Origin of the sequence: Bacillus sp. Y3 (genome assembly GCF_008123875.1) — a bacterium.
GTDB classification, from domain to species: Bacteria; Bacillota; Bacilli; order Bacillales; family Bacillaceae; genus Bacillus; species Bacillus altitudinis.
Map to the genome: position 1 here is coordinate 1 of NZ_VSSC01000005.1, position 461,373 is coordinate 461,373.

The window sequence follows — 461,373 nt, forward strand, 5'->3', positions numbered from 1 at the left end:
GTGGCACCGGTAGGTCCAGTATCACCAGTTACACCAGTGGCACCGGTAGGTCCGGTATCTCCAGTTACACCAGTGGCACCGGTAGGTCCAGTAGCTCCAGTTACACCAGTGGCACCAGTAGGTCCGGTATCACCAGTTACACCAGTATCACCGGTAGGTCCGGTATCTCCAGTCGCACCAGTAGGTCCAGTATCTCCTGTTACACCAGTGGCTCCCGTAGGGCCAGTATCACCAGTTACACCAGTGGCACCGGTAGGACCAGTAGCTCCAGTAACTCCGGTAGGCCCAGTAACACCAGTAGAACCTCTTTTTACAATCTTATTATTTGTTTTTTTTCGTCCTTTTGCTTTAGCACAAGTGCTGTGATGTTTAACAACTTTTTTCTTTTTACATTCTCGTTTAAGAAGAGGGCAATCATCAAATGTAGGTCTATCGTGACGAGATTTTCTGTAATGAGGTTGCCAATCATGATTTTTTCCGCAAAAGGGACATTTGTTATCGTACTGGTTATACAAATTCCCCATCTCCTAAAAGTTAATATTTTATTCTATGTGGAAATTTAAAAAGCGGAATTGAGCTTAATGATATTTTTTAGTTCGAAGTTCATCGAATCAAATCATTTAAAAGTTAAATCGTTTTATGTTATGGTGTTGAAAGAATGAAACTAGTATGATTTTTGAAAGAAATGGGGCAGCATGTATGAGTCAATCAGTATTACAACACACAGCATATTCCGTGTTAAATTTATCCTCTGTAACAGAGGGGGGCACAATTAAAGAATCATTTGAACATAGTATGGATTTAGCAAAAAAAGCTGAGAAGTGGGGCTACCATAGATATTGGCTTGCGGAGCATCATAATATGGAAGGGGTTGCGAGTTCAGCAACATCCGTCTTGATTGGATATATTGCTGGAGGGACTGAAAAGATCCGCGTTGGTTCTGGGGGGATTATGCTTCCAAACCATTCTTCACTCGTCATTGCAGAACAATTTGGAACACTGGAGACTTTGTATCCAAGGAGAATTGACTTAGGTCTTGGCAGGGCACCAGGAACAGACCAGTTAACAGCAAGGGCACTTAGACGTAATCTTCATAATGGGGAGGATTTCCCTGAGCAGCTTGAAGAACTTCGGCAATATTTCAAACCGACTGGTCAGGTCAAAAAACATGTAAGAGCCGTTCCGGGAGAAGGATTGGATATCCCGATTTGGCTTCTTGGTTCAAGTGGTTTTAGTGCAAGGCTTGCAGGAGAACTGGGACTGCCATTTGCCTTTGCGGCACATTTCTCCCCTAAAAATACCATTCCTGCTTTAGAATTATACAGACAGTCATTTCAACCTTCAGATGTGTTAAAAGAACCTTATGCGATGGTTGGTGTCACGGTTTTTGCTGCTGATCAAACAGAGCGGGCTGAATATTTGGCGACGTCTCATTATCAGCGATTTTTGAGCCTTATTCGTAATACACCAGGAAAACTCAAAGCCCCTGTTGAAAGTATGGATGGGTTATGGAGTCCATATGAGAAGGCGATGGTGGACGAACAATTAAGTTCGACGATGATCGGGGATAAACAAAAGGTGAAAAAAGAGTTAAAAGCCTTTATTGAAGCAACTCAAGCAGATGAAGTCATGATTAATTCTGATATGTTTGACCATCAAGAAAGAATGCGTTCTTATGAAATCATTGCAGAGATATTTCAAGAGGAACAAGAAAAATAAGAATAAAAAAAGAACTGCCAAGAGCAGTTCTTTTTTATTTATGCTTTAGTAAACACGCGAAATGGTTGTCCAACTGGCAGTACTGTACGACCAAAATGTGTATTCAGCACAACAGCTGCAGAACCATAAAATGAAAGAAGAGAAATAATCAATTCTGCAATACCAGCCATCGTATGAGTCACATCGTACATCACACCAAACGAGCTTAGGGACAGGCCAATGAATAAGAAATCAATAAAGACGAAAATCAAAAACAATACTTTATGTGTTTCCATTGCACCGATCGTCATAAATAAGCTGAAAATCAAATAACCAATAAAAGCAAAACCTAGTTGTTTTGGGTCCGCAGCTCCCGCAAGCGTTTTCCCAAAAACGCCAGCTTGAATGAGCCAAGTAGTTCCAACACCCATCCAAAAAAGACCGAATGCGCCGAAGGCAGTGGCTCCAAAAATATTATGATGCTTTGAATCTTGTATGGACGCGATCAGCTGCGCGATTCCTCCAAGGAAGATAGCCCAAGGTAAAATAAGGGATGTGCCATCTGTGATTCCTAGTTTTTGTGAAGACGCAACAAGCGTCACCATTGCTAAACCAAACAAACCAAGTGGTGTTGGGTCTGCGATTGATAATCGAATTGCTTGAACATTCTGTTTTTCCATAATGACCTCCTACAATTTGCACTTACAAAAGATACTCGAATTCGATAGAAACGTCAAGCTCTTTTTTAGTAGACACTTGCAACGTCTTCCAAATAAATCTATATTTAATACAATACATCATACATGTGATAGAAAAAGAGGGATGAGAATGAGTAAAGGCTTAGCTGGAAAGACCATTGCCATATGCGGAACAAGAAAAACAGAAGAAATGTGTACACTTGTTGAAAAGCAAGGGGGACAAGCTGTTATTCGTTCTCTTCAGGGCACTGTATTTTTAGCCAAAGAGGAATTGAAGCCAGGCATAGAAACCTTTGTAAAGAAGGGAGCTGACTGGGTCATTTTAACAACGGGTATCGGCACAGACACATTAATTGAAACTGCAGAAGAGCTCCAGCTTGGAGAAGCATTTATGAACATTTTATCAAGTGCCCATATCGCTTCAAGAGGATACAAAACGTTTGCGGCTCTAAAAAAACACGGCATTCAGCCAGATGTTTCTGATGAAGATGGAACCGTTCGTGACCTCATTTCAAAGTTAGAAGACAAAGAACTTCAAGGTAAACGGGTCATGGTACAGCTTCACGGCGAAAATGCACCAGCTCTCATTGATTTTTTACATCACAAGGGAGCAGACGTTTTGCAGCTCATGCCATATCAGCACACGCCCCCTGAACCAGAGGCGGCGGACACTTTGCTTCAAGAAATGAAAGAAGGGAAGGTCCATGCCGTTTGTTTTACAACCGCTGTTCAGGTTCATGCCTTTTTCAAACTAGCAGAAGAATGGGGCAAAAAAGAAGAACTGCAACTTCTATTCGAGCAGCATGTATTAGCTGTAGCTGTTGGAAAAGTCACAGCTGAAGCATTAAAAGAAGAGGGGATAAGCCGAATTCTAGCCCCTTCACTTGAAAGAATGGGTGCAATGATTATGGAATTATCTCAATATATGAAAAAACAATCGACGCACGCATAGAAAAAACGCCTTTCACATGACGAGTGAAAGGCGTTTTCGTTAGATTGTCCGTTTTCGATTTGTGCGAATTTTTTTCAAAACGAAATACAGTACGATGAGAACGATGGCAATGACCATAATTGGTGTTGTATACGTGTGAGCGACACTTTGAATGTGGTCCCATTTTGTCCCAAGCTGCATTCCAAGGTAAATAAATAGGATGGACCAAGGGATGGCGGCTAATCCGGTCAAAAGAACAAATTTGAGAAATGGCATCTTTGCAATACCAGCTGGAATTGAGATCGCGTGGCGCACGACTGGGATAAAACGAGCTGTAAATACAACACCCGTTCCATATCGGTCAAACCAGCGTTCTGCCGTGGCAATATGATGCTCATGGATGAATAAATACTTCCCATACTTTGTTAAAAAAGGTCTTCCGCCGTAAAGGCCGATCCAGTAAATAAAGCACTGGGCAAGTGTTCCTCCAATCACCCCAGCGATGACGGCTCCAACAAATCCTATGCTTCCTGTTGACACCATATATCCGCCGTAGGCAAGTACAATTTCACTTGGAATAATTTCAATCATCAGTCCAAGTGCAACACCTGCGTAACCAAGGCTTGTCAGCCAGGTTAAAATTTCATTAAACAAGGTTCCCATTCATTTCACTCTGCCTTTAAATACGAATTTTCTTCAAGCATCCTTATAAGAGCCTATGCTTGTTTTGCTTCTCTCATGAGTATGCTTTGCATATATGCTAGCATGGCTGTCCGCATATCATGACGCATCAATCCAATTTCAGCCGCTGCCTTAAATGAGCCCAGCTTATCACCAACGTCAAATCTCATCCCATCTAATTGTTTTGCATAAATGGGTGATTCATGTGCAATGATTTTCAGCGCATCTGTCAGTTGGATTTCGTTCCCGGCACCTCTCTCAATTCCTTGTAGAATAGGAAAAATCGATGGTGTTAACAGATACCTGCCCATCACGGCTAAATCGGAAGGAGCTTCATGAATAGCTGGCTTTTCCACTAAGTCTGTGACTTCAAACACTTGACCGTCTACTCTAGCTGGTCTTATCATACCATACTTACTGACATCTAGACGATCCACTTGCTGGACGCCAATGACCTCTCTTTGTTTGTCTTCAAAGACTTCCATGAGCTGAGAGAGTGCAGGTCTTTCTGACACCATGACATCATCACCTAAAAGGACCGCAAAAGGATCATTGCCAGTAAAATGACGTGCACATAATACCGCATGTCCAAGACCTAAGGGCTCCTTTTGACGAATATAATGAATATTGGCCATATCCGCAATATGTTTGATTTCAGCCAGCTGTTCATTTTTTCCTTTTTCAAGCAACGTGTGTTCTAGCTCAATCGAACGGTCAAAGTGGTCTTCAATCGATTTTTTATTTCTTCCTGTGATAATTAGTATATCTTCAATGCCTGATTGAACAGCCTCCTCAACTATGTATTGAATGGCGGGTTTGTCGATAATCGGCAGCATTTCCTTTGGCTGTGCTTTCGTTGCGGGTAAAAAACGTGTGCCTAATCCGGCTGCTGGTATAACGGCTTTTTTGATATTCATTGAATCATCGCTCCATTTCTGATGGTTTATTTTCTGATGGAAACACCCATAGGCGGCTTCCAATAAAAGTGATCATCATGCCAAGAAGGGTACCAATCGCTTTACTAATGAATAATGAGAAACCTGCTTGCTGCATGACATATAAGACAACATAGGTGAGAAGGCACGCTGCGCCGTTGACTGTGGCCCACTTGATCCATTCCCACTTGTCAGCTTTCTTTTTCACTTGGAACGTCCATTTTCGATTCCAAACATAACTGTTCAGCATTCCTGCGGTATAGGACAGGCACTGTGCAAGAAAAGAGGGAACAAAGCAAGCAGTTAAAAAAAAGAAGAACAGAAAGTCAATCATTGTATTGCTAGCGCCTACAGTTAGAAATGCGGCATAGGTCCGAATATTTTTCTTTGTCATGCGAAGGATCATCACCTCCTAGTGTTTGAGTGGGTGTATGAATACTGTACAAAAGCGAGTTGACGAATCAGTGAAGAAAAGATGAAAAAAACATGAACAAGCGATATCTGTTTTTTCACCAGCTCGTGATATAATTTGTAAGATGAAACGAACGGTGGTGCACATGCATGTATTTAACAATTGGAGAAACAGCTGAATACTTAGAAGTATCAGAAGCATATGTTGAAAAATTAATCCAGCAAAAAAAGATTCGTTACGTATTTGACGGGGAATCGCATCTCATTTATCAAGGGCAGTTTCAAACCCATATGAAACAGCTAGAACAATATAAAGAGCTCATTCAAGACATCTTAAATGAACCAATCCCTGAGGACCCGGACGTAAAAGATGAAGATTAAAAAAGACTGTACGAGAAGGGAGAACCTTTTCATACAGTCTTTTTTATTGGCTGACACCCGTTTGGACAATGTTCATATGACAATTCACTTGGACATCTGCATCAGGGTAGATTTTTTGCCATTTCTCCGGTGTCATGGCTTTATCTTTAGAACGATATCTCAAACCAAGTCCAAGTGGATCAATTTTTTGCTTTTTAAAGGATTGAACAAGGTCTTTTCCTTGCTGGGCCACACGCTTCTCCACTTCTTTTTCAACATGCTGCAAGATAGAAGGCGTATCGATTTTTTTTGATTTCATAAATTCTTTCAACTCACCTTTCAGCTTGATATCAATGGTGATATGAGGCTTTTTTGAAAGGTTTTCAGTTGGTTTAATGTGATAAGACACATGTGATTTGATATTTTCAATGACAACATGGGTTTTCTTTGTGTCATTAAATCGAAACTCATAAATCCCATTTTTATGATTTTCAATCATCGCTTTAAACGTAAACGTATCTTCCCCTGGAATATGCCCAACCATTTTTTCTTGATCAAAAAGAGCGACACCTGATACTTTAATAGAGTTGCTTGTATTTTTAATGTAAGGGAGGTAGGCATCCACGCCTTTTGCCATCATCTGATTCATAAAAATATGCTGATTGGTCACAGGTTGATTGCCGTTTCGCATGTTTTGAGCCAGTAAATCTGAAAGATATACACCGATATTTAAGTTGGTTTGATTCATCTTTGTATACAACAAATTTTCAACTTCTCCGCCTACTATGGCAAATACTTGACGGGACCCAATGATCGGATCACGATAAATGTAATTCATCAAATCAATCATACCCACTTCTTTCGCCAGCTTTTCACTTATTAAAATCACGAGTACTTGTCCCATGACAACGGGGAAAGGCGATTTTTCCGACACAAGAAACTGAATATTACTAATGGTATTTGACTTAGCACTTACAATTTGATAGCTTCCTTGTTCTTCGCTTTTAAAAACAGGGAAAACAAAGAAGCCCTTCATTTCTCCATCATCCAATAAGTCAAATCCCGCTGCCTGCGAGATACTTAATTCATCTAAGAGACGAGGCTGTGCACAGCTCGTTAAGAAAAGGCTCAATAACATGAGACACACGAGAATATAATGTTTCATGCGCGTTTTTTCACCCACCTTTTTTTCAGCAGCAGCCCAATGATCATACATCCAGTCAATCCATATATGAGGATATATCCGCTATATTCCACCCATTTATTAAACGTCTCAAAAGAGGTGGCCTCGATCAAAAATGAAAACATGACGAGAATGAGAAGGCTGAGAACAATTAACGTCATGCGTTGGCTCGTGTGAAACACTTGTTTTGCCATTCTGCTGGCTGCCCATAATGGAATGGCGATATTTGGAACGATAAGCAAAAGCCATAGGGACACTTCAATAAATTCAAAGCGCTGGATAAACGGAAGTTTGACAATGCTGGTTAATGTCAATGTTGGCCATTTCGTTAATTCGAGCTGAGCACTTGAGTAGTACGCTATAGAAACGAGAAATACAAGCAAATTCAGGCATGTAGTCAGCAACACTCCCATATGTGCAAATTTTTGCGACGTTTGTGCTTTTTTAATAAAGGGATAATAGACAAGCAATGTTCCAAAACCAAACATGGATAAAGAGGCATCTTTGACCCCCATCATGAGTTGTGAAAATGAATGATCAAACATGGGGAACATAAAGCGGATGTGACTATATTTCATGACATAAAAACAGATAAAGGTCATCCAGTACGTTAGGACAATGCTAAAGAATGCCCAGCCAGCGATTGTTCTAAATCCGCCTGTGTGAATGTAATAGACGAGGATGAGCAGCACTGATGCAAATAAAAGACCAGGAATTTCTTTAAACAGCCAAACATGGATTACATCCATATAATGAACAAGCACAATCAAAGACAATGAAGAAAAATACAAAATGTAGAGAATGTTGATGAATTGTCCGAGCCATTTACCAAACACAGATTGCGTAATGTCACTAAATTCGTCAGTAGGTGCTTTTTTAAACAAAAAGTAAATGAGGAAGATCATCAAATTGACGCTTGCACCAGCAATTAAAATGGCGATCCACCCATCATTATTAATCGTCCGGACAAGATTCGTCTGGAAATTTAAAATACCAACACCTACTTGATTGGCATTGATCAGAAAAAACACAAAAAAAGGGGATACTTGAAATTTTTCTTTCACAGAAGAAGAGCTCATGCCTTCACTTCCTTATTCATAAAAATCATTTTTCCCCTTACGGCCTTGCTTTGGCTTTTGGCGGTGTATCGTTTCATTTTGCGGCCGTAAATTTTCTGGACGTTTTTTCAAAAAGCGGAGCTGGGGACGAATCAAACTACCCTTTAAATCGGCCAATCGAAGTGGAAAGATTGGCTCTAAGTAAGGTTGTCCTATAGACGTTAATTTCATTAAATGTGTAAGAAGAAAAGCCCCCATTAGCGAAATCCCTAGCGCTCCCCACACTTGTGCAGCAAAAAGGAATGGGAAACGTAAGAGACGAATGGTTGTCCCCATTTTATAAATAGGAGTGACAAAAGAGGCAAGAGCTGATAATGCGACAATAATGAGCAAAATATTACTTGTTAATCCCGCTGCAACCGCAGCCTGTCCGATCACAATACCTCCAACAATCCCGAGCGTCTGTCCGACTTTTGCAGGAAGGCGAGACCCGGCTTCCCTAAGTAGCTCAATCGATATCTCTAAAAATAATGCTTCAATAATAGGCGGAAAGGGCACGAGATAGCGTGATGCGACAATCGTTTCTAATAAGTCCTTAGGAATCAGTTCATAGTGAAACGTTAAAACAGCTACATACAAAGGGGTTGCAAAAATAGAAAATATCACTGCAAAAATGCGTAACAGCCGAAAGGAAGATGCTGCGATCCAAGACATGTTATAGTCTTCCATTGTAGAAAAATACTCGAGTAAAATTGTAGGTGCAAGCAGGGTATGAGGCGAACCGTCAACCATAATGGCTATTTTTCCTTCCGTTAAACCTGAGGAAACCCTGTCTGGCCGTTCTGTATTTAAAAACAATGGAAAGATTGTATTGGACACATCATAAAGCATTTGCGCAAGATAGTTAGAATCTAGAATTTGGTCATAGTCAACATCTTGAATCCGCTGAAGAACGGTTTCAATGTTCTGCGGGTTGGCGATATTCTCTATGTATACAACGGCTACTTTCGTTAGAGAAAGGGTACCGACTGTGTGTTCAACTACTTTAAGGTCAGGAGTGGGCAGCCTGCGTCTGAGCAAGTTTAAATTTGTATCGAGCACTTCTACAAACGCTTCTTGCGCACTAATGATTCCGAATTCAATCTCAGGCGGGCCCACTTGTCTGCCTTTCTTTTCTTCAATCGGCAAGAGAAGCGTATTGCCCCAATCTGTCTCAATTCGAACAGCAATACTGCCCCGATGAAGAGCTTCTTCCACTTTTTGAAGGTCCTTCGTAATCACAGCTTGTTCAATTGGGATGTGTTCTTTCAGCTCTTCAAGGGTGGGTGTTAGATGCAATTGTTGAATAAAAGGCAAGATTTGTTCATGAAGGAGATTTCCATTAATTAAAGAACGAAAAAAAGAAATTCTGTAAAGAAAACCTCCGGAACTTGATAATTCATTGATAAAATCAGAAGAGCGCGATAATGCTTCAAATACTGAATTCGGGTCTTTCTGTTTTGATTTGTTTTTCTTCAGCACTTGAACCATCTCCTTCCGTGATTTGCCTCTATTATCCAACCGATCTTCTGAAGATATGCATAAAAAAAGCGTTCAGCTTCATGAACTGGACGCTTTTTTTCCATATTGAACGGCTTCTAATAAAAAGTCTGCCAGATGAATCGCTCTCATGCTAGGCATATGTCCTGCCTTTTTGACGCCAGCTGCCATTTGTAATTGACAACCTGGATTCGACGTCACAATGGCAGCTGCAGCTGTGTTGCTCGCTTCCGTCATTTTATGATCTAAAATTTGCATCGACATGTCTGGCTGCAAGATATTGTAGATTCCTGCAGATCCGCAGCAGCGGCCGGCATCTTTCATTTCTTTAAACGTTACCCCTTGAATGGCTTTCATGAGCACCCTCGGCGCCTGTTGTACATTCATCCCATTTCGTAAATGACAGGAGTCTTGATAGGTGATCACTTGCGCTGGCAAAGCCAGTGGCACGCGGCGGTGAAACTCCAGCTCTACAAGGATACTTGATATATCGGTTATTTTCTGTGAGAAGGCTTTACTTCGTTTTTGAAAATCTGGATCATCCTGAAGCAAATGACCGTAATCGCTTAAAAAGGCGCCACAGCCGCCCGCGTTCATGACAATCGCATCAGCATCTGTTTCCTCGAATGCTTCAATATTCCGCTTGGCTAACTGTTTTGCTTGGTCTTTTTCTCCGCTATGACCATGTAGCGCGCCGCAGCACGTTTGTATAGGAGGAACGATCACATCGCAGCCTGCCAGCTGCAAGAGATGAATGGTCGCTTTGTTTGTGTTTGAGAAAACTGTATCCATTAAACAGCCAGTAAAAAACGCCACCCGTTTTTTTGCCTGACCAATGGCTTTATATTCATTCAAACGTTTTTTCTTTTGAGGCGGCACCTTTGGAAGTGCCTGTTCCATCAACTGTAAATGGGAGGGAAGCACCTTCAGTATGCGAGTCTTCCTGGCGGCTGTTTGCAGACCAGATGTTTGATAAAATCGAAGAAAACTAGCAGCTTGTCGCATACGACTTTGTGACGGAAAGAGACCTTTAAACACAACACGTCTCATCAATTTGACGGGAAACGATTGTTTTTTATGTTGTTGAATAATGTCTCTTGCATCTTCTAGCAGCTGTCCATACTTGACGCCAGAAGGGCAGACTGGTTCACATGCACGGCAGCCGAGACAAAGATTAAGGGAATGTTCAACATCTTCATCTGGCTCAATGACGCCATCTCTTACAGCTTTCATTAACGCAATTCGGCCCCGAGGGGAGTGCGTTTCTTTTTGTCCAGATTCAATATAGGTAGGGCAGGAAGGGAGGCAGAATCCGCAGCGCATGCAATTAAGCAGCTCCTTTTCATCCATTTGCTCCTGAAACTGCTGCTGGATCTCTTTTTGCTTAGAAGAAGAACTCATGAGACCACCACTCGCTTTCTTGAGGCTTTTCCAAACACTTTATCTGGGTTCATGATATGTGCTGGGTCAAGTGCCTGTTTAATCGCCTTCATGGCAGCGATTCCTTCTTTTTTGACCTTCAGCTCCAAATAGGGCGCTTTCATAAGACCCACGCCATGTTCGCCTGTAATGGTGCCGCCAAGTGCAACGGCTTTTTCAAAAATGGCCTGAAAGGCAGCTTCTACACGTTTCATTTCTTCTTCATTTCTTGCATCTGTCGCACAAGTGGGGTGTAAGTTGCCATCACCTGCATGACCAAACGTACAAATGTTCACCTCGTACTTTCGTGCAATGTCTTCGATTGCACGAACCATATTGGCAATTTCAGACCGGGGAACGGTAGCATCTTCTAAAATCGTTGTAGGACTTAATCGAGCGAGGGCAGATAAAGCAGAGCGTCTCGCTGTTAAGAGCGCACTTGCCTCTTCTTCTGAATGTGCGATCTTCACGCTTTTAGCCCCGTGCTGCTCACAGACTTCTGCGATTTTTTGGATATCACGAGAAACAGCTTCAGGGTTGCCGTCCTGTTCAATTAATAACACAGCTTGAACGTCAGTAGGCAGGCCGATGTTTGCAAAATCTTCAACGACTTCAAGGGTCGGCTGATCCATAAATTCTAATGTAGCAGGAATGATACGCTCAGCAATGATGGCCGATACAGAAGTCGCAGCTTCTTCAAGGCTTTCGTATAAACAAAGCATTGTTTGTTTCGTTTCTGGAAGCGGCAGGAGCTTTAGCACCGCTTCTGTGACAATCCCGAGTGTTCCTTCTGAACCAACGAACAATCGAGTCATATCATATCCAGCGACATCTTTTGCAAGCTTTCCGCCTGTTTTGATGATGTCACCATTAGGCAAAACCACTTCAAGCCCAAGGACATAATCTCTTGTCACTCCATACTTTAACCCCCGCAGTCCCCCTGAATTTTCGTTAATATTGCCGCCTAATGTGGAAATTTTCATAGAGCTTGGGTCTGGCGGGTAGAAGAGACCTTTTTCCTCTACTTGATGAATCAATTCCTGCGTAATTAAGCCAGGCTGCACCGTTGCGGTTAAATTTTCTTCGTCTATTTCTAATAATTGATTCATTCTAGTAAAGAGAATCACCAATCCGCCCTGAGTAGGGCATGTTCCTGCGCACAGATTCGTCCCTGAGCCTCTTGGGACAATCGGCACCTTGTAAGAGGCGCACAGTTTCACAATTTGCTGCACTTCTTCTGCCGTGCGAGGTGTCACGATGGCATCTGGCATCTGTTGAAAATTTGGTGTCGCATCATAAGAGTAGGCAAGACGATCCGCCTTGCTGTCTTGGACATTGGGCGCACCGACAATCTCTTTTAATTGATTTGAAAATTCTGAATCTAGCATATACAATCACTCCCGCTCATTTAACGTCTCGTTTCTACAAGTATAAAAAAAGAACCGCCACATGACTATAGACGATTCTACAAAATATCAGGCTGTTTTATCGTATTTTTTGTATCATGATCTAAAAGCAGCAAGGCCAAATAAAAAAGCATCGCATCTTGCATACGCTTTGGATCAAGTGTCGTTAAATCCTGAATCCGTTTTAATCTGTAATGAAGTGTATTAATATGGACATGCATAGCTTCTGCTGTATGTTTCAATGAGTAATCCGAAGCGATGAGTACCCGCAATGTTTTCACTAGTTCTGGATAGGGGAAAAGGGACGCAATCGTTCGATCAAGAAACGCATCTTTTGTTTCCTGACTGATTTCCTCCATAAAAAGTTCAAGCGTCAAATCTTCATCAAACACAATGGGTGTTTCAGCATGCGCCAATTTTAAAGCGCGAAACGCTTGATGAAAGGACTGCTTCATGACATGAGAAGCTGCTGGTTTTCCTGCCCCCATTAAAATCCTCGATGGTGACAGCGCTGTGAGCGCAGCATGAATATGGAACAAGCGCTTGTGCCATGTATCACGACCATCTGGTGTGGCTTGTAGCATGAGCAAAAAACGTGCATGCCCCCAGCGCACAATGATCTCCTGATTGGTGAGTTGCAGTTTGTCCTTCATCAGTTTGTATTGATCCTGCTTCATAAACGATTCGTCTTGACAATCAATGAGAATAGCGACACGCTGCTTGTTGACATCAAGGCCAAGCCGCTGCGCTTTCTCGGGCATATCAACCGCTGTCTCTGGCAGATGAAGCCAGTCGAACACAAAGGCTTCAAGCTGCCGTTCATCTGTTTCCGTTTCTTGAAAAAATTCATGTTCTTGAATGAGCAGCTCCGTCATTTTACGTAAAATGTCGCCAAAAGGGGAGACATGCCTAGGATCACCTGTCATTCCAATGACCCCAATGACTTCTTGTTTAAAATAAATAGGCAGATTGATACCGGCTTTGACGCCTTTCATCTGCAGCACATCATCCTTTGTGAGAATTCGTTTCTGCCCTTCTAAGGATGTGACATATGCACCTTCATGAAATTGACCAATGCGTGCTGGATCTGTTGCAGCAATAATGGTACCGTTTGTTTGTGTGATGATGATTTCTTCCGTCAGTACCTTTTTGACCTCATCTACGATTTTTTCTGCCAGTGTCATTGTGAGCAAAACGGTCCCCTCCGAGATGTTTCTTTTTCCACTATCATACCATCATATGCTCAGGCATATCTTTCTTTTCATGTGTTATGCTAAAATAAAAAACGCATATGAAGTAGATGAAAGGAGATACAGTCATGTCACTGCAAAATCGCTTACAAGATTTATTGAAAGAAGGGCAGGCGCTCACCGACTTTGAATATAACAAAGCCGCAAGTCAAAATTGGCCGTTAGAAGGGGCAAAAATGACAGAAGAAGCACGCTTTGCTGATGTTTATATAGAACGTGTAGACAAAGAATCGGAGGAAATGATTCAAGCAGAAAATGCTGCCTTTTTAAATACACCTCTTACATACGTAAAAAAACAACAAAAAGAATTCATTTATATCGAGTCGAAGTGGTTTGATGTGGTGAGAGCAGACGGACTTGCCATAGAATGGGATGAAGTATTTCAGACGTATACCGTGTTATTCGGATTGAAGCGTCCTAAAAAAGATACTGGATTACTAAAAGAGATGCTCTCAACATTAAATGGTGCTCAGCTTCAATTTAATGGGCAAGACGGGTTATTTGATATCAACATTCCGCTTCTTGAACTAGAGGACATCAAAGAAGATACACCTTTGATTGGTGTGATCTCAGCAGTGTACCGCTATTTATTCAACTTGCTCATACAGCTTGAAAATGAATGAATCAAAAAACGGCTCACATTCCTGAGCCGTTTTTTAGAGCCATCCTCTTATGAATTGAGCCTCACCCATCCCGAAGCTCCAATCGGCGTCTCCATTTTCCACGATGGAGATCATCACATCCGTCTTGGCAACCCTGCATTCTTTTTCTATACGTTCTGCGATTTGTGCATAAAGCTGTTCCTTTTGCTCTTTCGTCCGCTGTTTACTGACAACACTAATGACAACCAGATCCTTTGTTCTCGGATAACCAAGCCCAGTGTCCTCAATCATCATCTCTTCAGGGCGGTGCTGATGAACAATTTGATAGCGATCTCGTTCAGGTACCCCAAAGGCATCAACCATTGCTTCATGGCAAGTGTCCAGCAGTTTTTTTAATTCCTCTTTTGAACGGCCTTCTATCACGTCAAATCGTAACAACGGCATCAGGTCAACCTCCAAATATGTGTTTAATATACAATCATAATGTAACCAACACTTCGCCGTTTCACTCTTTTGCGCATAAGAAAAAAGCCAAAACATTGGCGCTTGGCTTTTTCGCTCTGGACTAAGGCGTGACAAATTTCACATCATGCTCTTTTCCATATTGAAGGTAATCTTCATTTGGTTGTTCATTCGTCACGACGATGTCTATGTCTTTTAAGTCACAAAACGTGGTCAAGGCATAATGGTCAAACTTACTATCATCGACTAATAAAAAGGTTTTGGCGTTTTTTTCAACGAGCGTTTTTTTAATATCTGTCTCAAGCGGGGAGGAATTCGTGACGCCATGATCAATGGATAAACCAGTTGATGCAATAAATGCTTTATTGACATTGTATGCTTTGAGACGCTCAACACTTTGATAACCAACGAAAGAATTTGTTTTTCGCTCTAGCATACCCCCGGTTGAAAAGATGGTGAGGTGTTCATAAGGCATAGCCTGTGTAATGAAATCCACGTTATTTGTCACAACGGTAATCTGTTTCTCCTTCAAGTAGGGAAGCATCTCCAGTGTCGTTGTACCAGAATCAACAAAAATCATATCACCATGTTCAACAAAAGCGGCGGCAGCCTGTCCTATCAATTGTTTTTTACTCAACTGACGAGTCTTTCGCTCCTGATACACCACCAATGTTGAGTGATTCACAGCGACGCCGCCGTACACTTTCTTTAGCACGCCGGATTCTACCAATGCTTGTACATCTCGGCGTATGGTGTTTTTTGAGACGCCAAAATGCGTCACAAGCTCATCAAGAGAGGCAGATTCCCGGTCAAATACATACTCTTTTATTTGCTGAATACGTTTTGTTTTTATCATGCTACAATCTCCAATCAATACGAATATGCTAGTTCTATTATAACAATAATTCCACGTAAAAGATGTCACTGATCAACATGGGAGAATCGAATGATCTTTTTCTCTTATCTTTTCTCATTTTTCATAAAAGCGTATGATAGAGAAAAGAGGATAGAAAGGATTTTCACTTCTATGAATGAACACAACATACAATTTTCAAAGCTTGCAAATTTTAGAGAGGCAGGGGGACTCCAAACAACGGATCAGATGGTCATCAAACAAGGAATGATTTATCGATCTGCTGATTTATCACGTCTCACGAAGCAAGACATAATGACGTTCTCAACACTTGGAATTCAAACGATTTGTGACCTGCGTACAAGCTCAGAACGAAAATCACACCCGCCAAAGATCATGGAACATGACAAAATTGTTCATATCCCTATGCAGCCTGACAGCATGATGCCTAGCAAATGGACCATGTTTCGTATGCTGATAGCAGAAGGAAAATCTCTATCCTTTACACCGATCATGAAAGATGTATATCAAAGCATGCTCTATGAGCGAAAAAAAGAGATTCAGCAATTGTTTACATTACTGTCAGATGAAAAAAATTATCCACTTATGCTTCACTGTACAAGCGGAAAGGACCGTACAGGCTTTTTATCTGCTCTTATTCAATTAGCAGCGGGTGTGCCGGTGCATACCGTTTTAAGTGAATACATGCGTTCCAATGAAGGCGTGAAAATACTAGTGAAAAGACAAGAACGATTTGTTCGCATGATGAGTTTATATCGGGTGTCAAAAGAACAAATTCAGCCCCTGCTCGGTGTGCAACAAGATTATCTTGAAGATGTACTGAATGAGATGATGGATACATACGGAAGTGCAGAGCGGTATTTACTAGAAGCCTGCGACGTCCCGAAAGCTCAGCTGCTTAAAATGAAAAACATCTTGCTTACACCATCTGCTGGCATTCCATCACAAAACGCAGAATAAACTTAATATGAGGTGATGCAAAACATGCTGAAAAAGATCAGTATGACGGTTCTGACACTAGTTTTCATGGGTGTCTTCTTATTGATTCCGTCTAGCAGTCTAGCTCGTTCGATGCCAAAAGGGAAGCTTGAGAGCACAAGAGAGATGCGTGCAGTGTGGGTCGCATCGGTTTATAACTTAGATTGGCCTTCAAAGAAAGGACTGCCCGCAGATGAGCAGAAACAAGAGTTCATTCAACTGTTAGACGACATCAAAGCGATGAATATGAACGCCGTCATCATGCAAATTAAACCAACAGCAGATGCCTTTTATCCATCGAAATTTGGTCCATGGTCTGAATATTTGACTGGTACACAAGGGAAAGACCCTGGATATGACCCGCTTGAATTTATGATAGAAGAAGCACATAAACGCGGCCTTGAATTTCATGCTTGGTTTAACCCTTATCGAATCACCATGAATCATACCGATCTCAACCGGTTATCAGCCGATCATCCTGCAAGAGCACACCCTGAGTGGACCATCGCCTACGGAAATCAGCTTTACTTTAATCCAGGCATTCCTGATGCTCAGGATTTCATTGTTGACGGGATAGAGGAAGTAGTGAAAAATTACGATATTGATGCGGTGCATATGGATGATTATTTTTACCCGAATAAAATCGCTGGTGTGCCATTTCCAGATCAAGAAACGTATGAAACTTACGGGCAGAAGTTCACTCATATAGAAGATTGGCGTAGAGATAATGTGAATCACTTGGTGCAACAAATCAATGACTCCATTAAGAAAGAAAAGCCGTATGTGAAATTCGGCATTAGCCCATTTGGTGTATGGCGCAACATAAAAGATGACCCAACCGGTTCAAACACAACAGCAGGGATGACCAATTATGATGATTTGTATGCTGATACAAGAGAATGGATACAGCAGCACCATATTGATTATATCACCCCGCAAATTTATTGGAGTATCGGCTTTCAGCCCGCTTCCTATGATGTGCTGACGAAATGGTGGTCAAATGAAGTGAAGGGGCAGCCTGTTCATTTGTACATTGGTCAAGCGACGTATAAAATCAATCAAAACAGTGATCCTGCTTGGTCTGATCCAGAGGAGTATTTTCGCCAGATCGAGCTGAACAGGCAGTCACAGCTCGTACAAGGAAGCATGCATTTTAGTCTGAAAGATATCAATCGAAATCCCTTGAATGTAAAGAAACGATTAATAGAAGAAACCTATAGCAAACCGGCTCTCATACCAGAGATGCCATGGCTTCATCAAAAAGCGCCAAAAAAACCAATCATCCAATCTGTGAAAAAGACAGAGGATGGCGCAGTTTTACAGATACAAAATGATCCGCACTCTAGTGCATCCTATTATGCAGTCTATCGATTGTCGAATAAAGGGACATACGAATTTGTGCAAACGGTCAGAAAAGAAACAGGTTCCTTCACACAAACGAAAGACATTTTAGCCAATCAAAAGAAGAGCTATACCTATAAAGTGACGGCACTCAATCGCCTTCATCATGAAAGCAAACCTTCTACAAAAACAGTAAAATAACAAAGACAGCATAAATGAGGGTTTTCCTCCATTTATGCTTTTTTGCTTTCTCTATTTTTCTACTATTTTTATTTTAATTTTCTGAATTCAATCAAGCTTGGCATGAAGCAGCTATTTCAATAATAAATATGATAGAAAAGCGCCAAAGGGGGAAGCACAATGGATTTTGAATTAACGAAAGAGCAGCAAATGATCCGTCAGATGGTCAAAGAATTTGCAAAAACAGAAATTGCACCACACGCTCAAACTGTTGATGAACAGGCAGCATTTCCCGTAAAAACATTTCAAAAAATGGGGGAGCTCGGTTTTATGGGTATACCCTTTCCAGAGAAATATGGAGGATCTGGAGGAGATACGATCTCGTATGCACTGGCAGTCGAGGAAATTGGAAAACAGTGTGCGAGTACAGGTTTAAGTTATGCCGCAGCGGTTTCCTTAGGCGCAAGTCCACTTTATTACTTCGGGACGGAGGAGCAAAAGATGGACCATCTTGTTCCATTAGCCTCTGGAACAGCGCTTGGCTCCTTCGGATTAACAGAACCAAACGCCGGATCAGATGCAAAAGGAACAAAAACAAAAGCCATTCAAGACGGACAAGAATATGTCATCAGTGGGGAAAAGTGCTGGATCACAAATGCCAATTATGCCAGAACGATTATTGTCACCGCTGTAACAGATCATGATGAAAACGGACGTCCAATCATCTCTGCCTTTATTGTGGAGAAAGGGCAAAAGGGACTGTCGATTACAAATCCATATGACAAAATGGGGGTTCGCGGTTCAGATACGGCTGAAATCATTTTAGACGAAGTGCGTGTACCAGCGCATCATATATTAGGAGACAAATCGAAAGGATTCAAGCAATTTTTATATACATTAGACGGCGGACGAATTTCCATTGCAGCCTTATCTGTCGGAATTGCGCAAGCGGCACTTGATGCTTCACTTTCCTATGCAAAAGAAAGAAAGCAATTTGGAAAGACGCTCTCATCCTTCCAGGCCATTCAGTTTAAGCTGGCGGATATGGCGATGCAAATAGAGCTTGCAAGACAAATGGTCTGGAAAGCCGCTTGGCTGAAAGATCAAGGCAAACCATTTACAAAAGAAGCGGCCTATGCCAAACTGTTTGCTTCAGAAATGGCCACAAAAGCAAGTCTTGATGCGGTCCAAATTCATGGCGGAACAGGCTATATGAAAGAATGCGGTGTTGAACGGCTTGTGAGAGATGCCAAGCTGATGGAAATCGGAGAAGGAACCTCTGAAATTCAGCGGCTCGTGATCGCAAGACAGCTGTTAGCGTAATACCTTAATGAAAACGCTTACTAAACATAAGGGAGGAAAGCAATGATGTCGATTCACCCGCAAACGATTGGCTCCCTATTAAGAGAAAAAAAAGAACAGCACCCAGCACATGAAGCCATTGTTTACCCAGAACGTTCTTTACGTTATTCGTACGAAGCGTTTTATCAAGAGGTCAAGGCAACAGGTAAAGGTCTCATGGCATTAGGGGTTCAAAAGGGAGATCACATCGCCATTATGGCACCAAATATACCTGAATGGCTCATTCTTCAATTTGCCTGCGCCTCCATTGGTGCTGTTCTTGTCACTGTGAATACCAATTTTCAATCACAGGAACTCGCCTATTTACTCAAGCATTCTGACAGCAAAATGTTGTTTATTGTAGACGGCTTTAAAGAAACGTCCTATGTCAACATGCTTGAAGAGCTGATTCCAGAACTTCAAACCGCTCATCAAGAGGAAATCACTTCCACACAATTTCCTTATTTAAAAAGATGTATCTATATCGGTCAGCATGTACCAAACGGCATGCTCAGCTGGGATCGTCTTCAAGTGGCAGCCAAAAGAACCGAAGATCATGAATGGGAGAAGCGAATGAATGAGCTCACGCCTGATGACGTTATTAATATGCAGTACACTTCAGGCACAACCGGCTATCCAAAAGGCGTCATGCTCAGCCACACAAACATCGTCTGTAATGCGAGTCAGATCGCAGATTGTATGAAATTAACAGAGCAGGACCGTATGTGTATCCCAGTACCGTTTTTTCATTGCTTCGGCTCTGTTCTTGGTGTACTTGCTTGTCTCACAAAAGGGGGAACGATCATTCCACTTGAATCATTCCATCCAGAACGAGTCCTTCAAACAGTAGAAAAAGAAAAATGCACGGTTCTTCACGGTGTACCAACCATGTTCATCGCAGAGCTCGATCATCCAAATTTCCACTCTTATGACCTGTCCACATTACGAACGGGGATTATGGCCGGTTCACTCTGCCCATCCCACGTCATGAAAGCAGTCATTGAAAAAATGGGATTAAGAGAGCTCACGATTGCCTATGGTCAAACCGAAAGTTCACCCGTCATTACCCAAACAAGAACGGATGATTCGTTTGAAAGACGTGTTCAAACGGTCGGACGTGCGCTTCCTCAAATTGAAGTCAAAATTGCTTTACCAGGGACATCAGAAGAAGTGCCAAGAGGACAGCAAGGAGAGCTTTGTACAAGAGGTTACCATGTCATGAAGGGCTATTATAAAAACGAAGAAGCAACAAATGAAGTCATTGATGAGGACGGATGGCTTCATACAGGGGATTTAGCTGAGATGGATCATGACGGTTATGTGAAAATCACAGGCCGGCTCAAAGATATGATCATCAGAGGCGGAGAGAATGTGTACCCAAAAGAGATTGAGGATGTCCTATACACTCACCCTGCCATTCTTGACGCACAGGTCGTTGGTATTCCTGACGAGACATACGGCGAGGAAGCAGCCGCATTCATTCGGCTGAAACAAGGGAAGTCGGTCTCAATTGAGACATTAATGAGCTATTGTCAGTCGAAAATGGCACGCTACAAAATCCCGAAATACTTTTTCATTACAGATGAGTACCCAATGACAGCCTCAGGCAAAATTCAGAAATTCCGCTTAAAAAAGCAGGCGCTTGATCTAATAAAGGAGTGAAGGCAGCGATGTTTGAACAAGTATTGATCGCCAATCGAGGCGAAATTGCCCGTAGAGTAATTCGGACATGTAAACGGCTCGGAATCAAAACCGTTGCCGTTTATTCAGAGGCTGATCAGCATGCACTTCATGTGCAAGAAGCAGACAGCGCCTATTATATCGGTGGTGCTAAAGTTTCTGAAAGCTATTTAAACATGGAAGCAATCATTAAGGTTGCCAAACAAACAAATGCTGATGCTATCCACCCAGGGTATGGTCTTTTATCAGAAAATGCGGCATTTGCTGAGCGCTGCCGGAGCGAGGGCATTACCTTTATTGGACCATCTGCACAAGTCATTCAGCAGATGGGAAATAAAATTGAAGCGAGAAAAACGATGGAACAAGCGGGCATCCCAATCGTTCCTGGTGTTTCAGCCCCGCTCCATGATGCAGACGAAGGGGTTCATAAAGCACAGACACTCGGCTATCCCATTATGCTAAAAGCATCGAGTGGTGGCGGCGGGATTGGTATGCAGCTCGTCCGCAACGATGAAGAGCTGCATCGAGCGTTTGAAGGAAATCAAAAAAGAGCACAAAGTTTCTTTCAAGACGGTACGTTGTACATGGAAAAGGTGATTGAACACGCACGGCACATCGAAATTCAAGTTCTTTTTGATTCGTTCGGTCACGGCGTTCACTTATTTGAAAGAGATTGTTCACTCCAAAGAAGACATCAGAAAATTGTTGAAGAGGCACCAGCCGTCTGTCTTGAAGAAACTGTGAGACAGCAAATGGGACAGATGGCCGTCAAAGCTGCCAAAGCGATTGGGTATGAAAATGCGGGCACGATTGAATGTTTAGTCGATCAAAACCAGCAATTTTATTTCTTAGAAATGAATACGAGATTGCAAGTAGAACACCCTGTCACTGAAGAAATTACCGGGATTGACCTTGTCGAGGAGCAGCTAAAAATTGCCGCATTAGAGCCCCTGTCCTTCAGCCAAGAGGATATTCATCAAATTGGGCACGCGATTGAAGTTAGAATATACGCTGAAGACCCTGTGACATTTTACCCTTCGCCAGGCACGATCACTCGGCTTTCTACACCTGATGCCCCATATATCCGTCATGAGTCAAGCGTAACGAGCGGAAGTGTCATTACCCCATTTTACGATCCAATGATTGCGAAAATGATTGTGTACGGTGATACTCGAAAACTCGCCATAGAACGATTAAAAGCAGCATTACAAGCATATGAAATAGAAGGGATCAAAACCAATGTACCGCTTTTAAAGGAAATGGCCGAATCAACTGCCTTTTTACATGGCAGCATCACAACCGATTATCTGATGAAAAAAAGGGAGGAAAACCGTTCATGAAAACTGTCACGATACAAATGGCCGGAAACTTATGGAAGCTTCTTGTGAAACAGGGTGATGATGTGCAAAAAGGACAGGAAGTCGCCATCTTAGAATCGATGAAAATGGAGATTCCCATTGTTGCAGAAGAAGCAGGTGTGATCAGTAAAGTGTATAAGGCGGAGGGGGACTTTGTTGACGAGGGAGAGGTACTTTTAGAGCTGACAGAATAGGGGGAAAGCCGCATGGCATTACCAAAAAACGTGCTCATTAGAGAGGTCGGCCCGCGCGATGGCCTGCAAAATGAATCCGTTTGGTTGGACACAATGGAGAAGCGAACATGGATCCATTTACTCGAAGAAGCCCATCTTCCTTATATTGAAGTCACCTCATTTGTTCATCCGAAATGGGTTCCAGCCTTAAAAGACGCCAAAGAATTAGCCCAATCATTAAACAAAAAAGAGGATATTACCTATGCCGCACTCATCCCAAATGAAAAGGGGTTAGCTCATTTTTTTGAAGCAAACCTTGAGCTAGGGGCTATGTTTATCTCAGCGAGTGAGACACATAACAAAAAGAATATGAATCGATCTATACAGGAAACATTGCCTGTGATCAAACAAATGACAGCCGATTTAAAAGCAGAAGGACGGCAAACGCGGGCCTATATTTCAACCGTGTTTGGATGTCCTTATGAAAGACAAGTACCGATGGACCAAGTGCTGCGATTAACGGAACAGTTGCTGTCCTTCGGCATTGATGAAATATCACTTGGGGATACCATTGGGGAAGCCCATCCGCTGCAAGTAGAAAGACGGTTAGACCTTTTACTTGAACGCTTTCCTGCTGATAAAATCGCGCTTCATTTTCATGATACGAAAGGAATGGGGCTTGCCAATATTTATACAGCATTAAAAGCCGGCATCACCATGTTTGATGCCTCTAGCGGGGGGCTTGGCGGCTGTCCTTATGCACCTGGCTCCAGCGGAAACGTGGCGACAGAAGACGTGGTACACATGCTTCACAAACTCGGGATCGAAACAAATGTCGACCTCCCTCGCTTGATCAAAGCGGCTGAATGGATTGAAGCAAAAGTGGATCGAACCCTGCCAAGTCACTGTTTACGCGCTTTTCAGTCTCACACTACTTGATAAAGGGTGAATCACATGACATCATTGGTCCATTTTTCAATACAAGATGATCATATTGGCATCATGACATTAAATAGACCAGCACAAGCCAATGCTCTATCAGCTGCTATGCTAGAGGAAATTAACCAAACGATTCAAGAAATCAAACATGATGCAAACATCCGCTGTTTGCTCATGACAGGAGCTGGCGCTAAAGTTTTTTGCGCAGGAGCAGACTTAAAAGAACGGCGATTGATGACAGAACAAGAAGCCAAAGAAGCTGTTCTGACCATTCAGCAAACCTTTACAGACATTGAATCTTTGCCCGTTCCTGTCATTGCCGTGATAAACGGACACGCACTTGGCGGAGGTCTTGAGCTCGCGCTCGCCTGTGATCTCCGCATCGCAAGAGCGGGTGCAGCGCTCGGCCTGCCGGAAACAGGACTAGCTATCCTGCCGGGAGCAGGGGGCACACAAAGACTTCCGCGCCTGATCGGACCCGGGAAAGCGAAAGAAATGATCTTCACAGGCACTTCTTTACGAGCAGAAGAAGCCGTTCAAATTGGGCTGATTGAACGTATCTCTACAGCCGATTCACTGATGAATGATGCCATCACACTCGCAAAACAAATCACCAAGAATGGACCGATTGCTTTAAAAGAAGCAAAACAAGCCATTCAATCCAGCCTTGATCACGATTTACAAACAGGTCTGACGAAAGAATACGAAGCTTATCTGCGGCTTATTCATACAGAAGATCGACTAGAAGGTCTCAAGGCTTTTCAAGAAAAACGAACGCCTTATTACAGAGGGAAATAGCAAGAAAGGGGAATGTTTATGATCGAAGAATATGAATTAAAAAAACAACGAATTGAAAAGGGCGGGGCAGTACGCTACCATCAAAAAAACAAAGAAAAAGGAAAATTATTTGTCCGTAATCGGCTTCATTTGCTATTAGATGAGAATTCTTTCATTGAAGATGCCATGTTTGCAGAGTGCAAAGATGAACATTTACCAGCAGATGGTGTCGTCACCGGAACCGGGCGTATGAATGGGCAGACTGTTTGTGTCATGGCAAACGACTCTACGGTTAAAGCAGGATCGTGGGGCGTCAAAACAGTAGAAAAAATCATTCGAATTCAAGAAACGGCCGAGAAGCTCAATTGTCCAATGCTGTATTTAGTCGATTCTGCGGGTGCAAGAATCACTGATCAAATCGCCATGTTCCCAGGCAGAAGAGGAGCAGGGCGCATTTTTTATAACCAAGTCAAGCTGTCTGGGCGCATTCCTCAAATTTGTTTACTATTCGGTCCTTCTGCTGCCGGTGGTGCGTATATCCCTGCTTTTTGTGATATTGTCGTCATGGTCGAAGGAAATGCCTCTATGTATTTAGGCTCGCCACGAATGGCTGAAATGGTGATCGGTGAAAAAGTATCGCTTGAGGAAATGGGCGGTGCGAAAATGCATTGTAGCATTTCTGGATGCGGAGATATATTAGCGAAAACAGAGGAAGAGGCCATTCAAATTGCACGTGATTATTTAACCTATATGCCTGCCAACTATACAGAAAAACCAAAAACGACAGCAGCAAAAGCACCTAAACCATCTGAAACCACCATCCAAGACTTAATCCCTAAAGGCCAGAATACCCCATTTGATATGTATCAACTCATCGATTTACTGATTGATGAAGGGTCATTTTTTGAAATCAAAAAGCTGTTTGCCGCAGAGTTAATCACCGGCTTTGGCAGAATGAACGGTCAGCCTGTCGGTCTCATTGCCAATCAGCCAAGGGTCAAAGGCGGCGTATTATTCCACGACTCAGCTGATAAAGCCGCCAAGTTTATTCAGCTCTGTGATGCCTTTCATATCCCGCTGCTCTTTCTCGCGGACATACCAGGATTTATGATTGGAACAAAAGTGGAACAAGCCGGCATTATTCGTCATGGGGCAAAAATGATCTCCGCTATGTCAGAAGCGACCGTTCCGAAAATATCCGTCATCGTCCGTAAAGCATACGGAGCAGGACTATATGCAATGGCAGGCCCTGCTTTTGAGCCAGACTGCTGTCTCGCTCTTCCATCGGCGCAAATCGCTGTGATGGGTCCAGAAGCCGCTGTAAATGCCGTCTATGCAAATAAAATTGCAGAACTCCCGCCCGAAGAGAGGGCTTCATTTATACAAGAGAAACGGAAGGAATACCAGGAAGATATGAATATCTATGAGCTTGCCTCTGAAATGATTGTCGATGGCGTCATCCCATTTGACCGTCTCAGAACGGAACTTTGTCATAGATTAGTAGCCTATTCATCGAAAGACATGACATTTACGAAACGAAAACATCCGGTCTATCCGGTCTAAAGGGGGCAGATCTCATGATCAACCTGAAACCAGAATGGATACCGGAAGAAAAGCAGAGCCAAAAAACACGTTTGCATCAGTGGATGAAATCTCTTGGTTTTTCTACGTATGACTCATTCTATCTAGCCAGTATTGATCGCACAGACTGGTTTTGGAGAGAAGCGGAGAAAACGGTCGGCATTCAGTGGAAAAAACCATATGAAGCGGCATTAGGTCACCACTCATTGATGTGGCCGAAATGGTATCAGGGCGGCACACTCAACATCACCGAAACGGCTGTGGACAAATGGGCTGAAAAAGAAGAGACGAGGCATCAGCCCGCCATCATTTGGAGCAATGAAGCCGGTGAAGAAAAGAAATGGTCATTTCTCGAACTTCAAGAGAAGGTGAGCCGTCTTGCAGCTGGCTTTTTGAAAGAAGGACTTCAAAAAGGGGATGTAGCCATCATCTATATGCCGATGCTTCCAGAAACGGTCGCCGTCATGCTTGCCTTTGCAAAGATTGGTGTTATTTTCAGCCCAGTCTTCTCAGGCTATGGAAGCGAGCCACTCTCTGTACGCATTCGTGCGTCAGGCGCATCCATTGTCGTCACAGCGAATGAAATGATGCGGCGAGGGAAAACGATCAACATGCGGGAATGTGTGGCGGATGCCATCAACAAAACCACAACTGTGCAAAAAGTGATTGTGCACACTTCCTCTCATACCGGATATCAGGACGATGTATTGCTAAATGATTTGTTACAAGAACAGCCGATCACCGGCGCAACTTATGTCACAAATGAAGACCCGCTGATGATCTTGTATACGTCAGGCACAACCGGCACACCAAAGGGAGCCGTTCATACACACGCAGGCTTTCCGATAAAGGCAGCTTTTGATGCCGGGCTATGTATGGATGTGGCAAAAGGAGACCGGCTGTTTTGGCTGACTGATATGGGCTGGATGATGGGGCCATTCCTCGTCTTTGGCGGCTTGATCAATGGCGCTGCCATCGTTTTATATGACGGCGCTCCCGATTATCCAGATGAGCAGCAGCTCTGGTCATTCATCCACGAGAAGAAAGTCACTCATTTTGGGCTTTCCCCTACATTTGTTCGTTCTGCGATGCAGCAAACGATTGATGGGGTTGAGCTATCGCATGTCAAGGCCATTATTTCTACTGGGGAGCCGTGGAATGAAGCTCCGTGGCAATGGTTATTTCACACCATTGGTCAAAAGAACATTCCCATCTTAAATTATTCAGGAGGAACCGAGGTTTCTGGTGGCATTGTAGGCAGTACGCTGCTTCGCCCCATCAAACCGATTCTCTTTAATGCGGCGATCTTAGGAATGGCGGCAGATGTATACAATGAAGCTGGGCAAAGCGTGATAAATGAAGTAGGGGAGCTTGTGGTGAAAAAGCCATGGGTCGGCATGACATGTGGTTTTTGGAACGAACCGGAGCGTTATGAAGATACGTATTTCAAACGATTTGATGGTGTATGGACACACGGAGATTGGGTCATGCAAACAGAGGACGGAGAATTCCACATCACCGGCAGATCGGATGATGTCATTAATACAGCAGGGAAACGTATCGGGCCAGCTGAAATTGAATCCATCCTTACCTGGCATCCTGCCGTGCATGAAGCCGCTGTGATTGGGGTAAAGGATGAGGTGAAAGGGGAGGCGCTCGTCTGTTTTATCGTGACCAGTCCGCATGCTTTTGAAGAAGCAGCCCTTATCCAAGAGCTTTCAGCCCATGTTGGTTCACATGCCGGAAAAGCGCTCACACCAAAAGAAGTTCATCTCATTTCAGCTTTACCGAAAACAAGGAATGGAAAAATCGTACGACGTTTACTTAAAGGGGCGTATGAAGATCAGCCTTCACCCGATCTATCTTCATTAGACAATCCAGATGTATATAAGAGTCTGACCGAATACTTGAATAAGAAATAGAAAAAATAAAAAAGACAGGATGGTTCCTGTCTCAGCGTGTAGACAAACCCTCGCATTCGGTGTCAGTCCTGCGCTTCGGTGCTCACGAATGTCAAATTCGCTCCGCGCCGATGCTCGTCCTTCCTAGACTGCAAAGGTTTTCTATCACGCTGAAAAAAAGAAGACAAAGGGCTAAAATCAAGTTCATTTTAGCCCTTTGTCAACAATCTAAGACAGGATGGTTCCTGTCTCTTTTTTATTGCACATGAAAATTCGTTCCATCTGTTGTCTCTTTCACAATCCCTGCACGAATGACAAAATCGCCGAAATGTTCATTTTCTTCTCGTTCTTTTGCGTAGCGGGGGAGAAGAGAGCCAAGTTCTTTTAGAATGTCTTCCTCACCCACATTTTCACGGTATAATTTACTTAATCTGCTGCCATCAAATGCGGCACCAAGATACATATTATACTTACCAGGTGATTTTCCGATAAATCCAATTTCTCCAAGCGCATGACGAGCACAACCATTTGGACAACCAGTCATTCGAATGGTGATTTCTTTATCACTTAATCCGTTTTCTTCAACGATGTCTTCGATTTTATCAATCAATCGTGGAAGGTAGCGCTCTGCTTCAGCCATCGCTAAACCGCAAGTTGGCAAAGATACACAAGCCATTGAGCTGCGACGCAGGGCGGAATGCTGCTGGCCGTCTGATAAACCAAACTTCTGAATGAGCTGTTCGATTTGTTTCTTTTTATGAGTTGTCACATTCCCAATGATTAAATTCTGATTGGCGGTTAGACGGAAGTCACCTGTATGAACTTTGGCGATTTCGCGGATGCCTGTCATCAGCGGATAATCATTATAATCTGTGATGCGTCCGCCTTCTACAAACATCGTATAATGCCATCTGCCATTAATGCCTTTTACCCAGCCATAACGGTCACCGTTATGATCAAAGTGATAGTCCTTTGCCTCTAAAAGAGTAAACCCAAGACGGCGCTCAAGTTCTTCTTTTACATTCTCAAGACCAAGGCGGTCCACCGTATATTTAAAGCGGGCATTTTTTCGCACGGAACGGTTTCCGTAGTCACGTTGAATGGTGATGACTTGTTTGGCAATTTCTACGACTTGTTCAGGTGTACAAAAGCCTATGACCTTTGCAAGCTGCGGATAAGTCGCTGTATCACCATGCGTCATACCCATTCCGCCGCCAATTGCGACATTAAAGCCGACCAGTTGATCGTTTTCTATAATGGCTATAAAGCCTAGATCCTGCGAAAATACATCAATGTCATTAGCAGGAGGGACCGCCACACCAATTTTGAATTTCCTTGGCAAATAAAGCGGACCATACATCGGTTCAACTTCCTTATCTGGCGTTGCCGCAACCTTTTCCTCATCAAGCCAAATTTCGTGATAAGCTCTTGTTTGCGGGAGCAGGTCATCACTTAATTTTTTCGCCAGCTCGTATACATCATGGTGCACTTCTGATTGATAGGGGTTTGAAGTACACATGACATTCCGGTTCACGTCGCCGCAAGCTGCGATCGTATCAAGCATTGTAGAATGAATGTCTTGAATGGTCTTTTTCATATTCCATTTTAAAATACCGTGAAGCTGGAAGGTTTCACGAGTTGTCAGCTTTAAAGTACCGTTGCCATATTGATGAGCAAGCTCATCCATCACAAGCCACTGCTTAGATGTGGCGATTCCGCCAGGCAGACGGACACGCAGCATAAATTGATAGGCAGGTTCAAGCTTTTGTTTTTGTCGTTCATTTCTCAGATCACGATCATCTTGTAAGTAGCTGCCGTGATGCTTCATCAGACGGTTGTCATCATCCGGAATTCCCGCTGAAATCGGATCAAGCATCACTTCTTTTAACGTACCCCGTAAATAATCACTTTTTTCTTTGATTTCCTCTACGTCGCTCGGAGGTCCATCCGGCGCTGTTAATGCTGTCTTCACCATGTAAGTAAAAGCTCCTTTCTTTCAAGCATCAAATCAATAAACGTCACGCTGATAGCGTTTTTGTTGCTGTAAGTTGGCAAGATAGCTTTCTGCTTTTTCTTTGCTCATCGCACCTTCTTCTTGAATGATGGATAGAAGGGTATTGTGGACATCATGCGCCATATGCTTTTCATCTCCGCAAATATACACGTAAGCACCTTGCTCAAGCCATTCAAATAATTCTTTGCTTTGTTTCTTCATTTGGTGCTGGACATATACTTTTTCCTCAGTATCTCTTGAAAAAGCCACGTCCATTTTCGTTAAGACGCCATCTTTTAACCACTTTTGCCATTCCGTTTGGTATAAGAAATCCGTCACAAAATGCTGATCACCGAAGAATAACCATGACTTTCCGTTTGCACCCATTTCCTCACGCTCCTGCATAAATGAACGGAAAGGGGCGATGCCTGTGCCTGGTCCTACCATAATGATCGGTGTATCTGGATCTTGAGGAAGCTTAAAGTTTTGGTTGTGCTGAATATAAACAGGTAACGTATCACCTGGCTGCAGGCGCTCTGCACATAAAATCGAACAGACACCTTGGCGTTCTCTGCCGTGCGCATCATATCTGACAGCCCCTATCGTCAAATGAACCTCTTCGTCATTTGCTTTGAGACTGCTTGCAATGGAATAAAGGCGTGCAGGGATTTTTCTTAAAATGGACGTGAATTCTGCGGCGGTTCCTTCAAAAGGACCGAAATCACGAGCCGCATCTACTAGGTCCCGGCCTGCGATATATTCTTTCAGTTTTTCTTCGTTTCCTTCTTTTAAAAGGGCATGCAAGGATTCACTTTTTGTCAGTGCAGCGATCTTTTGAAGAAGTGGTTTTGTTAAAACCGTGATCTCAAAATGCGAGGTGAGTGCTTCTTTTAAAGGAAGAGTGTCTCCATTTTTATGAACGGTGACGGATTCTTCTGCATTCCACCCGCATGTTTGAATCAGTTCATCGACAAGCGCAGGATCATTTGTCGGGTAAATGCCGAGACTGTCACCTGGCTCATACACGAGACCTGAACCTTCAAGCGAAAGCTCTAAGTGACGTGTTTCTTTATTAGATCCACGCCCATTTAAGTTGATATTTTCAAGAACTTCAGCATAAAAAGGATTCGTTCTTGAATATTCAGAAACGGCTTGATTGTTGGCTCCCGCTGATTCTTGCGGCAGTGATACAGCTTCACCTTCACTCAAAGAAGAGGCAACACCTTGAAGCCATTCTGAAAACGGCTCATCATAATCAAGGTCACAATCCACTCGGTCAAACAGGCGTGTACCGCCAAGCTCTTCGAATCGTTCATCAAATTCTTTTCCTGTCTGACAGAAGAATTCGTATGAGCTGTCACCTAATGAAAGGACAGAAAAGCTTAAATGATCGAGCTTTGGCGCACGTCTGCCGTGAACATATTCATGGAACGAAAGGGCATTATCCGGCGGATCTCCTTCGCCATGTGTGCTGACAATGACCAGTAAATTGTTTATTTTTTTCAGATTATTCGGTTTAAAATCGGACATAGAAGAGAGCGTCACTTGAAAGCCTTTCTCTTCAAGATGCTGGGCTGTCTTTTTTGCTAACCCTTCGGAATTGCCTGTTTGCGACCCATAAAGCACGGTCACATCTTTGCTCACAGGCTGTACAGATGCTGCGGCAGAAGGCGCCGGAGCGACAACTTCTGAGCCGGCAAGGGTTGCCTGTGCTGATAAATAACCAGTAAGCCAAATTTTTTGCTGTTCTGTTAAAGTCGGAAGCAGCTGATTGAGTAACTCTGCCTGCTCCTGGCTAAACGGACTGTTCAATACATGAAGTTGCAACAATATCCACCTCACAAGGAATATAAACATAGATTAATTCGATAGGAATTATATATATAGGTTCAATTTGAACTTTACCGAAAGTTTGCCATTAAGTAAAATATATAATATTGATTGTCATGATTAAGATTTCTAATGACAAAACACGGATGAATAGGGGAGAGGGCACAAAAAAAGGAAAACGGATCACCGTTTTCCTCTTTTTCGCCTGCCTTACGCCGTTGGAAGTCCCATCACAGCTTTCACTTCTAAATATTCCTCGATACCGAAGTCTCCCCATTCTCTTCCGATACCTGATTGCTTAAAGCCTCCAAATGGGGCAAAGTAATCTGTTTCAGCATTGTTAATGGTGATTTGACCGGCACGAATATGTTCAGCGACATATTTTAATGTTTTCTCATCTTGACCAACAACATACCCGGCAAGACCATACACTGTATCGTTGGCGATCTCAAGGGCATGATCGAGGTCTTGATACGTGATCACACTCATGACTGGCCCAAAGATTTCTTCTTGCGCAATGGTCATATCATTTTTCACATTGGTGAAAATGGTATGTTTGGCGAAATATCCTTTATCGATTCCGTCTGGCTTTCCAGTTCCCCCAGCAAGAAGGGTAGCACCTTCTTCGATTCCTTTTTCAATATAAGATTGCACCGTATCCCACTGCTTTTTAGAAACAAGCGGGCCAGTAGCGTGATCTTCTCTCGGATCACCAACTGTAAACTTCGGCAGGGCGTTCAGCAGCGCTTTTTCAAACTTGTCTTTCATTGATTCTGGAATCAGCATACGTGTAGCTGCAGAACACACTTGACCTGTATTCATCGCAATATGATGAATGGCTGTTTCTGCTGCTTCGTCCACATCTGCATCGTCTAAGACGATAAGAGGGGATTTTCCGCCAAGCTCAAGTGCTACTTTCTTCACATTGTCTGCTGCGTTTTCCATAATTTTAGAGCCGACGGCACCTGATCCTGTAAATGAAACGAAGTCAATATCAGGGTGTGAGCTAATGCCGTCACCAATCACGTCACCCGTTCCGTTTACTAAGTTGAAGACTCCTTTCGGTACACCTGCTTCATCAATAATTTCTGCAAGAATCATCGCAGCAAAAGGGGTAATTTCCGCTGGCTTTAAGACAACTGGTGAACCTGCCGCAATGGCACCCGCAATTTTAAGAGATGTCTGATTCGTCGGGAAGTTCCACGGTGTAATCAATCCACTGACACCAATCGCCTCTTTTATAATCGTATGTCCACCACGATCTTCGGTAAATGTATAAGATTTCAGTGCTTCCGCTGCTTTAGAAAAATGTTCATAACCCATTTTGTAATGAACTTCTTCGGACACTTTCAGCGGTGCACCAAGCTCTTTTGTCATCACTTCTACAAGTTCATCCTTGCGTTTTTCGTACCCGCGCACAATGTTTTCCAGCATTTCTACTCGTTCATTTCGAGATGTTTTTGAGAAAGAAGGGAAGGCGGCTCGGGCTGCTTTGACTGCCTTATCTAAATCTTCTTTCGTTCCTAAACTAATGGTGCCAATGACTTCCTCTGTCGCAGGGTTAATGACCTCCGTCGTTTCGTTTCCTGTTGATGCGACCCATTCTCCATTAATAAAGTGTTTCTCTTGATTTCTCATTCTGACATGTCTCCTTTTTATGTGTGATTCAATCCATTATTTTGTTTTCAGCTGATATAAAACTGTACCCACTGTGAAAAATCTAAAACAGAGAAACTGCATAAGAAAAAGTTTCTGATATAATACGCAAAGTGGGACATATGTCCTTTTCAACATGAGGGCATCTATCATTTAATGGAACTAGACTGAAAAAAGAAGGAGCTTTTGAACGAATGAAAGGTGTTATTTTCGCATTATTAGGAGGCGCTTGTATTACACTGCAAGGCGTAGCCAACGCCAGAATTAGTCAAGATATCGGGACGTGGCAGGCGGCAACGATCACGCAGCTGACAGGGTTTATCATCTCTCTCGTCATTTTACTCATCGTACGGGATGGCCACTTTAAGGAATACAAAAAAGTGCAGCCTCTTTATTTAATTGGAGGTGCATTTGCAGCCATTATTATCTTTAATGAGGTCACTGCCATTCAAATCATTGGGGTGACACTCACCATCGCTGCTTTACTTATCGCACAGCTTGCGTTTACCTTTGCCATCGATGCAAAAGGATGGTTTGGTGTTCAGAAGAAAAAAATGAAATGGCCCCATTATGCAGGCATCTTTTTAATGATTGCAGGCGTCATCATCTTAAAACTATAAAGGAGGGCATCAGATGGAGGAGCTGCATGATGAATCTCTTTTTTCCTCTTATATGAAGACGCATCAGTTACAGAATGTCTTTCATCAAAAACTCATCTCACATGTGAGCTTGTGGCGTTATCAGCAAGGTGAGCTGATTTGTTCAAAAGGGGATAAAAGGGAGTATATGTACTTGCTGGTGAAAGGAAAATTAAAGATTTTCACCACCACAAAGGAAGGAAAAACATTTATTCTTTGCTTTAAAAACCCTCTTGAGGCGATTGGAGATATTGAATACGTTCAGCAGACAGATATGGTCAATACAGTTGAAGCCGTTACAGAAGTACATATGCTGAGGATTTCTCATCAAGCCCTCATGCGGCATGCAAAGGACGATCCACGAGTTTTAGCCTTTTTGCTCAAGGGCATCACAAACAAATTTTATACAAAATCAAATGATTTAAGCTTCCACCTTTTATACCCTGTAGAGGTCAGGCTTGCAAGCTATTTATTGTCTGTTTTAACAGGTGATGATGACGCGCACGCACGGCCGCTTCGCCTCACGGATGCAGCGAGCTTAATTGGAACAAGCTACCGCCATATTAATCGGGTCATTCAGCAGTTCCAAGAAAAAGGGCTGATTGAAAGGCGAAGAGGAAAGATTACGATTTGTGATCAAAAAGGGCTTTTAGAAATAGCAGAACACAATATTTATGAATAGAAGAAACGAAGGGACTTATATATGATCATAGGAATAATATTAGCTGTCACTGCTGGGGCACTTGTCAGCTTACAAACCATTTTTAATAGTAAAGTCAATGAGCATACAGGCTCTTGGTCAACAACGACGCTAGTTCTAGGAATGGGCTTTATTGCTTCACTTTTGATGGGTCTTTTGTTAGAAGGAACCGGCATGTTTCAATTAAGGCATATGGAAGCCTGGTACTGGATAAGCGGAGCCATCGGGGTAGGCGTTGTCATCTGTCTTGTTCAGAGCATCAAACGTCTCGGTCCCACTTATGGAATCTCGATTGTTCTCACCTCCCAGCTAGGTTGTGCGCTTCTATTTGATTCGCTTGGCTGGCTTGGGTTAGAAAAAGTAACATTTTCTTTTACAAAATTATTAGGTGTACTTGTCATTGTGGCTGGAATCCTCGTATTTAAGTTAACCAAGCTTGAACCAGTAGAAGAGGAGCAGTCAAGAGAAAAAGGGCTGCCACAAAAGTAGCTACCCTTTTATTTAAATCAACCGCCGCCATAAAACCGTTATGGTAGATAAACCAGTTAAAAGGAGCCTTTTCATGAAAGGCTTTTTTTTCTGTCCATCGTCGCTTGCTTGATATTCTGTTCGATCTTTCGCTACGAGAACACTATAAGCGATTTTTCGTTCGATTGCTTCCGTAAGAGATAACGCAAATGGTGCACTATCAATCACCAAAATCGATTCAGTATTTAAAAAGCTGGATCTTGCATCTAGATTATATGTTCCAATAATACTTAAGTTATCATCAATGACCATTGATTTGGCGTGAATTGAATACGGACCTTGATATTCATACAAATGAACACCCGTTTTCATGAGTTCCTTTTTCGTGCTTAAATATCCTGCAAATGCTAAAGGGTTTGGTGTCGCTGTAAGAGAATTCGTCACGATCGTCGTTTGAATATCATTTGGTAATGGCGTGAGTCCGTCTTTCATTGGCCGTGTCGGTATGACATAAGGCGTCTGGATCAGAACCGAACGCTTTGACCGCTGTGCGAGATCGTTTAACTTTTTCAAGACGAGCGGACGTTTATTTAAGCGTTCCACTGGATTTGTGAAAAATGCAATCTGCTTTGCACGAATGGCGTCTTTTGCCCAATCATATGTGGACGTGACAAAGGGTTCTTTTGTACGAATGGCTTCCTGATAAGATCGAAGTAGCTGTTTTCTTAGCTTTTTTCCTTTTTTCGCTTTTGCTTTGGAAAATACATCTTTCGTTCTTTTCGTAAAATCATGATTCCACAAATAAACGAAATACTGCTCCATTTCATCTAATACTTTTCCTTTTTTGGCGTTGTACAGCAGCACATCTCGGTCATATGCAAAGTCTTTCGGCGGCTGATCTGCAAAGTATTTATCACCAATATTTCTGCCGCCCATGACAGCGACCCTGCCATCTGCCAAAAGAAGCTTATCGTGAAGGCGGTTATGCCACGTCCATGGCTTGAACAAACGAAAAGGCTCATAAAAACGAATGGCCATATTCGGGTGATTCGCCACAGCATAACGCAAATGCTTCAGCGGTCCACGCAGGCTATGGCAAATGCCATCTAACAACAGCTGAACTTTTATTCCTCGATCAGCTGCTTCAATTAAAGCACCAAGCACCCATTCGGCGGTTTTTCCTTTTTGAATGGAATAATAACTCAAACGAATGTTCTTTTTAGCCTCGCGAATCATTTGAACTCTCACTTGACCTGATTCAAACCCGTCATCAAGCAGCATGACTTGATTTATGCCTTGGTCGTCTCCTGAGATGGAAGAGGCTTTATAGATGCAATGTTCTTTACATGTTTTTTGAAACGGTAAATAAAACAAGACAAATGCGGTCAAAAATACATACACCACATATAAAAGGATCAGAAAAAACAAGAATTGAAGCACAGTGATCAACTCCTTTCACACAAACCGTTCTTTTTCTTAGCTTATGTTAAAAACAAAATTTCACTCATTCAGCTTTCTAATGAAAAATACAGGATAAAAGAATCACCTTGTTTTCATAGGGCATTTAATTATAGTATGAAATGAGTAAGGGGGAATCGCATTGAATGAACCATTATTTAATATACCAAGTGATGTGTATCAAACGTTAAGTGAAACAGAACGTTATTTACTGCATTATATTCACCAGCATTTAGAGGATATCTCCACCTTATCCATCGTCACATTAAGTGAAAGAGCCAACGTGTCGACAGCGACCATTGTCAGACTGATGAAGAAAATCGGATACAACGGCTATACATCCTTTAAATATCGATTGAAACAAGAAAAGAAAATGACAGATGATAGTGATCAACTAAAAAATATTGACGAAGACATCAAACTAGCCATTCGAAAAAATGAAGAAGAGGTCTTAAAGACGATTCAACTGCAAAGTATTGGGCAAATTGAGGATGCAGTTCAAAAAATCCACGATGCGGACAAAATTTATATTTTTGGCAGAGGCTTCTCAGAGATGATCGCCAAAGAGATGACCATCAAATTGCAGCTCATCGGAAAAACATGTGAAGTTCATGACGACCCGAATATCATTCGGCTCAAATCGCGTGACATTGATAAAAACGAACTTGCCATCTTTGTTTCATTAAATGGAGAAACGTCGGAACTAGTAGAAGCCTGCCAAAACCTCAGTATGAAGCAAGTCACGACCATTACGGTCACAACTAGAATTGATTCTACATTAAGTAAAATATCAGATATGACACTCGTCGGATATAAAGGGGAACAATCATTCTTCCCAGATTACGAAGTCAGGTCCCGCCTGTCGCTTCATGTCATTGCCCGCATTTTACTAGACGCCTATGTGATTCGGATGAAATAAACACTCAAAAAGCCTTCCACACTTCATGATGGGGGGCTTTTTAACATGAAAACCTTTACACAATCTGAAAACATTTTCACTGAATCGTATGAGATACTTTCTTTAGAGAAAAGAAAGAAGGTGAAACCAATTGATTTATACCTGCACCTTAAATCCTGCTATTGACCTATATATTGCATTAAAAGAAATGCGGGCAGATACAGTCAACCGCACGGAAGATGAGGATTATCAGCCGAATGGAAAAGGTGTTAATGTGTCCATTATGCTAAAGAAATATGGCTTCACCAGCACTGCATTAGGATTTATTGCTGGGTTTTCAGGTTCATATATTGAACAATCGTTAAACGATCTCTCCATTCAAACTGATTTTATCCCAGTGGATGGGATTACACGCATTAATGTATTTATTAACACAACGGAAGAATACAAGCTTGTGAATCAAGGACCTGCTATTGAGGCAAAAGCGCTTGATGCCTTTCGCGAAAAAATCTCGACCATTCCAAAAGGCAGCATCTTCATTATGTCAGGCAGTCTGCCTAAAGGCGTTCCTGCTAGCATTTTCTCAGAGATAGCCGCTATTTGTCATCAAAACAACGTGAAATTTATTTTAGACACAAGCTCTAAAGCGGTTTTAGAAACACTTCAATACAAACCATATTTACTAAAACCAAATGAAGAAGAGATGGCCGCATTTTTTGGAAAAACCCACCGTTTATCAGAAACAGAACTCGTTGAATCAGGGCGAAAGCTGATCGAGATGGGTGCAGAGCAAGTACTCATTTCCCGAGGAGGGGAAGGAGCACTATTCCTTACAAATGAAGCCGTATTAAAAGGAAATGCACCAATAGGAACGGTCGTAAATACGGCTTGTTCTGGTGATGCCATGCTCGCTGCATTCCTAAGTAAACAGCTGGAAGGACAACCTTCGGAAGAATGCTTACGCTACGGCATTGCAACAGGGGCATCTACCGCCTTTTCAAAAGGGTTAAGTGATTTACATGACATTGATTCATTAATTGAGCAAATACACATTCAGAACATATAAGGGGGAGTTCACATGAGCCGTAAGAAAATTGTCGCTGCCACTGGCTGTCCAACAGGCATTGCGCACACATTTATGGCAGCTGAGGCATTAAAAATCGCAGCTGAGCAATTAGGGGTCGACATCAAAGTTGAAACGCATGGTCAAGTAGGAATTGAAAACGCTTTAACTGATCAAGACATTTTGGAAGCAGATGGCGTTATTGTTGCAGCGGACAAAGATGTGAATACAGATCGTTTTCACGGCAAACCACTGATTGAAGTGCCTGTAGCGAAGGGTATCCGCACGCCAAATGAACTGATTCAAGGCATTATCAATGGAGAAGCACCCGTTCATCAAGTGAAAGGAAGAGCTTCTGGAACAGAAAAACCATCTACGTCTTCATCCGCTCAACAAAAGTCAGCGAATAAGTGGATACACACCATCTATAAGCATTTAATGAACGGTGTATCACACATGCTTCCATTTGTTGTTGGGGGCGGTGTCTTAATCGCTTTATCTTTTCTATTCGGTATTTACTCAGCTGATCCTCAGCATGAAACGTATCATCCGTTCGCTGCCTACTTGAAAAACATTGGCGGGCTCGGCTTTAGCTTAATGGTGCCTATTTTAGCAGCGTTTATCGCTGATTCAATCGCCAAACGCCCAGGGATGGTTGTCGGATTTATCGGTGGCCTGCTTGCAAACGATGGAGGCGCTGGATTCTTAGGTGGTATTATCGCAGGTTTTGCAGCAGGGTATATCATCGTACTTCTTCAATTCCTGCTTCAAAAATTACCAGCATCACTTGACGGATTAAAATCAATTTTCATCTATCCTGTCATTGGTATTTTCTTAATCGGGGCTGTCATGACCCCGCTATTAGTTCCAATTACAGGGCTAAATCATTCATTAATGGATTTTCTCTCATCAGTTCAATCCACCAATCCATTGCTTTTAGGTTTAATTGTTGGAGCCATGTGTGGATTTGATATGGGAGGACCTTTTAACAAAGCAGCCTATGTCACAGGAACGGCTTTACTCGCAGAAGGTAACCTTTATTTCATGGCAGGGGTGTCAGCAGCATGTATCACACCACCGCTTATCATTGCGATTGCCACAACGATTTTCCGAAAACATTTCACACCACAGGAACGAAATGCTGGGATGATCAACTATATTCTCGGAGCGACTCATATTACCGAAGGAGCCATTCCATTTGCAGCCAAAAACCCAGTCGTTGTCCTACCAATTATCATGTTTGGTTCCGCCATCTCTGCTATATTGACGTATCTCTTTGGCGTACAGGTTCCTGCTCCGCACGGTGGATTCCTTGTCCTTCCAGTCGTCACAGGCGCATTTCAGTGGGTGCTTTCCATACTCATCGGCTCACTTGTAGGTGCGATTCTATACGGACTTTACCGCAAGAAAATAGACAAACCCGCAGTTTAATAGGGAGGAAGAGAAATGATGGAACATATTTATATGAATCTACATGAAACAGCTTCTTCACAGGCTGGCGTTTTTGCAGCCATAGCTGACATTGCCTCTGAAGCAGGGATTTGCACATCTCCTGAGGCTGTCAAAAAAGGACTAGCTGAAAGAGAAGCTCTGAGTACAACCGGCTTTCAAGATGGATTTGCCATTCCGCATACACAGTCAGACGCCATTCAAGTACCGGCACTCGTCATCGTCCGTACAGAAACCGGAATCGAATGGGACGCTTTTGATGGGAAGCCTTGCTTTTTCTTCTTATCCTTGCTCATTCCAAAAAGTGAAGCAGGAACCACTCACTTACAAGCACTTTCTGCTCTTTCACGCGGATTAATGGATGAAATGAAACGGCAAAAACTGCTCGAAACAAGAACAAATGAAGAAATGCTCGCTGTATTAAAAACAGATATTTTGACGAGAGAGGATGTTTGACCATGCCTTTACTTTCCACAACACCTATGCTTGAAGCAGCAAAAAAAGAAAAATACGGAATTGTCGCATTCAATGTACATTCCTTTGATAGTATTTACTGGGTACTCGAAACGGCAGCTGAATTAAAATCACCTGTCATTTTGCAAACAACGGTTGGCACGGTCCAATCGCTTGGTGCAAAAGCCATTGCAGATACAGTAAAGGCGGCAGCGGATCAATACCAAATCCCAATCGGCCTTCATCTCGATCATTGCACTGATTTTGATGTAATTCTTACTTGTATACGAGCAGGATATACATCCGTGATGATCGATGCTTCCATGCATTCATATGAAGAAAATGTACGCCGCACAAAAGAAGTGGTGGACCTTGCCTTAAAAGTAGGTGTAAATGTAGAAGCCGAGTTAGGCAAGGTAGGCGGGGTAGAAGATGATATTGTCGTGGATGAAAAGGATGCTCAAAAAGCCATTCCATCAGAATGCCGTCAATTTGTAGAAGAAACTAGTGTACCTACTTTAGCACCTGCGATCGGCACGGCCCACGGCATTTATAAAGGGGTGCCGGATATCGACTTTGACCGCATTGAACAAATTGCAGCGCTTGTCGATGTGCCGCTTGTCCTTCATGGTGGTTCAGCTGTACCAGATGAAGATGTCAAAAGATGTGTCGCACTCGGTATGGCAAAGGTCAATGTGTCCACTGAACTGAAAAATGCATACTCTGAAGCGATTCGTGATCATTTCTCAAACGAACCTGAAAGCTTAGATCCGCGTATGTATTTACAAAAAGCAAAACAAGCAGCCAAAGACATGGTCACATCTAAAATAAAGATCGTTGGCAGTGAAGGAAAAGCCCAACTTTTATATCAATAAGATGAAAAAAAGCAGAGCCGCATCGCTCTGCTTTTTTCACATTATTCGCTTTCTTTCATTTCATTTGATGTACGTACTCGTGCATTTCCCATAAATATGACCGTAATCGCCGCAAGTGCAATCGGGAATAAAGCAATCATAAATACATACGTAATACTTTGTGACATCGCATCAATCACTTTATTTAAAATATCAGGCGGAATTTGTGAGCGTGCCCCCTCTTGAAAAATGGCTTGTGGATCACCAACTGGAGAAGAAGCTCCTTTCATTCCGCTAAAAGCATCTGCTAAACGATTTGTCAGGACATTGGTTTGAATCGTTCCAAAAATCGTCACGCCTAAAGTCATCCCAAGTGATCTCATGAACGAATTGGTAGAATTAGCACTGCCGCGGTAGCGCGGAGAGAGATCATTCATTGAAGCAGATGGCAGAAGGGAGAAGCTAAATCCAACGCCAAAACCTGAAATCATCATAAAGAGCGTAAGCCACAATCTTGCTGTATCAGGCGACATATTGGCAAGCAGCAGCATCCCAGCAAAAAATGAAATCACAGAGATGGTCATTAATCGTCTAAAAGGTACTTTCGTCTGCATCGTTCCACCAATCATACTGCCAATCACGGAACCAATCATCATCGGTGTTAAAATGAACCCGGCACTTGTTGCAGATTCACCGTACACCGCCTGGACGAAGATAGGAATAAAGACAGCTAGAATAATAAACGTCCCGCCATATAAAAACGCCAAAATTTGAGATGTCGCAAACAAACGATTTTTAAACATCCAAAATGAAATAATCGGTTCTTCTGCCTTCCGTTCAACAATGAAGAAGATGGTGCCAAAGACAACAAACACAGCAAATAGTGTCAAGATTTGAACAGAATCCCATGCATACGATTTACCGCCAAGCTCAAGGGCGAACATTAAACTGACAACCGCAACGACAAGTGTAATGGCACCTGACCAGTCAATTTTCTGCTTGCGATGCTCAAGCGATTCTTGATAAAATTTGGCGATTAAGAATACACTGACGATACCAATTGGTACGTTAATATAAAACACCCAATGCCAGCCGATCGAATCCGTAATAATTGCTCCTAACAGCGGTCCTAATACACTGGATAGACCAAAAACTGCACCAAACATACCGGACATTTTCCCGCGTTTTTCTGGCGGGAAGATATCAAAGATAATCGTGAAAGCGATCGGAAGAAGAGCACCGCCTCCAAGTCCTTGAATCGCACGGTAAATAATGAGCTGATCCATTGTTTGTGCGATGCCGCACAGCGCAGATCCAATTAAAAAGAAAATAAGTCCAAACAGAAAAAAACGCTTTCGACCATACATATCTGAAAGCTTTCCATAAATCGGCATACCGGCCATCACTGCCACCATGTAAGAAGCAGTCACCCAAGCAAATTTATCAAAACTGCCCAAATCGGCGACGATGCTTCCCATTGCTGTTGCGACAATGGTGTTGTCCATCGCTGCCATAAAAATCCCTAACAGCAACCCGACGACAACAAAGCGAGTGGATGCCTTGCCTTTATGATCCACGTTATTCATTTCATTTACCTCCTGCTTACGTTCTCTTCACTTTTTTGCTATGATCAAGTTAATTATAAAGTAAGAGAACATTTATCTTGATGATCAAGATAAATTGATTTTAAAGGGAGGAGAACAAGTTGTCAACAAAGAACGAGACAGAAGATCGAGCGGACCAGATCATTCATACGATGAGACGCCTTGCTACACGAACAGTCCTATTTCACCAAGCAGCCGCTCAATCGCTCGGCCTTTTCCCAACAGATCTCAAATCAGCAGATTTGTTAAACGAACTTGGACCACTCACAGCAGGTGAATTAAGTGAAAAAACCGGTCTCAGCTCAGGTGCGGTCACCGCTCTCATTGACCGGTTAGAAAAAGCAGGCTACGTCAAAAGGGAGAAGGACCCAAAAGACAAGCGAAGGGTCATCATTGTTCCATTAACAGCGGGGAAATCACAGGTGAAACAACTCTTTCTATCTTTATCGGCATCCACCAAAAAACTCACAAATGAATACAAGCCAGAAGAATTGGATTTAATCATTCAATTTATTTCAGAAGCAGCTGAAATCATGGATCAAGAGCTGCAATTGCTTAAGTCTAAATCGTAAGAAAGCACACTGATGCGTTAACTACACCGAAATAAGTAAAGCGAGAAATGAACGAAAACAACAAAGATGCTCTCATTGCATCTCTAAAAAAACAAAAAGTTGGAAGAGGAAAATAGGCAATTAAGAGAGCAACTGAAAGTAGCATATGCAGATGTCTATAAAAATTTATAAGAGAGAACAACGTTCACCCTCCTTCAACTAACGGAGCAGTATAGCGCAAGAAGAAGTTGATGAAATAATGATAAGTATATTAGGATGCTTATCCTAAAAAGGGGAGGTATAACAGAAAGTGGAGATTATAAAGTTTAAGGAAACTGATACAAAAGAGATTATTTCATTGTTTTATGAAACAGTTCATTCCGTAAATTCAAAAGATTATTCCCAAGTACAATTGGATGCTTGGGCACCAAGAGATGAAAAAGAATCTAAAATGAATTCTTGGAAGGAATCATTGAGTCAAAATATAACATTTGTTTCTAAAGTGAATGGTAAAGTTGTTGGTTTTAGCGATTTAACGCATACCGGGTACTTAGATAGACTATTCGTTCATAAAGATTATCAAGGACAAGGTATAGCCACAGCTTTAGTTGATATGCTCGAATCTGAGGCAAAGAAACTAAAGCTTTTAGAAATTGATACCGAAGCAAGTATCACAGCTAAGCCATTTTTTGAACATCTAGGTTACAAAATTGTTTGTTCACAAACTGTGGAAAAAAAGGGGGTTAAGTTGGCTAATTTTAAAATGCTAAAAAAAATAAAATAATCATTTTTTTGTTATGCTAACAGGTGCGTTAGTTTAAGAAGAAAGGGTATAACATATTAGTGATATAAAATATGTTATACCCTTTAATAGACAAGAAAAATGAACCAAATATGTTGTCCAGAAAGAAGAACCTGCGGACGCTGATCATTGAGCACTTAAAATGCCTTGATTGGTGTCCGTTTTTTGAAGAAACGCACCTTTCTCTGATTAAATAGAAGCTGTTTTTGTATCTTTATTCCTATTTAATGACATTCCTTGTGTTGGTAAAATTGACCTTGTCAATGAATAGGAAGGAGTGAATTCTGCTGGGGAAGATACTTGATGCAAAAGCACTAACCAGTGCCATGGATACAAGGTCAAAACACTATCAGGAACTCCGCGAACAAATGGTAGATTTAAAAAAGGCATTACAAGGTGTTGCCAACCTCGGTGATGATTTCACTGGAAAAGGTGCCGATAACATTAAAAGCTTCTATAAAGAACTCGCTGGAAATGTAGACATGTTTATTAGCTTTATTGATAAGCAAAAAGCCTTTCATGAAGGTGTTTCTGGGACACTGGATGATACGAGCTTTGGCGGCGATACCTTTATAGAGGAACACTTTTTAGACAATGCAGTACATATGGGCATCAAGAATGCAAAAAGCATTGTGAAAGATCAAAAACAGGCACTCAAAACGATTTTTCAAGATATTGATGACCTCATTTCCCTAGAGGTATTTGATAGCCAAACCTTTGCTGAAAAAATAGAAGATGCGGAAGATGAACGAAAAAAGACGGTCAAAGAACTAAGAGAGCTTGATCAAAATTTAAAAGATGAATATGCTTTGTCAGAGACGGAGCAGCAAGCTACAATGGCATTGTACGCAGAAATGATCAATGCCACAAATGACGGAAAATCCATTTCGCCTATGAATTTTGACAAGAAAGCGTATCAAAATAGCGAAATCTACAAGGCAAAAAGCGATATTGAGAAGCAAACTTCTGAATATCTAAAAATCAAAAAAGATCAAGAAGAAGCCCGCAAGATTGCAAAGGAACAAGAAGCGCTCGCCAACCGTCCGTGGTATGAAAAAGCCCTTGATTACGGTGGGAATATCGTTAATGAGCTGACAGGCGTGAACGATGCAAAACGTGCCGCAACAGGTGTCGATCCGATCACAGGTGAAGAACTCACCGCAGGACAGCGAGTCGCCGCAGGCGGCATGGCAGCAGCAGGCTACATCCCGATCGTCGGATGGGCAGGACGTATTTTCAAAGGCGGTAAAGCCGTTTATAAAACGACTCAAGCCACGTCCGCCGCAGTCAGAGCAGTCGACATCTATAAGACGTCGCAAAAGTCCTTTGATGCCTTAAAAACATCCCAAAAAGGCTTATATGGTCTCACCGCCACCAACGGCTTCAGCGAAGCAATTACAGGTCGAGATATGTTTGGAAATAAGATCTCGAAAGAACAGCAGGAAGCGAGTGTGAATGCGGCGCTGGGGATGCTTTTGCCGTTTGGGGCAAAAGGGTTTCATGGGAAGATAGGTTTAAGTTCTCAAAGTCCAGAAGGATTTAATCGAAAAAGGGCTTTGCGACACGCTAAGGATTTAGGGGGGATACCTAGGTCTCAACAGCCTACTCGTCAATGGCAAGTAGGAGATAATGTTTTTAAGAAAGGGCAAGAACATCGTAATTATGAGTACAGTTCTAACCATACTCACCATGGCCGGTACTATGAATTTGATACCCCAAAAGGAAAAAGAGTTATAGTGCAACATACTAATGATGGAAAATTACACACTCACGCAGGGAAACCAAAAGAGGGTGCCGATCCATTTAATTATGATTTTAAAAAAGAAAGATATTCAAATATATATGGACCAAATGGTGATCACCATATCTATTACAATGAATAACGAGGAATGAAAAATATGGCATATAAAAATGAAAAAATACAGAAAAAAATTGCTTTGATGAATGCTAAAAAGAAAATACAACAATTAGCATATATTGAGGTAATTGATTTTGAAGATGATGCTTCTCAATGGCTAAAATTATGTGAAACAGTATTAAAACAATTTCGTCAAATAGATTCAACACCTTCCGAAATATTAACAAATACAGACAAAGACTCGATTATGACTTGGTTAAAAAATTCATTAGATTTTCTCAAAGAGAAAAAAGAATGGTTTATTTTAATTGAAAATGACCCTTTTCCTGTTTGGGCAAATGTAAAAGCTTTAAATTTCGATAAGGCAATTGAAGAAATTTGGCTATTTTCAGAGAATCATAGCATCATTGTAGCAGATAAAATAACAGGTAAAATTGCTCAAATATTTTCAGAAGAAAAACACTTTGAACTTCATATTGGAAACTGCGCAATTTAATTGTAAGCAAGATTAATTGATCAAAGAGCAGAACCACAACCTGAAAGCTCTCGTTTGACATTCATTAGGTTAGCAAACACCACTACTTTGTTTTCTATGAGATGAAGGTTTTTAAACTCGCTATTTAAACTGATAATTTTAATGATGATAGGTGATTCAATGAATGAGAGCTCTAGTTATTTAAAGAAGTTAGAAGATTTTTTAGGTGGGACATTTCATCAGGATATTGATTCACCAGAGGAAGCGTTAGATGAGTTTATCCATGAAGCTAGCAAAGAATGTCTGCTGTCTACTATAAAGGATTGTCAGGGTTTTTTGAATAGTACTCTAACAATACAAAAAAAAGAAAGCTTTATTGAAAATAATGCAGAAATATACTTTCCGGCGATCTCATTAAACCCTCTACAGTGGTTTAATCAAATAATAGAGGAAATGAAAAAAGCAGTGAAAATGCAGTAACAAAATGAACCTTGATTGGCTAATACCTTTCAAGGTTTTTTGTGTTGATTGAACTTCATACCGAAAAAAGTGGAGATAAAAATAGAAAGTTGAAGTGGTATTTTGATAAAGAGGCGATTCACAACATTCAATTATGAAATTCACGCTCTAAGTTTCAAACAAAATCGTTCATGAACCACCAATCTTATTCCCATGCTTCTTTTAATAAACAAATACCTCTTTCGATTTGTTCAAGAGAAAGGTTTGCGAAACCGAGCAGTATGTGCGGTTGTACAGGTGGATTTTCGATAAATAAATGACTTGTAGGATACACTTTAACATGCTGTTGAAGAGCTTTTTCAATTACTTCTTTTTCGGAATAGGGAGTGTGTATACGTAACATGATATATAACCCTGCATTGTCACCAATGATCTCAATTTGTTTTCCAAATAAATGTTGAACTTGTTGTACCAATAAATTCATTTTCCTTTTATAAGTATTGCGCATACGCTTAATATGCTTTGTCCATTCACCACTTTTCATAAATTCAGTCATGGTCAGTTGGTGCAATAACGAAGCATTATGTTCGAAATGTTCAAATTTACTCATATAGATATTGATTAATGAATCAGGTAACACCATATATGCTAATCGTATAGCTGGTAGAAATGCTTTTGAAAACGTACCAAAATAAATGACATGTGCAGCATCTAAAGAGGCTAAAGCAGGAAATGGTTTTTGTCCATATCGAAATTCTCCATCGTAATCATCCTCTAATAAGAAACCGTTATTTGATCGTACCCATTGAATCAATTCAATTCTTTGTTGAATCGATAGTGCAGTACCAGTAGGATATTGATGTGAAGGTGTTATGTACAATAATTTCCCGCTTTTATTTACGAGTGAGTCCAATAATACACCTTGTTTTGATGCAGGAATACTTTCAATCTCAAATCCATGTAAATGACAGACCTCACGTACACCGCTATAACCAGGGTTTTCAACAATGATACTAGAAAAACGTTCTTTTAATAGAAATCCCAAATACAACAGTAGTTGCTGTGTATTACTTCCAACGATCATATTTTTGGGGTTAATGATCATACCTCTCGCTTGAAATAAATAATCAGCCAGTTCTTGTTTAAACCCCGGTTCTCCAAAAGGTTCTCCATATTGAAAGCTAATGGATTGCTGCAGCACTTTGTTGGAAATTTGCCGCCAAACTTTTAAAGGGAATTGTTCCTCATCAACAGTACTTGCTTTGAAATCAATGAAATCGATCAATTGTATTGGTTCATTTCTAGGTACTTCTGAAATAGAGGTTTGAAGAAATATCGGTTCAAATTCATTGACACTATAGCTTTTACGCTCATTGGCTTGAATATATCCTTCAGCTAATAATTGATCATATGCTTGTAGTGTAGTGTGGCGACTAACACCTAGGTCATTGGCTAGTGAACGAATGGAAGGAAGATTTTCTCCTGTTTTTAACTTTCCCTCCTCGATTAACTTTTTAAATTGCTCATAAATTTGTTTATATTTTGGTTGATTGGCACTGAAAGGGAAAATATAATGTTTCATTTCTTCATTCCTCCCTTCTGACATTTAATAAAGTATAAATCTGTACATTTTTACATGTCAGAATATCGATTATTATACTACTAATTGATATGAAAAGGGGATAGAAGAGTGGATATAGTAAGAGCTAATGAAAATGATTTAAAACAAGTTTCGGTTCTATTTGATCAATATCGTCAATTTTATAAACAGACTTCTAATATAGAAGGTGCTTATCATTTTCTAGTGGAACGATACCGTAAACAAGAGTCTATTTTGTTTGTTGCAAAGCAAGGTGAACAATATGTAGGATTTGTACAACTGTATCCCACATTTTCATCTGTTGCGATGAAAGATGCGTTCATTTTAAATGATTTGTTTGTTATAAACGATTTTCGTCAAAAGGGAGTAGGTAAGGAATTGATGAAAAAAGCATTTTCATTTGCAAACGATAAAGGAGCCAGATTTATCTGTTTAGAAACAGCGACTTCTAATATAAAAGCACAACAATTGTATGAAAAAATGGGCATGACAAGCGATTCTTCAACTCAGCACTATATTTATTATTGGGATTGAACGCAGAAGAATGAAGTTTTGGGATGGCAGAAAATTTAATATAACTCGGTCAAAAAAAGATGAATATGCTTTGTCAGAGACGGATCAGCAAGCTACAATGGCATTGTACACTGAATTGATTGCAACAAAATGACGAAACAGCGATTCCTATGGATTTTGACAAGAAAGACTTTAAAAAACACAAAGGGGGGTAATTTTATTGAATTCTTATGATGAAGATCTAATAAAGGATTTGGAATTAAAAGACCTTCTTAAATATGTCAAAGTACATAAAAATCCAAAAATTTATTTAGACTTAATAGAACAAAAATTTGATTTTGCTGGTTCAAAAATAGATTGGTTACAAACCAATAAACATTATAGTAAGAGCTCAAATCATGAATCGTTACTTTCTGATGCTCTTCTCTTTATAACTGAATTAAAAGAAAAATATTTAGATAATAACTTACAAGTAATTTACATAGGGGATAACCTTACAGAGTTTGGGTACCAGTTTGAATTAAAACATCTAGAAGAGTTACTAGTCTATTTTTTAGATATCCCACAGCACCACTACTTTATATCATTAGAAGGTGATTGGAGTATTTGTATTTCATTTGAAAACGATTTGGATTTCGGATTTAGTTTAAACAAAAAATAAGTTTAAGCGTCACATATAGGAAAAATAAAAAATGAATAAGAAGTGAAAAAACCTTGACTGGCTTTATACCATTCTAGGTTTTTTTGCGTTTATTCGTCCTCAAACACGTAAAAGAAGACAAAGAACTCTTTGTATACAACTGAAAGCACACTCAATCAGTGTGTTTTTCTTATGAAAAGAGCACACAATCGCTGCAAAGCACGTGCTGAAGACATTTGGGCTTCTTTGATGCAGGTGAGTTGATTAGACTTATAACCAAAGGGAAAGAAAGGAGGAATTCCAACTGTACTTAACCAAAAGGGGTACTACTTTGCTATCTATGCTGCTTCATACGACATCTTATTTATCAATAGAAGATTTACAGAATCGAATGAATGTCTCGACTCGAACCGTTTATGCTGAAATCAAACGAATGAATAGCTGGCTGGAAACCCATCAGCTTAGTGGCGTCCAGCGAAAAGATCAACGAGGCTACTATTTACATCCACACGAGAGAGAAGCCATTATCGAAAAAGCTGACACTGTTCTTGTCGGTCATGACTATGAACCATGTGTAAAAGAAAGACGTGCCATCTTGCTCCTATCCATTGCATGCAGTGAGAAGCATCTAAAAATTGATGATTTTATAGAGATGACGAAGGTAAGCCGCAATACACTGCTTGAAGATATGAAACAACTAAAAGAAGCACTTTCAAAACAGCAGCTTACACTTCATTATCAGGCGGCCAGTGGCTATTTAATTTCAGGAGAAGAAAGAATAATTCGGTTGGCGCTGAAACCTTATATTCATTTCATTCGCAACATGATAAAAAATGAAAAAACGTTTCCATCGGTTTGGTTAAAGGGTCCTATCTCATATAAGAGAATACATGATCTCCTTCAACAATCCGAACAAGATCTGAAGCTTGAGTTTGCAGATGACATGCTGGATCAGCTGTCTATGGATCTCTTTTTCTACTTTAAACGGATGAAGCTAGGACGTGCTGTACACATTTCAACAGAAGAAAAACGGACATTGCAGAAAACAGATGAATGCTTGGCTGCTATTCGTTTCATGGCGCAAATTCAAAAAGAAACCAGTCTTTTGGTTCATGATGAGGAAATCTATTTTCTTAGTACGCTATGGCTCAGTGCCAAAAAACAAAAACTTCCAACAAGTCAAAAACCAGAAGAACATCTCATTCGAACCATTGCGAGACAAATGATCATTGACTTTCAGCGTTATGCGTGTATTTCCTTCCAGGAAGTAGAAGTCTTGGAACAAAACTTAACCATGCATTTAATTCCGGCCTATTATAGGCTCATCTATCACATTGAGATCATCAATGAATTAACAGATTCCATGAAACATGCACAGCCAGAGGTGTTTGACATCACGCAAAAGGTTGCTTGCCATTTAGAGAAGGCGGCCTGTTCAAAGATGAGCGATCATGAAATTGCCTATGTGGCGATGCATTTTGGCGGCTGGATGAGAAGAGAAGGGATTTCGTCGATTGCGAAACGTTCTGTTTACATTGTCTGCGGAGAAGGAATTGGCACCAGTCACATGCTGAAAACGCAGCTTCTTGAATTAATCGGCTACATCGACATACGCGGACTGTTATCAAAACGTTCATATGAAGAATTAACATCCATTGATGCCGACTTTGTTGTGTCAACGACACCTATTTCGTTTAAAGGAAAACCTGTTCATCTCGTTCACCCTATTCTCACTGCCTATGAGAAAAAAACATTGCTTCAATATGGAGAAGGCTCAGAACCTAAGCTTGATGAGCACCATGTGAATGCTTTATTCAATATCATTCAGCAGCATACCATCGTTCAAAATGAAAAAGCATTGCTTCATGACCTGAAGGAGCTGCTTCATCCCACATATGTATCACACCAGAAAGGGTGGAAACCAGTGTTAAACGATTTATTAACAGAAGAAACCATTCAGCTCCAGCAAACAGCAGACACATGGCAGGAGGCCATTACAAAAGCAGCGCAGCCTTTGCTTGATCAACAAGCGATTCAGGAAAGTTATGTGAAAGCGATGATCCAGTCTGTTCATCAAAATGGCCCTTATATTGTGATTGCGCCACAAGTGGCGATTCCGCATGCCAGACCAGAAGATGGCGTGAACAAATTAAGCATGTCACTTATGTCATGTCATCAGCCCGTTTCCTTTTCAAAGGATGGAAAAAAGCAAGTTCGGCTCATCATTGTATTAGCTGCCATTGACAGTATGACCCACCTGAAAGCACTCAAACAGCTGACGATGCTGTTAAGTGAAGAAAAACGGGTGAGACAATTGATTGAAGCAGAGGAATTAGTAGCCATTCAACAACTAATCAATCGATTTTCAGAAGTATAAAGGAGGAAAAAGAGAATGAAAAAAATTCTTGTTGTATGCGGAAACGGTTTAGGAAGCAGCTTTATTGTTGAAATGAATGTCAAAAAGGCATTAGAAGAATTAGGACTTTTAGCGGAAGTGGATCACACCGATCTCAGTACAAGCAAAAATGAACAAGCAGACCTCTATATCGGCGCAACAGACATTATCGATCAGCTGGATGACGGCACAAGAAAGGTCGCTGGATTAAATAACTTGTTAGACCAGGAAGCCATTAAAGACGTCCTTCGTAAACACATATAATCGACGGAAAAAGGGGGATTCACATCATGATAGAACTGATCATGAACGATATATTGGGCACACCCGCAATTCTCATCGGTTTGTTTGCACTCGCTGGTTTACTTTTGCAGAAAAAGTCAGCTGCCGATACTGTATCAGGCACCTTAAAAACAACAATGGGTTTTTTAATATTAGGAGCGGGCGCCACAGTCGTATCTGATTCACTTGGGGTTTTCAGAAAGATGTTTGAAGCAGCCTTTCACATTCAAGGGGTTGTCCCAAATACAGATGCCATGGCGGCCATTGCCCAAAAGGAATTCGGTACACAGACAGCGCTCATTATGATTTTTGGTATGTTGGTCAATTTGCTTTTGGCAAAATTCACACCCTTTAAATACGTCTTTTTAACTGGTCATCATACGCTATATATGGCGGCTATGCTTGCAGTCGTTCTGTCAACAGCTGGCATGCAAGGGACGCTGCTGATCACCACTGGTTCAATCGTATTAGGTGCAGCGATGGTCATTGCTCCCGCAATCCTTCAGCCGTTTACAAGGAAAGTCACTGGAAGTGATGATTTGGCGCTCGGTCATTTCAGTACGTTCGGCTATTTTACAGCGGGAATGATCGGCAAATGGGTCGGGCGCCCAGAGAAATCAACAGAAACCATTCAAGTGCCTAAATCACTCGGTTTTCTCAGAGATACATCGGTGGCCATCTCCATTACGATGGCTTTGCTTTTCTTTGCGATTGCACCGTTTGCGGGAATTTCATTCATAGAAAACATTAGTGGTGGTACGAACTTTGCTGTCTTCATTCTCATTCAGGCCATTACCTTTGCTGCTGGGGTGTACATTATTTTAGCAGGTGTACGGATGGCAATCGGGGAAATTGTGCCTGCTTTCAAAGGGATTGCCGATCGTTTCGTCAAAGGGGCAAAGCCGGCACTTGATGCGCCAACTGTTTTCCCATTTGCTCCAAATGCGGTGATCATCGGTTTTTTATGCAGTTTTGCAGGTGGCATCGTGTCTATTTTCCTTCTTCCTTTGTTTGGTTTAACTGTCATTGTACCTGGACTTGTGCCGCACTTTTTCTGCGGTGCGACAGCGGGCGTATATGGCAATGCAACAGGAGGAGTGAGAGGTGCAGTCGCCGGTTCCTTTATAAATGGAATACTCCTTTCATTTTTACCAGCTTGTTTACTTCCTGTGTTAGGCACTCTTGGCTTTGAAGGGACAACATTTGGAGATACAGACTTCGGTATCATCGGAATATTGATTGGATTGATCAAATTTTTATTTCATCTTTAAAAAGGAGGCATTTCAGGATGACAGCTATTTTCTCACCTTCATTGATGTGTATGGATTTAACGCACTTCCGTGAACAAATTCAGCTTCTGAACACAAGGGCAGACCGTTATCATGTCGACGTCATGGATGGTCATTACGTAAAGAATATGACCTTATCACCCTTTTTCATTGAACAACTTCGGAAACTGACAGATGTTCCGATTGATGTTCATCTAATGGCCGAACAGCCTCAGGAATTTTTAATTGATGCATGTATTGATGCAGGCGCAACGATGATTTGTTTACATCCAGAAGTGGTGCAAAAAGACGTTTTTCGAATCATTCGGCATATCCACGAAAGAAAGTGTGAGGTCGGCTTTGTTCTCAATCCCGCCACACCAGTTGCAGCATTAGATGCTTTTATTCATTTAATAGACCGGGTGACGATCATGACAATTGATCCAGGGTTTGCGGGTCAGCCTTTTATCAAAGAAATGCTTCCGAAAATGAAAGAGGTGAAAGAAATCAAAGAGAAGGGGGGATACTCATTTTCAATTGAGGTAGACGGCTCTTGTAATGAAAGCACGTTCCGGTTGCTTGCTGAGGCAGGAAATGAAATTTACATCATCGGCACCTCAGGTTTATTTGGACTTCACGAAGAATTAGATAAAGCATGGGAAATAATGAAGCAATTGTTCGCAAAAGAAACAGCCACAATGAAATCACCTTAGTAAAAAGGAGGATGAAGCCCATCCTCTTTTTTACGCAATTTTACTAAACAAACTACCTACTTATCAAAACATACTCAAAAACTTCATAAAAGCACAAATTTATAATTGAAAGCGCTTTATTTATGTGTTATTCTTCAAATATCTTTAGTAAACATTTAGTCAAAAATGATGAGGAGTTTACCTATGACTACACTCAAAGATATTGCTCATGATGCAAAAGTATCCGTCTCTACTGTATCCCGTGTGTTAAATGGCGACCAAACGCTTGCCGTTTCACACGCAACAAGACAAAACATCCTCGACATAGCCAAGAAATTAAACTATACCCCCGTCAGAGCAAGAAAAGCCGATCAAGCAGAAGTAAAAAGCCCACCCGCATCTCCAGTCATCGGTGTCGTTGTCGCCCAATCCATTGACGAAGAATTAAATGATCCTTTTTTTTCATCGATTCGAAAAGGAATTGAAAAAGAATATGCCAAACGAGGTCTGTCCACTCTCCATACCTTTCGCCTAAGAAACATGGATAAAGGGGCGATACTAAAGGATATTGACGGTTTGATTGTCATTGGACGAATCAGCCCTGATACGGTTGAAAAGATGACAAACCGAATGGAACATATCGTTTTTATCAATCATTATGCGGATGAAGATTTGTATGATTGTGTACATGTGGATTTTGTCAGAGCGGCAGATCGTGCCATTCGTCATCTGCAATCTCTCGGCTATACACATCTAGGATATATTGGCGGGAAAGAGAGGGAGCATTATTTTGAAGGAAATGCTGTGATTGAGGATGAAAGACAAACAACGTTTATCAAAAGAATGCAAGAAGCGGGAACTCTTCATATGAATGACATCCACATAGGCGAATATTCGATGCAAGAAGGCTACTCACTTATGCAAAAAGCCATTCAGAAAGGAAATCTTCCAGAAGCCTTTTTTATCGGAAGTGATTCTATGGCAATAGGCGCTATGCGTGCGCTACATGAAGCCGGTCTTCGTGTACCTCAAGATGTCTCAATCGTGGGGTTTAATGATATCGAAGCCGCTTCCTTTTCAAGCCCGCCGCTCACAACGGTTAAAGTATATACAGAACAAATGGGGGAAGTAGGTCTAAAGCTTTTGCTTGAGCGGATAGAGGGAAGAAAGCTTCCCCTAAAAGTCGTCGTGCCAACAAAGCTCATGCAAAGAGGCAGCACATGCCCAATTCATGAAAGGGGGTGAACGAGCATTTCAGCAAACAAAAAAGAGACAAAAAAGCAGGAAGGGAGCTGCTGAGCATGATGGCCAGATCATGCTGAAAACAACGCAGTTCACCCAATTGCTCTCTTATCTCTTTGAAAAGAATAGAATTCCAGTATAATGGACTTCTTTTGTTTCCGCAACCGCATGAATTCTACCGATAATCGTCTGAATTTTCAGTAATCAAAAGGAGGAAACGATGAGTAAAAAAATTCTGATGTTGTGTGTAGCTCTAGTTTTGTCGATGATCTTGTCTGCTTGCGGCAATAACGGTGCGTCTGAAGCAAACGGGAAAGTGACCTTGACTCTATTCTCCACAATGAGTAACAGCGGGGAGAGAAAGGCATTTGAAGAAGTGATCCGTGATTTTGAAAAAGAACATCAAAACATCCGAATTGATGCCAACTTCCCTGGCAACAGCTATGAAGATATGATACGCGTCAAAATGGGCGCAAACGATATGCCAGACCTATTTGATACACACGGCTGGGCCAAGCTGCGATATAGCGAATACGTGGCTGATCTAAAGGAGATGGACTGGGTAAAACAACTCGATCCTTCACTCGATCAAATTTTAAAAGACAAAGACGGCAAAGTCTATGCCTATCCGCTGAATCAAGCAAAAGACGGACTTAGTTTTAATGCCAATCTATTAAAAGAATATGGCATAAAAGTTCCTAAAACACTGAATGAACTGAAAAGTGCTTTACAAACTGTCAAAGAAAAAAGTAAAGGAGACGTTGTGCCGCTCTGGATCCCAGGAGGCGATAATTCAAATATTGCCCAAGTCTTTGATGAGTTGGCAACGCCTTTACTCATTACCGATCAAAAACATCAATACGGAAAAGACCTTGAAAATGGATCATTTGATTGGTCTCACTATACACCGCTTGCACAGTTTATGAAGGAGCTGAAAGATCAAGACCTTTTAAACAAAGATGTACTCACGGCGAAACTATCCCAAGCACCTGAGCTGATGGCACAAAACAAAATTGCTTTCACCTTTGTGGGAGGATCTTTAGGACCTGAGGCGACTGAACTCAATCAATCGATCAAAGTAGGCACCATGCCCGTACCAGCTATTCATGAAGGAGATGAGCAAAGCTGGATTGGCGGGGAACGCTTTACTGTTGCGGCATGGAAAGACTCAAAGCATCTAAAAGAAGCAAAACAATTCATTGACTTTTTAGCAAAGCCTGAAAACGCAAAAAAAATCGCAGAGGGCACTTCCTCTGAAACGGCCTTAAAAGAAGTCAAAGCCAAAAACTATTACTCTACATTTTACGAGCAATATGAAGATATTAAGATTGAACCCTATTTTGATCGAAAATACTTACCGAGCGGCATGTGGGCTGTCATGGCAACGACCGGTCAAGAATTATTAGCAGGCTCCATCACACCGGAACAACTATCGAAGAAAATGGAAGAGGAATATAAACGTCTGAAAAAACAATAGCAGGCTCATGCTGAAACAGGAGTGAAGCCAATGAGTGACATCACAAAAGAAAACCAGGCGGCGACATTTACCTCTTTTCCAAAACAGAAGATGAAAAATAGCCAAAATTCTTCACTTTGGTGGATGTATCTGCCTGCTGTTCTCGTTGTCAGTGCCTTTATCATTTATCCCTTTTTTAACGGGATTCAGCTCTCTTTTACAAATTGGAACGGTTTCTCACAACAGTATGAGTGGATCGGACTGGATCAATACAAACGATTGCTGCAAGATCCAACTACATGGCTTGTTGTGAAAAATACCCTTCTTTACGGCATCGGGAGCACCATCTTACAAAATATGATTGGTCTTGGATATGCACTCTTATTAAATCAAAGTTTAAAAATGAGAGCCATCACAAGAACCGTGATCTATCTACCCGTCATGATCAGCCCGATTGCTATGGGCTATATTTGGTATTTTGTCTTTGCGTACCAAGGTGGTGCTTTAAACGACGTTGTTACCTTTTTTGGATTTGATCCAATGAACGCACTTGGTAATCCGCAGCTAAACACTTGGATCATTGTGTTTGTGAATACGTATCAATTCGTCGGGATTGCCATGATCATTTATTTAGCAGGACTCCAAAGCATACCTAAAGATTATTATGAAGCAGCACAACTCGACGGAGCTTCAGGTCTTCAGCAATTTTGGCGAATCACATTACCGCTTTTAATGCCATCTATCACCATCAATGTTGTGCTCAATGTGATCGGTGGACTTAAATTATTTGATGTCATTGTCGCCCTCACTGGCGGAGGACCCGGAGATTCCTCGCAATCGATGTCGACTTTTATGTACGATCTGTATTTCAAACGGCAGGATGCAGGCTATGCAGCGACGCAAGGTGTCTTCATGGCTGTCATCATCCTTGTCGTTAGTGTCGCAGCGCTCATTTATTTCAAACGAAAGGAGACCGAGGTGTGATGGATAACGCCTATAAACGAAAGAAAAGATGGTACTCCTTACTCGCCCTTTTGATCACATTGCTGCACCTGATTCCATTTTATATTTTAGTCACGACCTCTCTAAAGGGGATAGGAGATTTTAGCTCAAAATGGTTGTTCCCATCAACGCTTCATTTTGAAAACTTTCTGATGGCATGGACAGATGCTCAGCTTGGCCAGTCCTTTTTGAATACAGTGATCATTACGTTCAGCTCGGCTGCCCTACTCATCATCTTTGGATCACTTGCCGCCTATCCGCTTGCAAGAAGAGGAACAAAGCTGAATCAAGCGGTGTATCTCTTATTCATTTCCATTATGGTCATACCGCCGCTCACAGCCCTTGTCCCTTTATACAAAATGGTTGTACAAATTGGCATGATGAATACTTATCAAATCGCTATTTTAAACAATGTTGCTGCTTTTTTGCCACTGACGATTTTTCTATATGCCGGTTTTATCCGGTCGACGATTCCAAAGGAGCTTGAAGAAGCCGCTCGTATTGATGGCGCGGGAACACTCAGAGTCTTTTTCACCGTCGTTTTTCCGCTGCTGAAGCCGATTACCGCTTCTGTTTTAATCATTGCCTGTGTGTATATTTGGAACGACTATCAATTTGCCATCTTCTTCTTGCAAGATAAAGAGATGCATACACTTACAGTCGCCTTATCCAATTTCTTTGGTCAAAATCAACACCAACTCCAGCTCGTTGGCGCCGCTGCTCTTATTGCGATGCTGCCAATGGTCACGATGTTTTTACTTTTGCAAAAATACTTTATCGCAGGGCTGTCTCAAGGCTCTGTTAAAGGGTAATCCAACCTTGATGTAAAAAGGAGTGTCGTCTATGTCTAAAATTACATTTATCGGTGCAGGAAGTACCGTGTTTGCTAAAAATATATTAGGAGATTGTCTGTTCGTTCCCGCACTTGCCGGCTTTGAATTTGCGTTATATGATATCGACCACAACCGGCTGAAAGAATCAGAAACGATGCTACGTCACTTAAAAGAGAACTACGGTGCACATGTGACCATTCAGTCGTATCACAACCGGAAAGAAGCCTTAAAGAATGCGAAATATGTCATCAATGCCATCCAGGTAGGAGGCTATCAGCCAAGCACTGTTATTGATTTTGAGATTCCAAAAAAATATGGATTAAGACAAACGATTGCGGATACGGTTGGCATCGGCGGTATTTTCCGTTCACTTCGAACCATTCCCGTGATGCTCGACTTCGCAAAGGATATGGAAGAAGTATGTCCACACGCCTTATTATTAAATTACACGAATCCAATGGCCACATTGACTGGCGCTATGCTGCGTTATACTCGGGTTCAAACGGTTGGTCTTTGCCATAGCGTACAGGTGTGTACGAAAGATTTATTTCAATCACTTGAAATGGACCATGAAGGCATTGAAGAAAAAATTGCCGGCATTAATCACATGGCATGGTTATTAGAAGTGAAACGAGACGGTCAAGACTTGTATCCAGAAATCAAAGCAAGAGCAAAAGAAAAACAAAAAACGCGGCATCCTGATATGGTTCGTTTTGAACTAATGGATAAATTCGGCTACTATGTCACCGAATCCTCAGAGCACAATGCAGAATATCATCCGTATTTTATCAAATCTCGTTATCCAGAACTGATTGGACAGTTTAACATTCCGCTCGATGAATACCCAAGACGCTGCGAGGAACAAATCAACAATTGGAATACGATGAAACATGACCTTGTGGGAAACACACAAATCACGCATACGCGCTCTAAAGAATATGGTTCACGTATCATTGAAGCGATTGAAACGAACGTTCCCTTTAAATTTGGTGGAAATGTACTGAACACAGGAGGACTCATTCACAACCTTCCTGAAAAAGCCTGTGTCGAAGTGCCATGTGTTGCAGACCGGAGCGGTATCATGCCATGTTATATCGGAGAGATACCTGAACAATTGGCTGGACTCAACCGGACCAATATCAGCTCACAGCTCATGACGATTGAAGCTGCAATCAGCGGCAAAAAAGAACACATTTACCAAGCGGCATTATTAGACCCGCATACAAGTGCTGAATTATCAATTGGTGACACCATCAAACTATGTAATGAATTAATTGAAGCACACGGGGAGATGCTCCCGGCTTATACAGAGCCAAGTCAATACGCAATTTCTTCTAAATAACTAACATAAACAGTCTTAACCTGATGCACCTGGCATCAGGTTTTTTTAGATCAACAAACTGGTCATTGACTGAAAGCGTTTTTAATATTATGATTTTTCTAAAGTTAACCAACAGTTAACCAAAAATACATCATCAATTAGTTAACATGATCATGCCACATGACACACAGACAAAACGACCTAAAAGGGGGGACAGATCTTCGGAACCAAAAGAGCTAGAAGGTAGAGACTTCACATGTTTTATCAGAACGTAAAGCAAAACCGTGGTTTCATTTGACAAAGAGTGTATACAGATGAAGGCCCCTTAGATGAGACAATGACGATAAATCAACACACGATTGCATCACAATCCAAACAAAGAGGAGAGAGGGAACATGACCAAAACAGATGTACAAACGTTGAAAAATTATATTGGCGGACAATGGGTGGACGCCGAAACGAACCAAACGGAAGCTGTTTATAATCCAGCTACTGGCGAAATCATCGCAGAAGTACCACTTTCAACAAAAACGGATGTAGAACATGCAGTCCAGGCAGCACAAGAAGCGTTCACCACTTGGTCTAAAACAGCTGTTCCCCGGCGCGCACGTATTTTATTTAAATACCAACAGTTACTCGTTGAGAAATGGGATGAGTTAGCTGAACTCGTCACGCTGGAAAACGGAAAAAGTGTAACAGAAGCAAAAGGAGAGGTGCAGCGAGGAATTGAATGTGTGGAATTTGCCGCTGGTGCACCAACCTTAATGATGGGGAAACAACTGCCTGATATTGCGACTGGTCTAGAGTCTGGCATGTACCGCTACCCAATTGGCGTCATCGGCGGCATTACCCCTTTTAACTTTCCGATGATGGTCCCATGCTGGATGTTCCCGCTTGCCATCGCTTGCGGAAATACATTTGTTTTAAAACCTTCAGAACGGACGCCAATCCTTGCTGCACGGTTAGCAGAATTATTTGAAGAAGCGGGACTTCCAAAAGGTGTGCTCAACATTGTCAACGGCGCTCACGATGTAGTAAACGGTCTGCTTGAACATGAAAAGGTAAAAGCCATTTCGTTTGTCGGCTCTCAGCCAGTCGCAGAATACGTCTATAAAAAAGGGACAGCACATGGTAAACGTGTCCAAGCACTTGCCGGTGCAAAAAATCACTCTATCGTCTTGAAAGATGCTGATTTAGAATCAGCAACAAAACAAATCATTGGCGCTGCTTTTGGATCAGCAGGTGAACGCTGCATGGCAGCAGCCGTTGTCGCAGTGGAAGAAGACGTGGCAGACGACTTGATTCAACAATTGGTCGATGAATCCAACCAGCTTGTCATCGGAAACGGAATAAATGAAGATGTCTTTCTCGGACCAGTCATTCGGAAAGAGCATAAAAAACGAACTCTTCAATATATCCAATCAGGAATTGAAGAAGGCGCAAGCCTGATTCGTGATGGCAGACAAGATAAAGAAATAAATGGAGAAGGGTATTTTGTCGGACCAACGATCTTTGATCATGTCACAAATCAAATGAAAATCTGGCAGGACGAGATTTTTGCCCCAGTCTTATCCATTGTCCGTGTCTCATCACTCGCAGAAGCAATCGACCTGTCCAATCAATCAAAATTCGCAAACGGTGCCTGCCTATACACAGACAGCGCTTCAAGCATAAGAGAATTTCGTGAAAACATCGAAGCCGGCATGTTAGGCATTAACATTGGTGTCCCTGCTCCAATGGCTTTCTTCCCATTTTCCGGCTGGAAAGATTCCTTCTACGGAGACTTGCACGCCAATGGAACAGACGGAGTAGAGTTTTACACGAGAAAGAAAATGGTGACCGCTCGTTATATGTAGCGTACATTTATTGAACATTGAGGAAGAATGCAGCTCCATCATGGAGACTGCATTTTTTTGTTGTCTTCTAGTTAAAAAGTAAGGGTTTTCATTGTACTCTTTACAGGGATTCGCAGGGAGAAATCATTCTTTGTATTCATTCTTCATCACGAAACATCAACATAATTTGAAATTGGGCCTAAACCCCAATATCAGGAAGATGAAAACAGGAGGAAATGACACGATGAGGACGAGGATGAAGTGCAGCGTTTGTTTATTGATTTTCACTTTGGTACTGAGTTGTTTGCCGGTATATGAAGCGAATGCGGCAAGCACTCCTATTGCCAAGCAAGTAGGAAATGCAAACCCGCTCATTGACCATCACTTAGGAGCAGATCCGTTTGCGCTTACCTATAACGGAAGAGTGTACCTTTATATGTCGAGTGATGACTATGAATATCAAAGCAACGGAACGATTAAGGACAATTCATTTGCAAATCTGAATAGAGTATTCGTCATCTCTTCGGCGGATATGGTCAACTGGACCGATCACGGAGCGATTCCAGTAGCGGGGGCAAATGGGGCAAACGGCGGCAGAGGCATTGCCAAATGGGCAGGCGCATCATGGGCCCCATCAGCGGCGGTAAAGAAGATCAATGGAAAAGATAAATTTTTCCTTTATTTCGCTAACAGCGGCGGAGGAATAGGTGTCCTTACAGCAGACAGCCCGATTGGCCCATGGACTGATCCAATTGGAAAAGCGCTCGTTACGCCAAGTACACCTGGCATGTCCGGAGTTGTATGGCTTTTTGATCCGGCCGTATTTGTAGATGATGACGGTACTGGTTATCTATATGCAGGCGGAGGCGTTCCAGGCGGTTCCAATCCAACGCAGGGACAATGGGCAAATCCTAAAACAGCAAGAGTCCTGAAGCTAGGTGCTGATATGACAAGTGTGGCCAGTAGCGCATCCACCATTGATGCTCCTTTTATGTTTGAAGACTCAGGGATGCATAAGTATAACGGAACCTATTACTATTCCTATTGCATCAATTTTGGCGGCTCCCATCCTGCTGATAAACCACCTGGTGAAATCGGCTATATGACGAGCTCAAGTCCGATGGGACCCTTCACATATAAAGGACACTTTCTAAAAAATCCGGGTGCTTTTTTTGGTGGCGGCGGTAACAATCATCATGCGGTGTTCAATTTTAAAAATGAGTGGTATGTGGTGTATCATACGCAAACCGTTAGCTCTGCATTATACGGAAGCGGCAAAGGCTATCGCTCTCCACATATTAACAAGCTTGTGCATAATGCAGATGGCTCCCTTCGAGAAGTAGCAGCCAATTATGAAGGGGTGAAACAGCTATCTAATCTGAATCCATATCAACGTGTTGAAGCTGAAACATTCGCTTGGAATGGACGCATTTTGACAGAAGCCTCGTCAGCACCAGGAGGACCAGTGAATAACCAGCATGTCACCAATATTCAAAATGGCGATTGGGTGGCTTTAGGGAATGTAGACTTTGGTTCAAATGGCGCTAGAACATTTAAAGCCAATGTCGCATCGACAGTAGGCGGGAAAATAGAAGTAAGACTTGGAAGCGCGAACGGCAGACTGGTCGGTACACTGAATGTACCTTCCACCGGTGGAACACAAAACTGGCGGGAAATAGAAACAGCGATTAACGGCGCATCCGGTGTGCACAACGTATTTTTTGTCTTTACCGGAACAGGCGGGGGAAATCTATTCCAATTTGATTCTTGGCAGTTTACTCAAAGGTAACGAATAAAGGTGCTTAAATGTTTGATAGAGGAGTGTGGAATTTGATGTCATGTATAAAAAAACCAATGCTTGCTTTATTGGTGTGTTTCACCATGCTATCTGTCATGTTCATAGGACCCGGAGTAGCTGAAGTATCAGCAGCTGACGCAAACATTAACCTCAACGCAGAAAGACAAGTGATTCGTGGTTTTGGCGGAATGAACCATCCAGCTTGGATTGGTGATTTGACAGCGCCACAAAGGGAGACTGCCTTTGGCAATGGACAAAATCAGTTAGGGTTTTCCATTCTTAGAATTTATGTAGACGAAAACAGAAACAATTGGAGCAGAGAAGTCGCGACGGCCAAACGAGCGATCGAGCATGGTGCTCTAGTCATTGCTTCCCCTTGGAATCCCCCAAGTAGTATGGTTGAAACATTTAACCGGAATGGATCACCTGCCAAGCGGCTTAAATACAATCAATACGCAGCATATGCTCAGCATCTGAATGATTTTGTCACTTACATGAAAAACAACGGAGTCAATCTTTATGCGATTTCTGTTCAAAACGAGCCCGATTATGCACACGAATGGACATGGTGGACACCTCAGGAAATCCTGCGATTCATGAGAGAAAATGCCGGTTCTATTAATGCACGTGTGATTGCACCAGAATCCTTTCAATACCTTAAGAATATCTCAGATCCTATCTTAAACGATCCGCAGGCGCTAAGGAATATGGACATTCTCGGCGCTCATCTATACGGGACCCAAATTAGCCAGCTTCCTTATCCTCTTTTCAAACAAAAAGGGGCAGCAAAAGAGCTATGGATGACAGAAGTCTACTACCCGAATAGCGATAACAATTCAGCGGACCGCTGGCCTGAGGCATTAGGGGTATCAGAGCATATTCACCATTCAATGGTGGAAGGGGACTTTCAGGCGTATGTGTGGTGGTACATTAGGAGATCATACGGTCCTATGAAGGAAGATGGAATGATTAGCAAGCGTGGATACAACATGGCGCATTTCTCCAAGTTTGTGCGACCAGGTTTCGTCAGAATTGATGCAACGAAAAGCCCTGAACCGAATGTTTTCGTCTCAGCCTACAAAGGAAACAATCAGGTCGTCATTGTGGCGATTAATAAAAACAATGCAGGGGTCAATCAACACTTCGTCGTGCAAAATGGCTCTGTTTCTCAGGCGTCTAGATGGGTGACGAGCGGCAGCAGCAACCTTCAACCTGGAACTGACTTAAACATATCAGGAAATCAATTTTGGGCTCATCTCCCTGCTCAAAGTGTGACAACATTTGTGGTCAAACGCTAGAGAAACACGAAAAGCCAATTTTCTCATTAAAAAAGAAAATTGGCTTTTTTCTGTGTAAATAGAAAGTTGATTTTTCACGACGTCAACACTTTGGGTATAATAATAACAATGACTTCAGGAGAGTGATCATTATGCCAAAGGTTCAAAGCAAAGTATTGATTATAGATGACGAAAAAGAAATTTTAGAGTTAATCCATACCGTATTAACAAGAGAAGGCATTGACCAGGTGTTAACAGCTTCAACTGCCCGTGATGGGCTCACGCAATTTCATCAAGAACAACCAGATCTCGTCATACTGGATATTATGTTGCCAGACGGAGAAGGCTACGATATTTGCAAACAAATCAGAGATGTCTCGCATGTTCCGATTATCTTTTTATCAGCAAAGGGAGAGGAATCAGACAAAATTGTAGGCCTTGCCATTGGCGGCGATGATTACATTACAAAACCGTTCAGTCCAAAAGAAGTCGCCTACCGGGTAAAAGCCCAGCTAAGACGGTCATCATACGTACAGCTTTCTCAAGCGGAGCCCGTGATCAAAAAAGGCCCATTTGAGTTAAACGAGCAGCAAGCCGAACTGACGAAAAACGGAGCGGCGATTGAGCTCACTCCGAAAGAACTTATGTTGATGACTTATTTCTTGCAGCATCCGAATCGCGTCATCAGTAAAGAAACGCTTTATCAAACGGTTTGGGGAGAGGATTTCTTCGGTTCTGATAATACGGTAATGGTTCATATACGAAGACTGCGGGAAAAAATAGAACATTCCCCATCTACACCAGAATTTCTCGTGACGGTCAAAGGGCTTGGCTATAAATTTGTCGTAAAGGATGCGTAAAGATGAAATGGCGATTAACAGGCAGATACATGGTCTCTGTCATTATCGTGACCATTATCACGGTCTTTATTAACTTATTTGGATTCATGATATGGCTTGTACTACAAGCCAGCAGTCAGCAAAACGAAGAAAATACGCCGGAAACCTTCACAAGAACATTTGAACAATACATCACCTTGTCTGATCAAAATATCACTGTGAGTAAAGAAGGACAGCAAGCCTTAAAACAACAAAATGCGTGGATTCAAATATTAGACGAAAATGGACAAGACGTCTATCATGCACTAGCACCTAAAGGCATAAAGAGCAAATACACACCTATAGAAATTGTAAACTTACATAAATATAAAGATAAGCAATTGATGTCGACGATCTATGCTGGAGGGAAAAATGGAAAGGGTAAGGAATACAGCTACTTCATCGGATTTAAGGACCCTTCCATCGGAAAATATTTATTTTCTTTTGATACGAAAGAATTAATAGCGCAATTCAATATCGGGACGATGATTTTATTATCGATTGATGCCATCATTGCCTTATTCATTGGATACTTATTCAGCCGGCAACTCATCAAACCGCTTGGCCGTGCCATTTATGGCATCCAGAGGCTCGCAAACGGAGATTATACGACGAAGCTGCCAACGAAGGGGATATATAAAGATGTGTTCTATAATGTCAATCACTTATCAGAGCAGCTCGCTTCAAGCCAAAAAGAAAAAGACAAATTAGAGCAAATGCGGGAAGAGTGGATCAGTCATATTTCTCATGATATTAAAACACCATTATCCTCTATTCAAGGCTATGCAGAAATCATGAAAGATCCAAATTATCCTATTTCAAATCAAGACATTAGACATTATGCCAGCATCATAGAGAATAAATCATTGTACATCAAAGATGTGATGGAGGATCTCAATTTAACAACAAGGCTGAAAAATAACGACGTGATGCTGCATAAAGAACTGGTGAACATTGTGCCATTGCTGCGTGAAACGTTAATTGATATCCTCAACGATTCAAGATATGCAGATCAGATCATTGAGCTGCAAACGCATGTAGACAAGCTTATGCTGAATATTGATACGATCCTCATAAGAAGAGCGGTCACCAATCTCATTTTAAATGCCCTTGTTCACAATGATGCTGATGTGAAAATCATTGTACAGCTTGAACAAAAAGAACATACCCACATCACCATTCAAGACAACGGCAAAGGAATTGAAGAGGCAGAGCTAGAAAAAGTGTTTGACCGCTACTATAGAGGGACGAATACAGGAGGGACACATGCAGGCTCAGGTCTTGGAATGGCGATTGCAAAAGATATCATCCAAAAACACGGGGGAGATATTACAATACAAAGTATAATAGGAGAAGGAACAACGATTGATATCCAATTACCCGCTTAAACGGACATACAAAAAACGGTTCTGATCAATCACAGAACCGTTTTTTCTAACTCTTATTCTGAAAACACTTTAATGCCTTTCACAATGTTCCAAATGAAGAAGTAGATCGCCACAAGGAATGTCACAGCATACGTTGCAATTAAGAACGGACCAGCATGACTGATATCGTTCATGCCAAGTAAACCTGAACCGGCAATACCAAGACCGAAAATCAAATAAGGAATAATATGTGTCCATAGTGATTTTTTCGCATGGTATTTCACTTCGTCTTTTCCTAAGAAATAAACGATAATCGGAAATAGAAATGGTGCAAAAAAGATACTGAAGTAACATAATGAAGACAAAATTTTATTTTCTCTCAAAGCTTTTCACCTCTATGATTGATTTAGAAGAGGGGACCATTTGACTCATCCCTCAATTCCTTACAAACCCATTGTACAACCTCAACCTTAACTCATATTAATCCGAACCTTACAGCAACCTTAAATATGTTAAACTGTAAAAAGACAAGGAAAGATAAAATGATTCTGGGTATTTCAATCTATTTTTTCGAAAAAACAGTTGACTTTGGTCATCCCTCTATTTAAAATAAAGTCGTAACCGATGCAGGAGTGTTACTGATATGATCAGGCACCACCAAGTCAGGTAAACAAATTGTACATTTGTACGTTGTTTGCTGAGATTTTGGTGTTTTTTTATGCTTTTTTAGCATTTTAGGTAAGGTGGGATGAGGATGTTCACCGTCGTTAAAGTTTTAAATAATAATATCGTATTAGCTCTAACAGAGGCTCAAAATGAAGTCGTTGTGTTTGGAACAGGAATAGGTTTTAAAAAGAAGAAAGGTGATACACTTGATGAGAGCGCTGTCAGTAAGACATTTTATTCTGATCAGACGTCTCCATTAGAATCTCAACTTGCCGCTATCCCAACTGATATCCTTTTATTAACTGAAAAAATCATTCGCGTAGGCGAAGAGATGTTGAATAAGAAGTTAGGTTCCAGCGCGCTCTTTTCGCTATCCGATCATCTCACCTTCGCTATTCAAAGGCACGAAGAAAAAATGGCGTATGAAAACCCCATTGTGTGGGAAATTCCACATCTCTATTTTCAAGAATATCAAGTCGGGAAAAAAGCACTGACAATTATTCAAAAAATGATGGGCATTTCTTTTGAAGATACTGAAGCTTCACTCATTGCCCTGCATTTTGTAAACGCTCAAATAGATGGTCAGTCTATGGGAGACACCATTAAGATGACTCACCTGACGAAAGAAATCGTCAAAATCATTCAAAATATTTTCGAGATGATATTGGATAAATCATCCATTAATTATTCTAGGTTTATTACCCACTTGAGATATTTTATTGTCAGGCAGGAAACCAATCAACCACCGCAGCAGATGGATGACTCGTTAAAAGAATTAATACAGGATCGTTATATGAAGAGTTATGCCTGCGGATTGATCATCAAAGAAATGTTAAAACGAGAATTCAATTGGAATGTGACAGAAGACGAACTTGTTTTTTTAGTCATCCATATTGAGAGAATCACAAAGGAACACCAAAAAAATAAATGATTTCTTTTAGGCGTGTTATGAAAAAGCATTAACCTAAACAAATCTCCATGAGAAAGAATGATCTTTTCTATGGTGGATTTTGTTTAGGTTTTTTTTGTGAAAATGAAGGGGTGAAAGCATGGAAAACAAAGAATTGGCCGGAAAAATTGTGAAATTAATTGGTGGAACCGAAAATATATCTCAAAGTTGGCATTGTATCACACGGCTAAGATTTAATCTCAACGATGAAAATCAGGTAAAAGTAGATGAGCTGAAAACATTAGATGGTGTTTTAGGTGCTCAATTCCAAAGTGGACAGTTCCAAGTCATTATTGGAGCAAAGGTAGCAGAGGTTTATGAGGAAATCGATCATCTGGCCGGTCATAGTAGCAATGATTCTGCTCCTGTTAAAAACACGTCAAAGATGAACCCAATTGAAGTCGTATTCGATGTGATCAGCGGGATTTTCACACCTATTTTGCCAGCGATTGTTGGTAGTGGATTGATCAAAGGAATCATGGCACTGTTCGTTAGCTTAGGCTGGCTGACGGAGACAAGTTCTACCTATCAAGTACTTCAAATTTTTTCAAATGCTGTCTTTTACTTTTTACCTTTCCTCATTGCTTATTCGGCAGCGAAGAAATTTAAAACGCGAGAATCTCTTGCGCTCGCATTAGCAGGGATTTTACTATATCCAACGATGATAGAAGGTGCAGCAAAAGGAGCAGATCCGTTAAATTTTTTAGGGTTAAGTATTCCACTAAATAATTACACATCTTCTGTATTACCAATTATTTTAGGTGTGCTATTACTAAGTTTTGTCGATAAGTGGATAACAAAAGCGATCCCAAAATCCTTAAGTATCGTATTTACACCGGTACTGAGCCTGATGATCACGGCTCCTCTTACACTGGCTTTTATCGCTCCTATTGGGAACGTTTCTGGGCAATATTTAGAAATCTTTTTCACTTCTTTGTTCAATTTCGCTGGTCCGATTGCCGGTTTATTAATGGGGGGCCTTATGCCACTCATTGTGTTAACTGGAATGCATTACGCATTCTTCCCAAGCACGTTAGCCAGCTTTGAAAAAGTGGGTTACGATATCATGCTGCTTCCAATGAATTTCATTGCGAATATGGCACAAGCAGGCGCTGTGTTAGGTGTCATCATCCGCACCAAGCGGGTAGAAACAAGGTCTTTAGCGCTTTCGACATTGCTTCCTAGTTTCTTCGGGATCACAGAACCAGCCATTTATGGAGTCACACTTAGACTAAAAAAACCTTTTTATGCTTCATTAATTGGCGGCGCAGTCGGTGGATGTTTTTACGGTTTATTTTCAGTTAAAACGACAGCCTTTTCGATCCCAGGCATTACTTCACTGCCAACTTACATTATGAAAGGGACAAATAATTTTCAGCTGGCTCTGATTGGAATCGCCCTTAGCTTCATCGTGTCACTTCTCATCACCATTCTCCTTGGATTTCAGGAGTCTGTCACGGCTTTTAACGAGCAAGCTGCAGAAAAGCCAAATCACACTGAGAGTACAGAGAATCAACAAATGTCTAAGCAAACAAACCCTTATGAAGTTCAAGCACCTATGAGTGGAAAGGTCATTCCTTTATCTGAAGTGAATGATTCCGTGTTCTCAAGTGAAATGATGGGGAAGGGAGTCGCAATTTTGCCTGATAAGGAGGTGGTACAAGCACCGTTCTCAGGAAAAGTAGTGACTGTTACACCTACTAAACATGCCATCGGACTCGTTTCAGATGATGGGATTGAATTATTGATCCACGTGGGGATTGATACCGTCAGCCTAAATGGCCAATTCTTTGATGTACTGGTAAAAGAGGGCGATAAGATAAAGACGGGGGATCATTTATTATCGTTTGATATAGAAGGCATTCAATCAAACCATTTAGATGTAGTGACACCTATTATCGTCACAAATTCAACGCAATACCTTGATGTGATTCATACAGGTGACACTCATGTCACCGCAGGTCAAAATAAGCTCTTAATGCTTATTCACTAATATAAAGAGATAAAGAGAAGGGATGATTGAAATGAAAGAATTAAAAAAAGGATTTTCAGATAATTTTCTATGGGGTGGCGCAACTGCTGCCAATCAAATAGAGGGCGCATACTTAGAAGGTGGCAAGGGCCTGTCGACATCAGACTTTGCTGCATATAAAGATCCTTATGAAAAAGGAAAAGTGAACAACTTTACTTTCGATGTGAGTTCAGCTGAATTAACAAGATACAAGGAACAACCCGATGAATTTGATTTCCCGAAAAGACGCGGAATCGATTTTTACCATCGATATGAAGAGGATATTGCACTATTTGCAGAGATGGGCTTTAAAGTGTTTCGCTTGTCTATTTCATGGGCAAGAATCTTTCCAACTGGTTTAGAAGACAAGCCGAACGAAGAAGGATTGGCTTTTTACGATAACGTATTTGATGAGTGTGCGAAATATGGAATTGAACCGCTAGTCACGATGTCTCACTATGAAATGCCGATTACTTTAACAGAGAAATATAATGGCTGGATGAGTAGAGAGCTTGTCCCGTTGTTTGAAAAATATGCTCGCGCCATTTTAGAAAGATATAAAAATAAAGTGAAGTATTGGATTACATTCAATGAAATGAATATGAACCTCAACAGCCTTTACACCGGTGCTGGAATTTTAGAGGACCTAGTAGACCATAAATTACAGGCTGCGTATCAAGCATCACATCACCAATTTATCGCCAGCGCTCTCACAGTGAAGGCTGCAAAAGAAATCATTCCACATGCACAAATTGGCTGTATGATTAACCAAATTGAAGCCTATGCAAAAACAACGAAACCAGAGGACCAGCTGCAAGCGGTAAAATCGAACCAATTGAATATGTTCTATCCGGATGTTCAAGCTAGAGGTGAATATCCAACATACATGGTGAAATATTTTGCTGACAACGACATCAAACTTGATATCGAAGAGCAGGATGAGCAAATTTTGAAAGAGGGCATCGTTGATTTTGTGGCGATCAGCTACTATATGTCCCACGTAGCAGAAGCCCGAGAAGATGCAGCCGAGCTAGCGGGTACATTTGATAGTCCGATCAAAAATGAGCATTTGGAGTTATCACAATGGGATTGGCCAATTGATCCAATGGGTCTGCGCATTTCATTAATTAAACTGTATGACAGATACCAAAAACCTTTATTTGTTTGTGAAAACGGACTTGGCGCAAGAGATACACTGACACCAGACAGAGAAATTCACGACGATTATCGAATTGATTATTTAAAACAACATATTGAACAGATGAAAGAAGCAGTCAAAGAAGGTGTCGACTTAATGGGGTATACACCATGGGGTTGTATTGACTTAATTAGCTGCGGAACATCTCAAATGAGTAAACGCTATGGTTTGATCTATGTAGATCAAGACGACAGAGGGAATGGGACATTAAATCGTTACAAAAAAGATTCCTTCTACTGGTACAAAAAAGTGATTGCAACAAATGGGGAAGATTTATCATAATCCAGATAGAATGATGATGACACCATTGCATCCGCCTTAATTGGCCGGGTACGATGGTGTTTTTTTGTTTACCGAAAAGTAACCTCAATTATGTCATAGCAAGCACTAGAGATCACTTTGCTACAATCATTTGATAACAAAAGTTGGCCGAAAAATGTTTCACCTTGACCTTGAAGTATAGTTCAACCTTTATAATGTACATATAGTAAAACAAAATAATAAAAAAGGAGTAACGATGGAGTTGATGACTAGAGGAGAACTTGCCAAAAAAACAGGAGTAAGTCCTGCCGCAATTCGTTACTATGAAGAGCACAACATATTACCTGCTCCAAGACGACGTTCAAACGGTTACAGATTCTATACAGACGACTATGTTGTGAAAATTCAATTGATCAAAGATGCGAAAACGCTCGGTTATTCATTAAAGGAAATAGCTGAAATTATGGACATGCTAAGTCAAGACATAGACCTTGATACCCTAAGACAAATTGTCCATCTTAAACATGAAGAAATTGAAAAGAAAATTAAAAGCCTTCGTCTCATTCAAGACCTTTTATCTAACTTATTAAAAACCCCTGAAAAAAAAGTACAAGTCTACCTGGAATCATTTCGTGTTCCGAAGCAGGATGATCAATAAACCTATTGAGTGAAGGAGAGAAAAAAATGAGTGTAGAAATGTATCATGGTGAACGTTCTAAAGAAAGTATTCAATTTGAAACATTATTCGCTTCGCAAAGTAATAAAGAGAGTTTTTCTAGTATCGAACAGACAAAAAAATTTCTTGAGCAAAAAGGAATTGAAAATACGCAGCCTTATGCCATTGGGGAGGATGTGAAGTTAATCAGTGAGGTACAAGAGCAGACTTTCGAAGGCATGCAAGTTTTCACATTGAATGAACAAGCATCACAAAATCAAAAAGTCATTCTCTATCTACATGGTGGTGCGTGGACAAATCAGCCTTTGAATGTCCATTGGTTGTTCATGGATAAAATGGCGCAATCACTAGGTGCGAAAGTAGTCGCTCCTATTTACCCAAAGGTACCTCATTATAGCAACCAGGATACGTATCCGAAAATGCTTAACCTATATAAAGACCTTCTGAAAACTGCTGGAAGTGCCAATCAATTGACGATCATGGGAGATTCAGCTGGCGGAAACATCTCACTTGGTCTTGCGCACCTTTTAAAGAAAGAGGATCTGCCGCAGCCGAAGGATATCGTGTTACTATCTGCGTGTGTGGATATGAGTATGAGCAACCCTCTCATATTTGAATATGCAAAAAAAGATCCGATTCTAGGTCATGAAGGAATGGGAGTCATCACAAAATTGTGGGCAGCTGATCAAAGTCTCACAGACCCATTGATTAGTCCGATTTACGGTGACTTTAAAGGGCTCGGGAAGATCACTCATTTCATTGGAACACATGATATGTTATATCCAGATGCCATAAAGCTCGATGAAAAACTATCAGCACAAGGAATGGACATCAAAACCTTTGTTTATCCTGAAATGCTGCATGTGTTTGTTGTCATGCCAATTCCAGAAGCGGCAGATGCTCTGAAGAAAATCATTCAAGTGATCAATCGATAGGGATTCAGTTCACACCTAGAAAGGGTAAATGTTCTGATGTAAATAAGGGAAAAGGTTGCTTACTTGAAAGCAGCCTTTTTCAATTGAATATGAAATAAATTCAAAATGGCCATTCACTACAGATTAAACGGTCTTTTGGCTGGTTAGTAAAGGAGAGTGAAGTTCAGTTCATCACCTCATGTTTGATATAATACATACGAGCAGTGAGGCGAAAGGGGAAACGCGATGAAAACGTTTGATCTATCACAAGAAGATATCGAATTAATAGACGAAGCAAAAAAGAAGATAATCAGTCTTTATGAAGATGACAAGCATCATGTAGGAGCAGCTATCCAGATGAAAACAGGAGAAATCATATCAGCTGTCCATATAGAAGCCTATATCGGACGGGTAACTGTTTGTGCAGAAGCCATTGCGATTGGCAGCGCTTTATCGAATGGATACAAAGATTTTGATACAATTGTTGCAGTGAGACACCCTTATTCAGATGAAAAAGATAGAAGAATTAGAGTAGTCAGCCCTTGTGGCATCTGCCGAGAGCTCATTTCAGACTTTGGACCAACATGTTTTGTCATCCTTGATATGGATGGGGAGCTGGTCAAGGTGAAAATCGAAGAACTCATTCCGCTCAAATATACTCGAAACTGATGTACCAGACTCAAGTCTTCTCATCGCTATCACCCTATCATTTCTTTAGAAATTTTCACAGTCATGATGTCCATTCAGCAAGTTCATTTTCTCTTAGCGCTTGTCTTTGACTCAAGATTATATCACAAAACAATATGCGTTTAATGGACCTTTTGTGATACGAGGAATCAAAGATTTTCGCATTGATGTCTATTATGCCAAAGCTAGTGATTCGTTTAGAGTGCATATCGTGATATATTTCAGCAGTCTCTTTGTTTTGGATAAATAGATTCCCTGGTAAATCACAAAAACCTAAACACATCTCCATTGTTATAATGGTGGATATTTGTTTAGGTTTTTTAGCGATTGAATTGCTTTCGAAGCACTAGGCATGAGACCGCAAATACTGCGAAAGCGCCCGCTGATCCAGCAGCAAACACCAGCTCAGTTTGCTCTGGTTTGACTTTGAATAACAAAGGGATAGAAAGAATAAGTGCGGCACCACTAAAGCCTAATCCTAATATCAACATAGCCAATAATTTATTCATAGAAACACCTCTTACACTTAGAGTGAGAACAATGTAAACCTTTTAAAACCTTCCTAGATGGAGTGTATCATATGATGGCAGGCGATTGGTTTCTTATCATTAAAACACAATCGTGAAACAAACATTTTTAACGAACGATGTTCGTTAAAATATAAATGAAATGTAATATAAAACGATTTCCACAAAGGGATGAGGAAATGCAGAAGATGACGTCATTATCTAAGAATCAAAAGCAAATCGCTATCATCGGAGGAGGACCTGGGGGACTAACACTTGCCTTAATTTTGCAAAATTACGGTATACAAACAACCATTTATGAACGAGAGATGCATGACAAGAGCCTTGAACGAGGCGGCTCACTGGATATTCACGAAGAAACAGGTCAAAAAGCCTTAAAAGAAGCAGGAGTTTATGAGAAATTTCAAAAGAACGCCCGCTATGAAGGGGAAGATTTCCGATTACTTGATAAATCAGGAAGAATTTATTTAGATGAAGAAACGGAATCAGATCAAACAGGTACTCGCCCGGAAATTGATCGTGGTGTGTTATGTGAACTACTGTTAGTACAAATTAATGCTAAAAATATCAAATATGGTTATAAACTAGAAAGGTGCGTTTCATTAGAAAACGGCATGACGGAGCTTCATTTTGAAAACGGAGTTGTCGAAACAGTTGACCTTTTGATTGGGGCTGATGGTGCTTTTTCTCGTGTGCGTCCTCTGTTAACAGATATTGAGATTGAATACTCTGGGCTCACGATGCTAGAACTGAATGTCTTAAGAGTAGAGGAGAACCACCCTGATTTAGCTGCATTTAATAAACGAGGTAAGATGTTTGCTTTGGCAGACCACAAAGGACTGATTGGGCAGTTAAACGGAGATGGCCGAATCAAAGTGTATGCAAGCCTTATGGTAGAACGCAACTGGATCGAGACTTGTGGTATACCGTTTCATCAAGCGAAAGAAGCAAAAGAACAATTATTAGCGTTATTTAGTGATTGGGATGATCAGCTGAAAAATTATATTCGTTATGCAGAAGATGCCATCATTCCAAGACGGATTTATACGCTTCCTGTCGGTTTCAAATGGAATCGTCATAAAGGAGTAACGCTTATCGGTGATGCAGCTCACGTCATGTCGCCATTCGCAGGCGAGGGTGTGAACATGGCGATGTTTGATGCAAGGGAGCTAGCACTTGCTATTGTCCGGCATCCTCATCATTTTGAAAAGGCGATTGAAGAATACGAAGACATGATGTACGAATATTCATCGAAAAAAGCTAATGAATCGGAGAATAGTTTAAAACTGTGTTTTTCAAAAGACGCTGCGGTCAAGCTTGCAGATATGATGAATTCTTTTCAAAAGGATGATGATTGATGCTCAATTTACTATTTTACTTTGACATGTTATAAAGAGAGTATGAACAATTCAAATCGTCGTATGATCAGTCGCCGGTCTCGGCCGGCTAAAGAACCCTTAAGCCGTGAGCTTATTGTGAAAACGGCCTATGAGCTTCTTAAGGAGCATGGGATAGAGGGCATGAGTATGCGTAAGGTGGCTAAAGCACTCGATACGGGACCTGCATCCTTGTATGTCTACGTGAACAATGTTCAAGAACTCAGTGCTTACGTATTGGATTATGGTCTCGGACAAATGGTTTATCCAGAGTCAGAGGATGGCACATGGAAAGAACAGTTATTCGACATATTGCATACTTATTTCCTCCTGCTATTCGAAAAACCTGGTCTCGCTGAAATTTCTCTTTCCACCATTCCACAAGGAACGAACTTTCTTCAGTTGACCGAACGTATTCTCGCTGCATTGCATGAAGGCGGGATCAAATCTACATCTGCAGCATGGGGAGTAGACCTATTGCTGTTATACGTATCTTCTGTAGCATACGAAAAGGTCTCTTGGAAGAAACAAGGCTCTTCACAGATTTCAGACGCAAAAAAAGCATTTCTTCAAGCAGAAAAAACGCAGTTTCCTTTCATTCATCGTGTAAAAGAAGAAATGTTTGCAGGTGATACCGTATCAATGGAACGGTTCCGATGGGGAATTGACGTCATTTTGTATGGCATCCAGCAGGAAGACAATTAGAAAGGAGCACAAGCAAAAAGCAGTCAATGGCTGCTTTTTTTATATGATGATTTTCATATTTGTGATCTTATGAGCATTACAATATATAAATAAATCTATATATTGTTTTTATATATAAAAAATTATATAATCTAGTGGAATAAAAAAATGAGGTGCTTAGGCATGGAACATATTAAAAAGTTATTAGAGAGTTATATTCCTTTAGCAAAATCTACTGCAAAAATGTTTGGACCAAATTGTGAAGTGGTGATTCATGATTTAACGAATCCTCAAGCATCTGTCATGTTTACAGTAAATAACCATGTGACAGGAAGAGAAATCGGCCAATCATTTGATCATCTAGTCAAGACTGTATTACAATCAGAAGATTTTAAAGAAGATTATTTGGCTGGTTATACATTTGTAACAGAAGATAAGCGTACGATTCGTTCTTCGACTTCATTAATACGTGATTCAAAGCAAAAAGTGATCGGAGCTTTCTGTATCAATTTTGATGTTGAAGCACTGAATCAAATGCAGCAATTTATGGATACTTTTCTTTCTACACAAGTGGAAGCTCAAGAAAAAGAAACAACATCAAATGATGATCTTGAAAATGTGGAAGAAATCGTCGATCAATTGATTCAACAAATCATTCAAAACAGTGTTCATCCAGTTATGAAACGTCATGAAAAAATTGAACTAATCAAATTTATGGATGAAAAGGGCATTTTTTTAATGAAAGGATCTGTTGAGAAGGTCGCATCTATGTTAGGCATTTCCAAAGTAACCGTCTATAGCTATTTGGATGAAATCAAAAATAAATCGAGGTAAGGAGTGTCAAAATGGAAAGCATACTCGAGATAGGAAATCTAAAATCAAACGGACACTATGCATTCGCAACCATTCATCAAAACACGGTCTATGTTTCGGGACAATTTGCTATCAATCCCGAAACGACAGAAAAAGAGTTCGGCCCCATTGAAAAAGAGACATTACAAGCGCTTAAGAATGTAGAGATGATTGTAGAGGCTGCTGGAAGTCAAAAAGAAAAGATTTTGCGCATGACATTATACATTTCAGATATTGAATTATGGGACAAAGTAGATGCGGTTTATACCGAATTTTTTGGTGAACATAAACCAGCTCGTACGATTGTACCAACGAATGAATTACATTTTGGTTTCAAAATTGAAATGGATGCCATTGCATATATTTAGAATATTTTTTTGACCACCCTATATAAAAAATTATATTTTGTATAAAAAAATATTCAAAGGGGCAGATGAAGAATGAATCAATTAAGTTGTAACCATTGCGGGAAAAAATATGAGATGACACCAACTCTATGGAAATGTGATTGTGGTGGAGTATTCAATCTAGTGAAAGATACCCCGAAAATAGACGTCACAGCTTGGGATCACTATCCAAATTCATTATGGCGTTATGTTGAAACCATGCCATTTCCAAAAGGTTCTAAGACGTGGGAAACTGTGACAATGGGCGAGGGCCAATCTCCTTTAATCGTTCTAGATCCCAATGAGCCAAACACTTATGTAAAAGTTGATTATATGATGCCGACACTATCATTTAAAGACCGTGGAGCAGCTGTGTTAATGACAACAGCTAAGGAATTAGGGGTAACAAAAGTCATTGCTGATAGCAGCGGGAATGCAGGAACGGCAATTGCTGCGTATTCGGCGCGTTGTGGTATTGCCTGTGACATCTATCTAAGTGATCAAACATCACCTAAAAAAGTCGCTCAAATAAAAGCCCACGGAGCAACGATTAAAGAAATTCATGGTACACGAGAGGACATTGCAGCTGCGGCCCAAAAGGCAGTAGACGAGGAAAACGTTTTTTATGCAAGCCATGTCTATAACCCTTATTTTTTCGAAGGTACAAAAACATACGCCTATGAAATCTATGAGCAACTAAAAGGAGCACCGGATGCTTTAATCATTCCGGTTGGAAACGGCACTCTGCTACTCGGTGCGTATTATGGCTTTAGAGAGTTATTCGAAAATGGTCTCATTCATAAAATACCGAAAATTATTGCCGTACAAGCAAAGAACTGCGCACCACTTGTGAAAGCTTTTCAACATGCGGAGGAATCAGCAATGCCTGTCACAAATAAAGGGACTGTAGCAGAAGGAATAGCTATTGCTGCCCCGGCGCGCTCCAAACAAATTTTAGAAGCTGTATACAAGACGAATGGTACGTTTATTGATATTGAAGAAGAAGAAATTCTCCATGCACGCTCTAAACTAAGTGAGAAAGGATTTTATGTAGAGGTGACATCTGCCATCAATTTTGCTGGCTACATGAAATATCAAAAGGAATCAGAAGAAACCATTATCATCCCTCTTTGTGGGGCAGGGATTAAATCAAAATAACCTTAGGACTCTGGTAGAATAGAGCGTTGCGTGCTTCGTTGTCCTATAATATGATCAATCAGGAGTAATATTTGCGAATGTTGAAAACATTGACCATCAAAATTTGAAAACGAAGAATGATTCGTGGAAATGGATTTTACTCATTGCGAAGCACATTGGTCTTGCACCAACTTCCATGATTTTAGATGCAGGTTAGCAGCGTGTATTGGGATGAATTTAGATAATATGCAAGGATTTGGCGGAGACATACCATTTGAAGATTATTCAGATGACATCATCCCGTTGTTAGATAAACCATATTTTGACAGTTACTTAATGCCAGAGGTTTGTCAGACCGTTGCAGTAAGATTGCGTCAACTGATCCGCAATTGGCCAGATGATGATATGGATAAATGAACGCTCTCCATCTAGCAGACTAGCAAAGGGAATGGAACTAGCACATCAACAAAATGAGCCTTTGGGATTTATATAAAGTAAAGAGAATCTTTACGGATCAATTGATTCTTTCCCTCAATAAAATAGAGGTCAAGGATAAAGTTTTTCATTTGTGTTCATGACGTAAAGCCATGTCTTAAGTGACATGGCTTTTTGCTTGCAATAAAGTACGAAAGCGATATTAGAACATATTCAAACAGCTCGACATTACACAATAACCAAAGCATAAGCAGAAAATTGGTTTGTAAAAAAAATGTTGGTACTGGTACTTACCCCCCTAATGACTCATGATAGCATCATAAATCTAACAGCATGCTGGCACAAAAATGATAGCTATTATGATCCAAAAATAGAATTTCCTTAAGGTGAAATGAAAGGTGAGCATAACTAAGAATAAATTTTTGTTTGAATTCATATAATCAATTGATTATATAAGTTTTCAGTTATATACTATTGAAGGAGTTGAAAAGAGGGGGAATCATTGTGACTACAGATGTTTCAATTGGTGTGACATATATGTCGAATTGTTTAAAAACACTCAGTGATCAAACAAGACTGATCATGATGAAATTGTTTTTGGAGAAAGAATATTGTGTTTGTGAACTGGTAGATATGTTCGAAATGAGTCAACCAGCGATTAGTCAGCATCTACGAAAATTAAAAAAAGCTGGATTTGTTCATGAGAACAGAAAAGGGCAGTGGCGTTATTATTCAATCAATACACTGTCTCCAGAATTTGAGACGATTCGGATCATCTTAAATCAAATTGATAAAGAAGATGACCTTTTAAAAAGTATACAACATAAAGCAACAAACATTTCTTGTTCGTAAGGAGGGATGGGTTTGAGTTTTGCCGTTTTATCATTAATCATATTTTTGTTCACTTTGGTACTGGTTATTTGGCAGCCAAAAAATTTATCCATAGGGTGGTCCGCTTGTGGAGGAGCTATTTTAGCATTAATCGTAGGTGTTGTGAATGTAGACGATGTGATCACCGTGACAGGCATTGTTTGGAATGCGACTTTAGCTTTTGTCGCCATTATCGTCATTTCACTCATCCTTGATCGAATCGGCTTTTTTGAATGGGCAGCATTGCATATGGCAAAGGCTGCAAAAGGCAGTGGGCTACGTATGTTTGTGTATGTGACCATCCTTGGTGCAATCGTCGCTGCTCTATTTGCAAACGATGGTGCAGCACTTATTTTGACACCCATTGTTTTAGCCATGGTCAGAGCATTACACTTCAATGAAAAAATAGTATTCCCTTTTATTATCGCGAGTGGGTTTATTGCAGATACAACGTCGCTTCCACTTGTCGTAAGTAATTTGGTGAATATTGTAACAGCCGACTATTTCAACATTACATTTATTGAATATGCATCCAGAATGGTTGTTCCAAACCTTTTTTCATTGCTAGCGAGTATCACTGTGCTGTACCTTTTCTTTAGAAAGAGTATACCAAAACGCTATGATATGACTGAGTTAAAGCAACCTAGGGAAGCAATAAAAGATCCAAAGATGTTTAGATTATCTTGGTATATATTAGCTTTTTTGTTGATTGGTTATTTTGCAAGCGAATTTTTATCTATACCTGTATCGGTCATAGCTGGAGTGATTGCCATTTTATTCTTGGTCATTGCACAAAAAAGCCCTGCTGTTCAAACAAAAAGCGTTCTAAAAGAAGCTCCCTGGGCGATCGTTTTCTTTTCCATAGGTATGTACGTTGTTGTCTATGGCATGCGAAATGCAGGGCTTACTGATGCTCTTTCAAGCGTGATTCAAGCTGTAGCAGATCAAGGTTTATTAGCAGGGACTCTTGGTATGGGATTTATAGCAGCGATTCTTTCATCTGTCATGAATAATATGCCAACGGTCATGATCGATGCATTGGCCATATCCGGCACCGATACACAAGGAATGATGAGAGAAGCGTTAATATACGCAAATGTCATTGGTTCTGATTTAGGACCAAAAATTACGCCCATTGGCTCCTTAGCAACACTACTATGGCTCCACGTCCTTTCTCAAAAAGGTGTGAAGATTTCCTGGGGGACATATTTCAAAATAGGGGTCATTTTAACTGTACCAACACTATTCATCACACTTTTAGCGTTGTATTTCTGGCTAATGATTATACATTAAAGGAGACGATCAACATGTCAAAGAAAACAATATACTTTTTATGTACCGGTAATTCTTGCCGCAGTCAAATGGCTGAAGGTTGGGCTAAAAAATATCTTGGAGATGAGTGGAAGATCTATAGTGCTGGTATCGAAGCTCATGGATTAAATCCGAATGCTGTAAAAGCAATGAAAGAAATAGGGATTGATATTTCTCATCAAACGTCTGACCTGATTGATCAGAAAATATTGCATCACGCTGACTTAGTCGTAACACTATGCGGTGACGCAGCTGATAAATGCCCGATGACTCCTCCTCATGTCGAACGTGTCCATTGGGGCTTTGATGATCCAGCAAAAGCAGAAGGAACAGAAGAAGAGAAGTGGTCATTTTTCCAAAGGGTAAGAGATGAAATTGGAGATCGATTGAAACAGTTTGCTGAGACTGGAAAATAGTGCTGCGTTTGAGTCAATTGAATATAAAATCTAATAATAAAGAGGATCAAGTCAAAGGTTCTCTTTTTGCATTAATTAATATCTAGTTTACATAATATATATTCTAGGAAGTTAAATAACAATTGAATTTTCTTTGTCTCATTATTAAGTATACTTATCTTATTGAGATAAAACGAAAAATGAAAATCCAACGGTTGATTTGTTAGATTTTCATTCCTCTAAATGTTTTAAGATTTTTGCAAGATTCCTGCCAACAATCACATTTTGTGACTGATTTGCCGAATTCAATACCTGTTTTTGACGTTCTTCTGGATTTAACGGATGTCCAGCTGTATATATATGTACATTTGTCGCGCTTTTGCTCGATCTGCCATCAATGTGTGGTCATTTGGGTGATAGTATTGATCATCTTTTCTTTTTCTGTTTTCATGTTCATCTCCCTTTTATTGAAACTTCATTCATCGTTTGAATGAATGCCTCGGTGAATTGTGTTGTCGTCTCATTTCCTCCTAAATCCTTCGTTTTCAAGTTCTTTTTTAAGGCCTCATCAAGAGTATGTTCGATCAGACTGGCTGTCTGTTTTAATCTTTCATCTTGATATTTCACATGTAGCCAGTTACAAAGCATCACTGTAGAAAGAATCATGCCCATTGGATTGGCGATATTTTGACCAGCAATATCAGGTGCTGAACCATGTGCCGCCTGTGCCATCGCTTGATTTTCGTTACAATTTAATGAGGGTGCCATTCCTAAACTGCCGACTAGTTCTCCTGCAAGATCAGATAAAATGTCGCCAAACATATTTTCTGTCACAATCACATCAAAATCACCTGCACGTCTCACTAAATGAGCAGCCATCGCATCAATATGAATATCCTCAACCTCCACTTGTGGATATGCTTTCGCTACCTCTTGACATGTTCGTAAAAACAAGCCAGATCCTAATTTGATCACGTTCGCTTTATGAACAATGGTGACTTTCCCCCTCCTCTTCACTGCACGTTGAAAGGCTGCGTGGGCAATACGGGTAATTGCTTTTTTTGTAAACACACCTGTAGATATGGCGACATCTGGTGTAATCATCCACTCTCCTGTCCCCTGATACATATTCCGGTCTGGATAAAAGCCTTCTGTATTTTCTCGAAAAATGACAAGGTCGACGCCACTGGCAACGCTTTTCACACCTGGTAGCGATTGCGATGGACGAATATTTGCAAATAAATCAAATGTATGACGGAGTTCTCCACTTGGATTTCTTCTTTCTTTCAATTGATCAGGATATGAAGCTGAATCATGAGGTCCTAATATCCAGCCATGGCATTTTTTCAAGGCGGCTATCGTAGAAGCTGGCACTGGATCTTGATGAGAATGAATGGCTTCAGCACCGATAGGACACTCTACAAATTCCACAAATGGTTCATTGAACTGTGACAGCGCTGTCTTTAAAATACGCATACTAGAATTAACAATTTCCGGTCCAATCCCGTCTCCCTTTAAAACACCAATTCGATATGACATATGTATCGCCCCTTTTGTCTTTATTCTATCAAAGAATGATGAAGTTGGAATATTTTCTTCATGATGATCCTCCCTCATGTTATTTACGAATCAGGAAGTCTCATTTATAATCGAGTAGATTTGTTCTGTATGACTACATAGATATGAGGGATTAGATGAAATTAAAGTGGTATAAAGCGATCATTGTTATTTTTACGATGTCTGGAATCTCCATCTCCACTTGGTTTTCAAGAACACCAGAAGTGAGAGATTTGTTGCAAGCAGATACAGGCACAATGGGACTCATTTTACTCGGCCTATCTGTAGGTTCCATTGTCGGGCTGATTCTTTCCAATGTATTCGTTCGCAAAAAAGGCGGCCGAGTGGCGATTGTGGTCAGCGCTTTTTTGATGTTTATTGGATTCTCAACCCTTGCAATCGGCGCCGCCCTCTCTTCTACGCTAATTGTCACTGGTGGTCTTTTTCTTTTTGGTTCAGGCTCAGGCATGTGCAATGTAGCCATGAACTTAGAAGGAACAGAGATTGAGTATCAGATCAAGAGAACGATCCTGCCGATTTTGCATGCTTCTTTCAGTATTGGAACGTTAATTGGTGCAGGTGCCGGAATTCTCTTTATTTATTTAGGTGTGTCTGTCCTCATTCACCTTCTCACCATTGCACTCCTTTTCTTTCTCAGTATCCTGATTTGTACACGGTTTATTCCGCACGGGACAGGAAAAGATCAGGATGAGACGCAGACAGAATCAGTTGAGGCTTCTCAAACATCATGGCTGAACAAACGGACGATCTCATTAGCGATGATTGCCTTATGTCTCGCATTTGTAGAAGGTTCTGCAAATGATTGGATTCCACTAGCAATGGTTGATGGCTATCAGGTTTCTCATTCAATGAGTACGGTCATCTATGCATTATTTTTGTGCGGGATGATTAGTGGCAGATTACTGAGCGGACGTTTCATTGATCGCTTTGGCAGGGTGCTGTTGCTAAGAGTCGCGATCTTATCTGCTGCCGCCGGACTATTCTTGGTGATTTTAAAGATTTCACTCGTCGTGTGTATGATATCTATCTTTTTATGGGGACTTGGCGCGTCCTTAGGCTTCCCGCTGACCATTTCAGCAGCTGGTGATGATAGCCGCTATGCTGTCAAACGTGTCAGTATCGTCACTTTATCTGGGTATACAGCCTCTCTATCAGGGCCCCCTGTTTTAGGACTGCTCGCCAATCAAGTCGGTCTGCTTCATGCGTTTATTTTTGTTCTGTTTGCCATTTGTATTGCAGGAATCTTTACAAAAGCTGTTGCAAAACCGACATCAATACATTCTTTTTGAAAAGTGCCAGATCTTTGATCTCGGTACTTTTTTTAAATTTAATAAATAAAATTGAAACCTTTCATGAAGTGAAACAGTCCTATAGATGTCTTGATGTTTATCGCTTTTTTAAAGAGGGAAAGTAAAAAAATAAGACTTTTCAAATAACTGAAAACGTGGTAAGATCATGAAAATAAACAGGAAGGGGTGAGAAAAATGAAAAAAAATATGCTGTTAAAATTAGCAGTCTTATTCATAGCACTTGCAAGTTTTCATTTGTTCTCAATGCCTCATTCCGTTCAGGTATACCATCATGCAAAGGTGGTTGCTGATCAAGAATCACATGAAATGAAAATCGTTCAGACAGCAGGCGATGAAAAGAAACAAAAACATGTGAACGCAGTATTTGCGGCATTTACAGCACTGCTAGTCATTGGCAGTATGGCAGCTGGATTTGCACGCATCACTTATACTGATCGATTTGACCGGAAAAAGAAGCATTTACTTGCAGTGTTCTACCAGTCTTCGAATTTCCGAGTAGCTCGTGTTAACCCAACCATTTAAATCAAACAAAAATTGGGAGGTTTTACACGATGTTATTTTTCTTAAGAGTATTCATTCTAGGTCTATTCTCTGTCACTTCACTTTCTCTTTTCGTTTACCAAGGAATTGAAGTAGTGCATGCCATCACAAGCATGTTTGGCAATCACGAGAGTTAAATTGACCTCATCATAAAAAACCCCCTGCCTTACGCAGGGGGTTTTCATTTTGCTTATTTATTGTCATCTTGGTCAGATGCAGCAGGTGATAAAAGAACTTGAGTTACTTCTCCCTGCTCTTCCTCATCTAAAATAAACGATCCATTGCTATAACGATCATTTGCCCTTAGTGTGGAAATATCGAGCGGGATCGTGGCACCCTTTTCCGTATCAATCTCAAGTGTATCGTGCAGTGAAGCAGCAATCACAGCAACAATTCTGTGAGGGTTTTTCTTTAATTCTCTTAGCATGATCACTCCACGTTTTGCTCTTGATGTCTTATCAAATTCAGAGAGGTTCATCCGCTTCACAGCACCTCTTTGTGTCGTGAGAACAAGCACATTGTTCTTCGGATCAATCATTTGTCCAGAGACCACCTCGTCTCCGTCCTTCAAATTGATGCCTTTCACACCAGCCGCTCTCGGACCGACCACACTCACTTCTTCTTCATCAAACCATAATCCATAGCCATTTTTCGTTGCAATAAACAATTCTTGCTGACCTGTTGTGACATGAACATCTACAAGTTCATCATCACCTTTTAAATTCAAGGCGACAAGCGGTTTTGAATAACGCTGCGCTTTATATTGGAGAAGCTCTGTTTTCTTCACCATACCGCCTTTTGTGAAGAACAGGAGATACGATGATTCATCGAATTCTTTAATTGGGATCGCTTTTTGAATGGATTCATCCCGATCAATCGAAATAATATTCGTAATATGCTGCCCCATGTCTTTCCAGCGTATATCTGGCAGCTGATGAACTGGACAGTAAATATAGCTCCCTTTATTCGTAAAGAGCAGAAGAACATCTGTTGTATTCATTTCAAACTGGTGAATCAGTCGGTCTGTATCCTTCATACCGAAGTCCTTACCGTTTGATGCAGCATAGGAACGCTGGCTTGTCCGTTTGATGTATCCATCTTTTGTGACTGTGACGTACACGTCCTCTGATGCGATCATCACTTCAAGGTTAATCTTAATTTCTTCAATTTTTTCCTCAATCACAGATCGTCTTTCATCAGCATACGTCTTTTTCAACTTCTTCAAGTTGTTCGTAATGACTTTAAACAGCTTTTTCTCATTCGCTAAAATGTCTTCAAGCTCTGCAATTCGCACGTCAAGCTCTCTTGCTTCGTCTCTTAGTTGAGTGATATCTGTATTTGTTAAACGATATAACTGGAGAGAAACAATCGCTTCTGATTGTGCTTCTGTAAAATCATATTTCTCCATCAAATTGTTTTTCGCATCACGCTTATCATTAGACGAGCGGATCGTCGCAATGACTTCATCTAAAATGGAAAGAGCTTTAATTAACCCATCTACAATATGATGACGTTCTTTTGCTTTTCGAAGCTCGTATGCTGAGCGGTTCGTCACCACTTCTTTTTGATGAGCAATGTAAGCGTCTAGTACAGTTGTAAGCGTCATTAAAGTCGGTCTTCTGTTATGTATCGCGACCATATTAAAGTTATATGGGATTTGCAGATCAGAATTTTTATATAAGAAATTCAAGACACCATTCGCATCCGCTTCTTTTTTCAGCTCTACAACAATCCGAAGGCCGGTACGATCCGTCTCATCCCGAACTTCAGAAATTCCTTCTACTTTTCTTTCAATGCGGAACTCGTCCATCTTTTTGACAAGATTGGCCTTATTCACTTCATAAGGAATTTCTGTGATCACGATTTGCTGACGTCCACCACGAATGGTTTCAATCTCCGCTTTTCCACGAATCATAATCTTTCCTTTTCCTGTTTCATATGCCTTCTTAATACCATCCACACCTTGAATGATCCCGCCTGTTGGGAAATCTGGCCCTTTGATGACTGTCATTAAATCCTCAACCGTACAATGCGGCTGTTCGATTCGCTTAATCACGCCATCAATCACTTCTCCTAGGTGGTGCGGCGGAATATCAGTCGCATAACCGGCTGAAATCCCTGTTGACCCGTTCACAAGAAGATTTGGAAACATCGCTGGTAAGACAACAGGCTCTTTGCTTGTATCATCAAAGTTCGCGACAAATTCGACTGTCTCCTTGTCGAGGTCTTTTAAAAGCTCTGAAGCAATGGCAGAAAGCCTTGCTTCCGTATAACGCATGGCAGCAGGAGGATCTCCGTCGATACTCCCGTTATTTCCATGCATCTCAATCAGCACGTTTCGCACTTTCCAATCCTGGCTCATTCTCACCATTGCTTCATAAACAGATGAATCACCATGCGGATGATAGTTACCAATGACGTTACCGACTGTTTTGGCAGCTTTACGGAAGTTTTTATCTTGTGTATTTCCTTCTGCATACATCGCATATAAAATTCTTCGTTGTACAGGTTTTAATCCATCACGTGCATCTGGAAGTGCACGATCTTGGATAATATATTTACTATAGCGACCAAAACGGTCCCCAATCACTTCTTCTAACGGTAAATCATGAAATCGTTCTTGTTGTGCCATGTTTAAACCTCCTCAGCTAGCGACAAGTTTTCATTTTCAAGAATGTTGCTTTCCTCATCAAGTCCAAAGGCGACATTCTTTTCAATCCATTTACGGCGTGGTTCTACTTTGTCACCCATCAGTGTCGTGACGCGGCGCTCCACCCGTGCAGCATCATCGATCTTCACCCTGACAAGCGTTCTCGACTCTGGATTCATTGTCGTTTCCCATAGCTGGTCGGCATTCATTTCACCTAAACCTTTATAGCGCTGAATCGTATATCCTTTTCCAACTTTCTTTAGTACGTCATCCATTTCTTCATCAGACCAAGCATATTCAATGACTTCTTTCTTCCCTGAGCCTTTGCTAACTTTATATAAAGGCGGAAGGGCAATGAATACTTTGCCATGCTCAATCAGCGGCTTCATATAGCGGTAGAAGAATGTAAGCAATAGAACCTGAATATGTGCGCCATCTGTATCAGCATCTGTCATGATGACAATTTTGTCATAATTGATGTCTTCTACATTAAAATCGACACCAACCCCGCCGCCAATGGCATGGATAATGGTGTTGATTTCTTCGTTTTTGAAAATATCCGCAAGCTTTGCTTTCTCTGTATTAATGACCTTCCCTCGAAGCGGCAGCACCGCTTGGAATTTCCGGTCACGTCCTTGCTTAGCTGATCCACCTGCTGAGTCACCCTCTACTAGATACAGTTCATTTCTTGCCGGGTTTCTAGATTGAGCAGGTGTTAATTTTCCGCTGAGTGTTGCTTCAGATTTTTTCCGTTTCTTGCCGCTCCTTGCTTCTTCTCTTGCTTTTCTAGCCGCTTCTCTTGCCTGCTGCGCTTTAATCGCTTTTTTCACAAGCAGTGTTGCCGTTTCGCGGTTTTCTTCAAGGAAATAAGCCAATTTTTCAGAGATCACAGCGTCTACAGCAGACCTAGCCTCACTCGTTCCAAGCTTTCCTTTTGTTTGTCCTTCAAATTGAAGAAGTTCTTCAGGAATTCTGACAGAAATAACAGCTGACAGACCTTCACGAATATCCGTACCTTCTAAATTTTTATCTTTTTCTTTTAAAAGGGTCACTTTGCGTGCATATTCATTAAAGGCTCTCGTCATGGCCGTCTTTGCACCAGACTCATGCGTACCGCCATCTTTGGTTCTTACGTTATTGACGAACGACAGAATATTTTCTGAATAGCCGTCGTTAAATTGAAAGGCAAAATCGACTTCAATGGACTGATGTTCCCCTTCAAACGAAACGACTTCACTAAGTACATCCTTTTCCTCGTTTAAATAAGCAACGAACGCTTCAATACCTGTCTCATAATAAAAGGTCTCCTGCACATCATGGCGCTCATCAATCAGCTCTATTTTTAGCCCTTTTAATAAAAAGGCTGATTCTCTTAGACGCTCTGATAATGTATCAAAATTATAGGTGGTGACACTGAACATCGTTGGATCTGGCTTAAAATGAATCAGTGTACCGGTCTTTTTCGTTTTCCCGATTTTTTCAAGTGATGTGACTGGTTTTCCGCCATGTTCAAAGCGCTGGTGATAAATAAATCCATCGCGTTCTATCGTCACGGTGAGCCACTCTGAAAGTGCGTTCACAACGGACGCCCCAACCCCGTGAAGTCCACCACTTGTTTTATAACCGCCTTGACCAAATTTTCCGCCTGCGTGCAGGACCGTTAAAATGATCTCTGGTGTCGGTTTTCCAAGCTTATGCATACCAGTAGGCATTCCGCGCCCTTTATCTTGGACGGAAATGCTGTTATCTTTATGTATTTTGACAATGATATGATCTCCATGGCCAGCGAGCACTTCATCGACAGAGTTGTCTACGATCTCATAGACAAGGTGATGAAGACCGCGTGAATCCGTCGATCCAATATACATCCCTGGACGTTTACGGACCGCTTCAAGCCCCTCTAGCACCTGAATAGAATCATCGTTATAATCTACTTGCTGCTTTTTAACCAAATGCTTAATCCCCTTTCACTAACAAACATAACCGGCTAATCATCAATGATCTCTCTAGATTTTAATGATGATCATGCTGCTCATTACTGTCCACTTTAATAAGCTGCATCATCACCATGCATGTGTGATTCAGCGATACATGCTCTTTTGCACGGTTATGAGAATGTTCTACATTCTGCAATCAGAACTAGAAGTCCATTATAAACAAGACTGTTTCATAAGCCAAATGCAATCATATGATGGTTTTAGCAAAACAGAACAAATGTTCTATATTTATCTTATCGCTCTTTTTCTCGATATGCAAGGTCACCGATATGCCCCTGTCGCCTTATTTTATCGCTTTCTTCTAGAATCGCAAATATATTTCTGCAACAAAAAAGCAAAAATCCTTGAAAAACCAAGGATTTTTGACGATTTAATGAGTTTTTGTCATCGCATGAGCCACTTTGATACATAAATCCATGATGGCGACCTTGCCATTTTCCTCAATCAGCCTTTTCGCCTCTTCATGATGTACGCCTTGCTGCGCCCAAAAAACAGGTGCGTCTATTTCAAGAAATTCTTTCGCCACCTCAGGCAAAAACTCTGAACGTCTAAAGACATTGACGATATCAACAGGCCCATCTATGTCTTTTAAAGAGGCGACCGCTTTTACCCCAAGTGCTTCATCAATCGTTGGATTGACAGGAATGATGTCATAACCGGCATCTTGCATGGCTTTTGAAACCATATAAGACGTTCGGTGCGGCTGATCTGACAAACCTACAACTGCAATTCGCTTACTGCTTTTTAATATACGCCCAATTTCTTGTTTTGAAGGATGATTCATCCAGACACTCCTTTTCTTCTATTTTAGCGAATTTCTTGTTAAAAACAAAGCTGAATTCATCGGCCATCGTTTTTTTCAAAAAAAGATCGCCATGTTTTTCATAAGATCATGTTAAAATGTAAGACAAGAGGGAGAATATAAAGGAGTTATGCAGATGTTAATTGCTTTGATGTTTATTTTGGCTTATCTTCTCGGCAGTATTCCATCAGGTCTCATTGTCGGGAAAGCTGCAAAGGGAATCGATATCCGTGAACATGGCAGCGGGAACCTAGGTGCGACGAATGCATTCCGTACACTAGGTGTTAAAGCAGGGTCCATCGTTATCACTGCTGATATTTTAAAGGGGACTCTTGCTTCGGCTTTACCGTTTTTCATGCAACTGGACATTCATCCCTTATTAGCAGGAGTGGCTGCTGTTATCGGTCACAGCTTTCCTGTCTTTGCAAAATTTAAAGGGGGAAAAGCGGTCGCTACATCAGGCGGCGTGCTGTTATTTTATGCCCCGTTCTTATTTATCACGATGATCGCTGCTTTTTTCTTATTTTTATACATTAGTAAATATGTTTCATTATCATCTATGCTGACTGGGATCTACACATTCATTTACAGCATATTCACCCAAGATCTATTTTTAATTATTGTTGTTGCTGTTCTTGCTGGCTTTGTGATCTTCAGACACATCGCCAACCTCAAACGAATTCTCAACAAAACTGAACCGAAAATCAAATGGCTTTAGCCGTTTCATCAATTTAAATATGTGGTAAAAGTAAAGAAAAGCTGTTTTTGCATCCTGCATTTAAAAACAGCATGACTTCAAAAAGGGGCGATCACATTGAAATTAACGATAAAAGATGATGCACTCAATTGGTACAAGAATGAACTGGATTTAGAAAAAGGTGATCATGTTCGCTTTTTTGTCAGATATGGCGGGTGCAGTAATGTACAAAAAGGCTTTTCTCTCGGCGTCGCAAAAGATGAACCTCAAAATGCCGGCGCAACCGCTGAAGTAGAAGGCATTACTTTCTTCGTGGAAGAAAGTGATATTTGGTATTTTGACAACCATGATCTGCATATTGATTATAACGAGTCCGTGAAAGAACCAGAATTTCATTATGAATAAACAAAAAAGATACCTCATCCCTCGGGTATCTTTTTTGTTTATCACTCAATATAAAGTCCATACTCCTGAATGTTTCCTAATGACCGCTCTTTTTGCAAAATCCGTTTTTGCGAATTACCAATGAGATCAAAATGAGGAAAACCTTCGCGAACATGGATCCATTCTTTCTTTAATCCATGCTTTTGTCCCCAAGTGATTAATTGTTCTATATCCTGACAGGCTGCCTTTGTGACAGTATTCGCATGCGGAAAACGGTCATCAAGCCAATAGTGTGTCAAAAAGGCCACATTCCCTTGCCGAACAGCTGATTTCCAAGCATTCAAATCTCTTCTTTTAATTCCAAATGCCATGAATCAAACCTGCTTCTTGGACTGTTCGTATACGCTGTGCCATGCAGGGAAAGCTTTTCTAAATTGAATCGGTCTAAAGGTTTCTTTGTCCACACATATATGTGAGGTGGTCCCTGTAATAGCCGTTTGTCCATCAGGTTTTTGTATTTCATAGCCATACACTGTTTTCACGCCGTTATATTCTTCAATCCATGTGTGAACTGTAGCCGTTTCACCGTACAGTAGTGGTTTTTTATATTGAACCTGAAGATCGACAACAGGTGCAAGGACACCGTCTGCCTCTAACTGGGCATAGGAAAAGCCTAATTCTTTAATTAACGCTGTTCTGCCGACTTCCATCCAAATTAAATAGTTGGCATGATACACAATACCCATTTGATCTGTTTCTGCATAACGGACTTCTATTTCTTTTTTAGATACATACACGTTTTCATCGCTCTCCTATCAAAACCTAACGTCTCTGACATTTTACCACATTCCAAATGGTTCTTCTAAAAAGAGGCAATAAAATAAACCAGGAATCCCTGGTTTATTCAGTGTAACCGCTCTTTCTTGCTGCTTCCTCGTCCTTTATTTCAGAACGCATTGCGTCAATACTTGTTCTACGGTTTTCATTTTTTTGCTTGATCATCTGCTTTTCTTCCTCTGTTGAAAGACCCATTGCTGCTTCAGATTCATCAATATTTTCAAGTGTGTTTTCGATCATATCCTGCAGCTTCTCAACATTATCAGAACGATCATCTGGATTGGATTGATATGACTTGTCATTCATCATGCTTCCCTCCTATTATTCGCCCTTCGTCTGTATCACATCAGGCTGTTCATTCGATTTATTATGCATCTTTTTGCCTTTATTTCGTTTGTATGCTACAGGTTTTGTCCCTAAATGGTCTGGTGTAAACTGCGCTTGTTTATCATGCTCTCTACCCATCATTCATCCCTCCCTCTTCTTTAGGATGAACGAAAAAGGACAAATCATAACTTATTTCTGTCTAAATCGCTCTTCCAACTTTTCTTCAAGCTGGTTTAAAAATTCCTCATTGCTTAATAATTCTTTTTTATTTTCAAGCACAAGTTCTTCAAATGTACGGCGCTTTCTTCTTCTCATGTCTATCACCACCTCCACTCTGTTCATACCATTTTCGCCAAAACATTTAGAAAATAAGCAAAAAAGAGCTGAATCATTATAGATCCAGCTCTTTTTCAATTTCTTTTTTTGTGAGCATTTGATGCTTTACAGACAGGATACGCCCTTTTTCATCTAGTATGTATGTCGTCGGATAGGAAAGTACCTGATATCTCGCTTGAATACCTTTTTGATCTAATAAAACAGGAAAACTGACCTTAAGTTCATCAATAAAAGATGCGACGTGATCCACACTCTTTTCAGTGTTCGTCAAATTCACCGCTAGTACCTCAACTTGGTCATTTTCACTTCTAATTGCATCTAGATCTGGCATTTCTGTTCGGCAAGGCTTACACCATGTCGCCCAAAAATTGAGAAGTACTTTTTTACCTCGATAATCAGATAACGATGCCGTTTTGCCATCAAGGGTTTTGAGCTCAAAATCAGGGGCTATGTCCCCTGTTTCAAGACCGATGGCGGGTTCTTTTGGTCCGAATACATTCCATGCAAGTAAACCAATCAACACAAGTAAAACAGCGCTTGCCATTCCTTTTTTCCACATGATTGATCCTCCACTATGTTAAAAAAGAAGAGAAAGCTGTCTAATCGCCTTCTCTTCTTTGCTTTATTAGTTGCTTGCCAATTTCTCACGCAGTACCATTTGAAGGATACCACCATGACGGTAGTAGTCAATTTCGACTTCACTGTCAAAGCGAACAATTACTTCAAATGTTTTCTCGTTGCCATCTGTATCAATTGCTATTACAGTGACAAGATCACGCGGACGAACTGTTTCATCAACATCTACTTCGAATGTTTCTGTTCCTGTTAGTCCATAAGTTTCTGCACTTTCACCGTCTTTAAACTGTAAAGGAAGTACACCCATGAAGACAAGGTTACTTCTGTGGATACGCTCAAAGCTTTCCGCTAGAACGAATTTAATTCCAAGAAGATTTGTTCCTTTTGCAGCCCAGTCACGAGAAGAACCCATTCCGTAGTCTTTGCCTGCTAAGATCGCAAGACCAGTTCCATCTTCTTTATAACGCATGCATGCATCATAAATCGATGTCACTTCACCAGTTGGCCAGTACGTTGTATACCCACCTTCTGTTCCTGGTGCGATTTGGTTCTTAATACGGATGTTTGCAAAAGTACCTCTCATCATAACATGGTGGTTACCACGGCGAGATCCGTATGAGTTAAAGTCTCTAGGCGATACGCCTCTTTCTTGCAAGTATTTACCCGCAGGTGTGTCTTTACCAATCGCTCCAGCAGGAGAAATATGGTCTGTTGTGACAGAGTCACCGAACTTCGCCACTACGCGCAATCCTTTAAGTGGTTCAACTTTACCAGGTTCAACTGATAAGTTTTCGAAGAATGGCGGGTTATCAATGTATGTGGAATTTTCATCCCATTTATACAATGCATCATCCGTCGTTTTAATTTCATTCCAGCGGTCATTGTTGTCAAAAACAGTTTCATACTCTGAACGGAATAGCTCAGGTGTAACTGTGCTTTTCACGACGCTGTTGATTTCATCCATTGATGGCCAAATGTCATTGAAATAAACGTTCTCGCCATTTTTATCGACACCGATCGGATCTTTTGTTAAATCAATATTCACCGTACCAGCAAGTGCATAAGCCACAACTAATGGTGGAGATGCAAGGTAGTTTCCTTTTACAAGCGGGTGGATACGACCTTCGAAGTTACGGTTACCTGATAAAACAGAAGTGATCAGCAGATCATTTTCAGAGACAGCATCTTCAATTTCTTTTTCAAGCGGTCCTGAGTTTCCGATACATGTTGTACAGCCATAGCCAACAATGTTAAATCCGAGGTCTCTTAAATATGGAAGAAGTCCTGAATTCACAAGGTATCCTGTTACAACTTTAGAACCTGGCGCTAGTGACGTTTTCACGTAGTTTGGCACCTTCATACCTAGCTCACTTGCTTTCTTCGCAACAAGACCTGCTCCGATTAAAACGTATGGGTTCGATGTATTCGTACAGCTCGTAATCGCCGCAATCGCAATCGCACCTGTCTTCATCACAGCTTTTTCACCGTTTGAAAGATCAAATTCGATTTGTTTATCAAGCTCTGATTTATCTAAGCCAAACCCTTGGTTACCAGCTGGGCTTTCGATGTGTTTATGGAACGTCTCTTTCATTTGAGAAAGTGGAATCAAATCTTGTGGACGTTTTGGACCAGATAAGTTTGATTCAATTTGAGAAAGATCAATTTCCACAACATCTGTAAAAATTGGCTCTTCTGCATCTGGCGTATAGAATAAGCCATTTGCGCGAGAATATTCTTCAACGATATTAATTTGCTCTTCATCACGTCCAGTAAGGCGAAGGTAAGCAAGCGCTTCTTCATCTACTGGGAAGAATCCACAAGTAGCACCGTATTCTGGCGCCATGTTCGCAATTGTTGCACGATCTGCTAACGGCAATTGTGCAACACCAGGTCCGAAGAACTCGACGAACTTGTTCACTACGCCTTTTTCACGAAGAACTTGTGTCACTTTTAATGCAAGGTCAGTTGCAGTTGTTCCGTTTGGAAGCTCTCCAACTAATTTAGCACCAATGACTTCTGGTACTGGGAAGTATGAAGGCTGACCGAGCATACCAGCTTCTGCTTCGATACCGCCAACGCCCCATCCGAGTACACCGATACCGTTAATCATTGTTGTATGTGAGTCAGTACCAACTAATGTATCTGGGTAAGTGATGATCTCGCCATCTTCTTCGATTGCATGAACAACACTTGCAAGATACTCTAAGTTCACTTGGTGAACGATCCCTGTTGCAGGCGGAACAGCTTGATAATTGTTAAACGCTTTCTTTGCCCAGCTAAGGAAGTTATAACGCTCTGCGTTACGTTCGAATTCTAAATCCATGTTAATGTTTAATGCATCTTCAGTTCCAGCTTTATCGACTTGTACAGAGTGGTCAATGACCAAGTCAACTGGAATTTCAGGGTTGATTTTATCTGGGTCTCCGCCCACATCTGCCATTGCTTTTCTTAAAGAAGCAAGGTCAACGACAGCTGGCACACCCGTGAAGTCTTGTAAAATAACACGAGAAGGTTTAAATGGAACATCAATTTCTTTTACCTCGGCAGTTCCCCATTTTGCCAAGTTCTCAACGTGTTCCTTCTTGATAACTCTACCGTCTACTTGGCGAAGCACTGATTCTAATAGTACCTTAATGGAATAAGGCAATTTAGAAACATTTCCGATTCCTTGTTTCTCGAGTGCTTCTAACGAATAATAGTGATACGTTTTCCCATTTGTCGAAAACGTTTTTCTAGATTGAAAAGCGTCTTGTTTAGCGACTTGCTGCTGTTTCGACATGTCCAAAATCCCCCTTTTGATGATCAAGATCAATTTCAATTCTCAGAAAAATCGTCGTATTTCACCACAATTTTCTCACAATTTCATCTTAAAACAAATTCATACATAAGTAAATAACAATACTTTTATTAAATTCAATAAGTTTAGCTTATCATGAGGAAATGATTACTCCTCATAAACTGAGCAGCACGGGTTCATACTAATGCTGAGGTGATAGAACATGACAAAAAGAAAAGCAAATCATGTCATTGACGGCATGAACGCAGCCAAAAGCCAAGGAAATGGTGCAGGCTATATAGAAAATGATCAGCTCGTTTTAACAGAAGAACAAAAGCAAAACAATAAAAAGCGTAAAAAAAACCAATAAGAAAGGAGTGAGAAATGATGACGAACAAAAACACTGGGAAAGACATACGTCAAAACTCTCCTAAAGAGCATCAAGGCGGGCAGCCTGAGCCACTATCAGGCAGTAAAAAAGTGAAAAACCGCAACCATACAAGACAAAAGCACAATTCACATCATGATATGTAAACATTTTCTCTTAAGCCCGTGACCAAACGGGATGTTTTAGGTCTTTCACACATTTCAGCTTTCATCATATGATTTATTATGAGATGTGATGGAGGAGTGTTTATGGAGAATGAAAAGCAAGTGAATTCCTCTGATTTTCTTGAAATAGATGATTGGCTGAGTGTATTAATGGACGATCCTTTTGCATGGTATGACGAACAGCTTCCAATCGATCTTTATGAAACGAGCCGTGATTATATTATTGAGATCTACCTCTCCACCCTATCGATCACTGATTTAAAACTGACCTTTTCCGGATGTGAGCTCATCCTCGCTTATTTGATCGATGAAAGAGAACAGCCAATTGAAAAAAGTGTCATGCTCCCTTTTTATTTGAATGACAAAGACATTGATACAGATTACGAAAACAGAATCATATCAATCAAAATCAAAAAGGATGCCCATCGTCAAGACGGAGCATTTTCCTTTCAAATGCCACACTTCAAACATTAAGAGCCCGCCTGTATACAGGCGGGCTCTCTTCCGTTCGTTTCAAGTCAATACCTTGTGCGAACCACCATGGCCAAATAGTAGAGTCGCTATACAATAATGTATTCCATTTCTACTAAATGGTTTGGGTCATTCTAGTAAATGGGCGCCTCTTGATCAAAAAAGGCGTTTATAGAGAAAAAACACATACATTTTTGTTATTTTCTTCTACCTTCTCTTCATGTAAAATAGAATAGAGAGAAGGGATATAGGGAGTGAGAACATGTTAAGCGGCTGGTTTTTGTGGTTCATTTTATTTTGGGGTACAGTGATGATTGGATTACTAGCAATCGGTGGCTTTTTTATGTTTCGCAAGTTTTTAAAACGATTGCCGAAAGAAGACGGGAAATCAGAGCTTGATTGGCAGGATGAATATATCCAAAAGAGCCTGCACCTATGGCGCGATGAAGACAAACAGCTATTAAATGAGCTAGTATTACCGGTTCCAGAGCTGTTTAGAGATGTCGCCAAAGAAAAAATCGCCGGTAAAATTGGCGAGCTGGCACTTAAAGAACAAGCGGCCAGCATTAATTTAGACTTAATCATTCGCGGCTATATTATCGCTACACCGAAGCGGGATCATAAATTTCTACTAAAGCGCCTTCAAGAAAAAAAGATCGACCATTCGCCATATGAATCTTTATTAAAATAACCTCCTTTTTAAAAAAGGAGGTTTAATTCATTTGGACCTGCTGCGGATCTAATTGTTTAGACAGCTTTCTAAACGACAAATACATCGCAACCCGCCAAGGGACAATCATGCCAAAGGCTAGAATCCAAAACATCCCGCTGAGCGCACCATAATCAATGGAAGAGCTTAAAATCGTCTTCATTCCGATACGAAGGACAAGAAGCCCAATGAGAATAAACACAAATGCTTTTGAACGCTTCAAATAGATTTCATTGCCTCTAATTTCAAATTTCGATGTTTTAATTAAAAAGATAGAGAAAAACATCCCTACAGTAATCGCCTCTAAAAATTCAGCTCCAGTTACTCGAAACATTGGCACAAAAAACATCAGTGCTCCAGTGCTCATAAAGATAGGAGGTAATATAATTTTTTTCGCGGTTGCAGGTTTTGCAGATGATTTAATGCGAATAAACATGACGGCTACCGCCATACATACCGCCACTATAGAAGAAATTATGATCATCATATCAAATCATTCCTTTATTCTTTAAGGTCAGCCTATGTATAATATACTCCAATTGACGAAAAAAAACCATTCGCCGCGACTGTAGAAAACGATTTCAAAAACCCGTAAATCCTCCAAATAATGATGAGAACATAATAATGATCCATGTCAGAAGATCAAAGAACAGCAAGATTCCTACCACGATCATAATAATCCCGCCAGTTTTCATGATGAGCTGCTGACGCTTTCTGATCCAAGCCATTTTTGTGATGAAAAAGGAAAGAACAAAAAATGGGATAGCAAAACCTAATACATACGCAATCATGTAGGTCACAGCGGACTCTGGCTTGTTGCTGGCAAGTGTGATGACAGCTGATAAAATCGGGCCGGTACATGGTGTCCAACCAGCAGCAAAACCCATTCCGATGAGAATCGATCCAAAAAAACCGGCTGGACGATTTTTAAACTGCAACCTCTTTTCTCCCATTAAAAAAGAAGGCTGAAATACACCAAGAATCATAAAGCCAAAGAAAATAATGAGAATGGCACCAATTTGACGAATCGCATCTTGATATTCAATGAAAAACTTCCCAACAAACGATGTCCCAAATCCAATGGCAATAAAAATGAGAGAGAACCCAATTAAAAAGAATAATGTATGAAGCAGACTTCTTCTTCTCAGCATCACCTTCTCAGATTTCACTTCATCTATACTAACGCCCGTAATATAGGATAAAAAGGCTGGATAAAGTGGCAGACAGCACGGTGAGATAAAAGATAGAAACCCTGCTCCAAACGCTAAAAAGTAATTCAAATCTGACAAAAGAACACCCCCTTCTTACAATATACAATAAGAGATGACAAATTCATTTCATTTTTTTTACATCATCTCAATAAAGATGGTCTAATCTCTTAAAACCTTATATAATTTAATTTGACATCAAGATACCAAACCCTTTAAATTTGAAAATAAACCTTAAAATGGATATAATAGAATCGATTCTTTTTATCAAGATTTGCATGAAAGGAACATGACTTTGGTAAAAACATCATTATTAACCCAAATTGAAGAAAAAAGAGAAGAGCTGATGAAAGTTGTCTTGCATAATGGGATGACATCAACAGTGACCATCGAACATAGCCAGCAGCTAGATCATCTCCTCTTACAATATCAACGACACTTACACTCAAACTCAGCCAACTAATGATATCTCAAGATAGAAACAAATGCCGCACGATTTTAGAAAAGTTGATATGTGTGACAATAAAAGAAACGAAAACCTCTGCTCACAGGGGTTTTTTGTTTTGTCTTTAACGGACGGTTCACGGCAAAATAAAAACCACTTTCCCTGCTTTATTCATGCAAGTACAGTGGTTTTATGCGTCTGATGAAGGTGACTTCAATAAAGAAAGGACATCGCTTGTCCAATCTTTAGGGACCATGTTCCATCTATGATCATAATAACGTACGTATTATTTCGCTTGGTTGTTCATGGCTTTCATCATTTGATTGATTTTCTTTTGGGACGGTTTCATGCCCATTTGCATCATCATCATTCGAAGCATTTGTTCATTAATTGGTGGATTCTTTTTCAAGTAGCTCATCATATACTTACGAGCAATAAAGAATCCGAGTGCAACTCCTGCAAGCAGTGCAACAACGCCTACAAGGATGACAACCCATAAATCCATAATTCTTCCTCCTTCATGTTGTCTCGTATAAAGTGTACTAAACAAAAGGCTATTATACAACATTTCACGTTCAATTTTATTTTTTTAAACAAAATTCCTCACTTTTACCGGATTGAGCCACCCATGCTTCTTTGATCCAAAGTCCATAGCCAGGAAACAAGGACTAATTTTTCTGAGTACTTCAAAAAACACCGCTTCTGCCTCATAACTGCCTGTGGCAGACATTTGAATGTAACGGTCTTTTATAATGAATGCGGCTGTACCTTTTCCATCTGGTAGCGATGCACTGTATATTGAGCCTATTTGTGTATAGTGAATGTTGGTTAAATTGTTCATTAAACGCTGGTGCATATGAAAAGCAGGGATTCGTTTCGTTACATAATCCACTTGCTTAACAAGCATGACTAATTCGTCATCACTGCGGTTCGTCCAGTGTAACGATTCAAACAAATGAAACAAAATAGATTCTCTACCAAAATAATGATGAGCAAACTCATCCTCAATCCAATAAATATAATAATGGCGTTCCATGTCTATCCCTTCCTTTCACATTTCGTCAATCTCGCTTATTGCTTGTATTATACAAAAATGTGAAAGAAAGAATTGTCTATATATGAAGCAAGAAGAAACTAGTTTTGTCAAAAAAACAAGAAAAAAGAAAAAAGTTTGCAGAGCATAGTGAAAAGCTCTGCAAACCGACTGCAAAAAAGCATGATGCTTGGAGACTGATTATTTATTCAGCTTTGCTTTTACGCGGCTCACCACGTTGCTGACAGTGAAACCGTATTTTTCAATAATGGTTTCGCCTGGTGCAGAAGCGCCAAATTTATCAATCGCAATCACATCGCCATCAAGGCCAGTGTAACGTTCCCAGCCAAGTGAAGCACCCATTTCGATTGCAACACGTGCTCTCACTGCTTTAGGAAGAACGGACTCTTTGTATTCGTCTGACTGCTCATCAAAGCGATCCCATGCAGGTAAGCTCACGACAGAAACACGAATGCCTTCTTTTTCAAGTGCTTTTTGTGCTTCAATGGCTAAACCTACTTCAGATCCTGAAGCAAGTAGAAGAGCTTCTGGCTGTGCATCAGCTGCTTCAACGACGACATACCCACCTTTTTCTACGCCTTCATAGGCCTTCTCTGGTGATTGATCAATCGTTGGAAGGTTTTGACGAGTAAGAACAAGCGCTGTCGGTTTATTCGTTGCAGATACAGCAATTTTCCATGCTGCAGCTGTTTCGTTTCCATCAGCTGGACGAATAACAGAAAGGTTAGGCATCGCACGTAATGAAGCGAGCTGTTCAACTGGCTCATGCGTTGGTCCATCTTCCCCAACCGCAATACTGTCATGCGTAAATACATAAGTGACAGGAAGTCCCATTAATGCAGCAAGACGAATGGCAGGTCTTAAGTAGTCTGAGAAAACAAAGAATGTTCCGCCAAATACACGAAGTCCGCCGTGAAGTGCCATACCGTTTAATGCTGCACCCATTGCGAATTCTCTCACACCAAACCAAATGTTTCTGCCAGCGTAATTCTCTCTGCCAAAGTCATTTGTATCTTTAATTGTTGTTTTATTTGATCCAGCAAGGTCAGCAGACCCGCCAATAAAGAATGGTACTTGTTTTGCAATGCCATTTAATACTTCTCCAGAAGAGGCACGAGAGGCAAGGCTTGAACCTGCTTCATAAACAGGAACCTCTTGATCCCAATTCTCAGGAAGTTTCCCTTCAATCGCAAGCTTCAGCTGAGCTGCTAGTTCTGGATATTCTTTTTCATATTGCTCAAACAGTTCATTCCACGCTGCTTCTTTTTTCTGTCCAGCGTCTTTAACAGCTGTTTTGAAATGATCGTACACTTCAGAAGGTACATGGAAATCTTCTTCAAACGTCCAAGAATAAGCTTCCTTCGTTAGCTTCGCTTCCTCACTTCCAAGCGGTGCACCGTGCACCCCAGACGTTCCCGCACGGTTTGGAGATCCGAAACCGATTGTCGTTTTCACTTCAATAAGTGTAGGTTTGTCTGTACTTTGTTTGGCTTTTTCAATGGCAGCCGTCACTTCGTCAATGTTATTGCCGTCTTTTACATAAAGAACTTCCCAATTCATCGCTTCAAAACGATTCTTCACATTTTCAGAGAAAGAACGATCGAGGTCGCCATCTAAAGAAATGTCGTTTGAATCATAAAGAACAATTAAACGGCCTAAGCCTAAATGACCAGCAAGTGAAGCAGCTTCAGAGGAAATGCCCTCCATTAAGTCTCCATCTCCGCAAATGCTGTATGTATAGTGATCCACAACATTAAAGTTATCTTTGTTATACGTTTCTGCAAGATGTCTTTCTGCAAGTGCCATTCCTACAGCCATCGCAATCCCTTGTCCTAAAGGACCTGTTGTCGCATCTACGCCCTCTGTATGTCCAAACTCAGGATGTCCAGGTGTTTTGCTTCCCCATTGGCGGAATTGTTTTAAATCTTCGATGCTCAGATTGTATCCGCTTAAATGAAGCATGCTATATAAAAGCATAGAGCCATGTCCCGCAGATAACACAAAACGGTCTCTGTTAAACCAATTTGGATTTTGCGGACTTACGTTTAAGTGATTCGTCCATAAAGCGTACGCCATTGGTGCAGCGCCCATCGGCATTCCAGGGTGACCGGAATTCGCTTTTTCAATTGCGTCTATGGAGAGAGTACGTATTGTTGCAATAGATTTCAATTCAATCGTTTCCATATAAATCCCCTTCCGTATCTTGTGTACACCATTATCATAAATCTACTGTCCTTTTTTCACAACTATTTCACGCCGAAAAAGAAGGATTTTGTCACATTTAGTTTATCGATCACCTAAAAACTTATACAAATATGAAAAAAGATGAGAATATTCCTCCCATCTTTTCAAAAATCAAGAAATGATGACCTTTAATGAAGATTCTGGTCTCTTTCTCTTTTTAATTTTTCTGGTGTGACATCGTTTCCTTCTGGATCGACGATTTTCACGGTTTTGAGTGTATTTTTCATAGAAGAACGAAAAGCCTTTAAATATTCCTCTCTTAATTGCTTCTGTTCTGTTTTCTCAGCGTCCGACAAACCGGCCTCTTTCGACTTTTTTGAAAGCTCATTGATTCTTGCAAGCTGTTCTTTAGAAATCATGACAAACTCCTTTAAAACATTTTCTCTACATACTACTAAATATCAGTCATTTTTACAACAAATCACGCTTTAAGTCGCAAGCCCTTTTTCATATTCTTGGTACCTTCTATGGACGGTTGCTTTTGAAATGTCAAAACCAAGTGCCTGCAATGTCACTGCAATTTCAGCGAATGTCATGTTGTTTTTTCTTAATCGAACAATTTCAGAAATCGGTACTTCAATACGTTCGCGGCCAGGCGCCTGCTCTTGGTGTTTTAAATTTAGTTCGGGTTGATACCCTCGCTCAACAGCTTTTTTCATCCCACGCTTAATTTTCAAATTATGAATTTTCCGCTGATACTCTTCTACAACGCCTACAATTTCAATGACCATTTCATCTGCTTCTGAAAGCTCAAGCTCTCCTCTATGAAATACGCTGTACACCTTGACTTTCTCTTTAAACAGACAATGAAGAAGAGCGATTTTCGCCTGCCCTCTTCCAAGGCGTGTCTCATCTTGAATGAGAACAGCATCGATTTCTTCCTCTTTCAGCGCAGCCAGCATGTCAAAAACACCGTCACGATCAAGATCGTATCCACTCGCTTTTTCTTTAATCACTTTGACTACATTCATCTTGTGCGTTGCAGCTAAAGCAAGCAGTTCTTCTTCTTGTCTTTTAAGCGAGGTTTCTTGCTCTTCTTTGGCAGTACTTACTCTCGCATAAATGATTGCATTCATGTCTTCAATCGACCTTTCTACTGTACTGTTGCAAGTTGATATACGACTGGATGCTCTTTTTTAACTGGAATGACAAGGATATCTCCAGGCTGGATGTCAGTTGAAGCGAGATCATTGTGTTCAGTTACCCAGTCAATAAAAGCATTTTTATCGATTGATTTACTGTCGTTTACTTGATCAGCTAATCCCCAAAGAGTATCACCTGATTGAACCTCTATTTTAACATATTGATTTGGATCATTATGGCTAGTGACTGCAATAAGTGAGAGAAATATGCCAACGATGAATGAGAATAGCCCAATAAAAATAATAGATTCCTTTAACCTCATAATGTCATCTCTCCTAATAGAATGTGTGTTCGTTCTTTCTGACACTCATTATAAATACGAACAAACGTTTCTGTCAAACGTTTTTTTCGAACCTATGTTTGTACTGTTAGGAAAAACATGCTATAATTTCTTTAAAATTGACGTTTTGAGGTGCAAAAGATGACGAAGCTATCAAAAAGACAACTCGATATCCTGAAATTCATAAAAGAAGAAGTAAAAAGCAAGGGTTATCCCCCATCCGTTCGTGAAATTGGTGAAGCTGTCGGTCTAGCATCAAGTTCAACTGTCCATGGACATTTAGCTAGACTAGAAACGAAAGGTTTAATTAGAAGAGACCCAACGAAACCTAGAGCGATCGAAGTACTAGATGAAGAGGAAATGAATATTCCAAAGAGCGCTGTAATGAATGTTCCAGTCATCGGAAAAGTCACAGCAGGCTTGCCTATCACGGCTGTTGAGAATGTAGAAGAATATTTCCCACTTCCAGAAACTTTTGCAGCGCCAGATGAACAAGTATTTATGCTTGAAATTATGGGAGAAAGTATGATCGATGCAGGTATTTTGGACAAAGACTACGTCATTGTGCGTCAGCAAAGCACTGCCAACAATGGAGATATTGTGGTGGCTATGACAGAAGAAGATGAAGCAACAGTGAAACGTTTTTATAAGGAAGATACACACTTTAGATTACAGCCCGAGAATCCATCAATGGAACCGATTATTTTACAGAATGTGAGTATACTAGGTAAAGTGATTGGCGTATTTAGAAATATTCATTAAAAAAAGCCGGTATTTCATCAACGTTTGATGAGAGCCGGCTTTTTCTTTTATGAACAAGAATATGCAAGAATACTTGAGCTTGGGAACGAGCCAAATGTAAAGTTCGGCCATATAAAACCCGTTGTACGGCCAAAAGGCTGCGAGGAAAGAACATACATGAGAAATACTTGACCGTTTCTAAGGAACACAATAGTCCACCTTCTATTACATCCAGCTGCAAATTGAACCGTTTGCTGGCTTCCGCCTACACTCTGCCCTGCAATGAGCGGCTGCATACTTTGAGGCTGAGAGACTGCTTGTTGATATTGCGAGATGATATGCTGCGGCGGGGCTGGCGGGACCGATTGTCCTCCTGCACCTTGCCCTTGCCCAGTCCCTCCGAATGGCAAGCCGGGAAATCCTCCAACTTGAGAAATAGGAAACGCCGGCATGCTTTGTACCTGCCGATCGTACAAGTACCCATTCCACGTACCTTCATATGGATTATACACACTAAACACCACTTTCTTAGACATTCATCACGGCAGTATATGTCATACATAAAAAAAGAGTGTTGAAGAGACAAATAGAAATCTTTCCAAAAGACGTTTTATTCTTCTTTAGAACGGTTAAATACTAATGAGGAAGAAAAAAATAAAAAAATGAAAACTTTTTGTCTCCCTCAAACGTTATATAGATAGAAAGAAAAGAAACAAAAAACATTTAGATTTAATACTTGTAATATTTCTGTAACTATTGTAACATTTGTAACATAAGAAGTTTTCATTGAGAAAAGGAGGCAATCGCCTTGAAAAAATTATTTGTTTTATTAATCGCTATTATGCTTATGATCTCATTACAAACAACAACACTGGCCGCTTCCAAAAAATCAGCCGCTTTGACAAATAAAGAAGCGTTACATATTGCCCTTGATGCAAGAGAACACTTTTGGAGTGCGATGTCAGGCTACAACATTAAAGAGCATTCAGATTACAAATTAAAATCATTTACTTATAAAGACATGACTTACAACTACCTGTCTAACACATTTGATACAAAGAAAAAACTAAACAGCTATCTATCTCAAGTGTTCACAAAAGATGCCATTACTCACGGTTTAAAAGACTATCAGTTCATCGTTCATAAAGGAAAAATGGCTGTACCAGTTGGTGACGGAGATAATATGCTTAATTGGGATAAGGCAACACCTAAACTCGTCTCTAAGAAAAGTACAATCCGCACATACGAATTCTCAGTCCCAACACTTGATGGACGCAAAGTAAAACGTACTGTCACTTTCGAGAAAGTACAAAACGATTGGAAAGTAACAAAAATTGACGCTGTAATCTAAATAAAAACCAGGCCGTTCACTAGGCCTGGTTTTTATATGGATGAAAATTCAGTCATACGATCTAAAGCGTGAGCAAGTGATGAAGCCGTTTGAAATTCATTAAAAGGAAGTCCAAGCTGTACAGCCGTTTGAGCAATTTCTGGTCTAATCCCTGAAATGGTCGTATCAACCCCAATTAATCGAAGTGACGTGACAAGATCAAAGATTTGATGTGCTACCATCGTATCAATGATGACGACACCTGATAAATCAATACATAAATGTTGAACACCTTTTTGCGAACACTGTTTTAATGTATTTTCTAAGATAATCTTTGCTCGCGCAGTGTCAATATCTCCAACTAAAGGCAATAAGGCAACATGACTTTTTAACACAATGACTGGAGAACTCAGCTCATAAATCATGTCTCTTTGTGCAACGAGTTTTTTGGTGGTATTTTTCACATATTGCTGAATAAAGACATGAATTGAAATGTTAAATGCCTCAGATATCAAATCATACCAATAAAATATTCGATCAATGTCAATATCACCTTGATGCTGTTTTATAAACTCTTTTAAGTAATGAAGAACCACTCTTTGATTGGACATATATTCTCTCACGACGTAATCTAATGGTGTGTTCAAGTGCTTCGGATCACTTGCCAAGTCTTCAGACCATTTTTTAAATTTCGTATGTAAATACGTCTTGTCTTCAATAAGTGCGCGGATAAAATGCTGATAATAATCTTGATTTTGCCGTTTTAGCTCTGCTATGATGCTGGAATCTGTTGAACGATAAATGGATTCTGGATCATCATCCTCAATTGATTCATACCATGTTTCAGTCAGTTTCTCTGCATGTTGCATGAAAAAATCGTATAATGCACGGTTCTTTTCCATAAGCATATGTCCCTTCACATTTTCTACTTGTCAGTCTTTGTACCTGATGGATTGATTGTACCACTGAATCTTTTGTACCTGCTAGCTCGAATACGCTCCTGTTAACAAAAAAAGCCCCTCTCAAGGAGCCTCTTGTCTATGTTTATTTGACAATAAATAAAATTCGTTTCCCGTCAGGATACCCGCTGATTTGATGCCCGACCCATGAACCAGCGCCTCTATTATCTGATGGACTGACATATTGAACGCTCGCCCCCTTTCCTCCTTCAAGACACACTGCCATCGGCCATTCATCCCGGTCAAAACCAGGTTTTGTGGGAATTCCTTTTAATGATTCTTGCCTGCGGGCATCTGCCCCATTTCGGTCAATGGTACACACATCTGAGTGCCCTTTTCGAATAGCTTCTTGAATATGACTGCCTGTTTCAGGATACCGTTCCTTAGGAAATTGAATCACATGATCATAACGATCTGCCCCTTTTGCGGAACGATCCTCTCCAAAACCACCTAATAACGCACCCATCCAAATGACAAAACAAAGAACGACAGCAGCGATCCAGCCTTTTCTCATCTTCAAAAGCTCGTGACCTCCTCATACTTTTGATGAAATGATGTTGACTTGAAGGAAATGAGTCATTTTTAATGTATGAGTGGCTGCGTGATGACATGTGAAAAACATAAGCTGAATCTGCCTAGCAAAAGATTCATAAGAAAAAACGAATGATTTCTTCATCATTCGCCTTGTTCTACTTAAGATATTTCATCTACTCTATATAATGTTTCGTTTTGTGAAGACATCTCGGACGGCATCCCTTGTTCAGCTGATGAGGATTGTTTATATTCTTCTGATGAGATGACTGTACCATGTGATTTAATCCAGCTCACCAATTTGCTGTTAGCTGATGACTGATTGTCTGGTAATAAAAAGTATTTCACCTTTCCTTGTTGAATAAGTGCTTTTAATTTATTGACAGTCAAAATAGGATCTGTCCCATTAAAACCGCCTAAGGCCATGACATTCTCATCTTCATCAATAATATATGGCGCTGCGGTAACAGTCGTAAGCGTTGCAAATAAATACGTTTCTCCTGTTTGATGCGCCTTTAAATAAGTGAGTAAGCCTTGATTGACACTAGATGTAAACATGTTCCCTCCTCGTGAACTAGCCAGCTGAACACCTGCCTCTGGAAGAACAGCATTTCCACCATAGATGATTGGGGTGGCGGACCAAAAACCTGGAATCAGTAACAGCGTTGTCAAAGCGGTGATGAGCAGTCGTTTCATGATCAATTGTTTTTCTCTGTACATCAGCAATAGGATAGCGATAATCATCCCTGCAATAGCAATGGCATACATCCAAATACTACTGATTTGAGTCGTATAGTTACTCAAAATATACCCTTGGAAGATGGCTGTAACAGCGATTGCTGCTGGAAGCAAATACGCAGATACTCCTTTGTTGGCCTTAAATAACTCTCCCATCTTCTTAGCTCCTATGCCGCATAGTGCTGCAATAGGCGGGGCAAGCATAATGAGATAGTAATGGTGAAAGAAACCCGCAATACTAAAGAATCCGGCAGCAGGAATCAGCCATGCTGTCCAAAACATCGTTTGTTTCCATTCATTTAATTGAGCTTTTCTCTCCTTCCACCAGCTGATGATCATCCCTAAAAGTCCAAACAAAGCAAACGGCAGCATCCAGCTGATTTGACCTGACAATGCAGATTGAAATAAACGAAATATACCGGGATTCCCAGTGCCATACATATTCATGCTTTGTTGACCTACAGCACTTCCAGGCGGAGAACCACCATCTGGACCATGTTGAGGTGGCGTCATTTGATTTTGGGATGGCGGCGGCTGATTTCTGTTTGACTGATCCTCTGACGAATCGCCTAATCCAGAATTGTCTGGCATCACCATACCTGCTTGCTGGTTCATGTCACCAAAGGATTTCCCTGTCGTCTGACCAAGCAGCCGTTCCGTGCCGTTATACCCAAAGGCAAGTTCTAACACTGAATTTGTTTGACTGCTTCCCACATAAGGGCGCTCACTTTCAGCTGTCATATCTACAGTAACTGCCCACGATAGAGATAAGCAGGCTAATACGACGATCGAGCATAAGAGAGAGAAAATTTTCTTTTTTAACGGTACGCGAGCAGAAATGAAATAGTAGAAAATAAATGCTGGAACGACCATAAACGCTTGCAGCATCTTCATATTAAATCCTACCGCTACCAAAGCGAAGGCAATAAGAAGCCAGCGCATCTTTCCGCTTTTTACAGCACGCATTAAGAAATACGTACCCGCAAGTAATGTGAAGACGAGCATACTGTCTATATTGTTCGTTCTACTCACAGCTGCGGCAATTGGTGTGAGAGCCATAACGGCCGCTGACACCCTTGCAGCACCTTGACCGAAAGCCGGTTTTATCATGAGATAAAGAAGAAGAACAGATCCCACTCCAGCAAGTGCCTGCGGCAATATCACACTCCATGTATGAAAGCCAAAAATAAGTGCACTGATGGTTTGAATCCATAAAACGACGGGTGGTTTATCAATTGATACGAATCCAGTTGCATCAAATGAGGCATAAAAAAAGTGATGGAAGCTTTTGGACATACTTTTGACTGCAGCTAAATAATATTGATTGGCACTGTCATTCTGCCAAATTTGATAAGTGTAGAGAAAAGCTGCGATCAGTAAAATCAACAACAATATCATATCTATTTTTTTATTTTTCACTCATATCTCTTCTTTCTTTTTCATTTATTTCATTCAGCATAGCTTGTAAATATGAAATAGTGATGAACAAAAAAAGAAACTTTTCTGCATTTGACGATAAAAAAAGCCTGTCCCCTGTAAAGGAAACAAGCTGAATGCCCTATTTTTTATTGCGCCTTCGCATAGTTGATAAATTCAACAAAAGCAGCAGTCGCTTTTGGTCCGCCGTTGATCGTTCCGTTTGAATAACCCGCATTATGGACCCCGACGATTTGTTGGTTCTGATCTAGCATCGCAGAGCCAGAGTTTCCGCTAAATGTATCGATCGTATAGTATGCGAGATTCGTATCTTCTCTCGTGACTGGACCTGACATTTCCCATTGTGACACTTTGCCAGTCGATCTCATTTTATCACCTGGATATCCAGAAATTTTAATCGTTGTACCTGTTAGATTTGTCACTTGACGAATAGAGCGATAGCCGACCGTATTTCCAATGTTCGTATCTGTTTTAATGACGGCAAAATCATATTGACTCGCCCCCGTGTTGATATATCCGCTTGGTACATAGAATTCGGTCATGTTTGCTGAGCCGTTCACGGCCGTGCTGTCATTCATGCCTGGGTAGACAGACCCTTTTGCACTATAGCTTCTTGTGGCTGTATTGTAGACGCAGTGTCCGTTTGTCAATATTTTGTTTGGAGCAATGAGTGTTCCAGTGCAGCTAGATCCACCAAATGTAATATAAGCAATAGAATTATAGGGGGCTACTCTTGTATTCGTCACTTTTGTTCTACCATCGTCTCCAATGACTACTTTTGTTTGAAAGTCTTTTAGATATTTTGTGAGTGGTTTTACTTTTTCGCCAATAGTAGAAGAGAGATCATCCACTTTGTCAAAGGATGAGGGGGTTTTCATATCGTTGTGGAAGTCAGCTGAAGAAATCACCTTTCCGTCAGAAGTCACCATGTCATAATCAGACGTAAGTACTGAATCAGATGCTGCATGGGCAAAACTAGGCACACTTAAAGCACCAAAAACGAGTAGAGAAGGGATTAATTTTTTCACCTTTTTCATCATATTCCTCCTTTATGTCCTATATCAAAAATGATACGATTGTTTCATATCGGAGTAAATGAGAGAATATTCTTATTTTTTACAAAATATTTCATTTGTAAATTAGGTGTTTCGTATCTTCCAAATATTTATTCTAGCGATCTCTCTATGAAAAAAGAAAAAACCGCCATTTTGGCGGTTTCAGATTGTTGACAAAGGGCTAAAATGAACTTTATTTTAGCCCTTTGTCTTCTTTTCAGCGTGATCAGCTCCATACATCTTTTACATATCTGTTGTCATTGGCTAGAGATGTCAGCCATTGTTCAGCTGTTTCTTTCGCACACTGTTTCTCAGTCTGATACAGTTCAATAAGTGTTGCCTCGACATCTGGTGCCATGACCTTTCCATCCCCGCAAATATACAGGTAGGCGCCTTTGTCGAGCAATTCAATGAGCTTGGCTCCATCATTTTTAATGAAGTGCTGGACATACACTTTTTGCTCCTCGTAGCGAGAGTAAGCACGGTGGATGGTGACGACTCCTTTTTCTTGTGCAAGCTGCATTTCGTCATAATACAGATCATCTTCATGCGGGTGGCGGCAGCCAAAATAAAGATGGGCTTCACCTAACGACTTCCCTTCATTTTGCCATGCTTCCCTTGCCTGAATGAACCCTCTAAACGGGGCGATACCTGTTCCTGGTCCAATCATGATCATTGGTATTTCAGGAGAAGGCGGCAATTCGAACCCTGCTTGAGCTTCATGGAGGAAGCAGGCCACTTCATCTCCTTCTTGCAGTCCGCATAAATAGTTTGATGCGACGCCTGCGTATTCACCGCGTCCGCTCCATGATTTTCCTTTCACAACAGCTACTGTGATACTAAGCCTCTTTTCATCCACCTTTGGCGAACTGGAGATCGAGTAATAACGAGGCTTCAATCCTGGTAAAAGGGCTAAGAAATGATCAAATGGCAGTTCACATGCTTCGTATTGTTCTAGTAAATCCAGCATGGTCACACGCTTCTTTAATACAGCTTCTTGATAAATTTCTCCCGCCATTTGTTCAAGTTCAATACGATGAGGTGGGCATACCGTATATTTTGCAAGATCTCTTAGCTGAGTACGTGTCACAGGCTCTTGCAACTCTACATGTGACCCCAACAATTCTTCGACTTGAATTGGCTGATTTAATGGTAAATGACTTGCTTCTTTTTCCGAAGAGAGTATCATGTGCTGCTTGGGATCCAGCTTAAAACGATCGGTCACTCGCTGAACGAGTGTTGCACTATTTTTTGGCACGATTCCGATATGATCTCCTTCTTTATAATGCTTGCCTTCAGGTAATTGAAGTTCGATATGCCTTGTTTGGCGGGTACTTTTTTCAGATTGTAATTCTTGATTTTTCAATACAACAGCTGAAAAGGCACCGTATGTTTTAGCTACAGGACGTTCCACTAGCTCATTCGTATATACAATGGATAGGTTTGGCTTTTCTTGGCGTTTCTCCTGCAAGGTTAAATTGAATTCTTTTGCAAGCTCATCGAAGACTGTCTTCTGGAATGTTTCTTTATCTTCATCCATATCATCGCCCGCATCGCCTTCACCAATATCCGTTACACGCTTTGCTCCTTTTCTTTCAAGTGCTTCATCAATCAGACGAGGAATACGCTGATACGTGCTCGCCCAATTTCGATCCCCGCACCCAAAGACTGCAAATGTCACGTTTGATAGATCCTGCTCCTCATCCTGCGTCACCCAATCCACAAACTGTTTCGCATGGTCAGGCGGATGACCATTGTATGAAGCCGTTACAATTAAAACTGCGCCTGACTCTGGTAACTTTCGAGTATAATCATCAAGCGGTGCCGTTGTCACGTCAAACCCTTTTGCTTTTCCGTCTTCAGCAAATTCGTTTGCCATCTGCTTTGCTGTGCCCAGATTTGATCCGTACAAGACCAATAGCGGTGTTCCATGACTCGCTATTTTTGCTTCAGCAGATGCCGTGCTTTTTGTTGGTTCTTCTTTCGGAGGCGCCATAAAGAATTGCTGCTTTCTTGGCCGTACTTTGATTTTAAAATCATTCGGCTTAATCGTCAGGGATTCTTTTAAATCCAGTTCATACGACGTATGGTCAATCAGTTCAAGGTTGTGCAGAACCATCGCCAGAACCATCGTGGCTTCATGAAGGGCAAATTGCATCCCAATACATGCACGCTGGCCATTTCCGAATGGTTTATAGGCATGCTGTGGAATCTTTTCAGGATGCATAAAACGTTCAGGCTTGAATTCTTCTGCATCCTCCCCCCAAACCGCTTGATCCCGATGTAATTTAGGAAGCAGCACATTGACACTTTGATTTTTTTTGATCGGATATTTTCCTCCAATGACTGTATCCTCTTTCGCATAAAGAGAGAACGTAGGCGCCGTCGGCCAGAGGCGAAGTGCTTCATTTAAGACCATACGCGTATAACTTAGTTTTTGAACCTGCTTAAATGTCGGCAGGCCGCCTTGTAGCACGTCGTCTGCTTCTTGTACGGCTTTTTTTAATTTGTCTGGATTTTTCAGTAAAAAATAAATCGCAAATGACAACAATCCACTTGTTGTTTCATGACCCGCTATTAAGAAGGTAATGATTTGATAACGAATATTTTCATCTGACAGGCGTTCACCTGTTTCAGGATCCTTTGCATGTAGCATGAGAGACAGTAAATCATTGCCCGTTTTATCTTGTTTTTTCCGTTCTTGAATGATGTCATCTACTAATTGCTTCATAAAATCAACATCTTGTTCAAATTCTTTTCTTCTTTTGATCATTAATTTATCTGCGACCGGCAATCTGCTTGCTTGATCCATCGCTTCATTTAAACCATTCAGCATGCTTTCAATAAATGGATGCTGATTTTCTTTATAAAAGCTGTTAAATCGAAAATCAAAACCACATAGCCCGATCGTATCTAAAGTGAGCTTTGTCATATCCTCTGCTACTTCAATTTCTTCATCACGGCCCGTTCTTTGCCATTTTTGTACAAGCTGTGTGGCAATATCGAGCATCATCTCATGATACCCCTTCATGGCCTGCTGGCTAAACGCCGGCATCAAGATGTGATGAGCCTTTCTCCAGTTCGGCTCTTCTGTCCAACTTGTGAATAACCCATCCCCTGAAAAAGTTCTCACTTTATTGAGACTGCTTCCAATGAATTTATCAAAACGCCTCTCATCAAATACTTCTTTGGCAAGTTCATGGCTGGAAACAAAAATACTTGTTGCTTTTGAAAATTCAAACTGAAAGATCGGCCCCAATTCATCTGCCAGCCGCCAAAAGCTTTGAGAAAGCTCTCCCTTTTTGATATGAGGGATATTTTTAAAAGGTCCATATGTTTTCGGTTTTGGAATGATTGATGTTTGTTGCATGTGCCCACTCCCTTTATTTCTTTATGATGCAACGCTAATGGCACGCCATAAGCATTGCTCAATATCTTCTAAAAATTCAATCGTTGGCTCAATTTCCTCTGCTAGAATCTGTTTATGAAGCTGAACGAACGCTCCAAAAACAATGGATAAAATCGTTCTCCCTGAAAGATTTGGATGAATTCCATCCTTTTTGCCTTCTTCAAAAATATGAAATAGCTCATTTAATAGCTGCTGCATCTTCTCTTTACTTGTCTCATCTAAATAGTGTGAGCGTTTGTCAATTTCTAAGAAGTACAGACCACTTGGATTCTCTTTTGTAAAGAGCACTAAGCAATAAAAGACATGTTTGAAATAAGCCCTAATGCTTGCTTTAGGGTCTGGACTGTTTGTATTCACCTTGTCGATAAATGCAGTCAGACTTCGCTGGTATAAAATGTTCACAAGAGCTTCTTTACTATCAAAATAACGATAAATGGTTCCTGCTCCAACATTGGCTCTTTTCGAAATCATCGGCATCGTTGTACCGTCAAAACCCCGTTCAATAAATAAGTCCAGAGAAGCCTTCATAATCTGCTCCTGTTTATCAGTAGTTGCTGCGGGCATTTCATCCTCTCCTTTCGTTTTATCAGGAATGAATGTTCATTCCGCTTGATGTATATTATATTAATATTTTAAATTCTTCTATTTATACTTAAACATACTTATTTTTCTCCGTCACTACATTTTCTGAAAATAATAATAATTGAGAAATGATACCTAGATAGATGACATCCAAACGACTTATAAATATTGGCAGTTCTGTGACGCGCGGGTGTCGTCTGAACTATATGTTCATTCTTGGTCAATTGGAGAATGGATGTGATCGTCATATGTATCAATATATAAACTGCCATTACTTGAACGAACCGCATAAACAATGTCTTTTAAAGACAGCTGCCTTTTTTGAATTTCTTCATAGATCCACTGCTCCGTTAATTGGTTTTCATGAAGGTTTTTCAAAATGAGCTTTCCGTCCATAATGACTTCAATGGGCATGTAACGCTCTGCCTGCATCCACAGGTTAAGATCTTTTCGCGTGACATAATCAAATGAAGGGTATTTTTTCACTGACATATGCCCATCTGTTTCAATCATTGCAAATTCAACTTCACTAATGTCAAACACATTCTTTTCTCTGAGCTGTTGATTTAAATAATCAAGTGTATACCTCATTCCTTTCATATTCTCTTCAAGGATTTTGCCATTTTGAATCACAAGCGTTGGTTTACCGGCCATAAAACCTCTCACCTTCCGGCTTCTTAAAGCAAGTAAAGAAATCACATAAATAATGATCACAAGTGTCACAAAAGAAATGGTTGTGTGATGAAGCGGAAGCGTAGTATTAAACGCCAAGTTCGCCGCAATTGAACCTAGACTGATCGCCGCAATGAAATCAAAAATATTCATTTGTGCAATGGTTTGCTTTCCAAGAAGACGGGCACCGCCGAATAAAATAGCAAAAGCAAATATGGTTCGAAGAATGACTTCAATGTGATCTGGCATTTCAGCTTCCACCTTTCGATTTCATGAAAAAAAGCCTTTTCTTTAGAAAAGACTCTTTGTTAGACTATGCATTTATTCCGTCATTATTCAAATGGGCCGCTTCTGTTTGCTCAAATTGTGAACGCAGCTCAATGATTGAGCTGTTTCTCACGTTTACTGGATCTTGCTCGAGTAGCCATGTATAAAATCTTGCTTGCTCTGCTGTTTGCAAAGCCTGCATATATTTTTGGGTGGAGCGCTTATCTGCAACACGCTGTTTAATGGATCGCATTTGCTTCCAAAATTGATAATAAGGAAGCTTTAACTTGGTCATAAAGCCGCTGTTATCCTCAATGACATAACCTTCTTCTTTGATTGTGTCATCATGTGATACAGATTGATACCATTTATAGAAAGAGGTCCAATCATGAAACACTGCCACTTGCTGTTTGCACCGCATGCCAAGCTGTTCACTGAGCCTTTTCACTTCAGCAAATGGTTCTTTTTCATAGCTCAGCTGACGCTTCACGATATCAAGTAAAATGAGTTGATCATGATCATATGTGATAATATGCGGGTCTTTCTCTGGCAAAATGACTTCAAATACAAGGGATACATGGTTGTCGCGTACGTATGATTTGATGTAATCGACCTGCACATCGTCAAAGGTCGCATAAAATAGCTCTTCGACCCAAGCAGCATGCTGATTTTGCTTCACATGTGACGTATACGATTTGGACGTAAACACCAGCTCATCTTTTATGTCGTTAAACCCAACCGTGCCTAAGTATCCATTTGCTTTATCATAGACCGTCACAGGAAATTGAAGATGATTCACTAAATGCTGCATTCTTGTTTCAGGACGTTCATCAATATTAAAGAACTTATTATAACTTCTAGACACAATCTGCTTTGAAGTCATATTGATAAACAACCCTCTTGCTTTGACATTTATTTCATCCCATTGTCTTTCACTAAATGCTTTTTTGGTGAAATTAAAAGATGAAATATCGTGTGGCAGCTTTAATTCTTGTACATATTCATGCTGATCTAAATGGGCTAAAAAATCACCCAGCGTCACATTGGGCTGAACAAAGACCGGTTGCTTGTTTTCAGAAGCTCTGTAGACAGGATTGTCAATTTCATGTGTCTCAATCCCGCCTGCTGTAATTTTTAACACACGCAACTGTCCACCAAATTCAACCTGACCTTCGAGGTTATAAGATCTTTCCGCCGCTTGGATAGGCAGTCTATATAAATTGCGATGACCGTGAATTTGAATGATATCTAATCCAGAAGTATTTTGCACAAATAAGTGGTCAATGTCATCTGAATATTCACCTACTCCGTGAATAAGCTGCTGCGTTGAGACATGCAGAAGCTCTTCTGGCAAATGGGCAAGCCCACCATGGGTGACAAGAAATGTCTGACCATGATACGTAAAATAGGTGAGCTGATGAAATGTTCTGACAAACTTCCTTAATTCTTTTAGGTCAAAACCTGCTTCCGCAATTTCAGGCGCAGTATGACGGTTAAACATATTACTTCTCACTTTTTCTTCATGTGCATATTTGTAAAGATGCTGATCATGATTTCCTTCAATGACGATCACATTGCGGCATTCTCTATGTGCCAGCATCCATTCTAAAACTTCCTTGTTTTCTATTCCTCTATCAAGCAAATCACCTGCAAAGATATAAAGCTCGTTTTCTTTCAAGTCTCCTTGCAAATAAGTATTTAGAGCTGTGTAACAGCCGTGAATATCACCGAAGACGTGAATGGCTTCATACTGATCAAAAGACCTGGGCTGATACGTCATAATGACTGGATATTCCTCAGGCGTCAAAACGGTTACCCATGAAGGCACCTTCTCTGTCTTTAACCGTTCATTCATTTGATATAACACAGATTCCTTCACTACTTTGTGCGGCTCTCGACCGCGATTTTGCAGCAGGGCTGTTTCAAGAGGCACTTGCGTAAAATCGACGACATACACTCTATAGCGGTATGAAGTAGCTAATGATTTATACTGCGAAATGGACTTACTTGTGACATGTGTTGCATCAATGACAGTAAAGTCTCCTCGTTCCATTCGGGCTGTGAGGAGTTCAAATAATAAAGACCAGACTTTATGATCATGTTTGCTTGAAATTTCCGGTTTCCCATTGACTGATAACTGCGGAGGCTGGGTTAACAGACGGATCTGATCCGCTGATAATGTATATGGTTCTAAGCCTTGTTCTTTGATCCAAGTTGATTTACCTGCACCTGGGAGACCTCGTAAAAGGACTAAAGTTCTCATAATGGTTCTCCTTTAATGAGTGATATTTTACCTATTATAGATAAATTATGGATAAATCTCAATCTTTTATTGATTATGGTAATATATAGATATAAGGAGGGTTACACATGCCTAATGAAGCGAATACTGCATTCAACATTGGGGATATCGTATTTCAAGTATTTTCTCTTCTATTCATTGCATTGATCGTGACCATCGTTGTCATCGCGATTCGAATGATAAGAAGAAAACAAGTGGAATTGAAGAAAGTCGAGGCTAGATTAAACAAAGTAATTGAAAAAAATCATTTAAAAGAGTAAAAAAATCCGGGAGTTAACCGGATTTTTTTGTTTTCATCACGATCCCTTGTCGCTGCTGCATCAAAAAGAAAAAGACACCTAAAAGGACAAGAAGACCACCGAACATTTGCAGCAGCGTGACTTTCTCTCCAAGCAGTAAAACAGCGAGTATCGTTGCCCCAACAGGTTCTCCTAGAATACTCATTGAAATAGTTGTCGCATTCACATAGGTTAACAGCCAGTTGTTAATGACATGGGACATGGTAGGGATAATGGCGAGCAGTAAGAAAATCCCCCATTCTTTACCCGAATAGCCTACAAAAGGCGTTTGCTGTATAAGGTTAAATAAAATTAAAAAAAGGCCGGCAAAACCAAATACACAAAAACTATAAATCCAATGAGATATCTTTCTCACAGCTTGTTGACCGATTAATAAATAACAAACAACAGCGATTACACTGAAAAAGGATAAAATGTCTCCTATAATGGCGTCTTGGCTATGTCCGATATCCCCCCATCCGATCATGAGCGCACCAACAATCGCCGCACACATTGTGAAAATGGCTGACTTCGTTGTTCGTTCACGAAAAATGAGAAATCCGCCTAATAATGACACCATCGGCTGAAGTGCAATGATGATTGTAGAGCTCGCCACTGTGGTGAGCTTCAATGAGCCGAACCACAAAACAAAATGGAGCCCTAAAAAGAAACCTGACATACATAAGAAAAACCAGTCTCTCCGCTTTAACGAGACAAACTCTTTTTGACGCGGCAGAATAAACGGAAGCATCAAAACCGCCGCAAATATCATTCGATACATACTTAAAATAGCAGCAGGCGCACTTGACCACTTCACAATAATGGCCGAAAACGAAATCGCAATGATGGAGATCACAAGCGGCACCGCAATCGACTTCTTTGGAGCATTTGTCTTCATTTCCATTAGCAGCTTCCTTTACATCAGCAGTAGATGAGCTTCTCATCTTGTATGACGTCATCTTACTATGACTATTCGCCTAGAGGCAAGATGAATTTTAAGAATGTTTACATAAAAAAGGCTTTGTTCACGAAAGCCCCAGATTGTTGACAAAGGGCTAAAATGAACTTTATTTTAGCCCTTTGTTTTCTTTTCAGCGTGATAGAAAACCTTTGCAGCCCTAGGAAGGACGAGCATCGGCGCGGAGCGAATTTAACATTCGTGAGCACCGAAGCACAGGACTGACACCGAATGCGAGGGTTTGCCTATACGCTGAAGCTTTCTTCACGAAAGCCCTTATTCATCATCTATTAATACATAAACAGCCCGCACCGGCCCATGAACACCAACCACTAAATTCATTTCAATATCGGCAGAATTACTTGGACCTGATATAAAATGAATGGCGCCTTTCGTCTGCTCTCCTTCTTCTACTAGGCGATGAAGAGCTGAAACAGCATGAATCATCCGCGGGACAATTGTGCTTTTTTCAATACATACGATATACATCATCGGTAAAAAATGAAGTGCTCTCCCTTGACCTTGATGGGAGGAAAGAACAACGGTTCCGGATTCTGCAAGTGTGTAATCGCTGAATACCACTGCATATTTCGCTTGTTCTGCCTGCCTTATATTTTCTTCTCTTGATGTATCTGCATTCCAGCTAGTGACTGAGATTCCTTCTTTCTGCAAGGCTTGAAACATAGGATGACATTCATATTGTGCAAAACGTCTATCGCTCGAAGTCATCACAGGACCTTCTCCATACTCTTTCATCAATAATCGTAACGTTGAGGGTGCTTCTTTTGGTGTTGTTTCTACCACTCTCGTATGAATTTGCTGACATTGCACCTTCAATTGCTCTACCAATTCTTCTTTCGACAGACCTTCATTTGTTTCCCAATTGACTCGATGCTTCCAAACCGGACGCCGAATAGATGCAGGCTTGGTGGAGCTTTTGCCTAATTGTTGCTGGATATGTGCTAAAAATGAATCCCGATGAGAAATGGTTCCTTTCATTGCCGCTCCTCCTTTTGTTTCTTTTTAAACCAATCCCGAAACCTTTCTTTGCTTGGCGCTGGGAGGTCACGAATTTCTGTCCAATTCTTTAAAGGACCCGCACCTTTTGAAATCTGTCCGTTTGAAGCCATACGTTTCAAGAGCACAGGGGCTGCTTTTGTTCCAAATCGATACATTCTAGGAGTGGATGCGCCCATTCCGAACATTTTCATTGCCATCATTTCCGCTTTAGGCGCTCTCCCCTCTTTTTCAACGATGACTTGTCGATGTTTGATTAATAATTCGTGAAGTGGAATTTTCACTGGACAAGCATCTGTACAGGCTGCGCACAAACTTGAGGCGAAAGGAAGCTCTTGGTAGTCGTCATATCCTCCAAGTAGCGGCGAAAGAACAGCACCAATCGGACCCGGGTAAATTGATCCGTACGAATGACCACCAACATGCCGATAAACGGGGCACACATTGATACAGGCTGCACACCGAATACATTGCAAAACTGGCTGAAATTCTGTCCCTAATATATTTGACCGTCCGTTATCCACAATGACCAAATGAAACTCTTCTGGTCCATCGACCTCTCCTTCTCCTTTTGGTCCCACGACAGAGATATAGCTTGTTAACTTTTGACCGACTGCGCTTCTGCACAATAGACCGACAAGGACATCGAGCTCCTCCATCGTTGGTACAAGCCGCTCCATCCCCATGACTGCGATATGTGTCTTTGGAATGGACGTGACAAGATCCGCATTCCCTTCATTCGTCACAAGACAAATCGATCCTGTGTCAGCCACAGCAAAGTTACAGCCCGTCACACCAATATCTGCTTCAAGAAATTTTTCTCGTAACAAAGCTCTTACAAATTTGGTCATTTCTTCAGGAGTCTCTGACATATCATATTCAAGCTTTTCGTGAAAAACTTCCCTTATTTGTTCTTTCGTCATATGAAGGGCTGGTGCCACGATATGTGAAGGTGGTTCATGGTCATCAACTTGAAGAATATATTCTCCAAGATCGCTTTCAACTACCTCGCAGCCAATCTCTTCTAGCGCTTGATTCATTTCAATTTCTTCTGTGACCATTGATTTTGATTTCACGATCTTTTTTGCTGCTTTTTTTTGTGCTACATCTTGAATGTACGCCGATGCCTCTTCCTTTGTTTTTGCAAAAAACACATGACCTCCACGTCTACTCACGCTCTCACTTAATTGATATAAATAGTCATCAAGATGAGCCAGTGTATGCTGCCTGATGTCCTCTCCAAGTTCACGCCACTTTTCCCAGTTTCCAAGCTCTTCACTTGCAGTCATCCGTCTTTTATACAGACGCTCTTGTGCAGAGGAAACAGCTCCTCTCATCACAGCGTCTTCTAATCCTTCGCCGATCCGCTCTTTAAAAGCCTTCTCTCCAATTTTCATACTCATGTGCCGTTCCCCCTCTTAGCTTCAGCGGCTATTCAACACTTCTGCGATATGCATCACTTTAACTGGCTTATGAAGACGATTCAGCCTTCCTCCGATATTGAGCAGACAGCCACAGTCAGCACCGATGATATATTCAGCACCTGCCTCCTCTATGCTTTGTACTTTTTCATCGACCATCTGCTCAGAAATGGGTGTCATTTTGATTGAAAAAGTTCCTCCAAATCCGCAGCAATTTTCAGCGCGAGGCAATGGTTCCATCACCAAATCTTTGACATTTGACAACAGTGTGAAAGGCGCTTCCTTAATTCTAAGCAGTCTCGTCATATGGCAGGAGGTATGATAGGTGGCTTTTCCTTTCAAACTCGCACCTACATCTGTTACATGTAATATATCAACAATAAATTCCGTTAATTCATATGTTTTCGCAGCAAGTGCCTGAGCACGGGCGAACCACGCTCGGTCTTCTTTAAAAAGGTGCGGATATTCTAAAAACATGGCCTTACAAGAACCTGATGGTGTGACGACATATTCAGCTGATTCAAAGGCTTTCATCATATTTTTGGCCGCTTTGATAGTTTCTTTTGTATAGCCGCTGTTAAAGGCGGGCTGCCCGCAGCACACTTGTGCTTCAGGGAATTCCACTTCAACACCAAGCCGCTCTAACACCTCAACAGTCGCCTTTCCTACATGTGGCTGCATAGTGTCAATTAAACAGGTGACAAATAAACTGACTCTCATCGGCGAACTTCCTTTCTTTTGCTGCACCTTGATTTATGTCCGGTCATCTGATGACTGAATAATGGACCTTCATTTCATTTTAATCCCAAATTTCTGAAATTTCAACGAACGGATTTGTCTAAAATTTGGACATCATGCTTGTGTAGATACATGAAAAAAACGCCCTTTTACAGGGCGTTTTGACATGTTTAGTTTGACATCATTTCTCGTATTCTATCTTCAATAGGTGTTAAAGAGCGGCCTAATAGTTTTTCGAAATCATGGCTTTCGACTGCTAATGCCCCATCGCGGATTCCGCTTTGCATCGCTTTGACAAATGGAACAGCTTCTTTCGGTACACCATTTGACGCTAAAAATTCTCCAAATGTATCTACATCCATGTGCTCTACTTTGATTTCTTTCCCGCTCACTTTGCTGACCATTTGTGCAAGTTCAGTGTGTGTGCGAAGCGGTCCTGACAATTCATAGATTTCCTGATCATGTGCCGGCAGTGTTAACGCATTTGCTGCTGCTTCTGCATAGTCATTTCTTGTTGCCCAGCCGACTTTACCTTCACCAATTGGGCTGATAAACGGCGCTCCGTTGACTGATGCCAGAATCGTATCTTTTTCATTTTCCACATACCAATTGTTTCTTAGAAAAACATGAGGTATGCCAGAGGCCAAAATCGCTTCTTCTGTTTTTGCATGGTCATGTGCTAGGTTAAGCTGACTTTCTCTTGCATTGACAACACTTGTATAAGCAATAAATGACACATTCGCTGCTTTCGCTGCTTGGATGGCATTGATATGCTGCTTCACGCGGTCTCCATCCCCAGACGAAATGATCAAAAGGCGATCAATCCCTTGAAACGCTGATTGAAGTGTATCCGGCTGTGTGAAGTCTCCCTTGCGCACATCCACCCCAGCTTCCTTTAGATGAACTGCTTTTTGCGGATCTCGAACACTGACCGCCAATTGTTCAGCTGGTACTTTTGCGAGCAAATGTTTGACGACGAGCGATCCAAGTTGTCCTGTTGCACCTGTCACTAATAATGTCATTGATTTGACCTCCTCATTTTTCGTTCAACGGTGATGTTTCATGTATGAAGCAGCTGGTTTCTTGCATCAGATCATTCGTTATAATCGAAATGGTTACAACGAAGGGGTAAAAAAAGCTCTATGTATGAGCTTTTTCTACTCCGCCTCGATTAATAATTGCTTAATTGTCACTTGTTTAAGGTGATGCTCAAGTGCGGACTGTGCTTCTTTAAGTTCTTGCCGCAGTCTCGTATCCATGGCTTGACCAATTGGACATGCAATGACTGGTTGATGAAAGTTAAATAACTCTTCATCTTCGCTTACATCCACAGCCCGGTACACATCTAGTAGAGTAATGTCCTCTGCCGGCCTTTTTAAAGAAGCACCGCCAACTCCTCGGCGAATCTCAATGAGATCCGCCTTTTTGAGCATAGCCATCATTTTTCTGATAATGACTGGATTTGAATTAACACTTTCTGCAATAAAATCCCCTGTGCACTCTTTTGAAACACCCGCAATAAAAGACAAGATATGAACAGCAATGGTATATCTGCTGCTAATTTGTTTCACATTCCTTCACCACCGTTGTAATCAATATAGTTACAATAAGCGGTTTTGTCAATCAATAAACGGATGTTTCTTTCTTTCCCAATCTTCAAATGTCATCATCTCATGATGTTCTCCTGCATCGATTTCAAGCGGTGCAATGCATTCAAGCAAATTGCCATCTGGGTCAAGAAAGTAAATCGCGGCATGAAATTGTGGCGGATTATCAAGAACTAAAGGCTGCTGCTCTTCCGAAAAACCAAACATCGGATGAATGCTGATCCCTTTTTCTCTTAGCCATTCTTTGATCTGCTCAATGCTGGATGTTTCTATTTGGAAGGCGACATGTCGAGTCGCTGGATGATATGGAATAGTGGATATATCAACCTTCCATAAGCCAAGCCAGCTCTTTCCTTTCTCAATCCATAAAAAGGCCACTCGTTCATTTTCATGAGCAAGTGTTAATTCCAATTTTTCAAAAAAAGAAATGGATGCCTTCAAATCACTCACAGGTAAATGTGCTTCATACAAGCCTTTCATCATCATTTCAATCACTCCTTTACTATCTTCTATTGTGCAGGAATTGAAAACATTCTTCCTCAGCAAAACGATGTATTTCAACCAAGCCATTGGATTGAGATGGTTAAATGTTTGATCCATTGCATATGGGGGAAGGTGTTCAAATAAAAGAAAGGAGCGTTCAATATGCCTTGGACAATGGAAGATTATCCAGCTTCATTCCAATCACTAGACAAAGTCATTCGAAAAAAAGCACTTGAGATTGCCAACAAAATGGTGCAGGAAGGCTATGAAGAAGGTAGAGCGATTCCAATTGCGATCAATCAAGCGAAAGAGTGGAAAAAGAATGCGACGGAAAAAGAAATGGAGGACTTTCACTCTCATGGTTCTGTGACTCCTTCTAAGAAAAGCAGCTCTGCACGACCTGAGCTCATGGATCATGCGCAGCATGTCGTGAAACATGATGAAGGCTGGGCGGTTCAAACTGAAAAAGCGAAGCGTGCAAGTGAGGTAAAAGAAACGAAACAGGAAGCCATCGACCGCGCGAAAGAGATTTCATCTAAAAAAGGAACAGCAGTTGTCATCCACCGAACAGACGGGACGATTCAGGATGTGGTGAAGCCAAAATAAGACCGCCCTTTAGCGAGCGGTCTTTTCTTTATGCATTCTTTTCTTTTTTAGCGGGTGCTTTTCTTTTCTTAGGTGCTGCTTTTTTCGTTTTTGCCGGTTTTGATCGATCGATAGAAGCCTGCAAAGCGGCCATTAAATCGGTGACATTGGATGAAGCCTCTTTTTTACCTGTCGTTTCTGGCTGAACGGTATGTTCTCCAGAGATTTTGTCTCCAATTACATTCATCAGCTGCTCTCTGTATTCATCCCGATATGCGGCTGGATCGAATGTGGTGGTCAGCTGCTCAATTAAAAGGAGCGCTGTGTCTAACTCTTTCTTCACGATGTTTTCCTCTTGCGGGATATTCGGGACGTCTGATACTTGCCTAATTTCGTCAGGGAAATGAATGGTTTCCATTAGTAAAATATGTTCGTAGCACCTAACAATCGCTAATTGCTCCTTTGAGCGAATCATGATCTTGGCTACACCGATTTTCCCTGATTCTTGCAACGCTTTTCTTAATAATGAATAAGCCTTTGCTCCGCCGGTATCTGGAGATAGAAAATAACTTCTTTCATAATAGATGGGGTCGATTTCTTCTATCTTCACAAAATCAATGATTTCGACGGCTTTTTCTTCATTTTCTTTTCTCAGCCTTTCGAGTTCTTCCTCATCCAATTCAATGAATTTATTTTTGGCATACTCGTACGCTTTTACAATTTGCTCTGGCGCTACCTCCTCGCCGCAGTTAGCACAAACCTTTTTGTAGTTAATCGGCGTATGGCATTCTTTATGAAGCTGTCTTAATTTAATATCTTTGTTTTCTGTAGCGGTAAACAGCTTGACTGGAATATTCACCAGTCCGAAGCTAATGCCGCCCTTCCATACTGTATGCATCGTAACGCCTCCGTTCTTTTCTCCTTACTATGTAATGTTTTCATCAGAGTTATGTATGTTTATGAAAATTTCATCCCACCATAAGAACACATGATGTAAGGAAGTGAAAAACATAATGAAACCGATGCGTTTAACGTCTGCACATGATATTCCTGCTGGAGCAGACTGGCTGTATGAATTAAAATATGATGGCTTCAGGGCCATTCTTATATGGGAAAAAGACGCCATCCATTTAGAGAGCAGAGCGGGAAAACGATTAAACAAACAATTTCCTGAAGTCATTGATCAGTGCCAGCAACTAACAAAGCAGCTTGCACCTTTTTTACCGCTGACCCTAGATGGAGAATTGGTCTTTTTACTGAGTGAACAAGAAAGCGACTTTACAAAGGTTCAGCAAAGAGGCCGCCTGAAAAACACAGAAACCATTCAACGCCAGGCTAAGCGGTTTCCATGTCATTTGATTGCATTTGATCTATTGAGATGCAAAGGGAAATCCCTCGTTGATTTACCGCTGATTGAAAGAAAAGCTGAGCTGCATGAGGTGTTCCAAGCAGCAAATCTTCCTCCCTCCGTTCAGCTGAATCACCCCTCTCTTCTTCAAATCATCCAAACCGATAGCAGCCCTGATGACATGAAAAAAATCATGCTGACATATTTAGCGGAAGGATTAGTTGCTAAAAAGAAGATGAGTAAATGGCAGGAACATACCCGATCGAAAGAATGGCTCAAAATCAAAAATTGGCGGTATGTATCTGTCATCGTGACTCGTTTTGATAAAGACAATGGCTATTTTCAAGGATGTCTTTATCAAGAAACGAATCTCATAGAGGTTGTCCAATTTAAGCATGGTTTTTCTAAAGAAGAAGAACAAACCCTGCGTACCTTATTTGTAACCAAAGGTCAAATGACTGTAGCATCACATTATGAAATCCCACCATCCATTGTCGCAAAGATTGCCTGTATCTCTTTTGATGGATCAGCCTTACGAGAGCCCCGGTTTTCTTCGTTTTTATTTGATGCAGATCCAGCAACGTGTACCTTTCAACACATGCTCAAACAGCTTTATCCGCTCCCAGCTATGATTGACGTCACCCACCCCGAGAAACCGGTTGTACCTGCCCTTCATATCACAAAGGCAGATTACTTACTTTATTTGAGGCAAGCCGCTCCCTATTTATTACCCTTTTTACGTGGAAGACGTCTTACGTTAATACGCTTTCCTCATGGCACTGGTGGAGAATCTTTTTATCAAAAGGCAACGCCCGATTATGCGCCTGATTTTGTTGAGACAGATCAAGCGCACGATATGTCTTACACAATCTGTAATGATCCTAATACGTTGCTTTGGCTTGGTAACCAGCTGGCGATGGAATTTCATATTCCTTTTGAAACGAGAGATACAGATCGGCCTGTAGAAATTGTATTTGATTTAGATCCGCCTTCTGTTAAAGAGTTTCACCTAGCAATAGAAGCAGCCAAACGAATCAAGGTCATTTTAGATGGACTCTTTCTCACCGCATTTATTAAAACAAGTGGTGGGAAAGGGCTACAAGTTTATATCCCATTGAAGAAAAATGCCTTCACATACGAACAAACTAGACAATTCACTGCGTTCATCTGCCAATTTTTATGCGAACAAGCACCCGAGCTGTTTACGCTAGAGCGTCTAAAGAAAAACCGCGGCAACCGTTTATATTTAGACTACCTTCAACATGATGCTGGAAAAACAATCATCGCCCCGTATTCCCCGAGAGGAAACGAGCTTGGACTTGTTGCAACACCGATTGAATGGGAAGAATTAAATAGCGAAGAATGTCATCCTTCTTTATTTACGATGCCGGCTGTTATGAAACGTCTAAAGGAAAAAGGCGATCCATTCCGTCAAATGAGGCACCATGTGAATGATGATTCTTTTCGACAAGTTTTATATCAGCTGCAGGACATATTACCAGCTCATAAAATGGACACACGCGGTCATTAAGCGTTACACTTATTCATTAGAGAGGAAGAAAGGGATGACCATTTTGACCGCACACTCAATACGAAACATTGCACTGATGTTCTTATGTCTTACCGCAGGAATAGTGGATGTTATCGGCTATTTAAGCCTGGGGCATGTGTTTACAGCAAATATGACGGGAAATATTGTACTGCTTGGCATTGCAGCAGGCAGTTCATTGCAGTTAACCGCTCTTCATTCCATCACGGCACTTAGCGGATTTGTTCTAGGTGTTTTACTAGCTGTTGTCATAGGTGGAAAACAAGAAAAAACATTTTGGCCAAAAGCCGTTACACGCATCTTTATCATAGAAGTCATCATCTTGCTTCTATTTGCTCTTATGACCATTTTTCCTTATACGCAAGGTGCTTATTTTATGCTGATTATCCTTTTAAGTATGGCGATGGGCATGCAAACGGCGGCCGCACGCAAATTAAATGTCGCTGGCATTTCTACAACAGTTTTAACGAGTACACTTGCTAACTTATTTGAAGATTTGGCGCAGCGCTTATCAAATCGGGAAAAAAGAAAAGCCCCTATTCAGCATGTGAGCTTTCTGCGAATTGGATCTATTGTCTTTTACTGCCTAGGTGCTGCTTTAGCAGCATACACAGATGCGTACGATCCGTTTATCATCATTTGGCTGCCTATTTGCATCCTAGGGGTTATCGTGATCACAGCTACATTTAAGCACTTTCACCAATTGAAATAGCCAATCTTAGATGGCTATTTCAACCACTGTGATGAAACATTAATAACTTCTTACATAAAAACCAGGAGGACGCCCCATAATGAATGTGGAGCCATATGGAGAATATCCAGAAAACGTCCCGAACCCTCCATATCCAGGGTAACCTCCTAAGCCCGAGAACACGCCAGGGCTCACATAATACCCGCCAAAGCCAATATGAGGTCCCACTGCTCCGCCGCTAAAACCGCCGCCATGAAAGCCTCCATACACCCGTGGATCCATACAATCACCTGCCTTCAACTTACACTTCATCTCATCATATGCATGACAAATGGAGCGGTGTTCCCTCTTTTGTAACAATTTCTATGTACAATAGACCAATTTCATAAAATTTGAATGAAAAGTCCTGCAAAAAATTAAATTAAGCAAAGAAAGGTGACCTTTTTAACTTGTTGCTCTGCCCTATGTTTATTTAGAATAATGGAGCAGGTAACAAATTTGCACACCCCCTTTGTTGCGAATTCTTCTTATTAAACGTTCTTGCAGCGTTTAATAAGAAGAGCCTATTTTCACCCATATAAAAAACCCTTGCTGATGATCATCAACAAGGGCGAGATATGATTGGGTGATTAACCACCAATGATTTTTTCTGCTACTTCGAAAGAACCCACTACATTTTCAGTTAAAACAGCCGCAGCGACCGCTAAACCCACAACGAATAATACTTTTAATCCTGTTTTCATCTTATATCAACCCCATTCTTTTCATATGTAAATCCGCTTCTAAACTTTTATTCAAGTAAAAAACAGACTGCTCATAAAGTGCTTGCTTTTCACAATACTTTGCAGCAAAGTGAGAAAGCTCTTTCACTTCATGATATTCATTCTTTTCTTCTAACTTTCTTAATTTCTCATTAATTTGCTGAAATCTTTGTGGCACATTCGTTAAGTAAAGATCATGTACGATGCCTATTTTGAGCTGAAACACTTCATGAGAAGCATCTTTTATTCGTGCATATGCAGCCTCTATATACTGGCTTGCGCGCTGCTTTTCACCAATCACACAGAGTTCCCGGCTGATCAGATACGTAGAATGGAAAAAGAAATCAGAATCATAATACTCTTGATGAGACAATGCTTTTTCAAGATGTCGTATGGATTCTTTCGGTTTATTCCAAAATGAATATAAAATGGCCACATTATGGTGATGCTGAGCCAGCATAAAGTCATCCTGTTCGCTTGTCAAAACCTCTTCCGCCAAACGATAATTCTCAAGCGCTTCTTCGTACCTGCCAATCTCTGTAAGGTTGGCTGCAATAAGAGAATATGAAAGTGCAGTTCTTCTTTCATAGTGCTTGTGACGTTTATAGACGTGTAGAGCCCTGCGAATATAACTTAATGAAAGCATGATATGACTCAGGCGATAGTAAAGCCACGCGACCTTAAAATCGAAATCAGCGCGTTCAATTTCACTTGGAATTTTATCTAAGAGCTTTTCCGCACTTTGATACATCTGTAATGCAACCTCATAATTCCCCTGATGCTGTTCATACACACCCTCATAAAAATCAAAATAGTAAGCAAGGCGATTAGACAAATCATCATCTTTATTCCCATAATGGCCTTCTATACTTTTCGTTGAAACATTGCCTTTTTGCCCTCTTAAATTGTACATCAGAATATGATGCCTTTTCTCTAGAAGAGAATAATACATGAGGATGTCAGCATCATCAATTTCCTCTACTGCTTGTTTCGCTTTAGCAAATAGCCGTTCTGCCTCATCTGCATGATCTTTTTTGATTTCCATGTTCCAGTCATTTAATAGTGATGCCAATTCCGCCACAGGAACTTTGCTCATTCTACACCCCCAATCACCTTCAGCTACACCACATGATTTCACTAAATATGGAACTTCTATTAGCAATTGCTAATTAGTCCATTTGACATCATTTTAATATGAATCACTTGAATCTTCAATAACCGATTCCTTCGTTGTTGCGTTTCTTTCTCCTAGTCAATGATGTATACACTAAAAATTCCGTCTTTTTTCTATTAAAGGACACGGTTGAATTGAAAAAAAAGCCCTTATTGGGCTTTTTGGATTTATTCCAATCTGATAATGGTTAATGCCGCTCCAACAGATCCTCCGCCAAGTAATACTACGGTTGCGACTAAACCGAATATTTGAAGAGAAATTTGATTCCCTGCTGCAAGTGTTGTAATGAGAGATACATTGTAGGTAGATGTAGATAAAGCAGGTGTTAAAATAGACCCTGCTATGGGTGTTCCGTTGTTAATCACCCTTGTTCCTGCCAGAAGTGCAGCGCTTGTATTTACTTGATACGTGATAAAATACCGCCCTGAAACAGGTACAGTAAACACCGTATTACCACCACTTACGGTAAATCCATCTAAACTTTGGTTATTAGGCAGCGTCACTGCCGTTCCGCCTAAAACAACCAGCACCGTACTTCCCGACGTATTGGATGCGTACATCGAGTTAGTTGTAAAACTAGTACCGGTTGGACCTGTGTCACCGGTTACTCCTGTTGGACCTGTGGCTCCCGTTGATCCCGTGGCTCCCGTTGGGCCAGTTACTCCCGTTGGACCCGTCGATCCGGTTGGGCCAGTTACTCCCGTTGGACCAGTTACTCCTGTTGAACCCGTGGCTCCCGTTGAGCCGGTTAATCCCGTTGGACCTGTGGCTCCGGTTGAGCCGGTTAATCCCGTTGGACCTGTGGATCCGGTTGAGCCGGTTAATCCCGTTGGACCTGTGGCCCCAGTTGCGCCTGTTACTCCTGTTGGACCCGTGGCTCCCGTTGGGCCGGTTAATCCCGTTGGACCTGTGGATCCAGTTGGGCCGATTAATCCCGTTGGACCCGTGGCCCCGGTTGCGCCGGTTACTCCTGTTAGACCCGTGGCTCCAGTTGGACCGGTTAATCCCGTTGGACCCGTGGCCCCGGTTGCGCCGGTTACTCCTGTTAGACCCGTGGCTCCAGTTGGACCGGTTACTCCCGTTGAACCCGTGGCTCCGGTTGGGCCGGTTACTCCCGTTGAACCCGTGGCTCCGGTTGGGCCGGTTACTCCCGTTGAACCCGTGGATCCGGTTGGGCCGGTTAATCCCGTTGGACCCGTGGCTCCCGTTGAGCCGGTTACTCCTGTTAGACCCGTGGCTCCAGTTGGACCGGTTAATCCCGTTGAACCCGTGGCTCCGGTTGGGCCAGTTACTCCCGTTGAACCCGTAGCACCAGTTGAGCCGGTTATTCCTGTTGGACCAGTTATTCCTGTTGAACCCGTGGCTCCCGTTGGACCAGTTATTCCTCCACACATATTAAGTTGGGCGCACATGTCTCACACTACTTTCAAACTGTGGAATCTTCAAGACATACACACTAATACTGATAATTGAGAGAAAACGAAACGACAATACTTCCAGTCGAGGTTCCACCAGTAGCTAAAATCCCAATCGAGTTCAGATCACTGAGCGTAATGGATCGACTCTCTCCTGGCGGTACCGTGAAATCAGGAACAGCTGTACCGTTTACCTCTAAAGCCACGGTAGGTGCTACAGCCAAAATCCCATTGTTTTCCACCATGATGGTTCCGTTTATGACATAAGGTGTTCCATCTGTCCAGACGACAACTGCATCAGCTGCTGCTGCTAAATCAAGTGTGAAGCATACTGCATCATTTACAAAGCCCGCTTGTTCATTACTACATCCGCCTAAAATAGCCATTTTAACCCTCCTTCAACCTAGTCTTGATAGACTATGATCCATTTACCTTTGAAGATTGTGCGATTATCACAGCTTCAAAGCTTTATTTTTCTTCTTTGCACCATGTTGATTTGCATGTCTAATCGTGCTTGCACACTTTCAGTTGATGGAGATTTCAAGATAAATTTCACATCTTTCACAGTAATCGCACGACTTTCTCCTTTTTGGACAAGAAGATCATAACAAAATGTACCAGTTTGAATCCTAATTGCGACTGGTACATCCTGATGATCTTGATGATGCAACACAACAGTTGCCGTATTGAGAAATTTTGTTCCATTCCGCCATACTTCCACCGAACTGGGCGTTGTGGAAAAACAAAGAAAGATGTGGTGAGATTCTATGTTTTTTAAAATAAGCGCATCATATACAGGAAGCTCTACTTCAATCATTCCACATAAAAAAGAAAGATCTACAAGAATTTTCGAACTGGATCGATACAAAACTTTTTGACAGCATGTTGATCTATTGCAGCACGGTACAAGAAGTTCCAACAGCACACAATTCTGCTTTTCATTGATAGAGCTCAAAGAAAAATAGCAAGTCTTAAACACACTTCTTTCAAAAAACACCCATGAGTAAAAAGGTTCCCCATCTTCCATGGTGAGCAAAAAGGGAGAACTCATCGAACGTTTGTGAGTAAAGCCTTCTAATTTTGTTTGATTGTTTATCTCTTTTAGTTTACTCATCAACAGGTTTGTCACTTTCAATCAGCCCAATTCCATGCTGTATACATAACTATATGGTCTTTTATCATATGTGCCTTTGACTATTTTGTGCGATTGGATTAGATGATGAGCATAGCTTTTCATTTTTCAAGTTTCTCTATATAATATGAACAAGAACTTCCGTGCCTCAGTAGCTCTAGAAGGGAAGAGCGCCGTAAAACAATTGTAGCTAGCGGGTCGCAAGGCAAGGGTTTCAGAAGCACCGAAAAGCAAATGAGCTGAGACAGGTGAAACTCCTGTCGGTGAAATTCCGTAGGGAAGCGTGTTGCCCCCTAGCCTATGCTTACGAAAGGAGTGCGGGTTCGAATCCCGTCTGAGGCTTGATGAATATGGAGGATGAAAACAATGCAGGTTTTTGAAGAATATGTAAGCAATATCGGTAATCCAGAGCTGAAACAGCGCACGCAAGACATCTTACAATGGATTTCAGACACATTCCCTCAATTAGAGCCAAGAATTGCTTGGAATCAGCCCATGTTCACAGATCATGGCACATTTATTATCGGATTTAGCGTCGCAAAACACCACATTTCTGTTGCGCCAGAAGGAAAAGGGATTGATCACTTTTCACCAGATATTGTACAAGCTGGTTATGACCATGGAAAAAAGATGTTTCGGATGAAGGAAAGCTTACCGATTGACTATCCTCTACTTAAAAAAATCATCGAATTTAACATTGAAGACAAAGCAGATTGTTCCACATTTTGGCGAAAATAATAAACACCCCGATCTGATTTCATAACAGATTGGGGTGTTTTTTCGTGAGACTTACATTTTATTTGGTTCTCTCTCCTGCCCATTTCTGCTCCACCCATTCATAGCCTGACAAAAGTACATTAACGCCCTTTTGGAATAGCGGCAAATAAACAACCGTTACCGCCGTTAAACAGGCGATCACAGCACCTGCCAACACATCAAATGGATAATGAACACCTACCCAAATCCTTGAAAATCCTACAGCGCAGGCAATGAAAAGCCAATAAATATGACGCTTGTGGAAAAGCCAAAAGACCATACAAATGGAAAAAATAAAAATGGTGTGATCACTCGGAAAAGAGTTGTTCACTTCCTTTTCGATTAAAAGATTAACATGATTCAATTCTGCAAAGGGCTGCTGATTGGAATAAAAGATCCCAGCGATTTTCCCTAGCATCTCTGCCAAAATAAAAGTCAACCCAGCAGATATCATCATGCATCTGTTTTTTCTGCTTCGGTTTTGAAACCACATGATCAAAAACATGATTGCAATGAACATCACTGAATATTCAGCCAATCCAATAACAACTGGATTTAAGACATCGTGATTCATACTAAGCTGATTAATCGACCGAAATACCCGTTCATTAAACTCCTGCATCTCATTTCATTCCTTTTGCTTCGTTTAGGAAAAGGATAAATGAAAAAAGAAGACCGTGACATCGATCGAGCGAACAAAATAAAGGGGTCATCTCACATTTTTGTCACTTCGTTGTCATTCGGATACCAAGAAACAAAGCACTATTTAGAATGATACTGCTCCCATTCTTTTTTCAGCAAAGCATATTGATAGGTGTTTTCATATTTAGGGGTCCCATCCTCATTTGTAGTAAATGAAACAAACTCAAGAAAGAAGCCTTCTTTCCTCATACCTAAACGTTCGCATAATGTTTGAGATCGATCATTGTCATCCTCTACATATGCATATAAACGCCTTGCCCCTTTATTGACAAATAGATATGACAAGAGCGCTTCAGCACTTTCACGGGCATATCCCTTTCCTTCATATGATGCATGAAAATTCCAGCCAATCGAATACGTGTCCGGTTCATCTTTTAAATGAAACAATTCACCGATAATCAACTGACTTTCTTTTAAACAAACCGCCATATAAGAGTGATATACTTTTCTTTTTTGCACCTTAGCGACCGCTTCTTCTAATGTAGAGATTTGATCATCCAGAAAACAATTCACTCTTGGTTGAGACAAGTATGCAAGCATTCCGGGTGCATCTTCATCACGAAATGGTCTAAGAATTAAACGATTTGTTTCTATTTTATCCATAAGACTCTCCTTACTACTTTTTCTTTATCTTTCACTATTTTAGATGTCATGGACTATTTTTGCCAATTTGATCGTATGAACGTATCCATTTTTTTAAACATAATGTCATCAAAACTGATATAATAGAACGTAAGTTTGCATTTTATTGAAAAGGGATGACTTAAAATGATCAAAACGGTAGAAGGCAATATCTTAGACGCAGAAGAAGACATCATCTGTCACCAAGTGAATTGTAAGGGTGTCATGGGAGCAGGGTTAGCAAAGCAGATCAAAAGCAAATATCCCAATGTGTATAAAGATTATAAACGGTTATGTGCAGAACAAGGAGATGATTTATTAAGCTCCGTTCAGCTCATCACAACGAGCGACGGAAAAACCATTGCCAACTTATTCGCCCAAGTTGGATACGGAAGAAAAACAAAACAAACAGATGACGACGCATTACGCAGCTGCTTTGAACATCTAAAACAGACAGTGACAAATCCAAATGAAAAGAACCCCCTTCATTCTATCGCCATTCCTTATGGGATCGGCTGCGGCTTGGCAGGCGGCGATTGGACGATTGTTCGAGAGATGATGGAAGAGGTTCTTGGCGATTGTGAAGTGACGGTTTATCGGTTTAAACAGATGAAATGAGAAATTCTGATGAAAACAAATATTACAAAAACCCTCCTTCATTTATTTGGAGGGTCATTTGCTATTTGTTATTTTCTTCTTTATTTTTCAAATAATCTAGCACAGCCTCTTTATCTTTCTCGTCTTCTGGTAAAAACCCGAACGTTTTATACTCCCAGACGGCTCTTCTCTGGATACCATAAAGCCCTATAGATAAAATATCTTCATAGCCATAATCAATCGAGAATTTCCCTGTTTTATCTAATTGTAGGGTAGCTGTTGTCCAAGCACCTAAATCATTTTGTATATATGCTTTTTTCAATTCTTCAAAAGTTTTACTTAGTTCGTATAATAAATGAATGTATGTTGACTTACTTACATTATATTTAAGTGGAATTTCATGTCCATAAACATACTCTTCACTATTAGTCTCGTTGAAACAAAATGTAATTCCAGCCGAATCATCAAGGATTTCTGCATACATCCAAACTTTATCCCAATCATATGGTATTAATTCATTAATTGATTCTGCTATCTTTTTATAATAGTGTTCTATTGATTCCATTATCTTTAACCTCCAGGTTGATTCTTGATAAATTCTTGAACATAACTTTTTCCTACTTTATATTCCACAAAAAAACTATCAGGTCTTAGCAAATCACCTTGATAAATAGGCTCAATACTTACCTCTACATGTTTAGGTGGAATCTCTTTGAGTGCAGCCAACCATTCCTGCTCCATGTTGTACCATTTCCCGCCACTACGATTAATCTGTGAATTCATCGGAAGTAAGTTATCAATATCCCCAGACCCTTTAAAAATAGATGCAATTAAATGCCCTCCATCATCATCCAGCAATCGATCCGGCTTACCTGAATTGGATTGAGCATATTGATTTCTTTTGACTTCTCCGTATTTTAAATCACTTGCTTCGACTTTGACAATGCGGCCATAGTGATCTGTTGTGTAGGTGTAACCTTGCTTTGTTGAATAAACGACATTCGGTTTTAATACCTTTTTGCGTTTCCATCGCACATAGTGCTCTCCGTAACTGACAACAGTCGGTGGTGATTTTGGTGCCGGTAAGCGTCTGCCTGTCTTAGAGATTCCGTATCCTGAGTTGTTGTCTAGACGCTTTGCCATGGAGAGGAGTTTATTTTTGAGATTTTCTCCGTCAAACACGTTATAAGGGAGTTTCCCTCCACCAGCCATTTGAAACTTTGGTGAGTATGGCAATAGATTCGGAATAGAGACTCTATCTAATGATTTTGCTCCTTGTTCAAGGCCTTTCTTCACTGTTGTTTTGGCCGCTGTTGTCCCTGTTTTTGTGATGGCTCCTGCCCCTTTAGAACCAAAGACAATTTCTGCAAGAGAACCAGTCGCATAGGCGAACCAGTGTGACCGAGAATACGCATCACCATTTAAGACTTCTTTTTGGAATGAGTCTGAAATCGATTTTCCAATCGCTTTCGATGTTTCAATTGGATGTGAAACAGCCGTTACGACTGATTCTATGGCACCCCCAGGGTCTGTTACAAGATCGTAGATGCCAACTACCGTATCTTTTGCCACATCATATAGACCCACTGCAGCACCTTTTACACTATCAATGAACACCTCCGATGCTTCTTCCTGTGCTTTGATTTGGAGAAGCTGGCTGTAATACATTTTTTGATCATATGTGAGATTCTCATAACCGATCTCATCTACAATCTCAAAGTATTTCGCTTCTGATAGACACGAAGGATCATTGAGCTTTTCTTTCAGTTCTTTGATTCTTCGTTTTTCTTTTTCTTCTTTTTTCACCTTTAAATAGGCTTTTACTTGAGCATCAATTTGATCATGGTTCTTGTACACGTCTGTCTCATGAAATGCTTTTGCATCATAATACATTGGCTGAGCATTCTTTCCTTTTCCAGTAGCAGCCATCATCTTTGCATAAAAAGTGTTGAGGTGGTTCTCAACCGCTTCTGACTTTGCGTATTCCGTTTTCAAATCATTGTCTATTTGATGTAAAACTTCAATGGTCTCTTTTCTTTTTTTGTTCGCATCGTCTAAATGTTCATTGACCTCTTTACTTGAAAAAGTATGTAATTCAATTAAATCACTAATATCGTCAAAAATAGTGGAAAGTGCCTCTTTTTGTTCTTTGACCATATCTTTATTGTTCTGAATCCCTTGTTTCAATTGAGTGTCTAAAAAGTGCTCATCAATAAAAGTACTCCCGCCTAATGATTCATCATCAAGCTTTCCTTTCACCCCATCTAAAAAAGCTTTCTGCATATCGATAAAATCAAGATATGTGTCTGTGTACAGCGCAAGATCCTCATAAAAAGATTTGATATTGTCTGCACCTTTTCCAGTAAATTCATCACCTAAGCCCGACACACTTTTTAATGCTTTTTTCACAAGTTTCATTTCTTCTTGAAGCTCATGATAGGCTTTCGACCTCTGTTCTACAGCTGATAGTAGAGATGGAGCATCTAATATTTTCATATAAAAAAGACTCCTTTTATGGCATATTCTTTTACTAGAATACCATAAGGAGCCTGACACTTTAATCCACTTTATCGTTTTTTAACCAATTATCTATCAGAGCTACCTCTTGATACATAAGTAACTTGTTTTAAAAAAAACCATCATTGAAAGTTATTGATAATTGTATACAATGCTTTTTTTAGCACAACCTTATCATCATTTGACAAGTTTTGGAGCGCTATATTGTTCAGCTCAATTGTTGCTGCTTCAACTTTTTCTCTAATGGCTAAAGATTTTTGAGTCGCCTCTACTAAAATATTTCTTCGATTTTTTGGATCTATTGTGCGTTCAATTAAGTCCGCTTTTTGCATTTTATCTAAAATTCCAGAAACTGTTGAGGCTTCTAAATACACAAGTTCTCCAATTTGTTTAGGAGATAGCTGGCCCTCTCTCCACAAACAGTTCAACACACCATATTGAGCGGGTGTCAAATCACATTCCTCTAAAAGCTTACTAAAGTACTTAAACACTTTATTTTGACTAACACTTAGTAAAAAATTTATGCACTCTGATAATTCCATTTTATCTCCCCCACATTGACTTTACCTATAATATCATGGTAGTTTTTTAATTGAAATACTTTTGTGCCAGAAATGTTTTGTCATAACATATTTTTAGAGAGGAAGATAAATAGTGGATTCATTTAAAGCGATTCTAGTGACAGAAAAAAATGATCAAGTGAGTTATGATCTTCAAAATGTAAGTGTGAATGATTTATCTGAAGGAGAAGTATTAATTAAAGTTGCATATTCTTCAATCAATTATAAAGATATGCTGGCTGTTCAAAAAAATGGAGGTGTTATTCGTAACTATCCGATGATTCCCGGAATTGATTTAAGTGGAACGATCGTTCATACAACAGATCATCGTTTCGTAGAAGGTCAACAAGTGATTGTCACAGGTTTCGCTATGGGCATGAGCCACACTGGAGGTTTTTCAGAATATGCTAGAGTACCTGCGGATTGGATTGTTCCTTTGCCAAATAACTTGACTTTAAAAGAAGCAATGACTTTTGGAACAGCAGGCTTTACAGCCGCTCTTTCGATCATGGCTTTACAGGAAAATGGAATGAATACAAAAAATCAACCTCATATACTCGTTACAGGTTCAACTGGTGGAGTTGGTAGCATCGCGATACAATTATTATCTAAAATTGGGTACAAAAATATTCATGCTTTAGTGCGTAAAGATCATCAAGTTGACATTGCAAAATCTTTAGGAGCAACTGATGTCATTTTTGCAAACGAGTTAGGAGAGCTCAAAAAACCATTAAACAAGCAAAAATATGACTTCGTCTTAGATACCGTAGGAGGAGAAGTGGCTTCTGTCATAATCCCTCAAATTTCTTATGGTGGAAGCATGAGCATGTGCGGGAATGCAGGTGGAATTAAATTAACAACAACTGTGTTACCTTTTATTTTAAGAGGGATCAACCTTCTAGGGATCGATTCTGTAAATGTACCAATCAATAAACGCAAAGTCATTTGGAACGAGATAGCAAACGAATGGAATATCGCCCAAACGACTCTAGTCAATGAGATTACTCTCGATACGTTACCTGAAACAATTGAAGCCATTAAAAATGGCCAACATTTAGGAAGAACAATTATTAAATATTAAACTCTATTTGAACTATATTATACAAGACTACCAATCCATATACCCCATGCTCTTAGAGCATCAATACCAAGTAAACACAAAGCTAAAAAAGGTGAAACTATACTCCACTAAATAATAAAAGAAAAACTCTATTATAAGGGTTTTTCTTTTTTGGAATCGTACTCTTTAATAATATCAATTGGATCAATCGCATCATCATCTTGTGTATATTCCTCTACATAAGGAGTAATTAATTTCTCAAACTGCTTTTCATCATCCATTAGAGCAATACAAGTTTCATACCCTTCAAAATCAGATGGGTATAAATTTGCAACAGCACTACCGTTTTTTAAAGCCTGATCTATCGCATTTTTTAATTCCAATAGACCCTTCCTGTTTCCTAAAATCAATGCTTCTCTGTGATGAGTTTCTTGAGCATATATATTACACATCTCTAAAACATCATCATCGTCTACTTGAATAGACATATAAAAGCACCTCCGAAATTAAATTTAGTTCATTATATAATTCTTAATGTCAACATGCCAAAGAGCCATGACCTCAAACGTCTGATCCCAATAGTGATTGCGGACACCGCAAACAAAAATAGCTCAAACTACTTAACTGTACTTTGCTCCTTTTTATATTTCATTACTTTTATAATTCTATAAACTATTACAGCAACATAGCACGCAATTAATGTAAGCAGATATTCAAAAGTAAAATCTCTTTGTACACCTTGATAAAGAAAAATAGTCAAAAGGACTGTAAACAAAACTATTTGAAAAACTTCTTTTTTTATCATCCAAATCCCCCGATATACTTTCACTTACGTTTTATACTTTTAATTACGTTATGTTACCGTGAAATTATAAAACAATCAGTCTTAACATTCTACAGTCAGTTCCATATTTAGGAGTTAAGTAATAAAATTGAAAGTATGTACTATATTTGTTTTTACCTCAAATGGTTTTCTTCTCTTTCTTCATAAAAACATCCTGAAATTCTTCATACATTTTTTCAGCTTTTCAGAATCCCATACTTTATACAGCTCTCGCATATATACAGTGAAATTGGGTAATACCCAGATTCCTCTAACGGACACTGAAAGTTTCCTCTTTAAAAATCTTAAATAATTCATTTGTTTTTTTAGTATCTTTATACGCTGCCATCAAATTAAATGGAGCATCTAATATAAAAAAGACTCCTTTATGGCATATTCTTTTACCAGAATACCATAAGAAGTCTGACGCTTTAATCCACTTTATCGTTTTTTAACCAATTAACCTCCAGAGCTACCTCTTGATGCAACTGTTTGGACATCTTCATGTAGAGGTTGAGTCAAACCGTTTGTAAAGAAAAGTGTACCTAGAGCTACCACAACTAGTGAAAATGTAATAAAAACCGACTTCTTCAATTAATTCACTCCTTTTCCTACATACTGGCTTGCGAGTAAGGCTCTTTTATAGTAATTTAATGATTGTTTCAGCAAGCCTCTCCCCTCTAAATATTTCGCCACATCAACCAGAATTTCCTCTAAATCAACCCATACTCTTTTCTCTTCAAGCTCTAAACACAGATTGTTTATATTGTTCAATTGAGAGTGATTTTTTTCATACAATCGTTCTTTTAACAATTTAAATTTTATTTGAAAAACGTTATGGTTGACTTGTTCTGATAAAGAAATGCCTAGATCTATCCATTCAATCGCGTCATTACTTTTACTGGAGATTTCTATTCTAGAAAGTTCATATAAACATCTCATCTTCAATAAATCTTGATTTTCGATCTCTTTATAACTCAACGTGCGCCTAAATAGTGCTGATGCTTCTTCTAAATTTTCTTTTTTGCTTTCTAGAAAACCCATATTGTAATATAGATGAATGATTAAATGATTGTCATTAATACTTTCGATCATATTCTCAGCTTCACTAAAAAGAGCTCTTGCTTTATCATATTCAAATTGATCAATTAAGTTTAACGCATGTAGCATCCTACAGTTAATCTGTCTTTTGATATATGTTTCATGCGCATTAAATGTGTCACACGCAATTTGTGCATGATATTTTGATAAAAAGGTCATTTTCAAATCATAAAATAGAACTGCGATTTTATAATGAAATTCAGCTTTTTCTATTTCATCATCAACATAAGCCAACTTTTTTTCAGCTATTCTGAAGTAACTTAATGCCTTATCATAATCTTGTAAGTAGTCATGATAGATCCCATTATAAAAGTAGAAGTAATATGACATGAGTTTATTTGTTTTTTCTTCTTTTTCGTCTGGAGCATTCCGCTGAAAGAATGGCTTATCTAAATTTCTGCTAATATTCTGAAGTTTCAGCTTAAGCCTAAAGCTCAACAGTTGATAGTACAAAAGAATATCTTGATTTTCTTCCATTAAATCAATTGCCCTGTCTATGTCATCTTGCATTTCTATAGCTGCCGATAAATCCCCTTTTTGTATCGCAAGATTCCAAGTGTTTAACATGTTTCCTACCTCCTGAGAGGCAATTAATCCTGACATTCCTTTACCCCCTTCTAAACAAATCCCTAGTATAATTCTAACACGCATTTTACAACATATGTAAAGTGAATCTGCTCATAATAGAAATTTTCGGTATCCCGCAAATATGATAATAATTGAATGGTATGCAATTATAAGAGTTGGTTAAAAGAGAGAGTAGCCAGAAAGGACTTGATACTTATTTCTTTTAGATTGAACACCTTCATTTTTTAAAAAGAAATTCACAACATATTGTTTTGAAATTGATATAAAAAGACCTGACTGAGTTTCAGCCAGGTTCACGAAGGGGTCAATCTAAATTATATTATAATGAATTCAAAACAGATAATTAAACATCCGTTCTCATTCACTCTTTGAAAATTCACCCTATACAGTACACTCTACATGCTCTAATTTTGCCTTAATCTAAAAAATCAATATTAACAGCGAAATTTCCAGCTGTTACAGTTATCTGAGGAATTTCAGTTTTTTCAAAAATGTCTACAATTTCAAATAATGTCTTTTTTATAATATCGTTACTTGGCATTGTATCTACTCTTAATATAAGGATTGTGTCAATGCTTGCAGCTACTTCATAAAGAACGTCTTCATCTTTAACAGATTCAATATAGCTTTTTATTCTTTTAAAGAACCACTCTACTTCTTCTAAATCTTGTAACGGATATTTAGTAATTTGATGAATATCGGCTGGATTAGCTGCTTCTTTGTCTAAGATCGCTTCAAGTTCTGCTTTAGTTATATGTTCCTCCTCATCTTCTTCGTATTCGTACTCAGTTACGTCTTTCTCATCGGCAGTGTATTCAACTGTATAAAGCCCCTCAATGAATTCATCAAAGGAATCTGCTAATTTAAAGTCTTCTTCCATCTCAACATCAAAATAATGAATTGCAGGATTCTCTTTCGTTTTTCGATAATCCATCGCTACCCAAGTATGGCCATCCCCGTTAATCAAAACAAGCCCTTCTGGCAGCTCCCACTCTTTTATTAAATAGGCACTATCCATAATCCCCTCATCTTCTGCAATTCCCAAAAGATGATTAAATTGAATATGATCCTCAGCCCATGAATTAGAGTGAGTGGTTGGAAAAGCATTATGAATGGTATAACCACCATTCTGTTCTAATATGAGCTTTTTGTATGTATTTGGAAAAGTAACACCAAGTTTCTTTTCAGCTTTAGCTATCTCTGCTTCGTTGATCTTTTTTAACGTATAGTAACCTTCCTCGTCTATTTCCCAAAATGATTTCAAGATGAATGCCTCCTAGTAAAATATGCACATAAGTATACCATCTTGCTAAGTATATTTAACAATTTAGGCAAAATAAAAGAAGAATATTAGTTACTTAGTCATTCACGTTGTCTATTTTTGTCGAAACGATAGTAAAAAGAAGGTACTTCATGTAAAATTTCCTTTGCACCTAAAAATCAGGAGGATCCAATATGAAGAAATTATCTATATTCATTTTTATTTGTTTAATGATGCTAACAGCTTGCAGTAGCGCAGCATCAAATGAAAAACAGCTCACGACAGCCAATATTATTGAAGCTTTTAAAAGTGCTGGGCTTGAAGCAGAAAAACCATCCGATCTTAAACAAAAAGAGTTTGGAAATATAAGAGAAGAAGGAAAAAGAATTCTCGTTCCTTCCTTAGGTAAAAATGCTGGCGGAAGGATTTTTAAATTTGGAAATGAAACTGATTTACAGCAGGCGAAATCCTATTATGATGAGTTAGGCAATGCTGGATCTATGTTCTTCTCTCACACCTATTCAAAAGGAAACTTTTTATTACAAATGAACGGTGAAATGAAAGATGCTGAATTTGAAAAGTATAAGAAAGTAATGGATGAGGAAATAAAATAATTTCATATATTTTTAGAAGAAGGAAGGTCAATAAATGTCATCATTTTGGCTGCTAACAGTTATCCTTACGATCGTTATACTTGTTGTTTCTGTTATCTTTAAAAGAAAGAATGCACCTTTACAGTATGGAATACCATCAATTCTCATCTTCATCAGTATGATCTTATTATTAATCAGTTTTTTCGTAGGAAAGTGGGAAGGTTTAGGACTGGGTGCAATCAGTATATCTTTACTGATTGCATCTGTGATCACCTTAATTATAAATGCCATCTTGAGTTATTTTAGGAGTAAATAACATAGAGCAACTTCCCATTCAGAAGTTGCGTACTTTTTAATCTTCAGGGTACTCAAAGATAACGGACATGCTTTTAAAAGTGCTTCGACCCTTTCAATAATTGGAGGAAATGCTTAAGTGTTACCCTCTTCCCACCTTCCTTACGCTGCGGAATAAGGCTTGGTTTTGCTATCGAATACCTCCAGTGAAATGAGGTCATCGATATCTTCAAAAATCGTTTTAAGAGCATTTTTTTGATCCTTCACAATGCTTTTGGCGTTTTTGATGCCCATAGTCTAAAAAGTGTTCTTCTACGAAGGTGTCCCCGCCATAGCTCGTATCATCAAGCGTACCAGAAACACCTTCATGGAACGCTTTTTGCTTATCAATAAAGCTGATAAACATGTCTACATTACCCGCTAGTTCTTTATAAAAGCTTTTAATGTTAACCGCACCTTTTCCAGTGAAATCATCACCGAGGTTTGCCACGCCTTGTAGTGCCTTTTTTAAATCAATCATTTGTTCGCGGAGTTCCTGATAATGTTTCGCCCTTGCGTCCATGGCACTGATTAGTGCTTTAGCATCAAGTATCTTCCCCAGAAGAAGTCACTCCCTTCTATCCATTAACAAGGTCAATTTTACCAACGTGATGGCTGTCATTAAATAGGAGTAAAGATACAAAAAACACAACATAAAAGTGGACACCCATTGTGTGGCACTTAAAGCGCCCAATGATCAGCGTCCGCAGGTTCTTCTTTCTGGACAAAATATTCATGTTCGCTTTTTCTCGGCAATGAAAATAAAAAAAGTGCCCATAAACATGGACACTTTGGTTCTATTATTCCCAAAACGCATCGCCTTCAGAATCAATATACTTCTAGAAAAGTTTTAAAGTCTACATAACAGTCTTTAAACAGATAAAGATATCTTCTTCTATATCATTTTATTTATTGTAACGTATCACACAAAAACGCTATGCTTTTATTAAACCATTTTCTTTTAGAAATTGTTCGAACAATGCATCACCTTTATCCTCAATATCTTCATCATCAATATTATACTCTCCAACCAACAAAACAAAATCATCATATTTTTCATATTTTTGTTCAAGTTTTATACCATAGCTTTCTTGATAAAAAAACAATAACCATTTCCCTGAATCTAAACTTTTTAAAAACACTCCTTCATAATCTAAATCATTTTCATAATAGCCTACATGCAAATGCATTGTATCGTCTAAGTTAAGCAACGTTGATCTCCCCTTTAGAAAATAACATGATGATCTTTTAGATTTGGTGGAACATGATAATGCAGAACAGCAGGTCTTCCATGTTTTATAGGTGCATAATCTAGTCTGAATAGTGGTTTTTTTGCTACGTACCTGTATAATGCGCCCTCCTGATCCAGGGCCATCAATAATACGATTTTGAGGCGCCTTTAATGCTTTCTGCACATATGGTCTAGCTACTTTCCATCCTTTTTGCATTCCCTTTTTTCCAACTTGAGAAATTAATAATCTTAAAGCAGCAGCCACCACCGGTATCCACTGACCAGTTACACTGTCTTCTTTCAATTCAGCATTCTGACTCTGTAACGCTAAAGTTTCTTCTATTTCAATAAATACTGGATCATTCAAAAGAAAGTCAAATTCTTTATTAAAGTTTGAAACATCTATACTGGTATCCTCGTATCTTGTTCAATCAATTGATCACTAACCACAAGTTCACTATTCAGTGAAGTTACGCTCTAAGAATATGCTGGAGTCACCGCGGAAAACATAGAATAAAAGACAGTACTACTAAAATAAGCTTATTCTTCATATAAACCCTAGTTTCTCAAAAAAATTTAACTGTATCCATAACTGAATACCCATTTATTTTATCTGAATTTTTGATTTTTTCCCATGATTTTTTAGAGATTGTGGATTTATTATAAGAAGAATATTCTTCAAAAAAGAGAGCAGCAAGACCTGCCATGTAGACAGCCGCCATTGAAGTACCACTACTATATAAAAAAGAACCATCTTTTGAATAACTTTTTATATAATGCCCCGGAAGTAACACATTTAAGGCCATTACCTACAGTTGTCCCTTTCCATATATCACCGTTCATATTTAATGCTCCTACAGCAATAACACCTTCAAATTTAGCAGGCTAGAGTATATCACTCTTTTCTTGTAACCCATAATTCCCAACCGATGATATTACAACAATAAGTGCCTCATCCAAATTTTCAGCCCAAGACTTTGGAACAACCAAAGTATTACCACTAAGGAACCTTACTAAAATATCATCCTCGGCTACTTTAAGTACATAACCTGCTTTATTAAGTTGTTCTCTTTTTCCTTTCTTAGATGCTTTAATCCAGTCTCCTTCTAAGAATTTGTTTTTCATCTGATAATCCTCCACCTTTTCCTGATCCGACTAAGCAGTTCATAGAGATGAACACGATGTCCATCCTCTAAGCGATAAAGTAGGAACCACCGTTTTGATCGTTTGCGTGCCATCTTAGGCAGCCCCGTCTTCCTCTTCTTTTTAATCATTCTCGTCAGAATCGTCTTGCACACTTTGAGGGCAATCTAATCATTAGTAGCTGCTTCTCATCTTTCTGCATAGGTACAGCTTCGTTGGCTTGGACCTCATACTAGAAAAAATAGACACAGATTCAATGAATAATTATGAAGAGTATATCTCCAAGATAATGGAGTGGTTTTTTATCACTTTTTTGTGGGTGAATGGTGGGTGGTGCCTGCTTCATTTTAAAATATAAGAAACACCCACAAAAACAAAAATCCCCCTGAAGCCAATGGCTCCAAGGGGTTTCTTTATTAATACTGAGACATATACTGATCGCGTTCCCATGGGTGTACTTGGGTGCGGAACATATCCCATTCGATTTCTTTTGATTCGATGAAGTGCTCGAATAAGTGATCGCCTAGTGCGTTGATCATGACTTCGTTTGACTTGAGCAGCTCAAGTGCTTCTGCAAGTGTTGCAGGTAAGTCAGCGATGCCGTTTTCAAGGCGCTCTTCTTTGTCCATGACATAGATGTTTCTGTCGATTGGCGCTGGTGCGTCTAGTTTGTTTTTGATTCCGTCTAGACCTGCTGCAAGTAATACACTTAGTGCAAGGTATGGGTTTGCAGATGGGTCTACACTGCGTACTTCTACACGTGTGCTAATGCCGCGTGATGCTGGAATACGAATCAATGGGCTGCGGTTTTGTGCACTCCATGCTACGTAGCAAGGTGCTTCATAACCAGGTACAAGACGTTTGTAAGAGTTCACCGTTGGGTTTGTGACCGCTGTGAAACTTGTTGCGTGCTTCACAATACCTGCGATAAAGTGTCTAGCCGTCTCGCTTAATTGTAAGTCTGCTTTCTCATCAAAGAATGCGTTTTTACCATTTTTAAATAATGATAGGTTACAGTGCATACCAGATCCGTTTACACCGAACAATGGTTTTGGCATGAATGTCGCATGAAGTCCGTGCTTTCTCGCAATTGTTTTCACAACGAGTTTGAACGTTTGAATGTCATCACAAGAACGGATAGCGCCTGCATATTTGAAGTCAATTTCATGCTGTCCAGGTGCTACTTCGTGGTGAGACGCTTCAATTTCAAAGCCCATTTCTTCAAGCTCAAGCACGATGTCACGGCGGCAGTTTTCACCTAAATCTGTTGGTGCAAGGTCAAAGTATCCACCTTTATCGTTTAGTTCGAGCGTTGGCTCGCCTTTTTCGTCTAATTTAAATAAGAAGAATTCTGGCTCAGGTCCAAGGTTGAAATCACTAAATCCTAGTTCTTCCATTTCCTTTAAGATACGCTTTAAGTTGTTACGAGGGTCTCCATCAAATGGTGTTCCGTCTGGCTTATAAATGTCACAAATAAAGCGTGCAACTTTACCTTTTTCTGCTGTCCAAGGGAAAATAACAAACGTGTTTAGATCTGGATATAGGTACATATCTGATTCTTCGATACGTACAAACCCTTCAATAGATGAACCATCAAACATACATTTGTTATCGAGAGCTTTTTCTAACTGGCTCACAGGAATCTCAACATTTTTAATTGTTCCGAGAATGTCTGTAAATTGCAGACGGATGTACTTTACGTTTTCCTCATTTACTAATTTTACGATATCTTCTCTTGTGTACTTTGCCATTTCGTAAAACTCCTCCCCTACAAAAGGTAAAATGTGTATAGCAATGCTTTTGCTAATTGGTTAACGGAAGAACCTTGACATATCCCCCTGCCTAAAGGTCGTTCCTTGTTGGAAACGTCCAGCCTGAATGAGTTCCTTCTTCAGTAGCTTCCTGAGTTCATCATCTGTCAAGTTGTGCTTCGCTGTGGTTTTCTCCTCTGTCTTTGTTTCAGACGATGGATTTTCTGCCTCAGCTTTGGCAAAAAGTTTTTTGATTCCTGCCATGTTTACACCTTGTTCGATGAGGTTTTTGATTTCTAGTAATTTATCAACATCATGGAAAGAAAATAATCGGCGATTCCCATCACTTCTAGCTGGAAATACTAAACCATTTTCCTCATAATAGCGAATTTGTCTTGCAGATAATTCTGTTAGCTGCATGACAATCCCAATTGGGAATAAAGGCATTGAGCGGCGAATGTTATCACTCATCTCAACTGTCTCCTCCTCTTTGCTTAAATTTATTATATGTCATGTTATATTATGTGTCAACGAAATGTTAGGAATATTAACATGGATTTTTTTATCGAGCAGGCACTTCAATAAAACCTTGCTCTAATAAGGCATCTACAGCACTGCAAATGGCATTTTTCACATGGGCGTACGTGAGACCGCCCTGAACATAGGCTGTGTAAGGCGGTCTAATCGGACCATCAGCTGATAATTCAATGCTGGCTCCTTGGACAAATGTGCCCGCTGCCATAATCACATCGTCCTCGTATCCCGGCATATAGCTCGCATGCGGTGTGACATGACTGTTAATCGGTGATGCATATTGAATGGCCTGACAAAATGCAATCATTTTTTTAGGGTCTCCAAATTCTACAGATTGAATCAAGTCGGTTCTTTTCGCATTCCACGACGGGTTTGTTTGGAACCCGAGTTTTTCAAGAAAACGCGCTGTAAACACGGCACCTTTTAAACTTTGTGCAACAACATGCGGTGCTAAGAAAAATCCTTGATACATTTCCTGAAGCGCATACAGCGATGCACCCGCTTCACTGCCGATGCCTGGAGATGTCATTCGATAAGAGCAAGCTTCTACCCATTTTTCTTTACCGACAATGTAGCCGCCAGTTTTAGCAAGGCCGCCGCCTGGGTTTTTAATGAGCGAACCTGCCATAAGGTCTGCGCCCACATGACACGGCTCTTGTAATTCAGTAAATTCACCATAGCAGTTGTCAACAAACACAATGATGTCATCATTGATGTCTTTCACAAATGAAATCATTTGTTCAATTTCTTCTATTGTAAAGGATGGTCTTGACGCATAGCCTTTAGAACGCTGAATCCCGATGACTTTTGTTTTTTGGGAAATAGATTCTTTGACTTTGTCGAAATCGACAGATCCATCTTGACGCAAATCAATGGCTTTGTAATCGATCTGAAAATCTTTTAATGAGCCTGTCCCTTCTTTGCCGCGAATCCCGACAATCTCTTCTAGGGTATCGTAAGGTTTCCCCGTCATGTAGATCAATTCATCACCAGGTCTTAGCACACCGAATAAGGCGATGGAAATGGCATGTGTTCCAGAAATGATCTGCGGGCGTACAAGACCGCTTTCCCCTCCAAATACATCCGCATAGATCTTTTCTAACGTGTCTCTTCCCATATCATCGTAGCCATAACCAGTTGTCGGGTTAAAATGAGAGTCGCTGACTTTATGTTTTCGGTAGCTTTCAAGAACCCGCCACTCATTTTGTTCGCTCTTTCGATCAATTTGCTGATGTATTTGTGAAATGTCTTGTTCTGCTTCTGCTGCTATTTTTTCTAAAATGGTGCCATGTTTTAAAGTGTGAAACATCGTGATTTAATTCCTTTCCTACAACATATACTTCTTGATTTGTCCTAATATGGTTTGCTCTTCACCACTAAATCCAGTGATGTCATAAAGCTCTGCTTCCTTTTGAAATTCCAGTGATTCCACCAAGGTTTCTGACTTTAAGGCAGATATGAGTTTCCCTTCATATGCCGGAATCCTTACATGATATAGCTTTAAAAAATCTTTTTTCAGTTCAGCCATGATATCCGCTTTTAACCGCTTCACATCTTCCTCGCGCCTAGCACTGATTAAAATGTGGCGCTGCTTTGAGGAAGGGATAAAATCCGGCCGGATTTGGTCTTTTTTGTTATAGACAGTCAGCATCGGAATACGGTCAGCTTCTAATTCCTCTAAAAGCTTATGAACCGTTCGTTCATGCCCTTCATAATCCTCATTCGAAGAATCGATCACATGAAGCAAATAGTCTGCTTCTTTTACTTCTTCAAGAGTGGAACGAAATGCTGCAATCAGTGTGGTTGGAAGGTCTTGAATAAAACCAACTGTATCGGAAATCAGTACACTGTAGCCAGATTCAAGTGTCATTTTACGCGTCATTGGGTCAAGTGTAGCAAACAGCAAATCTTCTTCATGGCTATCCGCTTCTGTTAACTGGTTAAACAATGTTGATTTCCCGGCATTTGTGTACCCGACAATAGCGATTTGGAATACGCCATTTTTCTTCCGTCGTTCCCGGTATCTCGTGCGATGTTCTTTGACTGCAGACAGTTGTCCATGAATTTCGTGTATGCGGTTTCGAATATGACGTCTGTCTGTTTCAAGTTTTGTTTCACCTGGACCTCTTGCGCCAATTCCGCCGCCTTGTCTTGAAAGGCTGATCCCTTGTCCACTCAGTCTCGGCAAGGCATACTGAAGCTGGGCAAGCTCTATTTGCAGCTTCCCCTCTCTTGTACGGGCTCTTTTGGCAAAGATGTCTAGAATCAATTGCGTACGGTCAATGATTTTCACATCTAAGGCAGTCGCCAAAGCTTTTAACTGGCTAGGCGAAAGCTCGTCGTTAAAAATAATAACGTCACAGTCTAACTCCTCGCAAAGCACTTCAAGCTCTTCCACTTTCCCTTTTCCGATGTAAGTCGCGCTGTCCTGTCTATTTCTTTTTTGCGTCATGATGCTGACAGCTTCACCGCCAGCTGTTTTGGTTAAGGAAGCTAATTCTTCCATAGAATATTGAAAGCGTTCATCCGTTATATGCGGCAGTTGACAGCCGACAAGGATCGCTTTTTCGATCATTTCATGTTCATTCAACGTCAGTTGTTTCCTTTCTGTACTTAAGTTTCAGTAGTACCATCATACCAAACACACCACACGTATACCACCATTCGGAAGGTTTAATTTCTTGTCTCTTTACAAAAAGGATACGCCATTTCAAGAAGGCGTATCCTCTTTCATTTGCAGATCATGGCTTTTAATCGTAAGTAAATCTTTTTTATCATAATGATCCACAAGAAGCAGTCTCATCGCCTGAGTTCGGATCGCTTTTTCAATGGTGTTTCGCACAAAACGGCCGTTGCTGAATTTGGCAGGGCTCGTTGTGCTCTTGATGTGCATTAAATAGTCTCGCAGTTTCCATTCTGCCTCTTGGGTAAAGACATATTCCCGATCGGCCATCATTCGTTTTGCAATATCCATCAGCTGATCGACCGTATAATCTGGGAAGTTGATATTGATCGGAAATCTCGATTGCAGACCAGGATTTAGAGAAAGAAAATGATCCATTTCCTTGGAGTATCCAGCTAAGATGAGGATGAATTCATGCTGCTTATCCTCCATATGTTTTACAAGGGTATCAATCGCTTCTTTCCCGAAATCTTTCTCTCCTCCGCGGGCAAGAGAATAGGCTTCATCGATGAACAAAATGCCGCCTAGTGATTTTTTAATCAAATCTCTTGTTTTTTGAGCTGTATGTCCAATGTACTCTCCAACCAGATCTCCTCGTTCTGCTTCAATTAAGTGCCCCTTTGAAAGAACATTCATTTCAAAGAAAAGCTTCCCGACAAGCCGTGCAACCGTTGTTTTCCCTGTGCCGGGATTTCCTTTAAACATCATATGAAGCGCTTGCTTTCCTACCTTTAATCCCTGTTCTTGTCTTTTTTGATTCACAAAAATCCAAGCATAAATTTCTTTTATGTTTCGTTTCATTTCATCCATCCCGACAAGGCTGTTCATTTCTCGTTCTATTTCTCGTAAGATGCTGTGTTTGGCCTCATTTTTTTGCAAGGCCTCTAGGTATTCTGCCTCTGAATCTGCATCAACCAATACTTGCTTCTGTCCATTAAGTATAATGTTGATTTGGCCGTTATTTTTATATGTGACAGCTCGCTCCAACGTATTCACCTCTCGCTCTTCTCTCTTTAATCTATTCGGGTGGAGCTGTAATCGTGACAATCGCCCGCACTAGAATCGGTTTACTGTCAAAATGACCCGAGATACCGGTTATTGTAGGGGATTGTGCGGTTTCCCAGGAAATGATGTGCTATTTCCATTGTATTCATCCATTTCGGGCGGACAAACCAACAATTTGTTTTTTCTTAGAAAAATGGCGCTTTTTCATCACAAATTGTGCAAAAAAGAGTCTCGATGATTTCCGCATTTTGTACAGGCAATTTTTCTATTTCCTCATAAAATAAAGACGAGGTGATGAATAGATGGTGAAAATTTTTATTGATCCTGGCCACGGAGGAACAGATTCTGGAGCTGCTGCTAATGGACTTTTGGAGAAAAATATCACACTGCAAATTGCGCTTTTTCTGAGAGATATGTTGATTAGTGAATATGATGGGGTTTCCGTCCGCTTAAGTCGTTCAATTGACCAATCCGTCACGTTATCCCAGCGTACGAATGCGGCAAACAGTTGGGGAGCTGACTATTTCGTGTCTATTCATATTAATGCTGGCGGAGGCACAGGTTTTGAAAGTTATGTGTATCCTGGCGTTTCAGCACCAACCACCACGTATCGCAATGCTCTTCATGATGAGATTGTCCGCTCCGTTGATTTTGCCGACCGTGGCAAGAAAACAGCGAACTTCCACGTTCTTCGGGAAACTTCTATGTCTGCCATTTTAACTGAAAACGGTTTCATCGATACGATAGCTGATGCAAATAAGCTCCGTAACGCTACTTTCCTTCAAGGGATCGCTCGTGCTCATGCCACTGGATTAGAAAAAGCCCTTCAATTGAAAAAAAAAGCAAGTAACCTATATAAAGTGCAAGCAGGGGCTTTCAAAGTCAAAGCCAATGCGGATGAACTAGCAGCTACACTCAGATCCAAAGGATTTGAAGCGCTGGTCGTACTGGATAGCGGCATGTACCGAGTTCAAGCTGGCGCTTTCCGTTCAAAGCAAAATGCAGATGACCTCGTCGCTCGATTAAAGCAGGCCGGTCACGACGCATTCGTTTTTCAATAATCTAAAAAACAAACCGGCTCAAGTCATCTTTAGAGCCGGTTTGTTGTCTATCCAATTATGCTAAAATGTTCACGACAAATTGAGACCATGTTTCAAGACGATCGAAGTACTCAGGCTTTTTCAAATCTGTTACTTTCATCCATTTTCCTGAGATTTGATCTGTTTCTTTTACTTCTACATGAGCACCTGGTGATAATTCAAGGGCTGATAACAGTCCGATGTGCACACGGCCGACACTGTTGTCATCATCATTAATGAGTCCAAGGGTTTTCATCTCAAGTTTGTCTTCTTCTTGAATCGAAAGTTCCTCGTCCAGTTCACGATCGGTATTTTCTTTTAGAATTTCAGCAAATTTTTTTCCTTCAATGAAATTCATATGACCGCCAAAGCCAAGAGATAACTTATGATGTAAGCGCGTCTCTCCCCCGCCTTGAAGTCTTTCATATACATACACTTCGTCCTCACGCTTAATAACGACATAAGGTATCGGCTGTTTGAAGTCAGGATTTTCTTCTGCATCGCCTCTTCGCATCTGCTCGAAGTGCTCTTCGATTTCTTTCATTATGGTGCTGATTGTTTTCTCTTCACTATTCACACCATTAAACGCAAGCGTTTCGTTTTGGAACACGCGTGCGCGAGGTGCAACTAAAATGATTTCGTCCATTTTTCCCATGTTCGGTAACCTCCAGTATGTAACACATTGTTAGAAATGGCAAAAAGCCAAAACGAGTGATGCGTTTTGACTTTTACGCTTTCCTTATGATTCATCTCCAAAGAAGAAATCATCATCTTTTAACGGCTCAACTGTTGCCTTTTTGTAGCCGTTCCCTTTCATTGAGAAGAAGTCATGTGACTTTGTTTTTGTATTGAGTCCGTTCAATACAATTGGGTTGATCTCTTCTTCTTCAAAGTAAGGGGCAAATCCAAGGTTCATTAACGCTTTATTGGCATTGTAACGAATGAACTTTTTCACATCATGCGATAAATTGACTTGGTCATAAATATCCTCAGTGTAATGAAGTTCATTTTCATAAAGCTCATTAAGCAGATCGATAGAGAAATCATAAAGCTCTTTTTGCACGTCAGGTGTTTGTTTGTTGTAAATTTCTTGTGCTAACAATCCAACATACACACCGTGAATCGCTTCATCGCGCAAAATCAAGTTAATGATTTCACCACTTTGCATGAGCTTTCCTTGACCGTAGAAATATAGCGGGTAGTAAAAGCCGCTATAGAATAGGAAGCTTTCTAAATACACTGAAGCAACCATTGCTTTAAATAAGGAAATCGGGTCATCCTTTTGAATGGAACGGTACAGACCTACAATCATATCTGCTTTCTTTTGCAAGAATTTATTTTTCTTGACCCATTCAAATACTTCACTAATCGTTTCAGTCGGTGCAAGCGTCATGAAGATATTTGAGTATGATTTTGCATGCACGGCATTTTCCATCATGGCCATAAAGTTTAACACGGCTTTACGCTGATGACCGTCCACATGTTCAGCCACTATCGGCATTCCTGTATTTCCTTGTTCTGTATCAAGTAACGTCAGTCCAGCCAGTACCTTCATGTACGTATCTCGCTCTTCTTCACCTAAATATTTCCATGTTAAGAGATCCCCGTTTAAGGAAATCTCTTCTGGAAGCCAGAATTGCTTGACGTTTTGGTTGTAAAACATTTGTGTAAAATCATCTTCGTGTTTTGACCAGTTGGCTGCATCATAAATTTTTGTCACGTTAAACTCTCCTTTAATCAAACAACACAAGAAAGACAGCCTTCCTGCCCTGTATCCTTCGTTCTTGCATAATAAAGTGTCTTAATGCCTTTATGGTGTGCATAAAGATCGATGCGGTTTAAGTCACGCGTTGTCATCGTATCTTTTAGGAATAATGTAAAGCTAATTCCTTGATCGACGTGCTGCTGAATGGTTGCGATCATATCGACTACTTTAAACATGTCCATATCGTATGCTTCTTTATAGAAGAACCAGTTTTGTGCTGAAAGTCCTGGCATTGGATAATACGTTTTGCTGTTTCCGTATGTTCTTTCTTCGATACGTTCCATAATTGGCATTACAGAAGCTGTTGCCGATTGAACATACGAAATAGAACCTGTTGGCGCAATACATAATCGATAGCTATGGTACATGCCATTTTCCGCTACAAAGTCTTTGAGTGCTGCCCAATCTTCTTTTGTTGGAATGTGCATGCCTTCAAATAGCGCAGCCGCTTTTTCTGTTTTTGGAGTGAAATCATTTTCTACGTATTTATTGAAGTACTCACCTGTTGCATAACCAGAGCCCTCATAACGATGGAATGTTTCCCCTTTTTCTTTTGCAAGCTCACTTGAACGCTTAATGGAGTAATAGTTCACCATCATAAAGAACGTATTAGCGAAATCTCTTGCTTCTTCACTTTCATAAGCGATTTGGTTTTGAGCTAAATACCCATGAAGGTTCATCGCACCAAGTCCAATTGATTTCATCGCTTTGTTCGCTTTTCTAACAGCTGGTGCATTGCGGATATCTGTTGTTTCAGACACAAGTGTAAGTGAGTCCGTTGCAAGCTTGACTGTTTTTTCAATGGATTTGTTTTTCATCACGTTCATGATATTTAAAGAACCAAGGTTACAAGAAATATCAAGTCCGATCTCATCATCTTGATCATAGTCCGTGTAAGAAGAGACTTCTGAAGCTTGAAGTACTTCTGAGCAAAGGTTTGAGAATTTCACACGTGAAATATGGTTCAGAGCGTGCTCTCTATTCACATTATCTTGGAACATGATATATGGATAGCCTGATTCCGAGCGCAGAACAGCTAATTTTTCAAGAAGTTTTCTTGGATTGACTTTTTCTTTTTTGACTTTCGGGTTTTCTACAAGCTCGTCATACATTTCTTCCATATCCATCTCATCAAGATGCTGTCCATAAGTTTTATAAACTGTATGAGGATAGAATGTATAAGCTGTTTTATCTTCTCTAGCAAGCTCGATAAATTTATCTGGGATGACGACACCGATCGAAAGTGTTTTCACACGAACATCTTCATCCGCAGAGATTTTTTTCGTATCTAAGAAATCGTTAATATCTCTGTGGAAAATATTCAGGTACGCACTTCCTGAACCTTGTCTTTGTCCCATTTGATCTGCATATCGGAATGCATTATCAAGAAGTTTCATGACGCCTACGACACCTTTGGTCGCATTTTCTACATCTTTGATCGCTTCACCTTTCGCACGAAGCTTTGAAAGGTTCAAGCTGACGCCGCCGCCTAATTTAGACAGCTGCATGGAAATATCAATGGCTCTTGAGATATCGTTTAATGAGTCATTCACTTCAAGCAAGAAGCAGCTCACCAGCTCACCACGTCTTTTACGGCCTGCGTTTAAGAATGTTGGTGTACTTGGCTGATACTCTTGGTTGATCATCAGTTCCACAAACTCAAGTGCTTTCTTTTTGTCTCCGCCCGCAAAGAAAAGAGCCACAACTGAAATGCGGTCTTCATAGCGTTCAAGGATTTTCTTTTTGTCATTTGTTTTCAGTGCATAGTCATTGTAAAACTTAAACGCACTCATAAATGATGGGAATCTAAATTTCTTGGCATATGCAGCTTCAAATACTTCTTTAATATCTGACATGCTGTATTGTCTTAAAAATTCTTCCTCATAGTAGTCGTTTTCTATTAAGTAATCAATCTTCTCTTCTAGATTATGAAAGAAGACCGTGTTTTGATTAATATAATCTACGAAATAACTATGTACAGCTTCTTTGTCCTTGTCGAACTGAAACTTTCCTTCTTTTTGAATCATAATCTCGTTATTTAATTGTATCCACTTTGGAACCTGATTTTGTGACAATTCTTTCTACCTCCTGTGTAAACAATTCAACATCCCTTTTTGTTCCGCTTAGTTCAAAGGTGTGCAAAATAGGAACTTGATATTGTTTAGAAATCGTATCGGCGCTTTTGGCAAAGTTATCTCCCCACACTTTGTTCCCACTCACCGCTACACCTAGTAAAAGGTGCGCATTTTTCTCTAAAAATGACTGAGTGGTACCAGGGACTTGTCCAAATCCTGTCGTAAAGGTGACGAGAATAAACGGCGTATCCAAAAACTCTTCTCCAGTCAATTTTCGTTTGTCTGTAAAAGGGGTCTTGTCCAAAAAGCGTTGAACATTTCCTGTTTTTGAATCAAATACGATTTGAATCAATTCCATCACGACCTAGTTTTTAGTATTGTTGATCATTCCGCTATTCACTATATATAGTATACTATGTTTTTTCAAAACACAACATATAGATGCTCGAAACGAAAAAAATCAACCAACCCGGCCGAACATTCATAGCCGAACTCGTACGTTCAAATAAATAGAGCAGAGCAGGTTCTAAAAATAGACTGCCCTACTCCCTATTCAACTGAAACCGAAATCTATCATAACACGAAAAAAAATCGCTTAGTAGACTAGACTTTTTGTTTTATTTTTTGTAGGCATCGCACTGTAAATCTTCTGACACTTCTGTTATTTCCACTTCAACACCTAATTCTTTCAGCACCGCTTCAAGCGCAGAGACGATCGAGGCTTCTCTTACTAACTCTTTCCCGTTTACAGAAACGCTTGTTCCATATTCGAAACAGGAGTCATCTTCACAAGTTTGTTCCCAATGATTAATTTTAATTTTGTGTGTCATGAACTCATCCTTTTCTGTCTAGATGTCTGATGCATGTTTATAGTGTAGCGACTTCACATTCATTTGTAAATTTACGTGCTTACTCTTCATCAAAGTCTTCACTATCACCATCATCCTCATCCCATTCATCTATGTACTTTGTCGTAATGAGCGTCAGCTCTCCTTCTTTTTCATCAAACCGGTATACATGTACTTCATCATCTTTTACAACAGCAATGTGATTATTTTTTAGCGCAACAGATGATGGTAAAAGACCATCAACATGGCTCCCATCATGCTCACCAGAATGGTTATGCCAACTTTCTTGTCTCGTTTCGATGTTCGAGATGGCGCATGATCCAAATAAGACAACGATTCCAATCAAAAGAAGGATCACTCGAATCCTTCTCAATTCAAGCTCTGCATTTTCCATATAAATCCCCTCACCTTTTAAATGTCCAATAAGGATTTATACGCAACTTGGACAGAAAAGTTTCATGGCATGCAAAATAGCCCCTCTGCACTGACAAAAAACGTAGCGGGTTTCGGCCGGTTTATTCGCAGCTGCATGGGGCTATTGGTGAAAACGGGTGTTTATTCTAATTCAAGATTTACATTTTTTTGAGGTGCAAATGTTGAAATCGCATGTTTATAAATAAGCTGCTGCTTCCCTTCTGTCTCAAGCAGCACCGTGAAATTGTCAAATCCCTTTACTTGACCGCGAAGCTGAAAGCCATTCAGTAAAAATACTGTGACAAATGTATTGTCTTTGCGGATCTGATTCAAAAATTGGTCCTGAATATTAATCGGTTTCATGTTTCGTCCTCCTTGATTCTGATAACTACAGTTTCGCTTTAAGTCCAAGCTTTCCTGCTATATATGCGAAAATTTCCTCTTTTTTGTCCGAAAAGTGGCAAGGTGGTGTCATATCAAACCAGGTGACATCCATTTTATTACGGAACCACGTAAACTGACGCTTCGCATATCTGCGGGAATTTTGTTTTAATTGCTGGATGGCTTCATCAAGTGAGCAATCGCCTTGAAAATAGGCATACAACTCTTTATAACCAATCGCTTGAACAGACTGACAATCTTTCAAACCAGATTGATAAAGTGCGCTCACTTCTTCAATTAAGCCTTCATCTAACATCATATCAATTCTTTGATGAATGCGCTCGTACAAAAGCTCTCGGTCCATTTTCAGCCCAATGAAGGCAGTGTCATAAAGAGGAACTTCTTGATGCCCGTTTTGCATATCAGACATTTTCTGACCTGTTGTATGGATGATTTCAAGCGCCCTTATCACGCGGCGGACGTTATTCGGATGAATCGCTTTTGCAGCGTCAGGATCGGCTTCTTTTAGCTTTTCATACAGCCTGATCGGTCCATGCTGCTGCTTAAACAGCGTCATCTCTTCTCTAAAAGCAGGATCACTTTTCTCATCAGTAAACGTGTAATCATATAAAACAGACTGAATATATAGCCCAGTTCCACCAACAATCATGGGCATTTTCCCTCTCGCAGCAATCTCTTTGATTTTTAAACGGACAAGCTGCTGAAATTCAGCTGTAGAAAACGATTCATCCGGTTGTTTAATATCGATTAAATGGTGCGGTACGCCATTCATTTCTTCAGGGGTGATTTTCGCTGTGCCAATATCCATCCCTTTATAGATCTGCATGGAGTCCCCGCTGATAATTTCTCCATTAAATGCTTTCGCTATATCAATGCTCAGCTTTGTTTTTCCGACAGCCGTCGGACCTACTAATACAATCACTGGTTGTTTTTTCATAACATCACTCTCTTTTACAAACTGCCTACAGTATAGCATAACTTCTCTTTCTCTCCTATATCCTCCCGTCACCAGCCAAGTGGTTCATTCCCGACCACTTCATATGTCTTTCCTTTTAAACGGTGCTTATGCGTTGGCCTTTCTTCATCTGGACTGTAAACGACTCCCCCGTATGGAATCGGGACAGAATCGGTATAGGCAGAAAACGTGACTTCCTCAATTTCATGGTAGTGCGTCCCGTCCACTCTTGGGATAGCAGGTCCAGTGACGCCATAATATCTATGAAAATGCCCTCTTTCAAATGACGTGATCCCCCGGTAATAATGAGTATGTCTGTCGGTACTGCTTCCATTCACAGGCTGAGAAATACCTTCTATTAAATGATAATGTTCTTCGGTTACATCCGTTCGCGCTTTATAAGCATGTGCATGAGGTGGACATTTAGCCCAATCAGACGGATACAGGCCCATTTTTTACATTCCTCCTTATTTTAGGCATTCACCCAAACACAAGTGGGCCACTCGAATACACTGATGTCAGTTACAGTGATTTTATGTGAAAGGAGCCTTTTTTTATGAATTATTTTGACGCACCGTTTGTTCAAGATGAGATGAGAAGACCTTTTGGATTTGGACGCCCTGGATTTGGTTTTGGAAGACCTGGGTTTGGGTTTGGGCGCCCTGGTTTTGGCTATGGAAGACCTGGATTTTTTGGACCGCCATTTTTAGGTGGTTTTGCTGGAGGGCTTTTAGCTGGGTCGCTTCTTGCTCCAGGATATGGCTATGGTTATCCTTATCCGCCGCCATACCCGCCATATGGACCATACCCTTATTATTAAATATGACGATTTAGTGAAAACATCCTCTTATAAAATGAATCGATTGACACATTTGTTTTTCATAGGTTAACATTTACTTTACCGACCGTTCAGTAAAGTAGGTGTTTTTTTATGTCTAAAACGAAAAAAGAACAAATTTTTGAGGCAGCAGCTCACACCATTCTAAAAGAAGGATTGAGTCAGCTCACCCTTCAGCAGGTGGCAGAACATGCAAATATGACCAAAGCTGGGCTACTGTATCATTTTTCAAGCAAAGAAGACCTGATCCAGCAAATGAATGAGCATGCGGTTGCCTCTTTTCGTCAGCAGCTTGACACGTATCAGGAAACATACAAAAACGAAAAGGCGCCCTATGTACGTGCCTATATATTGGCCACATTAAATGATCTTGATAGACAAAACACCACACAGCTATGTACAAGTATGCTGGCAACCATGTCATTTGATGAAGCGTTATTAAATCCTTGGCGTCATTTTTATGCGGAATTTAAAGAAAAAGCAGCCGAGGAAATCAATGACCCTGCACTTAGCCAATTGATCCGTCTTGCCTGTGATGGCATATGGTTTTCAGAAATGTTTCAGCTTGAACCATTGAATCGAGAGGAAAAAACCCTTTTACTTCATCGGATTTTATACATTTTAGAGGAGGGATGATGATGATCCTCGGATATCTTTTTTTGGCTATCGCCATTTTTTCAGAAGCGATTGGGGCAGCGATGCTGAAACTATCAAATGGTTTCACACGCTTTAAACCTAGCGCTGTCGTTGTCGCTGGCTATACACTTGCTTTCTACATGCTGTCATTGACCCTTAATATCATTCCACTTAGCATGTCTTACGCCACTTGGTCTGGGGTAGGTACCGTCCTCACGGCTTTTTTTGGCGTGCTCTTTTTCAAAGAAACCTTGAACCGTCAAGCACTTATTGGAATGGCAATGCTTGTTTCAGGGGTCGTACTATTAAATATGTCTTAAAGGATGTGAAGTGATATGAAAGGAATGCTTTATTTAACAGGAGCCATTTTGACAGAGGTTTTTGGCAGTACAATGCTGAAGCTTTCGCAAGGTTTTACACAGGTGCTGCCGAGTATGGGGGTCCTGATCGGATTTGGGTGCGCCTTTACCTTTCTCAGTTTGGCACTCAAAACAATTGAGCTGTCATCTGCATATGCCACTTGGTCTGGGGTCGGTACAGCACTTACTGCTCTTGTGGGCCTCGTGCTATTTAACGAAACCATTCATATGAAAGGATTTATTGGTCTTGCACTTGTCATATGCGGCGTCATTGTCTTAAATCAATCCAAAAAACAAAAGAAAGAACCATTCGATCAAACCGAATGGACGTCATAAAAAAAGTCATTTTCTCCATTAATCAAGAGAAAATGACTTTTTTATCTTAATAACCAGCTTTGATGGTTTCTTCTAAGGAAATATGGACATTCCCTTGCACAGCTCTAGAGATCATACATGAGCTTTCAGCTTTATGTGCAAGCTTACGAGCTCGTTCTATGTCCTGTGCAGTAGCAGACTCTTTGAGAATGATGACAGGACGGTGAATGATTTTCTCATATGTAAACACACCGTTTGTCACATCGACAACTGCCTCAGAGCTCATCGATAGATCCTCTTTCTCTAATTGACTCCGCTCCATCATGGCTGCAAGTGTAATGATATAGCATGTGGCTGCTGCACCTAGGAGCATCTCATCTGGATTTGTTCCAATACCCGGTCCATCCATTTCTTTTGGAATGGAAATCTTCGTCTTTAACTGTTCACATTCGATTGTCCCCACATCGTTACGCAGACCAGGCCAGCTTGCCTGAAGATGAAAATGATGACGCGCCATATCTGTCTCTCCTTTTGTTATCACTTTTTATAGTGTAACAAGAATTCACCTTGCTGTCTTAAGATGTGCACCATCCTTACGTATATTCTTCATCCAGCACCGTGCGAATCGCCCTGACATACCGGTAGAACGTCTCGTTTTTTGTACTCGACCGCTGCCGAAAATCGAAACTGTCAAATAACGCTTCCCGTTGACTTCTACTAATCTCAAGCTGTACACTTTGCCCTGTTTTTGTAAGATTATTAATATTATGATTGCTCGTTCCGCTTAGGGTTGCGTGTGCAACTGCAAGTTCAGCAGAAAAACCGTTGCGCTCTAATGAGTTCACAATTTTTTCAGCACGGTCATAGTCTGTTCCGCCAACAAGGGTGTGGTCAATTCCCGGCTCCCCTCTATATCCATGAACAGCTAATACATAATCATGTGCTTTTGCCTGTGCGACTCCGATTGGTTCATCGAAGTTTGTACTTGTAATATGAAGTTCTGATGCATTTTCTCTAAAACCTTCAAATAAGTACGTAGAAAAATCATTATCAAAAAAATGGACAATCTCACTAACACCGCCTTCGATTCTCCCGCCATGAGGCGACATCACTAGAAGACGGCTGCCGGGCACTGGATTGGATGTGATTTGATAATGATCTGTTGATTCATTCTCTTCCAGTTCTTTAAAATTACGATACATATCATTTGAACCGCTTTCGTCTTCTCCACCTGATGACACTGGCTCATCATGTTCCTGTGCTTGCATGGTATAATAGACGCCCCATCCGATGACAAGCAGGAGAAGCAAAGCAAAAAACTTCTTCATTCCCGTTCTCCTTTAACAGATTTCTAAGCCGTTTCTATGATTAATATTGAATCATCATTTCTTTTCATTTTTTCCACATTTTCTCTTCAAATTTGATCATAACACTCTAGATCATGAGATTCCTCAAAAATAAGATAATTGCATTTATATACACAGAAACGCCTTTCCTGATTGAAAACAGAGTTAGAATAGTATGACAAACAAATGAAGTTATGTTTAAAATGACCTAGTCCTACCCAGTCTGTTTTCTTTAATTCGTCTTTTTTTTATGCGAATTTGATTTTTTTCATCTGGAATGAATCACATTTGTATGAGCATTGACCCTGTCTAGAACCCCCCTTTTTTCTGCAGAATCCTCTGTTTTACTGGTTCTCTAAGAAGAACTCTCCCACCTATCATCGGCAGTTTTAATATGATTTCCACCTTTTTCTATTATTTTACAAAATGTAAGCGCTTTTCTTTTTAAAGGGAATGAGTCAGCCGCCAATATGAACAAAAGAAGGGACAAGAATCCGAACAAAGATGCTGTCATGTTCATAACGTAAGAGTGTACGAGAATGGATAGCTAGAATGGAGGGCATCACATGTTTGGATTTTCCATGGTACAAATGGTCAGAACACATGCTAGTAAATTGGATCAGCCTTTAAGAGAGACCGTCCTTCACCTCTATAAGCCTTTTAAGTGGACGCCTTGTTTTCTTCATCGTTTTTTTGAAGGAAGGTTAAAGAAGAGCAAGAAGCTTCGGGTCATCATTGAATTTAAAGAAGATGCAGTCGAAGCAGGTATTCAAAGCACAAAGCAGTTAATGAAAAAAAGCAGAAAAACAAACATCAAAAAACATTTTTCACATATTAACTGCTGCGCAGCTGATCTTACCCCTGCTGCTTTAGAGGAACTCTTAGCAAATGGGGAGCATATTCGCAAAATATATTTAGACAGACAGGTACATGCACTGCTGGATGTGGCGACACAATCAAGTCATGCGGATGAAGTCGTTCGAAATGGCACAACCTTAACCGGTGAAGGCATTACGGTAGCGGTCGTTGACACAGGCATATACCCACATGAGGACTTAGATGGAAGAATTCGCGACTTTGTAGATTTAGTCAAACAAAAAACGAAACCTTACGATGATAACGGTCATGGAACGCATTGCGCTGGGGATGTGGCTGGAGACGGAGCTGCCTCAGACGGCTTATACAAAGGACCCGCTCCAAAAGCCAATATCATTGGGGTAAAAGTGTTAAATAAACAAGGCGCTGGATCACTTTCTACTATTATAGAAGGTGTTGAATGGTGCATACAGTTCAACGAAGACCATCCTGATGACCCAATTCACATTATCAGTATGTCGCTAGGCGGCGATGCGCAGCGTTATGATGACGAACAAGACGATCCGATGGTGCGCGCTGTCAATGCAGCTTGGGATCAAGGGATTGTTGTATGCGTTGCTGCTGGGAACTCCGGTCCTAACAGTCAAACAATCGCAAGCCCTGCCGTGAGTCAAAAAGTCATTACGGTCGGAGCCTATGATGATCGAAATACGCCAGAATCAAGTGACGATGTCGTGGCACCATTTTCGAGCAGAGGTCCAACGGTCTACGGTGAAACAAAGCCCGACCTCCTCGCACCAGGAGTCAATATCGTCTCTCTTAGATCACCAAGATCATTCCTAGATAAACTAGATAAATCAAGTAGAGTCGATGATGATTATACGACGTTATCTGGCACTTCGATGGCGACACCCATTTGTGCCGGTATCTGCGCACTATTATTAGAGCATTCACCAGATTTAACACCTGATGAAGTCAAAGCCTTATTAAAAGAAAATACAAGCAAGTGGTCTGGAGAGGACCCAATGATTTACGGAGCAGGTGCCATCGACGCAGAAAAAGCAATCCAAGAATAAATAAAAAAGCCCTTTACGTTTTTCGTAAAGGGTGTTGTTTTGTCTGTTTTTATGTGTGAAGTCTTTCTTCTACTTGAGCAGCTGACATGTTATGCTTCGTTCTCATACATCTCATCTCCTTTTTGAATGTGCGTACGCGCTTCGATCACAATTTCAAAAAAAGTGGAAGATTCCTTGTACATGTCGCGTTCCTTATAATAATTAGCCGCATCAAGTGCCAATTCCTCTAAATCAGCAAACATTTTTTTGTTTCGTAGTCCCAAAAGGGCTGATCTCAATTGTTCAGAGCTGTCTGTTTCTATATAGAGTGCCTGTAAAAATTGGAATTTCAATTGATAAATTTCATCTCCCAATATAGATGCCTGATTCATGCCTTCCTTTATAGCCTCACTCGCTCGCTCCATATCTTCGAGTTTAAAACAAGTAAGAGCCAGTGAAAACAATGATTTGATCATCGTTGCAGCTTGATCTTTTTGATAAAGTGAAATGGCTTGTTCAAAGAAGACCGTCGCTGTATGATAGGTTCCCATACTATAATGACAAGTTCCTAAGTTATTGAGGGCCATCGCCTTAAAATAAGATGTGCATTCTTTTCTTTCCATTGCTTCACACACTTTTAAAGCTTTTTCTAAATACGGGAGCGCTTTTTGATGCTGACTTACATCAATCCAATTACCTGCCATCACAAAATCGCATTGAATGCTTCTTTTTCCATAAAGCTGATGTTTCTTATAGATGTCTCTCGCTTTTTTCGCATAATGCATAGAAAAATAGGTTTGTTTCATATGATAGTATACTTCAGCAATTTTATAATAAAATTCCGCTTTTTCGATCTCATCTGTCACTAAGATCAGCTGATGTTCCGCATGCTTATAATAGGAAATGGCTTCGATATACCGGTGCTGGGTAAATGCATACATTCCATGGAAAAAATGAAAGTAATAGCCCAATAAACCCGTCATCTCATCTTCTGCCTCTTCAATATCTTTTGGAAAAGAAACCGCTTGAAGCGATTCATTCCCTGCATGGACTGGCGTTAAGTGCTGAAGCATCATTTGATGGCGAAAATCCATGAGAGAATAATAGAGTAATAAATCTTGATCTTCTTCCATCTCATGAATGTCTTCTTCAACAAGGCGCTTCATATCGTTTGCCTGATCAACTTCAAATTTGCAAATATGTGTGTACCATTGATTGATTTTTACACCTACTTCGGAAGATGGTATTTTGTGTGCCATCCACTTCAGCCCCATTCTATCATATCAAACTGATAACTATTATTTTACATAATTTATGATTTTAAGGCAAATTGTCATTTATTTCATATTTTATGTTGATTTTGCACATTTCTATCTTTTTTACCAAGTTTAAAGAGAGTACTTTTGCCCATCAAAACCTTTTTTCTACGAAGAAGGGTCGAATTCTCTAAGCACTTCTTTTAAACCACTGACATAGCGACTAAATGCTTTTTTCTTTCCTTTTCTCGTATCAAAGTTGTCAAAAAAGGCTTTTCTCTGCGCCGTACTAATTTCTAATTGGACACTTTCGCCACTTGCATTTTGATTATTAATGTTGTTTGGATCCGTACCAGAGAGGCGCTCACCTTTTTGCACGAGCTCTGCAGAGAAGCCCCGGTCTTTTAGTTCTCGCACAACCGCTTCTTGCATTTTTTCGTTTGTCCCGCCCACAAGTGTATGTCTTCTATCACTTTTATAGCCGTGGATTGATATAGAAAAGGGATATGTTTTAATCATTTGAACCAAAATCGGTTCATCGAATTTTGTACTAGTGATATGCAAGTCACGATTGTTGTCTTGTTTTGTCCCTTCAAATAAATACGTAGAGTACTTCTTTTCAAATGCTTCTACAATTTCACTTGTTCCTGGTTCAATTTCGCCGCCATGAGGAGAAAAGACAAGTAAGTCACTTCCCCCTTTTTCATGAAACTCTATCTCATAGCCGTCTCTTTCATGCCGTATAAGCTGCTTAAAACTTTCATATTGATCCCCTTTTTTTCGCTCTTTCTTATACTTTTCTACTTCTTCATGATGTTGTTTTTGCTCTTTATTTTCTTGGATAGAATGGCTGCATTTCACCATTAAAAGAGCACACAGGATGAGAAAGATGAATCCACTTATGAGTAGTCTTTTCATTTCACCGCTCCTTTTCATTCTCTTCGATGTCATCTTATCGCATTATTTTACTATCAATCGCTAAAAGAATTCAAAGAATGTCCGGCTCCTTTTCATGAATCAGGAGAACTTACCTGTTTTTTTATGTTGCCCTAGGTATTTTCGGCTTCTTTAAAACGGTTCTTGTGCAAGTAAAAACTAAATCCTATGACCTCATTTTAGTTTTAGTCAAAAACACCTACAAAATTGGGAATTTTCATCTTTTTTCAAATAAAAAAGCTGTAAACAAAAGGAATATCTCCTTCTGTTTACAGCCAGTCTCTGTATATCCAGCATTAAACTCTTAATTCATTCTCTAATGCTGTCAGCACTTCATCTTGCGACATGCCTTGTGCAAGTGAAATTTCGCTCACTAACATGCCCCGTGCATCTTCAAGCATCTTCTTTTCACTAGAATTTAAGGCTTTTTTCTGATTACGTCTCATCAGATCTTTGACAACGTCTGCGCCATCTTCAATCGAACCTGTTTTTAGCTTTTTCAGATTTTCATCATATCTTTGCTTCCAAGTAAGCGTGTCGTCGTTTGTTTCTTCTGCAAAATTGTTCATCACAACTTTCAGCGTAGCTTGATCAGCTACCGGACGTATACCTAGTTGATTGATTCTGCCTTTTGGGACCATCATCTGCATATTCGGCATTTGAATCAGAAAATATTCCTGCGTCTTACCTAAAATCTCTTTTTCTTCCATTCCTTCAATCACACCGGCTCCATGCATTGGATAAACAATTTTATCACCTATTTGAAACAAATCCGCCACCTCCGAAAGTATTCACAATATCATTATAACACATTTCAGCAGAGGATAAAAATTTATATTTTATCATGTTAATTTAGCACTAGTCAATTCTTTTTATTTGAGTTTTTAAAGAATTAGCCTTTTTTTACAAAAGGAGCGCCACCATCCAGTCCTCGTACACCTTTCTTGCATATACTAGCATTGAGTCACATTTAGGAGGGATGACAATGTGCAAATGCAAGAGCAAACATTCCCACTCAAAATGCTATAAAAAGCATGACGATCATCACCATATGGATCCGTGTGAAAAAAAGAAGTTTTATCATAAAAAAGATGATTGGTTTGAGAGCGATTTTTGGGATACGTCAAGAAGCTACGATCCCCATTATTTTCCTAAAAGTGTCTGCAGCAGATGTAAGAAGCGTCGTAGAAAAAGACATAGCTTCTCATTTTAGTGTTTGACGCTACACCTGCTTTTTGTTTTCCCGGCTGAAAAGCCGGTTTTTTTGTTACATGTCGTTCTTTTCTTTCATATGGATAGGCTCATGAAACAGGTGCAGCTCATAGGATATGGCAACCTGAAAAAAAGGATGAGATACAAAATGAATAATATGAATAACCAAACCAACCATTACCATCAAGGAAATCCCTATCACACGTTTGAAAATGTGTATACAGCCAATCATGAGCATATGATCGCACCAAACATGCATGACCATATGAACATGCCAAATCATTATCATACCGGTAAAAAAGATGCTTATAGCGGACACCACCCGCATCATCATTCAGCCTATTCCCCTTTTACGAAGCAGTATGATCCCTATTCAAATGTACAGATGAACGATCACCATCACTTCGGTCACTACGGCGGTTATGGTATGGCTCCCCACCAGCCATACGGCTATCATGATATGCAAATGATGATGCCAGCAAATCATCATATGACAGGAAATGCTTACGGAATGAACCAACCAAATGCATTTCTACCCCGTTATTACTAAAAAACAAGCAAAATAAGGGTATAAAATACCATTTAATGACATATAGGAATATGGTAACCTTATAGGTAAATAATGGATGTAATCATCTATTATTTACCTATAATCAACCAAGGGGGAAGGAAGAAATGAAGAAAACATGGACAATCATTATGATGGGGATGCTTACATTGGTCATGGCACTCTCAGTACCGCTAGCCGCATCAGCTGAAGGGGCTAAAACAGAGGAAAGCAAAGCTTCAACGAATGCAAGGCCAGCTGCACTTTATGCAAAAATCACAGGAGCAAGTAAACAAGAATGGTCTTTTTCTGACATTGACCTGACTTACCGTCCAAATTCTGTTCTTAGTATTGGTGCAGTTGAATTTACTTTACCAGCAGGTTTTCAAGCCACAACAAAAGATATTATCAACGGAAAAGCTTTAAAAGACAGTTACATTTTGAACAATGGAAAAACTGTTCGCATTCCAGCTCGTTTCGATTTATTCGGAAGTTCCCAATATACATTACAACTTTCTCATAAAGTACTTCCTGCTGCAGGTACATATACGTTCCGCGCAGAAAATCGTGCGATCAGCATCGGTTCCACATTTTATGCAGAGGATACGATTGATATTAATAAACGGCCAGTTGTCGTCACACCGCCAAATCCTTGCGGATGCTAAACAAAAAAGCGCTCTTAGAGCGCTTTTTCTCATTCATCACATCCCTTGCCACTGTGCTTACTGCATTTTATATAATTGTTACACCATATCTCATTATGGTCTGTCATCATTTAGTTGGCAAACCCACATATGGCGTTTTTTATTGTTATTTTTGCTCTTTTAGTTTTTTAAAAATCACAAATTGATATACGCCAAATAGTAAGGTTAGAATCATCATTGCGGTAAATAGTTGATCGACTGGAAGCAAAAAATATACGACAAAAAAAGATAAAAGCAAAACAAAGTAACCTATATTGAACGCTTTTTTAAATGTCATCATATTCCCTCCTTTTTACAATCATATCACGCTTCACCTAATCGTATAACCAAATAACAAAAACCCCTATCCATTTGAGGAAAGGGGTTATCCTTACAACATGACAGCGGATGTTTATCTTCACATCACAACAACAGGAACCAAACTATCGGATTGAAAAATTAATTGGTGGGCAAACCGATTCACCCACCAGCTAAAATCCTGCTACATCACCCGTTTAAACATCTTTTCCATTTCATAAGTGGAATGATGAATCATAATCGGCCGGCCATGCGGACATGTAAATGGGTCTTGTGTTTGCCGGAGTTCATCTAATAAGGCTTTGATTTCATCGTTACGCAAATGACGATTTGCTTTAATCGAGCCTTTACAGCTCATCATGATCGCCGCTTCTTCTCTCAGTTTCTTGATATCCACACGCTTTTCATCAAGTACTTGCTGAATGATTTCTTCGATGAGTTCAGCCTCTTCCCCTTTAGGAAACCACTGCGGATGCGATCGAACGATATAGCTACCTGATCCGAATGGCTCTAAGAAGACCCCTACTTTTGCTAAAATATCGATATGCTCTTCAATAATCAACATATCGTTTTTTGAGTAGTGAAAGGTTAATGGAACAAGCATTTCTTGCACTTCCTGTTCAATGTCTCCTACCTTTTCACGAAAGTACTCATACTTGATTCGCTCTTGGGCAGCGTGCTGATCGATGATATAAAGACCGCGTTCATTTTGGGCCAAAATATACGTTCCGTGCATTTGTCCAATCGGATACATCACAGGGACACGTTCACTTTCAGCCTGATGCTGGGCTGCACTCTCTTCCAGTATCACTTCGTCATGTTGTTCATGCGAAGCTGCAGATTCCTTTACATATACATGGTCAAACGTTTCTTCAGACGATGCTGGTAAAGGCGCTTCCGTACTTTCCGGTTCACGCACCCCGTATGTGTCGTTCTGACTAGTCTCGTATACAGCCGATGCGAGTGAGTCCGGCTCATAGGAAACAGGTGTTTCCATTCGGCTTTTCATTGTTTGTTTAGAATCAAAAGATAAGGACTGTTGCTCATTTTTCACTGCTGGCATTGGTGCTTTTTTTGGCACTGAAGCACTTGGAATGAGCTGTTGCTTTTGAAAGACGTCCTTAATCCCTTGTTTGATCAAATCATGAAGTTCTTGCTCTTTACTTAGTCTGACTTCAAGTTTAGAAGGATGTACGTTCACATCGACTAAAATGGGGTCCATCTTCATCTCAATAAATGTAATTGGATGGCGTCCGATCGGGAGCAGTGTATGGTATCCTTCATGAATGGCTTTCACCAGCGGGAAATGCTTGACATATCTACCGTTGACAACAGAAGACATATAATTACGTGATGCCCTTGTCACTTCTGGTAAGGAAATATAGCCTTTCACTTCAAAATCAAGTGATTGTACATGTAGTGGCAGCATTTTTTTGGCCACTGCCGTTCCATAAATGGCCGCAAGCACATGCCGCACATCTCCGTTTCCATTTGTTTGAAGCAGCACTTTTCCTTGATGTCGCAAACGAATCGACACTTCTGGATGAGCAAGTGCAATTCGGTTCACAACATCAGAAATGTTGCCAAGCTCCGTATGAACCGTTTTCATGTATTTTAGACGGGCTGGCGTATTATAAAATAAATTGGTGACCACAATTTCGGTGCCGCGACGGCCAGTGGTTTTTTTCTCCGAAATGATCTTCCCGCCTTGGAGAGCTAAGTGTGTTCCAGCACCTTCACCGGTACTTGTCTTCATTTCTAAGTGAGAGACGGAGGCAATACTTGGCAGCGCCTCCCCCCTGAAACCGAGCGTCCTGACACGAAACAGATCATTTTCATCTTTGATTTTACTCGTCGCATGACGCTGAAAGGCGAGCTTACAATCTTCAGCATCGATTCCCACCCCATTATCAATAATTCTAATAGAAGAAAGTCCTGCTTCTTCTACATCGATTTCAATGACAGTACTACTAGCATCGATCGCATTTTCCACGAGCTCCTTCACAACAGAAGCCGGGCGTTCGACCACTTCACCAGCTGCAATTTTATTTGATAGGTCATCGGATAACTGAATAATCTTTGCCATTTCTTGCTCACCTCACCTTACATTATAATTTCTTTTGTAATTCATATAGCTTTGTCATCGCTTCAAGCGGTGTCATATCCATTAAATTAAATGACTTCAATTCTTCGATCACTGCTTGATCTTTGTTTTTCAGCACAGGTTTTGTTTGCGGTTTTTCTTCCACTTCAAAGAAAGAAAGCTGCTGTTTTTCCTCAGCCATTTCTTGTTTCGGGGCTTTAGAGACGCTCGGAATCACTTCATGTGATCCGCTCTCAAGCTCCGTTAAGATGGTCTGGGCTCGATCAATGATCGCATCAGGCAGTTCAGCAAGCTGCGCTACATGGATGCCGTAGCTTTTATCCGCTGCTCCTTCTTTGATTTGATGTAAGAAAACAACTGTCCCTTCATGTTCTTCTGCTCGTACGTGGACATTTTTCAGTTCGCTTAATTGGGATTCAAGTACAGTTAGTTCATGATAATGGGTAGAGAAAAGGGTTTTGGCACCAATATGATCATGCACAAATTCAATGATTGCCTGTGCAAGAGCCATTCCATCATAAGTGCTTGTCCCGCGTCCAATTTCATCAAATAAAATCAAACTGTTCTTTGTCGCATGTACCATCGCATTTTTTGCTTCAAGCATCTCTACCATAAAAGTACTTTGACCAGAAATCAAATCATCTGCTGCCCCAATACGTGTAAAGATTTGATCAAAAATCGGAAGGGTTGCCTTTGATGCTGGCACAAAACAGCCAATTTGCGCAAGAATCGAGATCAATGCCATTTGTCTCATATATGTGCTTTTCCCTGACATATTCGGACCAGTAATGAGCAAGGTTTGTCTCCCTTTGCCCATTTGGCAGTCATTCGGCACATACTCTTGATGATCCATCACTTTTTCAACAACAGGATGACGACCATCAATGACTTCCACTTCATCTGCTGAAAATTCAGGGCGGACATAACGCCGCTTTTCACTCACAGTCGCAAAGCATTGCAGCGCATCAAGCTCACTCATTTGTTTTGCGAGCAACTGTAATCTAGGAATATAGGCTTTTACTTGTTCCCGAAGCGCAGAAAATAGTTCATATTCCAATTCACTAATATTTGATTCCGCCTCAAGAATAAGGGCTTCTTTTTCTTTCAATTCAGGTGTAATATACCGCTCTGCATTGGCAAGGGTTTGTTTTCTTTCATAACGGCCTTCTTCTAATAAATGCGTATTTGCACGGGTCACTTCGATATAGTAGCCAAACACTTTATTAAAGCCGACTTTCAACGAACGAATGCCTGTATATTCTCTTTCTTGCTGTTCAAGACGAGCGATCCAATCTTTCCCGTTTCGGCTCGCATCACGATATTCATCTAATTTTGCATTGTAGCCGTCTTTAATCAAATTGCCTTCTTTTAACGTCATCGGCGGATTCTCATAAAGAGCATCTTCTAATAAATTAAGTAAATCACCGCATGGGTCAATGTCATTTGCTCTAGATTTCGCCATATCCTCTGGGAGAGAATGGACAAGCTCTTTAATAGCCGGCACTTGCTTGAGAGATTCTTTCAATTGAATAAGATCACGGGCATTCACATTTCCAAATGCCACACGGCCTGCTAGACGTTCAAGATCATACACTTGCTTTAAACGTTCTCGCAGATCCTCTCGCTCAAAGAAATGTTCCATCAGAATTTGCACCATTTCCTGGCGTTCTTTGATTTGTGAAAGGCGGATGAGCGGACGATCAATCCATTGCTTCAGCAATCTTCCGCCCATTGCCGTTTTTGTTTCATCTAAGAGCCATAATAAAGAACCCTTCTTGCTTTTTGAACGGATGGTTTCTGTTAATTCCAGGTTTCGCTTTGAGTAAAGATCAATTTTCATCGTTTGTTCAAGCTGAAACACTTGAACTTGCTGAAGATGATCAAGACTCCTTTTTTGCGTTCTTCTTAAGTATGCATAGAGTGTTAAAAACGCTATTTTCAGATGTTCGTCAAGATGAGCAACGAGTCGTTCAGCTTCATCTATTAATTCAGCGCGATCTTCGTATGAGATGGTCGCTTGGCAGCGTTCCTTCAGGGTCTTCACCGTTTCTTCCTCGAGCTGTTTTGATACCACAATCTCTTTTGCACCGACAGAATAAATTTCAGACACAACTTCATCTAACCGTTCAATGAAAGCCGCCATGTTTTCACCTGTTGATAAATCGGAAAGTGCAAGACCATAGCCATTTTGAAAGCTGGAAACAGACGCGATAAAGTTATTTTCGTTTTCATTCAGTCCTTTGCCATCCATGACCGTACCTGGTGTAATTAGTTGAACGACCTCTCTTTTGACCACACCTTTTGCCGTTTTAGGGTCTTCCACCTGCTCACAAATGGCGACTTTATAGCCTTTTTCAATCAGTTGTTCTATGTATGCAGACGCAGAATGATATGGAACACCACACATTGGAATCGTGCCGCCATCCCTGCTTGTTAACGTAATTTCTAATTCTTGTGCTGCTTCTTTTGCATCATCAAAAAACATTTCATAAAAATCGCCTAAGCGAAAAAATAAAAAGGCATCTTGGTAATCTGCCTTGATCTTTAAATATTGCTGTATCATGGGCGTATAACTTGCCATATTTCTAATCCCTCACTATATTACTTTCGAATTCATACCATCTTTCATTATAGCATAAAAATTCACCTTTTTTCCCTAGATCAAAGCACAAAAAAACTAGGGGGATATGCGCCCTAGTCATCAATTACTCTTCTGGATCACCCGCGAGGAATTCTGGATGAATATCTTCTAATTCCTCATCCACTTCTTCTTCCCATTCGTGATCATCTTTTTCTTTCCAGCTTGAATTGACTTCTACAACAATTTTGGTTTCCCCTACTACTTCAGCAATGAATTCACGCTCTGCTTGAACGACAATTTTATTGCCATTTGGAGAAATGGTCACTTCTAAGCAATTGGGCTGCTGTAAGACTTTCGCAATCACTTCGTGCTCATCATCAAGGAAGTTTTTATCTTTATATCTCAGTTTGATGATATCTACATATTTTACACGTTCTGTGACCACTTCGGTTTTCGTGTTGTCTGCGTAAGAATACCAGACGTTAATATCAAATGTACCTTCAATCTCAACTGTTTTACCGACCTTTTCAGCATCATACTTATGATTAATGATCCAACCGCCTAGGATGCTGGTTGGTTTTTGCGATGGAGAAATGGTGTGTGTGCTTTGGGTAAATTTCCTCCCTTTTGCAACCACCGCTTTTGTAATAATTTCTCTGTATTCAGACATTCCGGCATGCCTCCTTGTTCTTGATCGTTTTATCTTATGCTGGGCATTCGTCTAGTGTGTCACGATTTTGAGTCTCATGTTCAATTAAATTCATTTCTGTTTCAGTGTATGCATGGTCGCCCATAAACTTGCCTTGAAAATTGGAAAAGTTGGAGAGTGAGAGATTGGGGTTGATGGAAGCTGAAGGAGAAAGAAGGTATGCAATTCTTACATCAGAAAACAAAAAACCCCGCATTTGCGGGGTTTTCTCATTTAATGGAGCAACTTGGGGATGAGTTTTTCACTTTTGAACCGGTTTCTCCTAATAAGAGGTCACCGCCGGTTGAAAGAATGATTTCATCCGTTACTTGATTAGAAATCGTGTGCGCTACAAGCTGAAGCAGGGAATTAACCTCTGTTTGTGATTCTTTGAATTCTTGAATCACTGGGATCTCATCCAGTTCTTCTTGCAGGGCATCAATTTTTTCTTCCACTTGTTTTAAGGCTTCATGTTTGCCATAATGCTTTAAATTCACAGCTTGCTTTTGAAGCGCCTTAATTTGATTAATGATCGCTGCAATTTTTGTATTTTCATTGATTTGCGCTTCTGCTTTTTTGAAGAAATCAACTTCTTCTGTTTCAGAAATCATTTTCGCGAGCTCTCTTGCGCGCTCGACAATCTCTTTCTTTGAATAAAGCGTCATTTTAATTCACCTCGATAGCTTCTCCAACCATTTCTCCGTCAAGAGACCAAGTTTTGGCTTGTGTGATTTTCACTTTGACGATGTTGCCAATCGCTTCTTTTGGTGCTTTAAAATTCACAAGCTTGCTTTTACTTGTATATCCGGCTAGGATCTCAGGGTTGTTTTTACTTTCACCCTCTACTAATACTTCGACAGTCTGCCCTTCATATTCCTTCATTTTTTTCGCAGAAATTTCATTTACGAGTGCATTCAGGCGCTGCAGACGTTCTTTTTTTACACGCATTGGCACGTTGTCTTTCATATTGGCTGCTGGTGTTCCTTCTCTTGGAGAGTAAATGAACGTATAAGCCGCATCAAACTCAACCTCACGATAGAGGGAAAGCGTCTCTTCAAACTGCTCATCTGTTTCATTTGGGAACCCAACGATAATGTCCGTTGTTAATGAAGCATTTGGCATTGCCTCTTTGATTTTGCGCACTAGGTCAAGGTAACGTTCACGGTCGTATTTTCTTGCCATGAGTTTCAGCACAGAAGAACTTCCTGATTGAACAGGCAAATGAATATGGTCGAGAAGGTTTCCGCCTTTGGCAAGCACTTCAATTAAGTGATCATCAAAGTCACGCGGGTGGCTTGTTGTAAAACGGATACGTGGAATATCGATTTTACGCAGCTCATCCATGAGGTGACCAAGACCATATTCCATGTCTTCAAAATCTTTTCCATACGCATTCACGTTTTGACCAAGAAGGGTAATTTCTTTATATCCTTCTGCTGCTAAGCGTCTGACCTCTTGAATAATTTCATCCGGACGGCGGCTTCTTTCCTTCCCGCGCGTGTAAGGGACGATACAGTATGTACAGAATTTATCACAGCCGTACATAATATTCACCCATCCCTTAATTTTTCCTTGGCGGGCTCTCGGAAGATTTTCAATCACATCGCCTTCTTTAGACCAAACCTCAATGACCATTTCTTTTGACAGGTAGCATTCAGATAATAGCTCTGGCAGGCGGTGAATGTTGTGGGTACCGAAAATCAAGTCAACAAATGGGTGTTTCTTTAAAATACGGTTAACGACAGATTCTTCTTGTGACATGCATCCGCAGACGCCTAAGATTAAATCTGGCTTTTCACGCTTTAATGCTTTTAAATGACCAAGCTCTCCAAACACTTTGTTTTCTGCATTCTCACGAATGGCACAAGTGTTTAATAAGATGACATTCGCATCTTCAGTCGAATTTGTTGGTTCATAACCAAGCGCCATAAAAATACCAGCCATCACTTCTGTGTCATGCTCATTCATTTGACAGCCATATGTGCGAATATAAAACTTGCGGCCGTTCCCTAACCCTTGAAACCGCTCGTCAATTTGAAATTGATTGTATTCGACTTCTTCTTTACCCCGTTTTTTTGCATCTTTTAAGGAAGGCGGAATGTACACAGCTTCAAAATATTGGCTGTAGTCCTTCTCGGATTTTTTGTCCGATGAACTTACTTGTCCGCTCGCTTTTCTCTGCTCTTCATTCATGAATTTGTACTCCTTTCAAACCAAGCTCCACCCTACAGTATAGACTATTTTGTCGTGAATTGAAAATAAATTCATATGTGTTTTTTCTATGAAAAATGTCTATTCATCTGGACAGTCATCAATACTCTTGATCAAAAGAAAAGAGAGCCTCAGCTCTCTCGATCAAGTATATTCAGTTTTTTTGCTTCTTCTTCGATGATTGTCAGTGCACGGTCAAGCTCTTCTTTTGTGTGCTCTGCTGTGATGATGGCTCTAATTCTCGCTTTTCCTTTCGCTACAGTTGGAAAAGCAATGCCTTGAGCGAAAACGCCGCGCTCGATTAATGCTTTTGAAAACCGGAAAGTGAGTGCCTCGTCTCCAATCATCATTGGAATAATAGGCGTTTCTGTTGGTGCCACCTCAAATCCAAGACCGATGACTTTTTCTTTAAAATAGGCCGCGTTCTCCCAAAGAGTTTCAATGCGCTCCGGTTCGTCTAACAGCACTTCAATGGCTTCTTCACAGGCTCTTGTGACAGCCGGCGGATGTGAGGTGCTGAATAAAAATGGTCTTGCTTTATGCTTTAAGTAGTCGATTAAAACGGCAGAACCAGCGACGTAACCGCCTAGCACACCAACTGCCTTACTAAGTGTGCCAACCTGAATATGCACTCTGCCGTCAAGTTGAAAATAATTCACTGTTCCGCGCCCATTTTCACCAAGTACTCCAGACGCATGGGCATCGTCTACCATCACAAAGGCATCATATGCTTCTGCTAGTCTTACAATCTCAGGAAGCGGTGCAATATCTCCATCCATTGAGAACACACCATCTGTCACGATAAGACGGACGCGGTAATTCATCGATTTCTTTAAAATTTTCTCAAGCTCTTCCATATTAGAATGAGCGTATACTTTTTTATCTGCCTTTGTTAAGCGAATCCCATCGATGATTGAGGCATGGTTCAGCTCATCTGAAATGACAATATCATCTTTTGTGAGAATACTAGATAAGACGCCTTGGTTGGTCGTAAAGCCTGATTGGAATACGAGGGCTGCCTCTGTCTTTTTAAAAGCTGCGAGCTTTTTTTCAAGCCGTTCATGCATTGTCATCGTTCCAGCAATGGTTCGTACAGATCCTGTTCCAGCACCGAATTCATCAATCGCCTCTTTTGCCGCTTTCATCAGCCTTGGATGTGAGGTGAGACCTAAGTAGTTATTTGAAGAGAGTTGTATGACGGATTGTTCATTTAATGTCACCGTGGAAGATTGTTTGGAATCGATTTCTTTCAGTGTTTGATGGGTGCCTTGCTGCTTCATAGTGTCCAATTCATCTTGTAAATACGTAAATTCTTTCATCATTTCGTCCCCCTTTGATATGATGGCATGATCAGTACGACCTTCCCGCACGTACCATTTCTCATGAGTTCAAATCCCTTTTCAAAATCTTCAAATGGCAGCGTATGGGTGATAACCGGCTTTACATCAATGGTATTCGTTCTTAAAAGTTCAGATACTTGACGCCACGTCTCAAACATTTTTCTCCCCGTGATCCCTTGCACGGTTAATCCCCTAAAAACAATTTGATTCGTAATGTCAATGGTTACCGGCCGCTCTGGCAAACTTAGTATATTCACTTTCCCTCCATTTGCACAAGCTTCGAGTGCTTGATTAATCGCAATGGGATGTCCTGACATCTCACACATCACGTCTGCCCCTTCCATCCGCGTGAGCTGCTTGATCATGGCAACAGGATCATCTTTTCCGATATCCACGATATGATCTGCACCCATTTTACGAGCAAGATCCAGTCTGTATTCATTTTTATCAACAGCGAACACTTGGACAGCCCCGGAGGCTTTTGCAACCGCAATCGCCATTAAACCAATGGGCCCGCAGCCAAAAACCGCCACTGACTTTCCTGAAACAGGTGTATGCAGAACTGTATGAACAGCATTTCCAAGCGGTTCTTGAATAGATGCAAGTTCCACTGGCATTTGAGCTGGATTATGCCACACATTTTGTTCTGGTACTTTGACATATTCAGCAAAACAGCCATCAATGTCGACCCCTAAAATTTTCGTTTCGCTGCACAAATGCTGCTGACCCGTTAAACACATATAACACTGATTACAGACAATATGCGTCTCAGCCGATACAAAGTCCCCTACTTTTGCTCGTGAGACTTGGTTCCCCGTTTTGACAACTTCCCCTGTGAATTCATGACCAAAAATGTACGGTGCTTTGACTCTCCCCTTCGCCCAATCATCCCAATTATAAATATGCACATCCGTTCCGCATATCGATGTAGCCTTTACCTGGATAAGCACTTCATGATCCCTTATTTCTGGAATCGGCATTTCCATCATCGCCGCTCCGTAAGCGCTTTCTTTTTTAACAATCGCTTTCATCGTTCCACACATGACGTACAACCCCTTTGTTAAAAAACTTCTCCCAATCCGATCTTATCATGTCTTATTTTAGACGTAAATACCGCTGTCTTTCAGGAGAAGACAAATGAACACTCCACATATTTTTTTAGATATTTTTCTAAAAAAAAAAGCAAATCTCCTTTTATTCGGAGATTTGCTTTTAAGTTGTCAGCGTTTTTTTGAAACGGCTACATATAAAGCCGGCACAATCAGTAGTGTCAGAATCGTTGAGAAAAAGACACCTGATACGATGCAGATCGCTAGCGGCTTAAAGAGTGGGTCATTACTTAAAGCAACGGGCATAAGAGCGACAAGTGCTGTAAATGCTGTCAGCAAAATAGGTCTAATCCTTGCTCTCCCCGCTTCAATCACAGCTGCCTGTTGATCGAGACCTTGCTTGCGCCGCTGTTCAATAAATTCAAACAAAACGACCGCATTTCGGACAACAATACCTGCCAATGAGACAATCCCCATTGTGGCCATAAAGCTAAACGGCGTTTGAGTGACAAATAGTCCAATAATGGCGCCGGATATCGCTAAGTAAACCGTTCCAAGAACTAAAAGCGGAAGTATGAGTGAATTGAACTGGAAAGCGATGGTCACATAAATGAGCAGCAAAACTACCCCAAATAAGAGACTAATTTCAATAAAGAATTGGGTTTGATCTTCATTTTCTCCGCCCTGAGAAATGGTCAAATTCTTCGCTACATCGCTTTTCCCAACTTCATTTATGACTTCTGTCATATCGTCTTTAAACGTATCTGATGTACCAGGATATGCCTTTAACGTGATCGTCGGCATCCCGTTTTCATGAGGAATGCTTTCATACTGCTCTGTTTCTTTTTCCTTTACATATCGGCTAAGCGGCTCCAATTGAGGAATACCACCTTCATTTGCACTCACAGGCACCTTGATGTCTTTTAGCTTCAGTCCGTTTTGATGTGTGCTCATGTCTTGTTTCACTACGAGGTCGATGTCATCTGTTCCTTGTTTAAATGTGCCTAATGGAATTCCTTCTGTAACAAGGCCAAGCTGTCTGCTGACAAACTGAGCAGTGAGCCCATCCTCTGCCATTCGGTCACGATTTAATTCAAATGAAATGGTTTTCACCGGCTGATTGACATCGTCTGTGATCAGGCTCGCTCCGCTTTCTTTCATTTCTTTTGTGAGCTTCTCTTTCACATCCACGAGTTTTGAAAATTGTTCTCCTGCAACAGTGACGGTCACAGGCGCTCCAGTTGGCGGACCTTGAACAATGGTTTTCATAAAGATATCAGCATCTTTAAATTTCTTTCGCAATGGCTCTGTCATACGATCGATCAATGCTTTGCTTGTCATCTGATTATTGTCAACTCTGACAACAATCTGACCAGTATGATCACTTGCGTTTGAGATACTTTCATTAAACAAGTTCGGCACACCGCCGCCTGCAAAAATGGCCGTCTCTTCAATGCCTTTTTGCTGTTTGATCTCTTGTTCTATTTTCTCTAATGTGTCATTTGTTTTATCTAAGGTTGTTTCACTCGGAAGTGTCACAGTGACAACAACCTCTTTCTTATTCGCCGCAGGGAAAAACTCAAATGGTGTGGCGAAAATAAGCAAAAAGGCAAGTGTGGCAACGAGCAAACCACTTAATCCAATGAGAAGTGGTCGCTTCACGATGTTTGTCAGTACTCGATCTGCATAAAAATCAGCTAATCTTTTTAATGGTTTGCCTAAAAAACCCGGTTCTTTTTGAATCTTCTTGTTCTTTCTTTTTCGGTTTGCTGTATATTGATACACTGGCACAAGTGTCAATGAAATGACCATTGACGCAAGTACAGTTGTGACTAGAACAGACGGTAACGCTCGAATAAATGAACCGTTCGCACCAGAAAGGAAAACAAGCGGCAAGAAGGCAAAGACAACAGCCAGTGTTGACGTCAAAATGGATCCAGCCACTTCTTTTACACCTGCAATTGTTCCTTTAAGCGGACTTTCGTATTTTTTCATCTGCCTCAAAATATTATCGTTGACGACAATGGCGTCATCTACAAGTATCCCTAGCGCAATGATAAAGCCAATAATTGAAATTTGATTAAGGTCCACTTGTAAAAACGGCAGCGGGATGGTTCCGATCGTTATGGATAGCGGAATCGCAAGTGAAACGATAAACGCACCACCAATGGTTAGACCAAGTGTGGTGACGACAATGACGGCGATGACGGCCACGATCGCTTCTTTGATTAAATCGTTAAAAATAGCATCTACTTCACTTTTTTGTGAATAGTAGTCTATCCAATCCACACCATTTGGCAGCTCTTTCTCTTTTTCAATGACCGCACTGACTTTGTCATACATTTTAGGAATATCCAGTCCCGGCTTGATATTGACTGTAAATGAATAGGCTGGCTTTCCGTTATATGAAACGATATCACTTTTCTCTTTTTCTACTTCTTTTAAACGACCAAGCTGACCGATTGTAACAGGCTTGCGGCTCTTTTTTGAGAAAATCTCAATCTTTTTGATTTGATGTAAACGATCATAGGCATCAATGGACAGCTTGACCTTTTCTCCATCTGCCTGGACGTCACCTAGAGGGGATGTGCCAAATTCTTGATTGATGGCATTTGTGACATCGGTCACGTTTAACCCGTTATCCTCCAGTTTACTTGAATCCAAGTTCAATATTGCTTGTTTGTCATTGAATCCTTTGATGACAATTCCATCAACACCTTTGATGTCCTCCACTTTTTCTTTTAACGCACGCAGCGATTTCTGACTTTTTGCTAAATCAGATGAGTTACTTGCTACAATCATATAAGAACCAACTGGCACATTGCCAAACTCATCCTTTACATCTGGCTCCATCACACCATCTGGAAAAGAAGAGGCGGCATTTGTGGTTTCACTCTTGATTTGACTTGCCACCTTTTGAAAATCGGCTTGATCATCAATTTCAAGCACAATATTTGAGAAACCAATAGCAGAAACAGAGCTTGTCTTCTCTACACCATTGATATCAGAAATGGCCGACTCGAGCTTATTGGTGACATCACTTTCTACCTGTTTTGCATCAGCACCAGGGAAAACAGTCGAAATGGTTACAATATTTGCTTGAAACTCTGGCAGTTCTCGTTTAGGAAGCTGTGTAAACAAATAACCTCCAGCAATGAGAACGATAAAAAATAAAATAAAAACAAGCTTTCCTCTTTTTAAAAAAGCTTCGATCATTATTTCACCTACTTAAATATTTATTTTTGATGAAGTATTTTCAACTTAATCTTAATTTATCATCATGGTGAAAAAATGCAAGCTCTAATATGTCATTTTCTATCTATTTTGTGAAAGAAATATGTTATATGAGAAATGTATAGCGGTAAACAAAAACAACCTGCTTACATGATGTAAGCAGGTTGAAAATAATAAAATTAGAATTATCGTGGTTCAACAATCAGTTTGATTGCTGTTCTTTCTTCTCCATCGATAAGAATGTCAGTAAAGGCTGGAATGCATATCAAATCCACTCCGCTAGGCGCAACAAATCCCCTTGCAATGGCGACAGCCTTGACCGCCTGATTCAGTGCTCCAGCGCCGATAGCCTGTATTTCCGCTGCACCGCGTTCACGTAAAACGCCGGCTAATGCTCCTGCTACTGAATTTGGATTTGACTTTGCTGAAACTTTTAAAATTTCCATTTTTGCTCCCCCTTAAATTTACAATGGATAAGTGAGTGTTCATTAGAACAATCTTTGTTAGATGTTGCTATTTTTTGAAAATCCATCCCCAAAATGTTTTTCAAAAATAGCAGGCTACCTACCATTTTTACTATATTCACGATAGAGGGCGCATATTCCTTCTTTCTGATTAATATTTTTCTGAAATAAATATGTGAATATTTATTCAAAGAAAATATGGTCATCATTTATCAAAATTCGATCAATTTTGACAGCTTTTTTCGACGATTCGTCAATTTCTACGATCACTGCACTTAATGTCGTGCGGCCTTCTGCAATTTCAAAACGGACAGGGAGGCTCGTTTTAAATCGTTTAATAATCGTTTCCCGATCAACACCTAAAATACCGTCATAAGGACCAGTCATGCCAACATCCGAAATATAAGCAGTTCCTTTTGGCAATACACGGTTATCTGCTGTTTGAACATGTGTATGTGTTCCAACGACACATGATGCACGGCCATCTGTATACCAACCCATTGCTTGCTTTTCACTTGTGGCTTCACCATGAAAATCAATAAAAATAAACGGTGTACGTTTTGAAGCTTCTGCTATGAGCTCATCTACTTTTTGAAATGGGCAGTCAATCGGAGGTAAAAATGTGCGGCCTTGCAAGTTGATGACAGCTAGTTCTTTACCTTGTTTTTTAATAAAAGTAAGCCCTTTCCCTGGTGTACCTTGCGGGAAGTTTGCCGGACGAACAATATGGGGTGCATCATCGATGAAATCGAAAATGTCTCTTTTATCCCATGTATGGTTCCCCATCGTGAGCACATCAGCCCCAGCTTGAAGCAGCTCATGATAGATTTTTTCAGTAAGACCTTTCCCATGAGCCGCATTTTCTCCATTGACAATCGTAAAGTGTGGCTGATATTTTTTCTTTAGCTTTGGCAAGTATTCTTTCAGTGTATCTCTGCCAGGTGAACCAACGATATCTCCAACAAATAATATTTTCATACGTTTTGAACCCTTTCTCTTATAAAATGATCTTCTTATCAGTGTTGCATATTTACACAAAAAAATAAAGCGGCGCTAAGCGCACCGCTCTATTTTGCATACTCTACTGCGCGAGTTTCTCGAATAACTGTCACTTTAATGTGACCAGGGTAATCGAGCTCGTCCTCAATCCGCTTACGAATATCCCTTGCTAGACGGTGAGCTTCAAGATCATTAATTGAATCTGGCTTCACCATAATACGCACTTCACGTCCAGCTTGTATCGCAAACGATTTTTCAACACCTTCATAAGATTCAGAGATGTCTTCTAATTTCTCAAGTCTCCGAATGTAATTTTCAAGCGTCTCACTTCTTGCACCAGGGCGTGCTGCAGATAATGCATCGGCTGCCGCAACAAGAACAGCGATAATAGATGTCGGTTCTTGGTCACCATGGTGAGATGCAATACTGTTGATGACAACAGGATGCTCTTTATATTTCGTCGCAAGCTCAACGCCAATTTCCACGTGGCTTCCTTCTACTTCATGATCAATGGCTTTTCCAATGTCATGCAGAAGACCTGCTCGTTTTGCAAGCTTTGCATCTTCTCCAAGCTCTGAAGCCATGAGACCTGCAAGATGTGCAACCTCAATTGAATGCTTCAGGACATTTTGTCCATAACTAGTACGGAATTTTAAGCGACCGAGAATTTTGATGAGATCCGGATGCAAACCGTGAACTCCGACTTCAAATGTCGTTTGCTCACCCATCTCGCGGATATAATCATCGACTTCACGGCGTGATTTTTCCACCATTTCTTCAATTCGTGCAGGATGAATACGTCCATCCTGGACTAGCTTGTCCAGAGCTATCCTCGCTGTTTCACGTCTTATCGGATCAAAGCCCGATAAGATGACAGCTTCAGGTGTATCATCAATGATCAGGTCAATACCTGTTAACGTTTCTAACGTACGGATATTTCGTCCTTCACGTCCGATAATACGACCTTTCATCTCATCATTTGGAAGATTGACTACAGATACTGTTGTTTCAGCTACATGATCAGCTGCACAACGCTGTAACGCAAGTGAAAGAATGTTTTTCGCTTTTTTATCAGCCTCTTCTTTCGCCCGGTTTTCAGATTCTTTCGTCATGACTGCAATGTCGTGGGAAAGCTCATTTTCAACTTGATCCAGAATGATTTGTTTCGCTTCATCTCGAGTTAGACTAGAAATACGCTCCAACTCAGCTTTCTGCAAACGAATCATATCATCCACTTTGCTTTCCATCTCTTCAATATGTTGTTGTCGTTCATTCAGAGAATGATCTCTCTTCTCCAACAGGGACTCCCGTTTATCTAAAGATTCGTCCTTGCGATCAAGGTTTTCCTCTTTTTGAAGTAAACGGTTTTCTTGTCTTTGAAGCTCATTACGTCTTTCACGAACTTCTTGCTCCGCCTCTACACGAAACGAATGAATTTCATCTTTCGCTTCTAAGAGCGCTTCTTTCTTCAATGCTTCCGCATCACGCTTTGCATCCTCAACAATTTGTTCGGCCATGTTTCTTGCGCCGGATATTTTTGCTTCTGCAATGGTTTTACGAACAAAGTAGCCAACAACTAAACAGATTAGGCTCAGCAAAATGGAGATGATCGTAAACATCGTAGGCGACATATTTTCACCTCCTCTTGCTATGAACTTGGTTTTACAAATAAAGTGTCGGCATGTACATTGTTTTGTGTCTCAACATACAGGGCCTTCACAGGGAATGAGATCCTCACTGCCCTTGTCAAGTTTAAATTAGTTATCAATCATGTTAAGAAAAACAAGTGATACATTCCCATTGTAATTGTGTCGGAAATACTTGTCAAGCTAGTCAGACTAAGGCGTAAGTCGTTATTTCAAGCAAAGACAGAACTTTTGACCCGCTAGCTGTTATGTAATTGTAAAAAAAAGACGCTTTTCAGCGTCTTTTTAGTCATTCAATTCCAATTCTTCTTGTCCTTCTTCGTCAGTTGATTTCACTCCGTTTGTATCCAAACCGTAGTGCTCCCTGATCTGCTCTTGAATCATAAGAAGAATGTCTTTATTCTCTTTTAGGAATTGCTTCGCATTTTCACGTCCTTGTCCAAGACGTTCCTCTTGATAAGAATACCAAGCCCCGCTCTTTTGTACGATATCTAGTTCGCTTCCAAGGTCGATGATTTCTCCCTCTTTCGAGATCCCTTCACCGTACATAATGTCTACTTCGGCAATACGGAATGGCGGTGCCACTTTGTTTTTCACAACTTTAATTCTCGTTTTGTTCCCCATAATGTCGTTCCCTTGTTTCAACTGTTCAGCACGGCGTACTTCTAAACGAACAGATGAATAGAACTTAAGTGCACGTCCACCAGGCGTTGTTTCAGGATTACCAAACATAACCCCTACTTTTTCACGAATTTGGTTAATAAAGATCGCAATTGTTTTTGATTTGTTGATAGCACCAGATAGTTTACGAAGTGCTTGAGACATCAAACGTGCTTGAAGACCAACGTGTGAATCTCCCATGTCTCCTTCGATCTCTGCTTTTGGTACAAGAGCAGCTACTGAGTCAATGACAACAATATCAACTGCACCACTACGAACAAGTGCTTCTGCAATTTCAAGTGCTTGTTCTCCTGTATCCGGCTGAGAAAGCAATAACTCATCAATGTTGACACCTAATTTTTGAGCGTAAACTGGATCTAGCGCATGCTCCGCATCGATAAATGCAGCTTGTCCTCCCTGCTGCTGAACCTCAGCAATCGCATGAAGTGCTACTGTCGTTTTACCAGAACTCTCTGGACCATATACTTCAATAATACGGCCGCGAGGGTATCCACCTATTCCAAGCGCAGTATCAAGTGCTAACGAACCACTAGGTACTGTTGAAATACGTGTATCTGTTTGCTCTCCTAGTTTCATAATAGAGCCTTTACCAAACTGTTTTTCTATTTGTTTAAGAGCCATATCTAAGGCTGCTTGACGATCACTCATTCTATTGTTTCCTCCTTTATCAATTCCACTATCTATACTATACCTTGTTTTACGTCATTTGCCAAGAAAAAAACGAACACATATTCGATTTTTTCTTGGCAGATTATTTAAGAAAAGAGCTGTTTCTATTAGAAAAAACGCTCTTTTATAAAGGAGTAAACCTCATAAAAAACAAAATTAACTTTCTTTTAATAATTTGAGAAGGTGGTGCAAACCATATTTCACAGCACGCTTGCGAATGCCTGATCGGCTGCCAGTAAACATCCATTCAAACACGTCTGTCTGATCTTTTGTCGATAGCCCGATAAATACTTTTCCAACCGGCTGTCCTTCGTGTGGTTCAGGACCTGCCACACCTGTAAAGCTAATACCGATATCGCTTCCCGTCAGTTTTCTAACGCCTTCTGCGAGCTCTAACGCACACTCTTTGCTAACAGCACCATGAGAAGACAATGTTTCTTCACGGCAGCCCAGCACTTGCTGCTTGACTTGATTTGTGTAACAAACCACACTGCCGTTTAAAATGGATGATGCCCCTTCGAGATCTGTCAGCCACTCTGAAAACATACCACCAGTCAGGCTTTCAGCCGCTGCTACTGTTTTCCCGTGTTCATGCAAGGCCTTTGAAGCTTCAAAGGCCAGAGATGTATCACCATATCCGTAGAAGTACTCGCCGACCCGTTCTAAAATTTGTGCTTCTGTTTCTTTTAACAGACGCTCTGTTTCTTTTTCATCCTCATGCTTGGCTGTCAGCCTTAGCGTCACTTCCCCGTCAGCTGCAAGCGGTGCAATCGTTGGATTGGTCTGTGCATCAATTAAATCTTCAAGATCTGTTTCCAGTTGAGATTCACCGATGCCAAAGAAACGCAAGACTACAGACACGATTTTTTCCTTTAGGCCAAGTTTTTCAGAAATAAGCGGCTTCGCTTCGTTTTCAAACATCGGGTGCAATTCACTTGGCGGTCCAGGGAGCAGAATGTAAAACGTATCTCCCTCTTGTATAAACATGCCAGGTGCCATTCCGAAACGGTTTACGAGCACATCAGATCCCTCTAGAACGAGCGCCTGTTTACGGTTGTTCGGCGACATATCACGTCCGGTTTTACGGAAGTATTCTTGAATAGACTCAAATGCTTCTTCATTTAGCACAAGCTCTTTACCGAGCGTACTCGCAATGGTTTCTTTTGTTAAATCGTCTTTCGTTGGTCCAAGACCCCCTGAGAAGATAATAAAATTTGATCTTTCCTGTGCCACTTGAATGGCCCTTTTTAAACGCTCTGGATTGTCACCAACAGCTGTGTGGTAATAAACATTCACACCAATTTCAGCTAGTTGTTTGCTGATGAATTGTGCATTCGTATTCGTAATTTGCCCTAGCAAAAGTTCGGAACCGACTGCAATAATTTCTGCTTTTCTCTCTGACTTCAAAGCGTACACGTCCTTTTTAGTTAGAATTCTTTAAGGCTTCCCAGTTTTTCGCAAAGTAATCCCAGCCTGAGACAACAGTGAAGAACACCGCTACCCACATAGCAAGATCACCAAATGGGAATGATACAAGTTCAAACGGCAGGTTATGCAAAAGAAGTGCCGAAATCGCAATGATTTGCGCCCACGTCTTCACTTTTCCAAGCATATTGGCTGCGACCACTTCACCGCCTCCAGCTAAGACAAGCCTTAGACCTGTTACAGCAAATTCACGGCTAATGATTACAATTGCCATCCATGCCGGTGTGAGATTGTATTGAACAAGTATAATTAAAGCCGCTGAAACAAGCAATTTATCTGCAAGCGGATCTAAAAACTTACCAAAGTTTGTGACTAAATTGAGCTTACGTGCATAGTAACCATCAATCCAATCGGTTGTCGAAGCGACAATAAACAAGATCGCTCCAACAAGGTGAGTGACTTCGATGCTGACGTCACCAAAGCGCGCAACACCCCAATCTAATGGAGCAAGCATAATCAACATAAACACAGGAATCAAGGCGATCCTAGAAAGAGTAATTTTATTCGGTAAGTTAAACATGAATTCCAATCCTCCAATAAGGCATTTTTTATGTATATAATAGTAGGAACAAAAGAAAAGTCATCTACTTGCTTAAGATGACTTTTCCTTTCCTTTATTCACAATCACAATGTTTTGTGTCATGGTGTTTTTAGGGTCTAATTCGTACTTCAGCGTTTCGTCATTGACTTTAATATCGATTCCCGATGCATTTCCTAAGCGAATATCGACTTGGGAAAGATCAGTCAAGTCTGTTTTAAACGATTCGCCATCTTTCAATTCACCCATCTTCAGCACTTTTCCAGATTCGTCTCTCACACGAAGCCATGAAGCTTGTGAGGCAGAAATGGTTAGCTCCATCTCTTCTGCACCTGATACTTCATACGTTGTCGTAGAACCCTCTGTATTCGTCGCCTTCAAAGAAACATCTTCATCGTCTTTAGATGAATCCTTTGAGGAATCGTCTTTTTCAGATGATTTTTCTTGATCATCTGACGAAGCTTTTTCCTTTTTCTTTTGATCCTTTGCAAGCGATGAATCCTTAGACACTTCGTATTTTGATTCTGATTGCTGAGGAGCCGCCTGATTATTTTTTTGTCCGCTATCATGATTAACCGCTTGAACGATCACATAAATGATAGCGATCACCACAAGGATCCCTCCAATGATTAAAATCGTCGGAAGCAGCTCCAGTACCTTTGAGGCAGGCTTTGGCAGCTCTCGTTGCGGTTTAATATTTGATAATTTATCAGACACTTCATCGTTATACGTGCTTGGTACATCTTTACGAAACTCTTCGAACAATTGTTCAGGATTCAGTCCAACGGCTTCGGCATATTGTTTAATAAACGCTCTGACGTAAAATTTACCTGGAATGATATCATAGTTTCCTTGTTCTATTGCTAGCAAATAGCGCTTTTGGATTTTGGTAGCCGCCATCAAATCCTCCAGCGACATCCCTTTTTCCTCTCTGGCCTCAACGAGCCGTTTTCCCAATTCAGTCAAAACAAACACCTACCATTACCATATTAAAAATCGAAGCCAGAAAAACCAGAATGATCAAACACTTGTGGTTCTTCAGCGTGCTCGTATGTAATTTCTTCGTCTGCACTATTACGCAATTCAATGATGTAGTCGAAATCATCCATTGTATATTCTGAATTTTGAATAAAGATATCTGGATGCTCTACCACCTTTGTAGCAGGCAGTCTCATAATTTCTCTTAAAAGCTGCAAGTGCTTTTCAGAACCTCTTCTTGTCGACACAATCCCATCAATAATAAAGACGTTATCTGGGCTGTATTCATCTGCAATCAGCTGACTGCGAATGGTCTGTTTCAAAAGAGTCGACGATACAAACAGCCACCTCTTACTTGCACATACACTTGAAGCAACAATTGATTCTGTTTTTCCAACCCGCGGCATGCCGCGAATTCCAATCAATTTATGTCCTTCTTTTTTAAATAATTCAGCCATAAAATCGACAAGTAGACCAAGCTCGTCCCTTTCAAAACGGAACGTCTTTTTGTCATCCGCATCACGCTGAATGTATCTTCCATGACGAACAGCTAAACGGTCACGAAGTTTTGGCTGTCTTAGTTTCGTTACTTTTATCGTTTCCATTGTATTTAAAATTGATTCAAGCCGCTTAATTTGATCTGTGTGGTCACATCGAAGAAGCATGCCGCGTCTTGATACATCAACACCATTAATTGTCACAATATTAATTGAAAGCATCCCCATTAAAGAAGAAATGTCTCCTAAAAGTCCGGGACGGTTCACCTGTATCTCATATTCAAAATACCATTCGAGCTTTGCCAAATGATATTACCCCCTTCATTGTGGCAAATTTTTACCTTCCTTTATCATAAAGCATTTTCACATTTTTAGAAAGCACAATGTTGCTAAACGGTTAAAATAAAAAGAGAGGCACAAACGACCTCTCTTTTTGTTTAGTTTGTTTAGTGCGAGCTATTATTTTCAACTAGCTTGACCATCATGTTTGCAATGGCACGCTGCTCATCTTCTGATGCAACGCTCCAAAGGTCAGAAAGTACTCTTTCTTGCTCATTCTTTGCTTCAACTTCATTAGCCAGGTATCCGCCAATTTCATACGCAAGGTTATTGATGGTATCATCTGATAAACCTTTATCCTGTGCATGATTTAAACGGTCACCTAAAAAGTTTTTCCAATGGTCCCAGCTCTCAAGTACAGACATGTCGATTCCTCCATTCGAAAAGATGAATTACAGCCATAGCTTTTGTCATGGAGAGACGAATTATACACGTTTTTTAACAGTACCAGCCGCCATTCACAGATAAAATTTGACCTGTGATATAACTTGACTGCTTGGAGGCAAGAAACCAAATGGCATCGGCTATCTCTTCAGGTGCAGCAAGACGGCCGAGTGGAATCTCCTCTTCCATCATCGCAAGGTCTTCTTGTGTGAAGCTTTTCATCATATCAGTCTGAACCGCACCTGGTGAGACTGCATTTGCTCTAATTCCACTTGGGGCAAGCTCTTTGGCAAGCCCCTTAATGAAGGCATTTTGAGCACCCTTGACCATACTGTACAGTACTTCACACGAGGCACCGGTTTCCCCCCATATTGAGCTAACTGCAATAATATGACCTGACTTTTTTTGGATCATGGCAGGCAAAATGGATTGGGTAAGCTCATATGGACTTGTCACATGAAGCTGCACCATGCTGGCTAGAACTTCTTTTTCAGTATCTGTCACTAAACCAACATGACTCTTTCCGCTATTTAAAACAAGAATATCTGGATCAAGCGGCAGGCGGCTGACAAGCTCTGCTGCTCCGCCTGTTTTCGCTAAATCAGCTTGAACGACGTACGTTTCTACTTGATATGTTTCTTTGAGATCGGCGGAAAGACGACTAGCCGCTTGTTCATTTTGATGATAATGGAGCATCAGATGGCAGCCTTCTTGGGCAAGCTTTTTGGCTGTCGCCTGCCCAATTCCGCCACTGGCACCAGTAATCAGTGCCCAACGACTCATACTTTGTTCCTACTTTCTTTATGGAATCCTTATTCTTTTCGTTTAAATGGGAACCAATTCGCTGATCCGAACAATTTGACCATCACAGGTACGAACAATGGTAGCACAACGAGTGCATACAATAAAAGTCCAGTTAGAACAAGTGTTGCAATTTGTAAGAGTGACAATACACCTGATGGCAGCATCGCTGCAAATGTTCCTGCCAAAATGACGGCAGCAGACATAATAACAGATCCCATATTTTTCATTGATTCAGTCATGGCAAACTGGATGTCTTTTGTTTTGTATTCATTGAACCGTTCCATTAAGAAAATCGAATAATCGACTCCAAGCGCCATTAAGATGACAAAGCCAAAGAATGGAACAGCCCAGTTGATGCCCGGATATCCGAAGAAATGGGTGAAAATAAATTCTGTTACACCAATGGCGGTAAAGTACGTTAAAATCAGCGAGCCTACTAAGTAAAGCGGCATCACGAGAGAACGGAACAGAATCACTAGTATCAGGAAAATACCGATCATCATGTAAAGCACCGTCTTATTGAAGTCTTGGTCTGACAGCTGTTTTAAATCAGCGTTCATACTTGAAACACCAGATACGCCAAATGAAACATCTTTTAGGTTTGTTTCAGGAAGTGCACGTTTGACGGAAGCCTCTACTTGTTTAATCGTTTTCATGGCGTCGTTTCCATATGGATTGTCTTCTAAAATGACGTCAATCTTTGTCATTTTGCGGTCATCCGACATATAGGAATCGAACACTTGCTTGAATGCTTTATTTTTTAGGACATCTTTTGGAATAAACCAACCGGCCATGTCTTGATCTGGCGCGTTTTTCAGTTCATCTAAGTAGTCTCCTGCACCCATTAAGCCGTTTGAAATTTTCTCAAGTCCGTCGACACTTTTGTTTAGACCATCTGTCAGCTTGGTCAGATCGTCACCAAAGCCGCCAATTTTTTCTTTCATTTGTTTTTGACCATTAATGATGTCGCCGGCTCCATTTGCAAGTTTAGGCATACTATCAGCTAACTGTCCTTGGCCTTTAGACGTTTGATCTAGCCCGTTTTCAATGGCTTCTAAGCCAGCAATCAGCTCATCAATTTGATTTGTAAACACTTTTTGCTGCTCTGAAGCTGTTGCGATAAAAGCATCTGCTGCTTCAAGCTGTTTTTTTGCTTCTTTTGCTTGTTTTGCATAGCTGTCAGCCTGTTTGGCTCCTTCTTGCAAGGTAGTAGAAAGTTCCTTATATGAAGCTTTGATGGCTTGATATGATTGGTTTTCTTTCACTTGCGGAATTTGCTGCTCAAGTGTACTGAACTGTTTATTTGCTTGACTGATCAAAGCTTTCACATCCGCTGCGGCAGAGGATGACGTATCGACTTGTGCCAGTGCGGCTTTTAATTCTTTGGAAATGCTTTTATACAGTGCCACTTGCTGATTCACTTGTGCGACTTGATCTGTTAATTCTTTTTTCGCACCCTTTATTCTTTCTTTAATTTCAGAAACACCTTTTTTGTTTTGATCAATTCCGTTTTGCAGTTCTCTCATCGATTTTTCGACGTTTTGAATACCTGATTTTACGGATTCGGTTCCAGAAATCAATTTGTTAATGCCTTTTCCAGATGATTGAATTTGTGGTGTTTGATCCTCGATGGATTTACTCATGGTTGTAAGAGCATCTTGGATCTTTTTCAACCCTTCGTTACTTTTATCAAGCCCGCTATTTAGCTCTTTGGCTTGAGATTTCACGTACAGATCATTCAGCCCTTTACCAACAGGACGAGTGGCACTTCTCACTTTACTCACGCCATCTGTTTGTTCAATGGCGCGGCTTAGTTTTTCAACAGCAATCAGACCTTCGTTATTGTCTAAAAGATCGGAGGATTTCACGACAACAGTTGCTGGAAGAGCTTCACCTGGTCCAAATTTGTCAGAGATCGTATTAAATGCATTGACGGATTCGTATTTATTGCCGATTTCGTCTAGGTTGTTATATGAAAGTGTTCCTTTATACATAAGAATCGCTGGAAGGGTAATAATTGCAACGATTAGCAAGCTGAGAAGTGGTTTCTTAAATGAAAAACGACCGGCTGTTTCCCACATTTTCGATTGCGGGTGTGCAATATCGCCTTTGATCGGCCAAAATAACACTTTTCCTAAAACCGCCATAAAGAATGGAACGACAGTGAGCAGTGCCACAATTAACACGGCGACACCAACCGCCACGGCGACAGCTGATTTATACAGTTGGAACTGGGCTAAACCGATACACGTAAAACCAATGAGGACAGCAATTCCGCTGAATAAAACGGTTTTACCTGCCGTCTTATATGTTGTAATAATCGCCTCAATCTTATCTTTTCCGTGAGATAGTTCTTCTTTAAACCGGCTTAGCAACAGGATGCAGTAGTCGGTTCCAATCCCAAACATGATGGCGACCATAAAAATTTGGGTAAAGGTCGAGAGCGGAAAATCAACATACTTTACTAGGTAAGCCACAATGGATTGGCTGACCAAATAGGAAAGCGCCACGGCCACTAAAGGAACGAACGGTGCCACGGCGGATCTAAAGACAAGCACAAGAACAATTAAAATAAACCCAATTGTAATGAATTCTGTTTTTTTCAGACCTTCTTGTGAGCTTGTGATGACATCATCGTCGATTAGCGGCTGCCCTGTCATTTCAAATTTCAGGTTCAGGCTCTTAAGCTTTTCATTGACTCTTTCTTTAAAATCGGATGCTTTGATTTTGTTCGAGTCGTATGTAACTGGAACAAGAAGTGTTGTTTGATCTTTAGAGAGCATCTGTTTTTTAATATCTTTGTTTGCATCAAAATAAGAAGTGATGTCTTCAACATGGAGATCTTGATCCTTTTCTAAAATCTCCATCGCTTTCTTTAAAGAGGCTTCGCTTTCTTTAACGATATCCTTTCCTTGAAAGACAATGACGATCGATTTTTCCGTATCACCATTTTCAGACATGTTCTTTAATAATTGATCGGCGTAAGAAGAAGGATAACCATCTGGAACAGAAATCTGCCCTTTTTCTTTTGTTAATTGCGCCATATTAGGAGCGGTGATTAATAATACAGCCGCTAGTACGACCCAAAGGATCGTGATCAGCCATCTACCCTTTATGATTGCTCTCATTACTATGTTGTGCCTCCTCTTCGATGATAATCTGATAAATCTTTTCATATGTTTGAATAAATGATTCGATTTCTTTTTCATCAAACTTTTCTAAATATGACCGAACAAGATCCTGAAGCTGCTTTTCCATTCGGCTGACCACGTCTTTTCCTTCGGGCGTCACATAGAGATGAACGTTTCTTCGGTCAGCTTGATCATGCTCACGATAAATATAATCTTTATTAAAAAGACGATTGGTCATGGATGTCACAGCACTTTTGTTGACATTACATTCGATGGCAAGGTCTGTTGATGTACATCCTGGGTGTAAATTGATGTATCGAAGCGAGTAATATTGATCAAGTGTCAGTTCTTTATCGAGCTTTTCCGTGATCATACTCGATACTTTTTTCTCCATCATGAGATAGACGTCCGCATATCTCTGGATGAGCTGGGCAATTTTATTTTGTACCATATGCTGCTCCTTTAGTTTGATTGTTTAACTATTAAAGAGTTTAACTAACACCTAAAACAATTGTCAATCAATATCTTCGCATATAAAGCGCTTTCTTTAGCTGGACACAAAAAAGACAAACTCTTATACGTTGAGTTTGTCTTTTTTTCATTTATTTTGCTTTCGGCACGACTTTGAAAACTGACATTCTTTCTTCATCAATTTCTTCGTCTAAGATTGCCTGAATATCTGTTAATTGGATTTGCTCCAGTACTGGCACGACATCAAATAAGCTCATTTCTAAGAATGCGTATCGAGTGAATTGATTGGCGATGTACTCCGGGGAGTTCATCGCTTTTAAAAAGCTGCCAATTTTTTTCTTGCGAGCAAGTTCAATCTTTTCTTCTGTGATCAGGCTTTTTGCTTGAAGAAGCGTTTCTTTTAATTCATCTGCGAGTTGATCAGGGTCATTTGTGTCTCCGCCAACTGAAGTGAAGCCAAAACCGCCTTCTTCCGTATAATCGTAACTGAATGTCTCATCAATCAAGCCTTTTTCATACATACGCTCATATTGCAGAGAACTTTTACCAAACAATGTCTCTAAAATAAGATTCATGCCAAGCTCATGTTTGAGGAGCTGTTTTCCTTTTTTATGCGGGTTTTTCGTTTTCAAACCAAACATACATTTAGAGCCTTGTACATTCATTTTCAGTTCGTATTCTTTTCGGTATACACGATCAGGTTCATTGATCTCTTTCCGCTGAATATCCGGCTGATCGGTAAATGGTTTTTTTGCCTGATTCGCTCTTACTTGGTCTAAAATTTGCGCCGGATCAACAGGACCCACTACAAAAAGAAGCATATTGCTTGGGTGATAGAACGTTTCATAGCATTCATATAAATGGTCTTTCGTAATTGGCGCAATGCTTTCAACGGTTCCAGCAATATCAATTCTCACTGGGTGCTCTTGATAGAGGTTTTCGATCAGACCAAAGAATAAACGCCAATCTGGATTGTCATCATACATGTTGATTTCTTGACCAATGATGCCTTTTTCTTTTTCGACCGTTTTTTCAGTAAAATAAGGCTCTTGCACAAAATCAATGAGTGTTTCAAGATTCTGTTCGACATTGGCCGTGCTTGAAAATAAGTATGCCGTTCTCGTAAACGTCGTAAATGCGTTTGCGGCTGCTCCCTGTTTACTAAATGTATGAAACACATCACCATCTTCTTTTTCAAACAGCTTATGCTCTAAGAAATGGGCAATTCCATCAGGCACTCGGATCATGTCTTCTTTGCCAAGCGGAACAAATTCATTGTCGACAGAGCCATATTTTGTTGTGAAGGTTGCATATGTTTTGTTAAACCCTTGCTTTGGCAGCACATAGACGTCTAGTCCGCTGTCCATTTTTTCGTGATACACCGTCTCTTGCAGCTGATCGAATTGAATTGTTTTCACTGTCATGAAGCACCCTCCGTTCCTTTAAGAAAATAGGTCGTATCCCATTCGATTTTTTGACCCACTTTGATGATGTCCTCTTTTGTCACTCTGTCTAACGCATCTAAAAAGGAATCGAGGCTCTCCCCTGTTGGCACGACGGCATGCTGATATAAGTATTCCGCTGTTCCATAAGACGTATCAATTGTTTCGAGCAACTGGTTTTTGACGACAGCCTTTGTCTGTTCAATTGCTTCATCAGAAAAATCGCCTTTTTGCATGGCATCAAATTGTTCTTTGATGATGTCTACTGCCTGCTGATAGTTGCCGACTTCAATTCCTGACATGACCATCATCAAACCTTTAAAGCTCTCAAGTCTAGAAACAGCATAGTACGCAAGACTTGCTTTTTCCCGCACATTGATAAATAGCTTTGAATGAGAGAAGCCGCCGAATATGCCATTAAACAAATGCAGCGCCGGATAATCTTCATCCGCTATCGTTGTATGTGTGCGAAAGCCAATGTTCAGCTTTCCTTGTTTTACGTCCTCTTCATCAATGACTTCTTTTGTCTCTATTTGTGATCTTGATGATTCGGTATTTTGTTTGACCGGCTCTCTTTCACTTGCTTTAAAGTATTGCGAGACCATTCGATTAATATCTTGTTCATCAACGTCTCCCACAACATAGAGATCCAGCTGGTTGGACTGAAGTGCATGCTCGTATGCTTTAAAGAGCGCTTCTGACGTAATCGCTTCGACGTCTTCCATTTCACCATTGACGTGCAGTGCATATGGCTCACCTTTACACATTTCCTGCACAAGTCTTAAGTTTGAATAGCGCATTTTGTCATCATAAACGGCTTGAATGCGCTGTTTCAATGTTCGTTTTTCTTGCTCAACGTACAATTCATGAAATACCCCGTTTTCCACGTACGGGTAAAATAATAGTTCAGAAAGTAAGGCAATCCCTTTTTCTAGTAAAGGGGTTTGTTCCTTTAAATATTTTTCATTCGCCATTTCTAGACGGAACGTAATGATGTGATTTTCACCTTTTTTCGCCATGTCTGCGGAAACGGTCGCCCCATAGAGCTCGTCGAAATAAGCACGAAGCTCTCCCGTTTTCGGCATTTTTTCTGTTCCTCTTAAAAGCACATGCGGGAAAAGAGAACGCATGGTGACGTCATCTTTGGATAAAGGCGCAAGCATTTTAAAAAGGATCGTCACGGTTTTAAATTTTTCTGTTTTGACAATATGAGTATGAAGACCAGGTGTATCAAATGTCTTCTCTTGTAAGTACGTCATGAGAAACCTCCTTTGTTCATCCTATTTATTATGTATTAGAACATAGCTGATATATACGTGAAACAGCCATTTAATAGTCATTATATCAATCAGAGGAAAGGATAGGAAATAAAAACGCCTCTGCTAAAAGCAGAGACGCAAGTTGTTATTTCATTCTAAACGGCCACCAATTCCATTTTCCAAAGATGCGAACCATGACCGGGATAAAGAGTGGTAGAACAACAAAAGCATATAATAAAAGTCCAATGAGTACGACCGTTGCAATTTCAACTAATGATAATACACCCGAGGGCAGCATCGCAGCAAAAGTACCCGCTAAAATAGCAACTGCTGAAATAATGACCGACCCCATATTTCTCATCGCTGATATCATGGATGCTTGAACATGCTCTCCCTTCCATTCATTAAAACGATCCATGAGGAAGATCGAATAATCAATGCCGAGGGTCACAAGGATCACAAAGCTGAAAAATGGAACAGCCCAGCTGACACCATCGTAGCCAAAGAATGTTTTGAAAATCCATTCTGTTAAGCCAATGGATGTAAAATACGTTAATATGAGTGACAGTGTTAAGTATATCGGCATGACGATTGACCTTAATAATATAACTAAAATAATAAAGATACCAATTAACATGAAAATAACCGTTCTGATAAAGTCACCGTCTGACGTTTCTTTTAAGTCAACATTTAAACTGGAGATACCAGATACACCGTAGTTGGCGTTTTTCAAACCACTTACAGGTAAATATTGATCAAGGGTTTCTTCAATTTTTGCTACACCTTTCATTGCTTCATTGCTGTATGGATTTACATTTAAAATCACTTCAAAGGTTGTTAATTTACGATCTGGGGACATATACGTATTAAATATTTTCTTAAATTCATGGCGTTTCAGTACTTCTTCTGGTATAAACCAGCCCGTTACTTCTTCATCTGGTGCTTCCTGAAGTTGTTTTAAATAGCTGTCCGCCTCGGTAAAGCCGCTTTTTACTTGCTCAAGTCCGGAAATACTTTCATCTAATCCATCTGTTAATAGTGAGAGTTTAGATGATAGCTGGTTAAACCCTTTTTTCACGGCTTTTTGGCCATCAGTCAGCTGATCTGCGCCATCTTCAATTTTAGGCATTTCTTTGATGAGCTGTTTTTGTCCTTTATTCGTTTCATCAAGACCATCATAAATTTGATCTAGACCTGTCATCAGCGCCTTTACTTGTTGTTTGATTTCTTTTTGCTTGCTTGAGAACGTTTGAATGACTTGATCTGCTTTCTTGATCTTTTGTTTAAAGGCAGACGCTTCCTCTTCATAGACGCTCATTTGCTCTCCAGCTTGATCGAGCATTCCTTTTGTGTCTTTGAATACTTTTTTGATTTCTTTATATTCATTCATATCTTTGATTTCTGGAAGCCGGTTTTCAAGTCCTTCAAATGATACGTTTTCATAGGATTGTTTCACTTTCTTAATCGTTGTCATCAGTTGCTCATTTGATGTTGCGTGACCTTCGAGTGTGCTTACGACTCGTTCAAGATCTTGGATCATGGTTTCACTTCTGCGGTATTCTTGCTCTAATTCTTTTTTCGCTTGTTTGATTTCAGTGCGAATGGTTCCTACGCCCTCTTTACTGCGCCTCACACCATCCTCTAAAGAAATGAGTGATTTCCTCACTTCTCCGATCCCGCCTTTGATGGCTTTTGTCCCATCAATCAATTGATCAATCCCTTTAGCGGATTCTTCAATTTTTGGTTTTTGTTTGAGAAGTGCTAAGTTTGTTTCGGTCAAGCCATCTGTAATTTTCCCGATGCCCTCATGACCTTTCCCAAGCTCTCCTCCCAGCTCTTTCGCTTGAGAGGTAACGTAGAGCTGACTTAACCCGTCTCCAACTGGGCGAGTGACACTGCGAACCGCTTTTACTTCCTCAATGTCACTTAACTTACGGGTCAGTTTTTCAATCATGACGATCTTTTCTTGATTATCGAGCTCATTGTCACTTTCGACAAGCACATTCAGCGGCAGCGCTTCACCAAAGCCAAATTGCTCAGATATCGTATTAAATGCAGACACTGACTCATACTTTGTCCCAATCTCATTTAAACTATTATAAGAAAGAGTGCCGTCATACATCAGAATTGGAGGAACAGTGATGAGTGCAACTACCCCTAAGCTGATGAGCGGTCTTTTAAATGAAAAGCGCCCAGCCCATTCCCAAATCTTACTTTGTGGATGACGAATGTTTTCTCTTTTAGACGGCCAAAAAAGGGATTTTCCGAAAACCGACATAAAAAAGGGAACGATTGTGACAAGTGCAATGAGCAGAATGCCAACGCCTACGGCAACGCTGACGGCTGATTGGTACAATTGGAATTTTGCGAAACCAATACTTGAGAAGCCGACTAACACAGCTAAGCCGCTGAAAAAGACCGTTTTCCCTGCACATTGATACGTGATGATAATTGATTCTTTGACATCACGCCCCTGACCAATCTCCTCTTTAAAACGGCTTAAAAGTAATATACAATAATCCGTTCCTATACCGAACATAATAGCTACCATAAAAATCTGAGTGAAATTAGACAGAGGAAATGGTGTATATTCTACGAGAAAAGCCACAATACACCGGCTGACAGCATAAGAAATGCCAATCGTAATAAGCGGAACAACAGGTGCCAGTATCGATCTGAATACAATTATTAAAATAAAGAAAATAAAAATCATCGTAATAAGTTCAGTTTTCTTCAGACCTTGTTGAGAGCTTTTAATGACATCTGAGTCCACAAATTTTTGACCTGTCATTTCATATGAGACGTTGTAGGGCTTTAAAACTTCCTCAATTCGTTCTTTAACCTTCACAGCTTTTGTTTCGTAGTGGTCGAATTTGAATGGAACAAGAAGTGTACTTTTATCCTTTGATAAAAGTTGTTTTTGAATGTCACGTTCTACATGAAAATACGAAGTAATTCCGTCAATGTGGAGTTCTGGGGCATGTGTCATGAGTGCAGCTAAAGCCTTTTTTAATTCCTGCTCTTTGGCAGGGAACAAATGTTGTTCGGAGAATACAATCACACCAGTATCTTTTTTCCCATTATGATCTGAAAGCTTATCCAATAAGTGAAGTGCCTCAGCTGTTGGTGTCCCCTCTGGAACCTTTAACTGCCCTTTTTCTCTTGTTAATTCCTCTAAATTGGGCGCAGTAATAAACAGAATCACAGCTGTTATCATCCACACCATTAATACAATCCATCTTGCTTTAATTATTTGCAACATAGCTGCTTCAAGCTCCTTCTAGTTCATCAATCAATTTGCTGTTTTTGAGCGTGTCTGAAGTGCTGACTTCGTCTCCTTCAACGTGCTAATGGCAGGATGACCTATTCAATTGTCCTTTCGTGTTGAAGAAACGCATATCCATCATCAGCCACGAGCTCAATTTCTGCCTTAAAACAAAGACAGAAAATGAATGTTTTTGAACACCTCCTATTTGGGATAATTTAAAAGATATTACTATACATTAGTTTAACTATCAAAATTTTACATGTCAATTTATAAAAAAGAAAAAAGATGGCAAAATACCGTCTTTTTTCTATGTTTAAACCGTTTTCAATTGTTCACTTTCATCCTTTTCATCTGGCTGGATGAAAAAGAGGACCAAAAATAATGAAATGAGACTACATATGGTCGATAGAATAAAAACGATGGCGTCTCCTTTATCCATAAGAAATGCGTAAATTGGAGGTCCTAAAGCAACACCGATAAACCGCATACTGCTATAAAATGACGTAATCGTTCCGCACTGCTCTTTTTCAATCCCTTCTGTTATCAACGCATCAAGTGCTGGAAGCACAATGCCGATTCCTACGCCGCCAATACTTAAGCAGACAAACAACACGTAAAAACTGTGATTCCACCATAAAAATATATACGAGAGTGATAAAAGAGCCATACCAACGATGAGAAATATCCTCATTTTCCCCTTTTCTTTCCCAATTGTTTTCCCCGCAATATACGAGCTGATTGATAAGAAAAGGAGCGGGATACTTAGCAGCAAGCCTTTTTTGACACCCGTTATTTGATACGCTGCTTCTAGGTTATCTGACAAATAAAAGAGCACGCCAAAAAGAAGAAACATAATAAAACCACCAATAGCAAAAATGGCATAAAGCCAGCGTCCTTCATGCTTAAAAATCGTCTTTGTTGATTTTAAAAACTCTTTAAATGTAGGCGGATCTTCCTCTTTCTTTGCGGATTCAACCATAAACAGTACCATCACAAAGCTGATGATTGAAAAGAATGGAATGAACCAAAACGGTACAAACCAAAACCAAGAAGCGAGAAGTGCCCCAATAATAGGACTTAGTACCTTTCCAGCTGTATTAGAAGTTTCAATGGCTCCAAGTCCCGCACTTACCTCTTCATCATCGTGAAACAAATCGCCAATAAACGGCATGACGACAGGTGCTGCCCCGGCTGAGCCAACTCCTTGAAGGACCCTTCCAAATAGAATCCACATATAGGGTTCTTTCATGATGGTTGAGGCAACAGCTGCCACAGCTCCTCCAAGTCCTGCGATTAAAAGACACGGCAAAAGCACCTTTTTTCGCCCAATTCGGTCAGATAAATAACCGGCAATCGGAATACACAAAATCGCCACAACGGAGTATACCGTAATAATGAGTGACACTTGAAAGGAAGTGATTGAGAGTTTCTTTTCGATCTCTGGTAATACGGGGATTAGCATCGAGTTCCCAAGTGTCATGATTAGAGGCACTGATGATAATGCAATAATATTCTTTTTACTGACAGTTTTCTCGCCCAACATCATTCACCCAATTCTATATACTGTTACGTATTAGTGTGGCATGTTTCACGGGTTTTATGTATGGGCAAACAAAAAGCAACCGCCTATGGAAGCGACTGCTTTGTTAAAATCGTTTACGTATGACATGGAAGCTGAATTTATCCGCTCGAAAATAATTGAGCGAGTATAAGACCGGCTGATCATCCTGATCATAGTGCATTTGTTTCAGTAAGAGTAACGCTGTTTCTGGGTCACATTCTAGTATCGGTGAAACCTGATCGTGATAACCAATCGGTTCGATGTCTGCCACTGCATATTTAATTCCGCTGTGCGGTTCTCTGCCAAACAGCTCAAAAAGCGATTCTTCCTCATGAGTAAAAGAAGCGGGAAGATGTTTGACCGGAATTTTATCTAAACAATAGACGACTGGCTGTCCATCTGCTGTTCGAACGCGTTCCATTGAAAAAACCTTCTCGGATTCATCACACTGAAAACGAATGACATCATTCTCTGTCGGCTCCCCTTCTTGTGAGGACAAAAAGATGGTACCTGGCGTCATATTGACCTGTTCAATCATTTTTGTGACACTTGTCAGCTGTTCAATGCCAGTAGAAAAAAGCGGTCTTGAGTTGACGAAAGTTCCCACACCATGCCTTCTAATTAAATACTTCTCTTCTTCTAATATACGAAGGGCTTCACGAAGGGTCGCTCTGCTCACGCCTAAAAGCTTTGAGAGCTCAAACTCAGAAGGGAGCTTTTCCTTTTCGGCATATACACCTGTTTGAATATCTTCTTTAATACGGTCAATCACTTTCAAATATAAATGGCGATTGTCTGTTTTGGTCGACATGTTTTCCCTCCGTCTAATCAATGCAAATGATAAGATGAGAAATCTCTATTCCGAGATAAGATGAACATAACTATATCATGTTTTTGCAAATAAATAAATAGTCTGACTTCCAGTTAACATAATCAATATATCGTTAACTTCATGTTAGGAAAGCTCTCTTCGAATTATGAAGAGAGCTCGTCATGTTGTTCTTTTGAGAGGAGGACTTCTCTCGGTTTACTGCCTTCATATGGTCCGACAACCCCGCGCTCTTCCATTGCGTCAATAAGACGCGCAGCACGGGTATAACCGATGCGGAACCTCCTTTGCAGCATAGAAACAGAGGCCGTCTGCATGCCAATGATCAGTTCAACTGCTTCATCATATAAGTCGTCGTCCACAGCCCCAAGCTGATCTTGCGTTTCTTCACTTGGGATCATTTCTTCTTGATATTGTGCTTTTTGCTGTGTGATGACATGATCAACGACATGTTCCACTTCTTCATCTGATAAAAAGGCGCCTTGTACACGAACTGGTTTGTTCGCACCGACCGGTAAGAACAACATATCCCCTCTGCCCAGCAATTTTTCTGCGCCTCCCATATCAAGAATGGTCCTTGAATCGGTTTGTGACGATACGCTAAATGCAATACGGGATGGAATATTGGCTTTAATGACACCAGTAATGACATCAACAGAAGGCCTTTGTGTAGCAATAATTAAATGAATCCCCGCAGCACGTGCCATTTGAGAAAGCCTTGTAATGGAATCTTCTACATCAGAGGAAGCAACCATCATTAAATCAGCAAGCTCGTCTACAATGACGACAATATAAGGGAGTTCTGGCTGCTTCGCCTCTTCTGATTGATTCATTCGTTTAATGTAATCATTGTACCCTTCAATATTTCTTGTGCCCGTATGAGAAAACAATTCGTAACGGCGCTCCATTTCACTAACCACTTTTTTAAGTGCCTGTGAGGCTTTTTTAGGATCGGTCACAACTGGAGCCAACAGATGCGGGATGCCGTTATAAACATTTAATTCAACCATTTTCGGGTCAATCATCATCATTTTTACTTCATGAGGTTTTGCTCTCATGAGAATGCTTGTGATAATACCATTGATACATACACTCTTTCCGCTTCCTGTCGAACCAGCCACAAGTAAATGCGGCATTTTGTTCATTTCAGCCAGCACAGCTTCACCAGAAATATTTCGGCCGAGTCCGATGAGTAGCTTGGCATTTGGGCGGTCATTTTGTTTCGATTCTAAAACCTCTTTTAAAGAAACCATCGCAATTTCTGCGTTGGGAACTTCAATTCCGATGGCGGATTTGCCAGGAATCGGCGCTTCAATTCGAATGTCTTTTGCTGCTAATGCAAGGGCTAGATCATCACTCAAGTTGACGATCTTACTTACCTTCACGCCGACATCAGGGTATACTTCATATTTTGTGACGGCCGGCCCTAAATGAACTTGTGTCACTTTTGCTTTTACACCAAAGCTTTGGAAGGTCTTTTCAAGCTTTCTTGCATTTTCATAAATATTCTTCTTATCTGTTTGCTGACCTGAATGCTGCGGCTCAGCTAAAATATCAAGCGATGGCAGCTCATAATCCTTGTTTTCAAGCTCCGTAAACGTCATAGGCGGAGCTTCTTTCGGTTCATCCCCTGTATCATGAGACGGAGTGCCTTGTACAGTTTCTTGAAGAGGATCTGGCTCATTGACCGGCTGATCTTTTTGAACTTGCGGTGTGAGCATGTCATCTCGATCAGCAAAACTTGAGATAATCGGCTGACGATTGTCAGAAGCTTGCTCTTCTTCCTCGATCAAGATATGATCATGATCTTCTTCGGTCTCTTCTTGCAACCGTGAACGTTTTTTCTTTTCACTTGTTTTCTGCGCAGGTGCATTCTTTTTCGCCTGCCTTATGCCTTTCATATCTTCAATAAATGCTTTCCACTGCTTCACCAAAAATTGTGATACAGGCAGCGTCACTTTTTTGACCATTTCTTGCAGTGACCGGTTTGTGATCAGCACAATGCCAATCAGCATTAGCACAATGGCCATGATTTGAGATCCTGCTTGTGCAAACAAGAAATAGGCGGCCGCAAATAATACGGCACCGATCATACCGCCTCCTAAATCAGGCGAGCCTGTCTCACCTTTCATATCCATTAAGAATAACTCAAACGTATTTCTGATTACACTTTGAGAACCTATCACGCCTGCAGCTGAAAGATGCTGAAAAAGCTTCACATGGGACAAAAGCAAGATACTCGCAATGATGCAGTATAAACCTGCTTTTCTTCTTGTCAGTAAATCAGGAATTTGTTTTTTCCAAAAGATCGTCACACCAAAAAGAAATAATCCGATAAGGCAGAGAATAAACCATTCACCTGCAAAGAATCGGAATAGATGTACAAAGGTTTGTCCAACTACACCTAGCTGTAAAATGGCAATGATCGCTATGGCAATACAGACTAACCCATTTAGTTCATATTTCAGTTTTAGCTGTTTATTTTGTTTTTTTCTTGTTTTACGTTTTCTCTTTTTCGCCATACTCATCACCTTACTACAAAAGAAAATATAACCTACGAAAAGATCAGAAAGAAAGCAGCCTGGTTTTGGCTGCATCTTGTTGTAAGTTTTCCCTTTATTATAGCATAGAATCATTCATATGAGTCGGTTTGATTGGTGCCTAAATGTAACTTCAATCGCTTACCTGGTGCAAGCTCCTGATTCAAAAAATCCATTGGATTCGTACTCATTACTTGAACGATTTCCGCTTCATCTTCTTTCATTTCAACCATCACTGGCACGCCCTGGATGTTTACCTGCTGGAGTTTGCGTTCTCCTTGTTCCTCAGCGTAAATGGCTTCATAAGGCATAGGTGTATATAAAATCATTGGATCAGCCCCTCGTTTTGTGCAGCCCGTTCGCCAATAAGTTCGTTCAGCTTTTTAATCGCTTGTCCAACGCCGCCGACTTCATGCATCAGTCCGTATTCAGCCGCCTCATGGCCAACGACATTTGTCCCGATGTCTCTTGTCAGATTGCCTTTAGAGAACATAAGCTCTTTAAATTTCTCTTCTGTAATGTTTGAGTGACTCGTGACAAAATTAATGACTCTTTCCTGCATTTTATCTAAGTATTCAAAGGTTTGCGGAACACCGATGACTAGACCGGTTAATCGTACAGGGTGAATGGTCATCGTTGCTGTTTCGGCAATGTATGAATAATCACACGATACGGCGATTGGGACCCCAATAGAGTGACCGCCGCCAAGCACAATGGATACAGTCGGTTTGGATAAAGAAGCGAGCATTTCTGCAATAGCTAGTCCTGCTTCTACATCGCCTCCCACTGTATTTAAAATGATCAGAAGCCCTTCAATTTTTGGGTTTTGTTCAACTGCTACGATTTGTGGAATGACATGTTCGTATTTGGTTGTTTTATTTTGTGGCGGCAGCTGCATGTGCCCTTCAATTTGTCCAATAATAGTCAGGCAATGTATGTTTGTATCTTGTGACAACTGCGGGACGGCTGTTTCACCAAGCTGTTGTATTTTGCTCATAATGCTATCTTTTTCTTCTGGTTTTCGCTCAGGCTGCTGTTCATTCTGTTCGTCCATTTGTCTCCATCCTTTCCTAAAAACTCTCCTCCTATTATGAACAAGATCGTCACATTCCATCCGCATTCATCATGTCACATCAAAAAAGCCCAAAGAGCTTGTGCTCTTTGGGCTTTTCTCATCACACTTCCATAATAATTGGAATGATCATTGGCTTACGTTTTGTTTTTTCATATAGGAATTGATTTAGTACATCGCGCATGGATTGTTTCAGTGTTGACCATTCAACAATTGAGTTTTCCGTTTGCTCTTTCACAATCCCTTTGACCATTTCTGTTGCTTTAACAATCAGCTCTTCGGATTCTCTTACATAAACAAATCCTCTTGTGATGATCTCAGGTCCAGAAATTAATTGTTTCTTTTGTTTATCGAGCGTAATGACCACAATTAAGATGCCATCTTGAGACAATAGGCGTCTATCACGTAAGACAATATTCCCGATATCACCAACGCCAAGACCGTCGATCAAAATGTTCCCTTGATGCACTTTTTCACCGATCTTTACGTTTTGTCCTCTAAATTCTACAACATCGCCTTTATCAATTAAGAAAATGTCGCTTCGTTTCATTCCCACTTCTTCAGCAATACGAGAATGTGCTTTTTGCATGCGATATTCGCCGTTTACAGGAATTAAATACTTCGGCTTCAGTAAGTTCAGCATGAGCTTTAACTCTTCTTGACAGCCATGTCCAGATACATGCACACGTTTTTGAGCAAAAATCACTTGTGCTCCGCTTCTTGTAAGGAAATCCACCGTTTTTGAATAGGTAAGTTCTTGTCCTGGAAGAGGTGTAGACGCAATCACAACCGTGTCATCTTTTTCAATATGAAGCTGTTTGTGATTTTGTTTCGCCATTTTTGTTAAAGCAGCGAGAGGCTCACCGTGGCTTCCTGCTGTGAGAATGACCACACTGTTTTTCGCCATTTTTTTCACTTCTTGGACTGGAACAAATAATTCTTCGTCTGCTGTCACATAACCAAGTTTGATCGCAAGCTGAAGCGTTGTCATCATATTTTTTCCTGCTACTGCAAGCTTACGGCCATTTTGGTTTGTGGCATTAATGATTTGCTGTACACGGTTAATATTTGATGAAGATACAGCCACAATCACACGATTTTCAGCATTGTACATCGCATTTGAGATTTCGTCTTGGACGAGCGCCTCAGAAGGTGTATAGCCTGGTTTTTCAGCATTTGCACTGTCTGAAAGAAGTGCTAAAACGCCATTGTTTCCAATTTTCGCAATCTCTCCGATGTCACAGGCTTGGTTAAGCGCTGGGGTTTGATCAAATTTAAAATCACCTGTGCATACGATTGAACCAAGAGATGTTTTGAAGCTGATTCCGACTGAATCAGGAATACTGTGATTCGTTCTAAAGAATGATACCTTTGTTGTTTCAAATGTAATGACTGACTTTGCATGAACCTCTCGCAAATCAGCTTTTTGATTGAAGCCGTATTGCTTTAACTTTTCTCGAAGTAACGCAAGGGTCAGCTTCGTGCCGTAAACTGGTACAGACAATTTGCTTAAGCAATGGAATACGCCTCCGATTGCTTCATCATGTCCGTGGGTAAGAAAAATTGCTTTCACCCGATCAGCTCGTTCTGTTAAATAAGAGATATCAGGAATGACCACGTCAATGCCTAGCATTTCGTTTTCTGGATGCATGAGTCCTGCATCTACAACATATATGTCGGAATCAATCTCAATGACATATAAGTTTTTCCCGATTTCTCCAACGCCTCCCAGTGCAATAATTCTTACGTTCTCTGTATTTTTCTTTTTCAAAATTCTTATCCTCCTAGTCTCAAGCCCGTCCATCATCGCTTAATGCTATTATAACTGAATCTAATTTTAGAAAACAAGATGAAGTCACATTTTAAGAAAGTGTTTATGTATAAAAAACGGTCATACTCAGGGACATCTGAGAATGACCGCTTACGAATTTTTTTGTTTTGATCAGCTGTTTAATACGCTGCTTAAATTCAGTCTTTCTTCTTCTGATAAAGGTAAAAGCGGGAGTCGAACGGATCCGACATCTAATCCTTTCAGCTGAAGAGCTGTTTTGACAGGCGTTGGATTTGGCGCTGAGAATAGCTGGTTCATGATCGGCACCAGCTTTTGATGAATCAATGCCGCATTCGCTGTTTGTCCTGAAGCGTAGCTTTTTAGCATTTGCTGCATATCTAGGCCTACGATATGAGAAGCAACTGAGACGACTCCTTTTGCACCAACCGCAACCGCAGGAAGCGTTAGGCTATCGTCACCAGAGTAAACGTCAAAATCTTCTGGTGTCTCTGCAATGATTTTTGTCATGGCATCTAGATCACCGCTTGCTTCTTTGATTGCGACAATGTTCGGTATTTGCGCAAGCTTAATCGTTGTTTCTGGTGCTAATGAAGCAACCGTTCTTCCTGGTACATTGTAAAGCATGACAGGAAGAGATGTAGACTCGGCAATTGCTTTAAAGTGTGCATACATGCCTTCCTGTGATGGCTTGTTGTAGTAAGGTACGACAAGCATCACTGCATCAACGCCCGCTTCTTCTGCTTTTTTCGTTAGTTTAATAGACGCATTTGTGTTATTACTGCCTGTTCCTGCAATGATTTTACAACGACCATTTGCTAATTTCACCGATTGCTGAAAAAGAGCGACTTTTTCTTCAGTCGATAAAGTTGGCGATTCGCCTGTTGTCCCTGCAACGACTAAAGAGTCACTGCCGTTTTTTAACAAGTAATCAATGAGAATTGATAGCTTTTGGAAATCAATGTTGCCCTTTTTATCAAAAGGTGTAATCATAGCTGTTGCGATATTTCCGAAATTCATTTTTTTCACCTCATCATGATTCAATCACATTTATCTTGAAAGTTCAAACACTTCATGAAGGGCATTGACAGCCGCTCTCATGTTTTCTTCGTTCACTAACACCCAAATCGTCGTATGACTGTCAGCGGACTGTAAGATCGGAATATTTTGCTCAGATAGTGCAGATACAATTTTAGATGTGACACCTGGTACACCCATAATGCCTGCTCCAACAGCTGATACCTTTGCACAGTTTGTCGTGACAATCGGCGTATAGCCCAGATCTTTTAGGATCGCCGTTGCTTTTTCAGTCATTGCACCTGTCACCGTATAGACGATTTCGCTCGGTGTAATGTTGAAGAAATCAACACTGATTTGGGCATTTGCCATTGCTTTAAAGACTTCTGTTTGTACGCTGTACTGTCCCTCTTTAGCTGGGACTTTGATTTGTGTGACATCATTGACATGTGCAATACCCGTAATCAGGCGGTCGTACACATCATGACTCATTTTATCTGAGTAGTGTGATGTCACGAGTGTGCCCTCATCATCAGAGTATGTTGAACGGACCCTCATTGGTACTTTTGCTTGCATGGCAATTTCAACAGCTCTCGGGTGAATGACTTTTGCCCCTTGGTATGCGAGGTTACAAATTTCTGTGTATGTCACGACTCTCAGTGGTTTTGCATTTTCTACGATACGGGGATCTGCTGTCATGACCCCTTCTACATCTGTAAAAATATCGATGAAATCTGCCTGCAATGCAGCGCCTAACGCAGCAGCTGACGTATCACTGCCGCCTCGTCCGATTGTTGTCACGTCTCCATTTTTTGCAGCGCCTTGGAATCCAGCTACGACAACCACATCATGCTCTGAAAGTGCCGCCTCAAGACGTTCACACTTCATGTCAATAATTTTCGCATTTGTATGTTCTTTATCTGTCACAAAGCCTGCCTGTGATCCAGTCATCGCAACAGCCTTTAGCCCGTTTTCATTCAGCATACTTGAAAAAACAACAGCTGAAATATTTTCTCCGCAAGACACGAGTAAATCTTTTTCTCGGTTTGTCATATGCTGCGCACTGCCGTAAAGCAGACCTAGCAGTGTATCTGTCGCATAAGGATCGCCTTTTCGTCCCATCGCAGACACGACAACGACCGATTTATAGCCTTTCTCTTTTGCAGATAAGATATGTGCAAGTGCCCTTTTTCTTCCTTGATCATCTTTGACAGATGTACCGCCAAATTTTTGGACAATTATTTTCACTGTTTTCACTCCAAGTTCATTCTGACGTAACAGAAGAGAGCAGGCGAAAGATGCCTAACTCTCTTCTATTCGTCCTCATCATCCATTGAATGTTAAACTAATTTTAATGCTCGTAAGCTTTCTGCAATTTGAACGGAGTTCCATGCAGCGCCTTTTAGCAGGTTATCAGATACAATCCACATATGGAAGCCATTTGGACGATCCAAATCCTTCCGAATGCGGCCGACAAATACGTCGTTTTTACCAACAGCATCTGCAGGCATTGGATAAATTTGCTGAGACGGATCATCTTGTAATGTGATGCCTGGTGCATCTTTTAGGATGGACTTGATGTCATCAACCGTTGCGTCATTTGATTCAAGTTCAACGTAAACCGATTCTGAATGACCCGTTTCAATTGGTAGTCTCACACATGTTGCTGCTACTTCCAGCTCTGGCAAATGCATGATTTTTTTCGTTTCATTGATCATTTTCATTTCTTCAAATGTATAGCCATTGTCTTGGAATTTATCAATTTGCGGAATCGCATTAAAGGCAATTTGATAAGGCATGACTTCTGGTTTCACATCTTCTTTATTTAAAATGGCTTGCGACTGGCTGTACAGTTCGTCAATGGCTTCATGTCCTGCACCTGATACTGCTTGGTAAGTAGACACAATGACTTTTTTCATGCCATACGCTTGACGAAGCGGTTCTAGCGCCGCTACCATTTGAATCGTTGAACAGTTAGGGTTTGCAATGATCCCTTGATGGTCATGCAAATCTTTTTCGTTTACCTCTGGTACGACAAGAGGGGTATTTTCGTCCATACGAAAAGCACTTGTATTATCGACAACAATTGCACCTCGTTTGACCGCTTCAGGAGCTAGCGCTTTGGAAACATTTCCTCCCGCACTGAATAGTGCAATATTGACCCCTTCAAAGCTTTCAGGTGTTGCTTCTTGAACGGTATACTCTTGACCTCTGAATGTCACTTTTGTTCCAGCAGAACGTTTTGAGGATAGTAGAGTAAGTGTATCCATTTCAAAATCTCTGTCAGCTAGTGTTTTTAACATTTGTTGACCGACAGCTCCAGTCGCTCCAACTACAGCTACATGCAATCCTCTTCCCATCAGTAAAACTCCTTCCGACCCATCCATGATTCTTTTCTTTCGGATGGCCATCCTATGACTTTTTACATTTTATTTTACCATAGAAAAGCAAGGCTTGAAGTACCTTTTTTGAATCTTTCATGATTTTCTAGTGAATCTATTATTCGTTTGATCCAATTAAAATGGGCTGAATTTGTCTATGCTCGAGCGCCTCTTCTACTGTTTTCGTCAGTAGATCCATATGCGCTACCATGGAAGTCGGTTTTTTGAATGGATCATCTTGGCCGAATGGAATAAAGAAAATATTCTTTGTCGACATGAGTCTCATGAGATTTGTACCATTTAAACCTAATGCATCATTGGTGGAAATGCCTAAAACGACAGGGCGATGATTACGAATGGTCGCCTTAGCAGCCATTAAGACTGGACTGTCTGTTAGTGCATTTGCAAATTTCGCCATTGAATTGCCTGTTAAAGGCGCAATGACCATACAATCAAGTGGAAGTTTTGGTCCAAGCGGCTCTGCTTTGACGATTGAGTCAATCGCTTGAAATCCTGTCAGCTTCTCAATCCGCTCAATCCAGTCCGCTCCTTCTCCGAATCTCGTATTTGTATTTTGCACCGTATATGACACGACAGGACGCACTTCTGCCCCTTCTTTCACAAGTGATTCGATTTGCGGAAAAACGGCTTCGTACGTGCAGTGAGAACCTGTTAAACCAAAGCCGATTCTTTTCCCTTTTAGTGTAGTCATGATTCCATCCCCCTTTTTTCCTCCGCAAGTTCACATAAGAGCCCAGATAGCACTTTTGCAATGATCTGCCCGGCTGTCTTTGGTGCCACAATCCCTGGAAGTCCTGGTGCAAGAAGCGCCTTCACTCCATGCTTTTGTGCAAAGTCAAAGTCTGTTCCACCTGGGCGGGAGGCGATATCCAAAATGAGTGTCTTTGGTGTCATGCTGACGATGACAGATGAATCTAATACTAAGCTTGGAATCGTATTGATGATGATGTCGACATCCGTTACTTCATCTTTTAAACGGTCCATTGAAAATGGATCAAGTCCCATCTCAAAGGCTCGCGCTAAATGGGCTGTATCCGCAGCACCAACTTTCACTTCCGCACCTAGCGCCCGAAATGTGCGGGCAATAGTGAGCCCTGTTCGACCAAGCCCGAGAACAGCGACATGTGACCCATGAATCGTATAGTCCGTTTGCTGAATGGCCATCATGATAATCCCTTCAACTGTTGGAATAGAGTTATATATGGCAATATCATCTCGCTCAAACAGCTTCACAAGCTTCCGGTTCACCTGCTTTGCCATATTGTCTAAGTACATATTAGAAATACCTGAGTACAAGGTACAATGTGCAGGGGTTCTTTCTAAATATTTAGCTTCTAGCACGACCTTCTCATTTGAAAAAACGGTGGCAACGACCCCTTCGTCTGTAGCACCTGATACCGGAAGGATCATACTATCCACTTGTTCAAATGGAAGCTCTGACATTTTCAGCTTTTCAGCACCAATAAATCCATGATCCAGCTGATCAAATCCGACCAAAAACACTTTGGCATGCTGCTGTGACAGCTTGCGAATGATTTCAAGCTGCCTAGCATCTCCCCCGATCACCGCAACCGTTAAACCGCTCAACATACTGACCGTTCACCTTCTTTATTTAAAAAAGTCTGTAATATTTTCCGAATCTCCCTTTCAGCATATGAGGAGAGGATTCAGCCTGTGAACAAATCGGGAAGAGAAAAGAAAAAGAGCACCCTTTTATGATGGGTGCTCTTTTTCTCCGTGCGGCTGAAGTTCTTCAGGCACATCGAGAATGATCATATCTGATCCTATTTTTTGAATGTGATTCCACGGAACGCGGATGTCATTTCCTTGTTTTCGAAAGCCAAACCATTTGACGGAAGGTATGATGAGTGCTGTAATTTGACCGTCCTGTTCATTTATTTCAAGGTCGGTTTGTCCAAGCACGCCAAGCCGCTCCGCTCTTTTAATATCGACGATCTCTTTTCCTGACAGCTCACTCAGCCTCAAAATCGCATCACTCCCCTTCCATATCATATATGCAGCACAGAGGGTGAATAGACCGGGCCTCTTAATGACTAGTTTGGAGCGGAAGACGCGCCCCTTTGATATAGTGATCATGCCATAATTCCAAGTTGTAAAGCATCCACACTTTTTGGTCCGCTCCATTTTTGTTCTTCTGATTCGAATGATGTCGCAAAAATTGTTCTAGCGGCTCCTTTTGAAATAATTGTGTTGCAAAGCTTTGTTGATCAAGAAGTTTCTCTTCGATTTCCCCCATTCTTTTGTTCATCCAATGATACACCGGAACAGGAAAACCCATTTTTCTTCTATATAATATACGCTTATCCACCGTTTGCTCCATTGTCTTTTTCAACATATATTTCGGAATATCTTGGACCTCACTTGTTTTAAGGCTCGATTGGAAAAATGCTTGCACTTTGCTAGGTAGCCCTTTATAAGGAAGTTTGTACTTGAAAGGCATATCGTTGACAAATTGGATGATGCGATGATCAAGAAACGGTACACGTGCTTCTAGTCCGTGTGACATCGTCATCATATCAAGCCGGTCTAACAAGTTGGGTAAATGAATTTGTTGAAATAAATAGAGCAGTTTGTTTTCATACGACGCCCCTTCCATCTCTTGAAAGCAATGGGCGATCAACTGATTCATGTGCAAATCAGCAGAATCAATTGAATGCGCGTGCTGACCTAAGAGCTGCTCTTTTTCGCTATCAGTAAACCAAGCATATCTTTTTTTATAATGTTCCATTTCCCCATCAAGATGGATAAATTGATGCACCTGCTGCTGAAAGGACGGTTCAAATAATACCTTTGAAAGGATGGATGACAGCTTTCGGTTTTTTTGAAGCCATAAAATTTTACGCCAATCTGAAGGACTCCTAAATACACGTCCATACCCTGCAAACAATTCGTCCGCTCCTTCACCACACAAAACAACCGTTACATGCTTTTTTGCTTCACGTGACATATGGTAAAAAGCGACCTCATGAGGAATAGAAAGAGGATGATCTCTTCGTTTCACAACTTCTGGCAATAATTGAAAGTACTCTTCTTCACTCATTCGATGCGAGTGAAGCTTGACGTTGTATTGTTCTGCTGCGAGCTTGGCATAGCTTTCTTCAGAAAAACCTTCCTCTTCAAAGCTGGTCGAAAAACAGTGAATATTCTCGTTCGCATATTTGGACATCAAAGCGACAATCGAAGTCGAATCCACTCCTCCACTCAAAAAAGCTCCTACAGGTACATCAGACATCATTTGTTTTTGCACACTATCTTGAAGTAATTCAAACAATCCCTTTTGATAATAACGTTCTCCCCTGTCAATTCCATCAGATGGGAAAGGATATTGCCAATAGGCCTCTTTTGTCATTCCTGTTTCATCTATTTTCAAGATGACACCTGGGGGTAATGTTTGAATTCCTTGAAAGAAAGTTTGCTCGCCGATCGCATAACGGAAGGATAAATAACTAAGGACAGCCTCAGGCTGAATGGCAATTTGTATATCTGGATGCTGAAGAAGAGCCTTCATTTCCGATCCGAAAACAAGCCCTCCTCCACATTCTGAAACATAAAGCGGTTTAATCCCAGACCGGTCTCTAAATAAAAAGAATTCTTTCTTCTTTTGATCCCATATCGCAGCTGCAAACATTCCATTTAATTGCTCAATAAAAGAAATCCCATATTCTTCATAGCCATGAACAAGCACTTCTGTATCTGTCAGCGTACGAAACGTATGACCTTTATTCCATAAGTCCTCTCTTAGTTCTTGGAAATTATAAATCTCGCCATTTAAAATCACACAAATAGACTCATCTTCATTTGTTATTGGCTGCGGCCCAGATTGAATATCGATAATGGAAAGCCTCGTATGAACCAAACCAACTGAGTCGTCTTGATATACACCACTATCATCAGGTCCACGCACACTAAGTGCGTTTTTCATCTTCAGTAAGATGTGTGGATCAAGTGGTGCTTTGTTAAAATGACAATAACCTGCAATGCCGCACATAGACATGGCTCCCTTCCATCAATGATCTGACTGCTGAATCGTCATTGCGAAAATATGCATAAATGGATTATCTTGAAAGCGGATTTCATCAAAAACGATTTTTTGCGAGAAGGAAAGCGAATCAATCCATAGGTTTGATGTTAAATGATGATTGATGCCGGCTACCGTATGAATATAATCAAATGCATAAGCCAATCGATCATCAAATGCAGGTTCACGTTCAATCACATCGGTTAATGAAAGACGAGACTCCAAGACAACGGTCCCCTCTCGTAATAATGTCATCTTTTCATAGAGATTACCATTAGATGAACAACCTACGACATGGAGCGCTTCTGCTTCAACTGCCTGAAGTTGAATAGACTGACCCTCTAATTCAATATTGTCTCCTTGATCTTGATAAATGAACTGAAAAGGAATGCCTTCGACCAAAGAGTCCTTCACGTTCATGACCAACTCAGCCGGCAAAGAAGCCCCACCAATGGTTAATTGGCCTTTTTCATATTCATTTTGATATGTGATGCCTCTGTTATTGACATAATCATGAAGAGTGAGGGGTTGATAGGTTTTCATTTTGAATCACCTCTTTTAGTTGCGTGAGAAGGCTTGTCTCCACTTCTAATGTTTTTTGAAACCGATTCGACGTCCTTTCAATCATACTGCGAGGATTTTTGCTGAGGCCGACTCTAGCTGTAAAATTAGCAAGCACTGTCCAGCTTTGATAAGCATCTTCAAATGCTTGAATAAGGGGTTGTAAATGCTCATTTTCATATGATGATAAAAATGTCACCATATGTTTTCTGGAGTTGGCGACATCCTTTAGTCCTTCAAAATAAACATTGTCTAATAAATTACCATTTTCATCACCTTTGATACTATCTATATAATCTCTTTGAATGACTGAAATTGCATCAAGACCTGTGATAGCTCCAGGCAATTCAAAATGTGGCGGTGCACCTTCTAATATGGCGACATGCTCTTTTAAAACTTTCATTACATCCGGTTCTTTCTCAAGATCAACCTGTTTGATCCATTTATAACGATTTTCGGTTCGAGGCGTATGTTCGTAGACAGAGCGTGCGGCTTTCATCAAATGATCTTTACTCAATGTGCCATGATAGGAATAAGCATGGTCACTGATCACTACATGATCATCATTCACCTCAAGTACTTCCAATGTATGATATCCATGTTCTCTTTCAAAAAATGGACAGTACGGTAATTCAAATATATCTAAAGAAACAGACACAGTGCCTCTCTCAGGATGCTGTTTAAATACCCGATTCATATAAAGGTCTAATTCCTCTTCGGTGTAAAAAATTTCTTCTAAATGAATGCCATTATGATGCAGAATATCTTCACGAAAATGTTTAAAGGAACCGATCAAAACAAATCCTTGGTCTTGAGATCTATAAACAAGACCAGCTTGCCTCCAAATCCTGTCGATTTGAATTCCTTGTCTAAGAAGCATGGCTGCAATCGTTAATTGAGAACAGTTTAAATAATTGTTTCGGTAAATAGGTGCTGCTGTTGCCACAAATGTCTCCTCCTTTTTTACGCCATCATACCCAGCGATTTTTTAACGGGATAATGCCCAGTTCTTTTTTCGCAATCACTTCTTTTAATACATCTTCTGAAGGTGGATGAAATTTTGCCGCTTTCACATCTCGGCTTAAGCGCTCAAGCAAAGATCCTCGCTGTAATGAAGAAAAACCCTCGACCTGAGAAGCCAGCTCCACGATTTCTTCTGCCGCCTGCGTCACAAAGTGTTTAGTAATCAGCGTCTTCGTATACAATTCACTCGAGTAATGAGATTGTTTCTTTTCTCGATCTGCTTGCTGGGCACAGGCCATGAGCTGAGAATGAGCAACATCTAATTTCATTTTCATATCTGCAATACGAAATTGTTGACCTGGTAAAAAGGCTGATTTTTTCTTAGAAATTCGATCATTCCTTTTATATGCCATACCGAGGGCATGTTCATATGCTGCCTTTGCAATCCCGTAATAAACAGCGGTAACAGCTAAACGAAACCAATAGATTAAATGTTCAGTATCTTCTATTGCGTAGCCTTCCCGCCCGATGAGCTGATGATCAGGTATAAACACTTGATCAAAATGAATGTGATGACTCATCGATGCTCTCATTCCCGAATAATTCCACGATTCCTCCACCGCAGCACCTTCACACGGTAATGTCATTAAGAGCGCCGTCATTCCATATTGAGATGTGCATGACGACGGGGCATACTCACAATAGATTGGCAAATATTTAATGCGCGGTGCACCTGTCACAGTAAACTTAGTTCCACTCACAAGATATCCGCCATCTGTTTTTTCGGCGGTGATGGTTGGAATTCCCTCCATTTGCTTTCGCTGATAAATAAAAATCACATTCGGGTCGCTAACAGAAGCGATGAACTCTCCTGAATGCCGAATATCGTCAAATACCGAAGCCTGCTGCTCACTTGTCAGCACTTCAGAAAATGCGCCGAGCGAATAGTAATGCATCGCCATAATGAGGCCTGTTGACGCACACCCTTTAGATATGTGTGACAACAAGGTGATCGTTTCTTCAAATCCATATCCAAGACCTCCGTGTTGTTTCGGCATATTGGCGACATGTAATCCACAATCAATCAGCTCGTCTAGATTTTGATGCGGGAACCGAGATTCGGCATCCAGCTGCCCTGCTCTTTCTGAAAATTGGTGAATGAGACGATCAATCGTTTCTTGTCGAAGCTCTGTCAGTTTCATCTTCACCCCTCCTTTGTCTAAAGAATGATCTATTTTGTTTCAATAACAGATCTTCCGGTGTCCCTCTATCTCGCACAACATAATCGTTCCCCTCAAACAACAGTAGCTCAAGCGGAGAAGAATGACCTAAAAATAAGATAGGGCTGTAGCTCAGTCCATATGCACCAGATTTCTCAATACAAAGAAGATCCCCTACTTCCCCTTGCGGAAGCTCCACCTGCCTGCCAATTAAGTCTTCTGGTGTACAAAGTGGACCAACAATTGATTGTTTCACTACGTCTGCGGTGTTGCTGGAATGTTTAATGAGCCGCATAGGGTAATTATTGCGGAGCAGTCTGCCTCTAAACGTCATCGCTTGATGATGATGCATCCCGCCATCTGCTATTAAAAACGGCTGCCCTTTTGATTCTTTTACATATTGTATGGTTGTTAAATAAACACCACATTCTGCTAAAAGAAATCTCCCCATTTCTATAATAAATCTCGGAAATTCAAGCTCTGTTTCATATGATCTAATCAAATCCGCTACTTGTTGAAATAGCCTTTCAGCATGAAGCGGGGTTTCATGCTGAAAATACGGAATGCCAAAACCGCCACCTAAATCAACCATCTGGCATGTTCGTCCATATTCATTCTTGATTCGAACAGCTGTGTTAAGTGTGTATTCAAACGATGATAAAAGCGATGTTTCATCAAGAACTTGAGTTCCCAGATACATATGGATCCCTTTAAATAGCAGCGAATGATCATACTTCTGAAACAGATCAAATACATCATTCAGTTTAGATTCATCTATTCCAAACGGACTTGGAACTCCGCCCATTTTTATTTTGGCTCGTGATTCAATTGATTCTGGATTGATCCGAATGCCTACTGATGCCTGCTTATCTTGACGTTTTGCAGACTCAGCGATGTAGGTGAGTTCTTCCTTAGATTCGGCGATAATACAATAGATCTCATGCTGAACAGCGGTATCAATCTCTTCCTTCTGCTTACCCGGTCCAGAAAAAATGATATGCTGCGGTGAATAACCTGCTTTTATCGCCATGAAAAGCTCTCCTTCAGAAGCCACTTCTATACCAGCCCCAAAAGACCGTAACAATGATGCAATCGAGACATTTCCATTGGACTTAAATGAAAAGAACACCTCAGCTGTTTGATGGAGCCATGATGTAATGTGCTCATAGTGCTCTTTCAATGCATCTCCATCGTATACATACATCGGCGTCCCATAACGATTCGCTTTCTCTAAGAGCGTAAAGTCATTTTCCAGCACTTCTCCTCCTCCTTTCTAATGAAAATTCCATCTCATCAAACATTGTCAGCATATGAATCTGCTTGTCCTTCTTCATATGGTAAAACAAGATAAACAATCGATAGTGCCACGTATCATCAGATCTCGTCTTACCAAAAGTATAAATAAAGAACCCGCCATCTTCTCCCGGATTGAGTGCTTCTGTTACCTCCGTTAAGACATCTTCAAATGGCAGTTCAGCGCTGCATGAGAATCGTTTAAAGCGGCTTTCGATATATTCGTAGGTTGAAAAAAAACGACAAATCAGTGGGAGTAAATAAGTGACCTGTGTGAACCGGGCATTTATTTCGATGATCGGTATAAGCTGTTCATTTTCATCAATAATTGAATCGACACCAACCACACCACGATACCCTTCATCATAAAGAAGCTCTATGATTCGATGCATGCTTGCTTCGTATTCACGTTTTTTGTCCAATTCATACACAGGCGCAAAATCCGTCCCTAAGTAAATGCCGTCCTCATTAATTTTCTGCTCTGTAATGGAGAGTAAGTGTGACCCCTCCTCTTGAATGAGCAATTGGGCATTTAAGGACCGTTTAATCGGATGCCATCCCTCTAAGAGCAAATCCGTTTCGATATTCCTTCTTTCAATAAAGGTCAGCAGCTGCATAAATTCTCGGTCATTTTTTAAAATACGCAGCCCCTTCCCAGATGATCCATAAGGTATTTTCAGAACCATTTTGGAGAAATGCTTCGCCTTTAATTCTTCATACGTCTGTTTTAATTCGTCAGCATGATGACAGATAGCGCCGCACGTGACGTTAAACAGATGTTCTTCTGCCCATCTTCTAGTAGAAATCTTATGATTGAACCGCTTTACGAGTGTAGCATTTGAGCCGTATATCGTTCTTTTTTCAATCAATGCTTCTTTTTCAAGGGATTCATCTAAAAGATACGGTACAATCAGTCCATTTAATGTAAATGCATGGTCTAATTGAGTCATATGCGGAAGCTGGACACCTTGATTTTCCAAATAGGCTAAAAAAGCTTTATCAGGCTGATGATGCAAGATGACATGATGCTCTTTAGATGCAATCAAAAGCAGTTGTTGTTCTTGCTGAAGAACCAGTTGATTTTGAACATGATCTGTCATGACTGGTAAAGCTCTTGTTTGATCCCAGCTTTGTTCTTGATTCATATTCCCATACCAAATCACGTCATTTCTTCCCTTAAAATCAAATAGCGATGCCGGATCTTTCATGACACTACTCCTTATGCACAGAATGCTTGTTAATATCTAAAGATCGATTAATATGAAAGAATCGTTTGCGAATTGGTTGATTCCAAGTATGAACGACATCATTTGCATCCAGCACTTCGGATAAATAAGTAAGCGATTCAGGCTGAAGTGCATCCATGACAAGTTCAGGAATCGTTTGAGGAAAGACCTCATTCACATAATGAAAAGCAAAATAGACCATCTTTTCAAAGCCATACGCTTTCGCCTGGCGGACAAACAAATCCACATCGAGTAGGTCTTCCTTCATAAACATGCCATATATATCTAGCAGTTTATAAAGCAGTAAGTCTTTCATTGACTCCACTTCATTTAAATAAATCGCTTCTTTATAAAAATGAATACATAGGAAAAGAAGCATATCCTCTTCTTTTAAAGACCATACATCGTGCTGATCAACAGACGTTTGAATTCGTCTAGACAGCATTTCTTTGACGATTGAATCCGTTCGGTTCCCTGTCATAAGGTCAACTGAAAACTGAACATCAATTTTATGACAATCAATAAAGCGGCAATCTGGTGTAGGTTTCATATAGGTGTAGGTTTGATGTGAGTTCATGATGAGGTAAAGGATGTCTTTGCGTTTTGCAGGTGTGACTGTCTCCGTTTCATAGTTCCAAGAACCTTGAATATAACCTAATTCGTTTAATACGTGTCCAGTTTCTTGCAGCTGATCTTGTGAGATAAAGAGATCGTTGTCCCCAAATAATCGAAGCCCAACATCACCGTATGCCCACTGGCCAATCACACTTCCTTTTACAATGGCATATTCTATTCCTTTTTGATCAAGTGCTTGAAATAACTGATCATTGAACTTGATATTGTCTCGAGCCGTTTCTAATTGACCCTTATACATAATCTCTAATGACTTTAAAAAATAAGTCGCTTTAAACTCTTTTCTTAAATGAATGGCATAACGTTTAATATTCTTCCAAGCAATTCCTGCTGTCCGGTGAACATGCAGCATCCCGAGAATGACATTCCAGTCTTGCTGCTTATACAAAAGCTCCTGCATCTCTTCAATTTGACTCGCTTTTAAAAAAGGAGTGGATAAAGTGAGAGCTGTATGTTCTTCTTGCGTCAGATTACTTTGCAGCATAGCGCTCCTCCTTTAAATGACGCATGTCTTTCGGCCAATCCTTTCGATTTCGACCGTATGTTTGTAAAAACACTTGAACCCAACGATCGATCCCAAATGCCGCACAACCTGAATAAAGCGGCAGACCATCTTCTCCGCTAATATGGAACCTTTCGCAAAGCATCTCTCCGCAGTCATTAAAAGAAGCGATTGAAACGTCTTTCTTTTCTGTCACAGCGACTAATTCATATTTGCTATTAGCCATTAATTGATAATTCGCTTTATCCATATCATCATAAAAGAAAAAAGGGTCATTTGCGGTCGTGACCTTTCCACTTAGACCAAGTTGATGAAAGCATTCCCATGTGTTCTCAAGGAGTGTTTTTCTCGTTTCATTGATAAATTCTTGATGACCAATAAAGACAATTTCGCGCATACTAAATTCTATTTTCCTGAGAGGGTCCACTTTCCAAGAGATTTCATGTCTAAAACATTGCCCCGTTGCTGTCATCATGTGATTGTCTGTATACGTCTTCCCTTCCCATTCCTCATAGCAGTGATAACAAATACACGGCTGTAAAAAACGGCCTGCCTGCTGGAAGTGTTCAGGCTGAAAACCATGATGCTTTTCTCGAATATCATCAATGATTTGATAATCATGAGGGATCTCAAAAACAGAATAAATATTTTGCGGAAAATTCGTATGATACTTACATTTTTCCATTAAATCTTTACTGATCGTCGAAGGATATCGCCTTACTTTCGCTCCAAGTGAAATCCCTATATTTAAAAATAATTGATCAAAGTAGTTTGATAGTTCCAATTCAACTTCATCATAGAAGGTTCTTTTCTGATCTTCCCCGCTTAGTTTCGAACGAACAGGCTCACTAGATAAATGAATATTTGATTTTATTTCTTTTTCACGAAATCTCCGCAGCTGTGCGATATTTGACGATAGATTCGAAAACGCAGTTGATATTGCCTCCTTGTCTCCCATTTTATCTACGGTTACTTCAATCATAGATTCCTCTTCGTTAAGAGCCACGTGCACAATATGAGCAGATAGAAATGAAACTCTTTCCATAAAATCCGATATCATTGTATCTTCTAATGCTTCTGGTAAAGGCAGTTGAAGGGTCCTCAACTAAATCCCTCCCTTTTCATTGATAACGTGCGGCGTTTCAAATGATTGTAAAACTTTAAATAGATAATCAGAAATAGGCTCCTGTAAATGAACATCACTTAACTCAATCGCCGACGGATGACTATCTTGAACGGATAGCCCCCACTTGGCCTTCTTCAGCATCAGCCTGTCATTATGACCATTTCCAAAGGCAATCACACGATCTAAATCTCTTTCTCCAAAACAATCGAATAAATGGTGCTCAAGCATGTCTGCCTTACAAATCCCCTTTGGAGATATGACTTGAGCATTTAAAAACTGGGCATCTGCTACGTCGCAATGACAATTTTTTAATTGTTGAGCAAGATCCACTTTTTCTTTTGGTAAAATAAATAGTTTAGTTACATGGTCAAAGCTAAATTCTTTCTTGTGACCAACCTCTATTTTTTCTCGTGGAAAGGTGTATAGCATGCAGTATTTCAACTTAGCGCTTTTACTTGATGCCATGTGCTTTCCATGAGATTCCATGACAAAATCAGCTTTTCCATCAAGTGATGTGATGATCTGTTGGCATAAAGCTGCATCTACATACTGCTTCACCTCAAATGTTTTCTTTTCATGATGACAAATGACATTCCCATCATTCAGCAAAACATCATGATGAAATAAGGCGAGTAGAGATCGATCTAAATCCAGAGAGAAGAAAGAATCATAGGTTCTTCCTGTCACAATAATGGGAATAATGCCTCTTTGGCGCAGCATGTTCACTGCGCCATGGACATCACCAATAAGCTCGCCTCTGTCATCAATTAATGTTCCATCCAAGTCAAAAGCGGCAAATTTGATCTTGCGAAGATTGAGTTCCGCTTCCACTGGTTACACCTTTTTCAGCTCAGCATTTGCCACATATTCATTGAACAGACGTAATGATTCTGAATCGACTTGTCCAATTGGTGGACTCTTAAATAAGAATGGGCAGACGTCATGTATGACACCGCTATGATTCATATCTTTCGCTGCTTTTGCAACACGCATCGCATTCGCAATGACACCAGCTGAATTCGGACTATCTTCTACTTGTAAACGAATTTCAAGTGAAATGTCAGAATCTAAAACCGAATTCCCTTCTAATCGCAAGAAGCAGACCTTATGATCCCCTAAGTAGCTGACATAACCATTTGGACCTGCTGCCACTTCACTGGCATCAATACCTGAAGCGAACAATGCTTTTCTCTTCGATTTTTGCTTACTCGTTGATCTCATAGGGTTGGCTAGGTTTAAAAAGTCCGTATTGCCTCCAACATTTAGTTGGTACGTATTGGTGATATCAATCCCGCGGGATTTTAAAAGTTCAATTAAGGCTGTATGCAGTGTGGTTGCACCTAAGTGACTTCTTAAATCGTCTCCAAGGAGCGGGGTCTCCGACTCTTCAAACATTTTGACAAACTCAGGATCATTTGCCACCGGTTCAGGTGTCGCATTAATAAAGGCTGTTTGAGCGTGTGCACACGCCTCTGCGTACACACGAACTGCTTCAAACGAACCTGTTGGTAAGAAGCAGACGAGTACATCTGCCTGAACATCTTTTAACCTTTGCGTCACATCATGTGTTTTCATATTCAGTGAATGTTCATGTGGTTGAATGCAGTTGGACAAATCTCCTTCAAGTCCATCACATAAAGGACCAGCTTCGACGGTTACTTGGAAAAACGGAACATCGATATGTTTCACTGCAGCTGTTGGTTTAGTAAAAATGGCCTCTGATAAGTCTTTTCCGACTTTATTTTGATCTACTTCAAAAGCGGCAACAAATTCGACATCAGATAACTGATAGCCTCCAATGACGTCATGCATAACACCAGAGAGCGTATCCTTTTTTTCCTTAGCCAACTCAACAAATTGAACGATACTTGACGCACATGATCCTACTCCTGCAATTGCTACACGAACTTTTGTCATGTTCAAAACCCCTTTTTTATGAATTTATAGAGCCAATTTTCGCTTTTGACGAGATTGAAAAATACACCATTCCTGGTAACCTAATTCCTTCAGCGTTTGTTTCACTTTCAGCCAATCATCTGCCACGCGGGCGGGCTGATGAGCATCTGAGCCAAACGTGACATCCACACCATAAAATTTGGCTCGCTCTAATAGATCCATTGATGGATACCAGCCTCCGCAGTCTTTTGTTTTGCCAGAGGTATTCACTTCAATCACAGAACCACTCTCCGCAATGACTTTTAGCGCATCATCGACAGCTTCTGTTTTGAGATGAGCAATTTCTGGATAAAAACCTTTTAAGGCGTCAATATGACCCAAAACGTCGAACATTTGACTCTCAGCAGACATCTTAATCAACTGGTAATACGTCTCTTTTTCAATGATGGCTTGTTTCTCTGTTATTCGTTCCCAGCGTTTCCGGTTAAATAGGTCGTATCCATTACTGACATGAACCGAGCCAATGATATAATCAAATGGATAATGTCGATACACGTCTCGGTAGAGGGCTTCGTGTTCTGGAAAATAATCAGATTCAACACCTAACAGCACGTGAATTTTCCCCTCATATTCCTTTTTCAATTGCAGGACTTCCTCTACATATGATTGAAATTCACTCTTAGCCATCGCTACCCATGGTTTAAAATGATCGGCCTCTTCACCAAAAAACGGGGAGTGATCCGATATTCCGATACATTCTAGACCTAGTTTGACAGCCTCATCGATATATTCTCTGATGCTTCCCTCCGCATGACCACAGCGTTGATGATGTGTGTGCAGATCAAATTTCATCAAAATGTTTACTCCTCTACATGGCAGTATAGCCGCCGTCAACCATTAAATTTTCTCCTGTGATAAAACTCGCTTCATCAGAGAGAAGAAAGATGACAGCAGATGCGATCTCTTCTGGATCAGCTGTTCGTTTTAACATGTGCATCCCTCCAATATCAGGGTGCTGATTTGCTTGATCTCTTGTCAACCCAAGTTCTTCCAAGTGGAATCGTTCGTTATTTTTGTTCCACACCGTACCGGGATTCACTGCATTCACACGAATACCTGCATCCGCCAAATCCATTGCCATGCATCGCGTCATATTCACAACGGCTGCTTTTGTTGCGTTGTATGTTAAATATTTCGGCTGGGCAATATGACCTGAAATGGAGGCAATATTTACAATGGATCCTTTTCCTATTTTCTCCATGTAAGGTGACGTGTGTTTGACACATAGGGCTTGCCCCATAATATTTAAGTCCATGATGCGCCGCCATTCTTCAACAGTAGCTTCAAGGCCACGCATGATAAAAACGGCTGCACAATTCACAAGCATGTCAATTTTCCCAAAATGATCGACTGTTCTTTCTACCATTGAGACAATGGCTGCCTCATCAGCAATATCAGCTTCTATAAACAACACATCATATCCGTTTTCTTTGAGCTGTTTTTCTGCTGCTAGTCCGTAATCTACATGGTGATCAGCAATGACGACTTGCGCACCTTCTTGTGCTGCTCGTTCTGCGACCGCATATCCAATCCCCTGCGCCCCGCCTGTCACAATCACTGTCTTTTCTTTCATTCCTCGCATGTAGCTGCCTCCTCTTACCACTGAAGTCTTTTACCGTCTCTTAGTAGCTCTCCTGTTGGTCCATCTCGGGGGAGCTGTGCCGCCCATACGATTCCTGATGCGCCTTCCTGTACAGTTTTAACCGCCTCTGATGTCCCCATGTCCGTTTGTACCCAGCCAGGACAAACCGCATTCGCAAGAATAGAAAATGGCGCCCCCTCTAAAGCCGTGACTTTTGTCAGAACGTGCAAAGCCGCTTTTGACATCCTGTAGTAAGGACCGCTTTTTCCGTCACGCCTAACATCGTTTGAAGCGGAGATGGCGGAGAGCCTGCCCATGCCGCTAGATACATTGACGATTCGTCCATATCCAGCCTCTTTCATGTAAGGGAAAACCGCCTTGGTCATTCTAGCTGCGCCATACACATTGACATTCATCGTTTCTTCTAGTGTCGATACAGGAAGATCTAAAAAAGATGGAAAGGCGTCATCCATTATGTTGTCAAGAAAGACTCCCGCATTATTAATCAGCACATCCACTCTCCCGTACGAATCCTTTATAAAAGCCGACAGACGTTCAACCGACTCTTCGTTTGTCACATCTAGCTGGTATGGCACAACCTGCTCATTTATATCAGAAGCAGCTAATTCAGCATTTTCAATCTGCCGTGCTGTTAAAATGACAAGCATGCCATCTTGCGCAAGCTGTCTGCACACTTCTTTTCCAATGCCTCTATTTCCACCAGTGACAACAGCAACCTTCATATCCTCATCTCCTTTTGGAGATACCACTCTTCTTTCAGCTGGCTTGATGCAGATTCTAGCGCTTCCAAGGACCAATCAATATACCAGTTCAATAAGTGAGGTGTGTAAGTATGCAGAAGTGTTAAATACCGCCCTGTCGGAATATATAAAAGTCTGATAAAACCAGATATAGAACGCCACTCGTTTTCAGATAAGTCATCGGCATATGCCTTTAAAAATTGAATCGTTTTCACAATGTCTAGTTGAAACGTTCCCCGCTTGATTCTCGTTAACAAAAAAGCAGATATGGCTGCATCATAAATTCGTGGTCTATAACCTGCTGTATCAAAATCAAGAACCATGGCGAGCTTCTTATGACGGATGAGCAGGTTGCCAGAATGAAAATCACCATGTGTGACAGCATGAGGCAATGCCTCATAAAGACTGGGATTTATCAGCGTGAGTACATTCATCAGCTCCCGTTCATACACTTTAAGCAAAGAAGCAGCCTTTTTAGAAGAAACGACTTTCTTTAATACACTTGCCGTTTGATCCAGAGTGTCGTCCGGTGAAGTTATCCAGTTTTTCAATTCGCAGTTTGGGTTCACTGGCCCTTTCGGTAAGTTCTTTAATGAATGAAGTTGTCTTAATACCCGAATGGCTTCTTGTTCATCTGAACGATTTCCCATTTCATATGGTCTTCCTTCAAAATAGGGCCGCAGCTGCCAAAAATGTTCTTTGAATAAAATGGTTTTACGACCGTTCTCTGCCTCTATCATTGGTTGAATCGGGAAACCATGATCAAGCAAAGCATCTGTTAAATCTTCTAAATATTGAAGCCACTTTGCATCATGATTTCTCGCACATTTTTTTAAGACAAAGCGGGTTTTAGCATCCTCTACAAGCCAGCCTTCATTAGGACTTCTTCCGTTTAAAGGTGTTAAACGGATTGGCTGTTCCGAAAACCAATATTTCAGGACATTATCAGCATCATCAGATTTCATCATGTCCTCACCCCTTTTTCTCAAGGTTTTTGATTTTCCTAAGTACCAGATCTGCTGCTTCCTGCTTGTCTATGCGCAGGCATTTCACACGTGATTCTTTTTTTAATTTATGAAAAAGCTTCTCGTTTTGATGGAGCACCTCTGGATACACATGAAAGGCATATGAGAAAAATTGGAGCGCATTACCTATTCGCTCCTTATTTCCATTCCAAAGTTTCTCCCTTGTCATGAGCCGCTTGAACGTCCTTTTCATGAGACGGGGGAATGTATTCCTTCTCTTCACATCAAGCCATATGATCGTATCAGCATATTCAGTCAAGATATGGTGAACAGATGAATATTGACCATCAATCACCCATTTCTTTTGTTTAACAACTTCATGGACGTTATCGATAAACAACTTCCTATCTGTTTTTTTCCAGTTCGCTTGCCAAAATAGGGCATCGAGCTCATAGTGAGGTAACATGAATTCCTGTTTCAAGTGATGGGCAAGGGTCGTTTTTCCAGATCCAGGTGGACCAACAATCCATATTCTCTGGCTAGCTCCTTCATTATTCAAGTGGTTCCCCCCTGTTACAGAACACGTTCATGCTTTTGAATGTCGTTTCTCACCTTTGTTAACAGATCTAATGATTCATCCCAATTGAGGTTTTCAGTTAATTCAAATACTGGCACTTCGCTTGAATGAATGGACACATCTTCACATAACAGATCTAGTGATTCCTCCGAAAAGCCATTTTTCTTTAACAACTGGCCAAAAAGTGTATGTGCGGGAGTCAGCCTTGTGTCAGGTGTACGAAAATAGTGAATCATTCCCGCCATTGCTTCTACAGGTCCTGGTGACAGGTGAATGCCATTAAATCGAGTACACACGTTCGTTAAACCAAACCGTTTTTGCTCCGAGAGCAGCATGTGTTTAAAAGAACCTGCTTTTGCCTCTTTAGGGTCCGTTGCACCGATAAAGTCTTCTCTTAACATCCTCATAGGCTTCTTTGAAAAACATTCCATGACGATAATAGACTTTGCAGGTGCAGTGAACCACTCAATTTGACAAGGGTGGAATGAATTGAGCAGAAGCATCTGTTCTCCATCCACCTCGGCCTTTATGGCGTATGTGCCCGCACCTAGCTTGTCCACCTTCATGTTCCGTGTAAGAAGCTCTAAACCATATGGCGTAAGCTCTTCGTACTTTTGTAAAAATTGATGGCCTCCATATATGAAATGTTCCTTCTGTTTAAACTCTGGATATTTAAAGAACAGCATCTTTTTTGCCGTATCTGACAATTCACTCAGACCATTTTTAGAGATTTTGTTCAGCATCCCATATTGTTTTTCTATTATTTTCTTTTCTTTCAAATATAAGGATGATATAACGCGCACGGCTCCTATTTCTACATCATGATTATCTAAGCGTAGGAGAAGTTCATCTAGTATTCGATCAAGCTGTACACCTTTGTGAATACTGGTTAATTCAGGCTTTAGCATCAATAGAAGATGATGTTGATTCAATTGTTGGTGTTTTTCAATTTCATATGGATGAATGGTCACTGCCATGGGTTCTTTTGTATGAATACATGCATGAACGGCATCAATGACTTTTTCTTTCATCCTTATTACCACATTGTCACGCCTTTAAAAATTAAATCTTTTGTCACATCGCCCATCGAATGAACCGCATTCATGACAATGTCTTCAATTCTCTTTCTATCCACTTCATTTCCATCCCACTGTTCAATACGGACGGCAATTTCATCAGGGTTGTGGAGCGGTGCTTCTTTTGAAGTAAAGATATGCACTTCTGTTGGCTTTTGAATGGTTTCAAAAACTTGATCTGCCAATCGTTGTGCGAGCACTCCATACAATTTCCCTGTATGATCAAGCGGGTTTTTACCAGCCGGCGCTTCAATACTCATAGACCGCATTGGGGTGATCAATCCATTTAATCGATTTCCTCTTCCAACAACACCTACATCGCCTGTATCTGCTACAGAACCAAGTGCAGTTAAGTACGGGCGACCATTGCGATCTGTTGCGTTCAGCATAAGATCAGGGGTAAGTCCTAACGTTTCATGAATATAGCGTGCAATTTGATCCTGACATTCTTTTTTACGGGAAAAATATTCCTCAAGACTATGAATATCTTTTGCTAGAAAAGGCATGTTTACTATGAGTTTGAAATCTTCATGACGTCTGCTTCCAAATATTTTCACATCCCAGCCGGTATCTGGGTTCACCTTTTTAAATTCTGGTCCATTCACATAACGCTCTGTATAGAGAACGAGTTTCTCAAGACGGCTTAACGGGGCATGAGCATGCAGTAAATTACAGTCATTTGAAACAAGCTTTGGATCCCCGATTTCGATCATGTCTGTTTCAACCATCGGACGATATCTTGAATTTTTACGCCCTGCCCCTTGATGATCAACAATCCGGCAGTCAATGACGAGATGTTCGTCAGCATCAAATCCGGTCGTCACCTCTGATAACACATCTTTGGCTGCATCGAAAAGAATCTTTTTAAGAGGAATCGGCTCATCACCGTATGCGTATGCCCCTTTTCCAGCAAACACAACTTGATAAGGTTTGACCATTGTTCCTTTTCCGTACGATACATCAGCATCTCCGCCAAGAAGCATCACTTTGTCAAACCAGTGGTGTGCTACTCTGCCGAAATGTTCCATGCAATATTGAGAATAATATTGAGAAGCTCTTTCTGCGATGGCGTCACACATCGTATCTGGATGCCCTACTCCTTTACGTTCTACAAGCTCATATGGAATTTGTTCGATATCCTGGCCATCGCCTTTTAAAATATCAAGAATGGTTTTTTGAATTGTTTTCATTATCAATCGCCCGCTCTCTTTTAAAATATAAAAATATTGATCGTTCATCTTAAAACAACATGAAACATTTGGTAATATATATATATTCTGTATGAAAGAGGTGTCTATTTTGATCAATGAATCGATCCTACAACGCTTGCAAGATACAACCACTGACATGAAGAAGTTATTGAATCAACATCAAATCCCTGGCTGCTCTATTTGTATTTCTCATGAAGATAAGCACATTTGGTCGTGGCATGAGGGCCTCGCTGATATTGAAAGCGGCACCCCTATTACAAAAGACACAACCTTTCGAATTGGTTCTGTGACTAAGCCTTTTACTGCAATGGTCATGATGAAAATGCGAGAGGAAGGATTGATTCAACTCGATGAGCCTATTCATACTTACGAACCTTTACTATCTTTCATAAAAAGTCACATATCTGAACCAATTCCACTCACTTTCCGAATGATTGCCTCTCATATCTCAGGACTGCCCAAAACACTCGATAAAGCAACTCATCTGCGAGATATGACATTAGCTCAGTGCATGGAAATACTGACTATTTTTACACCGCCTTGGTCTATCATCAATTATTCCAGTCTTGGCTATTCAATCTTAAGTAAAGTACTAGAAAAAGTGAGTCAACAGCCACTTAGAGAATTAGTGCATACCCGCATATTAGAACCGCTCGATTTGCAGCAAACTGGATTTATTGAAACTGCATCAACAGCCAAAGGGTATACCCTTTCTTCCTCTGGCCTTTCCGGCATATCCTATCCAAGTGCTGAAACACCATCTTGGGAGGACGGTTCAAGCGGACTATTCTCTACAGCAGATGATTTGATTCGATTCATTCAAGCTCAATACGACGGAAACCGTCTGCTTCATCAGCATTCGCTAAAAGAAATGCAAAGCCCCGTTATGGTTGAAGAAGATTTCACTAGAGGTGTTGGTCTTTCATGGTTTTTGAGACCTTTTAACGGATTCACCTTAGCTGAACATAGCGGAGAAATTAAAGGCTTCACCTCCTATATTGGCTTCATTCCAAAGCGTAAATTAGGTGTTTGCATTCTCTTAAACTCTGACGAAAGGCTCGCTCGGCCGATTGCCGACATGCTCTTTCAAATCTTGCTGCCAGCAGATCACGAACAGATAAAAAAGCGTGAAGACCGGCTCAAACGAATGTTTAGACAATCGTCTCTTTAAATGGAACTCACTTTTTTGTTTAATAGATCTGGAATCGCGTCCTGCAAATACCGTGGATCACCCTCTAAATAAAAACATGGCATATTGAATAAATGATGGATCAGCTCAGATGCCTTTTGTTCAAGAAAGGTGTCTGACACATGCCGAAGGCCGAGCCAGCCTTTTAAATAGTCAGGATCTTCTGGTTCTCTTATATTGGCGACCATGATATCTTTTGCTCTCTGATCATCTTTTTTTACTGGTACAAGCCTGATCTCACCTGATCCTATTTTGAGTGAAGGGAAAATCACCATATTTACCTTCGTAGAGCTCCGAATCGTTGTTCCTGTCATGTCAGCAGCTTCTTTTGGTGTAATTTCAAACTTACAGCCGCTCGCCCATTTTTCTTTTGCCTCTTCCTCTGTTGATATGGTTTCATCCCATATTCTTTTATCTTGTGACCGGCTGAATTTTTTGTTTTTCAGTTCCTGTATATTTGTTGTGGCTTGGACGGTTCCTACTCCAAGTGCTAAGCACATCGGCCATCCATACACAGTAAGCTCCTGATCTTCAAGCACTGAAATAGAACGATCGTTTGTGATGAAATCTGCTCCTCCATGATGCAAAAACTGCCACATAGTGGTTGACTTCCCGGCACCTTTATCGCCAATAATGAGCGCTCCTTTTTGGCCATCTTCAAAAGAGACAGCCGCTGCATGCGTAAAGCATCCACCTTGATTTTCTAATGTTCTAAGGGCAATTTCTCGAACGATTCGCAGTGGACAGCGTATTGCAGATTCATTATTGTTTTTTCCAATCACAGCATAACGCCCTTTATAGATCGCCACACTATGCGGCTCGTCACCTTCATGCGAGGCAAACAATACTTGATCGTCTAATTTCAATCGTTTGTAAGTAAACTTCCTTTTTGCTGTAATCGTTTCACCCTTTTGAAAGCACGCATTGCGAACGGACTGTTCAAGGTCAGGATCAATGATGAACCGTATATCAATCTGTGAAGGCATATCCCCGACATGGCTATCTGGTTCTTTCGGGATATAATGTTCGATATCTTCAATTGCCAGCGATTCGGTTGATAAAATGTTAAAATGAATACCTGCAAACACAAATGATTTTTCATAAGGAAAATCATTCTTTGGCTTTTCAAAAAGCGCTTTTATCTCCATATAGAATCCTCCTCTTCATTTTGCTACTGCCTTTCAGGGAACAGCTGTACGACAGGCTCCTCTTCAAGCTCATCGCGATTATCCAAGCTAAAAAAACGCTCAACAAAAGATTTCTTCCACATTTTCGAAGAACCAAAATCATTTTCTCCATAGGTTTCTAAGAACGATTGGTCACTCATGTCTAACTGCTGCAATTGATCGATATAGTTCGTTTGATACAATAAATCTACAAACGTAAACGTGTAAAAAAGTGCTTTCTCGGCCCCTAATTCCTTCGCTCTTGCTTGCAAAGCATGCCAATCAAGTTGGTTTTGCTCTTCAGCAAACTTGACGTACTCCCTTACATCGCAAAACTTAATCAAATTGAGATCTGCATGTAAATAAACATACTGTACATTTGTTGCTTCCTTGTATAAATGGAAAGCAAGATGAATGAGAAAATCTAAAGGTTCAAGCATATAAGTATCCGTTTGCAAAAATGACTTTTCATTAGCAGCATCTAGCAAGGCATTTGTAGCGTCGTAGTTTTTTTTCAGCTCAACATCGTATGAGAAATCAACACGGTGAACCTTCAAAAAGTCTTCTCCGCTCCGTTTAATATGTGAATAAAGATTCCCGGCATTCATTCTCCACATCATTTCTTCTTCTCGGGAAATCGGTATTTCTTGATCGGTTGCCCAGTCATATTTACCGATGATAAACCCTTCCTCCTTGAGCAATGAAGAAGCTCTTTTTCGATCATCTGGATGAATTAAGAAATCAATGTCTGACATCATTCGGAGTCCATAATCTTTGTAAACAAGAGGCGTTAAAATGGCTCCTTTAAGAGGGACTGCTTTCAGCTTTGCTTTTCGAAATGTTTGTAAAAGACGCTTTAATTCCTTGAATCTCTCCATATTTTTTTGACGATTCCCGATATAATGATAATGAAGTAAAAATTTGTAGGTTGTCGTGATTTTTTTTTCATCATCAAGGCGAATCAAATGAGGCGTCATCAGTTGAAGTACCTTATGTCTTGATGCAAGTCCAATCAATTGAGGTACATCGATGCCGTCTTTTAATACATCTCTCATCAACTCTTCTTCTTTTTCATTTAATTGAATACGTGAGCCAAGTAATAGCAGCCTCTCTTCATTTGAGAGAGTGGATTGATCCAAAACAGCTCGCATGTGGATTACTCCTTCCCGTATAGTGATTTAAATCGAGTGATAAATCGAGTGCGTTTCCCTTTTCGATTGACTGGTATGTCCAAATCATCTGTTAGTCTATGAAACCATTGATCTGCCTCATATGCTTTTTCACTGTCATATTCAATTTCTAATTCATGATCTGTGATGCCAAGATAGCTGCTTTGATCCAGATCCACTTTGATGCCTGTCTCGATATAAAAGGTAGTTCGTTCAGTAACCAATAGTCCTAACAACTCTGGCTGTTCAGTCATTGTAAAAGGTAAAGACGTTATGAAGTTCTGTACATCTAGTTTTTGCGGTAGATCCTCAATAGGAAATGACATTTCTTCTCTTACTCTTTTATAGCCAGATGTTTGACTGGGACATTTGATCTCAAGTGTTCGTTTGCCGCTGGTTTGACGGATCCGTACGGTATAGCCATATCGTTTTAATAAAAAATCTGAGGTGTCATAATAGTAATTGAAGTTAAGTAGATACGCGGGTTTATGATTTTGACTTAATATGTTGTAGATGTGTTGAAAATCTGCTTGTGACAACAAATATTTATACTCCTGCTCAACCATGACTCACCTCCAAAACGTCTTACACGACAATATCGGATTGTTCAAGAAGCTCTTGAATGAGAAAGGTTCCTTTCTCTAAAGAAGTAAATGCCTGTTTTAATGAATAACAAGGGATCTTTTCCGCTAGATGTTTAAGAAATGGTTCTAGCGCTTCGGGTGTCGGTAATGTGAAATATGGTAAGAGGAATTCATTATGTCTTCCAGGATTGATGACTGCGTGCTCCTTTAGACGTTCCCCTGCTTCATGTGGACTGATTTTCGAAAGTGTGGCGCCCGTTTGCCCATGAGGTAAAAACTCAGGAAACACCATGACATCGATTTTCCCCATTGTTTTGACTTCACGTGAAAACCATTTTTCTAATTCCTCCGGATAGACGAAATGATAGTTCTTATCATCTTCATTAAATGGATGACTCGATGTTTGAAGTCTATATGGTGTTCCAAGCTTTTCAATGGCTTCAAAAGAATCTTTCCGAATACTCATAGATCTCGGCCAACCAGTTCCTTTGTACTCGTTGTTCGTATATGAAATCCCTATATCATCGTTTGTGATATACGTTGCATCGGTTAATGATAACAAGGATAAAATGGTGGATGTTTTGCCCGCTCTTGATCCTCCTACTAGTGCAATCCCTTTTTGATTCATCTCCATCATGCCGCCATGCAAATAGACAAGTCCATCCTGATAACACAAAAGGCGAAGCAGTACTCTTATTAAACGCAGTGCGTGTTGGGCTGTCCATCTGACATCTTTTGGTTCATCTATCACAACGACTTTCTTCTCTCCGTGATACAGGTAGCGGCAGCGAGGTTCCATCTTGGTTTGATAAAAGACTTCTTCAAGTGGCACTTCTGTTTGAATGTCTTGTGCATATTTGCTCGTTAAAATCGTCCAAACGTCTCCTTCAAGTCTGTCTGTTATTTTGCTGCACTCAACATAGGGATGTACTTTACTGATGACTAAATTCTGAACTGATTCATCTGCCCCTAATACCACACGAACATTATTTTTTTGATAGCTTACATATGACAATGAATGCCACCCCTTATGATAGATTGATAAAAACGATTGCAATTTTCTTCTTCATCCACCAAAATATAACACATATTAATCTTTTAGAAAGGAGCCACGACATGAATGAACTGACACGAACAGAAGTTGAAGAAAAAATTGTCCAACTTGTGATGAATAAGTTGTCGCTCACTGAGCAGCCAGGCCTTGATGATAGTTTAAAAGCTTTAGGATTAAATTCTGTCCAAATTGTCTCTTTTGTTATTTCATTAGAGGACACCTTTCACATTGCGTTTGAAGACGAAGAATTACACCCTGACCACTTCCGCACCTTAGATCGACTCTTTACTTTGGTCAAAACCAAACTGACTAAGACGCTGTGATGACCTGCGCCATAAATAAAGAGCGGTAATGCGAGGAGGCTTCCATCAGCTCCTCATGAGTACCGCAGCTTTGAACAGCACCGTCTTCAAGTACATAGATCATATCTGCATTTTGTATGGTCGATAATCTGTGTGCAATCACAAGCAAAGTGCTTCCTCCTTTTGCATCGTCTATCCCTTTTTGAACCTGCCTTTCTGTCTGCCGGTCAAGGGCCGATGTCGCCTCATCTAATATCAGAAAATCAGCCTGTTTTAAAAGCGCTCTAGCGATAGCTAAACGCTGTCGTTGTCCCCCTGACAAGGAAATTCCCCTCTCTCCAATGACTGTATCAAATCCTTTTTCAAGTCCTTTAATGAAGGGAAGAATTTGTGCAATTTCACAAACCTGCTCAAGTTGTTCTTCAGTAATATCAGTTAATCCCATGATGAGATTGAGACGTATGGTGTCTGGGAAGAAATAGGGTTCTTGCGGGACAACGGCTACTCGTTTTAAGAAATGAGATGGCTCTATCTCTGATCGTTCAACGCCATTTACTAAAACGTTTCCGCTATCCGGTTGATAAAGTCCAAGTGCCAGCTTTGAGATAGTCGATTTCCCGCTGCCGCTCGCTCCAACAATGGCCACTTTTTTTCCTTTTGGAATATGAAGATTCAAGTCGTTTAAAGCCCCTTTAGATGTTTGTTCATAAGAAAAACAAACATCTTCAAACACCACATCTTCCACAGAATGTATTCGCTTCGTTCCTTTTTCTTCGTTTTCTATTTGCAGTACATCTGCAATTCGATGAACAGATGCACGTTGGTGGAAAAATTCAAATACATACTGGAATAACTCCTGATAACTTTTCATTAATTGAGAAGCATATTGGTAAATGACGACAAATAAGCCGATTGACATGTTTCCTGCTGCTACTTGATATGTGCCAAACACAAGCACAGATAGTATTCCAAACCATTTCAATGGCTCTGTTAAAAATAGAAGCTTATTTTGAAACTTACCTTCTTTAATGACACGATCCATCATCTTGTTAAATAGCTTTTTATACAAACCGATTTCCCATTTGCGTCGATCAAATGCAACCACTTCTCTTGTAGAAGAAATTCCTTCTTCGACATGCACGAATAGATCTGACTTTCTCTCTTGCACTTCTTTTGCGATGTTTGTTGCCGTTTTCGCCATTTTTTTACCGACAATGAAATAACACGTGCTTGCAAAAAGAAGCAAGAAAAATAATACAGGACTCACAGATAGTAAAATGATCGATAAAACAACGGCCATAAAAATGGTTTGTACAATCTTCGGTATATGTAAAGCAGCTGTGACAGCGACTGTCTTTACATCTTGGTTAAGCTTGTGTAAATAATAACTAACTGGATGAATTTTATATGATCTCATCGATACTTGCTGAAGCTGATCTAACATCTTTTTCTGTAATGAATGGTGGATGGTAAGGTAGTTTTTGTGCATCACATATGGACTGGCGACAAACATGACAACATAGACAAGAAAAATGATGGCAAACAGCATCAAGATATGAGGGAATTGTTGATTGCCGCTATTCAAAAGGACATCGTCAATGAGCCACTTTTGCAGCCCGATCATGGCTAAATTAGCTGCTGCTTCAATCAAAACGAGTAAAAGAGCGAGGATGAGCATCCATTTTTGCTTTGTGATCAAAAGAAACAGCCAATTTTTCCTCATGTTACACCTGCCTCCTTTTCTGAGCGGTCAGACGCCAATTGATAAAAATGTCCCTTTTTTCTCATCAATTCATTAAAATGTCCAGTTTCTAACATACGACCGTCTTCTATCAAAATAATTCTGTCAAAATGTCTTACAGTAGATAAACGATGTGCGACTGCAATGACAGTAGATTCCTTAAATGTTTGATGTAATGCCTGCTGGACTTTTTGCTCGCTGACACTGTCAAGAGATGCTGTTGCTTCATCGAGTAATACAACAGTTGGATTTTTAGCAAATAGCCGGGCAATCGCGATCTTTTGCTTTTGACCACCAGAAAGTTTTAATCCTCTTTCACCAAGTATGGTGTCGTATCCGTTTGCTAGTTCTCTTATAAATGAGTCGCAATCAGCTTTTTTAGCGGCTTCAATGATCTGTTGATCTGAAAGACTTGTATCTCCAAAACGAATATTGTCCTTTACACTCATATTAAATAAAAACGTTTCTTGAAAAACAAACCCCATCGCACCTCTTATTTGACTAGTAGGTAAACAGCGCAAATCAACTCCATCAAGTGTGATCATCCCAGATGAGGGATCATAAAAGCGTCCAATTAATTTAAGAAGCGATGTTTTCCCTCCACCACTCGTACCGACAAGCGCCACTTTTTCACCACGCCGAATATGTAGATTCATCCCCTTTAATAAAGGAGGATGATTGGGATAATGAAAATCAACGTCATGAAACACGATATCGCCTTCGACTTGATCAAGCAGCATAGGCTGACGAGGCTCTCTAATATCTGGTGTTTTTTTCATAAAATGATATAAAGGTTCAATTTGAAAGGTTAAGATTCGTTGTTCTGTTAGAAGTGTGACAATAGAAGTAAGCATATGCATTGCTGAAAAATAATATAGTATATATGCCACAAAACCGCCTGTCGTCAGCTGGCCATTATTTACAAGGTAGATGCCGAGAGCAAATGTAGCTAGAGCACCAATATAATAAGTGAGCCTGCGGTTGCTTCCTCGTAAGTAAGCGAAAAAAACATTTTTTTCATGATCTTGGCGGACCTGTTCATGCAGCTTTTGAATCCGCTTCATGTCCCAATTCATATAACCTAAAATTCTAAGCTCTTCCATTGAAGCAAGACTTTCGTATAATTTTGTTTGCAATGTGCGAAAACCTTCTGCACTTTGTCTTCCGTAGATCGTTGCCTTTTTTTCAAGCCAAGGTCCAAAGATATAGTAGAGAATAAAACTTGGAATAATGATGAGAGTGAGTAAGATAGAAATTTGTATCATAAAGTATAGTGAGATGGCGATAAATAGTGTCTGATTGATAAATTGTGGGAAGTAGCGTCTGTAAATTTCTTGTACAGCTCGTGTTTGTGTGTTAACAAAGGAGAGTGTTTCACTAACAGAATGTTGTTCGTAGTATGAGAAACCGAGTTGACGGATTTGCTGGAAGGCAGCAAATTGTGAATCTCTTGAGGCTTGTTCGATTAATTTTCTTTGCCATAAATTTCGTGCAGCTGTCAGTATAATACCAAGTGCTATCAAGCCAGTCAGGCCTAACAATAATCCATTCATTTTAGAAAAGTCTTTTGCTGGCAAAATCGTTTCAATAAAATATTGAATAAATTTAGGTATAATGAGTTCGCTCAAGGTAATAACGAATCCACTCATAATGACTAGAATCACTTTACCTGTATAAGGCTTTAAAAATGAGAGTGTCCATAAATATACACGCCATAACTGCTTTGAATCTTTGTCGATTTGTTTCAATCCATCACCAGCCTTTTGCTCTTTTTCAACAAAAAACGGAATTTTTTTACAACTTTTTCGATCCTTGTTTGGATTATATAAAATGTTTCTACTCATGACAATGTGTAATTTGTATCATTATAACAGAAAAGGCAGTGACTTCCATCACCGCCTAATCGTCCTATATTTCACTGTTATCTAGTGATACGCGTATACCAATGAGGTTCTATTTGACGAAAATAATCATGATCTTTTAATACATTTTCTAGTCTTTCGATCATCTCATCCATTTGACCTGGATCAAATTTAATGACCCACATAATCGATGAAAAGATGCTCATTGCGACATATACAGAGTAAAGCTGCCAAAAATCAGCTGGTATTTCACCATCAAAATACCCATTTATTTGACCAGCCGCAAATGCTTCACTTGTTTCTCTACTGAAGAGAGCTACTTTATAAAAATCATGAATGGGGTCTCCCCAATCAAAATTATTAAAATCAATAACCCCTGCATATTTATCATTCTTTATAATAATATTCCCTAAATGAAAGTCATCGTGCTGAAATTGGTTAGGCCTTCCCTTCACCTTATCTATGTGCTGTGCGATAAACTGCGCAACTTTTTCATCCCCTTCTATGGAGATACCGCTTTCCCGATAAGCAGTTAAATATCGATGATGCTTTTTCACAACACGCTCTTCCCAAGGTTCGATATGTGATGGCGCTGGATATGTATGCATGTTTCGTAAATCCCGTCCTGCACTTACCCCGATCGCATACTGCTGTTCTTCTGTTAACTGACTCATGATTTCTTTTGCTTCTTGACCTTCTACAAACGATAAAATATAGTACACTTGCTGTGTTTCATCTAGAACACCTATTTTCACTGGATCAGCACACTGAACACCGTGACGTCTTAATTGGGAAAGGAGCTCAAATTGCGTCTTTATTTTGTCATATTGGTCTTGATCTGTGAATCGAAGGACATACTTTTCACCTGATGACATCGTCACGACCCATTTTTCATCTCGAGAATAGCCTTTATCAATTTGGTCTATGGAGATCGCTTTTTTTAATAAGGGAATGTGCTGCATAAGGTCTGTTTTATTCATGGATTGATCCATCCTTCCCAGTCTCTTTTCTTCTCACTCTACCAAATTTTTCATTTGAAGAGAATGATCAACAATTCCTATTTATATCGAAACTGCTTTACAATGTTTTTCCATTCTAATATAGTTAATTTATGTAAAGAATAGAAAATTTGTAAAGAGGAGCGTTGCAGATGAATGAAACGACGGATGCCCTTTCACTATCAAGTCAAGTAAAAGATTTGGTCCTGCGTTCTTTGGACGATGATAGCAAGATTTCTATTGGTGCAGATGAAGAGTTAACAAATCACGGTCTCGATTCAATTAAAGCAGTTTCACTCATTTTGGAATTAGAAGAGGTTTTTGATATTCAATTTGCAGATGAGGAACTATTGACAGAGCACTTTTCGACAATCAATAAAATTGTTCATCAGCTGCAAAACAAGTTAGCTGATTAATCTTTAGGCATGAAAAAAAGGCATCTCTTTAAAAAGACATGCCTTTTTTTGTTTAAGCAGAAGGTACATCCCCCGTTGGACTAATAAGCGAGAGAGCATAATCTTCTGTAAAGATTCTTTTCGATAAATTATTCACGCCGTCTAATGAGACGCGATTGATTTCATCAATAATTTCATCAAGCGTACGATGTTTGCCAAGGAGTAATTCATTTTTACCATTTCGGCTCATCTTGCTGTTTGTGCTTTCAAGACTGAGCATGAGGTTGCCTTTCATTTGCTCCTTAGAGTTTTCAAGTTCTTTCTGCGTAATTCCCTCACGTTTTAAGACGTCTAATGTTTGTAAGATGGTTTCAGATAGCAGGTTCAGCTGCTTCGCTCCAGTTCCACCATAGATCGTCAGCATTCCATTATCTGCAAATGAACTATGATAGCTGAATACAGAATACGCAAGTCCTTTATCTTCTCTTACGTCTTGGAACAACCGGCTGCTCATGCTTCCGCCTAGAACATTATTTAAGACGATTAAGTCATAGATGCCCTGATCTCCAGCAGGAAGTCCGTTAAAGCCCATGCAAAGATGCGCCTGTTCTGTTTCCTTTTTGCGTGTCAATTTGTCATAGTGGAATTGCGGGGCTTCGACAGGCTGCTTTTTCCCCTTTCCTTCATACGAGCCAAATAATGTTTCGACCTCACGAATGAAGGTGTCATCGACGTTCCCTGCAACAGAGATGACGACGCGATCTGGCGTATAGAATTCGTCCATATATTTTCTAAGGGAATCACCGTTAAAAGTAGAGAGTGTTTCCTCTGTCCCTAAAATCGGATAACCTAATGAATGATCACCGTAAATGGCTTTACTTAACAAATCATGAACGATGTCATCAGGAGTATCTTCATACATTTTAATTTCTTCATAGACCACATTTTTTTCTTTCTTCAGCTCTTCTTCGTCAAAAGCAGAGTTGAAAAACATGTCACCCAACACATCGAGGGCATACCCAGCATGTGAATCAAGTACCTTTGCATAATAGCAAGTATATTCTTTTGACGTAAAGGCATTCACTTGACCACCAATGCGGTCAAAGGATTCTGCGATATCACGTGCAGATCTCGTCTTTGTTCCTTTAAAGAACATATGCTCTAAAAAGTGTGAGATCCCATTTACTTCTGGTGTCTCATGTCTAGAACCTGTTCCAATCCAGACGCCAATTGCGACAGACCTTACAGTGGGATTGTTTTCAAGTACAATTCTTACTCCGTTTTGGCATGTATACGTTTTGACCAAGTTTTGCTCCTCCTATTCAACAAACAGATCGCATCACGGATGTCTTTTTTCACTTAGGAGGTCAGAAACCGTTCCTAATTCATATCCTCTTTCTTTGATTTGAGTGATAAGTGCGTCAAGACTTCTCGCTGTTGCGTCTGTTGGATGCATTAATATCATCGCCCCATTGTGAATTTTCCCAAGCACTCGTTTTTGTAATACAGCTGGTGATGGTTTTTGCCAGTCGATCGTGTCTACTGTCCACATAATGGTTTCCATTCCTTCTTGTTTCGCAAGCTTTACTGTTTCTTCTTTAAAGCTGCCACTTGGAGGCGCAAACCATATCGGTTTTTTCCCAAGGGATTCTTCAATTTGGCGATTTGTTTTAATCATCTGCTCTAATGCTCGTTCTCTTGTCAGTGTGCGCATATCTGGGTGATTGTATGAATGATTTCCAATTTCATGACCATCTGCCACGATTTTTTTAGCAAGGTCTGGACTGTTTTTCACCCATTTGCCTTCTAAGAAAAAGGTTGCCTTCACTTGATGCTTTTCTAGTGTATTCAACATCTTTGTTAAATGCTCGTCGCCCCAAGCTACATTGATCAGGAATGCATTCATCTTTTTGTCTGGATGTCCCTTATAGATAGGTTCAGCACCAAGTTCATGTAAATGGACAGATGGTTTTGTTTCTTTAAAAACAAGCAGCTTTTCATCGAAAGAGCCCTGTTTTTTCATTTTTTCGTAAGAAGCATCGATATCGACTGTCTGTCCATTTAAACCAGGCATCTTTTTCCACACTTTATCAATCTTAGCATTTTGCGGCTTCTCTTCATAGTCAGAAGACTTCGATTCGATCTCTTGATACAGAATATCTTTTGAAACAGATGCTACCTCGGCGTGCTCTTTCATTGAATTCATATATGTAACAGCAGCCGGCTGCTTCATCGTTTGATATGACACGAGCAGTAAAAATACAAACACAAAGAATGGTATCGTTTTTTTCAATGGTTGTCCCTCCCCTTTACCACAAATTATGATGGGGAGAAACAAGCTAGAACTATTGTTACGCGCAAGAAAAGAAAGAAGCCTGGCACGGATACCTGGCTTCTAACACATTTTATTTGTTCTCATTAAGACTGCTTTTCTTCTTTTTCCTTTTCTTCACGTAAAACAGCTTTACGGGAAAGGTTTACACGGCCTTGTTTATCGATCTCAGTGACTTTGACGAGTAGTTCGTCACCAATCTTCACGACATCTTCTACTTTGCCAACACGTTCAAGTGCAAGCTCAGAAATATGAACAAGTCCATCTTTGCCGCTGAAGATTTCAAGGAAGGCACCGAATTTTTCAATTCGTTTTACTTTACCTAAGTAAAGTTGGCCAACTTCAACTTCTCTGACAAGATCTTCAATGATTTTCTTCGCTTTTTGGTTCATGTCTTCTTCAGTAGAAGAGATAAAGATTGTACCGTCTTGTTCAATATCAATTTTCACACCGGTATCTTCAATGATTTTATTGATTTGTTTACCGCTTGGTCCAATGACATCGCGAATTTTATCTGGATTGATTGTCATCGTTAAGATTTTTGGTGCATAACGTGACAATTCTCCTCTAGAAGCTGGAATCGTTGACAGCATGCTATCTAAAATTTCCATTCTTCCTTTTTTCGCTTGTTGAAGTGCTTCTTCTAAAATGTCTTTTGATAGACCATCGATTTTGATGTCCATTTGAAGCGCTGTTACACCTTTAGATGTACCTGCTACTTTAAAGTCCATATCTCCAAGTGCATCTTCCATTCCTTGAATGTCTGTCAGCACTGTGTAGTATTCACCAGATTTAACAAGTCCCATTGCAATCCCTGCAACTGGTGCTTTAATTGGAACACCTGCATCCATCATCGCAAGTGTGCTCGCACAAATACTTGCTTGTGAAGTAGAACCGTTTGATTCTAACACCTCAGACACAAGGCGAACCGTATAAGGGAAATCTTTTTCAGATGGAATGACTGGCTCTAATGCACGTTCGCCTAACGCACCATGTCCAATCTCACGACGGCCTGGACCACGCATTGGGCCGGTCTCACCAACACTGAATTGCGGGAAGTTATAATGGTGCATGAATCGCTTAGACTCTTCAACACCAAGACCATCAAGAATCTGTACATCACCAAGTGCACCTAATGTACAAATACTGAGTGCCTGTGTTTGGCCCCTTGTAAACAATCCTGAACCGTGCGTTCTTGGAAGAAGTCCTACTTCTGAAGAAAGTGGACGGATTTGATCGACGCCGCGTCCATCTGGACGTACTTTCTCTTCAGTAATAAGGCGGCGAACTTCGTTTTTCACAAGCTTGTTTAAGACATCCTTCGCTTGTTTAATCGTTGCTTCGTCACGCTCTTCTTCTTCAAATTTTTGAACGACAGCTTTTTTCACAGCACTGATGGCATCTTCACGAGCATGCTTCTCATGTACTTGAATCGCTTTCAGTAGATCCGCTTCAGCAAGTTGTTTTACTTCCTCTGCTAATGCTTGATCGACTTCATATAAAGGAATATCGATTTTTTCTTTACCGACAGCTTTTACAATTTCTTCTTGGAATTCGATTAAGCGTTTGATCTCTTGATGGCCGTACATGATAGCTTCAAGCATTGTTTCTTCTGGTACTTCATCAGCACCAGCTTCTACCATGTTGATTGCATCTTTTGTTCCAGCTACAACAAGGTTGATATCGCTTTGTTCAAGCTGCTCAACATTTGGGTTGATGATGAGCTTTCCATCTATTCGTCCTACTGTCACACCAGCGATTGGTCCCTCAAATGGAATGTCAGACACACATAAAGCTAAAGATGAGCCAAACATTGCAGCCATTTCAGATGAACAATCTTGATCCACACTCATGACAATACTAATGACTTGTACTTCATTTCTAAATCCGTCTGCAAATAGTGGACGGATCGGTCTGTCAATTAAGCGGCTCGCAAGGATTGCTTTTTCACTTGGGCGGCCTTCTCTTTTAATGAAACCACCAGGAATTTTACCAACTGCATATAATCTTTCTTCGTAGTTTACAGTGAGCGGGAAAAAATCAAGTGGTTTTGGTTCTTTAGAAGCTGTTGCTGAGCTAAGCACAGCCGTATCTCCGTAGCGTACGAGAACCGCTCCGTTTGCTTGCTTTGCAAGCTGGCCAGTTTCAACTGTCAGTTGACGTCCAGCCCAGTCTATGGTGAAGACTTGTTTCTCTTGTCCCATTCTGTGATAAACTCCTCTCTTGTCGTAAAGTTTTTAGGTTATTTCTTATTATGAACAAAATGATTTTCACATATCAATGTGAAAGCTGTATGTAGAAGGGTTTTTGCCATTCTTTCAACATTTTAACCATAAAATATTAGTGATTATACGATAAAAAAGCGGGAATCCTCCCGCTTTTTACGATTATCGACGTAAGCCTAGTTTGTTAATTAACTCACGGTAACGAGTTACGTCTTTATTACGTAGATACGTAAGAAGATTACGACGTCTACCTACCATTTTCAAAAGACCGCGACGTGAGTGGTGATCTTTCTTATGAGTACGTAAATGCTCGTTCAAGTTGTTAATTGATTCTGTTAGGACAGCGATCTGAACTTCTGGAGATCCAGTATCAGATTCGTGTGTTTTGAACTCATTAATTAATTGAGTTTTACGCTCTTGAGTAATAGCCATCCTGTTTCACCTCCAAATCATGTTAGCCCCATCTACCTCGCAACCGTCGGTGAAGTCGGCCTGCCAAGTAAGTGGTTTTAAAGCTACAGGAATTATCATACTAAAAATATGCCGATTTTGCAAATGATAGAGCGGTTTTTCTGCGATTTTTTTGTTTAATGAAGATGATTTTGAAAAAACTGAATCGCTTCTTCTTTATCTTGACTAATTTGAGCCGTTAATTCTTGGATACCGTTAAATTTTTGTTCACTGCGAATCCGTTTGTACCACTGTAATTTAATCGGTTCACCATAAATTTCTTCGTTAAAATCAAAAAGGTTCACTTCAATCGCAGGCTGATCAGGACGTTTTTCATAAAATGTTGGTTTGTAGCCAACGTTACAAACACCGTCATACACCTTGCCTTTCACTTCCGCTCTCACTGCATATACGCCTGTTGGCGGGATGATGTACTCAGCAGATAAACCAACATTGGCGGTTGGAAAGCCAATCGTGCGTCCTCGTTTATCTCCATGAATCACAATGCCTCGCAGCTGATACGGTTTGCCTAAAAGCTCACTCACATATTCAACGTCTCCATTTTTCAATGCGGAACGTATCAGGGTCGAGCTGACTTTCCGGTCTTGGTTGGAAAGCTTAGGTACAATGGTCGCAGCAATCCGCCCTTTCCCGTATTCGTCAAACGTTTCCATTGTGCCTGCGCCAAACCGGCCGAATGTAAAATCGAACCCAGCGACTGCATGCTTCACATTCAGTTCGTCCAAATATTGATCGACAAACTCTTGAGGAGACAGTGCTGCAAAGCTTTCGCTGAATTGCACAATGTATAAGTAGTCAGCACCTAATTGTTCGATAAAATCAATCTTATCCTCAAGCGGTGTGATTAAGTCTTTTGGTTCACGTGCTTTTTGCAGAACATGTGATGGATGCGGATGAAAAGTCATGACAGCTAGAGCTAAACCCTCTTTTTCCGCAATGTTTTTCGCTGCATCAATCACTTTTTGGTGTCCGAGGTGAACACCGTCAAAATACCCTAAAGCCATCACAGACGGGACTTGATCCTTTTGATTCAATGTATGTGGGTGTGAAATATGTATAGTCTTCACGAGATGGTCACCTTTTCTTTAAGATTGCTTGTCCTGTGATAAAATCTTCGCCGGCTTCATCAGGTTCTGTTTGGTCGGGTGCTTCATATAAATCGCCATACAACGGCCTGAAGGAGCAAAGACAGCGACACGATCTTCCTCTGCAAAATGAGCAAATTCATCAGGCATAGGTAGGACTGCACCGTTTTCCACTTTACTTGCTAATGTATCATTTATCTCCCATTTCGGCAAATGATTGAGCGCACGCTCGATCGGCACAAGATGTTCCTCAACCGTTCCTTCCTCGCTGATCTCCCGCAGCTCATCAAGAGTGATACATTCATCTAACGTAAAGTCACCAGATCCAATGCGAATGAGGTGAGACATGTGGGCTGGAAACCCAAGTTTTTTTCCGATATCGACGGCTAACGTTCTCACATATGTGCCTTTTGAACACAGGACGGTGAATCTAAAGGATACCTTTCCATTTTCAAATGTGACAGGTGTTGTCCGCTCGATGCGATGAATGGTAATTTCACGGCTTGGACGTTCAATTTCAATGCCTTGCCTTGCATATTCATAGAGCTTTTTTCCGCCAATTTTCACAGCAGAAAACATCGGAGGGATCTGTTCAATGGTTCCTTCAAATTGTTTCAACGCAGCATCAATGTCATCTTCTGACATCGGTACCGGCACCTTTTTTTCTTCTACTACTTCACCTGTTTGGTCTTCTGTCGTTGTAGAAAATCCAATGGTGATTTCCGCATCATACGTTTTCGATTTATCTGTTAAGTACTCCACAATTTTTGTCGCTCGTCCAATACAAATAGGCAGAACACCTGAAACCTCTGGATCGAGTGTCCCTGTATGTCCCACTTTTTTTGTGTGTAAAATCTTTCTCACTTTAAACACACAGTCGTGAGAGGTCATGCCTCTTTCTTTATGTAATAAAAGAACACCGCTTTGCACCTGCGTTCTCTCCTTTCATAAACGATGAAAAAGGACAGACGATCATCGCCTATCCTTATTTCAACGTCTTATTCGTGATCTTTTGTGTTTAGTTCAGCAATCAGGCTTTCAATTCGGTTACCGTAGTCTACAGACTCATCGAATTCAAAGTGAAGCTCTGGTGTTTTGCGAAGTCTGATTCGATTGCCAATTTCAGAGCGGATATACCCTTTCGCCTTTGCAAGGCCTTTTAAGGTTTCCTCTCTTTTCTTCTCGTCGCCAAGAACAGAAATATAGACTTTAGCAATTTGCAAATCACCGGATACTTCAACATCCGTTACAGTCAAAAAGCCGATTCTTGGATCTTTTAGCTTTCTGCCAAGGATGTCGCCTAATTCTTTTTTCATTTGCTCACCCACACGGGTTGCTCTCATACTCATGATCTTATCACCTCTAATTAAAACCACTCAGTTTTCGTGATCGTTCGTTCAATTTCCGGAAAAGAATCAATAAAGCTTAACACACGCTGAAGTTCCTTTTCCACTTGAACCCGGGAGGAGGAAATGACGGCGATTCCGATCGAAGTACGCTGCCATGTATCCTGATAGTCCATTTCAGCAATGGTCACATTGAATTTATGGCGCGTTCTTGTCATGATACGCTGCAGAACCGCACGTTTTTCCTTCAGTGAGGATGCATCATAGATCATACACTCACACTCGGTATAACCGATCATTTTCTTTCGATTTCTTGCATAACGAATGATTCCATGACATCACCTTCACGGATATCATTGTATTTCTTAATGGTAATACCACATTCATAGCCTTGTGAAACTTCTTTCACATCATCTTTGAATCGTTTTAATACGTCGACTTCGCCTTCAAAGATGACGACGCCATCACGAATTAAGCGGATACCACTGTCTCTAGTAATGGTACCTTCAGTGACATAGCCACCAGCAATTGTACCGATTTTTGATACTTTGAACGTTTGACGAACTTCAACTTGACCGATGACTTTTTCTTCATATTCAGGGTCAAGCATCCCTTTCATCGCAGCTTCAATTTCATCGATGACTTTGTAGATGATGCGGTGTAAGCGGATATCTACGTTTTCTGTTTCAGCTGTGCTCTTCGCATTGCCATCAGGACGTACGTTAAATCCAATCACAATCGCATTAGAAGCACTTGCTAAAATGATATCAGATTCTGTAATCGCTCCAACACCCGTATGGATGATTTTCACTTTGACGCCTTCTACTTCAATTTTTTGAAGAGCTGCCGTCAGTGCTTCAGCAGAACCTTGTACGTCTGCTTTTACGATTAAGTTGATATCTTTCACATCACCTTGTTTGATTTGCTCAAATAGGTCATCAAGAGATAATTTCGCTTTGTCTGAACGCTGTTCATCAAGTTGTTTAGACGCACGCGCCTCACCGACTTGACGAGCTGTTTTTTCATCTTTGAATACGAGGAACTGATCCCCTGCATGCGGTACATCATTTAAACCAGTGATTTCAACAGGTGTAGATGGTCCTGCTGTTTTCACGCGGCGTCCGATGTCATTGACCATTGCACGTACACGGCCAAATGTATTTCCGACAACGATTGGGTCACCTACTTGAAGTGTACCAGTTTGAACGAGAAGGGTTGCAACAGAACCTCTTCCTTTATCAAGCTCAGCCTCGATCACAGTTCCTTTTGCCGCACGATTTGGGTTGGCTTTTAGTTCTGCTACTTCGCTGACAAGAAGGATCATTTCGATCAATTCGTCAATGCCTTCGCCTGTTTTTGCAGATAAAGGAACGAAAATGGTTTCGCCGCCCCAAGCCTCAGGTACAAGACCATGCTCAGTTAATTCCTGCATCACGCGGTCAGGGTTCGCTGTTGGTTTGTCAATTTTATTGACAGCCACAATGATTGGCACCTCTGCCGCTTTTGCGTGGTTGATCGCTTCAATCGTTTGCGGCATGACACCATCATCTGCTGCAACGACCAAGATCGTCGTATCTGTTACTTCAGCACCGCGTGCTCGCATCGTAGTGAAAGCTGCGTGTCCTGGTGTATCAAGGAACGTGATTTTCTTACCGTTTTCTTCAATTTGGTATGCACCAATATGCTGCGTAATTCCACCCGCTTCGCCTTCAACAACTTTCGTTTTACGAATGCTGTCAAGAAGCGTTGTTTTCCCGTGGTCAACGTGTCCCATGATCGTTACGACTGGAGGGCGTACTTGCATATCTTCTTCTTTATCTTCAACTTCATACTTTTCAAGTTCAGTTTCTTCTAAAATGATGACTTCTTCTACTGGAACACCATATTCAGAAGCAATTAATTCGACTGTATCTTTGTCGAGCTCTTGGTTGATCGTAGCCATGACACCAAGCATCATCAGTTTTTTGATGATTTCAGCAGTTTCTTTGCCAAGCTCGTCAGCAAGCTGGCCGACTGTCATTGAATTTGTAAATTCAATTTTTTCAGGAAGCTCTTTTTTCGGCTTCACAGGTCTTGCTTGCTGATGCTGCGCCTTGTTGTTGCCGCCGCGTTTATTTTTGTTTTTGTTTTGGTTGTTGTTTTTTTTGTTTTTATTAAATTGATTATTCTGCACGTCATTCTTCTTTCTATCATTGTTTTTGTTAGATGATTGTTTTTTTTGTTCTGCGGGTTTCTCGTTAGCTGTCTCTTTTGCTTTGGCTTTTTTATAGATAGCGTCTAGCTTTTTCACAGTGTCGTCTTCAAGCGTCGCCATGTGGTTGTTCACTTCCACGTTCATATCCTTAAGCGCTGCTATAATATCTTTACTTGAAACATCTATGGCTTTTGCGTATTCATATACTCTCACTTTAGCCATTCGTTCACCCCCAAATAAATTAATCGAGCAAGCTTATGAGCTTCTTAGCGAAGCCTTGGTCAGTGACAGCGACAACTACGCGAGCTTCCTTCCCTATAGAACGTCCGAGAACGGAACGGTCTTCAACTTTTCTAACCGGAACATTGTAAAATTTGCATTTGTCAGATACCTTTTTCTCTGTGTTGGATGAGGCATCTGCTGCAAGAAGAACCAGCTTAGCACGCGCATGTCTAATTTCTTTGATCACCAGATCTTCTCCTGACACGACTTTACGAGCTCGATTTGCTAGACCAAGCAAAGGATACCATTCAGATTCAGTCATTAGGTTTTTTCACCTTTTCAGCTAGTTCTAGTAATTCTTCAAAAATGTGTTCGTCAATCTGTGTCTGAAATTGCTGCTGTAAACTACGTTTGTTCTTCGCCGCAAGAATGGTTTCTTTATCGAGAGAAAGGTAAGCGCCGCGCCCGTTCATTTTTCCGGTTGCGTCAACAGACACTTCACCTTCTTTTGAACGAACAACGCGAATCAGTTCTTTCTTTGGTTTCATTTCTCCCGTCACGACGCATTTTCTAAGCGGGATTTTTTTTCGGCTTTTCACCTTTTATATCACCTCTTATTCGTCAGATTCCTCAGCTACTGGTTCAGCCTCTAAGAAAAGAGATTCAGAGTCTTCAGTTCTTGGGAAAATACCGAGTTCTCTTGCATCTGTTTCGCTTTTAATGTCAATCTTCCAGCTCGTTAATTTCGCTGCAAGACGCGCATTTTGACCTCTTTTACCAATGGCTAATGACAGCTGATAATCAGGGACAATGACAGTTGTCGCCTTATCTTCTTCATTTACAATGACATCAAGAACTTTTGATGGACTTAACGCATTGGCAACAAATTCAACCGGGTCATTCGACCAATGAACAATGTCAATTTTTTCGCCTTTCAGCTCATTGACAATTGCTTGTACACGCTGACCTTTAGGTCCAACACAAGAACCAACTGGATCAACATCAGGATCATCTGTACGAACAGATATTTTAGAACGGTCCCCTGCTTCTCTAGCGACAGATTTAAGCTCTACAGTACCATCATAAATTTCTGGCACTTCGATTTCAAATAAACGCTTTAAAAGACCTGGGTGTGTTCTTGATACATAAATTTGTGGTCCTTTTGTTGTTTTTTCTACTTTCGTAATGAACACTTTAATGCGGTCATGTGGTTTGTAGTCCTCATTTGGCATTTGTTCGTTGACCGGAAGAAGGGCTTCGATTTTGCCAAGTGACACGTAAATGAATTTACTGTCAATTCGCTGAACGATTCCCGTCATGATGTCTTCCTCACGATCGATAAACTCAGTGTAAATCACACCTCGCTCTGCTTCTCTCACTCGCTGCGTCACGACTTGTTTCGCTGTCTGAGCTGCAATGCGTCCGAAATCTTTTGGTGTGACTTCAATTTCAACCACGTCACCAACCATGTAATTCGGGTTGATATTTGCTGCATCATCTACAGAGATTTCAAGGCGAGAATCATACACTTCATCTACAACATCTTTTCTTGCGAATACGCGAATCGTTCCCGTTTCACGGTTTAAATCAACACGCACATTTTGTGCTTGATTAAAATTACGCTTGTATGCAGAAATGAGTGCAGCTTCTATCGCTTCAATAATAATTTCTTTACTAATGCCCTTCTCTTTCTCAAGAACAGTCAGGGCATCTAACAACTCACTACTCATTTTTATGGTTCCCCCTTATATCAATGAAAAGGTTAATTGAACGAAACTGCTAATCTTGCGTTAGCAATTTTTTCGTATGGAATATTGATCTCTTTCTTTCTTGTCTTGATCTTCACTGTCACTGTTGCAATCTCACCATCAAAGCTTGTAAGCTCACCTTCAAATGCCTTTTCACCATCAATTGGTTCGTATGTTTTCATGAAAACATTTTTTCCAAGTGCTTTTTCAAAATCAGCTTTTTTCTTTAATGGGCGCTCCGCTCCAGGAGAGGACACTTCAAGAAAGTAGTTTTGGCTAATTGGATCTGCCTCATCAAGCTTTTCGCTCAAGGCTTCGCTCACTTTGGCACACTCCTCGATATCGACGCCTTTATCAGAGTCAATAAATACGCGAAGGAACCAGTTTTGACCCTCTTTGACAAATTCAACATCAACGAGTTCAAGCTGTAAGCCATCTAAAATTGGCTGCACCATGTCGCTTACGATATCCACTACTTTTTTGCTCATTCTCTTCCTCCTTGTGCTTTCGATAAACGCTCTTATCAATCATTCTGCATAAAAACCCTGCTTTATTGTGAGCAGGGGGAGCAGAAAACGGATGAATAATGTCGAGACAAAAATTGCCTGTTCAATACAAAAGAGCGGGTTTCCCCACTCTTGTCTCGGTAATCGTTAGCATTTCCATAAAAACTATACCATATCCAATTTTTTTATGCAAATGAAGTTCCTTATAAACAGGCATTCTTCATCAGTTCTTTTCATTCATTCTTTTGGCGTGTTCACGAATAATTCCTGCCTCCCGGCTCTCCTTTAAAACTCGAAAACCATCATAATCCGGGTAGAGGGAATCATCGTCTTGAATGCTTGTTAAAATCCAAAATTGGCTACCTGCGCCTCCGAGCTGTTCAATTGTCTTCAGCCAGCTATCATATACATCAGGACGGGCTGCTTGATTTTGATAGCCAAACTCTTCTAATACAACAGGTTTTCCGATTGCGTTTCCTCGGGTGATATGATCTTTGATCCATTTCACTCCCCATGCAGCAGACTGATTCCAGTGATCTGGGTATAAATGATAGGTTCCATAATCAATATGAGGGAGAGCAGTCAAACGATCCCAATCAACACCTTCTCCTCCACTGTAAAACCAATCATCATGACCTGTCATGCGAAAGAACCCTTCGTCTCCTACAGCAACAAGATGATTCGAGTCGATTGATTTGATCCATGCACTCATTTCATCTGCCCAGTTTACTAGTATATCTCCCGAAGGGTCTGACTGAGCGCGCGGCTCATTGGCGAGCTCCCATGTCATAATAGCAGGATCATCTTTATATTGAACACCTGAGTACGTATTGGTTCTCTCTAATACATAGCGCACATAGTTTTTGTAAGCTGTTTTAATCCGAGGATCTGTATAAAAGTGATCATGTGACCCTGCCTGAAACCACTTCACATATTGATTCATCCCGCCAAAGTCATCCCAATTGTTCACGAGTGGGATGACCAGCTTGATTCCTTCCTGCCCTGCTTTATAAATCGCATAGTCTAGTTTTTGAAAACCGGATTCTTCATAAACACCTGGACGAGATTGTAAGACTGAGTTTTCTTGAGGGGTACCATCGTGAAATCCCCAAATACGAATAACCTTTAAATCCATTGCCTTCATATCGTCAAAAACAGCATCTACCATCTTTTTTGATTTGTAATGGAAATAATAATTATTTGTGCCAGCAAAGTAAAATGGGTGGTTGTTCAATACAAAATGTGTACCAGATGTTTGCACATAGGAGGAGGCCTTTACGGTCAGAGTGAACCAACCCGCCCATAAAGTGATCAGCAGCATAAAACAAGCCACCTGTTGAACCCATTTTTTCATTTCATTCTCCTCACAATCTCTTATTCTACTGGTACGATGATATCTAGTTGAAGCGGTGTTTGTTTAGTTGAATCAAGTTCAATCGTCTGCTGCTGCAACATTTTACTTTCTTCACCAATTCGAATCTCATACGTCCCGTGAAACGCTGGACATGTCACTTGGCCATTCGCATCTGTTTTTTCCACTCTTTGTGTCGTCCACTCCTGTAGAAGCTTTTCATAACGCCTGCCTGCTTCATTTAACGACCAATCATGATTCACGATGGCTGCGTGCTCACCTCTCCAATGAGCACCCGCCCAAAATCCCCACATCAGCACACCTTTTACGGCTGGATGACTAAAGGCAACCCGATATAAAGCTTCTAAGTTATCCGCTCGTCTATTGGCATCCGGATGAACAGAGTCATACTCTGTCACCCATATCGGTAGACCAAGCTCAGCAAGCACATCTAGTCTTTGTTTTACAACAACTGGATCCACTCGATCTTCAAAGTGACCTTGAACTCCAATGGCCTCAACTGGTGCCCCCAACTGACGAAGTTCATTGATATGTGCTTTATATGCGTGATGTTCGCCGTATGAGATTACATTATAATCATTGACAAACAGCAAGGCTTGAGGATCAATTTTTTTCGTTTCTTCATACATCCATTTCCAAATCTGTTTCCCAAACCGGTCTTTAAAAAATGAACCATGCATCATTTCGTTGTTTACATCCCAATGACGGAATTTCCCTTTGAAATGATTGCCTGCATGCTCAAGCCGCCTTTTCATGGCTTCATATACTTCATGATTCGGTAATGATTTCAGCCAGTTTGGATTGGCATCCTCTACCTCCCAAAATAAGGCGTGCCCCCTCACTGGAATTTGGTGTCTATTGGCAAAATTCAGCATGGCATCTGCTTTTTCGTAGGTTATTTTCCCTCTTTCAGGCTCATTTGCATACCATTTTGCCTCATTTTCAAACACAGCCCAATTAAAATGTTGAACAAAAAAATCAGCATACGTTTGATTGAATAGAACTTGGTCATTCATTGCTGAACCAAATGCAAATTCATGTCTGATTTGTTTTATTTCCACCTCTATTCCGGCAACTGGCTTTTGTTCCTTATTGATGACGTTTATGACAAGCTCTCTTTGTCTATGTTGTAAGATTCGATTATTTGCTTCTTTTCTCCAGCTTTGATTTTCTTGTTCCTGTGATCCGCCATTCGATGAATGATTCATAAATTCTTTCTTATTAACCATGATGACATCACCTTTGCTTTCATTTCATTTATCTTATTAGGAAACCGCCGACTAAAAAAGCCGGCAGCTGTACTACGTTCTATTCGTTTATGAGACGATGGTATTCTGCATAAGCCGTAGCCATATCAACTTGCGACCAGAAACGGTGATAGGTGAAACTTGGCGCTCCGTTTTCCCATTTGCCTGTTGCTTCATTAAAAGATGATTGATATTTACTCTCCAGGGCTGACCAAGCTGGGTCTTGCTTGATTTTCGGACGAAGATCTGCAAAGCTCGTATACACTCCGTTACCTCCTCGCTGCGGGTCAGAAGGAATGGTGCTGGAACCAGGAATCTGATTTCCTTGACCAAATGTTCCGTTCCAGCCATTTGGGAAGTACACTTCTTTTTTAAAGAAACGGTGGTAGTCTTCTCTGTCTTCCTCTGTCACAATCCCTACACCATCATTGTAATTCCAAGCGACCTCAAGGAGCTGTGCCGCTGTCTCTTTTGCTCTTATGCCAAGTGCTGTGTAGTTTCCTGTCTCTTTCTGTGTTGCAGCAGCAAAGAATGTGAGTGCTTTGATTAGACTGCCCAGTACACCAGTATCTTGAGTAGGATCTTTTGTAACTGCCGTTAAATTTGGATTACCTGTTGCAGATTGGAACCCGCTCCAAGTGTCAGGCTGGCCGCTCCATTCTATATTCCCAGGAATCCAAAAATCTCCAGGTGCACTCGTCGTAGCAACAGCAACATTTGTCCCCCCTAGAATCCTTTGACCCTGACCATCTAAAAAATACCCATCTTGATCCGACACAGGACGAGTGCCAATAAAAATATAATCTAGTGAATAGTTGACCCATTTTGTGATGACAGATTTGGCCATTTGGAAATTTTCAGATGTTTTGTCGCCATCTTTTGCAAAGATATAATAAAGCTCTGCTACACGCTCAATCGGCCATGCTTGCATTCCAAACCAGTTATTGGACGGAGGATCATGGTAAACAGGCGCATCTTCATAAGCCATATCATAAAATGTGCTTCTTCCTGCTGGATAAGCGCTATAGTCTCCATTCCAGCTGTTGGTAGCACCTCCTGCAATCGCTCCCTCTTTTGATTGAAGCCAGACGTAAAATTCAAGCTGTCTCTTTAACGTCTTTTCCCAATCACTTGCACCAGTCGGTGACGATGGCTTTAAGCCTCCCTTATCTGAGGATAAAGCGTAGGCAGCGACTGGGTTTTGATACCCTTGATGACAATGGCTCGCTCCGATACGCCATGACCAATTCGCATATTCTCCAAGTCCCCCGCCCCAAGAGGTATACCATGCCATTAAGTGATGACATGCACTTTTTCCATTTCCAGGATACGGATTACCTTGCTTGCCGCTTCCAATTGTTTGAAAATATTTATCGTACATTCCGTAACGAAGGAAATCCCCCATCTTTTTCGCTTTATCAAGATAGGCTGAACCATTATAGCCAAGTTCCTTTGCCCAATACATTGCCTGTATCGCACGTGCATCAGCGTCCGTCGCATTTGTGTAGCGCCACTGGGCGGCTGGCGCTTGATTTTCTTTTGTGAACAAGCTCATGAAACCTTCATTGGGCTTTCCGGCCGTTTTATCATCTTGTGATGGATGAGGGATGGCCTCCCATACGGATTCTTGCGGCCCCCGCTGGAATGTGTTTACATATGCGGCTGTATGTGATGGATTGAGCAAATTCCCATATTCATACCAGTTGTCTACATCAAGAAGCCAGTGCATTAAATACGTTTCATTCGTTCCGTAAGTTGACCTCAGTTCATGATCAATTGGATCTTGACCAGCAGGGCGAGCACCCGTCAACTGGCTCGGATATTGATCTGGATATGGTTTTTCTGAAGCGTATGTGGCTGGGCTAGATGGATTGTAAGAGCTCATATGCGGCTGTTCGTCATGTCCATCTTCGTTTACTGGAATGATAAACTTCTCCATATTATCCCAAGCCGCTTCTAGTTTGCTCCAATCGCCTGTGTAATGCCCATACAATACTTCAAGCCATAACCAGTAGCTGTAAGCTTCTGAAGTTGTCATATGCCCGTAATCAGGTGCCTCACAAATGAGTGTCTCAACGGAATGATACGGAATGCCTTCTTTTGAAAAATATCCATTCGTCTCGTTTTTCATTTGATGATAAAGCGCTAAAAACCGTTCTTTATTTGTCATGTCCTCACCCTTTATATTTATTTATTCGGAAGCGTACCAAATACTAAATCACCTTGATCAAAAACAGGAATTCTCGCTGTTTTTTGCATATTGGATGTTAATCCTTGAAAGGAATAATCATTTGAGGCATCCCATATATTCGCACCATTTGGCGCAGATAACCGGAACTGTATTTCCTTCTTATGAAGCGATTCGCCTCCTGGAAAAATAGCTACGCCAGTAAAATCGATTTCTGTAAAATAGATATGGGATGATGCGTCATACACCGTTAACGGAGATAAGGAAGCGCCTTCATTGTAGACAGCTGTCACTTGAATATCTTTATCAGTGAATCCCTTCGCAAATATCTCGCTCAGATTGACATAATATCTAAAAGAAAGTGATTGACTACTTCTTGCCGGCCAGCCTGATCGATTGTATAGAATGGCTTTGATCTGAGTAGATGTTGTATCGTTACTCATGACAGCTGCCTCTACAAAAAACTCATCTTCCACTTTTTCTTTAGGCGGAAAATTCGGCAGCTTTGACTGCCCCTGACCAAACAGCTGCACCATTTTGGCTACATTTCCAGTAAAGGCGGCATTATAGTCTGTTGCTACCTCGTTTGATACATAGTCAGAGATGTCATCGGTATACTGATCCTGTGCATTAGGCCCACCAACAAGCGCTCCATAAAGCGTGTGCCGATGAGAAGAAGGAGTTGTCAGCTGATTAGACCATGAGCCATGTGCAGTTCGATGGTGTGGATGCATCGGCGGATTTTTGCCAAACCCAACGACATAGCTTCTATTTTGCGGATTATCCCCTAACATATAGTGTGTTTGCCTGATCGCAAACGTTTGGTATCGATTCTTTTTTTCTTGATCAGAGACCCAATCTGCGTACACAAACGCTAAAAATGCAGCATTTGCTGTATAACGAAGTGAACCCCATTGATCTAACCACGCTAGTCCGCCAGGCGTATAAGTGATTCTTTCTACTTTTCCATTTTGAACAAAACCCGTCGACCAGTAATCGAGATTACGCTCCGTCGATTCGATAAACCTTTTCTCCTTTGTGATTCTCGCAAGTAAAATTTGCGAAGCAAAAAAGGTATTGTCCCACGACATCGTAAACGTATAGTCCCAATCCTTCGGCCATTCTTCTACTGCTTTTAGTGCTTTGTTTAAATAGGTCTGGTCATTTGTCGCCAAGTACAGCCATATTCCACCCCAAATGAGCTCATCAATATAGCCGCTCCAGGAGTTATAAAATGGCTGAGCATTGGTGACACAATCTGTATACTCACCGCGATATTGGTCAGCAAATGCATAAAGCTGCTTTGCATGGGTGAGAAGCTTTGCTGCATAAGGCGCGTCTGTTTCTTTAAAAATAATTGAACCTGCTGCTAAAGCGGCTGCGGTTTGGGCGGCTACTTCTGTTCCTGGACAATGTTCATCAATTTTAAATGCTGGCCGGTTCATTGGCATCACTTCTGCTGGACCCCACCAGCCATGATCCGCATTCCCATCGCCTACTTGTGCCCAAAATTCATTTGGACCTGTATGGGCTTTCAAAAAATAATCGGTTGCCCACTTGATTTGATCTAACATATCATCAAGCAGCTCTGCCTCTTCGTAAGCTTCTCGGTACTCATAGACTGTCCATGCAAGCACGGCTGCCGAGTAGGCCATCGGAAGCCCGAACTTCACATGATCACCAGCATCGTACCAGCCGCCTGTTAAATCATGACCAACATCTTTCCCATCCTCTAGTCCAGAATCCCCTCGCCAGTTAAGACGATTGCTTTCAGGAAGCTTTCCGGAACGCTGGGCTTCGTAAAACAAAATGGATTTTTGAAGCACCTCTACATAGTTGTAATCTGACATGTACCTACTTCTCACCCCTTCTTTTTTCTTAAACGTGAAACATTGAACAAAAAATGACCACCTCCTTGTCATTCCGTACGTGTTTTGTACAGTGTTGAAAAGAATCAAGCGTGTTTCAAAAATGTGCATAGTAAACAGCCATCAGCTTGACGCTCACCGAGGGTTTTCTCCTGATTCTTCATGTGACTGTACCCAAAATGATCATATGTCGTATGAGAACATTTCAGACGGCTAAATTCTCTTTTTTGCTCTATTTGGGTAGAAAGAATGACATACAATCTCTTCTCTCAAAACACGACGTTAAATCAAGATATATGAACCAAAAAGAAAATAATTCCAGTTAAAATATTTTAGTTTACATAATAATTTTATTGTATATATAAAAAGAACGCCCTTTAAGGGCGCTCTTCATTTTTCACATTAGAACAAAGAAAGCTGGTTTTGATCAGGAAGTGCTTCTAAGCAGCCTTGACGATCCAAATACTCAAGGATGGTCTTAGACACTTTTCCTCGTTTTTGTAAATCTTCTTTTGAAAGGAATTCGCCATCTTGGCGTGCGCGTACAATATTTAACGCAACGTTTGTTCCGAGTCCAGGGATGGAGTTGAATGGCGGGATTAGCCCGTCTCCATCAATGATAAACTCAGTGGCACTTGATCGGTATAGGTCTACTTTTTTAAAGTGATAGCCTCTTTCACACATTTCAAGTGCAAGCTCTAGTACAGTTAATAGGTTCTTCTCTTTCGGTGATGCATCAAGACCTTTTGAGTTAATATCGTCCATGACCGCTCGAATCGCATTCGATCCTTTTGTCATCGTTTCGATATCAAAATCATCAGCACGAACGGTAAAATAAGCCGCATAGTACAGAAGTGCATGGTGCACCTTGAAATAAGCAATCCGAACAGCCATTAATACATAAGCAGCCGCATGGGCTTTAGGGAACATGTATTTAATCTTTTTACAAGAATCAATGTACCAGTTCGGTACGTTATTATTCTTCATTTCTTCTTCCCATTCAGGAGGAAGTCCCTTCCCTTTACGAACAGATTCCATAATTTTAAAGGCAAGTGACGGCTCTAACCCTTGATAAATCAGATAGACCATAATATCATCACGACATCCAATCACTTCGCTTAGTTCACACGTTTTATTATGAATCAGCTCTTGGGCGTTGCCGAGCCATACATCTGTACCGTGAGATAGACCAGAGATCTGAACAAGCTCCGAGAAGGTGGTCGGTTTTGTATCTTCAAGCATCTGACGAACAAACCTTGTGCCAAACTCTGGTATCCCAAGTGTTCCCGTTTTACATCCAATTTGTTCTTCTGTGACACCGAGAGGTTCCGTTCCTTGGAAGATTTTCATGACCTCAGGATCATCTGTCGGAATCGTTTTTGGGTCAATTCCGCTCAAGTCCTGTAGCATCCGAATGACCGTTGGATCATCGTGTCCAAGAATATCTAGTTTCAGCAAGTTATCATGGATTGAATGGAAATCAAAATGCGTCGTTTTCCAATCAGAACCTGTCGCATCTGCTGGATATTGAATTGGTGAGAAATCGTAAATGTCCATATAATCCGGCACGACGATAATACCGCCTGGATGTTGGCCCGTTGTCCGTTTGACCCCCGTACAGCCCTGTACGAGCCGGTCAATTTCAGCACCTCTCATATGAAGGTTATGATCTCCTGCGTAGCCTTTCACATAACCATATGCCGTTTTTTCTGCAACGGTACCGATTGTACCTGCGCGGTATACATACTCTTCACCAAACAGCTCTTTCGTATAGTTATGGGCAATCGGCTGATATTCTCCTGAGAAGTTCAAGTCGATATCAGGCACTTTATCTCCTTTAAAACCTAAGAACGTTTCAAACGGAATATCGTGTCCGTCTTTTTTATACGGCGTCCCGCATTCAGGACAGTCTTTATCAGGAAGGTCAAATCCTGAGCCAACCGATCCATCATTAAAGAACTCAGAGTGCTTGCAACTTGGACATACATAGTGCGGCGCAAGCGGGTTCACTTCTGTAATCTCTGTTAATGTCGCAACGAGAGATGAACCAACTGATCCCCTTGAACCAACTAGATATCCATCATCAAGTGATTTCTTAACAAGCTTATGAGAAATTAAATAAATAACAGCGAAACCGTGACCAATAATACTCTTTAATTCTTTCTCGATCCGGTCTTCTACAATTTTCGGTAAATCGTCACCGTAGATGCTGCGAGCCATGTTATAGCTCATTTCCCGAATTTCTTCATCTGCACCTTCGATTTTTGGTGTATAAAGATCGTCTTTGATTGGTTTAATACTTTCGACCATCTCAGATACTTTTTGCGTATTCGTCACGACAATCTCTTTCGCCTTTTCGTCCCCTAGGAAAGAGAAGGCTTCTAGCATTTCATCAGTTGTTCTAAAATGAACTTTTGGCAGTTCATGACGATTGAGTGGATTCGCCCCGCCTTGTGATGAAATTAAGATTTTGCGATAAATTTTGTCTTCTGGATGCAGGTAGTGCACATTTCCAGTCGCCACGACTGGTTTATTCAGTTTTTCACCAAGTTTTACAATGTTTGTGATGATCTCTTTTAATGCACGTTCATCCCGAACAAGCTCCAGCTGGAGTAAATGCTGATACACTTCTGGCGGATGAACTTCTAAATAGTCGTAAAATGCAGCAATGTCTTCTACCTCATCAGGTGACTTCTGCATCATCCCTTCAAACACTTCACCCTTATCACAAGCAGACCCAACAATTAAACCTTCTCGATATTTCTCAAGCTGTGAGCGCGGGATACGCGGCACGCGGTAGAAATAATGAATATGAGAAAGTGAAACAAGCTTAAATAAATTCTTTAGACCCGTCTCATTTTGTGCAATCACCGTTGCATGGTAAGGACGTGAGCGCTGATACGCATTGGACTGCCCCATGTTTTCGTTCAATTGATCGTGGTAGGCAATCTCTTTTTCAGCCGCATCTTTTAGCATCTTCAGCATGAGGTAACCAGTTGCTTCTGCATCATAAATCGCCCGGTGATGCTGCGTGAGTTCAATATCGAACTTTTTACACAGCGTGTTCAGCCGGTGATTTTTAAATTCTGGATAAAGGAATCGGCCGAGTTCTAGTGTATCAATGACAGGGTTTGACGCTTTATCGGTTTTTAACAGTCGCTTATATGCTGCATTTAAAAAGCCCATATCAAAGCTCGCATTGTGAGCAACAAGGATATCTTGTCCAATCCACTCTTTGAAATCTCGAACAACATCGACCACATCTGGTGCATCTCTCACCATGTCATCCGTGATACCGGTTAGTTCAATGGTTGTTGCTGATAACGGATGATGAGGGTTTGCAAATGCCTCAAAGCGGTCAATGATTTCCCCGCCTTTGATTTTCACGGCTGCAAGCTCAATGATCGTATCATACACAGCAGAGAGTCCTGTTGTCTCAACATCAAATACGACAAACGTCGCATCTTCTAACAAGCGGTGCTCTGGATTATACGCAATCGGTACCCCGTCGTCGACTAAATTGATTTCCACCCCGTACATCATTTTGATGCCATGCTTTTTACTTGCTGCATACGCATCTGGAAAGGATTGTACAACGGCGTGATCTGTCAGGGCAATGGCCTCATGCCCCCATTTTTTTGCTTGTTCAACAAGTTTACCGATGCCAGTGACAGCATCCATCTGGCTCATTGGCGAATGCAAATGAAGCTCAACACGCTTTTCTCCCTCAGGTGCAGTATCTTCTTTCAGCTGAGGTTTCATTTCATTGACGTCATTTGCGATCATGACAAGATCTCTCACAAACGTATCGTTTTGAATGCTTCCTCTTGCTTTGACCCACATCCCTTTTTTCAAGGATTTCATGAGCTGAGCATCTTCTTTTTCTCTCGCAAACATTTTGATCAAAATACTATTCGTATAATCGGTAATTTTAAAGATACAAAGGGTTCTGCCGCTTTTTAGTTCGCGCGTTTCTGCATCAAACACGTACCCTTGGACGGTGATTCGTCTTTCTTCGTCCATAATACTATCAAGCGTACGTATTTCTTCATTGTCTTTGATTTGATAGCCAATCATCAGAGGGCCAGAAGGAGCTTCCTCTTGATCCTCACTTTCCTTCTTCTCCATCTCAACAAGGGCTTGCATGGCTCTTTCTTGATCTTCAGCAAGTTTTTGTTCTCTGAACTTCTGAATCTCTTGATCTGATACAAAAATTTCTGTATCAAATTGAAGTTCTGGAAAACCAACTTGTTTAAATGCAGCCTGAAGCATTGGGCTATATTTCTTCTTGATGGCCAGAGCCTCAGTTTCGCTTTTTGTTTTGATGATGATCTTATGTCCAGACAGCGCTGGTTTTTGCTGTTGAAGCAAGCTGATGATTGGGGGAGAAATTCCTTGAAGCTCTTCCACACAATGTGACCAATACGATTGAACGAGCTCTTCAGATATGTGCGGATCATTGACTTCAATCGTACAAGTGACTTGTGCGATATGAGAAAATGCATTTGTCAGCCTGCTTAAAAACATTGCATATACTTGGTAAGGCAAAAGCGCCTTAAATTTAAAATGGAAATGCCACGTTTTTGCCGCCTTATGCACCGTCAATTTGACGATCTCGCCTTCTTCAAAGTAACGACTGAGGTCATCATCTGTCATTTGAATCTGATTGAGTAATATATGAAATTGCCGCCGGGTAATCGGTAATTGTTCATCCAAGACAGGACCCTCCTTTTGCAAATCAGAAAGGTACCTCTTTTTTGCAGGAGGTACCTTCATTTTTTTGTTCGTTTTTTATGCTTGGCGTATAAATGAAATCAGTTCATCAACAGATACTTCGTGTGATTCACCTGATTTTCTGAATTTCACTTCGACAATTCCTTCTTCTGAACGTTTCCCGCAGCTAATGCGAATTGGCAGTCCAATTAAGTCACTGTCGGCAAATTTGACGCCTGCACGCTCTTGGCGGTCATCGAAAAGGACTTCATAGCCCTCTTCCTGTAAACGCTCATACAGCGTTTCAGCCAGTTCCTTTTGTGCATCGTTTTTCATATTTAAGGCAAGTAGATGAAGATCATATGGCGCAACTGTTTCTGGCCAAATAATCCCCTTATCATCATGATGCTGTTCAACAATCGCAGAAAGGGTTCTAGAAATTCCAATACCATAGCAGCCCATGATCATTGGCTGCGCACGTCCATTTTCATCGAGGTATGTTGCATCCATTGCCTCTGAATAACGCGTGCCTAGCTTAAAGACTTGTCCTACTTCAATTCCTTTTGCGAACTGGATCGTGCCTTCTCCATCTGGAGAAACGTCCCCTTCTTGAATCAAGCGAAGATCTGTATATTCCTTCACTGACAGATCACGAGCAGGATTAACATTGACATAGTGATAATCCGATTCATTTGCACCTGCAACTGCATTTGTCATTCCTTTTACAGCGTGGTCTGCATAAATCGTTACTTCCGCTTCAAGCTTCACTGGTCCAACAAATCCTGGTTCTGTTCCAATCACGTCTAGTACTTCCTCACGTGAAGCAAGCTCTACAAGCTGTGCTCCAACTAAGTTTTTCACTTTCACATCATTTACTTCATGATCGCCTCTTGTCAGAACAAGTACATACGCATCGTCCGCTTTAAACAAGACAGATTTGATACATGTAGAAGGAGCCACTTCTAAGAATGACGCAACATCTTGTATTGTCTTCACCTGCGGCGTGTGTACTTTCTCAAGTTCTTTGAAGTCCGCAGGGTTTGCTTCTTCTCCGTGATACACAGCCTCAGCCATTTCAATGTTCGCAGCGTAGGAAGATGTGTCAGAGTATGCGATTGTATCTTCTCCTACTTCTGACAGTGCCATAAACTCATGTGTATCTTTTCCTCCCATTGCCCCAGAATCGGCAATGACTGGTCTAAAGTTAAGGCCTACTTTTGAAAAGACATTCGAGTAAGCTGTAAACATTTTGTTGTATGTGTCATCAAGGCTCTCTGGTGAAGAGTGGAATGAATAGGCGTCCTTCATAATAAATTCACGTCCGCGCAATAACCCAAAGCGAGGTCTTTGTTCATCACGGAATTTAGATTGGATTTGATATAGTGTCAAAGGAAGCTTTTTATACGATTTGACTTCACTGCGTACGAGTGATGTGATCACTTCTTCGTGTGTTGGGCCAAGTGCAAACTCGCGGCCGTGACGATCTTTCATACGCATGAGTTCTGGACCGTATGTATACCATCTTCCTGACTCTTGCCACATTTCTGCTTGCTGCAGCACTGGCATTAACAGCTCAGCTGCTCCCGCCTTTTCCATTTCCTTGCGAACAATGGCTTGAATGTGCTGAATCACTTTATGTGCTAACGGCAGGTAATGATAGATACCGCTCGTGTTTTGTCTAATAAATCCAGCTCTTACTAATAGCTGATGACTTTTTGCCTCAGCATCTGCTGGCACCTCTCGAAGAGTTGGAATGAAAGTCAGGGATTGTCTCATGTCGTTACACCTCATTTAAGAAATAGGACTTCTCACAAAAACTCTTGTTTCCCATAATGAGAAACAAGAGACAATGGTTTTTATAAAAATAATCGCTGGATGTCATTCCATGTCACTACTAGCATTAATAGCATGAGGAACGCAACACCAATGAAGACAACAAGTGCCTCTTTCTCACGATTAATTGGTTTGCCGCGAATGGCTTCAACGAATAGGAAAAGTAATCTTCCTCCGTCTAATGCAGGAATCGGTAATAAATTCACGATCCCTAAGTTGATACTAAGAAACGCAGCAAACTGCATTAATGTTAACACACCTTGTTTCGCTACTTCTCCTGTCATGTCATATATTCCAACAGGACCTGCAAGCATATCTAATGAAAATTGTCCTGTGACAATCTTTTGCAAGTTCGTTAAGATGAGACCTGCTGTAGATATCACTGTAGTGCCTGAGGATGAAATGACTTTGAGAAAGCCGTTTTCCGTTGGCGGATAAGAGCCAAAACGACCAATGGTTTTTCCTTCGGCCTTCACAGCTTCCGGTACAACTTGAATGGTGCTTTCTTTGCCATCTCGGTCAATGACGACATTCATTTTTTTATCTGGGTTCTTTTGAACCGTTTGAACAACATCTGTCCAAGAATTCATTTTATCCCCATTAATTGAAACGATATGATCTCCCTGCATAAGCCCAGCTTGCGCTGCCCGGCCGTCTTTTGTCAGCTTACCAAGTACAGGATCATCCACGGTTACACCTTGAATAAATCCTAAAGCCACTAGAATCACATATGCCAGGATAAAGTTCATAATCGGTCCAGCTGCAATGGCTTTAATACGCTGCCATACTGTTTTTGAACCAAACTGACGGTTGTATGGCGCAATTTGAATTTCTTCACCATCTGCAATATAGAAGCTTGTTTGGCTTACATTGTAGCCAGTCAGAATGTCTTCATTTCCAGCCTCATATCCTGAAATTCTCATCGCATGATCTAAATCAATTTGTTCAACTTCAATGACAAGTGCATCAGGATATTTCTCTTTATCATTTAAAATGATTTTTTCTACTTCATTTTGCTCATTGAATAAGAGCCCCACTGTATGACCCGGTTTAATTTCAATGACTTCAGGGTCTTCTCCAGCCATTTTAACAAATCCGCCGATTGGCAGAAGTCTGATGGTATAGACGGTTTCTTTTCGTTTAAAGGAGAAAATCTTCGGTCCAAAACCAATTGCGAACTCGCGGCATAAAATGCCTGCGCGCTGCGCCATAATTAAATGGCCAAGCTCGTGGAAAAAAACGAGCGTTCCAAAAATAATAATAAACGCAATCACTGTATTCACGAACATACCACCTTATGCGAGGATTGATTGAACAAAGTCTCGTGTATCTTTGTCCACTTCATGGATATCTTGCAAACTAGGCGTTGAAATCACATGATGTCTGTTCAGTGCCTTTTCAATCAATTCTTCAATTTGCAGGAACGTTACTTTGCCTTTTAGAAATGCATCAACAGCTATTTCATTGGCTGCATTAAGCACAGTAGGCATTGTCCCTCCTATTTTACCTGATTCATAAGCAAAATGTAAGCAGCGATACCTGTCAAAATCCGCTTTTTGGAAATTTAATTGTCCAATCTCCCAAAGGTTTAATGATTTCGCTTCTTTTAATGGCGCTCTATCAGGATAAGTGAGCGCGTATTGAATCGGAACCCTCATGTCAGGTGTACCTAACTGAGCCATGACACTTTTGTCATGGAATTCCACCATGGAATGGATGATGCTCTCTTTATGTAACAGCACATCAATTTGATCGTATGGGATATCAAACAGCCAGTGCGCCTCAATCACCTCAAGCCCCTTATTCATCATGGTCGCTGAATCGATCGTGATTTTTGCGCCCATGGACCAGTTCGGATGATTCAGCGCTTCTTCAACCGTTACACCTTCAAGCTCCGTGCGTTTTTTATCTCGGAAACTGCCGCCTGAAGCTGTGACGATTAAGCGTTCAATGTTTTTAGCTTGTTCACCTTGCAGGGATTGAAAAATAGCGGAGTGTTCACTATCGACAGGAAGTAAAGGCACGTCATACTTTTTGGCGTACTCTTTTACTATATGACCAGCTGTCACAAGTGTTTCCTTATTTGCAAGTGCGATCGTCTTTTTTTGTTCAATGGCTTTTAATGTCGGCACAAGTCCGACACTTCCTACCAGTGCATTGACCACAACATCCACTGCATCATAGGTCGCTGCTTCGATGTTCGCTTCATCACCCGCAGCCATTTTAACATCGTATTGAAATGAATGACCTTTTAACGTGCGATAGGTCTCTTCGTCTACACATCCAACGAATTCAGGCTGAAATTGTTCAATGATAGGGATGGCCTTGTCTATATTTCTGCCAAACGTCATCGCTTTCAACTTGAATTTGTCTGGATGCTGCCTGATCACATCTAATGTTTGTTCTCCAATTGATCCTGTTGCGCCTAATAGCGAAATATATTTCAAATTGCCACTCCTTCTCTCGTTCAATTAGTTTCTATGAGGTTAGCTAGCAAACGTGGCCAGCAATAAATATAAAAACGGCAGAACGAATAAAAAGCTGTCAAACCTGTCCAAAATTCCGCCATGACCTGGGAGTATTGTCCCTGAATCCTTCACATGGTAATGACGCTTTAAAGCAGATTCCACAAGGTCGCCAAGCTGTCCAAAAATACTGAGCAAAAGAGTAATAAACATAACAAGCAGATATGATGGCAAAAATCCTGTAACCGCCTGGAACACAAGTGACAGCACAACCGCTGTGACGATTCCGCCGATAAATCCTTCTACTGTTTTGTTTGGGCTGATCTCTGGCCAAAGCTTTCGTTTCCCCATAGATTTCCCAATAAAATAGGCACCTGAGTCAGTGGACCAAATAATCACCGCTGCGAAGAAGATCGCACTCATGCCATACAAGCCTCTAATTTGAATAAAATAATAGAAACTAACGCCAATATATAATGTGGCTAATATAACAAAAGCAACCTCATCGAATGTGAAAGAGTTTTTACTCAGAACTGTATAAGTTAAAAGGATTAAGACTGCAAATAAAGCAATCTGCATTTTTGATGCGTCTACGTTCGGGAAGAAGCTATTTTCTCCGCCCATTAAAAGCCAAAGCAATATTAAGCTGACAATGCCAGGAAAGCTGAAAATCGAAATCTTTTTCATTCTAAGAAGCTCAAAGAGAGCGACACTTCCCATTAAATAAATCAGCAGGGTAAATGGCATTTGTCCATAAATCACTGCAAGTAAAAACACTGCAGCTGCCAGAACACCCGTCAAAATTCTTTGTTTCATCTGCACCACCCTCTAAATTCCACCGAACCTCCGGCCGCGGCGCTGGTACTCTCCGATAGCGCCTATGAGATGCTCATCAGAAAAGTCAGGCCAAAGCACATCCGTAAAGACAAACTCGCTGTATGCAATTTGCCAAAGCATAAAGTTGCTTAATCTAATTTCTCCACTCGTACGAATAAGCAAATCCGGATCTTGAAGAGATTCTGTCATTAAATAAGCTGAAAACATCTCTTCTGTGATGTCTTCTGCTCGAAGCTTGCCTTCTTTGACTTTTTCAGAAATTTGTCTGCATGCAGAAATAATTTCTGTCCGTCCTCCATAATTGAGCGCAAAATTTAAAATGAGTCCGTCATTATTCGCCGTACTCTTCACTGCGTTCTCTACCGCTTTTTTCGTATGCTGCGGGAGGCCGTCTGGATCACCTGTTAAACGTACACGGACATTTTCCTCGATGAGTTCAGGCAGATAGATGTTTAGAAACTCTTCAGGAAGCTTCATTAAAAAGTCTACTTCTAGTTTTGGACGTTTCCAATTTTCTGTAGAGAAAGCATACAAAGTCAGCACTTTGACATTCAGCTCATTTGCAAGCTTGGTCATGCGCTTGACAACTTTCATTCCTTCATGATGTCCTGCTACCCGTGGAAGCGCACGTTTCTTCGCCCATCTTCCATTCCCATCCATGATAATGGCGATATGTTCAGGAATTTCTCCATTTAATATGTCTTCTTTTGTCAGGCTTTCTAAGTTGGAAGCTGCTGTTTGCTGATTCTTCCAATTTTTGAGTATATTGAGCATGAGATTCCTCCATCACCCAAAAAGGTTGCGTTCCCGCTAATAATTTAGTCCTCAACAGTATTAACAAAAAAACCCCCTGTAAACATGAAGAGGGTCTTTTCACTATTATCTATTGTACATAGTTTTTTCTTAAACTTCCATGATTTCTTTTTCTTTATCTTTTGTCACTTCATCAATTTTAGCGACATATTCATCTGTCAATTTTTGAACATCTTCTGTAGATGATCTTAATTCATCTTCAGTGATCTCCCCATTTTTCTCTAGCTTTTTCAATTCATCGTTTGCATCACGACGAACATTACGAACAGCTACTTTTGCTTCTTCTGAGTATTTTCTCACAACTTTTACAAGTTCTTTACGTCTTTCTTCTGTTAGTGCTGGGATCGCAATACGGATCACGTTTCCGTCACTTGTTGGTGTGATACCAAGATCAGACTTTTGGATCGCCTTTTCGATATCACCGATCGCTGTTTTATCGTAAGGTGTGATAATCAGCATACGTGCTTCTGGCACTGTAATTGACGCAATTTGGTTTAGTGGTGTTTGCGCACCATAGTAATCCACTGTTACTTTGTCTAAAAGGGAAGCATTAGCTCTGCCCGCACGGACAGTTGCTAGTTCACGTCCGTATGCTTGAACGGCTTTTTCCATTTTTTCTTTTGTTTGGTTCAACACTTCTTTTGACACGTTATTTCCCCCTCACGATCGTTCCGATTGATTCGCCATTGACGGCACGTTTAATATTTCCTTCTTCCATAATAGAGAAGACGATTAATGGAATGTCATTGTCCATACATAATGAGGACGCAGTAGAATCCATTACAGCAAGCCCTTCTTTTAGTACATCAAGATATGAAAGCTTATCATATTTTACTGCATCCGCATCTGTACGAGGATCAGCACTGTAGACACCGTCTACATTGTTTTTCGCCATTAAAATGACATCTGCTTCAATTTCAGCTGCACGAAGTGCTGCTGTTGTATCAGTAGAGAAATAAGGGTTACCAGTACCTGCAGCAAAAATCACGACACGTTTCTTCTCAAGGTGACGGATCGCTTTTCTTCTTATGTATGGCTCTGCAACCTGTCTCATCTCGATAGAGGTTTGTACTCTAGACTGAATGCCAAGCGTTTCTAGGCTGTCTTGTAATGCCAATGAATTCATTACTGTTGCAAGCATCCCCATATAGTCTGCTGTTGCCCGGTCCATTCCTAAGTCACTGCCTGTCTTACCACGCCAAAGGTTTCCTCCACCTACAACGACTGCAACTTCAACATCAAGTTCTGCAATTTCTTTTACTTGCTTTGCAATTGATTGAATGACAGTTGGGTTAATTCCATTTCCAGCATCACCAGCTAGTGCTTCTCCACTTAGCTTCAGTACAATGCGATTATATTTCGGTTTGCTCATGATAACCTCCAAGTGTAAACTATACCGTCTCTTATTATGCGTAAGAAACCGTCTTTTGTAAATCAATATCCTCTAAAAAATAGGGAACACAGTGCTTGTGCTCCCTAAAAAAGCCCCAGAGAGCTTTTCAAACATTATTTTTTCACTTGGCTCATGACTTCTTCAGCAAAGTTGTCTTGACGTTTTTCGATACCTTCGCCCACTTCATAGCGAACATAAGTTTGAACAGTTGCGTTTTTCGCACCTACAACTTGTTTCACTTTTTCATCTGGGTTTTTAACGAATGCTTGGTCAAGTAAGCAAATTTCTTCGAAGAATTTGTTTAGACGGCCTTCTACCATTTTAGCAACGATATTTTCAGGCTTTCCTTCCTGAAGCGCTTGTTGTGTTAATACTTCACGCTCACGGTTTGCTTCTTCTTCAGACACTTGGTCACGAGAAATGTATTTAGGGTTTACAGCAGCAACGTGCATTGCGATGTCTCTCGCAAGCTCTTCATCAGTTGTTCCGTTAAGAACCGCTAATACACCAATGCGTCCGCCCATGTGTAAGTAAGAACCGAATGCAGCGTTATCTTCTTTTGTGATGACTGAGAAACGGCGCAGCGTAATTTTTTCTCCGATTTTCGCGATTGCAGAAGTAATATGTTCTTCAACTGTTGAACCATTTTCCATTTTAGAAGCATGTGCTTCTTCAATTGTTGCAGGTTTCGCAGCAAGTAAATGATCAGCAAGTTCGTTAAGAAGATTTTGGAATCCTTCGTTTTTCGCAACGAAATCAGTCTCAGAGTTCACTTCTAGGATAACACCAGTGTTGCCGTCAGTTTTAATAAGAGTTAATCCTTCTGCCGCAATACGGTCTGCTTTTTTCGCAGCTTTTGCGATCCCTTTTTCTCTTAGAAGATCGATTGCTTTGTCGATGTCACCATCAGTTTCTGTTAACGCTTTTTTACAGTCCATCATACCTGCACCAGTTTTTTGACGCAGTTCTTTTACTAATTGAGCAGTAATTGCCATTTTACATTTCCTCCTTCTATGTTAAAACACGGATTACTAGGTGAAAAAAAGGTGATAAAAGGCAGTTCCCTCTTATCACCTTTTGAATAGGTTACGCAGTTGTTGTTTCAGTTTCTGTCGTTTCTTCTACAACAGCTTCTTCTTCGCCTTGTTTAGACTCAAGAATAGCATCTGCCATTTTAGCAGTTAGAAGTTTTACAGCACGGATTGCATCATCGTTTGCAGGGATCACAACATCAATTTCGTCTGGATCACAGTTTGTGTCAACGATACCGATAATTGGGATATTCAATTTACGAGCTTCTGCAACTGCAATACGCTCTTTACGAGGGTCGATAATGAAAAGTGCATCTGGAAGACCCTTCATGTCTTTGATTCCGCCTAGGAATTTTTCAAGACGTTCTAATTCTTTTTTCAGTTGAACGACTTCTTTCTTAGGAAGAACTTCGAACGTACCGTTTTCTTGCATTTTTTCGATATCTTTTAAACGTTTGATACGTTTTTGGATTGTTTCAAAGTTTGTTAATGTTCCACCAAGCCAGCGTTGGTTTACATAGTACATACCAGAACGGATTGCTTCTTCTTTCACTGAATCTTGTGCTTGCTTTTTCGTACCAACGAAAAGGATTTTTCCTCCGTCAGCAGCAAGGTTTTTTGTGAAGTTGTAAGCTTCCTCTACTTTTTTCACCGTTTTTTGAAGATCGATGATGTAGATACCGTTACGCTCTGTAAAGATGTAACGCTTCATTTTTGGGTTCCAACGGCGTGTTTGGTGACCGAAATGAACACCAGCTTCTAGCAATTGTTTCATAGAAATAACTGACATGTTGTTGCCTCCTAATATAATGGTTTTTTTTCCTCCGCTTAAGTCATGTTCACATAAAACTGCGCCACGGCAGCACCTTCATACGAATCATTAAGCGTGTGTATTTAACACCAAGAAATAATATAACACATGATGGACTGACAATCAAGAATCCTTTACAGCTTTCCGCTAAATTTTAATAAAAGCTCGATTTCTGTCTTGCCCGTTTTTAATTCTTTCGCTATTTCTTCTAATGATAGCCCTTGATCATATAAGGCCTTTACTTGATCCTCAAATGTTTCTTCTATTTCACTTTCAGAAGGCGCAGAAGCTTCTGTTTCGAGACTTGAAACGGGTTCGTTTACCTTCTCTTCCTGCACCTCAACTTCGCTAAGGAGAGCCGACAGGTGCTCTGGAACTGGATCTTCACTTTCTACCGATTGCAGGGATTCAATTGGTGGTTGTGGCTGCTTTGGTGTCTGAAGATCCGATTTCAGCTCTTCAGCAGAAAAATCAGGGGAAGTGGCTGCAGCTTTTGATAGTTTTTCATTCTCTTCTTTGACTTCCATCAAAAATGCAGCCAGGGTATTTTCCGTTTCTTCTAAAAGCTCTCGCTGCTTTTGTTCTGTTGCCTTCAGCGAATTCATTCTCGTGTATAAAATGATCACAAAATAAATAAGTGCAGCATGAAGCATAAAGCTAATCAGCCATAGCATATTTTTTCACTCACTAACTCTTTAAGATTGAATGGCTTTATCAAGCAGATGCTTAAGCTTGAACAATGCCTTTGAATGAATTTGCGAAATGCGGGAGGTCGATAAATTAAGCACTTGACCAATTTCCGTTAACGTCAATTCCTCTTTATAGAAAAGACTAATCACAAGCTTTTCTTTTTCCGAAAGCTCTGTCATTTTTTCGGCAAGCTGTTCAATTAATTCATCTTTCAGCATTTTTTCTTCAGGTGTCACAGTCTTTTCGTCGCGAATCATGACTTGAACGTTTTCTCCGTCTTCTTGATCATGCAGCTTCTCATCAATCGAGAGCAAATTCGCAAAGAACCCTTCATTCATCGTTGTGACCACATCTTGTTCACTCATGCCGAGTTCTTCAGCAACCTCTGTTGGTGTCACATTTCGCAAATATCGCTGTTCAAGCTTTTCAATTGCCGCTTCTACTTTTTTTGTTTTTTCTCTTGATGTACGAGGCAGCCAGTCCTCTTTACGAAGACCGTCGATGATGGCCCCGCGAATTCTGAAGGATGCATATGTATCAAACTTCAGATCTCTTCCGGGGTCAAATTTTTCAAGGGCATCATATAAACCGAGCATCCCTAGGCTGATCAAGTCTTCTTTGTGCACTGACTTCGGGAGACCGATGGAAATTCTTCCAACATGATATGTGACGAGCGGCATATAGCGGCGCATAAGATCATCTCCAGCAGCTGGGTCCTTCCACTCTTTCCATCTAGCCCATAGCGCCTGATCTTCGTAATTTAAGGATTGCATCTTTCTCCCCCTATACTTCCTTAGTTATATCTTCATAATGCCTTGTTTCACAGTGCGGATCTCAAGTTCTGTTGTAAGCGGATCGAATTCAATCGTGCGTCCATTGTTTCCGCCCGTGTCCTCACTAATGATCGGGATATGATGAAGAGACAGATGTTCTTTCACAGCTGATACATTTCTAGGTCCAATTCTCATCAGATCATTGGTTGACTTAAATTTAAACATTTCTGCGCCGCCAGCAAGCTTCGCTTTTAGCGCATGTTTGCGCGCTCCTTCTTTTAAGAGCAGATCAATTGTATGCTTGACACCTGTATCTGCATACTTAGCCAAGTTCTCTACCGCTCCTTTTGAAAGAGAGGAGTCTGGAAGCATGACATGGACAAGTCCTGCCAGTTTTTTTTCTTGGTCAAAAAGGACAAGTCCTACGCAAGAACCGAGACCGGATGTCCGAATACGGTCCGGTGTTTTCACAAGCTGAACATCCGCTATACCAACCTTTACAACTGCCGGAATCTGCACGTTCATTATAGGTTACCTAATGCTTTGAACAGTTTTTCAAACGATTCAAAGTCTGGTAATAGAAACATATTTCCTTTCAGCTCTTGCTGATTTTGATCATCGAAAATCGATGTATCAATCACAATCGCCTGATCGCCGAGAGGGCTAAACTGCATTAATCCTTCACTAATGACAGCCCCAAACATGTCGAGCGTGACATCTGGAACACTTGGGTGAAGCTGCAGTTTTGTTAAATCGGCAAGTGCTGATAAATAAGAGCCTGCTAAAATATTTCCTAACTCATGAAGCGCTGATGTTCCTAGCATGTGTTCATGAATCGTATCAATATCAAATGCTGGGTCCTGAACAAGCTCTCTTACAAATTGTTCAGCTTGTTCAAACGGCATAATGAAAAAGATTGAACCGGTAAGATCACCCTCCATTCGCAAAAAGATACTGGCAACTGGAAGGTCTGCTCCACCAAAGAAATCCATTAAATCTTCAAACGAGAGAACTTTGACAAAAGGAACAGCCATATCAATTTTGCGATTCAATAGGCTGGCAAGAGCAGACGCTGCATGGCCTGCTCCGATATTCCCAACCTCACTTAATATATCTAGCTGTTCATCTTTAATTTCATTGAAAATGCTCATCTCACATCCCCCTTAATGAACAGGTGCATCTTGCACGCTCTTGTCGAGGACCGCACCAGCATGAATGATATTGAATAGACGCTGATCATGCTTAATAATTCCTGTCACCCATGACAGTCCTTCTTTTTCAGCTGAATCAGTAGAAGATTCTACCTCTTCCTGATGGACAGTAATGACATCATTTGCTTCATCAACAATCCAGCCGACTTCAATGTCACCAACTTGTACAATAATCATTCTTGTTTCGTCTGTAATCTCGTTGTCAGTTGATCCAAGTCTCACTCTAAGGTCAATGACAGGTGTCACGACACCACGTAGATTAATGACACCGCATATATAAGGGGCAACGCCAGGAACTCTTGTCGGCTGCTGCCATTTTTCAATGGACTTTACTTCTGATACTGAAATGGCGTATTCTTTTTTGTTTACGATAAACACAATCATCTTTTCGCCAGTTTTGATATCTGTACTCATTTCAGACCGCTCCTCTATTGTTTTTTACTTAATCAGTGCATTACAGTCAACGATGAGTGCAACCTGACCGTCACCTAAGATTGTTGCGCCTGATATCGCAAATACGTTTGGTAGGTAATCTCCAAGTGATTTCAATACAACCTCTTGCTGACCGATAAACGAATCGACCACAAATGCTGTTAGCTTGTCTCCTTTACGGACAACAATAATGTGCAGTTCTTCTTCTAAATCATTCGCATTTGGTACGTTGAACTGTTTCTTCAAGTACACAACCGGTACGATAAATCCACGGAAATCAATGACTTCACGATCATGCGTTTGAAGGATGTCACTCTTCTTAATGACAGCCGTTTCTATAATAGAAGAAATTGGAATAGCAAATGTTTCTTCCTCTAGTTTCACAAGAAGTACGGAAATGATCGATAATGTGAGTGGAAGCTGAATTGAGAACAGTGAGCCTTGACCTTCTGTTGAGTTAATACTTACAGAACCACCTAATGATTCGAGCTTGTTTTTCACAACGTCAAGACCTACACCTCGGCCCGAGATATCAGAAATCGTATCAGCTGTAGAGAACCCTGCTGCAAAGATCAATGAATCAATTTGGTGATCTTCAAGCGTTTCCGCTTCTCTTTCTGTAATAACTCCGCGCTCTAATGCTTTTTCAAGGACCTTTTTACGGTTAATTCCGCCGCCATCATCTTCGACTTCAATGAAGACATGGTTTCCGCTATGATATGCTTTTAAAAGAACAGTTCCTTTTTCTGGTTTGCCTTTTTTCACACGTTCTTCTGGTGATTCAATCCCGTGATCGAGACTGTTTCTAAGTAAGTGTAAGAGCGGATCGCCAATTTCATCGATCACTGTTCGATCAAGCTCTGTCTCAGCACCTTCAATGATCAGTTCAATTTTCTTATTGAGCTCTTTCGTCAATTGACGAATCATACGTGGGAATCTGTTAAACACCGTTTCTACAGGCACCATTCTCATGTTCAAGATGATCGATTGCAGGTCTCCAGAAATACGGGACATTCTTTCCACTGTATCCGTTAGTTCGTTGTTTTCAAGTTCTTTGGCAATCTGTTCTAAACGTCCTCTATCAATGACAAGCTCTTCAAACAGGTTCATAAGTGAATCTAGACGATCGATGTTGACACGGATCGTTTTCGTTCCGCCGGCAGCTGCACCGTTATTGCCATTTGCTTTTGGCGCATCGTTTGCTGGCGCTTTAGCAGCAGGCGCTGCGACTTCTTCATTTTTCTGCTCAGGTTTCTCTGCTTTTGTTTCAGCAGGAGCCGCTTCTTCAAAGGCAGAGACTTCAGAAATCTCCACTTGTTCAACCTCTGAGATCGCTGTCACGATTTTTTTCACTTCTTCCATCGGCTGTTTCGATAAGTAAGAAATGCTGAATTCAGATTCAAAATCTTCTGATTCTAAAAGTTCTGCATTCGGAACCGTTTTGACAACTTCTCCTGCTTCGTTCAGTCTTTCAAAAATCATATAGACACGAACGGCTTTTAATAAGCATGCGTCACTTAATGTCACGTTCAACTCATAACATTTAAAGCCTTGTTCTCTCGCTTCATCAAGAACTGTTCGTTCAAATTCGTTATAGTCTAGGTCGCTTGCAGCTGATGATGCTTCAGCAGTCTCAACGGCAGATGCTGTTTCTGCATGGCTTCCTGTCACATCTAGTTTTTTACTAATCTCCGTGACATCACGTTTTCCATCCCCGCCCTCTGCAATCGATTGAACCATTGCTTCAAGGTGATCGAGTGCTTCAAACATCGTATCCATTGATTCAGGAGTGACAATCATTTGTTCGTTTCTGATGGCATCAAACATGTTTTCTAAATGATGTGTTAATTGAGCCATATCATCAAAGCCCATCGTTGCACTCATGCCTTTCAGTGTATGAGCGGCTCTGAATATATCATTCACTAGCTGCAAGTCTGTTGGGTTCTTTTCTAATTCAAGAAGTTTTTCATTACAAGTTTGTAAGTGTTCTCTGCTTTCATCTAAAAAGATATCTAAGTATTGGTTTACATCCAACGTGTTCACGCCCTCTCTTTTTTCATGGAGCTTATAATTGCATGTGCGATGTCATCCACATGCCTTGTTTCATGTGCAAGGCCTGCTTTAATGACTGATTTAGGCATTCCGAAAACAACACATGATTCTTCTTTTTCTGCAATGACTTTTGTATGACCGCTTGCGACCATTTTTTTGACACCTTCTGTGCCATCACTACCCATTCCTGTCATAATGACAGCGATTTTCTCGTAACCTTTTATGTTGCTGATGGATTCAAATAAATAGTTAACAGAAGGTTTGTGACGGCTGTCTGTGTCTTCTGGGGACAGCCTGATCACTAAAGCTGCCCCTTGTTCATGAAGTGACATATTCAATCCACCAGGAGCTATGTAAGCCACTCCATTTTTAGCGATGTCTCCATCCTTAGCTTCTTTGATTGTAATTTGTGATAAATGATCTAATCTAGTAGCCAGCGATGCCGTAAATCCTGCCGGCATATGCTGCACAATCAAAATCGGCGCCTCTATGTCTTTTGGCAGCTTCGTGACGACTCGTTGAAGCGCCCTAGGCCCTCCCGTAGATGTTCCGATTGAAATAATCTTTCGGAGTGATGAGCCGCTTCTTACTTCTTGCAGGCGGGGAGCGGCCGCTGGAATTGGACTTGGCGGCTTCATGAACGGCTTAGGAGAAACTTGTTTCTCAGTACGTTTTCTGGACAGGCCTGCCGCAAGTACCCGCTCTACAATTTGACCTCTTACTTTGTGTAAATCGAGCGAAATACTTCCTGAAGGCTTTGTCACAAAGTCAAAAGCACCGAGTTCTAAGCAATGGATGGTTAATTCCTTCCCTTGCTTCGTCTGGCTTGACACCATAATCACAGCAAGGTCGTGTTCAGCCAGAATTTGTTTTAATGCTTCTGTTCCATTTAGAACAGGCATTTCCACATCAAGTGTGACAACATCTGGATTCAATTCCTTAATCCGCTTTAAGGCATCTTCTCCATTTCGCGCCGTTCCGACGACTTCAATTTCTTGCTCGGCACTTAGGAAATCACTGATGAGTTTTCTCATAAAAGCCGAGTCATCTACTACAAGCACTCTAATCATGAGTCCACCTTCCTCCTTTTAAAAAAAGAGGACAACTTATCTATAAACGTATGCTGCTCTCTCTGTGCCTCTCTTATCTGCTGATGATAAAGCGTTTCAGCCAGCATTTTAATGGTTTTACTTAGCCTTGAATGAGGCTGCTTCATATAAAATGGCATTTGTTCAGTGACTGCTTTAGGAACAGCAGGATCATCAGGTACCGCACCAGCAAATACAAGCTTTCGGTGTAGAAAGGACGTCACCACTCCTGCTAATTTCCGGTACGTTTCAGATCCTTCCGAAGGGGTTTTACACCGGTTGACAATGATTTGAACAGACTGTTCAAACTGATGAATGGCTAAGTGCTTAATTGCGCTGTAGGCATCCATGATGGATGTTGGTTCTGGCGTTGTCACAACAACCACTTCTCCTGCCGATAAGACAAAAGGGAGTTGATCTTTTGACAAGCCTGCACCCATATCAAAGAATATACAATCAAAGTCATTCAATATTTTCTCCATCTCTTCTAAAAAGAACGACCATTGATCTTTGTCTAAAGAAAATAGCTGTTCAAGCCCGCTTCCGCCAGAAATGTAATACAGATTGTCCGTTCCTTTTGTCATAGCCGCTTGGAAGGATTTTTTCCTAACAAGCACGTCTAATATAGAGCTGGTCGATGTTTTCCCTAGTAAAATATCAATATTCCCCATGCCAAAGTCGAGGTCGATGATGAGCACTTGCTTGCCCGTACTTGCGATAGACAGTGCCATATTCAGCGTCAAATTCGATTTACCTACTCCGCCTTTACCGCTCATGACAGCAATGGTTTTCGCTTGTCCATTCGCACGAAGAGAGTTCGGTACAATCAGTTGGTTCTGCTGAACAAGCTTTCTTAAACCTTCGGCTTGGTCAGGCTTCATCATTGTAAGACCATCCTTGTCAAATCAAGGGGGGAACTCTCAAGAATATCCTCAGGCACATTTTGGCCATTTGTTAAAAACCCGAGCCCGATTTGAGATTCTGCAATGATTTGAAAGATCGTTCCCATCGTGTCTGTTTCATCAACTTTTGTGAAAATAAATTGATCGATTGGAACGTGTTCAAAACGTTTGACCATGGCTTTCATATCTTGATATTTCGATGTCGCACTCATGACGAGAAAACTTTGAATGCTTTCATCAAATGGAATGATATCTGTCAGCTCTTTGATGTACGCCTCTTCTTTAAAGTTACGGCCTGCTGTATCGATGAAAATATGATCATAATTTTTAAAAGTCTGCTGTGCTTTCACAAAGTCCTCTCTTGAATAACAAACCTCAAGCGGTGCATTTAGCAGTTCAGCATATGTTTTTAGTTGTTCAATCGCTGCAATCCGGTACGTATCTGTTGTGATAAAAGCAATTTTCTTTTGCTGCTGAATAGCCGTTTTCGCAGCAAGCTTTGCAATCGTTGTCGTTTTACCAGCACCAGTTGAACCAAACAGCACAATGTATTTCGAACGAATCATCGGCTCATCAGAAGTGTGAGCCGGCAGCATCTCTGTGAGTAGTTTTTCAAGTTCTTTTTCAATCTGCTCTTCTTTCACAGCACCTTTTGTTAAAAGACCCTTTAAGCACTCATCTCGAATCTCATCATCAAGACCTTGATCCTTTAGCTTTTGATCCATTTTCATGAGAGAATCCGGCAAGATCCCGGCATGGCGTTCGTTTCTTGCATATTCTATAGGCTGAGAATGAGAAGGCGCTGCTTTGACTGCTTGAGCAGCAGCCGGCAGCTCTTGTGTAAGGTGTTGAGTCTGCTCCTTTTTCGGTAACACCGGGATAGGCGCAGTTGCTGGTTGTAATCCTTTACCAGCTCTTTCTTCAAAATCTTGATCCAGCACTGCAATCACTTCGACCATTTGCTGTTTCTTTAAACCGAACAGCTTTCGTTTGACAACGGTTTTCGAATTTAATATGACGGCATCCTTCCCAAGCTGCTGCCTGATTTGAATCGTTGCCTCCTGCATAGAATTCGCTGTGATTTTTTTCATTTTCATTAGATATCCACCACTCCGATGCTCTGTACTTCCACATTTGCTTCTAGTTCGTTATAAGATAGTACCGGTAAATCTGGGAAATATCTTTCTAACAACTGTTTGACGTACATTCTTATAGGAGGTGAGCATAATAGAACCGGCGTTTCCTGACGAAGCGAAAGCTGTTCAATTTCTCTCGCCACTGATTGAATCACACTTTCAGAGGATTCTGGATCTAACGATAAGTAGTTCCCATGCTCTGTTTGCTGCACGCTGTCTGCAATCACCTTTTCGACTCGTCCTGAGCATGTCACGACTTTCAGTGATTCATTTTCTCTTGCATACTGTGCAGTAATCTGTCTTGCAAGTGCCTGTCTAACATACTCTGTTAGCAAGTCTGTATCCGTCGTTAATTTTCCGTAGTCTGCAAGGGTCTCAAAAATGGTCACAAGGTTTCGAATGGAGACCTTTTCTTTCAGAAGCTTTGCAAGTACTTTTTGGATATCCCCGACTGCTAGTGGATTCGGTGTTACCTCATCTACTAGAACTGGATAACTTTCTTTCAGATGATCGATTAATTGCTTCGTTTCTTGGCGTCCAAGCAGTTCGTGGGTGTTTTGTCTAATCTTCTCTGTGATGTGGGTAGACACAACAGATGCTGGATCGACCACTGTATAGCCAAGCATTTCAGCCTGATCTTTTTCTGCTTCTGATATCCATTTTGCCGGCAGACCAAAGGATGGTTCGATTGTTTCAATTCCTTCAATCGGATCATCATCAGGCGTTGGTGACATCGCTAAGTAATGATCAAGCAGCAGCTCTCCTTTTGCCACTTCGTTCCCTTTTATTTTGAGCCTGTATTCATTTGGGTTCAGCGCAATGTTGTCTCGAATACGGACAACCGGAATGACAAGACCGAGTTCAAGAGCAAGCTGCCTTCTAATCATGACAATTCGGTCTAGCAGGTCTCCGCCTTGATTGGCATCTGCAAGCGGGATCAACCCGTAGCCAAATTCAAATTCAATGGCATCCATTTGCAGGAGATGAATGACGCTTTCTGGACTTTTCATCTCTTCAACCTCTGCCTGTTCTTCGAGTACTTCTTCAATCTCTTCTTGATCCTGTTTGTTTTTCGACATCATGTACGCACCGAGTGCAAGTAAACCTGCGATCGGCCCTGTCAAAAGTACGCCAATTGGCGTAAACAATCCAAGCAGGAAGATCGTACCTGCTGTGACGTAAAGCATGGCAGGGAAGGCAAAGAGCTGGCCCGTAATGTCTGAACCAAGGTTTCCGTTAGAAGCCGCTCTCGTGACAACAATCCCTGTCGCTGTTGAGATGAGAAGTGCAGGGATTTGCGACACAATTCCGTCCCCTACTGTTAAAAGAGTAAAGTGGGAAGCTGATTCTTGAATCGACATTCCTTGCTGAATCATCCCAATAATGATGCCAAAAATAATATTGATAATAACGATGATAATACCTGCGATGGCATCCCCTTTAACGAACTTACTTGCACCATCCATCGCACCATAAAAGTCTGCTTCTCTTGCTACTTTTTCACGGCGGTTTCTAGCTTCACTCTCTGTCAGCATTCCTGCATTCAAATCTGCGTCAATACTCATTTGTTTACCTGGCATCGCGTCGAGTGTAAATCTGGCCGCAACCTCTGATACACGCTCCGCCCCTTTGGTGATGACAATAAACTGAATAATGATCAGAATAAGGAAGACAACCAGACCAACGAGTATATTGCCCCCAACAACAAATGATCCAAACGTTTCTACAACCTTACCAGCATCTCCAGTTGATAAAATAGAACGGGTTGTAGAGATGTTAAGCCCTAAACGAAACAGTGTTAAGAGCAAAAGTAACGATGGAAAAATGGAAAATTGCAGTGGTTCTTGCATGTTCATTGTGGTGAGAAGCACGATAAGCGCAAGAGAAATATTAATAATGATTAAAATACTTAATAGGACGGGCGGAAACGGTATGACCAGCATCGCCACGATTAAAATAACACTGAATAAAACAGATAAATCTCTTGCTGACATGCCTGTTCTCTCCTTTTAAAACCAAAAATTCATAAAATCTTTTGTTTCGTTTTATATACGTAAGCCAAAATTTCTGCGATCGCCTTAAAATATTCTTCAGGCACCGCTTGGTTGATATCCACTTGATCGTAGAGGGCGCGGGCGAGCGGCCGGTTCTCTACAGTCATGACATCATGTTCTTTCGCAATTGTTCTAATTTTCAAAGCCAAAATATCCGTTCCCTTTGCCACAACAAACGGCGCGTCCATCTTTTCTTCGTCATATTTCAAGGCAATTGCGTAGTGGGTCGGGTTTGTAATGATGACGTCCGCTTTTGGGACTTCCTGCATCATCCGTCTCATGGCCATTTCCCTTTGCCGCTGTTTAATTTTTGATTTTATGAGCGGGTCACCCTCTGATTTTTTATACTCATCTTTGATGTCTTGTTTAGACATCCGTAAGTTTTTTTCATAATCAAATTTCTGATACATGTAGTCAAGCCCAGCTAAGATGAGAAGAGCACCTGCTGCATATAGACCCATAATCAAGGTCATATTTGCCACGAAATGAAGGGTTTCCTCTGCAGTGAGTAGAGGGAGCCGCAAGATTTCGTCAAAGTGCATCCATAGAGCGATAAATGTCGCAAAGCCAACAAAACCAATTTTTAAAATGGATTTTAATAGCTCAACGAGTGCTCGAATACTGTATATTCGTTTAAACCCTTTGATTGGATCAAGCTTTTCTAATTTGGGCTTGATCACTTCAGTTGAAAAGAGAAACCCAACTTGTAAATAGTTACTGATGATCCCTGCCAGCATCCCAACACCAAGAATTGGCATGAGGAGGAGACCTGTCTCTTGAAGCAATTCCAAGAATAACTGGTGAATATTAGATGTGCTAACCTTCATTAGCATGGTTGTTGAATAAAAACGTTCAATGAGCGCAATAATACGCTCTTTCATAAAAGGCCCAATAAAAAAGAATGATAAAAAGATTAGTAGAAATGAGATGGCTGTATTGACGTCGGTACTTTTGGCAACCTGCCCTTTTTTACGTGAATCCCGTCTCTTTTTCGGTGTTGCTTTTTCTGTTTTTTCACCTGCGAAAAATTGCAAGTCGAGTCTAAGTCTTGTCGTCATGACGAACCACCGACCAATGCTAAGAAATTCCTCATGGTGAGCACAATCGTTTCAAATGTATTTTGGACGACCCCGAAGATAACACCCATACAAATGATGATCATAATAAAACTCACGCCCATTTTAATGGGAAGTCCAACGACAAATACGTTCATTTGCGGAACTGTACGTGCCACAATTCCTAATGCCAAATCGACTAAAAACAAACTAGCCACAACAGGTGCTGAGATTTGAAAAGCTATGATGAACATTTGGTTGAAGCTCTTTGCAATAAAGTAAGCAAAGGATTCACTGCCGAAGTTCAGTGCATACTGATCAACTTGAATATATTGAAAACTGTAATAGATTCCATCAAGCAGCAAATGATGTGCATTTGTTGCCAGCATCAGCAGCAAGGTCACCGTATAAAAAAACTGCCCCATCAGCGGCGTTTGCGCCCCTGTTTGTGGATCAATAATATTGGCGATCGCAAAACCCATTTGAAAATCGATGAATGAGCCGGCAATTTGAACAGCGGACACCATGATATATGCAATCAGTCCAAGAAGAAGTCCGACCATTGCTTCTTTCACGGCAAGCATCATGTAAAGACCGTCGATATCGAGTGCTGGCGGTTCTTTAATGGTGCTAAAACTAATGACAGCCAAAAACAGTGAAAAACCAACTCTGTGAACTGCTGGTATCGTTCGATGCGCTAATAGCGGCACTGTCACGAAAAAAGCGGTGATCCGAATGAAAACGAGAAGAAAGGCAGGAAATAATTCTATGATTGACATCTCTGATTAACCTGCAAATCGATCTAAATTCGAGAACAGCTCTGTAGTAAATGACACAATTGTTGAAAGCATCCACGGACCAAACACAACAAGTCCAATGAGCACTGCAACAATTTTTGGAATGAACGCAAGCGTCTGTTCTTGGATTTGGGTTGTCGCCTGAAACACACTGACAATTAGTCCCACGATTAGTGCGAGCGCTAGAAGCGGCCCGCTGACAAGTAATACAACATACACTGATCTTTCAGCCATCGTAATGACAAATTCTGAACTCATGTTTTAAGCACCTACTCTAAAAGCTTTGCAGCAAAGATTTAACAATCAAATACCATCCATCGACTAATACAAATAACAATATTTTGAAAGGGAGCGATATCATAACCGGCGGAAGCATCATCATCCCCATCGACATCAGGACACTTGCGACCACCATGTCAATAATTAAAAATGGAATAAAGATCATGAAACCAATTTGAAATGCCGTCTTTAATTCTGAAATTGCAAAAGCTGGTACCATCGCCGTTAAGGGAATATCTTTAATTGATTCAGGGGTATCCATTTTTGCGTAACTAAGAAATAAAGCCAAATCTTTCTGTCTCGTATGTTTACTCATAAACTCTTTAATTGGCACTTCGGCTTTTTCATAGGCCTGATTTAACGTAATATCATCATTTAACAGCGGCGTGAGTGCCTCTTTATTAATCTCTGAGAACGTGGGTGCCATAATAAAAAATGTGAGAAACAAAGCAAGTCCTACAAGCACTTGGTTTGGCGGCATTGAGTTGGTTGCAAGTGATGTTCTAACGAACGAAAGAACAATCACAATCCGTGTAAAACAGGTCATTAAAATAAGAATGCCTGGTGCAACTGAAAATACAGTTAACAATAAAAGAAGACGGACAGATGTGCTAATATTCCCTGCGCCACTGGAATTAAATAAATCGATAAACTCATTCATTTTGTTTCGGGCCTTTCTTTCTGACTTCTGATTGGGTCTTTTTCAATTCGGCTAGCTGCGCCTTTAAATTGGCTGAAAAAGAAGAAGTGGTCGGCTGATCGTGTTTCTTCACTTGCGATGTTAATTTTTGCATCATTTTCGGTAAGTCAGTCTTACTTTCCATCGCTTCTTCGTATTGTTTCACAATCGCTTCGCATTCTTGTTCATCATCGATTTCTTTTAGCAGCTGGATTGAGTCTGCTACGCCGACAACTAATACTCGTTTGCCCACTTTGATCAGCTGAACTGAACGATTTTGACCAACCGTCGTTCCGCCAATATTTTCAACATAGCGAAATGGCTTGAGTAAGCGGTTTTGCTTTCCAACAAATCTCACCAATCCGTAAATGAGCAGGATGACAAAAAGTAAGGCACCAATCATTTTGACAAAATCCATAATGGAGACAGAAGAAGAGGGAACTTCTTCTGCCGGATTCGTTTGATTGTCAGTGGTTTTCTTTTCTGTATCCTTTTTGCTTTCTTTCTCATCTTTGAGCCAGTCATTCACTGTGCCATTTTCAGGATCTTTTGTTTCAGCAAACAGTGAGGCTGGCTGCGCTGTCAAGAAAAGCATAAAACTGATCATTGCTATACATATCAAACGTTTTTTCAACAAGTCTTACACCCTTTTTTAGCCTAACGTTTTATTAATTGCTTCAAGTACACGGTCTGCCTGGAATGGCTTCACGATAAAGTCTTTTGCACCTGCTTGAATGGCATCAATAACCATTGATTGTTGTCCCATCGCTGAGCACATAATGATTTTTGCAGAAGCATCGATTTGTTTAATTTCTTTTAATGCTGTGATCCCGTCCATTTCTGGCATTGTGATATCCATTGTGACTAGATCAGGAGATGTTTCTTTATATTTTTCAACAGCTTGTGCGCCGTTTTCTGCTTCTCCTACTACATCAAATCCGTTTTTTACAAGAATATCCTTAATCATCATTCTCATGAATGCTGCATCATCTACGATTAATACCTTAGTAGCCATTTACTTATTCTCTCCCTATATGTTTGTTTATTTTAAATTAGAAAGTCTTTCAGACTGACTTAAAATGTCAGTCACACGTACGCCAAAGTTCTCATCAATGACAACAACTTCTCCTTTGGCGACGATTCGTTTGTTGACCAGAATGTCGACTGGCTCACCTGCAAGTTTGTCCAGTTCAATGATACTTCCAGCGGAAAGTTCAAGTACTTCTTTCACACTGCGCTGCGTTCTTCCAAGCTCCACTGTAATGGAAAGTGGAATATCCATCAGCATATCAAGATTACCGAGCTGACTTGTTGTATGCTGAGGCTCACTAAATGCCTCAAATTCAACTGGCGCCACATTGACAGGTTCTGCCGGCTTTGGTTTCGCCTGTCTTTTCGGCGGTGCCGATTGCTGCATAGGAGCAGATTGTGCTTGCGGAGCAGCCTGCTGTGGTTCAGGTGCACTCTGAGGTGCTTCTTGAACCGGCTCTTCTTCCGCTGGGTCTGTTAATTCTGCAATCAAATCTTTCGCAAACGTAATAGGGTAAAGCTGCATAATATTTGAATCTATGAGTTCACCTATCGTTAATCTAAAGGACACTTTGACAAGCATCTCTTCAGCTGGAATGCGGTCTGTGCCTTCTCCTTCTTTCACATCAAGCAACTCAACGCGAGGCGGAGAAATATCAATCTTTTTATTAAAGACTGTTGACATGGACGTCGCTGCTGAACCCATCATTTGGTTCATCGCTTCTTGTACTGCACTTAAGTGAATTTCACTTAACGACGGGTCAGCATTTGTTCCATCTCCGCCCATCATTAAATCCGCAATGACTGCCGCATCGGTTTGCTGGATGACAAGCAGGTTACTAGCACTGAAGCCTTCCGTATAATTCACTTCAATGGCGACATACGGATGAGGAAATTCCTCATTCAGCTTGCTTTTTTGAATCACTGTGACAGTTGGAGTTGTAATCTCCACTTTTTGACTTAATAGGGTTGAAAGTGCTGTTGCAGAGCTTCCAAATGATATATTTCCGATTTCCCCAATGGCATCTTGTTCCATTGCAGAAAGGAGTGTATCAGGCTCTATATCGTCATTGCTGCCTCCTTTAAGGAGCGCATCGATTTCATCTTGTGATAATTTACTTCCGTTATTCTCCATCTTCTTCACCTCTTATGTCGTGATCTAGAATTTGAATCGCCTGTTTCCGATTCACGCGGCCGGCCTGTCCCAAGAATTTCGGTTTATTTCCGACCATAACAGTAAGAGGCGCATTTACTGGTTTGTCCAAGGCAATACAATCACCAATTTCCAAATTCAAAAACTCTTCCACCGTCATTTCCGATTGTCCAAGCTCTGCGACTACCGGTATTTTCGCCGTCATAATCCGTTTTTCAATGGCCTTTGTTTCTTCTTGTTTCGGTTCATTTCGTTCAGATTGCATCCAGTAGTGTACAGACAGCTTCGGAATAATAGGCTCTAATACTACGTGAGGAATACAGAGATTAATAACCCCGCTTACCTCACCAATTTGTGTATTAAGAGAAATGACGACAACTGTTTCGTTTGGTGACACCATTTGAACAAACTGGGGATTTACCTCGAAATCTGCCATTTCTGGCTCGATGTCGGTTATGGACTGCCACGCTTCTCTGTAGTTTTCCAAAGCTCCCTCAAACATGTTTGAGATAATCTTTGTTTCGATTTCTGTCAGTGATTCTGTCTTATTATGACTAATGCCAATCCCACCCATCAGCCTATCCATCATGGCATAGCCAATCGTTGGGTTCACTTCAAGCATGATTCTTCCTTCAAGCGGGCTGACGTAAAATAAGTTTAATAATGTCATATTAGGAATCGAACGAATAAATTCTTCATATGGCACTTGGTCAACCGAGCTGACAGAAATTTGAATATATGATCTTAGCTGCGCTGAAAAGTGTGTGGTAAGCAGTCTAGCGAAGTTATCATGAATTCTTGTTAAACTTCGAATCTGGTCTTTTGAAAAGCGCAGTGCACGTTTAAAGTCATACACTTTCACTTTTTTCGTCGTTTCTTCTTTTTTCAGCTCTTCTGCATCCATTTCGCCTGTTGATATGGCGGATAATAATGCGTCGATCTCATTCTGGGAAAGCACTTCTCCTGACATTTCTTCACCTCCATCGTGTCAATTAATCGCCTCTATTGCAGATTAAAGGAGGTTATATAAACTTCTTTCACCTTGCCATCTTGCAAATAGTTATTCACTTTGTTTTTGACCTGTGTTTTAAAATGTTCTCTGCCTTTTTTGCCATCAAGTTCATCTGCATTCGTGTCTGATAAAATATCGATCACAGCATCTTTCACTTGGAAGCTTCTTTTTTCAAGCTCTTCTTTGGCTTTTTCTGAATCTGTTTCAATATTTAGTACAAGTTTAACCGCATTTCCTTCAGATTTTAAATTGGTCACAATCTCAGGAATTTCAACAGAAGCTTTTACGACTTCATCTGCTGTTGGCTCTTTTTCTGCTTTTGCTTCGTCTGACCCATTCACCAGAAAGACAATACCTGCTCCAATTCCGACGATAGCAATAATCATGATTAGCATTACTACGACTAATTTCTTCTTCATTCAAACTCCTCTATTCCTTGATTCAATGAAATGACTTGGATTTTTCTATAGAAAGAAATGATTTTCTCCTGAAGCTGCTCTTCATCTTCTTTCACAACGAATTTCTTTCCATTGGCGAGTGTAATGGTCGTGTCTGGAAAGCTTTCGATTTGCTCGATATGGAGAGCGTTGAGCATAAATCCTTTGCCATTTAATCTTGTCACTTCAATCATATTAAGCAGAGAAGCGATAAACCGCTCCCCCTACCTCCTATCGTTTCAGATTCACAAGTTCTTGCAGAATTTCATCAGATGTTGTGATCGTCTTTGCATTCGATTGGAATCCACGCTGTGCGATAATCATTTCTGTAAATTCGTCTGTTAAATCAACGTTTGACATTTCAAGTTTACCTGTTTGAAGTTCACCTGTTCCTTGAGTTCCAGGAGCCATGGCATTACTTGGTGCACCGGAACTGAGTGTTTGGCGATATAAGTTATCCCCAACTTTATCTAATCCTCCTGCATTACTGAAAGACACAAGTGATACTTGTCCAACAGTACGAGAAACGTTGTTCTCAACAACAGAAACGGTCCCATCTGGCCCAACACTAACACTTGACACATTGTCTCGTGGAATGTTGATTCTTTGCCCATCCATGCCAAGAAGATAGTTTCCATCAGATGTTACCAAATCCCCATTTGAATCAGGTTTGAAGTTCCCTGTTCTTGTAAATAGGATTTCACCTTGCTTTTCAATACGGAAAAATCCATCTCCATTAATATAGAAATCATATGGTTCGTCTGTATTTTGAGAAGAACCTGATGTCATGATTTTATCAATAGAAGATAAAGCTGATCCTAATCCAACTTGTTTTGAGTTGATTGAACCAGAGTTATTCGTCGGTCCACCAGAACTTGCAATGGTTTGACTGACCATATCTTTAAACGTGATACGGCTTTTTTTGTATCCGTGTGTATTGACGTTGGCTACGTTATTGGCTACAACATCTAATTTTGTTTGGAAGTTTTTCATTCCGCTAATTCCTGAGTAAAGTGAGCGTAACATTTATTTTCCTCCTCGATTTGCTTACGATTTTTCTCCAACAGTTGTAACGTCCCAAGGGCTGATTTTCGTTCCATCTTCTAAATATAGGAAGTATTCATTGTTTATGTTTTTCACAGACTTCACAATGCCAGATATGTCTTTATCATCTTGTTTACCCTCTACTTCTTTACCAATCCAGCCTACATATGTCGTAAATGGATCTTGGTGTGCAACGAATGTAGACATGATCTGATTCATTTGAGTGATAGATTCGTTCATATTCATTTGCTGTTCTAAAGAAGAAAATGTTGCAAGCTGTGTGACAAACTCACGGTCATCAATCGGGTTTGTCGGATCTTGGTTTTGAAGCTGCGTAAGCAAGATTTTCAAGAACTGATCTCGGCCAAGTGTATCTGTTTTCTTTGCTGCGGTTGAAGAAGTGTCCGCTTGTGCGGCTGTTCTATTCGTCGCATCAACAGTTGCCATTAGATCTCCTCCTCTTCTTCTTCTGATCCAACAAGCGCATCCAGTACATCTTGGAATTCAGCTTCCTGTTCATCAGGCTGCTGGAAACTTTGTCCTTTTGATGGCTGTTGCTTGCCTTCCTCATTAAATTGTCCAAAAGACGGCTGCTCATTTGACTGAAGCGGTATATGGAAACGGTCAACTTGAACCGACATATTCGGTAACGCCTGCTTGAGCTGCGGCAGATGATGCTCGAGCAGCTCTTTTGCTGCTTGCGTTGAAGCTGTAATTTTACTCGCATACATCCCGTTTTGTTTCGTTAGCTGGATGGTAATAAACCCTAGATTTTCTGGATTTAATCGTACGGTAAACCGTCCGCTTGAATTGCCAAATGGTGTGAACTTCATTTGTTTCCACGTATTTAAAATCTGCTGATCAACCGTGCCTGGCTTTTCGTCAGTTGTTTGCGTCTGCTGCACAGGAGCAGCTGATTGCAGTTGGAAGAACTGTTTATGCCCTGGAAGCAGCGTATGGGTGATTGTTTTTTCAGAAGCAGGTGCCGTAGTGCCTTGACCTTTGGTGACTTCTTTTTTCATAAGCCATTCAAGTGAGGCAGCACCTTTTGCTGGAGATGAGAAGGAAGATTCTTGCCTCGGAGCAACCATTTCTTTTAACTCTCCTAAGGAAATTTTCCACTCTTTATCTGACCCTTTCGCATTTGCCATCATATGATCGATTAACTGATTAAAGTGTTTCAGCTCGCTTTGCGACATATTATTCAGCTTAGGTGCCGATCCTTGCGAGAAGAACTGCTCTTTTACTTGTTGAATGAGCTTTTCATCTGCTCCGTTTTTCGTTAGAAACTTGATGAAATCTTCACCTTTTGCTTGAATATCCTGTACAAGTTTTGCATCAAAGCTTACCGGCTGCTGATTCAGTATTTGATATAAGAAAAAGTGGACTTGTATGAGCTGTTCACTATGTTCAGCAACTGGCTTCTCATCCTGATCGCCATAGATTACCGATTCCATCTTTTGAAATAGCTCTTCAAGTGACTTTAAGTCAGCCCCCTCAAGCTTTTGACCTTGCAGCGCCTGAAGTGCCGCAAGAAGATCTCCATCTATTCCTTCTTCAGGTGATTGCATCCATTTTTCAATGATTTGCATCGCATCATTCATGGATAGATTGGTTTCTGCTGGCTGAGAAATAGCTGGACCACTTTGAATACCTGCGCCATTTAACAATTGTTTAAACAGGCCGCGAGCAGATACTGCCCCCTCTCCCTTTAGTCCCGAGAGACCTTGGGAAGATTGCTGTAAGGCTCCAATGTCCAATAGCTTCACTTATTGTCCACCTCCATTTTCACTTTCTTCTTTTTTGGCAAGCTCCTTCGTGAACGTTGCTGCCTTCTGAGGTGTCAGTTTTGCTAATATGTCCGTCAGCTTATTTTTACTCAGCTCTTCAAGGATCTTCAAAGCTTCTTTATCACTTAGCTCTGATAGAATTTTGGCAGATTTCCCTGCATCCATGCTTTCATAAATGCTGGCGACCTTTCCTTTTGATTGCTGATTAGAAGATGCTGACGAATCAGTTGAAGATCCTGATGCGTTATTACTTGATGATGTACTGTTTGATGAACTGTCACTTGCTGACGTGTTCTCTTTATCAGATGTTTTTTCAAGTGAATTGATTTTTTGATTCAATCGTTTAATCTCTTCATCACTTGTCTTCAAGTCTTTTTGAGCAATTTCAAGTTCATTCTCTTGTTCTTTAATCGTCTTTTTCAACGCTTTCAACTCTGTATCACGTTGATCGTTATTTGAAGATGACGTTTTTGATGTGTCATCTGATCCAACCAAGCTGCTAATCCCCGGAATGTTTTGGAGCGGTTTCTTTAGATCATAACCTGCCATATAAAGGATTGTGCCCGTTACAATCACAAGCACAACCAATGGGATAATGACAATAAACAAGATCCATTGAAATTTACCGCCGCCGCTTGATTCCTTTGTTTTTTCCTTCTTAGGCATTCATCTCGACTCCTAATGTCCTTGAAACATGAATTGGCTGATAGAGATATCATCCATTTCTTTCATTTCAATTGCCTTATGTTCAAGGGAGAACTTTTCAAATTGCTTTTCTTTCATTTTTTCAAACTTTTTAAACTCAATATTTTTTTCAGTTAAATCAGATTGTTTTTCATTCATTTGATGGCGTTTCATGATCACAAGCTGCTGATAATGATGAATGGTGTTATCTAAGTTCGTCACAAATTGCTGATAATGACGCATTTCTTGAACACTCATCCCACTTCTCAGCTTTTCTTCTTTGCTCTTTTCCATTAGCTCTTTTTTACTCATATTTTCATAGAGTTTTTCAGCGGCTTGCTCAAATGCCGAAACGGATTGTTGATACGCTGCGAGTGATTTGTCTTTTTCACTTTCTTTCAATTCTAAGAGCTTTTGAAATTTGTATTGATATCTCACTGTTTTTGTCAATCCTCTCTATTCATCAAACTGAGCAATATCCTCACGCTGTCTTCAATCGATACAGCCTCTTCAACGTCCTGCTTCAAAAATGAAATCAGTTGTGGGTAAGCTTGCATGGCCTCATCAATATCTTTAGAGGAGCCTTTTTTATATGCTCCAATGTTAATGAGGTCTTCAGCGTTTTGATATGTGGATAAAAGCTGGCGGAACCGGTTAGCCGCTTCCTTGTGATCATGACTTGCGATATTACTCATGACACGACTGATACTTTTCAGAATATTGACAGCTGGAAACTGTCCTTTGTTGGCCAGTGCACGATCAAGTACTATGTGGCCATCTAAAATCCCCCGCACTGTATCAGCGATCGGCTCATTCATATCGTCACCATCAACAAGCACTGTGTAAAACGCTGTGATGGAACCAAGTTGATTTGTACCAGTTCGTTCTAACAATTTTGGCAGTATAGCGAACACTGAAGGCGTATATCCTTTTGTTGTTGGCGGTTCGCCTGTTGCAAGTCCTATTTCTCGCTGTGCCATGGCGACCCTTGTGACAGAATCCATCATAAACATGACATTTTTGCCTCTGTCTCTGAAATATTCAGCAATGGCCGTTGCAGTATAGGCTGCTTTTAATCTTGTCAGTGCGGGCTGATCTGAAGTTGCGACAACAACAATCGAACGCTTCAGTCCTTCAGCTCCTAAATCTTTTTCGATAAACTCGCGAACTTCACGTCCACGCTCTCCAACAAGTGCAATGACATTGAGATCCGCTTCTGTCTGCTTGGCAATCATCCCCATCAAGGTACTTTTACCAACACCGCTTCCCGCGAATATGCCAATTCTTTGACCAGTGCCGACTGTGAGCAAGCTGTCAATCACTCTGACACCAACGCCCATTTTTTCACGAATAGGCGGTCTGTCCATCGGGTTTGGAGGAGATTGTTCTGTTGAGACAGGTGCAAGTCCTTTAGGAAGCATGCTGCCGTCCAGTGGATCACCGAAGGCATCAACAACCTGCCCGATTAAACCAGTTCCTACTTTGACCTTTAACGACTCACCTGTTGCTTCAACAAGACTGCCTGGTGAGATGTTAGAGGCTTCTACGTAGGGCATGAGCAAAATGTTTTCATCTTTAAAGCCAACGACTTCTGCTTTGATCGGATGATTCTTGCTCCCTTTTTTGTGAATCAGACATACATCACCGATTGAGCTTTCTGGCCCCTTGGACTCGATCATCAGTCCAACAACTCGATTGACTTTACCAAAACGTTTATAAGGATCGGCAGTTTCAATCGTTTCTTTTAGCACATCTATGTTCATTTGTGATCACCTGAATCAATGACTTCTAATAACTTTTCTTTTAACTGATTCATTTGGGTATCAACACTCGCTTCCACTTTTCCAAAGCTTGTTTCGACGTAACAAGTACCTTTTGGTGCTTTTTCATCCGAGTAAATGGCAAGATGTGTATTCTTTTGAAGGATTCTATTTAATTCATCTTTATATTCCATCACATGCTCGTAATGTGCAGGGTCGACATAGATGGAAATATCGTCATATTCTTTCACTTCTGAAATGACCTGCTTCACTAGCGTTAAAAATTGTTCTTTTGTGTCCTCAACTGCATTCCATACTCGTTTAGCGAGCTCAAACGCAAGTTCGACAATTTCTTCAGCAGAGCTTTCGATTTTTGCTTCATAGTCCTGCTTTGCAAGGCTGACAATGTCATTCGCTTGATCAAGAATCGATTGATACTGTAAATTCGCATCTGCTTCGCCCTTTTGAAAACCATCTTGATATCCTGTTTGTTTTGCTTCTTCAATGAGCTGTACTCTTTCTGCTTCAAAATCAGCTCGCCGCTGATTGATTTCAGCCATTGTTTGTTCCAGCTCACGATTTGCTTTTTCTAAAATACGGCTTGCTTCATCTTGTGCATCACTTAATACAAGCTGAGATGCTTCTGTCTCGTTGACAAGCTCTTCTTCGTGATGTTCTCTTTTGAATTCCACTTGCTGTAAGGGAATGGTTTGACGGCCTTGTTCAGGAATAACAGATGTTTCATGTTTGATAATCCTAGACAATGATATCGTCTCCTCCACCTCGAGCTATGACGATTTCTCCAGCCTCTTCAAGTCGTCTTACGATACTGACAATACGAGTCTGTGCTTCCTCGACATCTCTAAGCCGGACAGGTCCCATAAACTCCATTTCTTCTTTGAACGTTTCGACCATACGTTGCGACATGTTGCGGAAGACAATTTCTTTGACTTCTTCGCTTGCCACTTTGAGTGAAAGCAGTAAATCGTCATTTTCAACATCTCGAATCACGCGCTGAATGGCTCTGCTATCAAGAGTGACAATGTCTTCAAAGACAAACATACGTTTCTTAATTTCATCAGCAAGCTCAGGATCTTGAATTTCCAGTGTATCTAAAATGGTTTTCTCCGTTGCACGGTCTACACCATTCAGGACTTCGACTACCGCTTCGACTCCGCCCGTTTGGGTATAATCTTGCGTAAAGGTTGAAGACAGCTTTTGTTCAAGAATACGTTCCACCTCATTGATGATCTCTGGAGATGTGCGGTCCATTAAAGCAATTCTTCTTGCAACCTCGGTTTGTACTTCCTCGCCTAACTCAGATAAAATCTGTCCAGCCTGTACCGGATCTAGGTAGGAAAGAATGAGCGCAATGGTTTGTGGATGCTCATGCTGGATAAAGTTTAAAATTTGCTCTGGGTCAGCCTTTCTAGCAAAATCAAATGGTTTCACTTGAAGTGAGGATGTTAAGCGATTTAAGATGCTGTCCGCTTTGTCCTCACCAAGCGCTTTTTCAAGCACTTGTCTTGCGTACATCAGACCGCCTTGTGATATGTAGTCCTGCGCGATGGCAATGCTGTGAAATTCTTCGATGATCTCATCTTTTTTAGCAGTATCTACACTTCTTACATTGGAAATTTCTAATGTTAATTTTTCTATTTCGTCTTCAGACAGATGTTTGTATACAGATGCTGACACGTCTAGCCCTAAGGAAATCATTAGGATTGCTGCTTTTTGTCTGCCTGTTAGTCGATTTGGATCTTTTCTCGACATGTGTATTCCTCCTAATCCTCGGACAGCCAGCTGCGTAGCAATTTAGCAAAGTCTTCTGGTTTATCTTTTGCCATTTTTTCAAGCTGATTTTTTCTCACCATTTCTTCTGTTTCTGGCTCAGTATCGATATCAGGAACATGAATTGGTGTACGTTCATCAAACTCAAACTCTTCTTCCTCATCTTTTCTTCGCTTACGTACGAGAAGGATAATGAGAGCGATAATGGCAAGTAGTAGCACACCGCCAACAATATAAACCCAAATCGGAATATTGTTTGAAGGGTTTTCTGCTGCCGTTTGCTGTTTACCGTCTAATTTTGATACAGATAAAACGATTTTGTTATCTAAGTCTGCTTGAGTGAGCGCTTGACCGTTTGTGTATTCTTTATCAATCGATGTACTGATGATGGTTGAAAGAATTTTTTTGATATCATCCTGCCTTTCAGCAGTTAATGAGGTCGGATCGTTTGCAGTAGGTGGTTCAACCAGTGCCTGAATGCCAACGTCTCTGATTTTATAAGGACTTTCTTTGATATCTTTATGAATGCGGTTGACTTCATAATTGATACGATCTTCGCTCTTTTCGTAATCTCCGCTTCCATTCGTTCCATCGGCACCTTGATAATTTGTGACATCATCGTCACCTGTTCCAGCGGTGCCTCCAGCTGCTGCGCCATTACCTGAATAAGTTTCAGCAATCTTTTCAGCGCTGACAGCAATTCCTTGCATGTTTTCTTGATCAACTGGTTCGACAAGATCTTCTTTTCTTTTTTCTTCAGTAAAATCAATGTCTGTAGTGACCGATACGGCAACTTTCTCTTGACCCATCATCGTTCCAAGCAGCTGTTGAATTTTTCGTTGAAGATTCTTTTCAATCTCCTCTTTTTTCTGCTGCTGTGCATCCATTCCACTTGCATAGGAATCTGAGCTGCTGTTTAAGTCATAGTAGTTGGAATCTTGGTCCATAATGACAATGTTTTCTGTTTTTAAATTCGGCACACTTTTTGAAATAAGATGATAAAGGCCTTTTACTTGTTGCTGAGTAAGCGTGTAGCCTGGTTGAACTTGCAGCACAATTGATGCTGATGCATTACTTTGCTCTTCTCCAACAAAAACGGAATCTTTTGGCAGGTTAATCATAACCTTTGAATCTTTAATCCCATCAATCGTGTTGATCAGATTGGATAGTTCTGTCTGAGTTGCGTCTACTTTCAGAACATCAAATTCATTATCTGTTAAACCGAAGCCGGAATTGTTCGCAAAGAAGGAGTAGTCAATATTCCCTGTTTTAGGAAGTCCTTCTGATGCGAGTGTGACTTTTAAAGTGTCTGCTTGCTTTTCTGGAACTAAAATCGTCGTTCCGTTATTTGCAAGTTCCGATTTAACGTTTTTGCCATCCAGTTCCTGTTTGATTTGTCCTGCTTCTGCCTCAGACAAATCTCTAAACAACGGAACCATTTTTTCAGAAGAAGCAAAGATGCTAACAACCGTAATAATGATTGCTAGGGCAGCTACGCCGCCAATCATGAGTATTTTTTGTAATTTTGATCGATTTCGCCAAAACTCAACTGTTTTTGTTCTTAATTGCATTAAAGTACGATTCATCTTAACCCCCGGTCATTCCATTCAGTCTATTTTTTGTCCACCAGCACCTCCTACATCTGCATTCTCATAATCTCTTGGTACGCTTCGACTGCTTTATTCCGAAACTCGGTTGCAGCTGTGAGTGTCACACTCGCTTTTTGTGAAGCAATCATGACTTCATCGAGATTGACATCTTTCCCTTGTGCGAGAGCATTCGTATACTGGTCTGATTTCAGCTGTGATTGATTTAATGCCTCAATGGAATTCTTCAGCACATCAGAGAAATTCGTTTGACTTTTAGGTGCAGCCGCCTGCACAGACGATGCATTCGTCAATTCACTTGCTTGCTGAGCGGTTTGAAGCTGGAAAGGAGATATTGCGTTAACCAATTCTTTTCACCTTACTTTCCTATTTCTAAAGCTTTCATCAGCATGCTTTTATTCGCATTCAGCGCAGTCACGTTTGCTTCATATGATCTTGAGCTGCTGATGAGATCAACCATTTCCTTTAATGGATCAACGTTTGGTGTTTGAACATATCCATTTTCATTGGCATCGGGATTTGTAGGATCATATTGAAGGTTGAATGGAGTTTCGTCTTCAGTAATTTTCGTTACTTTGACGCCGTTTCCTAATTTGCCGCTCGAATTCATGCTTGAGTTCAATATAGATGAAAATGATTCACCTGACGGCTGTAATGTGACGAGCTTGCGTCTATAAGGCTCCCACTCGCCCTCAACCTGTTTAGCTCTTGTTGTATCCATATTCGCAAGGTTTGAGGATACAACGTCCATTCTGAGCCTCTGTGCTGTTAATGCTGAGGCCGAAGCGTTAACGCCTGAAAAAATTGACATCACTTACCTCCTGTCAAAACTGTTTTAAGAGAATTGAACTTTCCGCTCATTCTTTCAACCAACGCATTATACTGAATTTGGTTTTTAGCGAGTTCACTCATCTCTTGATCAATATCGACATTATTTCCGTTTTCTTGATAAGAAGTACGGTTACTCGAAACAACTGAATAATTAGACCCTGTTTTAGAAAAATCAATGTGACCTTGGTATGTTTTTTTAGCATCTAATTTGATTGACGCATCATTTAGCATGTCGTGGAATGCAACTTTTTTAGACTTGTAGTTCGGTGTGTCTATATTCGCGATATTATTGCTTATGACTTTTTGCTTAACATTCGCTCTGCCCAAGGCATTCTCAAGGTTGCTTATCGTTCCAGAAAATATATCCAAAACCATATACCTCCAATCATATGTATTTCATTCCATTTAATCATGTCGAGATTTGTAAAACCATATGTTCATTGTAAGAAATAATAGGATTAAAGTCTATGATGTAATTGTAAAAAAAACTCGTAATATATATCTATTTTACGAATAGGTATAAAGACCTAGATTCAAAGCACTACAGAATTGTAAGGGGTTTCTTGGAAAAAAGAGTGTCATTTTTCGGACAAATCCTCTTTTTTTATACAAAAAAACCCTTTTCAGCGTTTATTTCGGCCGAAAAGGGGTTTTTGATTAGTGAGATTTTAAATTTTCAAGTTCAATTAAAAATTTGTTGTTTAATACTTTAATGTATGTTCCCTTCATTCCAAGAGAACGAGATTCAATAACGCCTGCACTTTCTAATTTACGAAGTGCGTTTACGATCACTGAACGAGTGATTCCTACACGGTCAGCAATCTTACTTGCCACAAGCAGCCCTTCGTTTCCATCAAGTTCTTCAAAGATATGTTCAATCGCTTCAAGTTCACTGTATGAAAGAGAGCTGATCGCCATTTGAACAACCGCTTTACTTCTTGCTTCTTCTTCAATTTCTTCCGCTTTCTCGCGAAGAATCTCCATTCCAACAACTGTTGCGCCGTATTCAGCAAGAATTAAATCATCATCTGTGAATGTATCTTGCAAACGAGAAAGGATTAACGTCCCTAAGCGATCCCCGCCTCCGATGATTGGCACAATCGTTGTCAAACCTGATTGGAATAAATCACGGTTCTCAATCGGGAAAGCTGTGTACTCACTGTTGATGTCAAGGTTTGAAGATGTTTCAGGGACATTGAATAAGCTTTTTGTATATTCTTCAGGGAACTGACGATCTTCCAGCATTTTTTTCATACGTGCATTTTCAATCTGCTGGTTAATGGAGTAGCCAAGAAGTTTTCCTCTTCTGCTTAATACGAAAATGTTTGAATCAATGACATCTCTCAGTGTTTCTGCCATTTCTTTAAAATTAACCGGTTTCCCCGCTGCATCTTGCAGCATCGAGTTAATAATCCTTGTTTTTTGTAGTAACGCCATAATAATGATCCTCCTAGATTACTTTATTCATTTGTTAAAGTATAAATTGACTTAAGTCTTTGTTATTTGCAATCTTTCCTAGCTTCTCTTCTACATACTGAGGGGTAATGGTCACTGTTTCCATTGTAATATCAGGCGCCTCAAATGAGAGCTCTTCTAGCAGCTTCTCAAGTATGGTGTGAAGCCTTCTTGCACCGATGTTATCCGTCTCCTGATTGACGTGATAAGCCACTTCGGCAATCTTATGAATAGCATCGTCAGAAAATTCAAGAGATATACCTTCTGTTTCAAGTAAAGCCTTATATTGCTTTAATAACGCGTTATCTGGTTCCGTTAAGATTTTCACAAAGTCTTCTATACTTAATTTATCTAATTCTACACGGATTGGGAAGCGCCCTTGAAGCTCTGGAATCAAATCCGAGGGTTTCGCCATATGAAAAGCGCCTGCTGCTACAAATAGAACATGATCTGTTTTCACAGCCCCATACTTCGTCATCACAGTGGAACCTTCTACAATCGGTAAAATATCACGTTGAACCCCTTCACGAGAAACATCTGCAGACGATGCACCACCGCTTTTGGCAATTTTATCGATCTCATCGATAAAGATGATTCCTTGCTGCTCTGCTTTTTGCACGGCTTCCTGACCGACTTCATCCATATCAATCAGTTTTGAAGCTTCCTCAGCAGTTAACGCTTTTCTCGCTTCTCTGACGGTCAGCTTTCTGCGTTTTTTCTTTTTAGGCATGAGATTGCTAAGCGCATCCTGCATGTTCATACCCATTTGCTCCATACCCGAGCCTTGAAGCATATCAAACATGGAAGGCTGCTGCTCTTCAACTTCAATCGTGACGTAATGGTCTTCAAGTTCACCCATCGCCAGCTGGTGCGCAATGCGTTTTCTCGTCGACTCAAGCTCTACTTCTTCACTTGAGTGATCTCGATCACTTTCATCAGCATCAGAACCACCAAACAGCATCTCAAAAGGATTTTTCACAGACTGACTTTTTTTCTTTCCAGGAACAAGTAGATGAACAAGCCGTTTGTTTGCTTGTTTTTCCGCTTCTTCTTGAACATCCTTCATTTTTTCTTCTTTGACTAGTCTGATTGCTGTTTCCACTAAATCTCTGACCATTGATTCTACGTCACGTCCGACATATCCAACTTCAGTAAACTTCGTCGCTTCCACTTTAATGAAAGGTGCACCAGAAATCCTTGCAATTCTGCGGGCAATTTCTGTTTTCCCCACACCTGTCGGACCAATCATTAAGATGTTTTTAGGAACGACTTCATCCTTTAGCTTATCATGTAAAAGACTTCTTCTGTAACGGTTTCTTAAAGCCACCGCCACTGCTTTTTTCGCATCAAGCTGACCAATAATGTACTGATCGAGCTTTTCAACTATCTCTCTTGGGGTGAACGGCTTTTTCTCCATACGTCTCATGTCCTTTCTATTCAAGCTCTTCTAAAGTGATTTGATCGTTCGTGTAGACACAGATTTCTCCGGCCGTTTCAAGAGCCGCCTTTGCAATCTCTCGAGCTGAGAGATGGTCACCTGCATGTTTTTTGAGTGCTCTCCCGGCGCTAAGCGCGTAGTTACCGCCTGACCCGATAGCCAAAATGCCATCGTCTGGCTCGATGACCTCTCCTGTTCCAGATACGAGCAGGATGCTTTCTTTATTCATGACGATCAGCATGGCCTCAAGCTGTCTGAGCATCTTGTCACTTCGCCATTCTTTCGCCAGTTCTACAGCTGCTCGTTTTAGGTTACCACCGTATTCTTCAAGCTTCGTTTCAAACTTCTCAAAGAGTGTAAATGCATCTGCAACTGAACCAGCAAAACCTGCGAGTACTTTGCCTCCGAAAAGACGGCGCACTTTTTTTGCTGTGTGTTTCATGACGACAGCCTGCCCAAAAGTGACTTGACCGTCTCCAGCCATCGCACTTTTTCCTTTATGTTGAACGGCAAAGATTGTGGTTGCATGAAATGATGACATGAAAAAACCTCCTTTTAGGATCGTTTAAAAGCCCTTGGGTGATGAGACATGTACGTTTTTCTTAAAGAATCTTTTGATACATGCGTGTACACCTGTGTTGATGATAAATTTGAGTGACCGAGAAGTTCTTGAACACTTCTTAAATCCGCTCCCTCGTTTAAAAGATGCGTAGCAAAGGTGTGCCTTAACATGTGAGGATGGATATGTAATGTGCCAGATGCCTTTTTCATTAATTCAGTTAGAATGAATCGAACGCCTCTGTCTGTAAGAGGAGCTCCGCGCTGATTCAAAAACACATGTGAATCAGCACGATCCTTTCCCTTCACTTTCAGCTTCTGCCTTCCATCCTCTAAATATGTGGAGAGTGCTTCATGTGCATAAGAGCCGAAAGGTACATACCGCTGTTTGCTGCCTTTCCCATGAACAAGCACTGTATCCATCGATAAATCAAGATCAGATTCTTTTAATGAACATAACTCACTGACCCTCATACCTGTTGCATAAAGAAGTTCTAAAATGGCTTGATTTCTTTGACCAAGCGGTGTATTTACATCAGAAACTGTAAATAGCTCTTTTAGTTCCTCTTCATACAAAAATGAAGGAATTCGCTTATCCTGCTTTGGTAAGCTAACGAGTAAAAAAGGATTTTCTTTCACAAGCTGTTCTCTTAATAAAAATTTATAAAAGCTGCGAAGTGCAGAGACTTTCTTACTAATCGTTCTTCTTGTAAGGCCTTTTTCATAAGCTTCTGTTAAATAAATTCTCGTATCTTGATAGGATACCTCTTCAAAACCGTCTATTCCTTGAATGTTCATAAATCTGACAAACTCTTCAATCGCCTCAGTATAACCTGAGATCGTTAAAGCTGAATAGTTCTTTTCAATCTGCAAATATTCAATGAATAAGTGGACAAGACGCTGTTTATCTGTCATTTTTACACCTCTTTAAGGCTTTTAAATGGTATCACATATCTTGCTTCCCGTGCAATGTTTTACTACAGAGATTTCGAAATAGTTTGAATAGTTTCGATTGCGCGTTTAGCGTACTCTGCATAGCGCTCTTGTTTGTTTTTAATTCGAACGCCAAGATCTTTCAGCAAGCCAAAGTTTGCATTCATCGGCTGGAAGCTTTTCTTGTTTGTTGATGTGATGTAGTAAGCCATACTGCCAATCGCTGTTTCTTCTGGAAGTGTCACAAGCTCTTCTCCTTTAACAAAACGAGCTGCGTTGATTCCAGCCACTAGTCCTGAAGCCGCGGACTCAACATATCCTTCAACACCAGTCATTTGTCCGGCAAAGAATAAGTCGTCTCTATTTTTAAATTGATACGTCGGTTTTAGAAGGCTTGGCGAGTTAATAAATGTATTACGGTGCATCACACCATAACGAACAATCTCTGCCTCTTCAAGACCTGGGATCAAACGAAATACTTCCTTTTGATCGCCCCACTTCAGATGTGTTTGGAAACCAACAATATTATATAAAGTACCTGCTGCATCATCCTGTCTTAATTGAACAACAGCGTAAGGTCTTTTTCCTGTTTTCGGATCTTCAAGTCCAACTGGTTTCATCGGTCCAAAGAGCATGGTTTTTTTCCCTCTTTTGGCCATGACTTCAATGGGCATACAGCCTTCGAAGAAGATTTCTTTTTCAAACTCTTTTAACGGCACAGTTTCAGCCGAAATGAGCGCCTCATAAAAACGATCGAATTCTTCTTCTGTCATCGGACAGTTTAAATAAGCCGCTTCCCCTTTATCATAACGTGATTTCAAGTACACTTTATCCATATCGATGCTGTCTTTCTCGAGGATCGGCGCTGCTGCATCGTAGAAATATAAATACTCTTCACCTGTTAAGGATTTCAATTCTTTTGAAAGTGCTTCTGATGTAAGAGGACCCGTTGCGATAATCGTCGGACCTTCTGGAATGCTTTGCACTTCTTCTTGAAAGACCGTCACATTCGGGTGATTTTTCACGCGGTCTGTGACGTTCGCTGCAAATTCATGACGATCTACTGCAAGCGCTCCACCAGCAGGAACCGAGCTTTCATCTGCTGCTGCGATGATTGCTGAGTCTAAATGACGCATTTCTTCCTTTAATACACCTACTGCGTTCGTTAAAGCGTTCGCACGCAATGAGTTACTGCATACGAGCTCCGCAAATTTATCAGTGTGGTGAGCTGGTGTTTGTTTGACAGGTCTCATTTCATACAGATGGACTTTAATTCCGCGCTTGGCAATTTGCCATGCCGCTTCACTTCCTGCTAAACCTGCTCCGATCACATTTACAAATTGACTCATTGTACAACTCTCCTATTTCGTAAGTTCTATTTGATGACATAAAAAAGCAGGTGAACAAGGCTGCTCACCGCTATTTTTGTTGTTCCTCTTTATAATCACAGTTCACACATTGAACTTGAATGCCTTTTTTCAGCTTTTTCTCTACAAGCATATTTTCGCATTTTGGACACTTTCTTTCAATTGGTTTGTCCCAAGAGACGAATTCACACTCTGGAAAACGATCGCAACCGTAAAAAATGCGGCGCTTCTTAGATTTCCGTTCAACGATATTTCCTTCGTGACAAGTCGGGCATTTGACACCAATATCTTTGACAATTGGTTTTGTGTTACGGCAGTCAGGGAAATTAGAGCATGCCATGAACTTACCGTATCTCCCCATTTTGTACACCATTGGATGACCACACTCTTCGCAATCAACTCCGGCGTATTCAGGCTCGATCTCAACTTCCTGCATCTCTGCTTCTGCTTTTTCTACCCTTTTTGCAAAATCTTGATAGAAACTGTCGATAATGCGTACCCATTCAATCGTACCTTCTTCAACGCTATCAAGTTCTTTTTCCATTTTCGCAGTAAATTCTACGTTAATGATTTCAGGGAAGAATTCAATAATTAAGTTGAGCACAATCTCTCCAAGCTCTGTTGGAATAAACCGTTTGTTATCAAGTGCCACGTAGCCGCGCTTTTGAATAGTATCTAATGTTGGTGCATACGTCGATGGGCGGCCGATACCTAGCTCTTCAAGGGTTTTGACAAGTCTTGCCTCAGTGTAACGTGGAGGCGGCTGCGTGAAGTGCTGCTCTGGTTCAATATCTTTTGAAAGAACGGTATCCCCCTCTTTCAGATCAGGAAGCATTTTGTCCTTTTCTTCTAACTGGTCGTCCTTCCCTTCAACATATACTTTCATAAATCCAGGGAATTTCACCTTACTTCCATTTGCACGGAAAGTAAGCCCGTTATTTTCAAGATCCACACTCATTGTATCAAGAACAGCTGGTGCCATTTGGCTTGCCACAAAACGTTCCCAGATCAATTTATAAAGACGAAGCTGATCTCTGCTTAGCACGTGTTTGACATCTGCTGGTTTTCTTAGCGTAGAAGTCGGACGGATGGCTTCGTGAGCATCCTGTGCATTTTCGTTCTTTTTGGCAGTACGTTTTGTTGTATTCAAGAAATTCTTGCCGTACGTTTGATCAATAAAAGCAGATACTTCTTCAATTGCCGTATTGGAAATACGTGTTGAGTCCGTTCTCATATATGTAATGAGACCTACTGTACCTTCTTTACCAAGATCAATTCCTTCATATAATTGCTGTGCAATCATCATCGTTTTCTTCGCACGGAAGTTTAGTTTTCTCGCTGCCTCTTGTTGTAAGGTAGATGTTGTAAACGGAACAGCTGGGTTGCGTTTACGTTCTTTTTTCGTCACTTTTTCAACAGAAAACTTGCTTCCTTTTAATTTCGCAAGGATTTCTTTTACATCTTCTTTTGTTTTTAGCGGATGTTTTTTGCCATTTACGCCAAAGAAACTCGCTTCAAAACTTTCTTTCCCTTTTAGGAAGGTGCCATCAATTGTCCAATATTCTTCTGGTTTGAATTCATTAATTTCATTCTCGCGGTCAATAATCAGGCGGAGTGCAACTGATTGAACACGACCGGCGCTTAAGCCCTTTTTGACTTTCTTCCATAAAATTGGGCTAATTTTATATCCAACCAGACGATCTAAGATTCGTCTTGCCTGCTGCGCATCAACCAAGTCCATATCGATCATACGTGGATGTTTAAAGGAATCTTTAATTGCATCTTTTGTAATCTCGTTAAAGACAACGCGGCAATCTGAAGAGAGGTCAAGGTCAAGGCTGTGGGCTAAATGCCAAGCAATCGCTTCTCCCTCTCTGTCGGGGTCAGCTGCGAGATATACTTTTTTTGCTTTCTTCGCTGCTGTTTTTAATTCTTTTAAGACTGGACCTTTTCCTCGAATCGTAATATATCTCGGTTCGAAGTCATGCTCAGTGTCAACACCAAGCTGACTTTTCGGTAAATCCCTTACATGCCCCATTGAAGCCTTTACTTTATACTTTTTTCCTAAATAACGCTCAATCGTTTTCGCCTTTGCTGGCGACTCAACGATGACTAAATAATCAGCCATACTCAAAATCCCCCTTAAGAGGTGTTCTCTCTTTATCCATTTCACAAATTTATATTTATGTTAATTGCACCTATCTAACAGGCAATCGTTAAAAATTCTTTATGATGAACATCATTATAAACACGAAAAACAAAGTGTAAACTTAAATCCTCACTATTATTAAATATTCCGATGTCTTTTGTCAAACGATATTTTTATGGGAGTTCAGTATATTGAACACCACTCAAGGAGAATTCCTCTAAAATATCCTTCGTTGAATGAACAAGCTTGGCACCTTGCTGAATCAGTCTAGCTGGACCTATAGAATTAGAATCAAAGATCGATCCTGCAACAGCAAACACTTCTTTTCCTTGGTCTAATGCCTGGTAGGCTGTAATAAGCGAACCGCTCTTTTCTTTGCACTGAACCACGATGGTTCCTCTTGTCAGGGCACTAATTAATCGGTTTCTCATTGGAAAATGCCATTTTTCTGGTTTGATATAAGGCGGATGCTCTGACAACAGTAAATGATGTTCTCCCATATATTGAGCCATTTGCACATGTTCTTTTGGATATACATGTTGAAAACCGCCAGCTACAACACCAATCGTTTTTCCTTTTTTTCTTATGCACTCTTTGTGTGCAAGTCCATCAATTCCTTTTGCTAAACCACTCACAATCATCCAATCTTCCTCTACAAGTTCTCCAACAATTTTCTTCACGCACGCTTCTCCATAAGAGGATGGCACTCGTGTACCTACTACACCTAAACTTTTTTCTTCATTTAAATAGGTAATGTTTCCTTTTAGGAATAATACTGGGGGAGGATCATAAATGTGTTTTAGTGAGCTGGGATATAAAGGTGATGTGATGGGAATCATGTGAATATTTTGCTTTAAATAGGCTTGAACGATGTGTTGAAAAATGGGGAATTCATTTTCTTCAGCTTGTTGTAAGCGGGTAAAGTCGATCTTTTGTAATGATCGATCCTGTTTGAAATGATGTGTTTCTTCATTTATATATAGCTCAGGATCGACTTTCCACCATTTTGTTAACAAAGAGGGTGAGATGAGGCCTTTTAAGCGGTGAAAAATCATTCTTTCGGACACGTTGTACATACCATTCCTCCAGTTTAAGATAGAAAGAAGAAGACTTGTCAAAGAACAAGTCTTCTTGTGTCATTAATGCGTTTTACAAGCTTCGAAGAGATTCTTCTCTTTTAACACTTTAATTAAGGTTTCTCCCATGACAGATGGTGTCTCTGCCACTTCAATTCCACATTCACGCATTGTTTTTACTTTTTCATCAGCAGTTCCTTTACCACCAGAAATAATGGCACCAGCATGTCCCATACGTTTTCCTGGAGGCGCTGTTTTACCGCCAATAAAGCCAACAACCGGCTTGGTCATATTTGCTTTTACCCATTCAGCTGCTTCTTCTTCAGCAGTACCGCCGATTTCACCAATCATGATCACAGCATGCGTTTCAGGATCTTCATTGAAGGCTTTTAATACATCAATAAAGTTCGTACCATTGACAGGGTCGCCGCCAATTCCTACAGCTGTTGATTGACCAACACCAGCCTCTGAAAGCTGATGTACCGCTTCATATGTAAGCGTTCCAGAACGAGACACAACACCAACATGACCTTTTTTATGAATGTAGCCAGGCATGATGCCAATTTTACATTCTTCAGGTGTAATCACACCAGGACAGTTCGGTCCAACAAGTCTTGTCTTCTTACCTTCCATATAGCGTTTCACTTTAACCATATCCAGAACTGGAATGTGTTCTGTGATACAAATCACTAGATCCACTTCTGCATCAACAGCCTCTAAAATGGCGTCTGCTGCAAATGGTGCTGGTACATAGATAACAGAAGCATTTGCTCCAGTTGTCTGTACTGCTTCAGATACAGTATTAAATACAGGAACTCCCTCTACTTCAGTTCCACCTTTTCCAGGTGTGACACCGCCAACGATATTTGTTCCATACTCAATCATTTGTTTTGTATGGAATAATGCGGTTGAACCGGTAATCCCCTGAACAATTACTCTCGTATTTTTATTAATAAATACACTCATTTAGGTTCCCTGCCTTTCTGCTCTACTTGACTAAAGATACAATCTTTTCTGCCCCGTCAGCCATAGACTCAGCAGAAGTGATATTTAAGCCTGAATCACTCAGGATTTTCTTCCCTAATTCAACGTTTGTTCCTTCAAGACGTACAACGAGTGGTAATGTTAAGCCGACTTGTTTCGTCGCTTCAACAACACCTTCTGCAATGACATCACATTTCATGATGCCGCCAAAAATGTTCACGAAAATCCCTTTGACATTTTGATCAGATAAGATGATTTTAAATGCTTCCGTTACTTTTTCAGCAGTTGCACCGCCGCCAACATCAAGGAAGTTTGCAGGGTCCCCGCCGTAATGCTTGATGATATCCATTGTAGACATCGCAAGGCCTGCTCCATTCACCATACAGCCAATATTCCCATCTAGTGAAATGTAGCTTAGGTCATATTTAGATGCTTCAATCTCCTTTGGATCTTCTTCATCAAGGTCACGGTATTCTAATATATCTTTTTGTCTATATAAGGCATTGCTATCAAAGTTTAATTTTGCATCAAGTGCCATGACTTTTCCATCACCTGTTACAACAAGAGGATTTATCTCGGCAATTGAACAATCCTTTTCAATAAACGCATTGTAAAGGCTTGTCATAAACTTAACAGCTTGACCAACTAATTTTGTTGGAATATTAATTTTAAACGCAACTTCTCTCGCCTGATAGGCTTGGAGACCAATCGCTGGGTCGATGACCACTTTCACGATTTTTTCTGGCGTTTTTTCTGCTACTTCTTCAATTTCAGTACCGCCTTCTTCAGAAGCCATCAAAACAATTCTTGATGTCGCTCTATCCAAAACGAGTCCTACATAGTACTCTTTTTGAATATCGCAGCCTTCTTCAATAAGTAAGCGTTTTATTTCGCGCCCTTCAGGCCCTGTTTGATGTGTGACAAGTGTCTTGCCGAGCAATTCCTCTGCAAACCCTTTCACTTCATCTTTTGTTTTTGCAATTTTTACCCCACCTGCTTTACCACGGCCGCCTGCATGAATCTGTGCTTTTACGACATATACAGAGCTTCCAAGCTCTTCTGATGCTTTCACTGCTTCATCAGGTGTAAATGCTACTTTACCATTTGGAACTGAAACCCCATATTTTCTTAGGATTTCTTTTCCTTGGTACTCATGGATATTCATTTCCCATCCTCCCAACATATGTAGAAACAAAAATTATAAAATAGACTGCGCTTTCATTTTAAAGAATAAAAAAGAGAATGTCTAGGGTTCTATGTAAAATCGTAAAATCCTTCTAAACATTCAAACTTTTATTTTATTAAAAATATAAATTTTTCAGTCAAAACACTTATTTTACCTTATTTTTTCATTTTTTGATCCAATCGATAGATAAATGAAAATATTTCTGCTACAGTATCGTATAACGCTTCTGGGATTTCCTCATCGAGCGTTAAGTGGCGCATCAGTTCTACTAAATTACGGTCTTCTTGAATAGGGACCCCAGCTTTTTGAGCTTCTTCAATAATATGATCAGCCACATAGCCACTGCCTGTTGCAACGACTTTTGGCGCTTTTTGTTTTTCTTCATCATAGTGTAGAGCGACCGCTCTTCTAAGCGGTTTTGAATCTTTCATACTCGTAAGTCCAGCCCTTTCTCGCTGATTTTATGAAAGTGTTCATCCAGAAAGTCAGACGGATCAATTGGCTCTTCTCTCTTTTTCGCTGTAATCCCCGTCAAACTATACCCTAGGGCATTTAAATTCTCTCGAACAGCTGGAATCATTGGATTAATGGTCCCTTGCAGTTCGTGAGCCGTCTCGACTGTAATTGACATCACTTTTTGCTGAATCGTACAGTCTATTAACGTTTCTTCTAAGTTTTCCATGTTTAAATAAAACATTAAACGGCACTGAGAAATATCGATAGAGCCATCTTTTTTCTTATGCCCTTTTAGAATAAAGGTTAAATCTTGAACACTATGTTTTGAGAAAAGCGGGTAAGAAACCATCATTTGACTAACTGTTTGGTTTTCCTGATGCACTAGTAACTGCCCATTTAATCTATGGAATAATTGATCCACTTCTTTTTTTACGGGCTCGGGAACATCAGCTTGCCTTGCATCATTTAAAACCATCTTTAATTGGTGAAGCTCTTGACTTTTGACATCTTGGCTGCCCTTTTCCAGTAATTTCAGCATCCCAATTTCATCTCGTACACCTATCGCTTTTTTCATCGTCATCAGTAAATCGAGTACATCGGTTTTATTGCTTAATGCTGGTTCAGTCTGCTGAATGACCTTTGCCAATGCGTTCGCCTCTGTTTTTGAAAGAAACGGAAATTCCCTTTGAAGCACGGCTGCCTTTGCGTCAGCCTGTGGCCCTGCCTGCTGGACTGCTTGAACCAGTGATGTGAGTTGTTTTACATCAAGCTGCTGCTGTCCGTCTGTACCTTGCTTTGTGATGCTCGTCAGAATGCGTTCTATTTGCTGAAGCGGGAGCTGTTTTGGACTTAATAATTGCTGCACGCTGTTCTGATTCACTGTATCCGCCTGTCGCCCTTGTTGTATAGCGGTGGGCTGGCTCTGCTTTGTTTGCTGAGCCGGATTGACATGAGGCTGCACTTGCTGCAAGCTTTCTCCTTGCTTCGTTTGACCTTCTTTTGCTCCTAGAAGCACCGATAAGAGCTTTTCTGCATGAACGGTTGTCTCAGCATTTACAACCGTACGAACGGCCTGTGTAAGAGCCTGTGTGGCTTCTGATTGCTTCGGAAACTGTGTTAATCGATCTAGCAGTGCTGTCACATCCTGATGAAGTGCAGAGGGGGATTTCATCGCTAATATTGATTGGAGCACTCCTTGTTGAATCGGCAAATCTTTCTTTAAAGCAAAAAGAAGTGCTTGCAGACCTTTTTTGATATCCGCACCTTGAAGTTGTTCAATCCATTTTACTGCCGTTTTTAACTCTGCTTCGTTGATGACCGGTTTTTCTTTTAAAAAGGCTGTAGCTGTTAACATTTGTTCAAGTCCATTTTTAAGCGACAGACCTTCTAGTAGTTTAGCTGCGGCATCTTTTAATGTTTTAGGATCTTGGTCAAATTGCTGAACAGGTCTTAATTTACTCAGACTGCCTCCACCTTCTTGTTCTAATTGGAACCAGTAGAATGAATCGGCTTTGAGCTGAGCCGCTAGCTGCGCTTTGATTTTGGTCGAACCTATTTGAACAAGTGCTGTATCATCCCCGAGCATTTTCAGTACTTTGCCGAGAATGAGCCGGTGAATATTTTCCTTTCCTTCCGTGTTAAGCGGAACAGATTCTGCCGTATTCAGCCGACTATTCAGTGCAGTATGTATATCTTCAACTCTTGTCATCACAGGCAGCCTCCTTGTGTCAATATATTTATGAAATAACAGATTTCACTGGTGCAAATGATAACCGGTGGATAGGTGTGGCGCCATGTGTTTGAATGGCAGCTAGGTGCTCTTTCGTTCCATACCCTTTATGTTTTTCAAATTGATACTCAGGGTACTGGCGGCCATACTCTTCCATCATTTGGTCCCTTGTCACTTTGGCAATACATGCACCAGCTGCGATGGATGCGCTTTTAGCATCTCCTTTGATGATATTCTCCTGTTGAGTAGGAAGCGGGAGCGTCATCGCATCTATGAGTAGATAATCAGGTGTGTGAGTAAGCTGCTTTACAGCCCTCACCATCGCCAGTCTTGATGCTTCGTATATATTGATTTCGTCAATCGTTGCCGCATCAACAATGCCGATGCCGATGTCGAGCGCTTCCTTTTGAATGAGCTCATAATAGGTCATTCTTTTTTTCTCAGATAGCTGTTTTGAATCATTTAAACCGAGTAGGATGGTATCTTCTTTTAATATCACAGCTGCCGCAACAACTGGACCAGCGAGTGGTCCTCTTCCTGCTTCATCTATGCCTGCAATATAAGTGTATCCTTGCGCTTTTGCTTTGGTTTCAAATTGCAGCATTTGCTTCCATGCTGCATGCAGTTCTTGCTGTTTCTCTCTCTCTTTGTTCCATTTGTCCATCAGCTTCTGGACACTTTTTCTTGTATCGTCTTTCAATAGTTCACGAATGTATGACTCGTCGTCAGCATGTTGTTCTATTAATTCTTTTATTTGTTTGACCGTGTACATTGGCTTTTCCGCAGCCTCCTTCTTTATATCGGCAGTTTTTCGCAAAAAATAAAGACCCGCATGAGCTGCGTGTCTTTTAGCTTTCAGGCTTCTCAAAAGTGAGGGGACCAAATTTTTCCGTTCGAATATCCCGAATGATGATTTCGGTCGTTTTGTCGTAATTAATGAATCCTCCACTCATCAGACAGCCGCGTTTTGTGCCAATGGCATCAAACAGCTCAACTGTATCTTCAGGTATTTCTGCTAGATCATAGCGTTTTTTTAATCGCTCTGGATAGTGCTCTTCTAAAAAGCGCAGCGCATACACTGCGACATCCTGCAAGTTGATGATTGAGTCTTTAATCGCTCCGGTGACGGCCAGCCTAAGACCTACTTGTTCATCTTCAAATTTCGGCCAGAGAATTCCAGGGGTATCGAGCAGTTCAAGTTCTTTTCCTACCTTCACCCATTGCTGTGACGTCGTAATACCAGGTCGATCTCCTGTTTTCGCAATATTTTTCTTTGCTAACCGATTGATCAGCGTTGATTTGCCGACATTGGGAATTCCTATAATCAAAGCTCGAATGGCACGCGGCTTAACACCTTTTGCTTTCATTCGATCGAACTTTTCTTTTAAGATTTCTTTTGATGTCGTAATGATTTGATTTAACCCTTGTCCATCGACAGAATTAATGGCAAGCGACCGTACACCTTGCGCTTCAAAGTGTGCCTGCCACTCTTTTGTCATACGAGGATCTGCTTTATCTGCTTTGTTCAAAAGCATAATTTTCGGTTTGTTTTGGAGGATTTCTTCAATCATTGGGTTTCTAGAGGACATCGGAATCCTTGCATCGGTTAATTCAAATACGATGTCGATGAGCTTTAATTTTTCTGTGACTTCCCGTCTTGCTTTTGCCATATGGCCTGGAAACCATTGAATTGTCATATGTGCACCTTCTCTCTTCTAACGGTTGTCTCTATACATTGTACAAAAAAAGAGCCTGTTACAGGTAACAAGCTCTTTCCTTTGATATCATTATCGTCTGATTTCTTTGATACGAGCCGCTTTACCGCGAAGTTCACGTAGGTAGTAAAGTTTCGCACGACGTACCTTACCGTGACGTACAACTTCGATCTTAGCGATTTTTGGTGTGTGTACAGGGAATGTACGCTCAACGCCTACACCGTAAGAGATCTTACGAACTGTGAAAGTTTCGCTGATTCCACCACCACGACGCTTAATTACAACACCTTCAAAGATCTGGATACGCTCACGAGTACCCTCGACAACTTTCACGTGTACACGTAAAGTGTCACCAGGACGGAACGCAGGAAGATCAGTGCGTAATTGTTCTTTTGTGATTTCTTCAATCAATTGTTGCATCGTTTTCAACTCCTTCCAACAGATGCTCATGTCCTCTTTCTTCATTGCAGCGGAACATCGTTTTCAAACTTGAATCGGCAAGCCGTCCAAGTCACAAGTAGTATCATACCACACCTGTATACCTTGTGCAATACAATCTAGTCATTATGAAGCTGCCAAAGCCATCTTTTTTCTTCATCCGTTAATGTTTTGCAAGAATCGATCAAATCTGGCCGTCTTGTATAGGTTCGCTTCAACGATTCTTTACGCCGCCACTCTTCAATTTTGGCATGATTTCCAGAGAGAAGCACATCTGGTACTTTCAATCCTTTATAATCAGCTGGTCTTGTATAGTGCGGATGCTCAAGCAGACCTGTACTAAATGAATCTTCGATATGAGACGCTTCTTTTCCAAGCACATGAGGCAAAAGCCTGACCACACTGTCTGCAATCATCATCGCCGGCAGCTCTCCGCCTGTGAGAACGAAATCTCCGATTGAAATTTCATCTGTGACAAGATGCTCCCTGATGCGCTCATCGTAGCCTTCATAGTGGCCGCAAATGAACATAAGATGCTCTTCTTTTGCAAGCTCTTCTGCTTTCTTTTGTGTATATCTTTCTCCTTGAGGACAAACAAGAATAATGCGGGGCTTCTTGTTTGCTTTTTTCGTTAAATCTTCTACCGCATCAAATACAGGCTGTGCTTTCAGAACCATGCCAGCACCGCCGCCATACGGATAGTCATCCACTGTTTTATGTTTATGATCGGAATACTCCCTAAAATTCACGACATCAAATGAGACCGCATCTTTTTCCTGAGCTTTTTTTAAGATCGATGAGTGAAGCACTCCTTCGAACATTTCAGGAAACAGTGTTAAAAAGTCAATTTTCATTCGTCAATGAGTCCTTCCATCACTTCAATGTGTACTTTCTTGGATGAAATATCAACTGTTTTGACGACAGATGGAATATAAGGGATGAGGGCATCTTTTTTGCCTTTTCTTCCAACCACCCATACATCATTTGCCCCTGGCGTTAAAATTTCTTTGATTTGACCAATCAGTTTGTCCTCTTCATCATATACTTCACAGCCGATGATTTCGTGGAAATAGAATTCCCCTTCATCTAATGAACCAAGATGTTCTTTTTCTACTTTTAAAATCGACTCTTTTAATTGCTCAGCTTCATTTAACGAGCCGACTTCTTCAAATGTCAGTAAATCAAATTGTTTGTGCTGTCTATGTGATGCGACAGTCACTTTTAGCGGTTCTTTTTGATTTTGTTTGAAAATATAAAGGACGCTGCCTTTTTTGTAGCGTTCTTCTGGGAAATCAGTCTTTGACACAACACGTACTTCTCCGCGCACTCCATGTGTATTGACGATCTTTCCGACATTCAACCATTCTAGCTCCATGTTCTCAATCACCCCTGACGTATTTCCACAATGGTGCCGTCTTTCACGACGATGACATTGTCTTGCATTTTGTCATCCCATTTATCACCTATTTTTACTTCAATCAGCGCATCCACTTCTGTTTCTTTCATTTCACTGCCAAGAGGCAAGATATGCAGCTGCTCGACTTGAAAATCAATTTGCCTCATTTTCTCTTGTCTTTTTTCAATGGCTTTTTGAAATTGAGGGATGGCTTCTTGCTGATGTGGTTCTTTTTCATGCTTTTTTAGTTGAAAATATAGTTGATTGCATTCACGTTCTAGTCTTTCTTTTTTCTCCAAAAAAGTCGTTAACAGTTTGTCCTTACTGCTTTCAGTTAATACTTGCATGACGGTGACATGTTGAATGATCTGCATCTTCCTTTTTGTCCCCCTATCCGAAGGCATTTGTCCTCTACAGTATAACGAAAAATAGATTTAAACGTGTAAAAAAAGGGGAGGTCCTAAGCCCTCTCCCTTTTTAGTCAGCAATCTCAAGTTGAACTTTCTTAGAAGACTCTGCACTTGCTGCAAACATGACTGTTCGTATCGCTTTAGCTGTACGTCCCTGCTTTCCGATCACTTTTCCGGTATCTTCAGCATTGACAGACAGTGTGTAAATGACCTGCTCATCTTTTTCTAATGAAGATACGTGAATATCTTCAGGGAAATCAACAAGTGGCTCGACGATGGACACAATCAATTCTTCCAAGGACAGCTCATTCATTATTTGCTGTTTTTCGCATTATGAAATTTTTCAAGAATTCCTTGGCTTGAGAAAAGGTTACGAACTGTATCAGATGGTTTCGCACCATTTTGAAGCCATTTAAGCGCTAATTCTTCGTTGATTTTCACCTCAGCTGGTGATACCACTGGGTTGTAAGTTCCAACTGTTTCGATGAAACGACCGTCACGTGGTGAACGAGAATCTGCTACAACAATACGATAGAAAGGAGATTTTTTTGCTCCCATACGTTTTAAACGAATTTTTACTGCCATTTTACTAGCACCTCCGAAAATATTTCAACAAGATAGTATATTAACAATGATAAAAGGGTTTGTAAAGTGTTTTTTCTTAACAACGGTTTTATCATGTATAACCAATTACATAAATGGTAATTTAAAGCCGCCTTTTTTCTTTCCTTTGGACATGTTGGTCATTTGCTTCATCATCTTTTTCATTTCGTCAAATTGTTTTAAAAGGCGATTGACTTCCTGTACAGATGTTCCGCTTCCTTTTGCAATCCGTTTTCTTCGGCTTGCATTGATGACCTCTGGCTGTTCTTTTTCTTCGGTCGTCATTGATTTAATGATCGCTTCGATGTGATTGAGCTGCTTTTCGTCTACTTGGACGTTTTTGAGCCCTTTCATTTTACCGGCTCCCGGCATCATTTGGATCAGTTCATCAAGTGGACCCATGTTGCGAACCTGCCCAAGCTGCTCGAGGAAATCATCGAGCGTGAAGCTCATTGTCCGCATTTTTTGTTCAAGCTCTTTCGCTTTATCTTGGTCAACGTTTGCTTGTGCCTTTTCAATAAGCGTGAGCACATCTCCCATGCCAAGAATTCTTGATGCCATCCGCTCTGGATGGAATGGTTCAATTGCATCAAGCTTTTCACCTAGTGCGGCGAATTTAATCGGCGTATTTGTGACTGCACGAATTGAAAGTGCTGCCCCGCCTCGCGTATCACCGTCTAGTTTTGTCAGAATGACACCTGTTAAACCAAGCTGTTCATTAAAGCTTTTTGCGACATTGACAGCATCTTGACCAGTCATCGAGTCAACAACGAGGAAAATCTCTTCTGGATTTGCGACTTCTTTTACTTTCTGAAGTTCATCCATTAAGTCTTCATCAATATGAAGACGTCCTGCTGTATCTAAAATGACATAATCATGATGTTCTTCTTTCGCTTTTTCAATTGCCTGTTTGGCAATTTCGACAGGACTAACTTGATCACCTAATGAGAATACGGGCATATCAAGCTGTTTCCCAAGCGTTTGAAGCTGCTGGATCGCTGCTGGTCTGTAAATATCAGCGGCCACCATCATCGGCTTGCGATTATGTTTTTTGCGAAGTAAGTTGGCAAGCTTTCCAGTTGTGGTCGTTTTACCTGCCCCTTGAAGACCAACCATCATAATGACAGTTGGAGATTTTTTCGCTACAGCGATTTTACTCTCTTCCCCGCCCATTAATTCAGTGAGTTCTTCTTTTACAACTTTAATGACCTGTTGTCCTGGGGTAAGACTTTGCATGACCTCTTGTCCAACTGCCCGCTCGCTTACTTTTTTCACAAAGTCTTTGACTACTTTAAAATTGACGTCAGCTTCAAGAAGGGCAAGGCGTACCTCGCGCATCATTTCTTTTACATCTTGCTCTGACACTTTTCCTTTGCCGCGGATTTTTGAAATCGTCTGCTGCAGTCGGTCGGCTAATCCTTCAAATGCCATACTGTGCCGCCTCCTAATCTAATTTCTCAAGCGATTCAATTAAAGCTTCTGCTTCTTCCTTTTGCGCGGAATCTGCTACAAGCTCTCTCATTTTTGTGAGAAGTTCTTTACGCTCTTTAAATTTCTTAAACAAGAGCAGCTTTTCTTCATATTGTTCAAGCATCGCTTCAGTCCGTTTAATATTATCATAAACAGCCTGTCTTGATACTTCATATTCATCCGCAATTTCACCGAGGGAAAAATCGTCTAGGTAGTAAAGCGACATGTAGCTCTTTTGTTTTGCGGTCAACAACGATTGATAGAAATCAAACAAGTAGTTCATTCTCGTTGTCTTTTCAAGCGTCATGGGCTCTCTCCCCTTTGTTAAGTTCATTCCCTTTACAACAACTAAGTTTACACGGTTCTGATCTATGTGTCAAGTTTTTATCTTGTCACTTCCTGCGGCGATATTTAAATAAAAATGCCGGCAATTTTGCCGGCATCCCCAGATTGTTGACAAAGGGCTAAAATGAACTTGATTTTAGCCCTTTGTCTTCTTTTCAGCGTGATAGAAAACCTTTGAAGTCTAGGAAGGACGAGTACTGGCGCGGAGCGAATGTCACATTCGTGAGCACCAGCACGCAGGACTGACAAAGAATGCGAGGGTTTGTCTACACGCTGAATGCCGGCAGTTTTGCCGGCATCTTGATTAGTCTTCTTGATCAATCATGTCTGAGAATAATCCGTACACATACGATTCAGCATCGAACTCTTGCAGATCGTCTACTTTTTCACCTAATCCGACAAGTTTTACAGGGATGTTGAGCTCATTGCGAATGGCAAGAACAATCCCGCCTTTTGCAGTACCGTCAAGCTTTGTTAAAGCGATACCTGTCACGTTTGTCGCTTTAGAAAATTCCTTCGCTTGCGCCATCGCATTTTGACCCGTTGTCGCATCAAGGGCAAGCAGTACTTCGTGCGGTGCATCGGGCACTTCGCGTTCAATGACTCTCTTGACCTTCTCTAGCTCTTTCATCAAGTTGACTTTATTTTGCAGTCTGCCTGCTGTATCACAGATCAGGACATCTGCTTTTTTGGCTTTAGCTGATTGAACGGCATCATAGATGACCGCTGCCGGGTCAGAGCCTGCTGTTTGTTTAACGACAGGAACACCAGAGCGCTCGCCCCATACTTCAAGCTGCTCAATCGCCCCCGCACGGAACGTATCACCTGCTGCTAAAATGACGGATTTCCCTTCATTTTTCAGCTTGTTTGCCAGCTTACCAATGGTTGTGGTTTTACCGACACCGTTCACGCCTACAAATAAAATGATATTTAAACGGCCGTCTTCAATGTTCAGTTCAGAGATTTGTTCCTCACCACTATTGTAAATCTCCACGAGTTTTTCAGAGATGACTGCTTGTACTTCACTTGGATCTTGAATGTTTCTTAATTTCACTTCTTTTTTCAGCTCATCAATCAGTTCCATCACAGTCGTGAAACCGACATCCGCACCGATTAACACTTCTTCTAGTTCTTCAAAAAAGTCTTCATCCACTTTACGATAGCGAGAAATGAGTTCATTTACTTTTCCCTGAAACGAATTTCTCGTTTTTTCAAGTCCATCTTTAAACTTTTCTGATACTGAATCGGTTTGCTGCGTAAATTTTTCTTTTAATTTCTTAAAAAAGCTCATTGGTTCAAAAACCTCCTTTAATTACTGGACAAGCTCTTTCGTTTCCTCTAGTTTGACAGATACCAGTTTTGAGACACCTGACTCCTGCATCGTGACACCGTACAGAACATCTGCTTCTTCCATGGTTCCTTTTCGGTGTGTAATCACAATGAACTGTGTTTCTTGACTGTATTTCTTTAAATACTGGGCAAAGCGGAACACATTCGCTTCATCAAGCGCTGCTTCTACCTCATCTAGCACACAGAATGGAACTGGTCTCACTTTTAAGATCGAGAATAATAAAGCAATGGCTGTTAATGCTCTTTCTCCGCCTGAAAGCAGGCTTAGATTTTGCAGCTTTTTCCCCGGCGGCTGCGCCACAATATCGACGCCTGAGTTTAGTAAATCGTTTGGATCTGTCAACTTAAGGTCTGCTCTTCCCCCGCCAAATAATGCTTGGAAAACAGATTCAAAATGCCCGCGGATTTGAGAGAATGTCTCAGAGAAACGTTTCGTCATCTCCTGATCCATTTCTTCAATGACTTGGAATAACGTATTTTTCGCTTCTGTCAGATCATTGCGCTGTTCAGTTAAGAAGAGAAAACGTTCATTCACACGTTCATACTCGTCAATACTGCCTAAGTTCACTGTTCCAAGCTCTTCAATGGCAAGTTTGATCAATTTCACGCGTTTTCTTGCTTCATCCGGCGATAGCGTCAGATGATACATTTCTTTTGCTCCTTCAAACGAAAGGGCATACTCTTCGTTTAAGTAGGCGATGAGGTTATCAAGTTCAACTTCCATGCGGCCAAGCTTGATTTCTTCATCTTTTAAGCTTGTCGTGAGCTGTTTATACAGGCGTTTTTGCTCTTTCAGTTCACGTTCTGCGAATTCTAATGTTTCAGAAAGAGCCAGGCGCTGTTTGCGTCGCTCTGAGATAAGCGCTGTCGTTTTGTTTTTATGTTCCAGTTTCTCTTTTGCCGCTTCTTCCAGTTGTTCGGCGCCGCTTGAGCTGGATGACATTTCACTTGTTAAGAGGGACAAATCTTCTTTTGTTTCAGTCAGCGTCTTTTCAGCCTCTTCTAATTCAGCCGTTAAGCTCGAAAGTTTTTCTTGTTCATTTGCTAAAGACTGCTCTTTTTTGGCAAGCGAGATTTTCAGCTCTGTTAATTCGGAAGAAATGGTTTCTTTCGTTGAGCTTTGGGTCTGCTTCCGTTTTGTTAACGTGTTGATCTCTTCGTCAAGAGAGGTCAGTTTCTCACCTATAGATGTTTCAAGGGCTGCCTGCTCTTTGTCCTTGCTCGCAAGTTCGCTAGAGCGCTGCTGCAACTCTTCTTTTTCTTGATCATAGAGCTCTAGATGAGCGTTAATATTTTTTTCAGCTACTTGCAGTTCATATAATGTCCCTTTTAACTCTTGCTGCTTTTCTCGAAGCATTTCGCCGCGCTGACGCAGTTCATTTAATTGGACTTCGCTTGCGGCAATCGATTGCTTCGTTTCTTTTGTTTCTTTTTCAAGGATCGTTGTTTTTTCTTCCATTTCAACGAGCTGCTTTGTTAATGTTTCAATCTCTCGGTTTCTGGAGAGGAGGGAATTGTTCTTTTTCTTTACGCCGCCCCCAGTCATTGAACCGCCTGGGTTCACCACGTCCCCATCAAGGGTCACGATGCGATAACGATGTCCAAGCATTTTCGCTAGCTCATTGGCACCTTTTAAGTCTTTCACGATTAGGACTGTTCCAAGCAAATTCTGAATGACTTTTTCATACTTTTCATCAAAGGAAACGAGCTGACTTGCTACGCCAATAAACGCGTCATGCTGCTCAGCTGTTTGAATATCTCTGAACTGAATGGTTCGTTCTTTGATGACGTTCATCGGCAGGAAGGTCGCACGCCCAAAGGAATGCTGCTTTAAATATCCAATGGCCTGTCTGGCAGCCGCTTCATTTTCAGTAACGACATGCTGCGTGGCTGCGCCAAGTGCAATTTCAATCGCTGTTTCATGTTGCTGCTCTGTTTGAATCAGCTCTGCAATCGCCCCGTGAATGCCACCTAACCGATCCTTTGCCTTTAAAACCTCTTTCACTCCTTGGAAAAATCCTGAGAAGTCTTCCTGCATGGATTCAAGCATTTCTTTTTTAGATTTTGCCTGCTGTACATATTGATAGGCTTGGTAAAGAGCCGTTTCTTTTTTCTCGTATTGACGTTTCATCTGTTCTAGCTTTTGTTCCGCTTCTCTAAAGCGTTTCACCTGAGCCAAAATGTCTTCTTCTCGTTCTGAAAGTTGCTGCTCGGCTTCTGTTTTCTTTTCCTTCACAGATACCCGTTCTTCGATATGTTTCTGATTATTTTGCGTTAACCGCTCTAGCTGCAAGGCTGCTTGGCGCTGCTGTTCTTCTAGTAATTTACGTTCGTTTCGGATAGAAGCTTGCTCATTTAATAGGTCAAAATAATCGCTTTTTAGCTGTTCAATTTGCCCTTCCACATCTTCACTATGAAGAGACAGCTGATGCTGTTTTGTTTTCACTTCATCTTTTAGCTGCTGCACTTCTGTTTGCAGGTTGTCACGTGTGACTTTCTGCTGTTCAATCTTTTCCGTTAACAACGCCTGTTTTTCGGTTAAACGCACGAGCGTGTCTTCTAGCTGCCCTTGGTTAGCGGCCGCATTTTTTTTTCGTTCTTTTAGAACTTCTTTTTTCCCTTCAAGCTTTTCTAGTTCTTCACTTGTGAAAAGGAGAACTTCTTGAAGGTCATGAATCGAATCGTCAAGCGCCTGAATACGGTCTCTCGATTCTTCGATTTTGGCTTCCTTCGCTTGAATGTCTGTGGACTGCTTCATTTCATCTTGTTTGAACCGCTCGACAGCTTCACCAAGTGTTGTCCATTTTTTGTGCAGTACTTCAATATCATGGACGGTGAGAGCAATTTCTACATTTTCAAGTTCTTCTTTCTTTTGCAGATAGTCTTTTGCAATAGATGCCTGCATTCTTAGTGGTTCTACTTGATCTTCTAGTTCATGCAGAATATCTTCCACCCGGTTTAAGTTGTCCTGCGTTTCAAACAGTTTATTCTCGGCTTTTTTCTTTCTTGTTTTATATTTCAGGACACCAGCTGCTTCTTCAAAGATGCTACGTCTTTCTTCAGCTTTACTCGATAGAATCTCTTCTACCTTACCTTGGCTGATGATCGAAAAAGCTTCTTTTCCAAGACCTGAATCCATGAAAAGATCAATAATATCCTTTAAGCGGACAGATTGATTGTTAATGAGAAATTCACTTTCTCCAGAACGATAGACTCTTCTTGTCACACTGACTTCGTGAAAATCGATCGGCAAAAAGTGATCTTCGTTATCGAGCGTTAATGTCACTTCTGCTAAGTTGACTCGTTTTCTTGAGTCACTTCCTGCAAAAATGATGTCTTCCATTTTTCCTCCGCGGAGGCTTTTTGCTGATTGCTCTCCAAGTACCCAGCGGATCGCATCAGTAATATTACTTTTGCCGCTTCCGTTTGGTCCAACAACAGCTGTAACCCCTTTGACAAAGTCTACAGTCACCCGCTGTGCGAAAGATTTGAATCCTATCACGTCTAAACGTTTGAGGAACATGAGAGTGATCCTCCTTATGTATTTAAAGTACTATTATCTTACCATATGAACTGAAAAAAGATGATGGAAAACAGAGTGAAATCCCCCTGAATCACGAGGGGGATTTTATTGGTTCATATGATGTTTCTGTAATTTAGCAAGTGCTTCCTGTGCAGCATGCTGTTCGGCTTCTTTTTTTGAACGGCCATTTCCAATCCCGAGCACTTCTCCTCTAAGGGATACATTGGCTTCAAATTCCCGGTTATGTGCCGGACCTTTTTCATGCAGGATTCGGTATTCAAGTACACCTTTTCCATCTCGCTGAACAAATTCTTGAAGCTGGCTTTTAAAGTCCATGACATGTGAGAATGCCCCGTCATTAATTTTCGGGTACACATAGGCTTCTAGGAATCGTTCAACAGGCTCAAGTCCTTGATCTAAATAAAGCGCTCCGATAAACGCCTCAAATACGTCTGCTAAGAGTGCCGGGCGCTTTCTACCGCCTGTCATTTCTTCCCCTTTTCCTAAAAGAACAAGGTCTCCGAAGGACAGCTCATGTGCTAATGACACAAGTGATGGCTCACATACGATCGCCGCTCTCAGTTTTGTTAAATCTCCCTCGCTCATGGCTGGGTACTTTGCAAATAAGAACTGTGAGATCGTCAATTCTAAAACAGCGTCCCCTAAAAATTCAAGTCTTTCATTATCCTCATAAGGTTTTTTCCGATGCTCATTCACATAAGAGGAATGTGTAAAGGCTTGATAGAGTAGTTTCTCATTTTTAAAGTGTACAGAAATGCGCTGCTGAAATTCTCTGAATTGCTCTAGTTTTTTGCTCTGTTTCTGTTTGTCTTTATATTGTTTTGGCATAGCAACCTCCAGGTAGGCGTCATCGCCTTTAAGGATACTGATTATATGGAGTCTCTCTTTCTACATGCAAGGAAACCTTGCTCCTTAGCATCTGAAAAAGGCTGACAATTGATCAGCTGAATATGTTGAAACTAACATAAATTTTCAAAGTCCCGCCATGAAAATAGACGGGACTTTGTTACGCTTATTGCTGGTTATTTATGTAGTTCACAGCGTCACCGACTGTTGCAATTTTTTCAGCATCTTCGTCAGAAATTTCCATATCGAACTCATCTTCAAGTTCCATAACTAGCTCAACTACATCAAGGGAATCAGCGCCTAAATCTTCTTTAAATGAAGCTTCCATTTTCACGTCAGCCTCATCAACGCCAAGGCGGTCTACAATAATTTTTGATACACGCTCTAATACGTCTGCCATTGCCTTTCACCTCCCCTCAAAGTATTATAGTTGATTCGTTTTTAAAAAACTAGAGAAAACGTAACGAAATTTTGATATTTCTTAGGACATAACCATTCCGCCATCCACTTGGATGGTTTGGCCTGTAATATAACCTGCTCCTTCTGAAGCTAAAAAGACAACAACGTTGCTTATATCTTCAGGCGCACCAAAGCGTGCGAGCGGGATTTGCTTAAGCATTTCTGTTTGAACATTCTCATCAAGCTTGTCAGTCATATCAGTAGAAATAAAGCCTGGTGCTACGGCATTGACTGTAATATGACGGCTTGCCAGCTCTTTCGCTGTTGTTTTCGTTAATCCGATCACACCAGCTTTTGCTGCAACGTAGTTTGCTTGTCCAGGGTTTCCGCAAACGCCGACAACAGATGCTACATTGATGATTCTTCCGCTGCGCTGTTTCATCATTTGACGTGTCACAGCTTTTGTACAGTTGAAGACACCTTTTAAGTTTATGTTAATGACATCATCCCATTCATTTTCTTTCATTCTCATGAGCAGGTTGTCCTTTGTAATTCCAGCATTATTCACAAGAATGTCGATTGAACCAAATGTATCAACGGCTTGTTTCATTAATGCCTGTACTTCTTCTGCATTTGACACATCCGCTTTGACAGCAAAAGCCTGCTGGCCAAGTGCTTTGATCTCATCGACGACTTCATTTGCTTTTGCTTCGTTGCCTGAATAGTTCACCACAACATTGGCACCTTTTTTCGCCAAATCGATCGCAATCGAACGGCCAATACCGCGAGATGCACCTGTGACAACGGCTGTTTTATTTGTAAGCATCAAGAATCCCCCTTGAGTGTTTGAATAGCTGCTTCAATTGTTGCTTGATCTGATACGGAAATGGTCGTCAGGCGGCGATTGACTTTTTTCACAAGACCTGAGAGCACTTTACCAGGACCAATTTCAATAAATGTTGTCACGCCTAAGTCAATCAAGCGTTCTACACTTTCTTCAAATCGAACAGGAGAATACAATTGTTCAATCAGCTTCGTTTCAATTTCATTACGTGATGTCACGATGTCTGCTGTTACGTTTGAAATCACTGGCGTCGCGGCATCAGAAATGTCTAATTTAGATAATACATCTGTGAATTTTTCAGCTGCTGGTTTCATTAATGCAGAATGGAAAGGTCCACTCACTTCAAGTGGAATTGCACGTTTTGCGCCCTTTTCTTTCGCTTTCTCTGATGCAAGTTCCACACCTTTTGCTGTACCAGAGATGACGATTTGGCCCGGACAGTTTAAGTTCGCAAGTTCTACAAGATGACCGCTTTCTGTCACTTCTTTTGTCACTTCTACAAGCGCTGCTTGGTCTAAGCCAAGAATCGCCGCCATTGCTCCTTCTCCTGCTGGAACGGCTTCATTCATTAATTCGCCGCGCTTTCTCACTGCGAAAACGGCATCTTTAAACGAAAGAGCTCCCGCTGCAACAAGGGCTGTATATTCACCTAGGCTGTGCCCTGCTGCATAATCTGCTTTGATTCCGCTCTCTTCAAATTTCTTTAAGATCGCGATGCTTGTCGTTAAAAGAGCTGGCTGTGCATTATATGTCAGCGTCAGTTCTTCTGCATCTCCTTCAAAAATCATTGAAGATAAATCAAAACCAAGGGTCTGATCTGCTTCTTCAAACACAGCTTTAGATGCTGCTTCTTGGTCAAATAAATCTTTTCCCATGCCAATTTTTTGAGAGCCTTGGCCTGGGAATAAAAAAGCAATTTTACTCATGCTGCTCTACCTCCATTTACGACTCATTCGTGTCTTCTTTTTGAACTTCTTGATGAATGATAGCTGAAACGTCTTTTTTAACGATGTCGCGCGCCTGACGAATGGCATGAAAAATCGCATTTTCATCAGAGGAACCATGCGCTTTAATAACGGGCGCTTTTAAACCAAATAATGCGGCACCACCATATTCGGAGTAATCCATTTTAGATTTCATCTGCATTAATTTTGGCTTCATCATACCTGCTGCTATTTTAGCTGTGAAGCTGGATGTTAAGGTTTCTTTCAGCATTTTAAAAACAGAAAGAGCTGTGCCTTCGATCGTTTTAAGCGCGATATTCCCCGTGAAACCATCTGTGACAACGACATCAGCTACACCTTCTAATAAGTCACGCGATTCTACATTTCCTACGAAATTCAAATCTGATGCTTTTAATAATTCAAAGGTTTTTTTCGTTAAATCGTTGCCTTTTTTATCTTCTGTCCCGACATTTAAAAGTCCAACGCGTGGATTGCTCTTCGGGAAGACATGCTCTGCGTAAATAGATCCCATCATGGCATATTGCACAAGATGCTCTGGCTTTGCATCAACGTTTGCGCCGACATCCAATAATAAGAACCCGCTGCCATCAAGTGTTGGCAACGTCGGAGCAAGTGCTGGTCTGTCAATGCCATCAATTCTGCCTACGATAAACAGGCCTGCTGTCATGAGTGCCCCAGTATTTCCAGCTGAAATACAGGCATCTGCTCTTCCTTCTGAAACTTCCTGCGCCATTTTCACCATAGAAGAATCCTTTTTACGTCTCACTGCACGCACTGGCTCATCCGTTGGTTCAATGACTTCTTTTGCATCTAAGATCGTGATGCGTCCATGATTTGTTATGTATGATTTGATCTTGCTTTCATCGCCGACTAGTGTAATCTCGATATCTGAAAATGCTTCTAAGCTTTTTTTCACACCGTCAATAATGGCTTTAGGGGCATGATCTCCCCCCATTGCATCGACTGCAATTCTCATGTTATGTGCCACCTTTTACTTTTGTTTTGAGCGATACATGACGAAATCGCCTGAGAAGACAACTTCCTCACCTACATAGCTGTTTACTTCAACTACGGTTCTGCCTTTTTCTTTATCATGTGAGGCAACTTTGGCTTTTGAGACGACTCTTTCGCCTTGTTTGACCTGCCTTGTAAACTTAATATTTGCTTTTGCTGTCAAAGCCAGTTCATCGTCGATGACGGCTACTGCCAGCGAATTTGCCTGGGCAAAAAGATGATGTCCCCTGGCAATTTGGTTACGGCTGAATACATGCTCTTTTCTCACTTCAAAAATGGAAATCGCTTGATCATCAAGCTCTACATCAATCATTTCTCCAATGACTTCATCCAGCGGAAGAGACTTCACTTCATCCTCTAATGTCTTTTCGGCCACGTGCTTAATTCGTTCGCGTAATTCAGGGATTGACAGCTCCAAACGGTCAAGTCGAACTGTTTGAATGCTTACACCGAATTTACTTGCCAATTCTTCATCAGTAATGAACGGAGTCGAGCTGATCGTTTGCTGGAGAAGCTTTTGTCGTTCTTTTTTATTTAGTTTCATATGCAGACACCATCCGTACATTTATGACTAGGTACTAATAGTAGTATATAATCTCATAGATGATAAATCAATCCTTGTTTCAAAAAGACAAGAAAATTCCTCCAGCACTTGATCAGCTCAATTTATCTCCGCCAAGCACACCGCTGTCTACGAGTGTTTGCCTAAGTTCTTTGTATTCAGGTTCTGTCCAAAAGGCTTCAGACTGCACGAGCTCTGCCGCATCTTTTCTAGCGGTTTCAAGCGCTCTATAGTCATGAACCATATCTGCCACTTTAAATTCAGGCATTCCGCTTTGCTTCTTGCCAAAGAAGTCGCCAGGGCCTCTTAGTTCTAAGTCCTTTTCAGACAGTTCAAAGCCATCCGTTGTTTCAGACATGATCCGCATGCGCTCTTTACCGGTCTCTGATTTAGGGTCCGCCATTAAAATACAAAAAGATTGATGCTCTCCGCGTCCGACCCGGCCTCTTAACTGATGAAGCTGTGACAGTCCAAAGCGGTCCGCATCATAAATGACCATGATGGTCGCATTTGGCACGTTGACTCCAACTTCAACAACTGTCGTTGACACAAGGATTTGCACTTCATTGGAAGTGAAATCTCTCATCACTTGATCTTTTTCATCACTTGCGAGTTTCCCATGCATTAAGCCGATCGACCATTTTCCGCGATACGCCTCTGTCAGCATGCTGTGAACATCAATCGCATTTTGGACATCCAGTTTGTCTGATTCTTCTATAAGTGGACAAATAATATACGCTTGTCTGCCTTTTCTTAGCTCTTTATCAACAAAAGCAAGAATCCGCTCAAGCATGTCATGCTTCACCCAATACGTTTCAATCTGCTTTCGGCCGGCTGGCAGCTCATCAATGACTGAGACGTCCATTTCTCCAAATACTGTGATGGCAAGCGTTCTTGGAATCGGTGTTGCGGTCATAAATAAAACATCTGGGTCCTGCCCTTTGCTTCGCAGTTTTTTCCGCTGTTCCACGCCGAACCTGTGCTGTTCATCTGTAATAACAAGACCAAGCTGCTGAAATTCCACTTCGTCCTGGATAAGAGCATGCGTGCCGACTAAAATATCAATATCTCCCTCTTTCAGACGTTCAAGCAGTTCTCTGCGGCGCTTTCCTTTCACTGAACTCGTCAAAAGAGCAATATTTAGCCCCCATTTTTCAAATAGCTGATACAGTGAATCGGCATGCTGTTCAGCCAAGATTTCAGTTGGCACCATCAGCGCACCTTGAAAGCCGGATAAATGAGCGGCATAAAGGGCAATTGCCGCTACAGCTGTTTTCCCCGATCCAACATCACCTTGAAGAAGCCGGTTCATCCGGTACGGGGATGCCATATCAGACATAATTTCATCAAGCACTCTTGATTGTGCTTTTGTCAGCGGAAACGGCAGGCTATGAACAAACTCAAAGACCGCCTCTTTTGAGAACGGATGCTGGATGCCTGATGTTTTTTCTCGTTCTTTTTTTCTGATCGCCTGCATCTTCAGCTGAAAGATGAGAAATTCCTCGTACACGAAGCGTCGTCTTGCTTGCTTGAGCGAGTCTCTCGTTTCAGGGAGATGAATGGTTTTTAGTGCTTCTTGATAAGACATGAGTTTATAAGCAGCTACAAGCTGCTTTGGCAGTGGATCTTCTGCATGGTCAACATAGAGTGACAACGCTTGTTTCACAAATCGTCTCATCATCTTCACGGTTACATTTTCTTTGACCGAATAAACAGGTTCTATACTGCCATCTTGTTCGTGTGTTCCTTTTTTAAATTCCTGCACCATAATGGATTGCCGGTTTTTATCCCACTTCCCTGTGACGGATACCGTATCGCCTAAAACAAGACTTCGTTTTAAATAAGGGCGATTGAAGCATATGGCTGTAATCAAAAAACGACCGACAAGCAGCCTGAATGTCAGCCTGCTTCGTTTTTTTCCATAATAGGTGAGAACGGGCTCACTGTGCACTTTTCCTTCAACTGTGACACGTTCGTCATGTCTGACTTCTTCTAAGTTGCGAAGCTCATAGTCGTCATATCGATAAGGAAAGTAGCCGAGTAAATCGGCTACTGTGTAGATTCCAAGTTCATTTAGTGTTTTTTCTGTTTCTTCTCCAATCCCTTTGAGGGCAGAGATCTTATCTTGCAGTTTCTGTATCACGAGATGAGGTCACACCTCCGAAAATCTTCTTTTCAAGCTCCCTTGCTGTCGGTGTTGCAGCTAGTCCGCCTTGTGCGGTCTCACGAAGAGCGGTTGGCATCGTTTGACCAATTTTGTACATCGCATCAATGACTTCATCACAAGGGATGCGGCTTGTAATGCCGGCAAGTGCCATATCTGCTGCAATCATCGCATTAGAAGCGCCCATTGCGTTTCGTTTCACACATGGCACTTCCACAAGTCCTGCGACTGGATCGCAAACAAGACCCAGCATATTTTTTAAGGTGATAGCCATGGCTTCAGCGGATTGCTGCGGCGTACCGCCTGCCATTTCTACAATGGCTGCTGCTGCCATACCTGATGCAGATCCTACTTCTGCCTGACAGCCGCCTGCTGCACCAGAGATACTTGCGTTATTGGCGACAACAAAACCAAATGCACCAGATGTAAATAGGAATCTGACCATTTGTTCCTTTGTTGGCTTTAATGTTTCTTTCACCGCAAAGAGCGTTCCTGGCACAACACCTGCTGAGCCAGCAGTAGGCGTTGCACAGATCGTTCCCATTGCTGCGTTCACTTCATTTGTTGCCACTGCCTTACTAACAGCATCTAAAATGGTATGACCAGACAATGTTTTGCCTGATGCGATATATGCTTGAAGTTTCACCGCATCCCCGCCTGTTAAACCAGATAATGATTTCACACCTTTCAGTCCGTTTTCAACGGCCTGTTCCATCACTTCTAGGTTGCGGTACATCTGCGAGAAAATGTCTTCACGTGACTTCCCTGTCACTTCCATTTCTTGAGTAATCATAATTTCTGAAATGGAGGTATTCCGTTCTTCTGTTAGCTGCACGAGTTCTTTGACGTTTTTAAACATCATACATAACCTCCTTGTTGTTACTCTGCAATTTGTGTGACTTGAATAATGTTTGGCAGCGTCTCAAGCTCTGTTAAAACCGCTGGATCAATATTCTGATCCACTTCAATCGTCATGAGTGCTTCTTGCCCGACCTCTTTACGTGCCACTTCCATATGACCAATGTTGATGGCGAATTTCGCTAACACATTGGCAACTGCTGCAATCGTCCCGTAGCGGTCGTTATGAACCACAAGAATGGCCGGATGATTCCCTGAGAGTCTCAGTTCAAAGCCATTTAATTCTGTGATTTCAATTTTACCTCCGCCAATGGAAATCCCGATTAATTCAAGGCTTCCATTCGCATCTGAAATTTCTACTTTTGCTGTATTTGGATGCGCTGGTACCGCATCTTCTTCTTTAAACTCAATGTCGATTTCTTTGCTTTTTGCAATATCAATCGCTGTTTTAATTCGTTCATCAAATGTATCAAAATCAAGAACACCGCCGATAATGGCTACATCTGTCCCGTGTCCTTTATACGTATCTTTAAAAGAGCCATAAAACGACACAACAATTCGTTTCGGTTCCCTTCCGAACAAGCTGCGAGCCACTCTTCCAATACGAGCCGCACCCGCCGTGTGCGAACTTGATGGACCAATCATGACGGGTCCAATAATATCAAACACACTTCTAAATTTCATAGGTCTTCCCCTCTCATCACCAATCACAGATTGGTTTGTTACTCCCTTTAGACTAATGGATTCATTCGATTCCCGCAACTCATTTCACCGATGAACACATAGTAAAAAAATGCAAAAGAAGAAGAAGGGCTTCATGTGCCCTTCTTTCTTTATTCAACAGCCAAAATATATGAATAAAGCGGCTGTTTTCCATCGTGGACTTCAACTTCTACATCTTCAAATGTGTCTTCAATATATGCTTCTAAAGCTTCCATCTCATCAGATGATGCATCTTCCCCTTTGATGATTGTGACAATCTCATCATCTTCTGTCACCATTTGGGTCAAAAGCTCTTTTGCTGCATCTAATTGATTTTTAGCTGTTAAGGTGATTTTTCCATTGTATAGGCCCATATAGTCGCCTTTGGCAATGTCGATCCCATCAATTTGGGTATCTCTCACTGCAAAGGTAATTTGGCCGCTTTTCACATGATCAATCGCTTCTAACATCGCTGCTTCATTGTCTTCATTTGAAGCTGCTTCATTGAGAGAAAGAAGTGCCGACATTCCTTGAGGAACGGTCTTTGTCGGAATAACAACGACCTCACGACTTGAGACAGTTGCCGCCTGTTTAGCTGCCATGACAATATTAGAATTATTAGGTAAGATAAAGACGGTTTCGGCATGAATGCTATCAATTGCTTTGACAATGTCTTCTGTGCTCGGATTCATCGTCTGTCCGCCTTCAATGACGACGGATGCTCCGATACTTTTAAACAAGTCAGCAATCCCTTCTCCCATTGCGACACTCACTACTCCAAAACGCTGTTTTTCAGCAGCTGTTGCTTTTGGTGTAGCAGGCGAGTGATCTTTTTCTTCATTGACGATCGAGCTATGCTGCTCTCTCATGTTTTCAATTTTCATATTAATTAAGCTGCCATAGCGCTGTGCATATGATAAGACATCTCCTGGCTGCTCTGCATGAATATGAACTTTTGCAAGCGTATCATCAGATACCACAAGAAGTGAATCTCCGAATTCGCTTAATTCTTCTCTGAAGGCATTTTCGTCAAAGGACTGTTTGTCTTCTTCGAATTTCACCATAAATTCTGTACAATAGCCAAATTCAATATCTTCTGTGTTCATATGGCTTTGTGCACTTTTATGATGCTCTGCACTCACTAATTCTTTTAATGTTGGCAAAGAGGCCGTTTTAGGAGGAAGCTCTTCTCCTCTTAATGAAGCAAGGAAACCTTCATATACACAAAGAAGCCCTTTACCGCCGCTATCTACAACGCCGACTTCTTTTAAAACAGGAAGGAGATCTGGCGTGCGGTCAAGTGATGCTCTTGCTTCCTCAATCGTTAATTCAAGCACACGATCGATTTGGTCTTCTGTTGCTGAAACAGCAACCGCTTTCTTTGCAGCGTCTTTTGCAACCGTTAAGATGGTTCCTTCAATCGGTTTCATGACGGCTTTATATGCTGTATCAACGCCGGCCTGCAAGGCAAGCGCAAATTCTTTTGCGTCAATTGTTTCTTTTTGTTCTATATTTTTGCTGAAACCTCTGAAGAGCTGAGACAGGATCACACCTGAGTTTCCTCTTGCCCCCATTAACAGCCCTTTCGACAGAGCCACCCCGACCTTACCAATGTGATCGGTATTTGTTTCTTCAACTGCTTTTGCCCCTGAAGTCATTGACAAATTCATATTTGTCCCCGTGTCTCCGTCTGGCACTGGAAAAACATTTAACGCATCAACAATTTGTGCGTTTTGAGAAAGATGGTGAGCACCTGCAAGAATCATTTTTGCAAATGAGCGGCCACCCAGATTTCTAATAGACAATATATTTCCTCCTTACTACGGGTTCGTAACTTTTACTCCTTGTACATAAATGTTGACTGAGTCAACTGAAAGTCCAATCGTGTGATGAATCGTATATTTGACTTTCGTTTGAACATTATGTGCGACTTCTGATATTTTTGTACCGTAGCTGACGATGATGTACATATCAATATGAATGCGATCTTCTTTTTGACGCACAAGAACACCCCGGCTGAAGTTCTCTTTGCGGAGAATATCCGTCAAGCCGTCCTTTATTTGATTTTTGGACGCCATGCCAACAATACCATAGCAATCGAGCGCAGCGCCTCCTGCCACCATTGCAATGACTTCATTTGATATATCAATTTGTCCGTATTTCGTTCTAAGTTCAATGGACACATTGGTTCCCCCTTTTTGAGAAATTGCCCTGAGTTATCACTATTTTACTATAAGACCCTTCTTTTTAAAAGAAATCATTCAATCCGACCCAATCCTACTTATACTATAGCCTTGAATTTTTATCAAGATGTCAAGGTATTTTTCTTGAAAGAGGAGCAAACAATCCTTGCAAACCCCTTGAAGCTGTGGTAAATTATTAAAGTATCTTGAGGCATCTCTAAGTACGTATATGAAGAATATGATGATGTTTTCGCAGTTAGGAGGGAAACAAATGGCACGTAAATGCGTTATTACAGGCAGAAAAACAAAAGCTGGGAACAACCGTTCTCACGCAATGAACTCTACAAAACGTACATGGGGCGCGAACCTTCAAAAAGTTCGTATTCTAGTGGACGGTAAGCCTAAAAGAGTATATGTATCAGCTCGAGCTTTGAAATCTGGTAAAGTTGAGCGTGTATAAGCAAGAGTAAACGCCTGCTACAGTTAAATGTAGCAGGCGTTTTTATGTGGAAATAAAGGAGATTACTCATTAATCTTTCTTAAATGAACCAAGCATCGCACGGACAATGCCGCCAAGAAATCTAGGCAGTTTGATTGTATAAAATTTCATTTTGTCCCCCTCCTAAAAGTACCGCTTGCAGCACAATTGAGCTTAATCAGCCATCCACATTGATAGGTTGGTCAATCTTTGCTTCTTACCATTATTAATATGCCTTCATGAAAAGAAAAAGTACCATTTGAGTGGATGAGTTCGTTACTAATACATAGTGTGGAACCAGGCTCAATATGACAATTTTTCAGAGGATATTTGAAACCTTTTAATGTCAGCTTTTCAACCGATGTACCGAAGGGCAAAAACGACACATATTTTTTATCCGGGTCTTGTTTGATGTCGTATGTACCAGGTCCAAACATTTGAATGATATTTTGTTTGTCTACAAGGGTCATGCCCTGTTTATGCTGAATGCCTTTATAAAGAAGATGGATATTCCCAAGAAAATGATCTGCTCTCCCGCCTGTGATGCCGTAAATTTGAATATGTGCTGGATTCTGACGCAAAGACCAGTTCAGCGCAAGTTCTAAATCCGTTTCATCTTTCTCTGCCTGAAATAGATTGAGTGCAGGCAATTTCTTTTTCAGTTCATGAAGCTCCTCTTCTGTCACACTATCAAAATCACCAAATGCTCTGTCAGGTACAATGCCATGCTCTAGTAAGAAAAGGGTTCCCCGGTCTACGCCGATCCAGAGAATGTCCTCCTCAGATGCTTCATGATCAAGCGGCGGGATGTACGCAAAAGGACCGCCGGCTACGATATGTATGTGCATGATTACGCTCCTCTCCATTGAAAAAGAACCAAAGATCACAATGACTTTGGTTCTTTTTCTTATGCTTCTCGAATGGCCTGAATGGCCGCCGCGCGGTCGTCTTTCCCATATACCGCTGAGCCGGCAACAAGTAGATTAGCGCCTGCTTCTTTGCAGCTCTTTGCTGTCTCTACATTGACACCGCCATCTATTTCAATGAGTAAATCGGTTAAGCCCTTTTGTTCACTAAGTGTCTTTACTTCTTTTACCTTTGAGAGAACAGAAGGAATAAACGCCTGTCCGCCAAAACCAGGGTTCACCGTCATGAATAAGACTAGGTCAACATCCTCTAATACATGCGCGATTTGAGAAACGGGTGTGTGCGGGTTCAAAACGACCCCTGCTTTGACACCTTGTTCTTTTATATGCTGAATCGTGCGATGTAAGTGTGGACACGCCTCGACATGAACAGAAATAATATCGGCGCCCGCTTTTGCAAATGCAGGGATATACTGGTCTGGCTGCTCAATCATTAAGTGAACATCGAGCGGCAGCTTTGTATGCGGCCTGATCGCCTCCACTACATTTGGTCCAAATGTCATATTCGGTACAAAATGACCGTCCATCACATCAATATGAATATAATCCGCTCCACCTTGTTCCACATCACGGATATCTTTCGCAAGATTTGCGAAATCGGCTGATAAAATGGATGGGGCAATATAAACCATGATTTAGTACCTCGGCTTTCTGTCTTTAATTTCAGTTAAAAACTCTAAATAATGCTGATAGCGATACTCTCTGATGCGATCGTGTTCTACTGCCTCTTTTACCGCACATCCAGGCTCTTTTACGTGCAAACAGCCTCTGAATTTACATTCTGCACTCTTCTCTCTGATTTCTAAGAAATAGAGCCCTAAATCTTCCGCTTCGATACCTGTAAATTCAAGTGAGCTAAATCCTGGTGTATCGGCAATGAGCCCTTCAGCCGTTCGAATGAGTTCCACATGTCTTGTTGTATGTTTCCCCCTGCCAAGATGGGAGGAAATATCATTTGTTTTCAGTGCTAAATCAGGACTCATCGCATTTAAGAGGGAAGACTTCCCTACACCCGATTGACCTGCAAAAACAGTAATCTTGTGATGGAAATACGGGGTCAGCTTTTCAATTCCATCCCCTTCGATCGTCGATGTTAAATGAACGTCGTATCCAATTTGGCGATAGTCTTCTGCATAGGCTTGAATCGTTTCTCGCTCTTGCTCTGTTTTCAGCAAGTCCATTTTTGTGATGCAGATAATCGGTTCAATCTGGCTCTCTTCAACAAGCACTAGGAATCTGTCTAACAGCGATGTACTAAAGGTCGGCTCTGCTGCTGAGAAAACGAGCACCGCTTGATCAACGTTGCTAATAGGCGGCCGAACCAGCTCATTGGTCCGCTCTTTTACTTCCAGCAAATAGCCTTCCTTATCGTTATCTGCTTGATAGACGACATAATCTCCAACAAGAGGGGTTATTTTGTTTTTACGAAAAATCCCTCTTGCTCTACACTGAATTACTTTGCCACTTTCTAGAGACTCATCCAGCACATAATAAAATCCGCTTAATGCTTTAATAATTTTGCCCTCAGGCATAAAGTCCCTCCTTTATTCATCATCAGGGTATTCAATCGTTTTGGAGCTTACTACTTTATCATCCACAGTCACCTGATAGTATCCTTTTTGACCAGGTTCTATCTTAAATTTAATCGTGCGCTCAGTGGGAGCAGTGATTTTAAAGGTTTCATATAAATCAGAAATGCTATGTTCTGCATCATCAATGGATATTTGAACATTCATTTCTTGTCCTTCTGTTTCTGGTTCATACGGGATCGCAATTTTTTCAGTCACCGTTTTAGCCGGTTTCTCTTTTGGGCCAAGAGAGAACGTAATTTTGACCGTATCACCAGGTTTAACAGCTGTCCCCGCTCCCGGTTCCTGCTTCATGACCTCACCTTTTGGCACATCGTCAGAATATGCTTCTTTTTCATCTAGCTTTAGTCCATTATCCTCTAGATAATTTGATGCGGCCTGTTTACTATAGGTCGTTAAATCCCGTAAGGTAATATCGGCAGGGCCTATACTGACGGTCAATGTGACTTCTTCATCTGCTGCGACAAGTTCTGTATTCGCAGAAGGTTTCTGTTCCATGACAATGCCTGATTCTGTGTCATTATCATTCACTTCCTCTACAACAACCTGTTTAAACCCTTTTTTCTCTAATCGTTCTTTTGCTTTCTCGACCTTTTCACCTGTTACATCAGGTAATTCGGTTTTTTCTTTACCTGTACTTTGATAAAGCTGAATTTCTGTCCCTTCTTTTACCTTTGTTCCGATTTTCGGGTCTGTTTTGACAACCAGCCCTTTTTCAATCTTCTCGTCGGCAATATCAATGGGGTCAGAAGCGATGGTAAATCCGGCTTTCTTCAAGGTGTCTTCCGCTTTTTCAACCGTCATGCCAGAAACATCGGTCACCTCTACATCCTTTGGAAAGAGTAATCCTGGGAAGACCGTGATCGCTAAAATGGTCGCAGCCGTCAAAACAAATAAGATCGATGCTACAATCCACGGCCATTTTTTCCGTTTTTTCTTCGGCTTTTGTTTCTCTTTTTTCTTTGGTTTTTGAACCGGGTGGACGGCTGTTTTTTCATTGTCTTGATCGACTTGATGATCTTTTATAATGGGAATGGCTTTTGTTGCTTCATGATCTTCTTCAATGACAAAGCGCTTTTCTTTTAGTCTTGCAGGGTCAAAAGCCGTTTTTAAGTCTTTTTGCATTTCAGATGCATCTTCGTATCGATAGAATGGATCTTTGGCCATCGCCTTTAAAATGATGTTCTCCACGCTTTGTGGTACAGAAGGATTCCACCTTCTCACAGATGGCGGCTCTGATTGCAAATGCTTCAGTGCGACACTGACAGCGGATTCTCCTTCAAATGGCATGCGTCCTGAAATCAGCTCATAAAGAACAATACCAAGTGAATAAATATCTGACTTTTTCGTTGCAAGACCGCCGCGCGCTTGCTCTGGGGACAAATAATGCACGGAACCAAGAACAGAATTCGTATGGGTAATGGTCGCTGAGCTAAGTGCCATGGCAATGCCAAAATCAGTGACTTTGATATTCCCCAAGTTGTCTATTAATATATTGTGAGGCTTAATGTCTCGATGGACGAGCTGTTTCGCATGGGCTTCTTCCATCGCCGCAACGACTTGCTCCATAATGCGAACGGCTTCTTTTGGATGAAGCGGTCCATTGGCGTGTATGTATTCTTTGAGCGTCATCCCTTCGACATATTCCATGACAATATAATAAATGTCATCTTCTTCTCCTACATCGTAGATACTGACAATATTCGGATGATCTAAGCTGGCTGCTGATTGCGCTTCTCTCCGGAACCGTCTAATAAAATCATCATCACTTGCAAAGTCAAACCGTAAAATTTTAATCGCCACTTCGCGATCTAAAATCATATCCTCCGCCAAATAAACGTTGGCCATTCCGCCTCCGCCTATTGCGCGAAGAATTTGATAACGGCCGCTGATCCTTTTTCCGATCAACACTTGCTGTCACCCTCCTCTGTTTGGGAGGAGATTTCTAACAGTACTGCTGTAATGTTATCTTCACCGCCGTTGTCATTCGCTGTTTGAACTAACTCTGTTACTTTTTCATCTGGTGCGGTTGTTTGCGATAAAATCTGAATCAAATGCTCTTCTTCTACTTTATTCGATAATCCGTCTGAGCAAAGCAAAATTTGATCTCCTGGGTCCACTTCAAAAGTTCGTGCATCAATTTGAACGTGTTTATCCGTTCCTAACGCTTTGGTCAGCACATTTTTTCTTGGATGATATTCTGCATCCGCTTTTGAAATCTCTCCTGTTTTCACTAACTCATTCACTAGTGAGTGATCATCTGTTAATTGGGTCAGTGCTCCTTCTCTTAGCAAATAGCAGCGGCTGTCACCAATATGGGCAATTGTGACCGTTTGCAAATGAACGAGCGCACAAACGATGGTCGTCCCCATTCCTTGGCACTCCTCATTGTTTTTCGCATGTTCGTATACTTGGTCATTAATATCGCTAATTTTTGAGATTAACCAATTTTCTTGATCGGCTGGTTTATTTGGAATTGAAGATGTTTCCTGCCAGTATTCTTTTAAAGAAGAAACTGCCATCTTGCTGGCTACATCACCAGCAAGATGACCTCCCATTCCATCTGCTACAACAGCTAGAAGTGTGTCTTCTTTTGCTTCAAAAATACCTGCATCATCTTCATTATGCTGACGGACTTTTCCTGTATCGGTTTGAAAGGCTGCCCTTATCAACATTCGTCACCTCGTCTCTTCCTGACGCTCCTTCGCTCTTAGCTGACCGCAAGCAGCATCAATATCATGGCCTTGCTCTCGTCTAATCGTTACGTTTACGCCTCGTTCTTTCAGCGTTTTTTCAAATAGGAAGATTTGTTCTCTTGGTGTTCTCACGTAATCTCTTTCTGGTACATAGTTCACCGGGATGAGGTTTACATGGCATTTGATTCCTTTTAATAAATCAGCAAGTTCTTCTGCATGATGGACTTGATCATTGACTCCGCCAAACAGACCGTATTCAAAGCTCACGCGTCTGCCTGTTTTTTGAATGTAATATTCAATAGCTTCCATTAATTTTGGCAGCTTGTATGCCTTATTGATTGGCATGAGGCGGCTTCGAATGTCAGTATTTGGTGCGTGCAGGGAGACAGCAAAGTTGATTTGCATTTGCTCATCCGCAAATTGATAAATCTTTGGAATGATCCCGCTCGTCGAAACGGTAATATGACGTGCACCAATATTTAAACCGTTGTCATGGTTAATGATTTTAAGGAATGCAAGCATTTCATCAAAGTTATCAAACGGTTCGCCAATACCCATGATGACAACTGAGCTGACGCGTTCATCTGTTTCATCAAGCGCCTGTTGTACTTTCAATACTTGGGCCACAATTTCTCCCGCCTCAAGGTTACGTTTCAAACCGCCAAGTGTAGATGCACAGAATGTACAACCAATCCGGCAGCCAACCTGTGTTGTGACGCAGACAGAGTTGCCATATTCGTGGCGCATCAGCACGGTTTCAATGGTATAGCCATCGTGTAATTCAAATAAGAACTTGATCGTTCCATCTTGAGAAGTTTGTTTGATCACTGTTTTTAAAGTCGTGATGGCGAATTGATCTTTTAATTTTTCTCTTAATTCCTTTGAAAGGTTAGACATTTCATCAAAGGATGTGACGCGTTTTTCATAAAGCCACTCAAAAATTTGTGTTGCACGGAAAGGCTTTTCGCCTTGTTCCTTTAACCAGTCTTTGATTTCATTTAGCTCAAACGAGTAGATCGACGGCATGTCTGTTTTCAGTTCTTTTCTTACTTTTTGTTTTTGTTCTGTCATTTTTTATCCCTTCTTTCTCATGCTGCAAATAAAGAAACCATCTGTTCCGAAATAATGAGGAAGAATTTGTACACTTCCGTTTTGAACAAACGGAGCAACCTGCTCAGGCAGCCGTTCATTAAGAGATAGATCGGGTTCGAAGTCTTGGTGTTCTTGTAAAAACGCATGAATCACTTGTTGATTTTCTGTTGGATCCATTGTACATGTACTGTATACAAGGGTTCCGCCTGGCTTTAGCAGCTGGGCTGTTTCATGCAAGATCGATTGCTGAATTGTCGCAAGTCTTGCTGAGTCTTCCGAGGACTTTGTATATTTCATATCTGGTTTTCGTCTGATGACGCCAAAACCTGAACATGGTGCATCAATGAGAATACGGTCAAACGAAGCATCATCATAATGGTCGGATGCTTTTCTTGCATCAAGCGCTTTTGCCTCAATATGCGTTAAGTTCAGACGCTTTGCCGCCTGTTTAATCAGTTTTACTTTGTGCTCATGTAAATCAAGAGACACAATGTTCCCCTCATCGTTCATTCGCTCTGCGATATGTGTTGATTTACCACCAGGAGCGGCACAGGCATCAAGCACCATTTCTCCCGGCTGAGGATCCAGCGCTCTTGCGACAAGCATGGAGCTTTCATCTTGAATCGTGACAAAGCCCTCTTGAAAGAAAGGAGTAGATACGATAGATCCTTTCATGAGTTTGAGTGCATCCTCAGATAAGTCGCCGAGCTCTGTCTCAATTCCTGCATCCATGAGTTCTTGCTGCAGTGCAGTGCGGTTTTTTTTCATTTGATTGACACGCAATGTCTGCTTTGGCGGGACTAAATGAATACGGCACATGCTTTCTGCTGCTTCAAAACCGTACGCCTCCACCCATTCTTGTACGAGCCACAATGGATGGCTTGTCTCTATCGAAAGCCTTTTTACCGGATCTTTGATCGCATCAAATGATGGCACGCCTTCTCTTTGCACAGAACGAAGAACGCCGTTGACTAGTGAAGAAATACCTTTATGTCCGCGCTTTTTCGTTAGTTCCACTGCTTCATGGATGGCTGCACGATCTGGAATTTTTTCAAGATAAACCATCTGATAAAGAGACATCCGCAAAAGCTGCATCACCCATGGAGCCACTTTTTGCGGTTTTTTCACAAAGGGTGTGAGCATATAATCAAGTGCCAGCTTGTTTTGCAGTGTACCGTATACAAGTTCTGTTAATAGCGGTTTGTCTTGATCGGAGAGTTCTTTCTCTTTCATCACTGACTGCAAAAGCAAGTTACTGTAGGCTTGATTTTGTTCGAGTTTGATTAAAGCGTCTAGCGCTACTTCTCTCACATTACTTTTCTTCATTGATTAGCCCTAATTTCTGTCCAATTTCGATATTTGCGCCTCTTAAGAAGTCTTCACCGCTCATTTTTTTCTTTCCAGCGGGCTGTACACTCGTTAATAAAAGGCCTTGCTGATTTCCTGTTCCAACGACTGGTCCTTCTTTTTGAAGCTCAATCACTTTCCCAGGTTCTTCTGGTGCTTGAAGCGGAACTTTTTTCGCTTCCCATACTTTTAAGTTAGCACCGCTCCATTCAGTATAGGCAACTGGCCATGGATTTAAGCCGCGAACTTGGTTGTAAAGCTCTTCTCCTGGCTTGGTCCAATCTAACCTTTCCTGCTCCCGCTTAATATTTGGTGCATACGTTGCTGCCTCTTCATTTTGCGGAATTGGCGAGATAGACCTGCTTAACACATTTGGAACGGTGTCTTTTAATAAGGCCGCACCAGCCACACTTAATTTATCGTGCAGTGTTCCGACGTTGTCTAATTCATCAATTTCTACTTCTACTTTGCTAATCATGTCACCTGCATCAAGCTTTTCTACCATATACATGATCGTCACGCCTGTTTTCTTTTTGCCTTGCAGGATCGCATAATGGATCGGTGCACCGCCTCTTAGTTCTGGCAGCAGTGAGGCATGAACGTTGATACAGCCAAATTCAGGTTCATCAAGTAATCTTTTTGGCAAGATTTGTCCGAATGCTGCTGTTACGATTAAATCTGGCTTTAACGCAAGCACTTTATCAATTTCTTCATCAAGACGTACCTTTTCAGGCTGTAAAACTGGAATGCCGTGTTTTAAGGCTTCTACTTTTACAGGAGGCGGTGTCAGCACTCGTTTTCTGCCTTTCGGGCGATCTGGCTGTGTGACGACCCCTACCACTTCGTATCCTTCTGTTATAAGTGTTTGCAGCACAGGTACTGAGAAATCAGGGGTTCCCATAAATACGATACGTGCCATTTTCTTCACCCTTCCATTTCCGCAAGTTCTTTTTCTGTATAGGTTTGAATGATCTTCGACGTGAATAATACGCCGTCTAAGTGATCAATTTCATGCAATAAAGCTCTTGCTAAAAATCCTTCTGCTTCTATTGTAAATGGTTTGCCTTTCTTATCAAAGGCTTTCACCTTCACATAATTTGGTCTTTCAACCGTTCCGTATAAAGATGGAAAGCTCAGGCAGCCTTCAATGTCTGTCTGGCTCCCTTCCACATGAAGAATCTCAGGATTTACTAAGTCAATCCTCCCAGAATCTTCTCCGATATCGACCACGGCGATTCTTTTTGAGATGCCGATTTGTGGTGCGGCTAGGCCGACTCCATCTAGTTCAAGCATTGTATCATACATATCATCCAGCAGTTTTTTCAGTTTTTTATCGAATGTATCAACAAGCTCTGTTTGTTGTTCAAGCACGTCTGCAGGATGTAAGACGATCGGTTTGATTGCCACGAAAAGACCTCCGTTTTACATCATCATATATGGATTCATATCGATTGATATCATCAACTGTTTTTGTTCCATTTCTTTTTGATAATGATCTTGTATTTTCCGTAATAAACTTGCCAGTTCATTTTCCCTTTTGTATTTTATCACGCATTGATATCGATATCTATCTTTGATCTTAGCGATCGGAGAAGCAGCAGGACCGAGAATCCTTGTATTCGGTGCACAATTCATTTTCAGGAACTGAACAATTTTGTCTGTGACATGCGCTGCCTTTGTCACTTCTTCATGTGATACAGTCACCATCGCCAAAAAATAAAATGGCGGATAGGACTGATGACGACGGTGCAACATCTCCTGCTCATAAAAGGCTTCATAATCATGCTGTTTGGTTAATTCAATACTATAATGCGAAGGTGTATATGATTGAATAATGACTGACCCCGCTTTTTCATGACGTCCCGCCCGTCCGCTTACTTGTGTAAGAAGCTGAAACGTTTTTTCACTTGAACGAAAATCAGGGATGTGAAGAGACGTATCCGCACTAAGGACACCGACAAGTGTAACATCTGGGAAGTCTAATCCTTTTGCAATCATTTGCGTCCCAAGCAGAATGTCCGCTTCTTTATGACCAAAGGACGTGAGAAGCTTTTCGTGCGCGCCTTTCCGAGAGGTTGTATCTACATCCATTCGGATGACCCTTGCTTCTGGCAATACCTTCGTCAGCTCTTCTTCCACACGCTGCGTGCCTGTACCAAAATAGCGAATATGCTCACTATGGCATTCTGGACATTCTGCAGGTACAGGAGCTTCGTGACCGCAGTAATGGCACTTCAGCCGTTTTTGAAAGCGGTGATAAGTGAGAGAAATCTCACAATGTGGACATTGTTCCACATATCCGCAATCACGGCACATCACAAAGGATGAATAGCCTCTTTTATTTAGAAATAAAACAGCCTGTTCTTTCCTTTCAAGTACTTCTTTTAACCTGAGCATTAATTCTTCTGAGAACATGGAGCGGTTGCCGTTTCTTAATTCTTCTCTCATATCAATTAACGAAACGTGCGGCAGCTGCTGCTGATTGACGCGCCGTTTGAGCGTCAGCAGTGTATACACACCCTTTTTCGCACGCGCATATGACTCAAGTGAAGGCGTTGCACTGCCTAATACAACAGGACATTGGTGCCGCCCTGCTCGTTCAATGGCCACATCTTTCGCATGATACCGAGGCATTTCTTCTTGTTTATATGACGATTCGTGTTCTTCATCTATAATGATCATTCCTAGATTCTCAAACGGGGCAAAAACAGCCGATCTTGCGCCAACGACAAGCTTGACTTCCTTGCGGTGGATTTTCCGCCATTCATCGTATTTTTCCCCCGTTGATAAGCCGCTATGAAGGACAGCCACATTGGACCCGAAGCGCTCTTTAAAACGCTGGACCATTTGAGGCGTTAATGAAATTTCAGGAACTAGGACGATCGCTTCTTTTCCCTTTTGGAGGACATGATCAATCGTCTGTAAATAAATTTCGGTTTTACCGCTTCCTGTGACTCCGTGCAGTAAAAACGTTTCATGTTTGTCATCGCTCACTGCTTGATGAATGGGTTTTGCCGCTTCTGCTTGCTCTGTTGTGAGATCAAGAGGAGTAGATGGTGTAAACTCCCTATCCCGATAAGGATCTCGATAAATCTCTTCATAGCTTTCTGTTAACAGACCTTCTTGAATCAAGGCTTTTATCGTTTGAGAACTAGCACCTGTTTGCTGCTGCAAATCTTTTGCTAAAAACGTCGTTTCATTCGCTTGAAGTAAAAAAGCAAGTAACGCCTTCTGTTTCACCGCATTTTTCTTTAACTGTTCCTGCTTTTCTTCAAGTTTTTCTTTTGAAACAGCTGTCTGAAGTGTCCGCACCTTTTTCTTTCCGGATTTTTGCGAGACGTGATATCTGACTTCTAGATGACCTTTTTGGACATGCTTTTGAATAGGCTTCAGCTGTTCAGGCGGAATGTCAGCGTAAAGGATGCTCTCTTGCTGACCGAAAAGCTCTTTCAATGACTGCGGAAGTTCCTCAGCTGATAACACCTGAATTTCTTTTTCATATTTGGCTTTCATCGCTGCTGGGAGCATCGATTGAAGCGCCGTAATATGATAGGACAATGTTTTTTCCGTCAGCCAGTGGGAAAGCTCCAATAGCTCATCTGTCAGAACAGGAGATAAATCAAATAAATCGACAATGTCCTTGATGTTTCCTGACTGTACGTCTGTTTCTTCTTTGATTTTTGTCACAAACCCTTGAATCTTCCTTGGTCCAAAAGGAACTACTACCCTCATACCAGCCTTGACAAGGCCTTTAAAGCGGTCTGGCACACGATAGTCAAATGGCCTGTCAATGGCTTTCGTTGTGACATCGACGATCACTTCAGCAATCATGCTCGATCACGCTCTTTTGGCAGCAGCTGTTTTGCCTCCTGTAAGATTTCAAAGGCAAGGTCTTTTTTACTCATCATTGGCAGCTCTTTTTTTGTTCCGTCTGCTTTGATCAATGCTGCGACATTCGTATCTGTGCCAAAGCCTGCGCCCTCTGCTGCAACATTGTTCGCGACAATCATATCTAAATGCTTGGATTCGATTTTCTTTTTCGCATAATATTCTACATCCTGCGTCTCAGCCGCAAAGCCGACTAGCACCTGATGTTCTTTTCTTTTCCCAAGCTCTTTTAAAATATCTTTCGTCCGCTTAAATTCAACCGCTAGTGCACCGTCTTGTTTTTTCATTTTATGAGAATACGTCGTGACAGGCGTATAATCGGCAACAGCTGCTGATTTAATCACTATATCCGCTGTCTCGTATACCTCTAACGCTGCTTGATACATCTCCTCAGCCGATTCCACTTGCACCACATCCACATGCTCAGGCGCAGTCAACGAAACAGGTCCTGAAATGAGCGTGACATCAGCCCCCATTTGCTCGGCAGCTTCTGCAATGGCATAGCCCATTTTCCCAGAAGAACGATTTGAAAGAAAACGAACAGGGTCGATCACTTCTCGTGTAGGGCCAGCTGTGACCACGACTTTTTTACCTGAAAGCGGCAAGCTGGTTGGCTCATCAAAAAACGCACGAATGTGTTCAACAATTTTTTCAGGCTCCTCTAAGCGTCCTTTTCCAATGTAGCCGCATGCTAAATAGCCTTCACTTGGCTCTATAAACCGGTAGCCGTCTTCATATAAAGTGCGGATGTTCCGCTTGACAGCTGGATGGTCATACATGTGCACATTCATAGCCGGTGCAACCCATACAGAAGCTGTTGAAGCAAGCAAGGTCGTTGTGAGCATATCATCAGCAAGTCCTGCGGCCATTTTACCAATGGTATGTGCTGTTGCAGGGGCAACAAGAATGAGATCGGCCCAGTCAGCTACATCGATATGCGCAATGACTTTTGGATTGTTTTCTTTAAATGTATCCACATACACCTCATGCCGAGATAGGGCTTGAAAGGTGAGTGGAGACACAAACTCACGGGCAGATTCTGTCATAATCACTCTTACGTTTGCGCCTGCCTGTACGAGTTTACTAGTGAGTGCAGCTGCTTTATATACGGCGATTCCTCCGCTGACGCCGAGTAAAATATTCTTTGACTGTAACATTTGTTTGTCCCCCTTAACGGCCTTTTTCACAAATTCGTCTACAATTCAAAAAAGTCAAAACCAATCATAGTTTTGACTTTTTTGAACGTATCGTATCTGCATAGCAGAAGCGATGTTATTCTTGCTCTTCTTTTTCAAATGTCAAAAGACCAGCATCGATTTCTTCAAGAGCTTTCCCTACAAATTTATAGGATTTTGTGTTTTCGATTTGTTGATCTTGATGGATTTGCATTTCACGTGCACGGCGTGCAGACACTGTGACAAGTGTATATTTTGAGTCAAGTTTGTTCATCAATGAGTCAATTGAAGGATCTAACATGGTTTATTCTACCCCCAGCATTTTTTTATATCTTGGTGCGACTCTGTCTCTTCGCAGGTGCTCTGCAAGGACGATCGCTTTAATTCTTTCACATGCAAGCTCGACATCGTCGTTTTCAACGACATAGTCATAAGCATCCATCATTTCAATTTCTTCTTTTGCAGCAGCCATTCGGTTACGGATGAGATCCTCAGATTCTGTCCCGCGTGTAATAATGCGGTTTTGAAGTTCTGAAAGACTTGGCGGTGCAAGGAAAATAAAGAGACCTTCCGGGAATGCTTCTCTTACTTGAAGTGCACCTTGCACTTCGATTTCAAGGAAAACATCTTTTCCTTCGCTCAATGTTTGTTCTACATAGTCAACAGGCGTGCCGTAGTAATTCCCGACATACTCTGCCCATTCTAACAGCTTTTTGTTTTCAATCATATGTTCAAATTCTTCCCTGGTTTTAAAGAAATAATCAACACCATTTCTCTCACCTTCACGCGGTTTGCGGGTTGTCACAGAAATAGAGTATTCAAATTTCGTATCTTCCTGGGAGAAAATGGCTTGTCTGACCGTTCCTTTTCCAACTCCCGAAGGTCCAGAGAGAACGATTAAAAGTCCTCTTTCTTTCATAATGGCGTATTACCCCTGCCCTTCATCTATGATTTCTTCTTTTACAGAAAGTCTTTGCGCGACAGTCTCAGGCTGAACGGCAGATAAGATGACATGGTCACTGTCCATAATGACAACAGCACGGGTTCTTCTTCCGTATGTCGCATCAATGAGCATGCCTCGATCTCTTGCGTCTTGTATCATTCGTTTAATCGGTGCTGATTCCGGACTGACGATTGAAATCATCCGATTCGCTGAAATGATGTTTCCAAATCCGATATTGATCAACTTTATGGTCATCTTCTTTCGTCCCCCTGTAATATAAACGTCTCTAGTCTCGCCGAAAGAGACGCACTGTAAACAGCATACACAATGACTATTCTATATTTTGCACTTGTTCTTTTATTTTTTCAATAGCGCTTTTCATTTCAACCACCAGCTTTGTTAAATGGTGATGGTTTGCTTTTGATCCAATCGTGTTTACTTCACGGTTGAGCTCCTGTACAAGAAAGTCAAGCTTTCGTCCGGCAGCGCCACCTTGCGTCAAAATTTGCTGGAACTGCTGAAAATGACTTTTCAGCCTGGTAATCTCTTCTGTAATGTCACAGCGATCAGCAAAAATGGCCGCCTCTGTGGTCAGTCTGCTCTCTTCAAGCGCCTCTCCGATCCATTCTTGCAATCTTTGATTCAATCGTTCTTTGTACTGACTCACAACCTCTGGTGCAAACACTTTGATTTCTTCTGTAAATGCCTCGAGTTCAGACAGCCTGAGTTCACAGTCTTTTTGAAGTGATGTTCCCTCCTGCTCTCTCATGAAGCAAAGCTCCTTGACAGCTTCTTCACAAGTGTCTATCAGCAAATGCTCCAGCTGCTCATTTCGGCTGACTGACTCTTCCACCTGAACAGCCTGTTCCAGCTTCAGTAAGTCATGTACATGCTGAATACCTGAAATATGATAGCGGTCCTCAAGGTCTTTTGCGGCTTTCATATATTCATCAAGCAGCGGCCAGTCAATCTGTAAAGACCGGCTTGCAAGTTTACCGCCTTCAATCGTAACAAACAGCTCAATTCGACCGCGCTGCACGTGACGAAGAATGATTTTTTTTAATGTATCTTCGAAATATAAAAGCGGCCTCGGCAAACGGGCATGAACCTCTTTAAAACGGTGATTGACCGATTTTAGCTCAACTGACACTGTCAGTTCACCATCCGTTTTACTCGCTTGGCCGAATCCCGTCATACTGCGTATCATGTGAAAACACCCAATTCTTTCATAATTAATAAAATGAAAAAGGTAATAGCAGACACTATTACCTCAAAATTATACCATAACCAATTATTTTTTTCTTGTCAAAAGTGATCCTGCCAGTAAAAAAGTTGGCAATGCAGACATACCGATGATCAGAAGCCAATCAACTGGTGCGACCGCCACCGTTTTGAAAATCGGCTGAAGCGGCGGATAATAAATGACCACAAGCATCAGCAGCAGGGAAGACACAACGGCGCCGATCAAGTACATATTCCCGAATGGATTGCGTTCAAAAATAGACCGTTCACTGCGGCAGTCAAACACATGAATGAGCTGCGCCAAAACGAGTGTGCTGAATGCAACCGTCTGCGCATATTGAAGATTGTTCGGATCACGGTGATACACAAACATAAAGGCTAACAAAGTGGCAATCCCGATCAGAAACCCTCTTGATATGACCTTCCAGCCAAGCCCTCTTGCAAAAATCCCCTCTTTCATGTTCCGCGGCTTTCTCTTCATGACATCGCCTTCTGGTTTATCCATTCCAAGTGCCATAGCCGGCAAGCCGTCTGTGACAAGGTTTACCCACAAAATTTGAATTGGAACGAGAGGCAATGGAAGCGCAAGAAGCATCGCAAACAGCATGACCAAAATCTCTCCCACATTCGATGCCAGCAAATAGCGGACAAATTTGCGAATGTTTTCATAAATATTCCGGCCCTCTTTAATAGCGGATTTAATGGTCGCAAAGTTGTCATCAAGCAAAATAAGAGAAGAAGCTTCTTTGGCAACGTCTGTTCCGGTAATCCCCATGGATATGCCGATATCCGCCTGTTTAATCGCTGGCGCATCATTCACCCCATCACCTGTCATCGCGACAATATGGCCATTTTTTTGATAGGCCTTCACAATTCTCAGTTTATGCTCAGGTGATACACGGGCAAAGACGTACACATCTTCTGCTGTTTGCTCCAGCTCTTTGTCGCTTAGCTGATCCAGAGCTTTTCCATCAAGCACCTTTCCTTGCTTCGGTAAGAGACTTAAATCTTTAGCGATCGCTTTAGCCGTTTCTACGTGATCGCCTGTAATCATCACTGTTTTAATGCCAGCATCCCGGCATTCTTTAATCGCTCGTCTCACTTCAGGACGAGGTGGATCAATCATGCCCTCTAGACCGATAAATGTGAGGCCAGTTTCTGCCTGCTGAACAGATGTGATTTTTTCTGTCAGGCTTACTTTTTTATATGCAATCGCAATGGTTCTGAGCGCTTGTCTTGCTAAACCTTGAATCGCAGCTTCTGTTTCTTGCCGGTGGGCCTTTGAAAATGATGCGGTGCGTCCGCCGTGCATCATATGACTTGAACGGTTCATCAGCACATCTGGCGCCCCTTTGGCAATGACATACCGCTCCTTCTGATTCGTTTCCACGACGACTGACATCATTTTTCTTTCAGAGTCAAAAGGGAATTCCTCCACCACACGAAATCCCGCTTCGATGAATTGCTCTGTAAAACCCGCTTTACGCGCAGCGGTTAGAAGTGCTCCTTCTGTCGGATCGCCATCAAGTCTCATCTCACCGTCTTTTTCAACGATGGTCGATGTATTACAAAGCGCTCCGTATAATAGCACCTTTTGCAGGCTTGGATGTTTGTCTACATGGACAAGTTCTCCGTTTAAGGTAAAATCACCTGACGGCTCGTACCCAGTGCCAGAAATATTCCACGTTTTCCCCTCTGCCCATACATGTGTCACTGTCATTTTATTTTGTGTCATTGTGCCTGTTTTATCTGAGCAAATAATCGAGGCGCAGCCGAGTGTTTCCACAGCCGGCAGCTTTCTGACAATGGATTTTTGTTTAATCATCCGCTGCACACCTAGGGAAAGTGCGACAGTGACGATCGCCGGCAGTCCTTCTGGAATCGCAGCAACAGCGAGAGATACACCCGCTAAGAACATATGATACAAATCATGACCTTGCACCACACCAAGAACAACTACAAGCACAGTTAAAAATAATGCAGCAACAATTAAAATTTTCCCCAGCTGCTCAAGGCGTCTTTGCAGCGGTGTTTCCATATTACCTGCTGAATCCAGCATACCGGCAATTTGTCCCATCGCCGTATTCATCCCTGTACCAATGACAACCCCTACACCGCTTCCTCTTGTGACAAGCGTCCCCATAAAGGCCATGTTCGTCAAATCTCCAAGCGAGACATGATCTCGTGAGAGCGGACTCGCATGTTTGACCGCTGGGATGGACTCTCCAGTGAGGGCAGATTCTTCGATTTCCAAACTCTTTGTTTCTAGTAATCTGATATCCGCCCCAATTCTGTCCCCACTTGAAAACTTCACAATATCTCCCGGCACGAGGTGCTTCGACGGGATCTTGACCCATTCATTGTTTCTCCTTGCATAGACATGCGGCGTTGATAATTCCTTTAGTGCTTGGAGGGACTTTTCCGCACGGCGTTCCTGATAAAAGCCAAGCACACCATTTATCAGCACAATCGCCACAATCGCCACAGCATCAATGTATTCACCTAAAAAGGCAGAAATAATCGTTGCCGCAAGCAGGATTAACACCATAAAGTCTTTAAATTGCGCTAAAAAAATAACGAATGCCGACGCCTTTTTCCCTTCCTGCAATTCATTTGGCCCATGCTTTTCAAGCCGCTTTTGCACATCTTTTTCTGACAGTCCGTCACCTATCGATGTATTCATTGTTTTTAATAAATCGGTTTGGTTCAGTTCATGCCAATTCATTTGACCTCGTCCACTCCTCTTTTGTTCTCTCTCTTATGCAGTGTTCTATAAGCCAGTTTATTCAGACTCGTCCTAAATCATGCTATAATAATAAGACTGCCTAAAGAACGAGAAAACGTAAGGTTCTTTCAGTAGATTTGTGTGAAAGAAGAGGGTGTATCCAACATGTCATTTGACGGCATTTTTACATACGGTATGACAAATGAATTGCAAGAAACATTAACTGGCGGAAGAATTTCGAAAATACATCAGCCATACAAGCATGAGCTGATTTTTCATATCCGGTCAAAGGGGAAGAATCATAAGCTGCTTTTATCCGCTCACCCGAGCTATGCAAGGGTACAGCTCACTGAGCACCATGATGATAATCCGAGCGAACCGCCAATGTTTTGTATGCTCCTCAGAAAACATCTTGAGGGTGGGTTCATTGAACGTTTTGAACAAATTGGGTTAGATCGGGTGATCGTGCTGCACGTGCGAAGCCGAAATGAAATTGGCGATGAACAAACCCGTAAGCTGTATATTGAAATTATGGGCAGGCACAGCAACTTAATTCTCGTGGAGGACGAAACGGAACAGATCATTGACGGACTGAAACACCTTTCTCCATCTGTGAACAGCTATCGAACGGTGCTGCCAGGACATCAATATCTTCTGCCGCCGGCACAGCAAAAGCTGAATCCTTTTGACGTGACGAAGGAAGATATTTTAAAGCATTTACGTTTTCAAGAAGGGAAAATTGCCAATCAAATTGTCGATACATTCTCCGGGGTTTCTCCGCTGTTTGCTAAGGAAGCTGTCCACAGGGCCGGTCTTGCCAATCAGGAAACGATTCCAAGTACATTGCTCGAGATGTTCCAGCTCATTCAGGCGCATTCTTTTACCCCTCAGCTCACGAGAAAAGACGGGAAAGAGTATTTTTATTTATTAGAACTTCAGCACGTCGATGGTGACATGAAGACGTTTGATTCTCTTAGTGAGCTACTTGACCGCTTTTATTTCGGAAAAGCTGAAAGAGACAGAGTCAAACAGCAGGCGGCTGATCTTGAACGTTTTGTTGCGAATGAAAAAAAGAAAAATGAAAACAAGCTGAAAAAACTAACAAGAACGCTTGAAGAATCTCAAAATGCGCATAAGTATCAGCTTTATGGTGAATTGCTTACTGCCAATATATATGCGATTAAAAAAGGGGATAAAGAAGCGACTGTCATCAATTATTATGATGAAGAAGGCGGAGAGATCACGATCCCGCTCAAAACAAACAAAACCCCTTCTGAAAATGCACAAGCGTATTTTACAAAATACCAAAAGGCAAAAAATGCAGTAGAGGCCGTAAATGAACAAATTGAGCGAACACATGAAGAAATTGTATATTTTGACGAGCTGATCCAGCAGCTGTCCTCTGCCTCACCAAAAGATTTAGAGGAAATAAGAGAAGAACTGGTGGAAGGAAAATATTTGCGTCCCAAACAAAAACGCAACGCCAAAAAGAAAAAACCATCGGCCATTCAGCTTGAAGCATATGAATCCTCTCGAGGTGTTCCGATTCTCGTTGGAAAAAACAACAAGCAAAACGAATATTTGACCACAAAGGCGGCAGCTCGTGATGACATTTGGCTACACACAAAGGATATTCCTGGATCACATGTCGTCATTCGTCACAAAGCGCCTGATGAACAAACCTTGCTTGAAGCGGCACAAATTGCTGCCTACTTCTCGAAGGCAAAAGAATCAAGCTCCGTCCCTGTCGATTATACGAAAATCCGGCATGTGAAAAAACCAAACGGAGCAAAACCGGGCTTTGTCACGTATGATCAGCAGCAAACATTATTTGTGACGCCTGATGAGGATGTTGTCCTAAAGCTGAGAAAATAAAAAAGAGCCGATTAAATCTTTGGATGAGATTTTATCGGCTTTTTCTTTATCGTTTTTTTCTTTCTATATAGAGCTCATCGAGTGCATCTACATCCTCTTGTTCAAGCAAGGTCTCAATGGCCTCTGCCAGCTGTTTAGTGCGGGCTGGGCTTGCACCACTCGTAGATACGGAGATTGTCACTTTTCCTGCCCTTACAACCTTTGGCACAATTACATTGCCTAGCTCTGACTGGCTCACACAGTTGACGAGCTGATGAGGAAGCGCTGATTGCGTCATCCACTCGTTTACTGAAGGGTCGTCTGTAGCAGCGACAATCAAAAATGCATCCTTTACATCTTCCGCATCAACTTTCTTTTTCTTCCAAGTCAGCTGATATGTCTCAATGAGATTCGCCATTTCATCACAAATGTCAGGGCTTACAATGGTTATGCTGCATGGCTCCATGCATAGCGCACTCGTCCTTCTAGCCGCAATCCTTCCACCGCCGGCAATCAGCACATGTTTATTGGTTAGATCAAGATGAACTGGAAGCATGGCTTTCTCCTTGAAAACGAAACGCATCCTCTTTGTTTAAGATGGTTTCCTGCACACGTTCAATATAAGCTGCTTTTACATGGGGATGAAACCCAATATATCGGCAGACACGGACATCTCGCAACCGCTCTCTCGCCTGATTCGCTTCATTCTCAATCTCTTTCATTAAAACGCCAGTAAATAAAAGATAAGGCACGAGATAGACAGGCGTATCGTCATCTACTGTTAACTGTGCTAAGACGTCACGATAATTCGGTTCACACGCTGTAATAAAACACGGAAAAACCTCTGCACAAGGCAACATGCTACGGACATCATCTGCAATGCCAAACACATCCCGCTTTACATCTGGATCAGAGCTTCCACGGCCAATTAAGAGAATTTTTGCGTGCTCTCCCTTGTATCCTGCTTCTTCAATCCTTGCGATAACCGCTTTCGTGACTTCTTGGTTCACGCCTATAGGTCTTCCATATGTCACCTTCACTTGTGGGAAACGTTTTTGTACTTTCACAATCTCATCTGGAATATCTGATTTGGCATGCATGGCAGTTAAAAGGAGGAGCGGGACGATCGCAATGTGGGTTGCTCCTTTTTGTACACAAGTCTCAAACCCTTCTTCGATTGAAGGGTCCGTCAACTCTAAAAAACAAATTTCTTGGATATCTGCTTCCACTAACGGCATACAGCTTTTCATAAAAGAAATGGCTTTATCCTGTGCTTCTTTTACCCTGCTTCCATGCCCAACATAAAGGACAGCTTGTTTCATTTGACTCCTCCTTGCGACCTTAGTTTTATTCAGACGAAAAGACACGATGTCTACACGTGTCTTTTCATCTTTGTTTTCATTTCTCAATCAGTGCTGGTTCAAACCAGTTCAACTTTTGATGAAAGTGAACGACATCTCCTACCACGATTAAACTTGGGTGCTCGATCCCTTCTTTTTCAACCGTTTCAGATAGTGTCGCCACCGTGCAGCAAGTCGTCTTTTGCCTCGTGGTCGTTCCCCAGTGAATAAACGCAGCTGGGGTTTCAGGGTTCCGCCCATTTTTCAAAAGCAGCCGCTGGACTCTTTCCACGTTTTTGACGCCCATGTAAATGACAAGGGTATCTATCCCCGTCGCCAGCGCTTCCCACTTTTCTTCAAAATGTTCATCCTTTTGATAATGCCCTGTCACAAACGCAACATTTGAGCTGAATTCTCGGTGCGTGACTGGAATGCCTGCATAAGCAGCGGCTGCAATGCCAGAAGTAATCCCTGGGACAACTTCATATGGAATACCATGCTCAGCTAAGCATTCGATTTCTTCACCGCCACGGCCAAATACAAAGGGATCACCGCCTTTTAGACGAACGACTATGTTCCCTTCCTTCGCATGAGCAACAAGCGCTTCGTTAATCGCTTCCTGTCTCATCGTATGATGATTCGGCAGTTTGCCGCAATAGATCAACTCCGCCTCCGGTTTGGCATGGGCAAGAATCTCTTGATTGACAAGACGATCATATAAAATGACATCTGCCTGCTGTATTGCCTTATGGGCCTTTAGCGTAATTAAGTCTGGGTCACCCGGTCCGGCACCAACAATGTATACTTTCCCCATCTTGCTTTCTCCCCCTGCCATCAGGCGATTATTTCGTTTTATCCTTTACATAATCAACAAGGCGCTGTTTTGACTCCTCGCGTGATAATTCACCTGTATCTAGGACGAGCTCAGGCGCAGCTGGCTCTTCGTATGGTGAATCGATTCCCGTGAAAAATGGAATTTCGCCGTTTCTTGCTTTTTTATATAATCCCTTTGGATCACGCTCTTCACACACGTTCAGATCACATTTCACAAACACTTCGTGAAATTCTCCGTCTTCGACTAACTGTCTTACGATTTGGCGGTCTTCTTGAAATGGTGAAATAAAAGCAGTAATAACAATCGTTCCTTGCTCAACAAATAATTTCGCCACTTCACCGATGCGCCGAATGTTCTCTTTTCTGTCGTCATCTGAAAAGCCTAAGTCTTTATTGAGTCCATGGCGTACGTTATCGCCATCAAGGACTGTCACTTGGTACCCCTGTTCAAACAGCTCTCGAGCCGCTGCGTTGGCGATCGTCGATTTACCTGAACCGCTTAGTCCTGTCAGCCAAATGATCCCGCTTGTATGGTTGTTTTTCTGTTGATATTCTTTTTTAGTAATAGATGAATCATGCCACACGATATGTTCGTTGCTCATGTCATATCCTCCTTTAAGATACCGTCGTTTTTAATCCTTCGATTAATGTTTCAATGACTTCTTTTCGGCTGAACGTGCTCGGTGGTAATTCACCATTTCTCAGCATCGTTCTTACCTTTGTACCTGAGAGAATGACATGTTCGCTTTTATCATGTGGGCATGTTTTTGGTGTAGCCATGGCTTCACATGTATTGCAGTAAAAGCTGTGTTCAAATTTTAATGGTGTGATCCCAATTTCTTCGCTTGTAAATTGTTCAAATAGCTCCTGCGCTTCGTATGTGCCGTAATAATCACCAACACCTGCATGATCTCTGCCGACAATAAAATGTGTACAGCCATAATTTTTACGCACAAGCGCATGAAAAATCGCTTCCTTTGGTCCAGCATAACGCATGGCAGCAGGAAAAACACCTAAAAAGACGCGGTCTTTCGGGTAATAACCGTTCAGTAACACTTGATAGCTTTTCATTCTTACATCTGCTGGAATATCATCAGATTTTGTTTCACCAACAAGTGGATTTAGAAATAGACCATCCACTGTTTCCAGTGCTGTCTTTTGAATGTATTCATGCGCACGATGGACTGGGTTTCTCGTTTGGAAACCGACAATGGTTTTCCAGCCGTTTTCTTTAAAATGTTTTCTTGTTTCTTCTGGCTCATACGTAAATTGCGGGAAAGGTTTTTCACTGCGTTTTGTCAGTGTAATTTTACCACCAATATACGTGTCACCGCGTTCAAATAATTTTTTCACGCCTGGGTGATTGCGGTCATCTGTTTTATACACATTCACTGCTTCTTTTTCCTTATCAGGTGTGTATTGATCTTCCACCTCAATGACCCCGTATACTGTTCCATTATACGATAGACGAACAATGTCACCTTGATTGATCTCCGCTGCTTTTTCCTTTGTGACAGGCAAAGTAATCGGAAGAGACCAAACGACACCACTTGCTAGTCGCATACTGCTGACAACTGCTTCATAATCAGCTTTCGTTAAAAACCCTTCAATTGGACTATACCCGCCAATTGCGATGAGTTCAAGGTCTGCAAAAGAGATGGCATCCAGCTCAATTTCTTTCGCAGCTGTGCTTAGATCAAATTCTTCATTTACTCGATTAATTAATACGCCACCATGTGGTGTTAAACTCATTTGTTCATCTTCCTCTCAATGTTCATATTTATTAGATGTTAATAGTCGGATTTATATTTAAATCCCGCCGCCCTGTTCATGAATCGAGCTGCTCTCATTTTTAACTGCCTTCATAAGACTCAGTGCACCTAGTGAAGCAAGCAGTACACTCATCATGATAAAGATAGAGTAATAGTCTCCTTTTAAGAAAAGGCTTACCAGCAAATAAGATAGACTAAGTGATAAGAAAGGTGACACAACCCATACCTTCAGCATTTTTTTCACAACATGTTTATGAAAAATGTTCGGTCCACCCTTTGCCATACCTAGCCCAATAATGGACGATGAGGTAATTTGAGTAAGAGGAACAGGGAGTCCGAATATAGAGCTGACGATGACAAGTCCTGCACCGGTGCTCGATAATAGAATGCCTTCACCCGTTTGATAGCGTGTAATTTTCTTTCCGTTTGTTTCTAGTACCCTTCTTCCTAGAAGCAGCGCCCCAATGGCCACAAAGATTCCGCCGTAAAGGGTTCCTTGCCCGACTGATAAAACACCTGACGCGACAAGCGGGCCGACCGCATTGGCGACATTGTTCATGCCGGCTGAAAATGCTTCTAAAAACCCACTGATAATCAAAACAACAGATAAGATCAATGTACCTTTTTTGGATAATGTCCGTTTAGGGAACAATCTGATGATTTTGACAACAGCAAAGGTAAAAACAAAGGCAACAATCGGAATAATCACCCAAAAAGAGACAATGACTAAGATCGATTTCACATACAGCACTTTATATGCGGCTGCCACACCGACCACAGCTCCTACTGTGACCTCACTTGTGGATAAAGGAATGGCCAAGAGATTCGCTATGAAAAGTGATAATGCGGCCGAGCCAATGATGATACACACAATTTCAAGTGTGATGACAGATTCCGGCATAATCCCGGAGCTGATCGTTTTGACGACCTCACCGCCGCCAATCACTGAACCTGCTAATATTCCAACCGCACAAACGCTGAGCGCGTATATTGGCTTTTTGATCGCACCTGAACCATATGCGATGCCCATCGAAGCAGCTGCTCCGCTTGCGCCAATATTTAAAGCAAAGAATAAGCTAAATAAAATTGCGGCGATTTCCATACATTATGCTCCCTTACTCATGTAATCCGCACTCAGTCTTTGCTGTCCCTGACCATCTTCCAGAACGCAAATCATCAGCAGTAAATGCCGGCTGTGTACAAGGTGCACACCCGATGCTTGGATATCCTTGGTCATGCAGCGGATTATAAGTAAGATCCTCTCTAGACGCATATCTCCATATGTCCTTCCACGTCCAGTGGATGAGCGGACATACTTTGACTGATTGGAATTTTTCATCCTTATTTAAGAAGTTCGTACCTGCTCGTTTAGGCGACTGCTCTCTCCTTAAACCAGACAGCCATGCCGGATAGCCAGATAGTGCCTCTTGCAATGGAATGACCTTTCTCATATGGCAGCAGCTTTGAGGATTCGTTTCCCATAATTTATCACCATGCTGCTCATTCTGCTCTTCCACCGTCAGCTCAGGTGTTTTCAGCACGATGTCTAAACCAGGATATCTTTCCTTCACTGCATCAATGGTGTCGTATGTTTCCTTGAAATGCAGACCTGTATCTAAAAAGACAATTCTTGCATCTTTTTTTACTTTCGCAATAAGATCGATCAGGACAATGCCCTCAATGCCAAAACTGCATGCATAAACGAGCTGATCACCATAGTGGCCGTACGCCCATTTCAGCACAGATAGGGCCCCTTTATACAAATCGTCCTCTTGAAATGTAATGGACGGCTCTTGCCAATTTTCATAAGTTAACATTGTTTCTCCCCTTCCGGAGTACTGCTTCTATTGCCATTCTCCGCACTACTTTAATCTGATTTTTTCATTTTTTTCCACTTGAATCACTTGACCGTCCTGAACGATCAACGTAATTGAACCGAATTTCATATCCCCAATCAGCTCTTGCATATGCTTCACTAAGTCCTCATCCTGGTTTTGTTTCAGTTCCATCTCCTCTTCCTCCTCACCGTTAAAATAAAAAAACTTTCTTTCAGTCCGAAAGAAAGATGAGGAAGCTCACGATTTCCTTATCTTTCAAAATAGAATCATTTTGCAGGAAGTAGCACCTTGCAAATCGCAGGTTGCCGGGCTTCATCGGGCCAGTCCCTCCACCTCTCTGGATAAGAGTTTTAATTTGTATTAAATATTAACACAATTCAAACAAAAGTCAACCCGACTTTATTGATAGGATTAGTTTTCATTTAAATTTGAGTCTATTTTACTATTTTTAACCAAATAAAAAAACTGTGCAGCGCAGCACAGCTTTTTTAAAAAAGGACAAGCTTTTTAGACCGTTTCTTCCATCCAAGATTCAGACGAAGGATCCTGTCTCCAGCGTTTTAGTTTATTCATAGCAGAGGGCTCAATTGCTTTTAGCTCAAGTGCCACTTCTGTCAGTGTGTCATAGTCTGTCAGCGTGACATAGGGAATGTTTTTCTCTTGAAAAGCCGCAGCTGCTTTTGGCAGTCCATAAGTGAAGATCGCAACAACTCCGAGTACGTCACAGCCTTCTTCTTGTAGAGCAGCCACAACTTCAAGAACGCTGCCTCCAGTTGAGATGAGGTCTTCTACGACAACCACCTTTTGGCCAGGTGATACGGCTCCTTCAATTTGATTTCCTTTTCCGTGTGCTTTTGGTTTACTTCTTACATAACACATCGGTACGTTCAGACGATCAGCTGCTAATGCCGCATGAGGAATGCCAGCTGTAGCTGTACCTGCGACAACTTCCGCTCCTTCAAAATGAGTGAGAATCAAGTCTTTTAAACCTTCCGCAATGTCCCCTCTGACCTCAGGATAAGACAAGGTGAGGCGATTGTCACAGTAAATCGGTGATTTGATACCGCTCGCCCATGTAAATGGTTCGTCTGGTTTTAAAGAGACAGCTTTGATTTGTAATAAATGCTTCGCGATTTTCGTTTTCATCCGGCAGTCACTCCCACTCTTTTAAAATTTGTTGATAAGCTTCCACTGGGTTTGTGGCTTTTGTGATCGATCTTCCCACAACAATCTGTGAAACACCCTGCTCTTTGGCAAAGGCAGGTGTCGCCACACGCTTTTGGTCATCCGTTTGATCATTTGGTAAGCGAATTCCTGGCGTCACAGTGAGAAAGGAAGGAGAGATTTGTTCATGAAGCTGTTTTGATTCATGAACAGAGCACACCACACCATCAAGTCCACTTTCATATGCCAATTGTCCATAATGAAGCACAGCCTCTTGCAATGGGCGGTTAATTAGTAATTCTTTTTTCATCATATCTTCTGACGTGCTTGTCAGCTGGGTCACTGCAATAATACCCGGGCGATTTTGGCCGGCAGGGGTTCCGCTTTCAAGCCCCTCTAAAGCCGCCTGCATCATCCTTTTCCCGCCGGCTGCATGCACATTCACCAAATCAACACCAAGTGCAGCAAGCCTGTTCATCGCTTTTTGCACAGTTGTTGGAATGTCATGAAGCTTCAGATCAAGGAAAATACGGCAATTTTTTTCTTTCAGTGCGTCAATAATGGCAGGACCTTCTTGGTAAAACAGCTCCATGCCGACCTTTACGAATAATGGAGTGCCTTCAAAACGATCTATAAAGGCGTGCGCCTCCTGTCCTGATGGAAAATCAAGCGCGATGATGGGCAAGTGCTTCATGTTTCCAGCTCCTTCCGATGCATTCCTCTACAGATGAATACCCATAAGCCGCTAACACATTCGGCAGTTCATCAATGATTTCCGGGCAAATAAATGGGTTCACAAAATTGGCTGTCCCAACAGCTACCGCACTTGCGCCAGCTAGTAAAAATTCAAGTACATCTTCAGCGCTTTGCACGCCGCCCATCCCAATAATCGGAATAGAAACGGCCTGACTGACCTCATGCACCATTCGGATGGCAACAGGTTTTACAGCAGGACCTGATAATCCACCTGTTTTATTGGCAAGAATGGGTTTGCCTGTTTTTAAATCTAAACGCATCCCAATCAAGGTATTGATCATGGTGAGTCCATCCGCTCCAGCCGATTCAATCGCTTTAGCAATCTCAACGATATTGGCTACATTAGGTGACAGTTTCACATAAACAGGAACGGAGGAAACTTCCTTAACGGCTTTTGTCAATGTAGCCGCCATTTCTGGATCGGTCCCAAAGGCAATTCCGCCTGTTTTCACATTCGGACACGAGATATTCAGTTCAAGGGCATGAACATTGCTTGCTTGACTAATTTGCTTTGCTACTTCAACATAATCATCAACTTGTGATCCAGCAACATTGGCAATAATAGGGGTATCGAACTGCTCAAGCCAAGGTAATTCATGTTCAAGCACGCCTTTTAGACCTGGATTTTGGAGACCAATCGCATTCAGCATACCGGCTCCTGTCTCAGCTACCCTAGGTGTCGGGTTGCCAAATCTCGGTTCAAGGGTCGTGGCTTTAATCATGATGCCGCCCAGCAAGGAAAGGTCATATAATGATGCGAATTCTTTTCCAAATCCAAAACAGCCTGATGCAGGAATGATTGGATTTTTTAAAGATAAGCCGGGTAATTCGATGTTTAGCATGATAGCGCCACCTCCTCCGCTTTAAAAACAGGTCCATCCAGACAAACTTTAACGTACGGTTTCTCGTGCTGATCGGTATGACAGACACAAGCAAAGCATGCACCGATTCCGCAGCCCATTCGTTCTTCCATTGAAATATAGACAGGCTTATCGGGATAAGAGTCTTTTAGTGCTTTTAACATAGGTGTCGGTCCACAGGAAAGCAAGACATCAAAGTCCAGCTCATTCTCTTCAATGACATTTGTCACGAAACCTTTCGAACCATATGTCCCATCAACGGTTGCGATAAACGTATCTCCGAGTGCTTGAAACTTCTCCTCATAAAATACATCCTTTTTCGATTGAAAACCGAGAACATGTTTTACGATGACGCCTTTTTTCGTTAACCGCTTAGACAGTTCATATAACGGAGGCACACCGATTCCTCCACCGACTAATAATGCAGTCTGTCCGGCCTGAACGACTGAAGGGTCATAGCCGTTTCCAAGCGGTCCTAACACATCGACTGACTCTCCCGCCCGCTTTTGGGAAAGGAGCTTTGTGCCCTCTCCCTCTGCGCGGTAAATGATGGTTGCTTCTTGCTTTTCGGCATGAATGTTGGCAATACTGATCGGTCTTCTCAGCAGCGGTGTCATGGATTCACTGACCTTTATATGAAGAAACTGTCCAGCTGTTTGAAAGGATTCAACAAGATCACCCTTTAATGTCATTTCGTAAATATGATCAGCGATCTCTCGGTTTGAGACGACCGTCAAGTATGCTTTTTTCATATCGTTACTGTCACCTCAGCATTCGTTTTCACTTCTGGCATTTCATCTGCTCTAAATGTCATGCTCTCTAGCACTCTTAAAATCGCTTCTGCTGTATCTAGTGACGTTAAGCAAGCGACACCATTTTCAACAGATTCACGTCTAATTCTAAAGCCGTCTCTTGCCGGCTGTTTTCCTTTTGTTAAGGTGTTGATGACAAATTGGGCTTCACCATTTCGAATGACATCCAGCAGATTCTTTCCTTCTTCTCCTATTTTGCCGACAACACTTGATGGAATGGAAGCTTGTTTTAAGTAATTCGCTGTTCCTTCTGTTGCTAAAATATGATAGCCGATGGAATGGAATCTTCTTGCAATCTCAAGTCCTTCTTCTTTATCTTTATCAGCCACTGTCAGGAGAACCGTTCCGTCTTTTGGAATTTGAATGCCTGATGCAATCAATCCTTTGTAGAGGGCTTTTTCGATTGTGACATCTTTCCCCATGACTTCACCTGTTGATTTCATTTCAGGCCCTAGTGTAATATCTACTCTTCTTAGTTTTGCAAAAGAGAAGACTGGAACTTTCACATATACGCCTTCTTGCTCAACATGAAGCCCTTCTTGGTAGCCATAGTTTTTCAGTTTTTCTCCTAAAATAACCTTTGTAGCCAAGTTCGCCATTGGAATGCCTGTAATTTTACTTAAGAATGGGACAGTCCGGCTTGAACGCGGATTCACTTCAAGTACATACACTTCACCTTTTGATAGCACAAATTGAATGTTCAAAAGTCCAATGATGTTAAGGCCTTTTGCGAGTTTAATCGTGTATTCTGCGATTTTCGCTTTGATGTCCTCAGACAAAGTTTGCGGCGGGTAGACCGCAATCGAGTCTCCAGAGTGAACTCCGGCTCTTTCAATGTGTTCCATAATGCCTGGTATGACAACCGTTTCTCCGTCAGACACAGCATCTACTTCAATTTCTTTTCCTGTCAAATACTTGTCAATGAGCACTGGGTGCTGCGGATTGACTTTCACCGCATTCTCCATGTAGTGAAGGAGCTCAGCTTCTTGATACACAATTTCCATTGCACGGCCGCCTAATACATAGGAAGGACGGACAAGCACGGGGTAACCGATTTGATTCGCAATCGCTACTGCCTCTGGCACAGACGTTGCTGTCTTACCTTTTGGCTGCGGCACGCCGAGAGTTTCTAATGTTTGTTCAAACTTGTCACGGTTTTCCGCACGGTCAAGGTCTTCAAGCGATGTTCCAAGTATCTGAACCCCTCTATTTGATAATTCATCTGCTAAGTTAATCGCTGTTTGTCCGCCAAACTGAACGACGACACCTTCTGGTTGTTCAAGGTCGATGATGTGCATCACATCTTCTACAGTGAGTGGTTCAAAGTAGAGCTTATCTGAAATACTAAAGTCTGTTGAGACGGTTTCAGGGTTGTTGTTAATAATAATGGCTTCATAGCCTGCTTGTTTGATTGCCCACACTGAATGAACGGTCGCATAATCGAATTCAACCCCTTGTCCGATTCTGATTGGACCTGAGCCTAGCACGATGACACTTTTCTTATCTGTTCGTTCGGATTCATTTTCATCTTCATATGTGCTGTAGAAGTACGGTGTTTCTGATTCAAATTCTGCCGCACATGTGTCCACCATCTTATACACAGGAACGATGCCTGCTTCTGTTCTTAGGTTGTAGACATCTGCCTCATTCATATTCCATTCGCGGCTAATATAAATATCTGAGAAACCTTTTTCTTTCGCTTCTTTTAAAACGTCTACATTGCCTTTGTTTTCTTTTAGTGTCTTTTCAAAAGCGATGATGCCTTCCAGTTTATGAAGGAAGAAGTAATCAATTTTCGAGAATTCATGAATCTGTTCGACGGTATAGCCTCTTCTTAGTGCCTCAGCGATATAAAACAGACGCTCATCTCCTGCTTTGATAATCCGCTTTTCAAGCACTTCGTTTGTAATGTCCGCTTCGTCTTTTAATTCAATGTGATGCACATCCGCTTCAAGTGAACGAACAGCCTTTAAAAGAGACTCTTCTAATGTGCGGCCGATCGCCATGACTTCACCCGTTGCTTTCATTTGTGTTCCAAGTCGTCTGTTGGCAGATTCAAACTTATCAAACGGCCAGCGCGGGATTTTTGAAACAATATAGTCGAGTGCTGGCTCGAACGCTGCATATGTTTTACCTGTGACTGGGTTCATCATTTCATCAAGTGTTAGGCCAACTGCGATTTTCGCTGCAAGTTTTGCAATTGGATATCCAGTTGCTTTAGACGCAAGAGCAGAAGAACGGCTCACGCGCGGGTTTACTTCGATAATATAGTATTGGAAGCTGTCTGGATCAATCGCCAGCTGTACGTTACATCCGCCTTCAATGCCAAGTGCACGGATCAGCTTGAGTGACACATTACGAAGCAGCTGATATTCACGATCACTTAGCGTTTGACTTGGTGCCACAACGATACTGTCACCTGTGTGGATGCCGACAGGATCAAAGTTTTCCATGTTACAAACCACAATGGCATGATCTCCGCTGTCACGCATAACCTCATATTCAATTTCTTTAAAACCTGCGATACTTTTTTCAAGCAAACATTGTGTCACCGGACTTAACTTCAGTCCATTCTCGACGATTTCTTTTAATTCTTGCTCATTTGTACAAATTCCGCCGCCTGTTCCGCCTAGTGTATAGGCTGGTCTAACAATGACCGGGAAACCGATTTGATCTGTGAATGCCATCGCTTCTTCAAGGTTATGGATGATTTCACTTTCTGGTACAGGTTCATTTAATTCATTCATTAGATTACGGAATAAATCTCTGTCCTCTGCTTTTTGAATAGCTGACAGCTTTGTGCCTAGTACTTCAACACCGCATTCAGCGAGTACACCAAGATCTGATAATTCAACAGCAAGGTTCAATCCAGTTTGTCCGCCAAGTGTTGGCAGAATCGCATCAGGACGTTCTTTTCGAATGATTCGTGTTAAAAATTCTGGTGTCAGTGGTTCGATGTATACCTTGTCGGCCATTTCCGTATCTGTCATGATCGTCGCAGGGTTAGAGTTCACAAGAACGACTTCATAGCCCTCTTCTTTTAGCGCTAAACAAGCCTGTGTGCCTGCATAGTCAAACTCCGCTGCCTGACCGATGATGATTGGACCTGAACCGATCACTAAAATCTTTTTGATATCTACGCGTTTTGGCATACTTCTTCCCCTTCTTTCTCAGTTGTATGAATCATGTCCATGAACTCGTCGAATAAGTAGTTCGCATCTTCTGGACCCGGTGATGCTTCTGGGTGATACTGGACAGTGAATGCTGGTGCTTCTTTATGTTTTAATCCTTCAATGGTATTGTCATTTAGCGCAATATGTGTGACTTCAAGCACGTCTTCATTAATGGCGCTAACCGTGTAGCCATGGTTTTGAGACGTCAAGGTTACCTTGCCAGTTGCTAGTTCTTTGACTGGATGATTGGATCCTCTATGCCCAAATTTCATTTTTTCTGTACTTGCGCCGCACGCAAGCGCGAATAACTGGTGTCCCAGGCAGATACCAAAGAGTGGTACCTTTCCAATCAGCTGCTGAATCATTTCAACCGCTTCTGGCACATCGACTGGGTCTCCAGGTCCGTTTGAAAGCATGATGCCGTCTGGTTTTAACTGTAATACTTCATCTGCCGTGATATTGTATGGCACCACAATGACATCACAATCTCGCTTATTGAGTTCGCGCAAAATGCCATGCTTCATGCCGAAATCGACAAGCACAATTCTTTTTCCTCTTCCTGGGCTTGGATACGCATTTTTCACAGATACTTGGCTTACTTGATCTGTTGGTAGCTGCATCGTTTGAAGGCGGCTTACAACGTCTTCTACTTGTTCATCCGGTCCTGCAAAAGCTCCTCTTAATGTACCTGCACTTCGAATCATGCGCGTGAGCTTGCGTGTATCAATGCCGCTAAGACCCGGGATATTTTTCATTTTTAAATACTCATCAAGTGAGTATGAAGAGCGCCAGTTTGAAGGCTTTTCACAAAGCTCTTTCACGATCAGCCCTTTCACAAACGGTGTGATCGATTCAAAATCATCACGGTTAATGCCATAGTTGCCGATCAGCGGGTAAGTGAGTGTGACAATTTGTCCGCAGTACGACGGGTCAGACAAAATCTCTTGATAGCCTGTCATCCCTGTGTTAAAGACGACTTCTCCGACTGACGGTTCTAAGCTGCCAAAGCCTGTTCCTTCGAATACTGTTCCGTTTTCTAGCACTAAGCGTCTCTTCATTTTACTAGTCTCCCCTCTTCATAAACGACTTCCCCAGATGCAAGTGTCATGACCGGCCATCCTGATACAGTCAATTTGTCAAACGGTGTATTTTGTCCTTTAGATAAGAAGCTTTTTTTGTCAATTGCCATTTCTTTGTTTAAATCAATCAGTGTGATATCAGCGATTTGACCTTCTTCCAGCTTTCCGTATGGAAGAGCAAAGGCTTCTGCTGGTTTGATGGTCATATAATCAACAAGTTCTTTTAATGTCCATTCCCCTGTTTTCACAAAACGTGTGTACAGAAGCGGGAACGCTGTTTCAAGTCCAACAATCCCAAAAGGTGCCCTCTGCATCGTTTCGTTCTTTTCTTCTTCTGTATGCGGTGCATGGTCTGTGGCGATAAAATCAATCGTGCCATCTAAAAGCCCCTCGATCAGTGCCTCGCGATCTTCTGCTCCTCTGAGCGGCGGATTCATTTTATAGTTTGTGTCAAGACATGGAATGTCTGCATCACATAAGAGCAGGTGATGTGGCGAGACCTCAGCTGTCACACGAATGCCTGCTTTTTTTGCATCGCGTACCACTCGGACGGATTCCTTTGTGCTGATATGGCATACATGATAATGACAATTCGCTGCTTCTGCTAAGAGGACATCTCTTGCAATATGCACCGATTCACAAATTGACGGTATCCCGTTTAACCCATTTGCTTTTGAAAAGTCTCCTTCATGAACGCATCCTCCATAAATGAGTGAGTTATCTTCACAGTGCGCCACTATGGCTTGATCAAGGCTTGCTGCCTTTTTCATTGCTTCGTACATCATGCCTGCGGTTTGAATACCAACACCGTCATCCGTAAAGGCAAATGCGCCCGCTTCTTTTAACGCTGCAAAGTCTGTCATCTCTTCGCCAATTTGTCTCGTCGTGATGGAAGCGTATGGCAGTACTCTTACAGAGGAGGTCTCGTTGATTCGATTCATCAGCCATTCCATTTGTTCTTTTGTATCTGGAACTGGCCGTGTATTTGGCATCGCTGCAATGGTCGTATACCCGCCTCTTGCTGCTGCCTTAGAACCTGTTTCAATGGTTTCTTTTTTCTCGCCGCCTGGCTCTCTTAAATGCACATGCAGATCAATCAAACCTGGTGATACAAATAGCCCTGCTGCATCAATGACTTCTTCTCCGTCTTCTCTTTCTAAATGACCCATTGCTTGAATCACTTTTCCTTCTACCCTAATATCCTGCTGCACTCTTTCCCCTGTGCTTGTTAAGATAAAACCGTTTTTAATGAGATATGACATAGACAGAATCTCTCCCTTTTTGATGTAGTCTGCTATTTTGAAAAGCCCTTTTTAACACAGCCATTCGGATATACACACCATTTTCCATTTGTTTAAAAATCCTTGACTGTTTTGACTCTACTAATGAATCATCTATTTCAACACCTCTATTTACTGGTGCTGGATGCATAATAATCGCTCTTTCTTTCATTTTGCTTGCCCTGTCTACTGTTAATCCATAAGTCGATAAGTAACCCTCGTTGCCCATCTTTTCTGAGTGCCTTTCATGCTGAATTCTCAGCAGCATCACCACGTCAGACCGCTTCATGGCTTCGTCCACTTCGACATACATTCCATGAGGATTTTGTTCATCTTGGAAGGATGCTGGTCCTGAAAAGAGCACTGTCGCTCCTAGTCTTGCGAGGACTTCAGCATTGGACCTTGCCACCCTGCTATGTTTGATATCACCATGAATCGAGATGGTTAAGCCTTCAAAACCGCCAAACTCTTCGAAGATCGTCATCAAATCCAGCAATGATTGGGTAGGGTGCTGACCGCAGCCATCTCCCGCATTAATGATTGGAATCCCGACCTTCCCAATCAGCTCTTTGTAATATTCGTCTGTACTGTCTCTGATGACACATGCCTTGACTCCGATGGATTCAAGTGTTTTCACTGTATCGTAAAGGGTCTCTCCCTTTTGAACAGAGGTACTTGCTGCGTCTAGGTTCAGCACATTCATTCCAAGTTTCTTCTCTGCCACCTCAAAGCTAAAACGCGTTCTTGTACTTGGTTCAAAGAAGAGGTTCGCTACAAATTCACCTGCTAAACCATGTTCCTGTTTCCCTTTTTTCAATGCACATGCTTCTTCAATCAGCTGTAAAATTTCTTCCTTTGACAAGCTGCTCATTGTCGATAAATCATTCATTTTTTCTGCCCCCTCTAGTTTTTCATCACTTTCAGGTTCAAAAAAACCCTAAGCCTCGGCAGCTTAGGGTTCTCCAAAAGAAGCAGGGGTGCTTTCGCACGTTCTGCTCCGTTTAGAACCCTTGTCAGCCTCACTGGACTTCTTTTAAAAGGTTTTCGGTATTCGATTCATTTGACTCATCATCTTCTGCCTTCTGATGCGGCAGAATCAGGTTTAGCAGGACGCCAGTAATGGCAGCGAGTGCCATTCCTGACAGCGTCAGATTGATTTGTTTCACCTCAATGAATGCCCCGCCAATTCCAATGACTAAGATGACTGATGCGATAATGAGATTGCGCTTTTCTTCAAAATTCACTTTATGATCAATCAGGATTCGCAGTCCGCTTGAGGCTATGATTCCAAAGAGCAGGAACGAAACGCCCCCCATAACCGCGGATGGTACTGTACTGATTAATGCTGAAATTTTCCCAACAAAGCCGAAGCAGATCGCAAACACCGCTGCTCCGCCGATGACGAAGATACTGAACACTCTTGTGATCGCAAGGACGCCAATGTTCTCTCCATAAGTCGTTGTTGGAGGTCCGCCGATGAGTGAAGCGAAGATTGTCGCCGCACTGTCTCCTAAAATGGAGCGATGAAGACCTGGCTTTTTAATAAAATCTTGTCCAACAACTTTGCTTAACACGACTTGATGGCCGATGTGCTCAGACATGGTCACAAAGGCAACCGGCACCATCACTGTGAGAATGCTTAAAGTCACAGCAGGTGTATAGTCGACAAATGGCACAACAAAGTCTGGTACAGCAAACCATTTTGCAGCAATGACCGGCTGGAAGTTCACAATGCCTTGTGTTAAGGCAAAGAGGTAGCCGCTGATAATGCCGATTAAGACTGGAATCAAGCTAAGGAATCCTCTTAGGAAGATCATACTAATAATGGTGACAGCGAGTGTGAAGCCTGCAACCATTAAGTGCTTCAGGCTGTAAACAAGCTCCTTTGCATTCGGATCCACGTACATCGCCATGTTAACAGCTGTTCCAGCGAGTCCGAGTCCGATGACCATAATGACGGGTCCTACAACGACAGGCGGCAGAAGCTTCATTAGCCAGCCTGTGCCAAGCCATTTGATAAATAATGCGATGAGTGCATATGCCACACCAGCCATAAAGGCACCTACCATTGCGGCTCCAGGGCCGCCGGTGGCTTTTACATTCAAGATAGGGGCGATAAAGGCAAAGGACGATCCAAGATACGCCGGAATCTGCCCTCTTGTGATGATTAAGTACACAATGGTTCCAACCCCGCTTGAGATGAGCGCTACGGCTGGGCTCATATCAATGATCTTTGGTACAAGAATGGTTGCACCAAACATGGCAAACAAGTGCTGCAGGCTGAGTGACAGCCATGTGAACGGTTTTGGGATATCTCGAATGCCTAAATTGGCTTTTTGCTGACTCATGATTTTCCTCCTAGATGTGTCCTTTTTCATTAAAAAAGCCTCTTTGCGAGTATGCGCAAAGAGGCCTAGAAAAACCGTACACGTCACTTTAGTCGTGTGCTCGGTGTCCCTGTTATTGCCCTCTTTGCAAACTCTCTGGAATGCATTTAAAAAGGTTATTTTTCATATATAGCGACAAGGTCGTTTTGATCTACTTCATTGAGCTGAACCATGACTGTCTCAGCTTTTGATGTCGGGATGTTTTTCCCGATATAATCCGCTCGAATCGGCAACTCCCGGTGTCCCCGATCGACTAGAACAGCTAGCTGAATGGAAGATGGTCTTCCTACATCCACAAGCGCATCCATAGCTGCTCTCACCGTTCTGCCTGTGAACAGAACATCATCCACGACAATGAGTGTTTTGTCATTAATGTCAGCTGGAATGTCTGCACCCTTGACAAGCGGGTCTTGATTCTCTGTCTTTTTTGTCAGGTCATCACGGTATAGCGTAATATCCAGTTCACCCACAGTCACGGGGTTTCCTTCAATTTGCTCAATGCGCTCTGCAAGGCGCTTTGCAAGATGAATACCTCTTGTCTTGATCCCGGCCAGGATGACATCCTTCATCCCTTTGTTGCGCTCAATCATTTCATGTGCAATACGGGTAAGCGCTCGTCTTATCGCTTGTTCATCAAGAATGACTGCTTTTTGTTCCATCTTTTACACCTCTTTTTGACAAATAAAAAGCCCCTTCTGCAAAGGGCAGAGAGGGGCGCTCATTTGTGCATACTCGTGCACAAATTGATCCGTTATCCTTCTCAGCCTCTCTGGACTGTTTTAAAGAATCTCAATTTCTTCGTTTATTATTTCAAAAAAAGAACGGTCTGTCAATCGTTATTTCTTAATGAATCGATAAAGCCCCTCATATCAGCTGGAATTGGAGCTGTAAACTCCATATATTCTCCTGTTCTAGGGTGATCAAATCCTAACACGCCTGCATGTAGCAGTTGTCCATTGAAATCAACCGTTTTTCTCGGGCCATATTTTGGATCTCCGGCAAGCGGATAGCCAATGTATTTCATATGAACACGAATTTGGTGGGTTCTTCCCGTTTCAAGGCGGCATTCTACAACGGTAAAGTCTTTAAAGCGCTCCATCACATCAAAATGAGTGACTGCCTGCTTTGCATTTTCTTTTGTGACCGTCATGCTTTGGCGATCTTTTTTGTCTCGACCTATTGGTGCATCAATCGTTCCAGTATCATGCTGAATGATGCCATGAACAACGGCTGTGTATTTTCTAGTGACCGTTTTCGCCACCAGCTGATTGACGAGTGATTCATGCGCCATATCATTTTTTGCGACCATTAAAAGCCCTGACGTATCTTTATCAATCCGGTGGACAATTCCTGGTCTCATCACACCATTAATGCCTGACAAATCATTGCAATGAGCCATGAGGCCATTGACAAGAGTACCTGTCACATGTCCTGGTGCTGGATGAACGACCATTCCTCTTGGTTTATTGACCACTAGTACATCTTCATCCTCATAATAAATATCAAGATCCATTGATTCCGCTTCTACATCTAGTGCTTCTGGATCTGGAATCTCTACTTTGATTTGATCTCCAGCTTGTACTTTATAATTGGCCTTCACTTGTTTTCCATTTACTTCGATGAGCCCATCTTTCACCCACTGCTGGACTTGGGTTCTTGACCATTCTGGTTCAGTTGTGCTTAAAAATTTATCAAGCCGTTCACTTGTTTGTTCTTCTGAAACGGCAATGTTTACTTGATTCATGTAGTTGACTCCTTATTTTTCTTTCCATCTAACAGCATTTGAATAAAGAGCAGAATGACCCCCACACATAGAGAGGAATCTGCGATATTAAAGATTGGATAATGATAATCCCCAAATACGAAATGAGCAAAATCAACCACTTCTTGACGGAAAATACGGTCAATAAAGTTTCCAATCGCTCCGCCAAGCATTAAGGCAAGCGCTACGCCAAGTAGCTTGTCCTTTTGTCCATGTTTTTGCAAATAATAAACAATTCCTGCAATAACAACGAGTGTGATCACATAGAAAAACCACATTTGTCCTTGGAGAATCCCCCATGCGGCTCCTGAATTTCGGTGGGATGTGATGTAAAAGAAGCCATCAATCACAGGAATAGAATCACCGAGCATCATATGTTTGACAATGAGCCATTTTGTTAATTGATCTAAACAAATTATCACGAATGCGATTATGTAATAGAACACACACGTTCCTCCATCTTCATACTTTGGTCTTTAAGCATTTTATCAAGAAAACAGGAAGGAGTAAAGAAACTTTAGTTGACAGACAAAAACCTCCCTACATGTGGAAGGCTTCGAAATGAGAATCGTTTGATTCGTGAGGATAAGGGGTGAATGCTTTTTTCTCGTATTGCTTATGATATAAAAAGTCGTCAGTCGTACGAGCTGTCGGAAGAATACTCATTTGTTCAATGGGCATTGTAAGCCCTGTCGCCTCACATATGCCATAAGTTCCTTGTTCAATTTTTGCAATCGCGAGCGAAACATCTTGCAGTTCTTCTTTGATGTGATAAAGAAGCGTGGTCGTTTTTGCTTGATCGAACGTGACATGTTCAGCGGGTGAACGCAATGATGCATATTCAAACAGTTTCGATTGCAGTTCTTCTCTCATTTGAAGGAGTTCCATGTAAATCGTCTCTAGATCGCCATTCATGTCGCTGTTTCAACTCCTGCCCTGTCGTGATAATCATATTGTTGCCCCGCCTGTTCACTTTAAAGCCATAAGATTTTTCCTTTCGTTCTAAACGCTGTCATTTTCTCTATATCAAAAACGCCCCGCTATATGCGGGGCGCTAGTTGGTGATATTGTGCTGTTAATTCTGGTAATATTTCTCCACAATTTCAGCATTTTTGAGCGACAATGTTGGGTATTTTGGATTTGCGCCAACATCTTTTGAAATAATGCGGGAGCGTTCGCACAGTTCGCCTTCTGCTTTTTGAACAACAATACGTCCTGATGTATATTCAGGCGCTGATGCGTCTGCATGTTTCTCATCTTCTACTGTTAATTCAGAAATGATGAAGAGCTGCTTCACATCTTCTTTAATGGATGCAAGAAGGTTTTTTACTTCCTCTGTTGCATAAAGGGTCACACTTGCTTCAAGTGAACGTCCGATGACTTTCTCATTACGCGCAATTTCCAGCGCTTTTAGCACATCGTCACGTACTTCCATAAAGCGGTCAAACTTCACTTCTGTCGCTTCTGCTTGAGGAACAGCTACACCTTCTGGCATATCTGTTAACTGAACACTTGGCTCTTCAACAAAGCTTAAGTGGCTCCATAGTTCATCTGCTGTATGCGGAAGAATTGGTGCTGTCAGCTTCACTAACGCCATTAATGTTTCGTAGAAGACCGTTTGCATGCTGCGGCGGTCTGGATGATCCGCATGCTCAATGTATACCACATCTTTTGCAAAATCGAGATAGAAAGAGCTAAGCTCAATCGTACAGAAGTTGTGGATGGCATGATAGACAACCGCAAATTCGTAATCATCATAAGCTTTTTTCACTTTATCAATCAATTTGTTTAATTTGATTAAGATATATTGATCCACTTCGCGAAGCTCTTCGACCGGTACTGCATTGACTGCTGGATCAAAGTCAAACAGGTTACCATGCAAGAAGCGGAACGTGTTACGGATTTTACGATAAACTTCTGCGACTTGTTTTAAAATGTCGTCAGACACTGGATGATCGGCTTGATAGTTGACAGAAGATACCCAAAGTCTAAGAATCTCCGCACCAAGCTGCTTCGCCACTTTCGTCGGATCGATCGTATTGCCTAATGATTTACTCATCTTGCGCCCTTCTTTATCAAGCGTAAAGCCATGGCTGAGAACACCTTTATATGGCGCTTTTCCAGTGACAGCAACTGCTGTAGATAAAGATGAGTTAAACCAGCCGCGATATTGATCAGAACCTTCAAGGTAAAGGTCTGCCGGACGAACCAGGTCATCTCGTTCTTCTAATACCGCTTGGTGAGAAGAACCAGAATCAAACCATACATCCATGATATCTTGCTCTTTTGTAAATTCACCGCTCGGGCTGCCTGGATGTGTAAAGCCTTCAGGCAATAATTCTTTTGCTTCTTTTTCAAACCAAATATTTGAGCCATGTTCTCTAAATAATTGAGAAACGTGCTGAATCGTTTCATCTGTGATGATTGGCTCACCATTTTCAGCATAGAAGACCGGGATTGGAACGCCCCATACACGCTGTCTTGAAATGCACCAGTCACCTCTGTCACGCACCATATTGAACAGGCGCGTTTCGCCCCAAGCTGGAACCCATTTCGTTTCTTTAATATTATCTAATAGTGCTTCTCTGAAATCTTTAATGGAAGCAAACCACTGAGCAGTTGCACGATAAATTGTTGGTTTTTTCGTTCTCCAGTCATGCGGATAGGAGTGCGTGATAAAGTCGAGCTTTTTCAATGCGCCTTTTGCTTCAAGCTGTTCTGTGATGGCTTTATTGGCATCCTCGTAGAATAGTCCTTCAAAACCAGGTGCTTCTTCTGTCATCACACCTTTTTCATCTACTGGACATAACACATCAAGACCGTACTTCATACTTACGATAAAGTCATCTTCCCCGTGACCTGGCGCTGTGTGAACACAGCCTGTTCCTGCATCTGTTGTGACGTGATCGCCAAGCATCACAAGAGAATCTCTATCGTAAATTGGATGTGCTGCAACGACCTTATCTAATTCTTTACCTTTTAACGTTTTCACAACTTCGTACTCTTCAAAGCCAAGTGTTTTTGCCACTTGTTCAACTAGTTCAGATGCGATGACATATCGCTCAGCACCCACTTGAAGCACACTGTACTCTAGGTTTGGATGTACACAAATGCCAAGGTTTGCAGGAAGTGTCCAAGGTGTTGTTGTCCAGATGATGAACTGCTCGCCGTTTTCAAGTACGCCTTTGCCATCTTTCACTTTAAATGATACGTAAATCGATGGTGAACGTTTGTCCTTGTATTCAATTTCTGCTTCAGCAAGTGCTGATTCACTTGATGGAGACCAGTTAACAGGCTTAAGACCTTTGTAAATATAGCCTCTTTTCGCCATTTCACCAAAGACAAGAATTTGCTGCGCTTCGTATTCAGGCTTTAATGTCACATATGGATTGTCCCAGTCTGCTCTTACGCCCAAACGCTTAAACTGATTGCGCTGACCTTCGATTTGTTTCCAAGCATACTCCTCACATAGTTTACGGAATTCTGCTGTCGACATTTCTTTGCGTTTGACTTTTTTATTTTTCGTAAGGGCTGTTTCAATCGGTAAGCCATGTGTATCCCAGCCCGGTACATACGGTGCATGGAATCCATTCATTGATTTAAAACGGACAATAAAATCTTTGAGGATTTTATTGAGTGCGTGCCCCATATGAATGTCACCATTCGCATATGGAGGTCCATCATGCAAAATAAAGGTCGGGCGTCCTTTTGTCCGCTCTAAAACCATTTGATAGATGTCTTTTTCTGCCCACTCCTCTTGGATTTCAGGCTCTTTGTTCGGCAAGTTTCCTCTCATCGGGAATTCTGTTTTTGGCATTAATAAGGTGTCTTTGTAGTTCATACCTATTCCTCCACATGCAAATTCGTATTAAAAAACAATAAAAAAAGCCCTCTCATCCCATAAGGGACGAGAAGGCTTGTCTCGCGGTACCACCCTTTTAGACAAGCGCTATGAAATAACCGCCTATCCACTCTAAAATCGTAACGTGATCAGACGCCTTTTCTTACTCATTCATTTCAGAAAAGGAACTAAAGGGGTGATCTCATTGCAGCGTTTCGTAATGTCAGGCTTCCACCGTCCCTGATTCGCTTTATTACGCATGTGACCGCTGCGAGTGTCCCTTTCAAACGTTTATCTCTTGTTAATTTATGATGGTATTATATGCAACATGAGCACGTCATGTCAAGATGATGCGCTTATTCTTTTTCGTCAAAGACAGCGTCAACTTCATATTCCAGCAAATGATCCCAATCATCATTTTTCAGAAGATCAAGCTGAGCTTCGATGAGCATTTGGAAACGAGTTCTAAAGACTTTCGACTGTTTCTTGAGCTCTTCGATTTCCATTGCAATCTTTCTTGATTTTGATAACGCTTCGTTGATAATACGGTCTGCATTTTTCTCAGCTTCACGAATGATCAATTTCGCTTCTTTATCAGAATGACGCTTCACGTCTTCTGCTGCTTCTTGCGCCACAAGAATGGATTTGTTTAATGTTTCTTCAATTGTTGCAAAATGGCCTAGTCTTTCATCAAGCTCGTTGACTTTGTCTTCAAGCTCATTCTTTTTGCGAAGTACGATCTCGTAATCTTTACGTACTTGGCTTAAAAACTCATTTACTTCATCTTCGTCATAGCCGCGAAAACTTTTTGTGAACGTTTTATTATGAATATCATTAGGTGTTAATGGCAATCTTGCCACCTCCAGATTCAAATTCGTTATGTCAGAAGCTCAAATGTTACTTTGAATTTATCTTTTTTTGTCTTCCCATCAATTGTTTTTAAGCTAAAGCGGCCAAATCCCCTGACAGAGAGCTGATCACCTTCACCAATTGTAAAGGAAGGGTCTTCAGTGACTTTCCAGTTTACTTTAACAAGACCATTTTTGACCAAAAGTTGTGCTTTTTGCCGAGACTGACGGCTGACAGCAGCACATACAGCGTCAAGCCGCAGTGAAGAAATCGTATCTTCTTTGATATCGGTTTTGCTGATGACTGGCTGTATATCTGCCTTGCTGATTTCCTCTAATGAAACAGACGCTCTGCCGACATGCGTCAGCTGAGCCCGAACAAAATCGGCAACATCGCTTGTACAAATAAATTGCACGTTGTCCTCTGAAAACAACAAATCACCGAATTTTTGACGCTTCAGGCCTGTCCCAATGAGCGAACCGAGAAGATTTGGGTGTTCTATCGAAATAAACTTTTTCGCATAGTTCACCTGAAAATAAGTCAGCTCGAAATCCTGTATAGACGGTGCTAAATAATCAGGATAGATCAAAGCCCTTTTTCGCTCTGCTTCCTCATACCCGCCAAAAAACATGAGACCCAGTTCATCAGAATGCTGAATCACGGACTGGGTAATGAACTGCTCACGCGGATCAAGAAAATCTGTTAATTTCATTCGATATTGATCGAGTGCGATGTTTTTCCAGCCTAATACTTGGTCGACAAATGGCTGTTCGTCTTTTCTAAAATGTTGATAAATATCGCTCATTTTGTTCCCCTTTTATGTAAAAGAGCCTGGCAGATGCCAAGCCCGGCAGCCTGTTTACATGAATCGTACAATCATATTATAAAGACCAGTTAGTCCATACAATGATGCGAAACGAATCACAAGCAATGCCACAATTGGCGAGATGTCAATCATGCCAATTGGCGGAATAATTTTACGGAATGGTTCTAAATACGGTTCGCAAATGTTTGTCAAGAAGCGGCCAATCGCTGTTTCTCTTGCAGATGGTACCCATGACATAAAGATGTAAATAATGATCGCGAATGAGTAAATCGTTAATACAGTCTGTAGAAACTGAAAAATGTAATATAGAATCACTTTGGTTTACCACCTCTGAGGTTCTTCCTCTGTCAATAGTTCTGATATTGTGCCAGATACATCCACATTATCAGGTGTGCAGAGGAATATATTCGAGCCAATACGCTGAATGTCTCCACCGATTGCATAAACCGTTCCGCTTAAGAAGTCGATGATTCGCTTTGCTTGATCGTGCTGAATGCGCTGCAAATTGACGACGACTGCACGCCGATTTTTAATATGATCTGCAATCTCTTGAGCCTCTGCATAAACACGTGGCTCACTTAACACCACTTTAGAGGATTTTTGCACGCTTTGCAAGCTGACGACATTTTGTTTTCCTGCCTGAGGACGCTCTTGAAATGCCGCTTTATCTTTTGTGTTTTTTTCTTCTTGTGCTGGTTCTCTTTCTTCATCAATATATTCGTACTCATACTCTTCATCATCGAGTGTGAAGAAGCTTTTAAACTTATTTTTTATGCTCATGTCACGCACCTCCTGTTTCATTTCCAACAAGTGAAGAGCCAATCCGAACAAATGTCGCACCTTCTTCAATTGCGATTTCAAAATCGTTTGACATGCCCATCGATAAATGCTGACAAGGTGCATTTACTTGGTTCAGTTGTTTTACCTCTTGTTGAAGGCTTTTTAATGTTTTAAAACAGTTTCGTATCACAGTATGATCATCTGTAAATGGAGCCATCGTCATGAGTCCAGCAATTTCAATATGTTTGAAATCAGCCAGCTGTTTGACAAATGGAATCACGTCTTCGCTTTGTAAGCCGTGTTTTGACTCCTCAAGTGATGTGTTCACCTGTACAAAACAGCGAACCGTGTGATCCGCTCTTTTTTCAATTTCATTCGCAAGGGACATTCTGTCTAGCGAATGTAAGTAGTCAATGGTCTGAATGACAGATTTCACTTTTCGCGTCTGTAAACTGCCGATGAAGTGCCAGCTAATGTTTTCATCGGTTATGGCTGCCTGTTTTTCAAGTAACCCTTGGTCACGATTTTCACCAAAGTGCAAAATGCCGGCATCCTTTGCTTCAAATGCTCGTTCAATCGAGACATATTTTGTGACAGCGACAACCGATACATCGTCTGGATGTCTACCTGCTCTTTTACATGCTTCGTTGATTTGTTCATTTATTTGTCTGAGATTCTCTCGTACATTCAATTGCACTTATGCCTCCTTAAACCCGACAAAAGACATCATACGTCCTGTTTTCTCTTGATCACGCCGGTGTGAGAAGAAATGCTGCTCATTGCAACTTGTGCACATCGAACTGACATGTATGTTTTCTTCTTTTAATCCTGCATGAAGTAATACGTTTTTGTTTAGTGTTTTTAAGTCAATTTTGTATTGTCCTTGTGACATCTCGGAATACACATCCTCTGTTGAAAAAGGAAGCTGTTTCACTTGATCTATGACAACATCATCTACTATGTAGCAGCAGCTGCCAATGGATGGTCCAATGACGACTTGTATATGATCGGCATCAGCGCCTTCTTGGCGAACCCATGCATCAACCATGTTGGCGCCAATTTGCTTAACGGTTCCTTTCCAGCCGGCATGAGCCGTTCCAATCAGCCCAGATTGCGGCGCTAGAAAATAAAGCGGAACACAGTCAGCGAAACAAAGAGCGAGCATGATGTTTGGTTCAGAGGTGTATAAACCATCTGTTCTAGAGAGCGCTTCATCATACTGAAGACTTCCTCTTCCCTTTTGTTCCTTCGTGACTTTCATGATGCGATCCTCGTGTGTTTGGTCAGCAAACACCCAATTAGAGAGCGGCACAGCAGTAGCATCTGCAATGACTTGACGATTCATTTGGACACTAGAAGCATCATCTCCTACATGGAGTCCAGTGTTCAGTGATTGATATGGAGAAAGACTAAAGCCGCCATTTTTGGTCGTAAAACCGGCCAATATCTCTTTTCCAGAACATGTCATGTTCGTCCAATCATGAATCAGCATTGCATAAGGTGATTTCTGCTGAAAGGGGTCATATTTGTCTATCAAAGCTGCCTCCCACCTTTCATTCATCTCTCTTTATATCGCTCCTATTTTACCACAAGACCTGCTAAGACAGTTAGTGGGATTCATTAAATATTACACTCAAATGTGCCCTTTCTACAGGTTTTTTTTCAAATTGATATGAAAACGTAATCTTTTTACCCGAAAAAGACATTGATTGCTGAGAATGGAGAGCATGTTTTAAGGAAAATTTGATCTATTAGTTGAGGAATTTACACAAATTAAGAAGACAAACGGACAAGTATCACATCTTCGCCAATTTTTACTATATTTCGCCACGGGACAATCATTTCCTCTTCTTTTCCGAAAAATCCCATCATTTTACCTGTACCGCCTATGATAATCGCTTGTATTTTACCGCTCGTGACATTGATATCGATGTCTCCAATAGTACCTAATTTTTTTCCGCTGGACACATCGACGACATCTTTGATTTGGAATTCAGAAATACTGATCATCTGTCCTTCCCCGCCTTTCGTTTTCTACTATAATATGTATGATGGAAAAGCAGGGAAGCAGACCAATAGTTTCTCTTATCTACAATTTACTTAAGTGAGGACGGCCGTTTTGCCACATGACTTCGACTGGACATTCAAAGAAGGAAGAAAGCAAGTCACTTGTCATCATCTGCTTTGTCTCCCCTTTATGAAAAACAGTACCTTCTTTTAATAATAAGGTGTGCTGAAAAATCGGGAGAATCTCTTCTGCATGGTGGGTCGTATAGAGCAATGTGGGCGCATCTGGTTTTGATGCAATCAATGAGATCGTCTCTAGCACCTGTTCTCTTGCTAAAAAATCAAGACCCGTCACAGGTTCATCTAATATTAGGAGCTTCGGATCATTCATTAAAGCTCTTGCGATGAGCACTTTTTGTTTCTCCCCTTGCGAGAGGGTTTCATACGTGCGATTGGCATATTGAAACGAGCCAAATGTTTTTAATAAATCAATCGCCTTCTCTCTTATCTCATCTGTCGGTGTTTCATAAAGTCCGATGGAAGCAAATGCCCCGCTCAAAACAATTTCAAATGCATTGTCATCTCTGTGCAGCTTCTTTTCAAGACCAGCAGAGATGAGACCAATTTTCTTCCTTAGTTTTTCACCAAGCGCTTCCTTGCCAAACACATGGCCTAACACCGTCATCTCACCTGACGTTGGAAAATAATATGAGCAAAGCATATTTAATAAAGCCGTTTTCCCAGCACCATTTAAACCATAAAGCACCCAGTGTTCCTGGTTTTTCACCTGCCAGTCAATAGAACGAAGCAGCCATTTTCCATTTCGTTTTAAAGAAACATCCTTCAAGTCAAGCGACACGATCTTTTCCCCCTGAATAAAAATTCTGAATATACAAATAATAACGTCTACAGCATATCGCAAATGTTTCAATCAGTAAACCTAACGCAAAAAAGCTGCTCCCTAAAAGGAACAGCTTTTTTGCATGGTTACGAAATTTCAATTCGCACGCCTTCTTTAATATCAGGAAACGTATGCGGGGATGCAAAGACAGCTCCCGGTAATACATCATCAAACGGCTCTTGGAAGTAGATCGAAATATGGCCGAGTTCCTTAAAGTTGTCATTTGCTTTATTGCCTAAAGCAGTAATGGTATACGTTTGGTCGCCCACTTGAATCGTTCCGCCTAATTTCAGCGGCTCTTCTTCTAAGTGTTCAAACTCATGAATGACAGACATATCTCTTAATTCCTGCGGCGCTGCTGGTCCAAATAAAACAATCAGCTTATCTTCTTTAAACTGCGGGACTAAGATCCCAATTTCTTTTACGACAGATTGTGTTACCATGTATCTCGATTCCTCCTTTAATACGTTTAATACATACCGAAGCTGGCAACGTATGCGATCACAACAGATAGAACGCCTGTAATGAGACGGCTATACAAAACAGCTGGTACCCCATATTGTACCGTTTCCGGCTTTGCTTCACCAAGTGATAGCCCAACCGGGATAAAGTCACACCCTACTTGACCGTTGATCGCAAACAGTGCTGGAAGAGCAAATTGAGGCGGAATGTTTCCTAGTGCAATTTGACTACCAATCAGTACACCGATGACTTGTGCGATGACTGCCCCAGGTCCTAAGACAGGCGATAGGAACGGTAAGGTACAGACAACAACGAGCAGTAAGAGCCCCCATAAAGATCCTGCCAAAGGTGAAAGGAAATGGGCAATCAGATCACCGATTTTTGTATAATTGATAATTCCAATTAACATACTGACAAAGGCCATGAATGGAATAATGTTTTTAAGGAGCATATCAACAGAATCACGACCAGCTTGATAGAATGTGCCGGTTACTTTTCCGATTCCTCTTGAGAATCTCATGAGGAAATTCCCTTTTTCTTGACGTTCGATATTTTCCTCTTTCAATTTTGAATAGGTTTCTTTGAAATTCTCTTTGTCAATTGGGCCGCTGCTTTCTTGACCTTCTACATTCCCTTCACTATCAGATGCTTCCGCAAAGGAAATATCTTTTTCTGTGACACCTGATACGAAGATATCCTCTGTAATGTGTTTTGCAAGCGGTCCAGAAGGAGAGGATGCCAGCACATCGACAGTTGGAATGCGTTTCATTGGATAAAGTCCGATTCGCGCTGTTCCTCCGCAGTCAATGACAACACACATCATTTCATCTTCTGGTATAGAATTTTTAAAGCCATCACATGCTTCTGTCCCTGTCATTTCTGCAATTTTACGTGCAACTGGGTGAATGCCTCCTCCTGTAATGGAAACGACCTTTCTTCTTTTACCGGTTGGTTCAAGCTCTAATCCTTTTCCCCATCCGCCAGCACCTTTTGCAACAAATACTTTGTGGTTTGTCATGTCTAACCCTCCCCTATTGTGAATTCGCTTTCATTTTTCCTGCTAAGTACTTTGTGATCCATTCCGTAATGATTCCGCGAAGTAAAATGACAACGATCCCGACTAAGAAGTAACGAACAGCCAGCTCTGACATAGAGTATCCAGCTTCTTTAATCCCGTTCGCAATTCCTAAGTAGACAAACAGCTCTCCTGCGTTGGCATACGGGAACAGTGATGTTACCGGATGAACAAATGAAACAGCTGAATCATAGAATGCTGGTTTTTGTTTTTCAGGTAAGAAGCGGCCAAACGTATAAGCCATTGGGTTTGTCAAAATAAGAACGGATAAGATCGGCATTAACGTATAGCGCAAAATGGTATATTTCGCTGCAAACTGAATCGCTCTATTCACTCGCTCTTCTCCAATAAACTTCATGACAGCATAAGTGAAAGTAAGTAACACAACAAGCGTTGGAACGATACCTGTAACAAGACCCATGAACTGCTTTCCGCCGGCTTCAAACATCCCGATAAAGTGCTCTCCAAACCATTGAATCCATTCCATGTTTCATCTCCCCTTTCTTAGTTCACATTTGTTATATTTTTTTTAGAAATTGAGACAAGCGCCTGCTCCGCTGCCATGGAAAGTGCTTGCATGACAGCTGGTCCCCTTTTGCGCTTTTTCAATGTTTGTTTCATCATGTGATGCTCATCAAGCACAGCCCCCACATGTTTTCCTTCATAGGAAGGCAGTTCCTTAAATTTAGACAAAATCGAGACGCCACCCAGCACATGACACTTTTGAATGATGTATGATTCATCGACAATGATGAGCGCAATGGCTCCAGGACCAAATTTGCGCCGCTCCATTCCTGAAAACAAGTGATAGCCTTGTTTCCCTTTATAGTCGTCAATCAGTGAATCCATGCTTTTGCGGTAGTACTTGATTTGAATAAACGATAAACCATACTGCACAATTAGAATGATACAAAGTACGATTGCTAATTTTTCCATAGCCTCACGTCCTTATGATTGAAATAAGTGATCTTGTAATGAACGCAGCTTCCAGACCGTTGTGCTTGCATCAAGTTCTACATCATCATGAGATAAGAATTGCCCCAATTTAATATCTTTTTTCGCTACCACTTTTCCACTGATTAAGCCAATTGGGATGTGGCCGTTCGCTTTCATGTCTTGATGTGTTTCAAGTACACCTCTTACGGAGTATCCGCCAATACCATCAAGTGTTTCTCCTGCTTTAATATCTCTTTTCGCCACAGCGACAGTTTCTGATACTGGTACACCAATTGGATGGATTGAAGAATCGTGTTGTAAGACTGCTTTTGCGATCGTCACTGGTGTTTCAAGGCTTGCTAAGTGGAAAGGACGATACAGTGTGTAGTGAGGACCTTTTCCAACTTTTAAGTAACGAAGCTCTTCATCTACTGGCTCAAGATCACTCTTGACGATGACAAAGACACCTGGCGCCAGTCCGTTTACATATTCAACGACTCCGAAGTTATCCAGTACGCCGCCTTGCTGTTTTTGATTTAATTTATCTGCTACATTTTCTAAATTCGCTTCTACTCCATGCATGCCGACTTTATCAGGCAAAAGTCCTGTTGCATTACTTAATAGGTTCATTTCTGCCATCGTTTTTGTTCCGTCTTGGAATGCTGCCAGCATGTGGGCACTCATATGTTTACTATCTGCTTCAGCTTTACACGTATCTGGGTTTGCTTCTGGGAAGAATGGGTTGTTCTTACCTTTCCCAGCAACCAATACTTCAAGCCCCATTGTTTTTGCAAATTCGTATAGTTCTAGCGTTGCTGCTGGTTCATCTCCAGCTGATCCAGAGTACACAAGTCCTGCATTCGTGAATAATTTATGCATGACCAAACCGATCGTAATATCGACTTCTACATTTAAAAGAACGAGATGTTTTTTTGAATTAAGCGCTTCCAAAGAAATGTTTGCTCCGACCTCTGGAACACCTGTTGCATCCACAACGACTTCCACAGAATCTGATTGAATCACTTCTCTGTAATCATTTGTGACGACCATTTGATGTGGTTTCGCATGTTGCTTGTAAAAATTCGCTGCTTTCTCAGCTGCACTAAGATGAATATCACAAACACCTGCGACAATCATACCTGGAATTTTAGAAATTTGTGAAATGAGTCCAAAGCCCATTTGGCCTGCCCCGATAATCCCAACTTTGATTGGATCTCCGCTGCGTTCTCGTGCTAACAATTGTTGATAAATTGACATCTAAATCATCCTTTCAGGTTTTCTTGCTTCACAATAGATTGCTAGAAAAATAATCTGAAACTTTTAACAAATGTTATAAAAATTAACAAAAATCTGTTTCTTGTAACATTTGTTATTTTATTTATCATTTGTTATGAACTTAGTTTATATGATGTGTCAACTTTGTGTCAAGATAAAATCGATAAAATTTTCAATCTTTTTGAGTCTAAAGACTCAAAAAAACTACCTAATCGGCTTAGGTAGTTACTTTAATAGGGCATCTCCGGTTTGTTCATCTGTAATTAACACATGAATTAATCCACCTTCTAACGCTGCCCTGATTGCTTCAATTTTTTCTTCTCCTCCAGCGACACCAATCACAAGCGGGATCTCTTTCAGTTTTTGAGGACTGATCCCCATCACCCGGTCGTTCCACGGATGCGGATACACTTCACCTGTATGATCAATAAAGTTATAACAAATGTCACCCGCGACATCTTTCGCTTGCAGGATATCTTCCTCACCACTTGTCATATAGGATTTCACCATCGTTGAATGTTGCGGAACCCCGCCTATTCCTACGACTGCGATATTTGATGATTCTCCTAATTCAATGACTTTTTTGATCGACGGCTGTCTAATGAGTACATCTTTCGCTTCTTTCGTATCAAGCATGACAGGCACATGTAAAAACTCACATTTGGATTTGAGTGCTTCTGAGCATCTTCCAATAATATAGTTGGCATGAATATCAACATCTTCATTTCCGACGCCTCCGACAAGCGGAACAAATGTCACAGACGGAAAATGCTGAACAGACGTAAGCGCTTTCGCCATTTCATGCAAGGTGGTCCCTGATGAAAAACCGATGACTTGTCCATCCTTCATAACTTTTAATAAAAAGCCCGCAGCCGCAGCTCCTATTCGACTTTTTGTTGTTTCTTGACTGAGAGATTCCACACACACGACTTCTCGCAGCCCGTATTTTCGCTCTATTTTTCTTTCTAACGAACCATATTGTTGATTTACTTCATCATGAATAATGATTTCCACGATTCCTGCTTCACGTGCTTTTGCCAAATATTTCGATATGAGCGAACGGCTAACCCCAACAGCTTCTGCAATTTTAGATTGAGTGGCGCCTTCTTCATAGTACATATGCGCAACCTTAATGAGCAGCCTTCTTTCATCATGGAATGTCATAATAACCCTTCTTTCCGCTTCTCTATTCCCTCACAAATGATATTTCAAATAACATTTGTTAAAAACAGATTAAATGAAAAAAATAACAGAGTCAATACTAGAAATGGGTTCTCTAAAAAGAATGAAAAAAGCCGCACATTAGTGGCGGCTTTAAAAAATATTTTTATTCATTTGTTTGATTGCTGCTTTTTCAAGCCTTGATACTTGTGCTTGAGAAATGCCGATTTCTTCTGCCACTTCCATTTGTGTTTTGCCTTGGAAAAAGCGTTTACGAAGAATCATTTTTTCTCGATCATTCAATCTGCGCATTCCCTCTTTTAAGGCCAATTCTTCTACCCATTGTGTATCTTTGTTCCGTTCATCACTAATTTGATCCATCACATAAATCGGATCTCCTCCGTCATTATAAATCGGTTCAAACAAAGAAACAGGATCTTGAATGGCATCTAGGGCAAAAACAATTTCCTCATGAGGGACTTCTAACACTTTGGCAATGTCTTCTGCCGTTGGTTCCTTGCTTGTCTCACTAATCAATCTCTCACGGACTTGAAGCGCCTTATAGGCAATATCTCTTAGTGAACGAGACACCCGGATAGGGTTGTTATCGCGCAAGTATCGACGGATTTCTCCTATGATCATAGGAACCGCATAAGTTGAAAATCTGACATTGTGGCTTAAATCAAAATTATCAATTGATTTCATTAATCCGATACAGCCTACTTGGAAGAGATCATCAACATACTCGCCTCTGTTGTTAAAACGCTGGATCACACTTAAAACCAACCGCAAATTGCCATTAACTAGCTTTTCTCTTGCTGTATCATCACCTTCATCTTGCAGCTGTCTGAATAATTTTCTCATCTCGTCGTTTTTCAGAACAGGCAGTTTGGAGGTGTCGACTCCGCAGATTTCCACTTTATTTCTGGACACTTTTTTCCCTCCCTACAGGAGCTGTTGTACAAAGTTCAGTATCTCCGTGGGATGGAAAAATATGCACGGTCTACGACGAGAAAGATGTGAAAAAATGGTGATCCCTTTGACAGTACAGGGATAAAGCTTTCAAAAATTTTTTTTAGACCATCTTATTAAATTCTTTTTGCAATCGTTTAATAATTCTTTTTTCGAGCCTTGAAATATAGGACTGAGAAATACCAAGCATGTCGGCAACATCTTTTTGGGTTTTTTCTTCACCGCCAACTAAACCGAACCTCAGTTCCATGATCTGTTTTTCACGATCGTTTAATTGTTCTAACGCTTTTTTCAGTAATTTTTTATCGACATTTGCTTCAATATCCCGGGTGATAATATCATCATCTGTCCCAAGTACATCTGATAAAAGCAGTTCATTACCGTCCCAGTCAATGTTAAGCGGCTCATCAAACGATACTTCTGAACGGATTTTATTATTTCGACGCAAATACATCAAAATCTCATTTTCAATACATCTAGACGCATATGTGGCCAGTTTGATCTTTTTTTCTGGATTAAACGTATTTACTGCTTTTATGAGGCCTATCGTTCCGATACTAATCAAATCCTCAATGTTAATGCCTGTGTTTTCAAATTTTCTTGCGATATAAACGACCAATCGCAAGTTTCGTTCAATCAAAATGGCTCTTGCTGTTTGATCCCCTTTTGGTAATTTAACGAGCAATTCTTGTTCTTCATCCTTTGATAACGGCGGAGGCAGTGCCTCACTTCCACCAATATAATAAATCTCATCACTCTTTAGCCCTAGCTTCATGAGGAGTTTATACCAGTAGTAAGTGAGTTTAAATTTTAATTTTTTCATCTTCTTCTCCCTTCTAAATGTCCAGTTGACTTCGTAAGATAAAAGACATCACAAAAAACTACGACACCCCTTGTATCATTTTTCCGTCTAACATCTCTGGATGAATGATGGATTGAAATTCCTGATCTGCTGATAATCCACTTAGACTCATCCCAACAAAACACTTTGCTGGCTGGATCATATGTGTTTTTGTATAAAGGACGACCGTATCTGGTTTAAAGCATAGTAGAAACCCGTGATCATGACCGACTGCGCGATACGGAACAAGTCTTAAACGATCAAGCAGCGGAAAATCATCAAGCTTTTGCATCACTTCAACAGGATGAAACTGTTTCATTTTTTCTATAAATGGCTCTCCGAAAATAGATGTGAGCTGATCGAGCTGGACGATCATGACAGGTGTTTTCGTCAATGGATCATACAGCTGATTTCCAGAATCGACCAGACCATTTAAGCGGATCGTTTCTCCTTGAATGTGTATCTCCACAAGTACTTGTTCGTCATATTGTCTTTTTTTCGCACCAACCTCTCCTAATCGTTTCTTTGAAAACAGCCAAATGGCCGGAAAGCCAGTGAGAACAAAAAGCCAGCTAATGGGATCACCAAATCCATCATTTTGTGAAATAAGCAGTCCATCTTGAATGACTGTATTTGTCTGCAAAAACGAATGAACCCCGATCATGCCCCCTCCCATCAAAAATGTGACAAAGTAAAAAGCAAACAGGTTTTGAAAAAAGGAACGAAATCTTTGAAAGCCAAAGGTTCCAAGCACGATCAAGACAGAAAAAAGCAGTTTGCCTAAAGGGTGCGACACAATCATTGCAAATGGCGTAAAGAGCAAGAGAACAATGCTCGATCCAATGAGAGCTCCTAACATATATCGCCTTTTTTTCACTTGTCGTTTGAGAATAAATGCCGTGAGTAAGAGCAGCAATAGATCAAAACAAAAGTTTAACAGCCAAATGACATCTAAATAAATGACCACCTTCTGCTCCTTTCATCTGAAACAAAGAATCAAAAGCAGTACTTGCACTTGTTTGTACCAGTATAAAACAGTCATCGGATGGAAGTCTGTCAATTCTTGTAGGGGATGATAGAGAACTTTTGGTGGATTGTTATCGTTTTTGTCGACGTATGAAACAGAAAGAACATCGGAATGATTTGTTGGACAAGTGTCTCCTCTATCAATTGCACAAAAAAAGACACGCTCCGAAGAGTCGTGTCTTTTTCGCTGTCATTCTTTCTCATTGATGGTGATTGTTCCTTCTGCCTTCTGTCTTGTGACATTTCCATAATCATCTTTGACAATGACTTCAATCACTGCACCTTTTGCTTTTGCAATAGATGTCGCCGTCCAGTAGCCTTCATACGTTCCCGGTGCTACTTCACGAATCGGCAGTTCGGTTGTGTTTTGAAGTTTTGATCTAGCATTTGTCAGCGGCATATGAAGAACAAAGGTGGCATCTAGCTTTTCCCTGCTTTTAAATGAAATCTTAACCGATTCACCTGATGATAGATTCATATTGTCTTTTGGCGCTAATTCAGAAATGACAGGTGCATCATATTGTACATCGATGTCGACCTTTTTAGTCGTTTTGTTTCCAGCCGCATCTTTTGCTGTCACTTTGATTGTATTTTTCCCGTTCTCAAGCAGCACCCTTGCAGAATATGCCCCATCCTTTACGGTCGCTTTTTTTCCATTGACTGTGACTTGATCTAGATAATCATCCGCTACTTTCCCTTCCACCGTGAGTGATTCTCTATTAGACTTGTCGCCTTTTTTCGGTGTATCAATGGTCAATGTCGGTGCTGTTTGATCGATGATCACCTTGACTGGCTTGGAATGTTTTGTTGAGCCTTTATCCGTTACAGTCGCCGCCGTGAAGACATGCTCTCCACTTGGAACAGATACATTTTCTTTGAAAGTACCCGACTCATCTGATTTGACGTTGGCCACCTCTTCATCATTCTGATAAATGGCCACATCGAGACCCGGAGAGGCCGTGCCTTCAATCGTCAATTCACCTTGATTTGTAATGGTTCCTGCCTTTGGAGAAGTGATTTCTGGTATATCTGCTTCATAGTTTACGAGCGCACGTATCATATAATTCCCCTCTTCTTTCGGAGAAGGAGAAAAAGCACCGCTCGTCAGCTGCCAACTTCTTTCAGCATTAGGGCCATCTTCATCTGTGGCAAGTCCCGGAGATTCGGTATTCTTTTTCGTTTGAATATAAACAAGATAGAAATCTCCATCCACTGTAATGGCTTGATCTTCTAAATCTACTTTTGTCCATTCACCATTACGCAGCGCATTTGCTTTTAAAGGTCCTGCGATTTTCTCACCTGGTGCGCCACCCTTCCCAGAAGCATCATATACTTCAACAGCAAATTCATCGCCTCCAGGAGCTGGCCATTCTGATGTCCAAAACCGGAAAAGACCACCTGTGACTTGTGCTTGTTTCTTTCCTTTTTCTAATGAAAACTTCACAGCCCAGCCATTGCCAGGATCGTAGAAAGCCCGTGCATTTTCAGCCGTTCCATCATCGTAGCCAATCTCTCCCGGAAAACCGATAAAAGGCTCAAGTTTCACTGACTTTTCAAGCGGCTTTTCCGTCACATCCGCTGTAAACGTATAGCCTTTAAACCCCTTCGCAAAAATTTTGACTGTATAGACACCGCTTAATGCCTCTAGAGAAAATTCACCGGATTCATCTGTTTTCACCGGCTCAATTTTTGCGTCCTCCACAAGATAAACAGTTGCATTCTTCACCTTTTCACCAGTTGTTTCATTGACGACCGTGCCAGAGATCGTTCGTTTCTCTAGCGGCTGTAAGGAGAAATTCGCTTCTGCAGCTTCTTTTGATGCCACTTTGACTTTTTGGGACCGTGATTCAAAGCCGTAAGCTTCTGCTTTCACTGTCCATTCTCCTGCTCCTTGAGACAGCTGATATTTCCCTGTCGCTTCATCGGTGGAAGTTGATTTTCCGCTTTCTAGAACACTGATTTGCGCTCTCATTGGAAGAGCTTGAATAGACGGAGCATCATGACTGTTTTGCTTTTGAATGTGTACATGTTTATTTTTTACTTTAGCAGGCTTTGCCTTTTTTGGATCAACTGATTTCTTATTCTGGCTTGTGGATTTTTCTTTTTTGATCACACCCAGCTGGTTCTTGGCTTGTTGAGACAATGCCTGATCTGTGATTTTCACATCATCTAAATAAAAGCCATCTTTTGTGACACTGCCATCTGTTCTTATCTGAAACAGGACTCTCACTTTTTGACCTTTATAAGCAGATAAATCAACTTCGCCTGCTGTCCACGCATTTGTTTTCCCCGTATAAGCTGTCGCTTGAACAGCGTCTTCACCCTCTGGCTGTACATAGACATGCACATAATCATAATTGGCTTCGAGATCATGCCAGTATTGATATTGCAGGTAGGAAGAACCTGAATCTGGTACAGCAATGAGCGGCATAGACAAATTGGCGTCCGTTTTATTTTCATAAGGACTGTCTAAATTGGTGGCATAGACATGTTCCCCGCTAAATGCTTGTTTTGGACCTGTGGACGGTTTTCCCCACTGCCACGGATCTTTTGTTCCACCACTGAACCATCCACTTGGCCATGCTTCAAAATCTTGTGAGTAGCCAGTGGTGATGGATGTTTTAATTGGAAGTGTATAAGAATCTGATGCCGCTTCATTTCCTCCAAAATCTTTCACAATCCATCGGTATGTCACGTTTTCCCCCTCAAGTTCAGGGAGCTGCACCGTATAGGTTCCTTTTAAATGATTTCCATCCGTGCGGTCGGCTTTCAGCGTCTCCCACTCACCTTGATCTACTCGGTAAGTCAAAGAAACATTTGTCACTGCTATCCCATCTTCTGCAGTGATGGTCAATGGGGTTGGCGTTGCAGCAAAAATTTCATTCGGACCTTTATGTGAAAAAACAGGTGGCTCTGTATCTTCTCCTTCTTTTGTCACCTGACCTTCAATCGTACCGATTCCATTGGTTAAAGCAGTAATCGCCTCTCTTGCATCAACTAACCCTGCCCCATAGCCGTTGTTAGGGGATTCAGGAAATTGCTGATCTGTCAGTGGTTTCGCTGTCTCAATAAGAATTTGCTGAATTTCATCCACAGAAAGGTCTGATTGCACTTGGCGAAGAAGAAGAACAACAGCTGAGACATGCGGACCTGCCATCGATGTACCATTCCACCCATCCTCATATCCTTTTCCCGGGATCGAAGAGCGAATGTTTACTCCCGGAGCAGCAATATCTGGTTTCATTACGCCATATGGAGAAGGACCCTGAAGGGAGAAAGACCCTAACTTGTTGTCCTGATCTGTTGCGCCTGTAGCAAAGGCTTCTTGATAGTTAGCGGGATTTGCAATCGAACCCGCGCCGCCTGGATTGAATAAATCGGTATTACCGGCTGAAAATTCTGGAAAGATGTCTGCTGCTCTCCAAGCATTCACTACATCTTTATACCAATCATCAAGACCTGGCCCGCCGCCCCACGAATTATTCACAACATCAGGTGCCTTTTCTGGGTGAGGATTTCCGTTTTGATCTTTCGGTGCTAAAACCCACTCACCAGCATCTAAAAGATCAGCATCTGTACCGCCATCTTCTGAAAAAGCTTTCACTGCAATCCATTCTGCTCCCGGTGCGACCCCAATTTGATTCTTTCCATCTGGCTCAGAACCAACCATTGTGCCTGTCACATGGGTCCCGTGCTCCAAGTCATCATAAGGGACTTCAGAGCCTGTCGTGGCATCATACCAATTCAGTTCATGAGATGGTTCGTTCGGACGAGCAGGGTCAAACCCGCGGTATTTTTCTTTTAGCGCAGGATGATCCCATTCGACACCTGTATCAATACTTGCCACAACGGTTCCAGTCCCGTCATAGCCTAAATCCCACGCTTCTGGTGCATGCACCTGAGCAATATTCCATTCAACTCCATCTACTGCTTTGATTTGTTTGTTTGGCTTAGCATGCTTCAAATCAACAGGACGATGAAGTTGACGTGTTTCATTCGGCAGCACTTGAGCTACTTCTGGAAAAGAAGCAACCTTTTCCATCACTTCTTTTGTTGCCGTCACAGCTAGACCATTCACAATATAGTAGGAATGAATATCATTCACTTGCTTATTCTTTTTTTCCTTTTGTAAATACGCTAGGAGCGCTTGCTGCGTTTCATCAGATGTTGCTCTCAGCTCAGATACAACGGCTGATCTTTTTGTGTACTGCGTTTTAGCCGCGGTTAATTTTTGTTTTTTTGCTTTTGATACAGCTTCTTTTGCTACTTTTTGTACATTCGTTTGTTCCTTCATTTTGACTAAGAAGGTCACCTTATCTTCCTTTTGAAACTGCTTCTTTAATCTCGAAGAAATCTTGGCTTTTGTTGTCTTAGAGGAAACGGCTTCCTCCTGATATGAGGTAGAAGTCGATTTTGCTTGAACCATCCCAAAGCTTGTCATCGTTAAAGTACCAATCACCAAAAGACTCATGAAACGATAGACGGCGGTTTTGCGAAACTTCACTTTCAATAAAATCCCTCCTCCTCAAATGGTCAAACAGTGTGTATCCTGCCCCTCCCCCTTCTTTTTGATCATGACAAGTTTCTTGGTGTTCTCATTAATGTAGTCAAATAAAGTTCAACATTTTGTCGTTTTTTGTAAAGGAAATTAAAAATGATTCTTTTGACTTAAAAGACTCAAGCCAAAACACATACAATAGTTCCAAATAACACGCGGAAACAAGACTTTTATATCAATCAGGTTCAGGATCTTCTCACCATGCAGACATAAAAAAACCCCTTCCAAAGGAAGGGGTTGAATCGTGCTTGCTTATCGTTTATTGCGGTTACGTAAGAACGTTGGGATATCCAATGTATCATCACTTGACTGTGTATTTTGTCTTGGTTGTGATGATGTTTGCTGATGTTCCTCACGTTTTACTTCACGCTTTTGTGGAATGGATTGATTTTGCTTTAATCCTTGTCCTAATGGATTTCTTTGAGGTTTTGTCACTTCGGGCTCTTGCTCAATAAAACCGGTTGCGATGACTGTGACCACAATTTCATCCTTCAAGTTATCATTAATGACAGATCCAAAGATCATGTTGACATCTTCATCAGAGGCTGATGCAACAATATCCGCTGCTTCTTGTACCTCATAAAGACTAAGGTTCGTACCACCAGTAATATTCATGATAACACCTTGTGCTCCATCAATCGCTGTTTCAAGAAGTGGTGAAGAAATGGCTTTTTTCGCTGCTTCAGCAGCACGGTTTTCGCCTGTTGCGACACCAATTCCCATAAGAGCTGAACCTTTGTTAGACATGATCGTTTTCACGTCAGCAAAGTCAAGGTTAATTAAACCTGGCGTTGCAATGAGATCTGAGATCCCTTGAACACCTTGTCTTAACACGTTATCTGCTGCACGGAATGCTTCAAGCATCGGCGTGTTTTTATCGACAATTTCAAGCAGGCGATCGTTTGGAATCACGATTAACGTATCAACTGCTTCTTTCATAGAAGCAATCCCTTCAACTGCTTGAAGCTGACGCTTTCTTCCTTCAAATGTGAAAGGACGAGTCACAACTCCAACTGTCAAGGCTCCAGAATCTTTTGCGATTTTCGCAATGACAGGTGCAGCACCCGTACCAGTTCCACCGCCCATACCGGCTGTCACAAAGACCATGTCAGCGCCTTTTAAGACTTCCTCAATTTGTTCTTTGCTTTCTTCAGCAGCTTTTTTACCGACTTCAGGATTCGCACCTGCTCCAAGCCCTCTTGTCAGCTTAGCACCGATTTGCATTTTTGTTTCTGCTTTTGATAAGTTTAACGCCTGTGCATCTGTATTCACTGCAATAAAATCGACACCCTGTACGTCATTTTCAATCATTCGGTTGACAGCGTTATTTCCGCCGCCACCTACACCGATTACTTTAATTGATGCTAGGCCGTCTATATTTGTTTCAAACTCCAACATGCTGAATCCTCCTAATCCGTCGAAAATCTAGTTCTATTCCCAGAACATATTAAATAGTTTTTTCATTTTGCCCGGTTTTTTATTTGTCTCTTGTTGCGCTTTTTGTTTCACTTTCGGTCTTGGCTGAGCTTCTTTTACTTGTGGTGTAGAAGAAACCGGCTCCATGGACGCGCCTACTTCATGAAATGCTTCATCCGGCATTTGGAATCCAACCTGTCTGCCCTGAATCTTTGCATTGCGATAAGCAAAATGGATCAAGCCCACTCCTGTCATATATTGAGGTTCCCTGACCCCAATATAATTAGGACTTGCGATTCTTACATTGTTTTGTAGGACCGTTTGTGCCAGAGAAAGGATACCTGGTATAGCTGCCTGTCCACCTGTTAGAACGAATCCGCCAGGCAAATCATGGACACCCATATTGCGTAATTCCTCTGCCACAAAAAGCAGAATCTCTTCCAATCGTGCTTCGATGATATTGGCTGCTTCAAGTTGTGTATACGTCTGTTTTTGGTCCGTACCGATGACGGAAACTTCAAATGTCTCCTCAGACGATGCCTCATCATAGAATGCATGCCCAAATTGCTTTTTGATTCGTTCAGCTTCTTCAGTGGAAGTTCTAAGTCCTATAGACAAATCTTTTGTAATGTTCTCTCCGCCCAATGGGATACTGTGAGTAGAATAGAGATGCCCGTTTTCAAATACGGATATCGTAGTAGAGCCGCCGCCAATATCGACAAGAGCTACCCCTAGATTTTTTTCATCTTTCGATAACGCCGCTGAACCCGATGCGAGTGGCTGCAAGCAAATATCCATAATTTCAATACCAGCCCGCTCTACACATCGGAGCCAGTTATGTAGAATCGTTTTAGAACCTGTAATTAACGATCCATCCACTTCTAGCCTTACACCTAGCATTTTTTTCGGATCTGTGATCTCATCTCTTCCGTCGACGATAAATTGTCTCGGAATGACGTCTACTACGAGATGTTCTTGCGGAATAGATACTACCTGTGCAGCATCCAAGACACGTCTCACATCTTCAGCATGTATTTCTTTATTTTCACTAGACACTGCGACCACGCCGCTCGTATTTTGAATATGAATGTGGTTTCCGTTAATTCCGACTATCGCCTTTTGTAAAGGAAAACCTACCATTCTCTCAGCCTGTTCAAATGCTTGTCTAATAGAATGAACTGTTTCATCTATATCAACAATCGATCCTTTTTTTAACCCCTCTGAAGGGACATTTCCAACACCTATAATGTTAAGCGAATCATCCGCCATTTCTCCGACGATGACTTTTATATTGGATGTACCGATGTCAAGGCTGACGTAAATTTCATTGTTGTTCATTCTATGGCACCTCCTCACATATCAATACTTTCTATTCTATTATTTGCTGAACAACAATACAATGAATGTGTTTTTACAAGTGTGTAACAAAACTTAAAAAATCAACATTTTTTATTAGGATTACTGAAAATATTCGTTACATCATATGTATATCCTTTTTTATGACTCACTTTTTTTCTTTTTTTCTCTAGAAATTGTCCATTTTGTTAGTAGAATTCTTCGAATAACGGCGATATTTTGAAACAATCTAACACCGAATGCAAACATTCCGACTAAATACAAGTCTACACCAAGATGGACGCCCAGAAAAGCTAAACTTATTGCGAGTATAATATTAAAGAAGAAACCTGATACAAACACTAGTTCATCGTATGCCCCTTGCAGATGTGCTCTGATTCCACCAATCAATGTATCAAGCGCAGCAAGTACAGCGAGGGAAAGATAGTTAGAATACTCATTCGGTATCGTAAAATTCGTTAAGAAACCGATCGCAACTCCTATGATTAAACCAAGTACAGGAAGCCACATTAAGATTTTCCCTCCTTTACATCGTCAAGAGGCTTCAATTCATTTAATTGAATTGTACCGTCAAATGCTTTTAAATGAATTTCTTTCTTCGGCGGTCTAATACTCAAACTGAAATTTTCCTGAGCAAACAAATCACCAATATCTGATACATTTAAACGGCTGTATAATTTATCGGCCTGCTCGCTGACCATCTTAATCGTGACTGTATCACCATCTATGCTGTAACCATCCATTTTCGTCGTACCATTAATATCTCGAATAACACTGGTGTTAATCACCCGGTGTTCATTAATGGAAATATGTTTTGCCCCAAACATATTGGCTTCGTTGATTAATTTTTTCAGAAGATCAGGTGGTATATTTTTGACTTCTTCTCCGGTAAGTTCCTTAGAAAAAAGCTGAGTAATTTCTATTTCAACTCCTTCACCCGTTACCTCTGTAAAACCAGCCTTTTCTTTCAAATCCTTCAACGTTTTTGTTAATTGTGCTTCTTTGGATTGATCTTCTTGGTTGCCATACTTTTTTAGCATTTCATCATATTTATCAATTTCTTTCAATAAATCCAGTTCCTTACTTTTAGATGCAGATAAATCCTCTCTTAATTCCCAAACGTCTCGAGTATCGCGAACTTTAGGCTTTTGTAGAGAGTTAAACTGGATCGAGACCATGATGCCAAATATGACCATCAGGACTGTCAAACTAAGTAATGGCTTCTTTTTCCTCAACACCACTCACCTTTTCACAATTAATCTTTGTTTCTTAGAAGAGGATTCATACGAATATCCTTCTTTTCAATCGTCATGGAAATATGATCACTTGTCAGCTGATCAACCACCCCGCCTGCAATGTTTAATGCAGGAATTAAAACAGCTGGATCTCCAATAGCAGAAATGACAAATGGTGCTGGATGTTGAACACCATCAACCGTGACGACTGGACCGTTACAATGTATGTATGATTGGTGTGTGATTCTTTGTCCGTTTATAGCTACAGCAGATGCCCCTGATATAAATAGTTCGTTTATCACATGGAAAATGTGGCTCTCATGCACAATGTAATTATTGACATTTTGTCCACTCGGGATATAAGATGCATCTTCAAGAGATACTTTTACCCCTTTCCCTTTTACACCTATTTCTCCTGTAAACATTCTGTATTTCTCAACATCTTCCAAAACATTAAAATACTGCTCTTTTTCATTTTTCAAACCAAACTCTGTTTCTTGGACTTTTGATTGAAGACGATAAAGTTCTTTTTCAAGTTTTTGATTCGCCTTTTCTTGCTTTGTTAGCTGACTTTTCAAAGAATATTCTTTTTTCCATTGTTCTGTTCGATTGACATCTGCTCGATGCTGCTTCGTATATTGGTATGAAAAAGAAATCAGAAATCCAAGAACAAGCATTACAATTGAGAATATGACGGTTTTGCCTCTCAACGTTCATCTTCCTTTTTCTTAGATTTAAAAGCTTCAAAATACGTAGCTACTTCCATATGAATCGTACCTTTCTCAGAGGACGAAAGCTCTTTGACAATGGCAGGGTACGTCGTCATTTTATCTGCGAATGTTTTAATTGATGCAATAACGGTGTTTCCATCATTCATATAAAATTTAACGAGCCACTGATTGGAGCTAGTCGGTACGTAATATACTTCTGAGATTAGTTCCTGAATAGAAGCCGGCAGTTGATTCAGAGCTCTCACTGTTTGCTTCAATTTTTCTTTATTGTCCCAATCGACAAAAATAGGTCCTGCGTGACTTGGCGTTACTTCATCTGGCAAAGCCGTCCCATTTTCAAGAAGCTCATAATAAAAATGTCCCTTTTGCAGATACGCAATATTTGCATACTCTTTGACAGCAATACTGACCTTATTAGGGAAATGTTTTTTGATACTGACACTTTTAATCAATTTATTTTGCTTTATATGGTCTGCTGTCATATCTTTATTTAAATTCCAAAACTCTGTCTCGCCTTCTTTAATTTGCGAAAGTTTAACGAGCTGTTTTGTTGGTACATGTTCATTACCGGTAATGGTTAAAGAAGAAATTTTACTGATTGGTGTTTGCAAATAGACAATAATTAAAACCATGATAAAAAACAGCAAAATAAAAGAGATTAATCTCCGATTCGCTTTCTGCTTCCTTTGTTCTTTAATTTTAGGGATTCGCTCTTCTATATTGACGATCTTTTCATTTTCATGATCAGGCCGCATATATACTCTTCACCTCATTCAAAGCTGCTTGTCCGCACCTTTGGATCATTCTTTATCTCATATTGATTAGAAAACAAACGGCATGAAAAAATGCCGTTTGTTTCCCTGTAATACCATCATTCATAAGTAGTAGCCTTTAATTTGCTTCACCAATAATTTCTACTTCTGTATGCATCTCTACATTGTAGTCATCTTTGATTTTCTTTTGAATGTACTGAATTAAGTCGAGCACATCTTGAGCCTTCGCCCCACCAGCATTGACAATAAAGTTTCCGTGCATATCAGAAATTCTAGCGCCGCCAATCTGATATCCTTTTAAATTCGCCTTTTCTACAAGCTGTCCTGCATATTTAGGTAATGGATTTCGGAAAATACTGCCGGCGCATGGTTTATTATACGGTTGTGTTTCCTTGCGGTAATCTTTATTTTGCTGCATTTTCTTTGTGATTTTCTCACGTTCGTCCTGTTTAAGCTTGAACACTGCTTCGAGAACAATTCCAGGGCGTTCCTTTTGAAGCACAGAAGTTCGATAGCTAAAGTTCATTTGCTCATTAGTTAACCACTCGATCGTTCCATCTTCAAATAAGACTCTCGCTTTCACAAGAATCTTGCTGATGTCAGATCCATGTGCTCCTGCGTTCATATAAACAGCGCCACCAATAGATCCTGGAATACCAGCTGCGAATTCCAATCCTGACAGCCCCTGCTTACTAAGAGACGTCGCGAGTCTTACAACTGAATAGCCTCCGCCAACTGTAATCTCTTCATCATTGACAGTTAAGTGATCAAGTCCAGCGCCCAGCTTTAAAACGACCCCGCGAATTCCTTTATCAAGGACAAGTAAATTGGACCCTCTCCCAATGACCGTCCATTGAGTATCATGTTTTTTCACCTGATCCATAATTGTTTTGACAGCATCGACATCTTTAGGGATGACTAATAGATCGGCCGGTCCGCCTATTTTCATTGTCGTATGATTTGCAAGCGGTTCATTTTCAAGTACTTTACCAACTTGCGCTTCTAATAATTCATTCTTCAAGTTCTCCATATTACCCTCCGCCTTACCTCATATCATTCATCATGAAGTCGTAATTTCTTTTAACACATTATATAAACGTGTGGCCGCATCTGGTACTCCGAGTTCTTTTGTTAAACGGCTCATTTGATGTAGTTTCTCGTCATTACCAGCAATTTCATCAATTGCATGAAGCAAGCGATCTCCAGAAAGCTCTGATTCTCTTAAAACGATCGCAGCATCATGTTTTTCAAGTGATCTAGCGTTAATTTCTTGATGATTTGCGGTCACGTATGGACTTGGAATGAAGATTGTCGGAATTCCAAGTGCCGTCACTTCAGCAATCGTTGTGGCTCCCGCTCTTGCAACAATGACATCAATTGATTTTAAATACTCCGGCATTTGATGCAAGAAAGGCTTTGTGATCATATTCGGTGCTTCACCTTTTTCTTTTAATTCGTTCAGCACTTTTTCATAATGAACCTCACCTGTAATATATAAAAGCTGATAGTTCTTTGTCTTTAATTCATCTTGCATGTCAATCACTGCTCGATTGATTGGAGCTGCACCTCTGCTCCCGCCAAAAATGAGAACCGTTTTTTTCTTCTCATCCAGTCCGAACTCTTTAAGAGATTTTCCCTCTTTAATAGAGACGACTTCAGAGGCCCTTGGGTTTCCCGTAAAAACAACCTTTTCTGAAGGAAAGTGTTCCTTTGCTTCTTCAAAACAGATGGCTACTTTATTCACATACCGTGCCAGAAACTTATTTGTGATGCCTGGTAGGCTATTTTGTTCGTGAATGATCGTTGGGATTTTTAGCTTAGACGCAGCATAAACAACTGGACCACACACATAACCACCTGTTCCAATAACAGCATCCGGCTTAAATTCTTTTAAATAAGATTTACTTTTTTGGACGCCCTTTAGAAACCTCATCACTGTTTTTACATTATCAAAGGAAAGCTTTCTTTTAAAACCTGAAATTTCAATTGATTTAAAAGGGATATTTTCTCTTTCTACAATTTTCTTTTCAAGCCCATTCTCAGTGCCAATATATAAAAATTCCACATCAGGATGCAGTCTTTTCACTTCTTTAATAAAAGCTAGAGCAGGATAAATATGCCCGCCTGTTCCGCCTCCACTAATAACTATACGCATTATACCATTTCCCCTCAATTTTTTTCTGCTCTGAACAAAGTATAAACCCTGTTTTAAACAACAGGGCTCCGTCAAAACCTGTAAAGAAGAGTCAATCATCATGTTTTCGAAACAGAAACTGCCATTTTCACTCTTCAAATCATTTTTTCATACTTTTGCAAAATAAAAGTCTATATGGTTTCATGAACTATCAGCACATTAATATCTAGCATACCTGCTTACATTCAAAAGTACGCCAATTGCCATCAGCATTAATGTCAGTGATGAACCGCCATAACTTAAGAATGGCAGTGTGATGCCCGTCACAGGGATGAGACCAGTGACAACTGCGATATTAATCATTACTTGAATGGCAACCATTGAGATGATACCCACTGCCAAGAAACTTCCATATAAATCTGGTGCCCCGAGGGCTATTCTAATGCCTCTCCACAATAGAACACTAAAGAGCAGCAAAATGAGTGATCCACCTATAAATCCAAGTTCTTCAGACAATATAGCAAAGATAAAGTCTGTTTGAGGCTCAGGCAAATAGAAGAATTTTTGTCTACTCTGACCTAGCCCCATTCCAAACAGACCGCCTGGACCGACAGCGTATAAGGATTGAATAATTTGAAACCCGCTGCCAAGTGGATCCTCCCAAGGATTTAAATAAGATGTAATTCGTTTTATTCGATAGGGTGCTGATAAGACAAGTGCGGCAAATCCGCTAAGCCCTAAAAGACCGAGAAAGATAAAGTGAGCGATTCTCGCACCTGAAACAAATATCATAATAATACAGGTTCCAACCATAACCGTTCCTGTACCTAGGTCCGGCTGCAGCATAATGATAGCAAATGCAGAAAACACAATGCCTAGTGCTGGGGCGAAACCTTTACGAAAGGATGTGATATTCTTTTGCTTTTCAGATAAGAATTTTGCAAGAAACGCAATCATCGCAAGCTTCATAAATTCAGAGGGCTGAATACTAAATGCACCGACACCAATCCAGCTTCTTGAACCATTTCTCTCCATACCGATACCAGGAATCAAGACAAGCACGAGGAGGAGAAAACACACTGCAATCAGTATCTTTGACCAAGTCCGCCACGTCCAATAATCGACCCGCATAATGAAAAACATTGCGATAACTCCGATTCCGGCAAACAAAAGCTGTCTTTTTGCAAAATAAAACGAATCATCAAATTTATACGATGCCCACACAGCACTTGCGCTGTACACCATAATTAAACCAATCGTCAATAAAAGTAACGTAATGACAACAAGCAAAAAATCCGGAGAAGTTTTCTTATTCGTCAAGAGACCGACACCCCAAGCATAATTTCATTTGGGCTGTCAGTCATATGAGAGACAAGCCCTTATTTAAGCATATGCACGGCGTTTACAAACATGTCTCCACGTTCTTCAAATGTTTTATGCTGATCCCAACTTGCACAAGCTGGAGACAATAAAATCACGTCTTCTTCTTCAGATATGCTAAACGCCGCAGGTACTGCTTGTTCAACATTATCGACATGTTTTACGTGATGTATTCCCAGCTCTTCACCAAGCTTCACAAACTTAGGCGCAGTCTCACCAAATGTAATTATTCCTTTTACATTCTTCATAAAAGGTTTTAATTCATCAAATTCATTGCCACGATCCAGTCCACCTGCTAGTAAAATGGTCGGCTGCTTGAAGGCAGACAAAGCTTTACTTGTTGCCAGTATATTGGTCGCTTTACTGTCATTATAAAATTTTCTATTTTGAATCGTCTCCACAAATTGCAAACGATGCTTCACTCCACTAAATGTAGTAAGAACTTGCGCAATCGCTTCGTTTGAGCAGCCTGCATTTTTTACAACACAAATAGCTGCTAGAATATTTTCTTGGTTATGCTCACCAGGAAGAACAACATCCTTGAGGTCAATGACATGTTCATTCATATAGTAAATGGCACCATCTTTAATAAACGCTCCATGTGCTACCGGCTCTTTAACTGAGAAAAACACTTTTTGCGCTTTCGAATCTTCTGCTAGTTTGACAACAGAAGGATCATCTAGGTTAACCACAGCTATGTCATCTTCTTGTTGATGTGCATACACTTTCTGTTTTGCTTTTTCGTATTCTTCACGCGTGTGATGATAGTCTAAATGTGCGTCAAAAATATTTAATATTAAGCTGATTTTAGGTCTGAATTCAACGGTTCCCATTAACTGAAATGAAGAGAGCTCAGTTACGATCCATTCATCGCCCGCTGCACGCGCGGCAACTTCACTTGCGACCGTTCCGATATTACCTGCTACCAATGTTTTTTGGCTGTCTTTTTTCAACATTTCATAAATCAAAGTAGTCGTGGTCGTTTTTCCATTTGATCCGGTAATCCCAATAAAAGGAGATGAGGTCAAATGATACGCCAATTCTATTTCAGTCCAAACTGGAATTTTTCGGCGAAGCGCCTCTTGAACCATCACATTCTCATAAGGAATTCCAGGGTTCTTAATTAAAATCGTAATTGCTTTATCGTCGAACATACGAAGAGGATGACTGCCACAAATGACATCAATCCCCTTTTCAGAAAGTAACTGAGCAGGCTCGTTTTCTTCAAAAGCTTTTTGGTCATTGACCGTCACGTTTATTCCGTGCTCGTGAAGAATTGAGGCTGCCGCATATCCGCTTTTTGCAAGGCCTAGTACTAGTACATGTTCGTCTTTTAACATTTGCATCCTATTCAATTATAACCACACCTCGATGTAAATTCCTAAAACAGCAAGCAATAAACCAGCTGTCCAGAAGGTGACAACTACTCTCCACTCAGACCAGCCAACTAACTCATAGTGGTGGTGAAGCGGGCTCATCTTAAAGATTCTTTTTCCAGTTGTTTTAAAGGAGATGACTTGAAGGATAACGGATAACGTTTCAACAACAAATACTCCTCCAATAATGACGAGTAAAATCTCAAGTTTCGTTAAAATGGCAATGGCCACGATGGCACCGCCTAAAGCAAGCGATCCCGTATCACCCATAAATACTTTTGCAGGATGCGCATTAAAGACAAGGAACCCAAGGACAGCCCCTGCTACTGCTACCGAAAAGATCGCCACATCATACTGAGATTGATTCCAAGCCAATATAGCAAAAGCTCCGAATGCAATAGCAGCTGTTCCAGATAATAAACCATCAAGTCCATCTGTAAGGTTTACCGCATTAGAACCACCGACAAGCATGAAAACGACGAGGATAAAGTATGCCCATCCTAAGTCAAAGCTGACATCTGTTCCTGGAATGCGAATAGTCGTTGCAAACTCATAATAATGGAAGACTGCATAGAAAATCACAGCAATCACAATTTGCCCGATCAGTTTTTGTTTTGATGTTAAGCCAAGATTTCGCTTCATCGCTACTTTAATATAATCATCTAAAAATCCTAATAATCCGTAGCCAAGGGTGACAAATAACAATAAAAACATTTCTGGACTAATCTCAGAGAATTTGTTAATCATCACGATCGTTGTAATTGTAATAGAAAAGATAATCATAATTCCACCCATTGTTGGGGTACCAGATTTCTTTTGGTGAGACTGAGGTCCTTCTTCTCTAATACTTTGACCAAATTTAAGTCTTCTTAAAAACGGAATAAAAATCGGGGATAAAAGAACACTGATTAAAAATCCCATTATGATTGTAAACAATATCACCTGTTCAAGCATTGTTCTTTACTCCTTCCGAATTTCCAAAGCCGTTTTCCATTAGAAAATAGCATTCATTATTATGATATTCATTCGTGTCTTTCGTATGTTGTTTTTGTACAAAATGCTTCATTTCATTACACTCTTTTCATCATTTTTAAGATTTGTTTAGATCTAAAATAGCGTCGGCTGCCACCTTGGCATCATCAAAGTCATAGACTTGATCACCAATGATTTGGTACGTCTCATGGCCTTTTCCAGCTATTAAGACTGTATCGCCCTTTTTTGCATTAGCAATGGCAAAAAAGATGGCCTGTTTCCGGTTCACAAAGCTGTGATAATAGGCGTTTGGCACACCATTTTCCATGTCTTTCAAAATGGCTGATGGATCTTCACTTCTTGGATTATCTGATGTAAAAACAGGCTCATCTGCATATTTCACAGCGATTTGGGCCATTTGAGGGCGCTTGGTTTTATCACGGTCGCCCCCGCAGCCAACTACACAGAAAATTCTACCTTCTGTTAATTCTCTACACGTAGTCAGTACATTTTCTAAACTGTCAGGTGTGTGCGCATAATCAACGATGACTGGGAAATCTTGATCACAATTCACAAGTTCGAATCTTCCTTTGACTCCCTCAAGTTCTTCAATGGCACTAACGATCGTTTCAAACGTTAAGCCTGATACAATTCCTACTGATACAGCTGCTAGAATGTTATACACATTGAATTTCCCAACAAGTGCAACCGTCACATTTTTTGTGCCGATTGGGGTGATCAAATCAAATTGTGTTCCCTTTGGTTTGATTTGAATGTTCTTTGCCATTACATCTGATTCTTGCTCTAAGCCATACGTCATAATTTCAGCAGCTGTGACTTTTTCAAAATAACTAGACGCTTCATCATCTGCATTTAAAATGGCATGCTTCGGCTTATCGTGCTGAAAGGCACTTCCGAGCTGGGAAAAGAGCAAGCTTTTTGCATGTTTATATTCTTCCATTGTGTTGTGGTAGTCCAGATGATCTTGGGTAAGATTTGTAAAGACGGCAATATCATAATCACATCCATGAACACGCCCAAGATGCAAAGCATGTGATGATACTTCCATAATGGCTGTATCTACGTCTTGATCAAGCATCTGCTTAAAGGTCTTCTGAAGGGTGACACTCTCAGGTGTTGTGTTTTTCACTTCGAGAATTTCATCGTTTACCTTCATATACATCGTACCGATTAAACCTGTTTTTTTATCGGCTTTTCTCATCATTTGTTCAATCATGTGTGTTGTGGACGTTTTCCCGTTCGTTCCTGTAATACCAATTAGATTGAGTTTATGAGTTGGCTGTTCGTAAAAAGCATCTGCCATTCTTGCAAGTGCTCTTTGAGAGTGTTTTACAATAATGACTGGTACATCTGTTAGGTGAAGTGGGTGTTCTGCTACAATCGCTGCAGCCCCGTTTTTCACTGCTTTTTCAGCGTAATCATGTCCATCTACTGTATAGCCTTTTATACAGACAAAAAGACTCCCTTTTTTCACTTCTCTTGAATCCATTTCAATGGAAGTAATCTCCGGATTTTCGTTTATCAGTTCACTGTTTTCACTTTTAAAGTATGTAAGGAGTTCTTGTAATTTCATTTCATATCAAACCTCTCAAATTCGTTCACGTGCATGTCTTGTGAAAAAAACACACAGTCTATATTTTATCGTAAAAAAAAGGATACATCCAGCGTATTCCTTAAGTTTCTCTTGGAAAAAACACACTTTATGCTCTTTTTTTAAAACGACCCTTCTCTTTCAACAAAAAGAGGCAGCCGAATGAGTGCGGCTACCCTCTGTTCATTCTTTATTATTCATCATTTAAGTATAATCGGATCGTGGAACCTTCTTTGACCTTTGTGCCGGCAGCAGGCGATTGCTTCACCACTTTACTGCCAGTTCCTGAAGCATCAATCTTTAAATTAATCAAGAGTGATTCAAGGTCAGAAACAGATCCTCCTACAAGATTCGGTACCTCAATGGTTTTTGTGTCCAGCCATTGGTACTTCTTTTCAATTTGTCCTTTTCTTTTTTTCACGCCCATTTCAGGCAGACTGTCTCGCATAATATGGCCCACAATAGGTGCTGCTACTGTCCCACCAAATTGAATCGTGCCTTTTGGGTTATCTACTGCTACATATACAACAATGCTTGGATCATCCGCAGGTGCAAACCCGATAAATGACACAATGTGGTTATTTTCCATGTACTTTCCGTCTTTTACTTTCTGTGCTGTTCCTGTTTTTCCGCCCACCCGATATCCTTCAACGAATGCATTCCGGCCAGTTCCTTGAGCGACTACACTTTCAAGGGCATACCTGATTTCTTTAGACGTCTCCGCTGAAATGACTTTCTTCTTGGCAATTGGTGATTGCTTTTTCACTACCTCTTTTGTAATTGGATCGATCCATTCTTTTGCAATATACGGCGTGTAAAGCGTTCCTCCATTTACTGCGGCTGCCACTGCAGCTACTTGTTGAATCGGCGTAACAGATACACCTTGACCAAAGGCTGTTGTTGCCTGTTCTACAGGACCAACACGATCAAGCGGGAACAAAATTCCTCTACCTTCTCCTTGAAGGTCGATTCCTGTCTTTTGACCAAAGCCGAAATTTTTAATATAAGAAAATAGTTTATCTTTTCCAAGACGGTCGCCTAGCTCGACAAATCCTGGGTTACAAGAGTTTTGTACCACTTCTAGAAACGACTGTGATCCATGTCCTCCCTTTTTCCAGCATCTGAGCCTTGCGCCATCCACTGTCACAGATCCGCTGTCAAAAAAATGATCACGTTTTAAATTTACTTTATTTTCTTCCAGGGCAGCTGCCAGTGTAATGATTTTAAACGTCGATCCTGGCTCATATGTGCTCCACACCGGTAAGTTTCGGTTAAATACTTTTGAATCAACTGATTGATAGTCAGCCGGATCAAAGTCAGGTCTGCTCGACATTCCCAGAACCTCACCATTTTTCGGATTCATGGCAATGGCAATCATGCCATCTGGGTTATATTTTGCCTGAGCATTGTCTAGTTCTCGTTCGATGATGGTTTGCACTTTTGAATCAACGGTTAATTTCATATCAAGCCCATCTTTAGGCGGTGTATAATCATCTGCTTCATCTGGCATTTTCTGCCCTTTTGCATCAGAATAAAATTTCACAGAGCCTTTTTCACCTTTTAGGTCATCATCATAGTACGCTTCTAGCCCAAGTAAGCCTTGATTATCAATTCCAGCAAAACCTAATACATGAGATAAGAAACTTCCAAACGGGTAATGTCTGATGCTGTCCTCTGCTACATAGACTCCATCTAAATCAAGCTCTCTGACTTCTTTTGCTTTTTCATGAGATACTTTTCTCCCCTCTGGGGAAATTCGTTCTATAGACGTTTTCTTGGTAACATGCTTGTACGCTTTCTCCTCAGACATATTCAGCACTGCTGCTAATTTTTTGCTTGTTTCTGCTGGGTCTTTCACCTGCCGCGGCACGACTAAAATAGAGGGAGCACTTTTGTTCGTCGCCAGCTCCACTCCATTTCGATCCAAAATATCTCCTCGTTCTGGTTCAAATGGAAGGTTACGGCTCCATGAATCTTTCGCTAAACTTGTCAGCTTCTCGCCCATAATAAACTGCACATATCCTAATCTAGTATCTATGATGAAAAAAATGATCACCCCAAACAGCAGCACGAAAAGCAATCGTTTTCTCACTGTTACACTTGACACTCGCACGCCCGGTTCACTCCTTACATATGGCTTGTTTTCATCATATGCAGGCTCGTCTTTTTATAGAACGATCTCGTCCATCGCTCAAGCAGAAGAAAAAAACCTAGCAAATGATTTGCTAGGTTTTCAAGTTAATTTGGACTTTTGAAGGTCACTGTGACGACTTTATCTGAAATCTCCGCTCCACTTTTCACGCTTTGTTTGACAGCATATCCCTGTCCATTTGTTTCAATATGCACACCTGAAATAGACGCATATTGAAGAACTTCCCTTCTGGACCAGCCTGTCATATCAGGCATTTTAATGGTTTTCCCTGCTGTTTTCAAAAAGACTTTCTGGCTTTCAGAGAATTCAGAGCCCGCATTTGGCCATTGGCGTTTAATGGATAGACCGTCACCAATGACAACAGGTGATAACTTTTTGTTTTTTGCTTCTGTTTCTGCCTGTTTCACTTCTAAATCTAGGAATGACGGCATTGTTTCTTGTTTTATTTTCTGTTTGCCAGATTTTTTATCGTCTGTTTTTGTTGGTGCGATATTTAAATAAAGCAAACTATTTTTCATCACAGGGTTAAAGATTTCTGAAACAGGGGCAGAGCCTGTTTGTGTTTCAGATAGCTGAGGCTGTTGGACAGCCACATAAACGAGTAGCTTCGGATCATCTTTTGGTGCCATTCCCATAAATGAAAAGACGTAATCGTTTCTCCCTTGAAGGTAGCCGCCAGCACCGCCAATTTGTCCTGTGCCCGTTTTCCCAGCGACATCAAAACCTTTGATTTGATATGGCTGTCCTGTGCCAATTTTTGAGGAAACGACCTCACCTAAAATGTCACGGACTTGCTTCGCTGTATCAGAAGAAATTGGTTTTCCTGCCACGGTTGGTTCGTGCTGTAAAATTGTTTTGTTTGTGTTCGGGTCTGTAATATGATCGATTACATATGGCTTCATCATCGTTCCACCGTTGGCAATGGCTGTCGCCGCTTCAATTTGCTGAATTGGGGTAATCGCGGACGCCTGACCATAAGCAGTCGATGCTTTGTCATATTCGTATCTGAAATTGATTTTACTAGACGCTTCGTTCGGCAAATCTATGCCTGTTTTGTCATAGAAATGGAATTTTTGTAAGTATTGTTCGTAGCGTGTGAAACCTAGCTTTTCTTTTGCCAGTTTCGCAAAAGCTACGTTTGAAGAACGTAGAACACCTTCATGAAAATCAATTTTTCCCCAGCCATTTCCGTTGTTATGGTCTCTTACAAGACCACCGCCTACTTTATAAGTACCAGACTGATACTTGTCACTGCCTTGGTACACTCCTTCTTGGATAGCAGCAGCAAGTGTAAAAATTTTCATCGTTGAACCTGGTTCAAATGCGTAGGAAATGACATCGTTGTTATAATTCGTAATGTCGAGTTCATTTAAATTAAAGCTTGGCCGCTGTCCCATTGCAAGAACTCTTCCAGTTTTCGGATCAACGACTGTCGCAATGATTTTCTTCGGCTTATATTTTTTAGCAACCTGCGTCATACTTTCTTCAAGAAATGCTTGAATTTTTTGGTCGATGGTCAGTGTGACGTTTTTCCCGTCTTTCGGGGCAACGATGTCTTCTTTACTATTCGGAAGTGCCCATCCGCTTCTGTCGCTGTTATACGTTACATAGCCATCTTTTTCTTTTAAATATTTATTCAGAGCCTTTTCTAGACCCATTGCGCCTGACATGTCCTTCGTCGCTTCATCTAATCTAGCATAACCGATTAAGTTCGAAGCAAACATGCCGTTTGGATAATACCTCTTTGTATCTTTTTCAAAGGCGATCCCAGGAAGTTTTAGCTTTTCAATTTTTTCCTTAGTTGAAAAACTAATATCCTTTCCAGCTTTACCAAACTCGACTTGGAATGCATCTTTTGTATTCAGACGCTTTAAAATTTCACTCTCACTCATATCAATGACCTTTGACAGCTCTTTTGCTGTCTTTTCTTTGTCAACGACATGCATCGGATGCTTTGGATCGACCGTCATTTTCTTGCTCATGATCGCAATCAGCTTATACACAGATGTATCTTCTGCAATCACATTTCCGTTTCTGTCTAAAATGGACCCTCTTTTGGCTTCAAGTGTTTTTTTCGATTGATATTGTTCATTGGCTTTTGCAGCTAACACTTGTCCATCGACGGTTCCCGTAATCTGAATATAAATAAAACGTGCAAGGATGATAAAGAAAAACAGGGCGAAGCAAATACTCGCAATTGCCGCGCCTCTGTTCATCATTTTATTCTTTTTAGGCATCGCCATGTTAATCGACCTTCTTAACATCTTTCGACATGCTTAAGCCTGCTTTTTTAGCGGCTTCAATGATTCTCTCTGGTTCACTTAGTAAATCTTTTTGCTTTTGCAGTTCAGTGATCTTTTTCGATTCTAAAGACACTTGCTGTTCTAGCTTCTGCACTTCGATATTTGCGTGATAAACAGCAAAGGCTTTCGAAATGATGAGGATCGAGCTGCACATGAGAGCCATGACAAACATGACAAGTAAGATTTTTTCACCAAGTGTAATAGAACCTCTTCTTCTAATCACAACCGATTGACCTTGCTGCTCGGTTTGATGTTGCTTTACTTCTCTTTGGTAAGCCAAATTACTCATAAGAAACCTCCTTTTTATCATCATCTATGGTGTCGTTTACTTTTTTTCTGCAATTCGGAGCTTCGCTGAACGGGCACGGTTGTTATATTCCAGCTCTTGTTCTGATGCAACGATTGGTTTTCTCGTGATCAGCTTCAGTTTTGGTTCAAGTCCTTCTGGAATCACTGGTAGTCCGTGCGGAAGTTCTGGAAGAGAAGACATTTCTTTAAATGTACTTTTACAAATCCGATCTTCAAGTGAATGGAATGTAATGACAGAAATTCTCCCCTTCGGATTGAGTAACTCTATTGCTTGTTCTAGTGCTTCTTCAAATACTTTCAATTCGTCATTTACGGCAATTCGGATCGCTTGAAATACTCTTTTCGCTGGATGTCCGCCTTTTCGTCTTGCAGGTGCGGGAATTCCTTCTTTAATGATGTCGACAAGCTCACCTGTTGTTTCAATTGGCGCTTTTTTTCTGGCTTCTTCAATTTTGCGTGCGATTTGCTTGCTGAATTTTTCTTCCCCATATTTGTAGAAAATCCGAACTAGATCTTCAAATGGCCATTCATTCACCACTTGTTTTGCCGACAAAGCAGCGGTTTGATCCATTCGCATGTCAAGAGGTGCATCATGGTGATAACTAAAGCCTCTCTCTGGTGTGTCAAGCTGAGGTGATGAAACCCCAAGATCAAAAATCACACCGTCTACGCTTGTAATTCCTTGTTCATTCAGACGTTCTTTTAAATATCGGAAGTTGCTTTTTATGAAAAGAATGTTCGCTTTAACATGTGCGAGCTTCTCTCGTGCATGATCCAGTGCAGCATCGTCTTGGTCAAACCCAATCAATGTACCTTTTTCTGATAATTGAGATAGTAAATATGAGCTATGACCTGCGCCGCCTAGCGTGCAGTCCACATATGTACCGTCTTCTTTGACGTTTAAACCGTCAACTGTTTCTTTTAATAATACTGTCTCATGTTGAAACATGATGATATGGTCCCACCTTTTTCAAATAGAAATGAATGTGTAGAAAGCTTGCTGCACAAGGGATTATTATATATCAAATCCAATCATGTTTTCAGCAATTTCAGCAAAAGAATCTTCTTGCTCTTCTGTATATTGTTCCCAGATCGACTTACTCCACAACTCAATTCGATTTGAAACGCCGATGACCACACATTCTTTTTCGAGTTTTGCATATTGGAGTAGGTTGGATGCGATGTTAATGCGCCCCTGCTTGTCCAGATCACATTCAACTGCGCCGGAGAAGAAGAACCGGGTAAACGCACGTGCATCTTTTTTCGTTAGCGGCAGTGCTTTGAGTTTCTCTTCAATTAGTTTCCACTCACTCATAGGGTAGCCAAATAAACATTGATCAAGCCCTCTCGTCAGCACAAACTGTTCTCCGAGACCGTCTCTAAATTTAGCAGGGATGATCATGCGCCCTTTTGTATCAATCGTATGTTGGTATTCACCCATGAACATGATATTAGAGCCCCACTTTCTCACCCATACTCTCCACTATCCACCACTTCTCTCCACAAAACTTATTTTACACTGTTTCCACATAAAAAAAAACCCTGAACTAGTCAGGGTTCATTAAAACTTTATTTCAAAGTTTGACAATTTGTTGCTTGTTTTGAAATGAAAATGGTAGATTTTTGAACGTTTTGAAGAATTCTGGACCATATTTGTTTAAAAAGTACATGATATTCCAAATTCTTTCTTGTGGTGCTTCGAGTGGTTTTAAACTATTTTCAATCCTTTCAAAATCTCGAAGGATGTATCCTTCCTTCTCTTCCACACGCTTTGCAACCTTTTGATAAACAAATTGAAGCTGGTCTTCTATAAATTTGGCATTTTTATCTAATAGCTGTTCAAAGCTTGGTTCGATCTCTAGCGCTTCTTGTCTCATTGCCTCGTGAACATTCGCTAATTCACGTTTGGCATGTTGAACTGATTGAACGAAGCTGTCTGGAAGACTTTGCTGAAAGTGCGCATCCTTCTTTTCTTTCACGCCTTTTGTCAGCACCTCTTCAACCGACAATTCTCTTATTGGCAGCTTCTTATCAATATGCCTTTCAAGAATGGTGACGTGCAGTCTTGGAAGAACGGGTGCCATTTTGACATCGAAGTACTCGAAGATGCCTTTCAGCTCACCCCAATAGTTCACTTCACCGTGTCCAGCCATAAAAGCAAGCGTTGGAAGAAGGGCTTCCTGCATCAATGGACGGGTCACCACATTATTGCTAAACCGCTCTGGGTGCTCCTCGACTTCCTGCAAAAGCTCATCTTTTGTCCAAGTAAGCCCCACTTCAGATATAGAAAATTGGCCATTCTCTTGTTCAATGAGGAAACGTTCATCATCATATTCGTAAAACAAGTTGGCTTGATGGTCACCAGCTTCAATAATCGGCTGATACCCCGCTTGTTTCATGGCAGCCTGCGTGTTATTTAAGCGAGCCACGATCGCATCACTCGACTCCACAATTTGCTTGAATAACGTACGTTCAAGTGGCTTCACGCCGAAGTCTCCTGAATTCAATAACAGGAGTCCATCTTCTTCAAATAGATCGCAAACAATCCACTCAAAGAAATCAGTAAACGTTTCTGATTTGCGTAAACATCGAAGAAGCTGATCAAACAAGTCATTGGTGTAAGCAGATTCCTCATAGGTTGAAAATACATCACGAAGCCATCTCTCTGTTTTCTCTTGGTGAAGAGGTGTTCTTTTCGCAGCTGTTTTTTTCACATGATGTAATGGAAGCTTTTGTTTGACTGGGCCTTTTTCGCCAGACGTGTACACAAAGTTAATTTCGTCTACGTCGTGATCTTCACCCGCTACCCAAAAGACCGGAATAACAGGAACGCCAAGCGCTGATTCTTTTTCTTTGGCAAACTGAATAATGGAAATGATTTTATGTATGGTATAAAGCGGACCTGCCAGTAAGCCTGCCTGCTGTCCTCCAACCACCATGACGCTCCGTTCATCACGGATCTTCTCAATATTCTCACGCATCGCAGCCGAATCAAATTTCGCATGATATGCGCTCATATAATCCGCTAAAGCCTCGCGCGGGAAGCTCCTTTCCATGAGATCGTCGTATCTCTTTTTCCATGTGTGCTCAGAATGTATATCATAATCAAAAAAAGCAGTCATCTCTTTTTTTTCTTCTATATAATCACGTATGAATAAATTCTGACTTCGGATGGAAAGTTCAGTCAATTGCATGTTTAGAACTTCCTTTCTTCAATAAATAGTTAGTTTCCCGAAAAAAGTATAGCATGTAAATGAGCTCACTCAAAAGATTTTGTTTGCTTTTTTTCCAATACTTCCAAGCTTCTATTCAAGAAAGTGAGGAATGGCGGCGTCATCCCTTGACCTTGAGCTTTTTTTAAAAGGTAGCCAATGATTGCTTTTCTTTCAGTTTGGCGGCCTTTGACGATATCTTGCAGCATCGACGATTGATTGGCAGCCGTTTGATGACAAATTGATTTCACATGAGCCCATAGACGATCTTTCTCAGGCAACCCTAGAATGGAAACCGCTTCTTCAAATGCACATGTCATCATATGTTCATATGCAGGGTTCGATACCAATTCCCCATTATTCACATGTAATAAAGCCGTCAACGGATTAATACACACATTGACGAGCAGTTTTTCCTCCAGTACTTTCTTCCATTCATCTGTATAAACCATTTGAAAATCGCCCGTTGACAGTTCACTACTCATAGGTCCTTTTTCCTCATGCAGAAATGCTCCCCACTTGATGACACCAATTCCTGTATGGTTTACTGCGCGATCAGACACCTTCATTGCGCCATGCTCTACTACACCAATATATAACTGATGTGCCGTTTTCCAGTTCTTTAAATCGACGAGGTGGGCCATTCCGTTCTGCAAAAATAAGATCCGCTGATGAGGCAGTCCCGATAATTCCCCTAGAACATCTTGCAGGTGATGATACTTCACTGTCACAATCAGCAAATCAAATATTCCTTTGACTCCCGTATCGGCTCCAACAGCTGATTGAATGGTTTCCCCTCTCACCATTCGTTCAATGCCTAATGCTCGAATTTCTTCTGCCTGCTGTTTTCTTCTTGTAAAGAGGGTGATGTCATGATGCTCTGATAAATAACTGGCACAAAGCAGACCAATCGCACCACCGCCAATGATTCCAATTTTCAATTGCCGCACTTCCCTTTTTCTGTTTACTTCATGTTATCAACTATTTTACCAGTTTCGTGCTACGATGCAAAAAGCAGATAACGCGCTATGATTGAATTTTTTTAATTAAAAAACTATAATAATAAGTGTAAAAACTTTTTTTAGGCGGATGGGATGAAAACGCCTTCAATGACATCACTGTCGACATTATGTGTGTAAGGGGGAAGATCACATGACACAAGTAAAACGTCTTCTGATTAACTACAAAACATTAGAGGAATTTAAACAATTTAAGGAATATGGCATACAAGAACTTTCCATGCTTGAAGACCTAGAAAGTAATATGATTGAAAATGACAGCAACTCTCCATTTTATGGGATTTACTTTGGAGATAAGCTTGTGGCACGTATGAGCCTCTATCAAGTAGATGGCTCGACGACGACGTATTTTGACCATAATCATGATTATCTAGAGCTGTGGAAACTAGAAGTGCTGCCAGGATATCAGCGTAAAGGATACGGCGAAGCGCTTGTTGATTTCGCAAAATCTTTCGGCCTTCCAATTCGAACGAATCCACGCGTCAAATCTGCCGGTTTTTGGGATAAAATGGGCTTTGAAGCGGTGAAATATGATATGGAACGCGATAAAGGAGAAAACCCACTCATTTGGGAGCCTGCACATATACAAAAGAACACAGGTGAGTCCGCTTAATCATTTTAATCAATAAGAAAACGCCCCTCTTTCCATCTGTGAGGGGCGTTTTCTTATTTTGCGTAATCTTTTAAGCTGATATTCTGTTTGACTCTTTCAACAATACCAATAAGTGCCCGGTAATCTTCTTCTGTCATTTTTAATTGACGTTTCAGCTGTTCATTTTCTTCGGTGAGTGATTTTAATTGATGCTGTGCATCTTTAAGCTCCTCCCGTAAATAAGCTGGACCAGATGGTTCTTTCTCAAGCTGCTCTAGAAACCGAATTACTTCTCGAAGCGTCAGTTCAGTCTGATCAGAAGATGCCTTCTCCTCTATGGTGAACGCATGCTGCGGTAAACCCGAAGAATGGATACCAATTTTTTTACGCAGTTCTTTTCGCTGTTTTTTGGCAAGCTCAATGCCCGCCTGGTACTGCTTTCTGACGTAAGAATTCCACCTGAATCCACATGCTGCTGCTGTTCTTGACAATGCTTTTCCCACCTCTTCAAATGCTGAAAGCTGGGTACCGCCATCTCGGATATGCCTTAAGACAACTTCTGCTAAAAGTAAATCTTCATCTTGTGTCCATGCGTCCTGCCGTGTAATCGTCAACTCATCATCCCCCCTGAATCTGAATACCACATCATATGCGCTTACTAGAGTAGATAGACTATTTGCAGGAGAGAAACCTAAAAAATAGATCAATAAAAAAACGCAAGGGAAGATTCCCTCACGTTTTTTATCAAACATTAGTTGCTTTTTACGTCTTTGCCTTTGTATGTTCCGCAAGATTTGCAGACACGATGAGAAATTTTCATTTCACCGCATTCTGGGCAAGCTACCATACCAGGTACTTGTAGTTTGAAATGCGTACGACGCAATCTTTTTTTCATTTTAGAAGTTCTTCTAAAAGGTACAGCCATTATTCCCACCTCCTTAAAGAGTTAAGATTCATTATTTTCTTCTAAGAGCTTCTTCAAGCCTTCCAGACGAGGATCAATTCGGTTTTGATGTGCATCTTCCGAAATGACCGCCCAGTCATTCCCTTCCTGTGGTGCAGCACCTTTTACGTCAGCTTGGTCGCAAAAGATTTGCATAGGCACTTCAAGAAGAATTTCTTCCTTGACTATAGGCGTTAAGTCGATGATATCGTCTTCTACAACAGATACGTCTTCATCTTCTATATCGTCTGTCTTATGAAGTACAAATAGTTCTTTTGTTGAAATCGCAAATGGATAATTTACATCAACAAGCGTTCTTGAACAAGGCAATGTCATTTCACCTGTGATGGTTAAATCAAATGCGACTTGCTTTGATTCGATCACTCCAGTCCCTTTCACCTCTACTGGTGAAATACGACGTATATCTGAATGAAGGCTAGTAAGTTCATTTAAGTCAACCGTCTCATGAAAATCGAAGCTGTTTTTAGCTTTTTGATGTAACTGATAAACTGTCCATTTCAATTGTATCACCTCTAAGAGCAACAAACATGATTATAGCTTTCATCATGCTATTTGTCAATATTTTTTCTTTACAGTCCTTCATGACGTCAAAGGGCTGTTTGACATCAGTTCTCGGAATGCCTAAACTGAAAAAAATGGTCTTCATTTTTCCCTTATGCTACTGTAGCACAGACCATTTAACCATAGCAAGAAAGGCGGAACATCTATTGAAAGCAGTGGGAGTCGTTGTCGAGTACAATCCATTTCATTATGGGCATGCCTATCATGTGAATCAGGCGAAAAAACAAACCTCCTCAGATGTTGCCATTGCCGTCATGAGCGGTTCTTTCCTCCAGCGCGGGGAGCCTGCCATCGTCTCAAAATGGGCACGTACAAAAATGGCACTGCAAAACGGGGTAGACATTGTGTGTGAGCTTCCATACATATATGCCGTACAAAAGGCAGAAACCTTCGCCAATGGCGCTGTGTCCATCCTTGATGCATTAAAATGCCATTCTCTTTTTTTCGGCAGTGAGGATGGAGAGATCAATGCATTTGAGCGCACAGCACACGCTTGGCATGAAAAAAAGGCAGAGATTGATCTTTTAACAAAAGAAAAGGTGAAAAAAGGTCTTAGTTATCCCGCAGCAGCTGCTGCTGCGTTTCAAGAAGCCATTCATTCTGAACACTTACTGGATTTGTCCAAACCAAATAACATTTTAGGCTTTCATTATGTTAAAGCCATCTTAGAGAGAGCTCCTCACATGCAGCCTTTTACGTCTCAAAGAATTGCATCTGATTATCATGATGAAGAACTGCCTAACAACCAAAAAATCGCAAGCGCCACAAGTATCCGAAAAGCATTAAAAGAACAGAACTCATTTCAAGCAGTCACGCCCTATCTCCCGGACGCTACTTTAAAGCAATTACACGACTATCATTCTTCATATGATCTTTTACATACGCAAGAAGCCTATTTTCGCTTTCTGAAACATGTTTTTCATACAATGGATACGAGTGAACTAGAGGGCATCTATGAAATTGAAGAAGGCATTGAACACCGCATGCAAAAAGCCATGACACATGCATCTTCCTACGAGGAGTATCTATCACTTGTCAAAACAAAACGATATACGTGGACAAGGTTACAGCGGATGAATACGCATCTATTAATGAACGTGAAGAAAAAGACGATGTACGAGCTGCTTGAAGAGAAAAAAGCGCCCTATATTCGTTTACTTGGAATGACAAGGAAAGGACAACAGTACTTGTCTCTTGTAAAAAAAGAGTTGGATGTACCACTTGTGAGTAAACTGTCTTCCTTTTCACATCCCGCCCTTGATCTTGATATTCGCGCTTCAAGGGTGTTCAGCCTTCCCATCTGTGAACCCATGCAAACAGAGTTAACAAAAGCAGAGTTTAAAACATCACCGATTCGATATGATGAAGAGAGCGGACTCTTTTCATCTCGATAAAAAAAGCAGCCTGATTTGCAGGCTGCTCTTTTTTATGATGCTTTCTCTTTTAATTTGTTTAAATAGTTTAGTGCGTCCTGCATGGTATCCACAGGAACGATTTTCATATCACTTTTAATATCTTTTGCTGTTTTGACTGCATTTTTGTAGTCAGAGTTTGGGTCACCTTTATCATTCGGTGCAAAGAAGATGTCTTTTCCTGCTTTGTCTGCTGCAACAACCTTTTGATCAATTCCACCAATCGGTCCGACTGTACCATCTGCATCAATCGTTCCAGTTCCTGCGATCGCATAGCCATGTGTTTCATCTTCTTTTGTCAGCTGATTGTAAATTTCAAGTGACATCATTAAACCAGCCGATGGACCGCCTATGTTTTCAATATCCACTTTCACAGAAGGAGACACTTTCACATGACGGTCTGTAAATAGTGATACGCCAATTCCCACTCGTTTTGGCTCTTCTTTAAATGGTTTTAACGTCACGTTCTGCGTGATTTCTTTGCCATTACGTTCAAGTACAAAACGGACAGTCGTGCCTGCTTTTTTACTGCTGATATACGAAACCATTTTATCTGCTGACTCATATGTATGACCGTCGACGCTTTTGATCTTATCGCCCACTTCAATCTTCCCATATGCAGGCATTCCTTTCATCACATAGCTCGCATATACCCCATTAAACGTATAATCTACTTTTTTCCCTGCTTTAGTATAAGCGGCAATCATCGCATTTTCTTGAGAACTTTTCATGAGCTGCAGCTGCCGTTTCATATAATCCTCATCAGACTCTCCGTCCGCTTTAATATTTTCTTCTGGAACGATTTCGTCATACTTGTTCATTTTTGCAAGCAAATACGTATATGGATTGGCTGGACCTACTTTAATGGTCATAAGAGAAAAGCTGCCCTTCTCGCCATATCCTCCGTCTACTTGAATGTGTGGCGCAATTTCTGTTGCATCACCTGGCTTTGTGACGTAATAGGGCAGTTTCACAAAAGTTAAGCCAAATAAGACTAGAACAACAGCAAAAAAGCTGAGCCAGCGAATATTTAATTTTTTCATTCGATTAACACTCCCATTTATCAATGACATCTTTCAGTTTTCCTTTTAGTTGGTCGGCGGCGAGTTCACCTGCTTCAATCATTTCTTGAACCTGTGTAAACGCACTAGAGCTAAAGGTCTCGAGCTTCGGCCGAATCATGAGATCTGCATGAATGGTTTGGTGACGAACCAATTCATTTTGAAGGATGTCCAAACTTTGCATAATGACATCCGATAATCTCGTTGCCTTTTCTGTTTTTTTCACCCTTGATACATCAGAGGCGATAATGAGATCTGCTCCCATTTCTTTGAGAACAGAGACAGGAATGCGGTCCACTACCGCTCCATCCACCAATTGCCTGCCGCCTATTTCATGCGGAACAAACACTCCCGGAATGCTAATGCTTGCCCTGACTGCTTGTGAGACAGACCCTTCTTTGAACACAACCTTCTCCCCTGTCTGAAGGTCACAGGCGACAATCGCAAGAGGCACGCGCATTTCTTCAATATTCTTCCCATATGTAAACGTGTGAATCAGCTGCAAAATTCGATTTCCTTTTAACAGACCGATTTTTGGCAGTGTATAGTCAGCATAATACTTTCTTCTGAAGACAAGTGCAAGTTTTTTCATTTTTTCTACGTCTTGTCCTGCCGCATAAAAGCTCCCCACAAGAGCACCAATACTGCTTCCTGCGATCATATCCACCTGAATTCCTTGTTTCTCAAGACTAGATAAAACCCCGATATGCGCCATCCCTCTGGCACCCCCGGAGCCCAGCGCAAGCCCGATAATCGGTCGTTTCATGAATCCACCCTCCTCTTTCTATGCATATATACGAATCTATAGGTCTAAACATGCCCCTTCTCATCGTATAGTAATAGAAGACAGGCTCGGCTAGCATCTCTTTTTCTTTAATCACGAGCTCGCCAATAGATTATAACGGCAAGGGGCGACATCTCCATGAAAAAATGGAACACTCTGTTCATCGCTGCTTTTTTTATCTTTTTAACAGCCACTGTGATTACACATCCACAAGCCTCTTTGCAAGCATCGAAAAATGGACTTGCAATGTGGTGGGAAGTGGTTTTTCCATCGCTGCTACCTTTTTTTATTTTGTCCGAGCTATTAATCAGTTTCGGGATTGTTAGATTTGTCGGCGTATTATTAGAGCCATTTATGCGGCCTATCTTTCGGGTGCCTGGTGTCGGCGGATTTGTATTAGCGATGGGAATGGCCTCTGGTTTTCCTTCTGGCGCTAAATTGACGACAAGACTTCGGCAGGAAGGACAGCTGACAAGAATTGAAGCAGAACGCCTTGTGTCATTTACCAATTCTTCAAACCCTTTGTTCATTTTTGGAGCAGTGGCTGTAGGATTTTTTCATCACCCAGCTTTAGGCATTGTGTTAGCCTGTGCACATTATTTAGGAAATCTCGCGGTTGGGGTAACGATGCGCGGATATAAAGCACGTCATGATGCGCACCTCAGAAGCCGAAAAGGATTTTTATTGCCTCCAATTCGAGAAGCATTCAGCACTCTTCATACGGCAAGACTCGCAGAAAAAAGACCACTTGGCCAAATATTAAGTGACGCTGTCATGTCATCTGTTCAAACGCTCTTTATGATTGGCGGCTTTATCATTTTATTTTCTGTCTTTAGTCAAATGCTCGCTGTCGTTCATGTAACAGATCTTCTCTCTATCGGGATCGGCTCTATACTGAAAACGATGCACCTTCCGCCGGAATTAGATCTAGCCATGATTGCGGGTCTATTTGAAATCACATTAGGAAGTCAGCTCACAGGATCACAAGAGGTTTCCCTGCTCGCTAAAACAATTGTGGTCAGCTTTATTTTAGGATTTAGCGGATTCTCCGTTCAAGCTCAGGTAGCCGGCATTTTGGCAGCAACCGATATACGCTTTAAACCGTTTTTCTTCGCCCGTTTGCTTCACGGTATTTACGCAGCCGTCTTTGCCTTTCTGTTATTCAAACCCCTTTATGTCTCTAAAGCAGAAATGGCGCTTCCAGCAGGGGCATTTGAAGCAAGCGAGCAAGTCGTGATGTTTAGCAGCGTTTTATGGAATCAGCTTGTATCTGCTGGTCCTCTCATCACCTTGTTCAGTCTGATCGTGTATATTGCGCTCTATTATCAGAAATTAAAAAATGGATGAGTGCACAATGCACTCATCCATTAAATTTTTCTTTCAGCGCAGCTTCGACCTCTTGCGGTACAAGCTCTTTGACTGATCCATGATACTTCGCTACTTCTTTAACAATGCTTGAACTTAAGAAGGAGTATTGATTATTCGTCATCATAAAGAACGTTTCAATGTCATCATTCAACACTTTGTTCATTGATGTCCCTTGCATCTCGTATTCAAAGTCCGTCACCGCTCTAAGTCCGCGCAAAATGACTTTCGCCTCTTTTTGTTTCGCATAATCAACGAGCAGTCCATGAAAGGATTCCACTTTGATATTTGGTAGCTCCTTTGTTGCTTGACGAATGAGTTCACATCGCTCTTCAACAGTAAAAAGCGGCTTTTTTGACGAGTTATTAAGGACGCACACATATACTTCATCAAAAATCTTTGCCCCTCTTTTGATAATATCCAAATGGCCCAATGTGACTGGATCGAAGCTACCCGGACAAACGGCTATATTCCCCATGCTTTAATTTCCCCGCTTTCTATAGATCGTAATGCCAGTCATTCCGTACATTTCCTGCCTTGAGATATGTAGCTGTCCTGCTTCCTCTGGCAGTGTCACATCTTTATCGTGCTCACACACAATGACGCCATCATCTGCTAATAAGGAATGCTCATCAATCGTATCAAGAAGTGCTTTCAACTTTTGATCTTTATACGGCGGATCAAGGAAGATGGCTTGAAAAGATTCTTCTCGCTTCACTACAGCAGCGAGTGCACGGTTTGCATCATTTCGAAACACTTCACTTTGATCCATCAGCGACAATTGATTCAAGTTGCCTTTAATCGTCTGAATCGCCTTCATATCTCGATCCACAAATATACAATGATCGAACCCTCTAGAAAGCGCTTCAATACCTAAACCACCACTTCCAGCAAATAAATCAAGGGCCCATCCCCCATCAAAATACGGTCCAATCATATTAAAAATGGATTCTTTTACTTTATCTGTTGTTGGTCTTGTTGATTGGCCGGGTACGGCTTTCAGCGTGCGGCCTTTTTTTGTTCCAGAAATCACTCTCATTTTTCCACCACTTTTTCTGCTTGCATCTATTGAATATTGTTTGATGACAAAAAATTCAACATTATCTTACCATATCCACTCCACATGGGACAATGCACTGAATTCCATTCATTTTCTATGTATAGATCACAAAAGAGAGGGTCATACTACTGTTAACAGCATCTGATGTGGTGCTGTTGCCAACCGCGGAGAAGACTTACGTTTCCCCATAAGTTCTTCCTCCGGTTTCTCCTCTCCCTTTGCCTTCTCCTTAATGAATCATTAAGAATAGAAGGACCCCGCGGGTGATGCCGCGGGGGTTTTTTTGTGTCTTTAAAAGCCCACCTTATAGTCATACTCTTTTGCTTTGTCCAATTTCGATTCGTACTCTAATTTAATAAAAGGTTTATAGGAAGGCTCAACACGTTTCACAAATGGCAATGAACTGAGCTTTGCCATGTGGCGCTCAAGATCATTCATATCACAATAAATCACTGCATATTTCATTTTCCTTGAAATATAGTGAACATTCCCAAATTTCCTTAGCGCTTTTGACTGCTTTAACGAATGCAGCCAAACGACCATCCCTTGACGTTTGGTATCCATCTTTTCACCTGCCGCTTTTCAATTCTTTCCGTTCATTATGTAAAAGACGAGACGTTCAAGTCTCGTCAAGATACTTTACAGCCACAGCTGCCTCCTGATCCACAGCCACCGCCGCATGATGATAGACCATCAAAATATGGGTTCCCTGTTGGAACTTTAATATATGCTGATACAGCTTGACCGATTTCAATACTAATCTCATCTAAGATGGATTGAATCGCTGTTTCTGCTTTTTTGAAATCAACCACTGTATCGTGAAGATCTAGCTTTCTTTTGACCTCACGCATTTCTTTTGAGATCGTTCTATAGTCCGGATGGTATTTGCCGAACCGCTGCACATCTTCATATTGCTCTTTTACTTTTGTAAAATGGGCAATAATTTGTTGGGCTTCTTCGTCTTGCTGGAGACGCTTAAAGCAGTTGCGGTAATGTTCAGCCTCCTCCGACTGAAGAATCATGGCAGCCAATTGATTTGCTTCCTCTTGGAGCTCCACAGATTCGATTGTCGCATACATAAATGTTGCACCTCCAATTCATAGTTTACCACGAAACCTATGGATCAGAAAATGCTTTTACGTGACAAATACATCCCATGTCTCTCTTTTCTGCTTATATTCAGGGTGACGAGAATTTAGCACAACGGTCATTTTATGCTTTCCTTTTGAAAGGTGCTTGACCACAAACGCCGCAGTATACTCATTGCCTGCCCGTTTCCCGTCTACATACACAGTAAAATACCCCGCCTTCTTATCCTTTTTCAAGGGTGAAGGTTCAAGGTGAAAATCTTGAAGTGTACTTTCTATATACACAACAGATCCCTGCACTTTGTATTTTAAAAAGCCTTGCTGCTTCATTTCACTTTGCGTCTGCTGCATGACTGGTATTGCTGGTTCTTGCCTAGTTACTTGCTCTTGATCATGTTGACTTTGACATCCGGTGAGAAGAAAAAGCAATGCGCATATTGACAGCATCCATTTCATGTTCTGATTCTCCTTTCGTCTACTTTCATAGGATGCTCATGAAATAGACATCTTAATCAACTCAAAAAAAGCCTCACCCGGCTCCATTTTGATTGCGCATTGCTTGGAACATCTGGATCATCATTTCAGCCATTTGGACACTATTGCTCAACTGGCTCACACGATGAGGAATGGTTTTTTCGTAAAAGTTCATTTTATCTAATTCAAACGAAGTGACATTTTCAGGATGCCGCGTTAACTGTCTATACCAGAGTGGGCGCTGCCTGATGAATTTGATTCGATCCTCTTCGGCCATGACAAACTCTTGTACTTCTCTCCGCACCAAAAGCATCCCCTTTCAATTAATCTTTCCTGAAGGAGAATGGGTGCTGGCTGCCTCCAGATGAACCCTTCTTTGAGCCATTTGATGAAAATTGACCGAGTAAGCTTTGTAAAGAGGAAATAGACTGGCTCATTTTATTAATTTGTTCATTCATTTGATCAGTGTCCATTTTTTTCACTGCAGAAACCATTTTAGACATAAAATCTGCTTTTCCCGGTTCACTTTGCTTAGTGGCTTTTTCTTCTTTTGCTTCTTCCGTTTGTGTTTGCCGGTAAGGAGACCACATGTCATCTTCCTCACCAAACATGACCCAATTCTCGTATAAACTTTGCCAGCTTTTTTCTTGCGTCTGCACTTCTTGAATTAATTTCGGATGGCGTCTGACGAACTGTTTAAATTCATCAATGGATGTTTGCTTTTGCTTATTTGTCATATCCTCACCCCCCATACAAATGCCTACTATACTATATACATCTGGGTCTATTTTGGTGAGCCCTTTTCATAAAAAAACAGCCGCCATCTGTGCGCAGCTGTTTAGAGGATTAAGACGTTTTCTTAATGAAGTTTTGTGTATAGTACTTTTCTTTCACACCAACACCAAGGTGCGTGTAATCTTGATTTAACAATGCCTTCCGGTGACCTTCGCTATTCAGCCAGCCTTCTACAGCTGCAGGGCCATCAACATAATTATACGCAATGTTTTCCCCCGCAAGCTGAAATGCGACCTCGCCTCTTTCTAACCGGTCTTTCAGCGTGCCGTATTTTTTAGATTCATGTGAGAAATAATGATGATCTTTCATGTCCTCACTATGCATGAATGCCACTTCAGAGGTTTCATCGTCCCACTTTAAGGTCGGCAGTTTGTACTTATGGCGGATAATATTGGTCATATCAAAAATTTGTTTTTGACTCGACGCTTCAATATCCTTCCACTTTTCGCCTGATATCGCCTCAGGTTCAATTAATTGACCTCGATAAACGACTTCATACGGCTTTTGTTTGACAAATGTATCTGCGTTAAAGGCTCGAATGCTCGAAAGAGTGCTTTCAAACTTATCCATGTAGAGCTGGACATACACATCATCTCCCACTTTCACCGTCGGCCTGGTATTCATATCATCTTCTGAGAATTCAAAGCGATATGAATTTCCCTCGTCCTCTACATGAATGTAAGGAGCGATTTGTGTTTTTTTAAATACTTCACTTGTGGCTTGACCGATTTTAAACGGCTCAACATTCAGCCCATCCCCTGTCGCAAACAAGGTCACCACTTTACTGTCCTTTACCCCTACTTGAATATAGTGTTTCTTCGATTGATTGTATATCCACCAGTCATAATCATATGCGGAAGGATCAATGCGATCTGGTTCCCCTAGCTGTTTAAGCACTTCGTTTGAAGACTTCCCCATAAAGGACATGAGCCCTTTTTTCGGAATGTTGATCGGCTTATCGCTAGATGTTTCTTCATTAGACACCTTCGGCTCATTGCTGTTTTCTTTTTCTGGTGAAGATCCATATTGAATAAACAGAACGTACGTTCCAGATATAATCAGGAGGATGAAGAGTGTTTTCAGCACAGTTTTCAAATAAACACCTCCGTTAAATTGGCAAGGTACAAAAAGTACCTTCTACTGTCATTTAAACAAAACTTGCTCCATTTATCAACGACAATACAGCCTATTTAACACGAATTTAAAATATGCCCCTCCTAATGAAGAAATCCTTGGCCATGATCCTGGTCTTGTTGAGAGATTTCCGTCAGAGCATCACCTGCACGATCGTTTGATAAATCTTCAACTGATAAATCCCCAAGGGCTACGATTCCTGTGAGTGCCCCATTTTTGACAACCGGGATACGGCGGAGCTGATGTTCTGACATCAACCGGACAATTTCTTCTAGGGTTGCATCTTCTTCAGCTGTCAAAACTTCCTTCGTCATGAGGACACCTACCTCTTGTGAGTTCGGCTTTTTCTCAGCAATACCTCTAAGTACAAGGTCGCGGTCTGTGACAATACCAACAAGCTGATCTCCGTCGACTACTGGAATGGCACCAATGTCAGCATCTTTCATTTTGACTGCCGCTTCATACGCATTGTCGTCCTTTTGCAACGTCACTACTTTTTTCGTCATGATATCTTTGATTTTTTTCGTTTTCACGTTGATTCCTCCATCCGTTATTTTCTTTATTACTGTAACCAGCTTATAAAAGAACATACCTTTCACAGTTGAAAGTTTAACGCTTTCATACTATGATTGTCAGTAAAGGGAATTTTTATAAGGAGGGGTTTTGGGTGAAGTTTGAAGGTACGGGGATTGAAAATGTATCAGCTGACTTAAATAAATTGGATTTCATTATGGAAAGTGAAGGATTTGTACGAGCCGATCAATGGGATTATGAGCGTGTGACGTACGACAGGAAGTATAACATGGTAGAGGGGACGTTTTACTTACGGATCTCTGGCTACGCCACTGAAGGAGATGTTGGCTCCAAAAAAGCCCACATCCAGCTGCTGACACCTTTACTTGGAAAACACTATTATCCGCATGGTGTTGAATATGGAGAAGGCGAAGATTTCCCTAAATCTCTTATTCAATCAAGCAAAAAAACGCTGAACCAATTAAAAGAAAAACTAGAAGCGATAACTGCTGAAGCATAAAAAGCACAGCCCTTGCGGCTGTGCTTTTCATTTATTCATATTTCGGAATGAGCGCATCTGGTACGGCATCTTTCGCTCTTTCTTTTCTCGCCCAGTCAAAGAAGACAACAGCAAGAATCGATCCGTATACAATCTCTTGAATGATTTTCATCAAAATAGCACCTAGCTGCTGATCTTCTAGCAGCGGCAATGTATGAAACATGTCAGGTCCTGTAAGCGCAAGACCAGCAAGCATATCACTCGGTACGCATAGGTGCAGTGCTTGTATCCATGCACCGGCATCTGAATAAGTGGCATAGATAGGCGCTTCACTAAACATAATGAGTGCGCAGGCAGGTGTCATTAAAATCCCATCTGCCATAATATATCCAAGCTTTAAGATACCTGTAATCTGCGGCTGACTTTGCACTTTATGGACAAGCGGCCACCACATGAAAAAGGCAGCGATAAAAATGACAACCGTCATCAATGCGTGATAAAACGGATCTGTTTTAACAAAATCGAACACAAGCGGAATATGATAAAGCGAAAACAACCCGTTAAATCCGAGCAAGGCAATCAACGGCTTAGAAAACAAGCGGAAAATCGGCTGAATACCCCGTGTTTGAATGATCCGCTCCCAAATCGCCGCAGGTAAACCTGTAATAAGAAGCGGCGGGATGACCAAATAGAGCACTGCCATTTGCGCCATATGCGCACTGAACATAATATGCCCCATTAAATCAATCGGGCTCCCCTTCACTGCGTAAAGCAACACAAGCCCCGTGAGAAATAGCGTTTTCTCTTTCACCGTCGCACGGTGCTTGCCCTTCGTCACGAGAAGCAGATAAAAAGCGGCTGCTACTACAATACATGTCAAATAGTAAGGACTCCATAATGCACGAAATCCAAATATCTCTAAGTTTTCCATTGCTGCGCCTCCTTCAAGGGCAAAGCGAGCTTACCACCAAATAATGGTCAAAAAGGCTAAAACGGTAATAAACGCGACAAACACACCTGAGTAAAGAAACAACGCGGGTGTTTCATGCCCTTTTTGGTTCATGTGCATAAAATAATAAAGCTGAAAAGCCACCTGAATCACTGCAAGCAGTAAAATAAAAGGGACAGCGAACCAATTTCCGACGTCTTCAGAGGCGATTGTTAAAAAGGCAACAAACGTTAAACCAATCATCAAGCCGAAAGAAATGAGCTGATGCTTCATTTCTTCGGCATTTTTCTTTTTCCGATAGACAAGATCGACTTTGGACTGATTTGTGTTTTTATTTCCCATTCTTATCCCACCATTCCCATTAAATATACAACGGTAAAGATGAAGACCCACACAACATCAATGAAGTGCCAATAAAGGCTCGCCACATAATATTTTGGTGCATTGTATAAATCAAGTCCGCGTCTCATATTCCGAATCATCAGAGCGGTGATCCAGCATAGCCCGAATGCAACGTGAGCCCCGTGTGTTCCAACAAGCGTATAGAAGGAAGAGCCAAGTGCAGAGCTCGTAATGGTAAATTCATACGCATGCACATAATGATAAAACTCATAAATTTCTACCCCTAAAAATCCAGCACCTAAAAGAACGGTTACACCTAACCAAAGCTGCATTTTTTTAAAGGCAAAGTTTTTCATATGATACATAGCATACACACTCGTTAAACTGCTCGTTAACAGAAGCATTGTGGCAATAAAGACAAGTGTGAGGTCAAACATTTCAGTTGTTGTTGCGCCGCCTGCATTTGAATTTTTCAGCGCCAAATAAGTGGCAAACAAAGATGCAAACAGGACCGTTTCTCCCCCAAGAAACAACCAGAACCCAACGAACTTATTCTTTCCTTCTAACGTGGCTTTCTCAGGAGAAGCCGGAAAGGTTTCCGCTGTCATTTTTTGTGGTTCCATTATGCTTTCACCCCTTTGTCATCGTCATCCGTCAAATCTTCTTTGTGAATATGGTATCCATGATCATCTTTAAGAGAGCGAACGAGCATGGTCGCAAACGTGATCCCAAGACCAATGAAGATCACCGGTAGACCCCAGCTGTGTTCTTGACGATACATAAAACCAAACGCTGACACAAATAGACCGAATGAGATAATGATAGGCAAGATGGAATTATTCGGCATGTGAATATCATCGAGCGGTTCAGATGCTGTCATTCCTTTTTTACCATCCATTTTCTCAATCCATAATGGATCAAGTCCCCGTACAAGAGGCAGCTGCTTAAAGTTATATTCTGGCGGAGGTGAAGATACTGCCCATTCAAGCGTTCTTCCATCTCCCCAAGGATCGCCCGATACACGCTCCCCTTTTGCTGTCGTCCAGATGATATTAATCAGCATGATGACAACTGCTACAAACATGAACAGTGCCCCAATCGTACTGACCAAGTTCCCAAGGTCTAGACCCTGACCTGGCAAGAATGTAAAGACTCGGCGCGGCATGCCCCAAAGACCGAGAAAATGCTGGATAAAGAACGTTAAATGGAAACCGACGAAAAACAGCACAAAGCCAATTTTCCCAAGCTTCTCATTCAGTATTTTCCCAAACATCTTCGGCCACCAATAATGCACACCAGCTAAAATACCGAAGACCACACCACCGATAATGACATAGTGGAAATGCGCCACAACAAAGTACGTGTCATGGAACTGATAATCCGCTGCTGCTGCTGCAAGCATGACGCCGGTTACACCGCCAAGTAAGAATGACGGTATGAACGCAACTGAATATAGCATCGGCGTTGTAAACTTCACATTACCGCCCCATATGGTGAGCAACCAGTTAAACACTTTAATTCCAGTTGGCACCGCAATCGCCATTGTGGCTACGGCAAAGATCGCATTGGCAATTGGACCAAGTCCTGTTGTGAACATGTGATGCGCCCACACCATGAATCCAAGGAAACCAATTAATACAGTCGCAAACACCATGGACGAATAACCAAACAATCTTTTTCTTGCAAACACCGGAATGATCTCAGAGAAAATCCCAAATGCCGGCAAAATCAAGATATACACTTCTGGGTGTCCAAAAATCCAGAACAAATGCTCCCAGATGATTGTATTTCCGCCGAGCTCTGGATTAAAAAAGCTCGTATCAAACATTCGATCAAGCATCAGCATCGCAAGTCCTGCTGTCAGCGGCGGGAATGCGAATAAAATTAGTGCAGATGCCACAAACGTCGTCCAGGTAAAGAGCGGCATTCTCATATACGTCATACCTGGCGCTCTCATATTAATAATCGTTGCAAGAAAGTTGATTCCGGCAATTAGCGTACCAATACCCGCTATCTGCAACCCTAAAATATAGAAATCCATGCCGTGCCCTTCTGAATTCAGCGTGAGCGACGCATAGGCAGTCCAGCCTGCATCAGGTGCTCCGCCCATAAACCATCCAAGGTTTAAGAAAATTCCTCCGAAAAAGAACAGCCAAAAACCAAGTGAATTCACAAATGGAAACGCTACGTCACGTGCACCAATTTGAATGGGTACAACCGCATTCATTAATGCAAATAAAAGCGGCATTGCTGCAAGGAAAATCATCGTTGTTCCATGCATCGTCATGACTTCATTGTAAAACCCTGCACTCACAAAATCATTTTCAGGGATGGCTAGCTGAATACGGATAATCATCGCTTCCAGGCCACCAATTAAAAAGAAAAATCCCCCTGCCACTAAATATAGTATGGCAATTTTTTTGTGGTCAACCGTCGTTAAGTAATCCCATAAGACAGCGCCAAACCCCCGCTTTTTAGCTATTGTACTCACCATGAAATCCCCCTCTTATCTCCCATTTGCCCCTTTTCATATCAATGTCTATCTTCACGTTCTAAAACAGACTATATCTGACAGATGACTTATTCTTGGATGTAGAGACTTATTCGGGAGCTCTTAACAAAAACTTCACATAGATCGTATACCCTTTTGAATGTGCACCACTTCAAGCTGCTCAAGGCATTTACTGTATTTGAAGACCTTTTAAATACTCGTAGAGTGCATCTGCTTCTGAGTCATTTAGTTTAGGGTACGTCCCTGTCATCTTATTACCTGGTTTAAAGCTCTCTGGATCTTTCAGCCATGCTTTGACATTTTCTTTGTTCATGTCTTTAATTCCAGCTACTTTTGTCCGCTCTCCGAAGGTTGCAAGGTTTGGTGCAGTCCTTGCCGCCTCTGGTCGTTCATCTCCAGGCTCTACCGCATGACAGCTTAAACAGTTTTTCTCTTTAAAGAGTTTTTCACCCTCAAGGGCTAGATCTGACGTAGATGCAGGCTTCTTATAATCTGCCATCTTTTTCGTCCAGCCTAAAAACTCATCTTGAGAAAGCGTTTTAACTTTAAAGTCCATTAAAGCATGTGATGGACCGCAAAGCTCCGCACATTTCCCATAGAAATATTCTCCAGCATCTTTCGTTCGTTTTGAGTCAAATGTTAAATAAAACTTGTTCTCGTTGTCTGTATTTGTATCAATTTTACCCCCAGCTGATGGAATCCAGAATGAGTGTTTCACATCAGATGCTTTCAGCTTAAAATAAACCTTTTGATCAGTTGGAACAATCAATTCCTGACTTGTCACAATCCCATAATCAGGGTATTCAAATTCCCACCAATATAAGCTGGCTCTTACATTCACAACAAGTGTTTTTTCAGGATCTCGTTTTTTCTTATCCATGGCGCTTGTATCCCCTAGCTCAAGCGTGTATGCCACAACAGGTACAACGAGAATAATGAGTAGAAGTATCGGAATCGCTGTCCACGTAATTTCGAGGTTACGGTTCCCTTCTACCTGTTTAGGAATCGTATCTTCTCCCACTTTAGAACGTTTGAATTTAATGATGACGTAAAAGAAAATGATCGATACAACAATAACGACAAGAACCATAATAAGTGTACTCAGTACCGTTAGGAAAAACTGTTTATCTGCTACTTCCCCAACTGGCCTCAGTGTTGATAAGTATGGTTCACCGCAGCCCGCCAAAACGAGCGTCAGTAAGAGAAACAGTGAATAAACACGCCATTTTCTTATCATAATTTGTCCCAACCCCTTTTGCTTGATCTCCTTTGCCTTTCGGTTTTACCTCTTATTTATAAAATCACCTTTCACCCATCCATAACCCCCGCCTCTTATAAAAGCACTTACATTTCCTCTTTTCATAAAAAAATGATGTTTTTACTCAAAATACCATCTATGTATAAACAGAAAGCCGCCTAAATAGAACTGAATATCAGGCGGCTTTCATAGTTGTAAGAAAATGTTGTGTTATAAGATATAGCCATTGTTTTGATGTGATCAAAGTGTATTTCACTCTAGAATAGTGTAATAATAATCATCGCAACGAAAAAGATCGTTAAGTAGTTTAATGAATAAACGAACATGAGTGTAGACCACTTCATGATATCTTTCATTTTAAAGCCCATAAGACCAATGACGAGCCATCCAATGTTCAGCAATGTGCCAAGTGCGACAATCGGCCATCCTAATCCACCTAAGAAAAATGGAAGCGGAAGAAGACATGCTGTCCAAATGATGATTTGGCGTTTTGTGACTTCAAAGCCGTAAACAACTGGCAGCATTGGAATACCTGCTTTGCGGTAATCTTCCGTTTTCTTAATCGCAAGTGATAAGAAATGTGGAATTTGCCAGATGAACATAATCATAAACAGGACCCAAGCCGTTGTGTCGATGGTACCTGTAACAGCTGTCCAGCCAATTAATGGCGGAACCGCACCAGATACACTTCCAATGACTGTATTAATGGTGTAATGGCGTTTAGACCACATCGTGTATAGAACTGCATAAGTAAAGACACCGATAAATCCAATCACTGCTGATGTAACAGTTGTCATCAGAAGCATAATCAGTCCAAGTACAACAAGCAGAATACCAAATGCATACGCTTGACCTGGCTGAACTTTACCTGTCACCGTCGGTCTTGTTTTTGTTCTTTCCATTAGTATATCAATATCACGGTCAAACGCATTATTAATGGCGCATGAACCGGCAATAATAAGAGAAGAACCAATCATTGTTAACAGCACAATATCAAGATTCCCAAGGAAACTCATACCTGTAAAATAAAAAGCAAGCCACATTCCAGTAAAAGTTGTAATGAAATTGGAATTGACGATGCCCATTTTAATAAGAGCAAGAAAATCTTTTAAAGCGGTTGTTTCTTCTATTTGTCCATGAATAGCTGCTTCCGCGGCTGTTTTGGAATTTGCCAATGTGTATAACCTCCCTTGCCCAAACCTTCAAACGAACGAATAAAACGTAAAATCGTTACAACTCTATCATACAAGATAAAGAGCTGTAAAAAAACATCCTATTAAATAATAAACGACAAACTTGAAGTTATTTGTGAACTTTTCGTGAATTTATTAGGATGTGCGTTTCAGAAGGCGGTGCAAAATGAAATATTCTCTCCTCTATTTCTATCAGACTGTCAAAGAAAGATCAAGCACTCTAAATCTGTAAACTTTGTGAACTAACATATCATTTTTTTGTGAACTTTGGTCATTATGAATTGCAACAGAACACGCATTTGGCTTAAACTTGAGAGCATGTGAGGTTTTCATTTAGATCAGAAGTTATTTAGAGAAGGTGAAATCATTTGATGAAATTTGCTTTAAGGTTATTGAGCGTTGTCACAACATTTGTGATGCTGATCGTTCTGATTGGCGGTGCGCTTGTGACGAAAACTGGCTCCGGTCTTGGCTGCGGCAGACAGTGGCCCCTTTGCCACGGTCGTTTCTTTCCAGAAATGAACCCTGCTTCCATTATCGAATGGAGCCACCGCATGTCAACAGGAGTTTCCACCATTCTTGTACTGGCACTGGCGGTCTTATGCTGGAAAAAAATCAGTCCAGTATTCCGTGAAACCAAATTTTTGGTCATCATGTCCATTATATTCTTACTGCTTCAAGCGCTGTTAGGGGCACTCGCCGTTGTGTTTGGTTCTAACGCACTTGTCATGGCACTGCACTTCGGTATTTCACTGATTTCTTTTGCTTCCATTTTACTGCTGGCACTGCTTGTGTTTGAAGCAACCAGATCTGAAACAAAGCTTGTGAAGCCGCTTCATATCGGCAAAAGAATGCAGTTCCATATTTATGGGTTGATCACATATACGTATATTGTGGTGTATACGGGCGCCTATGTGAGACATACAAAATCAAGTCTTGCATGCTCTGTCTTCCCATTTTGTTCAAAAGACGGCGCACTTCCAGCGTATTTTAATCAATGGGTTCAAATGTCTCACCGAGCAGCAGCCCTTCTTTTATTCGTTTGGATATTTGTTGCGATGTTCCATGCCCTTAAACATTATAAAGAACAAAAGCAGCTGTATTATGGATGGATCATTTCAGCCATTTTGATTACACTTCAAGCGATCTCTGGTGTCATGTCTGTTTATTCTCAGCTCGCACTCGGTTATGCGCTTGCTCATTCATTCTTTATTTCTTGTTTGTTTGGTGTACTATGCTACTTCTGCTTACTCATTGCCCGGTTTAAATATGAAAATAGAGAGCCTTTCAGATAAACATACAATCCCCCTTTCATCCGAAAAGGGGGATTTCTTTTATGTTTGTTTCGCTTCTTCAAATAGCGAAATGGCTTTTTTCCGTCTTTCTTGATGATCGACTGTAGGCAGAGGATATGTATCCCCCAGCACACATCCCGATTTCATTTGCTCATCTATCGGCATTTTACTCGGTTCATGAATCCATTTTTCATTCACATGCTTAAGTTCTGGCACATACCTTCTAATATATTCTCCGCTTGGATCAAATCGTTTCGACTGGGTCGTTGGGTTAAAAATACGGAAGTAAGGAACAGCATCCGTTCCGACAGAGGCTGCCCACTGAAATCCTCCAATATTCGAAGCCTCATCATAGTCGACAAGTTTTCTTGCGAAATACGCTTCGCCCATTCTCCAATCGATGAAATAATCTTTTGTCAGGAATGAAGCCGTCACCATTCTCAAACGGTTATGCATCCAGCCTTCTTCATTTAACTGTCTCATCCCAGCGTCAACGAGCGGGAAGCCTGTTTGTCCTTTACACCAAGCTTCAAAAAGTGTCTCATCATCATTCCATTTTATGTGTTGAAAGGAGGCGTTGATTTCTTTTTCTTTCATCTCTGGATAATGCGCAAAGATCATATGATAAAAATCACGCCATGCCAGCTCTTTCATAAATGTTTCCTTGCCCTCATCTTCAAAAAGTTCTTCCTCATTGACCGCATGAAAGATTGTGCGAATAGAAATGGTCCCGGTTTTTAAGAACCGAGACAGCTTGCTCGTCCCAAAAACAGACGGAATATCTCGTTTCTCATGATAATGCGTCAATCTTTCTTGAATAAAGCCGCCTAGCGTGCTCATCGCTTTGTCTGATCCAATCTGATCGAATTTCCTTGTACATTTCTTGATGATGTCCCTCAGTTTCTCGTCTCCCTTTTCAGAAAGTGACTCATCACAAATCGTATGCTTGCTGCTCAGAAATGATTTGTCAACTTTTATCACAGACTGCTTCTCCTGCTTCCGCCACGCTTGGTAGTATGGAGTAAACACTTGATAATGAGAACCATCCGCTTTTAAAATATCTCTCGCACCATGCAGATGCGTATCTTGCCACTTTGACACATGAATGCCCTTTTCTTCTAAGATACGGGTCACTTGCTCATCACGTGTTCGACCATTTCCTACTTCGTCCTCATTAAAAAAGACCGCATTGATGTCATAAGCATCCAGGAGCTTTTGAAAAGCGAACAAAATATCATCATGAATGAGATGAACATACATGTGAGATTCTCTCGCTTCCTTGACGAAATTGGCCAAGTTTTGAAAGAAATGTTCGTTGTTCAAATCCAGTTCCATTTCTGTAAAAAACGGATCTAGATGATAAAAAGCAAATAATCGGTACTGATGTTTTTTTGCATATGTGATCGCTTTTGATAAGGCGATATGATCATCCAATCGCATATCTCGGCGAAACCAAATCACGACAATTTCCACTCTTTCTTCACCTCATTCTATAGTGTAATCACTCTATCGGCCGGCTGCACATTTTAATGCGCTCAAAAAAAAGACACATCGCAGTGGATGTGTCTCACTCATTATTCAGGCTTTAAGACAATCAACAGATCTCCAGTTTGAATCCCTTCTCCATTCGTGACATGAATTTCATCCACGACTGCTGAGAACGGTGCTTGTACCGTCGTTTCCATCTTCATCGCTTCATTGATCATCAAGTGCTCACCTTGAGAAATTTTCTGTCCTTTTTCAACAAGCACTTTGATCACAGTGCCTGGCATCGATGCGGCAATGTGATTTGGATTTGAGCGATCTGCCTTCATTTTTTCTTGAACGGAGGATTTGATGCTTTCATCCTTAATGACCACTTCACGCGGCTGTCCATTCAGTTCAAAGTAAAGCACTCTTGTAGCGTCCGGATTCGGTTCTCCAATGGACACGAGTTTGACAATGAGGGTTTTCCCTTTTTCAATTTCTACCTCAATTTCTTCACCAAGTCTCATGCCGTAGAAGAAGGTTGGTGTGTCAAGAACAGAGATGTCTCCATAGCTTTCTGCTGTTTGAACAAATTCAGAAAAGACTTTCGGGTATAAAGCATATGCAATGGCATCTTGTTCTGTCAACGTCAGATCATGTGATTCTTTGAACTGCTTTTTGATTTCTTCAAAGTCCACTGGTTTCAGTTTCTCACCTGGTCTGACAGTAAGCGGCTCCTCCCCTTTTAAAATCAGCTTTTGCAATTTTTCTGGGAATCCGCCATGAGGCTGTCCTAAATAGCCTTTAAACAATTCAACAACCGAATCTGGGAAATCCAGTGTTGCTCCTTTTTCATAAACATCCTCTTCTGTCAGATCGTTTTGCACCATATAAAGTGCCATATCTCCGACCACTTTAGAAGATGGTGTCACTTTCACAATGTCACCAAACATGTCATTTACACGTCTGTACATTTCTTTTACTTCATTCCAGCGGTCGCCAAGGCCGACCCCTTTCGCCTGCTGTTGCAGGTTACTATACTGGCCACCAGGCATTTCATGCTCATAAATTTCTGTATGCGGTGAATTCATTCCGCTTTCAAACTCATGGTAATATTTTCTGACGGAATCCCAATATTGAGAAAGACGTTCAACCGCTTGAACATTCATTTCGGGCTTTCTTTCATGTCCGTCTAAAGCATAATATAATGAGCTCGCACTTGGTTGTGATGTGAGCCCCGCCATAGAGCTGACAGCAACATCAACAATATCAACACCTGCATCAATCGCTCTTGCATAGGTGAAGAGTCCATTTCCACTCGTATCGTGTGTATGAAGATGGATTGGAATCGTGAGCTCGTCTTTTAGAGCCGATACAAGCTCATAAGCCGCTTGAGGTTTTAATAATCCCGCCATATCTTTGATGCCTAAAATATGAGCGCCTGCGGATTCAAGCTCCTTCGCAAGAGAGACATAATATTTCAAATCATATTTCGGACGTGATGGATCAAGAATATCACCTGTATAACAAATCGCTGCCTCTGCCACTTTGCCGGATTCACGAACAGAATCAATGGCAAGCGTCATGCCTTTGACCCAGTTTAGACTGTCGAAAATACGGAAGACGTCAATGCCTGCCTCTGCCGATTCCTTTACAAATGCTTTAATCACATTATCCGCATAGTTTGTATATCCGACAGCGTTTGATGATCTTAATAGCATTTGGAACAAAGTGTTTGGCACTTCTTGACGAAGCTCTTTCAATCTTTCCCAAGGATCTTCTTTCAAGAAACGATATGCCACATCAAAGGTAGCACCGCCCCACATCTCCATACTGAATAACTCTGGCCATAAACCTGCTGTTGGCTGAGCAACTTTCTTTAAGTCGTGTGTTCTAAAGCGTGTTGCAAGCAGGGATTGATGTGCGTCTCTAAAGGTTGTATCCGTTAAGAGTACACCGCTTTGCTCTTTCACCCAATTGGCGAGCCCCTCAGGTCCATGCTTGTCTAACAATTGTTTCGTTCCAGAAGGAATCGTTTCATGGACAGCAAGTTTCGGCACATTTGGTTGATCAAAATGAGGCTTCTTATTTTCCGAAATACCAGGGAACCCATTAATGGTAACGTTACCAATATAAGTAAGCATTTTCGTTCCGCGGTCTTTTTGCTTAGGAAAGTTAAATAGCTCTGGTGTCGAATCAATAAACGATGTATCATATTCCCCTCTTAGAAACTTCTCGTGCTTTGCAACGTTTTCAAGAAACGGGATATTTGTTTTAATGCCGCGAATCCTGAATTCTTGTAAATTTCGGACCATTTTAGCCGCAGCTTGATCGAAAGTAAGTGCCCAAGTAGACAGCTTGACCAACAGTGAATCGTAAAAAGGCGTAATCACCGCACCTTGGAAGCTGTTCCCTGTATCAAGACGTACACCAAAACCACCGCCTGAACGGTAAGCCATAATTTTTCCTGTATCTGGCATAAAATCATTCAAAGGATCTTCTGTTGTGACCCTTGATTGAATGGCAAATCCATGTGTAAAGATATCTTCTTGCTTTGGTATCCCGACTTCTTTGCTGTGAAGGTCATGTCCTTTTGCGACAAGAATTTGGGTTTGGACGATATCGACACCTGTGATCATTTCTGTGATCGTGTGTTCCACCTGGACCCTAGGATTGACTTCAATAAAATAAAACTCCCCATTTGCCACTAGGAATTCTACAGTCCCTGCATTGATATACGATACATTCTGCGCCAGCTGAACAGCCGCTTCACAGATGTCTTCACGCAATTGATTAGAAAGAGACACACTTGGTGCAACCTCAATGACTTTTTGATGACGCCTTTGAACAGAGCAGTCACGCTCATATAAATGAATGATATTGCCGTGATTGTCTCCAATCACCTGCACTTCAATATGTTTCGGATTTTCAATCAGCTTTTCAACGTATACTTCGTCATTTCCAAAAGCCGCTTTCGCCTCTGACTTTGCACGGTCATAGGCTTCGCTCAGCTCCTCTTTTGATCTGACAATCCGCATACCTCGGCCGCCGCCTCCAAGTGAAGCTTTAATAATAAACGGGTAACCGTATTCTTCACCGAATTTTTCGACTTCTTTGACCGAATCAACCGGCCCGTCACTTCCTGGAATGACTGGAATCCCAGCTTTTTTCGCTTCATCTCTCGCTTTTACTTTATCTCCAAACATATCTAAATGTTGAGAAGTTGGGCCGATGAATTGGATGCCTTCCTCTTCGCATCGTCTTGCAAAATGAATGTTTTCAGATAAAAATCCGTATCCTGGATGAATCGCATCCACGTCATTTCGTTTTGCAATTTCGATGATCCCCTCGATATCAAGGTAGGCATCAATCGGCTTTTTCCCTTCTCCAACTAGATATGCTTCATCGGCTTTATAGCGATGATAAGAGCCCGAGTCTTCTTTGGAGTAAATGGCCACTGTACGTAAGTTGAGCTCCGTACAGGCCCTAAAGACTCTGATAGCGATTTCCCCTCTGTTTGCAACTAGAACCTTTTGAATTGTTCTCTGTGACATTCTCACTCCTCCATATCCCTTAAAATTTTATATGTACTCTATAATAAAGGAAGAAATGAAAACTGTACACTTTTGTTTTCTAAAGATTCAAAGTTTTCTGCAATCCATTTTTTTGAATCGATGGTTTGCTGATTGATTTTTTCTTTTTATAACGCTCTTTATATTCAGTGAACATGCTGATATTCAGCAATATTCCCATACATCCACTCAGTAAAATGATAGAGGATCCCCCGTAGCTGATAAACGGAAGTGTGACCCCAGTGATCGGAATGAGACCTGAAACACCGCCCAAATTAATACACGTTTGGATGGCAATCATTGAAGAAATTCCTATTGCAAGCAAACTTCCAAACGGATCTTCACACTTTCTCGCAATGTAAAAACCTTTCACAACAATAAAGCCAAGGAGAGCAAGGACAAAAAATACACCGAAAAAACCAAGCTCTTCCGAGATAATTGCCATGATAAAATCTGTATGCGGTTCTGGAAGGTATCCATACTTTTGTACACTCTCTCCAAGACCAAGCCCAAAAAAGCCGCCTGATCCAATCGCATAATATGAATTAATCAATTGATGCCCAGAAGCGCCTGCGTCTTTAAATGGATCTTGGAAACTCTCAAAACGTCCAAGACGATTCTGCGTGAAAATTTTATCCCAAAAAAGAATAATAAACGGTGTCACAACAACCATCACCGCACTAAATAAAGCGAGCAGCTTGGCCAGCGTTTTACCGCTAAACCCTGAGCATAAAATCATCGCAAGGGCAATCATACCAATGATAAAAGCTGTCCCATAGTCTGGCTGCAAAATAATAAATCCGCATAGGATGGAGACAACCACAATTGGAGGTGTCACCCCTCTTAAAATATGGTCAATATAATGCTGCTTCTTTGCATAGACAGCAGCAAGATAAATGATGACAACGATCTTCACGAATTCCGCTGGCTGAAGACTAAAAGGCCCAAATTTGATCCAGCTTCTAGCATTCCCTGCAATGTGACCGCCAAAGTACACATAAATGAGAGAAAACACAGATAGCAAAAGCATCACAATTTGGAATCTTTTATTTAAGAGCAGCTGATACGGAATGAGGGCTGTAAAAATCAAGATGACCGCCCCGACAATCATAAATAAAAGCTGTTTCTTGAAAAAATTATCTGGCGCAGCATCATATCTGATCACAGATGTAATCATACTTGAGCTATACACCATCACCAAGCCGAATGCGCTAATTAATATAATGGCGAACAATAATGAGTAGTCATACGATTTTAGCATTCTCTTTAACATATAATCCTCTTCCTAACGTCTATTTCTACTGCTTGATATTCTCTTCTCTTAGCTGTTCTTATTCTACTACATTTTCTCCGTTTGATCCCGTTTTACCTCTTTATATTGTTCGTCTTTCATGAGACAATCAAGTCCGTTTGGCATCAAGCAAAATAAAAAGGCGGACAAAAAAACTCAAACTTATGTTGTGGAAGTTTGAGTTTTCAATCATTATTTTTTTGTGAACGCATCATGAAGTGCGGATAGTTCTCTCTCAAGTTTATCGAGTAGTTTTTTGCCTTCATGTTGATCAACTAATCCAAGCCGGACAGCGAAATCAATTTCTCTCGATAATCCGAACATTTGAGTATCTAAAACCTCTTCATAAAGAGGACATTGCGGCATCGTTAAGTTGTCCATTTGCACTTGGATCAATTTTAAAATTTTATCTGCATCCAATTTTAATAAAGCCAGTGCTTTTTGCCGATGATCGACTAAAATTTCTGACGCCAAAAGTATCCCTCCGTTCCCCAGGCGAGTACCTAATTCTTCTATTTATCATAAAGCGAAACGCCCAAAATTGCAAGCAGATTTGTACAGTTCGCTCTGTAAAAATAAAAAGAAGCCATTCGTCATTAAAAGATACTCATCTCATATTTTTCACTCATGAGCTCAAGCAGCTTAATACCCGCAATACTATTCCCTTTTTCATCCAAAGCAGGCCCGAATATACCTATCCCAAAGTCGTATGGCGCCGCCCCCATAATTCCGCCTGAAACACCACTTTTAGCAGGGATTCCGATATTGATCGCAAATTCCCCGCTCGCATTGTACATACCGCATGTGACCATAAACGTTTTACAAATTCTAGCAACATCTTTCGAAAGGATTTGCTTTCCTGTCTCTGGATGCCTGCCATCTAATGAAAAAACACACGCGATCTTCGCCAAATCCAGGCTGTTCATCATGACGGCGCATTGCTTCGTATAGACGTCCATCACCTCTTCTACATTCCCTTTAATGATATGATATTGCTTCATATAATAGCACATTGCGCGGTTAATCATTGATGTTTCAAATTCGGATGCAGCGGTTTCTTTGCAATATGTAATGGTGGTGTCATTGGCAAGCTCTCTAATAAAACCAAGCAGCCGGTTCAGCTGATCTTGCGGCGTTGCCCCTCTTATTAAACTTGTAACGGCAAGCGCTCCTGCATTAATCATTGGGTTCAGCGGCTTATTGGGGCTTGCTGTCTCTAGTTTAATCATCGAATTAAACGGGTCGCCAGTCGGTTCTTGTCCAACATATTGAAACACTTTTTTCGGTCCTTCTTCTGAGAGCACGAGCGCCAGTGCTAATACTTTTGAAATACTTTGCAGGGTGAATCGTTTATCAACATCTCCCGCTGAGTGGCACGTATTACTCACATGGTATACAGCGACAGATAAATCCGATTGATCCGCTTTACCGAGTGCCGGAATATAGGATGCTACCTTTCCATTTTTGGCCACCTTTTTTGCCTCTTCTACAAATCGCTGAAGCTCTTCATTGTCACGACATGCCATGCCCAAAATCCTCCCTGTTTTTCGTCTAATCGTAGTGTGTACAAGGAAGTGCATGTTTATGAAAGTGACAAAGCGGGCGAAAACTTCTATAATTTATGTTGGAAAGGGGTTGTCTTGAACATGAGCATTATTCAAATCAAGGGGAACGTACAATACAAGATCACCATTGATCCGAGTGTATGGATTTTTGATGACCGTAAATTTTTAATGGATTCATTTTTTGAGAAAAGTGCAGCAAACGAAGAGCAGCAGCTAGATCAGGAACTCGATCAAGAGCGGGTCATAAGAGAAGGTCAAACACTTCCACCCACATTAAAAACAGAGAAAAAGTACGAAAAAGAAAGACTCGTCACAGGCAGCTTCGGGATGAAACTTGGCGACATGATAAAAAATGCAGAACCGCTCGAACAAGCGGAGACGTGTGAATTTGTCACAGAAACAGAAACAATTGCTGTTCCACTCTCTAAGGCGATGGATAGCATTGCCCATTTCAGCCAAAATGGAAAGCCTATAACAGAAGAAGGACCAATCCACGTTTATTTCGAGGATCAGTCCAACATCACTCAGCCGATTAAAGGCGTCAAAGAGTTAATCATTACATAAGATGACGGGTCTGGACTATAATAAATCAGCTGCAAGCTGAGCAAGTCCAGACCTTTCTCCTTTGACAAGCTTGACATGTCCAGATATTTGCTGCCCTTTGAAACGCTCAATGACATATGTGAGCCCATTATTTAAGCTGTCTAAATAAGGGTGATCAATCTGCTCTGGGTCTCCCATCAGCACAATTTTACTTCCCTCACCAACCCGCGTTAATAATGTTTTTACTTCGTGTTTTGTTAAGTTTTGCGCCTCATCGATAATGATAAATTGATCAGGGATACTTCTCCCGCGAATATACGTTAAAGCTTCCACTTGAATTGAACCGATGCCCGCTAGTATCGCATCGAGTTCACCAGGTTTTTTTGTGTTAAATAAAAATTCTAGGTTGTCATAGATCGGCTGCATCCACGGTCTGAGCTTCTCTTCTTTTTCGCCTGGCAAATACCCTAAGTCCTTACCGACAGGAACAATAGAGCGCGCCACGATGAGCTTTTTAAACATGCCGAGGTCCTCTGTCTGCATTAATCCAGCAGCAAGTGCAAGCAGTGTCTTGCCTGTTCCCGCTTTTCCGATAAGTGTCACAAGCGGAATATCGCGGCGTAAAAGTAACTCAAGCGCCATCGTTTGCTGGACATTTTTTGGGCGAATTCCCCAAATATGTTCTTGGTCATAAATAAGCCGTTTCACATGCTCTGCTTTTTGATCAAGCATCCCCAAAGCAGATCCACCTTCATTTCCCTTCATAATAACAAATTGATGAGGGTTTAATGGTGTTTGGGTGACGTCTTTTATCGGTAACTGATTTTGCTTATAAAATGTATTCAGCTGCTCAGTCGGAATATAGAGCTCGTGATAGCCGTTATCAATGTCTTCATTTTGTAGCACTCGATCGCTTAAGAAATCCTCTGCTTGCAGACCAATGGCATCCGCCTTTACTCGCACTAGGACATCTTTGCTGACCAAAATGACAGGCCGGCCATCCGGTTTTGTTTCTTCCTCTAAGCTCAAATTCTTCGCAACAGCCAAAATCCGGTTATCGTTTGTTTTTTCGATGAAAATTTCTTGAAGTTCATGGAAAGAGCGATGATTCAGCTCAATACGCAGCGTTCCTTTTGACTCCAGCGTAATTTTTTCATGCAGTTTCCCTTTCGATCTCAACCCGTCGATTAAACGTGAGACACGTCGTGCATTTTGCCCAACCTCATCCATATATCTTTTTTTCGAGTCTACTTCTTCTAACACTACGGCCGGAATCACGACCTCGTTGTCTTCAAATGAAAAGATTGAATTCGGATCCTGTAATAACACATTTGTGTCTAATACATAAATTTTACTCAGGTCCTTCGCCTCCTGATCGGGGTTTCATTCATCCTTGTCTTTCCAAAAACGATTGTTAAAATATATGTTTTCATGAATAAAGTTAGAAGGTTAATTCAACAATAAAATAAATCATGCAGTTTGTGAAGGAGGGAATACACATGCGACTATTTTTGACGTTATTCATGGTTCAAACCATTCTTTTATTAGGCGCTTGCCAGTATCAAGAGAAGCCTTTGGCACAAGAACATCAAGACGGAAACAAGCATTTAGTAAGAGTATCAGACTCATCCAAGAAAAACACTGACAAAGCCCGCCCATCAACAGATGTGGCAAATCATCTAGTGAATGTGACTGAGCATGTAGCAGATGTAAATGACGCAACAGCAATCGTCATCGGCAAGTATGCTGTCGTCGGCATTGATGTAAAAGATGATTTAGATAGAAGCAAAGTTGAAACCATTAAATATTCAGTCGCCAAAGCACTGAAAAATGACCCAGAAGGTGCGAATGCTGTTGTCGTCGCTGATCCAGATACAGTGAGCCGTTTAAAGGAAATGGGCAAAGAAATTCAAGCTGGCAGACCAGTAAGCGGAATTATGGACGAATTAGCAGCCATTGTGGGACGTGTTATGCCAGAAATGCCTCGAAATGAAATCGACCGTAACGAAACAGATCCGACAAATGATCCGAACCATCAGCTCAAACAACAAGATCAAAAGCAATTAGAAAAAAACCAAAACGATCAATCAAACCATCATATGAATCAGAAGAAATAATGAGAACGGCTTATATCTCTTGTGATATAAGCTTTAGATTGTTGACAAAGGGCTAAAATGAACTTTATTTTGGCTCTTTGTCTTCTTTTCAGCGTGATAGAAAACCTTTGCAGTCCAGGAAGGACGAGCATCGGCGCGGAGCGAATTTGACATTCGTGAGCACCGAAGCGCAGGACTGACACCGAATGCGAGGGTTTGCCTACACGCTGCGGCTTATATCTCTTGTGATATAAGCCTTTTTTATGCTGATTTTAAGTGGCTCAAAAAACATGCTATAATGAAGGCATGACCAAAGTGAGGTGAAAATGATGAGAGTGAAGTGCTCATTATGTGAAAAGCTTGAAACCATTAATGATGATACACTTGTTGCTAAACGGTTAAGAAATCGACCGATTCATACATATATGTGCGATGACTGCCAAGAAAGAATTAAAGTAAAGACAGAGGCACGCATCAAAACTGGCAGATTCTCTCTTTATCAAGATCCTGCGACGAAAGAGAAAAAGAAGAAAAAAGAAAAAAAAGAACAGAAGACATAAAAAAGACCTGACACAAGTTCAGGTCTTTTTTACGTACTTACTGTTCCTTCTTTTTTCGCACGATGCAGTCGTATTTTATAAATAATCAAAATGACAGCTGCCACAACCAGGCCTTCTGCGACTGGCAAGAAGATACCTAGAAATGTGAGAAACGTGCAACCAAAAATCAAAAACAAATAAATGACAAGTGCTTTTAAAATCGGTAAACGTCTAGCAAAGCCGAGTTTAAAAACAATAATCGCTAAAACAAGGATGGTGCCATATAGGAGCCACATCCCTGTTTGCGGATTTTCATCGACACGAAACAGCATCGCGAAAAAGGATAGATTCTCACTTACTTCCTGATCATTCAAAAAGATTCCCTCCCCTTATCTTTCAGGGTTCTATCTTTTTAATTCTTCATGGAATTAAGATAATCCTGCTAGCTTTTTCTTCTTCGCAGCTTTCTCACGTTCGTTTTTATCTAAAATTTTCTTTCTTAAACGGATCGATTCCGGTGTAACCTCACAGTATTCGTCTTCATTTAAGTACTCAAGAGATTCCTCAAGTGACATAATACGTGGTTTTTTCATACTAACCGTTTGATCTTTTGTCGCTGAACGTACGTTTGTTTGTTGTTTCATACGGCTCACGTTGACAACAAGATCGTTTTCACGGTTATGCTCACCAACAATCATTCCTTGGTATACTTCAACACCCGGCTCAACGAAAATCACACCGCGCTCTTCAACGCCTTGGATTCCGTAAGCAGTTGCTTTACCTGTTTCCATTGAAACAAGTACACCTTGACGGCGTCCGCCAACTTGACCAGACTGCATCGGCTGGTAGCTGTCAAACGTATGGTTCAAAATACCAAAACCACGAGTTAATGAAAGAAATTCAGTTGTATATCCGATTAAACCACGTGATGGAACTGTAAAGATCAGGCGAACTTGACCATTACCATTATTGATCATGTCAATCATTTCACCTTTTCTTGCACCCATTGATTCCATAACAGAGCCAGTATGCTCTTCAGGCACATCAATTTGAACACGCTCTACAGGCTCACATCGAACACCATCTACTTCTTTTACAATAACTTCTGGCTTCGATACTTGCAGTTCAAATCCTTCACGTCTCATATTCTCAATCAGAATTGATAAGTGAAGCTCACCGCGTCCTGATACGACCCAAGCATCAGGTGAATCCGTTGGATCTACACGAAGACTTACGTCTGTTTGAAGCTGCTGTTCTAAACGCTCTTCAATTTTACGTGATGTCACGTACTTTCCTTCACGGCCTGCAAATGGGCTGTTATTCACAACAAATGTCATTTGAAGTGTCGGCTCATCAATACGAAGGATCGGCAAAGCCTCTTGGTGTTCTACCGGGCAGACTGTTTCTCCTACGTTGATGTCTTCCATACCAGATACTGCGACAAGATCTCCAGCTTTCGCTTCATTGATTTCCACTCGTTTTAACCCTTGGAAACCAAAAATCTTCGTCACGCGGAATTGTTTTACACTGCCATCCACTTTCATTAGAGCAACTTGCTGTCCTACTTGCATCGTTCCTCTAAATACACGGCCAATTCCAATTCTTCCAACATAATCATTGTAATCAAGTAGCGCCACTTGGAATTGAAGCGGCTCTTCATGGTTGTCGACTGGGCATGGGATATGGTTGACAATCGCTTCAAACAACGATTCCATGTTTTCATCTTGCTTACTAGCATCGTTACTTGCTGTACCATTGATTGCTGATGCATATACAACTGGGAATTCAAGCTGTTCTTCTGTTGCATCCAATTCAATGAACAAGTCAATAACTTCATCGACTACTTCAGCTGGACGAGCAAAGTCACGGTCAATTTTATTGACAACAACAATTGGTGTTAAGTTTTGCTCAAGTGCTTTTTTTAGCACGAATCGTGTTTGAGGCATACAACCTTCATATGCATCCACAACGAGAAGTACACCATCTACCATTTTCATGATACGCTCAACTTCACCACCGAAATCGGCGTGTCCTGGTGTATCTAAAATATTAATGCGTGTATCTTTATAATGGATCGCAGTATTTTTAGCTAAGATCGTAATACCGCGCTCTCGCTCTAAATCATTTGAATCCATGGCTCTCTCAGCGATATTTTCATTCGCACGGAAAGTACCAGCTTGATGGAGCAATTGGTCAACAAGCGTCGTTTTACCATGGTCAACGTGGGCAATAATTGCGATGTTGCGAAGGTCTTTTCGAAGTTTCACATTTTCATCTCCTAAAATAATTAGATAACTTTCATATTATATCACAATCCCCTTTAAATGCCGATCGTTTTTCTGTAAACTTATATTAACTCTAAAAAAAGGGATGGAGACAAATGAAACAAATCAAATGGCTTCTATTATTATGTGCATTACTTGCCGTCGTCAGTATGGCGTTTATTGGAGTGTCTGTTGCAGAAAAAAGCATACTGGGAACATGCTTAAGTATTGTGTTCGCCATGATTTTCATGGGTACAGGATTTACATTAAAACGAAAATTAAACGTGCAATCATAAAATTTATGAAAAGCCTTTTACATTTTACATGTAGAAGGCTTTTATTTTGGGTAAAAACAAGACCAACCACCTATGTAACACTAATGATTCAACTAAAAATTTCATATAGTGTTGGCAAATCTAAGCAATCTGAACTCCTCCATTTTTCGACAAGAACTTTTATAGTTCTCCAAAATCAAACACAAAGTTACATTTTTCCTATTCTTCCACAAAGTTTCTCATGGTATGCTGTTCTTGCAACAAAATTTAACAGAAAAGGGAGAGAAAAGAAGCATGAAGAAGTTTTTGAGCAAATCGCTCAGCTCTGTTGTATTTTTCGCTTTAGCTATCATTTTTACTTTCACAACAGTAGCTCCTGGGCAAGCAAGTGCTGCAACTTTCAAAGGGATTCCTTTTGAGCAGCAACAAATTATTAAAGATTTATTGGAGAAAAACGAGCGTGTTATCAGCATTCTCATCAATTCATTTGTTGAGGAAGACAACAACTACACATTTGATGTGAAAAAAGCTGTTGAGCTCGGTCTGACTGAAGAAGAAGCGGCGACTGCTGAGAAATTCTTAGATCGCGCAGCTGTTCTTACAATCGTTTTCAGTGAAAGCATCACTAAAAACGAAAAAGGAAAATTAGTTTTTGATGCAGAAAAAGCTGTTGAACTTGGTCTTACTAAAGAAGAAGCAACTAAATTCGAAAAGCTTTTCAAATCAGTGATCAGAATTGCTGATCTTGCTGGTGATGCACTTGTTCTAGACAAAAAAGGAAACGTTGTAATTGATTCTAAAATCGCTAAAGGTCTTGGATTCAGCTCTACTGAATTACTTGTTTTCAACCAATTGCTTAAGAAAATTCCTCAAGAGCAATTAAAAACGTTCTATGATGCAGTTCAAATTGCTAAAGAAAAATTGAACTAAGCTCAAAAAACCCCCATCCGGTTCATCCAGATGGGGGTTCTTTCTTATATCCAATAGATCAAGAGCATGATGAGATAGACGATACTAAAAACGATACTTGCCCTTAATAACAGTTTTCCATAGTAGCGCTTTTCAAACTTTCTTTTTTCTTCTTTTTCATCTATGAACGGTATGAAATCTGTTGACTTTGCAATAGAGACTGGTTCTTTCATTTCTTCATATAGATGAAGGCATTTTTTGCATGAACGTAAGTGCTCATTCACTAATTGATTTGTTTCTTCACTCGTGTCCCCTTCTATATAAAGTGGTAATAGTTCTTCAATCAAATAACAGCTCATTTGTTGAACTCCTCACAATGTAGCTTTCGTTTCAGCTCTAATCTAGCTCGATGAAGGGTTGTCTTTACTTTAGATAAGGTCCAATTCAAAATTTCCGCTACTTCTTCATACGATAATTCCTGAATATCTCTTAAAATGAGGACTTCTCGGTAAGAATCCTTCAATTGATTGATCTGGCTCCACAGCCTTTGAATATCAGCTTGAGTTTCTAAATGGTCTTCAGGTGTCATGAATATCTGCTGCTCTAAAAAATCAGCTTTTTCTACATCCGTAAAAGTTCGTTTTACTTTTCGGCGATAGTCGTTGACAAATGTATGATAAGCAATGGTGTAAAGCCATGTTTTCATGCTTGAATGTCCTTTAAAAGAGGATAATCCATGCAGTGCCTTGATAAATACATCCTGTGCAAGGTCCTTGGCTGTTTCGACATTTCCCGTTCTGCGATATAAATATTTGGTGATTTCCTGAAAATATTCTTCATATATTTTTTCAATTTGATTGGTCGGTCTAGACATCAAAAATAAAACCACACAGTCATCCAAATTGATAAAACGATAAAAAAGAAGTATAACGAAGAAATAAACCACTTCATGCGTTTTAATTCGAGATAATCGCTCTGATTCTCAGTGTGGGCAGGAGTAAACTCATTTCCCTTAACAGAATGCTGAAACTGCCTTTCATGCGTCTTCATCCAGTTAGAAGCCTCTTCTCCAAGCTCCCCTTCCTGATACAATTCATATAAGTCTTGAAAGATGGCTTGTTTTTCTTTATCTGTCAAAACGTTGCACCTCTTTTGTTCGTCCATTTACTTCATATATTTTCCGCTCATTCGATCCGAAGGTTTGAATGATCACAAACCACGAAATGCTCATTTTCCCCTCTTTGTCGATCATTCTCACCGGCTTGATTTGTTTTTTATAGATGGTATAAGGTTCATACTTTTTGAGAACTTGCTGATAGACTTCATCACGTTCTTGATTCGATACCGTATGCGGTAAAGAAAAGTCTGATTGCCAATTCAACTCAATTCCATCGGCATCTCTCGTCACATGAAGTAAATTTGATGACCCGTGAAAAGTATATTGTTTGTGTTCACGAGTTCCTGTTTCTGTCTTCACGTCTTTTGACTGTTCCCCTATCATTTCAAACAAATCTTCGTCACTGATATTTCCTTTTTTCTGTTGAAGAATCGCTTTTGATAGCTGTATTTTCAGCAATTCTTTCGTTGAACCATTAAACAGAAATTCAGATTGATCGGCTGTCTTTACCGCCACTTCATGCTGCCATTCAAAATAAAAAGCATCAACGTCTGTGATCTGGTAAGCTGGGGGCTGTAAATTTAACATTTTATAAATACGATTTATTTTCGTTTTCATTTCTTTGTTTGTTAAATTGATCCCGTCTATATCCTTTAATTGAAAGATAGCGTTCCCATATTGCGCTTGTCGAAGCGTCTCTTTTTTCCATGTGGCAAACGCTAGGCTCTCATCTTTATTCTGAGACATTTTTGGCAAAAGAAGAACGCTTGTCTCCCCGTCTTCTTTTTCGACGACGATATGAATGCGGTCTAGATCAACGGATCGGCCGCTTCTTTCAAAAAATTCAATCGTTTTTTCCCTATATTCTTTATCGGTCAAATGCTGACCCTTTGCGCGACCATGATAAAAATAACTGTTTAATTCACCTGTAAACGCAGAAACATTCACTTCATATTGATCGGCTGCAAACACGTAGTTATCAGAGATCGGCTGTTTAATAGTCGTTGAATATAATGTAGTGTCCGCTGGTACAAACTTTGAAGCGAATGCTTTTGCACTTGCTTCAGATAAAGGGCGATATTCTTCTGAGAAAGTATCTGTCAGTTCCGTTTTAGTAAATTGAAACATGATATGTGGAAGATTTAGGACCGGGTTCAGCATCAGCATCAAAAAGACGACAATTCCCCAAGCACCCCACTGTCTCAACTTCACCTTGTTTTGTAGTAACGCACATAACGAATGTAATGTCATAAAGCTTCCTGCGGCCGCTACTAAAATCACAATGGATTTAAACGAAGATTGCAGCTCATGCTTCGAGATAGAAGGATAAAAAATATACAGCAGCGCAGCGAAAATCAGGCCATAGAAAAACAGCAATTCTTTCCACTTCTGATGCCAAAACAAACGAAAGAATAGGTAAAGTACCAAAGCGGCAAAGCCAATCATAAGCACAATGGTCATCAAATTTCTCCATACCAGCTCCGTATCACCGCTGAGAAAGAACTTTTTGCTTTCAACTAACACAATAAATACCGTTTGACATAAAGGCAGAAGTAACACAGATAAATCAAACGCAAAAAACATGCCCCTATTTTTTAAATAAGGAAGAGAAATCACATAAAAAAGTGATGCAAGCAAGACATAACCATAGATGAGAAATTGCATGAAATCTGTCAGCACTTCAAATGTTTCGATCGTATACTGTCTAGCTAGCACTTGGTGGATCATCTCAAGTGTCATACTCCCTAGCAGAACTACTCTTAATATGATTCCAACATAAAATACATAACTACTCTTCTTTTCTTTCCATATGGGAAGTGTAATAAAAAGGACAAATAGTCCAAGCACACACCATTGAATCATGTGGATACTGTACTCATTTAAAATAAAAAACCTTTCAAAATGGAGGGATAAATCACTAAACAAATCAAACATCGCTACACAATCCTTTACTTCAAATTAAGGCCTCGTTCGTATAGACATTTGACTTGTCAAAAAGTTTCATCAAATACAAAAAATCACTTCATTCTCATGAAGTGATGTTGTTTATTTTTTATTTCCGCTTCCCTTTATGTAATCATGCAAGATTTTTTCACAGACGGATCGATTTCCAGCAACAATGCTATTTTTCTCTAGAAACGTCAAGCGTTCGCCGTGAATATTCGAGTAAACAGCGCCTACTTCATCAAGTAACACACATCCAGCCGCATAATCCCAAGGCGCTAACCTTAACGTGACATATGCATCGCTTCTTCCGCTTGCAATATAAGCTAGTTCAAGTGCAGCTGACCCAATCGTTCGTGTTCCTCTCACATCGCGTACGAGACGAGCAAACGGCTTAGCGTCAAAATGAGGGCTTTCAATCGCCCATGTTGGGTTAATGCCGACAATGGCTTTTTCAATGACGACATCTTTTAAAGGCGGGAGTAAGGTATCGTTCATATACGCCCCTTCTCCTTTGACTGCATGATAGAGCTCGTCATGGATGACGTCATAAATAAGACCGATTTTCCCCACACCATGTTCAAATATCCCAATTGAAATGGCAAAATTTCGTTTTTGATGGACAAAGTTCATGGTGCCATCAATTGGATCAATGATCCATACTATTCCGTCAAGAGAGGTCACTTCTTCCCCTTGGCCCTCTTCTCCTAAAATATGATGATCTGAAAATGTCGACTGTATCTTTTCAATGAAGAAACGTTCTGTTTCTTTATCGATGTTTGTGACAAGATCATTTGGATTTGATTTTGTTTCAATTGATAGACCTTCCTGCATGGATGCTTTAATGCGGCTACCCGCTTCTTTTACCCAAAGCTTTGCAAGTCGGTCAATTTCCACCCAGTTTGTCATCGGACTGTAAACCTCTTTTCTATGTAGTACCTATTTGTATTAGCATACTGATATTATGTACGTAAAAGCAAGAAAAAAGCAGCTTCATACAAAAACGAACCGATGAATTGGTTCGTTTTTACCTCACCTTGTTTTACCCTTGAAGCTGCTCCCATTCTTTTCTTAGGCGCTCAAGCTTTCGTTTGCTGCGTTCTACCTGGATATCATCTTTTTGCTCGATGGCTTCATGAAGCGTAGAAAGCTCATAATCAACCTCTAATCTCCACACAGCG

455 protein-coding genes, 5 pseudogenes and 1 riboswitch (1 of these 461 only partly in view) are annotated in these 461,373 nt (G+C 41.0%); of the genes and pseudogenes, 103 read left to right on the forward strand and 357 right to left on the reverse strand.

Annotated features, from left to right (window positions below; translation table 11 throughout):
• Positions 1-305, reverse strand: a pseudogene (locus FXF70_RS19460) (collagen-like protein); the annotation flags it as partial.
• Positions 306-699: 394 nt separating this feature from the next.
• On the opposite strand from FXF70_RS19460, the gene FXF70_RS12300 reads away from it, so the two are divergent.
• On the forward strand, positions 700-1,719 hold the full coding sequence (locus FXF70_RS12300; protein WP_148780320.1) for an LLM class flavin-dependent oxidoreductase: 1,020 nt from the start codon (positions 700-702) through the stop codon (positions 1,717-1,719).
• 38 nt (positions 1,720-1,757) lie between these two features.
• On the opposite strand, the gene FXF70_RS12305 is transcribed toward FXF70_RS12300, so the two are convergent.
• The gene (locus FXF70_RS12305) at positions 1,758-2,378 is read right to left on the reverse strand and encodes an acetate uptake transporter (protein WP_007499188.1); all 621 of its coding nucleotides are present in this window, start codon (positions 2,376-2,378) and stop codon (positions 1,758-1,760) included.
• 148 nt (positions 2,379-2,526) lie between these two features.
• On the opposite strand from FXF70_RS12305, the gene FXF70_RS12310 reads away from it, so the two are divergent.
• Complete coding sequence (locus FXF70_RS12310; protein ID WP_148780321.1) at positions 2,527-3,348, forward strand: uroporphyrinogen-III synthase; 822 nt, start codon at positions 2,527-2,529, stop codon at positions 3,346-3,348.
• Positions 3,349-3,387: 39 nt separating this feature from the next.
• Here FXF70_RS12310 and uptA read toward each other — a convergent pair whose 3' ends face one another.
• Genes uptA through FXF70_RS12325 form a run of 3 tightly spaced genes read right to left on the reverse strand, consistent with a single transcriptional unit; the run spans position 3,388 to position 5,337 of the window.
• Positions 3,388-3,990 (reverse strand): undecaprenyl phosphate transporter UptA, encoded by a 603-nt coding sequence (gene uptA / locus FXF70_RS12315; protein WP_007499192.1) that lies wholly within the window; start codon positions 3,988-3,990, stop codon positions 3,388-3,390.
• Between the two features lie 53 nt (positions 3,991-4,043).
• Complete coding sequence (gene galU, locus FXF70_RS12320) at positions 4,044-4,925, reverse strand: UTP--glucose-1-phosphate uridylyltransferase GalU (protein ID WP_017359504.1); 882 nt, start codon at positions 4,923-4,925, stop codon at positions 4,044-4,046.
• A 4-nt stretch (positions 4,926-4,929) separates the two neighbouring features.
• Positions 4,930-5,337, reverse strand: coding sequence for a GtrA family protein (locus FXF70_RS12325; protein WP_048002686.1), 408 nt, complete (start codon positions 5,335-5,337; stop codon positions 4,930-4,932).
• Positions 5,338-5,504: 167 nt separating this feature from the next.
• On the opposite strand from FXF70_RS12325, the gene FXF70_RS12330 reads away from it, so the two are divergent.
• Positions 5,505-5,735, forward strand: coding sequence for an excisionase family DNA-binding protein (locus tag FXF70_RS12330; protein WP_148780322.1), 231 nt, complete (start codon positions 5,505-5,507; stop codon positions 5,733-5,735).
• Positions 5,736-5,778: 43 nt separating this feature from the next.
• On the opposite strand, the gene FXF70_RS12335 is transcribed toward FXF70_RS12330, so the two are convergent.
• From FXF70_RS12335 to FXF70_RS12360, 6 genes are all read right to left on the reverse strand, one after another.
• Complete coding sequence (locus FXF70_RS12335; RefSeq protein WP_231131710.1) at positions 5,779-6,879, reverse strand: Ger(x)C family spore germination protein; 1,101 nt, start codon at positions 6,877-6,879, stop codon at positions 5,779-5,781.
• A complete protein-coding gene (locus tag FXF70_RS12340) occupies positions 6,876-7,976 on the reverse strand; it encodes a GerAB/ArcD/ProY family transporter (protein ID WP_007499199.1) in 1,101 nt (366 codons plus the stop codon). The genes FXF70_RS12335 and FXF70_RS12340 overlap by 4 nt, the downstream gene beginning before the upstream one ends.
• Before the next feature lie 12 nt (positions 7,977-7,988).
• Positions 7,989-9,476, reverse strand: coding sequence for a spore germination protein (locus FXF70_RS12345; RefSeq protein WP_046343727.1), 1,488 nt, complete (start codon positions 9,474-9,476; stop codon positions 7,989-7,991).
• A 78-nt stretch (positions 9,477-9,554) separates the two neighbouring features.
• Positions 9,555-10,895, reverse strand: coding sequence for a (Fe-S)-binding protein (locus FXF70_RS12350; RefSeq protein ID WP_148780323.1), 1,341 nt, complete (start codon positions 10,893-10,895; stop codon positions 9,555-9,557).
• The gene (glcD, locus tag FXF70_RS12355) at positions 10,892-12,301 is read right to left on the reverse strand and encodes a glycolate oxidase subunit GlcD (RefSeq protein WP_148780324.1); all 1,410 of its coding nucleotides are present in this window, start codon (positions 12,299-12,301) and stop codon (positions 10,892-10,894) included. The genes FXF70_RS12350 and glcD overlap by 4 nt, the downstream gene beginning before the upstream one ends.
• Positions 12,302-12,378: 77 nt before the next feature.
• Positions 12,379-13,512: a CdaR family transcriptional regulator gene (locus FXF70_RS12360; protein ID WP_148780325.1), complete on the reverse strand. Its 1,134-nt coding sequence runs from the start codon at positions 13,510-13,512 to the stop codon at positions 12,379-12,381.
• A 125-nt stretch (positions 13,513-13,637) separates the two neighbouring features.
• On the opposite strand from FXF70_RS12360, the gene FXF70_RS12365 reads away from it, so the two are divergent.
• Positions 13,638-14,192, forward strand: a complete 555-nt coding sequence (locus FXF70_RS12365) for a branched-chain amino acid aminotransferase (protein WP_148780326.1) — start codon at positions 13,638-13,640, stop codon at positions 14,190-14,192.
• 33 nt (positions 14,193-14,225) lie between these two features.
• On the opposite strand, the gene FXF70_RS12370 is transcribed toward FXF70_RS12365, so the two are convergent.
• Complete coding sequence (locus FXF70_RS12370; protein ID WP_056703147.1) at positions 14,226-14,615, reverse strand: tautomerase family protein; 390 nt, start codon at positions 14,613-14,615, stop codon at positions 14,226-14,228.
• Between the two features lie 121 nt (positions 14,616-14,736).
• Complete coding sequence (locus FXF70_RS12375) at positions 14,737-15,489, reverse strand: DeoR/GlpR family DNA-binding transcription regulator (RefSeq protein WP_008346634.1); 753 nt, start codon at positions 15,487-15,489, stop codon at positions 14,737-14,739.
• A 90-nt stretch (positions 15,490-15,579) separates the two neighbouring features.
• Between FXF70_RS12375 and FXF70_RS12380 the strand changes: the two genes are divergently transcribed.
• From FXF70_RS12380 to FXF70_RS12425, 10 genes are all read left to right on the forward strand, one after another.
• A complete protein-coding gene (locus FXF70_RS12380; RefSeq protein ID WP_148780327.1) occupies positions 15,580-16,467 on the forward strand; it encodes a tyrosine-protein phosphatase in 888 nt (295 codons plus the stop codon).
• Between the two features lie 24 nt (positions 16,468-16,491).
• Entirely contained in the window at positions 16,492-18,027 is a 1,536-nt protein-coding gene (locus tag FXF70_RS12385; protein WP_148780328.1) for a glycoside hydrolase family 10-like protein, read from the forward strand.
• Between the two features lie 159 nt (positions 18,028-18,186).
• A complete protein-coding gene (locus tag FXF70_RS12390) occupies positions 18,187-19,329 on the forward strand; it encodes an acyl-CoA dehydrogenase family protein (RefSeq protein WP_008346640.1) in 1,143 nt (380 codons plus the stop codon).
• Between the two features lie 42 nt (positions 19,330-19,371).
• Positions 19,372-21,009 (forward strand): AMP-binding protein, encoded by a 1,638-nt coding sequence (locus FXF70_RS12395; RefSeq protein WP_148780329.1) that lies wholly within the window; start codon positions 19,372-19,374, stop codon positions 21,007-21,009.
• Between the two features lie 8 nt (positions 21,010-21,017).
• A complete protein-coding gene (locus tag FXF70_RS12400; RefSeq protein ID WP_017359519.1) occupies positions 21,018-22,367 on the forward strand; it encodes an acetyl-CoA carboxylase biotin carboxylase subunit in 1,350 nt (449 codons plus the stop codon).
• A complete protein-coding gene (locus tag FXF70_RS12405) occupies positions 22,364-22,579 on the forward strand; it encodes an acetyl-CoA carboxylase biotin carboxyl carrier protein subunit (RefSeq protein WP_008346646.1) in 216 nt (71 codons plus the stop codon). The genes FXF70_RS12400 and FXF70_RS12405 overlap by 4 nt, the downstream gene beginning before the upstream one ends.
• Before the next feature lie 12 nt (positions 22,580-22,591).
• Positions 22,592-23,497, forward strand: a complete 906-nt coding sequence (locus FXF70_RS12410; RefSeq protein ID WP_057079455.1) for a hydroxymethylglutaryl-CoA lyase — start codon at positions 22,592-22,594, stop codon at positions 23,495-23,497.
• Positions 23,498-23,512: 15 nt separating this feature from the next.
• On the forward strand, positions 23,513-24,295 hold the full coding sequence (locus FXF70_RS12415; RefSeq protein WP_148780330.1) for an enoyl-CoA hydratase: 783 nt from the start codon (positions 23,513-23,515) through the stop codon (positions 24,293-24,295).
• An 18-nt stretch (positions 24,296-24,313) separates the two neighbouring features.
• A complete protein-coding gene (locus FXF70_RS12420; RefSeq protein WP_148780331.1) occupies positions 24,314-25,837 on the forward strand; it encodes an acyl-CoA carboxylase subunit beta in 1,524 nt (507 codons plus the stop codon).
• A 14-nt stretch (positions 25,838-25,851) separates the two neighbouring features.
• Complete coding sequence (locus tag FXF70_RS12425) at positions 25,852-27,777, forward strand: AMP-binding protein (RefSeq protein WP_148780332.1); 1,926 nt, start codon at positions 25,852-25,854, stop codon at positions 27,775-27,777.
• Between the two features lie 235 nt (positions 27,778-28,012).
• Here FXF70_RS12425 and cysI read toward each other — a convergent pair whose 3' ends face one another.
• From cysI to FXF70_RS12440, 3 genes are all read right to left on the reverse strand, one after another.
• Entirely contained in the window at positions 28,013-29,731 is a 1,719-nt protein-coding gene (cysI, locus tag FXF70_RS12430; protein ID WP_148780333.1) for an assimilatory sulfite reductase (NADPH) hemoprotein subunit, read from the reverse strand.
• 33 nt (positions 29,732-29,764) lie between these two features.
• Positions 29,765-31,576, reverse strand: a complete 1,812-nt coding sequence (locus FXF70_RS12435; RefSeq protein ID WP_148780334.1) for an assimilatory sulfite reductase (NADPH) flavoprotein subunit — start codon at positions 31,574-31,576, stop codon at positions 29,765-29,767.
• 213 nt (positions 31,577-31,789) lie between these two features.
• The gene (locus FXF70_RS12440; RefSeq protein ID WP_148780335.1) at positions 31,790-33,217 is read right to left on the reverse strand and encodes an aldehyde dehydrogenase family protein; all 1,428 of its coding nucleotides are present in this window, start codon (positions 33,215-33,217) and stop codon (positions 31,790-31,792) included.
• A gap of 212 nt (positions 33,218-33,429) precedes the next feature.
• Here FXF70_RS12440 and FXF70_RS12445 point away from each other — a divergent pair, with 212 nt between their 5' ends.
• From FXF70_RS12445 to FXF70_RS12455, 3 genes are read left to right on the forward strand one after another with little or no spacing between them, the layout of a single operon-like run.
• Complete coding sequence (locus FXF70_RS12445; protein WP_008343684.1) at positions 33,430-33,855, forward strand: DMT family transporter; 426 nt, start codon at positions 33,430-33,432, stop codon at positions 33,853-33,855.
• A gap of 13 nt (positions 33,856-33,868) precedes the next feature.
• Entirely contained in the window at positions 33,869-34,555 is a 687-nt protein-coding gene (locus tag FXF70_RS12450; RefSeq protein WP_148780336.1) for a Crp/Fnr family transcriptional regulator, read from the forward strand.
• Between the two features lie 21 nt (positions 34,556-34,576).
• The gene (locus tag FXF70_RS12455; RefSeq protein WP_024718278.1) at positions 34,577-35,062 is read left to right on the forward strand and encodes a DMT family transporter; all 486 of its coding nucleotides are present in this window, start codon (positions 34,577-34,579) and stop codon (positions 35,060-35,062) included.
• Between the two features lie 12 nt (positions 35,063-35,074).
• Here the strand turns inward: FXF70_RS12455 and FXF70_RS12460 are convergent, their stop codons facing one another.
• Positions 35,075-36,481 carry a phospholipase D-like domain-containing protein gene (locus FXF70_RS12460; protein WP_148780337.1) on the reverse strand — a complete coding sequence of 469 codons (1,407 nt, stop codon included), beginning with the start codon at positions 36,479-36,481 and terminating at the stop codon, positions 35,075-35,077.
• A 160-nt stretch (positions 36,482-36,641) separates the two neighbouring features.
• On the opposite strand from FXF70_RS12460, the gene FXF70_RS12465 reads away from it, so the two are divergent.
• From FXF70_RS12465 to FXF70_RS12485, 5 genes are all read left to right on the forward strand, one after another.
• The gene (locus FXF70_RS12465) at positions 36,642-37,418 is read left to right on the forward strand and encodes a MurR/RpiR family transcriptional regulator (RefSeq protein ID WP_007499235.1); all 777 of its coding nucleotides are present in this window, start codon (positions 36,642-36,644) and stop codon (positions 37,416-37,418) included.
• A gap of 130 nt (positions 37,419-37,548) precedes the next feature.
• Complete coding sequence (gene pfkB, locus FXF70_RS12470; protein ID WP_148780338.1) at positions 37,549-38,463, forward strand: 1-phosphofructokinase; 915 nt, start codon at positions 37,549-37,551, stop codon at positions 38,461-38,463.
• A 12-nt stretch (positions 38,464-38,475) separates the two neighbouring features.
• Positions 38,476-39,891 (forward strand): PTS fructose transporter subunit IIC, encoded by a 1,416-nt coding sequence (locus FXF70_RS12475; protein WP_148780339.1) that lies wholly within the window; start codon positions 38,476-38,478, stop codon positions 39,889-39,891.
• A 15-nt stretch (positions 39,892-39,906) separates the two neighbouring features.
• Complete coding sequence (locus FXF70_RS12480) at positions 39,907-40,365, forward strand: PTS sugar transporter subunit IIA (protein ID WP_017359532.1); 459 nt, start codon at positions 39,907-39,909, stop codon at positions 40,363-40,365.
• Positions 40,366-40,367: 2 nt separating this feature from the next.
• Positions 40,368-41,237, forward strand: a complete 870-nt coding sequence (locus FXF70_RS12485; protein WP_025207447.1) for a class II fructose-bisphosphate aldolase — start codon at positions 40,368-40,370, stop codon at positions 41,235-41,237.
• Positions 41,238-41,280: 43 nt separating this feature from the next.
• Here the strand turns inward: FXF70_RS12485 and FXF70_RS12490 are convergent.
• Positions 41,281-42,802, reverse strand: a pseudogene (locus FXF70_RS12490) (MDR family MFS transporter); the annotation flags it as partial.
• A 119-nt stretch (positions 42,803-42,921) separates the two neighbouring features.
• Here FXF70_RS12490 and FXF70_RS12495 point away from each other — a divergent pair.
• The 6 genes and pseudogenes from FXF70_RS12495 (at position 42,922) to FXF70_RS12520 (ending at position 46,986) form a co-directional block, all read left to right on the forward strand.
• Positions 42,922-43,392, forward strand: a complete 471-nt coding sequence (locus FXF70_RS12495; RefSeq protein ID WP_148780340.1) for a MarR family winged helix-turn-helix transcriptional regulator — start codon at positions 42,922-42,924, stop codon at positions 43,390-43,392.
• Between the two features lie 35 nt (positions 43,393-43,427).
• Positions 43,428-43,563: pseudogene (locus FXF70_RS19275) on the forward strand (DUF6262 family protein); the annotation flags it as partial.
• Between the two features lie 118 nt (positions 43,564-43,681).
• Complete coding sequence (locus tag FXF70_RS12505; protein ID WP_148780341.1) at positions 43,682-44,155, forward strand: GNAT family N-acetyltransferase; 474 nt, start codon at positions 43,682-43,684, stop codon at positions 44,153-44,155.
• A gap of 302 nt (positions 44,156-44,457) precedes the next feature.
• Positions 44,458-46,056: a T7SS effector LXG polymorphic toxin gene (locus FXF70_RS12510; protein ID WP_148780342.1), complete on the forward strand. Its 1,599-nt coding sequence runs from the start codon at positions 44,458-44,460 to the stop codon at positions 46,054-46,056.
• A 15-nt stretch (positions 46,057-46,071) separates the two neighbouring features.
• Positions 46,072-46,527, forward strand: coding sequence for a hypothetical protein (locus FXF70_RS12515; RefSeq protein WP_148780343.1), 456 nt, complete (start codon positions 46,072-46,074; stop codon positions 46,525-46,527).
• A 159-nt stretch (positions 46,528-46,686) separates the two neighbouring features.
• Entirely contained in the window at positions 46,687-46,986 is a 300-nt protein-coding gene (locus tag FXF70_RS12520) for a contact-dependent growth inhibition system immunity protein (protein WP_148780344.1), read from the forward strand.
• 184 nt (positions 46,987-47,170) lie between these two features.
• Here the strand turns inward: FXF70_RS12520 and pdxR are convergent, their stop codons facing one another.
• Complete coding sequence (gene pdxR / locus FXF70_RS12525) at positions 47,171-48,547, reverse strand: MocR-like pyridoxine biosynthesis transcription factor PdxR (RefSeq protein WP_148780345.1); 1,377 nt, start codon at positions 48,545-48,547, stop codon at positions 47,171-47,173.
• A gap of 108 nt (positions 48,548-48,655) precedes the next feature.
• Here pdxR and FXF70_RS12530 point away from each other — a divergent pair, with 108 nt between their 5' ends.
• From FXF70_RS12530 to FXF70_RS12605, 16 genes are all read left to right on the forward strand, one after another.
• Positions 48,656-49,099 (forward strand): GNAT family N-acetyltransferase, encoded by a 444-nt coding sequence (locus FXF70_RS12530; RefSeq protein ID WP_074042008.1) that lies wholly within the window; start codon positions 48,656-48,658, stop codon positions 49,097-49,099.
• Positions 49,100-49,298: 199 nt separating this feature from the next.
• Positions 49,299-49,739, forward strand: a complete 441-nt coding sequence (locus FXF70_RS12535) for a hypothetical protein (protein ID WP_008343720.1) — start codon at positions 49,299-49,301, stop codon at positions 49,737-49,739.
• A 310-nt stretch (positions 49,740-50,049) separates the two neighbouring features.
• A complete protein-coding gene (locus tag FXF70_RS12540) occupies positions 50,050-52,095 on the forward strand; it encodes a BglG family transcription antiterminator (protein ID WP_395947867.1) in 2,046 nt (681 codons plus the stop codon).
• Positions 52,096-52,110: 15 nt separating this feature from the next.
• Positions 52,111-52,377, forward strand: a complete 267-nt coding sequence (locus tag FXF70_RS12545; protein WP_017359544.1) for a PTS sugar transporter subunit IIB — start codon at positions 52,111-52,113, stop codon at positions 52,375-52,377.
• Between the two features lie 26 nt (positions 52,378-52,403).
• Entirely contained in the window at positions 52,404-53,666 is a 1,263-nt protein-coding gene (locus FXF70_RS12550) for a PTS ascorbate transporter subunit IIC (RefSeq protein ID WP_148780347.1), read from the forward strand.
• A gap of 17 nt (positions 53,667-53,683) precedes the next feature.
• The gene (gene alsE, locus FXF70_RS12555; RefSeq protein WP_008343724.1) at positions 53,684-54,376 is read left to right on the forward strand and encodes a D-allulose 6-phosphate 3-epimerase; all 693 of its coding nucleotides are present in this window, start codon (positions 53,684-53,686) and stop codon (positions 54,374-54,376) included.
• A 183-nt stretch (positions 54,377-54,559) separates the two neighbouring features.
• Complete coding sequence (locus FXF70_RS12560) at positions 54,560-55,600, forward strand: LacI family DNA-binding transcriptional regulator (RefSeq protein WP_116306935.1); 1,041 nt, start codon at positions 54,560-54,562, stop codon at positions 55,598-55,600.
• Between the two features lie 217 nt (positions 55,601-55,817).
• Positions 55,818-57,074 carry an ABC transporter substrate-binding protein gene (locus FXF70_RS12565; protein WP_025207433.1) on the forward strand — a complete coding sequence of 419 codons (1,257 nt, stop codon included), beginning with the start codon at positions 55,818-55,820 and terminating at the stop codon, positions 57,072-57,074.
• A 30-nt stretch (positions 57,075-57,104) separates the two neighbouring features.
• Positions 57,105-58,037: a carbohydrate ABC transporter permease gene (locus tag FXF70_RS12570; protein ID WP_116306933.1), complete on the forward strand. Its 933-nt coding sequence runs from the start codon at positions 57,105-57,107 to the stop codon at positions 58,035-58,037.
• Complete coding sequence (locus tag FXF70_RS12575) at positions 58,037-58,867, forward strand: carbohydrate ABC transporter permease (RefSeq protein ID WP_144625748.1); 831 nt, start codon at positions 58,037-58,039, stop codon at positions 58,865-58,867. Before FXF70_RS12570 ends, FXF70_RS12575 begins: the two co-directional genes overlap by 1 nt.
• A 31-nt stretch (positions 58,868-58,898) precedes the next feature.
• On the forward strand, positions 58,899-60,230 hold the full coding sequence (gene melA / locus FXF70_RS12580) for an alpha-glucosidase/alpha-galactosidase (protein WP_148780348.1): 1,332 nt from the start codon (positions 58,899-58,901) through the stop codon (positions 60,228-60,230).
• A gap of 374 nt (positions 60,231-60,604) precedes the next feature.
• The gene (locus FXF70_RS12585) at positions 60,605-62,065 is read left to right on the forward strand and encodes a CoA-acylating methylmalonate-semialdehyde dehydrogenase (protein WP_148780349.1); all 1,461 of its coding nucleotides are present in this window, start codon (positions 60,605-60,607) and stop codon (positions 62,063-62,065) included.
• A gap of 223 nt (positions 62,066-62,288) precedes the next feature.
• Complete coding sequence (locus tag FXF70_RS12590) at positions 62,289-63,833, forward strand: glycoside hydrolase family 43 protein (RefSeq protein WP_125588769.1); 1,545 nt, start codon at positions 62,289-62,291, stop codon at positions 63,831-63,833.
• Positions 63,834-63,874: 41 nt separating this feature from the next.
• On the forward strand, positions 63,875-65,140 hold the full coding sequence (gene xynC / locus FXF70_RS12595) for a glucuronoarabinoxylan endo-1,4-beta-xylanase XynC (RefSeq protein ID WP_148780350.1): 1,266 nt from the start codon (positions 63,875-63,877) through the stop codon (positions 65,138-65,140).
• Positions 65,141-65,271: 131 nt separating this feature from the next.
• Positions 65,272-65,979: a response regulator transcription factor gene (locus FXF70_RS12600; RefSeq protein ID WP_148780351.1), complete on the forward strand. Its 708-nt coding sequence runs from the start codon at positions 65,272-65,274 to the stop codon at positions 65,977-65,979.
• A 2-nt stretch (positions 65,980-65,981) separates the two neighbouring features.
• Complete coding sequence (locus tag FXF70_RS12605; protein WP_148780352.1) at positions 65,982-67,385, forward strand: sensor histidine kinase; 1,404 nt, start codon at positions 65,982-65,984, stop codon at positions 67,383-67,385.
• A gap of 53 nt (positions 67,386-67,438) precedes the next feature.
• Here the strand turns inward: FXF70_RS12605 and FXF70_RS12610 are convergent, their stop codons facing one another.
• Positions 67,439-67,747, reverse strand: a complete 309-nt coding sequence (locus FXF70_RS12610; protein ID WP_007499277.1) for a magnetosome magnetite crystal formation protein family — start codon at positions 67,745-67,747, stop codon at positions 67,439-67,441.
• Positions 67,748-68,118: 371 nt separating this feature from the next.
• Between FXF70_RS12610 and FXF70_RS12615 the strand changes: the two genes are divergently transcribed.
• From FXF70_RS12615 to FXF70_RS12640, 6 genes are all read left to right on the forward strand, one after another.
• Positions 68,119-68,961 (forward strand): PRD domain-containing protein, encoded by an 843-nt coding sequence (locus tag FXF70_RS12615; RefSeq protein ID WP_008343748.1) that lies wholly within the window; start codon positions 68,119-68,121, stop codon positions 68,959-68,961.
• Positions 68,962-69,079: 118 nt separating this feature from the next.
• On the forward strand, positions 69,080-70,972 hold the full coding sequence (locus FXF70_RS12620) for a beta-glucoside-specific PTS transporter subunit IIABC (protein ID WP_148780353.1): 1,893 nt from the start codon (positions 69,080-69,082) through the stop codon (positions 70,970-70,972).
• Between the two features lie 22 nt (positions 70,973-70,994).
• Positions 70,995-72,470: a glycoside hydrolase family 1 protein gene (locus tag FXF70_RS12625; RefSeq protein WP_148780354.1), complete on the forward strand. Its 1,476-nt coding sequence runs from the start codon at positions 70,995-70,997 to the stop codon at positions 72,468-72,470.
• A 235-nt stretch (positions 72,471-72,705) separates the two neighbouring features.
• Entirely contained in the window at positions 72,706-73,107 is a 402-nt protein-coding gene (locus tag FXF70_RS12630; protein WP_017367349.1) for a MerR family transcriptional regulator, read from the forward strand.
• 26 nt (positions 73,108-73,133) lie between these two features.
• A complete protein-coding gene (locus FXF70_RS12635; protein WP_148780355.1) occupies positions 73,134-74,060 on the forward strand; it encodes an alpha/beta hydrolase fold domain-containing protein in 927 nt (308 codons plus the stop codon).
• Between the two features lie 225 nt (positions 74,061-74,285).
• Positions 74,286-74,708, forward strand: a complete 423-nt coding sequence (locus FXF70_RS12640) for a cytidine deaminase (RefSeq protein WP_148780356.1) — start codon at positions 74,286-74,288, stop codon at positions 74,706-74,708.
• Positions 74,709-75,046: 338 nt separating this feature from the next.
• Here FXF70_RS12640 and FXF70_RS12650 read toward each other — a convergent pair whose 3' ends face one another.
• A complete protein-coding gene (locus tag FXF70_RS12650) occupies positions 75,047-75,235 on the reverse strand; it encodes a hypothetical protein (protein WP_058213719.1) in 189 nt (62 codons plus the stop codon).
• A 206-nt stretch (positions 75,236-75,441) separates the two neighbouring features.
• On the opposite strand from FXF70_RS12650, the gene FXF70_RS12655 reads away from it, so the two are divergent.
• The 9 genes from FXF70_RS12655 (at position 75,442) to arsC (ending at position 82,720) form a co-directional block, all read left to right on the forward strand.
• Positions 75,442-76,611 carry an FAD-dependent oxidoreductase gene (locus FXF70_RS12655; RefSeq protein ID WP_148780495.1) on the forward strand — a complete coding sequence of 390 codons (1,170 nt, stop codon included), beginning with the start codon at positions 75,442-75,444 and terminating at the stop codon, positions 76,609-76,611.
• A 63-nt stretch (positions 76,612-76,674) separates the two neighbouring features.
• Positions 76,675-77,334, forward strand: coding sequence for a TetR/AcrR family transcriptional regulator (locus tag FXF70_RS12660; protein WP_108611259.1), 660 nt, complete (start codon positions 76,675-76,677; stop codon positions 77,332-77,334).
• A 162-nt stretch (positions 77,335-77,496) separates the two neighbouring features.
• On the forward strand, positions 77,497-78,147 hold the full coding sequence (locus FXF70_RS12665) for a helix-turn-helix transcriptional regulator (RefSeq protein WP_017359563.1): 651 nt from the start codon (positions 77,497-77,499) through the stop codon (positions 78,145-78,147).
• Positions 78,148-78,158: 11 nt separating this feature from the next.
• Entirely contained in the window at positions 78,159-78,533 is a 375-nt protein-coding gene (locus tag FXF70_RS12670; protein WP_148780357.1) for a RidA family protein, read from the forward strand.
• A gap of 72 nt (positions 78,534-78,605) precedes the next feature.
• Entirely contained in the window at positions 78,606-79,709 is a 1,104-nt protein-coding gene (locus tag FXF70_RS12675) for a threonine synthase (protein WP_148780358.1), read from the forward strand.
• A 210-nt stretch (positions 79,710-79,919) separates the two neighbouring features.
• Complete coding sequence (locus FXF70_RS12680; RefSeq protein ID WP_148780359.1) at positions 79,920-80,105, forward strand: hypothetical protein; 186 nt, start codon at positions 79,920-79,922, stop codon at positions 80,103-80,105.
• 522 nt (positions 80,106-80,627) lie between these two features.
• A complete protein-coding gene (locus tag FXF70_RS12685; protein ID WP_017367335.1) occupies positions 80,628-80,975 on the forward strand; it encodes a metal-responsive transcriptional regulator AseR in 348 nt (115 codons plus the stop codon).
• Positions 80,976-80,981: 6 nt separating this feature from the next.
• The gene (locus FXF70_RS12690) at positions 80,982-82,286 is read left to right on the forward strand and encodes an arsenic transporter (protein ID WP_395947868.1); all 1,305 of its coding nucleotides are present in this window, start codon (positions 80,982-80,984) and stop codon (positions 82,284-82,286) included.
• A gap of 14 nt (positions 82,287-82,300) precedes the next feature.
• Positions 82,301-82,720 (forward strand): arsenate reductase (thioredoxin), encoded by a 420-nt coding sequence (gene arsC / locus FXF70_RS12695; protein ID WP_017367333.1) that lies wholly within the window; start codon positions 82,301-82,303, stop codon positions 82,718-82,720.
• Positions 82,721-82,985: 265 nt separating this feature from the next.
• Here the strand turns inward: arsC and FXF70_RS19465 are convergent.
• Together FXF70_RS19465 and FXF70_RS12705 are read right to left on the reverse strand one after the other, a co-directional pair.
• A pseudogene (locus FXF70_RS19465) lies at positions 82,986-83,074 on the reverse strand (acetyltransferase); the annotation flags it as partial.
• 78 nt (positions 83,075-83,152) lie between these two features.
• Positions 83,153-84,316: an isocitrate/isopropylmalate dehydrogenase family protein gene (locus FXF70_RS12705; RefSeq protein WP_148780360.1), complete on the reverse strand. Its 1,164-nt coding sequence runs from the start codon at positions 84,314-84,316 to the stop codon at positions 83,153-83,155.
• 77 nt (positions 84,317-84,393) lie between these two features.
• Here FXF70_RS12705 and FXF70_RS12710 point away from each other — a divergent pair, with 77 nt between their 5' ends.
• The 3 genes from FXF70_RS12710 (at position 84,394) to FXF70_RS19280 (ending at position 86,264) form a co-directional block, all read left to right on the forward strand.
• Positions 84,394-85,566 (forward strand): MFS transporter, encoded by a 1,173-nt coding sequence (locus FXF70_RS12710; protein ID WP_148780361.1) that lies wholly within the window; start codon positions 84,394-84,396, stop codon positions 85,564-85,566.
• Positions 85,567-85,761: 195 nt separating this feature from the next.
• Complete coding sequence (locus FXF70_RS12715; protein ID WP_008343786.1) at positions 85,762-86,109, forward strand: hypothetical protein; 348 nt, start codon at positions 85,762-85,764, stop codon at positions 86,107-86,109.
• A 29-nt stretch (positions 86,110-86,138) separates the two neighbouring features.
• Complete coding sequence (locus FXF70_RS19280) at positions 86,139-86,264, forward strand: hypothetical protein (RefSeq protein ID WP_008343787.1); 126 nt, start codon at positions 86,139-86,141, stop codon at positions 86,262-86,264.
• A 53-nt stretch (positions 86,265-86,317) separates the two neighbouring features.
• Here the strand turns inward: FXF70_RS19280 and parC are convergent, their stop codons facing one another.
• From parC to FXF70_RS12730, 3 genes are all read right to left on the reverse strand, one after another.
• Positions 86,318-88,759, reverse strand: a complete 2,442-nt coding sequence (gene parC, locus FXF70_RS12720) for a DNA topoisomerase IV subunit A (protein ID WP_008343788.1) — start codon at positions 88,757-88,759, stop codon at positions 86,318-86,320.
• A 2-nt stretch (positions 88,760-88,761) separates the two neighbouring features.
• The gene (gene parE / locus FXF70_RS12725; protein WP_007499323.1) at positions 88,762-90,729 is read right to left on the reverse strand and encodes a DNA topoisomerase IV subunit B; all 1,968 of its coding nucleotides are present in this window, start codon (positions 90,727-90,729) and stop codon (positions 88,762-88,764) included.
• Positions 90,730-91,144: 415 nt separating this feature from the next.
• Entirely contained in the window at positions 91,145-91,558 is a 414-nt protein-coding gene (locus FXF70_RS12730) for a CoA-binding protein (protein WP_146270338.1), read from the reverse strand.
• A gap of 154 nt (positions 91,559-91,712) precedes the next feature.
• Between FXF70_RS12730 and plsY the strand changes: the two genes are divergently transcribed.
• Together plsY and FXF70_RS12740 are read left to right on the forward strand one after the other, a co-directional pair.
• Positions 91,713-92,294, forward strand: coding sequence for a glycerol-3-phosphate 1-O-acyltransferase PlsY (gene plsY / locus FXF70_RS12735; RefSeq protein WP_008343794.1), 582 nt, complete (start codon positions 91,713-91,715; stop codon positions 92,292-92,294).
• Between the two features lie 96 nt (positions 92,295-92,390).
• Entirely contained in the window at positions 92,391-92,678 is a 288-nt protein-coding gene (locus FXF70_RS12740) for a HesB/YadR/YfhF family protein (RefSeq protein WP_008343795.1), read from the forward strand.
• Positions 92,679-92,719: 41 nt separating this feature from the next.
• Here FXF70_RS12740 and FXF70_RS12745 read toward each other — a convergent pair whose 3' ends face one another.
• The 7 genes from FXF70_RS12745 to acnA form a co-directional block, all read right to left on the reverse strand.
• Complete coding sequence (locus tag FXF70_RS12745; protein WP_146270336.1) at positions 92,720-93,028, reverse strand: hypothetical protein; 309 nt, start codon at positions 93,026-93,028, stop codon at positions 92,720-92,722.
• A gap of 3 nt (positions 93,029-93,031) precedes the next feature.
• Positions 93,032-93,454, reverse strand: coding sequence for an acyl-CoA thioesterase (locus FXF70_RS12750; protein ID WP_008343800.1), 423 nt, complete (start codon positions 93,452-93,454; stop codon positions 93,032-93,034).
• A 103-nt stretch (positions 93,455-93,557) separates the two neighbouring features.
• Positions 93,558-93,800: a small acid-soluble spore protein Tlp gene (gene tlp / locus FXF70_RS12755; RefSeq protein WP_017359579.1), complete on the reverse strand. Its 243-nt coding sequence runs from the start codon at positions 93,798-93,800 to the stop codon at positions 93,558-93,560.
• 15 nt (positions 93,801-93,815) lie between these two features.
• The gene (locus FXF70_RS12760) at positions 93,816-93,959 is read right to left on the reverse strand and encodes an acid-soluble spore protein N (RefSeq protein WP_008357830.1); all 144 of its coding nucleotides are present in this window, start codon (positions 93,957-93,959) and stop codon (positions 93,816-93,818) included.
• A 51-nt stretch (positions 93,960-94,010) separates the two neighbouring features.
• Positions 94,011-94,136 (reverse strand): FbpB family small basic protein, encoded by a 126-nt coding sequence (locus FXF70_RS12765; protein WP_003211002.1) that lies wholly within the window; start codon positions 94,134-94,136, stop codon positions 94,011-94,013.
• Between the two features lie 76 nt (positions 94,137-94,212).
• The gene (locus FXF70_RS12770; protein WP_048002680.1) at positions 94,213-94,716 is read right to left on the reverse strand and encodes a TlpA disulfide reductase family protein; all 504 of its coding nucleotides are present in this window, start codon (positions 94,714-94,716) and stop codon (positions 94,213-94,215) included.
• Positions 94,717-94,782: 66 nt separating this feature from the next.
• Positions 94,783-97,512 (reverse strand): aconitate hydratase AcnA, encoded by a 2,730-nt coding sequence (gene acnA / locus FXF70_RS12775; RefSeq protein WP_148780362.1) that lies wholly within the window; start codon positions 97,510-97,512, stop codon positions 94,783-94,785.
• Positions 97,513-97,732: 220 nt separating this feature from the next.
• Between acnA and sspO the strand changes: the two genes are divergently transcribed.
• The 4 genes from sspO to FXF70_RS12795 all read left to right on the forward strand — a co-directional run bounded on the left by sspO (position 97,733) and on the right by FXF70_RS12795 (position 99,223).
• The gene (gene sspO / locus FXF70_RS12780) at positions 97,733-97,879 is read left to right on the forward strand and encodes a small acid-soluble spore protein O (protein ID WP_017359581.1); all 147 of its coding nucleotides are present in this window, start codon (positions 97,733-97,735) and stop codon (positions 97,877-97,879) included.
• Positions 97,880-97,896: 17 nt separating this feature from the next.
• Entirely contained in the window at positions 97,897-98,043 is a 147-nt protein-coding gene (locus FXF70_RS12785; RefSeq protein ID WP_003211331.1) for a small acid-soluble spore protein P, read from the forward strand.
• A gap of 102 nt (positions 98,044-98,145) precedes the next feature.
• Positions 98,146-98,535, forward strand: coding sequence for an Hsp20/alpha crystallin family protein (locus FXF70_RS12790; RefSeq protein WP_046527309.1), 390 nt, complete (start codon positions 98,146-98,148; stop codon positions 98,533-98,535).
• 259 nt (positions 98,536-98,794) lie between these two features.
• A complete protein-coding gene (locus FXF70_RS12795; RefSeq protein WP_007499335.1) occupies positions 98,795-99,223 on the forward strand; it encodes a DUF2621 domain-containing protein in 429 nt (142 codons plus the stop codon).
• 22 nt (positions 99,224-99,245) lie between these two features.
• On the opposite strand, the gene FXF70_RS12800 is transcribed toward FXF70_RS12795, so the two are convergent.
• The gene (locus FXF70_RS12800; protein ID WP_008357842.1) at positions 99,246-99,728 is read right to left on the reverse strand and encodes a CcdC family protein; all 483 of its coding nucleotides are present in this window, start codon (positions 99,726-99,728) and stop codon (positions 99,246-99,248) included.
• A gap of 94 nt (positions 99,729-99,822) precedes the next feature.
• Positions 99,823-100,530: a cytochrome c biogenesis CcdA family protein gene (locus FXF70_RS12805; RefSeq protein ID WP_008343813.1), complete on the reverse strand. Its 708-nt coding sequence runs from the start codon at positions 100,528-100,530 to the stop codon at positions 99,823-99,825.
• A 208-nt stretch (positions 100,531-100,738) separates the two neighbouring features.
• On the opposite strand from FXF70_RS12805, the gene FXF70_RS12810 reads away from it, so the two are divergent.
• Positions 100,739-100,912 carry an aspartyl-phosphate phosphatase Spo0E family protein gene (locus FXF70_RS12810; RefSeq protein ID WP_369810454.1) on the forward strand — a complete coding sequence of 58 codons (174 nt, stop codon included), beginning with the start codon at positions 100,739-100,741 and terminating at the stop codon, positions 100,910-100,912.
• A 268-nt stretch (positions 100,913-101,180) separates the two neighbouring features.
• Here FXF70_RS12810 and FXF70_RS12815 read toward each other — a convergent pair whose 3' ends face one another.
• From FXF70_RS12815 to yneA, 6 genes are all read right to left on the reverse strand, one after another.
• Complete coding sequence (locus FXF70_RS12815; protein WP_003212379.1) at positions 101,181-101,399, reverse strand: YneF family protein; 219 nt, start codon at positions 101,397-101,399, stop codon at positions 101,181-101,183.
• Between the two features lie 84 nt (positions 101,400-101,483).
• Positions 101,484-101,930: a sporulation inhibitor of replication protein SirA gene (gene sirA / locus FXF70_RS12820; RefSeq protein ID WP_007499339.1), complete on the reverse strand. Its 447-nt coding sequence runs from the start codon at positions 101,928-101,930 to the stop codon at positions 101,484-101,486.
• Between the two features lie 198 nt (positions 101,931-102,128).
• Entirely contained in the window at positions 102,129-104,132 is a 2,004-nt protein-coding gene (gene tkt / locus FXF70_RS12825) for a transketolase (protein WP_148780363.1), read from the reverse strand.
• A 188-nt stretch (positions 104,133-104,320) separates the two neighbouring features.
• Positions 104,321-104,551, reverse strand: coding sequence for a DUF896 domain-containing protein (locus FXF70_RS12830; protein WP_008343816.1), 231 nt, complete (start codon positions 104,549-104,551; stop codon positions 104,321-104,323).
• A 69-nt stretch (positions 104,552-104,620) separates the two neighbouring features.
• A complete protein-coding gene (locus FXF70_RS12835; protein WP_138825815.1) occupies positions 104,621-105,268 on the reverse strand; it encodes a YneB family resolvase-like protein in 648 nt (215 codons plus the stop codon).
• 17 nt (positions 105,269-105,285) lie between these two features.
• Positions 105,286-105,597, reverse strand: coding sequence for a cell division suppressor protein YneA (gene yneA, locus FXF70_RS12840; RefSeq protein WP_007499348.1), 312 nt, complete (start codon positions 105,595-105,597; stop codon positions 105,286-105,288).
• Positions 105,598-105,756: 159 nt separating this feature from the next.
• Here yneA and lexA point away from each other — a divergent pair, with 159 nt between their 5' ends.
• Entirely contained in the window at positions 105,757-106,377 is a 621-nt protein-coding gene (gene lexA, locus FXF70_RS12845) for a transcriptional repressor LexA (RefSeq protein ID WP_007499350.1), read from the forward strand.
• Positions 106,378-106,424: 47 nt separating this feature from the next.
• On the opposite strand, the gene FXF70_RS12850 is transcribed toward lexA, so the two are convergent.
• Complete coding sequence (locus tag FXF70_RS12850; RefSeq protein WP_008343821.1) at positions 106,425-106,868, reverse strand: hypothetical protein; 444 nt, start codon at positions 106,866-106,868, stop codon at positions 106,425-106,427.
• Between the two features lie 296 nt (positions 106,869-107,164).
• Between FXF70_RS12850 and FXF70_RS12855 the strand changes: the two genes are divergently transcribed.
• The gene (locus FXF70_RS12855) at positions 107,165-107,707 is read left to right on the forward strand and encodes an IseA DL-endopeptidase inhibitor family protein (protein ID WP_148780364.1); all 543 of its coding nucleotides are present in this window, start codon (positions 107,165-107,167) and stop codon (positions 107,705-107,707) included.
• 32 nt (positions 107,708-107,739) lie between these two features.
• Here FXF70_RS12855 and FXF70_RS12860 read toward each other — a convergent pair whose 3' ends face one another.
• The 8 genes from FXF70_RS12860 to FXF70_RS12895 form a co-directional block, all read right to left on the reverse strand.
• Positions 107,740-108,588: an STAS domain-containing protein gene (locus tag FXF70_RS12860; protein WP_017359585.1), complete on the reverse strand. Its 849-nt coding sequence runs from the start codon at positions 108,586-108,588 to the stop codon at positions 107,740-107,742.
• Between the two features lie 142 nt (positions 108,589-108,730).
• Positions 108,731-109,111, reverse strand: a complete 381-nt coding sequence (locus FXF70_RS12865) for a NucA/NucB deoxyribonuclease domain-containing protein (protein WP_224559893.1) — start codon at positions 109,109-109,111, stop codon at positions 108,731-108,733.
• 227 nt (positions 109,112-109,338) lie between these two features.
• Positions 109,339-111,333 (reverse strand): glycosyltransferase family 39 protein, encoded by a 1,995-nt coding sequence (locus tag FXF70_RS12870; protein WP_148780365.1) that lies wholly within the window; start codon positions 111,331-111,333, stop codon positions 109,339-109,341.
• A gap of 146 nt (positions 111,334-111,479) precedes the next feature.
• Positions 111,480-112,388, reverse strand: coding sequence for a trypsin-like serine peptidase (locus tag FXF70_RS12875; RefSeq protein ID WP_008343827.1), 909 nt, complete (start codon positions 112,386-112,388; stop codon positions 111,480-111,482).
• 244 nt (positions 112,389-112,632) lie between these two features.
• Positions 112,633-115,776, reverse strand: coding sequence for a bifunctional cytochrome P450/NADPH--P450 reductase (locus tag FXF70_RS12880; RefSeq protein ID WP_148780366.1), 3,144 nt, complete (start codon positions 115,774-115,776; stop codon positions 112,633-112,635).
• A gap of 21 nt (positions 115,777-115,797) precedes the next feature.
• Entirely contained in the window at positions 115,798-116,379 is a 582-nt protein-coding gene (locus FXF70_RS12885) for a TetR/AcrR family transcriptional regulator (RefSeq protein ID WP_007499369.1), read from the reverse strand.
• Between the two features lie 228 nt (positions 116,380-116,607).
• A complete protein-coding gene (locus FXF70_RS12890) occupies positions 116,608-117,318 on the reverse strand; it encodes a DUF421 domain-containing protein (protein ID WP_017359590.1) in 711 nt (236 codons plus the stop codon).
• Positions 117,319-117,382: 64 nt separating this feature from the next.
• On the reverse strand, positions 117,383-119,599 hold the full coding sequence (locus tag FXF70_RS12895; RefSeq protein ID WP_148780367.1) for an RNA ligase: 2,217 nt from the start codon (positions 119,597-119,599) through the stop codon (positions 117,383-117,385).
• Positions 119,600-119,706: 107 nt separating this feature from the next.
• Between FXF70_RS12895 and FXF70_RS12900 the strand changes: the two genes are divergently transcribed.
• On the forward strand, positions 119,707-119,898 hold the full coding sequence (locus tag FXF70_RS12900; RefSeq protein ID WP_035391946.1) for a hypothetical protein: 192 nt from the start codon (positions 119,707-119,709) through the stop codon (positions 119,896-119,898).
• Between the two features lie 13 nt (positions 119,899-119,911).
• On the opposite strand, the gene FXF70_RS12905 is transcribed toward FXF70_RS12900, so the two are convergent.
• From FXF70_RS12905 to FXF70_RS12935, 7 genes are all read right to left on the reverse strand, one after another.
• Positions 119,912-120,820, reverse strand: coding sequence for a DMT family transporter (locus FXF70_RS12905; protein ID WP_052320291.1), 909 nt, complete (start codon positions 120,818-120,820; stop codon positions 119,912-119,914).
• Positions 120,821-121,150: 330 nt separating this feature from the next.
• Entirely contained in the window at positions 121,151-121,873 is a 723-nt protein-coding gene (locus tag FXF70_RS12910; RefSeq protein WP_035700910.1) for a LutC/YkgG family protein, read from the reverse strand.
• Positions 121,870-123,294, reverse strand: coding sequence for a LutB/LldF family L-lactate oxidation iron-sulfur protein (locus FXF70_RS12915; RefSeq protein WP_142155165.1), 1,425 nt, complete (start codon positions 123,292-123,294; stop codon positions 121,870-121,872). Before FXF70_RS12915 ends, FXF70_RS12910 begins: the two co-directional genes overlap by 4 nt.
• Positions 123,295-123,315: 21 nt before the next feature.
• The gene (locus FXF70_RS12920) at positions 123,316-124,032 is read right to left on the reverse strand and encodes a (Fe-S)-binding protein (protein WP_007499377.1); all 717 of its coding nucleotides are present in this window, start codon (positions 124,030-124,032) and stop codon (positions 123,316-123,318) included.
• A 188-nt stretch (positions 124,033-124,220) separates the two neighbouring features.
• On the reverse strand, positions 124,221-125,072 hold the full coding sequence (locus FXF70_RS12925) for an SDR family oxidoreductase (protein WP_008343941.1): 852 nt from the start codon (positions 125,070-125,072) through the stop codon (positions 124,221-124,223).
• Between the two features lie 135 nt (positions 125,073-125,207).
• The gene (locus tag FXF70_RS12930; RefSeq protein WP_035700902.1) at positions 125,208-125,621 is read right to left on the reverse strand and encodes an Rrf2 family transcriptional regulator; all 414 of its coding nucleotides are present in this window, start codon (positions 125,619-125,621) and stop codon (positions 125,208-125,210) included.
• 48 nt (positions 125,622-125,669) lie between these two features.
• Positions 125,670-126,143 carry a VOC family protein gene (locus FXF70_RS12935; protein ID WP_148780368.1) on the reverse strand — a complete coding sequence of 158 codons (474 nt, stop codon included), beginning with the start codon at positions 126,141-126,143 and terminating at the stop codon, positions 125,670-125,672.
• A 159-nt stretch (positions 126,144-126,302) separates the two neighbouring features.
• Here FXF70_RS12935 and FXF70_RS12940 point away from each other — a divergent pair, with 159 nt between their 5' ends.
• Positions 126,303-126,746, forward strand: coding sequence for a DUF2188 domain-containing protein (locus tag FXF70_RS12940; RefSeq protein ID WP_007499382.1), 444 nt, complete (start codon positions 126,303-126,305; stop codon positions 126,744-126,746).
• A gap of 28 nt (positions 126,747-126,774) precedes the next feature.
• Here the strand turns inward: FXF70_RS12940 and ku are convergent, their stop codons facing one another.
• Positions 126,775-127,623: a non-homologous end joining protein Ku gene (ku, locus tag FXF70_RS12945; RefSeq protein WP_008343945.1), complete on the reverse strand. Its 849-nt coding sequence runs from the start codon at positions 127,621-127,623 to the stop codon at positions 126,775-126,777.
• A 115-nt stretch (positions 127,624-127,738) separates the two neighbouring features.
• Between ku and FXF70_RS12950 the strand changes: the two genes are divergently transcribed.
• Together FXF70_RS12950 and FXF70_RS12955 are read left to right on the forward strand one after the other, a co-directional pair.
• Positions 127,739-129,604 (forward strand): DNA ligase D, encoded by a 1,866-nt coding sequence (locus FXF70_RS12950; RefSeq protein ID WP_148780369.1) that lies wholly within the window; start codon positions 127,739-127,741, stop codon positions 129,602-129,604.
• A 34-nt stretch (positions 129,605-129,638) separates the two neighbouring features.
• Positions 129,639-130,334, forward strand: coding sequence for a YoaK family protein (locus tag FXF70_RS12955; RefSeq protein ID WP_035700895.1), 696 nt, complete (start codon positions 129,639-129,641; stop codon positions 130,332-130,334).
• A gap of 39 nt (positions 130,335-130,373) precedes the next feature.
• On the opposite strand, the gene FXF70_RS12960 is transcribed toward FXF70_RS12955, so the two are convergent.
• The 5 genes from FXF70_RS12960 to FXF70_RS12980 form a co-directional block, all read right to left on the reverse strand.
• Positions 130,374-130,595: a hypothetical protein gene (locus FXF70_RS12960; RefSeq protein ID WP_008343948.1), complete on the reverse strand. Its 222-nt coding sequence runs from the start codon at positions 130,593-130,595 to the stop codon at positions 130,374-130,376.
• A 462-nt stretch (positions 130,596-131,057) separates the two neighbouring features.
• Positions 131,058-132,170, reverse strand: a complete 1,113-nt coding sequence (locus tag FXF70_RS12965; RefSeq protein WP_048003261.1) for a response regulator aspartate phosphatase — start codon at positions 132,168-132,170, stop codon at positions 131,058-131,060.
• Between the two features lie 245 nt (positions 132,171-132,415).
• Positions 132,416-133,660 (reverse strand): collagen-like protein, encoded by a 1,245-nt coding sequence (locus FXF70_RS12970; RefSeq protein WP_187424771.1) that lies wholly within the window; start codon positions 133,658-133,660, stop codon positions 132,416-132,418.
• 44 nt (positions 133,661-133,704) lie between these two features.
• The gene (locus tag FXF70_RS12975) at positions 133,705-134,049 is read right to left on the reverse strand and encodes a DUF3992 domain-containing protein (RefSeq protein ID WP_148780370.1); all 345 of its coding nucleotides are present in this window, start codon (positions 134,047-134,049) and stop codon (positions 133,705-133,707) included.
• Between the two features lie 74 nt (positions 134,050-134,123).
• On the reverse strand, positions 134,124-134,777 hold the full coding sequence (locus FXF70_RS12980; RefSeq protein ID WP_035392640.1) for a CotZ-related putative spore coat protein: 654 nt from the start codon (positions 134,775-134,777) through the stop codon (positions 134,124-134,126).
• A gap of 384 nt (positions 134,778-135,161) precedes the next feature.
• Between FXF70_RS12980 and FXF70_RS12985 the strand changes: the two genes are divergently transcribed.
• On the forward strand, positions 135,162-135,533 hold the full coding sequence (locus tag FXF70_RS12985) for an iron chaperone (protein ID WP_057079498.1): 372 nt from the start codon (positions 135,162-135,164) through the stop codon (positions 135,531-135,533).
• A 58-nt stretch (positions 135,534-135,591) separates the two neighbouring features.
• On the opposite strand, the gene FXF70_RS12990 is transcribed toward FXF70_RS12985, so the two are convergent.
• Both FXF70_RS12990 and FXF70_RS12995 read right to left on the reverse strand, forming a co-directional pair.
• The gene (locus FXF70_RS12990; protein WP_148780371.1) at positions 135,592-136,173 is read right to left on the reverse strand and encodes an undecaprenyl-diphosphatase; all 582 of its coding nucleotides are present in this window, start codon (positions 136,171-136,173) and stop codon (positions 135,592-135,594) included.
• 140 nt (positions 136,174-136,313) lie between these two features.
• Positions 136,314-136,856: a GNAT family N-acetyltransferase gene (locus FXF70_RS12995; protein ID WP_148780372.1), complete on the reverse strand. Its 543-nt coding sequence runs from the start codon at positions 136,854-136,856 to the stop codon at positions 136,314-136,316.
• A 165-nt stretch (positions 136,857-137,021) separates the two neighbouring features.
• Between FXF70_RS12995 and FXF70_RS13000 the strand changes: the two genes are divergently transcribed.
• Positions 137,022-137,492: a macro domain-containing protein gene (locus tag FXF70_RS13000; RefSeq protein WP_108611278.1), complete on the forward strand. Its 471-nt coding sequence runs from the start codon at positions 137,022-137,024 to the stop codon at positions 137,490-137,492.
• A 61-nt stretch (positions 137,493-137,553) separates the two neighbouring features.
• On the opposite strand, the gene FXF70_RS13005 is transcribed toward FXF70_RS13000, so the two are convergent.
• From FXF70_RS13005 to FXF70_RS13015, 3 genes are all read right to left on the reverse strand, one after another.
• A complete protein-coding gene (locus FXF70_RS13005; protein ID WP_148780373.1) occupies positions 137,554-138,036 on the reverse strand; it encodes a TIGR01741 family protein in 483 nt (160 codons plus the stop codon).
• A 5-nt stretch (positions 138,037-138,041) separates the two neighbouring features.
• Positions 138,042-139,967: a T7SS effector LXG polymorphic toxin gene (locus FXF70_RS13010; protein ID WP_148780374.1), complete on the reverse strand. Its 1,926-nt coding sequence runs from the start codon at positions 139,965-139,967 to the stop codon at positions 138,042-138,044.
• Positions 139,968-140,110: 143 nt separating this feature from the next.
• A complete protein-coding gene (locus FXF70_RS13015; RefSeq protein WP_148780375.1) occupies positions 140,111-140,530 on the reverse strand; it encodes a MarR family winged helix-turn-helix transcriptional regulator in 420 nt (139 codons plus the stop codon).
• A gap of 112 nt (positions 140,531-140,642) precedes the next feature.
• Here FXF70_RS13015 and FXF70_RS13020 point away from each other — a divergent pair, with 112 nt between their 5' ends.
• On the forward strand, positions 140,643-141,629 hold the full coding sequence (locus FXF70_RS13020; protein ID WP_148780376.1) for a YhdH/YhfP family quinone oxidoreductase: 987 nt from the start codon (positions 140,643-140,645) through the stop codon (positions 141,627-141,629).
• Positions 141,630-141,760: 131 nt separating this feature from the next.
• Here FXF70_RS13020 and FXF70_RS13025 read toward each other — a convergent pair whose 3' ends face one another.
• The 3 genes from FXF70_RS13025 to FXF70_RS13040 all read right to left on the reverse strand — a co-directional run bounded on the left by FXF70_RS13025 (position 141,761) and on the right by FXF70_RS13040 (position 145,384).
• On the reverse strand, positions 141,761-142,096 hold the full coding sequence (locus tag FXF70_RS13025) for a hypothetical protein (RefSeq protein WP_148780377.1): 336 nt from the start codon (positions 142,094-142,096) through the stop codon (positions 141,761-141,763).
• A 929-nt stretch (positions 142,097-143,025) separates the two neighbouring features.
• The gene (locus FXF70_RS13035) at positions 143,026-144,135 is read right to left on the reverse strand and encodes a response regulator aspartate phosphatase (RefSeq protein ID WP_148780379.1); all 1,110 of its coding nucleotides are present in this window, start codon (positions 144,133-144,135) and stop codon (positions 143,026-143,028) included.
• 400 nt (positions 144,136-144,535) lie between these two features.
• The gene (locus tag FXF70_RS13040; RefSeq protein WP_148780380.1) at positions 144,536-145,384 is read right to left on the reverse strand and encodes an SMI1/KNR4 family protein; all 849 of its coding nucleotides are present in this window, start codon (positions 145,382-145,384) and stop codon (positions 144,536-144,538) included.
• Positions 145,385-145,575: 191 nt separating this feature from the next.
• Here FXF70_RS13040 and FXF70_RS13045 point away from each other — a divergent pair, with 191 nt between their 5' ends.
• The gene (locus FXF70_RS13045) at positions 145,576-145,995 is read left to right on the forward strand and encodes a stress protein (RefSeq protein WP_148780381.1); all 420 of its coding nucleotides are present in this window, start codon (positions 145,576-145,578) and stop codon (positions 145,993-145,995) included.
• Positions 145,996-146,029: 34 nt separating this feature from the next.
• Positions 146,030-146,290 (forward strand): YesK family protein, encoded by a 261-nt coding sequence (locus tag FXF70_RS13050; protein WP_035700867.1) that lies wholly within the window; start codon positions 146,030-146,032, stop codon positions 146,288-146,290.
• 161 nt (positions 146,291-146,451) lie between these two features.
• On the opposite strand, the pseudogene FXF70_RS13055 reads toward FXF70_RS13050, so the two are convergent.
• The 9 genes and pseudogenes from FXF70_RS13055 to spoVK all read right to left on the reverse strand — a co-directional run.
• Positions 146,452-146,830 (reverse strand): annotated as a pseudogene (locus FXF70_RS13055) (T7SS effector LXG polymorphic toxin); the annotation flags it as partial.
• Between the two features lie 412 nt (positions 146,831-147,242).
• A complete protein-coding gene (locus FXF70_RS19285; protein ID WP_235690794.1) occupies positions 147,243-147,905 on the reverse strand; it encodes a DUF3986 family protein in 663 nt (220 codons plus the stop codon).
• Positions 147,906-148,104: 199 nt separating this feature from the next.
• Positions 148,105-148,344 (reverse strand): S8 family serine peptidase, encoded by a 240-nt coding sequence (locus tag FXF70_RS13065; RefSeq protein ID WP_148780382.1) that lies wholly within the window; start codon positions 148,342-148,344, stop codon positions 148,105-148,107.
• Between the two features lie 79 nt (positions 148,345-148,423).
• A complete protein-coding gene (locus tag FXF70_RS13070) occupies positions 148,424-148,663 on the reverse strand; it encodes a hypothetical protein (protein ID WP_148780383.1) in 240 nt (79 codons plus the stop codon).
• A gap of 434 nt (positions 148,664-149,097) precedes the next feature.
• Complete coding sequence (gene glnA, locus FXF70_RS13075; protein WP_007499421.1) at positions 149,098-150,432, reverse strand: type I glutamate--ammonia ligase; 1,335 nt, start codon at positions 150,430-150,432, stop codon at positions 149,098-149,100.
• A 60-nt stretch (positions 150,433-150,492) separates the two neighbouring features.
• Entirely contained in the window at positions 150,493-150,903 is a 411-nt protein-coding gene (locus FXF70_RS13080) for a MerR family transcriptional regulator (protein WP_007499423.1), read from the reverse strand.
• A 91-nt stretch (positions 150,904-150,994) separates the two neighbouring features.
• Entirely contained in the window at positions 150,995-152,275 is a 1,281-nt protein-coding gene (locus FXF70_RS13085; protein ID WP_125588825.1) for a methionine gamma-lyase family protein, read from the reverse strand.
• Between the two features lie 18 nt (positions 152,276-152,293).
• Positions 152,294-153,556: a GTPase HflX gene (hflX, locus tag FXF70_RS13090; protein WP_206428008.1), complete on the reverse strand. Its 1,263-nt coding sequence runs from the start codon at positions 153,554-153,556 to the stop codon at positions 152,294-152,296.
• A gap of 120 nt (positions 153,557-153,676) precedes the next feature.
• Positions 153,677-154,636: a stage V sporulation protein K gene (spoVK, locus tag FXF70_RS13095; RefSeq protein ID WP_008344008.1), complete on the reverse strand. Its 960-nt coding sequence runs from the start codon at positions 154,634-154,636 to the stop codon at positions 153,677-153,679.
• Positions 154,637-154,956: 320 nt separating this feature from the next.
• On the opposite strand from spoVK, the gene FXF70_RS13100 reads away from it, so the two are divergent.
• Complete coding sequence (locus FXF70_RS13100; protein WP_060832344.1) at positions 154,957-155,715, forward strand: N-acetylmuramoyl-L-alanine amidase; 759 nt, start codon at positions 154,957-154,959, stop codon at positions 155,713-155,715.
• Positions 155,716-155,770: 55 nt separating this feature from the next.
• Here the strand turns inward: FXF70_RS13100 and FXF70_RS13105 are convergent, their stop codons facing one another.
• The 9 genes from FXF70_RS13105 to FXF70_RS13145 form a co-directional block, all read right to left on the reverse strand.
• On the reverse strand, positions 155,771-156,388 hold the full coding sequence (locus FXF70_RS13105; RefSeq protein WP_046343578.1) for a hypothetical protein: 618 nt from the start codon (positions 156,386-156,388) through the stop codon (positions 155,771-155,773).
• An 84-nt stretch (positions 156,389-156,472) separates the two neighbouring features.
• Complete coding sequence (nrdF, locus tag FXF70_RS13110) at positions 156,473-157,453, reverse strand: class 1b ribonucleoside-diphosphate reductase subunit beta (protein WP_008344010.1); 981 nt, start codon at positions 157,451-157,453, stop codon at positions 156,473-156,475.
• Positions 157,454-157,470: 17 nt separating this feature from the next.
• Entirely contained in the window at positions 157,471-159,573 is a 2,103-nt protein-coding gene (gene nrdE / locus FXF70_RS13115) for a class 1b ribonucleoside-diphosphate reductase subunit alpha (RefSeq protein ID WP_019743850.1), read from the reverse strand.
• Positions 159,533-159,925, reverse strand: coding sequence for a class Ib ribonucleoside-diphosphate reductase assembly flavoprotein NrdI (gene nrdI, locus FXF70_RS13120; RefSeq protein ID WP_017359034.1), 393 nt, complete (start codon positions 159,923-159,925; stop codon positions 159,533-159,535). The genes nrdE and nrdI overlap by 41 nt, the downstream gene beginning before the upstream one ends.
• A gap of 265 nt (positions 159,926-160,190) precedes the next feature.
• Complete coding sequence (locus tag FXF70_RS13125) at positions 160,191-160,403, reverse strand: hypothetical protein (RefSeq protein ID WP_003212415.1); 213 nt, start codon at positions 160,401-160,403, stop codon at positions 160,191-160,193.
• Positions 160,404-160,482: 79 nt separating this feature from the next.
• A complete protein-coding gene (locus FXF70_RS13130; protein WP_025207367.1) occupies positions 160,483-160,815 on the reverse strand; it encodes a YmzC family protein in 333 nt (110 codons plus the stop codon).
• Between the two features lie 161 nt (positions 160,816-160,976).
• On the reverse strand, positions 160,977-161,198 hold the full coding sequence (gene hfq / locus FXF70_RS13135) for an RNA chaperone Hfq (protein WP_003211269.1): 222 nt from the start codon (positions 161,196-161,198) through the stop codon (positions 160,977-160,979).
• A 25-nt stretch (positions 161,199-161,223) separates the two neighbouring features.
• Positions 161,224-162,174, reverse strand: a complete 951-nt coding sequence (gene miaA / locus FXF70_RS13140; RefSeq protein WP_148780384.1) for a tRNA (adenosine(37)-N6)-dimethylallyltransferase MiaA — start codon at positions 162,172-162,174, stop codon at positions 161,224-161,226.
• A gap of 68 nt (positions 162,175-162,242) precedes the next feature.
• On the reverse strand, positions 162,243-162,644 hold the full coding sequence (locus FXF70_RS13145) for a YmaF family protein (protein WP_007499437.1): 402 nt from the start codon (positions 162,642-162,644) through the stop codon (positions 162,243-162,245).
• A gap of 104 nt (positions 162,645-162,748) precedes the next feature.
• Here FXF70_RS13145 and FXF70_RS13150 point away from each other — a divergent pair, with 104 nt between their 5' ends.
• The 4 genes from FXF70_RS13150 (at position 162,749) to erbB (ending at position 164,361) form a co-directional block, all read left to right on the forward strand.
• Positions 162,749-163,012: a hypothetical protein gene (locus FXF70_RS13150; RefSeq protein WP_017359036.1), complete on the forward strand. Its 264-nt coding sequence runs from the start codon at positions 162,749-162,751 to the stop codon at positions 163,010-163,012.
• Positions 163,013-163,123: 111 nt separating this feature from the next.
• On the forward strand, positions 163,124-163,666 hold the full coding sequence (locus FXF70_RS13155; RefSeq protein WP_148780385.1) for a TetR/AcrR family transcriptional regulator: 543 nt from the start codon (positions 163,124-163,126) through the stop codon (positions 163,664-163,666).
• A 2-nt stretch (positions 163,667-163,668) separates the two neighbouring features.
• Positions 163,669-163,986 (forward strand): SMR family multidrug efflux transporter EbrA, encoded by a 318-nt coding sequence (gene erbA / locus FXF70_RS13160; protein ID WP_017367286.1) that lies wholly within the window; start codon positions 163,669-163,671, stop codon positions 163,984-163,986.
• 15 nt (positions 163,987-164,001) lie between these two features.
• Positions 164,002-164,361, forward strand: a complete 360-nt coding sequence (gene erbB / locus FXF70_RS13165) for an SMR family multidrug efflux transporter EbrB (RefSeq protein WP_017359037.1) — start codon at positions 164,002-164,004, stop codon at positions 164,359-164,361.
• 46 nt (positions 164,362-164,407) lie between these two features.
• Here the strand turns inward: erbB and FXF70_RS13170 are convergent, their stop codons facing one another.
• Together FXF70_RS13170 and FXF70_RS13175 are read right to left on the reverse strand one after the other, a co-directional pair.
• The gene (locus FXF70_RS13170; protein ID WP_073414211.1) at positions 164,408-164,857 is read right to left on the reverse strand and encodes an OsmC family protein; all 450 of its coding nucleotides are present in this window, start codon (positions 164,855-164,857) and stop codon (positions 164,408-164,410) included.
• A 76-nt stretch (positions 164,858-164,933) separates the two neighbouring features.
• Complete coding sequence (locus FXF70_RS13175) at positions 164,934-165,668, reverse strand: poly-gamma-glutamate hydrolase family protein (protein WP_148780386.1); 735 nt, start codon at positions 165,666-165,668, stop codon at positions 164,934-164,936.
• A 584-nt stretch (positions 165,669-166,252) separates the two neighbouring features.
• On the opposite strand from FXF70_RS13175, the gene FXF70_RS13180 reads away from it, so the two are divergent.
• The gene (locus tag FXF70_RS13180) at positions 166,253-167,578 is read left to right on the forward strand and encodes a S8 family peptidase (RefSeq protein ID WP_017367283.1); all 1,326 of its coding nucleotides are present in this window, start codon (positions 166,253-166,255) and stop codon (positions 167,576-167,578) included.
• Between the two features lie 89 nt (positions 167,579-167,667).
• Here the strand turns inward: FXF70_RS13180 and FXF70_RS13185 are convergent, their stop codons facing one another.
• The 3 genes from FXF70_RS13185 to FXF70_RS13195 form a co-directional block, all read right to left on the reverse strand.
• Entirely contained in the window at positions 167,668-168,816 is a 1,149-nt protein-coding gene (locus FXF70_RS13185) for a Rap family tetratricopeptide repeat protein (RefSeq protein WP_008344020.1), read from the reverse strand.
• Positions 168,817-168,981: 165 nt separating this feature from the next.
• Positions 168,982-169,731 (reverse strand): poly-gamma-glutamate hydrolase family protein, encoded by a 750-nt coding sequence (locus tag FXF70_RS13190; RefSeq protein ID WP_008344021.1) that lies wholly within the window; start codon positions 169,729-169,731, stop codon positions 168,982-168,984.
• A gap of 314 nt (positions 169,732-170,045) precedes the next feature.
• Complete coding sequence (locus FXF70_RS13195) at positions 170,046-170,519, reverse strand: CarD family transcriptional regulator (protein WP_007499456.1); 474 nt, start codon at positions 170,517-170,519, stop codon at positions 170,046-170,048.
• 590 nt (positions 170,520-171,109) lie between these two features.
• Between FXF70_RS13195 and FXF70_RS13205 the strand changes: the two genes are divergently transcribed.
• Together FXF70_RS13205 and bslA are read left to right on the forward strand one after the other, a co-directional pair.
• Positions 171,110-171,511, forward strand: coding sequence for a hypothetical protein (locus FXF70_RS13205; RefSeq protein WP_008344023.1), 402 nt, complete (start codon positions 171,110-171,112; stop codon positions 171,509-171,511).
• A 125-nt stretch (positions 171,512-171,636) separates the two neighbouring features.
• Complete coding sequence (gene bslA, locus FXF70_RS13210) at positions 171,637-172,173, forward strand: biofilm surface layer hydrophobin BslA (RefSeq protein WP_017367279.1); 537 nt, start codon at positions 171,637-171,639, stop codon at positions 172,171-172,173.
• Between the two features lie 145 nt (positions 172,174-172,318).
• Here bslA and FXF70_RS19090 read toward each other — a convergent pair whose 3' ends face one another.
• The 53 genes from FXF70_RS19090 to FXF70_RS13470 form a co-directional block, all read right to left on the reverse strand.
• Complete coding sequence (locus tag FXF70_RS19090) at positions 172,319-172,489, reverse strand: hypothetical protein (protein WP_017359046.1); 171 nt, start codon at positions 172,487-172,489, stop codon at positions 172,319-172,321.
• 204 nt (positions 172,490-172,693) lie between these two features.
• Positions 172,694-174,595: a DNA mismatch repair endonuclease MutL gene (gene mutL / locus FXF70_RS13215; RefSeq protein WP_148780387.1), complete on the reverse strand. Its 1,902-nt coding sequence runs from the start codon at positions 174,593-174,595 to the stop codon at positions 172,694-172,696.
• A gap of 22 nt (positions 174,596-174,617) precedes the next feature.
• A complete protein-coding gene (gene mutS, locus FXF70_RS13220) occupies positions 174,618-177,194 on the reverse strand; it encodes a DNA mismatch repair protein MutS (protein WP_148780388.1) in 2,577 nt (858 codons plus the stop codon).
• A gap of 124 nt (positions 177,195-177,318) precedes the next feature.
• Entirely contained in the window at positions 177,319-177,864 is a 546-nt protein-coding gene (gene cotE, locus FXF70_RS13225) for an outer spore coat protein CotE (protein WP_007499466.1), read from the reverse strand.
• Between the two features lie 248 nt (positions 177,865-178,112).
• The gene (gene ricA / locus FXF70_RS13230; protein WP_008344661.1) at positions 178,113-178,547 is read right to left on the reverse strand and encodes a regulatory iron-sulfur-containing complex subunit RicA; all 435 of its coding nucleotides are present in this window, start codon (positions 178,545-178,547) and stop codon (positions 178,113-178,115) included.
• A gap of 1 nt (position 178,548) precedes the next feature.
• Complete coding sequence (miaB, locus tag FXF70_RS13235) at positions 178,549-180,075, reverse strand: tRNA (N6-isopentenyl adenosine(37)-C2)-methylthiotransferase MiaB (protein WP_007499471.1); 1,527 nt, start codon at positions 180,073-180,075, stop codon at positions 178,549-178,551.
• Between the two features lie 149 nt (positions 180,076-180,224).
• Positions 180,225-181,412, reverse strand: coding sequence for a glycine C-acetyltransferase (locus FXF70_RS13240; protein ID WP_148780389.1), 1,188 nt, complete (start codon positions 181,410-181,412; stop codon positions 180,225-180,227).
• The gene (tdh, locus tag FXF70_RS13245; protein ID WP_148780390.1) at positions 181,412-182,476 is read right to left on the reverse strand and encodes an L-threonine 3-dehydrogenase; all 1,065 of its coding nucleotides are present in this window, start codon (positions 182,474-182,476) and stop codon (positions 181,412-181,414) included. The genes FXF70_RS13240 and tdh overlap by 1 nt, the downstream gene beginning before the upstream one ends.
• A gap of 177 nt (positions 182,477-182,653) precedes the next feature.
• Positions 182,654-185,698: an efflux RND transporter permease subunit gene (locus FXF70_RS13250; protein ID WP_148780391.1), complete on the reverse strand. Its 3,045-nt coding sequence runs from the start codon at positions 185,696-185,698 to the stop codon at positions 182,654-182,656.
• 203 nt (positions 185,699-185,901) lie between these two features.
• The gene (gene spoVS / locus FXF70_RS13255) at positions 185,902-186,162 is read right to left on the reverse strand and encodes a stage V sporulation protein SpoVS (protein WP_003211281.1); all 261 of its coding nucleotides are present in this window, start codon (positions 186,160-186,162) and stop codon (positions 185,902-185,904) included.
• A 201-nt stretch (positions 186,163-186,363) separates the two neighbouring features.
• Positions 186,364-187,158 carry a TIGR00282 family metallophosphoesterase gene (locus FXF70_RS13260; RefSeq protein ID WP_008344680.1) on the reverse strand — a complete coding sequence of 265 codons (795 nt, stop codon included), beginning with the start codon at positions 187,156-187,158 and terminating at the stop codon, positions 186,364-186,366.
• Positions 187,159-187,247: 89 nt separating this feature from the next.
• Positions 187,248-188,810, reverse strand: a complete 1,563-nt coding sequence (rny, locus tag FXF70_RS13265) for a ribonuclease Y (RefSeq protein ID WP_003211958.1) — start codon at positions 188,808-188,810, stop codon at positions 187,248-187,250.
• Positions 188,811-189,110: 300 nt separating this feature from the next.
• A complete protein-coding gene (gene recA / locus FXF70_RS13270; RefSeq protein WP_007499478.1) occupies positions 189,111-190,154 on the reverse strand; it encodes a recombinase RecA in 1,044 nt (347 codons plus the stop codon).
• A 177-nt stretch (positions 190,155-190,331) separates the two neighbouring features.
• Positions 190,332-191,582, reverse strand: a complete 1,251-nt coding sequence (locus FXF70_RS13275) for a competence/damage-inducible protein A (protein WP_007499480.1) — start codon at positions 191,580-191,582, stop codon at positions 190,332-190,334.
• 16 nt (positions 191,583-191,598) lie between these two features.
• A complete protein-coding gene (gene pgsA / locus FXF70_RS13280; protein WP_008344688.1) occupies positions 191,599-192,180 on the reverse strand; it encodes a CDP-diacylglycerol--glycerol-3-phosphate 3-phosphatidyltransferase in 582 nt (193 codons plus the stop codon).
• Positions 192,181-192,252: 72 nt separating this feature from the next.
• Positions 192,253-193,164, reverse strand: coding sequence for a helix-turn-helix domain-containing protein (locus FXF70_RS13285; protein ID WP_008344690.1), 912 nt, complete (start codon positions 193,162-193,164; stop codon positions 192,253-192,255).
• A 23-nt stretch (positions 193,165-193,187) separates the two neighbouring features.
• Complete coding sequence (locus FXF70_RS13290; RefSeq protein WP_003211480.1) at positions 193,188-193,979, reverse strand: DUF3388 domain-containing protein; 792 nt, start codon at positions 193,977-193,979, stop codon at positions 193,188-193,190.
• 140 nt (positions 193,980-194,119) lie between these two features.
• On the reverse strand, positions 194,120-194,377 hold the full coding sequence (locus FXF70_RS13295; protein WP_008344693.1) for a DUF3243 domain-containing protein: 258 nt from the start codon (positions 194,375-194,377) through the stop codon (positions 194,120-194,122).
• 73 nt (positions 194,378-194,450) lie between these two features.
• Positions 194,451-195,179: an elongation factor P 5-aminopentanone reductase gene (ymfI, locus tag FXF70_RS13300; RefSeq protein WP_060832336.1), complete on the reverse strand. Its 729-nt coding sequence runs from the start codon at positions 195,177-195,179 to the stop codon at positions 194,451-194,453.
• Between the two features lie 29 nt (positions 195,180-195,208).
• Positions 195,209-198,328 (reverse strand): MMPL family transporter, encoded by a 3,120-nt coding sequence (locus tag FXF70_RS13305; RefSeq protein ID WP_148780392.1) that lies wholly within the window; start codon positions 198,326-198,328, stop codon positions 195,209-195,211.
• Positions 198,306-198,782, reverse strand: a complete 477-nt coding sequence (locus tag FXF70_RS13310) for a MarR family winged helix-turn-helix transcriptional regulator (protein ID WP_007499493.1) — start codon at positions 198,780-198,782, stop codon at positions 198,306-198,308. The genes FXF70_RS13305 and FXF70_RS13310 overlap by 23 nt, the downstream gene beginning before the upstream one ends.
• Before the next feature lie 151 nt (positions 198,783-198,933).
• Positions 198,934-200,226: an EF-P 5-aminopentanol modification-associated protein YfmH gene (gene yfmH / locus FXF70_RS13315; protein WP_007499495.1), complete on the reverse strand. Its 1,293-nt coding sequence runs from the start codon at positions 200,224-200,226 to the stop codon at positions 198,934-198,936.
• Positions 200,223-201,503: an EF-P 5-aminopentanol modification-associated protein YfmF gene (yfmF, locus tag FXF70_RS13320; RefSeq protein WP_017367271.1), complete on the reverse strand. Its 1,281-nt coding sequence runs from the start codon at positions 201,501-201,503 to the stop codon at positions 200,223-200,225. Before yfmF ends, yfmH begins: the two co-directional genes overlap by 4 nt.
• 145 nt (positions 201,504-201,648) lie before the next feature.
• Positions 201,649-204,765, reverse strand: coding sequence for an MMPL family transporter (locus tag FXF70_RS13325; protein ID WP_035392025.1), 3,117 nt, complete (start codon positions 204,763-204,765; stop codon positions 201,649-201,651).
• 319 nt (positions 204,766-205,084) lie between these two features.
• Complete coding sequence (gene bcbE, locus FXF70_RS13330) at positions 205,085-206,314, reverse strand: bacillibactin exporter BcbE (RefSeq protein ID WP_227820623.1); 1,230 nt, start codon at positions 206,312-206,314, stop codon at positions 205,085-205,087.
• Between the two features lie 103 nt (positions 206,315-206,417).
• The gene (locus tag FXF70_RS13335) at positions 206,418-207,143 is read right to left on the reverse strand and encodes a GntR family transcriptional regulator (protein WP_008344706.1); all 726 of its coding nucleotides are present in this window, start codon (positions 207,141-207,143) and stop codon (positions 206,418-206,420) included.
• Positions 207,144-207,307: 164 nt separating this feature from the next.
• Complete coding sequence (locus tag FXF70_RS13340) at positions 207,308-209,683, reverse strand: FtsK/SpoIIIE family DNA translocase (RefSeq protein ID WP_148780393.1); 2,376 nt, start codon at positions 209,681-209,683, stop codon at positions 207,308-207,310.
• Positions 209,684-209,793: 110 nt separating this feature from the next.
• Positions 209,794-210,030, reverse strand: a complete 237-nt coding sequence (locus FXF70_RS13345) for a YlzJ-like family protein (RefSeq protein WP_008344712.1) — start codon at positions 210,028-210,030, stop codon at positions 209,794-209,796.
• A complete protein-coding gene (locus tag FXF70_RS13350; RefSeq protein ID WP_008344713.1) occupies positions 210,027-210,755 on the reverse strand; it encodes a ClpP family protease in 729 nt (242 codons plus the stop codon). Before FXF70_RS13350 ends, FXF70_RS13345 begins: the two co-directional genes overlap by 4 nt.
• Before the next feature lie 121 nt (positions 210,756-210,876).
• On the reverse strand, positions 210,877-212,544 hold the full coding sequence (gene rnjB / locus FXF70_RS13355; protein ID WP_008344715.1) for a ribonuclease J2: 1,668 nt from the start codon (positions 212,542-212,544) through the stop codon (positions 210,877-210,879).
• A 171-nt stretch (positions 212,545-212,715) separates the two neighbouring features.
• The gene (gene dapA, locus FXF70_RS13360; RefSeq protein WP_008344717.1) at positions 212,716-213,582 is read right to left on the reverse strand and encodes a 4-hydroxy-tetrahydrodipicolinate synthase; all 867 of its coding nucleotides are present in this window, start codon (positions 213,580-213,582) and stop codon (positions 212,716-212,718) included.
• Positions 213,583-213,612: 30 nt separating this feature from the next.
• The gene (dapG, locus tag FXF70_RS13365; RefSeq protein ID WP_025207348.1) at positions 213,613-214,827 is read right to left on the reverse strand and encodes an aspartate kinase; all 1,215 of its coding nucleotides are present in this window, start codon (positions 214,825-214,827) and stop codon (positions 213,613-213,615) included.
• 92 nt (positions 214,828-214,919) lie between these two features.
• Positions 214,920-215,939 (reverse strand): aspartate-semialdehyde dehydrogenase, encoded by a 1,020-nt coding sequence (gene asd, locus FXF70_RS13370; protein ID WP_041090413.1) that lies wholly within the window; start codon positions 215,937-215,939, stop codon positions 214,920-214,922.
• Between the two features lie 139 nt (positions 215,940-216,078).
• Entirely contained in the window at positions 216,079-216,672 is a 594-nt protein-coding gene (gene dpaB / locus FXF70_RS13375; protein WP_017367267.1) for a dipicolinate synthase subunit B, read from the reverse strand.
• Positions 216,669-217,571: a dipicolinic acid synthetase subunit A gene (dpaA, locus tag FXF70_RS13380; protein ID WP_017359065.1), complete on the reverse strand. Its 903-nt coding sequence runs from the start codon at positions 217,569-217,571 to the stop codon at positions 216,669-216,671. The genes dpaB and dpaA overlap by 4 nt, the downstream gene beginning before the upstream one ends.
• Positions 217,572-217,694: 123 nt before the next feature.
• Positions 217,695-217,967 carry a YlmC/YmxH family sporulation protein gene (locus tag FXF70_RS13385; protein WP_008344726.1) on the reverse strand — a complete coding sequence of 91 codons (273 nt, stop codon included), beginning with the start codon at positions 217,965-217,967 and terminating at the stop codon, positions 217,695-217,697.
• Positions 217,968-218,028: 61 nt separating this feature from the next.
• Entirely contained in the window at positions 218,029-219,996 is a 1,968-nt protein-coding gene (asnB, locus tag FXF70_RS13390) for an asparagine synthase (glutamine-hydrolyzing) (protein WP_148780394.1), read from the reverse strand.
• Between the two features lie 12 nt (positions 219,997-220,008).
• Positions 220,009-220,563, reverse strand: a complete 555-nt coding sequence (locus FXF70_RS13395) for a hypothetical protein (RefSeq protein WP_041507274.1) — start codon at positions 220,561-220,563, stop codon at positions 220,009-220,011.
• On the reverse strand, positions 220,532-221,527 hold the full coding sequence (locus FXF70_RS13400; protein WP_058337322.1) for a hypothetical protein: 996 nt from the start codon (positions 221,525-221,527) through the stop codon (positions 220,532-220,534). Before FXF70_RS13400 ends, FXF70_RS13395 begins: the two co-directional genes overlap by 32 nt.
• A gap of 25 nt (positions 221,528-221,552) precedes the next feature.
• Positions 221,553-222,746, reverse strand: a complete 1,194-nt coding sequence (locus FXF70_RS13405) for an acyl-CoA dehydrogenase family protein (RefSeq protein ID WP_148780395.1) — start codon at positions 222,744-222,746, stop codon at positions 221,553-221,555.
• A complete protein-coding gene (locus FXF70_RS13410; protein ID WP_148780396.1) occupies positions 222,712-224,022 on the reverse strand; it encodes a type III PLP-dependent enzyme domain-containing protein in 1,311 nt (436 codons plus the stop codon). Before FXF70_RS13410 ends, FXF70_RS13405 begins: the two co-directional genes overlap by 35 nt.
• Positions 224,009-225,265: an ATP-grasp domain-containing protein gene (locus FXF70_RS13415; protein ID WP_148780397.1), complete on the reverse strand. Its 1,257-nt coding sequence runs from the start codon at positions 225,263-225,265 to the stop codon at positions 224,009-224,011. Before FXF70_RS13415 ends, FXF70_RS13410 begins: the two co-directional genes overlap by 14 nt.
• A 4-nt stretch (positions 225,266-225,269) precedes the next feature.
• Positions 225,270-226,400, reverse strand: a complete 1,131-nt coding sequence (locus tag FXF70_RS13420; protein WP_148780398.1) for a nucleotidyltransferase family protein — start codon at positions 226,398-226,400, stop codon at positions 225,270-225,272.
• Positions 226,387-227,523 carry an aminoacyl--tRNA ligase-related protein gene (locus tag FXF70_RS13425; protein ID WP_148780399.1) on the reverse strand — a complete coding sequence of 379 codons (1,137 nt, stop codon included), beginning with the start codon at positions 227,521-227,523 and terminating at the stop codon, positions 226,387-226,389. Before FXF70_RS13425 ends, FXF70_RS13420 begins: the two co-directional genes overlap by 14 nt.
• The gene (locus tag FXF70_RS13430) at positions 227,524-228,375 is read right to left on the reverse strand and encodes an HAD hydrolase family protein (RefSeq protein WP_148780400.1); all 852 of its coding nucleotides are present in this window, start codon (positions 228,373-228,375) and stop codon (positions 227,524-227,526) included.
• Positions 228,376-228,378: 3 nt separating this feature from the next.
• Positions 228,379-229,461 (reverse strand): inositol-3-phosphate synthase, encoded by a 1,083-nt coding sequence (locus FXF70_RS13435; RefSeq protein WP_057079536.1) that lies wholly within the window; start codon positions 229,459-229,461, stop codon positions 228,379-228,381.
• Between the two features lie 24 nt (positions 229,462-229,485).
• The gene (locus FXF70_RS13440) at positions 229,486-230,292 is read right to left on the reverse strand and encodes a histidinol-phosphatase (protein ID WP_148780401.1); all 807 of its coding nucleotides are present in this window, start codon (positions 230,290-230,292) and stop codon (positions 229,486-229,488) included.
• A gap of 16 nt (positions 230,293-230,308) precedes the next feature.
• On the reverse strand, positions 230,309-231,082 hold the full coding sequence (locus tag FXF70_RS13445) for an SDR family NAD(P)-dependent oxidoreductase (RefSeq protein ID WP_048001546.1): 774 nt from the start codon (positions 231,080-231,082) through the stop codon (positions 230,309-230,311).
• Between the two features lie 14 nt (positions 231,083-231,096).
• Positions 231,097-231,825 (reverse strand): SDR family NAD(P)-dependent oxidoreductase, encoded by a 729-nt coding sequence (locus FXF70_RS13450; RefSeq protein ID WP_148780402.1) that lies wholly within the window; start codon positions 231,823-231,825, stop codon positions 231,097-231,099.
• A complete protein-coding gene (locus FXF70_RS13455) occupies positions 231,822-232,811 on the reverse strand; it encodes a phosphotransferase enzyme family protein (protein ID WP_148780403.1) in 990 nt (329 codons plus the stop codon). The genes FXF70_RS13450 and FXF70_RS13455 overlap by 4 nt, the downstream gene beginning before the upstream one ends.
• Positions 232,812-232,815: 4 nt before the next feature.
• Positions 232,816-233,367, reverse strand: a complete 552-nt coding sequence (locus FXF70_RS13460; RefSeq protein WP_148780404.1) for a P-loop NTPase family protein — start codon at positions 233,365-233,367, stop codon at positions 232,816-232,818.
• A 14-nt stretch (positions 233,368-233,381) separates the two neighbouring features.
• Complete coding sequence (locus FXF70_RS13465) at positions 233,382-234,416, reverse strand: hypothetical protein (protein ID WP_148780406.1); 1,035 nt, start codon at positions 234,414-234,416, stop codon at positions 233,382-233,384.
• Positions 234,417-234,421: 5 nt separating this feature from the next.
• Complete coding sequence (locus FXF70_RS13470) at positions 234,422-235,651, reverse strand: methionine adenosyltransferase (RefSeq protein ID WP_148780408.1); 1,230 nt, start codon at positions 235,649-235,651, stop codon at positions 234,422-234,424.
• A gap of 109 nt (positions 235,652-235,760) precedes the next feature.
• On the opposite strand from FXF70_RS13470, the gene FXF70_RS13475 reads away from it, so the two are divergent.
• Positions 235,761-236,843: a serine hydrolase domain-containing protein gene (locus tag FXF70_RS13475; RefSeq protein ID WP_187424772.1), complete on the forward strand. Its 1,083-nt coding sequence runs from the start codon at positions 235,761-235,763 to the stop codon at positions 236,841-236,843.
• On the opposite strand, the gene FXF70_RS13480 is transcribed toward FXF70_RS13475, so the two are convergent.
• The 4 genes from FXF70_RS13480 to FXF70_RS13495 are packed head-to-tail and all read right to left on the reverse strand — an operon-like array spanning position 236,840 to position 240,795.
• Entirely contained in the window at positions 236,840-238,009 is a 1,170-nt protein-coding gene (locus tag FXF70_RS13480) for a phosphoenolpyruvate carboxykinase (ATP) (protein ID WP_148780412.1), read from the reverse strand. The two genes, FXF70_RS13475 and FXF70_RS13480, sit on opposite strands and share 4 nt — an antisense overlap.
• A 23-nt stretch (positions 238,010-238,032) precedes the next feature.
• Positions 238,033-239,178, reverse strand: coding sequence for a nucleotidyltransferase domain-containing protein (locus tag FXF70_RS13485; RefSeq protein WP_148780414.1), 1,146 nt, complete (start codon positions 239,176-239,178; stop codon positions 238,033-238,035).
• A gap of 5 nt (positions 239,179-239,183) precedes the next feature.
• On the reverse strand, positions 239,184-239,762 hold the full coding sequence (locus FXF70_RS13490) for a CYTH domain-containing protein (protein ID WP_148780416.1): 579 nt from the start codon (positions 239,760-239,762) through the stop codon (positions 239,184-239,186).
• A 19-nt stretch (positions 239,763-239,781) separates the two neighbouring features.
• Entirely contained in the window at positions 239,782-240,795 is a 1,014-nt protein-coding gene (locus tag FXF70_RS13495) for a hypothetical protein (RefSeq protein ID WP_148780417.1), read from the reverse strand.
• A 101-nt stretch (positions 240,796-240,896) separates the two neighbouring features.
• Here FXF70_RS13495 and FXF70_RS13500 point away from each other — a divergent pair, with 101 nt between their 5' ends.
• Positions 240,897-241,157 (forward strand): acyl carrier protein, encoded by a 261-nt coding sequence (locus tag FXF70_RS13500; protein ID WP_041507289.1) that lies wholly within the window; start codon positions 240,897-240,899, stop codon positions 241,155-241,157.
• Here the strand turns inward: FXF70_RS13500 and FXF70_RS13505 are convergent.
• The 3 genes from FXF70_RS13505 to FXF70_RS13515 all read right to left on the reverse strand — a co-directional run bounded on the left by FXF70_RS13505 (position 241,144) and on the right by FXF70_RS13515 (position 245,719).
• A complete protein-coding gene (locus FXF70_RS13505) occupies positions 241,144-242,859 on the reverse strand; it encodes an ABC transporter ATP-binding protein (RefSeq protein WP_057079548.1) in 1,716 nt (571 codons plus the stop codon). The two genes, FXF70_RS13500 and FXF70_RS13505, sit on opposite strands and share 14 nt — an antisense overlap.
• Positions 242,856-244,625, reverse strand: coding sequence for an ABC transporter ATP-binding protein (locus tag FXF70_RS13510; RefSeq protein WP_187424773.1), 1,770 nt, complete (start codon positions 244,623-244,625; stop codon positions 242,856-242,858). Before FXF70_RS13510 ends, FXF70_RS13505 begins: the two co-directional genes overlap by 4 nt.
• A gap of 173 nt (positions 244,626-244,798) precedes the next feature.
• Positions 244,799-245,719 carry an aminoglycoside phosphotransferase family protein gene (locus FXF70_RS13515; protein WP_262368840.1) on the reverse strand — a complete coding sequence of 307 codons (921 nt, stop codon included), beginning with the start codon at positions 245,717-245,719 and terminating at the stop codon, positions 244,799-244,801.
• Between the two features lie 170 nt (positions 245,720-245,889).
• Here FXF70_RS13515 and FXF70_RS13520 point away from each other — a divergent pair, with 170 nt between their 5' ends.
• Complete coding sequence (locus tag FXF70_RS13520) at positions 245,890-246,153, forward strand: acyl carrier protein (protein WP_052463354.1); 264 nt, start codon at positions 245,890-245,892, stop codon at positions 246,151-246,153.
• A gap of 52 nt (positions 246,154-246,205) precedes the next feature.
• Here FXF70_RS13520 and FXF70_RS13525 read toward each other — a convergent pair whose 3' ends face one another.
• The 93 genes from FXF70_RS13525 to FXF70_RS13995 all read right to left on the reverse strand — a co-directional run bounded on the left by FXF70_RS13525 (position 246,206) and on the right by FXF70_RS13995 (position 340,257).
• A complete protein-coding gene (locus FXF70_RS13525) occupies positions 246,206-247,438 on the reverse strand; it encodes a M16 family metallopeptidase (protein WP_048001555.1) in 1,233 nt (410 codons plus the stop codon).
• 33 nt (positions 247,439-247,471) lie between these two features.
• Positions 247,472-248,425, reverse strand: coding sequence for a polysaccharide deacetylase family protein (locus tag FXF70_RS13530; RefSeq protein WP_017359068.1), 954 nt, complete (start codon positions 248,423-248,425; stop codon positions 247,472-247,474).
• A gap of 125 nt (positions 248,426-248,550) precedes the next feature.
• Entirely contained in the window at positions 248,551-250,668 is a 2,118-nt protein-coding gene (pnp, locus tag FXF70_RS13535; protein WP_148780421.1) for a polyribonucleotide nucleotidyltransferase, read from the reverse strand.
• Positions 250,669-250,851: 183 nt separating this feature from the next.
• Positions 250,852-251,121: a 30S ribosomal protein S15 gene (rpsO, locus tag FXF70_RS13540; protein WP_008354438.1), complete on the reverse strand. Its 270-nt coding sequence runs from the start codon at positions 251,119-251,121 to the stop codon at positions 250,852-250,854.
• 155 nt (positions 251,122-251,276) lie between these two features.
• The gene (gene ribF, locus FXF70_RS13545) at positions 251,277-252,227 is read right to left on the reverse strand and encodes a bifunctional riboflavin kinase/FAD synthetase (protein WP_125588861.1); all 951 of its coding nucleotides are present in this window, start codon (positions 252,225-252,227) and stop codon (positions 251,277-251,279) included.
• An 18-nt stretch (positions 252,228-252,245) separates the two neighbouring features.
• The gene (gene truB / locus FXF70_RS13550; RefSeq protein ID WP_148780422.1) at positions 252,246-253,175 is read right to left on the reverse strand and encodes a tRNA pseudouridine(55) synthase TruB; all 930 of its coding nucleotides are present in this window, start codon (positions 253,173-253,175) and stop codon (positions 252,246-252,248) included.
• 68 nt (positions 253,176-253,243) lie between these two features.
• Entirely contained in the window at positions 253,244-253,594 is a 351-nt protein-coding gene (rbfA, locus tag FXF70_RS13555) for a 30S ribosome-binding factor RbfA (protein ID WP_007499525.1), read from the reverse strand.
• 17 nt (positions 253,595-253,611) lie between these two features.
• Positions 253,612-253,890 (reverse strand): DUF503 domain-containing protein, encoded by a 279-nt coding sequence (locus FXF70_RS13560; protein WP_017359071.1) that lies wholly within the window; start codon positions 253,888-253,890, stop codon positions 253,612-253,614.
• A complete protein-coding gene (gene infB / locus FXF70_RS13565; protein ID WP_007499526.1) occupies positions 253,887-256,007 on the reverse strand; it encodes a translation initiation factor IF-2 in 2,121 nt (706 codons plus the stop codon). Before infB ends, FXF70_RS13560 begins: the two co-directional genes overlap by 4 nt.
• A 19-nt stretch (positions 256,008-256,026) precedes the next feature.
• Positions 256,027-256,329, reverse strand: coding sequence for a YlxQ family RNA-binding protein (locus FXF70_RS13570; protein WP_007499528.1), 303 nt, complete (start codon positions 256,327-256,329; stop codon positions 256,027-256,029).
• The gene (gene rnpM / locus FXF70_RS13575) at positions 256,322-256,606 is read right to left on the reverse strand and encodes an RNase P modulator RnpM (RefSeq protein WP_008344742.1); all 285 of its coding nucleotides are present in this window, start codon (positions 256,604-256,606) and stop codon (positions 256,322-256,324) included. Before rnpM ends, FXF70_RS13570 begins: the two co-directional genes overlap by 8 nt.
• A gap of 15 nt (positions 256,607-256,621) precedes the next feature.
• On the reverse strand, positions 256,622-257,737 hold the full coding sequence (nusA, locus tag FXF70_RS13580) for a transcription termination factor NusA (RefSeq protein WP_007499530.1): 1,116 nt from the start codon (positions 257,735-257,737) through the stop codon (positions 256,622-256,624).
• 32 nt (positions 257,738-257,769) lie between these two features.
• Positions 257,770-258,243 (reverse strand): ribosome maturation factor RimP, encoded by a 474-nt coding sequence (gene rimP / locus FXF70_RS13585; protein WP_008344744.1) that lies wholly within the window; start codon positions 258,241-258,243, stop codon positions 257,770-257,772.
• A gap of 241 nt (positions 258,244-258,484) precedes the next feature.
• Complete coding sequence (locus FXF70_RS13595) at positions 258,485-259,615, reverse strand: glycoside hydrolase 5 family protein (protein WP_019744171.1); 1,131 nt, start codon at positions 259,613-259,615, stop codon at positions 258,485-258,487.
• Positions 259,616-259,635: 20 nt separating this feature from the next.
• Positions 259,636-260,862, reverse strand: a complete 1,227-nt coding sequence (locus tag FXF70_RS13600) for an endo-1,4-beta-xylanase (RefSeq protein ID WP_148780424.1) — start codon at positions 260,860-260,862, stop codon at positions 259,636-259,638.
• 79 nt (positions 260,863-260,941) lie between these two features.
• Positions 260,942-263,050, reverse strand: a complete 2,109-nt coding sequence (locus FXF70_RS13605) for a glycoside hydrolase family 48 protein (protein ID WP_048002821.1) — start codon at positions 263,048-263,050, stop codon at positions 260,942-260,944.
• Positions 263,051-263,067: 17 nt separating this feature from the next.
• On the reverse strand, positions 263,068-264,918 hold the full coding sequence (locus FXF70_RS13610) for a glycoside hydrolase family 9 protein (RefSeq protein ID WP_035392050.1): 1,851 nt from the start codon (positions 264,916-264,918) through the stop codon (positions 263,068-263,070).
• A gap of 420 nt (positions 264,919-265,338) precedes the next feature.
• Positions 265,339-269,652, reverse strand: coding sequence for a PolC-type DNA polymerase III (locus FXF70_RS13615; RefSeq protein WP_017367257.1), 4,314 nt, complete (start codon positions 269,650-269,652; stop codon positions 265,339-265,341).
• A gap of 75 nt (positions 269,653-269,727) precedes the next feature.
• On the reverse strand, positions 269,728-271,425 hold the full coding sequence (locus FXF70_RS13620; protein ID WP_024720366.1) for a proline--tRNA ligase: 1,698 nt from the start codon (positions 271,423-271,425) through the stop codon (positions 269,728-269,730).
• Between the two features lie 80 nt (positions 271,426-271,505).
• Positions 271,506-272,771 carry an RIP metalloprotease RseP gene (gene rseP, locus FXF70_RS13625; RefSeq protein WP_007499546.1) on the reverse strand — a complete coding sequence of 422 codons (1,266 nt, stop codon included), beginning with the start codon at positions 272,769-272,771 and terminating at the stop codon, positions 271,506-271,508.
• Positions 272,772-272,777: 6 nt separating this feature from the next.
• Positions 272,778-273,929, reverse strand: a complete 1,152-nt coding sequence (gene dxr / locus FXF70_RS13630) for a 1-deoxy-D-xylulose-5-phosphate reductoisomerase (protein WP_019744167.1) — start codon at positions 273,927-273,929, stop codon at positions 272,778-272,780.
• 39 nt (positions 273,930-273,968) lie between these two features.
• Entirely contained in the window at positions 273,969-274,763 is a 795-nt protein-coding gene (locus FXF70_RS13635; RefSeq protein WP_007499550.1) for a phosphatidate cytidylyltransferase, read from the reverse strand.
• Between the two features lie 12 nt (positions 274,764-274,775).
• A complete protein-coding gene (locus FXF70_RS13640) occupies positions 274,776-275,558 on the reverse strand; it encodes an undecaprenyl pyrophosphate synthase (RefSeq protein ID WP_007499552.1) in 783 nt (260 codons plus the stop codon).
• 129 nt (positions 275,559-275,687) lie between these two features.
• On the reverse strand, positions 275,688-276,245 hold the full coding sequence (frr, locus tag FXF70_RS13645; protein WP_008344764.1) for a ribosome recycling factor: 558 nt from the start codon (positions 276,243-276,245) through the stop codon (positions 275,688-275,690).
• A gap of 1 nt (position 276,246) precedes the next feature.
• Positions 276,247-276,969 (reverse strand): UMP kinase, encoded by a 723-nt coding sequence (gene pyrH / locus FXF70_RS13650; protein WP_008344767.1) that lies wholly within the window; start codon positions 276,967-276,969, stop codon positions 276,247-276,249.
• A gap of 134 nt (positions 276,970-277,103) precedes the next feature.
• Positions 277,104-277,985 carry a translation elongation factor Ts gene (gene tsf, locus FXF70_RS13655; protein ID WP_007499558.1) on the reverse strand — a complete coding sequence of 294 codons (882 nt, stop codon included), beginning with the start codon at positions 277,983-277,985 and terminating at the stop codon, positions 277,104-277,106.
• A gap of 91 nt (positions 277,986-278,076) precedes the next feature.
• A complete protein-coding gene (gene rpsB / locus FXF70_RS13660; RefSeq protein WP_025207335.1) occupies positions 278,077-278,811 on the reverse strand; it encodes a 30S ribosomal protein S2 in 735 nt (244 codons plus the stop codon).
• A 155-nt stretch (positions 278,812-278,966) separates the two neighbouring features.
• Positions 278,967-279,506: a hypothetical protein gene (locus tag FXF70_RS13665; RefSeq protein WP_048001563.1), complete on the reverse strand. Its 540-nt coding sequence runs from the start codon at positions 279,504-279,506 to the stop codon at positions 278,967-278,969.
• Positions 279,507-279,527: 21 nt separating this feature from the next.
• A complete protein-coding gene (locus FXF70_RS13670; RefSeq protein ID WP_007499565.1) occupies positions 279,528-280,295 on the reverse strand; it encodes a FliA/WhiG family RNA polymerase sigma factor in 768 nt (255 codons plus the stop codon).
• 24 nt (positions 280,296-280,319) lie between these two features.
• Entirely contained in the window at positions 280,320-280,820 is a 501-nt protein-coding gene (locus tag FXF70_RS13675; RefSeq protein WP_007499566.1) for a chemotaxis protein CheD, read from the reverse strand.
• Positions 280,820-281,446, reverse strand: coding sequence for a chemotaxis protein CheC (locus tag FXF70_RS13680; RefSeq protein ID WP_007499567.1), 627 nt, complete (start codon positions 281,444-281,446; stop codon positions 280,820-280,822). The genes FXF70_RS13675 and FXF70_RS13680 overlap by 1 nt, the downstream gene beginning before the upstream one ends.
• Before the next feature lie 12 nt (positions 281,447-281,458).
• On the reverse strand, positions 281,459-281,920 hold the full coding sequence (locus FXF70_RS13685; protein WP_008344771.1) for a chemotaxis protein CheW: 462 nt from the start codon (positions 281,918-281,920) through the stop codon (positions 281,459-281,461).
• 24 nt (positions 281,921-281,944) lie between these two features.
• Positions 281,945-283,972, reverse strand: coding sequence for a chemotaxis protein CheA (locus FXF70_RS13690; RefSeq protein WP_024720362.1), 2,028 nt, complete (start codon positions 283,970-283,972; stop codon positions 281,945-281,947).
• A gap of 5 nt (positions 283,973-283,977) precedes the next feature.
• The gene (locus tag FXF70_RS13695) at positions 283,978-285,060 is read right to left on the reverse strand and encodes a protein-glutamate methylesterase/protein-glutamine glutaminase (protein ID WP_046343539.1); all 1,083 of its coding nucleotides are present in this window, start codon (positions 285,058-285,060) and stop codon (positions 283,978-283,980) included.
• Positions 285,057-285,962 carry a MinD/ParA family protein gene (locus FXF70_RS13700; RefSeq protein WP_035392057.1) on the reverse strand — a complete coding sequence of 302 codons (906 nt, stop codon included), beginning with the start codon at positions 285,960-285,962 and terminating at the stop codon, positions 285,057-285,059. The genes FXF70_RS13695 and FXF70_RS13700 overlap by 4 nt, the downstream gene beginning before the upstream one ends.
• Positions 285,959-287,077 (reverse strand): flagellar biosynthesis GTPase FlhF, encoded by a 1,119-nt coding sequence (flhF, locus tag FXF70_RS13705; RefSeq protein ID WP_148780426.1) that lies wholly within the window; start codon positions 287,075-287,077, stop codon positions 285,959-285,961. Before flhF ends, FXF70_RS13700 begins: the two co-directional genes overlap by 4 nt.
• Entirely contained in the window at positions 287,077-289,110 is a 2,034-nt protein-coding gene (gene flhA, locus FXF70_RS13710) for a flagellar biosynthesis protein FlhA (RefSeq protein ID WP_035392063.1), read from the reverse strand. The genes flhF and flhA overlap by 1 nt, the downstream gene beginning before the upstream one ends.
• A 29-nt stretch (positions 289,111-289,139) precedes the next feature.
• Positions 289,140-290,228 carry a flagellar biosynthesis protein FlhB gene (gene flhB / locus FXF70_RS13715; protein ID WP_007499576.1) on the reverse strand — a complete coding sequence of 363 codons (1,089 nt, stop codon included), beginning with the start codon at positions 290,226-290,228 and terminating at the stop codon, positions 289,140-289,142.
• Positions 290,225-291,004, reverse strand: coding sequence for a flagellar biosynthetic protein FliR (gene fliR, locus FXF70_RS13720; RefSeq protein ID WP_007499578.1), 780 nt, complete (start codon positions 291,002-291,004; stop codon positions 290,225-290,227). The genes flhB and fliR overlap by 4 nt, the downstream gene beginning before the upstream one ends.
• Before the next feature lie 6 nt (positions 291,005-291,010).
• A complete protein-coding gene (gene fliQ, locus FXF70_RS13725; RefSeq protein WP_003211206.1) occupies positions 291,011-291,280 on the reverse strand; it encodes a flagellar biosynthesis protein FliQ in 270 nt (89 codons plus the stop codon).
• 16 nt (positions 291,281-291,296) lie between these two features.
• The gene (gene fliP, locus FXF70_RS13730) at positions 291,297-291,962 is read right to left on the reverse strand and encodes a flagellar type III secretion system pore protein FliP (RefSeq protein ID WP_007499580.1); all 666 of its coding nucleotides are present in this window, start codon (positions 291,960-291,962) and stop codon (positions 291,297-291,299) included.
• A complete protein-coding gene (gene fliZ, locus FXF70_RS13735) occupies positions 291,955-292,614 on the reverse strand; it encodes a flagella biosynthesis regulatory protein FliZ (RefSeq protein WP_024720357.1) in 660 nt (219 codons plus the stop codon). The genes fliP and fliZ overlap by 8 nt, the downstream gene beginning before the upstream one ends.
• Positions 292,615-292,632: 18 nt before the next feature.
• Positions 292,633-292,995 (reverse strand): chemotaxis protein CheY, encoded by a 363-nt coding sequence (gene cheY / locus FXF70_RS13740; protein WP_007499584.1) that lies wholly within the window; start codon positions 292,993-292,995, stop codon positions 292,633-292,635.
• A 27-nt stretch (positions 292,996-293,022) separates the two neighbouring features.
• The gene (gene fliY, locus FXF70_RS13745) at positions 293,023-294,144 is read right to left on the reverse strand and encodes a flagellar motor switch phosphatase FliY (protein WP_007499588.1); all 1,122 of its coding nucleotides are present in this window, start codon (positions 294,142-294,144) and stop codon (positions 293,023-293,025) included.
• Positions 294,134-295,132 carry a flagellar motor switch protein FliM gene (gene fliM, locus FXF70_RS13750; protein WP_008354483.1) on the reverse strand — a complete coding sequence of 333 codons (999 nt, stop codon included), beginning with the start codon at positions 295,130-295,132 and terminating at the stop codon, positions 294,134-294,136. Before fliM ends, fliY begins: the two co-directional genes overlap by 11 nt.
• A 32-nt stretch (positions 295,133-295,164) precedes the next feature.
• Positions 295,165-295,593, reverse strand: coding sequence for a flagellar basal body-associated protein FliL (fliL, locus tag FXF70_RS13755; RefSeq protein ID WP_007499592.1), 429 nt, complete (start codon positions 295,591-295,593; stop codon positions 295,165-295,167).
• Positions 295,590-295,805: a swarming motility protein SwrD gene (swrD, locus tag FXF70_RS13760; RefSeq protein ID WP_008344794.1), complete on the reverse strand. Its 216-nt coding sequence runs from the start codon at positions 295,803-295,805 to the stop codon at positions 295,590-295,592. Before swrD ends, fliL begins: the two co-directional genes overlap by 4 nt.
• A 37-nt stretch (positions 295,806-295,842) precedes the next feature.
• Positions 295,843-296,637 (reverse strand): flagellar basal body rod protein FlgG, encoded by a 795-nt coding sequence (gene flgG, locus FXF70_RS13765; RefSeq protein WP_008344796.1) that lies wholly within the window; start codon positions 296,635-296,637, stop codon positions 295,843-295,845.
• Between the two features lie 21 nt (positions 296,638-296,658).
• Entirely contained in the window at positions 296,659-297,102 is a 444-nt protein-coding gene (gene flgD, locus FXF70_RS13770) for a flagellar hook assembly protein FlgD (protein ID WP_008344799.1), read from the reverse strand.
• On the reverse strand, positions 297,102-298,424 hold the full coding sequence (locus FXF70_RS13775; protein WP_024720354.1) for a flagellar hook-length control protein FliK: 1,323 nt from the start codon (positions 298,422-298,424) through the stop codon (positions 297,102-297,104). The genes flgD and FXF70_RS13775 overlap by 1 nt, the downstream gene beginning before the upstream one ends.
• Positions 298,425-299,111 (reverse strand): MotE family protein, encoded by a 687-nt coding sequence (locus tag FXF70_RS13780; RefSeq protein ID WP_007499599.1) that lies wholly within the window; start codon positions 299,109-299,111, stop codon positions 298,425-298,427.
• Positions 299,112-299,123: 12 nt separating this feature from the next.
• Positions 299,124-299,567, reverse strand: a complete 444-nt coding sequence (fliJ, locus tag FXF70_RS13785) for a flagellar export protein FliJ (protein WP_024720352.1) — start codon at positions 299,565-299,567, stop codon at positions 299,124-299,126.
• An 8-nt stretch (positions 299,568-299,575) separates the two neighbouring features.
• A complete protein-coding gene (fliI, locus tag FXF70_RS13790) occupies positions 299,576-300,892 on the reverse strand; it encodes a flagellar protein export ATPase FliI (RefSeq protein WP_008344803.1) in 1,317 nt (438 codons plus the stop codon).
• Positions 300,889-301,653 carry a flagellar assembly protein FliH gene (fliH, locus tag FXF70_RS13795; RefSeq protein WP_048002828.1) on the reverse strand — a complete coding sequence of 255 codons (765 nt, stop codon included), beginning with the start codon at positions 301,651-301,653 and terminating at the stop codon, positions 300,889-300,891. The genes fliI and fliH overlap by 4 nt, the downstream gene beginning before the upstream one ends.
• A complete protein-coding gene (gene fliG / locus FXF70_RS13800; protein ID WP_017367244.1) occupies positions 301,646-302,662 on the reverse strand; it encodes a flagellar motor switch protein FliG in 1,017 nt (338 codons plus the stop codon). Before fliG ends, fliH begins: the two co-directional genes overlap by 8 nt.
• Positions 302,663-302,673: 11 nt before the next feature.
• Positions 302,674-304,266, reverse strand: coding sequence for a flagellar basal-body MS-ring/collar protein FliF (gene fliF, locus FXF70_RS13805; protein WP_007499608.1), 1,593 nt, complete (start codon positions 304,264-304,266; stop codon positions 302,674-302,676).
• Positions 304,267-304,316: 50 nt separating this feature from the next.
• The gene (gene fliE / locus FXF70_RS13810; RefSeq protein WP_007499609.1) at positions 304,317-304,634 is read right to left on the reverse strand and encodes a flagellar hook-basal body complex protein FliE; all 318 of its coding nucleotides are present in this window, start codon (positions 304,632-304,634) and stop codon (positions 304,317-304,319) included.
• 11 nt (positions 304,635-304,645) lie between these two features.
• A complete protein-coding gene (flgC, locus tag FXF70_RS13815; protein WP_148780428.1) occupies positions 304,646-305,098 on the reverse strand; it encodes a flagellar basal body rod protein FlgC in 453 nt (150 codons plus the stop codon).
• Positions 305,098-305,487 carry a flagellar basal body rod protein FlgB gene (flgB, locus tag FXF70_RS13820; protein WP_017359092.1) on the reverse strand — a complete coding sequence of 130 codons (390 nt, stop codon included), beginning with the start codon at positions 305,485-305,487 and terminating at the stop codon, positions 305,098-305,100. The genes flgC and flgB overlap by 1 nt, the downstream gene beginning before the upstream one ends.
• A 288-nt stretch (positions 305,488-305,775) precedes the next feature.
• Complete coding sequence (gene codY, locus FXF70_RS13825) at positions 305,776-306,555, reverse strand: GTP-sensing pleiotropic transcriptional regulator CodY (protein WP_007499612.1); 780 nt, start codon at positions 306,553-306,555, stop codon at positions 305,776-305,778.
• 34 nt (positions 306,556-306,589) lie between these two features.
• A complete protein-coding gene (gene hslU / locus FXF70_RS13830) occupies positions 306,590-307,990 on the reverse strand; it encodes an ATP-dependent protease ATPase subunit HslU (RefSeq protein WP_008344818.1) in 1,401 nt (466 codons plus the stop codon).
• Between the two features lie 16 nt (positions 307,991-308,006).
• Positions 308,007-308,552, reverse strand: a complete 546-nt coding sequence (gene hslV, locus FXF70_RS13835) for an ATP-dependent protease subunit HslV (RefSeq protein ID WP_007499614.1) — start codon at positions 308,550-308,552, stop codon at positions 308,007-308,009.
• A 14-nt stretch (positions 308,553-308,566) separates the two neighbouring features.
• Positions 308,567-309,484 (reverse strand): tyrosine recombinase XerC, encoded by a 918-nt coding sequence (gene xerC / locus FXF70_RS13840; protein ID WP_007499616.1) that lies wholly within the window; start codon positions 309,482-309,484, stop codon positions 308,567-308,569.
• A 62-nt stretch (positions 309,485-309,546) separates the two neighbouring features.
• The gene (gene trmFO, locus FXF70_RS13845) at positions 309,547-310,851 is read right to left on the reverse strand and encodes an FADH(2)-oxidizing methylenetetrahydrofolate--tRNA-(uracil(54)-C(5))-methyltransferase TrmFO (protein ID WP_007499618.1); all 1,305 of its coding nucleotides are present in this window, start codon (positions 310,849-310,851) and stop codon (positions 309,547-309,549) included.
• 70 nt (positions 310,852-310,921) lie between these two features.
• Positions 310,922-312,997, reverse strand: a complete 2,076-nt coding sequence (gene topA / locus FXF70_RS13850; RefSeq protein ID WP_046526653.1) for a type I DNA topoisomerase — start codon at positions 312,995-312,997, stop codon at positions 310,922-310,924.
• Positions 312,998-313,191: 194 nt separating this feature from the next.
• A complete protein-coding gene (dprA, locus tag FXF70_RS13855; RefSeq protein ID WP_148780430.1) occupies positions 313,192-314,094 on the reverse strand; it encodes a DNA-processing protein DprA in 903 nt (300 codons plus the stop codon).
• Between the two features lie 63 nt (positions 314,095-314,157).
• Entirely contained in the window at positions 314,158-315,060 is a 903-nt protein-coding gene (sucD, locus tag FXF70_RS13860; protein WP_007499624.1) for a succinate--CoA ligase subunit alpha, read from the reverse strand.
• A gap of 22 nt (positions 315,061-315,082) precedes the next feature.
• Positions 315,083-316,243 (reverse strand): ADP-forming succinate--CoA ligase subunit beta, encoded by a 1,161-nt coding sequence (sucC, locus tag FXF70_RS13865; RefSeq protein ID WP_008344824.1) that lies wholly within the window; start codon positions 316,241-316,243, stop codon positions 315,083-315,085.
• 176 nt (positions 316,244-316,419) lie between these two features.
• A complete protein-coding gene (locus FXF70_RS13870; protein WP_008344827.1) occupies positions 316,420-316,695 on the reverse strand; it encodes a FlhB-like flagellar biosynthesis protein in 276 nt (91 codons plus the stop codon).
• A complete protein-coding gene (locus tag FXF70_RS13875; protein ID WP_148780432.1) occupies positions 316,692-318,428 on the reverse strand; it encodes a glycosyltransferase in 1,737 nt (578 codons plus the stop codon). Before FXF70_RS13875 ends, FXF70_RS13870 begins: the two co-directional genes overlap by 4 nt.
• A gap of 28 nt (positions 318,429-318,456) precedes the next feature.
• A complete protein-coding gene (locus FXF70_RS13880) occupies positions 318,457-319,221 on the reverse strand; it encodes a ribonuclease HII (protein ID WP_148780433.1) in 765 nt (254 codons plus the stop codon).
• A gap of 76 nt (positions 319,222-319,297) precedes the next feature.
• Entirely contained in the window at positions 319,298-320,146 is an 849-nt protein-coding gene (gene ylqF / locus FXF70_RS13885) for a ribosome biogenesis GTPase YlqF (RefSeq protein WP_007499632.1), read from the reverse strand.
• Positions 320,147-320,236: 90 nt separating this feature from the next.
• Positions 320,237-320,584 carry a 50S ribosomal protein L19 gene (gene rplS, locus FXF70_RS13890; RefSeq protein ID WP_008344834.1) on the reverse strand — a complete coding sequence of 116 codons (348 nt, stop codon included), beginning with the start codon at positions 320,582-320,584 and terminating at the stop codon, positions 320,237-320,239.
• Between the two features lie 137 nt (positions 320,585-320,721).
• Complete coding sequence (gene trmD / locus FXF70_RS13895) at positions 320,722-321,456, reverse strand: tRNA (guanosine(37)-N1)-methyltransferase TrmD (protein ID WP_007499635.1); 735 nt, start codon at positions 321,454-321,456, stop codon at positions 320,722-320,724.
• The gene (rimM, locus tag FXF70_RS13900; RefSeq protein ID WP_007499637.1) at positions 321,453-321,977 is read right to left on the reverse strand and encodes a ribosome maturation factor RimM; all 525 of its coding nucleotides are present in this window, start codon (positions 321,975-321,977) and stop codon (positions 321,453-321,455) included. Before rimM ends, trmD begins: the two co-directional genes overlap by 4 nt.
• A gap of 8 nt (positions 321,978-321,985) precedes the next feature.
• Positions 321,986-322,372: a YlqD family protein gene (locus tag FXF70_RS13905; protein WP_008344839.1), complete on the reverse strand. Its 387-nt coding sequence runs from the start codon at positions 322,370-322,372 to the stop codon at positions 321,986-321,988.
• 103 nt (positions 322,373-322,475) lie between these two features.
• Positions 322,476-322,721: a KH domain-containing protein gene (locus FXF70_RS13910; RefSeq protein ID WP_012009937.1), complete on the reverse strand. Its 246-nt coding sequence runs from the start codon at positions 322,719-322,721 to the stop codon at positions 322,476-322,478.
• The gene (gene rpsP, locus FXF70_RS13915) at positions 322,721-322,993 is read right to left on the reverse strand and encodes a 30S ribosomal protein S16 (protein ID WP_008344841.1); all 273 of its coding nucleotides are present in this window, start codon (positions 322,991-322,993) and stop codon (positions 322,721-322,723) included. The genes FXF70_RS13910 and rpsP overlap by 1 nt, the downstream gene beginning before the upstream one ends.
• A gap of 105 nt (positions 322,994-323,098) precedes the next feature.
• On the reverse strand, positions 323,099-324,442 hold the full coding sequence (ffh, locus tag FXF70_RS13920; protein WP_007499640.1) for a signal recognition particle protein: 1,344 nt from the start codon (positions 324,440-324,442) through the stop codon (positions 323,099-323,101).
• A 13-nt stretch (positions 324,443-324,455) separates the two neighbouring features.
• Entirely contained in the window at positions 324,456-324,788 is a 333-nt protein-coding gene (locus FXF70_RS13925) for a putative DNA-binding protein (RefSeq protein ID WP_008344844.1), read from the reverse strand.
• 342 nt (positions 324,789-325,130) lie between these two features.
• Positions 325,131-326,117: a signal recognition particle-docking protein FtsY gene (ftsY, locus tag FXF70_RS13935; RefSeq protein ID WP_017359097.1), complete on the reverse strand. Its 987-nt coding sequence runs from the start codon at positions 326,115-326,117 to the stop codon at positions 325,131-325,133.
• A gap of 21 nt (positions 326,118-326,138) precedes the next feature.
• Complete coding sequence (gene smc / locus FXF70_RS13940) at positions 326,139-329,699, reverse strand: chromosome segregation protein SMC (RefSeq protein ID WP_148780435.1); 3,561 nt, start codon at positions 329,697-329,699, stop codon at positions 326,139-326,141.
• A gap of 105 nt (positions 329,700-329,804) precedes the next feature.
• Positions 329,805-330,548 carry a ribonuclease III gene (gene rnc / locus FXF70_RS13945; RefSeq protein WP_008344850.1) on the reverse strand — a complete coding sequence of 248 codons (744 nt, stop codon included), beginning with the start codon at positions 330,546-330,548 and terminating at the stop codon, positions 329,805-329,807.
• 184 nt (positions 330,549-330,732) lie between these two features.
• Entirely contained in the window at positions 330,733-330,966 is a 234-nt protein-coding gene (acpP, locus tag FXF70_RS13950; protein ID WP_008344853.1) for an acyl carrier protein, read from the reverse strand.
• Between the two features lie 81 nt (positions 330,967-331,047).
• Positions 331,048-331,791, reverse strand: a complete 744-nt coding sequence (gene fabG / locus FXF70_RS13955) for a 3-oxoacyl-[acyl-carrier-protein] reductase (protein ID WP_008344855.1) — start codon at positions 331,789-331,791, stop codon at positions 331,048-331,050.
• Entirely contained in the window at positions 331,791-332,735 is a 945-nt protein-coding gene (fabD, locus tag FXF70_RS13960) for an ACP S-malonyltransferase (protein WP_017367232.1), read from the reverse strand. Before fabD ends, fabG begins: the two co-directional genes overlap by 1 nt.
• Before the next feature lie 16 nt (positions 332,736-332,751).
• On the reverse strand, positions 332,752-333,750 hold the full coding sequence (gene plsX, locus FXF70_RS13965; RefSeq protein ID WP_148780437.1) for a phosphate acyltransferase PlsX: 999 nt from the start codon (positions 333,748-333,750) through the stop codon (positions 332,752-332,754).
• 15 nt (positions 333,751-333,765) lie between these two features.
• Positions 333,766-334,332, reverse strand: a complete 567-nt coding sequence (gene fapR / locus FXF70_RS13970) for a transcription factor FapR (protein WP_017359102.1) — start codon at positions 334,330-334,332, stop codon at positions 333,766-333,768.
• A gap of 112 nt (positions 334,333-334,444) precedes the next feature.
• Complete coding sequence (gene recG, locus FXF70_RS13975) at positions 334,445-336,493, reverse strand: ATP-dependent DNA helicase RecG (RefSeq protein ID WP_072367275.1); 2,049 nt, start codon at positions 336,491-336,493, stop codon at positions 334,445-334,447.
• A complete protein-coding gene (gene sdaAA, locus FXF70_RS13980; RefSeq protein WP_008354543.1) occupies positions 336,471-337,373 on the reverse strand; it encodes an L-serine ammonia-lyase, iron-sulfur-dependent, subunit alpha in 903 nt (300 codons plus the stop codon). Before sdaAA ends, recG begins: the two co-directional genes overlap by 23 nt.
• A 20-nt stretch (positions 337,374-337,393) precedes the next feature.
• Positions 337,394-338,056, reverse strand: coding sequence for an L-serine ammonia-lyase, iron-sulfur-dependent subunit beta (sdaAB, locus tag FXF70_RS13985; RefSeq protein ID WP_008344864.1), 663 nt, complete (start codon positions 338,054-338,056; stop codon positions 337,394-337,396).
• Between the two features lie 149 nt (positions 338,057-338,205).
• Positions 338,206-339,879, reverse strand: a complete 1,674-nt coding sequence (locus tag FXF70_RS13990) for a DAK2 domain-containing protein (protein ID WP_008344868.1) — start codon at positions 339,877-339,879, stop codon at positions 338,206-338,208.
• A 15-nt stretch (positions 339,880-339,894) separates the two neighbouring features.
• Positions 339,895-340,257, reverse strand: coding sequence for an Asp23/Gls24 family envelope stress response protein (locus FXF70_RS13995; protein WP_148780439.1), 363 nt, complete (start codon positions 340,255-340,257; stop codon positions 339,895-339,897).
• 271 nt (positions 340,258-340,528) lie between these two features.
• Between FXF70_RS13995 and rpmB the strand changes: the two genes are divergently transcribed.
• The gene (gene rpmB / locus FXF70_RS14000) at positions 340,529-340,717 is read left to right on the forward strand and encodes a 50S ribosomal protein L28 (protein ID WP_003212514.1); all 189 of its coding nucleotides are present in this window, start codon (positions 340,529-340,531) and stop codon (positions 340,715-340,717) included.
• A gap of 69 nt (positions 340,718-340,786) precedes the next feature.
• Here rpmB and spoVM read toward each other — a convergent pair whose 3' ends face one another.
• The 17 genes from spoVM to FXF70_RS14085 all read right to left on the reverse strand — a co-directional run bounded on the left by spoVM (position 340,787) and on the right by FXF70_RS14085 (position 358,358).
• Entirely contained in the window at positions 340,787-340,867 is an 81-nt protein-coding gene (gene spoVM / locus FXF70_RS14005; protein WP_008354550.1) for a stage V sporulation protein SpoVM, read from the reverse strand.
• A gap of 71 nt (positions 340,868-340,938) precedes the next feature.
• Positions 340,939-341,583, reverse strand: a complete 645-nt coding sequence (locus tag FXF70_RS14010; protein WP_148780440.1) for a thiamine diphosphokinase — start codon at positions 341,581-341,583, stop codon at positions 340,939-340,941.
• A gap of 59 nt (positions 341,584-341,642) precedes the next feature.
• The gene (gene rpe / locus FXF70_RS14015; RefSeq protein ID WP_007499663.1) at positions 341,643-342,293 is read right to left on the reverse strand and encodes a ribulose-phosphate 3-epimerase; all 651 of its coding nucleotides are present in this window, start codon (positions 342,291-342,293) and stop codon (positions 341,643-341,645) included.
• A gap of 3 nt (positions 342,294-342,296) precedes the next feature.
• On the reverse strand, positions 342,297-343,193 hold the full coding sequence (gene rsgA / locus FXF70_RS14020; protein WP_052320400.1) for a ribosome small subunit-dependent GTPase A: 897 nt from the start codon (positions 343,191-343,193) through the stop codon (positions 342,297-342,299).
• A gap of 12 nt (positions 343,194-343,205) precedes the next feature.
• Positions 343,206-345,161: a Stk1 family PASTA domain-containing Ser/Thr kinase gene (gene pknB, locus FXF70_RS14025; protein ID WP_148780442.1), complete on the reverse strand. Its 1,956-nt coding sequence runs from the start codon at positions 345,159-345,161 to the stop codon at positions 343,206-343,208.
• A complete protein-coding gene (locus FXF70_RS14030) occupies positions 345,155-345,925 on the reverse strand; it encodes a Stp1/IreP family PP2C-type Ser/Thr phosphatase (protein ID WP_034647887.1) in 771 nt (256 codons plus the stop codon). The genes pknB and FXF70_RS14030 overlap by 7 nt, the downstream gene beginning before the upstream one ends.
• Positions 345,926-345,928: 3 nt before the next feature.
• Entirely contained in the window at positions 345,929-347,017 is a 1,089-nt protein-coding gene (gene rlmN, locus FXF70_RS14035; protein ID WP_007499669.1) for a dual-specificity RNA methyltransferase RlmN, read from the reverse strand.
• 3 nt (positions 347,018-347,020) lie between these two features.
• Complete coding sequence (gene rsmB, locus FXF70_RS14040; RefSeq protein WP_057079566.1) at positions 347,021-348,364, reverse strand: 16S rRNA (cytosine(967)-C(5))-methyltransferase RsmB; 1,344 nt, start codon at positions 348,362-348,364, stop codon at positions 347,021-347,023.
• Positions 348,351-349,304 (reverse strand): methionyl-tRNA formyltransferase, encoded by a 954-nt coding sequence (gene fmt / locus FXF70_RS14045; protein WP_008344890.1) that lies wholly within the window; start codon positions 349,302-349,304, stop codon positions 348,351-348,353. Before fmt ends, rsmB begins: the two co-directional genes overlap by 14 nt.
• Before the next feature lie 5 nt (positions 349,305-349,309).
• A complete protein-coding gene (def, locus tag FXF70_RS14050; protein ID WP_048002838.1) occupies positions 349,310-349,792 on the reverse strand; it encodes a peptide deformylase in 483 nt (160 codons plus the stop codon).
• Positions 349,793-349,807: 15 nt separating this feature from the next.
• Positions 349,808-352,216 carry a primosomal protein N' gene (gene priA / locus FXF70_RS14055; protein ID WP_148780444.1) on the reverse strand — a complete coding sequence of 803 codons (2,409 nt, stop codon included), beginning with the start codon at positions 352,214-352,216 and terminating at the stop codon, positions 349,808-349,810.
• The gene (gene coaBC, locus FXF70_RS14060) at positions 352,213-353,430 is read right to left on the reverse strand and encodes a bifunctional phosphopantothenoylcysteine decarboxylase/phosphopantothenate--cysteine ligase CoaBC (RefSeq protein ID WP_148780446.1); all 1,218 of its coding nucleotides are present in this window, start codon (positions 353,428-353,430) and stop codon (positions 352,213-352,215) included. The genes priA and coaBC overlap by 4 nt, the downstream gene beginning before the upstream one ends.
• Before the next feature lie 115 nt (positions 353,431-353,545).
• Positions 353,546-353,749 (reverse strand): DNA-directed RNA polymerase subunit omega, encoded by a 204-nt coding sequence (gene rpoZ / locus FXF70_RS14065; protein WP_008344896.1) that lies wholly within the window; start codon positions 353,747-353,749, stop codon positions 353,546-353,548.
• 3 nt (positions 353,750-353,752) lie between these two features.
• Entirely contained in the window at positions 353,753-354,367 is a 615-nt protein-coding gene (gmk, locus tag FXF70_RS14070; RefSeq protein ID WP_007499680.1) for a guanylate kinase, read from the reverse strand.
• A 9-nt stretch (positions 354,368-354,376) separates the two neighbouring features.
• On the reverse strand, positions 354,377-354,646 hold the full coding sequence (remA, locus tag FXF70_RS14075; RefSeq protein ID WP_008344898.1) for an extracellular matrix/biofilm regulator RemA: 270 nt from the start codon (positions 354,644-354,646) through the stop codon (positions 354,377-354,379).
• A gap of 76 nt (positions 354,647-354,722) precedes the next feature.
• Entirely contained in the window at positions 354,723-355,598 is an 876-nt protein-coding gene (locus tag FXF70_RS14080) for a YicC/YloC family endoribonuclease (RefSeq protein WP_008344900.1), read from the reverse strand.
• Positions 355,599-355,682: 84 nt separating this feature from the next.
• Positions 355,683-358,358: a calcium-translocating P-type ATPase, SERCA-type gene (locus FXF70_RS14085; protein WP_007499684.1), complete on the reverse strand. Its 2,676-nt coding sequence runs from the start codon at positions 358,356-358,358 to the stop codon at positions 355,683-355,685.
• A 165-nt stretch (positions 358,359-358,523) separates the two neighbouring features.
• On the opposite strand from FXF70_RS14085, the gene FXF70_RS14090 reads away from it, so the two are divergent.
• On the forward strand, positions 358,524-360,233 hold the full coding sequence (locus FXF70_RS14090) for an Rqc2 family fibronectin-binding protein (protein ID WP_148780448.1): 1,710 nt from the start codon (positions 358,524-358,526) through the stop codon (positions 360,231-360,233).
• Between the two features lie 46 nt (positions 360,234-360,279).
• Here FXF70_RS14090 and FXF70_RS14095 read toward each other — a convergent pair whose 3' ends face one another.
• The 59 genes from FXF70_RS14095 to FXF70_RS14390 form a co-directional block, all read right to left on the reverse strand.
• The gene (locus FXF70_RS14095) at positions 360,280-360,768 is read right to left on the reverse strand and encodes a precorrin-2 dehydrogenase/sirohydrochlorin ferrochelatase family protein (RefSeq protein WP_148780450.1); all 489 of its coding nucleotides are present in this window, start codon (positions 360,766-360,768) and stop codon (positions 360,280-360,282) included.
• The gene (locus tag FXF70_RS14100) at positions 360,749-361,567 is read right to left on the reverse strand and encodes a sirohydrochlorin chelatase (RefSeq protein ID WP_262368845.1); all 819 of its coding nucleotides are present in this window, start codon (positions 361,565-361,567) and stop codon (positions 360,749-360,751) included. Before FXF70_RS14100 ends, FXF70_RS14095 begins: the two co-directional genes overlap by 20 nt.
• A 43-nt stretch (positions 361,568-361,610) precedes the next feature.
• Positions 361,611-362,366, reverse strand: a complete 756-nt coding sequence (gene cobA / locus FXF70_RS14105; protein ID WP_035700704.1) for a uroporphyrinogen-III C-methyltransferase — start codon at positions 362,364-362,366, stop codon at positions 361,611-361,613.
• Positions 362,367-362,394: 28 nt separating this feature from the next.
• Entirely contained in the window at positions 362,395-362,988 is a 594-nt protein-coding gene (cysC, locus tag FXF70_RS14110) for an adenylyl-sulfate kinase (RefSeq protein WP_008344911.1), read from the reverse strand.
• A 13-nt stretch (positions 362,989-363,001) separates the two neighbouring features.
• Positions 363,002-364,138, reverse strand: a complete 1,137-nt coding sequence (sat, locus tag FXF70_RS14115) for a sulfate adenylyltransferase (protein WP_008344912.1) — start codon at positions 364,136-364,138, stop codon at positions 363,002-363,004.
• 57 nt (positions 364,139-364,195) lie between these two features.
• Positions 364,196-365,260: a sulfate permease gene (locus FXF70_RS14120; RefSeq protein WP_008344915.1), complete on the reverse strand. Its 1,065-nt coding sequence runs from the start codon at positions 365,258-365,260 to the stop codon at positions 364,196-364,198.
• A gap of 13 nt (positions 365,261-365,273) precedes the next feature.
• A complete protein-coding gene (locus tag FXF70_RS14125) occupies positions 365,274-365,975 on the reverse strand; it encodes a phosphoadenylyl-sulfate reductase (protein ID WP_008344917.1) in 702 nt (233 codons plus the stop codon).
• Between the two features lie 45 nt (positions 365,976-366,020).
• Positions 366,021-366,167 carry a YezD family protein gene (locus tag FXF70_RS14130; protein ID WP_008344920.1) on the reverse strand — a complete coding sequence of 49 codons (147 nt, stop codon included), beginning with the start codon at positions 366,165-366,167 and terminating at the stop codon, positions 366,021-366,023.
• Positions 366,168-366,241: 74 nt separating this feature from the next.
• A riboswitch (SAM riboswitch) is annotated at positions 366,242-366,344 on the reverse strand.
• 159 nt (positions 366,345-366,503) lie between these two features.
• A complete protein-coding gene (gene pyrE, locus FXF70_RS14135) occupies positions 366,504-367,142 on the reverse strand; it encodes an orotate phosphoribosyltransferase (protein WP_148780453.1) in 639 nt (212 codons plus the stop codon).
• Positions 367,143-367,149: 7 nt separating this feature from the next.
• A complete protein-coding gene (gene pyrF, locus FXF70_RS14140; RefSeq protein ID WP_007499705.1) occupies positions 367,150-367,854 on the reverse strand; it encodes an orotidine-5'-phosphate decarboxylase in 705 nt (234 codons plus the stop codon).
• Positions 367,826-368,758, reverse strand: coding sequence for a dihydroorotate dehydrogenase (locus FXF70_RS14145; RefSeq protein WP_017359348.1), 933 nt, complete (start codon positions 368,756-368,758; stop codon positions 367,826-367,828). The genes pyrF and FXF70_RS14145 overlap by 29 nt, the downstream gene beginning before the upstream one ends.
• On the reverse strand, positions 368,752-369,528 hold the full coding sequence (locus FXF70_RS14150; RefSeq protein WP_007499709.1) for a dihydroorotate dehydrogenase electron transfer subunit: 777 nt from the start codon (positions 369,526-369,528) through the stop codon (positions 368,752-368,754). The genes FXF70_RS14145 and FXF70_RS14150 overlap by 7 nt, the downstream gene beginning before the upstream one ends.
• On the reverse strand, positions 369,525-372,740 hold the full coding sequence (gene carB / locus FXF70_RS14155; RefSeq protein ID WP_035700695.1) for a carbamoyl-phosphate synthase (glutamine-hydrolyzing) large subunit: 3,216 nt from the start codon (positions 372,738-372,740) through the stop codon (positions 369,525-369,527). The genes FXF70_RS14150 and carB overlap by 4 nt, the downstream gene beginning before the upstream one ends.
• Positions 372,725-373,819, reverse strand: coding sequence for a carbamoyl phosphate synthase small subunit (locus FXF70_RS14160; RefSeq protein ID WP_019743288.1), 1,095 nt, complete (start codon positions 373,817-373,819; stop codon positions 372,725-372,727). The genes carB and FXF70_RS14160 overlap by 16 nt, the downstream gene beginning before the upstream one ends.
• Positions 373,816-375,102, reverse strand: a complete 1,287-nt coding sequence (locus tag FXF70_RS14165; RefSeq protein WP_148780455.1) for a dihydroorotase — start codon at positions 375,100-375,102, stop codon at positions 373,816-373,818. The genes FXF70_RS14160 and FXF70_RS14165 overlap by 4 nt, the downstream gene beginning before the upstream one ends.
• Positions 375,086-376,009: an aspartate carbamoyltransferase catalytic subunit gene (locus FXF70_RS14170; protein WP_017359350.1), complete on the reverse strand. Its 924-nt coding sequence runs from the start codon at positions 376,007-376,009 to the stop codon at positions 375,086-375,088. Before FXF70_RS14170 ends, FXF70_RS14165 begins: the two co-directional genes overlap by 17 nt.
• Before the next feature lie 130 nt (positions 376,010-376,139).
• Complete coding sequence (locus FXF70_RS14175) at positions 376,140-377,468, reverse strand: solute carrier family 23 protein (protein WP_017359351.1); 1,329 nt, start codon at positions 377,466-377,468, stop codon at positions 376,140-376,142.
• Positions 377,469-377,623: 155 nt separating this feature from the next.
• Entirely contained in the window at positions 377,624-378,166 is a 543-nt protein-coding gene (pyrR, locus tag FXF70_RS14180) for a bifunctional pyr operon transcriptional regulator/uracil phosphoribosyltransferase PyrR (RefSeq protein ID WP_007499718.1), read from the reverse strand.
• Positions 378,167-378,336: 170 nt separating this feature from the next.
• Positions 378,337-379,251 (reverse strand): RluA family pseudouridine synthase, encoded by a 915-nt coding sequence (locus FXF70_RS14185; protein ID WP_007499719.1) that lies wholly within the window; start codon positions 379,249-379,251, stop codon positions 378,337-378,339.
• The gene (gene lspA / locus FXF70_RS14190; protein ID WP_008344942.1) at positions 379,248-379,715 is read right to left on the reverse strand and encodes a signal peptidase II; all 468 of its coding nucleotides are present in this window, start codon (positions 379,713-379,715) and stop codon (positions 379,248-379,250) included. The genes FXF70_RS14185 and lspA overlap by 4 nt, the downstream gene beginning before the upstream one ends.
• 94 nt (positions 379,716-379,809) lie before the next feature.
• A complete protein-coding gene (locus FXF70_RS14195) occupies positions 379,810-380,184 on the reverse strand; it encodes a TraR/DksA family transcriptional regulator (RefSeq protein ID WP_007499721.1) in 375 nt (124 codons plus the stop codon).
• A 160-nt stretch (positions 380,185-380,344) separates the two neighbouring features.
• The gene (gene ileS / locus FXF70_RS14200; RefSeq protein ID WP_148780457.1) at positions 380,345-383,110 is read right to left on the reverse strand and encodes an isoleucine--tRNA ligase; all 2,766 of its coding nucleotides are present in this window, start codon (positions 383,108-383,110) and stop codon (positions 380,345-380,347) included.
• Between the two features lie 356 nt (positions 383,111-383,466).
• Entirely contained in the window at positions 383,467-383,961 is a 495-nt protein-coding gene (locus tag FXF70_RS14205; protein ID WP_008344947.1) for a DivIVA domain-containing protein, read from the reverse strand.
• Positions 383,962-383,987: 26 nt separating this feature from the next.
• Complete coding sequence (locus FXF70_RS14210) at positions 383,988-384,764, reverse strand: YlmH family RNA-binding protein (protein ID WP_008344948.1); 777 nt, start codon at positions 384,762-384,764, stop codon at positions 383,988-383,990.
• A gap of 54 nt (positions 384,765-384,818) precedes the next feature.
• Complete coding sequence (locus FXF70_RS14215) at positions 384,819-385,100, reverse strand: YggT family protein (RefSeq protein ID WP_017367203.1); 282 nt, start codon at positions 385,098-385,100, stop codon at positions 384,819-384,821.
• Positions 385,101-385,106: 6 nt separating this feature from the next.
• Positions 385,107-385,565: a cell division protein SepF gene (gene sepF, locus FXF70_RS14220; protein ID WP_017359354.1), complete on the reverse strand. Its 459-nt coding sequence runs from the start codon at positions 385,563-385,565 to the stop codon at positions 385,107-385,109.
• Between the two features lies 1 nt (position 385,566).
• Positions 385,567-386,256, reverse strand: a complete 690-nt coding sequence (locus tag FXF70_RS14225; protein WP_262368846.1) for a YggS family pyridoxal phosphate-dependent enzyme — start codon at positions 386,254-386,256, stop codon at positions 385,567-385,569.
• Between the two features lie 6 nt (positions 386,257-386,262).
• On the reverse strand, positions 386,263-387,126 hold the full coding sequence (gene pgeF / locus FXF70_RS14230) for a peptidoglycan editing factor PgeF (protein WP_148780461.1): 864 nt from the start codon (positions 387,124-387,126) through the stop codon (positions 386,263-386,265).
• A gap of 212 nt (positions 387,127-387,338) precedes the next feature.
• Positions 387,339-387,575 (reverse strand): YlmC/YmxH family sporulation protein, encoded by a 237-nt coding sequence (locus FXF70_RS14235; protein WP_008344958.1) that lies wholly within the window; start codon positions 387,573-387,575, stop codon positions 387,339-387,341.
• 79 nt (positions 387,576-387,654) lie between these two features.
• Positions 387,655-388,431, reverse strand: coding sequence for an ABC transporter ATP-binding protein (locus tag FXF70_RS14240; protein WP_019743283.1), 777 nt, complete (start codon positions 388,429-388,431; stop codon positions 387,655-387,657).
• 128 nt (positions 388,432-388,559) lie between these two features.
• Positions 388,560-388,916, reverse strand: coding sequence for a PTS glucitol/sorbitol transporter subunit IIA (locus FXF70_RS14245; RefSeq protein WP_007499733.1), 357 nt, complete (start codon positions 388,914-388,916; stop codon positions 388,560-388,562).
• Between the two features lie 26 nt (positions 388,917-388,942).
• Positions 388,943-389,953, reverse strand: a complete 1,011-nt coding sequence (srlE, locus tag FXF70_RS14250; RefSeq protein WP_024720315.1) for a PTS glucitol/sorbitol transporter subunit IIB — start codon at positions 389,951-389,953, stop codon at positions 388,943-388,945.
• Positions 389,954-389,966: 13 nt separating this feature from the next.
• A complete protein-coding gene (gene srlA / locus FXF70_RS14255) occupies positions 389,967-390,497 on the reverse strand; it encodes a PTS glucitol/sorbitol transporter subunit IIC (RefSeq protein WP_003210918.1) in 531 nt (176 codons plus the stop codon).
• A gap of 17 nt (positions 390,498-390,514) precedes the next feature.
• Positions 390,515-390,946, reverse strand: coding sequence for a transcriptional regulator GutM (locus FXF70_RS14260; RefSeq protein ID WP_008354650.1), 432 nt, complete (start codon positions 390,944-390,946; stop codon positions 390,515-390,517).
• A gap of 12 nt (positions 390,947-390,958) precedes the next feature.
• A complete protein-coding gene (locus FXF70_RS14265) occupies positions 390,959-392,203 on the reverse strand; it encodes an NAD(P)H-dependent oxidoreductase (protein ID WP_007499740.1) in 1,245 nt (414 codons plus the stop codon).
• Positions 392,204-392,446: 243 nt separating this feature from the next.
• The gene (locus FXF70_RS14270; protein ID WP_017359359.1) at positions 392,447-393,385 is read right to left on the reverse strand and encodes a sugar-binding transcriptional regulator; all 939 of its coding nucleotides are present in this window, start codon (positions 393,383-393,385) and stop codon (positions 392,447-392,449) included.
• A gap of 150 nt (positions 393,386-393,535) precedes the next feature.
• Positions 393,536-394,315 (reverse strand): RNA polymerase sporulation sigma factor SigG, encoded by a 780-nt coding sequence (gene sigG / locus FXF70_RS14275; protein WP_003211879.1) that lies wholly within the window; start codon positions 394,313-394,315, stop codon positions 393,536-393,538.
• 142 nt (positions 394,316-394,457) lie between these two features.
• A complete protein-coding gene (gene sigE / locus FXF70_RS14280; protein WP_007499746.1) occupies positions 394,458-395,177 on the reverse strand; it encodes an RNA polymerase sporulation sigma factor SigE in 720 nt (239 codons plus the stop codon).
• A gap of 58 nt (positions 395,178-395,235) precedes the next feature.
• Positions 395,236-396,162, reverse strand: coding sequence for a sigma-E processing peptidase SpoIIGA (gene spoIIGA / locus FXF70_RS14285; RefSeq protein ID WP_048002851.1), 927 nt, complete (start codon positions 396,160-396,162; stop codon positions 395,236-395,238).
• Between the two features lie 249 nt (positions 396,163-396,411).
• A complete protein-coding gene (locus tag FXF70_RS14290) occupies positions 396,412-400,731 on the reverse strand; it encodes a S8 family peptidase (RefSeq protein WP_148780463.1) in 4,320 nt (1,439 codons plus the stop codon).
• A 300-nt stretch (positions 400,732-401,031) separates the two neighbouring features.
• Complete coding sequence (gene ftsZ, locus FXF70_RS14295) at positions 401,032-402,177, reverse strand: cell division protein FtsZ (RefSeq protein ID WP_007499752.1); 1,146 nt, start codon at positions 402,175-402,177, stop codon at positions 401,032-401,034.
• 33 nt (positions 402,178-402,210) lie between these two features.
• Positions 402,211-403,533: a cell division protein FtsA gene (gene ftsA, locus FXF70_RS14300; protein WP_007499754.1), complete on the reverse strand. Its 1,323-nt coding sequence runs from the start codon at positions 403,531-403,533 to the stop codon at positions 402,211-402,213.
• A 159-nt stretch (positions 403,534-403,692) separates the two neighbouring features.
• The gene (locus tag FXF70_RS14305) at positions 403,693-404,061 is read right to left on the reverse strand and encodes a small basic family protein (protein ID WP_003210988.1); all 369 of its coding nucleotides are present in this window, start codon (positions 404,059-404,061) and stop codon (positions 403,693-403,695) included.
• A complete protein-coding gene (locus FXF70_RS14310) occupies positions 404,061-404,786 on the reverse strand; it encodes a DUF881 domain-containing protein (protein WP_148780465.1) in 726 nt (241 codons plus the stop codon). Before FXF70_RS14310 ends, FXF70_RS14305 begins: the two co-directional genes overlap by 1 nt.
• 20 nt (positions 404,787-404,806) lie before the next feature.
• Entirely contained in the window at positions 404,807-405,496 is a 690-nt protein-coding gene (locus FXF70_RS14315) for a DUF881 domain-containing protein (protein WP_007499760.1), read from the reverse strand.
• Positions 405,493-406,272: a cell division protein FtsQ/DivIB gene (locus FXF70_RS14320; RefSeq protein WP_017359362.1), complete on the reverse strand. Its 780-nt coding sequence runs from the start codon at positions 406,270-406,272 to the stop codon at positions 405,493-405,495. Before FXF70_RS14320 ends, FXF70_RS14315 begins: the two co-directional genes overlap by 4 nt.
• Positions 406,273-406,408: 136 nt before the next feature.
• Entirely contained in the window at positions 406,409-407,320 is a 912-nt protein-coding gene (gene murB, locus FXF70_RS14325; RefSeq protein ID WP_057079580.1) for a UDP-N-acetylmuramate dehydrogenase, read from the reverse strand.
• Positions 407,321-407,350: 30 nt separating this feature from the next.
• A complete protein-coding gene (murG, locus tag FXF70_RS14330) occupies positions 407,351-408,445 on the reverse strand; it encodes an undecaprenyldiphospho-muramoylpentapeptide beta-N-acetylglucosaminyltransferase (RefSeq protein ID WP_017359363.1) in 1,095 nt (364 codons plus the stop codon).
• A gap of 198 nt (positions 408,446-408,643) precedes the next feature.
• The gene (spoVE, locus tag FXF70_RS14335; protein ID WP_007499768.1) at positions 408,644-409,744 is read right to left on the reverse strand and encodes a stage V sporulation protein E; all 1,101 of its coding nucleotides are present in this window, start codon (positions 409,742-409,744) and stop codon (positions 408,644-408,646) included.
• Between the two features lie 59 nt (positions 409,745-409,803).
• Entirely contained in the window at positions 409,804-411,150 is a 1,347-nt protein-coding gene (murD, locus tag FXF70_RS14340; RefSeq protein WP_395947869.1) for a UDP-N-acetylmuramoyl-L-alanine--D-glutamate ligase, read from the reverse strand.
• Positions 411,151-411,159: 9 nt separating this feature from the next.
• The gene (gene mraY / locus FXF70_RS14345) at positions 411,160-412,134 is read right to left on the reverse strand and encodes a phospho-N-acetylmuramoyl-pentapeptide-transferase (protein WP_007499771.1); all 975 of its coding nucleotides are present in this window, start codon (positions 412,132-412,134) and stop codon (positions 411,160-411,162) included.
• Between the two features lie 136 nt (positions 412,135-412,270).
• Complete coding sequence (locus tag FXF70_RS14350; RefSeq protein ID WP_148780469.1) at positions 412,271-413,746, reverse strand: UDP-N-acetylmuramoyl-L-alanyl-D-glutamate--2,6-diaminopimelate ligase; 1,476 nt, start codon at positions 413,744-413,746, stop codon at positions 412,271-412,273.
• Between the two features lie 211 nt (positions 413,747-413,957).
• The gene (locus FXF70_RS14355) at positions 413,958-415,877 is read right to left on the reverse strand and encodes a stage V sporulation protein D (protein WP_017359366.1); all 1,920 of its coding nucleotides are present in this window, start codon (positions 415,875-415,877) and stop codon (positions 413,958-413,960) included.
• Positions 415,878-416,002: 125 nt separating this feature from the next.
• The gene (locus FXF70_RS14365; protein ID WP_024720306.1) at positions 416,003-418,153 is read right to left on the reverse strand and encodes a penicillin-binding protein; all 2,151 of its coding nucleotides are present in this window, start codon (positions 418,151-418,153) and stop codon (positions 416,003-416,005) included.
• 7 nt (positions 418,154-418,160) lie between these two features.
• Complete coding sequence (gene ftsL, locus FXF70_RS14370; RefSeq protein ID WP_025207292.1) at positions 418,161-418,508, reverse strand: cell division protein FtsL; 348 nt, start codon at positions 418,506-418,508, stop codon at positions 418,161-418,163.
• Between the two features lie 36 nt (positions 418,509-418,544).
• The gene (rsmH, locus tag FXF70_RS14375; RefSeq protein WP_007499781.1) at positions 418,545-419,477 is read right to left on the reverse strand and encodes a 16S rRNA (cytosine(1402)-N(4))-methyltransferase RsmH; all 933 of its coding nucleotides are present in this window, start codon (positions 419,475-419,477) and stop codon (positions 418,545-418,547) included.
• 66 nt (positions 419,478-419,543) lie between these two features.
• Positions 419,544-419,975, reverse strand: coding sequence for a division/cell wall cluster transcriptional repressor MraZ (gene mraZ, locus FXF70_RS14380; RefSeq protein ID WP_003211163.1), 432 nt, complete (start codon positions 419,973-419,975; stop codon positions 419,544-419,546).
• 127 nt (positions 419,976-420,102) lie between these two features.
• Positions 420,103-421,722 (reverse strand): bacillithiol biosynthesis cysteine-adding enzyme BshC, encoded by a 1,620-nt coding sequence (bshC, locus tag FXF70_RS14385; RefSeq protein ID WP_050827235.1) that lies wholly within the window; start codon positions 421,720-421,722, stop codon positions 420,103-420,105.
• A 65-nt stretch (positions 421,723-421,787) separates the two neighbouring features.
• Positions 421,788-422,681 (reverse strand): 2-dehydropantoate 2-reductase, encoded by an 894-nt coding sequence (locus FXF70_RS14390; protein WP_060832310.1) that lies wholly within the window; start codon positions 422,679-422,681, stop codon positions 421,788-421,790.
• 211 nt (positions 422,682-422,892) lie between these two features.
• Here FXF70_RS14390 and FXF70_RS14395 point away from each other — a divergent pair, with 211 nt between their 5' ends.
• Positions 422,893-423,372, forward strand: coding sequence for an N-acetyltransferase (locus FXF70_RS14395; RefSeq protein WP_007499784.1), 480 nt, complete (start codon positions 422,893-422,895; stop codon positions 423,370-423,372).
• A gap of 53 nt (positions 423,373-423,425) precedes the next feature.
• On the opposite strand, the gene gerR is transcribed toward FXF70_RS14395, so the two are convergent.
• From gerR to FXF70_RS14410, 3 genes are all read right to left on the reverse strand, one after another.
• Positions 423,426-423,965, reverse strand: a complete 540-nt coding sequence (gene gerR, locus FXF70_RS14400) for a sporulation-specific transcriptional regulator GerR (RefSeq protein ID WP_017359370.1) — start codon at positions 423,963-423,965, stop codon at positions 423,426-423,428.
• 137 nt (positions 423,966-424,102) lie between these two features.
• Entirely contained in the window at positions 424,103-424,276 is a 174-nt protein-coding gene (gene rpmF / locus FXF70_RS14405) for a 50S ribosomal protein L32 (RefSeq protein WP_008354700.1), read from the reverse strand.
• Positions 424,277-424,297: 21 nt separating this feature from the next.
• Positions 424,298-424,816 (reverse strand): YceD family protein, encoded by a 519-nt coding sequence (locus tag FXF70_RS14410; RefSeq protein ID WP_008345010.1) that lies wholly within the window; start codon positions 424,814-424,816, stop codon positions 424,298-424,300.
• Between the two features lie 206 nt (positions 424,817-425,022).
• Here FXF70_RS14410 and FXF70_RS14415 point away from each other — a divergent pair, with 206 nt between their 5' ends.
• A complete protein-coding gene (locus FXF70_RS14415; RefSeq protein ID WP_262368842.1) occupies positions 425,023-426,270 on the forward strand; it encodes a nucleotidyltransferase in 1,248 nt (415 codons plus the stop codon).
• Positions 426,271-426,302: 32 nt separating this feature from the next.
• Here the strand turns inward: FXF70_RS14415 and FXF70_RS14420 are convergent, their stop codons facing one another.
• Entirely contained in the window at positions 426,303-427,331 is a 1,029-nt protein-coding gene (locus FXF70_RS14420) for a SepM family pheromone-processing serine protease (RefSeq protein ID WP_017359372.1), read from the reverse strand.
• 4 nt (positions 427,332-427,335) lie between these two features.
• Positions 427,336-428,115, reverse strand: coding sequence for a patatin-like phospholipase family protein (locus FXF70_RS14425; RefSeq protein ID WP_017367186.1), 780 nt, complete (start codon positions 428,113-428,115; stop codon positions 427,336-427,338).
• Between the two features lie 156 nt (positions 428,116-428,271).
• Between FXF70_RS14425 and ylbJ the strand changes: the two genes are divergently transcribed.
• Entirely contained in the window at positions 428,272-429,480 is a 1,209-nt protein-coding gene (ylbJ, locus tag FXF70_RS14430; protein WP_148780473.1) for a sporulation integral membrane protein YlbJ, read from the forward strand.
• A 13-nt stretch (positions 429,481-429,493) separates the two neighbouring features.
• Here the strand turns inward: ylbJ and coaD are convergent, their stop codons facing one another.
• From coaD to FXF70_RS14475, 9 genes are all read right to left on the reverse strand, one after another.
• Complete coding sequence (gene coaD / locus FXF70_RS14435; protein WP_007499803.1) at positions 429,494-429,976, reverse strand: pantetheine-phosphate adenylyltransferase; 483 nt, start codon at positions 429,974-429,976, stop codon at positions 429,494-429,496.
• A gap of 3 nt (positions 429,977-429,979) precedes the next feature.
• Positions 429,980-430,537 (reverse strand): 16S rRNA (guanine(966)-N(2))-methyltransferase RsmD, encoded by a 558-nt coding sequence (rsmD, locus tag FXF70_RS14440; protein ID WP_007499805.1) that lies wholly within the window; start codon positions 430,535-430,537, stop codon positions 429,980-429,982.
• 312 nt (positions 430,538-430,849) lie between these two features.
• The gene (locus FXF70_RS14445; protein WP_008345023.1) at positions 430,850-431,122 is read right to left on the reverse strand and encodes a YlbG family protein; all 273 of its coding nucleotides are present in this window, start codon (positions 431,120-431,122) and stop codon (positions 430,850-430,852) included.
• A gap of 65 nt (positions 431,123-431,187) precedes the next feature.
• Complete coding sequence (ricF, locus tag FXF70_RS14450) at positions 431,188-431,637, reverse strand: regulatory iron-sulfur-containing complex subunit RicF (RefSeq protein WP_007499807.1); 450 nt, start codon at positions 431,635-431,637, stop codon at positions 431,188-431,190.
• Between the two features lie 57 nt (positions 431,638-431,694).
• Complete coding sequence (locus FXF70_RS14455; protein ID WP_035392159.1) at positions 431,695-432,102, reverse strand: hypothetical protein; 408 nt, start codon at positions 432,100-432,102, stop codon at positions 431,695-431,697.
• A 73-nt stretch (positions 432,103-432,175) separates the two neighbouring features.
• Positions 432,176-432,424: a YlbE-like family protein gene (locus tag FXF70_RS14460; protein WP_017359376.1), complete on the reverse strand. Its 249-nt coding sequence runs from the start codon at positions 432,422-432,424 to the stop codon at positions 432,176-432,178.
• Positions 432,425-432,443: 19 nt separating this feature from the next.
• Positions 432,444-432,857 carry a YlbD family protein gene (locus FXF70_RS14465; RefSeq protein WP_108611210.1) on the reverse strand — a complete coding sequence of 138 codons (414 nt, stop codon included), beginning with the start codon at positions 432,855-432,857 and terminating at the stop codon, positions 432,444-432,446.
• Between the two features lie 109 nt (positions 432,858-432,966).
• Entirely contained in the window at positions 432,967-434,010 is a 1,044-nt protein-coding gene (locus FXF70_RS14470) for a CAP domain-containing protein (RefSeq protein WP_008345031.1), read from the reverse strand.
• A gap of 122 nt (positions 434,011-434,132) precedes the next feature.
• Entirely contained in the window at positions 434,133-434,555 is a 423-nt protein-coding gene (locus FXF70_RS14475) for a CBS domain-containing protein (protein WP_235701872.1), read from the reverse strand.
• A 161-nt stretch (positions 434,556-434,716) separates the two neighbouring features.
• On the opposite strand from FXF70_RS14475, the gene FXF70_RS14480 reads away from it, so the two are divergent.
• A complete protein-coding gene (locus tag FXF70_RS14480; protein ID WP_148780477.1) occupies positions 434,717-435,082 on the forward strand; it encodes a YugN family protein in 366 nt (121 codons plus the stop codon).
• Positions 435,083-435,113: 31 nt separating this feature from the next.
• Here the strand turns inward: FXF70_RS14480 and ctaG are convergent, their stop codons facing one another.
• The 6 genes from ctaG to cyoE all read right to left on the reverse strand — a co-directional run bounded on the left by ctaG (position 435,114) and on the right by cyoE (position 441,297).
• Complete coding sequence (gene ctaG / locus FXF70_RS14485) at positions 435,114-435,992, reverse strand: cytochrome c oxidase assembly factor CtaG (protein ID WP_008345036.1); 879 nt, start codon at positions 435,990-435,992, stop codon at positions 435,114-435,116.
• 30 nt (positions 435,993-436,022) lie between these two features.
• On the reverse strand, positions 436,023-436,352 hold the full coding sequence (ctaF, locus tag FXF70_RS14490; RefSeq protein ID WP_003211520.1) for a cytochrome c oxidase subunit IVB: 330 nt from the start codon (positions 436,350-436,352) through the stop codon (positions 436,023-436,025).
• Between the two features lie 2 nt (positions 436,353-436,354).
• Positions 436,355-436,975 (reverse strand): cytochrome c oxidase subunit III, encoded by a 621-nt coding sequence (gene ctaE / locus FXF70_RS14495; RefSeq protein ID WP_007499822.1) that lies wholly within the window; start codon positions 436,973-436,975, stop codon positions 436,355-436,357.
• The gene (gene ctaD, locus FXF70_RS14500) at positions 436,975-438,846 is read right to left on the reverse strand and encodes a cytochrome c oxidase subunit I (RefSeq protein ID WP_007499823.1); all 1,872 of its coding nucleotides are present in this window, start codon (positions 438,844-438,846) and stop codon (positions 436,975-436,977) included. Before ctaD ends, ctaE begins: the two co-directional genes overlap by 1 nt.
• A gap of 187 nt (positions 438,847-439,033) precedes the next feature.
• Positions 439,034-440,101, reverse strand: a complete 1,068-nt coding sequence (gene coxB, locus FXF70_RS14505) for a cytochrome c oxidase subunit II (protein WP_148780479.1) — start codon at positions 440,099-440,101, stop codon at positions 439,034-439,036.
• A 278-nt stretch (positions 440,102-440,379) separates the two neighbouring features.
• Positions 440,380-441,297, reverse strand: a complete 918-nt coding sequence (cyoE, locus tag FXF70_RS14510) for a heme o synthase (protein ID WP_024720296.1) — start codon at positions 441,295-441,297, stop codon at positions 440,380-440,382.
• 389 nt (positions 441,298-441,686) lie between these two features.
• On the opposite strand from cyoE, the gene FXF70_RS14515 reads away from it, so the two are divergent.
• Complete coding sequence (locus FXF70_RS14515; protein WP_008345045.1) at positions 441,687-442,610, forward strand: COX15/CtaA family protein; 924 nt, start codon at positions 441,687-441,689, stop codon at positions 442,608-442,610.
• A 39-nt stretch (positions 442,611-442,649) separates the two neighbouring features.
• Here the strand turns inward: FXF70_RS14515 and FXF70_RS14520 are convergent, their stop codons facing one another.
• The 5 genes from FXF70_RS14520 to glsA form a co-directional block, all read right to left on the reverse strand.
• Positions 442,650-444,083 carry a cryptochrome/photolyase family protein gene (locus tag FXF70_RS14520; RefSeq protein ID WP_148780481.1) on the reverse strand — a complete coding sequence of 478 codons (1,434 nt, stop codon included), beginning with the start codon at positions 444,081-444,083 and terminating at the stop codon, positions 442,650-442,652.
• A 101-nt stretch (positions 444,084-444,184) separates the two neighbouring features.
• Positions 444,185-447,631 (reverse strand): pyruvate carboxylase, encoded by a 3,447-nt coding sequence (gene pyc / locus FXF70_RS14525; protein WP_148780483.1) that lies wholly within the window; start codon positions 447,629-447,631, stop codon positions 444,185-444,187.
• Positions 447,632-447,710: 79 nt separating this feature from the next.
• Positions 447,711-448,922 (reverse strand): putative lipid II flippase FtsW, encoded by a 1,212-nt coding sequence (gene ftsW / locus FXF70_RS14530; protein WP_008345051.1) that lies wholly within the window; start codon positions 448,920-448,922, stop codon positions 447,711-447,713.
• Positions 448,923-449,132: 210 nt separating this feature from the next.
• On the reverse strand, positions 449,133-449,414 hold the full coding sequence (locus FXF70_RS14535) for an Fpa/YlaN family protein (RefSeq protein ID WP_003212509.1): 282 nt from the start codon (positions 449,412-449,414) through the stop codon (positions 449,133-449,135).
• 122 nt (positions 449,415-449,536) lie between these two features.
• Positions 449,537-450,466 carry a glutaminase A gene (glsA, locus tag FXF70_RS14540; RefSeq protein WP_019743436.1) on the reverse strand — a complete coding sequence of 310 codons (930 nt, stop codon included), beginning with the start codon at positions 450,464-450,466 and terminating at the stop codon, positions 449,537-449,539.
• Between the two features lie 120 nt (positions 450,467-450,586).
• Here glsA and FXF70_RS14545 point away from each other — a divergent pair, with 120 nt between their 5' ends.
• Positions 450,587-451,069 carry a hypothetical protein gene (locus FXF70_RS14545; protein ID WP_008345056.1) on the forward strand — a complete coding sequence of 161 codons (483 nt, stop codon included), beginning with the start codon at positions 450,587-450,589 and terminating at the stop codon, positions 451,067-451,069.
• A gap of 15 nt (positions 451,070-451,084) precedes the next feature.
• Here FXF70_RS14545 and FXF70_RS14550 read toward each other — a convergent pair whose 3' ends face one another.
• Entirely contained in the window at positions 451,085-452,407 is a 1,323-nt protein-coding gene (locus FXF70_RS14550; protein WP_025207279.1) for a PhoH family protein, read from the reverse strand.
• Between the two features lie 140 nt (positions 452,408-452,547).
• Between FXF70_RS14550 and FXF70_RS14555 the strand changes: the two genes are divergently transcribed.
• A complete protein-coding gene (locus FXF70_RS14555) occupies positions 452,548-453,165 on the forward strand; it encodes a YhcN/YlaJ family sporulation lipoprotein (RefSeq protein WP_048001594.1) in 618 nt (205 codons plus the stop codon).
• A 308-nt stretch (positions 453,166-453,473) separates the two neighbouring features.
• Positions 453,474-453,704: a YlaI family protein gene (locus tag FXF70_RS14560; protein ID WP_108611214.1), complete on the forward strand. Its 231-nt coding sequence runs from the start codon at positions 453,474-453,476 to the stop codon at positions 453,702-453,704.
• 29 nt (positions 453,705-453,733) lie between these two features.
• Here FXF70_RS14560 and FXF70_RS14565 read toward each other — a convergent pair whose 3' ends face one another.
• Both FXF70_RS14565 and typA read right to left on the reverse strand, forming a co-directional pair.
• Positions 453,734-454,015 carry a YlaH-like family protein gene (locus FXF70_RS14565; protein WP_045034298.1) on the reverse strand — a complete coding sequence of 94 codons (282 nt, stop codon included), beginning with the start codon at positions 454,013-454,015 and terminating at the stop codon, positions 453,734-453,736.
• 96 nt (positions 454,016-454,111) lie between these two features.
• Positions 454,112-455,950: a translational GTPase TypA gene (gene typA / locus FXF70_RS14570; protein WP_008345068.1), complete on the reverse strand. Its 1,839-nt coding sequence runs from the start codon at positions 455,948-455,950 to the stop codon at positions 454,112-454,114.
• A 113-nt stretch (positions 455,951-456,063) separates the two neighbouring features.
• On the opposite strand from typA, the gene FXF70_RS14575 reads away from it, so the two are divergent.
• Positions 456,064-456,243, forward strand: coding sequence for a DUF5325 family protein (locus FXF70_RS14575; protein ID WP_008345070.1), 180 nt, complete (start codon positions 456,064-456,066; stop codon positions 456,241-456,243).
• Between the two features lie 273 nt (positions 456,244-456,516).
• Positions 456,517-457,152, forward strand: coding sequence for a hypothetical protein (locus tag FXF70_RS14580; protein ID WP_017359387.1), 636 nt, complete (start codon positions 456,517-456,519; stop codon positions 457,150-457,152).
• Positions 457,153-457,196: 44 nt separating this feature from the next.
• Here the strand turns inward: FXF70_RS14580 and FXF70_RS14585 are convergent, their stop codons facing one another.
• The 6 genes from FXF70_RS14585 to FXF70_RS14610 all read right to left on the reverse strand — a co-directional run.
• A complete protein-coding gene (locus tag FXF70_RS14585) occupies positions 457,197-457,490 on the reverse strand; it encodes an anti-sigma factor family protein (RefSeq protein ID WP_008345075.1) in 294 nt (97 codons plus the stop codon).
• Positions 457,487-458,005: an RNA polymerase sigma factor gene (locus FXF70_RS14590; RefSeq protein ID WP_026050086.1), complete on the reverse strand. Its 519-nt coding sequence runs from the start codon at positions 458,003-458,005 to the stop codon at positions 457,487-457,489. Before FXF70_RS14590 ends, FXF70_RS14585 begins: the two co-directional genes overlap by 4 nt.
• Positions 458,005-458,268 (reverse strand): hypothetical protein, encoded by a 264-nt coding sequence (locus FXF70_RS14595; RefSeq protein WP_148780484.1) that lies wholly within the window; start codon positions 458,266-458,268, stop codon positions 458,005-458,007. Before FXF70_RS14595 ends, FXF70_RS14590 begins: the two co-directional genes overlap by 1 nt.
• On the reverse strand, positions 458,258-460,111 hold the full coding sequence (locus tag FXF70_RS14600; RefSeq protein WP_262368843.1) for a hypothetical protein: 1,854 nt from the start codon (positions 460,109-460,111) through the stop codon (positions 458,258-458,260). Before FXF70_RS14600 ends, FXF70_RS14595 begins: the two co-directional genes overlap by 11 nt.
• Positions 460,112-460,294: 183 nt before the next feature.
• The gene (locus tag FXF70_RS14605) at positions 460,295-461,101 is read right to left on the reverse strand and encodes an inositol monophosphatase family protein (RefSeq protein ID WP_148780489.1); all 807 of its coding nucleotides are present in this window, start codon (positions 461,099-461,101) and stop codon (positions 460,295-460,297) included.
• Positions 461,102-461,234: 133 nt separating this feature from the next.
• Positions 461,235-461,373, reverse strand: partial view of a hypothetical protein gene (locus FXF70_RS14610; RefSeq protein ID WP_008345085.1) — the 3' portion only. 50 nt of this gene lie beyond the right edge of the window; only the last 139 of its 189 coding nucleotides appear in the window; its start codon lies off the right edge, out of view; the stop codon is at positions 461,235-461,237.

Bases quoted from the DNA above. Each gene is read 5' to 3' on its own strand.
- mutS (WP_148780388.1), bottom strand. From the start codon at position 177,194: ATGGCAAGTTATACGCCCATGATACAGCAATATTTAAAGATCAAGGCA.
- yneA (WP_007499348.1), bottom strand. From the start codon at position 105,597: ATGAGGTTAAAGGAATCTATTATTTTTATTGGGCTATTCTCATTCATC.
- FXF70_RS14185 (WP_007499719.1), bottom strand. From the start codon at position 379,251: ATGAATCAAGTAAACATTGCCGTTTCAGAAGAACAAACAAGTGAACGG.
- FXF70_RS13065 (WP_148780382.1), bottom strand. From the start codon at position 148,344: ATGGCCTTAAATGTGTTACTTCCGGGGCATTATATAAAAAGTTATTCA.
- ctaG (WP_008345036.1), bottom strand. From the start codon at position 435,992: ATGGAAAACTTAGAGATATTTGGATTTCGTGCATTATGGAGTCCTTAC.
- FXF70_RS12765 (WP_003211002.1), bottom strand. From the start codon at position 94,136: ATGAGAAGAAGAAAGCGCCGTACATTTGAAGAACTTGTGCTTGAAAAT.
- trmD (WP_007499635.1), bottom strand. From the start codon at position 321,456: ATGAAAATTGACTTTTTAACACTGTTTCCTGAAATGTTCGAAGGAGTG.
- FXF70_RS14445 (WP_008345023.1), bottom strand. From the start codon at position 431,122: ATGGATACCAAACGTCAAGGGATGGTCGTTTGGCTGCATTCGTTAAAG.
- FXF70_RS14475 (WP_235701872.1), bottom strand. From the start codon at position 434,555: ATGACGAAAAAAGTAGTGACGTTGCAAAAGGACGACAATGCGTATGAA.
- FXF70_RS13450 (WP_148780402.1), bottom strand. From the start codon at position 231,825: ATGAAGGTTGCTGTTGTCACTGGTGGAAATAGAGGCATTGGAAAAGAA.
- fliP (WP_007499580.1), bottom strand. From the start codon at position 291,962: ATGAATGAGTTTATCGATTTATTTAATTCCAGTGGCGCAGGGAATATT.
- rimM (WP_007499637.1), bottom strand. From the start codon at position 321,977: ATGGAGCTAGAATGGTTGAATGTCGGAAAGATCGTCAATACACATGGA.
- ylqF (WP_007499632.1), bottom strand. From the start codon at position 320,146: ATGACAATTCAATGGTTTCCAGGCCATATGGCAAAAGCAAGACGGGAA.
- fliR (WP_007499578.1), bottom strand. From the start codon at position 291,004: ATGTCAATCATAGAATTATTTCCTGCCTTTCTTCTCGTTTTCATTCGG.
- FXF70_RS13500 (WP_041507289.1), top strand. From the start codon at position 240,897: ATGAATGAACTGACACGAACAGAAGTTGAAGAAAAAATTGTCCAACTT.
- rpmB (WP_003212514.1), top strand. From the start codon at position 340,529: ATGGCACGTAAATGCGTTATTACAGGCAGAAAAACAAAAGCTGGGAAC.
- sepF (WP_017359354.1), bottom strand. From the start codon at position 385,565: ATGAGCATAAAAAATAAGTTTAAAAGCTTCTTCACACTCGATGATGAA.
- asd (WP_041090413.1), bottom strand. From the start codon at position 215,939: ATGGGAAGAGGATTGCATGTAGCTGTAGTTGGAGCGACTGGAGCTGTC.
- FXF70_RS13880 (WP_148780433.1), bottom strand. From the start codon at position 319,221: ATGTACACGGTCAAACAAATAAAAGAATTAATAGAACAACATGCTGAC.
- miaA (WP_148780384.1), bottom strand. From the start codon at position 162,174: ATGAAAAAACAACCAGTGATTGTATTAGTAGGTCCGACGGCTGTCGGA.
- FXF70_RS12860 (WP_017359585.1), bottom strand. From the start codon at position 108,588: ATGGAAAAGAACCGTGCATTATACGATTTTTTCATGCAACATGCAGAG.
- FXF70_RS12370 (WP_056703147.1), bottom strand. From the start codon at position 14,615: ATGCCGTTGTTACGATTTGACGTGATAGAAGGCCGTTCAAAAGAGGAA.
- FXF70_RS14365 (WP_024720306.1), bottom strand. From the start codon at position 418,153: ATGCCTAAAAAGAATAAAATGATGAACAGAGGCGCGGCAATTGCGAGT.
- FXF70_RS13125 (WP_003212415.1), bottom strand. From the start codon at position 160,403: ATGACACACAAAATTAAAATTAATCATTGGGAACAAACTTGTGAAGAT.
- cobA (WP_035700704.1), bottom strand. From the start codon at position 362,366: ATGGGGAAAGTATACATTGTTGGTGCCGGACCGGGTGACCCAGACTTA.
- ftsY (WP_017359097.1), bottom strand. From the start codon at position 326,117: ATGAGCTTTTTTAAGAAATTAAAAGAAAAATTTACGCAGCAAACCGAT.
- FXF70_RS12625 (WP_148780354.1), top strand. From the start codon at position 70,995: ATGATTGAAATGAAAGAATTAAAAAAAGGATTTTCAGATAATTTTCTA.
- FXF70_RS12950 (WP_148780369.1), top strand. From the start codon at position 127,739: ATGAAACCGATGCGTTTAACGTCTGCACATGATATTCCTGCTGGAGCA.
- FXF70_RS13875 (WP_148780432.1), bottom strand. From the start codon at position 318,428: ATGACAAGAGTTGAAGATATACATACTGCACTGAATAGTCGGCTGAAT.
- FXF70_RS12480 (WP_017359532.1), top strand. From the start codon at position 39,907: ATGATGGAACATATTTATATGAATCTACATGAAACAGCTTCTTCACAG.
- remA (WP_008344898.1), bottom strand. From the start codon at position 354,646: ATGACCATAAAGTTGATCAATATCGGATTTGGAAACATCATTTCAGCG.
- FXF70_RS12935 (WP_148780368.1), bottom strand. From the start codon at position 126,143: ATGATGATGAAAGGCTTGTATGAAGCACATTTACCTGTGAGTGATTTG.
- FXF70_RS14150 (WP_007499709.1), bottom strand. From the start codon at position 369,528: ATGAAAAAAGCATACTTGACGGTCGTCTCAAACCGAGAGATCGCTGAT.
- ffh (WP_007499640.1), bottom strand. From the start codon at position 324,442: ATGGCATTTGAAGGATTAGCCGACCGACTGCAGCAGACGATTTCAAAA.
- FXF70_RS13310 (WP_007499493.1), bottom strand. From the start codon at position 198,782: ATGGTACAAAATAAAATTGCCCAGCTCATCCAGAGATATGCGGACGTC.
- FXF70_RS14350 (WP_148780469.1), bottom strand. From the start codon at position 413,746: ATGAAATTACAAGAACTCCTTACATACTTTAAAAGTGAAAACAGTGAA.
- FXF70_RS12705 (WP_148780360.1), bottom strand. From the start codon at position 84,316: ATGAGGGAGGATCATCATGAAGAAAATATTCCAACTTCATCATTCTTT.
- FXF70_RS13155 (WP_148780385.1), top strand. From the start codon at position 163,124: ATGTCTAAAACGAAAAAAGAACAAATTTTTGAGGCAGCAGCTCACACC.
- FXF70_RS12770 (WP_048002680.1), bottom strand. From the start codon at position 94,716: ATGTGGAAAAAAGGAATGGCAAGCGCTGTTTTACTTGTGTTGATTGGT.
- FXF70_RS12990 (WP_148780371.1), bottom strand. From the start codon at position 136,173: ATGCAGGAGTTTAATGAACGGGTATTTCGGTCGATTAATCAGCTTAGT.
- FXF70_RS14465 (WP_108611210.1), bottom strand. From the start codon at position 432,857: ATGACAAATAAGCAAAAGCAAACATCCATTGATGAATTTAAACAGTTC.
- FXF70_RS12400 (WP_017359519.1), top strand. From the start codon at position 21,018: ATGTTTGAACAAGTATTGATCGCCAATCGAGGCGAAATTGCCCGTAGA.
- hfq (WP_003211269.1), bottom strand. From the start codon at position 161,198: ATGAAACCGATTAATATTCAGGACCAATTTTTGAATCAGATCCGCAAA.
- rbfA (WP_007499525.1), bottom strand. From the start codon at position 253,594: ATGAGTATGAGAGCAACCCGTGTGGGTGAGCAAATGAAAAAAGAATTA.
- FXF70_RS13465 (WP_148780406.1), bottom strand. From the start codon at position 234,416: ATGAAAGAAAAAGTCATTGATGCCGTTCATGCATGTATTCATACAAAA.
- sucD (WP_007499624.1), bottom strand. From the start codon at position 315,060: ATGAGTGTATTTATTAATAAAAATACGAGAGTAATTGTTCAGGGGATT.
- FXF70_RS14160 (WP_019743288.1), bottom strand. From the start codon at position 373,819: ATGAAGAGACGCTTAGTGCTAGAAAACGGAACAGTATTCGAAGGAACA.
- FXF70_RS12585 (WP_148780349.1), top strand. From the start codon at position 60,605: ATGACCAAAACAGATGTACAAACGTTGAAAAATTATATTGGCGGACAA.
- ricF (WP_007499807.1), bottom strand. From the start codon at position 431,637: ATGTATGCGACAATCGAATCTGTGGAGCTCCAAGAGGAAGCAAATCAA.
- FXF70_RS13680 (WP_007499567.1), bottom strand. From the start codon at position 281,446: ATGAGCATTTTCAATGAAATTAAAGATGAACAGCTAGATATATTAAGT.
- FXF70_RS13205 (WP_008344023.1), top strand. From the start codon at position 171,110: ATGAATAATATGAATAACCAAACCAACCATTACCATCAAGGAAATCCC.
- FXF70_RS14095 (WP_148780450.1), bottom strand. From the start codon at position 360,768: ATGCTTCCAGTTCATCTTGATCTAACCAATAAACATGTGCTGATTGCC.
- cheY (WP_007499584.1), bottom strand. From the start codon at position 292,995: ATGGCTACTAAGGTATTAATCGTAGATGATGCAGCATTCATGAGAATG.
- rsgA (WP_052320400.1), bottom strand. From the start codon at position 343,193: ATGCCTGAGGGCAAAATTATTAAAGCATTAAGCGGATTTTATTATGTG.
- rsmB (WP_057079566.1), bottom strand. From the start codon at position 348,364: ATGAAGAAAAGTAATGTGAGAGAAGTAGCGCTAGACGCTTTAATCAAA.
- pgeF (WP_148780461.1), bottom strand. From the start codon at position 387,126: ATGAATGAAAGGTGGGAGGCAGCTTTGATAGACAAATATGACCCCTTT.
- FXF70_RS13180 (WP_017367283.1), top strand. From the start codon at position 166,253: ATGTTTGGATTTTCCATGGTACAAATGGTCAGAACACATGCTAGTAAA.
- FXF70_RS12835 (WP_138825815.1), bottom strand. From the start codon at position 105,268: ATGAATGCAATCATTTATGCGAGAGTAAGTACTGCCAAAGAAGAGCAA.
- FXF70_RS13910 (WP_012009937.1), bottom strand. From the start codon at position 322,721: ATGAATGAGCTGTCCTTGGAAGAATTGATTGTGTCCATCGTCGAGCCA.
- FXF70_RS12455 (WP_024718278.1), top strand. From the start codon at position 34,577: ATGATCATAGGAATAATATTAGCTGTCACTGCTGGGGCACTTGTCAGC.
- fmt (WP_008344890.1), bottom strand. From the start codon at position 349,304: ATGGCACGTATCGTATTTATGGGAACCCCTGATTTCTCAGTACCTGTG.
- cysC (WP_008344911.1), bottom strand. From the start codon at position 362,988: ATGAGCAACGAACATATCGTGTGGCATGATTCATCTATTACTAAAAAA.
- rpsB (WP_025207335.1), bottom strand. From the start codon at position 278,811: ATGTCAGTTATTTCTATGAAACAATTGCTAGAAGCTGGTGTTCATTTC.
- FXF70_RS12340 (WP_007499199.1), bottom strand. From the start codon at position 7,976: ATGAGCTCTTCTTCTGTGAAAGAAAAATTTCAAGTATCCCCTTTTTTT.
- pdxR (WP_148780345.1), bottom strand. From the start codon at position 48,547: ATGAAACATTATATTTTCCCTTTCAGTGCCAATCAACCAAAATATAAA.
- FXF70_RS12680 (WP_148780359.1), top strand. From the start codon at position 79,920: ATGAATTTAGATAATATGCAAGGATTTGGCGGAGACATACCATTTGAA.
- FXF70_RS12940 (WP_007499382.1), top strand. From the start codon at position 126,303: ATGCCTTGGACAATGGAAGATTATCCAGCTTCATTCCAATCACTAGAC.
- pyrF (WP_007499705.1), bottom strand. From the start codon at position 367,854: ATGAAGCACTTGCCCATCATCGCGCTTGATTTTCCATCAGGACAGGAG.
- FXF70_RS12650 (WP_058213719.1), bottom strand. From the start codon at position 75,235: ATGAATAAATTATTGGCTATGTTGATATTAGGATTAGGCTTTAGTGGT.
- FXF70_RS12520 (WP_148780344.1), top strand. From the start codon at position 46,687: ATGAATGAGAGCTCTAGTTATTTAAAGAAGTTAGAAGATTTTTTAGGT.
- FXF70_RS13640 (WP_007499552.1), bottom strand. From the start codon at position 275,558: ATGCTCAATATACTCAAAAATTGGAAGAATCAGCAAACAGCAGCTTCC.
- FXF70_RS13340 (WP_148780393.1), bottom strand. From the start codon at position 209,683: ATGGCGAAAAAGAGAAAACGTAAAACAAGAAAAAAACAAAATAAACAG.
- FXF70_RS13085 (WP_125588825.1), bottom strand. From the start codon at position 152,275: ATGTTTCACACTTTAAAACATGGCACCATTTTAGAAAAAATAGCAGCA.
- FXF70_RS12605 (WP_148780352.1), top strand. From the start codon at position 65,982: ATGAAATGGCGATTAACAGGCAGATACATGGTCTCTGTCATTATCGTG.
- FXF70_RS13420 (WP_148780398.1), bottom strand. From the start codon at position 226,400: ATGCTGCAAAGTAATCTGACGCAAGAAGAACATACAGCTCTCACTTTA.
- fapR (WP_017359102.1), bottom strand. From the start codon at position 334,332: ATGAAACTAAATAAAAAAGAACGACAAAAGCTTCTCCAGCAAACGATC.
- FXF70_RS12655 (WP_148780495.1), top strand. From the start codon at position 75,442: ATGACGTCATTATCTAAGAATCAAAAGCAAATCGCTATCATCGGAGGA.
- FXF70_RS13455 (WP_148780403.1), bottom strand. From the start codon at position 232,811: ATGATGAAATCTGATGATGCTGATAATGTCCTGAAATATTGGTTTTCG.
- FXF70_RS12690 (WP_395947868.1), top strand. From the start codon at position 80,982: ATGGGTTTGAGTTTTGCCGTTTTATCATTAATCATATTTTTGTTCACT.
- infB (WP_007499526.1), bottom strand. From the start codon at position 256,007: ATGGCTAAAGTGAGAGTATATGAATACGCAAAAGCCATAGATGTTTCA.
- ileS (WP_148780457.1), bottom strand. From the start codon at position 383,110: ATGAACTACAAAGACACCTTATTAATGCCAAAAACAGAATTCCCGATG.
- coaD (WP_007499803.1), bottom strand. From the start codon at position 429,976: ATGGGGAATATAGCCGTTTGTCCGGGTAGCTTCGATCCAGTCACATTG.
- FXF70_RS12760 (WP_008357830.1), bottom strand. From the start codon at position 93,959: ATGGGTAGAGAGCATGATAAACAAGCGCAGTTTACACCAGACCATTTA.
- FXF70_RS14600 (WP_262368843.1), bottom strand. From the start codon at position 460,111: ATGATTCAATGGTGTGTGCTTGGACTATTTGTCCTTTTTATTACACTT.
- FXF70_RS13335 (WP_008344706.1), bottom strand. From the start codon at position 207,143: ATGTCGACCAAAACAGACAATCGCCATTTATATTTGAAAGTGATTGAC.
- ctaE (WP_007499822.1), bottom strand. From the start codon at position 436,975: ATGGAACCACAAAAAATGACAGCGGAAACCTTTCCGGCTTCTCCTGAG.
- rpsO (WP_008354438.1), bottom strand. From the start codon at position 251,121: ATGGCTATTACTCAAGAGCGTAAAACTCAATTAATTAATGAGTTCAAA.
- FXF70_RS12895 (WP_148780367.1), bottom strand. From the start codon at position 119,599: ATGAGAACTTTAGTCCTTTTACGAGGTCTCCCAGGTGCAGGTAAATCA.
- FXF70_RS13070 (WP_148780383.1), bottom strand. From the start codon at position 148,663: ATGAAAAACAAATTCTTAGAAGGAGACTGGATTAAAGCATCTAAGAAA.
- FXF70_RS14545 (WP_008345056.1), top strand. From the start codon at position 450,587: ATGAGCATTATTCAAATCAAGGGGAACGTACAATACAAGATCACCATT.
- FXF70_RS12450 (WP_148780336.1), top strand. From the start codon at position 33,869: ATGGAGGAGCTGCATGATGAATCTCTTTTTTCCTCTTATATGAAGACG.
- FXF70_RS13240 (WP_148780389.1), bottom strand. From the start codon at position 181,412: ATGAAAGAATTTACGTATTTACAAGATGAATTGGACACTATGAAGCAG.
- FXF70_RS13435 (WP_057079536.1), bottom strand. From the start codon at position 229,461: ATGACAAAAGTTCGTGTAGCAATTGCAGGAGTAGGATCATGTGCGTCA.
- FXF70_RS12670 (WP_148780357.1), top strand. From the start codon at position 78,159: ATGGAAAGCATACTCGAGATAGGAAATCTAAAATCAAACGGACACTAT.
- FXF70_RS12785 (WP_003211331.1), top strand. From the start codon at position 97,897: ATGACGAACAAAAACACTGGGAAAGACATACGTCAAAACTCTCCTAAA.
- FXF70_RS12815 (WP_003212379.1), bottom strand. From the start codon at position 101,399: ATGGATTTATGGGTTGTCATCCTTGTAGGCGTTGTTGCACTGCTTGCA.
- glnA (WP_007499421.1), bottom strand. From the start codon at position 150,432: ATGGCAAAGTACACAAGAGAAGATATCGTAAAATTAGTAAATGAGGAA.
- FXF70_RS13470 (WP_148780408.1), bottom strand. From the start codon at position 235,651: ATGAAAACAATTCAAAAAACCATTCTTGATATTTTAAAAGGCGATGGC.
- FXF70_RS13080 (WP_007499423.1), bottom strand. From the start codon at position 150,903: ATGAGTGATAACATTCGCCGCTCAATGCCTTTATTCCCAATTGGGATT.
- FXF70_RS12575 (WP_144625748.1), top strand. From the start codon at position 58,037: ATGGATAACGCCTATAAACGAAAGAAAAGATGGTACTCCTTACTCGCC.
- FXF70_RS12550 (WP_148780347.1), top strand. From the start codon at position 52,404: ATGATAGAACTGATCATGAACGATATATTGGGCACACCCGCAATTCTC.
- coaBC (WP_148780446.1), bottom strand. From the start codon at position 353,430: ATGTTACAGTCAAAGAATATTTTACTCGGCGTCAGCGGAGGAATCGCC.
- FXF70_RS13250 (WP_148780391.1), bottom strand. From the start codon at position 185,698: ATGATCGAAGCTTTTTTAAAAAGAGGAAAGCTTGTTTTTATTTTATTT.
- flhF (WP_148780426.1), bottom strand. From the start codon at position 287,077: ATGAAAATGAAAAAAATCACAGCGAATTCTATGCAGGAGGCAACGATT.
- FXF70_RS12790 (WP_046527309.1), top strand. From the start codon at position 98,146: ATGGAGAATGAAAAGCAAGTGAATTCCTCTGATTTTCTTGAAATAGAT.
- codY (WP_007499612.1), bottom strand. From the start codon at position 306,555: ATGGCGTTACTACAAAAAACAAGGATTATTAACTCGATGCTGCAAGAT.
- uptA (WP_007499192.1), bottom strand. From the start codon at position 3,990: ATGGGAACCTTGTTTAATGAAATTTTAACCTGGCTGACAAGCCTTGGT.
- FXF70_RS12385 (WP_148780328.1), top strand. From the start codon at position 16,492: ATGCTGAAAAAGATCAGTATGACGGTTCTGACACTAGTTTTCATGGGT.
- xerC (WP_007499616.1), bottom strand. From the start codon at position 309,484: ATGACAGATAAACAGCGTCTTGTCCACTTATTCATTGAATATTTGCAG.
- FXF70_RS13350 (WP_008344713.1), bottom strand. From the start codon at position 210,755: ATGGACGAACAGAATGAACAGCAGCCTGAGCGAAAACCAGAAGAAAAA.
- spoVM (WP_008354550.1), bottom strand. From the start codon at position 340,867: ATGAAATTTTATACAATCAAACTGCCTAGATTTCTTGGCGGCATTGTC.
- fliQ (WP_003211206.1), bottom strand. From the start codon at position 291,280: ATGAGTTCAGAATTTGTCATTACGATGGCTGAAAGATCAGTGTATGTT.
- FXF70_RS12890 (WP_017359590.1), bottom strand. From the start codon at position 117,318: ATGCCAGATCACATTGAAGTCATTCTTCGAACCATATTTGCTTTTGCT.
- rsmH (WP_007499781.1), bottom strand. From the start codon at position 419,477: ATGTTTCAACATGAGACAGTATTATTAAAAGAAACAGTTGACGGTTTA.
- FXF70_RS13100 (WP_060832344.1), top strand. From the start codon at position 154,957: ATGGTGAAAATTTTTATTGATCCTGGCCACGGAGGAACAGATTCTGGA.
- galU (WP_017359504.1), bottom strand. From the start codon at position 4,925: ATGAATATCAAAAAAGCCGTTATACCAGCAGCCGGATTAGGCACACGT.
- flgD (WP_008344799.1), bottom strand. From the start codon at position 297,102: ATGGCAACTGTTGATGCGACGAATAGAACAGCCGCACAAGCGGACACT.
- sdaAB (WP_008344864.1), bottom strand. From the start codon at position 338,056: ATGAAATTTAGAAGTGTGTTTGATATTATTGGACCCGTCATGATTGGT.
- FXF70_RS14145 (WP_017359348.1), bottom strand. From the start codon at position 368,758: ATGCTAAACATCGAATTACCCGGCTTATCTTTAAAAAATCCAATCATT.
- plsX (WP_148780437.1), bottom strand. From the start codon at position 333,750: ATGAGAATTGCAGTCGATGCAATGGGGGGAGATCATGCCCCTAAAGCC.
- FXF70_RS12885 (WP_007499369.1), bottom strand. From the start codon at position 116,379: ATGCCCGCAGCAACTACTGATAAACAGGAGCAGATTATGAAGGCTTCT.
- FXF70_RS12795 (WP_007499335.1), top strand. From the start codon at position 98,795: ATGTTAAGCGGCTGGTTTTTGTGGTTCATTTTATTTTGGGGTACAGTG.
- tlp (WP_017359579.1), bottom strand. From the start codon at position 93,800: ATGAATGACAAGTCATATCAATCCAATCCAGATGATCGTTCTGATAAT.
- bcbE (WP_227820623.1), bottom strand. From the start codon at position 206,314: ATGTTGGGCGAGAAAACTGTCAGTAAAAAGAATATTATTGCATTATCA.
- FXF70_RS12975 (WP_148780370.1), bottom strand. From the start codon at position 134,049: ATGGCTATTTTAGGCGGATGTAGTAATGAACAAGCGGGCTTTGTAAAT.
- FXF70_RS12710 (WP_148780361.1), top strand. From the start codon at position 84,394: ATGAAATTAAAGTGGTATAAAGCGATCATTGTTATTTTTACGATGTCT.
- FXF70_RS12350 (WP_148780323.1), bottom strand. From the start codon at position 10,895: ATGAGTTCTTCTTCTAAGCAAAAAGAGATCCAGCAGCAGTTTCAGGAG.
- rpe (WP_007499663.1), bottom strand. From the start codon at position 342,293: ATGGTTTATATTGCCCCATCCATTTTATCAGCCGATTTCGCAAATCTT.
- FXF70_RS12600 (WP_148780351.1), top strand. From the start codon at position 65,272: ATGCCAAAGGTTCAAAGCAAAGTATTGATTATAGATGACGAAAAAGAA.
- miaB (WP_007499471.1), bottom strand. From the start codon at position 180,075: ATGAATGAAGAGCAGAGAAAAGCGAGCGGACAAGTAAGTTCATCGGAC.
- tdh (WP_148780390.1), bottom strand. From the start codon at position 182,476: ATGTGTGGAACGATGAAAGCGATTGTTAAAAAAGAAAGCGCTTACGGA.
- arsC (WP_017367333.1), top strand. From the start codon at position 82,301: ATGTCAAAGAAAACAATATACTTTTTATGTACCGGTAATTCTTGCCGC.
- yfmH (WP_007499495.1), bottom strand. From the start codon at position 200,226: ATGACAGTGAAAACAATTCAATTCGATCAGCTGCAAGAGACGGTGTAT.
- FXF70_RS12395 (WP_148780329.1), top strand. From the start codon at position 19,372: ATGATGTCGATTCACCCGCAAACGATTGGCTCCCTATTAAGAGAAAAA.
- FXF70_RS12810 (WP_369810454.1), top strand. From the start codon at position 100,739: ATGACTTTGGTAAAAACATCATTATTAACCCAAATTGAAGAAAAAAGA.
- FXF70_RS12675 (WP_148780358.1), top strand. From the start codon at position 78,606: ATGAATCAATTAAGTTGTAACCATTGCGGGAAAAAATATGAGATGACA.
- topA (WP_046526653.1), bottom strand. From the start codon at position 312,997: ATGGCTGATTATTTAGTCATCGTTGAGTCGCCAGCAAAGGCGAAAACG.
- coxB (WP_148780479.1), bottom strand. From the start codon at position 440,101: ATGATAAGAAAATGGCGTGTTTATTCACTGTTTCTCTTACTGACGCTC.
- rny (WP_003211958.1), bottom strand. From the start codon at position 188,810: ATGTCGCCTACGATGTTTACGATCATCTCCATTTTGCTGAGCCTAATC.
- rsmD (WP_007499805.1), bottom strand. From the start codon at position 430,537: ATGAGAGTGATTTCTGGAACAAAAAAAGGCCGCACGCTGAAAGCCGTA.
- smc (WP_148780435.1), bottom strand. From the start codon at position 329,699: ATGTTCCTCAAACGTTTAGACGTGATAGGATTCAAATCTTTCGCACAG.
- FXF70_RS12405 (WP_008346646.1), top strand. From the start codon at position 22,364: ATGAAAACTGTCACGATACAAATGGCCGGAAACTTATGGAAGCTTCTT.
- nusA (WP_007499530.1), bottom strand. From the start codon at position 257,737: ATGAGTAGTGAGTTGTTAGATGCCCTGACTGTTCTTGAGAAAGAGAAG.
- FXF70_RS13700 (WP_035392057.1), bottom strand. From the start codon at position 285,962: ATGATGAAGCCTGACCAAGCCGAAGGTTTAAGAAAGCTTGTTCAGCAG.
- FXF70_RS13780 (WP_007499599.1), bottom strand. From the start codon at position 299,111: ATGCCTAAGAAGGAAAAAACAAAGGAATCAAGCGGCGGCGGTAAATTT.
- FXF70_RS12800 (WP_008357842.1), bottom strand. From the start codon at position 99,728: ATGATGATCATAATTTCTTCTATAGTGGCGGTATGTATGGCGGTAGCC.
- FXF70_RS13635 (WP_007499550.1), bottom strand. From the start codon at position 274,763: ATGAAACAAAGAATTTTGACGGGTGTTCTGGCAGCTGCAGTGTTTTTA.
- FXF70_RS14210 (WP_008344948.1), bottom strand. From the start codon at position 384,764: ATGAGCGATATTTATCAACATTTTAGAAAAGACGAACAGCCATTTGTC.
- FXF70_RS14195 (WP_007499721.1), bottom strand. From the start codon at position 380,184: ATGAATGGCGATCTAGAGACGATTTACATGGAACTCCTTCAAATGAGA.
- FXF70_RS14270 (WP_017359359.1), bottom strand. From the start codon at position 393,385: ATGACATTCCATGATGAAAGAAGGCTGCTCATTAAGGTTGCGCATATG.
- rpoZ (WP_008344896.1), bottom strand. From the start codon at position 353,749: ATGTTAGATCCTTCAATTGACTCATTGATGAACAAACTTGACTCAAAA.
- FXF70_RS12485 (WP_025207447.1), top strand. From the start codon at position 40,368: ATGCCTTTACTTTCCACAACACCTATGCTTGAAGCAGCAAAAAAAGAA.
- FXF70_RS12920 (WP_007499377.1), bottom strand. From the start codon at position 124,032: ATGAGAGTCAGTTTATTTGTCACCTGTTTAATTGACACTATGCAGCCA.
- FXF70_RS13665 (WP_048001563.1), bottom strand. From the start codon at position 279,506: ATGCTATGGCTGATTAGCTTTATGCTTCATGCTGCACTTATTTATTTT.
- ymfI (WP_060832336.1), bottom strand. From the start codon at position 195,179: ATGAGTCGTTGGGCACTGATTACTGGTGCCAGTGGCGGAATTGGGCAG.
- ylbJ (WP_148780473.1), top strand. From the start codon at position 428,272: ATGAAAAAATGGAACACTCTGTTCATCGCTGCTTTTTTTATCTTTTTA.
- flhB (WP_007499576.1), bottom strand. From the start codon at position 290,228: ATGACGACAAGACTTAGACTCGACTTGCAATTTTTCGCAGGTGAAAAA.
- FXF70_RS13105 (WP_046343578.1), bottom strand. From the start codon at position 156,388: ATGGGAAAAATGGACGAAATCATTTTAGTTGCACCTCGCGCACGCGTG.
- FXF70_RS12615 (WP_008343748.1), top strand. From the start codon at position 68,119: ATGTTCACCGTCGTTAAAGTTTTAAATAATAATATCGTATTAGCTCTA.
- FXF70_RS14235 (WP_008344958.1), bottom strand. From the start codon at position 387,575: ATGATCAGTATTTCTGAATTCCAAATCAAAGATGTCGTCGATGTGTCC.
- srlE (WP_024720315.1), bottom strand. From the start codon at position 389,953: ATGACAAACCACAAAGTATTTGTTGCAAAAGGTGCTGGCGGATGGGGA.
- mraY (WP_007499771.1), bottom strand. From the start codon at position 412,134: ATGCTTGAACAGGTGATATTGTTTACAATCATAATGGGATTTTTAATC.
- plsY (WP_008343794.1), top strand. From the start codon at position 91,713: ATGTTAATTGCTTTGATGTTTATTTTGGCTTATCTTCTCGGCAGTATT.
- FXF70_RS13505 (WP_057079548.1), bottom strand. From the start codon at position 242,859: ATGAGGAAAAATTGGCTGTTTCTTTTGATCACAAAGCAAAAATGGATG.
- dapA (WP_008344717.1), bottom strand. From the start codon at position 213,582: ATGAATTTCGGAAATATCGCAACAGCTATGATTACACCTTTTGATAAA.
- FXF70_RS14010 (WP_148780440.1), bottom strand. From the start codon at position 341,583: ATGCACATACATATCGTAGCCGGCGGTCCTTTTGCGTACATCCCGCCG.
- FXF70_RS14125 (WP_008344917.1), bottom strand. From the start codon at position 365,975: ATGTTAACTTATGAAAATTGGCAAGAGCCGTCCATTACATTTCAAGAG.
- carB (WP_035700695.1), bottom strand. From the start codon at position 372,740: ATGCCAAAACGCGTAGATATCAAAAAGATTTTAGTGATCGGTTCAGGT.
- FXF70_RS13045 (WP_148780381.1), top strand. From the start codon at position 145,576: ATGAAGAAATTATCTATATTCATTTTTATTTGTTTAATGATGCTAACA.
- FXF70_RS14175 (WP_017359351.1), bottom strand. From the start codon at position 377,468: ATGAGTCAGCAAAAAGCCAATTTAGGCATTCGAGATATCCCAAAACCG.
- fliM (WP_008354483.1), bottom strand. From the start codon at position 295,132: ATGTCAGGAGAAGTGCTTTCCCAGAATGAGATCGACGCATTATTATCC.
- FXF70_RS12745 (WP_146270336.1), bottom strand. From the start codon at position 93,028: ATGGCATTTGGAATTAAAAGAAGAGATTTGAATGCTTGGAAATCAGCT.
- FXF70_RS13595 (WP_019744171.1), bottom strand. From the start codon at position 259,615: ATGAAAAAATGGGTTCAACAGGTGGCTTGTTTTATGCTGCTGATCACT.
- FXF70_RS14165 (WP_148780455.1), bottom strand. From the start codon at position 375,102: ATGTCATATCTCATTAAAAACGGTTTTATCTTAACAAGCACAGGGGAA.
- trmFO (WP_007499618.1), bottom strand. From the start codon at position 310,851: ATGAGTCAATTTGTAAATGTGATCGGAGCAGGTTTAGCAGGAAGTGAA.
- FXF70_RS12420 (WP_148780331.1), top strand. From the start codon at position 24,314: ATGATCGAAGAATATGAATTAAAAAAACAACGAATTGAAAAGGGCGGG.
- FXF70_RS13130 (WP_025207367.1), bottom strand. From the start codon at position 160,815: ATGGAAAATGCAGAGCTTGAATTGAGAAGGATTCGAGTGATCCTTCTT.
- FXF70_RS13405 (WP_148780395.1), bottom strand. From the start codon at position 222,746: ATGAAACTGACAGAGCTTCGACAAGAAACGATTGATCGTCTCATTCAC.
- pnp (WP_148780421.1), bottom strand. From the start codon at position 250,668: ATGGGACAAGAGAAACAAGTCTTCACCATAGACTGGGCTGGACGTCAA.
- spoVS (WP_003211281.1), bottom strand. From the start codon at position 186,162: ATGGAAATTTTAAAAGTTTCAGCAAAGTCAAATCCAAATTCAGTAGCA.
- FXF70_RS13325 (WP_035392025.1), bottom strand. From the start codon at position 204,765: ATGTTGCAAATAATTAAAGCAAGATGGATTGTATTAATGGTGTGGATG.
- FXF70_RS13415 (WP_148780397.1), bottom strand. From the start codon at position 225,265: ATGAAAGATCCGGCATCGCTATTTGATTTTAAGGGAAGAAATGACGTG.
- glsA (WP_019743436.1), bottom strand. From the start codon at position 450,466: ATGGCATGTCGTGACAATGAAGAGCTTCAGCGATTTGTAGAAGAGGCA.
- FXF70_RS14260 (WP_008354650.1), bottom strand. From the start codon at position 390,946: ATGGAAAAATTAGCAATCGTACTTTGTATCATTCTAATTGTGCAGTAT.
- fliY (WP_007499588.1), bottom strand. From the start codon at position 294,144: ATGGAGAATAACGGAAGTAAATTATCACAAGATGAAATCGATGCGCTC.
- sat (WP_008344912.1), bottom strand. From the start codon at position 364,138: ATGAGTTTAACACCACATGGTGGCGTATTAATTAATCGAGTAAATGAA.
- FXF70_RS12415 (WP_148780330.1), top strand. From the start codon at position 23,513: ATGACATCATTGGTCCATTTTTCAATACAAGATGATCATATTGGCATC.
- FXF70_RS12960 (WP_008343948.1), bottom strand. From the start codon at position 130,595: ATGGATCCACGGGTGTATGGAGGCTTTCATGGCGGCGGTTTTAGCGGC.
- hslU (WP_008344818.1), bottom strand. From the start codon at position 307,990: ATGGAGAAAAAGCCGTTCACCCCAAGAGAGATAGTTGAAAAGCTCGAT.
- FXF70_RS13190 (WP_008344021.1), bottom strand. From the start codon at position 169,731: ATGAAAAGACTACTCATAAGTGGATTCATCTTTCTCATCCTGTGTGCT.
- FXF70_RS12965 (WP_048003261.1), bottom strand. From the start codon at position 132,170: ATGAGCAAAGTTCCTGTGGCGGAATTGGCATCACTATTAAATGACTGG.
- FXF70_RS14265 (WP_007499740.1), bottom strand. From the start codon at position 392,203: ATGTCAATTTATCAACAATTGTTAGCACGAGAACGCAGCGGAGATCCA.
- recA (WP_007499478.1), bottom strand. From the start codon at position 190,154: ATGAGTGATCGTCAAGCAGCCTTAGATATGGCTCTTAAACAAATAGAA.
- FXF70_RS12900 (WP_035391946.1), top strand. From the start codon at position 119,707: ATGCCTAATGAAGCGAATACTGCATTCAACATTGGGGATATCGTATTT.
- mutL (WP_148780387.1), bottom strand. From the start codon at position 174,595: ATGGCAAAGATTATTCAGTTATCCGATGACCTATCAAATAAAATTGCA.
- ftsZ (WP_007499752.1), bottom strand. From the start codon at position 402,177: ATGTTGGAGTTTGAAACAAATATAGACGGCCTAGCATCAATTAAAGTA.
- FXF70_RS13440 (WP_148780401.1), bottom strand. From the start codon at position 230,292: ATGAAATTTGATCTGCACACACATCATCAACGCTGTGGTCATGCGGAG.
- FXF70_RS14515 (WP_008345045.1), top strand. From the start codon at position 441,687: ATGAAATTTGCTTTAAGGTTATTGAGCGTTGTCACAACATTTGTGATG.
- acnA (WP_148780362.1), bottom strand. From the start codon at position 97,512: ATGTCGAAACAGCAGCAAGTCGCTAAACAAGACGCTTTTCAATCTAGA.
- FXF70_RS19280 (WP_008343787.1), top strand. From the start codon at position 86,139: ATGTTATTTTTCTTAAGAGTATTCATTCTAGGTCTATTCTCTGTCACT.
- FXF70_RS12640 (WP_148780356.1), top strand. From the start codon at position 74,286: ATGAAAACGTTTGATCTATCACAAGAAGATATCGAATTAATAGACGAA.
- alsE (WP_008343724.1), top strand. From the start codon at position 53,684: ATGACAGCTATTTTCTCACCTTCATTGATGTGTATGGATTTAACGCAC.
- FXF70_RS12730 (WP_146270338.1), bottom strand. From the start codon at position 91,558: ATGAATCATCCTTCAAAACAAGAAATTGGGCGTATATTAAAAAGCAGT.
- parC (WP_008343788.1), bottom strand. From the start codon at position 88,759: ATGGCACAACAAGAACGATTTCATGATTTACCGTTAGAAGAAGTGATT.
- FXF70_RS12665 (WP_017359563.1), top strand. From the start codon at position 77,497: ATGGAACATATTAAAAAGTTATTAGAGAGTTATATTCCTTTAGCAAAA.
- FXF70_RS13685 (WP_008344771.1), bottom strand. From the start codon at position 281,920: ATGAGTACAGATATCAAAACTGGCGAAAAGATGATTGTGTTTATCGTA.
- murD (WP_395947869.1), bottom strand. From the start codon at position 411,150: ATGCAAATGTTAAAAGACGAACATGTACTAGTACTAGGCCTTGCAAAA.
- bslA (WP_017367279.1), top strand. From the start codon at position 171,637: ATGAAGAAAACATGGACAATCATTATGATGGGGATGCTTACATTGGTC.
- ftsA (WP_007499754.1), bottom strand. From the start codon at position 403,533: ATGAACAACAATGAAATTTACGTCAGCCTTGACATCGGTACATCCAAT.
- FXF70_RS14130 (WP_008344920.1), bottom strand. From the start codon at position 366,167: ATGGAACTGAAACAAAACCAGGATGAGGACTTAGTGAAGCATATGCAA.
- FXF70_RS13610 (WP_035392050.1), bottom strand. From the start codon at position 264,918: ATGTCAGATTACAACTATGTAGAGGTGCTTCAAAAATCCATTTTGTTT.
- FXF70_RS14425 (WP_017367186.1), bottom strand. From the start codon at position 428,115: ATGAAACGACCGATTATCGGGCTTGCGCTGGGCTCCGGGGGTGCCAGA.
- FXF70_RS12995 (WP_148780372.1), bottom strand. From the start codon at position 136,856: ATGGATAAAATAGAAACAAATCGTTTAATTCTTAGACCATTTCGTGAT.
- FXF70_RS13260 (WP_008344680.1), bottom strand. From the start codon at position 187,158: ATGAAAATATTATTTGTTGGAGATATCGTTGGTTCACCTGGCAGAGAT.
- fliI (WP_008344803.1), bottom strand. From the start codon at position 300,892: ATGAACATAGATGTGCTAAAAGAAACGATTGAAACTGCCGATCCTTAT.
- fabD (WP_017367232.1), bottom strand. From the start codon at position 332,735: ATGAGTAAAATTGCTTTTTTATTCCCAGGCCAAGGCTCTCAAAAAATT.
- erbA (WP_017367286.1), top strand. From the start codon at position 163,669: ATGATCCTCGGATATCTTTTTTTGGCTATCGCCATTTTTTCAGAAGCG.
- FXF70_RS12910 (WP_035700910.1), bottom strand. From the start codon at position 121,873: ATGAAAGGAACCATTTCTCATCGGGATTCATTTTTAGCACATATCCAG.
- FXF70_RS12985 (WP_057079498.1), top strand. From the start codon at position 135,162: ATGCAGGTTTTTGAAGAATATGTAAGCAATATCGGTAATCCAGAGCTG.
- FXF70_RS13870 (WP_008344827.1), bottom strand. From the start codon at position 316,695: ATGAAAGATTCAAAACCGCTTAGAAGAGCGGTCGCTCTACACTATGAT.
- pyrR (WP_007499718.1), bottom strand. From the start codon at position 378,166: ATGGAACAAAAAGCAGTCATTCTTGATGAACAAGCGATAAGACGAGCG.
- asnB (WP_148780394.1), bottom strand. From the start codon at position 219,996: ATGTCTATGTGCGGCATTGCAGGTTATTGTCATTTTAACAAAGCACCA.
- FXF70_RS14585 (WP_008345075.1), bottom strand. From the start codon at position 457,490: ATGAGCTGTTATTTGATTGAAGAACTATTACCACTTTATATAGAAGGG.
- fliF (WP_007499608.1), bottom strand. From the start codon at position 304,266: ATGAATCGTACTTTAATGCAATTAAGAACAAAAACAGTTGAGTTTTGG.
- FXF70_RS14555 (WP_048001594.1), top strand. From the start codon at position 452,548: ATGCGACTATTTTTGACGTTATTCATGGTTCAAACCATTCTTTTATTA.
- FXF70_RS13010 (WP_148780374.1), bottom strand. From the start codon at position 139,967: ATGAAAATATTAGATGCTCCATCTCTACTATCAGCTGTAGAACAGAGG.
- FXF70_RS12970 (WP_187424771.1), bottom strand. From the start codon at position 133,660: ATGTGCGCCCAACTTAATATGTGTGGAGGAATAACTGGTCCAACGGGA.
- FXF70_RS12365 (WP_148780326.1), top strand. From the start codon at position 13,638: ATGTCACTGCAAAATCGCTTACAAGATTTATTGAAAGAAGGGCAGGCG.
- tkt (WP_148780363.1), bottom strand. From the start codon at position 104,132: ATGGAAACGATTGAATTGAAATCTATTGCAACAATACGTACTCTCTCC.
- acpP (WP_008344853.1), bottom strand. From the start codon at position 330,966: ATGGCAGACGTATTAGAGCGTGTATCAAAAATTATTGTAGACCGCCTT.
- FXF70_RS12560 (WP_116306935.1), top strand. From the start codon at position 54,560: ATGACTACACTCAAAGATATTGCTCATGATGCAAAAGTATCCGTCTCT.
- FXF70_RS14605 (WP_148780489.1), bottom strand. From the start codon at position 461,101: ATGACAAACTGGGTGGAAATTGACCGACTTGCAAAGCTTTGGGTAAAA.
- FXF70_RS13480 (WP_148780412.1), bottom strand. From the start codon at position 238,009: ATGGAGATAAAAGCGCTTTTTGAAAAGCCAAAGAATGATTTTCCTTAT.
- FXF70_RS12445 (WP_008343684.1), top strand. From the start codon at position 33,430: ATGAAAGGTGTTATTTTCGCATTATTAGGAGGCGCTTGTATTACACTG.
- FXF70_RS13185 (WP_008344020.1), bottom strand. From the start codon at position 168,816: ATGGCACACAAAATACCATCTTCCGAAGTAGGTGTAAAAATCAATCAA.
- FXF70_RS13150 (WP_017359036.1), top strand. From the start codon at position 162,749: ATGAATTATTTTGACGCACCGTTTGTTCAAGATGAGATGAGAAGACCT.
- FXF70_RS12300 (WP_148780320.1), top strand. From the start codon at position 700: ATGAGTCAATCAGTATTACAACACACAGCATATTCCGTGTTAAATTTA.
- FXF70_RS12620 (WP_148780353.1), top strand. From the start codon at position 69,080: ATGGAAAACAAAGAATTGGCCGGAAAAATTGTGAAATTAATTGGTGGA.
- FXF70_RS12515 (WP_148780343.1), top strand. From the start codon at position 46,072: ATGGCATATAAAAATGAAAAAATACAGAAAAAAATTGCTTTGATGAAT.
- FXF70_RS19090 (WP_017359046.1), bottom strand. From the start codon at position 172,489: ATGACATTTAAAAAAGCGTTCAATATAGGTTACTTTGTTTTGCTTTTA.
- fabG (WP_008344855.1), bottom strand. From the start codon at position 331,791: ATGCTTACAAATAAAACAGCCGTTGTCACAGGTGCATCTCGCGGTATT.
- swrD (WP_008344794.1), bottom strand. From the start codon at position 295,805: ATGATTGAAGTGACAAGATTAAATGGCAAAGGATTTATGCTCAACGCT.
- flgC (WP_148780428.1), bottom strand. From the start codon at position 305,098: ATGTCAATTTTTTCAGGCGTTAACGCTTCGGCCTCAGCATTAACAGCA.
- FXF70_RS13305 (WP_148780392.1), bottom strand. From the start codon at position 198,328: ATGAGAGCAATCATAAAGGGTAGATGGCTGATCACGATCCTTTGGGTC.
- FXF70_RS13035 (WP_148780379.1), bottom strand. From the start codon at position 144,135: ATGTCAGGATTAATTGCCTCTCAGGAGGTAGGAAACATGTTAAACACT.
- FXF70_RS14170 (WP_017359350.1), bottom strand. From the start codon at position 376,009: ATGAATGATTTATCGACAATGAGCAGCTTGTCAAAGGAAGAAATTTTA.
- tsf (WP_007499558.1), bottom strand. From the start codon at position 277,985: ATGGCAATTACTGCTCAATTAGTAAAAGAACTGCGTCAAAAAACTGGT.
- FXF70_RS12630 (WP_017367349.1), top strand. From the start codon at position 72,706: ATGGAGTTGATGACTAGAGGAGAACTTGCCAAAAAAACAGGAGTAAGT.
- FXF70_RS14560 (WP_108611214.1), top strand. From the start codon at position 453,474: ATGAGAGTGAAGTGCTCATTATGTGAAAAGCTTGAAACCATTAATGAT.
- lexA (WP_007499350.1), top strand. From the start codon at position 105,757: ATGACGAAGCTATCAAAAAGACAACTCGATATCCTGAAATTCATAAAA.
- erbB (WP_017359037.1), top strand. From the start codon at position 164,002: ATGAAAGGAATGCTTTATTTAACAGGAGCCATTTTGACAGAGGTTTTT.
- FXF70_RS13600 (WP_148780424.1), bottom strand. From the start codon at position 260,862: ATGGTTAATAAGAAAGAATTTATGAATCATTCATCGAATGGCGGATCA.
- pyrH (WP_008344767.1), bottom strand. From the start codon at position 276,969: ATGAGCAAACCGAAATATAATCGCATTGTACTGAAGCTAAGTGGAGAA.
- FXF70_RS13015 (WP_148780375.1), bottom strand. From the start codon at position 140,530: ATGGAATTATCAGAGTGCATAAATTTTTTACTAAGTGTTAGTCAAAAT.
- FXF70_RS12325 (WP_048002686.1), bottom strand. From the start codon at position 5,337: ATGACAAAGAAAAATATTCGGACCTATGCCGCATTTCTAACTGTAGGC.
- FXF70_RS14090 (WP_148780448.1), top strand. From the start codon at position 358,524: ATGTCATTTGACGGCATTTTTACATACGGTATGACAAATGAATTGCAA.
- sucC (WP_008344824.1), bottom strand. From the start codon at position 316,243: ATGAATATCCATGAGTACCAAGGAAAAGAAATCCTAAGAAAATATGGG.
- FXF70_RS13520 (WP_052463354.1), top strand. From the start codon at position 245,890: ATGAATGAAACGACGGATGCCCTTTCACTATCAAGTCAAGTAAAAGAT.
- murG (WP_017359363.1), bottom strand. From the start codon at position 408,445: ATGCGTATAGTTATTAGTGGAGGCGGAACAGGCGGGCATATTTATCCT.
- flhA (WP_035392063.1), bottom strand. From the start codon at position 289,110: ATGTCAGCAAGAGATTTATCTGTTTTATTCAGTGTTATTTTAATCGTG.
- FXF70_RS13620 (WP_024720366.1), bottom strand. From the start codon at position 271,425: ATGAGACAATCCCTGACTTTCATTCCAACTCTTCGAGAGGTGCCAGCA.
- FXF70_RS12925 (WP_008343941.1), bottom strand. From the start codon at position 125,072: ATGACATTATTAGTGACAGGTGCAACAGGACAACTTGGATCGCTCGTC.
- FXF70_RS13560 (WP_017359071.1), bottom strand. From the start codon at position 253,890: ATGATCGGTTATACCGAGTGTGAGTGTATGATCTATGATGCATCCTCA.
- FXF70_RS14030 (WP_034647887.1), bottom strand. From the start codon at position 345,925: ATGTTGATAAGGGCAGCCTTTCAAACCGATACAGGAAAAGTCCGTCAG.
- sirA (WP_007499339.1), bottom strand. From the start codon at position 101,930: ATGGAACGCCATTATTATATTTATTGGATTGAGGATGAGTTTGCTCAT.
- FXF70_RS13005 (WP_148780373.1), bottom strand. From the start codon at position 138,036: ATGGAATCAATAGAACACTATTATAAAAAGATAGCAGAATCAATTAAT.
- FXF70_RS12980 (WP_035392640.1), bottom strand. From the start codon at position 134,777: ATGAGTAAACTAAAAGAGATAAACAATCAAACAAAATTAGAAGGCTTT.
- FXF70_RS12410 (WP_057079455.1), top strand. From the start codon at position 22,592: ATGGCATTACCAAAAAACGTGCTCATTAGAGAGGTCGGCCCGCGCGAT.
- glcD (WP_148780324.1), bottom strand. From the start codon at position 12,301: ATGCTAGATTCAGAATTTTCAAATCAATTAAAAGAGATTGTCGGTGCG.
- FXF70_RS12440 (WP_148780335.1), bottom strand. From the start codon at position 33,217: ATGAGAAATCAAGAGAAACACTTTATTAATGGAGAATGGGTCGCATCA.
- FXF70_RS13025 (WP_148780377.1), bottom strand. From the start codon at position 142,096: ATGTCTATTCAAGTAGACGATGATGATGTTTTAGAGATGTGTAATATA.
- pyc (WP_148780483.1), bottom strand. From the start codon at position 447,631: ATGTCACAGAGAACAATTCAAAAGGTTCTAGTTGCAAACAGAGGGGAA.
- FXF70_RS13000 (WP_108611278.1), top strand. From the start codon at position 137,022: ATGATCAAAACGGTAGAAGGCAATATCTTAGACGCAGAAGAAGACATC.
- fliL (WP_007499592.1), bottom strand. From the start codon at position 295,593: ATGAAGAAGAAATTAGTCGTAGTAATGCTAATCATGATTATTGCTATC.
- FXF70_RS12635 (WP_148780355.1), top strand. From the start codon at position 73,134: ATGAGTGTAGAAATGTATCATGGTGAACGTTCTAAAGAAAGTATTCAA.
- FXF70_RS13295 (WP_008344693.1), bottom strand. From the start codon at position 194,377: ATGTCTGTACTTGAGAGCTGGGACCATTGGAAAAACTTTTTAGGTGAC.
- FXF70_RS14120 (WP_008344915.1), bottom strand. From the start codon at position 365,260: ATGGAAATCGCCGCAATTTTATTTAGCTTATTCTTTGCTTTAAATATT.
- bshC (WP_050827235.1), bottom strand. From the start codon at position 421,722: ATGCAATTGACTGAACTTTCCATCCGAAGTCAGAATTTATTCATACGT.
- FXF70_RS13485 (WP_148780414.1), bottom strand. From the start codon at position 239,178: ATGCGAGCTGTTTTGGATCAATCCACTCTCTCAAATGAAGAGAGGCTG.
- FXF70_RS12475 (WP_148780339.1), top strand. From the start codon at position 38,476: ATGAGCCGTAAGAAAATTGTCGCTGCCACTGGCTGTCCAACAGGCATT.
- FXF70_RS13170 (WP_073414211.1), bottom strand. From the start codon at position 164,857: ATGGCGCGTCATCATTTTCATCTTCAGGCAAGCTGGCCTGGTCTGCGT.
- yfmF (WP_017367271.1), bottom strand. From the start codon at position 201,503: ATGACGTACTTACAAGAGAAGACATTTGATACACCTGGTCTTCATACT.
- sspO (WP_017359581.1), top strand. From the start codon at position 97,733: ATGACAAAAAGAAAAGCAAATCATGTCATTGACGGCATGAACGCAGCC.
- FXF70_RS13515 (WP_262368840.1), bottom strand. From the start codon at position 245,719: ATGAATAAAACAGACCTTATGCAGCACATTCCCTTATTAAAAAAAGCG.
- ctaD (WP_007499823.1), bottom strand. From the start codon at position 438,846: ATGGTGAGTACAATAGCTAAAAAGCGGGGGTTTGGCGCTGTCTTATGG.
- FXF70_RS14395 (WP_007499784.1), top strand. From the start codon at position 422,893: ATGACACAAGTAAAACGTCTTCTGATTAACTACAAAACATTAGAGGAA.
- FXF70_RS12880 (WP_148780366.1), bottom strand. From the start codon at position 115,776: ATGCAACAAACATCAATCATTCCAAAACCGAAAACATATGGACCTTTT.
- FXF70_RS14245 (WP_007499733.1), bottom strand. From the start codon at position 388,916: ATGGTAACACAATCTGTCGTAAAAGAAATTGGGATCTTAGTCCCGCAG.
- srlA (WP_003210918.1), bottom strand. From the start codon at position 390,497: ATGGAATGGATTCAATGGTTTGGAGAGCACTTTATCGGGATGTTTGAA.
- FXF70_RS12565 (WP_025207433.1), top strand. From the start codon at position 55,818: ATGAGTAAAAAAATTCTGATGTTGTGTGTAGCTCTAGTTTTGTCGATG.
- FXF70_RS14085 (WP_007499684.1), bottom strand. From the start codon at position 358,358: ATGAATTGGCATGAACTGAACCAAACCGATTTATTAAAAACAATGAAT.
- dpaB (WP_017367267.1), bottom strand. From the start codon at position 216,672: ATGACTACACTAAAAGGGAAAAGAATCGGCTTTGGTTTAACAGGTTCT.
- ftsW (WP_008345051.1), bottom strand. From the start codon at position 448,922: ATGTTAAAGAGAATGCTAAAATCGTATGACTACTCATTATTGTTCGCC.
- rimP (WP_008344744.1), bottom strand. From the start codon at position 258,243: ATGAGCAAAAAAGTAGTGGATATCGTAAGCGACATGGTGCAGCCAATT.
- FXF70_RS13395 (WP_041507274.1), bottom strand. From the start codon at position 220,563: ATGAAAACCTATCAACCCCTCACTCTTCATGATTATGTCAATAACAGA.
- FXF70_RS13675 (WP_007499566.1), bottom strand. From the start codon at position 280,820: ATGAACGTGCAGATTCCGGCAGTTGTAAAGGTTGGTATAGCGGATGTT.
- FXF70_RS13175 (WP_148780386.1), bottom strand. From the start codon at position 165,668: ATGAAGAAGTTTTTTGCTTTGCTTCTCCTGCTTGTCATCGGATGGGGC.
- ku (WP_008343945.1), bottom strand. From the start codon at position 127,623: ATGCATACAGTATGGAAGGGCGGCATTAGCTTCGGACTGGTGAATATT.
- FXF70_RS12425 (WP_148780332.1), top strand. From the start codon at position 25,852: ATGATCAACCTGAAACCAGAATGGATACCGGAAGAAAAGCAGAGCCAA.
- cotE (WP_007499466.1), bottom strand. From the start codon at position 177,864: ATGTCTGAATACAGAGAAATTATTACAAAAGCGGTGGTTGCAAAAGGG.
- dpaA (WP_017359065.1), bottom strand. From the start codon at position 217,571: ATGTTGAGCGGTTTAACGGTTGCGGTGATCGGGGGAGATGCTAGGCAG.
- FXF70_RS14305 (WP_003210988.1), bottom strand. From the start codon at position 404,061: ATGTGGCTTCCTGTACTTGGTTTAATCATAGGAGTTGCGATCGGTTTC.
- FXF70_RS12955 (WP_035700895.1), top strand. From the start codon at position 129,639: ATGACCATTTTGACCGCACACTCAATACGAAACATTGCACTGATGTTC.
- cysI (WP_148780333.1), bottom strand. From the start codon at position 29,731: ATGGTGAAGACAGCATTAACAGCGCCGGATGGACCTCCGAGCGACGTA.
- melA (WP_148780348.1), top strand. From the start codon at position 58,899: ATGTCTAAAATTACATTTATCGGTGCAGGAAGTACCGTGTTTGCTAAA.
- FXF70_RS12875 (WP_008343827.1), bottom strand. From the start codon at position 112,388: ATGAAAAAGGTGAAAAAATTAATCCCTTCTCTACTCGTTTTTGGTGCT.
- FXF70_RS14320 (WP_017359362.1), bottom strand. From the start codon at position 406,272: ATGCGGCCTGATCATGAAAATGAAAAGATCGTCAATATAGAAGAGCGA.
- FXF70_RS12380 (WP_148780327.1), top strand. From the start codon at position 15,580: ATGATCTTTTTCTCTTATCTTTTCTCATTTTTCATAAAAGCGTATGAT.
- FXF70_RS13670 (WP_007499565.1), bottom strand. From the start codon at position 280,295: ATGCAATCCTTAAATTACGAAGATCAGGCGCTATGGGCTAGATGGAAA.
- murB (WP_057079580.1), bottom strand. From the start codon at position 407,320: ATGGAGAACTTGAAGAATGAATTATTAGAAGCGCAAGTTGGTAAAGTA.
- FXF70_RS14080 (WP_008344900.1), bottom strand. From the start codon at position 355,598: ATGATACGCAGTATGACGGGATTCGGCCAAGCGAGTAAAACGGATGGT.
- FXF70_RS14590 (WP_026050086.1), bottom strand. From the start codon at position 458,005: ATGTCTAGACCGACCAATCAAATTGAAAAAATATATGAAGAATATTTT.
- FXF70_RS12330 (WP_148780322.1), top strand. From the start codon at position 5,505: ATGTATTTAACAATTGGAGAAACAGCTGAATACTTAGAAGTATCAGAA.
- rpsP (WP_008344841.1), bottom strand. From the start codon at position 322,993: ATGGCAGTAAAAATTCGTTTAAAACGTATGGGAGCAAAAAAATCTCCT.
- rnc (WP_008344850.1), bottom strand. From the start codon at position 330,548: ATGCCAAAACAATATAAAGACAAACAGAAACAGAGCAAAAAACTAGAG.
- FXF70_RS14575 (WP_008345070.1), top strand. From the start codon at position 456,064: ATGAAACAAATCAAATGGCTTCTATTATTATGTGCATTACTTGCCGTC.
- mraZ (WP_003211163.1), bottom strand. From the start codon at position 419,975: ATGTTCATGGGTGAATACCAACATACGATTGATACAAAAGGGCGCATG.
- FXF70_RS13570 (WP_007499528.1), bottom strand. From the start codon at position 256,329: ATGACTGAATCTGAATGGTATCCTTTGCTTGGTCTAGCAAATCGAGCT.
- ctaF (WP_003211520.1), bottom strand. From the start codon at position 436,352: ATGGGAAATAAAAACACAAATCAGTCCAAAGTCGATCTTGTCTATCGG.
- FXF70_RS12570 (WP_116306933.1), top strand. From the start codon at position 57,105: ATGAGTGACATCACAAAAGAAAACCAGGCGGCGACATTTACCTCTTTT.
- FXF70_RS13925 (WP_008344844.1), bottom strand. From the start codon at position 324,788: ATGACGCTTGAAAAGACAACGAGAATGAACTACTTGTTTGATTTCTAT.
- FXF70_RS12865 (WP_224559893.1), bottom strand. From the start codon at position 109,111: ATGGGTGCGTTATTAGGTGGTTTTGGAGAGGATCGTTCCGCAAAAGGG.
- FXF70_RS12660 (WP_108611259.1), top strand. From the start codon at position 76,675: ATGATCAGTCGCCGGTCTCGGCCGGCTAAAGAACCCTTAAGCCGTGAG.
- rpmF (WP_008354700.1), bottom strand. From the start codon at position 424,276: ATGGCTGTACCTTTTAGAAGAACTTCTAAAATGAAAAAAAGATTGCGT.
- FXF70_RS13145 (WP_007499437.1), bottom strand. From the start codon at position 162,644: ATGGGCCTGTATCCGTCTGATTGGGCTAAATGTCCACCTCATGCACAT.
- FXF70_RS12545 (WP_017359544.1), top strand. From the start codon at position 52,111: ATGAAAAAAATTCTTGTTGTATGCGGAAACGGTTTAGGAAGCAGCTTT.
- flgG (WP_008344796.1), bottom strand. From the start codon at position 296,637: ATGTTACGCTCACTTTACTCAGGAATTAGCGGAATGAAAAACTTCCAA.
- rseP (WP_007499546.1), bottom strand. From the start codon at position 272,771: ATGTTCGTGAATACAGTGATTGCGTTTATTATTATTTTTGGAACGCTC.
- FXF70_RS12335 (WP_231131710.1), bottom strand. From the start codon at position 6,879: ATGAAACATTATATTCTCGTGTGTCTCATGTTATTGAGCCTTTTCTTA.
- dprA (WP_148780430.1), bottom strand. From the start codon at position 314,094: ATGTACAACGTGTCCGAAAGAATGATTTTTCACCGCTTAAAAGGCCTC.
- FXF70_RS12715 (WP_008343786.1), top strand. From the start codon at position 85,762: ATGAAAAAAAATATGCTGTTAAAATTAGCAGTCTTATTCATAGCACTT.
- FXF70_RS13490 (WP_148780416.1), bottom strand. From the start codon at position 239,762: ATGGTTGAGCAGGAGTATAAATATTTGTTGTCACAAGCAGATTTTCAA.
- hslV (WP_007499614.1), bottom strand. From the start codon at position 308,552: ATGTCATCATTTCATGCAACCACAATCTTTGCCGTTCAACATAAAGGA.
- FXF70_RS12590 (WP_125588769.1), top strand. From the start codon at position 62,289: ATGAGGACGAGGATGAAGTGCAGCGTTTGTTTATTGATTTTCACTTTG.
- FXF70_RS13445 (WP_048001546.1), bottom strand. From the start codon at position 231,082: ATGCGAGGAATGAAAGAAAAGACAGTGATTGTGACAGGCGGGGCGCAG.
- rplS (WP_008344834.1), bottom strand. From the start codon at position 320,584: ATGCAACAATTGATTGAAGAAATCACAAAAGAACAATTACGCACTGAT.
- FXF70_RS12305 (WP_007499188.1), bottom strand. From the start codon at position 2,378: ATGGAAAAACAGAATGTTCAAGCAATTCGATTATCAATCGCAGACCCA.
- pyrE (WP_148780453.1), bottom strand. From the start codon at position 367,142: ATGAAAACGAAAATCGCGAAGCATTTATTACAAATCAAAGCTGTCTCT.
- FXF70_RS12375 (WP_008346634.1), bottom strand. From the start codon at position 15,489: ATGATAAAAACAAAACGTATTCAGCAAATAAAAGAGTATGTATTTGAC.
- FXF70_RS12830 (WP_008343816.1), bottom strand. From the start codon at position 104,551: ATGATTTCTAAAGAACAGCTTGCAAGAATCAATGAGCTTTCAAAAAAG.
- FXF70_RS13905 (WP_008344839.1), bottom strand. From the start codon at position 322,372: ATGCAGATCATTCAACATGTCACCGTCATGCAAGTATTAACTGAAAGC.
- sdaAA (WP_008354543.1), bottom strand. From the start codon at position 337,373: ATGTTTAAAAACGTCAAAGAACTCGTGCAGCTAACAGAAGAACGGAAT.
- FXF70_RS13345 (WP_008344712.1), bottom strand. From the start codon at position 210,030: ATGATTTTATATACACCTATGCCTTATGAAGCCATTTACGCTGAGGAA.
- FXF70_RS13605 (WP_048002821.1), bottom strand. From the start codon at position 263,050: ATGACAAATAAAGAACGGTTTTTAGCGCTTTATCATCAAATGAAAAAC.
- FXF70_RS14455 (WP_035392159.1), bottom strand. From the start codon at position 432,102: ATGAAATGGATGCTGTCAATATGCGCATTGCTTTTTCTTCTCACCGGA.
- ricA (WP_008344661.1), bottom strand. From the start codon at position 178,547: ATGACGCTTTATTCAAAGAAAGAGATTGTCGAGCGCGCAAGAGAGCTC.
- sigE (WP_007499746.1), bottom strand. From the start codon at position 395,177: ATGAAAAAATTAAAATTTAAACTCACTTACTACTGGTATAAACTCCTC.
- pgsA (WP_008344688.1), bottom strand. From the start codon at position 192,180: ATGTTTAACTTACCGAATAAAATTACTCTTTCTAGGATCGCCTTGATT.
- FXF70_RS12390 (WP_008346640.1), top strand. From the start codon at position 18,187: ATGGATTTTGAATTAACGAAAGAGCAGCAAATGATCCGTCAGATGGTC.
- rlmN (WP_007499669.1), bottom strand. From the start codon at position 347,017: ATGACAGAACAAAAACAAAAAGTAAGAAAAGAACTGAAAACAGACATG.
- FXF70_RS13050 (WP_035700867.1), top strand. From the start codon at position 146,030: ATGTCATCATTTTGGCTGCTAACAGTTATCCTTACGATCGTTATACTT.
- ftsL (WP_025207292.1), bottom strand. From the start codon at position 418,508: ATGAGTAATTTGGCTTACCAAAGAGAAGTAAAGCAACATCAAACCGAG.
- FXF70_RS12905 (WP_052320291.1), bottom strand. From the start codon at position 120,820: ATGGAAATGAAGACAAATGCTCCAAAGAAGTCGATTGCGGTGCCGCTT.
- priA (WP_148780444.1), bottom strand. From the start codon at position 352,216: ATGATTGCTGAAGTGATCGTCGATGTCACAACGAAAGCCATTGACAGG.
- FXF70_RS14420 (WP_017359372.1), bottom strand. From the start codon at position 427,331: ATGAAAAAATTAAATATTCGCTGGCTCAGCTTTTTTGCTGTTGTTCTA.
- gmk (WP_007499680.1), bottom strand. From the start codon at position 354,367: ATGAAAGAAAGAGGACTTTTAATCGTTCTCTCTGGACCTTCGGGAGTT.
- FXF70_RS13695 (WP_046343539.1), bottom strand. From the start codon at position 285,060: ATGATTAGAGTGCTTGTAGTAGATGACTCGGCTTTTATGAGAAAACTC.
- FXF70_RS14580 (WP_017359387.1), top strand. From the start codon at position 456,517: ATGAAGAAGTTTTTGAGCAAATCGCTCAGCTCTGTTGTATTTTTCGCT.
- fliG (WP_017367244.1), bottom strand. From the start codon at position 302,662: ATGTCGAGAAAAGATCCAAATCGACTAACAGGCAGACAAAAAGCAGCA.
- FXF70_RS12310 (WP_148780321.1), top strand. From the start codon at position 2,527: ATGAGTAAAGGCTTAGCTGGAAAGACCATTGCCATATGCGGAACAAGA.
- FXF70_RS14565 (WP_045034298.1), bottom strand. From the start codon at position 454,015: ATGCTGTTTCGTGTCGATGAAAATCCGCAAACAGGGATGTGGCTCCTA.
- FXF70_RS12915 (WP_142155165.1), bottom strand. From the start codon at position 123,294: ATGAGTATGAAAATTGGAGAGAAGGCTTTTAAAGAGCGGATCGGCGAA.